The organism is Bacillus sp. 0209A, assembly GCF_036765095.1.
Lineage (GTDB): Bacteria > Bacillota > Bacilli > Bacillales > Bacillaceae > Bacillus > Bacillus subtilis_G.
The window spans coordinates 689,380-1,126,349 of sequence record NZ_JBAIZV010000001.1; the positions used below are offsets into that span (position 1 = coordinate 689,380).

At 44.7% G+C, this 436,970-nt stretch carries 448 protein-coding genes, 18 tRNA genes, 1 rRNA gene, 13 pseudogenes, 5 riboswitches and 1 other annotated feature (1 of these 486 running past the window's edge); of the genes and pseudogenes, 172 read left to right on the plus strand and 308 right to left on the minus strand.

The window, feature by feature from the left end:
* Nucleotides 1–99: the 3' end of an organic hydroperoxide resistance transcriptional regulator OhrR gene (gene ohrR, locus V6D44_RS02825; RefSeq protein WP_087990939.1), read on the plus strand. The gene continues 345 nt to the left of window position 1, outside the view; 99 of the gene's 444 nt are visible here — the last part of the coding sequence; its start codon lies off the left edge, out of view; the stop codon is at nt 97–99.
* Nucleotides 100–131: 32 nt separating this feature from the next.
* On the opposite strand, the gene V6D44_RS02830 is transcribed toward ohrR, so the two are convergent.
* The 11 genes from V6D44_RS02830 to V6D44_RS02880 form a co-directional block, all read right to left on the minus strand.
* Nucleotides 132–557: an organic hydroperoxide resistance protein gene (locus V6D44_RS02830; RefSeq protein WP_087990938.1), complete on the minus strand. Its 426-nt coding sequence runs from the start codon at nt 555–557 to the stop codon at nt 132–134.
* A gap of 131 nt (nt 558–688) precedes the next feature.
* On the minus strand, nt 689–1,936 hold the full coding sequence (proA, locus tag V6D44_RS02835; protein ID WP_202328578.1) for a glutamate-5-semialdehyde dehydrogenase: 1,248 nt from the start codon (nt 1,934–1,936) through the stop codon (nt 689–691).
* A gap of 11 nt (nt 1,937–1,947) precedes the next feature.
* Nucleotides 1,948–3,045: a glutamate 5-kinase gene (gene proB, locus V6D44_RS02840; RefSeq protein WP_087990936.1), complete on the minus strand. Its 1,098-nt coding sequence runs from the start codon at nt 3,043–3,045 to the stop codon at nt 1,948–1,950.
* A gap of 359 nt (nt 3,046–3,404) precedes the next feature.
* Nucleotides 3,405–4,307 (minus strand): formyltetrahydrofolate deformylase, encoded by a 903-nt coding sequence (gene purU / locus V6D44_RS02845; protein WP_202328577.1) that lies wholly within the window; start codon nt 4,305–4,307, stop codon nt 3,405–3,407.
* A 70-nt stretch (nt 4,308–4,377) separates the two neighbouring features.
* On the minus strand, nt 4,378–4,695 hold the full coding sequence (gene ykkD / locus V6D44_RS02850; RefSeq protein ID WP_202328576.1) for a multidrug efflux SMR transporter subunit YkkD: 318 nt from the start codon (nt 4,693–4,695) through the stop codon (nt 4,378–4,380).
* The gene (gene ykkC / locus V6D44_RS02855) at nt 4,695–5,033 is read right to left on the minus strand and encodes a multidrug efflux SMR transporter subunit YkkC (RefSeq protein ID WP_087990933.1); all 339 of its coding nucleotides are present in this window, start codon (nt 5,031–5,033) and stop codon (nt 4,695–4,697) included. Before ykkC ends, ykkD begins: the two co-directional genes overlap by 1 nt.
* A gap of 77 nt (nt 5,034–5,110) precedes the next feature.
* Nucleotides 5,111–5,222, minus strand: a riboswitch (guanidine-I (ykkC/yxkD leader).
* 32 nt (nt 5,223–5,254) lie between these two features.
* A complete protein-coding gene (locus tag V6D44_RS02860) occupies nt 5,255–5,770 on the minus strand; it encodes a GNAT family N-acetyltransferase (protein WP_253269035.1) in 516 nt (171 codons plus the stop codon).
* Nucleotides 5,760–6,287 carry a DinB family protein gene (locus V6D44_RS02865; protein ID WP_202328575.1) on the minus strand — a complete coding sequence of 176 codons (528 nt, stop codon included), beginning with the start codon at nt 6,285–6,287 and terminating at the stop codon, nt 5,760–5,762. The genes V6D44_RS02860 and V6D44_RS02865 overlap by 11 nt, the downstream gene beginning before the upstream one ends.
* 88 nt (nt 6,288–6,375) lie before the next feature.
* Nucleotides 6,376–7,107, minus strand: coding sequence for a DUF421 domain-containing protein (locus tag V6D44_RS02870; protein ID WP_087990930.1), 732 nt, complete (start codon nt 7,105–7,107; stop codon nt 6,376–6,378).
* Nucleotides 7,108–7,319: 212 nt separating this feature from the next.
* Complete coding sequence (gene hmpA / locus V6D44_RS02875) at nt 7,320–8,519, minus strand: NO-inducible flavohemoprotein (protein WP_202328574.1); 1,200 nt, start codon at nt 8,517–8,519, stop codon at nt 7,320–7,322.
* Between the two features lie 245 nt (nt 8,520–8,764).
* Nucleotides 8,765–9,283 (minus strand): acyl-CoA thioesterase, encoded by a 519-nt coding sequence (locus V6D44_RS02880; protein WP_087991041.1) that lies wholly within the window; start codon nt 9,281–9,283, stop codon nt 8,765–8,767.
* Between the two features lie 183 nt (nt 9,284–9,466).
* On the opposite strand from V6D44_RS02880, the gene V6D44_RS02885 reads away from it, so the two are divergent.
* Nucleotides 9,467–10,327, plus strand: coding sequence for a dimethylarginine dimethylaminohydrolase family protein (locus V6D44_RS02885; RefSeq protein ID WP_087990928.1), 861 nt, complete (start codon nt 9,467–9,469; stop codon nt 10,325–10,327).
* An 89-nt stretch (nt 10,328–10,416) separates the two neighbouring features.
* On the plus strand, nt 10,417–11,466 hold the full coding sequence (locus V6D44_RS02890; RefSeq protein WP_087990927.1) for a lactonase family protein: 1,050 nt from the start codon (nt 10,417–10,419) through the stop codon (nt 11,464–11,466).
* Nucleotides 11,467–11,507: 41 nt separating this feature from the next.
* Here the strand turns inward: V6D44_RS02890 and V6D44_RS02895 are convergent, their stop codons facing one another.
* The 10 genes from V6D44_RS02895 to proG form a co-directional block, all read right to left on the minus strand.
* Nucleotides 11,508–12,497, minus strand: coding sequence for an ABC transporter ATP-binding protein (locus V6D44_RS02895; protein WP_087990926.1), 990 nt, complete (start codon nt 12,495–12,497; stop codon nt 11,508–11,510).
* 12 nt (nt 12,498–12,509) lie between these two features.
* A complete protein-coding gene (locus tag V6D44_RS02900; RefSeq protein ID WP_087990925.1) occupies nt 12,510–13,400 on the minus strand; it encodes a C40 family peptidase in 891 nt (296 codons plus the stop codon).
* A 17-nt stretch (nt 13,401–13,417) separates the two neighbouring features.
* Complete coding sequence (gene ykfB / locus V6D44_RS02905) at nt 13,418–14,497, minus strand: L-Ala-D/L-Glu epimerase (protein ID WP_253269034.1); 1,080 nt, start codon at nt 14,495–14,497, stop codon at nt 13,418–13,420.
* Nucleotides 14,494–15,453 (minus strand): S66 peptidase family protein, encoded by a 960-nt coding sequence (locus V6D44_RS02910; protein WP_253269033.1) that lies wholly within the window; start codon nt 15,451–15,453, stop codon nt 14,494–14,496. The genes ykfB and V6D44_RS02910 overlap by 4 nt, the downstream gene beginning before the upstream one ends.
* A gap of 88 nt (nt 15,454–15,541) precedes the next feature.
* Nucleotides 15,542–17,191, minus strand: a complete 1,650-nt coding sequence (gene dppE / locus V6D44_RS02915; protein ID WP_253269032.1) for a dipeptide ABC transporter substrate-binding protein DppE — start codon at nt 17,189–17,191, stop codon at nt 15,542–15,544.
* Between the two features lie 2 nt (nt 17,192–17,193).
* On the minus strand, nt 17,194–18,201 hold the full coding sequence (gene dppD / locus V6D44_RS02920) for a dipeptide ABC transporter ATP-binding subunit DppD (protein ID WP_087990922.1): 1,008 nt from the start codon (nt 18,199–18,201) through the stop codon (nt 17,194–17,196).
* A gap of 4 nt (nt 18,202–18,205) precedes the next feature.
* Nucleotides 18,206–19,168: a dipeptide ABC transporter permease DppC gene (gene dppC, locus V6D44_RS02925; RefSeq protein WP_087990921.1), complete on the minus strand. Its 963-nt coding sequence runs from the start codon at nt 19,166–19,168 to the stop codon at nt 18,206–18,208.
* Between the two features lie 5 nt (nt 19,169–19,173).
* Complete coding sequence (gene dppB / locus V6D44_RS02930) at nt 19,174–20,100, minus strand: dipeptide ABC transporter permease DppB (protein WP_202328568.1); 927 nt, start codon at nt 20,098–20,100, stop codon at nt 19,174–19,176.
* 16 nt (nt 20,101–20,116) lie between these two features.
* Nucleotides 20,117–20,941: a D-aminopeptidase DppA gene (dppA, locus tag V6D44_RS02935; protein ID WP_253269031.1), complete on the minus strand. Its 825-nt coding sequence runs from the start codon at nt 20,939–20,941 to the stop codon at nt 20,117–20,119.
* Between the two features lie 127 nt (nt 20,942–21,068).
* Complete coding sequence (gene proG / locus V6D44_RS02940) at nt 21,069–21,887, minus strand: pyrroline-5-carboxylate reductase ProG (RefSeq protein ID WP_087990918.1); 819 nt, start codon at nt 21,885–21,887, stop codon at nt 21,069–21,071.
* Nucleotides 21,888–22,057: 170 nt separating this feature from the next.
* On the opposite strand from proG, the gene htrA reads away from it, so the two are divergent.
* Nucleotides 22,058–23,416: a serine protease HtrA gene (htrA, locus tag V6D44_RS02945; RefSeq protein WP_087990917.1), complete on the plus strand. Its 1,359-nt coding sequence runs from the start codon at nt 22,058–22,060 to the stop codon at nt 23,414–23,416.
* A 489-nt stretch (nt 23,417–23,905) separates the two neighbouring features.
* On the opposite strand, the gene V6D44_RS02950 is transcribed toward htrA, so the two are convergent.
* The 4 genes from V6D44_RS02950 to V6D44_RS02965 form a co-directional block, all read right to left on the minus strand.
* Entirely contained in the window at nt 23,906–24,877 is a 972-nt protein-coding gene (locus V6D44_RS02950; RefSeq protein ID WP_087990916.1) for a glycosyltransferase family 2 protein, read from the minus strand.
* Nucleotides 24,878–24,889: 12 nt separating this feature from the next.
* Nucleotides 24,890–27,076, minus strand: coding sequence for a glycosyltransferase family 39 protein (locus V6D44_RS02955; RefSeq protein ID WP_333516254.1), 2,187 nt, complete (start codon nt 27,074–27,076; stop codon nt 24,890–24,892).
* Nucleotides 27,077–27,083: 7 nt separating this feature from the next.
* The gene (locus V6D44_RS02960; RefSeq protein WP_202328563.1) at nt 27,084–27,230 is read right to left on the minus strand and encodes a hypothetical protein; all 147 of its coding nucleotides are present in this window, start codon (nt 27,228–27,230) and stop codon (nt 27,084–27,086) included.
* An 86-nt stretch (nt 27,231–27,316) separates the two neighbouring features.
* Entirely contained in the window at nt 27,317–28,267 is a 951-nt protein-coding gene (locus V6D44_RS02965) for a ring-cleaving dioxygenase (RefSeq protein ID WP_253269029.1), read from the minus strand.
* A 387-nt stretch (nt 28,268–28,654) separates the two neighbouring features.
* Between V6D44_RS02965 and steT the strand changes: the two genes are divergently transcribed.
* The 6 genes from steT (at nt 28,655) to spoIISC (ending at nt 33,127) form a co-directional block, all read left to right on the plus strand.
* The gene (steT, locus tag V6D44_RS02970) at nt 28,655–29,971 is read left to right on the plus strand and encodes a serine/threonine exchanger (protein ID WP_253269028.1); all 1,317 of its coding nucleotides are present in this window, start codon (nt 28,655–28,657) and stop codon (nt 29,969–29,971) included.
* 276 nt (nt 29,972–30,247) lie between these two features.
* Nucleotides 30,248–30,865, plus strand: a complete 618-nt coding sequence (locus V6D44_RS02975; RefSeq protein WP_003218470.1) for a DUF47 domain-containing protein — start codon at nt 30,248–30,250, stop codon at nt 30,863–30,865.
* A gap of 12 nt (nt 30,866–30,877) precedes the next feature.
* Entirely contained in the window at nt 30,878–31,879 is a 1,002-nt protein-coding gene (locus V6D44_RS02980; protein ID WP_148963834.1) for an inorganic phosphate transporter, read from the plus strand.
* Between the two features lie 109 nt (nt 31,880–31,988).
* On the plus strand, nt 31,989–32,735 hold the full coding sequence (spoIISA, locus tag V6D44_RS02985; RefSeq protein ID WP_148963835.1) for a toxin-antitoxin-antitoxin system toxin SpoIISA: 747 nt from the start codon (nt 31,989–31,991) through the stop codon (nt 32,733–32,735).
* Nucleotides 32,735–32,905: a three component toxin-antitoxin-antitoxin system antitoxin SpoIISB gene (gene spoIISB, locus V6D44_RS02990; protein ID WP_010330434.1), complete on the plus strand. Its 171-nt coding sequence runs from the start codon at nt 32,735–32,737 to the stop codon at nt 32,903–32,905. Before spoIISA ends, spoIISB begins: the two co-directional genes overlap by 1 nt.
* A gap of 84 nt (nt 32,906–32,989) precedes the next feature.
* On the plus strand, nt 32,990–33,127 hold the full coding sequence (gene spoIISC / locus V6D44_RS02995; protein ID WP_253269027.1) for a three component toxin-antitoxin-antitoxin system antitoxin SpoIISC: 138 nt from the start codon (nt 32,990–32,992) through the stop codon (nt 33,125–33,127).
* A 31-nt stretch (nt 33,128–33,158) separates the two neighbouring features.
* On the opposite strand, the gene V6D44_RS03000 is transcribed toward spoIISC, so the two are convergent.
* From V6D44_RS03000 to V6D44_RS03175, 36 genes are all read right to left on the minus strand, one after another.
* The gene (locus V6D44_RS03000) at nt 33,159–34,052 is read right to left on the minus strand and encodes an N-acetylmuramoyl-L-alanine amidase (RefSeq protein ID WP_253269026.1); all 894 of its coding nucleotides are present in this window, start codon (nt 34,050–34,052) and stop codon (nt 33,159–33,161) included.
* A gap of 11 nt (nt 34,053–34,063) precedes the next feature.
* Nucleotides 34,064–34,327, minus strand: a complete 264-nt coding sequence (locus V6D44_RS03005) for a phage holin (protein ID WP_087990908.1) — start codon at nt 34,325–34,327, stop codon at nt 34,064–34,066.
* Nucleotides 34,328–34,337: 10 nt separating this feature from the next.
* On the minus strand, nt 34,338–34,607 hold the full coding sequence (locus V6D44_RS03010; RefSeq protein WP_087990907.1) for a hemolysin XhlA family protein: 270 nt from the start codon (nt 34,605–34,607) through the stop codon (nt 34,338–34,340).
* 52 nt (nt 34,608–34,659) lie between these two features.
* Nucleotides 34,660–35,499, minus strand: coding sequence for a phage-like element PBSX protein XepA (gene xepA / locus V6D44_RS03015; RefSeq protein WP_087990906.1), 840 nt, complete (start codon nt 35,497–35,499; stop codon nt 34,660–34,662).
* A gap of 44 nt (nt 35,500–35,543) precedes the next feature.
* Nucleotides 35,544–35,708, minus strand: coding sequence for an XkdX family protein (locus V6D44_RS03020; RefSeq protein ID WP_087990905.1), 165 nt, complete (start codon nt 35,706–35,708; stop codon nt 35,544–35,546).
* Nucleotides 35,705–36,034 carry an XkdW family protein gene (locus tag V6D44_RS03025; protein WP_087990904.1) on the minus strand — a complete coding sequence of 110 codons (330 nt, stop codon included), beginning with the start codon at nt 36,032–36,034 and terminating at the stop codon, nt 35,705–35,707. The genes V6D44_RS03020 and V6D44_RS03025 overlap by 4 nt, the downstream gene beginning before the upstream one ends.
* Nucleotides 36,035–36,048: 14 nt before the next feature.
* Nucleotides 36,049–37,776, minus strand: coding sequence for a pyocin knob domain-containing protein (locus V6D44_RS03030; protein WP_087990903.1), 1,728 nt, complete (start codon nt 37,774–37,776; stop codon nt 36,049–36,051).
* Nucleotides 37,777–37,778: 2 nt separating this feature from the next.
* Nucleotides 37,779–38,051 (minus strand): hypothetical protein, encoded by a 273-nt coding sequence (locus V6D44_RS03035; RefSeq protein ID WP_010330427.1) that lies wholly within the window; start codon nt 38,049–38,051, stop codon nt 37,779–37,781.
* Nucleotides 38,048–38,626: a YmfQ family protein gene (locus V6D44_RS03040; protein ID WP_333516255.1), complete on the minus strand. Its 579-nt coding sequence runs from the start codon at nt 38,624–38,626 to the stop codon at nt 38,048–38,050. Before V6D44_RS03040 ends, V6D44_RS03035 begins: the two co-directional genes overlap by 4 nt.
* Complete coding sequence (locus V6D44_RS03045) at nt 38,613–39,656, minus strand: baseplate J/gp47 family protein (protein WP_333516299.1); 1,044 nt, start codon at nt 39,654–39,656, stop codon at nt 38,613–38,615. The genes V6D44_RS03040 and V6D44_RS03045 overlap by 14 nt, the downstream gene beginning before the upstream one ends.
* A complete protein-coding gene (locus tag V6D44_RS03050; protein ID WP_087990900.1) occupies nt 39,649–40,074 on the minus strand; it encodes a DUF2634 domain-containing protein in 426 nt (141 codons plus the stop codon). The genes V6D44_RS03045 and V6D44_RS03050 overlap by 8 nt, the downstream gene beginning before the upstream one ends.
* A 57-nt stretch (nt 40,075–40,131) precedes the next feature.
* Complete coding sequence (locus tag V6D44_RS03055; RefSeq protein ID WP_087990899.1) at nt 40,132–40,398, minus strand: DUF2577 family protein; 267 nt, start codon at nt 40,396–40,398, stop codon at nt 40,132–40,134.
* On the minus strand, nt 40,398–41,375 hold the full coding sequence (locus V6D44_RS03060) for an XkdQ/YqbQ family protein (RefSeq protein WP_333516300.1): 978 nt from the start codon (nt 41,373–41,375) through the stop codon (nt 40,398–40,400). The genes V6D44_RS03055 and V6D44_RS03060 overlap by 1 nt, the downstream gene beginning before the upstream one ends.
* A gap of 15 nt (nt 41,376–41,390) precedes the next feature.
* Nucleotides 41,391–42,050: a LysM peptidoglycan-binding domain-containing protein gene (locus V6D44_RS03065; protein WP_202328560.1), complete on the minus strand. Its 660-nt coding sequence runs from the start codon at nt 42,048–42,050 to the stop codon at nt 41,391–41,393.
* A complete protein-coding gene (locus tag V6D44_RS03070; RefSeq protein WP_333516256.1) occupies nt 42,043–46,812 on the minus strand; it encodes a transglycosylase SLT domain-containing protein in 4,770 nt (1,589 codons plus the stop codon). The genes V6D44_RS03065 and V6D44_RS03070 overlap by 8 nt, the downstream gene beginning before the upstream one ends.
* Complete coding sequence (locus tag V6D44_RS03075) at nt 46,813–46,953, minus strand: hypothetical protein (RefSeq protein WP_202328635.1); 141 nt, start codon at nt 46,951–46,953, stop codon at nt 46,813–46,815.
* Between the two features lie 41 nt (nt 46,954–46,994).
* Nucleotides 46,995–47,441: a phage tail assembly chaperone gene (locus V6D44_RS03080; protein WP_010330418.1), complete on the minus strand. Its 447-nt coding sequence runs from the start codon at nt 47,439–47,441 to the stop codon at nt 46,995–46,997.
* Nucleotides 47,442–47,531: 90 nt separating this feature from the next.
* On the minus strand, nt 47,532–47,975 hold the full coding sequence (locus V6D44_RS03085) for a phage tail tube protein (RefSeq protein WP_087990896.1): 444 nt from the start codon (nt 47,973–47,975) through the stop codon (nt 47,532–47,534).
* 1 nt (nt 47,976) lies between these two features.
* The gene (locus tag V6D44_RS03090; protein WP_202328558.1) at nt 47,977–49,377 is read right to left on the minus strand and encodes a phage tail sheath family protein; all 1,401 of its coding nucleotides are present in this window, start codon (nt 49,375–49,377) and stop codon (nt 47,977–47,979) included.
* Nucleotides 49,374–49,592, minus strand: a complete 219-nt coding sequence (locus V6D44_RS03095; protein ID WP_333516257.1) for a hypothetical protein — start codon at nt 49,590–49,592, stop codon at nt 49,374–49,376. Before V6D44_RS03095 ends, V6D44_RS03090 begins: the two co-directional genes overlap by 4 nt.
* 3 nt (nt 49,593–49,595) lie before the next feature.
* On the minus strand, nt 49,596–50,036 hold the full coding sequence (locus V6D44_RS03100; protein WP_202328556.1) for a phage tail terminator family protein: 441 nt from the start codon (nt 50,034–50,036) through the stop codon (nt 49,596–49,598).
* Between the two features lie 12 nt (nt 50,037–50,048).
* Entirely contained in the window at nt 50,049–50,534 is a 486-nt protein-coding gene (locus V6D44_RS03105) for an HK97 gp10 family phage protein (protein WP_333516258.1), read from the minus strand.
* On the minus strand, nt 50,531–50,887 hold the full coding sequence (locus V6D44_RS03110) for a YqbH/XkdH family protein (RefSeq protein WP_202328554.1): 357 nt from the start codon (nt 50,885–50,887) through the stop codon (nt 50,531–50,533). The genes V6D44_RS03105 and V6D44_RS03110 overlap by 4 nt, the downstream gene beginning before the upstream one ends.
* Nucleotides 50,884–51,267: a protein YqbG gene (gene yqbG, locus V6D44_RS03115; protein ID WP_087990891.1), complete on the minus strand. Its 384-nt coding sequence runs from the start codon at nt 51,265–51,267 to the stop codon at nt 50,884–50,886. Before yqbG ends, V6D44_RS03110 begins: the two co-directional genes overlap by 4 nt.
* Before the next feature lie 21 nt (nt 51,268–51,288).
* Complete coding sequence (locus tag V6D44_RS03120) at nt 51,289–52,224, minus strand: phage major capsid family protein (RefSeq protein WP_087990890.1); 936 nt, start codon at nt 52,222–52,224, stop codon at nt 51,289–51,291.
* Nucleotides 52,225–52,249: 25 nt separating this feature from the next.
* Nucleotides 52,250–53,077, minus strand: coding sequence for an XkdF-like putative serine protease domain-containing protein (locus V6D44_RS03125; RefSeq protein WP_087990889.1), 828 nt, complete (start codon nt 53,075–53,077; stop codon nt 52,250–52,252).
* A gap of 19 nt (nt 53,078–53,096) precedes the next feature.
* Nucleotides 53,097–54,584 (minus strand): phage portal protein, encoded by a 1,488-nt coding sequence (locus V6D44_RS03130; RefSeq protein WP_202328634.1) that lies wholly within the window; start codon nt 54,582–54,584, stop codon nt 53,097–53,099.
* A gap of 3 nt (nt 54,585–54,587) precedes the next feature.
* Nucleotides 54,588–55,889 (minus strand): PBSX family phage terminase large subunit, encoded by a 1,302-nt coding sequence (locus tag V6D44_RS03135; RefSeq protein WP_087990888.1) that lies wholly within the window; start codon nt 55,887–55,889, stop codon nt 54,588–54,590.
* Nucleotides 55,886–56,683 (minus strand): phage terminase small subunit, encoded by a 798-nt coding sequence (gene xtmA, locus V6D44_RS03140; protein ID WP_087990887.1) that lies wholly within the window; start codon nt 56,681–56,683, stop codon nt 55,886–55,888. Before xtmA ends, V6D44_RS03135 begins: the two co-directional genes overlap by 4 nt.
* A 117-nt stretch (nt 56,684–56,800) precedes the next feature.
* Nucleotides 56,801–57,310: a sigma-70 family RNA polymerase sigma factor gene (locus V6D44_RS03145; protein ID WP_148963856.1), complete on the minus strand. Its 510-nt coding sequence runs from the start codon at nt 57,308–57,310 to the stop codon at nt 56,801–56,803.
* Nucleotides 57,311–57,424: 114 nt separating this feature from the next.
* Nucleotides 57,425–57,631 carry an XtrA/YqaO family protein gene (locus V6D44_RS03150; protein ID WP_202328550.1) on the minus strand — a complete coding sequence of 69 codons (207 nt, stop codon included), beginning with the start codon at nt 57,629–57,631 and terminating at the stop codon, nt 57,425–57,427.
* Nucleotides 57,628–57,981: a phage portal protein gene (locus tag V6D44_RS03155; protein WP_202328549.1), complete on the minus strand. Its 354-nt coding sequence runs from the start codon at nt 57,979–57,981 to the stop codon at nt 57,628–57,630. The genes V6D44_RS03150 and V6D44_RS03155 overlap by 4 nt, the downstream gene beginning before the upstream one ends.
* 84 nt (nt 57,982–58,065) lie before the next feature.
* The gene (locus V6D44_RS03160; protein WP_087990884.1) at nt 58,066–58,233 is read right to left on the minus strand and encodes a hypothetical protein; all 168 of its coding nucleotides are present in this window, start codon (nt 58,231–58,233) and stop codon (nt 58,066–58,068) included.
* Entirely contained in the window at nt 58,233–59,033 is an 801-nt protein-coding gene (locus V6D44_RS03165; protein WP_253269019.1) for an ATP-binding protein, read from the minus strand. The genes V6D44_RS03160 and V6D44_RS03165 overlap by 1 nt, the downstream gene beginning before the upstream one ends.
* A complete protein-coding gene (locus V6D44_RS03170) occupies nt 58,933–59,769 on the minus strand; it encodes a phage portal protein (RefSeq protein WP_202328547.1) in 837 nt (278 codons plus the stop codon). Before V6D44_RS03170 ends, V6D44_RS03165 begins: the two co-directional genes overlap by 101 nt.
* A complete protein-coding gene (locus V6D44_RS03175; RefSeq protein WP_087990881.1) occupies nt 59,756–59,935 on the minus strand; it encodes a hypothetical protein in 180 nt (59 codons plus the stop codon). The genes V6D44_RS03170 and V6D44_RS03175 overlap by 14 nt, the downstream gene beginning before the upstream one ends.
* 177 nt (nt 59,936–60,112) lie before the next feature.
* On the opposite strand from V6D44_RS03175, the gene xre reads away from it, so the two are divergent.
* Nucleotides 60,113–60,454 carry an HTH-type transcriptional regulator Xre gene (xre, locus tag V6D44_RS03180; RefSeq protein WP_087990880.1) on the plus strand — a complete coding sequence of 114 codons (342 nt, stop codon included), beginning with the start codon at nt 60,113–60,115 and terminating at the stop codon, nt 60,452–60,454.
* A 161-nt stretch (nt 60,455–60,615) separates the two neighbouring features.
* Nucleotides 60,616–61,212 carry an ImmA/IrrE family metallo-endopeptidase gene (locus V6D44_RS03185; RefSeq protein ID WP_087990879.1) on the plus strand — a complete coding sequence of 199 codons (597 nt, stop codon included), beginning with the start codon at nt 60,616–60,618 and terminating at the stop codon, nt 61,210–61,212.
* A 50-nt stretch (nt 61,213–61,262) separates the two neighbouring features.
* On the opposite strand, the gene V6D44_RS03190 is transcribed toward V6D44_RS03185, so the two are convergent.
* On the minus strand, nt 61,263–62,099 hold the full coding sequence (locus V6D44_RS03190) for a manganese catalase family protein (protein ID WP_087990878.1): 837 nt from the start codon (nt 62,097–62,099) through the stop codon (nt 61,263–61,265).
* A 76-nt stretch (nt 62,100–62,175) separates the two neighbouring features.
* Nucleotides 62,176–62,778, minus strand: a complete 603-nt coding sequence (locus tag V6D44_RS03195) for a poly-gamma-glutamate hydrolase family protein (RefSeq protein WP_087990877.1) — start codon at nt 62,776–62,778, stop codon at nt 62,176–62,178.
* A 105-nt stretch (nt 62,779–62,883) separates the two neighbouring features.
* Between V6D44_RS03195 and V6D44_RS03200 the strand changes: the two genes are divergently transcribed.
* Nucleotides 62,884–63,261, plus strand: coding sequence for a PH domain-containing protein (locus V6D44_RS03200; RefSeq protein WP_087990876.1), 378 nt, complete (start codon nt 62,884–62,886; stop codon nt 63,259–63,261).
* Between the two features lie 34 nt (nt 63,262–63,295).
* On the opposite strand, the gene V6D44_RS03205 is transcribed toward V6D44_RS03200, so the two are convergent.
* Nucleotides 63,296–64,249 carry an N-acetylmuramoyl-L-alanine amidase gene (locus V6D44_RS03205; RefSeq protein ID WP_202328546.1) on the minus strand — a complete coding sequence of 318 codons (954 nt, stop codon included), beginning with the start codon at nt 64,247–64,249 and terminating at the stop codon, nt 63,296–63,298.
* A gap of 125 nt (nt 64,250–64,374) precedes the next feature.
* On the opposite strand from V6D44_RS03205, the gene V6D44_RS03210 reads away from it, so the two are divergent.
* Nucleotides 64,375–64,629: a YciI family protein gene (locus V6D44_RS03210; RefSeq protein WP_087990874.1), complete on the plus strand. Its 255-nt coding sequence runs from the start codon at nt 64,375–64,377 to the stop codon at nt 64,627–64,629.
* A 34-nt stretch (nt 64,630–64,663) separates the two neighbouring features.
* On the opposite strand, the gene phrA is transcribed toward V6D44_RS03210, so the two are convergent.
* From phrA to yjoB, 3 genes are all read right to left on the minus strand, one after another.
* Nucleotides 64,664–64,798 (minus strand): phosphatase RapA inhibitor PhrA, encoded by a 135-nt coding sequence (gene phrA, locus V6D44_RS03215; protein ID WP_087990873.1) that lies wholly within the window; start codon nt 64,796–64,798, stop codon nt 64,664–64,666.
* The gene (rapA, locus tag V6D44_RS03220; protein WP_087990872.1) at nt 64,788–65,924 is read right to left on the minus strand and encodes a response regulator aspartate phosphatase RapA; all 1,137 of its coding nucleotides are present in this window, start codon (nt 65,922–65,924) and stop codon (nt 64,788–64,790) included. Before rapA ends, phrA begins: the two co-directional genes overlap by 11 nt.
* 143 nt (nt 65,925–66,067) lie before the next feature.
* Nucleotides 66,068–67,339, minus strand: coding sequence for an ATPase YjoB (gene yjoB / locus V6D44_RS03225; RefSeq protein ID WP_202328545.1), 1,272 nt, complete (start codon nt 67,337–67,339; stop codon nt 66,068–66,070).
* Nucleotides 67,340–67,486: 147 nt separating this feature from the next.
* On the opposite strand from yjoB, the gene V6D44_RS03230 reads away from it, so the two are divergent.
* A complete protein-coding gene (locus tag V6D44_RS03230) occupies nt 67,487–67,951 on the plus strand; it encodes a DinB family protein (RefSeq protein WP_087990870.1) in 465 nt (154 codons plus the stop codon).
* Nucleotides 67,952–68,174: 223 nt separating this feature from the next.
* A complete protein-coding gene (locus tag V6D44_RS03235) occupies nt 68,175–68,939 on the plus strand; it encodes a sulfite exporter TauE/SafE family protein (protein ID WP_087990869.1) in 765 nt (254 codons plus the stop codon).
* A gap of 37 nt (nt 68,940–68,976) precedes the next feature.
* Here V6D44_RS03235 and V6D44_RS03240 read toward each other — a convergent pair whose 3' ends face one another.
* From V6D44_RS03240 to V6D44_RS03280, 9 genes and pseudogenes are all read right to left on the minus strand, one after another.
* Nucleotides 68,977–70,470, minus strand: a complete 1,494-nt coding sequence (locus V6D44_RS03240) for a UxaA family hydrolase (protein WP_202328543.1) — start codon at nt 70,468–70,470, stop codon at nt 68,977–68,979.
* A complete protein-coding gene (locus V6D44_RS03245; protein WP_087990867.1) occupies nt 70,467–71,909 on the minus strand; it encodes a tagaturonate reductase in 1,443 nt (480 codons plus the stop codon). Before V6D44_RS03245 ends, V6D44_RS03240 begins: the two co-directional genes overlap by 4 nt.
* Before the next feature lie 78 nt (nt 71,910–71,987).
* Nucleotides 71,988–72,989: a LacI family DNA-binding transcriptional regulator gene (locus tag V6D44_RS03250; protein ID WP_087990866.1), complete on the minus strand. Its 1,002-nt coding sequence runs from the start codon at nt 72,987–72,989 to the stop codon at nt 71,988–71,990.
* 87 nt (nt 72,990–73,076) lie between these two features.
* Nucleotides 73,077–73,151 (minus strand): annotated as a pseudogene (locus tag V6D44_RS03255) (hypothetical protein); the annotation flags it as partial.
* Nucleotides 73,152–73,207: 56 nt separating this feature from the next.
* Entirely contained in the window at nt 73,208–74,587 is a 1,380-nt protein-coding gene (locus V6D44_RS03260; protein WP_087990865.1) for an MFS transporter, read from the minus strand.
* 82 nt (nt 74,588–74,669) lie between these two features.
* On the minus strand, nt 74,670–76,091 hold the full coding sequence (gene uxaC / locus V6D44_RS03265; RefSeq protein WP_253269018.1) for a glucuronate isomerase: 1,422 nt from the start codon (nt 76,089–76,091) through the stop codon (nt 74,670–74,672).
* Nucleotides 76,092–76,290: 199 nt separating this feature from the next.
* Entirely contained in the window at nt 76,291–77,469 is a 1,179-nt protein-coding gene (locus tag V6D44_RS03270; RefSeq protein ID WP_087990863.1) for an NAD(P)/FAD-dependent oxidoreductase, read from the minus strand.
* Between the two features lie 39 nt (nt 77,470–77,508).
* Nucleotides 77,509–77,931 (minus strand): DUF1641 domain-containing protein, encoded by a 423-nt coding sequence (locus tag V6D44_RS03275; RefSeq protein WP_087990862.1) that lies wholly within the window; start codon nt 77,929–77,931, stop codon nt 77,509–77,511.
* 391 nt (nt 77,932–78,322) lie between these two features.
* Complete coding sequence (locus V6D44_RS03280) at nt 78,323–78,820, minus strand: cupin domain-containing protein (protein WP_087990861.1); 498 nt, start codon at nt 78,818–78,820, stop codon at nt 78,323–78,325.
* Between the two features lie 130 nt (nt 78,821–78,950).
* On the opposite strand from V6D44_RS03280, the gene V6D44_RS03285 reads away from it, so the two are divergent.
* The 3 genes from V6D44_RS03285 to V6D44_RS03295 all read left to right on the plus strand — a co-directional run bounded on the left by V6D44_RS03285 (nt 78,951) and on the right by V6D44_RS03295 (nt 81,550).
* A complete protein-coding gene (locus V6D44_RS03285) occupies nt 78,951–79,925 on the plus strand; it encodes a DMT family transporter (protein ID WP_087990860.1) in 975 nt (324 codons plus the stop codon).
* Nucleotides 79,926–80,045: 120 nt separating this feature from the next.
* Complete coding sequence (locus tag V6D44_RS03290) at nt 80,046–80,798, plus strand: ABC transporter ATP-binding protein (protein WP_087990859.1); 753 nt, start codon at nt 80,046–80,048, stop codon at nt 80,796–80,798.
* Complete coding sequence (locus tag V6D44_RS03295) at nt 80,798–81,550, plus strand: ABC transporter permease (protein ID WP_087990858.1); 753 nt, start codon at nt 80,798–80,800, stop codon at nt 81,548–81,550. The genes V6D44_RS03290 and V6D44_RS03295 overlap by 1 nt, the downstream gene beginning before the upstream one ends.
* A gap of 41 nt (nt 81,551–81,591) precedes the next feature.
* Here the strand turns inward: V6D44_RS03295 and V6D44_RS03300 are convergent, their stop codons facing one another.
* The 6 genes from V6D44_RS03300 to V6D44_RS03325 are packed head-to-tail and all read right to left on the minus strand — an operon-like array spanning nt 81,592 to nt 87,068.
* Complete coding sequence (locus tag V6D44_RS03300) at nt 81,592–82,464, minus strand: DUF6282 family protein (protein WP_087990857.1); 873 nt, start codon at nt 82,462–82,464, stop codon at nt 81,592–81,594.
* The gene (locus tag V6D44_RS03305; protein WP_087990856.1) at nt 82,461–83,135 is read right to left on the minus strand and encodes an RraA family protein; all 675 of its coding nucleotides are present in this window, start codon (nt 83,133–83,135) and stop codon (nt 82,461–82,463) included. The genes V6D44_RS03300 and V6D44_RS03305 overlap by 4 nt, the downstream gene beginning before the upstream one ends.
* Before the next feature lie 13 nt (nt 83,136–83,148).
* Nucleotides 83,149–84,258, minus strand: a complete 1,110-nt coding sequence (locus tag V6D44_RS03310; protein ID WP_087990855.1) for an isocitrate/isopropylmalate dehydrogenase family protein — start codon at nt 84,256–84,258, stop codon at nt 83,149–83,151.
* A 6-nt stretch (nt 84,259–84,264) separates the two neighbouring features.
* The gene (locus V6D44_RS03315) at nt 84,265–85,074 is read right to left on the minus strand and encodes an alpha/beta fold hydrolase (RefSeq protein WP_087990854.1); all 810 of its coding nucleotides are present in this window, start codon (nt 85,072–85,074) and stop codon (nt 84,265–84,267) included.
* A gap of 2 nt (nt 85,075–85,076) precedes the next feature.
* Nucleotides 85,077–86,078, minus strand: a complete 1,002-nt coding sequence (locus tag V6D44_RS03320; protein ID WP_087990853.1) for a hypothetical protein — start codon at nt 86,076–86,078, stop codon at nt 85,077–85,079.
* Nucleotides 86,079–86,108: 30 nt separating this feature from the next.
* Entirely contained in the window at nt 86,109–87,068 is a 960-nt protein-coding gene (locus V6D44_RS03325) for a DMT family transporter (RefSeq protein ID WP_087990852.1), read from the minus strand.
* 362 nt (nt 87,069–87,430) lie between these two features.
* Here V6D44_RS03325 and V6D44_RS03330 point away from each other — a divergent pair, with 362 nt between their 5' ends.
* Nucleotides 87,431–88,222, plus strand: a complete 792-nt coding sequence (locus V6D44_RS03330; protein WP_087990851.1) for a DUF4931 domain-containing protein — start codon at nt 87,431–87,433, stop codon at nt 88,220–88,222.
* Between the two features lie 131 nt (nt 88,223–88,353).
* Here the strand turns inward: V6D44_RS03330 and V6D44_RS03335 are convergent, their stop codons facing one another.
* Nucleotides 88,354–89,166 carry a uroporphyrinogen-III synthase gene (locus V6D44_RS03335; protein ID WP_202328538.1) on the minus strand — a complete coding sequence of 271 codons (813 nt, stop codon included), beginning with the start codon at nt 89,164–89,166 and terminating at the stop codon, nt 88,354–88,356.
* A 173-nt stretch (nt 89,167–89,339) separates the two neighbouring features.
* Here V6D44_RS03335 and V6D44_RS03340 point away from each other — a divergent pair, with 173 nt between their 5' ends.
* Entirely contained in the window at nt 89,340–89,528 is a 189-nt protein-coding gene (locus V6D44_RS03340; protein WP_087990849.1) for a hypothetical protein, read from the plus strand.
* A gap of 42 nt (nt 89,529–89,570) precedes the next feature.
* Here the strand turns inward: V6D44_RS03340 and V6D44_RS03345 are convergent, their stop codons facing one another.
* Both V6D44_RS03345 and V6D44_RS03350 read right to left on the minus strand, forming a co-directional pair.
* On the minus strand, nt 89,571–90,749 hold the full coding sequence (locus V6D44_RS03345; protein ID WP_087990848.1) for a glycosyltransferase: 1,179 nt from the start codon (nt 90,747–90,749) through the stop codon (nt 89,571–89,573).
* 20 nt (nt 90,750–90,769) lie between these two features.
* Nucleotides 90,770–91,958: pseudogene (locus V6D44_RS03350) on the minus strand (cytochrome P450).
* A 392-nt stretch (nt 91,959–92,350) separates the two neighbouring features.
* Here V6D44_RS03350 and V6D44_RS03355 point away from each other — a divergent pair.
* Entirely contained in the window at nt 92,351–92,629 is a 279-nt protein-coding gene (locus V6D44_RS03355) for a hypothetical protein (protein WP_087990847.1), read from the plus strand.
* Between the two features lie 31 nt (nt 92,630–92,660).
* Here the strand turns inward: V6D44_RS03355 and V6D44_RS03360 are convergent, their stop codons facing one another.
* From V6D44_RS03360 to fdhF, 4 genes are all read right to left on the minus strand, one after another.
* A complete protein-coding gene (locus tag V6D44_RS03360) occupies nt 92,661–93,287 on the minus strand; it encodes an NUDIX hydrolase (protein WP_087990846.1) in 627 nt (208 codons plus the stop codon).
* Nucleotides 93,288–93,364: 77 nt separating this feature from the next.
* Nucleotides 93,365–94,006, minus strand: coding sequence for a DUF4352 domain-containing protein (locus V6D44_RS03365; protein ID WP_333516259.1), 642 nt, complete (start codon nt 94,004–94,006; stop codon nt 93,365–93,367).
* A gap of 198 nt (nt 94,007–94,204) precedes the next feature.
* Nucleotides 94,205–94,765: a DUF1641 domain-containing protein gene (locus tag V6D44_RS03370; RefSeq protein WP_087990844.1), complete on the minus strand. Its 561-nt coding sequence runs from the start codon at nt 94,763–94,765 to the stop codon at nt 94,205–94,207.
* Nucleotides 94,758–97,715: a formate dehydrogenase subunit alpha gene (fdhF, locus tag V6D44_RS03375; protein ID WP_087990843.1), complete on the minus strand. Its 2,958-nt coding sequence runs from the start codon at nt 97,713–97,715 to the stop codon at nt 94,758–94,760. The genes V6D44_RS03370 and fdhF overlap by 8 nt, the downstream gene beginning before the upstream one ends.
* Before the next feature lie 147 nt (nt 97,716–97,862).
* Here fdhF and V6D44_RS03380 point away from each other — a divergent pair, with 147 nt between their 5' ends.
* The 4 genes from V6D44_RS03380 (at nt 97,863) to V6D44_RS03395 (ending at nt 99,901) form a co-directional block, all read left to right on the plus strand.
* Nucleotides 97,863–98,438 carry a YjgB family protein gene (locus tag V6D44_RS03380; protein ID WP_087990842.1) on the plus strand — a complete coding sequence of 192 codons (576 nt, stop codon included), beginning with the start codon at nt 97,863–97,865 and terminating at the stop codon, nt 98,436–98,438.
* Between the two features lie 102 nt (nt 98,439–98,540).
* Complete coding sequence (locus V6D44_RS03385) at nt 98,541–98,939, plus strand: ribosomal maturation YjgA family protein (protein WP_087991037.1); 399 nt, start codon at nt 98,541–98,543, stop codon at nt 98,937–98,939.
* Nucleotides 98,940–99,130: 191 nt separating this feature from the next.
* Nucleotides 99,131–99,298, plus strand: a complete 168-nt coding sequence (locus V6D44_RS03390; RefSeq protein WP_087990841.1) for a YjfB family protein — start codon at nt 99,131–99,133, stop codon at nt 99,296–99,298.
* A gap of 129 nt (nt 99,299–99,427) precedes the next feature.
* Nucleotides 99,428–99,901, plus strand: a complete 474-nt coding sequence (locus tag V6D44_RS03395; RefSeq protein WP_087990840.1) for a YjfA family protein — start codon at nt 99,428–99,430, stop codon at nt 99,899–99,901.
* Between the two features lie 50 nt (nt 99,902–99,951).
* Here V6D44_RS03395 and pdaC read toward each other — a convergent pair whose 3' ends face one another.
* A complete protein-coding gene (gene pdaC, locus V6D44_RS03400) occupies nt 99,952–101,352 on the minus strand; it encodes a peptidoglycan-N-acetylmuramic acid deacetylase PdaC (protein ID WP_087990839.1) in 1,401 nt (466 codons plus the stop codon).
* A 250-nt stretch (nt 101,353–101,602) separates the two neighbouring features.
* Between pdaC and V6D44_RS03405 the strand changes: the two genes are divergently transcribed.
* The 3 genes from V6D44_RS03405 (at nt 101,603) to V6D44_RS03415 (ending at nt 103,696) form a co-directional block, all read left to right on the plus strand.
* A complete protein-coding gene (locus V6D44_RS03405; protein ID WP_148964337.1) occupies nt 101,603–101,866 on the plus strand; it encodes a spore coat protein in 264 nt (87 codons plus the stop codon).
* 123 nt (nt 101,867–101,989) lie between these two features.
* Nucleotides 101,990–102,979: a heme o synthase gene (cyoE, locus tag V6D44_RS03410; protein WP_087990838.1), complete on the plus strand. Its 990-nt coding sequence runs from the start codon at nt 101,990–101,992 to the stop codon at nt 102,977–102,979.
* 522 nt (nt 102,980–103,501) lie between these two features.
* On the plus strand, nt 103,502–103,696 hold the full coding sequence (locus tag V6D44_RS03415) for a DUF4177 domain-containing protein (protein WP_087990836.1): 195 nt from the start codon (nt 103,502–103,504) through the stop codon (nt 103,694–103,696).
* A gap of 57 nt (nt 103,697–103,753) precedes the next feature.
* Here the strand turns inward: V6D44_RS03415 and ybaK are convergent, their stop codons facing one another.
* The gene (ybaK, locus tag V6D44_RS03420; RefSeq protein ID WP_087990835.1) at nt 103,754–104,236 is read right to left on the minus strand and encodes a Cys-tRNA(Pro) deacylase; all 483 of its coding nucleotides are present in this window, start codon (nt 104,234–104,236) and stop codon (nt 103,754–103,756) included.
* A gap of 238 nt (nt 104,237–104,474) precedes the next feature.
* On the opposite strand from ybaK, the gene V6D44_RS03425 reads away from it, so the two are divergent.
* Entirely contained in the window at nt 104,475–104,870 is a 396-nt protein-coding gene (locus tag V6D44_RS03425; RefSeq protein WP_087990834.1) for a hypothetical protein, read from the plus strand.
* A gap of 107 nt (nt 104,871–104,977) precedes the next feature.
* Nucleotides 104,978–105,103: pseudogene (locus V6D44_RS03430) on the plus strand (GNAT family N-acetyltransferase); the annotation flags it as partial.
* A gap of 123 nt (nt 105,104–105,226) precedes the next feature.
* Here V6D44_RS03430 and V6D44_RS03435 read toward each other — a convergent pair.
* The 5 genes from V6D44_RS03435 to V6D44_RS03455 all read right to left on the minus strand — a co-directional run bounded on the left by V6D44_RS03435 (nt 105,227) and on the right by V6D44_RS03455 (nt 111,680).
* Nucleotides 105,227–105,505, minus strand: coding sequence for a hypothetical protein (locus V6D44_RS03435; protein ID WP_087990833.1), 279 nt, complete (start codon nt 105,503–105,505; stop codon nt 105,227–105,229).
* A gap of 357 nt (nt 105,506–105,862) precedes the next feature.
* Nucleotides 105,863–106,810, minus strand: coding sequence for a mannose-6-phosphate isomerase, class I (manA, locus tag V6D44_RS03440; protein ID WP_333516260.1), 948 nt, complete (start codon nt 106,808–106,810; stop codon nt 105,863–105,865).
* Between the two features lie 15 nt (nt 106,811–106,825).
* Entirely contained in the window at nt 106,826–108,778 is a 1,953-nt protein-coding gene (locus V6D44_RS03445) for a fructose-specific PTS transporter subunit EIIC (protein ID WP_253269016.1), read from the minus strand.
* 149 nt (nt 108,779–108,927) lie between these two features.
* Nucleotides 108,928–110,880 carry a BglG family transcription antiterminator gene (locus V6D44_RS03450; RefSeq protein WP_087990831.1) on the minus strand — a complete coding sequence of 651 codons (1,953 nt, stop codon included), beginning with the start codon at nt 110,878–110,880 and terminating at the stop codon, nt 108,928–108,930.
* A 518-nt stretch (nt 110,881–111,398) separates the two neighbouring features.
* Nucleotides 111,399–111,680 (minus strand): putative quinol monooxygenase, encoded by a 282-nt coding sequence (locus tag V6D44_RS03455; RefSeq protein ID WP_087990829.1) that lies wholly within the window; start codon nt 111,678–111,680, stop codon nt 111,399–111,401.
* A 282-nt stretch (nt 111,681–111,962) separates the two neighbouring features.
* Here V6D44_RS03455 and V6D44_RS03460 point away from each other — a divergent pair, with 282 nt between their 5' ends.
* From V6D44_RS03460 to V6D44_RS03480, 4 genes and pseudogenes are all read left to right on the plus strand, one after another.
* Entirely contained in the window at nt 111,963–113,126 is a 1,164-nt protein-coding gene (locus V6D44_RS03460; protein WP_333516261.1) for a response regulator aspartate phosphatase, read from the plus strand.
* A gap of 381 nt (nt 113,127–113,507) precedes the next feature.
* On the plus strand, nt 113,508–113,708 hold the full coding sequence (locus V6D44_RS03465) for a hypothetical protein (RefSeq protein ID WP_015715692.1): 201 nt from the start codon (nt 113,508–113,510) through the stop codon (nt 113,706–113,708).
* A 1,199-nt stretch (nt 113,709–114,907) separates the two neighbouring features.
* Nucleotides 114,908–116,760: pseudogene (locus V6D44_RS21055) on the plus strand (T7SS effector LXG polymorphic toxin).
* 15 nt (nt 116,761–116,775) lie between these two features.
* Nucleotides 116,776–117,216: an SMI1/KNR4 family protein gene (locus V6D44_RS03480; RefSeq protein WP_202328426.1), complete on the plus strand. Its 441-nt coding sequence runs from the start codon at nt 116,776–116,778 to the stop codon at nt 117,214–117,216.
* A gap of 36 nt (nt 117,217–117,252) precedes the next feature.
* On the opposite strand, the pseudogene V6D44_RS21060 reads toward V6D44_RS03480, so the two are convergent.
* Nucleotides 117,253–117,337, minus strand: a pseudogene (locus V6D44_RS21060) (peptidoglycan-binding domain-containing protein); the annotation flags it as partial.
* A gap of 115 nt (nt 117,338–117,452) precedes the next feature.
* On the opposite strand from V6D44_RS21060, the gene V6D44_RS03485 reads away from it, so the two are divergent.
* From V6D44_RS03485 to V6D44_RS03495, 3 genes are read left to right on the plus strand one after another with little or no spacing between them, the layout of a single operon-like run.
* The gene (locus V6D44_RS03485; protein ID WP_333516263.1) at nt 117,453–117,845 is read left to right on the plus strand and encodes a CDI toxin immunity protein; all 393 of its coding nucleotides are present in this window, start codon (nt 117,453–117,455) and stop codon (nt 117,843–117,845) included.
* A gap of 33 nt (nt 117,846–117,878) precedes the next feature.
* Nucleotides 117,879–118,187, plus strand: a complete 309-nt coding sequence (locus tag V6D44_RS03490) for a hypothetical protein (RefSeq protein WP_333516264.1) — start codon at nt 117,879–117,881, stop codon at nt 118,185–118,187.
* A 52-nt stretch (nt 118,188–118,239) separates the two neighbouring features.
* Complete coding sequence (locus tag V6D44_RS03495) at nt 118,240–118,539, plus strand: contact-dependent growth inhibition system immunity protein (RefSeq protein WP_333516265.1); 300 nt, start codon at nt 118,240–118,242, stop codon at nt 118,537–118,539.
* 148 nt (nt 118,540–118,687) lie between these two features.
* On the opposite strand, the gene V6D44_RS03500 is transcribed toward V6D44_RS03495, so the two are convergent.
* Nucleotides 118,688–118,760, minus strand: a tRNA-Val gene (locus tag V6D44_RS03500).
* 173 nt (nt 118,761–118,933) lie between these two features.
* On the opposite strand from V6D44_RS03500, the gene V6D44_RS03505 reads away from it, so the two are divergent.
* On the plus strand, nt 118,934–120,124 hold the full coding sequence (locus V6D44_RS03505) for a DUF819 family protein (RefSeq protein ID WP_333516266.1): 1,191 nt from the start codon (nt 118,934–118,936) through the stop codon (nt 120,122–120,124).
* Nucleotides 120,125–120,193: 69 nt separating this feature from the next.
* A complete protein-coding gene (locus tag V6D44_RS03510; protein WP_333516267.1) occupies nt 120,194–120,739 on the plus strand; it encodes a GNAT family N-acetyltransferase in 546 nt (181 codons plus the stop codon).
* A 29-nt stretch (nt 120,740–120,768) separates the two neighbouring features.
* Here the strand turns inward: V6D44_RS03510 and metC are convergent, their stop codons facing one another.
* Nucleotides 120,769–121,941: a cystathionine beta-lyase gene (metC, locus tag V6D44_RS03515; protein WP_333516268.1), complete on the minus strand. Its 1,173-nt coding sequence runs from the start codon at nt 121,939–121,941 to the stop codon at nt 120,769–120,771.
* The gene (gene metI / locus V6D44_RS03520) at nt 121,934–123,055 is read right to left on the minus strand and encodes a cystathionine gamma-synthase/O-acetylhomoserine thiolyase (protein WP_202328435.1); all 1,122 of its coding nucleotides are present in this window, start codon (nt 123,053–123,055) and stop codon (nt 121,934–121,936) included. The genes metC and metI overlap by 8 nt, the downstream gene beginning before the upstream one ends.
* Nucleotides 123,056–123,121: 66 nt before the next feature.
* A riboswitch (SAM riboswitch) is annotated at nt 123,122–123,242 on the minus strand.
* A gap of 166 nt (nt 123,243–123,408) precedes the next feature.
* Here metI and V6D44_RS03525 point away from each other — a divergent pair.
* From V6D44_RS03525 to V6D44_RS03535, 3 genes are read left to right on the plus strand one after another with little or no spacing between them, the layout of a single operon-like run.
* The gene (locus V6D44_RS03525) at nt 123,409–124,131 is read left to right on the plus strand and encodes an esterase family protein (protein WP_333516269.1); all 723 of its coding nucleotides are present in this window, start codon (nt 123,409–123,411) and stop codon (nt 124,129–124,131) included.
* Nucleotides 124,132–124,167: 36 nt separating this feature from the next.
* Nucleotides 124,168–124,683, plus strand: a complete 516-nt coding sequence (locus tag V6D44_RS03530; RefSeq protein ID WP_087993925.1) for a YjcG family protein — start codon at nt 124,168–124,170, stop codon at nt 124,681–124,683.
* 3 nt (nt 124,684–124,686) lie between these two features.
* Entirely contained in the window at nt 124,687–125,109 is a 423-nt protein-coding gene (locus V6D44_RS03535; RefSeq protein WP_333516270.1) for a GNAT family N-acetyltransferase, read from the plus strand.
* A 74-nt stretch (nt 125,110–125,183) separates the two neighbouring features.
* Here the strand turns inward: V6D44_RS03535 and V6D44_RS03540 are convergent, their stop codons facing one another.
* Nucleotides 125,184–125,438 (minus strand): hypothetical protein, encoded by a 255-nt coding sequence (locus tag V6D44_RS03540; protein ID WP_087993927.1) that lies wholly within the window; start codon nt 125,436–125,438, stop codon nt 125,184–125,186.
* Between the two features lie 119 nt (nt 125,439–125,557).
* On the opposite strand from V6D44_RS03540, the gene V6D44_RS03545 reads away from it, so the two are divergent.
* Entirely contained in the window at nt 125,558–127,837 is a 2,280-nt protein-coding gene (locus tag V6D44_RS03545; protein ID WP_333516271.1) for an ATP-dependent helicase, read from the plus strand.
* A 72-nt stretch (nt 127,838–127,909) separates the two neighbouring features.
* Here V6D44_RS03545 and spoVIF read toward each other — a convergent pair whose 3' ends face one another.
* The 4 genes from spoVIF to yjcA form a co-directional block, all read right to left on the minus strand.
* Nucleotides 127,910–128,164 carry a sporulation-specific transcription regulator SopVIF gene (gene spoVIF, locus V6D44_RS03550; protein ID WP_019714009.1) on the minus strand — a complete coding sequence of 85 codons (255 nt, stop codon included), beginning with the start codon at nt 128,162–128,164 and terminating at the stop codon, nt 127,910–127,912.
* A 137-nt stretch (nt 128,165–128,301) separates the two neighbouring features.
* Nucleotides 128,302–128,460 (minus strand): YjcZ family sporulation protein, encoded by a 159-nt coding sequence (locus tag V6D44_RS03555; protein ID WP_202328439.1) that lies wholly within the window; start codon nt 128,458–128,460, stop codon nt 128,302–128,304.
* A gap of 81 nt (nt 128,461–128,541) precedes the next feature.
* Complete coding sequence (locus V6D44_RS03560) at nt 128,542–128,748, minus strand: hypothetical protein (RefSeq protein WP_087993929.1); 207 nt, start codon at nt 128,746–128,748, stop codon at nt 128,542–128,544.
* 279 nt (nt 128,749–129,027) lie between these two features.
* The gene (gene yjcA / locus V6D44_RS03565; protein ID WP_087993930.1) at nt 129,028–129,384 is read right to left on the minus strand and encodes a sporulation protein YjcA; all 357 of its coding nucleotides are present in this window, start codon (nt 129,382–129,384) and stop codon (nt 129,028–129,030) included.
* 154 nt (nt 129,385–129,538) lie between these two features.
* On the opposite strand from yjcA, the gene V6D44_RS03570 reads away from it, so the two are divergent.
* The 5 genes from V6D44_RS03570 to cotZ all read left to right on the plus strand — a co-directional run bounded on the left by V6D44_RS03570 (nt 129,539) and on the right by cotZ (nt 132,089).
* Nucleotides 129,539–129,925 carry a spore coat protein gene (locus tag V6D44_RS03570; RefSeq protein WP_202328440.1) on the plus strand — a complete coding sequence of 129 codons (387 nt, stop codon included), beginning with the start codon at nt 129,539–129,541 and terminating at the stop codon, nt 129,923–129,925.
* A gap of 40 nt (nt 129,926–129,965) precedes the next feature.
* Nucleotides 129,966–130,286, plus strand: coding sequence for a spore coat protein (locus V6D44_RS03575; protein ID WP_087993932.1), 321 nt, complete (start codon nt 129,966–129,968; stop codon nt 130,284–130,286).
* A gap of 87 nt (nt 130,287–130,373) precedes the next feature.
* Nucleotides 130,374–130,865 (plus strand): spore coat protein, encoded by a 492-nt coding sequence (locus tag V6D44_RS03580; protein WP_087993412.1) that lies wholly within the window; start codon nt 130,374–130,376, stop codon nt 130,863–130,865.
* Nucleotides 130,866–131,017: 152 nt separating this feature from the next.
* Nucleotides 131,018–131,506, plus strand: a complete 489-nt coding sequence (gene cotY / locus V6D44_RS03585) for a spore coat protein CotY (protein WP_010329406.1) — start codon at nt 131,018–131,020, stop codon at nt 131,504–131,506.
* 133 nt (nt 131,507–131,639) lie between these two features.
* Complete coding sequence (gene cotZ / locus V6D44_RS03590) at nt 131,640–132,089, plus strand: spore coat protein CotZ (RefSeq protein WP_087993413.1); 450 nt, start codon at nt 131,640–131,642, stop codon at nt 132,087–132,089.
* A 90-nt stretch (nt 132,090–132,179) separates the two neighbouring features.
* On the opposite strand, the gene cotO is transcribed toward cotZ, so the two are convergent.
* The 10 genes from cotO to V6D44_RS03640 form a co-directional block, all read right to left on the minus strand.
* The gene (gene cotO / locus V6D44_RS03595; RefSeq protein WP_333516272.1) at nt 132,180–132,887 is read right to left on the minus strand and encodes a spore coat protein CotO; all 708 of its coding nucleotides are present in this window, start codon (nt 132,885–132,887) and stop codon (nt 132,180–132,182) included.
* Between the two features lie 100 nt (nt 132,888–132,987).
* Nucleotides 132,988–133,764 (minus strand): enoyl-ACP reductase FabI, encoded by a 777-nt coding sequence (gene fabI / locus V6D44_RS03600; protein ID WP_087993415.1) that lies wholly within the window; start codon nt 133,762–133,764, stop codon nt 132,988–132,990.
* 135 nt (nt 133,765–133,899) lie between these two features.
* Nucleotides 133,900–134,715 carry a bifunctional hydroxymethylpyrimidine kinase/phosphomethylpyrimidine kinase gene (gene thiD / locus V6D44_RS03605; RefSeq protein ID WP_202328442.1) on the minus strand — a complete coding sequence of 272 codons (816 nt, stop codon included), beginning with the start codon at nt 134,713–134,715 and terminating at the stop codon, nt 133,900–133,902.
* A gap of 18 nt (nt 134,716–134,733) precedes the next feature.
* Entirely contained in the window at nt 134,734–135,744 is a 1,011-nt protein-coding gene (gene thiF, locus V6D44_RS03610) for a thiazole biosynthesis adenylyltransferase ThiF (RefSeq protein ID WP_087993417.1), read from the minus strand.
* Nucleotides 135,741–136,511 carry a thiazole synthase gene (gene thiG, locus V6D44_RS03615; RefSeq protein ID WP_087993418.1) on the minus strand — a complete coding sequence of 257 codons (771 nt, stop codon included), beginning with the start codon at nt 136,509–136,511 and terminating at the stop codon, nt 135,741–135,743. The genes thiF and thiG overlap by 4 nt, the downstream gene beginning before the upstream one ends.
* Complete coding sequence (gene thiS, locus V6D44_RS03620) at nt 136,508–136,708, minus strand: sulfur carrier protein ThiS (protein WP_072182824.1); 201 nt, start codon at nt 136,706–136,708, stop codon at nt 136,508–136,510. Before thiS ends, thiG begins: the two co-directional genes overlap by 4 nt.
* Complete coding sequence (gene thiO / locus V6D44_RS03625; protein ID WP_253269004.1) at nt 136,708–137,817, minus strand: glycine oxidase ThiO; 1,110 nt, start codon at nt 137,815–137,817, stop codon at nt 136,708–136,710. The genes thiS and thiO overlap by 1 nt, the downstream gene beginning before the upstream one ends.
* Nucleotides 137,801–138,418: a thiazole tautomerase TenI gene (gene tenI / locus V6D44_RS03630; RefSeq protein ID WP_253269003.1), complete on the minus strand. Its 618-nt coding sequence runs from the start codon at nt 138,416–138,418 to the stop codon at nt 137,801–137,803. Before tenI ends, thiO begins: the two co-directional genes overlap by 17 nt.
* Nucleotides 138,396–139,103: a thiaminase II gene (gene tenA, locus V6D44_RS03635; protein ID WP_087993421.1), complete on the minus strand. Its 708-nt coding sequence runs from the start codon at nt 139,101–139,103 to the stop codon at nt 138,396–138,398. The genes tenI and tenA overlap by 23 nt, the downstream gene beginning before the upstream one ends.
* Before the next feature lie 82 nt (nt 139,104–139,185).
* Nucleotides 139,186–139,294: riboswitch (TPP riboswitch) on the minus strand.
* 62 nt (nt 139,295–139,356) lie between these two features.
* Nucleotides 139,357–141,201 carry a monovalent cation:proton antiporter family protein gene (locus V6D44_RS03640; protein WP_333516273.1) on the minus strand — a complete coding sequence of 615 codons (1,845 nt, stop codon included), beginning with the start codon at nt 141,199–141,201 and terminating at the stop codon, nt 139,357–139,359.
* A 231-nt stretch (nt 141,202–141,432) separates the two neighbouring features.
* On the opposite strand from V6D44_RS03640, the gene prpE reads away from it, so the two are divergent.
* Nucleotides 141,433–142,167: a bis(5'-nucleosyl)-tetraphosphatase PrpE gene (gene prpE / locus V6D44_RS03645; RefSeq protein WP_087993423.1), complete on the plus strand. Its 735-nt coding sequence runs from the start codon at nt 141,433–141,435 to the stop codon at nt 142,165–142,167.
* Between the two features lie 10 nt (nt 142,168–142,177).
* On the opposite strand, the gene V6D44_RS03650 is transcribed toward prpE, so the two are convergent.
* Genes V6D44_RS03650 through V6D44_RS03665 form a run of 4 tightly spaced genes read right to left on the minus strand, consistent with a single transcriptional unit; the run spans nt 142,178 to nt 144,941 of the window.
* Nucleotides 142,178–143,077 (minus strand): RluA family pseudouridine synthase, encoded by a 900-nt coding sequence (locus V6D44_RS03650; protein ID WP_333516274.1) that lies wholly within the window; start codon nt 143,075–143,077, stop codon nt 142,178–142,180.
* Between the two features lie 14 nt (nt 143,078–143,091).
* Entirely contained in the window at nt 143,092–143,892 is an 801-nt protein-coding gene (locus V6D44_RS03655; protein WP_333516275.1) for an NAD kinase, read from the minus strand.
* Between the two features lie 17 nt (nt 143,893–143,909).
* The gene (gene yjbM, locus V6D44_RS03660; RefSeq protein WP_087993424.1) at nt 143,910–144,545 is read right to left on the minus strand and encodes a GTP diphosphokinase; all 636 of its coding nucleotides are present in this window, start codon (nt 144,543–144,545) and stop codon (nt 143,910–143,912) included.
* A 27-nt stretch (nt 144,546–144,572) separates the two neighbouring features.
* Nucleotides 144,573–144,941 carry a hypothetical protein gene (locus tag V6D44_RS03665; protein ID WP_087993425.1) on the minus strand — a complete coding sequence of 123 codons (369 nt, stop codon included), beginning with the start codon at nt 144,939–144,941 and terminating at the stop codon, nt 144,573–144,575.
* A gap of 123 nt (nt 144,942–145,064) precedes the next feature.
* On the opposite strand from V6D44_RS03665, the gene V6D44_RS03670 reads away from it, so the two are divergent.
* The 5 genes from V6D44_RS03670 (at nt 145,065) to V6D44_RS03690 (ending at nt 148,421) form a co-directional block, all read left to right on the plus strand.
* Entirely contained in the window at nt 145,065–145,637 is a 573-nt protein-coding gene (locus tag V6D44_RS03670) for a CYTH domain-containing protein (RefSeq protein WP_333516276.1), read from the plus strand.
* 14 nt (nt 145,638–145,651) lie between these two features.
* On the plus strand, nt 145,652–146,389 hold the full coding sequence (locus tag V6D44_RS03675) for a lytic transglycosylase domain-containing protein (RefSeq protein ID WP_333516277.1): 738 nt from the start codon (nt 145,652–145,654) through the stop codon (nt 146,387–146,389).
* A gap of 255 nt (nt 146,390–146,644) precedes the next feature.
* A complete protein-coding gene (locus V6D44_RS03680) occupies nt 146,645–147,043 on the plus strand; it encodes a globin domain-containing protein (RefSeq protein ID WP_003239269.1) in 399 nt (132 codons plus the stop codon).
* Nucleotides 147,040–147,939 carry a protease adaptor protein SpxH gene (gene spxH, locus V6D44_RS03685; protein WP_087993427.1) on the plus strand — a complete coding sequence of 300 codons (900 nt, stop codon included), beginning with the start codon at nt 147,040–147,042 and terminating at the stop codon, nt 147,937–147,939. Before V6D44_RS03680 ends, spxH begins: the two co-directional genes overlap by 4 nt.
* A gap of 314 nt (nt 147,940–148,253) precedes the next feature.
* On the plus strand, nt 148,254–148,421 hold the full coding sequence (locus V6D44_RS03690) for a hypothetical protein (RefSeq protein ID WP_087993428.1): 168 nt from the start codon (nt 148,254–148,256) through the stop codon (nt 148,419–148,421).
* Between the two features lie 35 nt (nt 148,422–148,456).
* Here the strand turns inward: V6D44_RS03690 and pepF are convergent, their stop codons facing one another.
* The 4 genes from pepF to V6D44_RS03710 form a co-directional block, all read right to left on the minus strand.
* Entirely contained in the window at nt 148,457–150,286 is a 1,830-nt protein-coding gene (gene pepF / locus V6D44_RS03695) for an oligoendopeptidase F (RefSeq protein ID WP_202328445.1), read from the minus strand.
* 230 nt (nt 150,287–150,516) lie between these two features.
* A complete protein-coding gene (locus tag V6D44_RS03700; RefSeq protein ID WP_202328446.1) occupies nt 150,517–151,668 on the minus strand; it encodes a competence protein CoiA family protein in 1,152 nt (383 codons plus the stop codon).
* A 158-nt stretch (nt 151,669–151,826) separates the two neighbouring features.
* Complete coding sequence (mecA, locus tag V6D44_RS03705; protein ID WP_087993430.1) at nt 151,827–152,483, minus strand: adaptor protein MecA; 657 nt, start codon at nt 152,481–152,483, stop codon at nt 151,827–151,829.
* Nucleotides 152,450–152,575: a hypothetical protein gene (locus V6D44_RS03710; protein WP_120698858.1), complete on the minus strand. Its 126-nt coding sequence runs from the start codon at nt 152,573–152,575 to the stop codon at nt 152,450–152,452. Before V6D44_RS03710 ends, mecA begins: the two co-directional genes overlap by 34 nt.
* 184 nt (nt 152,576–152,759) lie before the next feature.
* On the opposite strand from V6D44_RS03710, the gene V6D44_RS03715 reads away from it, so the two are divergent.
* A complete protein-coding gene (locus V6D44_RS03715; protein WP_087993431.1) occupies nt 152,760–153,416 on the plus strand; it encodes a TerC family protein in 657 nt (218 codons plus the stop codon).
* 42 nt (nt 153,417–153,458) lie between these two features.
* Here the strand turns inward: V6D44_RS03715 and spx are convergent, their stop codons facing one another.
* From spx to oppA, 8 genes are all read right to left on the minus strand, one after another.
* Nucleotides 153,459–153,854, minus strand: coding sequence for a transcriptional regulator Spx (spx, locus tag V6D44_RS03720; RefSeq protein WP_087993432.1), 396 nt, complete (start codon nt 153,852–153,854; stop codon nt 153,459–153,461).
* Between the two features lie 180 nt (nt 153,855–154,034).
* Nucleotides 154,035–154,613, minus strand: coding sequence for a GNAT family N-acetyltransferase (locus V6D44_RS03725; RefSeq protein ID WP_087993433.1), 579 nt, complete (start codon nt 154,611–154,613; stop codon nt 154,035–154,037).
* 162 nt (nt 154,614–154,775) lie between these two features.
* Nucleotides 154,776–155,993 (minus strand): MFS transporter, encoded by a 1,218-nt coding sequence (locus V6D44_RS03730; RefSeq protein ID WP_202328535.1) that lies wholly within the window; start codon nt 155,991–155,993, stop codon nt 154,776–154,778.
* A gap of 105 nt (nt 155,994–156,098) precedes the next feature.
* Entirely contained in the window at nt 156,099–157,016 is a 918-nt protein-coding gene (oppF, locus tag V6D44_RS03735; protein ID WP_087993435.1) for an oligopeptide ABC transporter ATP-binding protein OppF, read from the minus strand.
* A 1-nt stretch (nt 157,017) separates the two neighbouring features.
* On the minus strand, nt 157,018–158,094 hold the full coding sequence (oppD, locus tag V6D44_RS03740; RefSeq protein ID WP_087993436.1) for an oligopeptide ABC transporter ATP-binding protein OppD: 1,077 nt from the start codon (nt 158,092–158,094) through the stop codon (nt 157,018–157,020).
* A gap of 4 nt (nt 158,095–158,098) precedes the next feature.
* On the minus strand, nt 158,099–159,016 hold the full coding sequence (gene oppC, locus V6D44_RS03745) for an oligopeptide ABC transporter permease OppC (RefSeq protein ID WP_087993437.1): 918 nt from the start codon (nt 159,014–159,016) through the stop codon (nt 158,099–158,101).
* A 3-nt stretch (nt 159,017–159,019) separates the two neighbouring features.
* Nucleotides 159,020–159,955: an oligopeptide ABC transporter permease OppB gene (gene oppB / locus V6D44_RS03750; protein WP_087993438.1), complete on the minus strand. Its 936-nt coding sequence runs from the start codon at nt 159,953–159,955 to the stop codon at nt 159,020–159,022.
* A 107-nt stretch (nt 159,956–160,062) separates the two neighbouring features.
* Nucleotides 160,063–161,700, minus strand: coding sequence for an oligopeptide ABC transporter substrate-binding protein OppA (gene oppA, locus V6D44_RS03755; RefSeq protein WP_202328447.1), 1,638 nt, complete (start codon nt 161,698–161,700; stop codon nt 160,063–160,065).
* A 472-nt stretch (nt 161,701–162,172) separates the two neighbouring features.
* Nucleotides 162,173–162,386, plus strand: a binding site (T-box leader).
* A gap of 58 nt (nt 162,387–162,444) precedes the next feature.
* Here oppA and trpS point away from each other — a divergent pair.
* Nucleotides 162,445–163,437 (plus strand): tryptophan--tRNA ligase, encoded by a 993-nt coding sequence (gene trpS, locus V6D44_RS03760; protein ID WP_253269002.1) that lies wholly within the window; start codon nt 162,445–162,447, stop codon nt 163,435–163,437.
* 238 nt (nt 163,438–163,675) lie between these two features.
* Here the strand turns inward: trpS and V6D44_RS03765 are convergent, their stop codons facing one another.
* The 9 genes from V6D44_RS03765 to fabH form a co-directional block, all read right to left on the minus strand.
* Nucleotides 163,676–164,428 carry a YjbA family protein gene (locus V6D44_RS03765; RefSeq protein WP_087993441.1) on the minus strand — a complete coding sequence of 251 codons (753 nt, stop codon included), beginning with the start codon at nt 164,426–164,428 and terminating at the stop codon, nt 163,676–163,678.
* 205 nt (nt 164,429–164,633) lie between these two features.
* Nucleotides 164,634–165,545: an oligopeptide ABC transporter permease AppC gene (appC, locus tag V6D44_RS03770; protein WP_087993442.1), complete on the minus strand. Its 912-nt coding sequence runs from the start codon at nt 165,543–165,545 to the stop codon at nt 164,634–164,636.
* Nucleotides 165,546–165,561: 16 nt separating this feature from the next.
* Nucleotides 165,562–166,512 carry an ABC transporter permease gene (locus tag V6D44_RS03775; RefSeq protein WP_087993443.1) on the minus strand — a complete coding sequence of 317 codons (951 nt, stop codon included), beginning with the start codon at nt 166,510–166,512 and terminating at the stop codon, nt 165,562–165,564.
* Nucleotides 166,513–166,586: 74 nt separating this feature from the next.
* A complete protein-coding gene (locus V6D44_RS03780; protein ID WP_202328449.1) occupies nt 166,587–168,218 on the minus strand; it encodes a peptide-binding protein in 1,632 nt (543 codons plus the stop codon).
* A gap of 87 nt (nt 168,219–168,305) precedes the next feature.
* Nucleotides 168,306–169,295: an oligopeptide ABC transporter ATP-binding protein AppF gene (gene appF / locus V6D44_RS03785; RefSeq protein WP_087993444.1), complete on the minus strand. Its 990-nt coding sequence runs from the start codon at nt 169,293–169,295 to the stop codon at nt 168,306–168,308.
* Nucleotides 169,292–170,278: an oligopeptide ABC transporter ATP-binding protein AppD gene (appD, locus tag V6D44_RS03790; RefSeq protein ID WP_202328450.1), complete on the minus strand. Its 987-nt coding sequence runs from the start codon at nt 170,276–170,278 to the stop codon at nt 169,292–169,294. The genes appF and appD overlap by 4 nt, the downstream gene beginning before the upstream one ends.
* A 190-nt stretch (nt 170,279–170,468) precedes the next feature.
* Nucleotides 170,469–171,254 carry a DUF2268 domain-containing protein gene (locus V6D44_RS03795; RefSeq protein ID WP_087993446.1) on the minus strand — a complete coding sequence of 262 codons (786 nt, stop codon included), beginning with the start codon at nt 171,252–171,254 and terminating at the stop codon, nt 170,469–170,471.
* 77 nt (nt 171,255–171,331) lie between these two features.
* Nucleotides 171,332–172,573 (minus strand): beta-ketoacyl-ACP synthase II, encoded by a 1,242-nt coding sequence (gene fabF, locus V6D44_RS03800; protein ID WP_087993447.1) that lies wholly within the window; start codon nt 172,571–172,573, stop codon nt 171,332–171,334.
* A gap of 22 nt (nt 172,574–172,595) precedes the next feature.
* Nucleotides 172,596–173,534: a beta-ketoacyl-ACP synthase III gene (fabH, locus tag V6D44_RS03805; protein ID WP_087993448.1), complete on the minus strand. Its 939-nt coding sequence runs from the start codon at nt 173,532–173,534 to the stop codon at nt 172,596–172,598.
* A gap of 163 nt (nt 173,535–173,697) precedes the next feature.
* Here fabH and V6D44_RS03810 point away from each other — a divergent pair, with 163 nt between their 5' ends.
* The gene (locus V6D44_RS03810; RefSeq protein ID WP_087993449.1) at nt 173,698–173,925 is read left to right on the plus strand and encodes a hypothetical protein; all 228 of its coding nucleotides are present in this window, start codon (nt 173,698–173,700) and stop codon (nt 173,923–173,925) included.
* Between the two features lie 29 nt (nt 173,926–173,954).
* Here the strand turns inward: V6D44_RS03810 and comZ are convergent, their stop codons facing one another.
* The 4 genes from comZ to V6D44_RS03830 form a co-directional block, all read right to left on the minus strand.
* Nucleotides 173,955–174,146, minus strand: a complete 192-nt coding sequence (comZ, locus tag V6D44_RS03815; RefSeq protein WP_003224559.1) for a ComG operon transcriptional repressor ComZ — start codon at nt 174,144–174,146, stop codon at nt 173,955–173,957.
* A 14-nt stretch (nt 174,147–174,160) separates the two neighbouring features.
* Entirely contained in the window at nt 174,161–175,114 is a 954-nt protein-coding gene (gene med, locus V6D44_RS03820; protein WP_087993451.1) for a transcriptional regulator Med, read from the minus strand.
* A gap of 90 nt (nt 175,115–175,204) precedes the next feature.
* The gene (locus V6D44_RS03825; RefSeq protein WP_087993452.1) at nt 175,205–175,765 is read right to left on the minus strand and encodes a hypothetical protein; all 561 of its coding nucleotides are present in this window, start codon (nt 175,763–175,765) and stop codon (nt 175,205–175,207) included.
* Nucleotides 175,766–175,845: 80 nt separating this feature from the next.
* Complete coding sequence (locus V6D44_RS03830) at nt 175,846–176,580, minus strand: hypothetical protein (protein WP_202328451.1); 735 nt, start codon at nt 176,578–176,580, stop codon at nt 175,846–175,848.
* A 247-nt stretch (nt 176,581–176,827) separates the two neighbouring features.
* Between V6D44_RS03830 and V6D44_RS03835 the strand changes: the two genes are divergently transcribed.
* Entirely contained in the window at nt 176,828–177,013 is a 186-nt protein-coding gene (locus V6D44_RS03835) for a YjzD family protein (RefSeq protein ID WP_087993454.1), read from the plus strand.
* A gap of 46 nt (nt 177,014–177,059) precedes the next feature.
* Here the strand turns inward: V6D44_RS03835 and V6D44_RS03840 are convergent, their stop codons facing one another.
* The 13 genes from V6D44_RS03840 to V6D44_RS03900 form a co-directional block, all read right to left on the minus strand.
* Nucleotides 177,060–177,239 (minus strand): YjzC family protein, encoded by a 180-nt coding sequence (locus tag V6D44_RS03840; protein WP_087993455.1) that lies wholly within the window; start codon nt 177,237–177,239, stop codon nt 177,060–177,062.
* Nucleotides 177,240–177,319: 80 nt separating this feature from the next.
* Nucleotides 177,320–178,279 (minus strand): ornithine carbamoyltransferase, encoded by a 960-nt coding sequence (argF, locus tag V6D44_RS03845; RefSeq protein ID WP_202328452.1) that lies wholly within the window; start codon nt 178,277–178,279, stop codon nt 177,320–177,322.
* Complete coding sequence (locus V6D44_RS03850) at nt 178,267–181,359, minus strand: carbamoyl phosphate synthase large subunit (protein ID WP_333516278.1); 3,093 nt, start codon at nt 181,357–181,359, stop codon at nt 178,267–178,269. The genes argF and V6D44_RS03850 overlap by 13 nt, the downstream gene beginning before the upstream one ends.
* Nucleotides 181,352–182,413, minus strand: a complete 1,062-nt coding sequence (locus tag V6D44_RS03855; RefSeq protein ID WP_087993458.1) for a carbamoyl phosphate synthase small subunit — start codon at nt 182,411–182,413, stop codon at nt 181,352–181,354. Before V6D44_RS03855 ends, V6D44_RS03850 begins: the two co-directional genes overlap by 8 nt.
* 71 nt (nt 182,414–182,484) lie before the next feature.
* Nucleotides 182,485–183,642, minus strand: coding sequence for an acetylornithine transaminase (locus tag V6D44_RS03860; protein WP_087993459.1), 1,158 nt, complete (start codon nt 183,640–183,642; stop codon nt 182,485–182,487).
* The gene (gene argB / locus V6D44_RS03865) at nt 183,639–184,415 is read right to left on the minus strand and encodes an acetylglutamate kinase (RefSeq protein ID WP_087993460.1); all 777 of its coding nucleotides are present in this window, start codon (nt 184,413–184,415) and stop codon (nt 183,639–183,641) included. Before argB ends, V6D44_RS03860 begins: the two co-directional genes overlap by 4 nt.
* 14 nt (nt 184,416–184,429) lie before the next feature.
* Nucleotides 184,430–185,650 carry a bifunctional ornithine acetyltransferase/N-acetylglutamate synthase gene (gene argJ, locus V6D44_RS03870; protein WP_202328457.1) on the minus strand — a complete coding sequence of 407 codons (1,221 nt, stop codon included), beginning with the start codon at nt 185,648–185,650 and terminating at the stop codon, nt 184,430–184,432.
* 19 nt (nt 185,651–185,669) lie between these two features.
* A complete protein-coding gene (gene argC / locus V6D44_RS03875) occupies nt 185,670–186,707 on the minus strand; it encodes an N-acetyl-gamma-glutamyl-phosphate reductase (protein WP_087993462.1) in 1,038 nt (345 codons plus the stop codon).
* A 202-nt stretch (nt 186,708–186,909) separates the two neighbouring features.
* Nucleotides 186,910–187,449, minus strand: coding sequence for an MFS transporter (locus tag V6D44_RS03880; RefSeq protein ID WP_207194306.1), 540 nt, complete (start codon nt 187,447–187,449; stop codon nt 186,910–186,912).
* Nucleotides 187,449–188,879: an FAD-binding oxidoreductase gene (locus V6D44_RS03885; protein ID WP_087993474.1), complete on the minus strand. Its 1,431-nt coding sequence runs from the start codon at nt 188,877–188,879 to the stop codon at nt 187,449–187,451. Before V6D44_RS03885 ends, V6D44_RS03880 begins: the two co-directional genes overlap by 1 nt.
* Nucleotides 188,880–188,940: 61 nt before the next feature.
* On the minus strand, nt 188,941–189,111 hold the full coding sequence (locus V6D44_RS03890) for a YqaE/Pmp3 family membrane protein (RefSeq protein ID WP_087993463.1): 171 nt from the start codon (nt 189,109–189,111) through the stop codon (nt 188,941–188,943).
* A gap of 63 nt (nt 189,112–189,174) precedes the next feature.
* Nucleotides 189,175–189,483 carry a metal-sulfur cluster assembly factor gene (locus V6D44_RS03895; RefSeq protein ID WP_148964266.1) on the minus strand — a complete coding sequence of 103 codons (309 nt, stop codon included), beginning with the start codon at nt 189,481–189,483 and terminating at the stop codon, nt 189,175–189,177.
* 64 nt (nt 189,484–189,547) lie between these two features.
* A complete protein-coding gene (locus V6D44_RS03900) occupies nt 189,548–190,315 on the minus strand; it encodes a prolyl oligopeptidase family serine peptidase (RefSeq protein ID WP_148964265.1) in 768 nt (255 codons plus the stop codon).
* Between the two features lie 120 nt (nt 190,316–190,435).
* On the opposite strand from V6D44_RS03900, the gene yitU reads away from it, so the two are divergent.
* The 3 genes from yitU (at nt 190,436) to V6D44_RS03915 (ending at nt 191,704) form a co-directional block, all read left to right on the plus strand.
* A complete protein-coding gene (gene yitU, locus V6D44_RS03905) occupies nt 190,436–191,248 on the plus strand; it encodes a 5-amino-6-(5-phospho-D-ribitylamino)uracil phosphatase YitU (protein ID WP_087993466.1) in 813 nt (270 codons plus the stop codon).
* Nucleotides 191,249–191,353: 105 nt separating this feature from the next.
* Complete coding sequence (locus V6D44_RS03910; RefSeq protein WP_176365310.1) at nt 191,354–191,506, plus strand: hypothetical protein; 153 nt, start codon at nt 191,354–191,356, stop codon at nt 191,504–191,506.
* Entirely contained in the window at nt 191,507–191,704 is a 198-nt protein-coding gene (locus tag V6D44_RS03915; RefSeq protein ID WP_087993467.1) for a DUF3813 domain-containing protein, read from the plus strand.
* A 30-nt stretch (nt 191,705–191,734) separates the two neighbouring features.
* Here V6D44_RS03915 and V6D44_RS03920 read toward each other — a convergent pair whose 3' ends face one another.
* Both V6D44_RS03920 and V6D44_RS03925 read right to left on the minus strand, forming a co-directional pair.
* Nucleotides 191,735–192,190 (minus strand): BsuPI-related putative proteinase inhibitor, encoded by a 456-nt coding sequence (locus V6D44_RS03920; RefSeq protein ID WP_313886384.1) that lies wholly within the window; start codon nt 192,188–192,190, stop codon nt 191,735–191,737.
* An 18-nt stretch (nt 192,191–192,208) separates the two neighbouring features.
* A complete protein-coding gene (locus V6D44_RS03925; protein WP_087993468.1) occupies nt 192,209–193,051 on the minus strand; it encodes a YitT family protein in 843 nt (280 codons plus the stop codon).
* 137 nt (nt 193,052–193,188) lie between these two features.
* Between V6D44_RS03925 and V6D44_RS03930 the strand changes: the two genes are divergently transcribed.
* Complete coding sequence (locus V6D44_RS03930) at nt 193,189–194,040, plus strand: DegV family protein (protein WP_087993469.1); 852 nt, start codon at nt 193,189–193,191, stop codon at nt 194,038–194,040.
* Nucleotides 194,041–194,087: 47 nt separating this feature from the next.
* On the opposite strand, the gene V6D44_RS03935 is transcribed toward V6D44_RS03930, so the two are convergent.
* The 4 genes from V6D44_RS03935 to V6D44_RS03950 all read right to left on the minus strand — a co-directional run bounded on the left by V6D44_RS03935 (nt 194,088) and on the right by V6D44_RS03950 (nt 197,085).
* Nucleotides 194,088–195,704, minus strand: coding sequence for a M4 family metallopeptidase (locus V6D44_RS03935; RefSeq protein ID WP_087993470.1), 1,617 nt, complete (start codon nt 195,702–195,704; stop codon nt 194,088–194,090).
* Between the two features lie 136 nt (nt 195,705–195,840).
* Entirely contained in the window at nt 195,841–196,134 is a 294-nt protein-coding gene (locus V6D44_RS03940; RefSeq protein ID WP_003239356.1) for a DUF3784 domain-containing protein, read from the minus strand.
* 19 nt (nt 196,135–196,153) lie between these two features.
* Nucleotides 196,154–196,741 (minus strand): HAAS signaling domain-containing protein, encoded by a 588-nt coding sequence (locus V6D44_RS03945; RefSeq protein WP_087993603.1) that lies wholly within the window; start codon nt 196,739–196,741, stop codon nt 196,154–196,156.
* Entirely contained in the window at nt 196,738–197,085 is a 348-nt protein-coding gene (locus V6D44_RS03950) for a PadR family transcriptional regulator (RefSeq protein ID WP_087993604.1), read from the minus strand. The genes V6D44_RS03945 and V6D44_RS03950 overlap by 4 nt, the downstream gene beginning before the upstream one ends.
* Before the next feature lie 177 nt (nt 197,086–197,262).
* On the opposite strand from V6D44_RS03950, the gene V6D44_RS03955 reads away from it, so the two are divergent.
* Genes V6D44_RS03955 through V6D44_RS03965 form a run of 3 tightly spaced genes read left to right on the plus strand, consistent with a single transcriptional unit; the run spans nt 197,263 to nt 199,294 of the window.
* Nucleotides 197,263–197,799, plus strand: a complete 537-nt coding sequence (locus tag V6D44_RS03955; RefSeq protein ID WP_087993605.1) for an SdpA family antimicrobial peptide system protein — start codon at nt 197,263–197,265, stop codon at nt 197,797–197,799.
* Nucleotides 197,784–198,713 carry a sporulation-delaying protein SdpB family protein gene (locus V6D44_RS03960; RefSeq protein ID WP_019258031.1) on the plus strand — a complete coding sequence of 310 codons (930 nt, stop codon included), beginning with the start codon at nt 197,784–197,786 and terminating at the stop codon, nt 198,711–198,713. Before V6D44_RS03955 ends, V6D44_RS03960 begins: the two co-directional genes overlap by 16 nt.
* On the plus strand, nt 198,710–199,294 hold the full coding sequence (locus tag V6D44_RS03965; protein ID WP_003239365.1) for a sporulation delaying protein family toxin: 585 nt from the start codon (nt 198,710–198,712) through the stop codon (nt 199,292–199,294). The genes V6D44_RS03960 and V6D44_RS03965 overlap by 4 nt, the downstream gene beginning before the upstream one ends.
* Nucleotides 199,295–199,346: 52 nt before the next feature.
* On the opposite strand, the pseudogene V6D44_RS03970 reads toward V6D44_RS03965, so the two are convergent.
* Nucleotides 199,347–200,244 (minus strand): annotated as a pseudogene (locus tag V6D44_RS03970) (CvfB family protein).
* 98 nt (nt 200,245–200,342) lie between these two features.
* On the opposite strand from V6D44_RS03970, the gene V6D44_RS03975 reads away from it, so the two are divergent.
* From V6D44_RS03975 to V6D44_RS04005, 7 genes are all read left to right on the plus strand, one after another.
* Nucleotides 200,343–200,834, plus strand: coding sequence for a YajQ family cyclic di-GMP-binding protein (locus V6D44_RS03975; protein ID WP_087993607.1), 492 nt, complete (start codon nt 200,343–200,345; stop codon nt 200,832–200,834).
* 106 nt (nt 200,835–200,940) lie between these two features.
* Nucleotides 200,941–201,058, plus strand: a riboswitch (SAM riboswitch).
* 90 nt (nt 201,059–201,148) lie between these two features.
* Nucleotides 201,149–202,987 carry a bifunctional homocysteine S-methyltransferase/methylenetetrahydrofolate reductase gene (locus V6D44_RS03980; RefSeq protein ID WP_087993608.1) on the plus strand — a complete coding sequence of 613 codons (1,839 nt, stop codon included), beginning with the start codon at nt 201,149–201,151 and terminating at the stop codon, nt 202,985–202,987.
* An 84-nt stretch (nt 202,988–203,071) separates the two neighbouring features.
* Nucleotides 203,072–203,521 carry a GNAT family N-acetyltransferase gene (locus V6D44_RS03985; protein WP_087993609.1) on the plus strand — a complete coding sequence of 150 codons (450 nt, stop codon included), beginning with the start codon at nt 203,072–203,074 and terminating at the stop codon, nt 203,519–203,521.
* Nucleotides 203,522–203,526: 5 nt separating this feature from the next.
* Nucleotides 203,527–204,384, plus strand: a complete 858-nt coding sequence (locus V6D44_RS03990; RefSeq protein ID WP_202328460.1) for a GNAT family N-acetyltransferase — start codon at nt 203,527–203,529, stop codon at nt 204,382–204,384.
* A gap of 110 nt (nt 204,385–204,494) precedes the next feature.
* Nucleotides 204,495–205,763: an MFS transporter gene (locus V6D44_RS03995; protein ID WP_087993611.1), complete on the plus strand. Its 1,269-nt coding sequence runs from the start codon at nt 204,495–204,497 to the stop codon at nt 205,761–205,763.
* An 8-nt stretch (nt 205,764–205,771) separates the two neighbouring features.
* Nucleotides 205,772–206,887 carry a mandelate racemase/muconate lactonizing enzyme family protein gene (locus V6D44_RS04000; RefSeq protein WP_087993612.1) on the plus strand — a complete coding sequence of 372 codons (1,116 nt, stop codon included), beginning with the start codon at nt 205,772–205,774 and terminating at the stop codon, nt 206,885–206,887.
* Between the two features lie 95 nt (nt 206,888–206,982).
* The gene (locus tag V6D44_RS04005) at nt 206,983–207,612 is read left to right on the plus strand and encodes a YitT family protein (protein ID WP_087993613.1); all 630 of its coding nucleotides are present in this window, start codon (nt 206,983–206,985) and stop codon (nt 207,610–207,612) included.
* A gap of 43 nt (nt 207,613–207,655) precedes the next feature.
* On the opposite strand, the gene V6D44_RS04010 is transcribed toward V6D44_RS04005, so the two are convergent.
* Nucleotides 207,656–208,414: a phosphosulfolactate synthase gene (locus V6D44_RS04010; RefSeq protein WP_087993614.1), complete on the minus strand. Its 759-nt coding sequence runs from the start codon at nt 208,412–208,414 to the stop codon at nt 207,656–207,658.
* The gene (locus tag V6D44_RS04015; RefSeq protein WP_087993615.1) at nt 208,411–209,097 is read right to left on the minus strand and encodes a 2-phosphosulfolactate phosphatase; all 687 of its coding nucleotides are present in this window, start codon (nt 209,095–209,097) and stop codon (nt 208,411–208,413) included. The genes V6D44_RS04010 and V6D44_RS04015 overlap by 4 nt, the downstream gene beginning before the upstream one ends.
* A 186-nt stretch (nt 209,098–209,283) precedes the next feature.
* Here V6D44_RS04015 and V6D44_RS04020 point away from each other — a divergent pair, with 186 nt between their 5' ends.
* The 3 genes from V6D44_RS04020 (at nt 209,284) to cysC (ending at nt 211,866) form a co-directional block, all read left to right on the plus strand.
* Nucleotides 209,284–209,997 carry a phosphoadenylyl-sulfate reductase gene (locus tag V6D44_RS04020; protein WP_087993616.1) on the plus strand — a complete coding sequence of 238 codons (714 nt, stop codon included), beginning with the start codon at nt 209,284–209,286 and terminating at the stop codon, nt 209,995–209,997.
* Nucleotides 209,998–210,100: 103 nt separating this feature from the next.
* Nucleotides 210,101–211,270 (plus strand): sulfate adenylyltransferase, encoded by a 1,170-nt coding sequence (gene sat / locus V6D44_RS04025; RefSeq protein WP_087993617.1) that lies wholly within the window; start codon nt 210,101–210,103, stop codon nt 211,268–211,270.
* Nucleotides 211,267–211,866: an adenylyl-sulfate kinase gene (gene cysC, locus V6D44_RS04030; RefSeq protein WP_087993618.1), complete on the plus strand. Its 600-nt coding sequence runs from the start codon at nt 211,267–211,269 to the stop codon at nt 211,864–211,866. Before sat ends, cysC begins: the two co-directional genes overlap by 4 nt.
* Nucleotides 211,867–211,893: 27 nt before the next feature.
* Here the strand turns inward: cysC and V6D44_RS04035 are convergent, their stop codons facing one another.
* Nucleotides 211,894–212,700 (minus strand): alpha/beta fold hydrolase, encoded by an 807-nt coding sequence (locus tag V6D44_RS04035; RefSeq protein ID WP_087993619.1) that lies wholly within the window; start codon nt 212,698–212,700, stop codon nt 211,894–211,896.
* Between the two features lie 204 nt (nt 212,701–212,904).
* On the opposite strand from V6D44_RS04035, the gene V6D44_RS04040 reads away from it, so the two are divergent.
* Nucleotides 212,905–213,543: a pentapeptide repeat-containing protein gene (locus V6D44_RS04040; RefSeq protein WP_253268997.1), complete on the plus strand. Its 639-nt coding sequence runs from the start codon at nt 212,905–212,907 to the stop codon at nt 213,541–213,543.
* 6 nt (nt 213,544–213,549) lie between these two features.
* Here the strand turns inward: V6D44_RS04040 and V6D44_RS04045 are convergent, their stop codons facing one another.
* On the minus strand, nt 213,550–215,001 hold the full coding sequence (locus V6D44_RS04045; protein WP_202328465.1) for an aminotransferase-like domain-containing protein: 1,452 nt from the start codon (nt 214,999–215,001) through the stop codon (nt 213,550–213,552).
* 82 nt (nt 215,002–215,083) lie between these two features.
* Here V6D44_RS04045 and V6D44_RS04050 point away from each other — a divergent pair.
* A pseudogene (locus tag V6D44_RS04050) lies at nt 215,084–215,733 on the plus strand (LysE/ArgO family amino acid transporter).
* A 49-nt stretch (nt 215,734–215,782) separates the two neighbouring features.
* On the plus strand, nt 215,783–216,292 hold the full coding sequence (locus V6D44_RS04055) for a DinB family protein (RefSeq protein ID WP_087993623.1): 510 nt from the start codon (nt 215,783–215,785) through the stop codon (nt 216,290–216,292).
* A gap of 47 nt (nt 216,293–216,339) precedes the next feature.
* On the opposite strand, the gene V6D44_RS04060 is transcribed toward V6D44_RS04055, so the two are convergent.
* The 3 genes from V6D44_RS04060 to V6D44_RS04070 form a co-directional block, all read right to left on the minus strand.
* Entirely contained in the window at nt 216,340–217,368 is a 1,029-nt protein-coding gene (locus tag V6D44_RS04060; protein ID WP_202328467.1) for a Gfo/Idh/MocA family oxidoreductase, read from the minus strand.
* 206 nt (nt 217,369–217,574) lie between these two features.
* On the minus strand, nt 217,575–218,588 hold the full coding sequence (locus tag V6D44_RS04065) for a LacI family DNA-binding transcriptional regulator (protein ID WP_202328468.1): 1,014 nt from the start codon (nt 218,586–218,588) through the stop codon (nt 217,575–217,577).
* A gap of 17 nt (nt 218,589–218,605) precedes the next feature.
* Nucleotides 218,606–219,469 (minus strand): AraC family transcriptional regulator, encoded by an 864-nt coding sequence (locus V6D44_RS04070; protein ID WP_202328469.1) that lies wholly within the window; start codon nt 219,467–219,469, stop codon nt 218,606–218,608.
* A gap of 123 nt (nt 219,470–219,592) precedes the next feature.
* Here V6D44_RS04070 and V6D44_RS04075 point away from each other — a divergent pair, with 123 nt between their 5' ends.
* On the plus strand, nt 219,593–220,960 hold the full coding sequence (locus tag V6D44_RS04075) for an MATE family efflux transporter (RefSeq protein WP_087993628.1): 1,368 nt from the start codon (nt 219,593–219,595) through the stop codon (nt 220,958–220,960).
* A gap of 32 nt (nt 220,961–220,992) precedes the next feature.
* Here V6D44_RS04075 and V6D44_RS04080 read toward each other — a convergent pair.
* Nucleotides 220,993–221,804 (minus strand): annotated as a pseudogene (locus tag V6D44_RS04080) (phytoene/squalene synthase family protein).
* Between the two features lie 207 nt (nt 221,805–222,011).
* On the opposite strand from V6D44_RS04080, the gene V6D44_RS04085 reads away from it, so the two are divergent.
* Nucleotides 222,012–222,479: a DinB family protein gene (locus V6D44_RS04085; protein ID WP_333516279.1), complete on the plus strand. Its 468-nt coding sequence runs from the start codon at nt 222,012–222,014 to the stop codon at nt 222,477–222,479.
* 137 nt (nt 222,480–222,616) lie between these two features.
* Here the strand turns inward: V6D44_RS04085 and asnB are convergent, their stop codons facing one another.
* On the minus strand, nt 222,617–224,461 hold the full coding sequence (gene asnB / locus V6D44_RS04090; protein ID WP_087993631.1) for an asparagine synthase (glutamine-hydrolyzing): 1,845 nt from the start codon (nt 224,459–224,461) through the stop codon (nt 222,617–222,619).
* Nucleotides 224,462–224,630: 169 nt separating this feature from the next.
* Between asnB and V6D44_RS04095 the strand changes: the two genes are divergently transcribed.
* Nucleotides 224,631–225,188 carry a DUF2777 domain-containing protein gene (locus V6D44_RS04095; RefSeq protein ID WP_087993632.1) on the plus strand — a complete coding sequence of 186 codons (558 nt, stop codon included), beginning with the start codon at nt 224,631–224,633 and terminating at the stop codon, nt 225,186–225,188.
* Between the two features lie 31 nt (nt 225,189–225,219).
* Here the strand turns inward: V6D44_RS04095 and V6D44_RS04100 are convergent, their stop codons facing one another.
* From V6D44_RS04100 to V6D44_RS04110, 3 genes are all read right to left on the minus strand, one after another.
* A complete protein-coding gene (locus V6D44_RS04100; protein WP_202328472.1) occupies nt 225,220–227,901 on the minus strand; it encodes a S8 family peptidase in 2,682 nt (893 codons plus the stop codon).
* A 169-nt stretch (nt 227,902–228,070) separates the two neighbouring features.
* Entirely contained in the window at nt 228,071–228,427 is a 357-nt protein-coding gene (locus tag V6D44_RS04105) for a YisL family protein (protein ID WP_087993634.1), read from the minus strand.
* A gap of 115 nt (nt 228,428–228,542) precedes the next feature.
* Complete coding sequence (locus V6D44_RS04110; protein WP_087993635.1) at nt 228,543–229,448, minus strand: fumarylacetoacetate hydrolase family protein; 906 nt, start codon at nt 229,446–229,448, stop codon at nt 228,543–228,545.
* A gap of 154 nt (nt 229,449–229,602) precedes the next feature.
* On the opposite strand from V6D44_RS04110, the gene V6D44_RS04115 reads away from it, so the two are divergent.
* The 8 genes from V6D44_RS04115 to V6D44_RS04150 all read left to right on the plus strand — a co-directional run bounded on the left by V6D44_RS04115 (nt 229,603) and on the right by V6D44_RS04150 (nt 233,192).
* On the plus strand, nt 229,603–230,526 hold the full coding sequence (locus V6D44_RS04115) for a CotH kinase family protein (RefSeq protein ID WP_333516280.1): 924 nt from the start codon (nt 229,603–229,605) through the stop codon (nt 230,524–230,526).
* Between the two features lie 143 nt (nt 230,527–230,669).
* Entirely contained in the window at nt 230,670–230,840 is a 171-nt protein-coding gene (locus tag V6D44_RS04120) for an aspartyl-phosphate phosphatase Spo0E family protein (protein WP_087993637.1), read from the plus strand.
* Between the two features lie 418 nt (nt 230,841–231,258).
* The gene (locus tag V6D44_RS04125; protein WP_087993638.1) at nt 231,259–231,480 is read left to right on the plus strand and encodes a spore germination protein; all 222 of its coding nucleotides are present in this window, start codon (nt 231,259–231,261) and stop codon (nt 231,478–231,480) included.
* A 13-nt stretch (nt 231,481–231,493) separates the two neighbouring features.
* A complete protein-coding gene (locus tag V6D44_RS04130) occupies nt 231,494–231,727 on the plus strand; it encodes a spore germination protein GerPB (RefSeq protein WP_141113432.1) in 234 nt (77 codons plus the stop codon).
* 23 nt (nt 231,728–231,750) lie between these two features.
* Nucleotides 231,751–232,368, plus strand: a complete 618-nt coding sequence (locus tag V6D44_RS04135; protein ID WP_087993640.1) for a spore germination protein GerPC — start codon at nt 231,751–231,753, stop codon at nt 232,366–232,368.
* Nucleotides 232,365–232,541 (plus strand): spore gernimation protein GerPD, encoded by a 177-nt coding sequence (locus V6D44_RS04140; RefSeq protein WP_087993641.1) that lies wholly within the window; start codon nt 232,365–232,367, stop codon nt 232,539–232,541. Before V6D44_RS04135 ends, V6D44_RS04140 begins: the two co-directional genes overlap by 4 nt.
* Complete coding sequence (locus tag V6D44_RS04145; protein ID WP_333516281.1) at nt 232,541–232,924, plus strand: spore germination protein GerPE; 384 nt, start codon at nt 232,541–232,543, stop codon at nt 232,922–232,924. The genes V6D44_RS04140 and V6D44_RS04145 overlap by 1 nt, the downstream gene beginning before the upstream one ends.
* Before the next feature lie 49 nt (nt 232,925–232,973).
* Nucleotides 232,974–233,192, plus strand: a complete 219-nt coding sequence (locus V6D44_RS04150) for a spore germination protein (protein WP_010333667.1) — start codon at nt 232,974–232,976, stop codon at nt 233,190–233,192.
* A 32-nt stretch (nt 233,193–233,224) separates the two neighbouring features.
* Here the strand turns inward: V6D44_RS04150 and hlpB are convergent, their stop codons facing one another.
* The 5 genes from hlpB to addB all read right to left on the minus strand — a co-directional run bounded on the left by hlpB (nt 233,225) and on the right by addB (nt 245,373).
* Nucleotides 233,225–233,527 (minus strand): HNH nuclease-like protein HlpB, encoded by a 303-nt coding sequence (hlpB, locus tag V6D44_RS04155; protein WP_289346869.1) that lies wholly within the window; start codon nt 233,525–233,527, stop codon nt 233,225–233,227.
* A 16-nt stretch (nt 233,528–233,543) separates the two neighbouring features.
* Nucleotides 233,544–236,936 (minus strand): exonuclease subunit SbcC, encoded by a 3,393-nt coding sequence (gene sbcC, locus V6D44_RS04160; RefSeq protein WP_333516282.1) that lies wholly within the window; start codon nt 236,934–236,936, stop codon nt 233,544–233,546.
* Nucleotides 236,933–238,108: an exonuclease subunit SbcD gene (gene sbcD, locus V6D44_RS04165; protein ID WP_087993645.1), complete on the minus strand. Its 1,176-nt coding sequence runs from the start codon at nt 238,106–238,108 to the stop codon at nt 236,933–236,935. The genes sbcC and sbcD overlap by 4 nt, the downstream gene beginning before the upstream one ends.
* Before the next feature lie 73 nt (nt 238,109–238,181).
* On the minus strand, nt 238,182–241,886 hold the full coding sequence (gene addA, locus V6D44_RS04170) for a helicase-exonuclease AddAB subunit AddA (RefSeq protein WP_333516283.1): 3,705 nt from the start codon (nt 241,884–241,886) through the stop codon (nt 238,182–238,184).
* Nucleotides 241,873–245,373 carry a helicase-exonuclease AddAB subunit AddB gene (addB, locus tag V6D44_RS04175; RefSeq protein WP_202328476.1) on the minus strand — a complete coding sequence of 1,167 codons (3,501 nt, stop codon included), beginning with the start codon at nt 245,371–245,373 and terminating at the stop codon, nt 241,873–241,875. The genes addA and addB overlap by 14 nt, the downstream gene beginning before the upstream one ends.
* 184 nt (nt 245,374–245,557) lie before the next feature.
* Between addB and V6D44_RS04180 the strand changes: the two genes are divergently transcribed.
* On the plus strand, nt 245,558–246,022 hold the full coding sequence (locus tag V6D44_RS04180; protein ID WP_253268993.1) for a ferritin family protein: 465 nt from the start codon (nt 245,558–245,560) through the stop codon (nt 246,020–246,022).
* 188 nt (nt 246,023–246,210) lie between these two features.
* On the opposite strand, the gene V6D44_RS04185 is transcribed toward V6D44_RS04180, so the two are convergent.
* Nucleotides 246,211–247,938, minus strand: a complete 1,728-nt coding sequence (locus V6D44_RS04185; protein ID WP_253268992.1) for an SgrR family transcriptional regulator — start codon at nt 247,936–247,938, stop codon at nt 246,211–246,213.
* Nucleotides 247,939–248,051: 113 nt separating this feature from the next.
* Between V6D44_RS04185 and V6D44_RS04190 the strand changes: the two genes are divergently transcribed.
* Both V6D44_RS04190 and V6D44_RS04195 read left to right on the plus strand, forming a co-directional pair.
* On the plus strand, nt 248,052–249,254 hold the full coding sequence (locus V6D44_RS04190) for an MDR family MFS transporter (protein ID WP_333516284.1): 1,203 nt from the start codon (nt 248,052–248,054) through the stop codon (nt 249,252–249,254).
* A 107-nt stretch (nt 249,255–249,361) separates the two neighbouring features.
* Nucleotides 249,362–250,516, plus strand: a complete 1,155-nt coding sequence (locus tag V6D44_RS04195; RefSeq protein ID WP_333516285.1) for an AbrB family transcriptional regulator — start codon at nt 249,362–249,364, stop codon at nt 250,514–250,516.
* 532 nt (nt 250,517–251,048) lie between these two features.
* Here V6D44_RS04195 and ntdR read toward each other — a convergent pair.
* Nucleotides 251,049–252,038, minus strand: a complete 990-nt coding sequence (ntdR, locus tag V6D44_RS04200) for an NTD biosynthesis operon transcriptional regulator NtdR (RefSeq protein ID WP_202328479.1) — start codon at nt 252,036–252,038, stop codon at nt 251,049–251,051.
* A 105-nt stretch (nt 252,039–252,143) separates the two neighbouring features.
* On the opposite strand from ntdR, the gene V6D44_RS04205 reads away from it, so the two are divergent.
* The 6 genes from V6D44_RS04205 to V6D44_RS04230 all read left to right on the plus strand — a co-directional run bounded on the left by V6D44_RS04205 (nt 252,144) and on the right by V6D44_RS04230 (nt 257,490).
* Nucleotides 252,144–253,469, plus strand: coding sequence for a DegT/DnrJ/EryC1/StrS family aminotransferase (locus tag V6D44_RS04205; RefSeq protein WP_289346860.1), 1,326 nt, complete (start codon nt 252,144–252,146; stop codon nt 253,467–253,469).
* On the plus strand, nt 253,441–254,289 hold the full coding sequence (locus V6D44_RS04210) for an HAD-IIB family hydrolase (RefSeq protein ID WP_333516286.1): 849 nt from the start codon (nt 253,441–253,443) through the stop codon (nt 254,287–254,289). The genes V6D44_RS04205 and V6D44_RS04210 overlap by 29 nt, the downstream gene beginning before the upstream one ends.
* A 13-nt stretch (nt 254,290–254,302) precedes the next feature.
* Complete coding sequence (gene ntdC, locus V6D44_RS04215; RefSeq protein WP_087991293.1) at nt 254,303–255,346, plus strand: glucose-6-phosphate 3-dehydrogenase NdtC; 1,044 nt, start codon at nt 254,303–254,305, stop codon at nt 255,344–255,346.
* Between the two features lie 82 nt (nt 255,347–255,428).
* Nucleotides 255,429–256,634 (plus strand): glucose/mannose transporter GlcP, encoded by a 1,206-nt coding sequence (gene glcP, locus V6D44_RS04220; RefSeq protein ID WP_087991292.1) that lies wholly within the window; start codon nt 255,429–255,431, stop codon nt 256,632–256,634.
* 445 nt (nt 256,635–257,079) lie between these two features.
* Nucleotides 257,080–257,277 (plus strand): hypothetical protein, encoded by a 198-nt coding sequence (locus V6D44_RS04225; RefSeq protein WP_087991291.1) that lies wholly within the window; start codon nt 257,080–257,082, stop codon nt 257,275–257,277.
* A gap of 15 nt (nt 257,278–257,292) precedes the next feature.
* Nucleotides 257,293–257,490, plus strand: a complete 198-nt coding sequence (locus tag V6D44_RS04230) for a hypothetical protein (protein WP_087991290.1) — start codon at nt 257,293–257,295, stop codon at nt 257,488–257,490.
* 220 nt (nt 257,491–257,710) lie between these two features.
* On the opposite strand, the gene V6D44_RS04235 is transcribed toward V6D44_RS04230, so the two are convergent.
* The 4 genes from V6D44_RS04235 to V6D44_RS04250 all read right to left on the minus strand — a co-directional run bounded on the left by V6D44_RS04235 (nt 257,711) and on the right by V6D44_RS04250 (nt 261,124).
* Nucleotides 257,711–258,238 carry a MarR family transcriptional regulator gene (locus V6D44_RS04235; protein WP_333516287.1) on the minus strand — a complete coding sequence of 176 codons (528 nt, stop codon included), beginning with the start codon at nt 258,236–258,238 and terminating at the stop codon, nt 257,711–257,713.
* A 76-nt stretch (nt 258,239–258,314) separates the two neighbouring features.
* Nucleotides 258,315–259,814 carry a monooxygenase gene (locus V6D44_RS04240; RefSeq protein WP_202328536.1) on the minus strand — a complete coding sequence of 500 codons (1,500 nt, stop codon included), beginning with the start codon at nt 259,812–259,814 and terminating at the stop codon, nt 258,315–258,317.
* A gap of 178 nt (nt 259,815–259,992) precedes the next feature.
* Nucleotides 259,993–260,499 (minus strand): signal peptidase I, encoded by a 507-nt coding sequence (gene lepB, locus V6D44_RS04245; protein WP_087991288.1) that lies wholly within the window; start codon nt 260,497–260,499, stop codon nt 259,993–259,995.
* Nucleotide 260,500: 1 nt separating this feature from the next.
* A complete protein-coding gene (locus V6D44_RS04250; RefSeq protein ID WP_087991287.1) occupies nt 260,501–261,124 on the minus strand; it encodes a TVP38/TMEM64 family protein in 624 nt (207 codons plus the stop codon).
* Between the two features lie 150 nt (nt 261,125–261,274).
* On the opposite strand from V6D44_RS04250, the gene V6D44_RS04255 reads away from it, so the two are divergent.
* The 3 genes from V6D44_RS04255 to V6D44_RS04265 all read left to right on the plus strand — a co-directional run bounded on the left by V6D44_RS04255 (nt 261,275) and on the right by V6D44_RS04265 (nt 263,528).
* Nucleotides 261,275–261,637 (plus strand): hypothetical protein, encoded by a 363-nt coding sequence (locus tag V6D44_RS04255; protein ID WP_087991286.1) that lies wholly within the window; start codon nt 261,275–261,277, stop codon nt 261,635–261,637.
* A 224-nt stretch (nt 261,638–261,861) separates the two neighbouring features.
* The gene (locus tag V6D44_RS04260; protein WP_087991285.1) at nt 261,862–262,062 is read left to right on the plus strand and encodes a DUF3311 domain-containing protein; all 201 of its coding nucleotides are present in this window, start codon (nt 261,862–261,864) and stop codon (nt 262,060–262,062) included.
* Entirely contained in the window at nt 262,059–263,528 is a 1,470-nt protein-coding gene (locus tag V6D44_RS04265) for a sodium:solute symporter family protein (protein ID WP_087991284.1), read from the plus strand. The genes V6D44_RS04260 and V6D44_RS04265 overlap by 4 nt, the downstream gene beginning before the upstream one ends.
* 46 nt (nt 263,529–263,574) lie before the next feature.
* On the opposite strand, the gene V6D44_RS04270 is transcribed toward V6D44_RS04265, so the two are convergent.
* Nucleotides 263,575–263,844 (minus strand): excalibur calcium-binding domain-containing protein, encoded by a 270-nt coding sequence (locus V6D44_RS04270; RefSeq protein WP_087991283.1) that lies wholly within the window; start codon nt 263,842–263,844, stop codon nt 263,575–263,577.
* 207 nt (nt 263,845–264,051) lie between these two features.
* Here V6D44_RS04270 and V6D44_RS04275 point away from each other — a divergent pair, with 207 nt between their 5' ends.
* Entirely contained in the window at nt 264,052–264,951 is a 900-nt protein-coding gene (locus V6D44_RS04275; RefSeq protein WP_333516301.1) for an SDR family oxidoreductase, read from the plus strand.
* 44 nt (nt 264,952–264,995) lie between these two features.
* Here the strand turns inward: V6D44_RS04275 and comK are convergent, their stop codons facing one another.
* Entirely contained in the window at nt 264,996–265,574 is a 579-nt protein-coding gene (gene comK, locus V6D44_RS04280) for a competence transcription factor ComK (protein ID WP_087991281.1), read from the minus strand.
* A gap of 292 nt (nt 265,575–265,866) precedes the next feature.
* Here comK and V6D44_RS04285 point away from each other — a divergent pair, with 292 nt between their 5' ends.
* Complete coding sequence (locus V6D44_RS04285) at nt 265,867–266,100, plus strand: IDEAL domain-containing protein (RefSeq protein WP_003239440.1); 234 nt, start codon at nt 265,867–265,869, stop codon at nt 266,098–266,100.
* Between the two features lie 26 nt (nt 266,101–266,126).
* Here V6D44_RS04285 and V6D44_RS04290 read toward each other — a convergent pair whose 3' ends face one another.
* Nucleotides 266,127–266,984 (minus strand): SDR family oxidoreductase, encoded by an 858-nt coding sequence (locus V6D44_RS04290; protein WP_087991280.1) that lies wholly within the window; start codon nt 266,982–266,984, stop codon nt 266,127–266,129.
* 111 nt (nt 266,985–267,095) lie between these two features.
* On the opposite strand from V6D44_RS04290, the gene V6D44_RS04295 reads away from it, so the two are divergent.
* The 7 genes and pseudogenes from V6D44_RS04295 to phoE all read left to right on the plus strand — a co-directional run bounded on the left by V6D44_RS04295 (nt 267,096) and on the right by phoE (nt 273,947).
* Nucleotides 267,096–268,625, plus strand: a complete 1,530-nt coding sequence (locus V6D44_RS04295; RefSeq protein ID WP_087991279.1) for an FAD-dependent oxidoreductase — start codon at nt 267,096–267,098, stop codon at nt 268,623–268,625.
* A gap of 13 nt (nt 268,626–268,638) precedes the next feature.
* A pseudogene (locus V6D44_RS21065) lies at nt 268,639–269,304 on the plus strand (protoglobin domain-containing protein); the annotation flags it as partial.
* Nucleotides 269,305–269,544: 240 nt separating this feature from the next.
* Nucleotides 269,545–270,060: a methyl-accepting chemotaxis protein gene (locus V6D44_RS21070; protein ID WP_437124959.1), complete on the plus strand. Its 516-nt coding sequence runs from the start codon at nt 269,545–269,547 to the stop codon at nt 270,058–270,060.
* A gap of 134 nt (nt 270,061–270,194) precedes the next feature.
* Nucleotides 270,195–270,755, plus strand: a complete 561-nt coding sequence (locus tag V6D44_RS04305; protein ID WP_087991277.1) for a biotin transporter BioY — start codon at nt 270,195–270,197, stop codon at nt 270,753–270,755.
* A gap of 4 nt (nt 270,756–270,759) precedes the next feature.
* Nucleotides 270,760–272,199, plus strand: a complete 1,440-nt coding sequence (locus V6D44_RS04310; RefSeq protein ID WP_253268987.1) for an acyl-CoA synthetase — start codon at nt 270,760–270,762, stop codon at nt 272,197–272,199.
* A gap of 1 nt (nt 272,200) precedes the next feature.
* Nucleotides 272,201–273,295: an acetyl-CoA C-acyltransferase gene (locus tag V6D44_RS04315; RefSeq protein ID WP_253268986.1), complete on the plus strand. Its 1,095-nt coding sequence runs from the start codon at nt 272,201–272,203 to the stop codon at nt 273,293–273,295.
* A 70-nt stretch (nt 273,296–273,365) separates the two neighbouring features.
* Complete coding sequence (gene phoE / locus V6D44_RS04320; RefSeq protein ID WP_087991274.1) at nt 273,366–273,947, plus strand: phosphatase PhoE; 582 nt, start codon at nt 273,366–273,368, stop codon at nt 273,945–273,947.
* Between the two features lie 31 nt (nt 273,948–273,978).
* Here phoE and V6D44_RS04325 read toward each other — a convergent pair whose 3' ends face one another.
* From V6D44_RS04325 to V6D44_RS04335, 3 genes are all read right to left on the minus strand, one after another.
* Nucleotides 273,979–274,950, minus strand: coding sequence for an ABC transporter substrate-binding protein (locus V6D44_RS04325; protein ID WP_087991273.1), 972 nt, complete (start codon nt 274,948–274,950; stop codon nt 273,979–273,981).
* A gap of 259 nt (nt 274,951–275,209) precedes the next feature.
* Nucleotides 275,210–276,202, minus strand: a complete 993-nt coding sequence (locus V6D44_RS04330; RefSeq protein ID WP_087991272.1) for an NADPH:quinone oxidoreductase family protein — start codon at nt 276,200–276,202, stop codon at nt 275,210–275,212.
* 70 nt (nt 276,203–276,272) lie between these two features.
* Nucleotides 276,273–276,722, minus strand: coding sequence for a GNAT family N-acetyltransferase (locus V6D44_RS04335; protein ID WP_202328483.1), 450 nt, complete (start codon nt 276,720–276,722; stop codon nt 276,273–276,275).
* Nucleotides 276,723–277,164: 442 nt separating this feature from the next.
* Here V6D44_RS04335 and aprE point away from each other — a divergent pair, with 442 nt between their 5' ends.
* Nucleotides 277,165–278,310 (plus strand): subtilisin AprE, encoded by a 1,146-nt coding sequence (gene aprE / locus V6D44_RS04340; RefSeq protein WP_202328484.1) that lies wholly within the window; start codon nt 277,165–277,167, stop codon nt 278,308–278,310.
* A gap of 38 nt (nt 278,311–278,348) precedes the next feature.
* Here the strand turns inward: aprE and V6D44_RS04345 are convergent, their stop codons facing one another.
* Nucleotides 278,349–279,626 carry a M48 family metallopeptidase gene (locus tag V6D44_RS04345; RefSeq protein ID WP_087991269.1) on the minus strand — a complete coding sequence of 426 codons (1,278 nt, stop codon included), beginning with the start codon at nt 279,624–279,626 and terminating at the stop codon, nt 278,349–278,351.
* 148 nt (nt 279,627–279,774) lie between these two features.
* On the opposite strand from V6D44_RS04345, the gene V6D44_RS04350 reads away from it, so the two are divergent.
* Entirely contained in the window at nt 279,775–280,170 is a 396-nt protein-coding gene (locus V6D44_RS04350) for a hypothetical protein (protein ID WP_087991268.1), read from the plus strand.
* A 39-nt stretch (nt 280,171–280,209) separates the two neighbouring features.
* On the opposite strand, the gene lcfB is transcribed toward V6D44_RS04350, so the two are convergent.
* The 4 genes from lcfB to V6D44_RS04370 all read right to left on the minus strand — a co-directional run bounded on the left by lcfB (nt 280,210) and on the right by V6D44_RS04370 (nt 284,320).
* Nucleotides 280,210–281,751 (minus strand): long-chain-fatty-acid--CoA ligase LcfB, encoded by a 1,542-nt coding sequence (gene lcfB / locus V6D44_RS04355; RefSeq protein ID WP_087991267.1) that lies wholly within the window; start codon nt 281,749–281,751, stop codon nt 280,210–280,212.
* Nucleotides 281,752–281,868: 117 nt separating this feature from the next.
* Nucleotides 281,869–282,513 carry an SDR family oxidoreductase gene (locus V6D44_RS04360; protein WP_087991266.1) on the minus strand — a complete coding sequence of 215 codons (645 nt, stop codon included), beginning with the start codon at nt 282,511–282,513 and terminating at the stop codon, nt 281,869–281,871.
* Nucleotides 282,514–282,577: 64 nt separating this feature from the next.
* Entirely contained in the window at nt 282,578–283,573 is a 996-nt protein-coding gene (gene lplJ / locus V6D44_RS04365) for a lipoate--protein ligase LplJ (RefSeq protein WP_202328486.1), read from the minus strand.
* Between the two features lie 12 nt (nt 283,574–283,585).
* The gene (locus V6D44_RS04370; RefSeq protein WP_087991264.1) at nt 283,586–284,320 is read right to left on the minus strand and encodes an MBL fold metallo-hydrolase; all 735 of its coding nucleotides are present in this window, start codon (nt 284,318–284,320) and stop codon (nt 283,586–283,588) included.
* A 157-nt stretch (nt 284,321–284,477) separates the two neighbouring features.
* Between V6D44_RS04370 and yhfH the strand changes: the two genes are divergently transcribed.
* Nucleotides 284,478–284,612: a protein YhfH gene (gene yhfH / locus V6D44_RS04375; RefSeq protein WP_032732181.1), complete on the plus strand. Its 135-nt coding sequence runs from the start codon at nt 284,478–284,480 to the stop codon at nt 284,610–284,612.
* 266 nt (nt 284,613–284,878) lie between these two features.
* Nucleotides 284,879–286,168, plus strand: coding sequence for a glutamate/proton symporter GltT (gene gltT / locus V6D44_RS04380; RefSeq protein WP_087991263.1), 1,290 nt, complete (start codon nt 284,879–284,881; stop codon nt 286,166–286,168).
* 37 nt (nt 286,169–286,205) lie between these two features.
* On the opposite strand, the gene V6D44_RS04385 is transcribed toward gltT, so the two are convergent.
* From V6D44_RS04385 to V6D44_RS04400, 4 genes are all read right to left on the minus strand, one after another.
* A complete protein-coding gene (locus V6D44_RS04385; protein WP_087991262.1) occupies nt 286,206–286,613 on the minus strand; it encodes an ASCH domain-containing protein in 408 nt (135 codons plus the stop codon).
* On the minus strand, nt 286,610–287,665 hold the full coding sequence (locus V6D44_RS04390) for a M42 family metallopeptidase (protein WP_087991261.1): 1,056 nt from the start codon (nt 287,663–287,665) through the stop codon (nt 286,610–286,612). Before V6D44_RS04390 ends, V6D44_RS04385 begins: the two co-directional genes overlap by 4 nt.
* Nucleotides 287,666–287,799: 134 nt before the next feature.
* Nucleotides 287,800–288,036 (minus strand): hypothetical protein, encoded by a 237-nt coding sequence (locus V6D44_RS04395; RefSeq protein WP_176365276.1) that lies wholly within the window; start codon nt 288,034–288,036, stop codon nt 287,800–287,802.
* 36 nt (nt 288,037–288,072) lie between these two features.
* The gene (locus V6D44_RS04400) at nt 288,073–288,849 is read right to left on the minus strand and encodes a YhfC family intramembrane metalloprotease (protein WP_087991259.1); all 777 of its coding nucleotides are present in this window, start codon (nt 288,847–288,849) and stop codon (nt 288,073–288,075) included.
* A 129-nt stretch (nt 288,850–288,978) separates the two neighbouring features.
* Here V6D44_RS04400 and fabHB point away from each other — a divergent pair, with 129 nt between their 5' ends.
* The gene (fabHB, locus tag V6D44_RS04405) at nt 288,979–289,956 is read left to right on the plus strand and encodes a beta-ketoacyl-ACP synthase III FabHB (RefSeq protein WP_087991258.1); all 978 of its coding nucleotides are present in this window, start codon (nt 288,979–288,981) and stop codon (nt 289,954–289,956) included.
* A gap of 41 nt (nt 289,957–289,997) precedes the next feature.
* Here fabHB and V6D44_RS04410 read toward each other — a convergent pair whose 3' ends face one another.
* The 6 genes from V6D44_RS04410 to V6D44_RS04435 all read right to left on the minus strand — a co-directional run bounded on the left by V6D44_RS04410 (nt 289,998) and on the right by V6D44_RS04435 (nt 298,875).
* Entirely contained in the window at nt 289,998–292,325 is a 2,328-nt protein-coding gene (locus V6D44_RS04410; RefSeq protein ID WP_087991257.1) for a YhgE/Pip domain-containing protein, read from the minus strand.
* A gap of 70 nt (nt 292,326–292,395) precedes the next feature.
* Nucleotides 292,396–292,971, minus strand: a complete 576-nt coding sequence (locus V6D44_RS04415; RefSeq protein WP_087991256.1) for a TetR/AcrR family transcriptional regulator — start codon at nt 292,969–292,971, stop codon at nt 292,396–292,398.
* Nucleotides 292,972–293,116: 145 nt separating this feature from the next.
* A complete protein-coding gene (hemY, locus tag V6D44_RS04420) occupies nt 293,117–294,529 on the minus strand; it encodes a protoporphyrinogen oxidase (protein ID WP_202328488.1) in 1,413 nt (470 codons plus the stop codon).
* Nucleotides 294,530–294,543: 14 nt separating this feature from the next.
* Nucleotides 294,544–295,476 carry a ferrochelatase gene (gene hemH, locus V6D44_RS04425; protein WP_333516288.1) on the minus strand — a complete coding sequence of 311 codons (933 nt, stop codon included), beginning with the start codon at nt 295,474–295,476 and terminating at the stop codon, nt 294,544–294,546.
* 72 nt (nt 295,477–295,548) lie between these two features.
* Nucleotides 295,549–296,610, minus strand: coding sequence for a uroporphyrinogen decarboxylase (hemE, locus tag V6D44_RS04430; protein WP_087991253.1), 1,062 nt, complete (start codon nt 296,608–296,610; stop codon nt 295,549–295,551).
* A gap of 120 nt (nt 296,611–296,730) precedes the next feature.
* Nucleotides 296,731–298,875, minus strand: a complete 2,145-nt coding sequence (locus V6D44_RS04435) for a transglycosylase domain-containing protein (RefSeq protein ID WP_087991252.1) — start codon at nt 298,873–298,875, stop codon at nt 296,731–296,733.
* Between the two features lie 121 nt (nt 298,876–298,996).
* Between V6D44_RS04435 and hmoB the strand changes: the two genes are divergently transcribed.
* The 4 genes and pseudogenes from hmoB (at nt 298,997) to sndC (ending at nt 302,584) form a co-directional block, all read left to right on the plus strand.
* Nucleotides 298,997–299,497: a heme-degrading oxygenase HmoB gene (gene hmoB, locus V6D44_RS04440; RefSeq protein ID WP_087991251.1), complete on the plus strand. Its 501-nt coding sequence runs from the start codon at nt 298,997–298,999 to the stop codon at nt 299,495–299,497.
* A 43-nt stretch (nt 299,498–299,540) separates the two neighbouring features.
* Nucleotides 299,541–299,858 (plus strand): annotated as a pseudogene (locus V6D44_RS04445) (hypothetical protein).
* 68 nt (nt 299,859–299,926) lie between these two features.
* Complete coding sequence (locus V6D44_RS04450; RefSeq protein WP_087991250.1) at nt 299,927–301,324, plus strand: hypothetical protein; 1,398 nt, start codon at nt 299,927–299,929, stop codon at nt 301,322–301,324.
* Nucleotides 301,325–301,393: 69 nt separating this feature from the next.
* Nucleotides 301,394–302,584, plus strand: a complete 1,191-nt coding sequence (gene sndC / locus V6D44_RS04455) for an N-acetyl amino acid acetylase SndC (RefSeq protein ID WP_087991249.1) — start codon at nt 301,394–301,396, stop codon at nt 302,582–302,584.
* A gap of 17 nt (nt 302,585–302,601) precedes the next feature.
* Here the strand turns inward: sndC and V6D44_RS04460 are convergent, their stop codons facing one another.
* The 3 genes from V6D44_RS04460 to ecsA are packed head-to-tail and all read right to left on the minus strand — an operon-like array spanning nt 302,602 to nt 305,296.
* Complete coding sequence (locus V6D44_RS04460) at nt 302,602–303,312, minus strand: EcsC family protein (protein WP_202328491.1); 711 nt, start codon at nt 303,310–303,312, stop codon at nt 302,602–302,604.
* 21 nt (nt 303,313–303,333) lie between these two features.
* A complete protein-coding gene (gene ecsB, locus V6D44_RS04465) occupies nt 303,334–304,560 on the minus strand; it encodes an ABC transporter permease EcsB (RefSeq protein WP_087991247.1) in 1,227 nt (408 codons plus the stop codon).
* Nucleotides 304,553–305,296, minus strand: coding sequence for an ABC transporter ATP-binding protein EcsA (gene ecsA / locus V6D44_RS04470; RefSeq protein WP_087991246.1), 744 nt, complete (start codon nt 305,294–305,296; stop codon nt 304,553–304,555). Before ecsA ends, ecsB begins: the two co-directional genes overlap by 8 nt.
* 483 nt (nt 305,297–305,779) lie before the next feature.
* On the opposite strand from ecsA, the gene V6D44_RS04475 reads away from it, so the two are divergent.
* From V6D44_RS04475 to trpP, 3 genes are all read left to right on the plus strand, one after another.
* Nucleotides 305,780–306,217 (plus strand): HIT family protein, encoded by a 438-nt coding sequence (locus V6D44_RS04475; RefSeq protein ID WP_087991245.1) that lies wholly within the window; start codon nt 305,780–305,782, stop codon nt 306,215–306,217.
* 148 nt (nt 306,218–306,365) lie between these two features.
* Complete coding sequence (gene serC, locus V6D44_RS04480) at nt 306,366–307,445, plus strand: 3-phosphoserine/phosphohydroxythreonine transaminase (RefSeq protein ID WP_087991244.1); 1,080 nt, start codon at nt 306,366–306,368, stop codon at nt 307,443–307,445.
* Nucleotides 307,446–307,568: 123 nt separating this feature from the next.
* The gene (gene trpP / locus V6D44_RS04485) at nt 307,569–308,087 is read left to right on the plus strand and encodes a tryptophan transporter TrpP (RefSeq protein ID WP_087991243.1); all 519 of its coding nucleotides are present in this window, start codon (nt 307,569–307,571) and stop codon (nt 308,085–308,087) included.
* Between the two features lie 73 nt (nt 308,088–308,160).
* Here trpP and V6D44_RS04490 read toward each other — a convergent pair whose 3' ends face one another.
* On the minus strand, nt 308,161–308,352 hold the full coding sequence (locus V6D44_RS04490) for a hypothetical protein (protein WP_087991242.1): 192 nt from the start codon (nt 308,350–308,352) through the stop codon (nt 308,161–308,163).
* A gap of 129 nt (nt 308,353–308,481) precedes the next feature.
* Here V6D44_RS04490 and V6D44_RS04495 point away from each other — a divergent pair, with 129 nt between their 5' ends.
* Together V6D44_RS04495 and V6D44_RS04500 are read left to right on the plus strand one after the other, a co-directional pair.
* Nucleotides 308,482–308,838, plus strand: a complete 357-nt coding sequence (locus tag V6D44_RS04495) for a YtxH domain-containing protein (RefSeq protein WP_010329248.1) — start codon at nt 308,482–308,484, stop codon at nt 308,836–308,838.
* Between the two features lie 178 nt (nt 308,839–309,016).
* Nucleotides 309,017–309,628 carry an HTH-type transcriptional regulator Hpr gene (locus V6D44_RS04500; protein ID WP_087991241.1) on the plus strand — a complete coding sequence of 204 codons (612 nt, stop codon included), beginning with the start codon at nt 309,017–309,019 and terminating at the stop codon, nt 309,626–309,628.
* Here the strand turns inward: V6D44_RS04500 and V6D44_RS04505 are convergent.
* Nucleotides 309,625–309,966, minus strand: a complete 342-nt coding sequence (locus V6D44_RS04505; RefSeq protein WP_202328492.1) for a YhaI family protein — start codon at nt 309,964–309,966, stop codon at nt 309,625–309,627. The genes V6D44_RS04500 and V6D44_RS04505 overlap by 4 nt on opposite strands.
* A gap of 207 nt (nt 309,967–310,173) precedes the next feature.
* Between V6D44_RS04505 and V6D44_RS04510 the strand changes: the two genes are divergently transcribed.
* The gene (locus tag V6D44_RS04510; RefSeq protein ID WP_087991301.1) at nt 310,174–310,692 is read left to right on the plus strand and encodes a DUF3267 domain-containing protein; all 519 of its coding nucleotides are present in this window, start codon (nt 310,174–310,176) and stop codon (nt 310,690–310,692) included.
* Between the two features lie 341 nt (nt 310,693–311,033).
* Here V6D44_RS04510 and yhzE2 read toward each other — a convergent pair whose 3' ends face one another.
* Both yhzE2 and yhzE1 read right to left on the minus strand, forming a co-directional pair.
* On the minus strand, nt 311,034–311,120 hold the full coding sequence (yhzE2, locus tag V6D44_RS04515; RefSeq protein ID WP_032681524.1) for a sporulation protein YhzE2: 87 nt from the start codon (nt 311,118–311,120) through the stop codon (nt 311,034–311,036).
* 124 nt (nt 311,121–311,244) lie between these two features.
* A complete protein-coding gene (yhzE1, locus tag V6D44_RS04520) occupies nt 311,245–311,331 on the minus strand; it encodes a sporulation protein YhzE1 (RefSeq protein ID WP_003327753.1) in 87 nt (28 codons plus the stop codon).
* A 159-nt stretch (nt 311,332–311,490) separates the two neighbouring features.
* Here yhzE1 and prsA point away from each other — a divergent pair, with 159 nt between their 5' ends.
* Nucleotides 311,491–312,354 carry a peptidylprolyl isomerase PrsA gene (gene prsA / locus V6D44_RS04525; protein WP_087991239.1) on the plus strand — a complete coding sequence of 288 codons (864 nt, stop codon included), beginning with the start codon at nt 311,491–311,493 and terminating at the stop codon, nt 312,352–312,354.
* 40 nt (nt 312,355–312,394) lie between these two features.
* On the opposite strand, the gene V6D44_RS04530 is transcribed toward prsA, so the two are convergent.
* The 6 genes from V6D44_RS04530 to V6D44_RS04555 form a co-directional block, all read right to left on the minus strand.
* A complete protein-coding gene (locus tag V6D44_RS04530) occupies nt 312,395–312,607 on the minus strand; it encodes a sporulation YhaL family protein (RefSeq protein ID WP_087991238.1) in 213 nt (70 codons plus the stop codon).
* 125 nt (nt 312,608–312,732) lie between these two features.
* Complete coding sequence (gene yhaM, locus V6D44_RS04535) at nt 312,733–313,677, minus strand: 3'-5' exoribonuclease YhaM (RefSeq protein WP_087991237.1); 945 nt, start codon at nt 313,675–313,677, stop codon at nt 312,733–312,735.
* Nucleotides 313,678–313,755: 78 nt separating this feature from the next.
* Nucleotides 313,756–316,653 (minus strand): ATP-binding protein, encoded by a 2,898-nt coding sequence (locus V6D44_RS04540; RefSeq protein WP_333516289.1) that lies wholly within the window; start codon nt 316,651–316,653, stop codon nt 313,756–313,758.
* A 4-nt stretch (nt 316,654–316,657) separates the two neighbouring features.
* A complete protein-coding gene (locus V6D44_RS04545; protein WP_333516290.1) occupies nt 316,658–317,884 on the minus strand; it encodes a metallophosphoesterase family protein in 1,227 nt (408 codons plus the stop codon).
* 106 nt (nt 317,885–317,990) lie between these two features.
* Nucleotides 317,991–319,250 (minus strand): ABC transporter permease, encoded by a 1,260-nt coding sequence (locus tag V6D44_RS04550; protein WP_087991235.1) that lies wholly within the window; start codon nt 319,248–319,250, stop codon nt 317,991–317,993.
* Nucleotides 319,243–320,139: an ABC transporter ATP-binding protein gene (locus V6D44_RS04555; protein ID WP_148964144.1), complete on the minus strand. Its 897-nt coding sequence runs from the start codon at nt 320,137–320,139 to the stop codon at nt 319,243–319,245. Before V6D44_RS04555 ends, V6D44_RS04550 begins: the two co-directional genes overlap by 8 nt.
* Nucleotides 320,140–320,272: 133 nt before the next feature.
* Here V6D44_RS04555 and V6D44_RS04560 point away from each other — a divergent pair, with 133 nt between their 5' ends.
* Complete coding sequence (locus V6D44_RS04560) at nt 320,273–320,458, plus strand: YhzD family protein (RefSeq protein WP_202328498.1); 186 nt, start codon at nt 320,273–320,275, stop codon at nt 320,456–320,458.
* Between the two features lie 20 nt (nt 320,459–320,478).
* Here the strand turns inward: V6D44_RS04560 and V6D44_RS04565 are convergent, their stop codons facing one another.
* Nucleotides 320,479–321,246, minus strand: a complete 768-nt coding sequence (locus V6D44_RS04565; RefSeq protein WP_253268982.1) for an enoyl-CoA hydratase — start codon at nt 321,244–321,246, stop codon at nt 320,479–320,481.
* A 177-nt stretch (nt 321,247–321,423) separates the two neighbouring features.
* Here V6D44_RS04565 and V6D44_RS04570 point away from each other — a divergent pair, with 177 nt between their 5' ends.
* From V6D44_RS04570 to khtU, 3 genes are read left to right on the plus strand one after another with little or no spacing between them, the layout of a single operon-like run.
* Nucleotides 321,424–321,741 carry a hypothetical protein gene (locus tag V6D44_RS04570; protein WP_087991232.1) on the plus strand — a complete coding sequence of 106 codons (318 nt, stop codon included), beginning with the start codon at nt 321,424–321,426 and terminating at the stop codon, nt 321,739–321,741.
* 56 nt (nt 321,742–321,797) lie between these two features.
* Nucleotides 321,798–322,295, plus strand: a complete 498-nt coding sequence (khtT, locus tag V6D44_RS04575; protein ID WP_087991231.1) for a K(+)/H(+) antiporter subunit KhtT — start codon at nt 321,798–321,800, stop codon at nt 322,293–322,295.
* A 7-nt stretch (nt 322,296–322,302) separates the two neighbouring features.
* Nucleotides 322,303–323,520 carry a K(+)/H(+) antiporter subunit KhtU gene (khtU, locus tag V6D44_RS04580; protein WP_087991230.1) on the plus strand — a complete coding sequence of 406 codons (1,218 nt, stop codon included), beginning with the start codon at nt 322,303–322,305 and terminating at the stop codon, nt 323,518–323,520.
* An 18-nt stretch (nt 323,521–323,538) separates the two neighbouring features.
* Here the strand turns inward: khtU and V6D44_RS04585 are convergent, their stop codons facing one another.
* Both V6D44_RS04585 and V6D44_RS04590 read right to left on the minus strand, forming a co-directional pair.
* Nucleotides 323,539–325,044 carry a coproporphyrinogen III oxidase gene (locus V6D44_RS04585; RefSeq protein ID WP_253268981.1) on the minus strand — a complete coding sequence of 502 codons (1,506 nt, stop codon included), beginning with the start codon at nt 325,042–325,044 and terminating at the stop codon, nt 323,539–323,541.
* Nucleotides 325,045–325,156: 112 nt separating this feature from the next.
* Nucleotides 325,157–326,023, minus strand: coding sequence for a Cof-type HAD-IIB family hydrolase (locus V6D44_RS04590; protein ID WP_253268980.1), 867 nt, complete (start codon nt 326,021–326,023; stop codon nt 325,157–325,159).
* A gap of 490 nt (nt 326,024–326,513) precedes the next feature.
* Here V6D44_RS04590 and V6D44_RS04595 point away from each other — a divergent pair, with 490 nt between their 5' ends.
* Entirely contained in the window at nt 326,514–327,587 is a 1,074-nt protein-coding gene (locus V6D44_RS04595; protein WP_253268979.1) for a DNA alkylation repair protein, read from the plus strand.
* A gap of 246 nt (nt 327,588–327,833) precedes the next feature.
* Here V6D44_RS04595 and V6D44_RS04600 read toward each other — a convergent pair whose 3' ends face one another.
* Nucleotides 327,834–328,187, minus strand: a complete 354-nt coding sequence (locus V6D44_RS04600; RefSeq protein ID WP_087991226.1) for a YlbF family regulator — start codon at nt 328,185–328,187, stop codon at nt 327,834–327,836.
* 92 nt (nt 328,188–328,279) lie between these two features.
* Nucleotides 328,280–329,413, minus strand: a complete 1,134-nt coding sequence (locus V6D44_RS04605; RefSeq protein WP_253268978.1) for a DUF445 domain-containing protein — start codon at nt 329,411–329,413, stop codon at nt 328,280–328,282.
* Between the two features lie 266 nt (nt 329,414–329,679).
* Between V6D44_RS04605 and spaC the strand changes: the two genes are divergently transcribed.
* From spaC to V6D44_RS04635, 6 genes are all read left to right on the plus strand, one after another.
* Nucleotides 329,680–330,771 (plus strand): spore coat associated protein SpaC, encoded by a 1,092-nt coding sequence (gene spaC, locus V6D44_RS04610; RefSeq protein ID WP_087991224.1) that lies wholly within the window; start codon nt 329,680–329,682, stop codon nt 330,769–330,771.
* Entirely contained in the window at nt 330,761–332,122 is a 1,362-nt protein-coding gene (gene yheD, locus V6D44_RS04615; RefSeq protein ID WP_253268977.1) for a spore coat associated protein YheD, read from the plus strand. Before spaC ends, yheD begins: the two co-directional genes overlap by 11 nt.
* A 147-nt stretch (nt 332,123–332,269) precedes the next feature.
* Entirely contained in the window at nt 332,270–332,488 is a 219-nt protein-coding gene (locus tag V6D44_RS04620) for a YheE family protein (RefSeq protein ID WP_087991222.1), read from the plus strand.
* Nucleotides 332,489–332,697: 209 nt separating this feature from the next.
* Nucleotides 332,698–332,901 carry a beta type acid-soluble spore protein SspB gene (sspB, locus tag V6D44_RS04625; RefSeq protein ID WP_087991221.1) on the plus strand — a complete coding sequence of 68 codons (204 nt, stop codon included), beginning with the start codon at nt 332,698–332,700 and terminating at the stop codon, nt 332,899–332,901.
* Between the two features lie 105 nt (nt 332,902–333,006).
* Nucleotides 333,007–333,132: a hypothetical protein gene (locus V6D44_RS04630; protein ID WP_087991220.1), complete on the plus strand. Its 126-nt coding sequence runs from the start codon at nt 333,007–333,009 to the stop codon at nt 333,130–333,132.
* Between the two features lie 38 nt (nt 333,133–333,170).
* A complete protein-coding gene (locus V6D44_RS04635; RefSeq protein ID WP_087991219.1) occupies nt 333,171–333,791 on the plus strand; it encodes an NAD(P)-dependent oxidoreductase in 621 nt (206 codons plus the stop codon).
* Nucleotides 333,792–333,835: 44 nt separating this feature from the next.
* Here the strand turns inward: V6D44_RS04635 and V6D44_RS04640 are convergent, their stop codons facing one another.
* The 3 genes and pseudogenes from V6D44_RS04640 to V6D44_RS04650 form a co-directional block, all read right to left on the minus strand.
* Entirely contained in the window at nt 333,836–335,857 is a 2,022-nt protein-coding gene (locus V6D44_RS04640) for an ABC transporter ATP-binding protein (RefSeq protein ID WP_253268976.1), read from the minus strand.
* Entirely contained in the window at nt 335,854–337,611 is a 1,758-nt protein-coding gene (bmrC, locus tag V6D44_RS04645) for a multidrug ABC transporter ATP-binding protein BmrC (protein ID WP_333516291.1), read from the minus strand. The genes V6D44_RS04640 and bmrC overlap by 4 nt, the downstream gene beginning before the upstream one ends.
* Nucleotides 337,612–337,736: 125 nt before the next feature.
* Nucleotides 337,737–337,896 (minus strand): annotated as a pseudogene (locus V6D44_RS04650) (hypothetical protein).
* Between the two features lie 160 nt (nt 337,897–338,056).
* Between V6D44_RS04650 and V6D44_RS04655 the strand changes: the two are divergent.
* Complete coding sequence (locus V6D44_RS04655) at nt 338,057–338,557, plus strand: universal stress protein (protein ID WP_087991218.1); 501 nt, start codon at nt 338,057–338,059, stop codon at nt 338,555–338,557.
* A 124-nt stretch (nt 338,558–338,681) separates the two neighbouring features.
* Nucleotides 338,682–340,043, plus strand: a complete 1,362-nt coding sequence (gene nhaC, locus V6D44_RS04660) for a Na+/H+ antiporter NhaC (RefSeq protein WP_087991217.1) — start codon at nt 338,682–338,684, stop codon at nt 340,041–340,043.
* A gap of 41 nt (nt 340,044–340,084) precedes the next feature.
* Here the strand turns inward: nhaC and dat are convergent, their stop codons facing one another.
* Complete coding sequence (dat, locus tag V6D44_RS04665; RefSeq protein ID WP_253268974.1) at nt 340,085–340,933, minus strand: D-amino-acid transaminase; 849 nt, start codon at nt 340,931–340,933, stop codon at nt 340,085–340,087.
* A gap of 283 nt (nt 340,934–341,216) precedes the next feature.
* On the opposite strand from dat, the gene V6D44_RS04670 reads away from it, so the two are divergent.
* Nucleotides 341,217–342,065 carry a polysaccharide deacetylase family protein gene (locus tag V6D44_RS04670; RefSeq protein WP_087991216.1) on the plus strand — a complete coding sequence of 283 codons (849 nt, stop codon included), beginning with the start codon at nt 341,217–341,219 and terminating at the stop codon, nt 342,063–342,065.
* Nucleotides 342,066–342,090: 25 nt separating this feature from the next.
* Here V6D44_RS04670 and V6D44_RS04675 read toward each other — a convergent pair whose 3' ends face one another.
* The 3 genes from V6D44_RS04675 to V6D44_RS04685 form a co-directional block, all read right to left on the minus strand.
* Nucleotides 342,091–342,834: an NAD-dependent protein deacylase gene (locus tag V6D44_RS04675; protein ID WP_087991215.1), complete on the minus strand. Its 744-nt coding sequence runs from the start codon at nt 342,832–342,834 to the stop codon at nt 342,091–342,093.
* A 73-nt stretch (nt 342,835–342,907) separates the two neighbouring features.
* The gene (locus V6D44_RS04680) at nt 342,908–344,023 is read right to left on the minus strand and encodes a mechanosensitive ion channel family protein (protein ID WP_202328507.1); all 1,116 of its coding nucleotides are present in this window, start codon (nt 344,021–344,023) and stop codon (nt 342,908–342,910) included.
* Between the two features lie 150 nt (nt 344,024–344,173).
* Complete coding sequence (locus tag V6D44_RS04685; RefSeq protein ID WP_003224203.1) at nt 344,174–344,281, minus strand: YhdX family protein; 108 nt, start codon at nt 344,279–344,281, stop codon at nt 344,174–344,176.
* A gap of 233 nt (nt 344,282–344,514) precedes the next feature.
* Between V6D44_RS04685 and V6D44_RS04690 the strand changes: the two genes are divergently transcribed.
* From V6D44_RS04690 to crcB, 3 genes are read left to right on the plus strand one after another with little or no spacing between them, the layout of a single operon-like run.
* A complete protein-coding gene (locus V6D44_RS04690; protein ID WP_087991214.1) occupies nt 344,515–345,246 on the plus strand; it encodes a glycerophosphodiester phosphodiesterase in 732 nt (243 codons plus the stop codon).
* Nucleotides 345,233–345,628 carry a fluoride efflux transporter FluC gene (locus V6D44_RS04695; protein WP_087991213.1) on the plus strand — a complete coding sequence of 132 codons (396 nt, stop codon included), beginning with the start codon at nt 345,233–345,235 and terminating at the stop codon, nt 345,626–345,628. The genes V6D44_RS04690 and V6D44_RS04695 overlap by 14 nt, the downstream gene beginning before the upstream one ends.
* Nucleotides 345,625–345,981, plus strand: coding sequence for a fluoride efflux transporter CrcB (gene crcB, locus V6D44_RS04700; protein ID WP_087991212.1), 357 nt, complete (start codon nt 345,625–345,627; stop codon nt 345,979–345,981). Before V6D44_RS04695 ends, crcB begins: the two co-directional genes overlap by 4 nt.
* A 12-nt stretch (nt 345,982–345,993) precedes the next feature.
* On the opposite strand, the gene V6D44_RS04705 is transcribed toward crcB, so the two are convergent.
* Both V6D44_RS04705 and loaP read right to left on the minus strand, forming a co-directional pair.
* On the minus strand, nt 345,994–347,376 hold the full coding sequence (locus V6D44_RS04705) for a hemolysin family protein (RefSeq protein ID WP_202328508.1): 1,383 nt from the start codon (nt 347,374–347,376) through the stop codon (nt 345,994–345,996).
* 196 nt (nt 347,377–347,572) lie between these two features.
* On the minus strand, nt 347,573–348,115 hold the full coding sequence (gene loaP / locus V6D44_RS04710) for an antiterminator LoaP (RefSeq protein WP_087991210.1): 543 nt from the start codon (nt 348,113–348,115) through the stop codon (nt 347,573–347,575).
* A 972-nt stretch (nt 348,116–349,087) separates the two neighbouring features.
* Between loaP and pdxR (V6D44_RS04715) the strand changes: the two genes are divergently transcribed.
* Nucleotides 349,088–350,506 carry a MocR-like pyridoxine biosynthesis transcription factor PdxR gene (pdxR, locus tag V6D44_RS04715; protein ID WP_087991209.1) on the plus strand — a complete coding sequence of 473 codons (1,419 nt, stop codon included), beginning with the start codon at nt 349,088–349,090 and terminating at the stop codon, nt 350,504–350,506.
* A gap of 142 nt (nt 350,507–350,648) precedes the next feature.
* Here the strand turns inward: pdxR (V6D44_RS04715) and V6D44_RS04720 are convergent, their stop codons facing one another.
* Together V6D44_RS04720 and fabD are read right to left on the minus strand one after the other, a co-directional pair.
* The gene (locus V6D44_RS04720) at nt 350,649–351,830 is read right to left on the minus strand and encodes a pyridoxal phosphate-dependent aminotransferase (RefSeq protein WP_087991208.1); all 1,182 of its coding nucleotides are present in this window, start codon (nt 351,828–351,830) and stop codon (nt 350,649–350,651) included.
* A gap of 36 nt (nt 351,831–351,866) precedes the next feature.
* Nucleotides 351,867–354,101, minus strand: coding sequence for an ACP S-malonyltransferase (fabD, locus tag V6D44_RS04725; protein ID WP_087991207.1), 2,235 nt, complete (start codon nt 354,099–354,101; stop codon nt 351,867–351,869).
* An 856-nt stretch (nt 354,102–354,957) separates the two neighbouring features.
* On the opposite strand from fabD, the gene cueR reads away from it, so the two are divergent.
* From cueR to V6D44_RS04740, 3 genes are all read left to right on the plus strand, one after another.
* Nucleotides 354,958–355,389, plus strand: a complete 432-nt coding sequence (gene cueR / locus V6D44_RS04730; RefSeq protein WP_087991297.1) for a Cu(I)-responsive transcriptional regulator — start codon at nt 354,958–354,960, stop codon at nt 355,387–355,389.
* A gap of 59 nt (nt 355,390–355,448) precedes the next feature.
* Nucleotides 355,449–356,783 (plus strand): hemolysin family protein, encoded by a 1,335-nt coding sequence (locus tag V6D44_RS04735; protein WP_253268972.1) that lies wholly within the window; start codon nt 355,449–355,451, stop codon nt 356,781–356,783.
* A gap of 422 nt (nt 356,784–357,205) precedes the next feature.
* A complete protein-coding gene (locus tag V6D44_RS04740; RefSeq protein ID WP_333516302.1) occupies nt 357,206–358,105 on the plus strand; it encodes an NAD-dependent epimerase/dehydratase family protein in 900 nt (299 codons plus the stop codon).
* A gap of 20 nt (nt 358,106–358,125) precedes the next feature.
* On the opposite strand, the gene V6D44_RS04745 is transcribed toward V6D44_RS04740, so the two are convergent.
* The 3 genes from V6D44_RS04745 to V6D44_RS04755 all read right to left on the minus strand — a co-directional run bounded on the left by V6D44_RS04745 (nt 358,126) and on the right by V6D44_RS04755 (nt 361,082).
* Nucleotides 358,126–359,253: an NAD(P)/FAD-dependent oxidoreductase gene (locus V6D44_RS04745; RefSeq protein WP_333516292.1), complete on the minus strand. Its 1,128-nt coding sequence runs from the start codon at nt 359,251–359,253 to the stop codon at nt 358,126–358,128.
* A 101-nt stretch (nt 359,254–359,354) separates the two neighbouring features.
* The gene (locus V6D44_RS04750) at nt 359,355–359,954 is read right to left on the minus strand and encodes a 1-acylglycerol-3-phosphate O-acyltransferase (protein WP_087991203.1); all 600 of its coding nucleotides are present in this window, start codon (nt 359,952–359,954) and stop codon (nt 359,355–359,357) included.
* A 132-nt stretch (nt 359,955–360,086) separates the two neighbouring features.
* Nucleotides 360,087–361,082, minus strand: a complete 996-nt coding sequence (locus V6D44_RS04755) for an aldo/keto reductase (protein ID WP_202328512.1) — start codon at nt 361,080–361,082, stop codon at nt 360,087–360,089.
* Nucleotides 361,083–361,276: 194 nt separating this feature from the next.
* Here V6D44_RS04755 and sigM point away from each other — a divergent pair, with 194 nt between their 5' ends.
* The 3 genes from sigM to V6D44_RS04770 are packed head-to-tail and all read left to right on the plus strand — an operon-like array spanning nt 361,277 to nt 363,112.
* Nucleotides 361,277–361,768: an RNA polymerase sigma factor SigM gene (gene sigM / locus V6D44_RS04760; RefSeq protein WP_087991201.1), complete on the plus strand. Its 492-nt coding sequence runs from the start codon at nt 361,277–361,279 to the stop codon at nt 361,766–361,768.
* The gene (locus V6D44_RS04765) at nt 361,758–362,834 is read left to right on the plus strand and encodes an anti-sigma factor (protein WP_333516293.1); all 1,077 of its coding nucleotides are present in this window, start codon (nt 361,758–361,760) and stop codon (nt 362,832–362,834) included. Before sigM ends, V6D44_RS04765 begins: the two co-directional genes overlap by 11 nt.
* Complete coding sequence (locus V6D44_RS04770; protein WP_087991199.1) at nt 362,822–363,112, plus strand: anti-sigma factor; 291 nt, start codon at nt 362,822–362,824, stop codon at nt 363,110–363,112. The genes V6D44_RS04765 and V6D44_RS04770 overlap by 13 nt, the downstream gene beginning before the upstream one ends.
* 31 nt (nt 363,113–363,143) lie before the next feature.
* Here V6D44_RS04770 and V6D44_RS04775 read toward each other — a convergent pair whose 3' ends face one another.
* Nucleotides 363,144–363,572 (minus strand): GNAT family N-acetyltransferase, encoded by a 429-nt coding sequence (locus V6D44_RS04775; protein ID WP_333516294.1) that lies wholly within the window; start codon nt 363,570–363,572, stop codon nt 363,144–363,146.
* A 109-nt stretch (nt 363,573–363,681) separates the two neighbouring features.
* On the opposite strand from V6D44_RS04775, the gene pdxR (V6D44_RS04780) reads away from it, so the two are divergent.
* The gene (gene pdxR / locus V6D44_RS04780; RefSeq protein ID WP_087991197.1) at nt 363,682–365,085 is read left to right on the plus strand and encodes a MocR-like pyridoxine biosynthesis transcription factor PdxR; all 1,404 of its coding nucleotides are present in this window, start codon (nt 363,682–363,684) and stop codon (nt 365,083–365,085) included.
* Between the two features lie 35 nt (nt 365,086–365,120).
* Here the strand turns inward: pdxR (V6D44_RS04780) and V6D44_RS04785 are convergent, their stop codons facing one another.
* The 4 genes from V6D44_RS04785 to citA all read right to left on the minus strand — a co-directional run bounded on the left by V6D44_RS04785 (nt 365,121) and on the right by citA (nt 370,297).
* The gene (locus V6D44_RS04785) at nt 365,121–366,476 is read right to left on the minus strand and encodes a sodium-dependent transporter (RefSeq protein WP_289346791.1); all 1,356 of its coding nucleotides are present in this window, start codon (nt 366,474–366,476) and stop codon (nt 365,121–365,123) included.
* A gap of 120 nt (nt 366,477–366,596) precedes the next feature.
* Nucleotides 366,597–367,994 carry a branched-chain amino acid transporter BcaP gene (bcaP, locus tag V6D44_RS04790; RefSeq protein ID WP_087991195.1) on the minus strand — a complete coding sequence of 466 codons (1,398 nt, stop codon included), beginning with the start codon at nt 367,992–367,994 and terminating at the stop codon, nt 366,597–366,599.
* A gap of 254 nt (nt 367,995–368,248) precedes the next feature.
* A complete protein-coding gene (locus V6D44_RS04795; RefSeq protein ID WP_289346789.1) occupies nt 368,249–369,118 on the minus strand; it encodes an SDR family oxidoreductase in 870 nt (289 codons plus the stop codon).
* A 78-nt stretch (nt 369,119–369,196) separates the two neighbouring features.
* The gene (gene citA, locus V6D44_RS04800) at nt 369,197–370,297 is read right to left on the minus strand and encodes a citrate synthase CitA (RefSeq protein ID WP_087991193.1); all 1,101 of its coding nucleotides are present in this window, start codon (nt 370,295–370,297) and stop codon (nt 369,197–369,199) included.
* Nucleotides 370,298–370,405: 108 nt separating this feature from the next.
* On the opposite strand from citA, the gene citR reads away from it, so the two are divergent.
* Nucleotides 370,406–371,281 carry a transcriptional regulator CitR gene (gene citR, locus V6D44_RS04805; protein ID WP_087991192.1) on the plus strand — a complete coding sequence of 292 codons (876 nt, stop codon included), beginning with the start codon at nt 370,406–370,408 and terminating at the stop codon, nt 371,279–371,281.
* A gap of 69 nt (nt 371,282–371,350) precedes the next feature.
* Here citR and V6D44_RS04810 read toward each other — a convergent pair whose 3' ends face one another.
* Nucleotides 371,351–372,364, minus strand: coding sequence for a C40 family peptidase (locus tag V6D44_RS04810; RefSeq protein WP_087991191.1), 1,014 nt, complete (start codon nt 372,362–372,364; stop codon nt 371,351–371,353).
* Nucleotides 372,365–372,895: 531 nt separating this feature from the next.
* On the opposite strand from V6D44_RS04810, the gene phoA reads away from it, so the two are divergent.
* On the plus strand, nt 372,896–374,281 hold the full coding sequence (gene phoA / locus V6D44_RS04815) for an alkaline phosphatase PhoA (protein ID WP_202328515.1): 1,386 nt from the start codon (nt 372,896–372,898) through the stop codon (nt 374,279–374,281).
* 29 nt (nt 374,282–374,310) lie between these two features.
* Here phoA and spoVR read toward each other — a convergent pair whose 3' ends face one another.
* Nucleotides 374,311–375,717 (minus strand): stage V sporulation protein SpoVR, encoded by a 1,407-nt coding sequence (gene spoVR / locus V6D44_RS04820; RefSeq protein WP_087991189.1) that lies wholly within the window; start codon nt 375,715–375,717, stop codon nt 374,311–374,313.
* A gap of 165 nt (nt 375,718–375,882) precedes the next feature.
* Between spoVR and V6D44_RS04825 the strand changes: the two genes are divergently transcribed.
* The 3 genes from V6D44_RS04825 to V6D44_RS04835 all read left to right on the plus strand — a co-directional run bounded on the left by V6D44_RS04825 (nt 375,883) and on the right by V6D44_RS04835 (nt 379,562).
* Entirely contained in the window at nt 375,883–377,409 is a 1,527-nt protein-coding gene (locus V6D44_RS04825) for a mechanosensitive ion channel (RefSeq protein ID WP_202328516.1), read from the plus strand.
* Nucleotides 377,410–377,518: 109 nt separating this feature from the next.
* Nucleotides 377,519–377,959, plus strand: a complete 441-nt coding sequence (gene nsrR / locus V6D44_RS04830) for a nitric oxide-sensing transcriptional repressor NsrR (RefSeq protein WP_202328517.1) — start codon at nt 377,519–377,521, stop codon at nt 377,957–377,959.
* A gap of 151 nt (nt 377,960–378,110) precedes the next feature.
* Nucleotides 378,111–379,562, plus strand: a complete 1,452-nt coding sequence (locus tag V6D44_RS04835) for a C40 family peptidase (RefSeq protein ID WP_253268969.1) — start codon at nt 378,111–378,113, stop codon at nt 379,560–379,562.
* A 41-nt stretch (nt 379,563–379,603) separates the two neighbouring features.
* Here V6D44_RS04835 and V6D44_RS04840 read toward each other — a convergent pair whose 3' ends face one another.
* The gene (locus V6D44_RS04840; protein WP_253268968.1) at nt 379,604–379,927 is read right to left on the minus strand and encodes a YqzG/YhdC family protein; all 324 of its coding nucleotides are present in this window, start codon (nt 379,925–379,927) and stop codon (nt 379,604–379,606) included.
* A 198-nt stretch (nt 379,928–380,125) separates the two neighbouring features.
* Between V6D44_RS04840 and V6D44_RS04845 the strand changes: the two genes are divergently transcribed.
* Nucleotides 380,126–380,368 carry a YhdB family protein gene (locus V6D44_RS04845; RefSeq protein ID WP_003224139.1) on the plus strand — a complete coding sequence of 81 codons (243 nt, stop codon included), beginning with the start codon at nt 380,126–380,128 and terminating at the stop codon, nt 380,366–380,368.
* A 14-nt stretch (nt 380,369–380,382) separates the two neighbouring features.
* On the opposite strand, the gene V6D44_RS04850 is transcribed toward V6D44_RS04845, so the two are convergent.
* The 9 genes from V6D44_RS04850 to V6D44_RS04890 all read right to left on the minus strand — a co-directional run bounded on the left by V6D44_RS04850 (nt 380,383) and on the right by V6D44_RS04890 (nt 390,993).
* Nucleotides 380,383–380,907: an NADPH-dependent FMN reductase gene (locus V6D44_RS04850; protein WP_087991184.1), complete on the minus strand. Its 525-nt coding sequence runs from the start codon at nt 380,905–380,907 to the stop codon at nt 380,383–380,385.
* Nucleotides 380,904–381,551, minus strand: coding sequence for a response regulator (locus tag V6D44_RS04855; protein ID WP_253268967.1), 648 nt, complete (start codon nt 381,549–381,551; stop codon nt 380,904–380,906). Before V6D44_RS04855 ends, V6D44_RS04850 begins: the two co-directional genes overlap by 4 nt.
* Entirely contained in the window at nt 381,548–382,690 is a 1,143-nt protein-coding gene (locus V6D44_RS04860) for a GAF domain-containing sensor histidine kinase (protein ID WP_202328520.1), read from the minus strand. Before V6D44_RS04860 ends, V6D44_RS04855 begins: the two co-directional genes overlap by 4 nt.
* Nucleotides 382,691–382,835: 145 nt before the next feature.
* Complete coding sequence (gene pgcA, locus V6D44_RS04865; RefSeq protein ID WP_087991182.1) at nt 382,836–384,581, minus strand: phosphoglucomutase; 1,746 nt, start codon at nt 384,579–384,581, stop codon at nt 382,836–382,838.
* 133 nt (nt 384,582–384,714) lie between these two features.
* Entirely contained in the window at nt 384,715–386,382 is a 1,668-nt protein-coding gene (gene glpD / locus V6D44_RS04870) for a glycerol-3-phosphate dehydrogenase (protein ID WP_087991181.1), read from the minus strand.
* A gap of 141 nt (nt 386,383–386,523) precedes the next feature.
* A complete protein-coding gene (gene glpK / locus V6D44_RS04875) occupies nt 386,524–388,014 on the minus strand; it encodes a glycerol kinase GlpK (protein WP_333516295.1) in 1,491 nt (496 codons plus the stop codon).
* An 18-nt stretch (nt 388,015–388,032) separates the two neighbouring features.
* Nucleotides 388,033–388,857, minus strand: a complete 825-nt coding sequence (gene glpF / locus V6D44_RS04880; protein ID WP_087991179.1) for a glycerol uptake facilitator protein GlpF — start codon at nt 388,855–388,857, stop codon at nt 388,033–388,035.
* A 177-nt stretch (nt 388,858–389,034) separates the two neighbouring features.
* Nucleotides 389,035–389,613 carry a glycerol uptake operon antiterminator GlpP gene (gene glpP / locus V6D44_RS04885; protein WP_087991178.1) on the minus strand — a complete coding sequence of 193 codons (579 nt, stop codon included), beginning with the start codon at nt 389,611–389,613 and terminating at the stop codon, nt 389,035–389,037.
* A gap of 27 nt (nt 389,614–389,640) precedes the next feature.
* Nucleotides 389,641–390,993 carry an aspartate aminotransferase family protein gene (locus V6D44_RS04890; RefSeq protein WP_289349047.1) on the minus strand — a complete coding sequence of 451 codons (1,353 nt, stop codon included), beginning with the start codon at nt 390,991–390,993 and terminating at the stop codon, nt 389,641–389,643.
* A gap of 171 nt (nt 390,994–391,164) precedes the next feature.
* Here V6D44_RS04890 and V6D44_RS04895 point away from each other — a divergent pair.
* A pseudogene (locus tag V6D44_RS04895) lies at nt 391,165–391,515 on the plus strand (IS1595 family transposase); the annotation flags it as partial.
* A 127-nt stretch (nt 391,516–391,642) separates the two neighbouring features.
* Nucleotides 391,643–392,152 carry a MepB family protein gene (locus V6D44_RS04900; protein WP_202328522.1) on the plus strand — a complete coding sequence of 170 codons (510 nt, stop codon included), beginning with the start codon at nt 391,643–391,645 and terminating at the stop codon, nt 392,150–392,152.
* A gap of 122 nt (nt 392,153–392,274) precedes the next feature.
* On the opposite strand, the gene V6D44_RS04905 is transcribed toward V6D44_RS04900, so the two are convergent.
* From V6D44_RS04905 to V6D44_RS04920, 4 genes are all read right to left on the minus strand, one after another.
* On the minus strand, nt 392,275–393,816 hold the full coding sequence (locus tag V6D44_RS04905; RefSeq protein WP_148964392.1) for a bifunctional GNAT family N-acetyltransferase/carbon-nitrogen hydrolase family protein: 1,542 nt from the start codon (nt 393,814–393,816) through the stop codon (nt 392,275–392,277).
* 15 nt (nt 393,817–393,831) lie between these two features.
* Nucleotides 393,832–394,494 carry an HAD family hydrolase gene (locus V6D44_RS04910; protein ID WP_202328523.1) on the minus strand — a complete coding sequence of 221 codons (663 nt, stop codon included), beginning with the start codon at nt 394,492–394,494 and terminating at the stop codon, nt 393,832–393,834.
* A gap of 125 nt (nt 394,495–394,619) precedes the next feature.
* Entirely contained in the window at nt 394,620–395,042 is a 423-nt protein-coding gene (locus V6D44_RS04915; protein ID WP_087993733.1) for a CBS domain-containing protein, read from the minus strand.
* A 137-nt stretch (nt 395,043–395,179) separates the two neighbouring features.
* The gene (locus V6D44_RS04920) at nt 395,180–395,575 is read right to left on the minus strand and encodes a YhcU family protein (protein WP_087993732.1); all 396 of its coding nucleotides are present in this window, start codon (nt 395,573–395,575) and stop codon (nt 395,180–395,182) included.
* A gap of 109 nt (nt 395,576–395,684) precedes the next feature.
* Between V6D44_RS04920 and V6D44_RS04925 the strand changes: the two genes are divergently transcribed.
* The gene (locus tag V6D44_RS04925) at nt 395,685–396,593 is read left to right on the plus strand and encodes an RluA family pseudouridine synthase (protein ID WP_202328524.1); all 909 of its coding nucleotides are present in this window, start codon (nt 395,685–395,687) and stop codon (nt 396,591–396,593) included.
* 29 nt (nt 396,594–396,622) lie between these two features.
* Here the strand turns inward: V6D44_RS04925 and srtA are convergent, their stop codons facing one another.
* Nucleotides 396,623–397,219, minus strand: coding sequence for a sortase SrtA (gene srtA, locus V6D44_RS04930; RefSeq protein ID WP_087993730.1), 597 nt, complete (start codon nt 397,217–397,219; stop codon nt 396,623–396,625).
* The gene (locus tag V6D44_RS04935) at nt 397,216–400,833 is read right to left on the minus strand and encodes a 5'-nucleotidase C-terminal domain-containing protein (RefSeq protein WP_202328525.1); all 3,618 of its coding nucleotides are present in this window, start codon (nt 400,831–400,833) and stop codon (nt 397,216–397,218) included. The genes srtA and V6D44_RS04935 overlap by 4 nt, the downstream gene beginning before the upstream one ends.
* Before the next feature lie 82 nt (nt 400,834–400,915).
* On the opposite strand from V6D44_RS04935, the gene V6D44_RS04940 reads away from it, so the two are divergent.
* The gene (locus V6D44_RS04940; protein ID WP_087993729.1) at nt 400,916–401,569 is read left to right on the plus strand and encodes a spore coat protein; all 654 of its coding nucleotides are present in this window, start codon (nt 400,916–400,918) and stop codon (nt 401,567–401,569) included.
* On the opposite strand, the gene V6D44_RS04945 is transcribed toward V6D44_RS04940, so the two are convergent.
* Nucleotides 401,501–402,469, minus strand: coding sequence for a hypothetical protein (locus V6D44_RS04945; RefSeq protein ID WP_087993728.1), 969 nt, complete (start codon nt 402,467–402,469; stop codon nt 401,501–401,503). The genes V6D44_RS04940 and V6D44_RS04945 overlap by 69 nt on opposite strands.
* Before the next feature lie 121 nt (nt 402,470–402,590).
* Nucleotides 402,591–403,169 (minus strand): YhcN/YlaJ family sporulation lipoprotein, encoded by a 579-nt coding sequence (locus V6D44_RS04950; RefSeq protein WP_087993727.1) that lies wholly within the window; start codon nt 403,167–403,169, stop codon nt 402,591–402,593.
* 149 nt (nt 403,170–403,318) lie between these two features.
* Here V6D44_RS04950 and V6D44_RS04955 point away from each other — a divergent pair, with 149 nt between their 5' ends.
* The 3 genes from V6D44_RS04955 (at nt 403,319) to V6D44_RS04965 (ending at nt 405,226) form a co-directional block, all read left to right on the plus strand.
* On the plus strand, nt 403,319–403,759 hold the full coding sequence (locus tag V6D44_RS04955; protein ID WP_087993726.1) for a hypothetical protein: 441 nt from the start codon (nt 403,319–403,321) through the stop codon (nt 403,757–403,759).
* Between the two features lie 593 nt (nt 403,760–404,352).
* Entirely contained in the window at nt 404,353–404,682 is a 330-nt protein-coding gene (locus V6D44_RS04960) for a PadR family transcriptional regulator (RefSeq protein WP_010327757.1), read from the plus strand.
* Nucleotides 404,657–405,226, plus strand: coding sequence for a DUF2812 domain-containing protein (locus V6D44_RS04965; RefSeq protein ID WP_087993725.1), 570 nt, complete (start codon nt 404,657–404,659; stop codon nt 405,224–405,226). Before V6D44_RS04960 ends, V6D44_RS04965 begins: the two co-directional genes overlap by 26 nt.
* Before the next feature lie 247 nt (nt 405,227–405,473).
* Here the strand turns inward: V6D44_RS04965 and tcyP are convergent, their stop codons facing one another.
* Nucleotides 405,474–406,865 carry an L-cystine transporter TcyP gene (gene tcyP / locus V6D44_RS04970; RefSeq protein WP_087993724.1) on the minus strand — a complete coding sequence of 464 codons (1,392 nt, stop codon included), beginning with the start codon at nt 406,863–406,865 and terminating at the stop codon, nt 405,474–405,476.
* Between the two features lie 171 nt (nt 406,866–407,036).
* Between tcyP and V6D44_RS04975 the strand changes: the two genes are divergently transcribed.
* The gene (locus tag V6D44_RS04975) at nt 407,037–408,116 is read left to right on the plus strand and encodes a GGDEF domain-containing protein (protein WP_087993723.1); all 1,080 of its coding nucleotides are present in this window, start codon (nt 407,037–407,039) and stop codon (nt 408,114–408,116) included.
* Between the two features lie 2 nt (nt 408,117–408,118).
* On the opposite strand, the gene V6D44_RS04980 is transcribed toward V6D44_RS04975, so the two are convergent.
* Nucleotides 408,119–408,949: a MetQ/NlpA family ABC transporter substrate-binding protein gene (locus V6D44_RS04980; protein ID WP_087993722.1), complete on the minus strand. Its 831-nt coding sequence runs from the start codon at nt 408,947–408,949 to the stop codon at nt 408,119–408,121.
* 434 nt (nt 408,950–409,383) lie between these two features.
* Between V6D44_RS04980 and cspB the strand changes: the two genes are divergently transcribed.
* Nucleotides 409,384–409,587: a cold shock-like protein CspB gene (gene cspB / locus V6D44_RS04985; protein ID WP_087993721.1), complete on the plus strand. Its 204-nt coding sequence runs from the start codon at nt 409,384–409,386 to the stop codon at nt 409,585–409,587.
* A gap of 89 nt (nt 409,588–409,676) precedes the next feature.
* Here the strand turns inward: cspB and V6D44_RS04990 are convergent, their stop codons facing one another.
* From V6D44_RS04990 to queG, 18 genes are all read right to left on the minus strand, one after another.
* Complete coding sequence (locus V6D44_RS04990) at nt 409,677–410,618, minus strand: ABC transporter permease (RefSeq protein WP_253268965.1); 942 nt, start codon at nt 410,616–410,618, stop codon at nt 409,677–409,679.
* Nucleotides 410,611–411,528, minus strand: coding sequence for an ABC transporter ATP-binding protein (locus V6D44_RS04995; RefSeq protein WP_087993719.1), 918 nt, complete (start codon nt 411,526–411,528; stop codon nt 410,611–410,613). The genes V6D44_RS04990 and V6D44_RS04995 overlap by 8 nt, the downstream gene beginning before the upstream one ends.
* A 21-nt stretch (nt 411,529–411,549) precedes the next feature.
* Entirely contained in the window at nt 411,550–412,248 is a 699-nt protein-coding gene (locus tag V6D44_RS05000; RefSeq protein ID WP_087993718.1) for an ABC transporter ATP-binding protein, read from the minus strand.
* Between the two features lies 1 nt (nt 412,249).
* Nucleotides 412,250–412,615: a GntR family transcriptional regulator gene (locus V6D44_RS05005; RefSeq protein ID WP_087993717.1), complete on the minus strand. Its 366-nt coding sequence runs from the start codon at nt 412,613–412,615 to the stop codon at nt 412,250–412,252.
* A 2-nt stretch (nt 412,616–412,617) separates the two neighbouring features.
* Nucleotides 412,618–413,379, minus strand: coding sequence for a hypothetical protein (locus V6D44_RS05010; protein WP_202328527.1), 762 nt, complete (start codon nt 413,377–413,379; stop codon nt 412,618–412,620).
* Between the two features lie 165 nt (nt 413,380–413,544).
* Nucleotides 413,545–413,919, minus strand: coding sequence for a hypothetical protein (locus V6D44_RS05020; RefSeq protein WP_087993715.1), 375 nt, complete (start codon nt 413,917–413,919; stop codon nt 413,545–413,547).
* A gap of 13 nt (nt 413,920–413,932) precedes the next feature.
* Complete coding sequence (locus tag V6D44_RS05025) at nt 413,933–414,463, minus strand: NAD(P)H-dependent oxidoreductase (RefSeq protein WP_087993714.1); 531 nt, start codon at nt 414,461–414,463, stop codon at nt 413,933–413,935.
* Between the two features lie 22 nt (nt 414,464–414,485).
* Nucleotides 414,486–416,084, minus strand: coding sequence for an MFS transporter (locus V6D44_RS05030; RefSeq protein ID WP_087993713.1), 1,599 nt, complete (start codon nt 416,082–416,084; stop codon nt 414,486–414,488).
* 40 nt (nt 416,085–416,124) lie between these two features.
* Entirely contained in the window at nt 416,125–416,790 is a 666-nt protein-coding gene (locus V6D44_RS05035) for an HlyD family secretion protein (RefSeq protein WP_087993712.1), read from the minus strand.
* A gap of 39 nt (nt 416,791–416,829) precedes the next feature.
* Complete coding sequence (locus V6D44_RS05040) at nt 416,830–417,288, minus strand: MarR family transcriptional regulator (RefSeq protein ID WP_087993711.1); 459 nt, start codon at nt 417,286–417,288, stop codon at nt 416,830–416,832.
* Nucleotides 417,289–417,447: 159 nt separating this feature from the next.
* Nucleotides 417,448–418,626 (minus strand): sporulation protein YhbH, encoded by a 1,179-nt coding sequence (gene yhbH, locus V6D44_RS05045; RefSeq protein WP_202328530.1) that lies wholly within the window; start codon nt 418,624–418,626, stop codon nt 417,448–417,450.
* A gap of 178 nt (nt 418,627–418,804) precedes the next feature.
* Nucleotides 418,805–420,700 (minus strand): serine/threonine protein kinase PrkA, encoded by a 1,896-nt coding sequence (gene prkA / locus V6D44_RS05050; RefSeq protein WP_148964361.1) that lies wholly within the window; start codon nt 420,698–420,700, stop codon nt 418,805–418,807.
* Between the two features lie 351 nt (nt 420,701–421,051).
* Complete coding sequence (locus V6D44_RS05055) at nt 421,052–421,759, minus strand: hypothetical protein (protein ID WP_087993708.1); 708 nt, start codon at nt 421,757–421,759, stop codon at nt 421,052–421,054.
* Between the two features lie 11 nt (nt 421,760–421,770).
* Nucleotides 421,771–422,484, minus strand: a complete 714-nt coding sequence (locus V6D44_RS05060; RefSeq protein WP_087993707.1) for a bactofilin family protein — start codon at nt 422,482–422,484, stop codon at nt 421,771–421,773.
* The gene (locus V6D44_RS05065; RefSeq protein WP_176365314.1) at nt 422,475–423,116 is read right to left on the minus strand and encodes a YhbD family protein; all 642 of its coding nucleotides are present in this window, start codon (nt 423,114–423,116) and stop codon (nt 422,475–422,477) included. The genes V6D44_RS05060 and V6D44_RS05065 overlap by 10 nt, the downstream gene beginning before the upstream one ends.
* Before the next feature lie 124 nt (nt 423,117–423,240).
* Nucleotides 423,241–423,723: a tRNA (uridine(34)/cytosine(34)/5-carboxymethylaminomethyluridine(34)-2'-O)-methyltransferase TrmL gene (trmL, locus tag V6D44_RS05070; RefSeq protein WP_087993706.1), complete on the minus strand. Its 483-nt coding sequence runs from the start codon at nt 423,721–423,723 to the stop codon at nt 423,241–423,243.
* 37 nt (nt 423,724–423,760) lie between these two features.
* Nucleotides 423,761–424,690, minus strand: a complete 930-nt coding sequence (locus tag V6D44_RS05075; protein WP_087993705.1) for an amidase domain-containing protein — start codon at nt 424,688–424,690, stop codon at nt 423,761–423,763.
* A gap of 67 nt (nt 424,691–424,757) precedes the next feature.
* A complete protein-coding gene (queG, locus tag V6D44_RS05080) occupies nt 424,758–425,918 on the minus strand; it encodes a tRNA epoxyqueuosine(34) reductase QueG (protein WP_087993704.1) in 1,161 nt (386 codons plus the stop codon).
* 82 nt (nt 425,919–426,000) lie between these two features.
* Here queG and V6D44_RS05085 point away from each other — a divergent pair, with 82 nt between their 5' ends.
* Entirely contained in the window at nt 426,001–426,624 is a 624-nt protein-coding gene (locus tag V6D44_RS05085) for a B3/B4 domain-containing protein (protein WP_253268963.1), read from the plus strand.
* 90 nt (nt 426,625–426,714) lie between these two features.
* Here the strand turns inward: V6D44_RS05085 and V6D44_RS05090 are convergent.
* Nucleotides 426,715–426,788: transfer RNA gene (locus V6D44_RS05090), tRNA-Gly, on the minus strand.
* Between the two features lie 193 nt (nt 426,789–426,981).
* Between V6D44_RS05090 and V6D44_RS05095 the strand changes: the two genes are divergently transcribed.
* Together V6D44_RS05095 and V6D44_RS05100 are read left to right on the plus strand one after the other, a co-directional pair.
* A complete protein-coding gene (locus V6D44_RS05095) occupies nt 426,982–427,182 on the plus strand; it encodes a helix-turn-helix transcriptional regulator (RefSeq protein ID WP_087993737.1) in 201 nt (66 codons plus the stop codon).
* 1 nt (nt 427,183) lies between these two features.
* Nucleotides 427,184–427,657 (plus strand): hypothetical protein, encoded by a 474-nt coding sequence (locus tag V6D44_RS05100; protein ID WP_087993702.1) that lies wholly within the window; start codon nt 427,184–427,186, stop codon nt 427,655–427,657.
* A 17-nt stretch (nt 427,658–427,674) separates the two neighbouring features.
* Here the strand turns inward: V6D44_RS05100 and rpsN are convergent, their stop codons facing one another.
* Together rpsN and V6D44_RS05110 are read right to left on the minus strand one after the other, a co-directional pair.
* Nucleotides 427,675–427,944, minus strand: coding sequence for a 30S ribosomal protein S14 (rpsN, locus tag V6D44_RS05105; protein WP_061188229.1), 270 nt, complete (start codon nt 427,942–427,944; stop codon nt 427,675–427,677).
* Between the two features lie 113 nt (nt 427,945–428,057).
* Nucleotides 428,058–428,594, minus strand: coding sequence for a hypothetical protein (locus V6D44_RS05110; RefSeq protein WP_253269153.1), 537 nt, complete (start codon nt 428,592–428,594; stop codon nt 428,058–428,060).
* A gap of 432 nt (nt 428,595–429,026) precedes the next feature.
* On the opposite strand from V6D44_RS05110, the gene katA reads away from it, so the two are divergent.
* A complete protein-coding gene (katA, locus tag V6D44_RS05115; protein WP_253268962.1) occupies nt 429,027–430,478 on the plus strand; it encodes a catalase KatA in 1,452 nt (483 codons plus the stop codon).
* Between the two features lie 236 nt (nt 430,479–430,714).
* Here the strand turns inward: katA and thiC are convergent, their stop codons facing one another.
* From thiC to V6D44_RS05130, 3 genes and pseudogenes are all read right to left on the minus strand, one after another.
* Nucleotides 430,715–432,487, minus strand: coding sequence for a phosphomethylpyrimidine synthase ThiC (gene thiC, locus V6D44_RS05120; RefSeq protein ID WP_087993700.1), 1,773 nt, complete (start codon nt 432,485–432,487; stop codon nt 430,715–430,717).
* Between the two features lie 131 nt (nt 432,488–432,618).
* A riboswitch (TPP riboswitch) is annotated at nt 432,619–432,726 on the minus strand.
* A gap of 59 nt (nt 432,727–432,785) precedes the next feature.
* Nucleotides 432,786–433,488: pseudogene (locus tag V6D44_RS05125) on the minus strand (Type 1 glutamine amidotransferase-like domain-containing protein).
* A 293-nt stretch (nt 433,489–433,781) separates the two neighbouring features.
* The gene (locus V6D44_RS05130) at nt 433,782–433,979 is read right to left on the minus strand and encodes a hypothetical protein (protein WP_087993699.1); all 198 of its coding nucleotides are present in this window, start codon (nt 433,977–433,979) and stop codon (nt 433,782–433,784) included.
* Between the two features lie 144 nt (nt 433,980–434,123).
* Between V6D44_RS05130 and spo0M the strand changes: the two genes are divergently transcribed.
* Nucleotides 434,124–434,900: a sporulation control protein Spo0M gene (gene spo0M / locus V6D44_RS05135; RefSeq protein ID WP_289346746.1), complete on the plus strand. Its 777-nt coding sequence runs from the start codon at nt 434,124–434,126 to the stop codon at nt 434,898–434,900.
* A gap of 51 nt (nt 434,901–434,951) precedes the next feature.
* Here the strand turns inward: spo0M and V6D44_RS05140 are convergent.
* The 17 genes from V6D44_RS05140 to rrf all read right to left on the minus strand — a co-directional run bounded on the left by V6D44_RS05140 (nt 434,952) and on the right by rrf (nt 436,849).
* A tRNA-Leu gene (locus tag V6D44_RS05140) sits at nt 434,952–435,033 on the minus strand.
* A 277-nt stretch (nt 435,034–435,310) separates the two neighbouring features.
* Nucleotides 435,311–435,399: transfer RNA gene (locus V6D44_RS05145), tRNA-Leu, on the minus strand.
* 7 nt (nt 435,400–435,406) lie between these two features.
* A tRNA-Cys gene (locus V6D44_RS05150) sits at nt 435,407–435,477 on the minus strand.
* A gap of 5 nt (nt 435,478–435,482) precedes the next feature.
* Nucleotides 435,483–435,557 (minus strand) — tRNA-Gly (locus V6D44_RS05155).
* A 49-nt stretch (nt 435,558–435,606) separates the two neighbouring features.
* A tRNA-Gln gene (locus tag V6D44_RS05160) sits at nt 435,607–435,678 on the minus strand.
* 9 nt (nt 435,679–435,687) lie between these two features.
* A tRNA-His gene (locus V6D44_RS05165) sits at nt 435,688–435,763 on the minus strand.
* 24 nt (nt 435,764–435,787) lie between these two features.
* Nucleotides 435,788–435,861: transfer RNA gene (locus tag V6D44_RS05170), tRNA-Trp, on the minus strand.
* Nucleotides 435,862–435,868: 7 nt separating this feature from the next.
* Nucleotides 435,869–435,953 (minus strand) — tRNA-Tyr (locus V6D44_RS05175).
* A gap of 21 nt (nt 435,954–435,974) precedes the next feature.
* A tRNA-Thr gene (locus V6D44_RS05180) sits at nt 435,975–436,047 on the minus strand.
* Between the two features lie 5 nt (nt 436,048–436,052).
* Nucleotides 436,053–436,128: transfer RNA gene (locus V6D44_RS05185), tRNA-Phe, on the minus strand.
* A gap of 12 nt (nt 436,129–436,140) precedes the next feature.
* Nucleotides 436,141–436,217 (minus strand) — tRNA-Asp (locus V6D44_RS05190).
* A 61-nt stretch (nt 436,218–436,278) separates the two neighbouring features.
* Nucleotides 436,279–436,355: transfer RNA gene (locus V6D44_RS05195), tRNA-Met, on the minus strand.
* A gap of 7 nt (nt 436,356–436,362) precedes the next feature.
* Nucleotides 436,363–436,438: transfer RNA gene (locus tag V6D44_RS05200), tRNA-Val, on the minus strand.
* A gap of 9 nt (nt 436,439–436,447) precedes the next feature.
* A tRNA-Glu gene (locus tag V6D44_RS05205) sits at nt 436,448–436,519 on the minus strand.
* 34 nt (nt 436,520–436,553) lie between these two features.
* A tRNA-Ser gene (locus V6D44_RS05210) sits at nt 436,554–436,645 on the minus strand.
* A 5-nt stretch (nt 436,646–436,650) separates the two neighbouring features.
* Nucleotides 436,651–436,725 (minus strand) — tRNA-Asn (locus V6D44_RS05215).
* A gap of 8 nt (nt 436,726–436,733) precedes the next feature.
* Nucleotides 436,734–436,849 (minus strand): 5S ribosomal RNA (gene rrf, locus V6D44_RS05220).
* Nucleotides 436,850–436,970: the final 121 nt, after the last annotated feature.

Below are 436,970 nucleotides of genomic sequence, written 5' to 3' on the forward strand. Positions count from 1 at the left end.
GGAACGATCCTGGGGCTCTCAAAGCAGTCCGGGGAGGAACTGAAACTGTTAAAATCCGCTCTATATACATTGCTGGAAACACTTCATCAAAAAAATTGAGGATGCCTTTTATGAGGCATCCTCTTTTTCGTTTATTCAGCTACTTCAAGCGTAACATCGATATTTCCGGAAGTTGCTTTTGAATACGGGCAGACGCCGTGTGCTTTTTGCACAAGTGCCTGTAATTCTGATGCACTGATTCCTTTCCCTTTCACCTGAAGCGTCACACCCAGCTTGTAGCCTTGATCCGCTTCATCCTTTAACAGGCTGACATGCGCTGTAACCTCTGTTTCCACTTTCACTCGTTCTGTTCTTGCTACCAGCTGCAGCGCGCTGTCAAAGCAAGCTGCGTAACCTGCTGCAAACAGCTGCTCCGGATTTGTCGCTTTTTCTAATTTATTTGCTCTCGGTGTCCCCGGCATTGCGACATCAAGCTCAAGAACGCGGTCTGATGAAATTACCTTTCCTTCTCTTCCTCCTACCGCTGAAACAGTAGCTGTAAATAATGGCTGGCTCATTTTCCATTCCCCCAATATATATTTTATACAATTAAATTGTACACAATATAATTTGTGGTGTCAATTTTTCAGCGCACAAAAAAAAGCTTATCCCGGTGTGAGATAAGCTTTTTCATTGAACTTTGCTCCCGCTATTCGCGGATTTGCCCTGTTCCTTTAATGACGTATTTAGTAGAAGTCAGTGCAGGAAGCCCCATCGGCCCTCTTGCATGTAGCTTTTGCGTACTGATGCCGATTTCAGCTCCGTAGCCAAATTCAAAGCCGTCGGTAAAACGGGTTGACGCATTATGATAGACCGCAGCAGCGTCGACAGCCGTTTGAAAATAAACCGCATTCTTATCATCTTCAGTTAAAATCGCTTCTGAATGATTGGTGCCGTATTGTTGGATATGCTTCACAGCTTCTTGGACATTGTCAATCGTCTTTATGCTGAGGACAGGCGCTAAAAATTCTGTCTCCCAATCTTCTTCCGACGCTTGTTTGCTTGAAGGATGAAGTTCACACACAAATTCATCACCGCGAATGTCAACTCCCGCTTTTTCCAGTTGGGCAAGCAATTCTTTCCCGTGCTTCTCCGCCCACGCCTTGTGAATCAGCAATGATTCAATTGCATTACACACAGAAGGGCGCTGTGTTTTCGCGTTTACGACAACCTTTTCCGCCATTTGCGGTTTGGCAGTCTCGTCAATGAAAATATGGCAGTTTCCTGCTCCGGTTTCTAACACGGGCACAGTTGATTCTCTCACAACGAGATCGATCAGCTTTTTGCCTCCGCGCGGGATTAATACGTCTAAGCCATCATTTAACGTAAAGAGTTCTTTTGCCGTTTCTCTGCTCGTATCCTCAATCAGCTGTACGGCGTCAATTGGAAGCGGAGACTGCTCAAGCGCTCTGTGAATGACACTGACGAGGGCTTTGTTGCTGTGAATGGCTGAGGAGCTCCCCCGCAGGACAACCGCGTTTCCCGTTTTTAAGCAGAGGGTTGCCGCATCGACTGTAACGTTCGGTCTCGCTTCATAGATCATTCCGACCACACCAAGCGGAACACGGATTTTTTCGATAAGCAGGCCGTTCTCCTTTTCAATTGTTTCAAGTGATTCACCGACCGGATCTGCCAAATCAATTAAAAGCTCTACTGCGTCCGCTATATCACCAATGCGTTTCTCATCCAGTGTCAGGCGATCAATGATATCAGATGTTAAGCCATTGTTCTTTCCGTTCTCAATGTCTTTCGCATTTTCGGCTAAGAGAAAATCCTTTTCATGTCGGAGCCCGTTTGCAATGAGGCTGAGCGCCTCATTTTTTTCAGCCGTTGTTTTCATGATCAGTTCCGCTGCTGCTTCGTTTGCCAGCTTCGCTTTTACAGAAACTTCACTCATTTTTCCGCCTCCTAGTCTTTTAAATTGACCCAGTCATTCCTGTGGATCACCTCAAACGTTTTCTCAAAATCAAGTTCATCACTGCGTTTGCCTTTGGCCGCCACAATCTCCTCGGAGGAGTAATGCGTTTGGCCTTTTCCGATCACGCCGCCCGGCCCCCGGACTTCTACGACCGCCCCTTTTGGAAAACTTCCATTTACACCCACTACGCCAGCCGGCAACAGGCTGCTTCCGTTATGGATCATCGCCTCCTCGGCACCCGCATCAATCACGATTTCTCCTGCTATCGGCGAGTGGAACTGAATCCACTGTCTCGTGTTGTTAACCGAGGACAGTTCTTTGTCTCCGATATAAGTGCCATCTCCCCTGCCGTCCAAAATGTCCGCAAGCTTTTGCTCTCCGCTGCCTGTTCCAATGAACACTTTCACGCCAAGAGACAGCGCGGTTTGTGCGGCTAACAGCTTTGATTTCATACCGCCGGTGCCGACCTTTGATCCGGCTGAACCGGCATACCCCAGCAATTCGGGCGTGATCTCAGGCAAATCATCAAATCGTTTCGCCTCAGGATTTTCATTCGGATTGGCATCATACAGACCGTTGATATCAGTGAGAATCATGAGCTGGTCCGCATGAATCAATCCGCTGACTAACGCAGAAAGCATGTCATTATCCCCGAATGTCAATTCTTCAACAGATGTAGAGTCGTTTTCATTGATAATCGGAATGACGCCGCGCTCCAGTAATTCCATCATCGTTGCATACGCGTTTCGATACCGTTCTCTTTTCGAAAAATCATTTCTCGTTAAAAGGATCTGTCCCGGAGTCAGTGAGTATTGGTTGAATTGATTCATATATTGCTGCATTAACAGTGTTTGTCCGACCGCGGCCGCCGCCTGTTTTCCTTTAATGGTAACGGGGCGGGACGGATAACCGAGGCTGGAAAACCCCGCCGCTACGGCTCCCGAGGTAATTAGAATCATTTCATGTCCCGCTTTCTTCAACAAGGAAATAGCCTGAACATGCTCTCTGATTTTCGCCTCATCAATGCTTCCGTTGCTATTCGTGAGCGAACTGCTTCCTATTTTCACTACTATTCTTTGTTTTTTCATTTATTCTCCTCCGAGGCTCTTCGCCAGCCAACTTACAATAAAAAAACCCATTCAATCCTGATTCATAAGGACGAAATGGGTTTCCGTGGTGCCACCTTGATTGAACGCGCTTATGCACGCTCCGCTCTCCTGTAACGCCAGGTTATGCGCCTAGGTTTTCCCCCTAAGACTCCAAGGCAGGTTCGGCAGGTTTCATGCGGCAAAATGTTTCAGCGATTCATTTTGCTCTCTGTCACAGAAAGGTCTGCTTACTAATCCTCTTCAACGCTCAATGATTTTTTTATATTATGCAAAGAAAAAAGTCTCTTGTCAAGTTTTCGTCACCAAAAAATGCCCGCATAGCGCGGGCATTTTGCAGTCTAGTTAAAGACGATTGTTTTATTTTCATGAACGATGACGCGGTCTTCCAAATGCCATTTCACAGCACGCGCAAGCACGCTGCGTTCGATTGTTCTGCCGATGTTTTTCAGCGCTTCCGCATTGTCCCGGTGGTCCACACGCTCAATATCCTGTTCAATGATCGGCCCTTCGTCAAGATCGTTTGTGACATAGTGAGATGTCGCTCCAATCAGTTTCACGCCGCGCTCGTAAGCCCGTTTGTACGGATTCGCACCGATAAAAGCAGGCAGGAACGAATGGTGGATATTGATGATGCGATTCGGATGAGCCGAAACAAAGTCAGGTGTTAAGATCTGCATATAGCGAGCGAGAACAATTACGTCAATCTCGTATTGCTCAAGCAGCTCAAGCTGCTTCTTTTCGACTTCCGCTCTGATGTCTTTGTTCGCTTTCATATAGTGGAATGGAATGTTCAGCCGCTCTACCAGCTCTCTCGCATCCTCATGGTTGCTGATGACAACAGCGATTTCCGCCATCAGGTTGCCGGTTTGCCATTCCCAAATCAGCTCATGCAGGCAGTGAAGTTCCTTTGAAACAAAAATGGCGACACGCTTCAGCTCGCTTGCCAATGTTAAGCTCCATGTCATGTCGAAGTTTTCCGCTGTAGAGGCAAACGCCTCCTGCAGTGTTTCTTTTTTCTCGCGAATGTCCGCGCAGTCGAATTCGATTCTCAGGAAGAAGCGGCCACCTTCAGGGTCTGTCGTATATTGGTTGGATTCTATAATATTGGCGCCGTGTTCAAATAAAAACGCGGAAACCGCCGAGACGATACCCGGCTGATCGGGACAGCTGACCAAAAGACGCCCTTTATCCTCATTTCCGTCACGGTATTCGTTTAACCGCTGGGTCATATATGATTTCATGAATAATCCCTCTTATCTTTGTAAGTCTAAACTATTTATCCATTATACTGAAGATTTGATAAAAATCAATTTATGACATCATTTTTAATCCAACCGCTGAGCATAAAATCAAAGAGATAAAGAAGATCCGTTTGGCGTCTTTCGGCTCCTTGTAAAAGAGGATGCCGATAAGCGCACCGCCGGCTGTGCCAATGCCTGTCCAGACAGCGTAAGCCGTGCCCATCGGAATGGTTTCCATGGCATACGACAGCAAGGAAAATGAAGCGGCAAAACCAACAATGATCAACAGCACCCATTTCACACTTTTTTCTTTCGCATATTGATTCATAAGGGCCACGCCGGCCATCTCCAAACAGCCCGCGCACAATAAACTGATCCAGTGCAGCATTATGCCTCGCCTCCTTTTTCCTCTGTCTCATCCGGTGTCACAAGCTTCAATCCGATCACACCAATTAAGAGCACACCGATTAACAAAAGCTTCGGCCATCCAACCGGCTCATGAAACAGAATGATTTCACTCAGCACTGTTCCTGCCGTCCCGAGCCCGGTAAAGACGGCGTACACGGTTCCGACAGGCAGACTGTTTGTCGCTTTCATTAAAAGATAAAAGCTGACTATGATGCCGACGGCAGTGCCGCTCCATGTTAAAGCTGAGTCAGCATGCTTTAAGCCTACCACCCAAACAACTTCGAAAACGGCGGCAAGCACGACTAATCCCCATTTCATTTCAAGTCATTCCTTTCTTTCCAGTAAGATTCTCCGAAAACAAAAAAACCCCGGACAGTCGTCTCACATGAGATTGACTCTCCCGGGCTTTTTTCCCTCCGTGTGCATACACGCCTCTATTTACGCGTATGTGTTTCCTCTCGGACCAGTCCATGTCCATTAACATGCGGAACCCTAGAAAACTTTACCTGACATCATGATACTAAACTCAGCTCTATCTTTCAATTGTAAGATTTTCTTTCATATACTGCGATTGGTTTATTCCATTTTGTGATCGTTCTATCGTAAATCATGCCAATTTTCTCCGCTACCCGTATGGACGCTTTGTTATCAGGGTCAATCAAAGCCGCAATTGTGCCAAACTGCCGCTCGGTGAAGCCGTAGTCCAGGCAGGCCCGCGCCGCTTCTTGTGCATAGCCGTTCCCCCAGTGGCGGCGGGCAAACATATAGCCGATTTCCATTACGGTTTGATTTTCCACCTGCTGTGGTACGATGCCGCATTGCCCCAAAAAGTCCCCTGTCCGCTTATCTTCGGCGATCCACAGACTGACGCCGTACCCTTTTTCATTTCTTTTGTTCCAATTGATCCACTCGCGGGTTTGCCTTTTATCTTTTAAGCCGGAATAATATTTCATGACGTCAGGATCGTTAAAAAGCTCAAACAAAGAGGCTTGATCCTGATCTTCCATACAGCGCAAACGCATTCGGTCGGTCACAAGCTTCGTTTTAGCGCTCATATTTCACCATATCCTGCTTCCATTCTTTTTTGAGGGCTTCAATATGGGCTTGATGATAGCGGTTATGATCCGCCATATGCCAAATGCCCCACCGTATGGTCGCGGTGTCACTATCGTAAGAAAGCGGCTGATGCAAATCATTTTCAGTTAAGGTGTAACATACCGATTTCAGCTCGTTTACCACATGCCGATGTCTTTTCAGGAGTTCATCTAATCCGAGCTGATTCTCCGGTTCAGGCAGCCGTCCACTTTCATCTGTCATCGGGCCGTATGTCTGTTCAATATGATCCGGTATTCGATTCTCCTTGATACGCCAGACCCATCTGATATCAACATTTGCGATATGGTGCAAAAGCTGAGCCGTGCTGTTTTTTGTTTGGCAGCGCCCCTTATAATATAGTTCACTCTGTGTCATGTGACTTACAATAGAAGCCAGACGGAGACTGTTTTCTTCCACTGCGGAATATAATAGACTGACCGTCGGCGCCATGTCTTTTCTAATAGATAAGTCCTTCATGTTCACTTCCCCTCCTAACAAGGTACATTTGACACCAAACAAAAATTCCCTTTAAAAAAGAAAAAGCTCCCTTAAATAGAGAGCAGAATCAATTGTTATTTCCCGGTTTATATAAGTAGGGATCATGCTGCGGGCCGTTGGAGGAATTCACATCAAGCGAGATATCGCCATGGGCATTCATCGTGCCAAGTGTAATCGAGGATAGCCGTTTGGGGCTGTACCCTTTTTTCTCAAGCTGCTCAAACAGCCAGGATCTGTTTTTTTGAAGGTATTTTAAATTATGGTCAAGGATTTCGCCATCCAGTATGAGCGGAATCGGAATAAAATTCCGTTCAGCTTCCATATTCAAATCCCGTACCTGTACCGCTCTCGCTTCCTCTTTTGGGATGACGCTTACTTCTCCCGTTTCTTCAATGATGGCAAGATCAATGTCAGCCGGATCGGCATAGCCCTTTTCCCTTAGCTTTCCGAGCAGTTCATTAACAGTCAACCTTTCTTTGCGCAGCCCCTGTTCATCAATATCCCCGTTTCGGATTAATACAGTCGGGCTTACGACAAGCATCCATCTCCATTTATTAGAAAGGGAGAGTTTGGTCATTAGAAGATAAAGCACTAAAAAAGAGCCCGCGTAATAAATCGACATTGGCAGCTTGGATGTAAGAATCGGTTCACTGATAATCGTACCAATCGCGAAGGTCAAAAGCAGATCAAAATTGTTCATTTGTGACACGGCTTTTTTACCGGCAAGCCGAAACAGAATATACGCAATCGAAAATACGATAACTGGCTTCAGTAAAAATGCCCATACCATCCATAACACTGATCTTTACCTCCATCCGCTCGTTATATTGTGCCTATTGTTCCCTGAGGCATATCCTCTATGCATCAACCCTTTTATCCGGCCTTAAATAGGCGAATATCTCTGGCGGCGGGGAGTCAGTATCGTTGGAGGATGCAGAAACAGTCGCCTGTCTGCCACTACTTTCACGATAAAAAACTCTTCTCTATAGTGAGAAGAGTTCGCGGGGATGCTCAAACGGATTGCTCCAAACTTAATTGTGGGCCAAACAGCTCGTAATGGATAGAATCCGGAGCTGATCCGAGTTTTGACACAAGCTGATGCATCGCCGTAATAAATGACGGTGAACCGCAAATATAATAATCCGCATCTGTATTGATAATCAGTTCTTTGAGGAACTGATTATCAATCTGTCCTTCATGAAACAGAAGGTCACCTGCACGGTCTTGCTCTGTCGGCTCGCGATACACAAATGCGGTTTTGACAGAAGAATGGTTTGCCGCTTCTTCCACTTCATGGCGCAATGCGTGGTATTCACTGTTTTTCGCGGCATGAATGAAAAGAATCTGCCGTTCAGGCTGCTTGGAAACAGACGTTTTCAGCATGCTGATCATTGGTGTTATGCCAACTCCGGCACTGATCAGAACAAGATCTTTTTGTGATGAAGGATCTAAAACAAAGTCCCCCGCCGGTGCGCTGATCTCTATTAAATCTCCCTCATGTAGTCCATCGTGTAAATACGTAGACACGGCACCGTCTTTCTTCACTGAAATTCGATAATTGTCTTTTCCCGGCATATCAGACAGGCTGTATTGACGGATTTGCGTATATTCAGCATCAGGAATCCGCACTTTGATGCTGATATACTGCCCCGCTTGAAATTCAGGTAACGGCTTGCCGTCTTCCGGCTTCAAATAGAAGGATATAATTTCTTTACTTTCACGCTCTTTTTTTGCGATGACAAATGGCTTATACTCCTTCCAGCCGCCGGCTTGCTCCTCCGCCTGCTCATACATTTCTTTTTCAATTCCGATGAACGCGTCAGCGATTACTCCGTACGCTTTCTCCCATGCCTGCATAATGTCAGGTGTCGCAGCGTCTCCTAGAACATCTTTAATCGCAATCAGCAAGTATTTGCCGACGATCGGATAATGTTCAGCCTTGATTCCGATACTGCGGTGCTTGTGGCCGATTTGTTTGACGACCGGAATGATATTTCCGAGCTGGTCAATATTTGCTGCAGCTGCAATAACGGCATTTGCAAGGGCAGTGCGCTGTGTTTTTTTCTTTTGGTTTGTTTGATTAAAAATGTTCAGAAGCTCTGGATGGCCTTGGAACATCAGATCGTAAAAACGGCCAGTGATGGCTTCTCCATGCTGTTGTAATACGGGTACAGTGCTTTTAATGATTTCGATTGTTTTATTATCTAACATTTCATAAACAATCCTTTCAAAAGATGTATTTAAAATATATCTTTAAGATACAAGATCTCGCGGATAAAAGATATATCCAAAATGAATCTTTAATAAAGTTGTCACAAGATTTTCAATTTCTCGTGACAATTGTTGCTTTTTTATAGAATCCCCTAGCAAAAACGGACTAACCTTTGTAATGATCACCATAAGAAAGGTGCAAAGCACAAAAAACCCCAAAACAACATATGTTTTGGGGTTAACATTTACCAAGGCCTTTCAGTTCCGAGCGCATTTGCAAGGGCCTGGCTGTGCTTTTTGCGGTTTTTTCGTTCATTGGCGCGCTGAACCGCCGTATTATGCAGCATGATTTCTTCTTCTGTTTCCGGTACAACTCTCGGCACAGGCACCGGCTTGCCATTTGAATCCAATGCGACAAATGTCAAAAAGGATGTCGCGGCGAGTTCCCGTTCGCCAGTCATCAGGTGCTCCTTAATGACTTTTACAAACACCTCCATGGACGATGTGCCGACCCATGTCACATATGACTCTAAGCAGACAGACTCCTTTTGGCCGATCGGCTTCAGAAAATCCACTGAGTCCATCGAAGCGGTTACTGTTTCACGTCTGCAATGGCGCGCCGCGGAAATTGAAGCAATGTCGTCAATATAACTCATTAATTTTCCGCCAAACAGCGTGTTATGGTTGTTCGTATCAAGCGGGAACACCCTGCTGGTTTTTACAACCTTTGACTCTTTACAAAATCTTGTTTCCGGTGTTTCCATATCTTTCTCCCCTTTGATGTCTGATCGTTTAGCTACATGCACTTATATTCTCCTATTAAACAATATTCTCTGCCATTTGTCTAAAATTTAAAATGGTTTGCCTGTCTTCTTTCTAACACGTTTAATGATTTTGGCGATGGGGAAATAATACCTGTATTCTTCAATCGGTCAGGAGGAGAACCAATGGAAGCATCCATCCCGAAACAACAGCACAAAACGGTATGCCGAACGGAATACGGCGCACTTGAGAAAGTCATTTTATGCAGACCGGAGCATATGACGATAAAAGATGTCATAAACGAAACACAAAAACATTTTGAAGATGACAATATTCATGTGAAAACCGCTGCAGATCAGCACAGCCGCTTTATTGAAGCACTCAGGTCACACAACATCGAAGTCATCCTTTTGCCCGTCCGCGAAGGACTCCCCGAGCAGGTCTTCACCCGGGACATAGGGTTTGTCATCGGAGAAAAAGCCTTCCTCTCGAGCATGAATGAGCCGATTCGCCAAGGGGAAGAATCGGTCATAAAAGATTTTTTTCACAGTCAAGGCATTCCTTACACCCGTATGCTTGATACAAGCATTGAAGGCGGTGATGTCATTGTCGATGGTAAGATCGTCTACGTCGGAATCAGCCAGCGCACGGATATGTCAGCCATCGGCCAGCTGGAAAAGGCGCTTCCTGACTATACAGTCGTTCCCGTTCACCTGCATGAAAAATATTTGCATTTGGACTGCGTATTTAACATCGTATCTGAAAACGAAGCGTTAATTTATCCTCAAGCCCTTGAGCCAGAGGAAGTTGATATGCTGGCAAAACGTTATGATCTCATTGAAGTGCCAGAGGATGAACAATTTACGCTCGGAACCAACGTCCTTTCCATTGGAAGAAAAACAATTATCAGCCTCCCTTGCAACCGCCATGTCAATCAGCAGTTATCAAATAGAGGCTATCACATCATCGAAATTGACCTTACAGAAATTATTAAATCAGGCGGCTCCTTCCGGTGCTGTACGATGCCGCTGATGCGCGGCGAATGATCAATATTCCCCTTTTTCAAGTTTTGAACAGCTTATTTTATCAAGATACGTTAATATAGAGGTGACATCATTTTTAAGGGGGCATTCGCATGACAAAGTACATAGGGTATGTCGGAACATATACAAAAGGCGGAAGCGAAGGGGTTTATTCATTTGAGCTTGATACTGAGAAAAAAACACTCAGCGAGCCAAAGCTTGCCGCTAAGCTGGGCAACCCCACATATGTGACGCCGAATAAAGACAACACCATTCTTTATTCCATTGAAAAAGCAGATGGCCAAGGCGGAGTTGCTGCTTATAAAATTGATCAAAACAGCGGCGAATTGACATTTCTGAATCATCAGTTAATTGACGGCCCATCGCCGTGCCACGTAAACGCCGATGAACATAATCAATTCGTATTGACAGCCAACTATCACAGCGGGAAAATCCACGCTTTTCCGATTCAGGAAGACGGGAGCTTACAATCACCTGCTTCAGAAGCCGCTCACACAGGAAAAGGGCCGCACGAAAGGCAAGAAAAACCGCATATACATTACGCGGGGTTCACACCTGAACACAATTATGTCGTAGCGGTTGACTTAGGAATCGATAAGCTGTACACCTATAAAATGGAAGACGGAGTATTGACTGAATCCGGAAGCCATGCCTTCGCTCCCGGCACAGGACCTCGCCATATCGCTTTTCATCCGAAAGAAAAATACGCTTACGTGATGACAGAATTAAGCAATGAAGTGATTGCGCTTGAATATAATCCGACAGCCGGCGAATTCAGAGAAACCCAGGTCGTCTCTGCCATTCCTGATGATTTTACGGATAACAGCCAAGGAAGCGCAATTCATGTCACACAGGACGGCCGTTTTGTTTACGTCGCAAACCGCGGCCATGACAGTATCGCTGTATTTGAAGTGAATCAATATTCAGGCGAGCTGGCATTCGTAGAAAGAGTCTCGACAGAAGGAAACTGGCCTCGCGACTTCGTCCTTGATCCAACGGAAGCGTTTCTTGTTGCTTCAAATGAAGAAACAGGCAATCTTGTCCTGTTTGAAAGAGACAAAGAAACCGGCCGATTGACAGTGCTTCCTTCAACTGTTTCCGTCCCTTACCCGGTTTGTGTGAAATTTTTACATCAAGCATAAAAACAAAGACTGGCTCCATAAAAAGGGCCAGTCTTTTTGGTTTATCTCACCTTTTCTTTCGTATCAGCATTTCGATACAAATGGCAAGCGACAAATCGGCCGGCTTCGATTTCTTGAAGCTGGGGACGGGATTCCCCGCATTCTGGCATCGCCTCCGGACAGCGGGTCCGAAACACGCAGCCGCTCGGCGGGTTGACCGGGCTCGGCAGCTCCCCTTTTAAGAGGATGCGCTCGCGCTTGTCCTCCAATTCAGGGTCTGGAATCGGAATCGAGGATAAAAGCGCCTTTGTATAGGGATGCAGCGGTTCACGATACAGGATACCGCTCTCTGTGATTTCCATCATGTGCCCTAAGTACATGACACCAATCCTGTCACTGATATGCTTCACCATCGAAAGATCATGGGCGATAAATAAAAACGTGAGCCCTTTTTCTTTTTGAAGCCGCTTCAGTAGGTTGACGACCTGCGCCTGGACCGAGACATCAAGTGCAGAAATCGGTTCGTCCGCCACGATAAATTCAGGATTCAGCGACAGTGCTCTGGCAATCCCAATTCGCTGTCTTTGTCCGCCGCTGAATTCATGGGGATAACGGCTGCCAAAATCGGGGTGAAGCCCCACTGCCTCAAGCAGCTCGTCCACGATGAGAAGCCGAGCTTCATGCGTATTGTAAAGGTTGTGAATTTCCATAGGCTCCAAAATGATGTCTCGAACAGTCATGCGCGGGTTAAGCGAAGCATAAGGATCCTGAAAAATCATCTGCAGCTTGCGGTTGAAGGCAAACTGCTCTTTGACACTTAGTGCGTGAAGGTTCGTTCCGCGGTATTTCACACTTCCTTCTGTCGGCTGATACAGGCGCATCAGCACTCTTCCCAAGGTTGATTTCCCGCATCCTGACTCTCCGACAAGCCCGAACGTTTCTCCTTCACGAATCTGAAAGGTGATCCCGTCGACAGCTTTGACTGTCCGCTTTTTTCCTGCGTCAAAATGCATTTTCAGCTGGCTGACCTCCAACAAAGGCAGTGGCGTCATTTGTCTCCCTCCTTATTCTGAAAAACAGCGGCGCACCGCACATCGTTCTTTTTCATAAATTGTCTCTTTTAATGTAAGGATTTCAATTGATTTTCCTGTCTTTGGAGAATGAAGCATTTTCCCGCCGCCTACGGACAGACCGACGTGATGAATCGCTCCTTTTCCTTCCTCATAAGCAAAAAACAGCAGATCACCGGCTTTCATATCATCAAGCGGAACATCTTCCCCCGCCTTTGCCTGATCTCCCGCATCACGGGGGATGTTGTATCCATTGGCCTTAAATATACTGTACATAAACCCGGAGCAATCAAACCCAAACCCGCTGATCCCTCCCCACAGGTATGGAAGACCGAGAAAAAAAGCCCCCGTTTGAACGATGTCTTCAGCAGTCCCTTTCTGTTCGCGGACAGGCACTGCATCACTTTGCTTCACAAACCTTTCCCCAAAAACGGTCGAAACCTTAAAATATCCGTTTTCTTCTGCAATGAGGGGGAGAACCGTCAAAAAGCTCAATTCGATCTCCTTTTCTCCATTACTTTTGTACAAAAAGGCAGCTGGTTTACTGATCATGACCTCGTTTTGTATATGGATAGGACTTGTTTTTTTCAGCTGGTTCTTTTTCATCCAGCCCGGATATCCGCGCGGATCTTTTCGGGATGGCTGGCTCGGCACAATGACAGAAACCCATTCGTCCTGTTCCGCCGTCACCAGTACCTTTTCGCCAAAGAGAACCTGAGTTTGGATGATATTGTCTGCACATAATCCAAGCCGCTCATCATACGTCATGCGCTCCAGCCAGTCTCTGATCAATACGGTCGGACGAAGCATCACTTGATCAGATGGACGCGGCGATTCAGGCGCTGTCCAGATGTTGGCCACTGCTGAGATGACAGTGTGCATCATGGTTTTATTTCCCCTTTCTATAGCGCAGCTCCGGTGATTCCGAGACCCGGTCTGTCAGGCATCTCAATCGTGCTGCCGCTGTATGTGATGCCGCCTTTGATGATATCTGTTTTCAGCATCAGCGGCGCGTCAAAATCAAACCTTGTGATGTTTTTTTGGCTTGCGGCGAAATGTGCCGCGGCCGTAATGCCCAGCTTCGTTTCGATCATGCTGCCGACCATGCACTCCACTCCGCACGCCTCAGCCATGGCATTGATTTTCTCTGCTCCGCTGATGCCGCCCGCTTTCATCAATTTAATATTGATTAAGTCTGCGCTCCGCGTTTGAAGAACTTCGAACGCCTGACGCGGCGTAAAAACACTTTCATCGGCCATAATCGGCGTGGCTGTCGCATCTGTTACCTTTTTAAGCCCAACGAGATCATCTTTAAGGACAGGCTGTTCGACAAGCTCAATACCAAGACCTGTATCCTCCATTTTCTGAATCGCTGTTACTGCTTCCTTCGGCGTCCATCCCTGGTTGGCGTCTAAACGAAGTTTCACGGCTGGTCCGACACGTTTTCTGATTTCTTGGATACGGGCGATATCTGTTGCGATATCATCTTTGCCGACCTTTATTTTCAGTGTTTGAAAGCCTTGTTTGAGATAATGCTCGGCATCCTCTGCCATCTCTTCAGGTGAGTTGACACTGACGGTATAATCTGTTTCCAGCGTATCCCGGTATCCGCCGAGCATTTGGTAAAGCGGCAGTCCGCACATCTGCGCCCAGCCGTCGTATACCGCCATTTCCACAGCCGCCTTCGCGCTCTGGTTTCCTGTAAGGAGATGCTGGATGTCATGCAAAATGGCCCCACAGCCAGACAGGCTTTTTCCAAGCAGTGCCGGTTTCAAGACATTGTGAATCGCACTTTCAATACTATCCATGCTGTCTCCTGTAATCACCATCGTTGGAGGTGCTTCCCCCCATCCGATGGCGCCGCTGTCATAAGTGATCCTTACAATGACCGATTCAGCCGTATATACAGTGCGAAGTGCGGTTTTAAACGGTTTTGTCAGCGGTACGGCGATTCGACTTGTGTCTATTTGAATGATTTTCATGTCTTCAGCGCCCCTTCTGAAACGCCTGCCTCAATAACGACTGTTTTTTCTGCTGTATTCATAGCAGCTTGCGCGCCTACCGATACGGCGATACTCGGTGAACAGTGGCCGATTTTAAAACCTCTCAGTGCAGGCTTGCCCGCCGATACAATATAGTCTTCAAGCACTTGCTCAAGTGAGAGGGACTTCTCTCTTTTCACCGGGACACAGTTATGAAAATCACACACAAGAATTCCGGCTGCGTCCGTCAGTTTCCCTGCCATTTTCAGCTGATTCAGCATCCGGTCGATTTGGTAAGGCTCCTCGTCAATATCTTCAATAAACAGCAGCTTCCCTCTCGTATCCATTTCAAACGGCGTGCCCAGCGTAGACGTCAGCAAAGAGAGATTTCCTCCGACAAGCTCCCCTTCCGCTTTTCCGGGAACAAGCACGGTCAGCGGTGAAAGCTCTTCTGTATAGGTGAATTCCGTCTCTCGGAAGAGCTGCTCATACGACGCTTTTGTCAGAGGGTGAACGTCGTCGAGGCCAATATCTGAACTGAGCATCGGGCCGTGGAAGGTGACAAGACCTGTGTTTTGATGGATGGCAGTATGTAAAAACGTAATATCGCTGTATCCCCAAAAGATTTTAGGATGTTTGCGGATTAAGCTGAAATCAATGCCGGCGGCGATACGTCCTGTCCCAAAACCCCCGCATGCGCACAGCACTGCTTTTACCTCCTCGTCTCTGAACATCTCATGGAGATCAGCCAGCCGCTCATCATCCTGTCCCGCTAAATAGCCGTGCTGGTTTTTCAGCGCCTTGCCCAATTTCACCTTTAAACCGAGCTCTTCTAAAAATAAAAGCGCGGTTTCAAGCTTTTTTGGATCCGGCGGGCTTGCGGGCGCGATCACTCCAACTGTATCACCCTTTTTAAGCGCTTTTGGCTTGTGATTCAACTGAACCACTCCTTTCATTTTCTCTGCACCCTACGTATACGTGCAAAAAAGAGAAAAAATACCGCTCCTTCGCTATAAAGAAGCAGTATTTTCCCAATCACCGGCGTTAGTTTTTATCAGCCCATTTTAAATCGATATAACCGACAGGATGCCGGACGATTCCCTTCACATGTTCGTTTTGCAGGTTGACCTGGTTGTAAAAATAAACCGGAATGATCGGCGCTTCATTGACCAGCAGCTTTTCAGCTTGATGCATAAGGGAGAAACGTGTTTTTTCATCGGCTTCATTTTTCGCCTGCTTGATCAGCTGATCGTATTCTTTATTGGCCCAGCCTGTGCGGTTCATCGAATTTCCTGTTTGGAAGGCTTCCAGAAAACTGATAGGGTCCGCGTAGTCAGGCAAAAATGAGCTTTGAGAGAATTGGAATTTGAGCGCTTTTTGATCCTCTAAAAATACGTTCCATTCCATATTGGCCAGCTTCACATCGACTCCAAGAGTATTTTTCAATTTTTGCTGGATCGCCTCGGCAATCTTTTTATGCTCTGGCTTTGTGCTGTAAGTAAGAGTAATCGCAGGAAGATTATCATAGTTTTCTTCCTTCATGCCCTTTTCCAGCAGCTGTTTCGCTTTGCTTTCATTTGGCGTGACCAGGTCTCCGCCCGCTTCACGGAAATCTTTGCCGTCAGGCTGCGTAAATCCGGGCGATACAAAGGCACGCGCCGGTTTTTCATTGTTTTTCGTGACGTACTTGACAATTTCCTTTTGATCCACAGCCATTGCAAAGGCTTTTCTGATGTTTTTATTTTGGAACGGCTCCATGTTCACATTAAACCGGTAGAAATATAGGCCCGCTTGGTCAACAATGCTGACATTATCCTGATCAAGCAGCTGATCACTTAATTCAGCAGGGACATAAGCGGTATCCAGTTCCCCAGACTGAAACATCTGGTAATCTGTATTTCTGTCACTGACCATCGCCCATTTCACCTTATCAAGCTTCACGGTATCTTGATCCCAATACGTGTCGCTTTTCTCCATTGTGATGCTGTCATCATGCTTCCATTCCGCCAGCTTAAACGGACCGTTCCCGACAAATGTATCCGCCTCAGCAAACCACTTTGGATTTTCTTTATCGACCTTTTCGTTTACCGGAAAATACGCCGGATTGGACACGACGCTTAGAAAATATTTTTGCGGTGCTTCAAGCGTTACTTCAAGGGTTCGATCATCCTTTGCCGTCACCTTCACATCGTCTTTTTTCCCTTTTCCGCTGTTATACGCTTCGCCGCCTTCAATAAAATAGCCGAGAAACGCAGATGAAGCGCCTTTTTTCGGATCAAGCATCCGTTTCCACGCGTATTCAAAGTCTCCGGCAGTTACCGGATCTCCGTTTGTCCATTTCGCATTTTCCCGAATCGTAAATGTATAGGTTTTTTTATCTTTTGATACAGACCACTTTTCCGCCATTGCCGGTTCAGGCTCATTCTCTTTGCCAAGACGCGTCAGCCCCTCCATGATGTTATTTAACGGCTGCCACGACACATTATTAAAACCGATCGGCGGATCGAACGAAGTCGGTTCATTTTCGTTATTTAAATACAGCACTTTTTCTCCGCTTGTTTTTGCCTTATCATTTCCGCTTTCTTTTCCAGCCTTTTCGTTTGCTGTACATCCCATCAGCGCAAATGAAAGCCCTAATGCAATACCCATCCCCCATAGCTTTTTCACTCGTTTCATCCTCTTCCCCCTTTTCATGATCAATCCTTCGCATCTCCGGACAGCACCGCATGCTCAGCCCGTTGATCCTGCAGCCAGCAGTTGACGGTGTGCGTGTCAGATCTGATGGTCTTTCCCGGGTATACCCTGTCACACACGATCATCCTGTTCGGACAGCGTGCGGCAAACGGGCAGCCTGGCGGAGGTGAAAATAAATCCGGCGGCGTTCCGTCGATCGGAATCAGCTCCGCGCCCTCCATATCCAGCCGCGGGACAGAGCTCAGCAACCCTTTTGTATAAGGGTGCTGCGGCTGATAAAAAATATCTTTTCTCGTGCCGATCTCCGCCATTTTCCCGGCATACATAACTGCGACTCTATCAGCAACCTGGGCAACGATCCCTAAATCGTGTGTAATCAGAATGACAGACACATTCGTTTTTCTCTGAATCTCTTTAAACAGCTCCAATATTTGTGCCTGAATGGTCACGTCAAGAGCGGTCGTCGGTTCATCTGCGATTAAAATATCAGGCTCGCAAATCAGCGCCATTGCAATGACAATCCGCTGTCTCATGCCGCCGCTGAATTGGTGGGGATACTGCTTCAGACGCTCTTCCGGATCGGGAATGCCGACCAATGACAGCATCGAAAGCACCTCTTTCCTCACCGCCTTTTTGTTCATTTTTTTGTGGCGCAGGAGCGCTTCCCCCAGCTGGTCTCCGACAGTCAGTGTCGGGTTTAACGCCGTCATCGGGTCTTGAAAAATCATAGAAATGTCGGCTCCCCTTATGCTTCTCATTTCTTTGTCAGAGAGATGACAAAGGTCTTTGTTTTTAAATAGAATGCTGCCGTCTGTCACCTTTGCCGAATAGGGCGGAAGCAGACCCATGATGCTTTGGGAGGTAACGCTTTTGCCGCAGCCGGATTCGCCGACGATTGCAAAGGTTTCACCTTGATACAAATCAAAGCTCACCCCTCTGACCGCCTGAACCGTCCCGCCGTAAGTCGTAAAAGAAACGTGCAGATTTTTGACTGACAGAACTTTTTCCATACAGCTACCTCCTCAGCTTAGGGTCGAGCGCATCCTGCAATCCGTCTCCCAGCACATTAAACGCATACATCGTCAATGAAATGAAAAAGGCCGGAAAAAACAGGCGCCACCAATGCCCGGACAAAATCGCAGGCAGACCGTCATTCGCCATCACACCCCAGCTGGCAAACGGGGCCTGTATGCCGAGGCCGAGAAAGCTTAAAAAGGATTCCGCGAATATGGCGGCAGGTACGGTTAATGTCATTTGTACGATAATCGCTCCCATTGTATTCGGCAGCAGATTCTTCCGGATGATACGAAAGGTTTTCGCGCCAAAGGTTTTCGAGGCGAGTACATATTCATAATGTTTAATTTGAAGCACCTGGCCTCTAACAATTCTCGCCATGCCGACCCATCCGGTTACAGTCAGCGCCACAATAATGGTGCCCAGCCCCGGCCCCATCAGCACCATCAGCAAAATGACAACAAGCAGATACGGCAGCCCGTACAGCACTTCGATAACCCGCATCATGATACCGTCAGTTCTGCCGCCTTTATAACCGGCAACGCCTCCGTAAATGACACCGATCACAAAATCAATCAGCGCTGCCATCACGCCGACAAATAGCGAAATCCTCGCTCCATACCATGTTCGGGTAAACACATCCCGGCCGAGCTCATCGGTCCCGAACCAATGGTCGGCTGAAGGCGGACGATTTTGTTCGGTCAGCGATTGGCGCGCGACACTATGAGGTGATAAAAAAGGTCCGATAACAGCCATGACAAAAAGAAATAAAAGAATAAAGAGTCCCGCCATCGCTAATTTATTTTTCTTCAGCCTCCTCCAAGCATCCTGCGTGTATGACAAACTCGGTCGCTTGACCGAATCGGCTTCTCGATTTTTTTCTTGATTCGAGACAAACCACTCATCCGGCACCTGAATATGCTGCTCTGGCTGGCGTTCATCTGTTTGTACAGGGAGATTCACACGCTTCACCCTTTCTTATGCAGTTTAATGCGCGGGTCTAAGAGACCGTAGGCCAAGTCGACCAAAAACAGCATGATGATCAGAATGACACTGTAAAAAACGGTCGTTCCCATAATCACGGGATAGTCCCTCTGATTAATGCTTTCAACAAAATATTTTCCCATTCCGGGAATGGCAAAGATTTTTTCAATAACAAAGCTTCCAGTTAAAATACTGGCGACGAGTGTGCCCAGAACGGTAACGACGGGCATGAGTGCATTTCTGAGTGCGTGTTTTACGATAATTTTGAACGGAGAAAGACCTTTTGCTTTTGCTGTGCGGATATAATCCTGTGTCAGGACTTCGACCATGCTTGACCGTGTCAGCCTGGCAATGATCGCCATTGGCCCTACCGCAAGCGCTGCGGTCGGAAGCACCATATGGATCGGGCTCGTCCATGTGGCAGCGGGAAATAGGTTGAGATTGACGGCAAACTGCTGAATAAGCAATGTTGCCAGAATAAAATTCGGGATGGAGATGCCGAGCACCGCTAGACTCATCGCGGCGTAGTCCAAAAAGCCATTGCGGCGGAGCGCAGCGATTACGCCCAGCACGAGCCCGGAGATCACAGCAATGACAATCGCTGTCAATCCAAGCTCAAAGGAAACGGGAAATCCGCGTTCCAGCATATCATTGACGCTGTCTGACGGTTTTTTAATTGAAGGTCCGAAATCGAATGTAATGATGGATTTTAGGTAGATGATGTATTGGAAAATGAGAGGATCGTCTAAGTGATAGTAGGCTTCGAGATTTTTTTGAACGACTTCATTTGTGCCTCTTTCCTCGTTAAAAGGAGATCCGGGAATGACCTTCATGAGAACAAAAGTCAGGGTGGTAATCACCAAAATCGTAGCTGCCATTGCCCAAAAACGCTTCATCATGTATCGCACCAAAGCCTAAAACACCCCTTTAGCAGAATGATGTCCGCATCGCAAGCTCAGTCATGACAAGCATCGCCTGATAGGCTTCAAGCATGTCCTTCGCCTGAAATTGAACGGTTGTGGTACCCGGCTTCATTTCAGTTCCCGGCATCAGATTTGCCCATTCAGCCTGCCCGTAATTGGCGAATTCAATGCTCAAAACGGGTCTGTCAGGCGGTGTGAGCGGTTTGACTTTATCTTTGTTTTTCAGGGCAAATGCGGTTTTTTCTGTCAGCAGCCGGCCGGCTTTCGCAGGGGACAAGCACTTCACTGCTGATCTTGAAATGGTTTGTTTGACAGCGGCTGTCGTGACATTCGGTATGAGCTCTTCCGCTTCTTTTGCGGCACGGTCATCACCGGCTACCATTAACACCGGGACATCATAATAACCGGCAACATATGCATTTAACCCAAGCTCACCGACAGGCCGATCGTTTATGTAAAAATGCCGGACGCCAAAAATCATGCTGTGTGACATCACACCGGGAGTCGAAGCTCTCGCATGGTAACCGAGAAACAAAGCGCCTGTAAACGTATCATCCAGCCCCTCTACCATCGAAAATGGTTTGACGTCACCGGAAATCAAGTCGGCTTCAGGGTGAAGCTTTTCAACCATCAGATTATTCATCTTCGAATGGCTGTCATTGACCAGCACCTCGGTACACCCGCTGTTAAACGCTTCGGCAATACAGCAGTTTGCTTCTTCGGTCATGATGAGCCGCCCGCGTTCATAATTGCGCTTGCCGGAATCCACAAAGGTATCGTCCGGAAGACCCGAAATACCTTCCATATCTACTGACATGTACAGTTTCATAACACTCCTCCTTTTTACTAAATTATGAATATTCTAACAAATTATATTAAAAAAAGAGGAAAATTGCAATATAACTGGGGAAAATCACAACTTTTCATTGATAAAAAAAGAACCCTCTTTCAAGGATTCATGTCTGTTTCTCTGCCTGTTCTGTAAGCAGCTCATATTTTTTCAAGGTTTTATCAAACATCCGATCAAAAACGTCTGGCAAAGAGGCGCGGATCACCTCAGCTCCCTCTCCAGTAATTCCGCCTTTCGTTGCGACACGCCCCAGCGTTTCCTCGAAAGACATATTCTTTTCGATCAGCAGTTTGCCAGTACCGTATAGAGAATGAATCAGAAAATCAAAGGCTTCTTCTTTGGACAGGCTGCTGTTTCTCACCGCAGACAGCGCCAGTTCTTCGAAGACGGCAGCTATGAACCCGGGTGCCGAGCTCGTCAAATTGCTGGCGGCATCCAAATTTGATTCTTTGATTTCTCGTACACTGCTGAAAACCGATAACAATTCATTCAGACGTTCTTTTTTATCCGCTGTCAATGCCTCACTGTGAACGACAAGCGAGACGCCCGCTTCAGCTTCGGACGTTATGGCAGGAATGAAACGTGATATACCAGCCTCCGTTTCAGCCTCCAAAAGACGCAGCGGCACACCGGCGGCAATGGAAACGATATGCGTATTCCTGTTTACATACGGGTGCAGACGGCGCAGTGTTTCAATGACATGGAGCGGCGGGACACATATCAAAATCAAACCGCACGTTTCAGCCCAGTTCTCAAGCGAATCCGCCGATACATTTGGATAATCTGACATCAGCGCCTGAAGCCGCTCCCCTTTCGTTCTTGTTTCAATAAAGAGCTCATTCTCCTTGATTTGGCCATGCTTCAACATCTGCCTGGCGATCATATCGGCCATGCTGCCATATCCAATCAATCCAATCTGTTCCATCGACTCAGTCCTTTCATATACAATAAAGAGTGTACCGTTTTCAGCCCTTTTTCACAATTTCCCATAATCTTTTCATTTTTATCCCACAGTTTTTGTTTATGATAAACTCAAGTCATAAACCTATCATAATGAAATAGATTTAGTGAAAATAGAGAAACGGAGTGAACATGATGAATAACTATCGTGACGAAAACAGAACGGAAGGAAATGAGAATGAGGTCTTTCTAGCGAAAGAAAACGATCAGAGCCCCTCCTACTCAGCCCGCAATGTGATTCATGACCAGGAGAAGAAAAAACGAGGGTTCGGATGGTTCAGACCGCTGCTCGGCGGCGTGATCGGCGGCAGTCTCGCTCTCGGCATTTACACGTTTACACCGCTAGGCGACCATGATTCTCAGGACACAGCAAAACAATCATCCAGCCAGCAGGAAACGCAATCTGTTACTGCGAAAAGCACGTCCTCTGAATCTAGCAAAAGCTCGTCAGACTCAAGCAGCTCATCTGCATTCAAGAGCGAGGATTCTTCTAAAATCTCAAATATGGTGGAAGACATTTCACCGGCGATTGTCGGTATTACAAATCTTCAGGCCCAGTCCAACAGCTCTTTGTTCGGCTCTGACTCATCCAGTTCCAGCGAAGGTACAGAAAGCGGATCGGGATCGGGTGTCATTTTCAAAAAAGAGAACGGCAAGGCTTATATCATTACGAATAACCACGTCGTAGAAGGGGCGTCTTCACTGAAGGTATCTTTATATGACGGCACTGAGGCGACAGCAAAGCTGGTAGGCAGTGACTCGTTAACAGATTTAGCGGTCCTTCAAATCAGTGATGACCACGTAACAAAAGTGGCGAGCTTTGGAAATTCGTCCGATCTCAGAACAGGCGAGACCGTCATTGCGATTGGAGATCCGCTCGGAAAAGACCTGTCTCGCACAGTAACGCAAGGAATTGTAAGCGGTGTGGACCGAACGGTTTCAATGTCAACATCAGCCGGTCAAACCAGCATTAACGTGATTCAAACTGACGCAGCGATTAACCCAGGTAACAGCGGCGGTCCATTGTTAAGCACTTCCGGCAAAATTGTCGGCATTAACAGTATGAAAATCAGTGAAGATGATGTTGAGGGCATTGGATTTGCAATCCCCAGCAACGACGTAAAACCGATTGCTGAAGAATTGCTGTCTAAGGGGCAAATTGAACGTCCGTATATCGGTGTCAGTATGCTTGATTTAGAACAAGTGCCGCAAAACTACCAAGAAGGCACACTCGGCCTGTTCGGAAGCCAGCTGAATAAGGGCGTATACATCCGTGAGGTCGCTTCAGGTTCTCCTGCTGAAAAGGCCGGATTGAAAGCAGAGGATATTATCATCAGCCTGAAGGGCAAAGAAATCAATACAGGCAGTGAACTGCGCAATATCTTATATAAAGACGCAAACATCGGTGATACCGTTGAAGTGAAAATCCTCAGAAACGGCAAAGAAATGACGAAAAAAATCAAACTCGACCAAAAAGAAGAAACAACTTCTTAAGAAATAGCGCCTCAGGCCGCAAAAGCGGTCTGAGGCTTTTTATTGAACAAAAGACCTATCGCTCTATGAAACACTCTGCCTCAACATCTGACATGATACTAATCAGATGTTGAGGCATCATTTGAGAAAGCGGTATGAACATGAAAACCGTGGGATTGAGCATGATCTGGGCAGGGTCAAACTTTTCTGCGCTAAGCTTTCTCCTTCCTGAATCGACTGTCGTGGGGAATTATACTGGGTGCCAGTAGTCTATTACACATAACCGATACAGCTCTCATCATGCGTTTCTGTAAAGCCCTCCAAGATATCAGCTGACATTCAGCAAAGCCGAGGACGACTGCTTTTAGGCTTTGCCGTTTTTATTTCAGCATAACTGAACCGCAGTGAAAGTTTACAAACTCTTAGTCTCATAAAACGATCAGCGTCTGTTCCTTTGATCATCGCGCAGAACATAAAAAACCCCTGTCCGTAAAGGATAGGGGTTTCAGGTTATGACATATGCTGGTCTCTATAGAGTCTTTTATTTTCAATTCCATATGATTTCTGCACGATGTAAAGCGGCCTGTCTTTGGCTTCATCGTAGATTCTGCCGATATATTCGCCGACCATCCCTAGAATCAGAAGGACGATGCCGCTGAACAGGAGCTGGATCACAATAAGGGATGACCAGCCCGTAATCGTGCTGTCTGTGAATAGCTTCAAGTACAGCACGATAAACATATACAGAAATCCCGCACCTGACATGAACATCCCCGCGTAGCTTGCCAGTTTCAGCGGTTTGTGTGAAAATGTCGTGATGCCATCCATTGAAAGCTTGAGCATTTTCTTCAGCGGGTACTTTGTTTCTCCGGCGAGCCTTTCATCACGTACGTACTCGACCGCTGTCTGTTTGAAGCCCACCCAGCTGACGAGCCCTCTGACAAAAGGATTTTTTTCTTTTAATCTCTTCATTTCATCACAGACTTTTCTGTCCATGAGGCGGAAATCCCCTGTATCAATCGGGATATCAATATCGGTCATGCTGCTGAGAAGACGGTAAAACATAGCCGCGGTTTGTTTTTTGAAAAAGGTTTCCCCTTTTCGTTTTGTCCGCACGGCGTACACAACCTCATAGCCTTCCTTCCACTTTTCAATCATATCTAAAATCAACTCAGGAGGGTCCTGCAAATCGGCGTCAATGACGGCGATTGCATTCCCCTGTGCATAATCCATACCCGCTGTAATGGCGATCTGATGCCCAAAATTCCTTGAAAAATCAATGATTTTCACTCTCGGATCGATCAGGCTGTGCTCTCTTAAAATCTCAATACTGCAATCTTTGCTTCCATCATTGACAAAAAGCAGCTCGTAGTTTTCCTTCGTTTGATCCATGACCTCTTTTAAGCGCTGATAGGTTTCATGAATGACAAGCTCTTCGTTATACACAGGTACAACAACTGAATATTGAATATGTCTGCTCATGTTTTTTTCCTCCTATTTATCAGCATTTAGTTCGTATAATGTAGCTGACTGGTTCATTCCGCCAAGCCCGCCGCCCATTTTGCCGGTTTGGCCTGAAGCGTTGCTGTTGCTTGATGTATCAGCTGAATCAGTATCTTCTGTTTTTTGATCAGAACTTGATTGCCATTTTTCTGATGCTACTTCTTTTCCATTTTTCTCAACCCATTCAACAATGTCATTGTTTCCGCCTCTTCCCATTCCAGAAGCCAAGAAGTATTTCACTTTTCCTTCTTTTACTAGTTTTTTGAATTGAGTCAGTGTGATCGCCGGGTCAGAACCGCTGAATCCGCCAATAGCCATGACAGCTTTTTTCGTTTTAATAATATATGGCGCCGCTGTGTTCGAATCGGTTGTGACGAATAGGTATTCAGCCCCAGAGTTATTCTCCTCTAGATATTTGATCAGTTTTTCATTTACAGTCGCATCAGACATTCCCATGCCTTTTCCGCTCATTGATGCGAGCTGAGGGCCTGTTTCAGGCAGTGAACTGTTGCCACCGTACAATAGCGGTGTGCTTGCCCAATAAATCGGCATCACCAGCAATGCGAGAAGAGCTGCAAGCGAAGTATAATAACTGATCGGTTTTTGGCGCTGTTTGAACAGCAGCAAAGCAATCGCTGACAACACGCCGATAACCCCTACGCCGATACTCCATCCAACACCGATTTGATCGTTGTAGTTTCTGAGAATAAACAATTCAAATCCAGTTGTCGCAATGATTGCTCCCGGCAGAAGCCATGATGTCCAGCCTGTCTGATTGCGGTACAGATGAACAAGGGCAACCCACCCCGCACCGACAAGAGCCGCAATCGGCGGTGCCAGCATGATGAGATAATAATGATGAAAAAATTCTGCGACACTGAAGAATCCGGCAATCGGTACAAGCCACGCAACCCAGAATACCGTTTCCTTCTGCTCTATAGATAATCTTCTTCTTTCTCTCGCACCCGCGATCAGTAAGCCTGCGATTCCAAAAATCGCAAATGGCAGAAGCCAGCTGATTTGATCAGACAATTCTTGTTGGAAAAGCCGCAGCGGACCAGGTGTTCCCGTTCCGAACATTCCTGAACCTGATTGCATTTTCGAGCCGGTTCCTGCACCGCCTTCCCCTCCGTCTCCGCCAGGTCCACCCTGATCACCGTCTCCGCCGCTTGGAGGGCCTCCTTGACCGCCGCTCGGCATTTCTCCGCCGTTTGGCATTTGACCGTTGGATGGAGGTGCCGCCATATTGCCATTTGATGATTTGTCATCACTTGATGAGCTGTTGCTTGATGACTGGTTAGGCGGCGCTTGAGTTTGTGATGAATGGTTATCAGAAGACGGCATGTCTTTTGAGGCGTCTCCGGTTGATCCGCCCTGGCCGCCGCCGGAATTTTGGCCTGTCAGCCGTTGAATCCCGTTATATCCGAAAGCCAATTCCAAAACAGAGTTGGTCTGGCTGCTTCCGATATAAGGCCGCTTGCTTGCAGGGATATTGTCAACAATGAGCGGCCATGATAACGAAACAGCTGCTAATACAGCTAACGCACTTACCAAAGAAATGATTTTTTTCTTGATTGTGGCGTTTGCCGCAATCAGATAGAACAATAAGAAGGCCGGTAAAATCATATAAGCTTGAAGCATTTTTGTATTGAAGCCTATCCCAACGACGAAAAATGCCGCTAATAGCCAGATCAGCTTTCCTTTTCTGATCGCTTTAAAGAGGAGCCATGTGGCAAGCAATAAGAAAAATACCAGTAATGCATCGACATTGTTTGTTCGTGCTACAGCTACAGCAATCGGCGTACATGCCATAACAAATGAGGCAATGCGCGCCGCCGTTTTACCGAATGTCGGCTTAATCAGCAAGTACATCAGAAGGACTGAACCTATACCCGCCAATGCTTGAGGGAGAATGACGCTCCACCCGTGCATACCGAATATTAATGCGCTGATCGTTTGGATTTGGTATGTAACAGGCGGTTTATCAACTGTTATAAAGCCGGCAGCATCGAACGAAGCATAAAAGAAATGATGAAAGCTTTGCATCATACTTGTAACTGCCGCGGTGTAATAAGGATTCACCGTGTCGTCATTCCAAATGTTATAGATATTTAAAAATGCAGATGCGAGCAAAATGAGGATAAGGACGATATCCAGCTCGCGTTTTTTCTTTTCCACTTGTTTTTCACTCCTTTTTGTCTAACTTTGAAATAGTGTAACAAGCAAATATGAATAAACTATTAATAAACAAAGGCAATATTTTTGCCGAAGCCATTTTGTGCCAATCGTCCATATATACAACGGGTTTTAAGCCATTTCTCCCAACCGTCACCTGATATGTCCTGCCCAATGTTTATGCAGCCTTTATGATAATAAAAAAAGCCTCCCGGCAGCGCCGGAAGGCAAATCAATCTCAATTTAATGTATCGGTTTTAGTTTTGCTTCTATTTCAGCTCTTCGATGCTCAAGATACGGAGGAAGAGCGATCGTTTGGCCGAGCTCATCAAGGTTTTCATCAACCATAAATCCCGGTCCATCTGTTGATAACTCGAACAAAATGCCGTTCGGCTCTCTGAAATACAGCGCCTTGAAATAGTAGCGTTCAACGATGCCGGAATTGCTATAGCCCTCCCGGCTGATGATCTGATGCCACCCGGCAAGCTCTTCTTCATCTCTTACCCGAAACGCGACATGGTGAACACTTCCTTTTCCTTGGCGTTCGCGCGGAAGATCGTTTCTTTCTATTAAATGGATTTCTGTTGCAGCACCGCCTTCTCCAGATTCCAAAATGACGGCGGCTCCTTGTCCTTCGACTGTTTCACGGCTGATTTCTGTAAATCCGAGAATATTCGTCAATACGTGTAAAGTTGGTTCAGCGTACGGTACAGTCAGCTCAACCGGCCCTAACCCGCGAAACGAAAATTCTTCCGGAATACCGCTTTGTTTAACAGGCAGACCATATCCTTTTCCTTTCTCATCCGCAGTCAGCACAAGGCGCTGTCCTTCATGATCTCGGAATGCCAATATGTCACGTCCCGCTCTTTGGGTGACTCCGCTATGCGCCACCTGATGCTCTTCCAAACGTTCTTTCCAATAATGCAGGGCTTTTGTGCTTGGAACACGCAAACCAATAGAAGAAATACTGTTTGTGCCCGCATGAAACGGCGCAATGCGGGGAATCTCGAAAAACGTCAGCTCAGTTCCTGGATTTGCCACTTCATCTCCGTAGAACAGATGGTACATTGTTGGTTCATCCTGGTTGACGGATTTTTTGACGAGCTTTAATCCTAATACTTTCTTATAGAAATCTAAGTTTTTTTGTGCGTCGGCCGTTAATGCCGACACGTGGTGAATGCCGTTGACTTTCATATGCTGTCCCTCCAGGTCATTTTATCTCGATTTCGAGATATTATATCATAGTTATATATTTAGTCTTCTAATAACAAGGTATTTTATTCCCATGGGAAAGTCAACATATCAGCTTCATCGGAGGTTCGTTATTTTGCTAGGTTCTTACAGCATCCTCTATGTCAGTTGAAATCCGACCGAAAAACACGAACTTTATAACTTAAAAACCACATTTTTATTCGTTTATTAATTATTAAAGCAGGCGTTTCCATAGGTTTATCAGCCACATAGAAAGCAAATATCGAAAATCAGAAAATTTATTTTATTTCACTTTTCTAAAATAGGGTTTACAATATGTAAAAATAGATTCTTCATCATGAAGCTTCAACATCATAGGAGGTTAAGGACATGCATACTGAAGACAACGGTTTGAAAAAAGAGATAGGCCTCTTGTTTGCCCTTACTCTTGTCATCGGAACCATTATCGGTTCAGGTGTGTTTATGAAGCCTGGCGCTGTGCTCGCTTATTCGGGTGATTCAAAGACAGCGCTATTCGCCTGGCTGTTGGGCGGTATTTTAACACTGGCGGGCGGTTTGACAATCGCGGAAATCGGAACGCAGATTCCGAAAACCGGCGGGCTCTATACGTACCTTGAAGAAGTGTACGGAGAGTTTTGGGGGTTTTTGTGCGGCTGGGTGCAGATTATCATTTACGGTCCGGCGATTATCGGCGCGCTGGGTTTATATTTTGGATCTTTAATGGCGAATCTTTTCGGCTGGGGATCTGGACTATCAAAAGGAATCGGAATTATAGCCGTTCTCTTTTTATGCATCATTAATATTATCGGTACAAAATACGGCGGCTTTGTCCAAACGCTGACAACGATCGGCAAGCTGATTCCGATTGCATGCATCATCATCTTCGGTCTTTGGAAAGGCGATCAGCACATCTTTACAGCAGTAAACGAAAGCATTTCCGATATGAATTTCGGAGCAGCCATCTTGGCTACACTGTTTGCTTACGACGGATGGATTCTTCTGGCCGCTCTCGGCGGAGAAATGAAAAATCCCGAAAAGCTGCTGCCACGCGCAATGACTGGCGGATTATTAATCGTAACAGCCATCTATATTTTCATTAATTTTGCATTGCTTCACATCCTGTCTGCGAACGAAATAGTCACACTTGGTGAAAATGCGACAAGCACTGCTGCGACCATGCTGTTCGGTTCAGTTGGCGGAAAGCTGATCAGTGTCGGGATTATTGTCAGTATCTTCGGCTGCTTAAACGGAAAGATCCTTTCTTTCCCGCGGGTGTCCTACGCGATGGCGGAACGCAAACAGCTTCCATTTGCTGAAAAACTGTCACATGTGCATCCGACGTTCCGCACACCATGGATTGCGATTACCTTCCAGATTGCTGTGTCTTTGATTATGATGCTGATCAGCAACCCTGATAAGCTCTCGGAAATCTCTATTTTCATGATCTACATTTTTTATGTAATGGCCTTTTTTGCGGTGTTTATCCTCCGCAAGCGAACAAAGGGAGAAAAGCGCGCCTACAGTGTTCCGCTTTACCCATTCATGCCGATTTTGGCAATCGCGGGCTCATTCTTTGTGTTAGGAAGCACACTGATTACAGATACAATGAGCTGTGGATTATCAATCCTCATCGGCCTTGCCGGACTGCCTGTTTATTACTGGATGAAAAAACGAAAAGCTAGCTGATAAAACGGTTCCCTTGTTTTGGGAACCGTTTTTGGGTGAAACAGAAGAAAAAAGTTGACAGGAAAAACACAACTTTTGATATACTTTTTACGTTAAGCAGAAGGATTTTGCTAACTTGGGTCGTTTTTTTGTACCGAAGCAGGCCATGATAAGGAGACATGATTTACCGAAAAAGTCAAGCCGCGTTTTTTTCGACTTTTCCTGTTTTTTTTCGACAAAAGGCTATATAATAATTTGATGTGTGCATTGTCTCATTCAAACTATGGAGGGTTTTTAATGATAAGAAGAAAAAAAGATAAGTTCTCACTCCTTTTAACAGAAATCGCAAAGAATATAGACGAAACTGCCGAATATTTTGTGAACTTTAAGGTCACAAACCAAACGACGCTTAAAGAATTCGCAGATACGTTAAAGGAATATGAAACAAAAGGTGACAATCATGTTCATGTCATGATTAAAGAGCTTAACAAAGCGTTCATCACTCCTATTGAACGCGAAGATATCCTTCAGCTGACAAACAGTCTGGATGATGTGCTTGACGGAATCGAGCATTTCTCTGCCATGATGGAGATTTTTTCAATTACTTCATCAGACGAGCATATCGATAAATTCAGCGGATACATCAGAGAATGTGCAAAAGAAATTTTGATTACAATTGAGCTGCTGGCAGAAAACCGCTTAAAGGATATTCAGCCTCACGCGATCAAAATTAAAGAATATGAGCACAGCTGTGACAACCTGCACAGAAAGTCATTAAAGAATCTTTTCGGAAATGAAACAGATCCGATCAAAGTGATTCAATACCGTGAAATTTACGAAACGCTTGAAGAAATTGCCGACTCTTGCCAAAGTGTTGCCAATAATCTTGAAACCATCATTATGAAAAACGCGTAACGAGGGGTAAAAATGGATATTCTATTCATATTAACGATACTAATAGTCATTTGTGCTCTGGTGTTTGATTTCATCAACGGGTTTCATGATACGGCGAACGCAATTGCCACTTCGGTATCCACAAAAGCGCTGAAACCGCGTCACGCCATTATCATGGCGGCTGTGATGAACTTTATCGGGGCAATGACATTTACAGGTGTTGCAAAAACCATTACGAAAGACATCGTGGACCCTTATACACTGGAAAATGGTTCAGTTGTCATTTTGGCTGCGCTACTCGCTGCGATTGCCTGGAACCTGATCACATGGTACTACGGCATTCCAAGCAGCTCATCTCATGCCATCATTGGAGCTATTGCCGGTGCAGCTATTGCCGCAGCCGGATTTGCTGCGTTAAATTATAAGGGCTTCATCAAAATTATTGAAGCACTGATCTTATCACCCATTATTGCCTTTGTTCTTGGTTTTATTCTTTACAGCATCGTTAAGCTGATTTTCAAAGACAGCAATTTGTCGAAAACGAACAAGCAGTTCCGCAGAGTGCAAATTGTAACAGCTGCCCTGCAATCGTATACACACGGAACAAACGATGCGCAAAAAGCAATGGGAATTATCACAATGGCTCTCATCACAGCGAATTTACATACTTCTGCTAATGTCATTCCAACCTGGGTGCAATTCGCCTGCGCGACAGCCATGGGTCTTGGAACTTCAATCGGCGGCTGGAAAATCATCAAAACCGTTGGCGGAAAGATCATGAAAATCCGTCCGGTAAACGGTGTTTCTGCTGACTTAACCGGGGCAGCCATTATTTTCGGCGCCACATTTATACATTTGCCGGTCAGCACAACCCACGTCATTTCTTCATCTATCCTTGGCGTCGGTGCGTCACACCGGGTAAAAGGCGTAAACTGGGGTACAGCTAAACGTATGCTCGTGACATGGGTCATCACGCTTCCGATTTCAGCGACACTCGGTGCCATCGCCTACTTTATTTTAAATATGATCTTTTAATGTCACACCGCTTCTGTCAAAGGAGCGGTTTTTTTGATGGAACAGGAAAATCAGCCGCATCTCTCGAATACAATAAGCAGAACCTATTTCAGATGTGAGGGATTCATGTATGCTTTTATTCTTTCAGATCATGGTCTGGTGCATCATGGCCGGATTAGGCTTATACGTGTACGCCACGTGGCGTTTCGAAGCGAAGGTCAAAGAAAAAATGTCCGCCATCCGGAAAACATGGTACTTGCTGTTTGTTTTGGGTGCTATGATATACTGGACATATGAGCCCTTTTCCCTGTTTACCGACTGGGAACGGTATCTCATTGTCGCTGTCAGTTTCGCTTTAATTGACGCTTTCATCTTCTTAAGTGCATACGTCAAAAAACTGGCCGGCAGCGAACTCGAAACCGACACAAGAGAAATCCTCGAAGAAAACAACGAAATGCTTCACATGTATCTCGATCGGCTGAAAACATACCAATACCTATTGAAAAACGAACCGATCCACGTTTATTATGGAAGTATAGATGCATATGCTGAAGGTATTGATAAGCTGCTGAAAGCCTATGCCGATAAAATGAACTTAACGGCCTCACTTTGTCACTATTCGACACAGGCCGATAAGGACCGATTAACCGAGCATATGGACGATCCGGCAGACGTGCAGACACGGCTCGATCGAAAGGATGTTTATTACGACCAATACGGAAAAGTGGTTCTCATCCCATTTACCATCGAGACACAGAGCTACGTCATCAAGCTGACGTCTGACAGCATTGTCACGGAATTTGATTATTTGCTTTTCACATCATTAACGAGCATATATGATTTAGTTCTGCCAATTGAGGAGGAAGGTGAAGGATAATGGAACGCGCGTTTCAAAACGGATGCGAGCCCCGGGCGGCAAAACCGTCAAAGATCCTGAAAAAACGTTCAACCACCAGTGTCGCAAGCTATCAAGTCAGCCCGCATACAGCAAGAATCTTCAAAGAAAACGAACGGCTGATTGACGAGTATAAACGAAAAAAAGCATGATCACACTAAAAGGACAAGGGAAAACAGCTCTTGTCCTTATTCCTTTTCTTAAAGGGTTACATATACTAAAACAAACAGAGGATATTGTCAGGTGATACAGTGAAAAAATTGGTGAGGCGTGTGAAGTTTGTTGATTACGGAAGGTTTGGCCTTTCCGAGTATTCGCTTCGGGTTCGGGAGCGCAGTGCAGGTATATTAAAAAAGTTGAAGAAGAAAAAATAAATCCCGGAAACTCCGGGATTTTTTGCTGCGATTAGCTTAATTGCGCTGCGATCTTTGCTTTAGTCGCCGGCCCGTAAATACCGTCGGCCGCTAAACCGTTAACAGACTGAAAACGCGCAACCGCATCAGCAGTTTTCGGTCCGTAAATGCCATCAATTCCGTTATTGGCAGCTCCTTTATCAGGGTAAAAATAGAGAGCGGCCAGTGCTCGCTGTACCTGAAAGACATGTTCGCCTGAGGCGTAAGGTGTTGTCAGTTTGATTATTCCGTCCGGGAGCGGATAGATCTCGGGCTCTTCAGCGTATGATGACGCACTTACAATTAGCACTTGACCGACCTGAATGAGATTCGGATCTTCGATATTGTTCCACTCTTGCAGCTGGGCAACAGTCACACCGAACGCTCTCGCTATGGATGTTAGCGTATCACCCTGTTTCACGACATAGGTTTGGCTCGCGCCTCCCCCAATCCCAGCTTTAAACGTATCCCATATATTCAACAGCTGGCGCGGACATTCCTTCCCTGACCAATACTTATGAGGGACGACATTGGCGAGAATGATATTGTGCTCAGCCATTAATATTTTAATAAGCCACTGGGCATTTGCTGTTGCTTGAGCGAAATCTCCATCGGCATTTTCACAAATTTCAATCCCAATAGAAGCCCGGTTGCCGCTGCCGTTTCCGTCTCCCGCATGCCAGCCGTTTTCATTTAATGGCAGATGCTGATAAATGTCTGTATCATCAACAGTAAAATGCCAGCTAGTCGCCGTATCAGGATTTTTCAAATAGCGGGCATGTGCTTCGGCATCCGCTCCGGGTGCAGTGTTCGCTGTATTATGCACTGTAATGTAGAACGGTGTCATGAGGTAGCCTGGACGGTTATTTGCACCGACTGGAATAAAGTCTTGAATGATGTTAACCATATGATCTCTCCTTATTTCATCAGATTATTTTCCTTTAACAAGTCACGCTGTTTTTTCCCTTTTTCTGTTACATAGTTGTTTTTAAACCAAGCGGCAACTGTTGTCCCTATTGTAAAAATGAGAGATCCGGCAGAATAAAGAGCATCAGCAAGCTGATTGACCTGCTCCTCTCGAATGTCCAATGGTGATTTGCCAAACATCAACATGGTTTGGTTAATGAATGCAACCAAAAGAAGCACCGTCCTGATGACCGTGCCTTTGTCGTACGTTTTCATAAAAATCCCCCTAATGCTGCAGCAGGTTGTACATAATGGCGATGGCTCCGCCAATGATCCCTGTGCATACTGCCGTAATGATGGCACCTGTGATGGTGCGTTTAATCCACGTTGTATTTTCATCAATTTTGTTTAACTTCTCGTTCAGCGTCATGATTTGCTGGTCTTGCCGGTCTGACACGCGTTCTAATACGGAAACCCGCTGCTCTAGCGCTTTTTGCTCACCTTTCATGTCTGTTAAATCCTGTTGGAACACATTAACATCTAACTCTTGCTGCATCACTCACTCCTCCTTTACATGCGGATCACCTCCCTTCCGAGGGCCGAAATGGTTATGAAATCGCGGTTCCTTTTACCGAAAGAGATCCGCCGGTGATACTGGCGATCTCCATGATGATCTCCTTAAACCCTTTAATCTCAAAGGCCCACGCCTCAGCTTTCCCTAACGTTCCCGAGGCAGAGGACGCATCATCAGATTTCACGCCTCTGATCGGAAGTTTCTGTCCTGACAACGATTTACCCCAAAATTTCACCTCACTCGTTTCCGCTGTGCCGTATACTTCAACGAGTAAATGCGCGGCACCGTTCACAGGTAAAGCAGCACCTTCGCCGGCGGAATCGGCATTTTCATGAAAGACACAATCAACCGTGTTGCGGGCTTTTACTTTCAGCAATCCATCGTCTGTCTGAATCGTCGAAAAGTCAATCTGCAAAGGGGCTTTTTCACTTACACGCACATCCATTTCTCCCGCCCCGACTGATTGGTAGACTGCAAATTCCGATTGCTGAAGGTTCCCGTTCACATAACGGAAGCGATAATAGCGTTTAGAGAGATACACCCAGTCCGTCTCCGTCAGGACACCGGCTGCGGCATTAACTGCTGCTGTCGTTGTCCAAACATTATTGTTGTCGCTTTCTTCAACAAAGAGCGTGCCTTCGCGATCTGCATACGCCCAGCCCTTTACTTTCGAAATCAGAACCGCGCCCAGCCTGTCTTGCCCGAGCTGACTGTATGCCTCAGTCGCCTTTAAGGCAGCGTTTGTTAAAATCTCCGCGACACCTGACAAGTTCGCAACAGGTGTCACAAAATCATTTTTTCCTCCTCTGTAGGGCTTTACAGCTCCAGCTTTTCCAGTCTTATCGAGAGGAAACTCATATTGATACTTCACCATCTTCATCCTCCTTTTGATCTAAAAACAGGCAAAATAAAAAAGCCTTACATGGCTTTACCGGTAATGCCTTTATACTGATCAGGGGTAATCAGCTTTTTGTTCACACCCTCTGCCAGATCCTCAATTGAACAGTCTTGATATGCGATAGCCTGTTTCACCATCTCCGCTGTCGCCCACTCAAAATGCAAGGCAAGCACCCAATAATTCATTCAGCATGATCTCCTTTCAAGGAAAGTAATGAAAGCTTAATATCTGACAGCTCGCTCCCCAATGTTTTGTTCAGTTCTTCAAGCTGCTTGCGAGCCAGCTTTTCCTGCGACAATTCCTGAGCGAGAAGCTCCACCTGATTAGGCGGCTCGTACGGCGGGTTTTTTTGTGACTCCTCCCACCAAGATTCGAGCTCTTTTTGGGTTGGGATTGGGGCGCGCAGGTTCCATTCAGCTATATAAGACCCTTCCCCGTCATTTTGAACGATAAAATCTTTTGTTGGATCTGTATTGGGATATTTATACATGATTGCTTCTGCGATCATCATTTTTCCTCCTATACTTATACTGTAGGATAGTTAAGCCCTCCAATTTCTTGAATGTTTATAAAATTGTATGCCTCGTTATAATCGGATACACCTCTTCTATCACTACCACCATAGTTGCAATAGCAATAGATCTCTATATAATCACCTTTGTTCATAGGAACGGTTACATAACCATTTAAGCCAAGGTACATTTCATTTTGCTTATCAACAAAATCCCCTCTCTTATGGTCAACCGGTTTATACAATGATCCATTTAGATAGAGTTTCAAATGAAAATTGATGTATGCCGGTGTATTTATCATATACAGCCCAACTCCCACTAAAAACATTCCATCATTAGGAGCAACGAATCTACTATTTTTTGTATCAAAAGCATTGTGACTATCTTTTATTTTGCGATTAAACTGAATTTTTGTATGAGCTGCTTTATCAAGATACTGAATCCCGGTAGTTCCTATATTCGCATGAGCGAATCCAGAAATTTTATGCCAAGCTGTCCAGCCGGAACCACTCCACCAGTGCCGTATCCATGTGCCAGTATTATCAAAATAACTGTTAGATTCATTTCCAGTCCCATAAAAATATTGAGCAAATCTATAATCATGATATTTCTCATTTTTTATGATTCCGTAACCAAGTGGATAACCCGTAGTATTTCCTTGACCAACATCCATTAATGTTAGCCCCCGAGGATATTCATCTCCTCCAGTTCTTGCATCTTGAATTGCATTAGAGCCTGTAAGTATGGTTAATTTTTGATTCGTATAATTTGTGTCAACATAGTTTTTAGCCTCAGCTAAGGATTTATCTGCTTTGTTCTGAGCGCTTGCCTCAGTCTCAATCTTATTCCATCCTTTAAACACGCCATCTGTATGAATCGTTGCCATCCAAAAGGTTCCGTCATAACTTCTAGATGCCAAAATTGTTTTTCGCCCCCCGCCTCCTGTTTCGATAACATCATAGTTATACCAAGATCCATCCCCTAAAACAGGATTGTTTGTTATAACACTCCCCACTGCATAATAAAAGCCAGAGGGTAGCGTTAATAAGTCAGTTCCATCTGGGATTTTAGTTCGGTAGCCCTGAGTATCAGTTAATTTATATAGTTGTGCATGATTCCATTTGTCCTTATCAGATTTTGTTACGTGGATATCTGTTTTATTGGCATGTGCATCTATTTTCTTTTGAGACCCTTCTGTAGTTTCAGATTCAATCCATGCCGTCCATGTTGCAGAATCATTTTTTCTAATTCTAAAAAAAGATTGCTCTCCCTTAAATCCGTCATAAGCTATTTGAACAAGTGTGTTTTTATAGCTCATCACAAGAAGAAAGCACCTGTTTAGGCCCGGACCGTTCAGGCCGTCGTTGTATATCAAATACATACCGGTATCGGTTAAATCATTATAATCTGTGATTTCGGTTACGCTCTTGTAGAAGACTCTTCCATCATCGTCTGATATCTTACTTAACTGCGCATTATTCCACTTTGACCTTTCAGCAGCAGTAATGTGTATCGTGTCATCATTAACATGCTGATCAAAATCCTTCTTCGCCGCCTGCTGCACGTTATCCACATTCCCCAGCCCGACTTGCGCCTTTGTTGTGTTGTGCGGGTTGTTCATGTCGTTTTTGTGGGCGGCGAGGTCTGTGTGGGCGTCTTTTATGCCTTTTTCCCAGCGGTTGACGTCGTCTTCGTTGATCGGGTCGTCGGGGAGCCAGTCTGTTTTTTCTTCGTATGCCATGTTTACACCACCTCAAAAGTAAATCTGAAATCGAGTGTTCTGTTTTCACTGACGTCCAGGTCTGTTTTTCTCTCTGTGATCACATTGCCCAGCTCGTCAAAAATTTGTACCGTTTCGATATGCTTGATGTCTTCCTCACGTTTTGTCAAGACGGTGACTGTCGCTCCGTCAATAGTGAGTTCTACTATTTCTGTTTTTTGTCCGTTCAGCAGCACGTGATCAATTCTGCTTTTTAGATCTGCCGCTGTACGTTCTCTGTATATGGTTGAAATCAAGTTAAGACCACCTCATTGTTGTTAAGGGTGACAGAATAACCGAGCTTCAGCTCACTGGCTGTTCGGTATCTGCGGTGATTCAGGATGACTGTATCTTTGATTTGAAGCGTTTCGTTCAATCCGCCTCTGAGCGTATACGCCAAATGAGCGGGCTTCATGTTTTCTATCGTTTCGATCAGCTCATTCATGTGCTGAAGGTCATCAACATTGATATCCACGTTAAATCGGTATTCGCCGGGCAGCAGGCGGACCTGTGCAGATGGTTTTTTTAAGAAACGATTGACCGCCTGCTCAATGGCCTTGTAGGTGATTGGCGGAATGTTCGATATTTTTGAAATGAGACGCAACCGTCTGATCTCATCCGTATCACCTGATTCCCGCGGGACGTTTAGAATTTTTTCCCAGCGGCTTAGCCCCCATGTCGCTGTCGGCACGAATAGCTGATCGGTCAGATCAAAGATGCTGTGATTCTGTTGATCAAACTCAGGCGCTTCCGCTTTCAGCAGCTCAGCCATTTCTTTCAGGCTGGTGAGAAACGGCGGCAGATACGCTGTCATGTCATCAAGTTTGCTCAATGATCTTCACCTGCCCAAGCTTAGGAATTTCCACGTCGCTCAGTACCAGATTTTCTGAGGTGCCATTGATTTTTATGTTGGAATAATCACTGACTGACGGTGAATTATAGACGATATTGTTAATTTGAGAAAGGCGGATGACGTTGTCTTCGAACGCCATTTTCTTAAAGAGGTTTAGAACGCCCTCTTCAATTTCCGACTTCACTTCATCAATTGAGTGATTGATCTCAGGCAGCACTTCGGCCGAAATCTCAACATCCTTCCAGACCGCACTTTCCACTGTGACATAGGCTCCAATTGGCGCCTGTCCTTCCCCCTGTCCTGGTTCAGGGTCGATATAGTCTTTCACTTTTTGAATCAAGATATCGGAAGCCGGCTCGAGATTCACATTCGTAACGACAATTTTGACCGTGCCGTCTCCCTTCCAAAGCGGAAAGATTTTTGCTTTTCCAATACCGTCCACTTCTTCAGCCCACTCTTTATAGTGCATTTTGTTAGCGCTGACAGCCTCGCGCCGAACCCTTGTAAAATACCGTTCTCTTAAGCTGTCGTCTCCTTCTTCCTCGCGTCCCGGGATCAGGATTTCTTTGATAATGGCTGTTTCTAATCCAGGAATGGTATCAAGTGAAAGTAGATTGCGTCCGGTCAAATTGGCATTACCCGCTTCACCTGGTGTTTCGCAGATGAGCGTCCCATCTGCCGTATATTGAAAATAAAGATGATCCACATAAAAGCGGGAGCCCGCAGGAATGGTAACTCCAGATGTAAACTCTCCCGCTCTGACCGCCTTTGTCGCAGCTGTCCGTTCAATCCCCGCTTCCGCTGCACGCCGGTCTAAAAATTCGCCTTGGGCGGTATCAGAAAAGACCAGCTCAAGCACGGTGTCCAGCCATATATATGACTTCGCAAGCTCGGCTGCCGCCGGAGCTAACGCATTATAAATGACGCTGCCTTCTCTTGTGTCAATATCTGCGGAAATGCTGTTGAGCATGCGTTCCATAATCTCTTCAAAGGTCTGCTCCTCAAACATCTTCACCAATCACCTCCTCAATCTCAAGCGCCCCTTCATCTGTCTCCACCACAAAGGAAACATGAAACGCATCGCCTTGTTTTTCTATCTCAAAATCTGTTACAGCAGATATCCGGTCGTCATAAATCAGTGCTTCTTCTATCAGCCTCGGAATCTCCATTTTTTTATAGGCATCAGTCGTCTCATGATCTGTCAGCACGTCCTGAAGCTCATTTCCGACATTATGGCTGTATACGGAATACGCATATCGTTCTGTTTGTAAGGCGATATACACGAATTGTCTGATCGCTTCAAGCCCGGTAATCAGCTCATTTGTAATTCTTCCGTTTTCAAAATCTATTTTGTATGTTTGCGAGGTTTCAATAACGTCACTTTCATCCTCAAAATCCTCAAACTCCACTTCTGGTGTCAGGGCCATGATGCCCACTCCTTTTTGACAAGCTAAATAAAAAACCCCTTCGTGCTGAAGGTTTGTCTATACTTTATCTAAAATAAAAAACGATTGACCGCCAGTCAGAGCCGCGGTCATGACGCGATCCCCCGGCTCGAGTGCATCGTCTCCTCCGGACTTCATCCGTTTTGGGATGATGAGGGCGTCAGCCGGTATGATCAGTTTGCTGTTTTCTTTTAATTTGATTTCAACAGGAGAAACCGAAACCACCTCAGCCGGGAGCAGCTCCACCGGAGACTCAGCGTCAACTGCGCCGACGGCCAAATGTTTAATAGCCTCACTCAATCTCATCAGGAAACTCCTTCCGGCATGGTGTTCTTTTCGACAACATCAATGGTCATCGTATGTTTCGTTCCTTTAAACTCGTGCCGGTCCGTATCTACCCAATAGGTCTTCTTGATCCCGGCCTCCGGAATGGAAATATAGACAGGCAAGCCGCTCTGCACTACTGGAATGCCGACTGCCTGAATATTTTTCAGTTCTTTTTTGACGCCCTTTTTTTCAGCAAGGCGCACATCTGCCCGCTGCTGAAGCTGAGCTTGGTTGATATCATCTGTGACCGTCTCCGTATACTGAAGCACGCCGTATTTGTTTAAGCCTGAACTGTCCTTGGCAGACGCTTTATATGTCTTCTTGTCTTTCTGCCGGCGGAGCACAACCCGTGTTGCAGTGTCGTTTATGGAAGTGCTGTATTGGTAACCCGTGATATTGACGCCCGTTTCCAACACCCATACCTCTGACGGATCTGGCCAAGCACGCAGACCGAGCTTTCCTTTTTCTGAATACAGCTGATAATGCCGCCCAGTCTGGCTTTTCGTCTGTTTCAGCGCTTTTAAGATGATGTCATATAAGGTTGTATCATTTTTTATGACAAGGCTTTTGATCGTATGGCCTGTGTTCGCAATTGAGGTTGTCGGTATTTGAAAATCATTGGCGATCCGCCTGATCATCTGGTCGGCCCGCTGATTGGAAAACACGTACACATCTTGGTTTTTGACTAGGTATTGGAGCATATCATACGCACTGAAGGCAAGCGTATGCTCGTCCGGTGTTCTTGCAAAAACAATGCCGCGAAAAAGCTCTTTTCCCTTCCACTTAAACAAGACTGTATCTCCCTCAGTAACGCTGTAATACGTCTGGTCGCCCTGTTTGATGACGATGGTCGCTTCTATAGAGCGAGGCGCCTGATAACGGTGGCCTTCCAGCGATACGCTTTCCGCCACTAGCTCAAGCCACTCTGTGTCTTTAATGACAAACAGTTCTATCATCATACATCACCTGTTTCATTGCGGTATCTTTAATTTTTGGCCGGGAAAAATCCAGTGCCCCGGCTGCCTGATATTCCGTTTGCTTCGTTTGATCATTGCGGTTTTATTGGCGTTCCATATTTTGCGCCATTGCGTGCTGTTCCCATAAAACCTGCCGGCAATGTCCCACAGCGTATCTCCCTTTTTCACGGTGTAGGTTTTTGGAGACGCCTTCGACGGGCGCTTTGCCTTTGTTTTTTTCTTCTGTTTGATTTTTCGTGGGGAAGCGGTTTTGTATTCTTTCAGGACGATATCAAAATCCCTATCTCCTATCTCGTTGTCCCCTTCACTGTATTTAAGGCTTTCAATGCTGCATGTCATATTGATTTTTGTTCCCGTAATTAAAAATTGGACAGGCTTTTTAGCCTTCATCCATTTTTCAATTTTCGAAATGGCATTCTCAGGTGACGGGAGATTTTGATATTCAGCTATCGGTATATACTTTTTTGGAAAAAAAGAAGAAAATGAAATTTCTTTCGCTCCAGGTTCTTCAATAAACGTTATTTCTCCCAGCCCTGTTATCTTTACTGAGTCATTCTGCACACTATTCGCTATATCCAACGTTTCAGGAAGAACAGGAAACCGCAGCTTTTCCTTCCCCTGTGATATCCAAAATTCATAAACAGACTTAGTCAAAAGCTACGACCCCCTTTGTTCCGGTGTTCATGTCTTTTTGTAATTCATCAAGTAATGCCTGCTTAATTTTTGCTACCAGGCTGTCAGCGTCCTGTCCATTATGGAAATGCTGATCACCATTAAACTCAATCTTAATTTCTTTCGTTCCGGCCGTTTGTATCGTTTGCCGGGTTCCAGAGGTAACGGCTGAAACTTGTCCTGAGGAAAGCTCAGACTGCTGGGATTGAGACGGATCTGTCACTTCCATCCCGAGAGCTTGCGCCGCTTTCTGAAGGAGGTAGCGGCCGCGGATGCCCCGCTCCTCCGGAATGATCCATTCCCGCTTGTTTCCTTCACCGACACGGGCGATTTGCTCTTTTGTAATCAGTCCGCCGTTGGCATAACCGACATACGGACCGCCACGTTTCAAGCTTTTAATACCAGGTACATTGTCAATTGAGCCGTATCTGCTTTTGATATATCCTATAGCGGCAGCAGCGTTGTGAATCGGATTTTTAATGTTACCCATACCCGGTGCTTTATGAGCATTGAATGTGGTCGGAACTGTCTGCATGAGACCTTGCGATGGATTCCCCGCCTTCGCGTTACTATCCCACAGGTTAATAGAGTTAGGGTTACCTCCTGATTCATACTGAGCAATCGTCATCAAACCTGAAAGCCAGCTCAATGGTGTTTTTGTGGCCATCATTGCAGCCATAAGCCACTGTTTCACATTTCCACCTGCTGCACCCATTCCGGAATATGCAGCAGCCAGTGAACCAGCTTGCTTTTCAGCATATTTTTTCACATCTACAGAATCCAGACCTTTTACAACACCAACAGAGGCAAAACGCCCCAAGCTCATCATGACACGAGAAGGTGAATGGATATCTAACTCTTCACGAAAAGCTTTCTCAACTTTTTTCGCTAGTTCTTTGGCAGCTTCATGAACGTCACTTGCCTTTGAAGTCATACCTGAAACAAAATTCCCGATCATTCCGGTTCCCCAGCCGTTTGATGATTCTTTAGACTTCAAAAACGGCTTATTCACATGAGTATTTACATACTGATCAGTACCAGTCTGGGAACTATTTTGTCCGGAAGTAAACCCTTTGATCGTACCGGTTCCCCATGAAGAGGATTTATTCACAGTGTTCTGGAATGGTGTTTTGACTTTCGTCTGCAGGAAGCCATCTGTTCCGGTCGCTGTACTGTTTTGACCCTTGGAATACCCGCTCACCATTTGTTTTCCGTAATTTGGTGAAGAAGAAATCATTTGCGTAAATGGCGTATTGATGTTTTTCTTTTTCCAGTCTTCAATATTGACCGGCTGATCGCTGATGCCTTTGCCAATGCCTTCTGAAAATTGCTGTCCGAGTGCGGACGCTTGGCCTGTAAGATTTGCAGTGTCCATTGATGGAGAAGCTGATCCTGATAACGGGCTGGCAGCTGCTCCTCCTGAGAGAGATACCGAACTTCCACCAGAAGACGAAGCGGCTCCCATGTCGTCTACGACTTGCATACCGAGTTTAGACGCCGCTTGTGAAAGAAGCATTTTGCCACGGCCTCGGTTGTTATCGACAGGGATAACAAATTCCTTGCCGGCTTCACCGATCCAAGAGATGGTTGGTTTAGTGATGTAGCCGCCTGTGGCATTTTTATCCGGATCTTTACCTTTATCCGGATCTCCGCCGCCGGTTACAAAATTGATCACTTTGCTAGCTACGCCGCCAGCTTTATCCCAAATTTTCTTCACCCAGCCGAACGCTTTAGAAAAAGCATCTGAGATGGCTTCTCCAACCTTTGCAAGAGGTTCTTGGATATTCTTTTTAAACCAGCCGCTCAGACCCTTCCATATCTTCTTGACGGCATCTATTGCTTTTTGGAAAGCGTCAGAAATTCCCTTACCTACATCTGAGACTGTATTTTTGACCGGGTTCCAAACTGTATTCATGAACCATCCCGATACTGTACTGAAAACACTCTTAATCTTATTCCAAGCACCAGTCATTTTATCCCAGATTGTGGTTGCCGCTCCGATAACAGCGGATTTGACTGGCCCCCACACATTGCTCATAAACCAGGAAGCAACTGCACTGAACACATTTTTAATCGTCGTCCATGCACCTACAATTTTAGACCAAATGGCTGTAGCCACACCGACAACCGCAGAGGACACAGGCGTCCAGACATTGTCCATAAACCATGTTGATACGGTACTAAAAATGGTTTGTATCGTTGTCCATGCGTTTACGATGTTTGACCATATATTTGTAGCAACACCCACAACCGCGGATGATACAGGTGTCCAAACATTGTCCATAAACCATGTTGATACAGTGCCCCAAGTACCCTGAATGGCTGACCACGCATTTTGCGCCCCCTCTTTAATGCTGTTCCATGTATCATTTAGAGCGCCATCATCAATTGCCTTACCTAAACTTTCTCCGCCGAAAGATCCTGCAATTCCTCCTATTGCACCGCCAATCACTGTCCCGACTCCCGGAACAACGCTTCCAATTGCCGCTCCGGCTGCTGCTCCTGCCAAACCTCCGCCGGCTGAACCTACTTTTTCACCGGCATTATCCTTATTGATTCCGGCTAAGTCAGTAAGAGACAAGATTTCGCCTAGTCCTGGGATTCCTTTCGCGGCTCCTTTTAAGCCCTTCAGTCCGCCCTTCAAACCTTTTGAACCTCCCAATGATTTCAGAAGACCTGAAAATCCTTTGCCTGATGCGCCTTTAGCTGCTTTTGCGGATTTCGGCGTATTCACAGAATTTGTTTTATTGCCTTTCGTTGATGAACCGTTTCTGTTTTTGACTTTTTTGCTTTTGCCTGTACTGATTCCGGCACAGCAGCATCCGCAAGCCCCGCCCCATTTTCCGCCTGACTTCTTCGCTTTAGAACCTGACGCTTTTTTGTTCATAGAAGGTTTTTTAGTGCGGTTTGAGTTGTTAGAAGTTGCGTTCTTTGTATTGGCTTTTGAGGCTTTTTGTTTCCCTTTGCTTCCGTTGGATTTGCCCCCAAGCAGTCCTCCAAAATCCAGATTTCCCAGTTTTTCAACAATGCCTTTTATAATCTTTTCAAAAAACTCCCCCGCCTTTTCAATAATTTTATCAGGGCTGAATTTCTCAAATTTTTTCGCGATTTTGGAGACAATGTTATCAACAAACTTTTCGGCTTTATTGGCGATTTTATCCGGGTTCAGAAAATTGAACTTTTCTGAAATTTTGTCAACAATATTTGTTACAAAGTCTTCTGCTTTAGTAATAATGGCTTCAGGACTGAATTTACTTACGACATCATCCACTTTTTTCATAAAGGACTCTGCAAACTTATCCAGTTCATTAAAAATCGTTTCCGGACTGAATTTGCTTACGATATCATCTACTTTTTTCATAAAGGACTCTGTAAATTTGTCCAGCTGCTTAAAAATGGCTTCAGGGCTGAATTTACTTACAATATCATCTACCTTTTTCATAAAGGACTCTGTAAATTTGTCCAGTTGCTTAAAAATGGCTTCAGGGCTGAATTTACTTGCGATTTCGTCTACTTTTTTCATAAATGAGCCTGTAAACTTATCCAGCTGTTTAAAAATGGTTTCAGGACTGAATTTACTTGCGATTGCATCTACTTTCTTCATAAAAGAGCCTGTAAACTTATCCAGCTGTTTTAGAATCGTTTCCGGGCTGAACTTTGTTGCAATCGCATCCACCTTACTCATAAATGATGTGGTGAACTTATCCAGTTGTGCCACAATTGTTTCCGGGCTGAACTTCGTTGCGATTGCATCCGCTTTTCCCATAAATGATGTTGTGAACTTATCCAGTTGTGCCACAATTGTCTCCGGGCTGAACTTTGTCGCAATTGCATCCATCTTACTCATGAATGATGTTGTAAACTTGTCGAGCTCAGTCAAAATCGTTTCCGGGCTGAATTTTGTCGCAATCGCATCCACCTTATTCATGAACGATGTTGTAAATTTATCCAGCTCTGTTAAGATTGTTTCTGGGCTGAATTTTGTAGCGATGTCATCCACTTTTTCCATGAATGATGCAGCAAATTTGTCCAGTGCTGTCAAAATCGGTTCTGGATCAAACATGCTTGCAATACCACCGGCATTTCCTCCGGCTGAAGGAGCTGCTTTATCGGCTGAACCTGAGATTCCCATACTGTCAATTCTTTTCTGCAAGGAATCCAGCTTATCTGACACCTTGTCATTAATAGCCAGCTCGAATTTGTTGTCTTTTCCTGTTAAGGCATCAATGCCGGCTGAAATACGGCCGACTGTTTTCATGACGTGATCAATCACACGTATCGTAACAGAGTAACCATTTTGAAGTGCGGTTTCCATATAACGCTTTATTTTTTGCACAGCCGGCGAAACTTGATCTTCTGCACTCAGTGTGATCGTAAAGCCTTTAAAACCTGCAACGAGCTTTCTTAATCGTTCAAACCTTGCTGTTGCTTGATCACTAGCAGAGATTTTAATAGATATGGATGACGGCAATCCCTGCAATTGAGTTTGAATCTGCTGAATGACAGTGCTGGCGTTATCCTCAGCTGAAATGGAAATCATTTGAGAACCCAGCTTTTTCTTTAGAGATTTTTGTATGCGGTCAATCGTTCTTAATATGGTTTTACTATCTTTTCGTATATCGATAGCGCTTTTTCGCTGCGCCATTTTTCTATATTTTTCAAGTGCCCGAAATCCATTTTGAATTCTTCTTAACTTTTTGCTTACACGGTCTTCCATATCAAATCTTGCTGTCAGCTTTGCCAATTACGATACCCCTCCTTTCTTTGCTTGTTTTTCAAGGAGATCCAGCTTATAGCCAATCAGCCCATTCAACAGCGCCTTAAAGTTTCGGGGCGCTTCATACAGTTCTAATAAATCTGATGGAGAATAATGAAGCTCGTGCATCGCATAATAGAGATACACGGCTTCTTTATGCCCATCTTTTATTAGTTTTTTGCTTCTTCTTCCAGATCCTCTAATTCATCTTCAAAACCATTAATCTCAATCGCTTTGTTTAACCAGTTTGCGTATTCGCCTCCGACTGAGAGGACGCGTTTCGCAACTTCTACCGGGTCGGCCGTTTTGTATGCTTCTCGAAGATCTTTTGAACGGAAGTCCGGATAAACGGTTGATTCAACTGCGATTCGGGCATAAAAGCGCTGGCTGTCTAAATCTTTTACACGGCCTCTGCCTTTGACATTTTTATACGTTGTTGTTTCTTTCTCCAATTCATCAATACGCTCTGTCGTGATCGCTTTAAAAACAAATGGCACGATGTTCCCTTTTTTATCAACAAAACGCTTTGAGATCGGCACTTTGATTTCCTCAGCTTCAATTGTTTTTCCCGGCATAAAAAAAGAAAGATCATATACGTTTTCGTTCTTCTCGCTCATGTAAAAAACTCCCTTATCTTTTGATTGATTTCATCGTGTAAAAAACAGACCTTTCTGAGAAAGGTCTGCGTATGGCTGGTTCAGCTTTGATTAAAACGTGTCGGAAAGCTTTTCAGGCACGTCGAAGTCTTCGAATGTAAATGGAACTTCTTCCTCTAATGCTTCTGAATCGACATCAAGGCTTGCGATTTTGGCAGAGTCGAAGTTGACGTCGTACAGGGTGACTCGCTCTGTGCCTCGTCCGGAGGATTGATCATCCAGGACAGCTTGGAGTGTGAAGTAAGGATCGTTGCCTTTTTTGACATAGTCCATCATCAGGAGCACGAATTTTGATGTGACTTTATAGAACGTCGCTGTTCCAGTTCCATTTGCCCCTGTTGTTTTATGGCCTGTCATGCGGCGGCCCATAATGTTTACTTCTGACTTGTTTTTCTCGACGTTTGCTTCAAATGTTTTGATGTGCGCCATTTCTTCGCCATCAAGAAATAAGCGTCCTTCTTTTCCTGAGATAGTATTTTGCGCTTTTAATGCCATATTAGTTTACCTCCACATTAAAGTAGAATTTTTCTGCTGCGTCGACAGGCTGTACAGCCAGATCAATCAAGAAGCCGTCACGGTCTTCATTCATGGAAATTGTGATATCTTCATCAGAATCAAAGCCGGTGATGCCGCCCGCATCCTGAAGAGTTGTCATGTATTGCGTGATCATCGTTTTTACATACTGAAGTCCGTCTTCAGACGCCGGGATATCGCTTCCGCTGCCTTTTCTTGATTTGATTAAGGTCTTCAGCTCGCGTGTTAAATCATTATTCACAGCGTCAAGGACACGAACGATTTTGTTTTTCGCAAACTTTTTGTTTTTCTCGGCTGTGAACGTAACGAGTGAGTTAATGTCTTTTTCTACACTGACGGATTTATCGCGGGCGTCGAATGTGAATAAAAATTCGCCTTTGCCCAAACGTTCAACAATCGCATCGTGGTCAAGGCGTTGTAACACATCAACGGCGCCTTCGTACTCTACAAATGTCAGTGATTGGTTAAAGGTAGCTCCTGCGCTTGCCCCAGCTACCCAAGCCGTTGCTTTGTCAGGCGTAACTTCTGTGCCATCTTCCAGCAGCACACCTTCTGTTACGTTGATGATCCCTTCATAATCACCGGCATAATTAGCTGTGACCCCTTGCACTTTTTGTCCTTGGCCGTCGCGCAGGCGCTTAATGAAAGCAGCAAACGTCGCCTTCAGCTGATCCCCTTCCGCAACAGGCAGCACAATCACATCAAAGCTCTCCGTTTCAGCCGCGGCTAAAAAATCTGTATAGTCGGAGTTGACAGGTGTTTGATCCGTACCGCCGGACAAACGGATTCCCGCAGATGCATTCAGTGTCTCAGCTCCAGTGTCACCTTCTGAACCAGTGAGCGGAATTGTCGAAGAAAGATCGCCTGTTCCGGTAAAGGTGACATAGCCGTTAGCTGTTAATTCTTCAGCCTTTTTGACGGTTTGTTTATCAACCTCTGATTCATCCATATACGTTGTCACATCAAAAGAAGCAGCATCCAGCACATTTGGGTTAATGCGGATGATAATGTCATTTCCTTTTGATCCGCCATATACAGCTGTCGCTTTGACGCCTTCAGCAATATCAGCAGACGCTCGGACACCTTCGGATAGACGGTACATCAATACCGTTTGCGCATTTTTCTTTGCTTCACGCAAAAGCAATAAAGACGGGTCATCAATGCTGAGGCCCACTTTTTTGTTTAGATCCTCAACACTGGAAATGGAGACGAACGTTTTCGCTTCACCCCAGCTTGATGCAACCGGAAGTGCAACTGTCCCCCGCTCACCGAGCGACACCCGCTCCTGTGCTGTCGTTTTAAAGTTAAAATAAATGCCTGCACGTTCTTTTTCTTTGCCTGTTGTAAATGTTCCGCCATTCATGATGACATGACCTCCTTGGTTAGAAATGTTTGAATCAATCGATTGGCTTCTGATTTCGTCATACGTGTTTGATCCACGCCAAATAAAGCCCCCTGAAGGATATCCGGCTTAACGCCGAACAGCTCCTTCGCGTGCTTAATTAAATCCGCTGTATCAAAAAGAGCTTCCCGGCTCTCCGTATGTACAGCCTTCTTCTCTTGTTTGTTCTTTGCCACCGCTTATTTCACCCCGCTGTTCATGTCGATATCCTGTAAGACAGGCTGTTCTGTTTTGTGATAATAATATCGGCTGCTCCACCTGATCACCATGACCGCCTCGCCCCTGTCTCCTACCCTTGTCTCGATTCGGGTAATGCGAACCATATCCCGCGTCTTCTCACCGGATTCATTAAGCAGCGGAACCATGTTTCTCGCTTCTCTGATGGCATCCGCGAGCCTGTCCGCTTCATCAAGCGCCTGAACAGAGTCAAGATGAAACAGCTTCACATTGAGACTGTAGGTTTTTTTAAATGTGGAGACTGTATCTGTTTCCTCAAAAACAGATGGCGTTGGGACGTATAACGACGGCACCTGAAACTGATCAGGCAGCTCGCGTTCATATATGGGAACAGACCACCGGCTGTATAAAAACGCCATGATCGATCCTGTTTCGCTGTTCATCCTGCTCCTCCTTTACAGCTTCTTCAGCCACTGGCGCCATTTGCTTTCCAGCGATGTTTCAAACAGCTGTTCATATAAAAGCAGCGCATGATCCCAGTAGCTCGTGCCCGGGGTCCATTTTCTCTTGAGCGCCATTCCCGTTGAAGCCGCGGGATCGTAAATAAACCGCGAACCTTGGAAATGCCCTGGCACCCATCTGACATTTTCTTTTGACGTCCAATGGCCGTCATTCAGAAATGAAGCGTAATCAAGCTGTGTACCCACCTCAAGCGAAAGCCCTCCGCTTTGCGCAATCCATAGATTGTCCTCCGCGCCTTTTTGGAAGGAGCTGAGCAGTTTTTCTGTATCAATCGTTTGTGTGCTGATCAGTTCAGATTGAACGATCTCCAGAAAATCTTGCCCGCACTCCTCAAGCCAGCGGGACGCCTGACGTGAAAAGCCGCCTGATGCCGCTTTTTTTAATGATGTGTTTAGCTGTTTCAGCCCCGCTATTTTCATAGGCTTTCATCCCTGACCGCGATGACTTCCCAATGATGATGTCTGATCCTTTTCGGCAGCTTTAGTATATATTGATGATTCTCCCAAATGATTTTATCGTTCACGCGGATGTCCGCTGACAACGGAAAATGGACGAGAAAGCTGTGATATACAGTTTGATCCGGCTCTTTCTGGATCAGCTGCTGCGTTTTTTCGGTAAAATAGCAAGGGACATCTTGTTCATCGGGTGAGTCCGGATACAAAATCACTGGCTGAAGCTTATCCGCCGGAATCCCGAATCGGCCTGCAGACGGCGCTTGCACCGCTTCATGATAAATGGCACAGCGGTGAATGAGCATGTGCTGATAGCTCATAAAGACCTCACCTTCAGTCTGGAGGACTCAGGGACGTAGCCCGGCGCGATAAACGCTTCGAGCAAATGATATACCTCCGGCCGCTGAATGCCGCCGTCTCCGGAAAACGTGTAGGAATAATCCCCCATTTTTTCAGACTGATAGCTTGATGAGGCTGATTCATCGCTGTTTACAAGCGCAAAATATTGGGCAAGCTTCAGCAAAGCCAGTTTCGCTTTATCGGGCAGCGGGTCATAAACGCTGTCTTCAAAGCGGTGGCCCGTGATGAGAGCCGCTTCCGCTTCCGCCTCGATAATATCCTGCGCCAGCAGTTCTTCCGGCCTGTTTTTCACTCGATCAAAGACCGAATAGGAGGCTACGTCAGTCGGTTCAATGAGCATGAGCTGACCACCCCGTTTCTATTATTCTTTTACGTTAATTAATTTCGCGCAGGCATCCTCTTCCTCGAACTTGCTGTCCAGCTTGGCCGTTAAGACAATAATGAATTTACGGGAGCGGATGTCTTTGTCGACTTCAATTCGGATATTGCGAGAGAAGCCAAGAATGATATTTTTCGGATGTGTGAGAATGATATCGGAAGCGTCATATTGCGCATCTCCCTCACCGACTGTGTACGGCTGCATATTGGATACCCCTTTAACCGGTACGCCGAATGCAGTTGACAAGCCGCCCTGAACAGCCTGGTCCCCTAAGTTTGTCTGGCGGTCTGCCACGCGGTCCTTCCATTCAACTTCTAAGCCGTGAGATGTATAGAATCTGAATTCCTGAGGGATGCGCAAATATTTCGCCGGAACAGCCTTTAAGCCTTTCTTGAATGTCGCTCTGGACAGTTCTTCACCGTTCATATCAACGATGTGGGACACCGCTTGTTTGCGAATGCCGTCCAGCTGTGCCAAATACGGATCCGCTGATGCTGTATCGCCGTTTACAATCAGCTCTTCAATATCTACTGCCGCGCGCTCTGCTAAAATCTTCATGATCGTCTGCTGCAGGCCGTCTTTTTCAATATTGTTTTCCAGTGTGTCATACGTAATGTTGATTTCCGCAATGACTTCCTTCGTGTTCAGCTGGACAGTGCTAGTCGTTGGAACAGTCAGCTCGTCGTTTGACAGTGCTTTTCCTTCTTGAGCCGCCCGCAAAATACGCTGGCCGAAGCCGATTTTCTCAAACTTTTGCGAGTCATTCTCCATTTGAATCACACGGGATTCACTGAAAATGGTCGGCGTGTTTTGCACCATGCGGATAAAAGCCGATGCTTGCGCGGGGTTCATAAGTCCGCCGCTTTTTAAAGCAGAAAGCGACATTTCCGCTTTCCGAATGATCTCTTGATTTCTCAATTGATTTCCTCCTCTTTGACTGGTTTTACAACAGTCCGCTCCAGATTGATTTTTTAACTTGCTCTGTATTGCCGCCCGCATCGTCCGCTGTCTGCTTAGATGCGCCTCGCGCTTTTTCCAAAGCCTCGATTCGTTCAATCAGCGGGGCGAGCATCTCTTCAACGACTTTTTTCAGGCGCTCGTCATCACCCGTCTGCTCCGGATTTCCCTCCGTGTCTGTGTTTTTTTCAATCCGCTCAAGCCGTTTAAGCAAAGGGTAAAGCGCATGCTCGAATGATTCTTTCATGTCTTCTTTTCTCATTTCTTCAGTCTCCTTTCCTGTTTTGTCAGCCAGCATCTGCTTGAATACACTGAAGAATCCCGCTTTTTCAACCGGCTCTTCCTCATACACATCAGCAGTGCCCGCCATGCTGTAGCCGGTGATGATTCCAGCCTTAATCTGTTCCCACACCTCGTCAGACGCTCTCGTCACGAGCACCCACGAGCCCTTTGTAATCTGCTTTGACCCGATCATAAAATCATCGGGCGCCACATATGACTCGACCACGACGCCGGTTCCGCCCTCAAAGCTGTGATTGATGTCAATCTCCCGTGCCTCCGCGAGAAAGCCATGCGCCGCTTTTTCAATTTCCTCGGCGGTCATATAATCGCCGTGGGCGTCAGGAACATCTGGCTCATACACGATTCCGTACACAAGCTTTTGTTCATCCTGCTCACTTTTTGTAAACAGCTGAACCTTTTTTTCAAATGACGGAGGTCCGGCTGACTTCGTAAAGAAAAATTCTGTCTGGTTAGCCGCCTTGTCCACATAGCTGACAAAGCTGATTTTGGCATTTTTTAATTCCCGCGCCACCTGCTTGATTCACCTCCCTTCAGGACGTTTTGATCTCTTCGATGCTTTCTTTCAGCTCCTGCATGAGCGCAGTCAAGTTTGTCTTTTCCGCATCCTGTCCTGCAGGCCGTTTATACATTTCCTCAGGCCACTCTTCCAGCGTTTTGCCAAGCACCCGTCCGGCAAGGTCGCGTAAATCATTCGGCGAGACGGCTCCCGCTGTAATAAAAGGACCGAGCACTTTCGCAATCTCGAGCGGATCACGAAAGTCCGGTCCTTTTAATGTCAGCCTGACGTCATGAATATTCAGCTCCGGCAAAAGCAGCGTGTTCAGTTTATTCACGAGCGTTTTCCTCTCCGGCTGAAAGACCTGTTCCTCCGTGATTTTTCGAGCTGTATCCGCTGTCGCCCGGTTGTATTCCTGCGCCTCGCCTGTATAAAGCGGCGGGAGGCGGAACGCCGAGCGCAGCTTATTTCTGCTTTTTTCATCGTACTCAAGAAACAAGGCGTCGTTTTGGAGAATTTCCGCCAAGGATTTGATTTCCACGGAAACCGGCGTAATGTCCTCGCCACCGTGCAGGTCCTTCTCTTTCGCGATTCCCTCCGCTTCAATCAGGAGAAATTTATGGGCATTTTCCACACCTTCAAGATCATTCATATACTCTTGCAGCTCACGATAAGAAGCTTCTGACAGCATCCCATTTTCCACTGTGATCGCAGCGGGTACGTGCCGTCCCTGTTTAAAATACATAAAATTGAGCTCTTCCGCTTTTCGCGCACCGTATAAATTGACGATATTGCCGACCCAGCGGGGCACCCCGTATACGCCGCTTCCGATTTTGAGGTGAATCGCTTCATTCGCTTGATGCTTCTCTGCCAATGTGTTTACATATTCACCCGTTCGCATGTCCATTTTTCGCGGATCGCCGTATTCCTTGAAAAATACTTTCTCTCCATTCATCATTTGCACATATTTTCGGAAGCGTTTTTGCCTTTTGATCCTTTTCATTTTCCCGTTTTCTTCATATACAAATGAGACCTCGACTGGCTCACCGGCTCCGCATACCCGCATATATTTCACATCTAAATATTCGATGCCGGCTGGTTTTCCCATTCCGTCGCGTAGCACTTCCATAAACCCGTTGCCTGTTTTTTCTCTGTCTTCAATGGCATAGCCTAAAATCATTTCGGCTGATTCGTCAAAGTGAAGACATTTATAAAAGGCTTCGAGTCTGGCCCATTCTTTTTCCGCTTTTTGCTTTTTCGTCTGATCCACGTCATTCGCATTGACATCAAACGTGTACTCAACATCAAAGCCAAAACCTGTAATATTCACCCTGTACGCATCAATGCATTGCTGAAGAATCGTCGAGTATTCAGCAATGGTTTTAAGCTCGATGATGTTGTAGGGCGGTGCGATAATATCCTCTCCATACAAATCAGAAAAGTCATCTTCATAGATTTGTTTTGTCTGAGGAGCGGCGGCATTGGCTTTGAATACAGTCGCTCTGACGGTTTGATTGTGCATCATTTATGACCTCCTCCTTTCCCGGTTCGGCCGGATTCGTTTGTGTGCTGTCTCTTTCATATCAGCCACCTCATAGTCATCAAGCGCATACCAAATGGCAGACAGCGTATGCGGGTCAATTGTGAATTCATCCTCTATCAGCGCGCCGTTTTTGTCTTTGGCATACGTCAGCGTCTTCAGCTCATAGATGATATTTTCACAGCGGTCCGAACAGAAGATCTTTTTGAATCGTTTCACCTTTTTGGTGTATTGAAGCCTTGAGCCGGGAAACTTTCTGGCTCCGACCATCTGAAAACCCTGCTGGCGGAAATATTGAATGCTTTTCGGCTCAGCGGAGTCGGCTTTGATCAACTCCTGTGTGTCAATAAACTCACGCAGCGCCTCAGCCGTCCGGTCATCTGTCATTTTGTTTTGATAATACTCCCAATAAATGTAGAGATATTTTTTTTCAGGGTCGACGGCGAGCCGGACGACGGCATTGTAGGATTCCTCGAAGCCAAAATCCATCCCTGTCCGAAATATCGGCTTGCTGATGGCTGCGATGCGTTCTTTTACTTGGCCGTGCGGGAGCACCTCGAATTGCGGCAGCACCCTGATCCCGTTAACGCCGAATCGTCCTTTGCGGGCAATCCGGTACAGGTCAGGATCATACGCCTTGAGTCCGTCAAGCTGTTTCACATAGCTCTTCGGGAGAAAGAGGTTGTCGTTTGCTGTGGAATGATGATAATACGTATCTCCCTTCACAATCGTCCGCTTTTCGTAAAGCTCGCTGTCATCCAGCACAAACCGTTTATTGCGTTCATCACGAAAAAAATGCCGGTACGTCCAATTGGAGGTGCCGACGGGATTGGTGGTGCAGATCATATGAAGCTTCAAGTCAGGGTGGCGAAGACGTCCGATTAATTCCTTAAAGCCTTCATACTTCACCTCTGAGCACTCTTCAATCCATATTAATGAAATGTTATGAACTGATTTTAATTTCGCAGGATTGTCCATTCCTTTGAACATGATCCGGCTGCCGTTTTGAAACCGCAGCTGCAGCGGGGAAGAAAGGGGTGCCACAGCCTTTGTGAGGCCGAGCTCTTCGACCACCTCTTGAAACAAGGCGAAGGTCGAATCCCGATGGGTATCGAACACCTCACGGATGACAAGCGCCGTCCGTTTTTCCTTCAGCAGCTTTAACACGATTTTCAATGCGGTATGATAGCTTTTGGATGAGCCGTAGCCGCCGACGAGAAACTGGTACGTCTGCTCCCAATTGAACACGTAATCTTCGAAATGAGGGTTGATTTCTTTTACAATCATGGCTTGCCCTCTTTTCGTTTGATCATAATTTCAATCGGCGCTTGGCTGTCATCTGTTTTCTCCGCTTTTTGTTTGGCAAGTTTTAATTTCTCGTTTTCAATTTTTTGTTTAAATTGATCCGGAAACAAATCAAAATATAAGGACAGCTTTTCGAGCGCCTTCATTTTATCGGCCAGCTTGATGGCGATGCCTTCTTTGCCGAGCTTCGCTTCCGTCACAATGGTGCCGTCAACAAGCCCGGAATCTTTGACATCGACAAAGCTGATTTCCTTCATAATCGGATTATCATCTTCATCAAACAACGGCCCCGATTTCCCGACAGCCTGGACCTCTTTTTTTCCGAAAGTCACATAGTCCGTAATATCCGCAAACGCGATTTTAATGTAAACCTGCAGCACGTCCATCGCTTCAATAAACATTTCATTGACCATTTCTTTTTTAACGCGTCTGATTTCAGCAGCGACCTTTTCATTCTTTAACAGCCGGCTGCCCGTCACATGGGCGCTGTCCGGAGAATAGCCCGCTTTGATTGCTGACTGTGTGGCATTGAAGCTTTTGACGTAATACAGGCAAAACAGCCGCTGCCGTTCATTTAATTCATCATTATCTATCCGGCGCTGTTTTTGTTCGTTTCTGGTTTCAGAAAACAAGGCCTCTTTCCATTTGTCTTGTTTTTTCCAGATACCGATTGTTTTCGCGGAAACACCGATTGTATCCGCAATCGCCCGATTTGTGATCTTTCCTTGATATTGTTGATAGATTGCTAATGCTTGTTCGCGCTGTTGTGTTTTCATGCTACGGCATCACCGCCACCTCCAGCATGGATGTCTATTCATAAAAGCGGCTGATTCTGCCAGCCGCTTATGTGTCATGCTCTATTCACTTATAGGTGGCAAACGTATGACAAGCTTTCAGGCAAGCGATCGATTTATTTCTTCCTGCTGTCTTTGCATCTTTACGATCGCCCGTTTAATGGTCGTTTGCACCGTTGATTTTTTCACGCCGAGAAGATCAGCAATCCGTTCGTAAGAAAAGCATTCTACCTTATGCAGCAAAAACATTTCTTTTTCTCTGTCCGTTAACAGGGATAACGCTTCTCGGATTCTCTCTCTGTCTTCTTCTGATACCTGTCCGTCCGGCTCAAACATCATAGCGCTGGAAAATGATTCGATGATTCTCGGATCTTTGATCATCAGCCGCTGGTACGCATCACGCCGGTCAATCGCCCGTCTGATGCCGGGCTGTCTTCCTTTTTCAAGCCATTCTGTTACATATTCCAGATCAGTAATCATGTTTCTGATGATTTTTTTATCCTTCAGCTCTTCAGCTGAGAGTATGGATTCATCTGCTTCTGCGAGCGGTTTATATTGTGTTCTTGTTTGTTTTAGCGTGCGTTTATATTCAAATAGTAAGTCTTGCATTCTATGATCCTCCTTATTTTTAGCAATAAAAAACGGACACCAATCAACGCACAAATGCTGTGCAGTTGATCAGTGTCCGCAGGCTTTCCGTCTTGGACGTATTCTTTTTTCGCTTTAATTTAATTTGTAGCCGATTTCAAATTCCACGCGGGCAAGGTCTCCCTTTCTCGTTTCGACGAGCGTTTTTCCATGCTCTGGCGCTTCTGTGATCCATGCTTCTTGCTTGATGCCGTCCACAATAATCACACGGATTTTTCCGTCCTCCAGCTGGCTCTCCAGCGTGATGGAATCAATATTTAATAGTTTTTTAGGATCTGTCATGTTTCTTTTCCTCCCTTTTGCGGTTTTTCCGCGCTTGTTTTGGCTTTTTCTAATAGCTGAATGATGCTCTCCTTTGAATGAACAGAATTTCCTTTCAGAAAATCAAGAGCTGCTTTAGACGCTTCCAGCAGTTCAGGTGCTGCCGCCATCAAAGCAGCATTGTTTTTTTGCGAATATGAGCTGAGGTCAAATACAGCGGCAATCAGCCTCCCGTTTGAATATGGGAACCTTTCTTTTTCTTCTTCGCTGTAAGCTGAATAAATATAGATCGGTTTCGTATCCCCGCACGGGACGGCACGCCACGGTGCAGGGCTTTTCTCTGCCTGTTTCGTTTTTACCAACACTTTCACTTCCCGTCATCCTTATACCATTGTTCAATGTTTTTTTCCGTTCGCTTCGCACGAATCAGCAAAGCAATTAAAGCGGTCAGTTTTTTAATCATGGACATTCAGCCTCGCTTTTCCCGCTGTCAGCATTTCCTCCAGCTTTTGAATGACCGGCGTTAAATCAGTGCCGGATCGGCAGTTCGGACATGGATGAAAAACGGCTCCAATTTCGGTATGCTCCACAATGACTTTTTTTGTTTGACAAAGTTTGCACATTATCTGATCCCCTCCAATCTATGGTTCAGCTCGCAGGCAGCTCCTTTGATAATCACTAAATAGTCACTGCACATTTCGTAGATTCTCGTGCCGAGCGCTTCATCGACCCGGACAAGGGTTTCAATCGTCAGCTCGCTCGAAAGCAAAAGCGGTTTATGATTTAAGTAGCGGTAGTTAAGTACCGAATACATTTGCTCTAATTGCCAATCTGTGGCGCGGGGTTTGCCATTAACCGGTTTAAACAAGTCATCGATGAATAGCACATCTGCCTGCTTCATCCGGTTCAGCTTCGCTTCCAATAGATCAAAGTCATTTTTCAGATCGGTAAAGCCCTCCACATACGGAAAATAAATGACCGGCACATGTCGTGTTCTCATCAAATCATTGGCAGCAGCGGTCAAAAGGTGTGTCTTCCCTGATCCAGGCTGTCCTAAAAGGGCGATGCTGTTTTTCCGGTTTTCCTTGATTTGTTCATAATCCGCCACATACTCTTTTGTGCATTCAAACGCGTCTTGTATGGCCTGCGGCTTTCCCTCAATGCAGAACTCTTTGAAGTCCAGCTGTCTGAAGGCAGGGGTAATCTCACTAGCACCGAGCAGCCGCTTCACTTTTCGTTCTGCCATACAGCTGCACATCGTCCATACTTCCAGATCGTTCTGCCGGATGAGATAGCCTCCCTGATCCTTGCATTGCGGGCAATCATAGCGGCTTGCGTCTGATTCGGCCGGTTTGTCCGCCAGTAATGGACGTCTCCCTCTTCTCAGCTCGTCCAAAATCTGCTCGATTGTTCGTTTTGTCATGTCTTTCCATCCTCTCATGTTGAATTGCGCCATTCTTTTTGGCCTGCTGCGCGAAAAATCGGTCTTCAATGAATTTCGAGCAATAGCGAAAGGCCTTGATTGTTTCTGAAGCGGTGGTCCGCCGGTTTTCAAAGGCTTGAAAGCATTCCTCAAGCCATTTGATTGTTTGCGTTACTGGAACGCCGACGGCGACAATACGGGCGATGGCTTGATAATCTCTGGAGGAAGGATACACGGTGCGTCCTTCTTGAGCCGACCGTAATTGTGTAAACCGCTTCGCAATATGATCCACTGCATCATCAGCAGCAGTATTTATGTTTGTTTTATCTTTATCTGAGCGGACGTCTGTGTCCGGTGCCCGCGGCGAAAATGTCCGTTCCGTTATACCCCGGTGTACAGTTTTGTCCGATCTGAAGCTGAATTTTTTGGAATGCTTTACCGAAATCACCAGTCCGTACGGCGCGCGGACAGCCTTTATGTACTCATGCATTTCGAGGAGCTCCAGCCATCTTCTGACGGTTTTTTCACTGATACCGAATACAGCTGCCATCTCTCTCGCTTTTAACGGCTTATGGCCAAGCACAGCTCCCCAGCTTACACCGTCTTTTTCAATTTCTTTTGTTGTTGAGCTGATGAACCAGAGAAACAGCCATAGCGCCGGACCCAATTTGTCATAATGTTCTGAATTCAAAAGCCCTGAATACACAGGAAAAGGATAGCTTTTATCGGTTTGCATTGTACGGAGCTTCTCCTTTTAACAACATGTATGTTTGAAACTGCTCTTGTGTTTCAAAGTGGAATACCGGATGGCCGCACGCCGTAAACGAAATGGTGCCGCCGGATTGTCCGAGATGGCGCTGATCTATGGGGTTTTCACTAAAAACAATTTGGATGGGATACATATGATCACTCTCCTGACATGTTTTCGATACATTTCGTATCAACTGTTACCAAGTATAAACGATACATTATGTATCATCAAGTTATTTTTGATACTTTTTTTATCATAACTTTATTTTGATACAAATTGTATCTATAATCATAAGTAACTTAGGGAGTTAAAAAAGAGAGGTCATAGCATGATAGGCGGCAGATTGAAGAGTCTCAGAGGGAAAAGGACACAGGAAGAAATCGCATCACACATCGGTGTGTCACGGGCACGATATTCCCATTATGAAAACGGGCGGAGCGAACCTGATTACGACACACTGCAAAAGCTGGCTGATTACTTTCAAGTAACGGCTGATTACTTATTAACAGGGAAAGACAAAAAATCCGACGACGATATGTTCTCAGATCCGGACTTGCAGCTCGCATACCGTGATATGCAGGATTTTTCCCCAGAAAGCAAACAGCAGGCCATCGAATTTATCAACTATTTAAAAGAAAAAGAGAAAAACCGAAAACCGAAAAATAAATAAATCTTTCTCTGTTCTCTAAAACATATAAAGAATAGACCGATATAAAGAAAAAACTGTTTATTTTTTTTAGAAAAGGGAAAGATTTCTACACACTTTCCAGTCCTATACGGGCTTTTCTTTCTCGCTAAAAACAGAACACATGTTCGAAAGGGAGTATTCAATTGGGCGATTACTTATCACATCTGGAGGAATACGTAAAAAATATATACAGCCGGCTGGGCGTCACCTCCCCCCATCACATTGACATGCTGAAAATCGCAAAGGACCTTGATATTTGGGTTCATTTTGAGGATATGGGGAGCATGATGGTCAAATACGACGGCATGTACAGTATTGTATTGAACCAGAGAAAATCACCGGAAGAGCAATGGGAGGATTTCGGCCATGAACTGTGCCACGTGTTAAAGCATGCAGGCAATCATTTTCACATGAACAAGCTATTCAGGGAATTGCAGGAATTTCAGGCGAATCAATTTATGTACCACTTCTGTGTGCCAACCTTTATGCTGTTGCAGATGGAACTGCCGCAATGGAGAAGCCAGGCGCTCGCTACAATCGCGGCGGTATTCCGGGTAACAAAGGAATTTGCGGAAAAAAGGCTTGAAATGTTTGAACGGCGTAAAGCAGGTATTCAATTTCAGAAGCGGCTCGCTTACTTATTATCGAACAAGCGGCCAAATGCGTACGAGGAAGACGATCAGCAGCACTTGCAGGTCGCCGAAGAAAAAGCGTTATATCATATCGGCAATAACAGATAAGCAAAAACGAACTGGGAACAGAACTCCTCTATCTCAGCCCGGCAGAGAAACTAACATTTCGACATTGGGGGAATGGTATCATGCACCCACATAGGCGCCGGTTTAAGATGAGGCGCAGGCCCGAACGCAATCGGGGCCGGAATATATCTAAACTCGCCCCGGCCGTCAAAGGCTTCGCCATGAGCCCATCTTCCTTGTGAGCTTTCATCCCCTCTGGAAAAGTTAAACAGGTCATAAGCGACTTCCCGTTTTTCGAGTTCACGCGGGAACGTCGTTGGAACGACAATATCCCGTTCTCTTTCTTCGAGCTCTTTAATGGCCGCATACCACATATTTTGATGATAAGTATCCCTTGCAATTAAAAATGACAGCATATCTCTTACGCCAGGATCATCCGTCATCGCATAGAGCCGGGTTACCTGAAGGCGCCCTTGAGATTCCGCATTTAAGTTTGCGCGAAAATCCGCCAGCAAATTCCCGCTTGAAATAATGTATTTGGCATTCCATGGATATCCTTCACTGTCAGCCGCCATCGCGCCTAAACCTGCGACAATGGCGTGCTGCGGATTCATGCCTGACATCACAGCCGCAACAGCCGGATCACTCTTATAAGCATCCTCCTGCACATCAGCCGGCGCATGATCCAGAAGCCTGGAAATCATTGTCGCCAGCATTTCCACATGGGCAATCTCTTCCGTTCCGATATCACAAAGCAAGTCTTTATATTTCGCATCAGCGCGGCAGTTAAACCCTTGGAACAAATATTGCATCATGACACTGATCTCGCCAAATTGGCCGCCCAGCACCTCTTGGAGCTTTTTCGCATAAACAGGATCGGGATGAGCCGGCTTTGCTTGATATTGAAGCTCTTTAATATGATAAAACATTGATTCATTCCTCCCTACACTTTCGCACAACCTCAGCGTATGAAGGAATAGGCGGATCGTGCAGGTCCCGCTTCAATCAATCATAAAAACCAAGCTTAACAGCTTCCACATATCGACAAAATAAATCGTTTTGTTTGTAACCTTCATCACGGCAGCCAAAATTGCGGAACAACGCGTTTCGCTGTGCCGTGCTTACTTCCAATTGCAGTCCCATTTTCCTTTTGGTCCGATTGACAATATTGTTCGGATGCACACCTGCCAGCCGGTCTTTCTCACTCGTAAGCTCGGCACTGAAGCCCGCTTCATTCAGTCGCTCACAAATGCGCCTGGCTTTTTTACGATCCGCGCCACCGACCAATGTATGCGGAGTTTTTGGATCATGATACCCATGAAATGCTAATGCGCAGTGGTGGGCGTTCACTTTTTCTAAAGCCAGCGGCTCGTCAAACCGAGTGCTTGTCAGGTGTAAGGAACGGTTGTTTCGCTGCTTCACACCTTCAAACAAATAAATGGAACATTGATCGGAAAATGCCCGCACCAGCTCACTGACGCCGGGCTCAATTCTTCCGCCGTGAGGACCGAGAACAATCAGCTCACTCCCGTTTTTCTCTTCGTAAATTATCCGGTACTCTGATTCAGATGCAGAAAGGGCTGCAAAGCTGTCATACCTATCTTTCATTTTGAACGCTCTCCTTTGCCAGTCAGCACCAGTTTACTCTACTCATCTATGAATGAAAACCTTTTTATAGTATGATTTGATAGACTACATATCAGGAGGTATATGATGGGATTTATTGATGGATTACTTGGCAATGCGTCAACACTGTCTACAGCTGAGGCAAAAGAAGAGCTGGCTCGCATTTTACTGGAAGGTGAAAATGTTGATGCCGCGTTTAAGTTGGTTCGAGATGTCATTGTCTTTACTGATAAGCGGCTTATTCTTGTAGATAAGCAGGGAATCACAGGTAAAAAAACGGAATTTCAATCGATTCCGTATAAAAGCATTTCCAGATTCAGCGTGGAAACCGCCGGCCGCTTTGACCTAGATTCAGAATTGAAAATTTGGATTTCCGGCGCGGAACTTCCCGCTGTCTCAAAACAGTTTAAAAAAGATGAAAGCATTTATGATATTCAAAAAGTTCTTGCAGCAGTTTGTATGTAAAATGAAAACGGAAGCTGCCGCTTCCGTTTATTGATTACAGCTTTTCCTTTATTTTCGCTTTCGTTTTCGGACCATAAATTCCATCGGCCGTTAATCCGCTGACAGACTGAAAACGTTTCACGGCATTTGCTGTTTTCGGGCCATAAACGCTGTCAACGCCGTGATTTTTCGCTCCTTTATCAGGATAAAAATAAAGGGCAGCTAAAGCAGTCTGCACCTGTTTTACGTTTGTCCCTTTCGTCAGCGGGCTTGTCACTTTGATCACTCCGGATGGGAGCGGGTATGAAGACGAGGCATGGCTTTTAGAAGCAGACACCGTTTGCGACAGTTTAATCATCTGACCGACTTGGATGTGATTCGGGTCAATAATATGATTTATGCTTTGCAGCGTTTTCACACTGACACCGTGCGATGCGGCAATACCCGACAGTGTGTCGCCTTTTTTCACATGGTATACAGACGCCGAAGAAGAGACTGAAGCCTTTTTCGCTGACACGCCTCCGTTTAATTCCTTTTCAATGGCTGCCTTCACTTGATCCCAGCGCCCGTCCGATAAAATGCGGTGCGGACAGTACTTTCCGCTCCAGTCCTGATGCTTTCTCACCCGATCGATTCCCCAGCCGCGCTCCTTTAAAAGCTGTGCGACAAATGAAATCGCCAAGGCTTCAGCTGCCTCGTACTTTGGACCTCCCGATTTACTGTAGCAAATCTCAACGCCAATCGATTTGCGGTTGCCTGTCCCGTTTGTGCCATCACCCGTGTGCCAGGCGTTTCGGTTAAGCGGCAGACCTTGAATCACCTCTTTATCATCCACCGCAAAATGGAAGCTTGTCGAGCTGGTGTTCCCAATCATATAACTGATTTCATTAGCCGCTGACGCATCGTTTGCCGTGTTGTGAATGGTAATGTATTCAGCGCACATCGCATTGGGGCACTTCAACGCGTATTTCGCCTCAGAAACCAAATTTTTCTTCACTTGAATGCTCACCCATCATCTCTCCTTTTTTTCTTTTTCATCAATAGGTGGCATTCGTAGGACGAAAAGCTCATTTCATCCGTCACCGCTATATGGATAATTGTGTTAAACTGAAATTCATTAGGAGGGGAATGATCATGCATACGTATTTAATGCTGACAACAAGAACAGATCAATTCAATCAGGAGCATGTGGCTGGACACTATGAGTTTTTGGACCGCTTACAGGCAGAAAAACGCATAAAAATGTTCGGGCCATTCAGCGATGCCACAGGCGGAGCCTACGTCATCGAAGCAGGTTCGCCGGAAGAGGCTGCGAAAATCGGACATGAAGATCCGCTGGTGGCAAGCGGATCTTCCGAGCTGACCATAAAAGAATGGAATCTGAAATAAAAAAGACCCCTTGGGGGGTCTTTTTTCGTCATCATCATGTTTGATTACGTGCCGCAACATGAAATGTTTTATCTTCTGTGTCTGCTGTTTCTCCCGGATGTACCATCACCTGAGTAAAGCTGAACCCGACCGCAACGAGCAACAAACCTGACATCCATTTAGATTTCATATAAACAATCTCCTCTCTGGATTTGTTTTTGTGCGTGCACCATTTTCTCATAAAACGAAAGTGCTTTTTCGGGCTGTCCGTTTTCTATATAGAATTGGGCAGCATCATGCGCCAGCTCTTCAATATAAGGATACAGCATATGTTCTTCAAGAAATTGAAAGGTGTGTGAGACTGATTCTGTGTTTACGTTTTTTCCGTATAACGCATGTAAAAATTGAAAAAGCTCCACAAATAATTCATCACTGTATTGACGGGCGATTTCCAATCCTTCATGATACTTTTTTTGCGCTTCGGCTTCATTTTTTTGTTTATACAGAACCTGTGTTAAAGAGTAGATAGAATGCGGAAGATTATCGAACTTTTCCGACTTGCAAATAGAAACAGATTTCTCAAAGTATTCGGCTGCCTTTTGCAGTTCACCCATTTTCTCATAACAGTTTCCGAGATTGTACAGGGCAGAACTAATCAGGCGGGGATTGCCTTCTTTCTTTGCAAGATCTAAAGCCAGTTCTAAGTGGGGCAATGCTCTTTCTGGATACTGCATATCATCATAATTCCCTGCAATAACGAATTCACATTGGATTCTGCGGACGGTGTACGTTTCATACATTTGGTACGTTTCTAACGCCTGAACGGCGTAGCTCATCGAAACATAGGTTTGTTTTAAATTGTAAAAGATCTCGGCCATTTTAAAAGCGAACTCGGCTTTCTCAATATCATCCGAGACAAGGGCCAGATTCTTTTCCGCCCGTTTATAATACATCATGGCACTGACAAACATTTTCTGCTTAAATTCATACATTCCGCGAAAAAAATTAAAGTAATAATCGAGAAGCCCTGTCAGCTTGTACTGATTCCCCTCAATGTCTTCTAATAATTCTGAAAACTCAAGCTGCGACGTGTCCTCTCCAAAAGGCTTAATGTAATCCAGCATGACACGATGCCTGAAATCCATTAAAGAATAATACAGCAGCAAATCTTGGTCTTCTTCCATATCCTCGATTTCTCTTTCTACTTCGAGCTTGACCCGTTCGGCTTCAGCGACGTGAAACTGCCGGATATGGGTATACCATTCATTAATTTTAAGCCCGACATAAGAGGACGGAATCGTCTGCTTCATCCTCAATTGATCCCCCCTTTTAAGTTACCCGAGATATGTCATATTTTATCATATTTAATAGAAAAAGAAGAACGCAAAAAGACCGCAATTGTCAAATTTCGGCTAACCGCAACAAAAAAGCGCAGGTTTTTTAAAACCCGCGCTTTTATTTAGTGAAAACCGACCTTGTTTCTTTCCATCCAACTTCCCTGCCGGCTTTTTCGTTGCTCTCCTGTCATGTCTTTCACCATGGTTTCAATATGATGATTCCCTTCTTGGTGCCATTGAAGGGCTGAAGATACATATAATTCTCCCAGCTGTGCAAAGGAAAAGCCTTCTGTAAGCTTCGCGGCGCTTTTTATGTCTTCTTCACTCAAAAAGATGTCAAAGCCTCGCATTTTCATATAGTCCCGCCGCAGCCCTTCATCCGGAAGCCCGACTTCATAAGCACGGTCAAACCGTCCTGCACGATTCATCAAACCTGGATCAATCTCCTCAGGATAGTTTGTCGTGCCGATGAGAAATAGCCCCTCTTTTGATGTCGCGCCGTCCAGCGTATTGAGAAAAAAGGACCGCACATCTTCCGGCATTGAATCGATATCCTCGATGACCAGAACTGCAGGAGCAAGGCGTCTCGCTGACTGAAAGACTTCTTCTATTGTCTCACTCGACGTAAATTCTGTTATTTGCCAATAAGCAACAGGTGCATCGATACTGCCTGCAATTGACTTCACTAATGTCGTCTTTCCATTCCCGGGAGGTCCATATAACAGAATACCGCGCTTGTAAGGAATGTCGTACGTTTGATAAAACGATTTATCACTATGAAAAAATTGATCAATTGATCGGTATATCTCTTTTTTCAATAACGGATTCATGATCACCTGACTTCGTTGAACCTCTCTGACAATCGCTTCCTGCTCTCTTGAAGTCCCTCCATCTCCATCCGTAAAAACGGTCACTTTCCGCTTGCTTTTTCCCCAGAGGCGCGGCCTGACTCCCTCTAGAAATGCACGCATCTTTTCATCGTTAACCGCAAACAGACAATCGAAACTCATGATGCTCCCATCTTGAAAATATGGAATTCTGGCAAAAGCGACCCCCTTTTCAGGATAAGCATATACGCTGTTTCTGATAGATTTATGGACGGTATAATCCGGTTCTTTTTCATCTTCATCATAAGCAAAGGTTTTCTTTTCAAGCTTTTCAAATATATATGCCACATGCTCAGGCTCCAATGAACCGCTCCGGACATCTTCTTCAAGAAGCTCCCAGTACTCAGTGTTCGGGTCATCACTGGCATAGAGCTCGTAGAAAATGCCGTATTGATCATAAAGCGCCTCTTCAATTCGTGTGATAAGGTAACCGAAAGTGCCGTAGCCTGCCGCAGCTCTTTCATTCTCTTTTTCTTCGTACTGATAAATGAAAGGTATGTTTGTCATGTTTATACTCCATTTCATATTTTGTGAACATTATGTATACGATTGACATAGCATTTTGTTTCATCCCACAGCATATTGCTTGTGAATTGATAATTGTTGGTATAGGATTTCATTGCACCATTCATTTTACATATGGAGGAGATCATATTGAGTCAATCCAATCAAATTGTCAGCCATTTTTTATCCCATCGAAACGTGACAAATGAGCTGGCTGAAAAAATCAGCAAAGACCATTACAGCTACAAACCGGCTGAAACATCAATGTCAGCGGAAGAGCTGTTCAAACACATTCTGACGTCTTTCCACTTGATTGCAAATGTCATTAAAGAAGGCAATGCCTCACCATTTCAAAACAAACAGGAAGAAACAGAAACAGATCTCAATGTACTGGCAAAAACATATACAGAAAAAACGGCCGCTATCCTTGAACAGCTGACTGAAGAGCAACTGGATAGAGAAATTGATCTGACAGCCACTTTCGGCAGAAAACTCACAGGCAGCGCACTGCTTCAGCTTGCAATGGAACATGAAATTCACCATAAAGGCAACCTATTCGTTTATGTGCGGGAAATGGGTCACACAGAACTTCCTTTTTATCAGCAGCGCATGTAAATATACGAGAAAAGATACCTGTTTAAAGGGTATCTTTTTTTGTGCCTCCGGCTTCCTTCTCGATCTTGACCAGACACTCATTCTAGGGCAAATGAATAAAGATATTGGGCAAACCAAAATTTTAAGCAGAAAACGCACAAACATTCTAAACATTCAATTGATTAACACGACCTAATCATATATAATCTGATAAAAATAGTCGGGTTTTCAGGAGGCCTTTATCATGAGTGTAAGCATCATATTGATGGGTTTGTTTGTCGGAGCCTTAGTGGGATTGACGGGAGTGGGCGGAGCGGCCTTATTAACTCCTCTTTTAATTGTGCTTGGAATTAATCCTTCCATCGCGGTCGGTACGGATCTTGTATATAACTCGATCACAAAGCTGTTTGGCGTTGCCTCCCATTGGCGGCAGAAAACGATTAACTTTAAATTGGTAAAATACTTAGCCATCGGCAGTATTCCGAGTGCTTCGCTCGCCATTAGCATATTGCATTTGTTCCCCTCCTTCCATCAGCATCAGGAAGACATTATTAAGCACGCTCTTGGCTATGTGTTAACGCTTGTTGCCATTTCAATCATCGTTCGCTTGTTTTTGGATCAAAAACTTCGCCCGAACCGCTGGCAGCTGATGCCGCTTGAAAATAAGCGAGCGCTGACGATTCTCATTGGTGTTGTGTTCGGATTTATCGTCGGATTAACATCAATCGGTTCCGGCTCATTATTTGCAATCGCCATGATTTACTTATTTAACATGAAAGCGTCACAGATTGTTGGAACCGATATCGCACATGCTTTTCTTCTCGTGACGGCAGCAGGCATTTTGAACGCAAGCTTCGGAAGCGTCGACTATATGCTGGCAGCTAATCTGCTGCTTGGCTCGATCCCCGGCGTGCTGATCGGAAGCCATCTCTCGCCTCGATTCTCTCCGCGTCCGCTGCAATTTATTATGGCGTCCATCATTTTGATCAGCGGATTGAAGCTGATTTAATGAAGAAGGCTATCCCCTCGTAGGATAGCCTTCTTCATTATAACGTCACACCTGATTTAAAAATGGCGAGTTCTCTGAAATCATTTTTTTCATGGTTCACAAGCTCGCCGCTTGCGACCTCAATCATATAGTGGATAAACTCCTGCAGCACATATTCCTCATGAACATCATCCTCCGCTAAAAGACCTGCGTTGAAATCAATCCAATGCGGCTTCGCCTCGTACAGCTGGGTGTTTGTCGCGACCTTCATCGTCGGGACAAAGGTGCCGAACGGCGTGCCTCTTCCCGTTGTAAACAGGACAATTTGGCAGCCGGCCGCCGCCAATGCGGAGGACGCGATCAAGTCATTTCCCGGCGCGCTCAAAAGCGTCAGCCCTTTTGTCTTGAGCACTTCGCCGTATTTCAAGACATCCGCGACAGGAGAAATCCCCGCTTTTTGCGTGCAGCCCAGCGATTTATCCTCAAGCGTAGAGATGCCTCCCGCTTTGTTGCCCGGTGAAGGGTTTTCGTACACCGGCTGATCGTGTTTTATAAAATATTGTTTGAAATCATTGATTAAATGGACAATCTTATGAAATACTTCTTCATTGGCAGCCCTCTGCATCAGGATGGTTTCCGCACCAAACATCTCCGGGACCTCCGTCAGCACCGTGCTCCCTCCCTGTGCGATGATATAATCTGAAAAACGGCCAAGCAGCGGGTTTGCCGTTATGCCGGAAAAACCGTCCGAACCTCCGCATTTCAGCCCGATTTTCAGTTCGGACAGCGGAATGTCTTCTCGCCTATCCCCTTTAGCGGCTTCATGAATTTCCTTCAGCAAAGCAACACCTGCCTCCATTTCGTCGGTCACCGACTGGGATTCAAGAAACTTCACCCGATTCAGATTCACATCCTGCAGCGCTTCCTTCATTCCTGCAAGCTCGTTGTTTTCACAGCCAAGCCCTAACACCAAAACGCCGCCGGCATTTGGATGGCGAATGGCATTCAGCAGGATTTGCTTCGTATTTTCGTGATCATCGCCAAGCTGCGAGCATCCGTATTGGTGTTTTAACACGAGCATGTTATCAAATGGAGCGATATCCCCGGTTTCTCTGACAAAACGCTGGAGCATTTTTTCAGCTATCCCATTGACGCAGCCGACAGTCGGCACAATCCACAATTCATTGCGTACACCGGCATCTCCATTTTCTCTTCTAAATCCTTTAAACGTCCGGTTCTTTTTTGAGTACGGATTTTCATCAAATCTCGGTGTATAGCTGTATGTTTGGATCTCAGACAGATTTGTTTTCGTATTATGGACATGAATATGCTCTCCGATCGATATATCTTGTGATGCATGCCCGATTGGAAACCCGTATTTGATGATGCTGTCGTTTTCTTTGATGGGCTGCAGCGCGATCTTGTGGCCTCTTTTGATATCATCCTTCACTTCAATCGATACGCCTTCCGGATTCAGCCGCTCCCCCTTCTGGATATCCCGCAAAGCAAGAAGGACATTATCTTGTTTATGAATCTTGATAAATGACTTCATCGCACTTCTCCCCTTTGTGTGCAGCAGTGTTCAAGAGCCCGCTGCATGCCCAGCTCATGAATCTGATTCAAGTAATCCGCGACTCTCTCAGTCAGCATCGGTATCTCGTTGAGGTCTGTTCCCCACAGCCGCTGTTCGCCTAACACTTTTGAGGCGATACGAAGCATGTCTCCGTTCTCCTGATCCCAAACCTCTTTGAAAAATTGAAGAACAGCCGGATCATCCTGCAATTTCTCGTTTCCTTGATAAAAATAAAGCAGAGCGCTGAATGAAAACACCAAGCGTTCAGGAAGCTGTCCCTTCTGTTCGGCATATTCCTGAATGGTCGGCAGGTTTCTCGTTTTGAATTTGGAAACGGAGTTCAATGCTATGCTTTCTAGGTAATGCTTCATATACGGGTTTTTAAAACGGTTCAGCACATCGTCAGCATATCGAGAAAGCCCTTCCATTTTTAAAACAGGAAGAATGTCATCACCGATCAGCTCTCTCATAAACCGCCCCACTTCCGGGTGCTCGACAGCATCCCGTACCGTTTTCAAGCCGTATAATAAAGCAACTGGCGTCATTGCCGTATGAGCGCCATTTAAAATTCTCACTTTTTTAATCCTATAAGGGGTTAGGTCACTGACAATCTTTGTATGGAGCCCGGCAGCCGCAAAGGGCAGTTCTTCCCCAATCCAATCCGGCCCCTCGATGACCCATAAATAATACTGTTCTCCCACAACAATCAAATCATCTTGATAGCCCAGATCAGCTGTGATCTCATCAATGCTGTCGACAGGAAAACCCGGGACAATGCGGTCTACTAAACTATTGCAAAACGTGTTGGCCTCATGAATCCACTGTGTAAACCCTTCTTCCAGCTTCCATAGATCCGCATAATGAAGAATCGTTTCCTTCAGTTTTTCTCCGTTATTCTCAATCAGTTCACATGGGATCAAAACACACCCTTTTGTCTGGTCTCCTTTAAAAGCCTGATAGCGAAAGTAGAGAAATGCAGTTAATTTCCCAGGGAATGTTTTTTGTGGTCTATCCTTTAACCGATCTGTTTCATCACATACGATACCGGCTTCAGTTGTGTTGGAGATGATAAACCGCAGCTCTTCGCTTGAAGCCAATTCTTTGTATGCTTCATAATCAGAAAACAAATCAATTCCCCGGCTGATTGAATTGATAATCATATGCTCGTTTACCGCATCTCCGTCTTTCATTCCCTGTAAAAAAAGCGTGTATAAACCATCTTGATCATTTAATCTTTTGATTTTTTCTGACCCTCTCGGCTGGACAACTGCGACACTCCCATTAAAATCAGTGTGTTGATTCAATAAATCAATCTGCCAATCGACAAACCCTCGAAGAAAGTTCCCTTCTCCAAATTGGAGAATTTTTTCCGGGTACTGAGTATAGTGATCGTACACGTCTTTATTCAGTTTCTGCACCTTCATTGCCTCCCTCTCTCATTTATGCACACGTTAACATTTTTCAGTATAAAGAATGCCCGCTGAAAAACGGGGGCATCACGTGGTCCATTGTCTAACAGAATCACGCACCATGAATTCTGTATTTTCAAAGATTTTTTCTGCTTTTATTTCCGGCTCGCTGATCAGTGACAACAGTTTTTGTGCGCCAAGCACACTGATTTTCTCAACCGGACGCTTCACTGTCGAAAGCCTTGGCGTAATGTATTGCGAAAACCCAATATCATCAAATCCGATTACGGAAATATCGTCAGGAACACGCAGGCCCTTTGCGAATATCGCATTCATCGCTCCGATTGCCATATCATCATTCGAACAAAAGACAGCGGTTGGAGGATTCGGCAGCGCCAGCAGCCGTTTCATCGCTTGAAAGCCGCTTTCCATATCGTATTGCCCTTTGACACTGTATTCATGTTTGATCGGAATATGGTGATGAATCAGTGCGGCTAAGTAGCCCTCCTTTCGCTGCTGGGAGGATTTAAAGCCTTCGATCCCCTCGATGATGGCGATGTCTTGATGTCCGTTCTTAATGAAGTATTCTACAGCTTCCTGAGAGCCTTCCTTGTCATTAGACAAAATATTCGTGATGCCTCGATCATCAATATCGCGATTCAGCACGACGAGCGGGATATTTTTTTCCCGAATATGATAAATAAAAGAATTATCAATGTCACTTTGGCTCATTAAAATGATACCGTCATATCTCATCGGCGTAACGGAGTCATAGTTTTTTAGATCATCAATGCCGCGCACATACAGATTGTAATTCTCACTAATGGCTCGATTGACGCCTTTGATTGTATCAGCAAAGAAGCTGTGTGAGGTTCCGTTTGTGATGCTTGTAAAGAAAAGCCCGATTGTATGTGACTTTTGCATCGCCAAGCTCTTCGCGTTTACATTCGGCGTATAGTTGAGCTGTGCTGCGAGCTCCAGTATTTTTTTCTTCGTATGTTCTTTGATGTAAGGGCTGTTGTTGAGTGCTCTTGAAACGGTTGTGTGGGATACGTTTGCGAGTTTTGCGATATCTTTTATGGTTACCATCTAATTCCCTTCCTTATCATACCGGCTGCGATTATTTACTGTATATTGTATCATCAAACATACCGTCTCTCCCACTATATTTCCAGATTAATAAGACACCGGATTCTCAGCTTCTGTTCCTGCCGGTTTTCCGATGATCGGACGGACAAAACGAATGACAGCCCGACAGATAGCATCCTGTCCAATAAACAAAGAACACTGACAAAGCATCCGATTCTTCATCTCTTTAGATGAAGATCCTGAACGATCTGTGCATGCTGCTGGTCTGTGAGTTTATAGAGAAAGCCGATAATGATCATCGCTAATGCCAAAGCAATGGCCGGATACAGAAGCAGCAGCGCTTTGATGCCGATCAGCGCCTGTGCTGACTGGACAGCATTCGGCACATAGCCGATAATCCCCAAACCGATGCCTGAGAGAAAACCCGACAATGACTGAGCAAGCTTTCTGGAGAAATTAAATAGTGAATATGTTGTAGCTTCTTTCCGTTCCCCGGATTTCCATTCGCCATAGTCAATAATATCGGAGACAAGCGCCCACGTGATGCCATTTGGGATACTGATTCCGATAAAGGCGATGCTGGCGAGAATCGTAAACATATAAACGTTTGATGGAAGCATAAAGTTGATCAGATCCGCGGCCACACTGATGCCGAAGCCGATCATTGCCGTTCGTTTCTTACCAAATATCTTGACGAGCTTTGGCAGGAATACGACGCCCAAAAAGGAAGAACCGATAATTATAAAATTCATATAAGCCATCAGTTCAACATTGCCCAGATTATATTGTGCGAAATAGATGAGCATGGCGGATTTAATGTTGTATGCGGAAATTGAAAAAATCGTCATCAGGACCAGAGTTAAGAGCGGTTTGTTTGTGATAAATGTTTTGACGACAGATGAGAGTGTTAATTTTTCTTTTGGCGCCTCCGATATGACAATGCGCTCTTTGCAGTTGCGGTAGCAAATATAAAACCAAAGTACACCGAGTGCGGCGAATAAGCCCATGACCACCGGGTAGCCGACCTTCGGATTATCAAACTTGACGAGCAGCGGCATCACGGCCACACTTGTGATAAACAAGGCTCCAAGCGATCCGATTTGGCGGAAAGTCGAAATGGAGGTCCGATCCTCAGAATTTTGAGTCATCGCTGCTCCTAATGAGCCGTACGGAATGTTCACAAACGAATAGCCGATGCCCCAAATCATATAGGATGCATATGCATAAATCAGTTTTCCAGTCGTTGATACATTGGGAGACAGAAAAATAAGAACAGTAAGCAGCGCAAGCACGATGCTGCCGATTAATAGATAAGGCCTGAATTTCCCCCGTTTGCCGATATGTTTGCGATAATCAATTGATGAGCCGACAATCGGATCGGTTATCGCCGCAAACAGCTTGCTGACTAAAAAAATGCCGCCGGCCATCGCAGCCGGGATTCCCGCTACATCAGTAAAGTACTTCAATAAATAAATCTGGCCGAGATCAAACATAAAACCGTTGCCAAAATCACCAAATCCATAGGAAATTTTTTCTTTCAACGAAAGCCTTTTCTCCGTTTCAATCGACACAACCTTATTTGCCAGTTCAGTTCGCATCTTCCACCTCTGCATCATAAAAATTTTCGGGTAGTGGTCCGCTCAGGACGACGCATGATCACGGTGCTGAGCGGACATTTGGTTACACGTTTGCTTTCTCTTCTTGAAATTGAAAGTAGTGTTTCGCATTGTCATAGCAAATTCCCTGAACAATGCTTCCCAAAAGCTTCATATCATGCGGCACTTCACCGTTTTCCACCCATTCACCGATCAAGTTGCAGACGATCCGCCTGAAATATTCGTGGCGCGTATAGGAAAGAAAGCTTCTGGAATCTGTGAGCATGCCGATAAAACGGCTGAAAAGGCCGACATTTGACAACGCTTTCATTTGATCGAGCATCCCGTCTTTTGTGTCGTTAAACCACCAGGCTGTGCCGAATTGTATTTTCCCGGGGGTGATGCCGTCCTGAAAACTGTTGATCATGCTGGCGATAACATAGTTATCGTTTGGATTAAGTGAATATAAAATCGTTTTAGGCAGCTGGTGCTTCATTTCAACTGAGTTCAGCAGCTTATACAAAGGCTTAGCGATTAATTCATCATTCATAGAATCATAGCCTGTGTCGGGTCCGAGCCTCTTCATCATTTTTGTATTCGTGTTTCTTAAAGCGTTGATATGAAACTGCATTGCCCAATCGAGCTCCGCATACAAACCGCAAAGAAACTGAAGCGTATACGTCTTAAATTTTTTCTCATCTTCATAAGAAACCTCTGTCCCTTGTAATCTGTCAGAAAAAATCCGCCCCGCTTCCTCTTTTGTCGTTTCGGCAAATACCATCGAATCTATCGCGTGATCAGACACTCTGCCGCCGGCTGAGTGGAAGAATCGCACGCGTTTTTCCAATGCCTTTAGAAATTCACCGTAGGTTGTAATCGATATGGTTGCGGCATCTTCAAGCGCCTTCACCCAATCAGGAAAGCCTTCACGATTGATCTCAAGTCCCTTATCTGGCCGAAATCCCGGCAGTACGCTGACAGGAAAATCTTTGTCTTCTTTTAATAATAGATGGTATTCAAGAGAATCGACAGGGTCATCAGTTGTGCAAACGACCTTTACATTTGATTTCACGATCAAATCCCTTGCCCCGAAGCCCTCTCCTTGGAGCAGTTCATTCGTCCGTTTCCATATAGCCGGCGCGGATTGCTCATTAAAAATCTCATAAATCCCAAAAAAGCGCTGCAGTTCTAAGTGAGCCCAATTGTAGAGCGGATTGCCGATCGCCATCGGCACAGTTTTCGCCCAAGCCGTAAATTTCTCCTCATCAGACGCATCGCCGGTAATGTATGTCTCATCAATTCCATTGGCTCTCATGACGCGCCATTTGTAATGGTCTCCATACAGCCAGGCTTCCGTTATGTTTTGAAATGTCTTATTTTCATAGATTTCTTTCGGGCTTAAGTGGCAGTGGTAATCAATAATCGGCATGTCTTTCGCATAATTGTGATAGAGGCTGACAGCGGTTTCATTTTTCAGCAAAAAATTGTCGCCCATAAAGGGTTCCATGTCCTCACCGTCTTTCATTCGATTTCAAAATGTTAACGTGAACATTTTGATTTAGCTTTATTTTACCTTTATATTCCTCTGCGATCAATCTCTTTTTGAAAATGAAATGTTAACGTTAGCAAACAAGTGAAAAAAAAGACATCGCCGGAAAACACTCCGTGAGGAACGCTTCCTGCAATGTCGATTCTTTAAGATAAGATTAGTAAGCCAGACTGAAAAGTCCTTTAATATGTGTTAAGTAGCGTACGTTACTTGCTTCTTTCATCAAGGAAGCAGGAAGACCTTTAAGCGGTGTAGAATTTTCACCAATGATGGCAACCGCGTCTTTGCGTCCAAGGCTTGCAAGTGTACCAGAGTTTACTGGATTGAATGTTTCAAGCGTTTTGCCTTCTAAGTAAGCGAATAGGTTGTAACCGATCAGCTCACCCATTTGCCATGCGATTTGTGCAGTCGGCGGGTATGGGCGGCCGTCTGGAGCGAAGTAAACTGCGCTGTCTCCGGCAACGAATACATCTTCATGAGATGTAGATTGCAGGAAGTCATTTACTGTCGCGCGTCCGCGGTTCACTTCAAGACCTGATTCACCGACTAATGGGTTGCCTTGTACGCCGCCAGTCCAAACAAATGTGTTGGCAACAACTTTAGATCCGTCTTTCAGATCAATCACGTTACCTTCCACATTTGTAACAGGAAGACCTGTTAAGAACTCAACGCCGCGTTTTTCAAGGCTTGCAGTCGCGCGTTCGATCAGATCATCCGGAAGAACAGGAAGGATTTTCGGACCTGCTTCAACCAGTTTCAATTTGATTTCTTTATGGTCTACGCCGTATTTTTTCGTAAGGTTCGGCATGATGTCAGCAAGCTCACCGACAAGCTCAACACCTGTTAAGCCGCCTCCGCCGATAAGGATTGTTGCATCAGCTTCGTTTTTCGTTTGAGCGTACTCGCGCACACGATCTTCAACATGCTGGAAGACTTTGTTCGCATCGGCAGCAGATTTCAATACCATGCTGTTTTCTTCAAGACCCGGGATGCCGAAGTAAGCTGTTACAGAACCAAGACCTACAACAAGCGCATCGTAAGATAATGCAGAACCGTCAGCAAGCGCTACTTCTTTTTTATCAACAGAGAAAGAGCTTACTTCCGCAATTTTAAGGTCAATGTCTTTACCTTTGAAAAGTTTTTCTAATGGCATTGCAATCGCTTTTTCAGACACGTTTCCTGCTGCAAGACGGTGTAATTCCGTAATGATTTGGTGAGTTGGGTATTTGTTTACCACTGTCACTTTTGCTTGTTCTTTTGTGTAATGTTTGCGAACTGTTAGAGCAGAAAGAACTCCGCCATAACCAGCGCCTAGAATGACAATATGTTTTGACATCGTATATCCTCCGTCCTTTATATCAATTTGAATCTGAGATTATTTTTGGTTTTCGCGTTCGTTCATGACTTCAAGGTAGCTGTTAGCAAAACGGAACAGCTTTTGAGCTTGAGGATCTTTCAGCATGCGTAACAGGCCGAATAGACCAATCGTTTCACTGCTTGCATCAGCGCGGTCTTTCGCTTCGATTGCAGTCGCAGCCACTTCTTTCGCTGTTTCTTTTACAGGCTCAAGCATTTCAGTGATCGCACTGACAGTGTCGCTTTTTAACACTTCGTCAGTTGCTACAGACTGAGCGAAATCATAAGACTTCGTTAAAATATTCACTAACTCAGTCAGCTTTGGAAGCTGGTCAACTAAAACAGTCAGTGATTCTTGAACTTCTGGCTTTAACAGCTGATCAATAAGATCTTGCTGGCTTTGGCTGACAGACGCATTTGTTTGATCGATTGTTTCTGGCATATCCAATTCTCCTTTACTATAAGCAGTTTGCAGATTTTTTTGGAAAGGGTAGTGCCTCTCCCTGATCTCATACTTGAAAGCATAAGAATAAGGATTGTGAATTCATGCACAATCATTTACAAAAATAAATGTTTACTACCCAGTTTTTCATCTTGCCATATTCAGTATTATTTTTATCTCAAAAATAAACAATTGAATAAGTCAAAAATCCTTTACTCTCTCTGAAAATAGCAAACACAAAAAACTCCAATTCGATTACCTTCTATATGATAACACTTTTTGAACAAAATTTGAACGTGAATTGCTTCGATTATGAAATTAATTTAGATGGAGCCCGTGTCATAACGTTTCTGCGGCACTAGTTATTGACAATCCGGCAATTTTCTCCCCTTCACTTTACCCATATTTTTAAAAGAGGCGCTTTTTTTCCTGTGATCGGGTCGTTCTCCGGCAATGACACCTGCTTGATCTGTTTCATCGCTTCCTCTCTTTCACTTGGCTCTCCCGTCTTCATATCATACTGAACGCCTCCCGGATAAGCGCCAATGACGGTAAAATCGGAGCTTGCGCTTAGCTTTTTATGGCCGACTCCGGCTGGAATCACGACTGCGTCGCCCGATTTGATAGGAATGGCGGCCCCTTTTTCTCCCCCAAATTGAATCACAGCCTCTCCCCGGACTGCAATCAGGACTTCATGCGTATTGCTGTGATAGTGATGGTATGGAAAAACACTCCCTGACCAGCTGTTTGACCAGCCATGCCGATTGACCATCTGCTCTGCCCGACCGGTGTCCTTGAGTGCGTTTTGATACACAATAAGCGGAAAATCAGGGTGATTCGGAATCCTGCCGTCATCCTGAAAGAAATACGTCTGTGTCTCTGCTTCCATCAATGCCACCTCCATTTTTTGTCTTCCACACATAGCGGTTTGTAAAACATGTTTGTTTTCTCACGAATCCATTGATCTGGGCGATACCGAATAGTATAGTATAAAAAATAATGCCAGAATGAGGGATATCATGAAAGCAATCGTTATCGGAATATTGGCTTCACTCTTTTTCGCCGTTACCTTTATTTTAAACAGAGCGATGGAATTATCCGGAGGCAGCTGGCTTTGGAGCTCTTCGCTGCGCTTTATTTTTATGGTGCCGTTTTTATGTTTGATTGTCATCATAAGAGGGACATTCGCCCCTCTCTTACAAGAAATGCGGAAAAAGCCGTTTTTTTGGATCAAATGGAGCTTTGTCGGCTTCGTGCTTTTTTACGCGCCGATCACATTTGCGGCCGCATACGGTCCCGGGTGGCTTGTAGCCGGAACTTGGCAAATCACCATTGTAGCCGGTGTGCTCCTATCTCCACTTTTTTATGTCAAAAAAGATATGCCGGGAGGCCCGCAGCTCGTTCGGCAAAAGATTCCCCTTGTTTCACTTGGCACGTCCGTGATCATTCTGATCGGAGCGGCGCTCATTCAGCTTCAGCATGCAGAATCGCTTTCTGGGAAGACACTGCTTTTCAGTGTGCTGCCGGTTGTCATTGCGGCTTTTGCCTATCCGTTAGGGAACCGGAGGATGCTCGAGGAATACGGAGGCCGGCTTGATACATTTCAGCGTGTGCTGGGAATGACCTTGGCTAGCCTTCCGTTCTGGCTTATAGCAGCAGCTTACGGCTGGTGGTCAGACGGCCTTCCGACAGCGGGGCAAACCGTTCAATCCTTCATCGTGGCCGTCAGCTCAGGCGTCATTGCCACCGTTTTATTTTTCTGGGCAACTGATATGGTAAGAAACAATCCGCAAAAGCTCGCGGCCGTTGAAGCAACCCAATCCGGTGAAGTGATTTTCGCGCTGCTTGGTGAAATTGTTCTGCTGTCAGGCGTTTTCCCATCCCTATTATCATTTGCCGGTTTATTCATTATTATGGCGGGGATGGTATTGCACACCTTTGCTTCACAACCGGGAAAACTGAAAAAGAAAACACAGTCAAATCTGACCGCGTAGCATCTGCCGGAGAATGGGTGAAAACCTGTTCTCTTTTATTATTGCTATCCCAAAAGATATCTGTTTCACGTTATATTTACATATAGTATCAGCCTACTTTACTGAAAGGTGATTATTGTAATGGAAGCAAACAATCAAACACAAAACAAGCCAGCCATCTCCTTCAGATCAGTTAGAAAAAGCTATGAACAAGATGGACAAACCTCTGATGTGTTGCAAGATGTCACCGGAGACATTCAACAGGGCGTCATCGCAGCCGTTTTAGGCCCTTCCGGTTCAGGCAAAAGCACTCTCCTGTCCATGTGCAATTTAATGAGAACGCCTGATAGCGGCGAAGTAAACATATACGGAAAGGAAGTCAGGCATTGGAATGTCAATGAGCTAAGGCGAACGGCAGCCCTCGCGTTTCAATCAGCCCCCGTCCTCGACGGGACAGTGCGAGATAATCTAAGTCTGGTCCAAAGGCTGCATCAATCCCAGCTGTACTCCCCTGAAGAGCTCGCTTCTCTTACAGGGCTCCCGCCAGAGCTGTTAGACAGAAGCGCCAAGGATTTATCGGGCGGGCAGCGGCAACGGCTGTCACTAGCCAGAACGCTCACTAATCCTTCCTCTATTCTATTGCTGGACGAAATCACATCGGCCTTGGACCCGGTTTCTGCTCTTGAGATTGAAGAACTGATCAAACGTCAGCATCAAGAGAAAAAATGGACAGTCATGTGGGTGACTCATAATATGGAGCAAGCAAAACGAGTTGCCGATACCATTTGGTTTATGGCGGATGGCCGGCTTCTAGAAATCGCAGCAGCCGAAACCTTTTTCTCCGATCCGCAGCATGAAGCAGCCAAAGAATTTTTGAAGGGAGGCACCCGGTAATGGATTACCTTTCCCTCTCTTTAACGATGATCTTTGTTTTGATCGCCTTGTTTTTATCAAAATCCTTTAAAGCCGGCGTTGAAAAAGACATGATCATCGCCACGATCCGGGCCGCGGTACAGCTGCTTGTCATCGGTTATGTACTGTCGCTGATTTTCCGCGGAGACCACCCTGTGTTTATTTTGCTGATGGTGCTGTTAATGCTGGCAGTGGCGGCGCAAAATGTCATCAAACGAAAGAAAAATACAGTTGGTTCGTTTTGGAGAGTGTTCGCAGCGTTAGCGATTGTAGAAATTGTGACGCAGGGAATTTTGCTGTCTCTTCACATCATTCCGCTTACCGCTCGATATGTCATTCCGATCAGCGGGATGGTCATCGGAAATTCGATGGTGCTCGCAAGTCTGTTTTTAAACCGGCTTAGCTCAGAAATCGGCGTTCGCAAAGAAGAGATACAATTGATACTGTCTCTTGGGGGCACACCGAAGCAATCCATACAGCGTATTCTTACTTCAGCGATGAAAATGAGTATGATCCCGACGCTGGAAAGCCAGAAAACGCTGGGGCTTGTTCAGCTTCCAGGCATGATGACCGGGCAGATTTTAGCGGGCGCGGACCCGATTCAGGCGGTACGCTTTCAGCTCTTAATCGTATTTACAACGATGGCGTCAGCCGCACTGACATGTGTGATCTTAAGTGTGCTGACATACCCGTCATTATTCACAGCGCATCAGCAGCTGAAGGAAAATGGATAACCGAAAAAGATGAGCCCTTCCCGAAACGGAAGGGCTCATCTTTATTTCACGCCTAAAAAAGCAGTTGGGTTCAAATAACAAATCTCATCAGCGATTTTTTGATTGAAATCAAATCCGTTTGCTTCAGCAGCTTTTTTTACCTCTGTCACATATTCCGTATATGCCTCAGTCACTGTCCCATTCTTTAACTGACCGAAATCCGTCGATACGCATATGCGATCTGTTCCCCATGTTTTCAGCACTTCAACTAAATCCTCGTGCCGATCGTAACCGATTTTGCTCATTAAAACAGCAAATTCAACATAGACGTTTTTTGAAGAAGACAGCATGTCGATGACCTCAGCCATTGTAAAATTCGTGCACTGGTAAAACGGGTGAGTAATCATCAGCTTACATTTTTGCTTTTCTGTTTCTTCAATTAGCATATACACTTCTTCTTTTGAGGAGTGGCCTGTCGCTAATGGAATGTTAAACGCCGATGCTGTTTGAATGACTTCCTTTGTTTCTTGACGCAATTTTCCGTTTTCGCTGACCCTTTCATATTTCACTGTATGTTCAGCTAAAACCGGGTGAGATGTTGTTTGTTTTGTTTTTGGTTTGTTTGACGGTATGGTCAAAGTGGGAAACCAAATCATCATTGAAGAATGATCCGGGCCGTTTGCAGCAATCGCTGCTTCAACCACCGCACGGTTGATACCGCCGTTATACTGGTTCAATGTAATAGACCCAAAGAGCGGAAGACCCATCTCCCGGGCCGCATGCGCAAGCGGCGTTGTGGCCATCAAATGGCTTTTCATAACGGCTGCACCATTGTTCGCTTTTAATTCTTCACCCAGATTAAAAATCGTATATCTTCTATTGTACGTATCAGGCCATGCGTGGACATGAAGATCTAAAAATCGCTCAAGCTTCATTTGGCTGTCACTTCATTCTCCCAAGGGCGATGATAGTTATACATTTCACGCGCTTCTTTTAAATGTATGCCTCGAGAAACGGCTTCTTTGATTTTTTCTTCCGTTTCTTCAATGGCTCTGGAACGCTTGATGACTTCTTCGGCAACGTCTTGGGGAATGACGATCACTCCATTTTGGTCCGCGCGAACAAAATCGTTCGGCTGAATGACCGTACCGCTGATCGTGACGGGCACCTGATGGGCTGTTTTTTTCGTTCGGCCTTTTCCCGTTTTCATATAGACAGATTTACTGAACATGGCGTACTCCGTTTCTCGAATATAATCAATATCACGGCAAGCACCATCTATTACAGTGCCCGCGATTTTCTTTTGAATAGCCAATTGAGTTAAAATGTTGCCCCATACGGTACAATCCGCACGGCCGTTATTAGCAAGAATAACGACTGAATCCTCTTCAGCCGCATCAATGAAATCGGCTGCTTTGGCAACTTGCTGTTCCTCTTCGTTCGGGTCTCTGTATTCCACTGTAAACGCTGTTCCGCAAATATTTGCAGACGTGTTTCGCGGTACGATACCGCATAATCCGCCATCTATATGTAAACTGTCCAATGCGTCAGAAATCGTCGGCGTATCAAACGATTTCAATTCTTTTATGATTTGTTGATTATCCACTTATTTGGTCCTCCTAGCAGTTTTGAATGATGGCATTTGCCGTTTCTTTTGTGCTTGCGATACCGCCTAAATCGTACGTTAGCGTTTTTCCTTCTTTTAACACTTTATTGACAGCGGTTTTGATCCGCATGCTTTCTTCCATATATCCGCAATGCTCAAGCAAAAGAGAAATGGTTAAAAATTGAGCCATCGGATTCACTTTCATTTTACCGGCATGTTTTGGGGCTGAGCCGTGTACCGGTTCAAAATAAGCATTCTCGTACCCGAAGTTTGAACTCGGTGCAAGGCCTAAGCCGCCCATGATTCCCGCCCCGAGATCGGAGAGGATGTCGCCGAATTGATTTTCACTGACAATGACGCCGAAATGTCCCGGATCTTTCACCATCCACATCGCTGTCGCATCAACGTTTTGGACCTCCCAATCCACTTCTGGGTAGTCCTTCGCCACTTCTTCTAAAATGGTTAACGCAAACTGACCGGACTGTCTCATCACATTTGGCTTATCTGACCACGTCACTCGTTGGTAGTTGTATTTTTTCGCCCATTCAAAGGCAAACTTCAACAACCGCCTTAAGCCGTTTTTCGTAATCAGCCGAATTGCGGCGCCGCCATCATCTTCCCCGTCAAGCTGCCAATTATTTAGTCCGTTCTTGTTTGCCTGAATAAAATCAAACAGGTCTTTGGGAATAGGTGAAAAGTCGAGTCCCGCATAAAGTCCCTCTGTATTTTCGCGAATAACGGTCATTCTAAACTTCTTAGATTGCTGATGGTCTAAACTATAAGCCGGACGCACATTCGCGAACAAATTTAATTTTTGTCGCAGCTGAATGACAGGCGAGACATACTTCAGGTTTTGATCTTGTAATGACGGATCTAATTCTTTTAAGCCCTGGGCGTGAGGTTTGCTGGTGATTGCGCCTAATAATGTCACATCACTTTTTTCAATTAAATCCCACGTTCTTTGCGGAACTGGGTCACCTTCTTTTTTCCAAAACTCCCATCCGATATCACCGAACTTTAAATCAATATCGACACCTAATCGATCAAATACCGGTAAACTGCATTCGATAACCTCAGGACCGATTCCATCTCCTGGTAAAACCGCTGCTGTAATTTTTGCCATATGTTTTTACACCTCTGCTCCAAAATGTGAATCAATAAATTTTTCGATTACTTGTTTGACTTCGTCTGGTTTTTCACCAAACATGCGCATACCGCTGTTTTGGATAAAATGAATGTTCGCCTGCGGCATATATTTTTCGAAGTATTCGGACTCTTCTTTCCCTAATAATATCGATTCTTCTCCGAAAATGATTTGAATCGGCGACTTCATCTGATCATGATATGTTTTGCCGTTATGGTTTATAATGGCTTGCACACCGGCTTTCATTTTGGCAACGGCAATCGCCTCATCTTCTATGTCTGTTGTCTCCAATCGGAATATCGGCAGCTCGCTTTCTTTTACGACCCATGGCACCAGACCCGCTTGAAGCCCTTTGACGCCAAATTTGTCGCAAAGCATATACCATGTGGAAAAGACCGCCTTTAATTTTTTATTTGGATAAAGCATGGTGGACACCAATAAAATAGGAGTGTCTGCATATTCATTGAACGTGCTTAAATACTGAGCCATCATCCCGCCGAGAGAAAAGCCCCAAATCATATAAGGTGTGATGTTGTTCTTTTTGACATAATCATGTGCCCACCGAGCCAATTCAGGAACAGTAAATGAATCTTTTTCCTTATTTTCTTGAATCAGTTTTTCCGGAACATCTAGAATGATAAATGTATAGTCGTTCATGTACGGCGCAAGTGACACCATCCATTCTTCCCGGCTTAATGCGTCTGCGTCCATTCTTGGCAAAACCAAAATCACTCTGTCTCCGGTTCCTAGCTCTAGTTTCCAGCTGCGTTTTACATTTTCTTTGTTCATCATCATACTCACCCTACTTGACTCAGCTCGGTGCTTCGCAGCGCAAATTCCGCACGATTAACCAACGTCTGCTTTTCTAAAATGACTAATAGATCCAATAATTTAAGGCCGCTTGATTGTGCCATTCTATCGAGCGTGTCCAGTACATCTAAATTCAAATTATGCAGTCCCGACAAAATCCCTTCCTCTTTGTCATAGAAGGAATTCTCTGATGTATCATTGATGAACAGGGAGTAGGCTTGTCTTGATAACTGGATTAATTCACAAATGTCATATTTTTTGCTGAGGTCTAAGCGATTGAGTATCGCTGCAAATGTCTCGATGCACAGGTTCCCCGGTCCTTTCCCAAAACCGTATAAACTTCCGTCAATCAACTGAACACCGCATTGAATCGCATCAATCGCATTTGCCGAAGCAAGGCCTAAATTGTCATGAGGATGAAAACCGAGTTCTACAGATGAGTGTTCTTTCAGCTTGGTAAATAAAGATGAAACAGCGGGCGGCATCATGGCTCCGTTAGAATCAGCCAAGTAAATGTAATCGGCTCCCGCCTCTATAACTTTTTCTGTAAATACGATGATATCTTGGATATTCGCGTGACTTGCCCTGATTAAGTTTGCGCTGACATGAATCCCGTGTGCTTTCAATTCTTTGATAACCGGCAGGCTGGCATCCGTTTTCGCAAGAGGAATGCATAAACGGACCATACCGACTGAAGGATGCTTCATCCGTTCGAGAAATTCTTCTTGATATTGTGCCGGATGCAGCATGAGCACCAATTGTGAGCTTGACCCCGCACCTATCGCGCAAGCCATTTCTTCTATGTATTCAATCGGACAGCAGCTTTGCAGATTCATCCCTTCGTTCGAAGACACATATCCGATTTCGATAAAATCAACATTCGCTTTTGAAAGTCCGCTGACGACTTGACGGGCAGCATCTAAATTGATCTTCGCCCCTTCAACATGAACTGATTCTCTTAACGTGACATCCATTAATTTTATACTCATCTTAAAACCCCTTTTTGTTTGGATTTGATGTTATACCGCTTCTTTTTTGCTTGTCCTCACCGCAGGCATCACAGAACGCCGTCTCTGATAAATATTATTTAACACAATCGCACCGATCGTTAAGAAGGCTCCACCCGCTTCAACAGGCGACATTTTATAGCCTGTGATAATGGAAATCATAAACGACACAATCGGAACCAAGTTCATAAACAAAGAACCGTTAATCGGTGTCAGTATCTTATTGCCGATATTCCATGCAAACACACCGATAACACCTGCAAAAATACTCATGTACATCATTTCCCATTTGATCTCCATGACTTGATTGACAGCAGGTACTTCTACTTTTCCTAAGATTACGAATATTGAAATTACAACAATGGATGTGACATTTCCGTAAATACAGCTCAAAGCGGTGTAACGCAAGGATGACCATTCTGGAAAGCTGCTGCCTCCAATTGTATAAAGAACCCAAGCTAACACGCTGATTGACATTAAAATAATAGGAACTGCCTGCTTATTGCTGTTTGCAAAGAAAGCAATATCTCCTTTTGTCACAACCAGCAATACGCCGATGAAAGACACCGCAACCAAAAGCAATGTAACATTCGCCGGTCTGTTCTTTTTGTAAACCCATAAAACAAGCAGTGACACCATCGGGATCAATGCCATTAATATAGAGCCTAAAATAGCCCCGTTATCACCTGCCATCTTTTGCCCTAAAAACACAAGAAAATTATAAGCGCAGAATGCCATACTCCCATAAAACCAAATCGGAACCAGTTTCCCTTCCGTCTTAAAACTTTTAGCTCCCTCTGTAAAAAACAGAATGATAGATAGTACGACTGCCACAATCAGATAACGTATCAGTGTAAAAAAGAATGGATCAATATGTTTCAGGGCTCTTCCAGCTACAGGCCATTGCGCTCCAAAACAAATACCTGCAATCAGGCAAAAAAGCACGCCTTTCTTAAAATGGGATGTTGTCATGTTCGCCTCTCTCCTTTTATTGAAATACTCCCAATTTTCTCCTTTCCGTAAGATATTTCCTAATATACACAGGAGGGTAATATTTGTAAACTGTTATTTTCAAAAAATTTTTATTTTTATTAATTTTGAATTAACAACTTTAGACTTACGAAAAAACACATTAAAACCCTAATAAATCAAGGTTTTACGCATCATGGAAACGTGTACATCTCTCCTTATTATTTTTCAAAAAAAATGAATTCTTTTATTTTTTGGAGATTTTAAACAAAAAACAAAGAAAATATTGCAAGCAGAATGTAACCCATATAGAATGTTAAAGTGACATAAGGTATTTAGAAAATTTCGAAAGGTCGTTTTATCAAATGCAGAAATTATATTTTTCCAGCTATATCAGTGCACAAAAACCGGAAACCATTGTCAATAAGCAAAACGCCTGTCCTTTTTGTGACCGCGATAACCTTACCGGCATTTTAGAAACTGACGGGGATATGATTTGGCTCGAAAATAAATACCCCACCATCCAAGATACGTACCAAACGCTGATTGTGGAGACAGGCCAGTGCGACGAAGATATAACGACTTACAGCAATAAAAAAATGAGAAGACTGATACGGTTTAGTTTAGAAAAATTGATACATATGGAAAAAGATCCTCAATACAAAAGCGTTATATTGTATAAAAACCATGGCCCGCTTTCAGGCGGCAGTATAAAACACGCCCATATGCAGATTGTCGGATTGAAACATGCGGATTATATGGAATCGCTCTCATATGAGAATTTTCTAGGGATCAAGGTTGCAGAGAATCCGAATCAAGTTGAATTCAATCTGTCGGGCGATCCGATTATGGGTTTTACTGAAATGAACGTCATCATAAGTGACTCGCTGGAGCATACAGACCTAATGGCTGATTACATTCAAACAGCTGTTACATACTTAACCCAAGATTTCAGCTATAAATGTACAAGCTATAATTTATTTTTCTATCATACAAATCATCATATCATCTGCAAAATCGTACCGAGATTCGTCGTTTCCCCTTTCTTCGTTGGCTATAAAATCCCGCAAGTCTCGGTAGATGAGCGATTACATGAAATAAAAGAAGAATTGCAGAAAAAACTGAATACCTCGATGAAAGAAAACAATGTGCTATAGAAAACGAATGCTTCGAAGTTTGACAGTATAAAAAAGCAACTGAGCGTTTTTCATATCCTGTTGCATGCTTCAGTCTTTGCCGATATACAAAAAAAGCCGCTTCCCTTTTGGAAAGCGGCTTTTTGCACTGGTTATTCCTTTTCTTCATAATACTTAGACAGCTCGATAATCATCGCGCCCATCCGCTCAATCTCCGGAGCAAGCAGTCTCGTGATGCCTTCTTCCCGCAGTGCTTCAGCAGTCACTTTTCCGACAGCCGCAGCGATGGCGCTCTCTTCGAATACGGCCTTCAATTCATTGATATAGCCGCGCTCCTTGGCAAAGTCAAACAGGGAACGAACCTGAATTGCGGTTGTAAAACAAACGGCGTCGATCTCACCGTTCATCAGCTCCCGGCATAACTGCTCCACTGTTTCCTTCTCAGGCGGGATGTGCTGATAAGGCAGAATCGGCAGGACAGACGCGCCCTTTTCTTCAAGAAATGCCATGAGGGCCGGCGCGTTTTCTCCATGAAGCTGCACCATAACTGTTTTTCCTGAAAAGTCGTAAGGCGCCAAGGACCGGATTAAGCCTCTTGTTGTCCCGTCTTCGTCAGAAGCTTCCGGTGTGATCCCAAGCTTTTTCAGCACAGACAGCGTTTTGTATCCCCGGCATGCCGCTTTGGCTTGGCGAATCGCCTGCAGAAACTCCTCTTTCATACCAATTTTCTCTGCCATATCGACAAGAGTCTCTGTGCCAATACCTGTCGTGAAAATGACCCAGTCAGCTTTTTCCTCCGCAAACGCCCGCAAATCCGGCTCCACCTGCTTCTCAGCTAAATAAACCGTTCCTTGGAGAGGCCGGATGACAGAAGTTCCGCCCTGTTTTTCAATGATTGTGCTGATTTCTTCCATTTTTCGGGAACCCCCGATCGCCACGCGTTTTCCATGTAACCCTTTTCCCATACCCGTTTCCTCTCCTCTTTGCATCATTTTTTTATGTATACGAGCTTAATAAAGCTATTGTGGCGCAAACCAAGGGAGAAATCAAGATAAACCCAGACCTCTAAAATCCATTGAATACACCGGAAGCTTGCTGTAATATAAACAGCAGACACGTTTGCTAACGGAGGATCGACATGGAAACAAAAAATGAAGAATATGAAACAAAAGGCTACGATACATCGATCGTTTACGAATTCAATGAATACCCGGACGTCCGCAGCGGGCGCTGTGACAATTGTGATTACACACTGTTCAAAAGCTCTGTAAAAGGCGGAAAATTTCTAAGAGAATGCCGGAGATGCGGGTTGAAAAAAAATATCTAAACAAAAAACCGAAATCGAATTTTTGATTTCGGTTTTTGTGATTTACTGCGGAACAGCCGTTTTTTTCATAAACACTTCAATCTCTGCCGCCGCACGCTCCGCTCCGCCTGCTTCTTTTACATCCTTTTGCATGTTTTTAACGCGGCTTAACACCTCTTGATCACCGGATACGGCCTGAACTGCTTCCCGCAGCCTGGAAACAGTGACTTCCTCTTTCGGCAAATAAACGCCAAGGCCTAATTCGTCGGCACGCTTTGCGGTGAGCTCCTGCTCATACATTTGCGGAATGACGACAATCGGCACACCGGCATTCATCGCTTCCATCGTACTGTTCATCCCGCCATGAGAAATAAACAAATCGGCTTTCGCCAACACCTCAAGCTGCGGAACGCTTTGGCGAATGGTAAAGTGAGCAGGGATGTCACCAAGGCTTTCAGGATCAATCGATTTCCCGACCGACATGATCACTTGCCACGAAGAATCCCGAAATGCCTCGATGCACATCTTGTAAAATTCCGGCCATGCGTTAAACGCCGTTCCCAATGAAATCAGCATAAGCGGGCGATCACCCTTTTCAATCAACAGGCTTTCTTGTTCCGTCCGTTTTCCAAGGGAAGGGCCGACAAAACAGAAACGGTCATCGAACGTCTCATGCTGGATTTGAAAAGACTTCGGCATAAAGACAATATTTAATGCTTCCGGCACAGCTAATTGTTCAAATGAAACAACCGGCAATTGCTCTTGCTCCAAGTAGGCTTTAAATTCAGCCTCGGCCTCTTTTATCATTTTCAGCATGTCTTCGCTTCCGAGCTGAAAGGATTCATTTTGGGCATATGATGAACAAAGCTTGACAGCGGGCACATTGAGCTTGTCAGCAAACAATTTTCCAGCCAGCGCGACAAAATCATAGATGATCAAATCAGGCTGATCATCTCGATATAACTCCTCAAGCTGCGGCAGAATGCTCAGTGATTCTTTTAAGAGACTGAGCGGCGCGTCATTCTTTTCCATCATCTCCCTGATTTGCTTAGGGTCAATGTTCAACGAGGTATGATAAATCAGTGCTTCTCCGCCGGCTTTCTGAACAGCAGGCGCGAACTCCTCCGTCGTGGCATACGTGACACGATGCCCTCTCTCACAAAGCTTCTCTACTAATGCCAGCGTAGGATTGACATGCCCGTACGCCGGAATATTGATCATCGAAATATGGTGCTTTTTCATGAAACCAGTCCCCTTATTGATTAAATTTTGACACGAAAGCTCTTTAATCCGTATATCACGCTGTTTTCAATCGGCGTGATACTGACACATTCCATATGAGGAAAAGCAGAAATCAAAAACGTTAACGCGATATTCGCTTCAAGACGGGCAAGCGGTGCCCCAAGACAAAAATGGATGCCGTGTCCAAACGCGATATGCGGATTGGGATGGCGGTGAATATCAAACAGGTGCGCCCTGTCAAACTTCGTTTCATCACGATTTGCGGACGCCACAAAAGCCAGAACCATATCACCTTCTTTAATGTGGTGTCCCCCAATCTCCGTATCCCGCTTGGCAATGCGCCTCAAAACCGGTGCAGGCGCCCTGAAACGCAGGGCTTCCTCCACTGCCTGAGGCATTAGTTCAGGATGGCACCGCAGTTCCTCGTAAGCATCCGGCGTTTCCAATATGCTGTACATCGCATTTGAAATCAGGTTTGTTGTGGTTTCATTCCCGGCCACCAATAACAGCGTGCAAAACGGAATCAGCTCTTCTCCGAACAGCTTCTCGCCTGTTTCTTCCGCTTTCACTAAAATTGAAATGATATCCTGTGCCGGTTTGTTTCGCTTTTCTATGATGTTGGCAAAGAACGCAGCCAGTTCTTCCTCGCACTTGTTTCGTTCTTCCAAAAAGGCTTTTTCAGCTTCTTCACTTTTATCCTTCGGCGTGCTGACCAGAAGATCGGACCATGTTTTAAAACGCTCCATATGCTCAGAAGGAACCCCGAGCAGCTCAGATATCACGATGACCGGAAGCGGATATGAAAAATCGCGCACAAGATCAAACTCGCTTCGCCCCTGACATGTTTCAATCAGTTCATCTGTGATTTCCTGAATTCTCGGTTCCCATTGTTCATCACACCGGTGTGAAGGCTTTATTCACTACAGAACGGATTTGCGTATGCCTTGGCGGGTCCATATTAATGATGGAATTCCCAATAGCGCTTGATTGCTGCGGCATATAGCTGGAAAACACCTCTTTATCTCCAATGACTTTTTTGACATCATTATAAAGAAAAACGCTCCACACCTGGTTGTTTTCTTCATCATAGGAAACAGGCGCATCCCTTCTCATCGATTCGTACCACGGAAACGGATGATAAGCATCCTGTTTGTTTTTTCCATTAAGCAGTGCTCGCTGCAAGGCTTGCCGGCGGTTTAACACATTCATGTATTGTCACTCTCCTTGAAAGAATTCAGCAATTGGCGCTCCTCTTCACCTCCCGCTTTCGAGAAAGAGAGGGACAATCAAGTATAGACAGATTGATAACAGCAGGCAGGCGATCATGAAGTCCGATGCAGGCATCATATATTCCCTCTCGAATTCCGTTCATCTTACCATAATCTCTCAATTTTTTTCTATTCTGCACTACCATTTGGGCTCACAACGTGACGTTAGGCATAGGCATGCAAATTCAATATGCATTCAATTGCACACGATCCGATGCGAAAACACCCCTATTTCCAACCAATAGCACTAACTTAAAAAGATGACTTTTCCATTATATAAAGCAAGCTGACTTTATGATTAAATAGAAGGTAAAAGGTGAAGGAGAGAACAACATGGCAGCACAGACTGATTTCCAAAAACAATTTGTCGGCATCCTGCTTTCACTTGTATTTGTATTGTTTGTGTTCTCTTTTTCTGAGAGACATGAAAAACCGCTTGTTGAGGAAAAAAATCAAGAAAACTGGCATGCTGTCGTCGACAAAGCTTCTGTCGAGATTTACGGCAATCGATTAGTTGAAGAAAACAAATTAAAGCAAAAACTCGGCCATAAACAAGCCGATTCTATTTTGACCCTTCTGAAACTCGCCAACGAAAAACATATTGCGCTATAAAAAAGAAAGAGCCTTCCGGGCTCTTTCTTTTTTAGTCAAATAGCGTGTTTTTTTCTGGATGGCGCATAAAGTCAAACAGCATGCAAAGCTGTGAGGGTGTGTTTCGTTTTGGAGAAAGCGGCGGGAGCCTGTCCTCCGGAAAAAAAGCGGCATGGTTCGTCTCAATTCCCGTTTCCCCCTGCCCGCCCGTTATGCTGCATGCAATGAAAATTTTATAGTAATGATACGGCTGAGGCGGATGGGGATGCTTTTGGCTGTCCAACACGGCCAGCAATCGGGACGGTTCTGTATCGTACCCCGACTCTTCTTTGATTTCCTTGACCACGTTTTCAGCCGGTGATAAGCCAATCTCGCAAAACCCGCCCGGCAGTGACCACAGCTCATCATGCTTCTCCCGAACAAGCAAAATCTGATGATCTCGGAATACTGCGCCACGAACATCCGCTTTCGGTGTCGGATAGCCTTTCTCGCCCTTCCATAAATCAGTGATCACCTCAATTTCCGTTTGCGTGTAATCCGCCATCATCTCTGCGCTTAGCTTCATCAGCTCTTCGTACCTTTCCCTGTCATACACATCCTTTGAAAAAGCGAGTCCCGCCTGCGCGATCGCCCGAATCCGCAGCGCCCGTTCCAGCCATTTGGTTTGCACTTTTATCACTCATCCTTTCACGTTATTTATCACTATAAAAAAAGCACGTTTCCCACTGATGAGAACGTGCAACTGTAAATCAATTTCTAATCTAACTTCACCAAATAATCAATATTGTCCTTCACTCTCTCTTCAATATTATTGGTTGTGATATCAGCTAAATACGGATTATATACCAGTGTGTAATGTTTTTGTTCCCCTTTAGGAATGACATAACTAAGTACACCTGTAACCTTTTTCCCTGATATTAGTGTTCCTCCCATAAGTATTCTGCCCTGCTCTTCTATAGAAAAAACTGGCCGGACTGATTGATCATTCTTGTCTTTTAAGTCTAACCCAGTGAAATTGTAGCTTATCGAGTCTTTCCCTATATTTTCTATCGTAACTTCTATAATGAGCCGTTCCTCATGATCTTTTATTGTTTTTGTCTTCGCATTTTCAGCCCCGCCAATATTCGTATATTCACCTTTTTGCACTCTATCAACTTTATTCACTGTAAAATTCGTATGTCCTGCTTTAAACGTTTCTCCTATTTTATGTATTTGATCATCTTGTTTAATCTTCGGCTCACCGTGTTTTTTCAATTCCTTATCAATTTCCTTTTTAAGCTCTTCTTCCGATTTTTTCTCTTTCGGTTTTTCTTTTACTGACGCATCGCTCGATTGGCTGCACGCGGAAAGCGCAAGCCCGATCGTCAGGGCAAATAATAGTATTAAGACTTTTTTCACGACTGTTCCCCCATCTAAAGTAATCGATTTCTATTATAATCAGATTTTACCTTTTCCTTACAGGTAATAAAGTAACAATTTTATTTATTTTATCTATTACCAACTGACTCTTTTCTAGTGTTTGAACATTTTTCACTAGTTCATTAGTCCTTTTCATCAAAAAAACCCGAGCTGGCAGCAGCCGGCTCGGGCAGGTAGTCAATCTCGCTTATTCATATCCCTTTTCTCTCTCGGTTCCTGTTGTTGTTTTTGGTGCTCCGGAGGCTGCGTCGTGCGTTCCATCTCCTTTGTATCTTGTCCCATTCCCTTTAAAAACGAGAAAAGCAGTGTAATTGATTTGTTGATTTCCGGGTCTTTGAGCGAACGAATGATATCGAAATAACCTGTTTTCTCTTCGCTGTCCTTCTGTTCCACCGCGTTTGCCACCCCCGCATTCACTTTCAAAATGAGGGGCTCCAGCTGTTTCACATCCAGCATGCCGAGCGTTCCAAACAGAAGAAGCAGATTTTTCAGCGTATTGGCCGTTTCCTCTGTATCTGCTTTTTTGACTAGGATATCAAGGACTTTATCCCCTTGGCCAAAAAGGCCGCGGAGCAATGGCAGGACGCCGCGCTCGTTCATGTGGCCGAGCATTTGCAGCGTTTCTAGAATGACTGCCTTATTTTCAACTAATGCATCTTCAATTTCTTTCATATCACGCTTACGCTGATCCTCTTCGGTTACTTGGATTTTCTGGATTTGTTTAATTGCTTTAGCCATTACGCCCAATCCCCCTTTTCACTGCGTCACCAGGGAAAATATAATCCTTCCGCGCCCATTTCTTTTGCACTTGCACACCGATTTGCGGCTGCGGGTTGCCGTTGCGGTGATTGATTTTAGGGAGCGGGTTGGTTCCGTCCCGTTTCAAAATTTCCATTTTGGCTGACGTTTCTTTGTATGCCGGCGTATCGGTATCCTTATCGGCATGGCTGCCTGTTAACAGGTTGATCGCTGCTTCCCCTGAATCGTTCATTGGCAAATATACTTCCTTCCCTTTGACACGATCAGTGATCAGGCATTTCACTTTGACATTTCCGAAAGGCGAGGTGAGTCTGACAAGTGTTCCGTCCTGAATTCCCCGTTCTGCCGCTAGCTCAGGAGAAATTTCTAAGAATACTTCCGGTGTTTTCTCCGAAATCCCTTTTGATTTGTAGGTTAAGTTTCCTTCGTGGAAATGTTCTAAGAGCCGCCCATTGTTGACGTGGATATCATATTCCTCACCGAACTCATCAGGCTCCGTCCACTGAACAGGATAAAGAATGGCTTTGCCGTCCGGAAAAGGAAAGCGCTCTGTAAAGAGTAAAGGCGAATCCTTTCCATCGGCGCTTACAGGCCATTGAAGAGAATTGTAGCCTCGAAGACGTTCATAGGTAACACCGGCATAAATCGGCGACAGCATGGCTGCTTCCTCCATAATGTCACTAGGGTGTTCATAGCGCCAGCCAGCGCCAAGCTTATTGGCTACTTCCATAATAATTTGCCAATCAGGCTTTGATTCGCCCAACGGTTCAAACACCTGATACAATCGCTGAATACGACGTTCTGTGTTTGTGAAAGTACCCTCTTTTTCAAGGCTTGGGCTCGCAGGAAGAACAACATCGGCATACTCTGCTGTTCGTGAAAAGAAAATGTCCTGCACCACAAAGAAATCAAGCTTTTCATATGCGGCGTGCACATGATTGATGTTGGAATCAACCAGCCCCATTTCTTCCCCTTTTACATACATCGCTTTCAGCTGGCCGGAATGGATTTTTTCAATCATTTCGTGATTGGTCATGCCCGGCTCCTTCGGCATCGGCATCCCCCATGCCCGCTCGTATTTTTGGCGGACTTGTTCATCCGTTACATTTTCATAGCCAGGCAGTTTGTTAGGCATGCTTCCGAAGTCACTTGCCCCCTGCACGTTGTTATGACCGCGCAACGGATAAGAGCCTGTCCCCGGTTTTCCGTAGTTTCCTGTCACAAGCAGCAGATTCGAGATCGCCGTGCTCGTGTCGCTTCCGCCAATATGCTGTGTCACGCCCATCGCCCACAATGCGCACACACTGTCAGCCTGACCGATCATCTCCGCCATTTCGATGAGAGTTTCTCGATCTATTCCGGTTTTCTCCTCGGCATATTCGAGTGTGTATGGAGCCAGGCTTTTTACGTATTCATCCCGTCCGTTCACTTTTTCTTGTAAAAAGCGTTCATCAGCCTTGCCGTTTTCAATCAAATATTTGGCGATGGCATTCAGCCAGACGATATCTGAACCCGCACGCGGCTGGACAAATAAATCAGAGCGCTCTGCCATTTCGTGTTTTCTGATATCCGCTACGATCACTTTCTGTCCTCTCAGCTTATGAGCCCGTTTAATGCGAGTGGACAAGACTGGATGGGACTCAGACGTATTCGAACCGATAATCAACACAAGGTCTGCTTGCGCGATATCTGTAATTGACCCTGAATCACCGCCATAGCCGACTGTTCGGAACAGGCCGGCAGTCGCAGGAGATTGACAATAGCGCGAGCAGTTGTCCACGTTATTTGTGCCGATGATCCCTCTTGCCAGTTTTTGCATGAGGTAGGATTCCTCGTTTGTACATTTAGAAGATGTAATAAAGGCAAGTGAATCAGAGCCAAACTCGTCTTTCAAATCGGTGAACTTGTTGGCGATCAGCGTTAACGCTTCCTCCCATTCCGCTTCCCGGAAATGGTCGCCTTCGCGGATCAGCGGCTTTGTCAGGCGCTCCTCGCTGTTTACGAAATCCCAGCCGAACTTTCCTTTTACACAAGTAGAAATGCCGTTGGCTGGCGCTTCCTCCTGCGGCTCCACTTTCAGAATGTCTCTTCCCTTTGTCCAGACATCAAAGCTGCAGCCCACGCCGCAGTATGTGCAGACGGTTTTCGTTTTCTTGATCCGTTCATCACGCATGGCGGATTCCATATCAGAAATGGCGAGAATCGAGCCGTACCCTGTTTCTACGCCTTTTGTGATCTCGATCATCGGACGGAGCGTTTCGTGATCAATGCCTGTTAAATATCCGGCTTCCCCTTCCATTCCTTTTTCCATCATCGCGTTACACGGACAGACCGTTGAACAGTGGCCGCATGACACACAAGACGACTCATTGATCGGCACATCGTTATCCCAAATGACGCGCGGGCGTTTCCGCTCCCAGTCAATGGTCAGGGTTTCAGTCACCTGAACGTCTTGGCAAGCTTCAACACAACGGCCGCACAAAATACATTGGTCTGGATCGTACCGGTAAAACGGATGAGATTCATCCTTATGATAAGGCTTATGGTCAAACGGGATGCTTTGGTGATTGACTTTCATTTCTTTCACCGTATTATGTATTTCACACCCCCCGTTGTTGTAATCGCAAACTGTACAATAAAGCTCATGATTATATAAAATCTTGTCCATCCCGATGACCTGCGCTTTTTTGACATCAGGCGAAAGCGTATCAATGACATCCCCATCCTTTACTTCAGCGGAGCACGATCTCTTTAGCTCACCATTGATGCTGACGATGCACGTATCACATGTTTCAATCGGCCCTAAGCTGGGATGATAGCAAACTTGCGGCACTTCAATCGAACTGTTGTTCAAAAGCTGCAGCAGCGTTTGATCTTCGGAGGCTTCCATTTCAACGCCGTTTATTGTGATTTTTTTCTGTTGAGCCATCTCCATTCCCCTTTCTTGCCAGTGTATATACCGAATTACCCATTTCTCTTCCCTTACAAGAGATCAATAAAACATACAAAACGCACTCAAATGTTTTAGCACATTCACACCGGGAAACGAGGTGGTAGATGAAAAAGGAGGGATATCATGAACAAAACAATGTCTGTTCTAACCGCGACAGCCGCACTGACAGCCTCTCTTTCCAGCTTTGGCGCAGCACCTTTTCCAACCCCTGTAAAGGCCGAAACTCAAGCAACAACGCTCTCCGAAGATACGAATCAATCCGCCGCCGAGCTTGTCAAAAACCTCTACAACACCGCCTACACAGGGGAAATGCCTCAGCAGGCGCAAGGCCTTACCATTAACAAAAGCACGAAAGGCGATGTCCATGCTAAATTAGGGGAACCGGAACGGCCGTCCGGAGGAGACAATCGGTTTGATTTATATCACTGGAATATGGGGAACCCGGGCTACGGATTTTCCTATCATCAAGACATGACCATTTCAGAAATCCGCTACTTTGGAACCGGCGTGGAACGGCAGCTGAATTTAGGAGGGGTTACCCCGGAAGTGCTGCGAAATGAATTAGGCGCCGCTAATCGAGTGTTAACCGTCCCGTTTACCGATGAAATAGATTATGTATATAATACAGGCCGATATGAACTCCATTTTGTAATTGGCAAGGACCAGACCGCCGACCATGTAAACCTTAAAGCGAAATAATCACATCATGCGGCTGTTCAGCCGCTTTTTTTATTGGACAAATAGAGGGTATATTCCTTACAATACATGGGAGTTGAAACAGAGACGGGGTATCAATTCTCAATGAAGCGAAATCGATGGATATATGCAGCTGTCACCATGATGATCATAGCGATGGGGCTGGGATCCAGAGCATTCTCAAGTGTTCTGCCGGATGCCGTCAATCCTTATCTGGGGGACTCGCTGTGGGCGGCCATGATCTATATGGGATGCGGGTTTCTATTTCGGAAAATGAAGACAATGATGACGGGCATGATCAGTCTTTCTTTCTGTTTTTTCATTGAAATCAGCCAGCTGTATCACTCAGATTGGATCGACCGGATCAGAGACACTTCTCTTGGCGGCCTTGTACTGGGGTACGGTTTTTTATGGAGCGATATCGAAGCGTATACGATCGGAATTGCACTCTGTGCAGCCATAGAACTGCTCGTCCTAGGAATCAAAGAGCGCCACAAAATGTGACGCTTTTTTCATATAGAAAACAACTTTTCATATTGCTCAAAGGTTTTTTCCATTACAAGATTCATCCTGATTTCCCCCTTGTTAAAAACATACGGTATGCCGCAGCGTAAGGGTCAACATGGAAAATTAAGCCCTTTTGCACTGTAAAATCATCCAAACCCGCCGATAGGTAAGGCATAGGAGGTGGAACGATGGATATTCCCGCTTTATCAGTTGCTATGCATCAAGCATCACTTGCCCAAAATGTTGATATCGCTTTAACGAAAAAAGTGTTGGACACGGCCCAGCAAAATGCCGATCAAACCTTAAAGATGATTCAGCATCCGACACTCGGACAAACCATTGATATAAAAGCTTAATCACACACCAAAGGCGGCCAAGGACTCCATCCTCCCGGCCGCCTTTATTGTTCACAAAAGAGCATGCATGTTTTGACTGTTCCTCCGTATGATGTATTGTTTGCCATATGAAGGAGGTTATTAAAAGACATGAAAAGATTGTTTACGAAAGCTTCATTGATATTATTCGCAGTTGTATTTATTTTCGCCGTCAAAGGGACGCCCGCCAACGCCGAAACCCATGCCTACGATGGAAAAAGCCCTTATTACAATGATTGTGCATCCAGCGGCTCTACAAAAAAATCCTCAAACTTAGTGAATGCCAACAATCAAGTCATCGGGGTGGTCGAGCTCAAATTCAGCAGTGCATGTAAAACGGCTTGGGCAAAAATCACGATGAATCATACATTGACGTCAGGCTATGAAGCAAATGCGGAGATTACCCGGAACACGGACGGAAAGAGATATAACTGTGATTCTGCAGGCGGCAATGGAAAAGCGGTGGCCGGCCAAAAATCTTGTTATACACCGATGGTATATGATTTGGATCCACGGACTTCTTACGCTTTCGGTAAGTATTCAGGACCGAATCTGAATGTTTGGGCCACTACAGGCTCTTACTAAAAAGAAAAAAGGCTGTCCAAACGGGCAATATCCGCGGCAGCCTTTTCGTATTAATTCGCTTCTCTTTGTTTTTTAACCTCTTCAAGCTGAGAGACCGTCACCAATTGATAGCCTTGATCGGTGAGCTTTTTGATAATTTCATCGGCCGCGTCAGCAGAGGTGCGGTAAATGTCGTGAATCAAGATGGTTCTTCCATCTCCCGCCTGACTCATGACCCGGTCAACGATTGTTTTTTTGTTGCGTTCTTTCCAATCTTCCGGGTCAATATCCCATAATGCGACATCCATTTTCAATTGACTCCGCAGCTCATCATTAATGCCGCCGTATGGAGGTCTTACAAGCGTCGGACGGTATCCGCTTATTTTTTCAATAATATCCTGCGTGTCGTTGATCTGCTTTAACGCTTCTTTTACTGAAAGCCTTGTGAGAAGCGGGTGGCTCCATGAATGGTTCCCCACCTCATGTCCTTCTTTCAGCATCCTTTTAAGCGTTTCCGGATAATATTGCACCCTGCTCCCGAGAACAAAAAACGTGGCATGCCCCTTATGTTGCTTCAAGGAGTCCAAAATTTGATTTGTTGTCGCAGGATTCGGGCCGTCATCGAAAGTAAGCGCAATGACTTTTTGATTTGGATCAACCGTTTCCTCTTTAGGCAATGAAATCACTTCATGCTTCGGCTTTTGCTCTTTGATTTTATTTTTGTTTTTTGCTTTATCAATATATTGTTCTTTCACAATGTCTTTCAAGAGGCTTTTCTTAATCGCAATCGATTGCTCCCCAAGATAGCCTGCTGCGACCTGATATGTATCGAAATAAAATTCGATATAATCTTGCTTGATGGCAAAGCGGCTGAAATTTTCTTTTTTCGGTGCCGTTCCTTCCTTTAACAGCGCTTCGTCAGCAGCAATGTCCTTATCTTTTTTCAGTTCATGATAAGCGATTAACGAAAGCTTATGTAAATAGTCAGCGTCCTCTTTGAAAATATCATCAATCGAAAGAAAAGCTTGTTTACTAAAATCATAGTTAAACGTTTTTTTCACGGTTTGCCCGTGTGCACCGCCGATATATTTATATTCATTAAATACAATCGCTACTGTCTGTTTGGCGTAATGGGCAATTTTATAATCAACATTTAATTCGTTGCGTTTTGTCGTATGCTCCTGATCAACGTCTTTTGTTTCCTTTTGAAATTGGCGAACCTCTTTCTCTGCGAAACTCTTTAATGCCGCATCCATTTTTTTATTTTTAAAAACTGGATAATTGACTGCGTAATTGAACGTTTTCCCGTCGTTCACAAGCGTTGCGATCTCCACGTTCCCATACTGAGAATCAGTTTTCACTTTAGTCATAACCGTTTCTTTTTGTAATGAATTATGGAAAAAGCCAATAAGGCCCGCCACACATACAACTGCTAATAAGATATGAAACCATTTGATTCTTTTTGCCAACAACCCAAATTCCTTCTTTCATAACCATTTCGATTTATCCTTATCAGTTAGAACTGTATCTTTTTAGAAATATTCTTGTAATATTACAGTAACATTTATTTCACATTTGTAATACTATGAGATTTAGTAGTTCTTGTCAATCCTTTTTCAGGGATTTCATCATAAAAAAATCGATTTCACGAATGTACATACACCCAACTCACACATCAAGAATATGGTAAAAGGAATAAAAAAAACATGGGAGGTTTTCCTCTTGGATTATCCTTTGAATGAACAGACATTTGAACAAATGACACCTTATGATGAAAGACAGCCTTATTATTATCCGCGCCCGAGACCGCCATTTTACCCGCCTTATTATTACCCTAGACCGTTCTATCCGTTTTATCCGCGTCCGCCTTACTATTACCCGCGCCCGAGACCGCGCCCACGACCGCCTTACTACCCTTGGTCCGGTTATGGCGGCGGTTTCGGCGGCGGATACGGAGGAGGTTACGGCGGAGGTTACGGATACTAGGCGTCGTTTACCAAAATGGGGGCAGTCCAGCTCCCTATTTTTTTGTTTTAAAAATGACAATATCATGACAAATATAGGAAATGATTGTAATTCTCATAGCCGTCTTGTTACGATAACAATAGCATGCAGTTTTGGGGGAGGCGTCTATTTTTGGAGAATACAAGTGATTCTGCAGCTATATCTGAAACGAAATACATAAAACCTTCAAATCGGGTAACAATTTACGATTTTATCAAACTTGCAAAACCCGGCATTATCATATCAAACTCGATAGCAGCCTTCGGCGGATTTTGGATCGCATTTGCAAGCGCAGAAAAACCATTAACCGGAATGGCTTTTTTGATGACAATGGTGACAGCAATGTTTGGAACCGCGTTTGTTATGGCTTCCGGAACTGTCTATAACAACTATTTTGATCGGCATATGGACGCAAAAATGGCACGCACCCGCAGCAGAGCCTCGGTCACAGGGAAAATGCCGCCAGCTATGCTCTTAACGTATGGCTCTGTTTTAGGAATCACCGGTCTTGCGATGCTCTATTCCCTCAATCCATTAACTGCCCTTCTCGGACTGGCCGCTTTTATTTTTTATGCGATTATCTATACGATATGGGTGAAACGAACTTCTGTGTGGAGTACATTTGTCGGGAGCTTCCCCGGAGCTGCGCCGCCATTGATGGGGTATTGCGCGGTAACCGGAGACATCAGTATGACTGCAGTGCTGTTGTACGCGATCATGTTTCTGTGGCAGCCCCCGCATTTTTGGGCGATTGGGATCAGACGCAAAGAGGAGTATCGGGCAGCGGGCGTTCCGCTCTTGCCTGTTGTAAGAGGAAATCATGTAACAAAAATAAAAATGATTCAATATCTTGCAGTTTTGGTGCCGGTCACGTTATTATTTCCTTTTACTCTCGCCAGCGGCCATATCAGTCCATTTTATTTCTTAGCTGCCCTGGTTCTCGGAGGCATATGGATCAAAAAAAGCATCCAGGGATTCAAAACAGATGATGACGTGAAGTGGGCAAAGGATATGTTTGTCTACTCGCTCATTTATTTTTGCTTGCTGTTTTTGATTATGATGGTTGATTCATTTGTGATGTTTTTGATCAGATAATAGTTATGCAAAAAGAGTCACACATTAATGCGACTCTTTTTTGTTTGGAAACACAGCATCTAATAGAAATGTCATGATCAAAAACACAGCCATGCAAATCAAAAATCGTACGATCTCACTCAAAATCCAGCTATCAGCAATACGCATACCATCGGTTTCTCGTAGGCTTGCATATATTGAAAAAATCATGAGTATGTTTTTTAGGGTTTCTTTGTTCATGTCATACCATCGCTTTCTTGAAATGATTACTGTAATGCAAAAATAAAAGATGAGGCAAAATCCATCCGCTTAAAAACATATCCGCATCACTGCATGTTTTGATTGTATGAAATCCTTGTTGTTTCAGCCAGCCATTTGCAAAGTTCAGGCAAACAGATAAAAAACAATAGACACTTGTAAGACTTCTCCCTTTCTTAAAGGCTTTATTTCAGTTTAGATACAAATTTTACTTTCAGGCCTTATCCAAGGTTTACGAAACTTCTTGCTCGAACTACCGTATAGCTTATCAGGAGGGATCAAACGATGAAAGAGTATGAATTCGTAAGAGTTGAACTGAGTACGATGAGAAGAAGGCCTAAAGAAGACTACCAGCAAATCATCCATGACTATGCGAAAAGAGGCTGGACATTGATTCAGATTTTCGCTCCCAGTATCGATGGGTATGGAGCGGCTGCTTATTTTGAAATCATATTTGAAAGAGATGCGGAAAAAGCTTAGTCTATGTGTCTAAGCTTTTTTATTTACCCTTTGTATCCCAATCTCGTTGCGGGCCATCTATACAATTTCTGCAAATGCAGCATCACATGCTTTTGCTAAATCTCGCGGCGCTAGCTTTAGCTGCATACCGATTTTCCCTGCACTGACAATGATAAAATCAAATGTTTCAGCGGCCGCATCAATATAGGTCGGGAACCATTTTTTCATGCCAATTGGTGAGCAGCCGCCGCGAAGATAGCCAGTTACCCTTAATAGCTCCTTCATTGCAATCATGTCTATTTTCTTTTCACCTATTACCTTTGCCGCCTTTTTTACATCTAATTCCTTTGCAACAGGTACAACAAAGACGTAGTAATGATGGGCTCCCGCTGTTGCCACCAATGTTTTATATACATACTCCAAAGGATATCCGATTTTTTCCGAAACAGAGACGCCATCTACCGGCTGGCCCCCTTCTGTTTTGTAGCCTAATAACTCATAGGAGATGTTCTGCTGTTCGATCAGACGAACCGCATTCGTTTTTGCCATTTTTTTCGCCATCCTTTTCCCCCACTATCAAAAAAATTCCTGAATTCCTGTATGTCTACTTTATTACAGTCAATATAAATACTAACACTAGAGATATCCATATTCCACCAAGCTGCATGTCCAACTCCCAAAACACAGTCATTGTCCTCACACCTTTCGTTCTATTCTTAGTTAACATGAAATAAATCAGGAATGAACGAAATAAACCCACATACAATTTGTATGAATGTAAAATGAAGGAGTGGTTGCTTTGTATCCTTACTTTCATAGTCCTCCGTCAATTCCTTACTTTACACCTACTCATAACTCTCAGAGAAATCCAGACTTTACAGAAAGACAGCGAAGAAGACAAATCACATTGAATGTAGATGGCGTTGTACCACCCTCTTCCTATGAGGATCTCGGAGACGGGTTTTATTCTTACGCATGGACGAACCAACAGGTCATAAATCCGGGTGAATACCTTGTTTGCCACCTTGAAGGAAGGGATATAAAAGTGATGAATGGCGGTTTTGCATCACGTGATACTGCTCCATTATATGCGATCGCAAGCTTTCCAAGGAGAAGAAACCAATGGGTTATTACGCTTCATAATCCTGTTCAAACCCAAAGAGCCATATCGCTTTATCTGATTGCGAAAAGGTGATACGAAATGCCCTCAGAAAGCATTCAGGTGGCTTAATGGTCCTTCTTGAAACGAACAGTTACGAGAAGGATGAACCTTCTTGATACCGCATCTAAACGAGATCGGTGAATAACTTTTTTGAAACAACACCTTATTTCCGTGAGAATTTAGTTAAAAACAAGGGGACAAAAGAATTTGACTCATGGATAATTTTAAAGAAGGATAATCAGGAAATTGTTAGAGGAACCATTTTTAGGTGACCATTTAAAACAATAAAAAAAGCAGGCATTCCGTCTGCTTTTTTGAAGGGCATGTAAAGAGTTAAAACCCTTCCTCTAAACTGAGAGCGGGTTTAAACAATGATTTATGAAGTTTCCTTACTCATCTTTTTTATCTTTGTCGGTATCTTCAGGATCCTCAACTGGATCTTCGGGATCAGGGTCATTATCGTTTTCATCATCTTTATTGATGGTATCATCCTCGTCGACACCTGGAACGTTGTTATTGTCAGTATCTTGGTTGTTGCCGTTTTGATCTTGATCGTTCTCCTCGACGTCTGGAGCATTGTTATCATTATTATCTTGATCATTATTACAGCCCGCTAATACAAAACTGGTCAGAAACAACGCACTTATGATTTGCAGCCATTTTTTCATATTCACCCTCCTTTCTTCTTTTTAATCCCTATCAGTTTGTCCAGCATGTTTACTTTCATTCGTTTGCATTCTTATATTTCTTTCTTTAAAACTAAGTAACGCAACAAATATTATGAAAGGACATGGCTCGAAGATGAATCATTTCCGGTAGATAACTGTCCTTATCTGGCAATTAGGAGCCAGCATAGCTAACAGTATGAGGGAGGGGGCTAAAATAAAGGGATCAGATCACTCCCTTTTAATTCAATCAAAAAACCCTTCAATCGAAGAAGGGTTTTTCCATTCATCAACACCTTAGTCTGCTACAGTCAACAGTCAAGACCAGCATGAATTGGCGCACTTGTTATCTTGATCGTGTCATAGATAAGAGACGATACACTCTGCCTGCCCCTCCAGTTTAAATTCTCCAAACCCGTAAGGCAGCAACATATGATCTCCTTTTTTGAAGCGATTGACACTCCCATCGGAGATGATACGGCCTTCTCCTTCAATCACACTGACAAGAAGGAATGGTTTTTGCTGCTTTAATCTTGCTGATTCTGATAAACTCCACTTTCCCACTGAAAAGTAAGCACATTCAATAAACGTGGTTGTAAGCAAATCATCTGTTTGCTCATAATGAACAGATTGCCGATCTGGAATGGATGGAACCTCTATGACTTCTATGCTTTTTTCCAAATGCAGCTCTCGCAGCTTGCCTTCTGCATCTTTTCGTTCATAATCATATAATCTGTAGGTTGTATCTGAATTCTGCTGCGTTTCCAAAACGAGAATGCCTTTTCCAATCGCATGAACGGTACCGCTTGGCACATAGAAGAAATCCCCCGGCTTTACCTTTACGCGGCGCAAGAGCTCGTCCCATTCTCCAAGCTCTATCATCGAGCTCAGTTCTTCTTTTGTTTTTGCGTTGTGGCCGTAAATGATCTCCGCGTCTTTTTCGCAATCAATGATGTACCAGCATTCGGTTTTTCCAAGTTCCCCGTTTTCATGTATTTTGGCGAACTCATCATTCGGATGCACCTGAACGGATAAATCTTGATCTGCATCTAAGATTTTTGTAAGAAGTGGGAAACGATCCCCTTCCAGATGTCCGAATAAATGTCTGTGATGATCCCATAATTCGCAGAGCGTGAACCCTTTATACATTCCGCTTTGAACAATGCTTTGTCCATTTTTATGAGCGGCAAAAGCCCAGCACTCCCCTGTTCGTTCTGACGGAATGTGATAACCGAAATCAGCTAAAGCGGTGCCGCCCCAAATCCTCTCTTTGAAAACAGGCTTGAAAAATAACGGTTCAGTCATCATGAAAATCCCCCCGCATTAAATGATTTCATCCAGCAGTTTGTATGCTTCTTCTTTGGTTTGCACGGAGAGCAGCCGCTTTCTATAACTGTCATCCATTAGTTTTCGGGATAACATCTGCAATATTTTCAGATGCTGGTTTCCTCCACTTTTTTTTGGCACAGCAATCATAAAGATTAATTTTGCATCTGATCCATCCAGGCTGTTCCAGCCAACACCTGATCGTTTGATCCCAAAGGCAACACTCGGCTTCCTGACCGCCTCAGACTTTCCGTGCGGAATCGCGATATTCATGCCAATCGCCGTTGTTCCCTGTTTCTCACGATCCAAAATGGCTTGTTTAAACCCGCTCTCTGAAAGCAGCATACCTCCGCGGGACAATGTTTGAATCATTTCATCAATGATGTCATCTCTCGTTTCTCCGGATAAATGTGGTTCTATCAACTCTGGGCTGATGATGTCTGTCAGTTTTTTGATGTCCTTCATTTCAGCTTTTTGGCTTTCAGCTTGAATTGGCTTCTGTATGTCTTTTACTGCAGCAGCTTCACTTGGCGGTGCAGTTTCGCTGAGCACAGGAGACGCCGCCGTAATATCCTTTTTTAGTACATTGACGAACAGAGCAGTGACAAGAGATCCTGCAATCACAGCAATAAAAAACATCAAGACATGATCAACTGCACCAAGCACTGCAACGATAGGTCCGCCGTGCGCCACTCTGTCTCCCACATTGCCAATCATCGCTATGACAGAACCAGTCATAGAACCTGCCATAATACTGGGAATGACTCGAAGAGGATCCTGCGCCGCGAATGGAATAGCTCCTTCAGTGATGCCGAAGAGTCCCATCGTAAATGCCGCTTTCCCCATTTCTCTTTGCGGCGCCTCGAATTTTCTTTTTCCAAAAAACGTCGCGATGCCGAGGCCAATCGGCGGTATACAAATAGCAACTGCAATTGGGCCCATGATTTCGTAGTTTCCCTCACCAATCATGGCCGACCCGAACAGAAATGCCACTTTGTTTACGGGGCCGCCCATATCAAATGAGATCATCGCGCCTAAAATCAATGCCAGAAGGATCGAGCTCGAACCTTGCATCCCCGCCAGCCAAACCGTTAAAGATGTGAAAATTTGAGCTACAGGTGCGCCGATCAAAAACACAAACGCTAACCCTACAATCAGGGATGCAAACACCGGAATAATAATAATCGGCATAATCGGCTGGATTGCTTTTGGAACTTTTAATTTTTTGATCCCAAGTGCCGCGTATCCAGCCAAAAATCCGGCAATGATTCCGCCGAGGAAACCGGCGCCGCTTGCGCTGTCATAAAAACTTCCAGCCGCTGCAATATATCCGCCAATCATTCCTGGCACAAGTCCCGGCTTATCAGCGATGCTATATGCGATATATCCGGCTAATATCGGGATCATGAATGAAAATGAAGCACTGCCGATCTGTTCAATCGTTTTCCAGAAGGAATCATCTGGAATAACTAATCCTTTAGGTGTTTTTTCGCCCCCAAGCGTTAATGCAACCGCTATCAATAATCCGCCGACGACAATGAAAGGAACCATAAAAGAAACGCCGTTCATTAAATGACGGTAAATCGGATTTTGCTTCTTCTCCTGTTGACTGCCGGATTCCGATTTTGAAGCGGAATGATAGACCGGTATATCCCCGCTAAGTGCTTTTCGAATCAATTCTTCCGGTTTGCGGATGCCGTCCTGAACCCCGACAGACAGCAGTTTTTTCCCTATAAACCGATCTTTGTTTACGGAGCGGTCTGCCGCAATAATGATCGCGTCTGCCTCCTGAATTTCCTCAGCGGTTAGCTCATTTTCTACCCCGATTCCGCCCTGGGTCTCAACTTTAATGCGAACGCCTAATCTATCAGCAGCTTTTTGCAGATTTTCCGCTGCCATATACGTATGGGCAATTCCATTCGGACAAGAGGTTATCGCTAACAGTTTCATATAAATCCTCCTTTAAACTATGAATCGTAAGATCTTGACTCAACTGTATACTGAAATCAGGCCGTAAAAATCGTTTTATTTTACCGTTAATTCCGGAAATAAAGGCATTTTTCGCTATAAACAAAAAAAGCAAGGTTTCAACCCTGCTTTTAATATTCCAAATGAGATAAAAATGTCATGACGTCTGTTTCTTTCGTCAGCTTCTGGACGATGGCCGGCTGCTCACTCAGGTATGAAAGCTCACTAAACAGCTGCTTTGTCATATTTTGATCCTCATGTTTGACAGCCAGCATAAAAACAAGCGATACTTTCTCATTTCCCCAATCAAGCGGCTCTTTTAATGTAGCAATTGCAATGGCTGATTGTTTAATGTATTTAGCGTTTGCATGAGGAATGGCTATGCCTGCCCCAATGTTTGTCGCCGCCATTTTTTCCCGCATAACCGCATGAACCGCATATTCCTTTTCAACATAGCCTTTCTCATACAAAGCTGTCGCCAGCTGTTCAATCAACTTGTAGCGGTGCTCTGCCTCTTGCTGCAAAAAAACCAAAAAAGGAGTCGTATTGTTCAGCATATGAAAGGTTTTTCGTTTTTGGCGGTGCGATTCGTCGAGCTGACGTATAAATGCACTCAATTTCTTCTCGTCACCAGGCTCCAAAAGCGGTGATACAACAATATGGGGAATCGTTACACGTTCCAGCGCAATGGTAGAAATGACAAGATCGATATCTTCATGCTTTTTTATATAGCCCTTTAAATCGGCCTTTGCAATACAGGCCACTACAGCGATTTGATGATATTTCCGTTCAATTCTCGTCCGCAGCAATTGAGACATTCCAATACCCATGTGGCAGACGATGATCGCCTTTTTATGTGTCTCGCTGCTGTGGTGCAGCCGTTCGATCGCTGCCTGAAAATGCAGCGTCAAATATGCTGCCTCTTCCTCAGGTATATAAAGATCAAACGATTGATTGATGTCTTCCAGAACGTCAATGATCAGATGAAACAAATAAGGGTACATCTTTTTGATGTCATTGAGCATAGGGTTTGATACAGAAAGATCGTAGCTCAGCCGTTGTAGCACAGTATTGAGATGAATGTTCAATCCGTTGACCAAATCCTGATCTTTATGAAAATCCAGCATTTTCAGCTCTGAAACACGATTGATTAAATGCCCTACAACCTTTGGAAGCACTGCATTTTCAAGGTTATTTGTCTCTTCTTTCTGTAATGGATAACGAACTTTCCCGCCCAATATATGTAATGTTAAATACACAGCTTCTTCTTCAGGAAAGCGGATGGCAAAAACCGGCTCAAGCCGTTGTAAACAAGCAAAAGTCCATTGATATTCTTTCTTCTTTTTTACGACCGCCTGTTCTCTTGGAGATATCGAGATCGGCTGTTTCATTTTGATTCGGCGGATCATTAACAATGTATGCAGCAGCAAACTCTCAAACGTCTCATCTGTGAAATAGAGAGAATGCTTTTTTTGTAATGATTTGATTTCTTTCATCACAAAATCGACTTCATGACGTAAGAACTTACTTTTAATAAATTGGCTAGTAAACTCCGTGTTATCAATCAAATCAGATATTCTTGCCAATGCTTTTCTTTTATTTTTTTCGTTCCCTTCAACCTTCAAACCAATCCGCTGCTTCGAAACCAACGTGATCTCATACCGCTTCAGCCACTCTTCTAGCGCACATAATTCCTTTTTAATGGAAGAGCGATTCACAAAATGCTGAGCGGCTATTTCTTTTGCGGAAACAGGCTTTGCATTCATTAATAAATCATAAGCAATATGCAGCATTCTCTCTTCATCGGTCCGCTGCCTAGAATGAAAATGTTCAGTATATAATTGTTGGCTTAACCAGGTCCTTTCCTGTTCTTCTATATTTAGATAGACACCAAACCCTGGCTTCCGAATGAGCTGCGCATGAGAATGTTCATTGAGATAATCCTCAATCGCTTTCAAATCATTCCTGATCGTTTTTTCAGAACACTGTACCCTGTCTGCGAAATCTTGCACAACTAAATAGTCATCAGGTTCAGATAACAACAGATACAAAATCTCTTTTTGTCTTGTATTCATGTATTTCATCTGTTTTTCTATCCTTCCTGTCAGTATCCACTTGAACAAATTAATAGTATAAGTATACTATAAATGAAACCGTTTACATCATAACGTAAAATGATAGAGTCAAAAGTTTCGTTTTTTACCGAAGCTTCCGGAAAAAAGGTTTTTTTATGTTGTTAGAGGTTCTATGCTCCAGTACGTTACCCACTCCCCATTCCAATTTAATAGAACAAGAAACGAGACACGGTAATGGTCCACCTCTATCCTGCGCCTTAAAAATCTAATCATCGACTAAGTCAACGCAATAAAAAACGGCTAGAAACGTTGATATAACGTCTCTAACCGCCGTGTATGATTCCAACTGGCTCGAACCAGCGACTTCAACCCTGTCTGCCTTTTGAACAAGTATATTCGATTCTGACCAGCCCTATTAACTTCAAGGCCTATTGAATTGTACTTCTGATGACTTCTGAATGAAAATGATGAAAGTTGATAGCTTTAGACAACAACTGCCAACTTTATCTCTCTTTTTAAGAAGCCTTTTAATCATTCACATTGCTTTTCATTAACCATTCAACTTCCGTTAATTCCTGTTTTTGAACATCTTTTGTGTGTTTTTTCGTGAAATGGGCTTTAACAGCTTCTTCGTTTTCCCAAATCTCCCAAAGCATTATTTTGCGTTCCGATGGTTCAAGCGGATAAGCATGGAATGTGATACACCCTTCTTCTTTGTTCGTTTCTTCCTCAAGTTTTTTGAATTCCTTCATTATCTCACTAAGGTCTTTATCACTGATAATTTTTAAGCATGCCGTTATGTAATGCATCGAAATTCCCCCTCTTCACATTATTTTATGGCTTTTCATTATAACATTTTCTTGAAAATTATAATCTATAAATCATTAAACGACATTGGGAGCCTTTTAGACCAACTTTCTATAAATTCTAAAGCAGCTAAAGGGTACGTATCAGACGATTTGGTCCTTATTTATGCTTATTCTGACCTTTGTTTTGGCCCAAATAGAAAGATTTTTCAAAAAAATGATTCTATTAGAGGGTGCCCTTGGTGGTATAATATTAAATATATGTAAATAAAAGGAGGTATTCGATTGTCTGTTTCGGATTTAATCCCATATCATTACGTAACTACAGACATTAATCATTGGTATGTTGTAATAAAGCAGGGTCGAGTTGAGAAAGCAAAAGAAATGAAACAACAAGTTGAAAAAGAATTTGATATGATGGAGAAAAATGAAAAGGTAGCAGTCTATCTTCAGTTATTAAAGCTACGGCACGAAATAATGCTGTCTTATATCGAGCCTGACTCTGTTAAAAATATAGATGGTGTTTATTCTGATCTCAAAAAGACACGGGAAAGTATGGCTCCTGAATCTCTTACGAATACAATTGAGTTCTATTATCACTTTTTCACCGGTATGTATCATTTCAGAACAAGAGATTTAGTTATTGCTTTAACATATTATCGAGAAGCTGAAAAATATCTTGATTTATTAGACGATAACGCAAATACAGATAAAGCAGAGTTCTATTTCAAAGTGTCAGAGGTCTATTACTATATGAAAGAGACTCATTTCTCCATGAATTATGCTCAGCGTGCATACTCTATATTTAAAGAGCAAAAAGACGCTCAGGGTCATCTTACATATGGCAAAGAAATGGTCCAATGTCAGTTTGTTATTTTTGGAAACTGGCTAGATAAAATGTGTTATGATGATGCTTTAAAAACAGCTAAAAAGGCTTTAAATGATGCTTTAAAAATAGGGGAACAACATTTAATTGGTTCAGCTCATTTTAATGTGGGTTTATGTTATAATAACCTTGAAGAACTTGACAATGCTGAGAAACATTTTCAAATCGCCTATGAAATCCATAGGGATCGCAAACACATTTATGAGTCTAAAGCGATTTTTAATCTAGCATATGTCAAAGCAAAGAAGAATGATTTAAAGGCTGCTTTAGAATTATACCAGGAAGGTCAGAAGGTTGCTGCCAGACACAACAACCAGGAAGTAACGGAGAAATTAAAACTGGTTAAAGGTCTTTATTTATCATTCGACTTACAAACACTTAGAGAAGTGTTCAAGTTCTTCAAAGATAAAAACCTTTATGGTGATATGGAAGAATACGCTGTTGCTGTTGCTGATTTTTTGACCAACAAAGAAGATAGACATGATGCGGTCGATTTTTATCAAATGGCAATTGAAGCACGCAAACAAATTCAAAGGGGGAAACATTTAAATGAAAAAATGTAAAATTGCAATTTGTTTAGCGCTCTTGCTTGGCATTGTTGGAGTATCTAGCGCTTCATACGCTCTTTCTGAGCAGTCCACTTATAAGGTCGCAGATAGAGCAGCAACTTAATATGATATTAAGAAAAAACCCCATTTTGGCCTTTGAAGTGCACCCCAAATTTTAGACACAGTCTAAAATTTGGAGGTGCTTTTTCTTTTATTAACACATCTGTTTCTTTAGTGAAGGAACATAACATATTCTGCCACTATACACTTTTGGTTCTGCTGGATAAGGAAAACATCATTGCTTATACCATTAGACATATTACAGATTGCTTAATTTTTATATAACTGTTGGAAAGGTTTTTTTCGTCTGCGATAATTAAATAAGAGGTGAAATCAATGAATGGTATAGAATTTTTAGAGTCCGTGTCGCAACTGGGACAAATAATTTTATTGTTCTCCGGCTACGCCCTTTATTGGAGATTAGGCAAAACAAAAAAAGAACGAAAACTTACAAAATATGAAACTTTTCTTAGGTTCTTTGTAATGTTCGGCATATTTGCATGGGCGCTTTCGTTTCTTGCTTTGCATTTGTGGTAACAATCTTCTAAAGGAATTAGATGATTCGATTTAGACCAAATTTCTAAGTTAATGTTAATACTACAATACGGTTGCCTAAGAGCAACCGCAATTCTACTATTAGCTTAAACGTAAAAAGCACCTGTTTTCAGGTGCCCCAAACAACTATGATATTCTCCTCAATCTATTCGCGCCGAATCCACTGCTTTGGTATGTTTTGACGAGATCGCCCAATCGTACCGAAAAGCCCAAGATGCCGCTTCCCCTGTTCGTTCCACGTGGTACATCATACCATTTTCCGCTTAATTCCACCGCCCCACTCCAATCGTAACTCACTTCCCCTTCAAACACATTGGTCCAATTATGACCACTGCCGTTGTCGCTTAATCCTACCCACCAGATCTTATTGTTATCCAGGTGCCGGATGTAGTAAATGCCTCCATCGTCGCCTCGCCAGGTTCCTGTCAAATCGTACGCAGGTTGCCTCCAATGAGTTAGTATAGGTACCTGATTGTAGTACATAAGCAGCACTCCTCTATTGGAATTTTTATTCGTTACAGCATAAGTCCACAACAAACAGCTGGCTTTACCATCGAAGTCGTTGCCATGTAGTCGCGGCAATTCCACCGGTTACCTTGGTCAACCGGTCTCCACTACGGGCGACGACCAAGGTACCGCTTCCCCTGTTCGTTCCACGTGGTACATCCGCCCAATTTCCAGAGATCACCTCTGATCCAGTCTCATCAAACATCCGCATTCCATGAAACACGTGTGTCCAGTGTTGCCCCCTGCCATTGTCGCTAAAGCCTGCCCACCAGACATGGGGGTCATCATGCCGGATGTAGTACACTCCTCCATCGTTGCCTCGCCAGATTCCTGTCATATCCGTTTCCTGCCGAGTCGCTTGTGCATCAACAAAAGACTCCCGATCATGCATATGCCTCCAATGAGTTAGCATAGGAACCTGATTGTAGTACATAAATAGCACTCCTCTATTGGAATTTTTTGGTTTTATACGTAACATATGCTGAAACAAAACAATTGAACCTAGGCAAATGCTGATTTAAGATTAGAAATCTCAATATGATCTGATTCGAATAGCAGGTAAAATGACATACATCGTATTGATCATTTCGCCCTTTAAAATCACATTATATTCTGCTTCTTCTTTTTCCCATGGTAAAATCTCGTTGGAACTATTCAAACGATAGGATATAAACATGAAAGTATTTGAAGCCAAGACGTTGCTTTCTGAAGCAGATAAACGTGCAAAAGAATACAAAGAATTAAGAAGTCAGATGGTCAATCTAAAAAAAGCCTTCAAAGCTGTAGCTGATTTAGATGACAGTGAGTTTTCCGGCAAAGGCGCCGATAATATCAAAGCATTTTATCAAGATCATGCCGGAGTTGCTGACAATTGGATTGATCTAATTGATATGAAAATTGCTTTTTTGACAAGCATTTCAGGCGCTTTAGAGGACGCCAGCTTAGCCGATGCATACATAGAAGAATCCTTTTTAGAACATGAGCTGGCTAACGCCTACACAAAATCAAAATCTATTATGTCTGAACAGAAGAAAGCGATGAAAGATATCTTACATGATATAGATGATATCCTTCCGCTTGATTTGTTTTCGACTGAAGACTTTAAAGACGAACTCGCCGATGCGGAAGACAAACGCAAAAAAACGGTTGATAAACTAGGCAACGTAGACGAAGCACTTATATCTGAATATGCTCAGTCAGAGCCAAACGAGCAATTCATCAAGCAGGACTTCCAAAAGCTTGAGGAATCAACAGGCAAAGGCAAGAATGCTACACCCATCCATTACAATGCCAAAGCTTATCGAGAAAGTGATATACATAAGAAAAAAGGCGATATCGAGAAACAGACTGAAGCTTATTTGAAGATCAAGAAAGATGAAGCGAAAGAACGAGAAATCAAAGATTTAAAGAAGAAGCTAGCTGACAGAGTGACGGATCCGGATGAATACTTAGAAATTGCCAAGAAAGTCGGATATGAGAATCTAACCCCTGAACAGCTCCAATACGCAGTGCAGCTTGAACAAGCAAAACAGCTGAAGTCCGTCGGTGAAAGTATAATCAATGCCGGCAAGACAGTAATTGATTTCGTTGAGGGAGTTGATGATGGTATTGACGATGTGATTGACGATACCATATATGGCATTAAAGACTTGGCTGTGGGCGCATGGGAATATTCACAGCTCCCTATCGAACTGAAACTGACAAAAACAGTTACAACCATTTTGAGCGTACCTTCTTATTCTAAAATCATCTGGACAAACCTTGCCGACTCATGGAACGATAAAATGAAAATGGCAATGCATACGAAAAAGGGCATTATATCAGTTATGTGGTAGGAAATATCGTTGGTACAAAAGGTGCGGGTTCCGCAGTGCAAACCACGACCAAGCTTTCTAAAGTAGGTAAAGTGGTTGAAGCTGGAACAGCCGCTGCTCATGTCAATAAAGGGCTTTTAAAAGGAAAAGACTTTATTAATCCTTTATTAAAAAATAAATATGAACCTGCACTTGTAGGGATAGCTCAAGATATAGAGAATACCTACAATGTGAAAAATACATCTATATTAAAAAAAGAGATTCAATCAAAACAAGATCAATTCGTCCAAGCTGCACCATATACACATAAAGATGCATTCGGTAACACCGTCACAACCAACTTAAAAAATGGACATTTAAAAAATGATGTTCATCCTGTAACCGGAGTACCTTATGATAAAGATGGCTTCCCGATTTTCGAACCAGTTACCGAAGTAAAGATTGATAGATCATTATATCTACAGAAAGATACTGCACAATTTAAAAAAGCCACTGAACTATTACAGCAAGAAATTAATAAAAATCCAGAGTTAAAAAAACATTTTACAGAAATGCAGTTAAAGCAGATTTCAAAAGGCAAAAAACCAAAAGGTTTTACATGGCACCACCATCAAAATGAAGGTATAATGCAGCTAGTAGATGCAGATATTCATGGCAAGACAGGACATACTGGAGGAAGAAACATATGGTGCGGAGGTTCCAAATACAGATAAAAGGAGTTTATTAAAATGGTTGAATGGGATTTCGGAGAGCATCCTGTTAGTAACGAGGAAATTACTGAAGTAGAAAACATGTTACAAGTCAAGTTTCCAAAAGATTATTTAAAATATGTCAAAATCTATTCCGGTGCTACCCCCTCTCCCGAAACTTTTGATCTTGAAGATAGGGAAGGAATTGCATTCGGATACTTACATAGCTTCCATAAAGAAAGCGAGTCATACATAGTTAACGTTTCTAATCGTTATCGAGATGGTAGAATGCCCGCCAAAGTAATACCGATTGCGGATGATGTGTTTGGCAATGAAATCTGCTACGATTTTCGAAAAGTAATCAGTAGTCCTTCTATTGTTTTTTGGGATCATGAAATTGCATATGAAAATCCTGATGGAGCATTGAGTCATATATGTGATTCATTTACCGAGTTGGTTAATAAACTATACGAGGAATAACGGATAACTCCCTTCTCATTACGAGAAGGGATTCTCTTATTTTAATAGAGATTCAAGCTTCGCTTTCGTTTTCGGTCCAAATGCCGTCAGGATTTAGTCCATTCATCAACTTGAACCGTCTGCTGTGTCGGCGATTGAAAAGGAGATAAGGCAAAGAAATATTATATACCTTTTAACGGAAACGAACATACTTATAAATCCCTTTTAAAACATTTAAATAAATAGGAAGTGTTGATATGACTTTATACGAAGAATGTCTAGAAGCTCTTGGAGATAACAAAGAAGTCCTCACTATTTCTGAGACACGCAAATATCATGAACAACTTGGCGAAAGTTTCCCCTTCACATCATGGGGAAGAATTAAATGGGATGAAGTAACTACTCACAGATCTATTGATTATGCAGAAGATATTGAGGAATGGTTAATTGAGAATAAAATAGATGATAAAACTGTTATTCTCCTTTGGGCTTACGGTGATTATCCAGCTGTAAAAACCAGCTTAGACAACGCCTTAAACGTAATTGATGATGTAACTGCTGTAGGTTCAGATACTTTCATGTTCAGCGAATCTGGTTATGTGATTGAATTTTTCCATGATGGAGATGTAACAATAGGAAAGGCAATATGAAAATATTAGCCCTTCTTAGTTAAGAGGATCAATATGAATTTAGAGAAAAAAATGGAAGCTATATTAATTAAAAGAAAAGAACTTAATCTTAATGATGACTATGGAATTCAAAAGAGTTGGGATGAAATAATTAAAGTGCTCTCAGAAAATGAGGAAAATACAATTAGCTATCTAGAAAATTGTAATAAAGAAGATTTATATTGGATCAGTGAAGTATTTGAAGATTTAGCTGAAAGTTTGCAAAGTAAAGAACTTATTAATGGTTTAAGAAAATTAGATGAAAAGTACCCTGACTTAGAAATGACAAACGATATTGATATAGCAGAAAGTTATATAGAATAGATACGTACCATTTCTCAGATTTGAAGTTAACATTTCTTGGTGGTGATAAGTAATGATTGAAATCAAAGTTTCTGATCCTGTGTTTAGATTCCTTGGTGGGTATTTCCATCAGGATATTGATTCTCCAGAATCAGCACTGGACGAATACTTAGAAGAGATTCCAAAAGAAGAGCAAGAAACTAATATAGTAGCATTAAAAGATTTTATTAACAGTGATTATACGGATGAAGAAAAGAATGATTTTATCGATGAAGCTGCTGACGGAGTAGACATTCGAAGTTACAGAGTATCTCCATTAGTATGGCTCGAACAAGTTATTCAAAAAATCGAAAAGAATATTGAAACCTTATAATCCATTAAACCTAGCACAGAAACAGAGCTGATTTTGAATTCACTTCAAAATCAACTCAAAAAATAATTTCGTCCCCAACTCGATGAATGATGACAAAATCAATAAATAAGCAAAGTAAAAAACCCTTGCTGCGCAAGGGTTTAAGCTATGATTCCGACTGGGCTCGAACCAGCGACCTCTACCCTGTCAAGGTAGCGCTCTCCCAGCTGAGCTACGGAATCATGATATGTATGTGTTGCTGGGTATGTTGTTGTCTTTCTGACAAGTTCTATTATATAACCTCCTCCTCTATTCGTCAACTGCTTTTTCAGAAAAACTTTTTTTCGGACTTGCTGTTCTGTTCCTCGACTATTATAATATGTTTTAATTTTCTAACAATAGAGGTGATGGGGTTTTGCATTCTTTGATTTCTTCTGATGATGTTTGGGTATTGTGGGGGTTTATTGCGGTGTGGGCGGCAGTGAGCATCGGGCTGGAGCAGCGTTTTAAGTGGGCGTCCGCTGTGTCTGGCGCTATCATTGCGCTTGTAGGTGCTATGGTGTTTACAAATATAGGAGTGCTTCCTGTTGAGTCGCCTGTATATGATACTGTGTGGTCTTATGTGGTGCCGCTGGCGATTCCCCTTTTGCTGTTTCAGATCAATGTGCGGCAGATTTTTAAGGAAAGCAGGCGTTTGCTCTTTATTTTTCTGATTAGCTCTGCTGGCACTGTGCTTGGGAGCGTCCTCGCTTTTTTTCTTTTCAAACAGCATATTCCTTATCTCGATAAAATCGGCGGGATGATCAGCGCCTCATATATCGGCGGCGGGATCAACTTCGCGGCGATGGCAGCAAAATTTGAGACACCGGGGGAATATGTGTCAGCTGCCGTTGTGGCTGATAATGTTATGATGGCGCTTTTGTTTTTTATCTTAATCAGCATTCCTGCGGTTAAATGGTTTCAGCGGCATTATGCTATGTCGTTTGAAGAAAAAGTAAAAGCCGATGGAAAGAGCGGAAACAGTGCAGAAAGCTATTGGAAACGGAAGGACATTTCCTTAAAGGATATCGCTTTTAATGCCGGTGCTGCTTTTGCGCTTGTTGCAGTTAGCGTGAAGATTTCCAGCTTTTTCAAAAGCCTTTTTTCTCATCCTCTTTTGACCGGAACGCTTGGCGATCAGTATCTGATGCTCACGTCTTTAACTGTTCTTATCATTTTTCTATTCCCGCGTTTTTTTGAAAGGCTTAATGGATCTCAAGAGCTTGGAACCTTTTTGATATATTTGTTTTTTGTGGTGATCGGCATTCCTGCAGATCTGCGCTTAATCGTCACCAAGGCGCCTCTTATTCTCTTATTTGTCTTAGTTATTGCAATCATCAATGTAGCGGTTTCCTTAGCCGTCGGAAAATTGTTCCGCGTGCGGCTTGAAGAAATTTTGCTGGCTGTCAACGCTGCTGTCGGAGGGCCGACGACAGCGGCTGCGATGGCAATTGCCAAGGGGTGGCGGGAGCTTGTCGCCCCGATTATGCTTGTCGGTACACTCGGCTACTTAATTGGGAACTATGTCGGCACCTTTATGGGAAATTGGTTTTCTTCCTTTTTATAAAAAGGATATTTGCAGTTTCTTCAGAATAATGTAAGAGATATGCTGACATGAGAACGGAGAGATCACTGTATGTTAAAAGGAAAAAACATCTATGTAAGACCTTTAGAATTAAAGGATGCGGAAGAAAATCTGCGGCTGCAAAGCGAAAATCGGGACTTTTTTGAACAGTTCTCCATGATTCGCGCGGACGATTACTATACGGTTGAGGGGCAAAGACAACGAATAAGCGAGTATCAGCAAAGACTGGAGAAAGATGAAGAGTATCATTTTGGCATTTTTACTGCGTCAGACGATACATTAATTGGGACGGTTTCGCTCTTTCAAATCATTCGCGGAGCGCTGCAAACGGCGTTCATCGGGTATTTTTTAGACAAAGCCCATAATGGAAAGGGCCTTATGACAGAGGCGGTCAGATTGATTGTTGATTTTGCGTTTCACGAATTGAAACTGCACCGTATTGAAGCCGGTGTGATGCCCCGCAATCTCGGGTCCATGCGTGTATTGGAAAAAGCGGGATTTCATAAAGAGGGCATCGCCCGTAAAAATGTGAAAATCAACGGCGTTTGGGAGGATCATCAAGTCCTCGCGATTCTGAATCCTGATGATGAACAATAAAAGAAGCCGGGCCATCCCCGGCTTCTTTTTTAACGAACCGGCACTGCCGCGATTTCTTTCAGCGCTTGTTCGAAATCACGTTCTAAATCGTCTGCGTTTTCGACACCGACACTAAGACGGAGCAGGCCGTCTGTGATGCCGCGTTTTTCCCGCTCTTCCTTAGGCATTGCCGCGTGAGACATCGTTGCCGGATAGGACAAAATCGATTCCACGGCGCCAAGGCTCACAGCAAAGACCGGAAGTGATACATTCTCTACTAACTTCTTAACGGCCTCTTTGCTTTCAAGCTCAAAAGATAGCACAGCCCCCGCTCCCGTTGACTGGCTTTTATGGGTTTCAGCGCCCGGGTGATCAGCCAGCCCCGGATAATAGATGCGTTTCACAGATGGATATTTCTGAAAAAACTCCGCAAGCCGCTGCGCTGTTTGGCTTGCTTTCTCCAAACGGATCTGCAATGTTTTTAATCCGCGCAGCACAAGCCAGCAATCTTGCACGCCAAGGACGGCGCCGAACGCGTTTTGCAGCTTATACAGCTGTTTCCCAAGCTCTTCATCCTTGACAGCAGCCAGGCCTGAGAGCACATCGCTGTGCCCGCTCAGGAATTTTGTTGCGCTGTGAAGCACAATATCCACGTCGAGATCAAGCGGACGCTGCAGAGCAGGAGTCATGAAAGTATTGTCCAGAAAGGTCAAACAGCCGTTTTCTTTCGCAAGCTGAACAACCGCTTTAATATCAGTAATGCCAAGTGTCGGATTTGACGGTGTCTCCATATAAATGACCTTTGTATTCGGCTTGATATTCCGCGCCACTTCGTTAATATCAGTCATGTCGACAAACGTATGCTCAATGCCAAACCGGGTCAGCACCTCTGTTACCATGCGGAAGGTTCCGCCGTATACATCTTCTGTCACAAGAACATGGTCGCCCTGTGAGAGAAGTAAAAATGCTGTAGAGATCGCAGCCATGCCTGAACTGAAAGCAAATCCTCTCGTCCCTCCTTCAAGTGCGGCAATGGTTTCTTCGAGAGCTGTTCTTGTCGGCGTGCCTGAGCGGCTGTAGTCATATGCGCCGAACTCTTCAAATGAAGTTTGATGAAATGTCGATGCGTGCTGAATCGGCACACTGACCGCCCCGGTTGCGCCGTCTGTTTTAAATGGATTGTGCACGAGCTGGGTTTCCAGCGTCCAATTGTGATTACTCAAATGAAACAGCTCCCTCTTTAACGTGACATAACGCTTGTTTTACGTCTTCTTTTAAATCTTCCACATGTTCAATTCCGACCGAAAAGCGCAGCAGACGATTGCAGACCCCGTTTGCGATGCGGATCTCTTCAGGAATATCCATGTGCGTCTGTGTGGCAGGGTATGTAATAAAACTCTCCACCCCGCCGAGGCTTTCCGCAAAACAAATGGTCTTCAGCGCTTTTAAAAACGGGTTCACCCACTCTTCTTTTTGAAGACGGAAGGACAGCATGCCGCCTTTTCCCGGATACAGCACATCCGCAATTTCTTCCTGCTTTTCTAAAAACGCCGCTAACTCCTGCGCGTTTGTCTGGTGCTGGCGCATTCTGAGGCTGAGCGTCTTCATTCCTCTCATCAGAAGCCATGAATCAAACGGAGGCAGGACCGCGCCAATGGCATTTTGGTGTTGAAACATTTCCTCTCCAAGCTTTTCATCTTTCACAACGACAAGCCCCGCAAGCAGGTCGTTATGCCCGCCTAAATACTTGGTTGCGCTGTGAATCACAATGTCAGCCCCCAGCTCAAGCGGTCGCTGCAAGACCGGTGTATAAAATGTATTATCTACGATCAGCAGAAGACCGTGCTCTTTTGTCATCCGGGCGATTTTTTCAATGTCCGCCTCCTGCATGAGCGGATTTGTCGGTGTTTCCACAAACACCGCTTTTGTATTCGGCGTAATCTTAGAGCGTAAACAGTCTTCGTCGCTGAAATCATCATAATGAAAGGTCAAGCCGTATTTTTTCCATTCATTTTCAAACAATCGGTACGTGCCGCCATATAGGTCCGATGAAACGATCAGTTCATCTCCGCTTTTAAACAGCGCCATAATCGTTTGGATGGCTGCCATTCCCGAACTGAAGGCAAGCCCTCTCGCTCCGTTTTCTAAGCTGGCGATCGCGTCCTCCACAAGCTGGCGTGTCGGGTTTTTTGTGCGGACATAATCAAATCCGGTTGATTCTCCGATCCCTCTGTGGCGGTATGCTGTTGATAAATAAATAGGAGGACTCACCGTTCCCGTTGCTTCGTCGCTTCGGTTCCCGATTTGGGCTAATTTCGTTTCAACATGCTGTGACATAAGCAGACACCTTCCCTTTTCAAAATAAAAAACCCCTTCTTCATAAGAAGAAGGGGTTTAAACTTCTTCTTATCTTCCAAGCATAAAACGCTTGCTGGATTTAGCACCTTGGCGCTTTGCACATACGCAAAACAAGCCGGTTGCTGAGGTTTCTAAGGGCCAGTCCCTCCACCTCTCACGATAAGAAATATCGATTTCAATTTTCTGATTGTTTTATATTAACGCAATTCGCAGTTAATTTCAACACTTTTTTCTTCGGGTTCCGAACAGTTTAAAGAGAGAAATTTCTAATAATTCATGGTACAATAATGGAAAACGCAAGAAAGTCTAGTGATGTCCTGGAGGAATGCATTATGGCACCGAAAAACGGCACAGTGCAAGAAAAGAAAGTCTTTTCGAAAGAGCTTAACGAGGAAATGACCTTGCTCGTTTATCTGCCGTCCAACTACTCCCCTCTTTATAAATACCATGTCATTATCGCGCAGGACGGCCACGATTATTTCAGGCTGGGGAGAATTGGCAGACAGGTCGAGGAATTGCTGTCCAAACGGGAAATTGACCGGAGCATTATTATCGGTGTTCCTTATAAGGATGTTCATGAGCGCAGAAAAACCTACCATCCGGAAGGCTCTAAATTTTCGGCGTATAAACGGTTCATCGCCCATGAGGTCGTACCATTTGCGGATAACGAGTATCCTACCTATCAGGTCGGCTACGGACGAACGCTGATCGGGGACTCGCTGGGAGCGACCATATCTCTTATGACAGCGCTTGATTATCCGAATATGTTCGGAAACATCATCATGCAGTCTCCCTATGTTGACAAACATGTATTGGATGCCGTGAAGCAATCGGACAATATCGAACACCTCTCTATTTATCACCAAATCGGCACAAAAGAAACTGACGTCCACACGACAGACGGGAACATTCTGGACTTTACAGAACCGAACCGGGCGCTGAAACAGCTGCTGGAGAAGAAGCTTTCCGATTATGATTATGAGCCATTTGACGGAGACCACAAATGGACATACTGGCAGCCGCTTATCACGCCGGCGCTGAAAAAAATGCTTTAATACTATATCATACTTTATTTCCAGGAGGGACATAATATGAAATACGGAATCGTTTTATTTCCATCAAAAAAACTTCAAGACCTTGCGAACTCTTACAGAAAGCGCTATGATCCAAGCTATTCCCTGATCCCGCCCCATTTGACGCTGAGATCATCGCTTGAATTGACGGAGGAGAAAGCGGATCAGCTTGTATCACATCTGAGAAACATCGCGAAGGAGTCCCATCCGGTCGTTCTCAAATTGACAAAATACAGCTCATTTGCGCCTGTCAATAATGTCATTTACATCAAAGCAGAGCCGACGGAAGAATTAAAAACACTCAATGAAAAGCTATACACCGGTGTGCTGGCCGGTGAACAGGAATACGCTTTTGTCCCGCATGTGACGGTCGGCCAAAATCTTTCCGACGATGAGCATTCGGATGTACTGGGACAATTAAAAATGCAGGAAGTGTCGCATGAAGAAATCATTGATCGTTTCCATTTGCTTTATCAGCTTGAAAACGGATCATGGACAGTATATGAAACCTTTTTGCTAGGCAAAGGAGAATAATGTTTGGAAGCAGTTATCGCAAAAAATGAAGAACAAATGAAAGACGCATTTTATGTAAGAGAAGAAGTTTTTATCAAAGAACAAAACGTACCTGCTGAAGAAGAAATTGACGAGCTTGAAAATGAATCGGAGCATATCGTCGTATATGACGGCGAAAAGCCTGTCGGCGCCGGAAGATGGCGTATGAAAGACGGCTACGGCAAGTTAGAGCGAATTTGCGTAATGAAAAGCCACCGCTCCTCCGGTGTCGGCGGCATCATTATGAAAGCGCTCGAAAAAGCGGCGGCAGACGGCGGCGCTTCGGGCTTCATTTTAAACGCGCAAACGCAGGCTGTGCCGTTTTACAAGAAACACGGGTATCGCGTGCTTTCTGAAAAAGAATTTCTCGATGCAGGCATTCCGCACTTACAAATGATGAAAGACTAAACAGCATCCGGGTCTATTTAGATCCGGATCTTTTTTTGCATATAAAAAACCGTTCTCTGGATGTGAACGGTTTTTTATACATATCGATTAATATATGTGCCCATCCCTTTTTCTCGCAACCTCTTATAAAGAGAGCGCTTACGTTTCACCTCGTTTACTTTTCTTTCAGCGGCCGTTTGATTCTCCTGCTGCTTTTCCAGTTCCTTGTATACCCGCTGAAACGGGACATAGCTGATTTTTTCGGTTCCGGCGTAATCCTGCTTATATCCCATCGTTCTATTTGCATATTGAGCGTATTGCTGGTTTTGAATTTGACCTGCATATATCATACGATACCCACCCTTCTGCTATCTCTTTTCCCTTAAACTTACTTTTTGAAACACGTTTCTTTTGATATGATAGTCTTTGTCTGTAATGAACACCTTTTTTTGATTGGGAGGACCCCTTTTTGAAATGCGCCCGACTGAATGATCGAACGATACATTTACATACATATTCAAGAGAACATTATCAATTCCTCTTTGAAGAAGGAATAAAAGGACATTTATTTTGTTCTCATTGCGGAAAACCCGTTTTGTTAAGGCTCAACATCGCTGATCCGCCGGAGTTTATCCACCGCCAGCCAGGCCACTTTCCAGCATGTGAGGAGGCCTGCGAAACGAAGCCCGCTAAAGAGGAGAAAAAAGAAGAGTATCAGGAATCCGGTGTCTTTCGTTTGCCCAAGGGAAAAGCAATTGCTGCTGACTCGTCTCTTGCTGTCACGGAATGGCAGCGGCCGAGAAGCATTAAACCCAAAACACCATTTGTGCAAAAAACAATAGAACCTGATACGAGCCTTTTCCCGTCTGTCGGCTTGAACACGGATCAGCTGAAAGCTGTCACGGAAACGGAAGGCCCGCTGCTTGTGCTTGCAGGTGCGGGAAGCGGAAAAACACGCGTGCTGACGGCTCGTGCCGCCCACATGATCGAACACTTAGGCATACCGCCGGAAAACATGCTGCTTGTCACCTTTACGACAAAAGCTGTCGCCGAAATGAAAGAGCGGATGGCAAAGCAGTACGGATTACAGCCGGCAAAAGTCAGAAGACTTGTCACCGGAACATTCCACAGCTTATTTTATAAAATCTTATATCACGATGATCCTGCTAAATGGAACGGCGAGCATTTGCTGAAAATGGAGTGGCAGCGGGAACAATATATCAAAAAAGCACTCTATGAAGAAGGGATAGATGAAAAAGAGTTCCCCGTAGATCAGGCCTTGCAGCAAATCGGTTTTTGGAAAAACACATATGTGCCGAACGAACGCATCCCTTTGCAAGATGAGTGGGAAAAACAAGTCTATCGATTATATGAACATTATGAACGCCAGAAAAAAGAACACAACCAATTTGATTTTGATGACATGGCTTCTGCCTGCTACGAATTGTTTATCGATCGGCCGGGCCTTCTGGAACAGTATCAATCCCGGTTTACTTATATATTGATTGATGAGTTTCAGGACATTAACCCCGTTCAATATAAAATCATGCAAATGCTGGCAAGCCCGGAACAAAACCTGTGCTGTGTCGGGGACGACGATCAGTCCATCTACGCGTTTCGCGGAAGCAATCCATCTTTTATTCTTGATTTTCAGAAGGATTATCCCGGAGCGAAGACGATTTATTTAACCGCAAACTACAGGTCCACGCACCCGATCGTCTCCAGTGCTGATATCGTGGTGAAAAAGAACAAAAACAGGTATGCCAAAATGCTTGAAGCGGCGCGTGATGACGTCCAGGTCCCTATGCTGTTTTATCCTTATGACGAAGAGGAAGAGGCCACAATGGTCGTTTCCGATATCAAAGAAAAAATTCAAAACGGGGCAAATCCTGAAGACTTTGCGGTTCTCTACCGCACAAACAGCGGAGGCCGCGCCATTTACGAAAGGCTTCATCATTCATCAATTCCGTATACAGCTGACCGCGGCGTCCAATCGTTTTACAGCAGACGGATTGTCCGCCAGATTCTCGCATACTTGTACGCCAGCCAAAATGAGGATGATACTGAGGCGATTAAGCACTTGCTGCCCGCCTTGTTCTTAAAGCAGTCTGCTTTGAACACGCTGAAGGCGCTCTCGATTACCGAGGACTGTTCCATGATTAAAGCGCTGGCCAAACTGCCTGATCTGAAGCCGTTCCAGCTCAATAAAATCAAGAAGATCGTGCCATTTTTTGCAAGCATCCGCACGATGAAGCCGGTGGAAGCGATCACCTTCGCCGAAGGAAAAATGGGCTTCTCCGAGTATTTAAAAAAACGGGGAAATGAAGGCAACAAACTGGAAAAAGGCTCCGATGACCTGCGTGACATCAAGGTCGTCGCCAAAAAATTCAAATCAATTCCTGACTTTCTCGCCCACGTAGACCATATGAGGGCCGCTGAGAAAAACAAAACGGATGAAAACGGTGTTCAGCTGATGACTATTCACCGGTCAAAAGGCCTTGAATTCAAAACCGTTTACGTGTTAGGCACGGTAGACGGTTCGATTCCGCACGATTTCTCATTAGAAACAGCGAGAAAAGGCGATGAAGCTCCCCTCGAGGAAGAAAGACGCCTTTTGTATGTAGCCATGACCCGGGCCAAACAGCACTTATATTTGTCTTGTCCCGCCAACAGGCGCGGCAAAACGGCCCACCGTTCAAGATTTTTGTATCCCTTATTACAGCAAGCAAGACAGCCCTTGCATAGCTAACAGCCCGGCAGATCACTGCCGGGTCTTTTCTGTAAAAAAGGCCCGCTGTCAAAAGTCAGCCAGGCCATCCGATTATTTATTATCCAGCATTTTAGAAATCGTCCCAAAATCAAGCTTTTCTTTACCGCTTGTAATGGACTGGACAATTTTATCCTCTAATTCTTTCGGCACGCGTCTGTTTGCCAGCTGTGCTACGCGGCTAATAACACTGCGTACTGTGTTTTCGTCTTTAAAATTGGCGTTTTGAAGAGAGCCGGCAAGATTCATAACATCCTGCATATTGACGCCTGTTTTCTTTTCGATGTTCTTAAAAAATTGATTATCCATAATGCGCCTCCTTTTGGCGGAGTAATACGGTATTATATGAACACTAATGAGTGATGTGCCTATCTTATTACATTTGTTTCCTCGAATGGTTTTCAGACTGCAAGGAAGCGCGGATTTCCCGCACTTCCTCTAAAGTTTTAGCAGAAATAAGATGCACCTACAATGATTAGGAGAATGAACAATACGACTAAAAGAACAAATGTTGAACCATAGCCGCCGCCGTAACCACCGGCATAACCGCCGCTATAGCCGCCACAGCCGCCGTAGCCGCCTCCGAATCCGTATCCAAAGCCCATAGATAAGCACCTCCTTTACTCTCTATACACTATGTGAGCCATTTGATTCGGCTTGGATATTCGCATAGGGCGTTTGCGGATTTACGATGGATCATACTGAGCCTGATTTTTTTGAAGTAACGATTCCGTTTTTTCAGCAAGCTCTTCAATCTCCTCTTCAAACGCCACACCGGCTTCATCAAATGCTTCCAAGTCTTTTCCGATGCTGCTCATGATATCTTCATGTTCTTTTTTCTTTTGTTCGTGAGGTTCATATCTTCTGTCTATCCATTTTTCGAACTCATCCATTGGTATCCCCCCACTCATGATATATGCTGAGCGAGACCGCTCCGTTAAAAAAACAAAAACCGGAGATCTCCGGTTTCGTTGTCAGGCTATTGAGGCTTTTTCTTTTTATTTCCGCACCCGCAGCCTTTCTTTTTGATCTTTTTTGATTGATATGATGAATCTGTATATGGAGTTTTTTGGGAAGGTTTATTGAATTGATTCATTTAGTTCCCTTCCTTTCCTTATGTCATATATGCTACTTTATGCGTATTCTGGCAGAAAGTTGCTGGTGATAGCGCCTCATTCTTGCAGCCATTTTGATACGAGTGTTTCTATAATGCCGGCAAGACCGGCGATCGCCAATAGTAAAATCAGCCACTGCGCCGCTTGAGGGAGCAAGGCCTGGCATAAAATCAAAAAGCCGGCGCACCACACGCCTGTACACCAATAGCAGCTCAGCAATTCACCAATAAACGCCCTTACCCCCGTTCCCTTAATCACGATATACGTTTCAATGTTCCCGTCCGCATCCTTTTCTTCCTTCTCTTCATGAAACAGGCTGCGAAGCGGCGCCATAATCGTATCAAACACCAGCAGCCGAGCGAGCCGGAAAACCGCAAGCGAAAGAAGAACAATTGTCAGCCCATTGATAACCACTTGTTCACTCCTTTCAACATCCCCTTTACATATATGCAAAAACCCTATACTTCATGAGTTGCATCTTGTCCCCATGAAATTTGGTTATTTTTCTTATTCCGCTCTGTACCCTTTTTGCATTATATAAAGTATGGATAAGAAAGGAGTGAAGGTTATGTCGATTGATGAAAAAGTTGCCTCCCTACAACCTGCAATATATGAGCAATTGACAAATGAATTTATTCAGCAGATTGAAATCATTGATTGCGAAAATATAATCATTGATACGACGCATCTTACATCCGCCCTTTCTATACAAGCGACACTATCGGCAATGCTCTTTTTGGCTATACAACTTGTCGTCACCGATGAAGACTTGGCTGATACAATCGCAAGCGAATTACTCATTCTTGACAAAAGTCAAATCAAAAAAAGAACAACAATAAAAATCATAAACAGCCGAAATATCAGAGTCACTCTTCTTTCAGATCAAACAATAACCTTTATTCAAATGTTAACTCAGGTAATCGACACTTTTCTCATTGCATCCGGCATCCTTTAACTCTTTCTTTTTCACAAACTACAAAACGAGGTGAAAACAAATGTCAGATAATGAAAAACTGAAAGAAGAACTTTCAAAACTTCCAGCGATGGATCCAATGACTAAAATGCTTGTAGACAATGTTCTGAAAAAGCATGGTGTTACAAAAGATAAAATGAAGAAATTATCGGATGAAGAAAAAGAAATGTTCTTGAAAATGCTCAACGATGTTAAAGAAAAAGCACAGGCTTTAGCAGATAATCAAAATAAAAATAAAACAGTTACAGAAAAAACGAACCAAAGAACCGAAAAACAAAATACCCGCAGAGAACAATTAATTCAGCAACTAAAGCAGAAACGCCAAAATAAAAAAGAACAATAAAAATAGTGATATGAACCAAGATGAATGCCCCAATCAAAATGAATCTATCTTTCATTTAATAAAAGTAAAAGAAAAGGAGGAATAAAAATGGAAAGCAGACCATATTCATGGGTAGCATTAGATCCAGACTGTGATCACCCAAGAGAAATAAAAGAAGAGAAAAAATGCGATGGTTGCTGTAACTTAAAAGGCTTCGGTTTTAATGACGCCTTTGTAGATCAAGATGTTATTCAAGCTCACCTCAACAGACAAATCTCTGAAGAAATGATTGTGATTAGAGACTCTTGCGATGTTAATGTTCAATCAGTTGATCAACAAGCATTAACTTCAGTATTTGTTTCTATCAATGCCTTAGTTGTCATCGTTACATTGGCAGTTATTACAGATGAGACGCTTGCTGAACTGGTTGCTCAAGATTTATTACAGCTTACAGAAAGTAAACAATTGAACCGTCAAAAGATTCTTATCGACAACTCACGCTGCGTAAACGTTACTACACTCGATCAAGATGCTGCGACCCTCGTTACAGTCTTAATCAATGCCCTTGTAGCAATTTTCGGAGTTTTGATTCTCATCTGATCTCTAAAAGCAGAGCTAAAAAACGCTCTGCTTTTTCTTATTTTCCAAGCATATGATGAATATATAGACGTTCACCCACACCAAGTGGGGCACCAGTACATATGTTGTTAAGGACTAAAGTCAAATACCCTATAAAGAAGGAGCTGAAATCAATGAGCTGCGGAAAAACCCATGGCCGGCATGAGAACTGTGTATGCGATGCAGTGGAAAAGATTTTAGCAGAGCAGGAGGCAGTTGAGGAACAGTGTCCTACTGGCTGCTATACAAACCTTTTGAATCCGACGATTGCAGGTAAAGACACAATTCCGTTTCTCTTGTTTGATAAAAAAGGCGGATTGTTCTCCACATTCGGAAACGTGGGGGGATTTGTGGATGATATGCAATGCTTTGAGTCCATTTTCTTCCGCGTTGAAAAATTATGCGATTGCTGCGCAACACTGTCTATTTTACGCCCGGTGGATGTCAAAGGCGATACCTTAAGCGTTTGCCACCCTTGCGACCCGGATTTCTTCGGGCTTGAAAAAACAGATTTTTGCATTGAAGTGGATCTCGGATGCTTCTGCGCCATTCAGTGCCTGTCGCCAGAGCTGGTTGACAGAACATCCCCTAACAGAGATAAAAAGCATCATCACAATGGATAAACACTTGTAAAGAGGAATCCCCTTCCAAACTCTATTACAGGTGCAAATTATTCAGCTGCTTCCGGCGTGAGGCAGCTGACTCTCCATCATTTCGCCAGTCTCAAGAAATTTATAAGGCAGGAGGGATAATAATATGAGCCAGAAAACATCAAGCTGCGTGCGTGAAGCTGTAGAAAATATTGAAGATCTGCAAAACGCTGTTGAAGAGGACTGCCCGACTAGCTGCCATTCAAAGCTTTTGTCACCAACTCATTCGCTAGGCGATACAGTGCCTTTCGTGCTGTTTACATCAAAATCAAATCCTCTGGTCGCTTTCGGCAATGTTGGCGAACTGGAAAACGGACCTTGCTTTAATACTGTATTTTTCAGAGTGGAAAAAGTTCATGGCAGCTGTGCGACACTGTCATTATTAATCGCATTTGACGAACACAAGCACATTTTGGACTTCACCGATAAAGATACGGTTTGTGAAGCGTTTCGACTGGAAAAAACAAACTACTGTATTGAAGTGGACTTAGACTGCTTCTGCGCAATCAACTGCTTAAATCCTCGGTTAATCAATCGCACGCATCATCATCATTAATGATAAGGCGGAAAAGCTTGCAGGCCTGCAGGCTTTTCTCTATGAAAATAAGCTGCCGGGAACATCTGCCGGGCAGCTTTTTCATTTCCATTAAAAACCGAGCGGGTGCAAGGAGGTGATTTCATCAATCGCCAGTTCAGTCGGTGCGCCGTTTCCGGTCGTGCGGAGCAGGACGGAATCGTTTCTTCTGCCGACAATCACGCCTCTGTATGTTCTTCCATTGGCTTCAATCAAACAAAGCGCTCTCGGCATGTTATGAGGCAGCTTTGTTAAAAAATCAATTTTTTCGTGGATCGTCATCTTGCTCATCGGTTTTTTCACTTTTCTTGCCGGCGGTGCTTTTTCCTCCGCTTTAGCGGCATTATGGACAGCTTCCGGTTCTTTTTCAGGTTTATGCGCCTTAAGTGCAGGCTCTTCCTTTTTTTCCGCTTTCGGAGGCTCGTGTTCGATGGTTTCTTCGACGGTTTCTTCGACGGTTTCTTCAACGGCTTGCAGCTCTGCTTCCTGTTCCTGCTGCTTCTTTGTATTCTCTGGCTCTCTCACCTCTTGTATTTGCTGGCTCACTGGCTCAGCGGCAGGCTTATCGTCTGCTTGCTGGACATCTATTGCCACGGCTTCCTCCTGCTGTTTCTCATGGTAGTCCGGCTGTTCTTCTGCTTTAGGCGGAGCGGGTTTGTTGGTCTTTTTTTTAATAACAATCTCCTGCATGGATGACCTTGTTGTTTCTGCATAATCCGGCTGAACAATATACATGAGCGGTTTTTTATCCGCGTTTCTTTTCTTATTAGACATCTTCATCCCTCCGATTGTGTCATGTTCTATCTATATGACAGAAAGCTGAAAATCAGAAGAAATAAAAAAGCAATCCCTGTTCGGGATTGCTTGACATAGGTCCTGCTTAGCGGGCAGTGATATGGAAACCTGAATCAACGTGAAGATTTTCACCTGTAATGCCTCGGGACATATCGCTGAATAAGAACGCAGCTGTATCGCCCACTTCTTCAGGTGTTGTCGTGCGGCGAAGCGGCGCACGCTCTTCGATGTCTTTTAAGATAGAATTGAAATCGCTGATGCCTTTAGCAGATAATGTTCTGATCGGGCCTGCAGAAATGCTGTTCACGCGGATATTTTCTTTTCCTAAGTCGGAAGCTAAGTATTTCACACTTGCATCAAGAGAAGCTTTCGCTACACCCATGACATTGTAGTTTGGCATCACAAGCTCTCCGCCAAGGTAAGTCAAAGTGACAATGCTTCCGCCTTCAGTCATGATCGGACGTGCCGCTTTGACAACAGCTGTCAGAGAGTATGAGCTGATGTTATGAGCCAAAAGGAAACCGTCACGATTTGTGTTTAAGTATTCGCCGACAAGCTCTTCTTTGTTGGCAAACGCGATACAATGCGCGATACCGTGGACCACACCGACCTGCTCCTTAATGCTTGCAAAGCAAGTTTCGATTTCCGCGTCGTTTGTGACGTCGCAAGGAAGAATAATGGAGTCATTGCGTTCTAATGTTCCGGCAAGCTCTTGAACTGATTTCTCCAGGCGTTCTCCTGCGTATGTGAAAATCAAGCGTGCTCCCGCTTCATGCAGAGAGCGCGCAATTCCCCATGCGATACTGCGTTTGTTGGCAACCCCCATCACGACAATGTTGCGGCCTTCAAGTGAAAAATTCATATGTATAAAGCCTCCTATATTTAATAAAGACATAGTATTAGTACCTGATCTTAATTGATATCATATCATAACCTTGTCCAGATGAAAAGCGCAGACACCGACAAACGTGAAAGAGACCACCATCAGCTGGTGATCTCATCGGCTTGTTTTTAAGCTGTTTCGTTTAAAAGCGAAATGGTTTGTCGGCCCGTGGCCCGATCCGATGCCAAGCGTATTTTCCACCGCTTCGCGGACAAAGTTGGCCGCTATCTCGAATGCCTGATGGATACTGTCACCTTTAGCGGTTTGAGCTGTTAATGCCGCTGCAAAGGTGCATCCTGTGCCATGCGTATGTTTCGTATCGATATAGGGATGGCTGATTTGCATAAACATGCTCCCATCGAAAAGAAGGTCAGTAATGTGATTGTCCTTAGGCTGGTGCCCGCCTTTGATAATCACGTTCTGCGCCCCCATCTCGACGAGCTGTTCCGCTGCTTTTTTCCGGTCATCCAGCGAGCGGATTGTCATTCCAGTCAGCGTTTCTGCTTCCGGCACATTCGGCGTAATCGTGTAGCTTCTCGGAATAAGCAGCTCTTTTAAGGCGGCAACTGATTCATCACGCAGTAAGGATGCACCTCCCTTTGCGATCATAACCGGATCAACAATCACACGGTTAAACCCGTACTCGTCAATTTTTCTCGCCACTTCTTCAATCATTTCAGAATTCCAGAGCATTCCCGTTTTTATGGCGTCCGGTCTCAAATCCTCGGCAACAGCGTCAATTTGCTGTCTCAGCGCCTCTACAGACAGCGGATACACCCCATGGACGCCCAGCGTATTTTGAGCGGTTACCGCCGTAAGCGCAGACATTCCGAACACATCGAGCTCTTGAAAGGTTTTAATATCTGCCTGTATCCCTGCGCCGCCGCCTGAATCAGAGCCGGCGATTGTCAATGCTTTATATATACTCATTACACTACACTCCTTTGATTACCCGATCCATTTATGATAAATGGATTTTGCCCGGGCAATATCATTCGTTCCATGGATCAATGCTCTGCCGTCCCGGAACAGCACCATTTTCATATCAGCCGAACGGCAGGAAATCAAATACGGGTTCGCGGCTACATCAAGCCCGGCTTGCTTCAGTTGACCCGCCAGCACTTCAAGATCCGTTTCTTTTGTAAAGGATGATCTGATTTGCACGGTGTTCCTGCCGCACAATACAGCCGCTTTTGTTTGATTTTCATAAGACAAAAACGGAAAATCCTTTGTGCCGCAGCTTGGGCATGCGTTCTGTTTGAGACCCGCCGCTTTCACCTCTGACCGCTCATTTTTCCATAGGTCAAAGGAGCGCAGCACTGGCTCGCAATTCTCTCCCGTCAGCAGCTTCAGCGCGTCTGTCACCTGAAAGACCGCTACCTGCAATACAGCCGGACTGATGATGCCGGCTGTGTCACATGTCGCTCCGGCAATCGGAAGTGTATCGAGCAAGCAATGCAGGCAGGGAGTCGATCCCGGCACTACAGTAAAAGTGAGGCCGTAGCTCCCTACACAGGCACCGTAAAGAAAAGGAATCCCTTCTTTGACCGCAGCATCATTTACGATCAGGCGGGTTTCAAAATTATCAGCCGCATCCACAATGATCGAAGCGCCCTTAATCAGCTCGAAGATATTTTCCACTGTCACATCCAACACAAGGCCAGTCACATCAACATCGCTGTTAATTGAACGGAGACGATGCTCAGCAGCGGCCGCTTTCGGCATTTCTTTTTTGACATCATCTTCTGTATACAGCTGCTGGCGCTGCAGGTTGCTCCATTCAACGTAATCTCTGTCGGCAATCTTCACAGAGCCGACACCCGCTCTGACCAGCATTTCTGCACTGGCTGTTCCGAGCGCACCGGCACCGATAATCACGGCGCGCGCTTCTTTCAATTTCTTCTGGCCGGCTGGGCCGATTGGAGCAAACAGCTCCTGTCTGGAGTACCTGTCCGTCATACAGGAAGACCTTCTCCCGGACTGCTTGCCGTTCCGTACTGCTTCCGCGGAATACGTCCCGCCTCATAAGAAAGGCGTCCTGCTTCCACCGCGAGCTTCATGGCATGAGCCATTTTCACAGGGTCATTCGCACCTGATACAGCCGTATTGAGGAGTACGCCGTCAGCTCCAAGCTCCATTGCGTATGCCGCGTCTTTTGGCGATCCGATGCCGGCGTCCACGATAACCGGCACTTTCGCTTGTTCAATAATAAATGACAGATTCAAAGGATTTAAGATTCCTTGCCCAGATCCGATCGGAGATGCCCCCGGCATGATGGCATGAACGCCAAGCTCCTCCAGTTTTCTTGCCAGCACAACATCATCCGACGTGTAAGGGAGCACGATAAATCCTTCTTCAAGAAGCTGTTCGGACGCCTTTAATGTTTCAACAGGATCAGGCAGCAAGGAACGGCTGCATCCGATGACTTCGACTTTAATCATGTCACAAAGCCCTGACGCTTTCGCCAGCCTTGCAATCCGAACCGCCTCTTCAGCGGTCCCGGCGCCCGCTGTATTCGGCAGAAGCGTGTATTTAGATAAATCAAGCTGTTCCAGAAAATTAGGCTGAGACGCTTCAAAAATGTTCATTCTCCGCACAGCAAATGTTAAAATATCAGACTCGGAAACGGCCACCGCTTCCTTTTGGATGTCAAACGATGGGTATTTCCCCGTACCCAGCAGCAATCTTGATTGAAATGATTTCCCGCCAATAGTTAACATGCTCATCCGCCTCCTACAAAATGGACAATTTCAATGACATCGCGATCACAAAGCTCAACCTCGTGATAGTGTTCTTTGCCGATAATTTCTTTATTTCTTTCAACGATAACGATTTTATTTTCAAGCTGATAGGACGCCAGCAGATCTTGAATTGTACCTGTGTCTTTTTCCCACTTCACGTCTTTACCGTTCAGCTGTAGCATCATATCTGAACCGCCTCCTTGCGATCAATTCGGAATGCGTGCAGCCAGTCCTGATTGACCCCTTTATTCATGATGAGGTCACTGATCAAAGCCCCCGTTGCCGGAGCAAGCAGAATCCCATTTCTAAAATGGCCCGCCGCAAATAAAATACGGCTGTCCTCAGGGTGTCTGCCGATGTACGGTTTCCCATCCTTTGTTCCCGGCCGCAGTCCTGCCCAAAAACGATCCACCTTCATATTCTGAATGGCCGGCAGCATCGTTTTTGCTTTTTTCATAACAGATTCCAGTCCGCCAAGATCCGGTGTTTCACTCCAATCACCCGGCTTCATTGTGGCGCCGACAACCAGTCTGCCGCTTTTTCTCGGCACGATATAGCAATGATCATGGTAAAGTGTTTTTGTCAGCGGGATTTCATCATTCCAAACAGACAGGCATTCCCCTTTTACAGGGAAAAATGAGTTGTTCAGCCCGAGCTGTTTAAAAAACATTCCGCTCCACACCCCGCTGGCAACCGCGACATAATCCGCCGATACGTTACCATTCGGTGTCTCGATGGACAGCACTTCACCGTCACGGTCGACATGCATGACGGGAGTATGCTCAAAAATCTCCGCGCCAAGCGCTTTCGCTGCTTTCGCATATGCCTTGCAAACGAAATAAGGCTCAACATGCACATCATCCTGAATAAAGGATGCCCCGGAAATGTCACCGGACGTATACGGCTCTATTTCTAAAACTTCTTCTTTTGTATGCCAGCTGACTGATTCCAAATCATCCATCTTCCTCAGCCGCAGCACGTCTTCTTCAGAAAACGCCAGCTTAAACATACCGCCGTTATGTCGCCTGATATCAATACCGGATAATGGGTAAAGCTCTTCTCCAAGACCTTTGTACAGACGCTGGCTGTGCATGGCGAAGTCAAAAAACGCGTCACGTTCCTCGCACTCGGCATGAGCGCCCAGCATTCCGGCAGCGGCACTTGTTGTTCTGCCGCCCATTGTCCCGCTTTCAAACAATGCGATTGTTTTGTTTTCCTTTGCTAAATGATAAGCAATCGCGGAACCAATAATCCCGCCTCCAATGACTACTGCATCATAATGCCTTTTCATAGCGCATCTCCTTTAGCTTACGGGAATATCGTCTGGCAGCTTCCAAAGGGTCAGCGGAAGAGAAAATTCCTGACATGACAGCGATGCCGTCTGCTCCCGCTTGTTTTACGTCTCTTAATCTGTCCGGTGTCATGCCGCCGATGGCCATAATCGGGATGGACATCCGCTGTTTGATTTCTGACAGCAAGGACACACCTCTGCCTTCAAGACCCTTTTTGCAATCCGTTTCAAACACATGGCCGAACAATACGTAGTCCGCATCTTCCTTTTCTGCTTGAACGGCTTCCTCCAGTGAATGCACCGACCGCCCGATATGAAGGTGAGGAAATCTGGCTCTGACCTGCTTCGGTGAAAAGCTGTTGCTCGGCAGCTGCACGCGATGAATAGATGAAAAAAGTGCAATATCCACTCGCCCATTCATGACCAATTTTCGTTTATCTCCCCCGCCTTCAGAAACAAGCTCAAGCAGTTTCAAAATGTCAGCCGCCGATTTAGACCGTTCTCGAATGTGAATGTAATCAACTTCATTCTGAATCGCTATGATGACTCTCGCTAACGTTTCAACCGGCTTGCAGTCATCAGTTATGGCGTGAAGCTCCAAATTCCTCCACCTCTTTTATGCCGCGGTCGGACCAGCCTTCTTTTCGATTGGCCATTCCCCAAAATTGATACTCATAGAAGCTTGAAATAACAAAATTCTCTTTCATCTTGGCACGCACTTCCTCCGTGCTGTTTTCCGCCAACTCATCAAAGCGGTTGATTTGCTCTTCGACCTGCTGTCTGAACCAGTCACCGCCGTATGTGCTGATCCACTTCTGATAAATCGGATGCCCCGGATCACATGTCAGCAATTTCTCGCCAACCTCGTAATACAGCCAGTAGCATGGCAGCAGGGCCGCTAAGATCTCAGCAAAATTCCCACTCAAAACCGAACGGTACATATGGGATGTATAAGAGTACGCTGTAGGAGACGGCTTAAACGCCTTACGCTCTGCCTCACTAATCTCCAACAGCTCCGCAAACTCGCGGTGAAGCGCCATTTCCGCCTCATATGTACCTTGGGCGTGGCTTGCCATGCGGCCCGTTGTATAAAGGTCCTTCGCATAAGCGGCACCGAACGATTGTACCTTTGCAAAATGCGTTAAATAATAAGAATCCTGAAGCACATAGTATTTAAAACGGTCAATCGGAAGCGTTCCGTCACCGATTCCCTGAACGAAAGGATGGACAAAGCTCCCTTCCCACCATTCTGCGGCTGCGTTACGGCATTCTTCTGAAAAATTCACACGTCATTCCCCCTGTCTGATAATTAAAAAAAACCACTTTCCCGCAAGGAAAAGTGGTTTGGAATTGGCATAGTAAACTAACACAAATACCGCTCCACTTCCCTACGCAGGTCTGAACCTGTTCAAGTTATGAGGGTCTAAAAGTCACACTTTTATCTCAGCCCTTATGAAGGACACCCCTAGTGGTTATACGAATACATATTGAATTGTTGTTGCACCTCTATATTAACACGAATCCCTATTTGGTCAAGGTTTATCCTTCTAATGTTTTCTTAAGTTCCATTACATACACCCTAGACCCGGTGACAATTAAGCGGTCTCCCAGTTTCAGCCTTGTATCCCCATGAGGAACGATGCTGTCCACACCTCTAAAAATCCTGACAAAGATGACGTCTCCTGTAAAAGGGAATTCCCGTAAAATCACACCGTCGTACGTGCTGTTTTCCATATTAATTTGATACAGAGAAGACTCTTCGTTCGTGAGCAGCTTCATGACACCAGGCGCTTCTATTAGCGCGCGAAGCAGTGTTTTTGTCGACAGCAGCATAGAAAAGATGTTAATTCCCTGCGCCTTCAAAGTTGCTTCATTCTCGGGTGATCCAACGCTGGCAATGACTCTTTCTGTTCCTTTTTCTTTTGCAAGTAACGCAATGTCCGCATTCATGTCTTCATTCCCAGTCGCGACAACCAGGATATCTGCATCAAAAATGCCGAGTGATTCAAGCGTCTGGTGTTCATAGTCAGAGATGGCTTCAACGGTAAATACTGATTCTGACAGTTTTTCCTCCGCATTCTCTTGATAGACATGCACAACACGCACGTCATACTCCTCTTCCGGCAGTTCAAGAGTAACAGGCAATGTCATTTGGTTTGCGCCGATAAACGTAATTGTCTTTTTCTCCTCCGGTTGCTCTTCCCGTGTGTATAATTTTTTAAATAAGACCGGCGAAAAAATACTGGCAATGACGGCTACTAACGTCAGCGCTCCTGACATATTTGCGCTGATCACGTGAAGCTGCTGTCCGATTGTCGCAGCGGCAATCACGAGCGAGAGCGTTGATGTCAGCAGGAAACCAGACGCCAAAATGGTTCGTTTATCATACCACTTCTTCAAGTACAGGACAGGAATGATTTTGCTGACTAACAGCGCCAAAAGCAGAAGCGGGATCATGATTAAAATTTTCGGATCTTGGAAAAGGGTCCAAATATCGAGCTTCACACCGACCATTACAAAGAAAATCGGAATTAAGAACCCGTAGCCGAATGAATCCAGCTGCTGAACAAGTTCTTTGTTTGGCGAAAGAAGGGAAACGAGAACCCCCGCTAAGAAAGCGCCGAGAATATTTTCCGCCCCAAGTGATTCAGACAGGGCAACGAGTACGATAATTAACGTAAAAATGGCACGCGTCCCGATCTGAATCGTCCCTTTTGACATCGACTCAACAAATGAGCGATGTTTAAAGACCCGGCCGAAAAAGTAAAGCACCACTCCGGCTGCAAACAGGATCATCAAGAGCCACATGTTCCCGCTGTCTTCTCCGTACAGAGAAGAAAACACAGCAAGAAGAATCATCGTGACCAAATCAGCAATCACGGCAACAAGCAAAATAATCTGCCCGATATTTGAATTCATAATCCGTTCTTCTTTTAACGTTGGAACGACAACACCTAACGAAATCGTTGAAATAATTAGCGTCATTAAAAGTGCATTTTCGATAAATCCTGCCAAGACGAACCCATAGGACAGCAGCAATGATAAAATAAATATACCGGCAAAAATAATGGACGCCGTAGCAAACGTATTAGGCGCCGCTTTGCCGTTCGGCAGGAGCTGCTTTTTCTTTCCTTTCTCAAACGATGAAAAATCAATTTCAAGCCCGCTTAAAAACATTAAAAAGATAAATCCGAGCAAAGAAAGCGTCTCAAGCCATGTATCACCCTCGACAACTAAATTAAGACCGCTTTTTCCGATAATCAGCCCCATAATGATTTCCGCAACAACAACCGGGATCGTCAGTTTAAAGCGGTGCAAAAGGATGGGTGTTAAAAATGCAACGATAAGTACAACAACTAAAGATGCGACAGATGAATGCGCCATAATCAGAACCTCCTTTTTAGGTCAGGGTTATTTCAGTTCTCAATTAAAGAACAAAACCTCATTTTTAAAAAACATAACGCGATTTTAACAAGGATGATGATAAAAAATAAAGTAAAAAGGTCTTATTCCTGTTTAGAAAATAATTCTTCTATAATTTGCACATAAAAGCCTGTGATGACTCACAGCACTTTGCTCCATAATAAATAAAACAATCGGCAAGGAGGATCACGCATGGCTTACGATATAATCAGCGATATGCATGGCTGCTATGATGAAATGATGGCATTAATCCAAAAGCTTGGCTATACAATGAAAAATGGAGTGCCTGTCCACGAAGAAGGCAGGGTGCTTGTTTTTGCCGGAGATTTAACTGATAGAGGACCGAAATCAATAGAGGTCATCCGCTTTGTAGCCGGCGCTTACGAAAAAGGCGCTGTACGTTATGTTCCGGGAAATCATTGCAATAAGCTGTACCGCTACTTAAAAGGAAACCCCGTCAAAGTGATGCATGGCCTCGAAACAACAGCGGCAGAGCTTGAAGAACTTTCCACAGAAGAAAGAAAAACAGTCAGCGAACAGTTTATGAAGCTGTACGAAACGGCGCCGCTTTACGACATCTTACATAACGGAGAATTAGTTGTCGCCCATGCTGGCATAAAGGCTGACGATATCGGAAAATTTACCCGCAGGGTGAAAGACTTTGTGCTTTACGGCGATGTGACGGGTGAAACGTATCCGGACGGCAGACCTGTCAGACGTGACTGGGCTGCATCCTATAGTGGAAGCGCTTGGGTGGTATACGGCCATACACCTGTGAAAGAGCCCCGGAAAGTCAATCGCACCATCAACATTGATACAGGCTGCGTATTCGGAAATAAACTGACAGGCTTTCGCTTTCCAGAACTAGAGACCGTCTCTGTTCCAAGCTCCCTGCCTTATGACGAATCAAGATTTCGCCCAATATAAAAGGAGAGAATTACGGATTCTCTCCTTTTATCAGTTCTTTCATATCTTGAGGCAGTGCAGCATGAAACACCATGTTCTCCTGTGTCAGCGGATGGATAAACGAAAGCTGCTCGCTGTGCAGAGCCTGCCGGCCAATTTCCCGTCTCGTTCCGCCATACAGTGTATCACCGCACAGCGGGTGCCCAAGGTAGCTCATATGTACACGAATTTGATGGGTCCGGCCTGTCTCAAGCTGCAATGTCACCGATGTGATCTCGTCAGTTGCGTGTGTGACATGAAAATGGGTAACAGCCTTCTGGCCTTCCGGTGTCACCATCCGTTCAATAATACTGTCAGGATGTCTGCCAATCGGAGCATCGACTGTTCCTTCCATCTGTGTCATCCGCCCGTGGACCACTGCCGCGTACCGGCGTTTCACAAGCCCGCTTTTTTGCGCTGACGATAAAATCGAGTGGGCAAAGCGATGCTTGGCAACAAGCATAAGACCTGATGTATCCCGGTCCAGCCGGGTGACAAGATGAACTGTCGCCCGCACTCCGTTTTTTTGATAATGATGGATCATTCCATTCGCAATGCTGCCGGATGGGTGCTCTCTCGAGGGGATTGATGATACATAAGGCTGCTTGTTGATCACAAGCACATGCTCATCCTCATACAAGATATCGAGCGGAACAGGCTCTGGCAATAACGTCTCACTCACCTGTTCCTCGGGAAACTTCACGACAAGAAGATCTCCCTCTCGCAAAACGTATTTGACCGTTACATGTTCACCGTTGATCAGCAGGTCACCCCCGGCAAACTTGATGTCGGTTAACAGACGTTTCGAAATCCCCAGTTTACCCGCGTATTCTTTTACAGTCATTCCGTCTTCAGCGGAAGTGATGTTCTTTCTGATAAAAAATGGTTCCACGATACGTCCTCTTTCTATTCACCTTTTCCGATAAACGAATCCTGAACTCTTTTCCAAAATGGAAACGGACGAAATCTCGCAAACCTCACATTTTCGGCTGCAACCTGGCAGCGGATCGACTTCACGTCCTTATGAAGAAGGGTTAAATGGTCAATCGTCACTTGAAAGTCAACTTCGTTTCTCGGTTTAATCATGCAATCATGATGGGAAGGCAGAAGCAGCGGCGATCCGACCGTCCTGAAGACACGGTTATTAATAGAAGCCATTTCCGCGAGCTGGATCGCTCTGATAGACGGATGGATAATCGCTCCGCCCAGCGCCTTATTGTAGGCTGTGCTGCCGGATGGCGTTGACAGGCAAAGGCCGTCGCCCCGAAAGGTTTCAAAGAGCTGCCCCTTGATTTCCACATCAGCCACAAGGCTTCCTTCTATGCTTTTAATTGTACATTCATTCAATGCTAAATATCTTTCTTCCCGCTCATTTTCGTGATAGGTCACAATCACTTCGAGAAGCGGATATTCGACTGTATGATACGGCGTTTTCGCAATCGCAAGAACAAGCTTTTCAATTTCATGAGGAACCCAGTCGGCATAAAACCCCAGATGACCCGTGTGAACGCCGACGAATGCTGTTTTGTCCAAGCGGTCGCTGTATCTGTGAAAAGCATACAAAAGCGTTCCGTCGCCTCCGACTGAAATGACGATTTCCGGTTCATTTTCATCCAGTTCCATATCAAAATCCAATAAATACGCCTGTATTTTGCTTTTCAGCGTATCAGAAACTTGATCTCCTTTTGATGATACGGCAAATTTCATGCTTTTCTTCCCCTTTACTATTGTTGCTCGCTTCCTTTTTTCTTTCTTGAAAAGGCAGCTTGAGCTTCCTGTATTTCACCCCTGATCTCCGACATCTCTTCATCAAGCCGGGAAGCTGCTTCAGAAGCACGCTGAAGCCTTAGTTTTACTTTTTCAGGAATGTTTCCGCTGTATTTATAGTTCAATGAATGCTCAATGGTCGCCCAAAAATTCATCGCCAGCGTACGGATCTGTATTTCCACGAGAACATGCTTTTCTCCGGATACCGTCTGTAAGGGATAAAGCACGACAAGATGGTATGACCGGTATCCGCTCTCTTTATGTTCCGCAATATAATCCCTCTGATCCACAACGGTGAAATCTTTTCTGGCGAAAAGCATCTCTTTTACGATTTGGATGTCATCGACAAATTGGCACATGATTCTAAGGCCTGCGATATCCTGCATGGTTTCAATTTCATGCAGCGGTATGCTTTTCTTTCTCGCTTTTTCAAGTATGCTTGCCACAGGCTTGACGCGTCCAGTCACAAATTCGATCGGCGAATGGACATCCTCGTATTCATATAGTGTGCGAACCCCCTTGAGCTTCACTTTCAACTCTTCGACAGCCTGGCGGTACGGCACTAAAAAACGCTCCCATTGTTTGTCATCCATCATACATCCCCCAATTCGAACCAGTTTCTATAAAAATACGCGTTTCACTTTATCTTCCATTTCTTCTCCGTAGTTCACATTATCTTTAATATTTTCTAAAAGATATTCCAGTTCCTCATGCAGGCCAGCCAGTTCTATTGATTCGTCTCCCGCCTCTAAAACAACCGGAATTCTTTGTGCATGGGCCCGCTTCAGTTCCGGCCATACATGTTCCTTTATAATGACATATTCAAAAGAATCTGCTAATTCAAGTATGTATACAAAAGCAAAGTGGTCAGAATCAACAAGCATTTGACCTGACGGCTTGCGTTCCGCTTCATTTCCTTCTGCCTCACAGGCAAGGCGAAGCTGATCATCCGATAATATTGCGTTTAAGATTTCGATTCTGTTTTGCATAATGCTCTCCTTTTTCAAAAAAGTACAGATTCATTTTATCATATCAAGCTCAATATTGATAAACGTAACATCTAAAGAGATAATAGTAAAAATAAGATTTACAGGGCGGAAAGGAAGAACAATATGAGCCAAGAAATTGAAATAGAATTTAAAAACATGCTGACCAAACATGAATTTGAGAAAATAACTTCAGCACTCAAGCTGACAGAAAAAGATTTTACAGACCAAAACAATCACTATTTTGACACAGACAGCTTTTCGCTGAAACAAAAACACGCTGCGCTTCGAATCCGCAGAAAAAACGGTGAATATGTCCTGACATTAAAAGAACCTGCAGATGTGGGGCTTCTGGAAACGCACCAGCGGCTTTCAGAGATATCAGATCTTGCTGGCTTTTCAGTTCCCGAAGGCCCTGTGAAGGACCAGCTGCACAAGCTTGAGATTAACACAGACGCCATTCAATACTTTGGATCTTTAGCAACAAACCGTGCTGAAAAAGAAACAGAAAAAGGCTTAATAGTTTTAGACCACAGCCGATATTTAAATAAAGAGGACTTTGAAATCGAATTTGAGGCGGCAGACTGGCATGAGGGCCAACAAGCCTTTGAGAAACTGCTTCAGCAATACAGCATTCCTCAGCGCGAAACCAAAAATAAAATTTTGCGTTTTTATGAAGAAAAACGAAAGTCTATATAAGGTGGAATGACATCGTGAACGTAACGAATTGGGCATCTTTACTTCAGCTTCAGGCATTACAGTCCATATCTAATGCGCGCAGCACAGGCACTCAAAATGATGCGGAAAGCCCGCTCTCAAGCTTCAGCTCTTTGCTCAGCCAATATACAAACGGACTAACGAATCAGCAATCACCAGCATCTTCTGCATCGTCAAACCCGCTCAGCCTGCTGAACAGCGCTTCTTCAACAGCGCCGTCACTGCTTTCAGCTTATGGGCTTCACTCATATACAAACAGCCATTCGGGTTATATCACAAAAGCGTCAGAGGGCACAGAAACAGCTGCTGCAGAATTTTCTTCAAACAAACAAGAAACAAAACAGATCAGTTCGGGAGACTTCTCCATTGACAGCGCGATTAAAAAAGCCGCTGATAAATATGGTGTCGATGAAAAACTAATCCGTGCCGTCATCAAGCAGGAATCAGGCTTTAATACAAAAGCTGTCAGCGGAGCAGGGGCGCTTGGCTTAATGCAGCTGATGCCGTCAACGGCAAGCTCACTTGGCGTTTCCAATCCACTGGATCCGCAGCAAAATGTAGAGGGCGGAACGAAATATTTAAAACAAATGCTGAATAAATACGACGGCAATGTGTCTATGGCATTAGCGGCTTACAACGCCGGACCGGGAAATGTTGACCGATACGGAGGCATTCCTCCCTTCAAAGAAACGCAAAACTATGTAAAAAAAATAACTTCAGCTTATTACGCATAACCAGAGCGGCTCTTGCCCTCTGGTTTTTTTGCGAAGTGAAATCCTACGCATTCCTGATTTTTATGTGATATGATATGAAATACAAACCTCGGCTGTAAGCCGAAACTTGTTAACAAACGCATAAAAGGCAGTTTGTTTGTAGAAATGATGCCTTGTTGCTAAAATAAATCATAGATGAAATGATGTACTATATAAAATTACTTTTTGCAATAGGATTTATGATTCCTATTAGCCATATTTAAAGGAGTAGTCAACATGGGACAATCGTTTAACGCACCTTATGAAGCGATTGGAGAGGAACTTCTATCGCAACTTGTTGATACTTTTTATGAGCGTGTCGCGTCTCATCCTTTGCTGAAGCCGATTTTTCCGAGCGATTTAACAGAAACCGCCAGGAAACAGAAGCAATTTTTGACTCAGTATCTAGGCGGTCCTCCGCTTTATACTGAGGAACACGGCCACCCCATGCTCAGAGCAAGGCATCTTCCCTTTCCAATTACAAACGAGAGAGCTGATGCGTGGCTCAGCTGTATGAATGACGCAATGGACCATGTAGGGCTCGAGGGCGATATTCGTGAGTTTTTGTTTGGCCGGCTGGAATTGACCGCAAGGCATATGGTGAATCAAACGGAAGCGGAGGATCGATCATCTTGACAAACTTTCAGCATGAGCAATACTTCGCCCATTGTCACGGCCATCCAAAAAAACCGCTTGAAATTTATATGTTTGTAGACCCTTTATGTCCAGAATGCTGGTCCTTAGAGCCCGTCATGAAAAAGCTAAAAATCAGATACGGACGTTTTTTCACCTTACGCATTATCGCTTCAGCAAGCCTTACCGCGTTAAATAAGAAACGGAAAAAGCATCTTCTTGCAGAGGCTTGGGAAAAGATCGCGAGCCGCTCCGGCATGTCGTGTGACGGCAATGTCTGGCTCGAGCAAGACCACCCTCTTTCATCGCCTTATATGGCTGCTCTCGCTTTTAAAGCAGCCGAACTGCAAGGAAGAAAAGCCGGCATGCAATTTCTGAGAAATATGCAGGAGAGTCTGTTTGTTTCAAAGAAAAATATTACGAATGAAAACGTGCTTTTGGAAATTGCGGAAAAAACGAGTCTCGATCTTGAAGAATTCAAAAACGATCTACATTCTCAAAGCGCGGTCAAGGCGCTTCAATGCGACATGAAAATCGCCGCTGAGATGGATGTTTCCGTTAATCCGACACTGACGTTTTTCAATACGCAGCATGAGGACGAAGGACTTAAAGTACCCGGCAGCTATTCGTATAATGTATATGAAGAAATCTTATTTGAGATGCTTGGCGACGAGCCGAAGCCATCGGAAACACCGCCTCTGGAATGTTTTATTGAATATTTCCGCTTCGTTGCCTCAAAGGAGATTGCTCTGGTATATGACCTGAGCCTTGAAGAGGTGGAAAAAGAAATGAAAAAATTGGCGTTTGCTAAAAAGGTTGCCAAAGTGGAGGCCAAACACGGAATGTTTTGGAAGTCTCTCAGCACTTATTCTGATGAATATCAATCATGTGAAAAATAGCCGCAGGCGTATATATGCTTGAGGCTGTTTTTTTGCGCCCTTAACCAAACGTACGTTCTATTCATAACACTAAAGAAACCGCGCCGGGATAAGCGCGGTTTCATATGTCTTAACGACAACAAAGGGGATGGGAGAAATTTTTCACGGTCAAACAAAGGGGTAATGTTTGTTTGTGATCAATTTCACATCCTTATGATAACAAAAGATGTCGAACTTTGGCAACCTCTATGCTTAATGTTCATATTTTTGTCACAAAACATAACGGAGTACATTCACTCATATCCTAATAAGGAAAAAGGACGAGGAGGAACGCTATCATGTATACTGTTATCTCAATTGTGTGCATAGCCATTTTTTTCTGTTTGAATATACTAGGTATGATGCAGATGCTGCCGCTTTATATTACCTCTCCTCTGCTGTTTCTGTCTATTTTGTTTACCCTCTACCGCCTGAACCACCGTAAAACCTTTAAAGGGTTTTAAAAAAGCCTGTGCATATTTCTGCACAGGCTTCTTTTTTAAGACTGCTTGACTTTCATCAGCAGCTCTTCCATTTCATCAAGTTTTTCTTCAAACATTTTGCACGCAGCTTCGATTGGCTCTGGAGATGTCATATCAACGCCCGCTTTTTTCAGAACATCAATCGGGTATTGTGAGCTTCCCGCTTTCAGGAAGTCAATATAACGGTCAACCGCCGGCTTTCCTTCCTTCAAAATCTGGCTGCTTAACGCTTGGGCAGCGCTGTATCCCGTCGCGTACTGATACACATAGTAATTGTAATAGAAGTGCGGAATCCGCGACCATTCAAGGCCGATTTCCTTATCAATCACCATGCCGTCTCCGAAATACTTTTTATTCAGGTCGTAATAAACATTCGTCAGAAGCTCAGGGGTAAGCGGCTCCCCTTCTTGCGCCTTTGTATGGATCAGATGTTCAAATTCAGCAAACATCGTTTGTCTGAAGACCGTTCCTCTGAAGCCTTCAAGCATATGGTTGAGAATATATAAGCGCTGTTTTTCATCGTCTAAATTGTTCAGCAGATATTCGCCAAGAAGCGCTTCGTTTGTCGTAGATGCAACTTCCGCGACAAAGATGCTGTAATTGCCGTATGGATATGGCTGATGCTTTCTCGTATAGTAGCTGTGTACGGAATGGCCGAACTCGTGCACGAGCGTAAAGAGATTATTGACGTTATCATGCCAGTTCATCAAAATATACGGATTCGTTCCGTAAGATCCAGATGAATAAGCGCCATTGCGTTTGCCTTTATTTTCATAAATGTCGACCCAGCGGTTTTCCAGCCCTTCTTTTAAAATGGAGGCGTATTCTTCTCCTAAAGGCGCCAGACCTTTCAGCATGTAATCTTTTGCTTCCTCGTACGTGACCTTCATCCCCGCATCCTTCACAAGCGGTGTATACAGATCATAGATATGCACTTCATCAAGCTCAAGCACTTTCTTTCTCAGCGCGATATAACGGTGCAGGAGCGGCAAATGCTTATCAATCGTTTTGATGAGGTTGTCGTATACTTCCTCAGGAATACTGTTGTTAGAAAGCGCAGCTTCACGCGCTGACTTGTACTTCTTCACTCTCGCGTAGAAGTTGTCCTTTTTCACAGTGCCGCTTAGCGTCGTGGCCATTGTGTTTTTATATTGTCCGTATGTTTTATATACTGCGTCAAATGCATTTTTGCGGACTTCACGGTTTTCACTTTCTAAGAAATTAATAAAATTGCCGTGAGTAATCTGCTTTTCATTTCCCTCTTCATCTTTAATGGACGGAAATGTAATCTCGGCATTATTTAACACGCTGAACGTATTGGAAGATGAACCTAGTACATCAGAAGCTTCAGCAAGCAGCGCTTCTTCCTTCTCGCTCAGCACGTGCGGGCGTTCCTTTGTAATCTCCTCAATCGCATGGGAGTACAATTTCAGTTCTTCTTTTTCAAGAATAAACTGCTGCAGTTTGTCTTCTTCTATGGATAAAATTTCCGGAACCAAATAAGCTGTTGCGCTTGCGGCCTGTGTATACAGGTTTCCCGCCTTGTCATTCAGCCCCTGATAAAAGGAATTCCCGGTATCTTGGTCAGAGCGCATATGCGCATATGTGTACAGCCTGCCCAGCCGCTCCATCACTTTATCTTGAAACGTAAGAGCCTCGTATAAATGATCGGCTGAATCTGCCAGCTTCCCTTTATACTTAGATAAATTCGGAATTAATTCTTTTACAGCTTGAAATTCTTTATTCCAGGCCTCATCATTAGGAAAAATATCCTCTAGTCTCCATGTGTCTTCTGCCTTTACCTCACTTCTGTCAGGCAGTTGGTTTGCTTTTTTTTCCTCAGCCATGGTGATCCCCCTTGTTTTCTTTGATTCAAGCCAATTGAAAAAACCGCTGTTTCTCAATAAACTTGCGTTGTGAATATCTTCCGGTTTTTCACTGCCTTTTGTCAAATCATATGCAGTAATGAAGAGAACGAATGCCAAAAAAGCAATAAAAACTCGAAAAACCTTTCCTTTTGTGCCTCTCAAAGCCAGCCCACCACCTTTTGTCTTAGGGTGAGCCAAATGAGACAAACTCATTCTATAAAACAGCTGCGGTCTCTTTCTAAGAGTTCCTGTAATGAGCGTCCGCCCTCTGCAGGCTGATTCAGCATATATACTTCTTTCTGAGTCTCCCTTAAAAATCCCTTCTTGCACAAAAAATCAATGTACTGTTTAACGGCTTCAGAAAGACAATCTTCGCTGCATTCGTATCTGAGCGCAATGTTCTGTTTATGAATGTGCAGTTTGCACTGCTGTAAAACGGCTGAAAAGCGAATTGGCGCGCGTTTATGCCCTAGATCTGTTATAAACAGATAAAGAAACCCCTGCCACACAAAAACAGGACTTCTAAAAACGGCCCCTTTTGTAACAGGGACAAACACTTCAGTCGGAAGAAAAGAAAGGGGCGTCTGCCGTTTCTCATAAAACAGCAGCCTGAGGCGATTTGTTTCTTTTGAGATGAAGCGATGGGGTTTATGGCGAAAACGATGAATAGCCTTCATCCAGTTGTCATAACGCAATGAGGATTTAGATTCAGCAAAAAAGAGATCTCCTGCAGATGCCTGGTGGATAGGAATAGTTTGTACGGAGCAAAAAGAATGGTTGGTGTAAAACGGTATACTAGAGCTGAGCTGGTGAAAAAAGCGTGTTTCGGGGCAATAAAATAAAAGCTCGCGGTGAGGATGGTCATGAATAAACTGCCAATGGAAAGCGGTTAGCTGATAAAAGGATGGCGATGTTCTTTTTAAGCGGCTGCCTCCAACAATCCACTGCGGAATGATCCCTGCTTGTTTGAAGCCCTCTGTCCGCTTTTGAAAGACATCTTGAGCAAGAGTGGCACATTGATACTCAACAGCAAGCATGCGCCTCTTGATCTTTGCCATGATGTCGGGTCGTTGATTGATGTTCTTAAGATACGGTTCTAATACTGGAGATGCCTGTTGCGTTTTCAGCCATACATATAGCTGTCTTTTTCCTTCTAAGTGGTAGGCGCTTTCCGGTTCTGCTTCTATCGAACAGGACTTGTTCTGTTTATGAGCGAAATGCGGCGCTTTTTGAAGTCCAAGCTTTACATCAAGCTCTCCCCCGCATACCGGGCAGAAGAATCGTCCCCGCTTTAATTTCTGGCTTCGCTGAGCGCCTAGAAGGTGAAACATTTGGCCATCTTCAGTCACAGCACTAAACAATTGTCATCTCTCCTTTCCAGATGAGGTATACTTTCTGGAAATATTGACCTACTCCTGCTCGCTGTCTGTTTCACACGTATGCCAGTTTTTCGATTTCACATCTCAAAAATGGCATATCAGCGCATAAAAAAACCGATTTCTGAAAAGAAATCGGTTTTTTATGATGCAAAGTGTTTTTTTATCGTTTCTAGAGCATGCTCTGAAATAATCAGCTTGCCGTATTCTTCAAGACGGTGTATGCTGATTGAGGATTCAGTTGCGTACTCCAACAGGATGCTTAGCTGATTTTCAACCTCTTCATCAGTCATATTGCCAAAATCCACATATAAATAATATCGGTTCTCAAACGAATATAAAGTCGTTTTGCTTCCGTTAACGTTTAATTTAGATAGAGAAATAACATCCTCAAAATCGCCAAACCGCAAGACAAATTGAAGCTTTTGCTCCTTCTCTTCCTGATTGACGTCTTGCTCTTCTTTCTGGAAATCATCCAGCAAGGCGTCCAGATCTTCAGATGCTGGTTCTTGCTTTTTATCCTCAGGAATCGGCAGTTCGAGCTTTTGTCCGTCTTTGGAAAGCTGGGCTTTTGTGACGATAATTTCCAATCCTTTGTCCAGTGCCTGCACTTGAATCCAAAGAGGGCCTTCCACAGCGAATTCCTCTTCCTCATGAACTTCATCCATGACTTCCCAGAAAAGTTCTTCACTGCGCTCACGGTTATACCAAATTTCTTCTCTGTCAAAACCGCGATCTTCAATATCTCCGTAAGACATATAAAATTTTACTGTATGCTCGTTAATTCTTTCAATTTCCATTTGCCAACCTTCCCTTCTATATAAGATGTTGAAGGGACATCTAAGCTCCCGATTAATAGTACTTTACTACACTTTACCCATTCCGTCCACATCTTAACCTTGAAGCAAGGCCAGTGTGAATTCCTTTGTCTTTCTATTTTATGATAAAACCGCCGCAAAAGAAATAAAAATGCACCTTTGCCCAAAAAACGGCATATCTGCGGCTGATATCATAAAATACAACCCGTCTCATATAGTAGTAGTACAAGCGATGGAACGAAAGCGAGGTGCCGATTCATGGAGCATGACTATCTGATTTCTCTGCTTGTCATTGTGGGGATCGACCTGATCCTGGGCGGAGATAATGCGGTCGTCATTGCTATGGCCAGCAGAAATTTGCCGGACAAGCAAAGACAGCAAGCCATTCTTCTCGGAACATTTATCGCCGTTGCCATGAGAATCGGATTAACAAGCGCAGCGGTATATCTTTTGAACATTCCTTTCTTGCAGTGCGCCGGCGGCATTTTCCTGCTGTATTTAGGATATCAGCTGCTGATTGAAAAAAAAGACACGCAGCACATCAAAAGCAGCACCTCCCTGTGGAGAGCGATACGAACGATTGTGCTTGCAGATCTCTTTATGTCGCTGGACAACGTCATAGCAGTTGCAGGAGCGTCACACGGTGAATTTTCTCTCGTGATCATAGGTTTGTGTGTATCGGTGCCGGTTATTATTTGGGGCAGCAAACTCATCCACATTGCACTTGAGAAAATACCGCTCCTGATTTACGCGGGAAGCGGGCTGCTTGCTTATACAGGCGGAGAAATGATTGTCAGGGACAAAAAGCTGTCATTTTTTATGGCGCAGCACGGGGCAATCGAAACGCTCCTCCCCATTTTAACGGTCGCGTTTGTCATTCTTGCGAGTATTTATTATCAGCAGGTTGAAAAATAAAAGAAGGCTGATGACTCAGCCTTCTTTTGATGATATGATCTATTAGTTTGCCAAACGCTGCGCTTCTCTTAATTGGAAAGAGCGGACTTTTCTTGGCAGAAAACGTCTGATTTCATCTTCATTGTATCCGACTTGCAAACGTTTTTCGTCAATGATGATCGGACGGCGAAGCAAACCTGGGTGCTCGTTGATCAAGCTGTACAAATCTTGCAGCGGCATAGATTCAACGTTCACATTCAGTTTTTGGAATACTTTTGAACGGGTGGAGATGATTTCATCTGTTCCGTCCTCAGTCATTCGCAGAATTTGTTTTATTTCATCAATTGATAAAGGTTCAGAGAAAATGTTTCTTTCTTCAAATGGAATATCGTGCTCCTCCAGCCACGCTCTCGCCTTTCTGCATGAAGTACAGCTTGGTGATGTATATAGTGTAACCATTCATCTTCACTCCTCTAATTAGTAGGATGAACATCTATTTTATTCTTAAATTGAAATTACTCTAAAAAAGGAATCTTTATAGGTATTATACTATAAAAAAGTAAGTGTGAACAGTATCCTAAGAAAAAAATGTGTCAATCCAGCAAATTTTTAATTTCAATGATATGTTCTGATTCTCAATTAGTCTAACTGATCGAAAATATTTTTTTGTTTTTCTTCATCAATGAGTTCCAGGACCTCATCCGTTTTTTCGTATGATTCCCCGTACCATTTCTCATCTTTATAAGTATGAATGTTTTCATATGTCTGTTTCATGGCTTCAAGAATTTCTTCTTCTGATTCTGTTTTCGGTGACCAGTACAGAATCTCCATCTTGTTTACTTCATTCGTAGCCAACGACCGGCGCCGGTACCCAATTGACTGAGCATGGTTGAAATGCTCTCTTTGATAAAATCTCAGGCGTTTTTCTGTATCAGCATCATCTTCATCCACAGGCTCCACCTCAAGCAATATCGGCTTATTTTTCTTTTTCAGCTTCGCGATCAATTTGCCGCCAAGCCCCTGCCCTCTTGCATCCTTAGACACATACAGATAATCAACGAAGATAAAAGAATCGAATTCCGCAAACATTAAGATATGATGTTTGCCTTCATCTTTATGATAAACATCGCTCCGCTCTTTCAAAAGAGCTTCCATATGCGCTTTTGATTTCATTTCTTCAATTGGAAAGTACTCGCTAAGCTTTTCATACCAGTTCATTGATTTGCTCCTTATGAGTTCATTGTCTTCATACTTTTAGATATACCCCATTTCTTCTTGTTTAAACAGCTTTACATCTATAAAGACGTACGAACTTCCGCCTTGGTTTCATTTTTTTTCAGCCAGGTGCTCGGTTCATGGTGAAGGGTATGCAAAAAGGTCTCATGGAGTGCGGGTTTCTCTCTTATAATGAAGCAGCCGGGGCTGCGCCAATGCGATAAAAAAGGTCATGCCATATAGTGCGGCAGCTGTGATAAAAACCGTTTTCGCACCAGCCGCATCAGCCATGAGCCCCATAATGGAGTAGGTGACGCCTGACCAAGGAGTCAAAATCGCATTTTTGGCAGCCATGATCCCGATACGCTTCTGTTCCGGGATGACCTCCTGCAGCACGGTTTCCTGGCCAATATCACGCACCTGATAAAAAGGCCCCATTGCAGCACAAGCGAGAGCGCATAAAAACGGGATGGGAGAAAATGAGAACAAAAGGGTCAGCACCGACATGACTAGCGAGCTGAACATAATGGCAAACCCCATTTTCCGCTCAAAAAAAGCAGAAAAGCGAATGGCAATCACGCTGCCCACAATGGCACCTATAAAATAAGAAGCGTTAAACATCCCCCACCACACCTCTGTTTCATGCAAAACAGCCGCAGTAAATGCGAGGAGAATAGCAGATGACCAAACAGAACCCGCCAAAGCTTCTATTATGTCCATTAGAGTAATGTCTCTTACAATAGGAATGACCATTACATCCTTCCATATACTTCTGGCAGATGCTGATTCAGCTGTGCCATTAGCCGCTTCTTCATTTACTTGTAGCAAACAAATCGAAGCCCCCGAAAGAACAAACAGGCAAATAGCTGCACCGACAACGAGTTCAAAAGGTACGGCATACGTCAGAAGGCCTCCCAGCCCCCAGCCTGCTGTTAGAAACAACTGGTTTGAGAGGGAGATCACGCCATTCGCTTTCACATATTGCTCTTTTGGCACGATCATCGGCAGCAGCGCAAATCTTGCCGGCTGAAAAAAGGCGCCCGCGAAAGAAAAAAAGAACACAAACAGCAGCGTTATCCAAAAGAAAACCTGCCCGTGATGACTGACGCTAAAAGCCATCAGTATCGCAAAGACCGCTCTCAGCAGATTTGCGCCCGCAAGCACCTTTTTAAAACCGAGATTGCGAAGCACCGCAGAGATGCAAAAGCTTGCTGCTATACTCGCAAACGACATGAACGATAAAACAAGGCCCGCCAAAAAGACGGAATCGGTCATTTGATAGACCCGGACCATTAAAACGATTGTGACAAGGACTCCTGCTAAAGATTGAAGAGATTGAGACAGCAGCAGCGCAAAAACATTTTTGTTATGCAGAAATTGAATCGTATTTCGCCTCCGCTTTTTCCTCTAATTGTAAATGTTATGATTCTCACTTTCTATGATTGCGCAAAAAATCCTTCAAGAGATTTCTCTTGAAGGATTGATGAATCATGAATACGTTTTAAATTCCGCTTCCGTGCACATCACAAAATGTCCCGGTTTAACTTCACGGAATTCCATCGTTTCCCCATCTTTTAATTGATGGACAGACGGATCGTATTTCTGGCGGGCGCGATTTCTCTCGTAATCCGGATCGGGAAGCGGAATCGCCGAAAGCAATGACTTTGTATATGGGTGAAGCGGATTTTCATAAAGCTCATCTGCCGGCGCAAGCTCAACAAGTTTGCCGAAATACATCACTCCGATGCGGTCGCTGATGTATTTGACCATCGATAAATCGTGGGCAATAAACAGATATGTGAGCCCTTTTTCTTTTTGCAGTTCTTTCATTAAATTCACGACCTGCGCCTGAATGGATACATCCAAAGCAGAAATCGGCTCATCCGCGATAATAAATTCCGGATCAACGGCAAGAGCTCTGGCAATCCCGATTCTTTGGCGCTGGCCGCCGGAAAATTCATGAGGGTAGCGGTTTGCGTGCTCCTTGTTTAATCCGACTGTTTCCAAGAGCTCGTGAACCCGCTCCATCCGCTCTTTTTTCGTTTTCGCCAGCTTATGAATATCGAGGCCTTCAGCAATAATATCAGCAACTGTCATTCTCGGATTCAGGGATGCATATGGGTCTTGGAAAATCATCTGCATTTTGCGGTTGAATTCCAGCAGCTTTTTCCGTGATTTTTTCCCGTGCACATTTTCGCCATTAAACAGCACCTCGCCATCGGTTGCCTCGTACAGCCGGATAATACTTCGGCCTGTTGTCGATTTACCGCAGCCAGATTCACCAACCAGCCCTAACGTTTCACCTTTATAGATATCAAATGACAAATCGTCTACAGCCTTAACCGTTCCTTTTGGCGTGACAAAGTGCTGTTTTAAATGATTGATTTCTAATAGTTTCTCAGTCAATTTATTCACCTTCTCTCACTAAGACAGGTTTTTCATACGTATTTGCCAGCTTACGCATTTTCGCTTTTACCGCTTCAGGCGGCTCTACCTTTGGCGCGTCGGGATGAAGCAGCCAAGATTTGACATAATGAGTATCGGACACCTTAAACATTGGCGGCTCCTGTTCAAAATCGATTTTCATCGCGTAAGAGCTCCGCAGCGCAAAAGCATCTCCTTTTGGAGGGTTTGTTAAATCAGGCGGCGTGCCCGGGATTGCAGTCAGCTGTTCTTCTCCTGAACTATCCAGTGTTGGCATAGATGCAAGAAGCCCCCACGTATACGGATGTCTCGGATCGTAGAAAATCTCGTCGACCGTACCGGTTTCTACAATCTGTCCCGCATACATGACAGCGACCCGGTCAGCAACGTTGGCCACAACACCAAGATCGTGTGTGATAAAGATGATGGATGTGTCAATTTTCTCTTGCAAATCCTTCATCAATTCGAGAATTTGCGCTTGTATCGTTACATCAAGAGCGGTTGTCGGCTCATCGGCGATCAGAAGCTTCGGATTCGCCGCAAGGGCCATGGCAATGACAACCCGCTGTCTCATTCCGCCTGAAAATTCGTGCGGAAATTGATTGACCCGTTTTTCCGGCATCGGGATACCGACTAACTCCAGCAGTTCGATTGCGCGTTTTTTCGCCGCTTCCTTGGAAATCTTATCGTGTTTAAACAGCACTTCGGTAATTTGTTTGCCAACTTTCATCGTCGGATTTAAAGAGGTCATCGGATCCTGGAATATCATCCCGATATCTTTTCCACGGACATTCTGCATCTCTTTTTCGGAAAGCGGCACCAGATCCTTTCCGTCAAACAAGATCTCACCGCGCTTAAAATAACCCGGAGGCATTGGAATCAGCTTCATGATCGCTTGAGAGGTCACACTTTTTCCGGAACCTGATTCTCCGACGATAGCCAGTGTCTCTCCCTTATTCAGATGGAAATTCACCCCGCGGATCGCCTGAACCTCTCCGCCATATGTTTTAAATGAAATCGCTAAATCTTTTACTTCTAATAGGCGTGTCACCCGTATCACTCCCTTATTTACGTAACTTAGGATCCAATGCGTCTCTTAATCCGTCGCCGACCACGTTAAAGCCAAACATCGTAATGCAGATGAAACCGGCAGGGAAGAATAAACGCCACGGATAATAGGTCAATGCAGGCAATCCGTCAGAAGCCATCGTTCCCCAGCTTGCCAGCGGAGCCGGAACACCAAGTCCCAAATAGCTTAAAAAGGCTTCTGTAAAAATCGCAGTCGGAACTGTCAATGTCATCGTAACCAAAATGGAACCCATCGCGTTTGGCACGATATGTTTAAACAGCAGACGGGATGTTTTTGCGCCGAGTGTCTGTGAAGCAAGCACATACTCCTGATTTTTCAGCTGGAGCACTTGACCGCGTACGATTCTGGCCATATTAATCCAGCCCGTAATGGTCATGGCAATAATAATGGTTAACAGCCCTTTCGGCAGAACAACCATCAGTAAGATGACCATTAATAATGAAGGAACTGCCCAAAGGATATCGGCGATACGCATCATAATTTCATCCGTTCTGCCTCCGCGGAAGCCTGAAATGCTTCCCCAAATCACGCCGATCAGCAAATCAAGAACAGCGGCCGCTACACCGATAAAGATCGAGATTCGCGCACCTACCCATGTACGGACGAAAATGTCCCGTCCAAGGTCATCTGTTCCGAACCAATGGTCTTTTGAAGGCGGCTTATCCGCATTTAAGAGATTAGTAGTCGAATAATCATACTTTGAGAACAGCGGCGCAAAAATCGCCATAAGGATAATGAGAACAATAATGATAAGCCCGACCATTGCAAGCTTATTGCTGCGGAAGCGAAGCATCGCATCTTTCCAGAGGGAAAGGCTCTTTTTACTGATTTTTTCTGCATCGCCGGCATTCGCTGCGGCTGGTTCAAACAGGTTTTTCGGAATGTTTTGCATGGCCTAGGCTCCTTTCTTTGCTTTGGAAAGCTTGATTCTTGGATCAATAATGCCGTATAGCACATCCACAATTAATACACACAATAGCAAGATGACACTGAAGAATACCGTTACACCCATAATGACTGTATAATCGCGGTTTGTAATACTGTTTACGAAGTGTGACCCCAGCCCTGGGATCCCAAAAATCGTTTCAATAATAAAGCTCCCCGTTAAGACCTGCGCGGCCATCGGGCCCATGTATGTAACGACTGGCAAAAGCGCGTTTCGGATGGCGTGCCGCACTGTAACTGCTGGACGGGACAGCCCTTTTGCTTTCGCTGTGCGAATATAATCACTGTTTAACACTTCAATCATGCTTGAACGGGAAAGTCTGGCAATAAACGCCATCGGCATGGAAGCAAGTGCGATTGAAGGCAAAAAGGTGTATGCCCAGGACTCCCAGCCCGCAACAGGAAACAGATCAAGCTTCATGGAGAACACATATTGCAGAACAGCCGCCATGATAAAGCTCGGAACTGAGATACCGAATATCGTTAAAATCGCGACGGTATAATCCTGCCACTTATTATGGTAAAGAGCTGCTATGACCCCAAACAATACACCAAACGCTAAAGCGAGGAGAATAGCCTCTGCTCCGAGAGTGAATGAAACGGGGAAACCTGAACTGATCAGGTCGTTAACACTCTGACCTTTATATTTAAATGACGGTCCGAAATCCCACATTGCAACTGATTTCAAATAACTGGCGTATTGTACAAACAGCGGCTTGTCCAAACCGTAATGCGCATTTAAGTTTGCTTCAATTTCAGGCGGAAGCTTTTTCTCACCTGAAAATGGCCCGCCCGGTGCTGCCTGCATTAAGAAGAATGTCACAGTTACAATCACAAATAATGTGATAATCATATAGACTAAGCGTCTTCCGATATATTTTAGCAAGGGGGAACACCTCCATGGTTTTTACATTTTTATACTCTTTCAGTAAGAAAGGTATATGGGAAATAGGTCCCCATATACCTTGAGGTTATTGTTTTCACAAATAAGACTTATTGAAAGTACGCGTTTCTGAAATAAATTTCTCCGGTTCCAGTAAGGATGGTTCCTTTCAGATTTTCGTCTTGCACCCAAGGAATCGTATAAAAATAAACTGGCGCAACCGGCATTTCATCAATGAAAATACCTTCTGCTTTTTTCAGCAGCTCTGCACGTTTTGTTGGATCTGTTTCAGTTTGTGACTGATTCAGAAGCTTTTTGAATTCTGGATTTTCCCAGCCAGTATCGTTATTGCCTCCGTCTTTGTCACGGAACAATTCAAGGAAGTTAATAGGATCATTGAAGTCGCCGAGCCAGCCCATACGGCCGATTTGATAATCTTGGGTATGAAGCTTATCAATATATACATTCCATTCTGAGTTATCAAGCTCAACATTCACGCCTAAATCTTTCTTCCACATTTCTTGTACGGCTTGAGCGATTTTCGCATGCGCGTCATCAGTGTTATAAGACAATTTGATTTTCGGCAGGTCAGATGCCTTGCTTAAGCCCATTTCTTTCAGGCCTTTTTCAAGGTATTCTTTTGCCGTTTTGACATCGTTGTCTTTGAAGTAGCCTTCTTTGTTATCTTCAAACCCCTTCATTGTCGGCGGCACCGCAGCCATTGCCGGGATTTGTTCACCTTGTGTAATGTTTTTAACAATTGATTGGCGGTTAATCGCATAAGATAATGCTTTACGGATATTGACGTTGTCTAACGGCTTCGCTTCAGTATTGAATTTGTACCAATACACACCTGCCATCGGCTCAACATGTAAAGAACCATCTTTTTTCAAAGTAGGGAGCGATTCAGTCGGAAGCTGTCCGAGCGGCAAACCAGCCCAATCAAGTTCACCAGCTTGGAATTTTTTCAGTTCTGTATTGTTATTGTTGATCATAACCATTTTAATTTTCTTCAGTTTGACTTTGTCTTGTTCCCAATACTGGTCATTTTTCTCAAGAGTAATAGATCCGCTGTGTTTCCATGCCGTCATTTTGAACGGCCCGTTTGAAACATAATTTTCTCCGGCATTTGTGTTCCACTTATCATTTTTCTCTGCAATTTTCTTGTTGATCGGCATATACGTATAGAACGCCGTTAATTCAGTGAAATATGGAGTTGGGTTATTTAATTCAACCTTCAGCGTTTTGTCATTTACAGCTTTTACTGCCACATCATCAAGACTGCCTTTGCCGGTATTCGCCGCTTCAGCACCTTTTATGTAGTAAAGCTGGTAAGCATATTGTGATTCGTTATTAGGATTAAGCGCCCATTTCCAAGCATATTCAAAATCTTGTGCTGTTACAGGGTCACCATTAGACCATTTCACGCCATCACGAATAGTGAACGTATATGTCTTTCCATCTTTGCTCGTTTCAATTTTAGAAGCCATGCCTTCTTCAGGCTCTCCTTCTGCATTGATGCGTGTCAATCCTTCAAAAGTCTGACGGATGACACCGCCTGATACTGAATCATTTGCCAATCCCGGATGTAAGGAGAACGGCTCAGTTTTAATATTAATGTTAAGTGTCGTCTTTCCTTTACTGTCCTTTTTTCCTTCACCGTTTGATCCGCTGCCGCCAAAGCCGCAAGCGCTCAGCACGAGAGTGAAAATGAGCATCAACGTGACAATCGACCAACGTTTTTTCATATTCGCAAACCCCCTAATATAATTTTTTCAGCTCATTACGGCTAAATCCTCAGAAATATCAGACAAATGAACCTGTGTTTCCATAACTTTTATTCTGTTCCGTCTTTTCTGATTATTTTTGTAAAAAAGCTGTAACAATAGAGTGAACAAGTTCATTATAATGAAACAAATAATTTATTGCAATATTATTTTATCAATTTAAAATATTTGAACTTCGTTAGTTTTTCTTCCACGAACATAATATCCTTCTACCATTTAAAGCATAAATTGATTAAAAACTATTTAATCATTTTTCTTCCCATATTGCTTTTTACATATAATATCTAGCTGTTTTCACGCTGATAGCAGTTATCATTTAGGGATTTGCCTGCGCGTCCGTGATTTTTATATCATTACCATGTTACTGGGAAAAGAATGTTTTTTCATGATGACAATTGGTTATAATTGATTTATAATGAAGCAATCAAAAGAAAAGCGTGCTATGAAAAAGAGTAGTACACATTTCACCTGTTTGAAGAGAGTCTGCGGTGCTGGGAGCAGATAACGGGCAATGTGGAATGGACTTTGGAGCAGCTGACCGAATCCTAAAAAGTAGGCTCAGCCGGAGCAGTCTCCGTTAAAAACGTCAGAGTGATTCCATTTTAATGGAATAATCAGGGTGGCACCACGGTTCATTCGTCCCTTTTTTTACAGGGGAAGAATGAGCCTTTTTATTATGTTTTAAGAAATGAGGTAGATGTTTTCATGAAACAAACGATTTTTTCAGGTATTCAGCCAAGCGGATCTGTTACGCTCGGCAACTATATCGGTGCAATGAAGCAATTTGTCGAACTGCAAAATGATTATAACAGCTATTTTTGCATCGTGGATCAGCATGCGATCACCGTGCCTCAAGACCGGATTCAGCTCAGAAAGAATATCCGCAGTCTGGCGGCGCTATACTTAGCTGTCGGGCTTAATCCAGAAAAAGCAACATTGTTTATTCAATCAGAGGTTCCCGCGCATGCGCAGGCCGGATGGATGATGCAGTGTGTCGCGTATATCGGCGAGCTTGAACGGATGACTCAATTTAAAGACAAGTCCAAAGGCAATGAAGCTGTCGTCTCCGGCCTGCTAACGTACCCGCCGCTGATGGCCGCCGATATTCTGCTGTATGGAACGGATCTTGTGCCTGTCGGCGAGGATCAAAAGCAGCATCTTGAGCTGACGCGGAATCTCGCAGAACGCTTCAACAAAAAATATAACGACATCTTTACGGTTCCGGAAGTGAAAATTCCAAAAGTCGGCGCACGCATCATGTCTCTGAATGATCCGCTGAAGAAAATGAGCAAATCCGATCCGAACCAGAAATCTTATATTACCTTGCTGGATGAACCAAAGCTTCTTGAAAAGAAAATCAAAAGCGCTGTGACAGATTCTGAGGGCATTGTGACATTTGATAAGGAAAATAAACCGGGCGTTTCCAACCTTCTTACAATTTATTCAATCCTCGGCAATACGACGATTCAAGAGCTTGAAGCTAAGTACGAAGGGAAAGGCTACGGCGAGTTTAAAGGGGATTTGGCAGAAGTCGTGGTTAACGCATTAAAACCGATTCAGGATCGCTATCATGAACTGATTGAATCTGATGAATTAGACCGTATTCTTGATGAAGGCGCGGAACGTGCGAACCGGACAGCGAACAAAATGCTGAAAAAAATGGAGAACGCCATGGGTCTTGGCCGAAAAAGACGCTAATTCAAAAAACCGCTCTTGGCAAAGAGCGGTTTTTCAGATTGTAGACAAAGTCCTAAAACGGTTTTCGTTTTAGGACTTTGTCGTCTTTTCAGCGTGATTGAAAACCCTTGAAGTCTAGGAAGGGCGAGCATCGGAGCACAGCGAATGTAGGAATTCGTGAGCACCGACGCGCAGGCCTGACAACGAATGCGAGGGTTTGTCGACACGCTGAACCACTCTTGGCAATGAGCAGTTTTTTTCAGTTTACCTTTGATTCGTTTTCCATTTCCCATAGCTTTTCGAAAAAAGGCTGTCCTTTTATCAGGTTTTCGCAAAAAGCTAAATGCTTGTCCGACCAGCCTTCAATTGTTTCGTTATACAGCATGTCCCAAATCTCTTCAAAGCTCATCCGTTTGATTTGTTCATACATATGCGGGTTCCATTCTGTGTACCAGTAGCCGATTTCAGCGCGGTTTTCCAGCCCTTTTAATTGGTCCAGCGCCATAAACATCAACTGCTTGATTTGCCGTTCTTTTCTTGTCAGCCCTCTGACGTGCTCTGGTGCTAATGATAAAATATGATATTCTTTGGAGGATTCGAGCTTCTTTGGCTCAAATTCATATGTTTCAGGCTCTACATCTTTTACCATTTCATAAACGAGCTGCTCCTGCCTTGGGATCAGACGGCTTTTTCTGACAGGGATCGTGTAGCCGATTGTGTCAACAGCCAAAATGCCGATTCCGTCTGTTACGACAAAACAATACTCAAGCTTTGTCCGCTCATGATTTTTCCGAATGTACGATTTCTGATGTATATCTTCAAGTAAATCTTTAGGAAGCTCAGATAAATCGTTTTCTATGTAATGAAACAGTACCGACGGCACCCTTAACAGCGGCACCTGATCCAAAAGCTCAACCGTATCTTCCTTGCGCCATTCGTGAAAGTGGCAAACATTGTAGCCATTTTCTTCCCCTTCAAACCAATTGACCCACACATCATGAAGAAATAACATCTCTAACCCCTCACTTTTATAAAAACTGTTGTCCACAGTATAGGCAAGGGACAGAGAAATTATTCCAAAGAAGTTGAGGAAATCTGGAATCGCTGGGTTAATATCAGAATCACAAAAAGCAGATCTCTTTGTAGATTTTCTGACAAAAAGAGACCTGCTTTTCTTCTATTTTCGTTACATTTTGTAACAAATATTGTTTTCATTTTTATTTAATATTTTTTGGATCCAATGCATCTCGCAGGCCATCACCGACAAAGTTGAAGCATAAAACGGTCATTAAAATAAATAGCCCGGGAAATAATGGGTACCACCATGCCTGAATCATCACTGTGAAATTTTGTGCGTCTTGAAGCATATTTCCCCAGCTTGCGATTGGCGGCTGAATCCCGAAGCCTAAGTAGCTCAGCGCTGACTCAGCGAGAATAACTGAACCTACCTTTAATGTTGCTGACACAATAATCGGTCCTAACGCATTGGGGAGAATATGTGAAAAGATAATTTTGTGAGTCTTCGTTCCGATTGTTTTAGCAGCCAGAACGTATTCCCTTGAACGAAGCGATAGAAACTCTCCTCTTACCAATCGTGCCGTTGTTGTCCAGCCGGTGAGACAGAAAATTAAAATCAGTTTGTCCACACCGGGCTTGAAGATGGTAACTAGCGTGATCAGCAAGAAGATATCAGGAATGGATAATACAATGTCGACCAGACGCATAATGACAGCATCGACTATTCCTCTGAAATATCCCGCTAACGCCCCTAAAACCGTTCCGATCAAAATCGAACCGACTACTGACGCAAAACCAACCAATAAAGAGACACGCGCCCCATACAAGATTCGGCTGAAAATATCTCGGCCGAATTTATCTGTTCCCATCAGATGTTCAAGGCCCGGCGCCTTATATTTATCAAGCAGGCTTTGCTGCTCTTGGGGATAAGGCGCAATTAAAGGAGCGAAAACAGCCGACATAATAATGATAAACAGAATGACGGCACCTAGAATGGCCAGTTTGTTTTTCGAGAATTTTTCCCAGAAAATCTTGGTCATCGTCTCTGGTTTTTTCGAAATATTTTCTTTCAGCCTGATCTCCGGCGAGGGAGTTGTTTGCAGCTCTGACATCTCTGTTTCCCTCCTTTTAATATTCGATCCGCGGATCAACAATCGCGTAAAGGATGTCTGCAATGAGGTTTCCGACAACGACAAGAACCGCCGAGATCACAGTCATTGCCATGATAACCGGATAATCGCGCTGGAATGCCGAATCGACAAACAGCTTTCCTAGCCCCGGCCAAGTGAAAATCTGCTCTACGACAACCGCTCCGCCGATAAAGGAGGGAATCATTAAACCGAAGATCGTAATAACAGGCAATAGCGCATTCCGCAAGCCATGCTTAAACAATACTCGATTCTCTTTGAAACCTTTTGATCTGGCAGTCCGGATATAGTCTTGGTTTAAAACATCGATCATATTGGATCTTGTATACCTCGTTAAGCCTGCCATATCAGCTGTCGCCAGCACAAAAGCGGGTAAAAGCAAATGATGAATCCGGTCTACATAACTAAAATCCGCATTAAGCGTTGCAACTCCCCCGGTCGGGAACCAGCCGAGATTCACGGCAAACACCATAATTAAAATCAGTCCGAACCAAAAATTCGGGATCGCCAAACCGATAAATGAAGTAAACGTAATACCGTAGTCCAGCTTCGAATAAGGTTTTTTTGCAGAAATGACTCCGAATGGGATGGAAATGATCAGCGCCAATATCGTTGACACCAGCATCAAGAGGAGTGTGTTGGGCAGCCGTGCTAAAATCAGTTCTGAAACAGGCGTCCCTTTTCTGATGATGGACGTGCCGAAATCCCCTTGAACCATATTGCCGAGCCATTTTAAATATTGAACGTACTCAGGATCGTTGAGGCCGTATTTTTCAATAAACTGCGCCCTGTCTGCCTGGCTGATCGTCGGGTCCATCATAAGCGTCATCGGGTCTCCTGGAGCGGCTTTCATAATAACGAAAGACAAAATTGTAATTCCCAATAAAATAGGAATCGAAGATAGCGTTCTTCGAATGATATATGTAACCATATTCTTGTCCCCTTCGTTGTTCTTTTTCAAAATTAAAGGGGAAGGAAACGCGCTCCCTCCCCTGCAAGGGAAATTTATTGGGCAAGCCACCATTTTTCAATTTGGTACAGCTCGCGTTTCGGATGATACACATAACCCTCTAAATTAGCCGGCATCGCCATATGGTTGTTCGGATAATAAAGGAAGGTGTACGGCTGGTCTTCAGCAAGCTTTTGATAAATTTTTTCATAGGCTTTAGAATATTCCTTACGGTCACTGATTGATTTTGCATCTTTGAGAAGCTTATCAACTTCAGGGTTTTTGTACCACATATTATTCAAGCCGTTTTTAGACTGGCTTGAATGGAAGATATCGTAATGATCCGGGAACGTGGACAAACTCCACCCTAAAACCATTGCGTCATAGTCCCAGTTAGGGGCACTTGTCTGTTCGACTAACGCGCTCCATTCCACGATTTGCGGCGTTACTTTAATACCGACTTTCTTCAGCTGTTCTTGGACAACAACTGCAATGTCTTCACGGACTTTGTTCCCTTGGTTCGTTTTCAGTGTAAACTCGAATTTTTTACCGTCTTTATCTAAGAAACCGTCACCGTCAGTATCTTCCCAGCCGGCTTCTTTCAGCAACTTCTTCGCTTTTTTCACATTGTATTCAAATTTAGGAACCTCTACATCTTTCGGGTAATTCCATGAAGCAGGGCTTTCAGGAATGTAAGCGACCTCACCGTCCCCATCCAATACGGTTTGCACCATTGTTTCACGGTCTAAAGCTGTCGTAAGCGCCTGGCGAACTTTTTTGTCTTTAAACAGCTCGTTTTTCTCATTCCAGCCGATATACGCGTAGCTCAGCGCCAAATCTGTAACGACTTTGACATTATTAAACGATTCCGCTGTCTTATAGTCCGTTGAAGGCACGTTAAAGAAATCGATATCTCCCGCTTGAAGCTGGGCAACCGCAGCATTGGCGTCAGGAATGATTTTATACGTGACACTGTCTAAATACGGACGGCCGTCATAGTAGTCATCATTAGCAACAAGCTTGACGTATTGCCCGTCTTTCCATTCCTTAAATTTGAAAGGACCCGAGCCGATTGGATTTTTTCTATTAAAATCATTATCCTCAAGCTCTGCAACCGGTACATCTTTTAAAATGTGCTCCGGCAGAATTCCGTAACTGTCTAACGTGTTGTTATAGAAGTTAGGGTCTTTGTACTTCAGTGTAAATAAAACCTCGTAATCTCCCTTTTTCTCTACCGATTTCAGCATTTCAAAGTTCGAGCCGCGCTCTCCTTTGTAATCCTTGTTCAATGGAATGTTGTACGTAAAGACCACATCATCGGCAGTAAGCTCTTCTCCGTCATGGAACTTAACACCTTTTTTGATTTTCACATCATATTTCAGTCCGCCATCCAGCTCTTTCACACTTTCGGCCAGTGACATTTTGACATTTAAGTTTTCATCTGTTTTTGTTAAAAAGCTGTAAATCATTTGTTCAATATCTGTGCTCGATTCATCAGTTGAATATAGTGAGTTGAAAAGTGTTGGCGCTCCGATTGAACCAACAACCAAATCCCCGCCTTGCTGCGGTTTTCCGTTTGATTTTTTCTCACTGCTGTTGCTCGATTTTGATCCCGAGCAGGCCGATAAAAAGATGGCCAGAACCATCAATACACTTAGCATCATCAGTGCGGTTTTCCGTCTTTTCATTCAATATTCCCCCTCTTGAAATGTTCGTTCTTCTCAGCTGTTGTTTATGTAGTGTGCATACCCCCTCTCAAAGCTGTGCGGGCAACATTAGCTATAAAGGTGACAAGCCACAAAGTGGCTGGGAGCAGCTTCTTTGAATGCTGGTATTTGTTCCTTGCATATCGGCTTTGCAACAGGGCATCTCGTATGGAAAACGCAGCCTTTTGGCGGATTAGCCGGACTTGGCAGTTCTCCCTTCAGGACGATGCGTTCACGTTTGACAGAGCCTATTCTTCTTGTAACCGGAACGGATGATAGAAGAGCTTGGGTGTAAGGGTGTAGCGGATGGTCGTAAAGCTCATGCTTGCCGGTCAGTTCCATCATTTTGCCAAGATACATCACTCCGACTCTGTCGCTGATATGGCGGACGACACTTAGATCATGAGAGATAAATAGATACGTCAGATTAAATTCTTCCTGTAATTCTTCCATTAAGTTAATCACTTGGGCCTGAATGGATACATCAAGTGCGGAAACCGGCTCATCTGCGATGATCAGTTCCGGATTCAAAGTGAGCGCTCTGGCGATCCCGATCCGCTGACGCTGGCCGCCGGAAAATTCATGTGGATAACGGCTGGCAAACGACGGGTGGAGACCTACTCTCGCAAGCAGTTCTTCGACTTTTTCGTTTCGTTCACGCATCGTATACATGTGGTGCGTATGTAACGGCTCCTTAATGATAGAACGCAGCGTTTTTCTTGGATTCAAAGAAGCAAACGGATCTTGGAAAACCATTTGAATATTTTTGCGGACACTTTTCCGCAGCTTCTCCTCTGACAAATTGGAGATATCCTGCCCTTTAAAAAGGATTTGGCCTTCTGTCGGTTTGTACAGCCTGATCATCGTCCTGCCGGCAGTCGATTTTCCGCAGCCCGACTCTCCAACGATCCCGAGTGTTTCTCCTTTTTTTAACGAAAATGAAACACCGTCCACCGCTTTCACATCGCCGACTTTTCTTTGAAAAAAGCCTGAGCGGATTGGGAAGTATTTTTTTACGTCACGTAGCTCTAAGATTGTTTCTTGATTAGCTGCAGTCATGATTGTTCGGCACCCTCTTCCTCATATAAAAAGCATCTCACCGTTCTTCCGCTTTTGTGCGTCAAAAGCGAAGGCTGATTTGTCCAGCATTTATCCATGACTTTCGGGCACCTTGGGGCAAAACGGCACCCCGGCGGCAGGTTATCCGGTGTCGGCACGCTGCCTTTAATCGCATTTAATTTATCAATCTCCCCATCTATGACGGGAATCGACGTCAGCAGGCCTTCTGTGTAAGGATGAAGCGGCTCTAAAAATAAGTCGTCGACGGTGGCGTTTTCCACGACTTGTCCGCAGTACATGACAATTACTCTGTCAGCTGCTTCCGACACGACACCTAAGTCGTGTGTGATGAGAAGAATTGACGTGTTGAACTTCTGACAAAGATCTTTCATGAGTTCCAAAACTTGGGATTGGATTGTCACATCCAGCGCTGTCGTCGGTTCATCGGCAATGAGCAGTTTAGGATTGCAGCTGAGTGCGATGGCAATCATTACCCTCTGCCTCATTCCGCCGGACAGCCGGTGCGGATACTCCTTCATCATTTGCTCTGCCCGGGAGAAACCGACCATCTGCAAAAGTTCAACAGCTTTTTGGCGGGCTTCTTTTTTCTTCATGTTTTTATGGTAAATCAGCACTTCGGTAATTTGGTCTCCGATTGTTAACACCGGATTAAGGGAGGTCATTGGTTCCTGAAAGATCATAGATACTTCGTTTCCGCGGATTTTGCAATAGTCATTTTCAGTGAATGAGGTGAGGTCTCTGTCTTCGAGTTTAATAGAGCCGTCCATGATTTTTCCGCCTGAGCTTTGGACGAGGCCCATAATGGATAAAGAAGTAATGCTTTTTCCGGAGCCCGATTCACCTACAAGCGCTACGGTTTCGCCTTTGCTGATGTGAAAATCGACTCCGTCAACCGCAGGGATCGGCTCCTTTTTCCTAAAAAAATAAGTCTTTAAATTATTCACTTCTAAAAGTGTGCCCATGCTAGCTCCCCTTTCCCCCTCTTGTTGTCAAACATTTTCAAGAGAAAGCAATCCCTTTATTCAGAAATAATAAATAATAATGAATTATCTAAAAATTTTATAGTTGTATATTATTACAATCATTTTGCAAAATCAAGAATTTTTTAGGATAAATGTAATATTATTAACGAAATTCCATTATTTTATTCTTTTAAAGCGTTGCATTCAAAAAGGTTTCAGCAGGAATGGACAGTCCGTCTGCCGTGTTTGCTTTGTTGGCTGTTAAATATTTTTTTACTATATTGAATCCGACTGCGTATCCAAGCATTTTGGGCTGATATCCTTTGCCGAATAACAGCTGTGAGAATAATCGATTGTCCCGTTTGATATCCTGGTTGGGTGCAATTTTTTTCTCGTATAAAGCCTGCAGCTGCTCCGGGGTATACCAAGATGCCCATTCAGCCGTTTGACTTCGGCCGAACCTCTCATAAACAGCATATTCTGCAAGCCCTTCCATGATGATTGTATCAAGTAATGTGACATCTTTTTCATCTTTTGTCAGACGATCTAACCTGCAAACGTGATGATATTCATGTGTCATCAGGGCAGAAACTGACGCAAAATCCAACTCTGACGAGAGAAAGAGGAACATTTTGTCTTGAAAAGCGAGTCCTGATTTTGATCCGAATTCTAAACGGATTCTCCTGTTTCGTTCGTCAACCGGCAGTGTGACAATCGGCACATCGGGACCTTGCCATTTGTTTTTAAGGTACTGTTCTTCTTTTTGAATATGCTCAAAAAAACCTTTTTCTTTCAGCTCGGAAGCAGTATGGATGCCCTCTTTTATGTTTTTAAACATTCCATGATGCTGAAGGTGCCCCAGAATGCCTTTCCAGTTCTTTTTCTCCACACCTGAAAAAAGCGGGACAATGTAATGCGCCAAATCATCTATTGACGCGGCCTTCCCGAGCCAACTGTATGTTTGTTCCACACTCATATGTGATCGCCTCCTCTTTTTATCCTATGCGCACACAAAAAAACCGGCTACCCTTTAGGGCAGCCGGTGTGGCGTGATCATGATTGGTATTTCTTAAAGATTAATGTTGCATTGTGTCCGCCGAATCCCAATGAGTTGCTTAGAACATAATTGAGATCCTGTCTGCGGGCTTCATCAGGCACATAATCTAAATCGCATTCTTCGTCTGGTGTTTGAATATTGATTGTCGGCGGGATCACACCTTCTTTAATGGCAAGCACAGAGAAAATCGCTTCAATTCCGCCAGCTGCTCCTAAGAGGTGGCCTGTCATCGATTTTGTAGAGCTTACCGCAAGTTTATGGGCATGCTCGCCGAAAACGGTTTTAATCGCCATTGTTTCGTATTTGTCATTGTAATACGTGCTTGTCCCGTGAGCATTGATATAATCAATGTCTTCAGGAGAAACGGCCGCATCTCTAATGGCTTCTTGCATTGCTCTCGCTCCGCCTTCACCGTCTTGGGCCGGCGCTGTGATATGATAAGCGTCTCCCGTTGAGCCGTAGCCTACAATTTCTCCGTAAATCTTAGCGCCGCGGGCCAGAGCATGTTCAAGTTCTTCAAGAACAACAATCCCTGCACCTTCACCCATGACAAAGCCATCTCGGTTTTTATCGAACGGGCGGCTTGCTGTTTTCGGATCTGGATTAGTAGACAGCGCTTTGTTGGCGCTGAAGCCCGCGAATGACATTCTTGTCAGCGGCGCTTCTGTTCCGCCTGTGACCATAACATCTGCATCACCGCGCTGAATGACTTTAAACGCGTCACCGATGGAGTTCGTTCCTGTAGCGCATGCTGTAACCGTACAAGAGTTAACCCCTTTTGCTCCTAATGCGATGGAAATCTGCCCTGTCGCCATATCCGGAATCATCATTGGCACGAAAAACGGGCTTACTCGTCTCGGGCCTTTCGTTAAGAAGATTTCAAATTGAGACTCTAGTGTTTCAAGTCCTCCAATACCGGAGCCTACCCAAACGCCGACTCTCGGCGCGATCTCATCGGTAATGTTAAGATCCGCGTCTTCAACCGCCATTTTCGCAGCTACGACCGCATATTGTGTGAAGCGGTCCATTTTTCTGGCTTCTTTTTTATCCATATAATCTTCAACATTGAAGTCTTTTAATTCAGCAGCTACTTTTGCCGGATATTCTTCAGCATCAACACGAGTGATCGGACCGATTCCGGACACACCGTTGATTGCGTTATTCCAACTTGTATCAACGTCGTTGCCAAGCGGAGATAATGCTCCAAGTCCTGTAACAACTACTCTTTTTTTACTCATCTAGTGTGCACCTCACCTTTTTTTAGCGGCCCCAGCGAATTGCAATGGCGCCCCATGTTAATCCTCCGCCGAACCCTACCATGACGACCACATCGCCGTCTTTGATTTTACCGGCTTCCAATTCTTCTACAAGAGAGATCGGAATGGATGCGGCAGAAGTATTTCCATATTTATGAACGGTTTTAGACATCTTTTCGACAGGAAGCTCTAAACGCTCGCGAGCGGCTTCCATAATGCGGATGTTCGCCTGATGCGGAATCAAAAAGTCGACGTCCTCTTTTGAGAGTCCGGCTTTTTCAATGACATTTACGCATGATTCTCCCATTTGGCGGACTGCAAATTTGAAAACTTCTCGTCCATGCATGATTGTATGTCCTTTTTCATTCAGATACAAGTGCTGACCGCCTGTGCCGTCTGCTCCTAGTTCAAATGAAAGAATTCCTCTGTCATCACTGACTGGTCCGACTACCGCAGCGCCTGCTCCGTCTCCAAACAGAACTGCTGTATTTCGGTCTTCCCAGTCTGTAATGCTTGAGAGCTTTTCTACACCGACAACAAGAACATGCTTATAGGTTCCGGATTCAATAAATTGTTTACCGGTTATAACCCCGTACATGAAGCCCGCACAAGCCGCGCTGATATCCATAGCGCACGCTTTCTTCGCGCCTAGCTCTTCTTGAATCATACAAGAGACCGTAGGGAATGACTGATCAGGTGTAACAGTTGCCACCAGGATCATATCCAGATCCTCTGCCGCGACTTCAGCTTGTTCCAGCGCCTTTTTCGCTGCTGCAACAGCCATATGTGATGAATACACATCATCTGCGGCAATTCTTCTTTCTTCTATTCCTGTTCTGGTACGAATCCACTCATCAGAAGTTTCAACCATTTTTTCAAGATCATGATTTGTTAAAACCTTCTCAGGAATGTAACGACCAACACCAAGTATTCCAGCTTTCATAAGGGAAGACTCCTTTATATTGTAAATTTAGAAGATCAATCAGTTGTGATCAATTATTAGTATCAGGTACTAATTCTATCCTATTTTTTTTCACATGGCAATATATTCGTCTAAACTATCAGTTCATCTTAATCATAGAGTATTGTATATAGAAAGGAGGCGTATGCAGTTGGATGTGTTTTCAAAGATGATGTTCGGCGATTCCGCAAAACAAACAGCAGAGAAGGAAGAACAGCAAGAGGAGGTTTCCCAGGCAAACGAAGAAGAGACGAATCATTACATGCATATTATGGACCAAATCGGTTCAATTATGAACTCTGTTGATCAAATCAAGCCCGCTTTAAAGGAGCTTGCGCCTATGATTTCCGCTATTAAAAAGAAAATCATGTGAAAAGCCACTTTCACAAAAGTGGCTTCTTCTTATTCGGTTTCAGATTTTGCGTCAGACTTGCCAAGCTCATAAGCTTCAGCCATTACCGTGGTAAAAAGATTCATAAACGGCTGTATGGCCTCCATTGACAGCTCAATGCCTGATTTTTCAAGCTGTTCTTTCGCTTCAGGAAGATATTTCATGGCAATTTGCAAGAACTCCAGTGATTTTTCATGCTGCATATGACGTCACTCCATTACTCGTTTTTTGGCAGTTCGCCTGTTTTGTTGTACGTTTTGATCAGCTTGGCGATTCTATGCTGAAAGTCTTTATCGACTAGCGGGCTGAATGTTCCCATTTCAACAACTCCGGTTTTCAGGTCGTAGTAATGATCGCCGCCTTCAAGGGAGCCTTTGTTGAATTGCTCAGCGATGATTTCATAGGCCTTGTCCACATTTTGCACAGTGCTGGTTAATACGGTATTCTCACCCAGTTCTGATTGATCTGTGACGTAGCCGATGGCATAGAGGCCGTCTTTTTTGATTTGCTGAATGACAGGAACATTATACCCGTCTCCAGCGGGATACACAACATCCGCGCCTTCGTTCTTCATTTTTTGATAAAGCTTTACTGCCGTCGTATCATCATCCCAATGAGCCGTATATTTCGTGTTTACTTCTATATCCGGATTTTCATATTTGGCCCCTTTGATAAAACCGTCAACCTCTGGCTGCCACGTAAAGGAAGCAATGACGCCGACCTGATTTGTTTTCGACATATGGGCAGCTGTCATTCCTCCAAAAAAGCCCATTGCTTCGCCGCTGAAATGGACACTCGTCACATTATCGCCTTTCGCTTTCGCATTGGAAATGACGAATTCCATATCCGGATAATCTTCGCTGACCAAGTTAAACACTTCTGCATATTCACTCCCGTGGCCATAGAGAAGATTGACGCCCCGCTTATGAAAATCCTCAATCGCATTTATGATATCTTCATCTGTTTTTACGCCTTCTTTATAGTAGACGTCCACATTGTATTTTGATTGTATATTCAGTAATCCTTTATACCCTTTTGTGCCCCATACGAGATCGTTAATCGTATCAGGAAAGAGCATGCCGACCTTCTCAATTTTTCCTTTAAACGGAGTTTGTCCACATCCGCTTAATAAAAGGAGGACAGAAAAGATCATGACAAGCCTTGTGATCAAGTCATGTTCAACTCCTTTTGACAAGCTATAACATGTATCATTTTTATACGTTTATTGTATCTAGAAAACTCGAAACATGGAAGGTTTTTCTTAATATTTGTCGAAAATTGATGAAAATTGTCTTTTCCACTCGATTATTTTTGTTTTTGCTTCTTCTTTTGTGGTTTTTTCTGTGACTTGCAAATCGAAAATCTGATCTTTGCTTTTTTCGAGGCTTGGTTCAAGCAGGAACCTCAGCAGCTCCTCAGCGACATCGTCTGTGTAACAGCCGTCTTCTTCGGTTTCTTCTTTCCACGGTCCATACATTTTCGGCAGGATCACCGCTTTTTCTGAGCCTGCCTTTTCACGTTTTTCCCATTCTTTTCGGTCTTGTTCATATACTAATATATAGGGGGAATCAAATTGGTCTAAAGGCAAAAAGCCGCCGAACTGGATACAAATTGTATCATATTTTTGATCTCCAATGCGTTCAAGCTGGCGAAAGAGTCCATTTCTCCCAAGCCACAAGAGTCTTTCTTCTAAGTACATTTGTCTATTTTCATCTTCTGTTTCCGCCAGAATAACGTCAACATGTATGCCTTCATCCATCATTCGCTCGCATAATGAAAGGCCGAAAAATTCGTCCGCACCTACAATCAGCGTTGATTCCATTGCATCTGCCGCCTTTCCGGTTTTTCATTTCCAAAGCAAAACAGCCTCCGCAAAAGAGAAGGCTGTTGTTATTGTATTCTCTATAACTCTTTTTCATGACTGTGAAAGAATTTGCAGATTGATGCATAAATTCTGCTTGGATGCTCAAATAAGTGAAATGTCATGTCGACTGGTGAACCTCGCTTTTGCTGTTGTTCCTTGAATGCTTCCGCATGTACGCTGTATGGATAGGGCGCTCCGGTCATTCGCTGCCATATATGAACCGGCACGCCGCTCGGATAGCTTTCAATTGTTTTGTAACGGAACGCTTCCGCTTCTTTTTCAGTTATTCCGCAGCTTTCCGATACCTCTTTCAAAAATTGCTTATAGAAAAATTTATTTTCTTTCTCTGATTCATAATGAGCCTGAAGATCGAGACAAGGATTCAACATTGCGGCTGAACGGATATGATCCGGGGAAAAACGAAGTAGTTCATCGGCCACGAGAGCACCCATTCCTTCTGCTAAAATATGAATCTTCGGATTGAGTATTTCCTGCTTCAGAACGGAATGTATCAGCTGTTTGGCATAGGCGACCGCTTTTTTCGCGCCCCAATGCCTTCCGTAGAGATTGCTGTTAAAAAGAGTGTATCCTTCATTCCTTAGCATGTTCAGAAGCTGATTTCTGCCGTAATGCTGCAGCCAAAAGCTTGAATCATTTCCGACAAAGTGGGTTCTGTCCCCCAAGATAAAGATGCCAAAGCCGTTTGGGCGATAGGGCAGATGAATCACATTCTGCTCCGTTCCCAATTGAAAGTACCTTTCCGTTATTCCCATCGCTTGCCCGCCTCCTTTCACACTTCATCTCACGCTATCTTATGTAAAAAGAAAAGAAACGAATAAGGTAAAGTCCTAGCCTTTATGAGTTTTGGCTATTATACCATTCGATGTTTTTTGTTTTATTTAAAGTGTATCGAATCAGACTCTTTTGTCACCTCATTTTTCTTCTAAAATTGGATTCCCCCTTCGCTTTTTGTATGGTATGATAGCTTTTAGAATAGAATGAGAAGGACGAGGTGGAAACGTGCGATATATTATTGCCTTTATTTGGACGTTCCTTTTATCACATATGGCATGCTACTTGGTTGCCAGCATGAACAGCGTTGCGTATCAATTCAAAACATCATCTGTCATTGCTGTAGTACTGTATGTCTTGATCATGGTTTTAGCAGAAATCATGCCTATGAACAAAAATGCAAGCCAGCATTAAAACGCCAAAAACCCAAAACATTTCATTGTTTTGGGTTTTTTCTTGATCACGGCTTTCTTTTATATGTCCACAGCCGGTTGTGATTTGATGTCTCAGGAAACATATCCCCTGCTGACAAATGGATCTTTTGCGGGTTTTTAACCATACTACCTGTCTCGCCGATTTCAACGTAGACGCCATTGTTGGGCGCCTTCTGTCCCGGACGGAATTGATGCTGCTGACCCACTGTTTTTCCTCCTTTTCCTTTTTGCTGTAGTATGCGCCTATTCGCCTGTCAATATGTTTCCATCAAAAAAACTGCTGAGCTCAGCAGTTTTTCGATGATTCCCCTCTGTATAAAACGGCCTTCAGCAGTGCTTTTTGCACGTGAAGACGGTTTTCCGCCTGCTGAAATACCGCCGAATTCGGCCCGTCAATAATCTCAGCTGTCACTTCCTCCTCACGGTGCGCAGGGAGGCAATGTAAAAAAGTATAATCAGGCTTGGCATGGCTGACCAGCGCCGCATTCACCTGATAAGGGGCAAATACAGTGAGACGCTCTTGTTCTTCCGCTTCCTGCCCCATGCTTGTAAACACATCAGAATAAATCACGTCCGCGTCTTTTACAGCTTCAACCGGATCAGCTGTAAGCGTGATAGAAGCGCCCGATTGACGTGCAGATGTTTTTGCCGCTTCAACTGCTTCATCTAACACTTCGTATCCCTTTGGCGAAGCGATCGAGACATCACAGCCCATTTTCGCGCAGCCGATCATTAATGAATGCGCCACGTTATTTCCGTCCCCGATGTACGCGACTTTCACGCCTTTAATATTCCCTTTTATTTCCTTTATCGTCAACAGATCCGCCAGCGCTTGGCATGGATGGTATTTATCCGTAAGTCCGTTGATGACCGGAATGTCGGCTTCTTTGGCAAGCTCCTCCACTTTCTCATGCTCAAAGGTCCGGATCATAATGGCATCGACATAGCCTGACAGCACTTTTGCCGTATCAGCGACGGTTTCACCGCGCCCCAGCTGCAGATCTTTCTGGCTTAAGAAGAGAGCGCTCCCGCCCAGCTGCGCCATGCCTGCTTCAAATGAAACACGGGTCCGCGTTGATGATTTTTCAAAAATCATTGCCAAGGTTTTGCCTTGGAAAATAGGCTGAATTTTGTTTTGTTTCAGTTCACCGGCTTCTGCGAGCAAGGCGTTTATATCCTGTTCACTAAGATCCTGTAACGTTAATAAATCTTTTCCGTATAAACTGGTTTCCGTCACTGTGTGCATGATGCCACTTCCTTTTTATAGAGATCTTTGAGAGATACAGGCTGCGGATGGCCTGAACCGCTTTGTAAAAACGCCCGCACGGTTTCTTCTTCTGTAAAGACGGTGATGCCGTGCGTCATGGCTTCTAAACGTTCTTTGCGCGCTTCTTCAGAGCCGCTCAAATTGATGTGGATCGCTTTTCCTTCCAGCTCCATCCATGAGGCAAATGTCCCTTCATGTACCGTAAAACCGGCGTTTTCCGCTAATTCCTTGATATCGTCCGGCCCATTTTGGAAATAAATGCTTCCTTTTTGATTCCAGACACGTGTATAGATTTTTTTCAAGGCGCTGTCGGCATCGTATGCAACACACATGCCTTCTCCCGTTGATTTCATTTCCGGCCCAAGCTTGACATCTACATCTTGAATCGCATGTGATGAAAAGACCGGGAACTTTACAGCAACGCCGTGGTGATTTTGAACTGCGGGGTTTACATCTTTTAAAGACGCCCCCGCCAGCAGCCGTGTGGCGAGCGGAATCATCGGAACGCCCATTACTTTGCTGACGACAGGAACCGTGCGGCTCGCTCTCGGATTCACTTCAAGGACGAGAATGTTTCCACTGTCGATCACAAATTGAATGTTCATGATGCCTTTAAATGAAAGCTTTCGGGCAATTTTTTGCGCGGCATCTTTTATGTCTTGCTGCAGCCCGCTTGTGATGGACGGTCCGGGAAGGATGGCAAAGCTGTCTCCCGAATGGACCCCTGCCCGTTCAATATGCTCGGTATATGTCGGGATAAAGACATCCTCACCGTCGGATATCAAATCAATTTCGACTTCCTTACCTGACACATACTGATCAATTAAAATCGGGTACGGCATGCTGTCCTCTCCGTTCAGCAGCTGAGAAAGCTGAGTTTGCGAGTCAACAATGATCATGCCCATTCCGCCGATGACATAAGACGGACGGATTAACACCGGATAGCCGATCTCATCAGCTTTTTCAGCCGCCTCTTCTTTTGTATAAGCGATTTCTCCCTTTGCGTGCTTCAAGCCAAGCTCATCAAGAAGCTGATAAAATTGATCCCGATCCTCTAACACGTCGAGCGTTTCAAACGAGGTTCCGAGAAGGGTAATGCCGGCTTTTTCGAGCGCTTCAGCAGCATTGATCGCGGTTTGGCCGCCGAATTGCACGATTGCAAAATCGATGTTTTCCTGCTCCGCCACGTTTAAAATGTGCTCCGTAGTCATCGGTTCAAAATACAGGCGGTCCGCAATTTCATAATCTGTGCTGACCGTTTCTGGGTTGTTGTTCATCATGATGGTTTCGAACCCAAGCTCTTGCAGTGTCAGCACGCCATGAACGGCACTGTAATCGAATTCAACTCCTTGGCCGATGCGAATCGGTCCCGATCCGATAATCAGCGCGCGTTTTTTCTCTTTTCGGCTGATGTCACCATCTGTCTCTCCGAAATATGTCGAGTAAAAGTAGTTTGTTTTCGCATCAAATTCAGCCGCGCATGTATCGACAATTTTGAAGGAAGGTGTAATGCCCATCTCCTTGCGAAGCGCGCGCACCTCTTCTTCTGTTTTGCCGATCAGCGAGGCAATCGTTGCGTCTGAAAATCCCTTCTCCTTTGCTTTTTTCAATAAGTCAAAAGAGAGATCGCTTCCCGCCTCCATCAAGCGGTTTTCCAGTTTGATGATGTTGTCAAAGGTATGGAGGAAAAACGGATCAATTTTTGTTTTCGCATGAATGTCTTCAATCGTCACGCTGCGGCTCAACAGCTCCATGACAACGAAAAATCTGCGGTCGTCAGGAGTGACTGCCAATTCCCATAGCGCTTCAATCGACAAGCCGCTGAGCTCTGGAAGATGCGTACCGATGTTTTTCAGTTCAAGGGACGCTGCCGCCTTTTGTATCGCCGCTTCTAAATTCCGTTCAATCGCCATCACTTCACCGGTGGCTTTCATTTTTGTGCCAAGCTTGCGGTCTGCGTTTTTGAATTTATCAAACGGCCAGCGCGGAAATTTGACGATCACATAGTCAAGCGCCGGTTCAAAGCTTGCGTAAGTTGACCCTGTGAGCGGGTTTTTCAGCTCATCAAGGGTATATCCGACCGCCAGTTTCGCAGCCATCTTGGCAATCGGATAACCGGTTGCTTTAGACGCGAGAGCCGATGACCGGCTTACCCGCGGATTGACTTCAATGACGTAATATTGCTTGCTGAATGGATCAAGCGCGAATTGAATGTTGCAGCCGCCTACGACATCAAGCGCTGAGATGATCGTCAGACTTGCCGTCCGCAGCATTTGATAGTCTTCATCCGTCAATGTTTGTGACGGCGCCACAACGATGGAGTCCCCTGTATGCACACCGACCGGATCGATGTTTTCCATATTACACACGGTAATGCATGTGTTATTGCGGTCACGCATGACTTCATATTCGATTTCTTTAAATCCGGCTATGCTTTTTTCCACAAGGCATTGATTGATCGGGCTTGCTAACAGCGCCTGTTTAATCATGGCTGTAAAGGCTTCTTTATTAGGGGCGATGCCTCCGCCCTTTCCGCCTAATGTGTAAGCAGGTCTGATAATGACAGGAAAACCGATGGATTCCGCAAAACGGAGGGCGTCCGCCTCGTTATCTACAATTTCACTATCCGGCACGGGCTGGTTCAATTCATTCATTAACGAACGGAATTTTTCCCGGTCTTCACCTTTTTGTATGGTTTCAACGGATGTGCCGAGCAGTTTGACGCCGTGCTCTTTTAAAACACCCGTTTCTTCAAGCTCCACCGCTAAATTCAACGCGGTCTGCCCGCCTAAATTGGCAAGAAGCCCATCAGGCTGTTCTTTCTTAATGATATTTGTCAGGCTTTCTGCTGTCAGCGGCTCAAAATAAATGTCATCAGCGAAGGCATCATCGGTCATAATGGTCGCCGGATTATTGTTGACGAGGATCACCCGATAGCCTTCCTCCTTCAGCGCGATGCACCCTTGAGTGCCTGAATAATCAAATTCCGCTGCCTGCCCAATGATGATCGGGCCAGAGCCGATTACTAATATGCTTGAAATACTGGTGTTTTTAGGCATGCGCGATTTCTCTCCTTGCTGGTATCACATTCTTTAGATAATCATCAAAAATCCATTCGCTTTCCGCCGGTCCGGGATGGGCTTCCGGGTGGAATTGCACACTCATGACAGGCCATTTTTTATGGGAGAGCCCTTCAACTGACGTATCATTAACGTGATGAAACCTGATCGTGAGCTCTGCTTCATTAATAGACTGTTCATCAACCACATAGCTGTGGTTTTGGCTAGTCATGAAGACACGTTTCGTTTCACGGTCGATGACCGGATGATTTGCGCCCCTGTGTCCGAACGGCAGCTTAAATGTATTCCCTCCGAACGCGAGCGCGATCAGCTGATGTCCGAGACAGATGCCGAGCGTCGGATAACGGCTGACGATGCTTTTGATTTTTCCTAAATAAGGCTGAATGGCTTTCGGGTCTCCGGGTCCGTTCGATAACACAATGCCGTCCGGCTTTATATCGTATACAGCTTCCATTTGCTGATACGGCACAACGGTGACCTTGCAGCCCCGTTTCACGAGTGATGACGCGATGGACTTTTTATAGCCGAAATCAATGAGGGCGATATGTTTATGGCCGTCGCCGAATGTGCTGATTTCCTGCGCGGATGCCTGCTCTGCCACGTTTTCTGGCTGAAGGGCGATCTCAGCGGCTTCTATAGAGCCTGTAACAGTCGCACCCATCGTTCCGTTTGCGCGGATTTTTTTCACGACAGCCCTTGTATCAACATGGGTCAACAGCGGAATGTTCCATTTTTGTAGATACTCCTTGAGGCTGTATACGGCTTCATGATGAGAAAAATGATCACATGCCTCGTAGACAACCGCGGCTTTCACTTGCGGTTTCTTGCTTTCAAAATCCTTTTCATTAATGCCGTAGTTGCCAATCAGCGGGTAGGTAAATACGATAATCTGTCCTTTATATGATGGATCTGTAAGCACTTCCTGGTAGCCTGTCATTCCTGTAAAAAAAACAGCTTCTCCCGTGCAGCTTCCATGACCGTCCAGCTCGCCGCTGAACGCTGTTCCATCTTCTAACACTAAATAACCTTCCATCTAACAGCCCACCTCTTGATGAATAATTAATTATAAAAATGAATTTTTATACCTTGATGTCGAAAAAAAAATTACTGGTTTACAGCGGAATAATGAGCGATCGCCTGTTTCAGCTTGCTGACGGCTTCTGCTATTTCATCCTTTGTCACGGTGAGCGGCGGCAGCAGCCGAATGACGTTCGGGCCGGCCGGCAATACAAGCAAGCCTAATGTCTGCAATTCAGTAATGATGTCGGCAACCGGTCCATCACATTCAATTCCAAGCATTAATCCTTTACCGCGGATTTGTTTGACAAAAGGATTCTTTAGCTCAGCCTCGAGCTGTTTTTTTAAAAATGCCCCTTTGTCAGCAGCCTTTTGCAGAAAGTCAGCCTGGAATATAGTTTGCAGTGTGGCATTCACAGCAGCCATCGCCAGCATATTTCCTCCGAAAGTCGTTCCGTGAGAACCTGGGGTAAACGCTTCTCCCAGCTGTTTTTTGCCGATGACAGCACCGACTGGAAAGCCGTTTCCCAATCCTTTTGCGACTGTGATGATATCAGGTGAGAGCCCAAAGTGCTCGTAGGCGAAGCCCTTTCCTGTGCGGCCGATGCCGGTCTGGATTTCATCAACGATTAAAAGAGCTTCCTTTTCCTTGCAAAACGACTGTACGGCTGTTAAAAATTCAGCGCTTGCCGGATTGACTCCGCCTTCTCCCTGCACTGTCTCAAGCATCACAGCGGCAATGCCGTCTTCCTCGCCAAGAGCCTCAAAAGCGGACGGATCGTTGTACGGAAGGTAGTAAAAGCCTTCCAGCATCGGGCCGAAGCCTGTTTTGATTTTATCCTGTCCGGTCGCGGCCATCCCTGCGTACGTGCGGCCATGGAACGACTGAAGAAAAGTGATGATTTTTGTTTTTCCAGTTGCTTTTCGGGCGAGCTTTATCGCGCCTTCATTCGCTTCCGCGCCGCTGTTGCAGAAAAAAACGAGATCTCCCGCACTGTGCGCCGCCAACTTTTGTGCAGCTTGCTCCTGGAGACTGTTTTGAAACAGGTTGGATACGTGCCATACGCTGTCGAGCTGTTTTTTGACTGCTGCCGTGACCGCTTCATGGCAGTGGCCTAGATTAGACACCGCAATCCCCTGAATGAAATCGAGGTAGGTTTTGCCGTTTTGATCCTCAACGTACGTTCCCTTTGCTTTTTTGATGTCAATATCCCAGCGTCCGTAGGTTTGAAACAAGCTGCTCATGAAACAGCCTCCTTTGCTTTGACAATTTTTGTTCCTTGAAAGGTTTGTTCTGTGAAGAATGATCTTTTTCCGTTTACGATCATGACTTCAGACACCTGATCTGATAAAGCCGACAAGGCTGAATTGACCTTCGGAATCATCCCCCCTGTGATCACTTCCTGTTTGATCAGCATTTGAATCTCCTCAGGGGTCAGGACGTCGAGACGCTGCTTTTCTTTCAAGATTCCATCGACATCTGTGACGAACATCAGCTTATCGGCTTCAAGCGCTCCGGCGACTGCTGAAGCAGCCAGATCGGCATTCACATTCAGCGTCTTGCAGTCACTCGTCATAGACAGCGGCGCGATAACAGGAATGATGCCCTTTTCCATCAGCGCGTTCACCATGGATGTATCGACCTTTTTGATTTCTCCGACTTCCCCGTATGTTTCCGGATCGAGATAATCCGCCTCCAGAAGACCGCCGTCCTTACCGGAGATGCCTGCGGCACGCAGTCCGTGTTTGGCAAGCTCGGCAACGAAAAATTTATTCACCGAGCCGGATAAAACCATCTCAGCCACTTCCAGCACCGGCTTCGTTGTTTTGCGCTGTCCTCCTGAAAACTCTGTTTTGATATTTAACCGTTTCAGCATATTTGTGATTTCCGGGCCGCCGCCATGAACGATCGCCGGTTTCCATCCTGACGCCATCAGTTCTTTCAGGTTATGAAAAAATTCCTCCGACAGCTCACGGATGACACTTCCCCCGCATTTAAAAACGATTGTTTTCTTCATCATGCTCCCCTTTATTATGTGCGATAGCTCGCGTTAATTTTGATATAGTCATAGGTCAGGTCACAGCCCCACGCTCTTCCGTTCCCGTCACCTTCATCCATCTTGATGATAATGGTGATTTCATCTCCTTCAAGATATTCCTTGGCGAGAGATTCAGAGAATGCCTGAGGTTCATTATGCTTAAACAGGCATTGGCCCCCGAGATAAACCTCTACTTCTTCCGCCGTCACCTGAGCTGTGCTGTGCCCGATGGCACCGATGATGCGCCCCCAGTTGGCATCTGTTCCGTAGACTGCCGTTTTCACGAGATTTGAACCGACTATTTTTTTCGCAATCACGTTCGCGTCAAGATTATTTTTCGCTCCCTGCACTTGAGCTTCGATTAGTTTTGTCGCGCCTTCTCCGTCTCTCGCAATCTCTTTAGCCAAATCCTCGCAAGTTAGCAAGAGCGCTTTTTTAAAGACCGGCCAGTCTGGGTGATCTTCCGTCAGGCACTCATTTTCGGCGCAGCCGTTTGCCATGACCAATACCATGTCGTTCGTGGATGTTTCACCATCAACTGTGATTTGGTTAAATGAAACATCAGTGATGTCGCGAAGCGCCTTTTGCAGCGCTTTTTCTTCAATTGCCGCGTCTGTCGTCACAAATCCCAGCATCGTGGCCATGTTCGGATGAATCATTCCCGAGCCTTTAGCCGCTCCGCCGATCGTGACTGTTTTGCCGCCGATTGTCAGCTCATAGCACGTCTGCTTGATCACCGTATCGGTTGTTAAGATCGCTTCCTCAAAATCTCCCGATCCCGCGGGTGTTTGTGTCAGCAGTTTGATGCCTGCCTGAATTTTTTCCATGTCTAAATACTCGCCGATGACGCCCGTTGATGAAACGGCGACAAACTCCGGCTCCATACCCAGCTGTGCGGCAAGACTCTCCCGCATTGTGTATGCGTCCTCTATGCCCTGTTCTCCCGTGCAGGCATTGGCAATGGCGCTGTTAACGATGACAGCTTTCAATGCTGATCCATGCTTTAAGCTGTCTTGTGTGACTTTGATCGGAGCGGCCTGAAAGTGGCTTTGGGTATAAACCGCCGCACTTACGGCCGGTGTCTCGCTGATAATGGCGCCAAGGTCTTTTTTCGAGTAGCGCAGCCCGCAATGCACGCCCTTTGCCTGAAATCCTTTTGGCGAGGATACATCACCTGTTACTTTTATAATTTGCTCTTCACTTAACTGAATCATGGTTCGATTCTCTCCCGTTCTATGGATAAATTGGCGTCATGGTGAGCCCGGTTTCTTCATTCCAGCCATTCATCAAATTAAAGTTTTGCACAGCCTGACCGGCGGCACCCTTCATTAAATTATCGATTACCGAGACGATCGTGACTCTGTTCGTTCTCTCGTCCAGGGTAACGGCGATATCACAGAAATTACTGCCGCACACTTCCTTCGTTTGCGGATACTGCCCTTTTGGCCTTATTCTCACAAAATATGAATCTTGGTAAAATTCCGAATATAAATGATGCAGGTCATCTGCTGATAGGCCAGAGGTTAATTGCGTATACATCGTTGCCATGATGCCCCTTGTCATCGGAACCAAGTGAGACGAAAATGTAATAGGCCCCAGCCCTGGCTGCCATTCTTGCAGCGCCTGTTCAATTTCCGGCGTGTGCTGATGTTCATTGACTTTATAAATTTTAAAATTGTCGTTCAGCTCAGAAAAATGAGTTCCCATGGATGCTTTTCTTCCCGCTCCGGAAACACCGGTCTTCGCGTCAACGATAACGAAGGATTCATTGAGCAGTTTCTGTTGAGCCAATGGCGCGAGGCCAAGCAAAACAGCAGTTGGAAAACAGCCCGGATTGGCAATGAGTTTCGCCTGTTGGATTTGCTTTTGATTCAGTTCTGCCAGGCCGTAAACCGCCTCATGAATCACTTCCATCGGTGCCGATTTCCGTTTATACCATCTTTCATATTCAGCGGGCTCTTGTATCCTCAGATCACCTGACAGATCAATCACCGGAATTCCCGCATCTGCCAGCTGCGGAGTCAATTCACTCGATACCCCGGGCGGTGCAGCAAGAAACATGATATCTATTTCGTGTTTGATCGTATTCATTTCAATCGGCTTCAGCTTCTGTTCGGCTAAGCCGGTAAGATGAGGATAAACCTCGCTATAGACATTCCCTTCACCGCTGGATGAATAAAGTATACATTCCTCTGCATGAGGATGATGCGAGAGAATCCGGACAAGTTCGGTGCCTCCATAGCCTGTAGCGCCTACAATTCCTATTTTCAAAACAAGTTCACCTTCTTGGTCTTTGTGAAATTATTTAACATTATAACATGAATAAAAATTAATTCAATCGTATATTTAATATTTTTATTCATTTGTACATTTTCTGTTCAATGAAAAATCCGCTCAAAAAAAGTAACGTTGTTGCACCAGAAAACGTTGATCTGCCGCTTTTTTAACTGAATAAAAAAACAGGCTGACGCGCTCAGCCTGTTTTCATCATCATCAATCCGCTTAAAAAATACAGAATAGAGCTTGCATAAAAAATCATTTGCACCGTAAAAAAATCGGCGAGAAAGCCGCCGAGCATAATGGCTGCTGCTGAAAAGACAGCTGTCCAAAAATGGTAATTCCCAATCTTTTTTCCCCGCTCTCCGCTGTCTGTAAAATCGGCGATCAGCACTTTTTCTCCGTGCTTTTGCATCGCACCAAAGAGCCCTAACAGCACTTGGACGATATACATTTGAACAACGCTTCCGATATGCGGGACATACAAAAGCAGCACGGCCATACCCCAAGAGTTTGCAAGCAGAAAATAACGGTTGTCAAGCCTCTCAGACAGCCGTCCGAGGAGCGGATAAATGAGCGCTCCGCTCAGCCCGAATAATCCGTAGGAAAAACCGAACTGCGTGTAGCTTGAGCCGATATTTTTCACAAACAAAATATAAAACGGAAAGATTAAGCTGCTTGCGAAAAACACGCTGCTTTGTGATAATGTCAGCCATTTTAATTTGTTTTTCCCCATTATTTATACCTCTGATAAAAATAATTCATAAAGCGCTCATCCGGGTCATACGTTCGTTTTTTCTGAAAAAACGCTTCGCATTTCGGATACGCCTGCCTCATTTGCGCTTTTGTCTGGTACGTCATATACGGCAAATAATAGCTGCCGCCGTGCTTGATGGCAACATCTGTCATGCGCCTGATGATCCGGGCAGTGTCTGCCTGGGCTTCTTTTGAAAATCCCTCGTTTATTAAAAGCACGAGCGAAAACATATCATCCTTCGCATAGGAAAGGTCGGCTTTTTCATTTTTCTGCACGTAGCGGATGGTAATGTTCACAAGGTTCAAATCTTCGTCCGACAGCGTTTGTCTCAGGTCGTCAATATAGGACGCATACTCCTTCACCGGCACAAAGTATTCTTGCAGAACATCTGTGTTGTCATTGTTTTCATATTCGAGAAATGTTGATTCGGACCGCATGACGTTATTGCGTGAGATCTTTGTGCCGTTTTGGCTCTGGAAATAGGATTCCTGCGTGTTCCACAGCCAATTTCTGCCCCATTCATACCGTCTCGACAAACCGAGTGCAAACTTTGTGATCCCGGTATACTCATCTTCTTTAAGATCGCTGTATGATGACAGCCGATCTTGATCATTTGCCAATTCATAATTCGTGACATACATGTCGTCCAGAAAACCTTTTTTCGCTGTTGAAATTCGCGCCAGATGCATTCGGACATCCGGATTTCCTTTTACGTGCTTTGTAAAATAGTCTGCGTATCCGCTGTAATTCATTTTTTCAGTCTGCATGACATATAGCTCATCATCCGTCAGCTCAAGCGTTACATCAAGAATCACGCCAAAAAGACCGTACCCTCCGATGACTGCTGTAAACAAGTCATCTTTTGGAGTAACGGTGACGATCGTTCCGTCCGCTTTTAAAAGCCGAAATGATTTGACAGTATCAATCAGCGAGCCGTAGCGGATATCACGTCCGTGGGCATTGGCGCTGAGAGATCCTCCAATGGTGAAAATATTTTGTGACTGCATGACTTTTACCGCGAGTCCGTATGGATTCACGTATTTCTGGATGTCATTCCACGTCGCGCCGCTTTGGACTCTGATGATTTTTTTCTCTTGATCGAACGACAAGATTTTATTGTAGCCTGTCATGTCGAGAACGATGCCGTCCTCATAATATGTATGGCCGCCCATGGAATGCTGGGCTCCGGCGATTGAGATCTTTATGTTTTTTCGATTTGCTTCTTTGATCGTGTCAATGAGCGTTTCCTCTTCCTGCCCTTTTACTGTCTGCTTAATTTTCACCGGCATCAGTCGGCTGACATCCGTCATCTCGCTTGTGTCTGTTTTTTGATCTGAGTGCACAGAGTACGCAAACAGGGCCGCATACGCGCCTGTACAAAGCGCGAATGCAAGCAATTTCTTTTTCATGGCGCTCTCCCTGCTGTTTTTTATGACCATTATACCAGGTCTGCGCCCTCATTTTTCCAGGCTATCTCCTTGCCCGTTTTTCGGCGCGGCGGTCGGCAACGATAAAACAGGCGTGAATCGCGCCCGGCAGCCAAAAGATACAGGTCAATATGAGATTCAGCAATGCCTGAACCGGTTTTCCCGAAAACAAAACTGCGAGCGGCGGGCATAGGACAGCCAGCAGATACATCATTTCCTTCACTCCTTCCAGCTGTAAAAAAGGACAGCCTCATATGTCAGGCTGCCCTCTTTTGTTTTATTGAATGCCAAGCGCGATTTTCGCGTATCTGGACATTTTATCTCTTGTCCAAGGCGGATTCCACACAATGTGAACCTCCGTCTCTTTCACTTCGGGAATGTCCGCTAACGCTTTTTTCACTTCATCCACGATAACCGGCGCTAAAGGGCACCCCATTGATGTCAATGTCATTGTAACGTGTGTTAAACCGTCGTCATCCATATCAACATCATATACCAAACCAAGGTTCACGATATCAACGCCAAGCTCAGGATCGACAACCTGCTCCAGGGCGCCCATGATGTTTTCTTTTAATGCTTCTTCCACGTTCCCTCACTCCTTTTTTTCTACAGTATAACGTAAATCCTGCCCTTGTTAACACCTTTGTGCTTTATAAGTGTGTCTCAAACCATTCAATCGTTTTTAACACAGCTGTTCGCGGGACTTTATGATCGGCGTGTTCATCTCCGATAAATTGAAGGCGTTCCGGCTGCTCGCTGTAATCGGACTTGATCGTGTCATAAAATTTCCGGGTCGGCGCGTAAGGCACGACTTTATCTTTTGCGCCGTGCCAAAATAATAGCGGGCGCTGGCGCAGTTTCTCTGGCTGAAGGCTGAGATCCCGCAACTCGAGACGCTTCATCAGCTCCTCTACCTTTTCTTCCGGCACGTCGATATCGATGCCCTGAGATTGAATATGGTCAATCTGCTGCTGAAACAACTCCACGTAATTCGGGCTTCCCATCAGGCTGACGCCGGCTTTTATCCAATCATAAGCAGTCAGTGCGCCAAGCGTTGTGATGCCGCCCATTGACGTGCCTGCGAGGCCGATGCGGCCGCCGTCTATCAGGCCCTCTTTTTCAAAATGGGTTTTGAGTGCGCCGATCTCTTCAATCTCGTTGAGGACGATGTCCCAAAAATGGACGGCCAGTTCTTCAACAGCCATTTGCTCTCCCCGTTGGCCATGGTGCAGAGCCTCCGGCAGAACGGCTCTGAAGCCCTTCTCCGCAAGCAGATAAGCAATATGAAGGTTATGTTCCTTCGCGCTCGTAAAACCATGTATAAAGATCACGAGAGGAACAGCGCGGTGCCTGTTCTCTTCCTTTACAATATGTAAAAACGGAATACCGGAAACGGTTTGATTTTCAATTTGAATCACAGTGTGCCCCTCCTTAGGATAACCATAATCATAAGTGTAACATGTAGACAATAAAGATGGTAAAAAGCTACACTGTAATTAAGGCAAAACAAGCAAACTCTAAGGTTAAAGGAGCTTTTCATGGAGACAAAACCCTATTTAATCGCATTAGATTTAGATGGAACGTTATTAAAGGATGATAAAACCATATCAGAAAACACCCTTCGGACGATACAGCACCTAAAAGATGACAGGCATTATGTCTGCATCTCAACAGGACGTCCGTACCGTTCAAGTTCCATGTACTACCAGCAGATGGAGCTGACTACGCCAATTGTCAATTTTAACGGAGCGTTTGTCCATCATCCGCAGGACGACAGCTGGGGACGGTACCATACCTCGTTGCCGCTTGATGTTGTGAAACAGCTGGTGGATATCAGCGAGAGCTACAACGTACATAATGTGCTCGCTGAAGTCATTGACGACGTGTACTTTCATTACCATGATGAGCACTTGATTGATGCTTTTAACATGAATACAACAAACGTGACGGTCGGAGACTTGCGGGAAAATCTTGGCGAGGATGTCACATCCGTTCTCATTCACGCAAAAGAAGAAGATGTGCCGGCCATACGCTCCTATTTATCGAATGTGCACGCCGAGGTGATCGACCATAGAAGATGGGCCGCGCCGTGGCATGTCATAGAAATTATTAAAAGCGGCATGAATAAAGCGGTCGGCCTGAAGAAAATCAGCGATTATTACGGCGTGCCGCAGGAGCGGATCATTGCTTTCGGGGATGAGGATAACGATTTGGAAATGCTTGAATTCGCCGGCTGCGGCGTTGCGATGGGAAATGGAATTGACGCGGTCAAGCAGGTTGCCAACCGAACAACCGTTACAAATGAAGAAGACGGCGTGGCAAGATTTTTGAAAGAATATTTTTCACTTTAAAGGCCGGCCCGTATTAATATTTTCCCATTCATAAACATGACTTCGCCCCACCATACTATTGAAGACGACTCATCTCGTCAAAGTATGGAAGGGGGCAGTCTCAAAATGGGTAAACGAAGCAAATCCAGAAGGTTTATTCACCAGGGTAAAGACTCCGTCGGGCTACACGCCGCAAAATTTCCATATCGGTCTACTTTAGAAGAAGCTCACCAGCATGCCGCGGCACGAGACTCGGCGGAAAGGCAGTATGAATATTAAATGAGAAATGAACTGTTTCAGCAGGCAAAATCATTCGTTCAACAGGCTGTCATGGTGACAAACGGCTTTGAGGAAGGCGATCAGGATCAAGCGATTCTGAGAGCCAAAAATGCTGTGTCTTCTGCGTACGCCAACTCGACAGATGCAGAACGTCGCCAGCTCCATCAATTTCAGGATCAGCTGGAGAAACTTCAGTAAAAAAAGGCTATGGCGATTTGCCATAGCCTCTTATTTCACTTCAAACTGCTGAACAGCCTGAACCTGTTTGAGATTTTCCGCTCTGCCTTTAAATGTCACCTTCACCTCGTAGGTTCCCGGCTCAGGGACTTCCTTCCACACATCAGAAAAATCATAGGTTTCTCCAGATTCAAGTGTCAGATTTTGAAAAGCTTGCGTAAACATTTTGTCTTTCGAATAACGGTATCTTTCTTTGTGCTCAGAATCATACACGACAAGTTCAAATTTTTGTCCTGTGCTGAATTGAAACTCGATAGCACGTTCACTTTGGTTCTTCAGCGACATGTTAAACTTGATTTGTTCAGGCTCCTGAATTGCGTCAACAGATAAAACAACCTCTTGATTCTCCATTCCGCCTGATACCTCCTTATCGGGTTCAGTCTGCTCATCTTTCCCGCAGCCTATTAAAAGCAGCACGGGCAAGAGCAGCACAAGCAGCCGTTTCACGACTTCCACCTGCTTTCGTCAGTCTTTTCTAAAGAAACCAAAAATCCCAGTCGTTTGAACAATGTTTGTAAATGCTTTCGGATCGACTTCTTTGACAATCTTCTCTAAATCGTACAGTTCATACCTTGTGATGACAATAATCATCATCTCTTTCTGTTCGTTCGTAAAGGCTCCTTTAGCCGGAACAGTGGTGATGCCGCGCACCATTTTTCCATAAATGGCTTCTTTGATTTCGTCCGCTTTTTTCGTCACGATCATCGCCGTGAGCTTCATGTGGCGGGTGTGAATGGCGTCGATCACCCTCGTTGTCACATACAGTGTAACCAGGGTATATAATGCTTTCTCCCAACCTTGCAATAATCCTGCCGTCAAGATGATAATCCCATTGAGAATGAAGAAATACGTGCCGATGGGTTTATCCTTCCACTTTGCAAGCACCATGGCAACGATATCGAGCCCGCCTGTGGAAGCACCGTATTTTAACGTTAAGCCGATACCGACCGCGGAAATGACGCCGCCGAACACCGCGTTCAGCAAAATGTCATGTGACAGGCTTGTTTCCGGCAGGATTCCCATAAACAATGTAGTCAGCCCGACACTTAAAATACTGTACACCGTAAACGATTTGCCGACCTTCATCCATCCTAAAATACCGACCGGAATGTTTAAGAGGAACAAGAGCGTTCCCGTCGATATATAAAAGGGGGCATATTCAACAATGACGCTTGATAAAAGCTGGGCGACTCCCGTAAATCCGCTGGCATATACGTCTGCCGGGATCAAAAATAAGTTCAGCCCGGCCGCATTGAGTAAAGCGCCGATGATGACGACGAGTAATTTTTTTGTTTGATCTAGTACCATGGCTTGTTCCTCCGCTCTTTCTTCTTTATTATGTTTTCCCTTAAAACAAATATTTGAACACGATTTTGGCAAATTAATATGATATAGTTGGCTTAACTCTTATGATAACGAGCGATAACAGAAAGAAGGGAAGCAATATGACAGTTCATCTCATCGCTGACAGCGCCGCCGATCTGCCCCGTTCTTACTTTGAAGAAAACGGCATTGGCTTTATTCCGCTAAGGGTTTCTCTCGGCGATAAAGAATTCGAAGATGCAGTCACGATTGATGCGGATCAAATATTTGAAGCGATGCAAAAAGGAGAAACGCCTAAGACGTCCCAAGCCTCACCGCAAACGATTAAAAATGTATTTTTGCAATATGCCAAAACAGGTGATCCCGCTCTTTACATTGCCTTTTCCTCAGGCCTTTCCGGCACGTATCAGACAGCTGTGATGATGGCCAATGAAGTGAAAGAGGAATTTCCCGATTTCGATTTGCGGGTCATTGATTCTAAATGCGCTTCATTAGGATACGGTCTGGCCGTCCGGCATGCCGCCGATCTCTGTATCAACGGGAATACAATACAAGAAATTGAAACGTCTGTAAAGAACTTTTGCGAACAGATTGATCACATATTTACCGTGGATGATCTCACCTATCTTGCACGAGGCGGCCGCATCTCCAAAACATCCGCTTTTGTCGGAGGTCTGCTGAATATTAAACCGCTGCTTCAAATGGAGGACGGCAAGCTGGTGCCTCTGGAAAAAATCCGCGGACAGAAGAAACTTTTTAAACGGATCATCGAACTCATGAAAGAGCGCGGTGATGATTGGAGCAATCAAACCGTCGGGATCAGCTATGCCGCGGATGAAGAAAAAGCCATTGGCATGAAACACTTGATAGAGGATGAGTTCAAGCCGAAAGAGATCATCATGCATTCGATCGGTTCTGCGGTTGGCTCACACGCCGGCCCCGGCACATTGGCGATATTCTTTTTAAGAAAATAAGCAAATAAAAACAGTCAGGCTCAAATGTCCTGACTGTTTTTGTTTGCTCATTGAATTCCGACAGCTTTATACGCTTTTTCGACTGAGGCTGATTGCTTCGAGCCTTCACCGTATAAATCATTGGCCGCTTCGATTGCCGCTTGCTTCATCATACTGAAATCTGTAGACGGTGTTACATAATATGTTAAAGCCCGATAGTAAATTTGTTCACATGCTTCACGCCCAATCCCTTCAACCTGTACATCGTGGTGCACGCCTCCTTCTGCCAGAAGGTAAGCTGCTTTATTGTGGATGGACGAATTGATATGGACTCCGCCATAATCCTCTGTTCCTGTGTAACGGTTCGAGTAATGATCGGGATTTCCCTGCTTGGATGGGTCCTCTAGTGATCGTAATGAATCTCCCGCCATATCCGGGGTATAAACATCCTCGCCGATTTCCCAATCATCACGGTCTGCCATCGCCCCCATAATGTCGGAAATGGACTCGTTTAATGCACCGGGTTCTCCTTGATATAAAAGACCGGCGGAATACTGCGTGACTGCGTGTGTGATTTCATGTGCGACAATGTCGAGTGATCCGGACAGCGGCTTAAATGTTGAGCCGTCTCCATCACCGTATACCATCTGCACACCGTTCCACGCCGCATTGTTCCATTTTTTGCCGACATGCACGGTAGACGTAATCCTTGCTCCGTTTTGATCAAAAGAATCTCGGCCAAATGTCTGGCTGTAATAGTCGTAAACGGCTTGCGCATTTGCATGCGCGTCCACAGCCGCCGGTTCTTTAAATACCGGCGTGCCGCTGACTATTTCTTTGCCCGTATACCCGATCAATTGAGACAAAAGCGTAAACAAGGTTTCATTCAGGTTCTCCGCATCAAACGTATTGATCCCTTTTCCCCTTGTTTCGTCCGCCAAATAATAGCGCCCATTCTGTTCTGTGACTTCAAAGCTTTTTTCATCACCTGAGACGCCGATTCCTGTACCTGCCGCTTCATGAATGGCGTTAAAAGACTCAATGACCTTTCCGCTTTTGGCATCGATGAAATAGTGCCAATAGCCAGGCTCAGGTTCAGATGTCGAGATTCTCACAAGGTAGGCAAGATCATATGCCCCGTCGTGCGGATAGATATATAATTCGCCTTTCGGTTCCCCATCAATATATTCGATTTTCCCTATGGAAGCCTCGAGCTCACGCCGCGCTGTACGTATTGCTTTTTCTTCAGAAATAGACGGTGTGACGGATACGTCTTTTATTTGCGGATGCACCTTTCCAAAGAAACTTTTCACCTGTTTGTTTTCCTTCATTGCGACCGCTTGTTCAAAGCCGTAAATCGGAATTCCTTTGTAAACTTCCGTTAATTTAAATAACGTTTGTTTTGTCTTTGGATCCTTTATTGTTTTCGAAATGCGAAAATGGCTGTTCGCATCCCCTTTGAGCTTAAAATGCGTTTGATGCTTGTTAAGATAGGAAAATAGTGATTCTTTTTGGGTTGTGTTTTGTGCTTGCTTCGGTGATGATTTTTCGATGATGTATGAAGGGGTTTGATACGTATTGTCATATTTGATGCTTTGATCAGCTGAGGCCTGTGTTACAAAAACCATTTGGGCCGCCGTGCATAAGCCGGCTAGCAATAGAGACTTCTTGGCTAGGTTGCGCAAAACACCACATCCTTCCTGTTTTGGAATCTATCATTTTTCTTCATCCTATCAAAAAAACAAAAACTTGTATGTGGTGCATCGTTCTTATTTTCCAAAAAAAAGAAGGGCAGAGATATTTCGCTCTGCCCTTCTTTTGCTACTCTACTAATTTTTTATTGACATAAATAATAACCCCTGCTCCATATGCCAAAATAAGCGGCGGAATGAGCTGCTCCTGGCCTTGAAACGAGATAAAGCTATTCAGCAAAATGAACAAACCGGAATTCAAGAAAAAGTAGCCTGCTATTCTGGCCAGCCGATCTTTATCCCGGATACGGGCCTCATTAAATCCGGCCAGCATCCACGTTTGTTTTTTGATCCCGACAAAATAGGCAACTACAAAAAATAAAAGCGCGATGACAATTAACAGATAATTGATGCCGATTTCCATATTTGAGCCTCCTACAACATTACTTGACGTTTAGAAAAAGAAAAAAAGCGGCGCAGCTTACTGCAATCAGCAGCAGGACGACGGATGCATTGAGGAACGGCTGCAAAAGAAGCAGCACAGCCAAAAACAGCAAATAAGCCGCACCCACTCGCGAAATCGTGACAATCTCCTTTTGAGAGCGTAATTTGTTTTTTCTGACGCCAGCAAACATCATCAGTTTTTTCCGCTTCCACACATATCCGGCGAGCACCGTTAAATAAACAACCAGCGGCAGATATCTGTAATCGGGCGGCAGCAGCGGCAGGGCGATAATCACGGCAAGGAGAAGGACCGAAAGCCAGCTTTTGCCCAATAAAGACCCCCTCCTTTTCGCCTCTCCCCCATCACACCTCATCGCTTCGGCAAGCTCCTTCGGATGAGAAAATTCGGTTTCAACAGCTTCCAGCAGTTCCTCTTCACTAAGGCCGGCTTTGATTCTGTCTTGTACGAAAGCGGTTATATGCCCCTTTAATTCGCAGATGGCGTTTTCTCTCTCTACATCAGGCATATTCGCCAGCTCTGCATTTAGTTCCTCCATGTACCTGTCAATGATGTGCTGTGCATTCATAGCAAATCCTCCGATAAAGACAGTAAGGCTTGATGGGTTTCCAGGTATTTCTCCAGCCGTTCTTTTAACATTTCTTCTCCTTTTTGCGTCATTTTATAATACTTTCTTTTCGGGCCGTCCAGCGAATCCTCCCAAAAAAATTCGATCCATCCCTTCTCGGTCATTCGTTTCAGAATCGGATAAATCGCTCCCTCTGAAATAGCCAGTGCCGAGGTCGTTTTTAAGGATGACGTCAGCTCATAACCGTACATCGGTTTAGAGCGCAGCAGGGAAAGGAGGGCCAGCTCGAAAATCCCTTTTCGAAATTGAACAATCCAGCGGTCATTAATTTGATTCGTTTTCATGGTTTAAATATATCGAAAAAACCACTATATATCAATCACATATAGCAGTGAAAAAGGTCCTGTTTTTTCTTTTAACAAAAATGGAATTTCTCATACTTTTTAACCTTTTTATTACATAAATGTTTTTATATTATGAAAAGTGAAAAAACGATTCTTGAGGTTAAAAGGAGCAGTCGAATGCAGAAATCGATATCATTTTTTGTCATTTTTTCAGTCCTTTGGGGTTCGTTATTTCTGTTTTCTATTATTGGCAGCTTAGGGACAACCCCGATTCCGCTGACAAAGGACGCCAAATTTCTCATGTCCAGCGTCATTCCTCAGGGCTGGGGCTTTTTTAGCAAAAATCCCCGTGATACTGCGATCGGATTATATGAGGATGGCGAAGAAAGCGCCAAGGTCAGCTGGCCCAATATGAGGGCTGATAATCTATTCGGCCTGTATCGGTATGGGAGATCTCAAGGCGTTGAAATGGGCGTCATCTACAGCCAAGTCGGCAAGGAACAGTGGACAGCATGTAAAGAAAATGACCTCGGCGCCTGCAAAAGCAAAGCCAAAACCGTGCAATTAAAAACACCCGCTCCCCGCCCGCTGCTTTGCGGCAGCTACTTTTTGACGAAAGAGGATATTGTTCCTTGGAGCTATTCTAAATACACCCCTTCGTCTTATCAGGTAAAAAGCATAGTCAAGGTTGTGATCTCATGCTCGAAAACATAAAACAGACCATCACCGGATGGGACGAAAGAAACCCGTGGACAAATGTATACGGCCTCGCGCGAAGCATTATTGCGCTATCCAGCCTGCTGACGCTGCTCGTCAATCATCCGAGTCTCATCATGAAGCCAGCGAGCGGAATCAGCAGTTATCCTGCCTGTAAAATGAATCTCAGTCTCTTTTGCCTCGGCGAAAATAACTATATGATGTTAAATCTTCTCAGATGGGTCTGCATTGTCATTCTGGTGCTTGTCGTGATTGGCTGGCGCCCTAGAATCACGGGGGTTCTCCATTGGTATGTGAGTTACAGCTTGCAGTCATCGTTAATCGTCATCGACGGAGGCGAGCAGGCAGCAGCTGTCATGACCTTTTTATTGCTCCCCATCACGCTGACCGATCCGAGAAAATGGCATTGGAGCACGAGTCCTCTAGAAGGCAAAAGAACACTTGGAAAAATTACAGCTTTTATTTCTTATTTTGTGATCAGAATCCAAGTGGCGGTGCTTTATTTTCACTCTACCGTCGCTAAGCTGTCTCAGCAGGAATGGGTGGACGGAACAGCCGTCTATTATTTCGCCCAGGAAAAAACCATCGGCTTTAACGGCTTTTTTCAGGCGTTAACGAAGCCGTTTGTGACAAGTCCATTCGTGGTGATTCCGACATGGGGGACGCTGTTGGTTCAGATTGTCATCTTTGCGGCGCTGTTCGCGCCGAAGAAGCATTGGAGATTGATTTTGATTATCGCTGTTTTTATGCATGAGATTTTTGCAGTCATGCTGGGCCTCATCAGTTTCTCGCTTATCATGGCCGGCATTTTGATATTGTATCTCACTCCTATCGATTCCACGATTCAATTTACATATATTCGCAGACTGTTGTGGAATAAAAAACAAAAGAAGGGAGAGGTTTCAGTTTGAAGAAGGCGTTTCTAGTGTTTTTGTCGGTTGTATTGGTGACGACTGTGTTTTTGGTGAAGCAGCAAGAAAGTGTGGCACAGGCAAAGCAGCTCGAGTATTCAGGTGAGGAAATTTTTAAAGGGTTTGTATTTGCTCAGGGGGAAGTAGGCAAACAGCTTCCAGAGGTCTTCAATAAAGCCATGACTGACAAACTCAACACAAAAGAGGCAAAGGCATTTGCCAATCAGGTTGTTGCTGATATTAAAAAAGAGGATGCTGACTTCTTTGATAACCTGAAGAAAGCTGTTTACAGCAAAGATGCATTGAAAGTGGATGAACTGCTGAAAAAAGCGGGTCAAATCGTTGAAGAAAAAGTGGAAGCCGCAAAGGAAATCGCCGCTTCCAAGGATGATACGTCCAGAGTTCAGGCCGAGCTCGTCAACACGGTCGATACCGCTAACTATTTCTATTATGTTTCTTATGTTGCTGCAGCCGGCGCCCTGATTCTGATCATTCTTGCCATTGATATTACGCCGATTGCGATTTCAGACAATGTCGATCGCGAAATGGCAATCAGAACGCTGGTTGATGAATTAAACTAGAAATAAAAAAAGGCTCGCTTTGCACTCCTGCTGCAGGCGAGCCTTTTTCATGCTATTTTTTCTCGTATGTCCATCCGTCTTCCTGATACACTTTTCCATTTTTCATTAAATGGCCGAGCGCGCGTTTAAAAGCGGCCTTGCTCATGTTAAAACGTTCTCTGATATCGTCAGGCTGGCTTTTGTCGCCGTAAGGCATAGCGCCGTTTCTTGTTCTTATATACGTCAGAATGTACTCGGCATCTACAGACAATGCATCCTGTTTTCTCGGAAGCAGCGACATATTGACTGAACCGTCTTCTTTTACTTGAATCACCCGTCCCGTGATTCTTGAACCGAGTCTTGGCTCCTCTTTTCTTTCTGACGGATGGATAAAACCGCGGATACCGTCGTCCGTGATAATGAATGAACCTGTTGCGATCAGTCTATACACCGTACCTGTCAGCTCTTTATTCATCAGATCCTCTGAGGCATCGGTAAACAGTTCGCTGATGATGTCTTCCGGCGCTGGTTTGGCAAACATGCGCCCCCGGTTCGTCACTTTCAGCATACAGTAGAGCTTGTCGCCTTTTTGCGGCCACACATCTTCGTATGGCGGCAAATGCTCAGTTGCAACAAGCGCGTCCTTAGATAAACCGACATCAACGAATACACCCATATCTTCCACTTTATCCACCACTTCGACCCAGCCGTACTCATCCGCGCTGATGACCGGAATTCTCATCGTGGCCGCAAGCCTTTCCTGCTGATCGACGTATATAAAAACCTCTACTTCGTCTCTGTCCTCGATATCCTCAGTTATTTCACTGTTATGTAAGAGAATCGTGTCTTCTCCGTCGGTTAAAAAGTAACCGAAGTCCGTTTGGTGATCTATACTCAAGGTTAATTGCTGCCCTGGTCTCATGCTATCGTCCTTCCTGTTCCGCTTATTTTTCTGCGGATGCTGTTAACATTTTTTCCAATCATCACAAATTGATTCTTTGTTCTGTTGGAAGTTTCTCTTTATTCTACTATAATCAACACATAAGTTAAATGTTATGGAGGTTTTCATATGGCAAAAGAAAGTTCATTTGATATTGTATCCAAGGTGGAATTGCCTGAGGTGCAAAACGCGATCCAAATCGCATTGAAGGAAATCAGCACACGCTATGACTTTAAAGGAAGCAAAAGCGACATTTCTTTAGATAAAGAGGAGCTTGTCCTTGTTTCCGATGACGAATTCAAATTAAGCCAGCTGAAAGATGTGCTGGTCAGTAAATTGATTAAACGAAACGTGCCGACAAAAAACATTGATTACGGCAAGATTGAAAACGCGTTCGGCGGAACGGTGCGCCAGCGCGCAAAGCTTGTTCAAGGCATTGACAAAGATAATGCCAAAAAAGTCAATATGATCATCAAAAACTCCGGACTGAAAGTAAAGTCTCAAGTGCAGGATGATCAAGTGCGCGTCACCGGAAAAAACAAGGATGACCTGCAGCAGATTATCTCAGCTGTGCGGGACGCAGATCTGCCGATTGACGTTCAATTTATAAATTTCAGATAAATTTTCTGAATCCTATTGATTATTGTCTTTATTTTCGGTAAATTTGGAGAAAGGGAAAAAGCCCGGAATCTTTTGGCATTTCCTGAACACGAAAACTTCATATCCGTTCTTATCAAGAGAAGCAGAGGGACTGGCCCGACGAAGCTTCAGCAACCGGTGTAATGGCGATCAGCCATGACCAAGGTGCTAAATCCAGCAAGCTCGAACAGCTTGGAAGATAAGAAGAGACAAAATCACTGACAAAGTCTTCTTCTTAAGAGGACTTTTTTTATTTCTCTTTTTTCCTTGCTGAATGTGAATAAAGGAGGCAGACAATGGGACTTTTAGAAGATTTGCAAAAACAGGTGTTAATCGGTGACGGCGCCATGGGAACGCTCCTCTACTCCTATGGCATTGACAGATGTTTCGAGGAGCTCAACATTTCGAAGCCGGAGGAAATTCAGCGCATACATAAAGCGTACGTTGAGGCGGGAGCCGACATCATTCAAACGAATACGTACGGGGCCAATTATATTAAATTATCGAGACACGGGCTTGAGGATGACATTAAAAAGATGAATCAAGAGGCAGTAAGAATCGCGCGGGCTTCAGCAGGAGATGCGTACGTCCTCGGGACGATGGGCGGCATCCGCACATTTAATAAAAACGCGTACAGCCTTGACGAAATCAAACGCAGTTTTCGCGAGCAGCTGTACCTGCTGCTGCATGAAGAGCCGGATGGCTTGCTGTTAGAAACGTATTATGATTTGGAAGAAGCCCGTGAAGTGCTGAAAATCGCGCGCAAAGAGACTGGGCTTCCGATTATGCTCAATGTCTCTATGCATGAGCAAGGCGTACTGCAGGACGGAACTCCTCTTTCTGAAGCATTGCGATCGATTGCGGATCTCGGGGCTGATATCGTCGGCATTAACTGCCGGCTCGGCCCTTATCATATGATTGAAGCGCTCAGCGAAGTGCCGATTTTTGATGACGTGTTCTTATCAGTTTATCCGAACAGCAGTCTTCCTTCGCTTGAAGAGGGACGGCTCGTCTATGAAACTGACGACACGTATTTTCAAAACAGCGCGTCAGAATTCCGCAAGCAAGGCGCGCGGATTATCGGCGGCTGCTGCGGCACCACGCCGAATCATATCCGCGCGATGGCGGAAGCGGTTGGCGGGCTTGCTCCGATTACGGAAAAAGAAGTCAAAACCCGGGCGAAAGAATTTATCTCTGTTCAGCATGAGCGGACAGAGCCCGGCCTGAATGAGATCGCGGCGGAAAAACGCTCCATCATCGTAGAGCTGGATCCGCCGAAAAAATTGAGTTTTGACAAGTTTTTGTCCGCCGCTGCTGAATTAAAAGAAGCGGGAATCGACGCCCTGACGCTCGCTGATAATTCCTTGGCGACTCCGCGGATCAGCAATGTTGCCTGCGGCGCCCTTGTGAAGCAGCAGCTCGATATGCGCTCCCTTGTCCATATTACGTGCCGTGACCGAAACATTATTGGCTTGCAGTCACATTTAATGGGCCTTGATACGTTAGGGCTGAATGACGTGCTGGCCATTACAGGCGACCCTTCTAAAATCGGGGATTTCCCGGGGGCGACGTCTGTTTATGATTTAACATCCTTTGATTTAATCAGGCTGATCAAACAGTTCAATGAAGGGCTGTCCCTGTCTGGAAAACCACTTGGCAAGAAAACGAATTTCTCAGTCGCCGCCGCATTTAATCCTAATGTCCGCCATCTGGATAAAGCGGTAAAACGGCTGGAGAAAAAAATAGATTGCGGCGCCGATTATTTTGTTTCACAGCCTGTCTATTCCGAGCAGCAGCTTGTCGATATCCATAACGAAACAAAGCATCTGAAGACGCCCATCTATATCGGCATTATGCCGCTCACAAGCAGCCGGAATGCTGAATTCATCCACAATGAAATTCCCGGGATTAAGCTGTCAGACTCCATTCGCGAAAAAATGGCTCTTGCAGGTGAGGATAAAGAGAAGCAAAAAGCGGAAGGTCTCGCAATTGCACGCTCCCTGCTGGATGCGGCATGCGAGCTGTTTAACGGCATCTACTTGATTACGCCTTTTCTCAGATCTGACTTAACCGCTGAGCTCACCTCGTATATACAGCAAAAAGACGAACAACGCCAAAATATTTATTTGCGTTAAATATGGCTGCCTGAGTCAATCAGGCAGTCTTTTCTAATCGGATTCATGTTACGATATAGAAAACTTTTTAAGAGGAGGAACATCATGCTTGAAGTTAAAACCATTTCCGCGGAAGATACATACGACATCCGGCAGCGCATCCTGCGTCCCCATCAATCCATCGAACAATGCAAATATGAACAGGACCGTGCGGAAGGCGCTTTTCATCTCGGTGTATTTTTTGAAGGAACGCTCATCAGCATCGCTTCTTTTTCCCCTCAACATCAGCCATTATTAACAGCCACCTCCGCATACCAGCTGAGAGGCATGGCGACGCTTGAAGGATATCGCGAACAAAAAGCCGGCAGCGCGCTGATCAAACACGCGGAGGAGAAACTGGCCGAGAGAGGCGTACAGGCGGTCTGGTGCAATGCAAGATACCATGTCAAAGGCTACTACGCAAAGCTTGGCTGGAAGGAACTTGGCGAACCATTTGAAGTTCCCGGCATTGGCACACATATCGTCATGTACAAAAAACTCGGAACAAGCAGGTGAACTGTGTGAAGGTAATGGAAGAGCTGATTGAGCTTCATGAAGAACATATTCCCGGCCTATTGCGGCTTTGCAGGCAAGCCGGGTGGCCGGATTATGGCGAACAAGAGCTGAAAATGCTTTTCCAACAAGGACGCTTTTTCGGTTATCAAAATGTCCGCGGAGACATCATCTCCTGTATCGGCTTGTTTTTGTTTGGCCGTCTTGCTTCTATCGGACTCGTCATCGTGGATAAGGAATACAAACGGCTCGGTCTCGGGCGCCGGATGGTAAACGCGTGTATCAGCCAAACGGATGAAAGCACCACCATCAGGCTTTGCGCCACAAAAGAAGGTTTGCCGCTTTATGAAAAGGCAGGTTTTCATACGGCGGGTTCAGTCCGAAAGTACAGCTGTCACAGTTTTCAACCGATTGAAAAGCAAGATCACCTTGATGCAGAACTGGCATCCTTTAGAGAACAAGATTTTCAAGAATTAGCCGCTGCCGACCTGGCAGCCTTTGGCGGAGATCGATCAAACCTTATGCAGCAGCTTATTTCCATTTCAAAGGAATGTATTATCGCCAGAAACAACAAGGGTCAGCTGATTGGCTACGGCCTTTCTGTACAGACACCTGCCAATCTGAAATTCGGCCCCCTCATCGCCCCATCGTCAGACGTTGCTGCAAGATTAATCAACAGGCTGGCCGACGGCAAACAAGGGCCAATGCGCATCGATATACCGGCTGAACACACGACTCTGCATGACAGACTGGAAGCGATGGGCTTTCACTTAGACGATGAGCCCCCGCTCATGCTTTACCCAAATAAGACACTGCCCGCTAGAAACGGACAATTATTCGCCTTGATCTCACAAGGGTTCGGCTAACCCTCTTTTTCCCGAACAGGTATTTTCTGTTCGGTTTTTTGCTGTCTGAACGTTGAATAAATGAAGCTATCAGGGACATTCTAAGCAGAAGAAAAGGAGTGTGCTCTGAGATGGAATCATCAAAACAAAATAACGGAATGACGATTGTTGCAATCGGTTCAATCCCTTTAATATTAACACTTGGAAACTCAATGCTTATTCCGATTTTGCCAAAAATGCAATCTGAACTTCATTTATCTCAATTTCAGGTCAGTCTCGTAATCACAGTATTTTCCTTGATTGCGGCGTTTGCCATTCCGATTGTCGGTTATCTCGCCGACCGATTCTCAAGGAAAATCATTATTATCCCTTGCTTATTTCTGTATGGTGCCGGCGGCCTGTTAGCCGGTTTTGCCGCAGGTTTTTTTGACAATGCATACCCTTGGGTCATGGCAGGACGGGCGCTGCAGGGAATCGGAGCAGCCGGAACGGGCCCGATTGCCATGGCGCTGACGGGTGATCTGTTTAAAGGCGCCCAAGAAAGCAAGGTGCTCGGCCTCGTTGAAGCCTCAAACGGCATGGGAAAAGTGCTTTCGCCAATCATTGGATCGCTTATCGCTTTGCTTGTTTGGTATGGCGCGTTTTTTGCCTTCCCGGTGTTTTGTATCATTTCGATCGTGCTGACTTGGATTTTTATTAAAGAAAAGAAAAAGGAAAAAGAACCGCCCCCGATCGGAAAATATGCGAAAGGCCTGTTAAGTGTTTTTAAACATGAAGGCAGATGGCTGTTTACCGCTTATTTAGCGGGTGCGACTTGTTTGTTTACCTTATTCGGGATTCTCTTCTACCTATCTGATGTCCTCGAAAAAACATACGATACCGATGGCGTCAAAAAAGGCTTGATTTTGGCGATTCCGCTTTTGGTCATGTGTGTGACGTCCTATACAACCGGAAGCAAGATCGGGAAAAAGCAATCGTTAATGAAAAAGCTGATCGTTCTCGGATTGGCCTTTATGACTGTTTCTTATGCGTCATTGTCTTTCATTGAGAATCTTGTGTTTTTTATCAGCGTCCTTGTGCTGAGCAGTATAGGCTCAGGCCTTGTCCTTCCTTGCGTGAACAGCTTTATTACCGGGGCTGTCGGTAAAGAAAGAAGGGGATTTGTGACCTCGCTGTACGGATCGGTTCGTTTCTTAGGGGTTGCCATCGGGCCTCCGATTTTCGGCCGCCTGATGCAATGGTCCAGACCCGGCATGTTTTTAAGCATTGCCGGATTGACGCTTGTTGTCGGCATTCTCGTGATTTTGCTCATCCATGTGAATCAAGACAAAGAAGAAACAAAAGAAAAAGAAGATCCTAAAATGTCTGGCAATCGGCTTCAGCCAGCTGAGGAAAGGTAGTATCCAGTTTGAAAATCGAACGGATTGAGACCTTTCCGCTTTTGCATCGATTAGAAGAGCCATACGGAGACGCAAACGGATTGAAGCGCTATCGAACTTGCTATCTCATCAGAATTGTCACCGAAAGCGGGATTGACGGCTGGGGAGAGTGTGTTGATTGGCTCCCGGCTCTCCATATCGGTTTTACCAAACGGATCATTCCCTATCTTTTAGGGAAACAGGCCGGCAGCCGCCTGCCATTAGTGCGCACGATTCAAAAATGGCATCAGCGGGCGGCCTCCGCCGTAAGCATGGCGCTGACAGAAATTGCGGCCAAAGCTGCGGATTGTTCGGTTTGCGAACTATGGGGCGGGCGGTACAGAGAAGAGATCCCTGTATATGCCTCTTTTCAATCGTATTCAGAACACTCGCAATGGATCAGCCGATCCGTTGCCCGAGTAGAAATCCAGTTAAAAAAGGGCTTTAAGCAAATCAAAGTCAAAATTGGCGGGACTGCGTTCGAGGAAGATGTACGGCACATTAACGCACTGCAGCATACGGCCGGCAGCTCCATTACGATGATCCTGGACGCAAACCAAAGCTACGACGCCGCGACCGCTTTCAAATGGGAACGCTATTTTCATGAGTGGATGAACATCGGCTGGTTCGAGGAGCCTTTGCCCTTTGATCACCCGCAGGATTACGCGTTGCTGCGCAGCCGTTTATCTGTTCCTGTTGCCGGAGGAGAAAATATGAAAGGCGCGGCCCAATTTGCGCCCCTTCTTTCCCAGCGGTGCTTGGATATCATTCAGCCCGATGTCATGCATGTTAACGGAATTGATGAATTCCGGGACTCCCTCCAGCTCGCGCGTTATTTCGGCGTCAGAGCATCCGCACATGCATATGATGGATCGCTCTCACGCCTATATGCTTTATTTGCACAAGCGTGTCTGGCTCCATGGTCTAAAATGGAAAACGATCAAATTGAACCGATTGAGTGGGACGTCATGGAGAATCCTTTTACAGATCTCATCGGCCTTCAGCCTTCAAAAGGACTGGTCCACATCCCGAAAGGCAAAGGCATTGGCTCAGAAATCAATATGGACATCGTCAATCGCTACAAGTGGGACGGCTCAGTCTATTAAGCTGGGCCATTTCTTTATTTGCAGACATAAATCATGGACAGCCTCATAAAATGGAAACAGCGGACAAGTCTTTTCATAAAGGAGCAAACGACTTAATGGCTGAACTGCTGATGAAAGCAAAACTCACGTTTATGATTGTCGCAGGCGGCGTATTACAGGGACTCGGCATGTCCTTGTTTTTATTTCCGCATGATATTCCGACAGGCGGGGCAGCAGGTATCGCGGTGCTATTGCATTATCTGTTTCAAATTCCTCATGGCTTTTCAGTATGGGCCGTGAATGTGTCGATGCTTTTTACCGCTTTAAAATGGCTGGAGATGAGAACATTCACCGGCACCCTCGCCTCGATTACCGTCACCTCTGTCTCGGTATTGATCTTTGATGTGGTTTTACCGGATATCACATCAAACCTGTGGCTTGATCTGGCAAGCGGCGCTGTGTTATTGGGACTCGGCATCGGACTTTTATACAAATATAAAATTTCAAACGGAGGATTCGGAGCCCTTGCCCTGATGATTTCCATCTACCGCGGCGGGAATCCCGGAACGATCCTGCTCTTCATGAATTGCATCATTTTTATGGTTACTGCGTCTATTATTGACTGGGGCATCGTCATTCAAGCTTTGATATGCCAAGTCATATCGACAAGAGTCATCGACTTCATCTATAACATCCGTCTGACTTCACTCCCCTATCTCACGCCTATGTACCGCCATAAAAAATAATAGGCAGAGGCTCTCTCACGACGAGAGCCCCGCAGCCGCCGTTTTACAAATAAAAGGTATCGGATCTTAACCCTAAACGCAGCGTCTCCAACGCGATTGCATCTTGAAATGGGATATTGGCCAGATTCACATTCGACCCGATCCTATGGATAAACCCATGCTGGAGCGTTTTGTTCGGCGCTTCAAAAATCAGCCGGGTCATATCAATATCTGAGGAAATGATGTCATCGACAATTTGAAACCTAACATCGCCGCTTCTCGAGCAGATTCCTCCTGTCCCGCTTTCCCTGGCCTCCGTCATCACTTTTTCCGCGCCCGCTTCCATATCCTCAACGATATACTCAAGCCATTCCTCAGAGCTTTGCCGGCTTGATAATTCCGCATCCTTACTGCCCACTTCGCTGAACACATGAAATTCATCGGAAAAATCGGCAATATAAGCCGCTTTCTCTTTATTTGTCATGGGGAGCGTACCGTTTGAAATCTCAATATATTCACAGCCGAAATAGGTGCAGTACCGATGAAATTCATTCACTTTTTTCTGGCTTACATACTTCTCAAACAGTGTGCCGCCAAAGAAAAATTTAATGTCATGCTCTTTCAGCGTGCTGATTTTCCCTTCAAGATCTTTCGTAAGTAATGATGTGCCCCAGCCGAATTTCACAAAATCAATATAGTCGGACGCCGCGGCTATTACATCTTTGAAAAAATGCAAAGGATAGCCGTTATCGATTAAAATGGTCTGCCCGGTTTCTCTCGGCTTGCTTGTTCTCACTGGCAATTCTAGTGAAAAATCATTCATATTATGACCCTCTCTATCGTTGGAACTTCGCTTTCTTGTTTCACTTTCATGACGAAATCGCCTGTCAATTCTTTTGTACAGTATACGATGTCTTCCGAATCAAACAATGGCTGGCGGCAGTCAAAAAATTTCTCCGCAACAGATGAGCGTTTTATTCTTTCAATCGCCTCCGCAGCCGTTGCCTCATTTGTCTCTTCAATGATGCCCTTTATATACTGCGCACACGCCATGTCGTCATCACCTGACGGATGGGAAGCGACAATGTTCATGACACAATCCTTTGCCGCGAGCGTTTTCACATGCTCTGCAGTTGTTCTGGCGTTTGAAAATCCGGTCACGAACAGATGCTTGGCGTTCAGCGCCCCTAACGCCGCTGTGACGCCGTTTGTTGTCTTCTGGATCAGGCGCTTATCCGCCATATCCTGCTCCGCCATGCGTTTTGGTGAATTATCCAAATCAAACCCGCTGATACCGACCCCCTTTTCTTCTCCCGTCAATACGTAATCCGGATAGGTGTCTTTCAGCGCAAAGGCTTCGTCAGCTGTCCGGACCAATAAAATTTCTTTCGCCCCGCCGATAAACGCATAATGGGCGACTGTAAAGGCTCTGATGACATCAATGACGATATTAATATCCGCCGGGGCAAGCGAATGATGATGCCCCTGATAAATGGTAATCGGCATAACACCTCTCCTTGGGCATAAAACCATTTTGCTTAAAAGCATATTCAGCTGGTCTCTTAATGGTTCCGCCCCTCATTTTAGGCGGACGCCGCACCTAAAAACCTGAACCTTTATGCAAAAAATGAATAGTCTGCCTATAACTCGATCAATAGATTAAAACAGACAGATGCAAACGGGGGGAAAACGTTGAACGAACAAATCATCACATATGATACATGGAACGACACGCAGGCCAAACAGATAACGGGTCAATTGATCGATGAGCTCGATGTGCTGAAATGGGCTTACCGAACATACGGGGATAAGATTGTGTACGCGTGCAGCTTTGGTGCAGAAGGGATGGTGCTTCTCGATTTATTATCAAAAATCAACAAAAACGCGCACATCATCTTTTTGGATACAGGGCTGCATTTTCAAGAAACATATGAGCTGATCGAGAACGTCAAAGAGCGATATCCGAGCTTGAGAATCCAGCTACTCCAACCCGAGCTGAGCTTAAAAGAACAGGAGACGCAATACGGCGAAGAACTGTGGAAGCATAACCCTAACCTATGCTGCCAATTGAGAAAAATCGAGCCGCTGAAAAAGCACCTGTCCGGCATGACAGCTTGGATTTCAGGGCTGCGCCGGGAGCAGTCGCCTTCAAGAAAGCATATTCAATACGTGAATCTGGATCAGAAGTTTGAGCTCATTAAAATTTGCCCGCTCATCCACTGGACATGGGGTGACGTTTGGACGTACATCCGCCTGCACAATTTACCTTATAACAAACTGCACGATCAACATTACCCGAGCATAGGCTGTGAAATGTGTACATTGCCTTCCTCGGACCCGAACGATGAGAGGGCCGGAAGATGGGCCGGACGGGAGAAAACAGAATGCGGCCTGCATCAAGAATAATGGCCGGCATGTCCTTGTTGAAAGAATGTTGAACGCTGCTTTAAAGCTTTGAGCAAGCGCAGAAAAGAGAACAAAGGAAACGTAAAAATGGAGGTTGAACACGTTGAATGGAAACGAGCCCCATGGAGGGGTGTTAATCAACCGCTGCGATCCCGCATGCCATTTTGAAGGGTGCACGTGCGAAGCGGAGCTGGATCAGCTTGCACTGAGCGACCTGGAGCTTATCGCGATCGGCGGCTACAGCCCGTTAACTGGTTTTTTGGGAGAAAAAGATTATCATTCTGTTGTGAAAGAGATGAGGCTGGCAAACGGCTTACCGTGGAGCCTGCCGATTACGCTCCCTGTCGGAGAAGAAACAGCAAAACAGTTGTCTGCCGGAGATCGCGTCAAGCTTGTGAAAGACGGCGTTGCCTACGGCATGATCACAGTCATTGATATATACCAGCCTGATAAAACACAAGAAGCACTGTCTGTTTTTAAAACAAGCGATCCTGCCCACCCAGGCGTAAAAAAACTGCTGGAGCGTCCGGATTACTATATCGGAGGGCCTATCACGGTGAGCCGCCTACCCGACAAAACCTTCGAACAGTTTTACGCAGCGCCTGCAGAAACAAGAGCGGCCTTTAAAAAACTCGGCTGGCACACAATAGTCGGTTTTCAAACCAGAAATCCTGTTCACAGAGCGCATGAATACATTCAAAAAACAGCGTTAGAAACGGTCGACGGTCTGCTGCTTCATCCGCTCGTCGGAGAAACGAAGTCAGACGATATCCCAAGCGATATCAGAATGGAAAGTTATCAGGTTTTGCTTGATCACTATTATCCAAAGGATCGCGTCATGTTATCGGTCTTCCCTGCCGCCATGCGGTATGCAGGTCCGCGGGAAGCGGTTTTCCACGCGCTCGTCCGCAAAAATTACGGCTGCACCCATTTTATTGTAGGCCGTGATCACGCGGGTGTCGGCAGCTATTACGGAACGTACGACGCACAAACTATTTTTCAATCATTCACAGAGGAGGAACTGGGCATCAAGCCCCTGTTTTTCGAGCACAGCTTTTACTGCCGGAAATGCGGAAACATGGCCACCTCGAAAACATGTCCGCATAGCCAAAGAGACCACATCCACTTATCAGGCACAAAAGTAAGAGAGCTTCTCCGCCAAGGAAAAAAACCGCCTAAAGAATTCAGCCGGCCTGAGGTCGCAAACGTGCTGATCAAGGGTCTACACCAACAGCCCGTTGCCATCCAGCAAAACAGCGGGGGATTGCAATGACGCATAATCCGAACATCATTTGGCACCCCGCTGCAATCTCAAAGTTTGACAGACAGTCCTTAAACGGACACAAAAGCTGCGCCCTCTGGTTTACCGGGCTGTCCGGCTCAGGAAAATCAGTGCTGGCCAATGCCGTTGATGAAAAGCTGTACCGTATGGGCATTCAGAGCTATGTGCTTGACGGCGATAATATCCGCCACGGCTTAAACAAAGATCTTGGTTTTCAGACTGAAGACAGGATTGAAAACATCCGCCGGATCGGAGAAGTGGCGAAGCTGTTTGTCGACAGCGGGCAAATGATTTTAACGGCTTTTATTTCTCCATTCAGAGAGGACCGGGACATGGTCAGAGCGCTATTCCCTGAAGGAGAGTTCTTCGAAATTTATGTGAAGTGCCCGCTGCATGTTTGTGAACAGCGCGATCCGAAGGGACTTTATCAAAAAGCGCGAAACGGAGAGATCAAACATTTTACCGGAATCGATTCTCCGTATGAAGAGCCGCTTTCACCGGATTTGATCATTGAGTCAGACCAGACATCTATTTCCGATGGAGCTGATCTGATCATTACAGAACTGCAAAATAAAGGCATCATATGAAAAACCCGATCAATATCGGGTTTTTTCTCATGATTTGGCAAACTGCGCAATCAAACTGTTGATCTTCTCTTTTTCCTCATAAAAAGCTCCGTGCCCGCTTTTTGCAAATGGAACCCATTCAGACTGCTTGATGCCGCGCTTCAATTCTTTTGCAAAATCAAACGGCGCAATTTGATCCTTTCTCCCGTGCAGGATCAGCGCAGGCACCTTGATTGACGCAAGATCCTTTCTGAGATCCTCGTCTCTTAATGCAATGCCTGAGTGGATCGTCCCATAGGAGGAAGCCTCCAGCATCAAATTGAGAAACCACTGTCTGAGCTCTGGCGACACTTTTTTCTCAAAAAACCGTGTCCCTAAATCAGCAAGTGTTTTGGGCCGATCCATTTTGAATTGTTCGATCATATCGTCAATATCCTGCTTCCTCATTCCGTACGGATAACCCGGGCGTTTTGTAAATGCGGGGGCCGCTGCCGACAATAAAATCAGCTTACCAATATCGGCTCCGTCATGCCTTGCCATATAACGGATTGCAATTGCGCCGCCCATCGAAAAACCGGCAAGAATCGCGTTCTCAAGCTGCAGTGTATAAATGACAGCTTTGACATCATCGGCCATCGTGTCATAATCGTAGCCTTCCCATGGGCGGTCAGATTGCCCATATCCCCGTAAATCAACGCCGATAAAACGGAATCCTCTTTTCGGAAGCTCATTCATTTGATATTCAAACATCTTATGATTCAACGGCCACCCGTGCAAAAAGATGATCGGCCTTCCATGCCCGATATCCTCTACAAACAGTGTCACATGCTCCTCGGTTTTGATGTAATGCCCCATTCCGCACTCCTCCTGTTCCCTTTTCTTTCCCGGTCTGTAAACGCCTTGACGTACAGGAAGCTTTCCATTTATGCTTACAAAACAAGCGGGCTGCCATACCAAGAAAAGGCTCTTCATGATTCACTATATGTAGCAATTCCCGTAACGATCTATTAAATTGATCCCGGAGGCTTCTGGTTTTCGGGCAGCAAAGGATGTCATCGCATGAATAAAATAGTGATTCAAAAACCTCACATACCGGAAAACCTGCAAACCGCAGATTTCCATAAAACCGCGGTGCAGGATGATGTAATCAGCATGCGCTTGTTTGAAGATTGTACAATCTGCGGCGAAGATATTGAAAAACTTTGTGTGGAAAAAACGGTATTCAGAAATGTCGTATTTATTGATGTGTCTTTCCGGCAGATTGAACTGACCGATGTGATCTTTGAAAAATGTGATTTGTCAAACACCGATTTCAGCGGAGCTGTCATTCACAGAACTTCCATTAAGCAATCAAAAATGGTTGGAATGAATGTGGCGGACTCAACGCTGCGGAATGTTTCATTCGAGGAATGCCACGGACATTTCAGTTCATTTTCTTACTCAAATATGAAACAAGTTCGATTTGATCACTGTGCCCTTATGCAAAGTGAGTGCAGCAATATGACGCTCCAGCAGACACACTTTGACGGGTGCGAACTGGAAGGCGCCAGCTTTACCGGCACGTCCCTTCAAAATATGGACATCAGCACCTGCCGTTTTGAACAGCTTCATGTCTCCCTCGACAAATTGAAAGGCTGCAAAATCGCGCCGGAGCACGCGATGGCTTTCGCCAGGGCGCTGGGAGCTGTCATTGTATAACAAATGTTAGATCATCAGGCGGCGGGCTGTATCGGCTGCCGCTTTAATGCCTGTTTCCAAATCCGCAAGAGATGCATAGGAATATGACAGCCTGATGCTGTTGCGATCTTCGCCGTTATAAATAGAACCGGGATTCACCAGCACCTGCTGTTTCAGCAGTTCATGAAAGAAACGGCTGACAGGCAAGGGTTTGTGAAATGTCACCCACATATAAAAGCCGCCGGCGGGAATCCGCCACGTCGCGATGTCCCCGGCATACCGCTCGAGAAACTGAACTGCCGCATCTCTCCTTTGTTTTAAAACCCCGCGTATCCATGTCAGATGCTCTTCATAATACCCCTGTGACAGCCATTCGGCTGCCGCCCACTGGGACAGGCCGCTCGATCCGTAGTCTGTCTGCATTTTAATGTCCGCCAGCCGTTCAATGACCGGCTCCGGTCCGGCCAGCCAGCCGATTCGCAGGCCGGGGCTCACTGTTTTTGAAAACGTGCCCACATATAAAATATTGCCTTCATGATCCATTGCTTTTAACGGTTGAGGCGGTTTTTCTTCAAACCATAATTCACCGTACGCATCATCCTCAATGATTGGCAGCTGCTCTTTTTTTGACAGGCCAATGATCTCTTCCCTTCGCTGCTCTGACATAACAGTGCCCGTCGGATTATGAAACGACGGAATGGTGTAAAGCAGCTGCCCTCCGTACTGTTTTCGATAAGAAGAAATAAGCCCCGCCTTGATTCCCGCTTCATCCATCGGCATGCCGCGAAGCCGCATCCCCGCTGATTGAAACACATGCAAAGATTGAAGGTAGGACGGCTTTTCCGTCAAAATGACTGAACCTCGTTTTAAAAGCCCGATCGAGATAAGCTGAAGCGCCTGAAGCGCGCCGGACACAATTAAAATCGCTGACGGTGATACATGGATCTGCTTGCCTTTCAAATGATCCGCCACCGCCTCCCGCAGCTTACGATTTCCTTTCGGCTGCTCGTATCCTAAAGACAGGGCGTGCGGATTGATCTGCTGAAACATCCGGCGCATTGTGCCAGCAGGCAGCAGGTCCGGTGAAAGCTCCCCTGTGCCTAATCTGATGATATCCGCTCTTGGTTCGTTTTGATTAATCTCCTGGATGATGGAAGAATTAGGGTGATGAATACCTGAACGGACGTAATTGCTCCAATCGAGAGGAGGCTCAGCCGCCAGCACGCTCCACGTACTGTTTACAACCTTCGTGCCGCCACCTCTTCTCCCCTCAAACAGGCCTTGAGACGTGAGTTCGTCAATGGCTGCTGTCACTGTGCTGCGGTTCACTTGAAACATGTCGGCCAGCGTTCTCTGTGAAGGGATTTTCGTCCCTACAGCCCACTCTCCGTGAAGAATTTTGTCTTTCATGTACTGTTCGATCTGCCGATGCAGCGGAACATCCGAATATCGGCTTGGCCGCCATTGCGACAAGTTCATCCCCCCTCTTTTCTTCACATTATACATTTGGCTGGTCTTAAACCCAACCAAATGGCCGGAGACTTGGGAAAAAATCTCCCTTATGATTGAAAAAACAGATGTGAAGGGAGTTTTTTCAGCATGAATGCAATCATTCACGGAGTTGTGCTTGCCTTTGGCTTAATTTTGCCGCTGGGAGCGCAAAATGTATTTATTTTTCAGCAAGGGACATGGCAAAGGCATATTTGGCGGGCACTTCCCGCCGTCATCAGCGCTGCTGTCTGCGATACCCTATTAATCGCATTAGCCGTTGCGGGTGTATCTGTCATTGTTCAGCAGCTGCCTGTGTTTGAAACAGTGATGATGGCCGGGGGATTTTTGTTTCTCCTCTATATGGGTTGGGTGACTTGGAACAGCCATCCGAAAGCAAACCAAAATGAGAAAAATACGTTCACAGCTAAAAAACAAGCTGCGTTTGCGGCCGCCGTTTCTCTTTTAAATCCACACGCCATTCTGGACACGATCGGCGTCATTGGCACAAGCTCGCTCCAATACTCGGGGCTTGAAAAATGGCTCTTTATGGCCGCCTGCATCGCTGTGTCTTGGTTTTGGTTTATCAGTCTTGCGATAGCGGGCCGGCTGTTTCAGACAATGGATACGAGCGGCAGGCTTATGCTGATCGTAAACAAATGCTCGGCAGTGGTGATGTGGGCAGCAGCAGGGTATTTCGGAGTATCACTGTTAAGAAATTGAAGGGAAAACAAAAGACACAGCGAATGTCATAGAAAAGGAGGCAATGCTGATGACTGATGCTAAACAGTTTTATGACTACCATTCCTGGGCGAATAAGCGAATCTTGAATCATATCGAAAGCCTGCCGGAGGAAACAGCTTATCAAGAAGTACAGAGCGTATTCCCTTCTATCAGCGACGTGCTGCTTCATATGTGCAGGGCTGACTACATTTGGCTGAAAACTCTTTCAGGAGCAACCTACCAAGAGGTGATAGACAGCGTCGGAAAATTCGAGGCCGCGCATCGTGATATGGCAGTGATTAATGGGCATTTTTCTGAACTGGAGGCACAGTATCACGATTTCTTCAGCCGCCAGACGGACTTTGAACAGCAGGTCTTATTTCAGCATCCGACACACGGAACACTCGTAACAACTTATACAGGCGTCATCCTGCATGTCATCAATCATGGCACGTATCACAGAGGGAACGTGACCGCCATGCTGAGGCAGCTTGGCCATCCAGGCGTACCTACTGATTATGTATACTATTTATATGAGAAGAAAGAAAGCAAGGGCTAAACTGTCCTTGCTTTTTTGATCGGAAAGATGTGCGGGTGTGCCGACGCCTATAACCGAATGTGAGCACTTTTCACATCCAGCTGTACAGGCCTGCCGCTTCGATACGATTGGGTCGCGGCAATGCCGACTTCTAAATTGATCGTTGCATCGACATCTGTCACGATCGGTGTTTTTCCATCCCGGACACACTCGGCAAAATGCTGCAGCTCTAAGCAGTAGGCTTCATGAAAACGAGTTTGAAAGTCTGGTATAATATCATAGCTGCTCCCTTTCGCCGACAGGATGGTCACGTGTTGATTTCTCAATGTCCCTATGAAAATACTGCCCTCAGTCCCGATAACTTCCGCCCGGATGTCATGTCCGTATGGAGAAGTTCTGCTTGCCTCGACGTCCCCCGCTGCGCCGGAGTCAAATTCTATATATGTCAATGCCTGATCGACATCGCCATACTCCTCCATAAACGGATTGTTCAAGATCCTGCCGTGTCCGGAAACAGAAGTGATCTCTGCTCCGAGCAAATAACGGGCAATATCATAGTCATGGATGGAGCAGTCTATAAAGATCCCGCCGCTGTGTTTGATAAACGCTGCCGGAGGCGTTCCTTTATCGCGCGTAAAGCCTTTATAATAGATGGGTTTGCCGATTTCTCCAGCGTCGATCCGCCGTTTGGCGTCTGCGTATGCGGGATCGAATCGCCTCATAAAGCCGACTTGGCAAATGACACCTGTCTCTTTCACTTTTTCAGAAACCGCTTTTGATTCCTCAAGGCTTAATGTCAGCGGTTTTTCAACGAATATCTGCTTGCCGTTCTCCGCTGCTTTGATGATCATATCGCTATGTGTGCTTGTCGGCGTTACGATAATGACAGCATCAATGCCGGGATCTTCCAATATCTCATACGGGTCCTCTGACCACTTTTCAATACCAAATTCTTTGGCAACTTGCTCCGATCTCCCTTTCAACGGATCACCGACACTGACCAGCTTTGCCCCCGGAACACTTGTGACGAGATTTTTCGCATGGTTATAACCGAGCCTTCCTAACCCTAATACCGCGCATCTTACTTGATGTTCCACGTCCCATCCTCTCCTTTATCGCATTTTGGAACCGCCTTAAGAAAGCGCTTTCTATCAACAGCTAAAAAACAGCGCTCCAATCCGCTTTAACACGTTGCGCAAGCGCTTTCTCAAAAGATGGTTTCATTTTACAATGTCTTTTCCCTGCACGCAATATGTTTTTTGGCTTCAACTGTCAACATGAAAAAACCCGCTCATTAGCGGGCTCAAGTTTTGAGCGGTGATGTGGAATGTCTGACCACAAGCTCAGGCGGCAGCACGATTTTTTGTTTCGTCTTTCGTTTTCCTTCGATGGCTTCGGCCAGCAGTTCGGTGACGCTCCGCCCCATATCTTTAATCGGCTGGGCCACGGTCGTCAGGGGCGGGGCCGCCATTTCTGCAAGTATCGTGTTATCAAAACCGATAATCGAAAGGTCGTCCGGCACTTTTATGCCTCTTATCCTCGCAGCTTGTATGGCGGCACAGGCCAGTACGTCGTTGAAGGCAAAAATAGCCGTCGGGGCGTTCCTGTCCAGCAATTTTCCCGCTTCTTCCTTGCCGCTTTCCAAAGAAAATCGCGTCGGGACGATAAGCGATTCATCGACAGGCGCGTTCGCCTCCTCCATCGCCTGGCGAAAGCCTTTGATTCTGTTTTTTTCACCCGTCGTTGACCCGTCTCCAACAATGCAGGCGATGTTCGTATGGCCGAGTGACAGAAGATGCTTGGCAGCCTCGTACCCGCCGCGAATGTCATCCACCACGACAATATCCATCGGGAGCAGCGGCTTATCCTGAGAAATCATGGCAAGCGGGATTTGTTCGCTGGCGATTTCCTCCAAAGCAGACATGCTGTCATGATTCTCAATCCCTGTCGCAAAAATAATGCCGTCCACCTTTTTCTGCTTCAGGACAGAAAAATATTTTGTTTCTTTTTTCGAATCGTAATCGGTGCTGCAAATCATCATTTGAAAACCGAGCTCACCCGCCCTTTCCTCAATGCTTTTGGCAAGTTCGCCGTAAAAAGGATTTGAAATATCAGGCGTCACAAGAGCGATCATATTCGTTCGTTTTCCCGTTAACGCCGAGGCGTGGACATTGGGCGTGTACGCCATTTCTTTCATGATAGTTATCACCTTCTGCCGCGTTTTGTCACTGATTCTGCCGGTATTGTTAATCACACGCGACACAGTTGTGATCGAGACACCCGCCGCCCTTGCCACATCGTAGATTGTTGTTTTCATATTCATCCCTCGTCTGGTTATTGAACTTTCCTGCTGACAATTTTCCGGTATTCAATTGGTGAAATGCCTTCTATCTGCTTAAAGAGTTTTGAAAAGTATGTCGGGTCTTCCATTCCGATCGTTTCCGCAATAACGCCCATTTTATCGTTTGTAGAGGATAAAAGTCGCTTCGCTTCCGTCATTCTCACCCGGTTCGTGTATTGTGCAGGCGTAACGCCAAGCACCTGCTGCATGCAGCGGCTCACATAATCCTGATGATAGTGAAGGGCGAGCGATAGATCCTTGATTGTTGTCTTTTCTTTATAATGCTCCTGTAAGTACCGGGCCGCCTCCCAGGCAACCCGCTCTTTCGCAGACGGAATTTGAAACGCCTCTTTTTGAAGATGCAGCATCAGCTCTTCAAATAAGATTTGTTTTCTAAGCGGCAAATCGGAGTTTTCCGCGGAGTAATCGATCAGCCTTTCAAACTGCTGCGCCATAAACTGCGGGCGCTGCACCTTGCCTTTTCTCGGCAAAGCCAGTCCGTAGCGGGCCGGCTCCTCGAAGCTCCCTTTTTCCTGCTGAAGCTCAGACCAATTGCTGCCTCCCTTTGCCGTAAATTTATACCGATGTTCATCAAAGTGAAGCCAATAATAGGAGGCTGCTTCATCACTGCCCTTCGTCCCATAGTGTTCAAGACCGGGAGAAAGCAAGATGTACTCGCCCCCTTCAACTGAGAACGATTTTTCATTTTCCGTAATATATAACGTTCCCTGCTTGACGTATATCAGGTCAAACACAGAGAATACTCGTTTCACATGGGTTTCTCCCTTTTTAAAAACCCCTTCTCCGGCTGCGATAAATACCGGAAATGGCGGGACTGTAAACTGGATGCGGGGCATTTTGATCATCCTCCTTTTTAAGTCGGATTTTTGCAAGAAGTATCGTTTCTCTCCCTTTTTATTATAGGAAAATGGAGGTACACTTTAAAACGTTGATTTTATTTACGAAAGGGGTTAGACACAATGAAACAAGCTGTCTTCAAATCAACTGCTTTGAAAAAACCCGCTGACAAATCGTTCTCATTATTTTCGCTTACTTGGCCGATCTTTATCGAGGTCTCATTATATATGTTTATGGGTAATGCCGATACACTGATGCTCAGCCAATACTCAGATAACAGCGTGGCAGCAGTCGGCGTCAGCAACCAGATTTTGAATTTAATTATCGTGATGTTCAGCTTTATCGCAACAGGAACGACCGTTATCATTTCACAATTTTTAGGGTCACGGCAAAAGAAAGAAGCCATGGAAGTCGCTTATGTGTCAATCGGCGCCAACTTCTTCATCAGCCTTGCCATCAGCGCCCTCGTCTTTTTCGCGGCGGTCCCTCTCCTTCATATGATGGGATTATCAAACGAACTGATGCCTGATGCGAAAGTTTTTTTACAAGTTGTCGGAGGTCTGTCCTTTATTCAGGCTTTAATTATGACGTTCAGCGCGATCTTAAAAAGCTACGGCTACACAAAAGATACAATGTTTGTCACAATCGGCATGAACCTTTTAAACATTGCTGGAAACTTTATTGTGATTTTCGGCCTGTTCGGCTTTCCTGTTCTCGGCGTTGCCGGTGTGGCGATATCTACATCTATCGCCCGCGTCATCGGATTAATCGCGATGATTGTCATTGTCAACAAACGCATTCAGCTGAAATTGTCGTTGAAAAAAGTCTTTCATATGCATAAAGAGCATCTGCGCAAGCTGCTGAAAATCGGCATCCCTTCTGCGGGAGAACAGCTTTCATATAACCTGTCGCAAATGATTGTCACTTATTTTATCGCCATCATGGGCGCGCAGGCTTTGACAACTAAAGTGTACACGCAAAATATTACGATGTTTATTTTGCTGTTCGGCACCGCGATCAGCCAAGGCACACAAATTTTAATCGGCCGCTATATCGGCGGCAAACAGTTTGACGCCGCTTATGAACGCTGTATGAAGAGCCTATACTGGGCCCTCGGAATTGCGGCGGCAACGTCTGTTTTAATGACGATCTTTTCCAAGGATCTCATCGGCATCTTTACACAAAGCCCTGATATTATCGCGACTGCAAGCTTATTGATTGCGATGACGATTATTCTTGAACCGGGCCGTTCATTTAACGTCGTCATTATCAACTCCCTGCGGGCGGCTGGCGATGCGAAGTTCCCTGTCTACATGGCAATGATTTCGATGTGGGGCATCGGGCTCCCGCTTGCCTATCTATTCGGCATCCACCTCGGTTTCGGTCTTGCCGGCATTTGGATTTCCTTTATCGCGGACGAATGGGTCCGGGGAATCTTAATGTACAGAAGATGGCGCTCACGTATCTGGATTCAAAAAGGCATGGCGTAACACCCGGTTCAAGGCCGGGTGTTTTTTAGATATCAGAACGCTTCGTTCTCTGTGACAGTGTATTGATGTTGAAAGACATCGTATTGCTCCGACCGGATTTTTTCTAAAACAGCACGGTACAAATGAAGAGCGGCTTTCACCGTTTTTTGCGAATACATTGGGAATAGCGACAAGGCATCCTGGCACTCTTCAAGGTAGGCTTCCGCTTCAAAAGCGATATACTCCCATGTCATGGTGAACGGCTTATTGACGACGCCCTTCTGAAGATCGTCCTCTGTATATCCAAATTGCTGCATCACCTGCCGAGGGATGCGGCTTTTTTGCTGTTGATCCGTGCCGATATCTCTTAAGATTTGAATCAGCTGTATAGCCAAGCCGAGAGAGACGGCTGCTTGTTTGAGCTGATCTTGGTTTCGGCGTGTCAGTATCGGCAGCAGCATCAATCCGGCCGCACCACCCGTCTGATATGCGTGCATGAGCAGTTCATCAAGGCTTTCGAACGGTTTATCTTCCGCTTTCTGTCCGGCAATGAACTCACGGAACAGCCCGCTGTCCAATGTAAAGGTCTGATACGTATGGCCGAAAGCCTTCCATAAATAATCATTTCCGTTATATGTCCCGGAAAAAACCTGTTCCGCCTCAGCTTCCATGGCAAATAACGCCTTCTCATCCGCACTGGCCGCCGTATGGCAAAACGCCATGACCGCCCAAGCGGCCTGTCTTTGCTTCAGCGGCAGAAACGAGAATGCTTTGTAGCAGGCTGGTTCGCGGGCGCTGACGATCTGCCCGCACTGCTGATAGGCTTCTTTTATCTCTTTCATTTCTTTTCACTCCTATGTATCACTGCTTCTTCAAGTCTATTATGTTTTCTCCCAATTGTATATGAAGAAAAAGCCGATTCCCACTTTGTAAAAGATAAGTGAGTGTATGTTTTTATGATGACAGCTAAACTTGCCTTTCATGTCACAGGCAGGTTACTTCAATAAAAGGAGGAATGTAAGGGAAAAAGGATAATTGTTATTTGATGTATCCTATTATTGGAGTGATTTAAGTGATAAAATTTTTTGAGTATAACTGGCAGGTAAGAGATGAATGGTTTACTTGGTGTCATCAACTATCCACTGAAGAGTTACTGAAAAACCATCTTGGTGGGGTAGGAAGTATTTTATATATCCTTTTTCATATTATTGACGTGGAATATAGTTGGGTTCGTGCTATCCAAGGGAAAGAAGATATCGTTGTTCAGTTCGCTGATTATCATACACTAGAGAAGGTTCAATCCCTTTCAATTAGTTTCCGAACTGACATTATTGACTTTTTAGAAACAAATTCAGATGAAATAAAAGATGAACTTGTAAGCGTTCCTTGGGATAAAGAGGTTTTATATACGAGAGATGATATATTACACCATATCATTGCTCACGAAATTCACCATATTGGCCAACTTTCTGTATGGGCTAGGGAATTAAAATTAAGCCCTATATCAGCTAATTTCATTGGGAGAAAATTGAACTATTGAAGTAACGGGGGCTTTCGTGCAACAACAAGTCGAAATTGGTTCTGCAGTACAAAAAAAGGATAAGTAGAGCATATTTTCTGCTCACCTATCCTTTTTTGTTTATATATATACCTTCTAGATCATAATGTTAAATATCTTTATCCCTCATCAATATCAATGCGATACGCTTCAAACCACGTATGAATTTGGGCAAGGTGGGCGATCAGCTGAGGCCCCTTCATGAGCTGTCCGAACCACGGAACCTTGAAGGAGGAGCCTTCCGTTTCTAAGAGCTGATCCAATTGTTTTCTGTCCAGCAGGGTATGGAGCACGGAGTCCTTTTGGCTTCTGATCGTTTTCAGCCATTCGCTGACGCCTTTTGTATATTCAGGGTGGTGTGTTTTCGGATACGGGCTTTTTTTGCGATACAGAATGTCATCAGGCAAAATGCCCTCTAGCGCTTTGCGCAAAATGCCTTTTTCCCGGTTGTCATGCATTTTCGTTTCCCATGGGATATTCCAAACATATTCCACGAGCCGGTGATCGGCGAACGGCACCCGCACTTCAAGGCTCGCTCCCATGCTCATGCGGTCCTTCCGATCCAAAAGGTTCGTCATAAACCAAAGCATATTTAAATAGAATAACTGTCTTCTTGCTTTGTCCACACCCGTTTCTCCGTCTAATAATGGTGTTTCCGCCAAGGTTTCTTCGTATTTGGCATTTACGTATTCTTTTAGATTCAATTTTTTCTGCCATGATTCAGATAGCAGCTTGATCCGCTCCTCTGTCGATCTCATCCACGGAAATCCCGACTCAACGTCTGCTGTATGGAACCACGGATACCCTCCGAAAATCTCATCCGCGCACTCTCCCGACAGGCTGACGACAAAGTCCTTTTTGATTTCCCGGCAAAACCACAACAGGGATGAGTCGACATCAGCCATTCCCGGCAAGTCTTTAACCAATACGGCTTCCTCTAAATGATCGACGAGATCCTTTTGGCTGATGACGCATTTGTGGTGCGTTGTGCTGAAGGCATCTGTCATTTTTTCAATCCAAGGCCCATCGTCATTAGGCTGAAAAGCGCTTGCTTGAAAAAATTTATCATTCTCTTCGTAATCAATCGAATAAGTATGAAGCGGGGCTTTTCCTTCCTTTTCAAAATGGCCTGCCGCAACCGCTGTAATGGCGCTTGAATCCAGTCCGCCTGATAGGAACGTACAAACCGGCACATCCGATACAAGCTGCCGCGTCACCGCATCCTGAAACAACGACCTGACATTGGCAACCGTGTCATCAAAACTGTCCGTATGTTTTTCGCTTTCAACATTCCAATAACGCCAAATGTTCAGCCCGTCTTTGGAAAACGTCAGCGCGTGAGCCGGCCGGACTTCTTTCACGCCTTTAAATACGCCAGTACCCGGGGTTCTGGACGGTCCAAGTCCGAAAATTTCAGAAAGTCCTGTTCTGTCCACTCGGGCTTTTATATGAGGGTGTGCGAGAATCGCTTTGATTTCTGACCCGAAGAGAAAAGAAGACCCCTGCTCCGTATAAAAAAACGGCTTCACGCCGAGACGGTCTCTCGCGGCAAACAGCAGTTCACGCTTTTCATCCCACACAGCAAAAGCGAATATGCCATTGAGATGGTCTACACAGTCTTCCTGCCATTCAATGTAGCTGTGCAGCAGCACCTCGGTATCTGACGTTCGCTCGAACTGATGGCCCCGCGCCCGCAATTCTTTGCGCAGATCTTCCGTGTTATACAGCTCGCCATTGTAAATAATGGTGTACGTATCTCCTTTATAGGTGCATGCCATCGGCTGGCGCCCGCCTTCGATATCAACGACCGCAAGCCTTTTATGTCCGAATAAAACATGGTGCTCCCCCCAAACGTTAGAATCATCAGGCCCCCGTTTGGAAAGAGTGTCTGTCATTCTGTTGATCGTTTGTTTTTCCTGGACGAGCTGCTTTTTAAAATCGACCCAACCCGTAATTCCACACATGTGATATCAGCTCCAATCCCGTTTCTTTCGTCACAATTTCGTTTCTTTCAGCACCTTAGTAAGTTTATGCATCTATAGGCAGATAGTTGATTTGTCCACAAAAGAGTTGTATGGGACAGGCTTGAATTGGAAAGAAAGGAGAGGAAAGAAGAAAAAGGAGACAGCATGCATGAAACGGAAGCAATTATTATATAAAGAGGAACGAAAATGGGAATACGGCACCATCCTCATCGAAGATGGAATCTGTTTAATCGAAAACGGAGAAGGCGATATACTGCTGGCAGACAGTCTGCATCACAGCCCAATCTGGCTCCATCATAAAGGAAAGTGGGAACCGGCCGGCTTTCAGGATAAATCAATTCTGGCATGCGGTGAAGAAAACATCTCCCTTTCAGGCGGAGAACGCATCCGCTATGAGAAATCAGTCAAGCGCCCGCTCATGACGCTTTTGGATTCGCTTGATGACGAAACCTTTCTCGCATTTTTACAGCATTTGCACAGCTTTGGCTTATCGGTATTCGATTGCGTGTTTTCTTATAATAAAGGAGTCTTTACGAATACATCGGAGGAGCAGGGTGTTTCTTTTTATCACTTTTCAAACGACACCGCCCAATGCGCGATGCAGCATCACTATAGCAGCGAAGGGACAGGAGACCGGTTCGAATGGACGGCATCAAACGGAAAGCGATCCATTATGTATTCAGCGGTCCAGCGGGGGCGCAAATAAAAAAAGCGGTGCAGCGAGCACCGCTTTTTGGTTATTTTTCAACGACGACTTTTACATTCTTGCTTTCTTTTTTGTCTGTATCAGCAGCCGTGACGTACAGCACCGTTCCGGCTTTTTGTTTTTTGATTTTCACCGTGAACGTTCCTTTCGCGTCAGCTTTGGCAGAAGCGATGACTTTCTTTGATTTGTTTTTCACTCTGATCATTGCTTTGCTGTTCGCCTTTCCTTTCACTGCCGTATCTTTCGTTTTCACTGCGTTTACTTTCGGTGTGCCTGAAGGTTTTCCTTTGACAACGACAATTTTATACGACGTTTTCGCATCGCCTTTTGCTGCTTTTACATACAGTATTTGATCTTGTTTTTGAGTTGGGATAGTGACCTTAAATGCACCATTTTTTCCGGCTTTGGCGCTGCCGAGTTTTTTCTTGCCGCTCATCACTTCGATAAGCGTGCCTTCCTTCGCGCTTCCTCTGACGGCTGTTTGTGTGCTTTCAAGCTTGTTGACTTTGAGCTGTACATCAACTGCGCTGACAGCCTTCATGACATTCAGCCGCCCGTAGCCTGAGTGCCAGTCAACTCCGGGGATCTTCGGAATGTCAATCGGATCACCATAATCGTCATACAATTCTTCTTCTTCGCCATCGACACTTTCAAACGAAATATCATCCGCCGTCTTTTTCAAAATATCCTCTGCTTCTGTTCTTTTCAGCTTAGGGTTTTGTGCAAACAGCAAGCCTGCAGCAGCGGCAGCATACGGTGTCGCCATAGACGTTCCGCTCATGTACGTGACATTTCCGTTCGGCACTAAGCTCGGGATATCAGACCCTGGCGCGGAGATATCAAGACCTTTTCCATAGTTAGAGAAATCTGCGGTCACATCCATGCGGTTCGTTGCTCCGACTGACATCACATATTTAGAAGAAGCGGGATAAGATAAGGAATTGGCTCCGTCATTTCCGCTGGCTGCGGCAATCAGGACATTTTTGTCAGCCGCGTATTTCAAAGCAAATTCAAGTACGCGGCTGTAGCCTCCGCCTAAACTTAAATTAATCACCTTTGCCCCTTTGTCAGCAGCATATTTGATGCCAAGGGCAATTTGTTCAGTATCTCCGGCTCCTGTGGAATCAAGCACTTTTACCGGGATGATTTTCGCTTTGGCGTTTAAACCAGTCATTGAATAGCCATTATCGCTTTGAGCGGCGATAATGCCGGCGACGTGCGTCCCATGCCCCTGATCGTCCATTGCGTTGTTATTCCGTCCGACAAAATTGCGTCCGAGATCTGTTCTTACTTTTCCTTTTAAATCGGCAAGTGTGCTGTCCACACCTGTGTCTACGACCGCAATGAATGTATCGTTCAGCTTGCGTTTGGACAGCAGGGAGCTGGCAGGCTCGTATTTCACATCCGCGTTTTTAACACCGCCGTTTTCACCGTTGTTTTTAAGCGGCCATTGGTAAGGATATTGAATATCGTTTGACAGGCTTTTGTATTCCTGCACAGGTTCCGCAAACTCTACGTTAGACATCTTGGATAATGTCGCAGCAGCGCTTTTGACCCGTTTTGCGCTTGCCGTATATGTGCCGTTCTGTTTTTCGTCTTTCGGAAGCTCAAATGAATAAAGATTGTCAAACAGTTTCTTTGCCTTTTTCACATTGGAAATGTCTTTTTTCGATTGCGCGCTTGCAGAAAAGCCCTTCATTTCATTATGTACGGATGAGAGGCTTTTATTGTTCTTCACCTTGAAAATGACCTTTGTTTTCTGAACTTCACTTTTTGCCGCAAGTTTATTTTCAGTTAAAATCGCTCCAGCTGTTTTGCCTTGCAGCTGCTCGATATTGAATCGTTCCGCCTGTTTCTTTATCTCCTTTTTAAGGAAAGACGGGACGGATTGTAAAGCATTCTCGTATAGCCGATTGATCGCTTTTTGATCCTTTTCAGTTATCTGATATGAAGATGATGCACCGTTTTCTGACACATCATCAAACAACGGCTTTAATGTCACAAGATCCTGATAGATTTCATTTCTCGCTGTTTTATTGAATGCGAGCTTTGCCACAATAAACGGTGCCGCTTTGTAATAAAGGCTTGTCAGTTCTTTGCCTTCTGCTGTTTGGTTTAACTGGTCATCGCGAATCGCTCTCAGCTTGTCCAGGATGCTTTTTCCCGATTTTTTCTGATCGACACTCATTTCTACCGGACAAGCTTCTTCCTGTTCTAAATCTGACGGTTGCTTTTTCGTGCCTTTATACCCAATCGTATACTTGGCTTCCGCGGCTGCTTCCGCCGTTCCGCCGTCCTCTGGTTCTTCTTCCCCGAGGTATTCAACTTTTACATAGTAGGGGCCGCTCCACGCGTACGGAAAAATCACTTCGCTTTTTCCATCCTCCGCCGTGTAAGAACGATACATTTCAAACGTTTCATCTTTAAGCGCTTTTTCCATACTTGGATATACAGATACATTCAATACTGAATCACTCTTTACGGTCAGTGCCATATGTGAGTTTTTCTGAATATCCGCTTTTCCCGGAGTCACTTTGTACCATTTCACCTGTTCCGGTTCCTTCATGGTGCCTGTCTGTTCTTTGCCGTTTTCCAGAGCAGCCGCCTGATCGATCGCGCTGGCCGCCGCTTTGGTTCCCGGAGAAAAAAGGCTGAAGATCAGTGCAAAAATGAGCACTGCCGCCACCAACGAGCTGAATTTTCTGCGTTTCATGATATCCCTCCTGTAAAATAATGAATCTTCTTGAAGGTATCATAATTTCATAGGACGAGATACCGCTTATAGGGAATTTTAAGGTTATTTTAAATGATTTGGAATATAAGGGATAAATCACACAAAAAAACCCGACTCCATCCATAGAGCCGGGTTCGCACTGTTTCTATTAAAATAAGTGAAAGCCGATTGGCAAATGCAGACCGAGCAGCACTGTCAGCACAAGGACAATGACGAAGCCGATCCATAGGCCTCCGGTTGATTTTTCTTTTTTCTTGCGGATGAGGAGCATTTCCATCAGGCCGATAGTGATAATGCCAAGAATCATTTTGCCGGCGTATTCTCCGTTCCAGTTGGCGAAATCGACAAACAGCCAAGCTCCGGTCAAAATAATTAAGATATAGAATAACCGCAGAATCATATGAGTGATTTTTGCGCCCTTCGCACTTCTTGACGCATACAGCGAGTAGCTGACGAAAAGCAGAATCAGCGCTACCACCCATGTCGTAATATGTAAGTGTGTCATACAGGTTCCCCCCTATCAGATAAATTACCCCACTTATAGTACCATGAACTTGTCCTCTGCCACAAAGATGAATCTCAGAAAAAAAGGCGGGTCCGCGTCCGCCCTTCTGTTTGGTTCAGCCGATTGGGTTTGACAGCGTTCCGATCGGATCAATCGTAATGTCGATTTTGTCACCTGACCGCAAGAATTTCGGCGGCGCAAATCCCTTTCCGACGCCAGACGGCGTACCGGTGGCAATGATGTCTCCCGCTTCAAGCGTCATCCCCTTCGAGAGGGTTTCAATTAACTCCGGAATGGAAAAGATCATATCGCTTGCCGAACCGGATTGGCGCAGCTCACCGTTGACTCTCGTTTCAACCTTGAGGCGCTCAGGCTCCTGAATTGATGATTTATGTACAAGCACAGGCCCCATTGGACATGTTGTATCCAGACTTTTTCCGATAAAAAACTGCTTATGCCTTTTTTGCAGATCACGCGCCGTGATATCATTCACAATCGTATATCCGAAAATATGGTCATATGCGTCTTCTTTTGATATACGGTTGCCGCTTTTTCCGATGACGACAGCAAGCTCTCCTTCATAATCAAGCTGAGAGGTGACCCCTTCATGGCTGTTTACGATATCACCATGCCCTATAACTGTAACCGGCGATTTTGTAAATACCATCGGATGTTCCGGAATGTCGGCCTCGCTTCCCATTTCAATCGCGTGATCCCTATAGTTTTTGCCGATGCAGATGATATTTTTTGATGGCCTAGGAATCGGTGCATGGAGCTTCACCTCAGATAATGAATACATAAATGATCCCAGCTCATCATTCGGTTTCTTTGCCCACTCGGCCAGCTGCCTCGCATGCGTAACGAATTTATCCCCTTCTGCGATACATTCAATCAGCGATCCCGGAATCGTCTCAAGTTCAAACAGTTTCTTCTCAGCCTTTTGCAAATCCATGATTTTCTCATCATCAATGATCAGGCCGACAAACTTTCGGTTGTAAAGTTCCCCTGTCGCAAATTTCATGTTATTCCTCCATCATCTTTTAAATCAGACTGCTTCTTCATGTATTCTCTGTCGAATGCTGAAATCCCTTTTTATCACGACCGTTTTCATTTCGTTTCAGGACGGGCTTGCAGTACATATCATACAAATGTCGTTTTGAGGAGGAGGAAAAAAGATGGAGAGCGTACATTTATTTTTTCATCGGCATCAGCTTAAGAAAAAAGGAACTGCCAAGGGGCTTCTGGTGACAGACTTATCAGTTTCTCCCATTCTTCTCACACAGCGTGACAGAGCGGAAAAGACATCCTATGAAATCAGCTGGGAAAAGGCTCCGCTAGGTGAAAGCACACTTTTTTTGAATGCGGAACAGGGTGATCCGTCCCTGATGCGGCGCAGGCTCGCTTATTGTCTTTTTGGCGAGATCGGTGTTCCTGCTCCCGCTGCCTCATACAGCTTTCTGACCATCAATGGCCAGCCCGAAGGCATTTATTTGAACATCAAGAACCATCAGCTAGCCGATAAGAAAGCTTATCGAGTAAAGACTGCCGATCCGCGGGTTCCGCTGTCCGTTTTTAAAGATGAACCTTCCGCGTTTTCACACGAATTTTTCACGCTGATTCGTACAGCGGAAGATGCCGAATTAGCTGAACGCATTAAAATGTATCTGGATATCAAATTGTTTTTTTTGTGGCTGATCGGCAGCGCCTGCACCCGTCAATGTTTTTATTACACATTTTGTTTAAACGAATCCGGCCGGCTTCACGTTTCCCCGACAGAGACACGATCGCTTGCCGCACACGGAATAGCTGACGAAGATCCTCTGCTGACTAAAGGACGGACGCTTGCGTCAAGGCTGCTTTCCATTCCCGCTTTCCGGTCGCAATATCACACATTAATGAAAAACGTGCTGGACCGGTCGTTTACCATTGAACGATTGTCTCCTTTCATCAGCGAATGGCAACTTGACATTTGTCAAAAAGCTGATGATGATCCGTTTATAAAAAAAAGCCCCTTTCAATTCGAAAAGGAGCAGACAAACATACTTAGAGAAATTGAGGAACGGCAGGACCTTTTGCAAGCATACTTAGCAAGACTATAGTCCTTCCTTGCATGAAAAAAGGCCGCAAAAAAATTGTCGCTTTTTTAGTCAAATTGACGAAAGGCAACCTTTTCAGCAAAAATGGGTTATACTAACGATATCCTGTTTTGATCAAAATAAATTCTAGAATTGGAGATAGGGTAATGAATAGTAAAATTGAAGAAATGAGAATCACACTAATTGAAACAGCACAAAAATACGGCATGAACTCAAAGGAAACGATTCAATGCAGCCAAGAGCTGGACAGTCTTTTGAACACCCGAATTAAAAAAGAAATGGTTTTTGGGGGATATCCTGAAAACTCCCGTATGTGAATCATTTTCTATAACATTGAATTCACCATATGTAACTCCGCTTTTTGCTCAGCACTTCTGAGAGATACCTCAGGGCGAGAATGTGTCCGCCCAAAAAATCGGTTACCGCAGCACGACATACTCCAAAAAGCATTTCCTACACGCAAAAACACCAAAGAAACTGAAAAATCACGCAGGCGGATAGCGGCATCCATCGCCGCAATTCCGCTCGGTTTATACATTACCCGGCTTATCAAACAATTAAACATATCGGCTGAAAAAATTTAATCGTTTGCATGAAAAGCTGATATGTCCCCTTTAAATTTCCCTCACACATATGCGCGTTTGTCATAAGCTATCGTGAATAGCCCAATTGAAATCAAATTGTATTTTTACTTTACCCGCCTTTTTTCAATTTTTCAACAAAGGATGTGCTCGTATGCCGGCCATTGTCGGAGCGTTTAAAATTAATGCGATTGGTACGAGCGGAGTCGTTCACATCGGGGACTGTATTACGATTTCTCCTCAGGCACAGGTCAGAACGTTTGCCGGTGCGGGCAGTTTTAATACCGGTGACAGCCTCAAAGTGACGAATTACAAAAACGCGACGAATGTGTATGACAACGATGCAGTTGATCAGCCGATCGCAGGGAATGCGTAAAGGAGTGAGGCCCATGAATTTCTATGTGAATCAAACCATTCAAATTAACTATCTTCGGCTGGAATCCATCAGCAACTCCTCTATTCTGCAAATCGGAAGCGCCGGATCAATCAAATCTTTGTCAAACTTGTATAACACGGGAAGCTACGCAGAACCCGCGCCAGAGGTAACCGCCTTGGGGCAGCCAGTCGAGTCGCAGGGACCCGATACAGGTGCATTGGTCCCGCTCCAGCCTCCTGGCCGTTAATCATATGAAAGAGGTGAAAGACCATGTATGATCAATCTGTTTCCTCTTATTTGCAAAACTTGAACTCCTTCGTTCAGCAGCAGGCGCTTCATATTCAGCAGCTCGAACGTCAGCTGAAAGAGATTCAAACTGAAATGAATTCGATGAAACAGCGGCCGGCCACAACCATTGAGCGTGTGGAGTATAAATTTGACCAGCTGAAAATTGAACGGCTCGACGGGACACTGAATATCGGCTTAAATCCGACAGACCCGAACAGTGTCCAAAATTTCGAAGTCAGCCAAACAACACCTGAAATCGGGATGATGCAGCAGGAAGAGAGCGCCCAGCTCATGCAGCAGATCCGACAAAATGTCGACATGTTCTTAACCGAAGAAATTCCAGATGTTTTGGAGCAGCTTGAAAACCAATATGACAGCAGGCTTGACGATACAAACAGGCATCATGTCATTGAAGACATCAGAAAACAAATGGACAGCCGGATTCACTATTATATGTCCCATATCAAAAAAGAAGAACAGACACCGCCTAAACAATATGCGGAACATATCGCTGAGCATGTGAAGCGGGACGTGATCCGTGCTGTAGAACATTTTCTGGAACATATTCCATCCGAAATGAAAGGAGATGAGCAAGCATGATTTTCACAGTTGTCAACCGTAATCTGGAGGTCGGGGATATCCGAATGAACGGTGTGTCCAGCTCCTCTATTTTTCACATCGGAGACACTGAAGCGATCTATCTCTCTTCAATTTTCGACACTCCGCCTGAATCTCTTATTATCGGACCGTTTGCTCCGCTGTCGCCGGCATAATGCTTAAGCGTATATCCCGCATCAGAACGATTAAATTTAACTCTCTCGCAATAGCAAGTGTGTTTCAAGTTGGCGACACAAACGAAATCGATATGAGCATAAAAGTACTTGCTGTACAACGCTCGCTGTCTACGTTTTACAATAATGAAGGCTCATTTCACAGCAAGGATTACCCGATCTTTCAGCAGCAGGCCGTGACACCGATTCCGGAAACAGGGGTGCAAAGCGCATTTTGCCACGAGGTTCCGGTCATTCATGTTCGCAACGTCAAAATTCAAGGGGTCTCATCCTCTTCTGTCTTTCATGCAGGGGCGGCTTCGGTTGTCCGCGGCGATGCGAGAATCAAACATATCAGGCAGATTCAGTCTCCGCGCTCACAATAGTCCGCCAAGAGCATATACTAAACAGAGACTTCGATAAAGGGTGTCGTTTATGCCAGCAATTGTCGGGCCTATAGCTATCAATTCGATATCGGGCGGAGTCGTAAACTTTGGTGATTCCTTTTACCTTTCTCCGAAAAGCTCTTCAAAATCTGCGCTCGGTTCGGGAGCAGGAAACACGGGAGACTTCCTTCTATTAAACAATGCAGTCAACGCGACAAATTATATAGACCCCGATGTCAGCGATCAAGATATGGTTGGAAATGGATAAAAGCAGCCGCTCTGCAAAGAGAGGGCTGCTTTTTAGTCATTTTTTTTTCGTTCATTCGATTTCTTTGTTTTGATCAGCTTCTCAGATGGCTGTTTTCTGATCCATTTGACAAACCGGGCAAGCTGCGGATCACTTCTAAGTTCATCTATTCCGTTTAAGCGAACCGCAAGCTCTTGATTGGTATATAAGGCATGAATCTGTTTATGGCAAGGAATACAGAGCATGGCTGTCGGCAGGAATGTTCCACCTTCCTCTTTCGGTGTGAGATGGTGCTCTGTCAGCTGGACATCACTCCGGCCGCACAGCTCACATATTCCGGCAGTCTGCTTTGCCATATCCGTTTCCCCCTTCTTACATCAACTCAAGTGATATCCGTGTACCGCGGCCGCTCGGTTCAGCCGGATGGACAATCAGCTTTTTCGGAAGCCGTGCCCGCAGTTCCTGCACATGGCTGATGACACCGACAGACAGATTGTCTGACTGCAGTTTTTCCAAGGCTGTCACAACCGTATCCAGCAGATCTTGATCAAGGGTGCCGAACCCTTCATCTAAGAAAAAGAACTGCAGCGGGTATTCCCCGCGAAGCTGGATCTGCGCGGACAGCGCAAGAGCGAGAGAAAGCGAAGTGAGGAAGGTCTCTCCTCCAGATAAGCTGGATACCGGGCGTTTGACGCCCCCATTCGCGTCATCCCGCATCACGAATCCGCCTTCTGAATCCACTTCTATGGCATAGCGCTGTCTCGTCAGCATGCCAAGTCTTGCTGAGGCGTCCCGCGCAACGCTTTCAAGCTGCTCCTCAGCTAAAAATTCAACGAAGGTATTGCCTTTAAACACAGCTTGCAGCTTGTCCAGCCTGTCAATATGCGTCTGCCATTTTTTCAGTTCAGCTTCAATTTCATTAAACCGTTTATGATGGTCGTGAATGACGGCCAGCGCTTTCGATGCTGCGCCTTTTTCCTCTATAGCAGCGCCTAATGCGTCCTCAGCTTCTTGTAATGCCGTAACGGTTGCGCTCCATTCGCTCTCTGATAAGGCTCGGCCGGCAAGTATCTCTGCTACCCGTTTTAAGTTTGCAGCATTCTGCTTCAGCTTATCCATAAACTGGTCGATGCCGGCTTTCATCTTGTCAAGCTCTTCGGCTGGGATAAGACTTCGCTCCACCTCCTCAGCCCGGGTAAAGCGGGTGCTTTTCGCATGCTCGAGCCAAGCGGCTTCCGCTTTTTCCAATCTGTCTTTCGCCTCTTGAAGCGTCAGCTCGCTTGCTGAAGCGCGGCTTTTCGCCTGATTGAGCTTCATCTGGGCGCTTTGCAATTCTTCATATAGAGATTGCTCTTTTTCCTTTAACTGCTTTAGATCCTGTTGGACAGAGCGAAGTTTGATCTCGATCGAGTCTCGTTTTGCGTAATCTCCGAGTTCGTGCTCATAATCCGCGATCACACTCTTGATGCGTTCAGCCGCATAATGAAGCTCCAGCTTTTCACGTTCAAGCTGATGCCCCGACTCCCGCAGCTTTTCCTTTTGTGCTTCATGCTCAGCAAGAAACGCGATGCTCTTCTCAATGCGTTTTTCGCATTCTTCTGCAGCCCGGTCCTTTTCTTCAATGGCTTGCTGCCATTTTTCCGCTTCATTCACAGACTGATCCTGAAACGCTTCATTAAACATTTTCAGGCGGCTGTCCATCGAGGACTGAAGCTCGGTAATGATGCTTTCGATACGGTCAGCCTCTCTTTTTTCAAAACCGATTTTTTCATTAAGCTGATCGGCCTTTTTTAAAGACTCCTGATAAGCGCTAATCATTTGCGCCATTCGTGTTTTAACAGAAAGAATATCCTGTTTGACTCGTTTCCATTCAATTTTGGCAGTATCGAATGCCTCATGCACCGGCTGATTCTCGTAAGAAGCTGCCGCTTCAAGGTTCGGCGCTTGAATCGTTTGCAAAAACGGACACTGTTCGATAAACCGTGCGGACTGTTCTTCAAGTGTGATTTTGGCTGAAAGAATCTCCTGGCTGAGAGCTGCCGCTTCCGTCAATAACACATCTGTCTGTTTGATGTTCTCTTCAAGACTGCTGTCGAGCTCATATGTTTCATGTACTGAGGCAGACGGATCATGATTCGTTGAACCGCAGACCGGGCAAGGCTTTCCGGCGGTCAGTTTTTCGGCTAATTCTTTTGTGAGCAACGCCATTCTTGCTTTTTCACGCTGTGCGTGAAGCGTTTGTTGTCTCTTTTTAGCCTGCTCAGTCATACCCGCTAATGACCGTTCCGTCTCACACACCAAATGGTACACGGTTTGTACAGCCTCATATGCCTGTACGATATTGTTTTCTTCCGCCCCTGTCTTTTGATCGAGTGTACTCTTCTCTTCATTCATCTTCTGCAGCACGAGGTTCAATGCATCACTTCGTTTTTTCTCTGTCGTGATTTGCTCCTCAGTCTGTCTGATGCGCAATGCCATCTCTGCGGCCTGCTGGCAGCTTTTTCGCTCATCTAATGTCACCTGCAGAGATTTGAGCTGCTGCTTCAGTTCCGTCTGTCTGTTTTGCCCTCGTAAAAGACGGTCTGTTACAGTCTCCAATTCATTCATGACAGATTGAAGAGCCTCTTCTTTCTGCTGGAGTTCAGTCTTTTTGCGTTCTTCCTCTTGCTTGGCCTCACTTCGTTTGATTTCAATCTCCTGCAAGCGGGAAAGCTGCTCCTGCTCGGTTAAAAGCTTAGGTTCTTTCTCGCTTTTATACCGGCGCCACGCTTCATACTCTTCATGTTTTTGATGATAGTATGCTGTCCGGTCTGCTAAATCCTTTTGGGCAAGCATTTGTTCCTTTGCAGCCTTCTCCTCTTGCTGGATCGCTTCTGCATACCTGTCCGCATAGGGCTTCAGAGCAGAGGCTGTTTCTGCTTCCAGCAGGCGTTTTTGCATGCTATCTACGTGCGGCTGTTCCTCTTCGAGACGTTTTTTCTCTTCTTCATAAGCCGATTGTTCCTTTTGAACATTCCAAATCTCCTGGTGCTCCGTAAACCGCTCTTTTGCCTGATCACGATTCTTCCTCATTGCTTCCAGATGAGCTTCGGCTTGTTCGAGAGCCTTTTCCGCCTGCTCAACCGCTTCTGAGCTCGCCTCACCTAGACCGGACTGTTCAGCAAGCATTTCATTTTTTCTCGCATTGGCTTCCTGCGCTTGCCGTCTCAGCTTTTTCACGAGCCGGTCTCCATACTGCTCCAAATGAAATAAACGCTGAAGCATATGTCTGCGCTCCGCCCCTTTTAAAGACAGAAATTCGGCAAATTTCCCTTGCGGCAGCACCACCGCTCTTGTAAAGTCGTCGATCGTCAGCCCCAAGAGCTCCTCGACTCTTTTATTCACTTCGCTGGCTTTATCAGCCAGCACCGTGTGCTCGTCTTTGATTTCGATGAAGCGGCAAAGTGCCGTTTTCACCTTCATTTCATCCGTTCTCTTAAACACACGCTCGACTTTGTAAGAGATTTGATGATTCGTCTGAAGCGCAAAGGTAAAGGAAACAGACAGCGTATCTTCCGCATGGTTTAAAATTCCGTGCGTATTGTTTGCGGCCCGCTCCACCTTTCCGTATAAAGCAAGCGTCATTGCATCGAGGATAGAGGATTTACCGCTTCCTGTCGGGCCGAAAATGCCGAAAACACCGGCGCCTGAAAGGCCTTCAAAATCTATCGTCTGCTCTTCTCTAAAGCTGTGGAGCCCCTTTATAGTTAAGACGATCGGCTTCATTTCGCATCCTCCTCTTCAACGCCTGATGCAAGCTCTAAAAACAGCTTCACCATTTCTTCATCCGGCACCGCGCCGCCAGTTTGTTTTTCATAAAATTTCTTAAAACGGTCTTCGATCGACACATGCTTAACCTCGATCTGTTCCCGGTCTTTGTTCTGTTCTTCAAAAACCGGCCTGATATGGATAAAGCCCGGGTGCGCCTTCCGCAGTCTGTGGATTTCTTCAAGTGATAACTGGTCCGCCACACGGATTTCAAGGTCAATCCAGGCATTCTGATCCCTGCCTTCATCCAGCCAGCTGTACACCTCGCTTAAGCCATTTGCCGCTTTCCACTTCACAAGGGGCTTGCCGCTTGATAATAAAACCTCATGCCAAGAGGCCTCTTCCCCCGGCTTCGCGTCCACGATTGTCACTGATTTGGCGTAGCCCGCTTCAGAAAAGCTGTAGGCGAGCGGAGATCCTGAATAACGCGCAAGCGTACGCGCCCGTTTGATCGTTTGCGGCCGATGCAAATGGCCGAGCGCAACGTAAGCGGCATCAGCCGGCAGGCTTTCAGCGGCCACCGTATAAGCCCCGCCGACTTCAATCGGCCGCTCTGAATCCGTTTGGTTTCCGCCTGCGACATAAATATGGCTGGCGGCAATCTTCACTGCGTCTTTGCGGAACCGGCTTGTCATATGCTCAAACGCCTGCCTGATTTTCACATCATAATGATCACGGAGCAGCTTTTCATCAAATGTATCAGAAAGCACTTCATTTAACCGCGCTTCAGATGGGTACGCTAGTGCTCCGACAGCCAAAAGCTCCCCGGCTGAAGGCACTTCAATATGAAGCGGTTCTGTTGTCGGATAACCGATTAAATAAATGCCGTTTTCATGTGTCAGCGGTGAAGCGGCGGACAAACGGTCAGGATTATCGTGGTTTCCGGCAATGACAGCGATCGGGCGCTTTCCCCTGTCGCTGAGCGCAGACAGGCTTTCATAAAACAGCCGCTCGGCTAAAGCCGGCGGGTTTACGGTGTCAAACGCGTCCCCCGCCATGACAATGGCATCGACCTGCTCTTCTTTTACAATCGTATTCAATTCATCAAGCACATCGGCCTGTTCACTCAGCCTGCTTCTTCCTTCAAGCGTTTTTCCAAGATGCCAGTCCGCCGTATGTAAAATCCGCAAATGCTTTCACCTCTCTTTTTTGTATAGAAAACGAGATCCGCTCCGTCTGAAATCGCGGAGCTTACGGATCTCGCTATAATGTCAGTATGTGCCCTCCGTCAAAGAAATAAAGCGCACATCCTTTTACCTTTGTTTTCGCAATTTGCTCAACCGCCTTCGTGTACAGCTGAATTTGCGTTTCATATCGTTTCTTCAAGATCGGGGCCGCTCCTTCAAAGCCGTGCTGGAATTTGCCCTCAATCCGGTCTGATTTATAGTCCAAGAGATATAAGCCGTTTTCAGTTTCATAGAGACAGTCGATGATTCCCTGCACCAAAAGCGGCTCATCCGCCTCCTGTGCATCAGGATAGATTTCCTTTGCCGGAAGCGCTAAACTAAATGGCACTTCCCGGTCCTTCCATTTAGCGCCGATCAGCTGTCCGCCGATTTCCGTATGGAAAAATCGCACGATTTCTTCTATATCAATAGCGGCTTTTTGTTCTTCAGTGAGCAGCTCCTTTTCATAAAGCCTGTGAACCGTCTGCTCCGCTTCTTCTATCGTCAGCACATGTGTCAGCGGGATATGCTGCATCACCGTATGCATGGCTGTCCCTTTCTCCGCCGCTGTCAGGCCCTGTTTCATCATAAAAGCGGGGCGCCTGTACAGAATGCTTCCGTCAGCCGGTTTAACGGGAGCCCTGCCGCTGTATTCATCCTCGTACTCTCTTTTTCTCTTGATCTCAGAAACCGACTGCTTTGTTCGAATTTGTGTGACCTCTTGATGCGGGTATGTCCAACTCAGCTGCTCGCGGGCTTTTTTATCAAATGCAAACGAGCCGGGAACTGGTTCACCTTTGCGGATCGCTTCTAGGCGCTCGCTTTTTTCTTCCATTCTTTCTTCCAAATCATCATCAAGCAAATCATAGGAATGAATCATTCGAACGGCAAAACGAGCCGGGTGTCCTGATATATCAGCATGCGCTGCCGCACCGTTTTCAGCTGAATTCTCCAAATCTCTGTGTCTGGCAAGAGCCGGCCCGATGAAATCTAAATACGTTTTCGCCTGGTAGCGGTCAAATTCGGGCAGAAGCCAGTCAGGTTGGGACGCGGATGCCTGCCATTTTGCGAGCTGTTTCTGATGATCCTTGCACGAGCCAATCAGAAACAGTTTTTCTTTCGCCCTCGTTAATGCGACATAGAGAACACGCAATTCCTCTGACAGCAGCTCTCTGCGCATTTTTTTCTTCATCGCGATGAGCGGAAGCGTCGGGTAGCTGATGCGCATTTGCGGATGGATAAACTTCGTGCCAAATCCAAGCTCCTTGTCCAGCAGGTACGATTTGTTCAAGTCCATCATGTTGAAGTTCCGGCCGAGACCCGCCGCGAACACGACTGGAAATTCGAGCCCTTTGCTGCTGTGGATCGTCATTAAACGGACAACATCCTCCTGCTCGCTGAGCGCTCGCGCCGTTCCAAGATCATCGCCCCGCTCCTGCATGCGTTCGATAAACCGCAGGAAACGGAACAGGCCGCGAAATGCCGTCGATTCATATTGGCGCGCCCGGTCATAGAGAACACGCAAATTGGCCTGGCGCTGTTTTCCGCCCGGCATCCCGCCGACATAATCCATGTATTTCGTGTCGCGGTACACTTCCCAAATCAGCTCAGATACTGAGTGGTTTTTCGAAAACGAACGCCATTTTTGCAGATGTCCGTAGAAAGTTTGCAGCTTTTGATAAAGCTCGTCGTTACGGTCACCCGCCGCCAAATAGTCTTTCATCGCTTCATAGTACGGCGCTTTTGTATTTTCAAGCCGGATCAAAGACAGCTCGTTTTCATCCGCCCCGACAATCGGGGAACGCAGCACAGAGGCAAGCGGTATATCCTGATACGGGTTATCGATCACCTTCAGCACAGAAAGCGCGACGGCGACTTCGACCGCTTCAAAATAACCTGACGTTAAATTGGCGTAAACCGGTATGCCCTGTGCTCTCAGCTCCTCCATGATTTGCGGCGCCCACGGCATGGAACGGAGCAAAATCACGATATCGCGGTATTGAATATTGCGGTGTGTTTTCGTTTTTCCGTCATACACCTTAAATGGCGATGAAATCAGCTTGCGAATTTCCTTGGCGATCGCTTTCGCTTCGAACTGCACGGTTTCCAGCTCTTCTGCTTCCTCACCTGCATCCGTCTCTTCTGTGTTGTCGATCAGCAGCAGCTCCGTTTTCGTCTCATCATTGTCCGGATACGCCGCACCAAGCTTCAGCTCAGCCTGCTCGTCATAATCAACCTCACCGATTTTGCCGCCCATTAGCTGTTTAAATAAAAAGTTCGTGCTGTCTAAAATATCAGTCCGGCTTCGGAAATTTTTATTCAAGTCAATTTTCCGTCCCGTACCTTCTCCGCTCTCTGTAAATCGTTTATATTTGGAGAGGAAAAGAAGCGGCTCAGCAAGCCTGAATCGATAAATTGACTGTTTGACATCTCCTACCATAAACAGGTTGCCTGTCTCTTCCGGCCCGCTTGTGACGAGCTGCAGGATCGATTCCTGCACGAGGTTGGTATCCTGGTATTCATCAACGAGCACCTCGCGAAACTGCTCCTGATAAAATCTTGCTGCCTCGCTCGGCTCGCGTTTACCTGTTTCATTCTCTGCTGTCAAAATGGATAAACAGTAATGCTCCAAATCAGAGAAATCAATGATTGATTTTTCCTGCTTCGCGGCTTCGAATCGTTTTCCGTAGCTGATGACAAGCTGTACAAGCGTTTCAATGACAGGCTTCATGTCGGCCAAGCTTTTCAAATGCTGTTCAGGACTTCTCGTGAAGTAATCGGTTTTAAGCTTTTCAAGCAGTTTTTTTGCGCTATTTCTCAAATCCGTCGCTTCTTCAAGGAGCGCAGGATCAAACTCGTCCCCTTTTACTGCTTTCGCGCGCTTAAAAGAGACTGCGGGCACCCGTTTATAAAGTTCAGTGAAATCACCCTGATGCTGAATCAGTTCATCAATCTGCGCAAGATCATCAAGAAAATTGTCAGCGCGCGGCGCGGGGCCGCCCGGCGCTTTTGTCAGCTCAAGCGCGCGCAAGAGCTTTTCCTTCGCTCCGTGAAGCACCATCGCAATATCCTCTTTGACATATTGATAAAACGGAAGCTCTTCGATGGCGCTCTTTTCCGATACATCATACAAATGAACAAAGCTCTCCAGCCATGCCTCCGGGTTCGGGTGGGAACGGGAATACTCGTACACCTGTTTGACGAGAAATTGCAGATCCAGATCATGCCGGTCTGTCGTGTAGCGGTCAACAAGCTCAAAAAACGCCTTCTCGCCCTTTGCGTATTCGTCTTCAAACAGCTCGTCCAGCACCTCATCCCCAAGCAGCTCGCCTTCTGCCTGATCAGCCATCCGAAAGCCCGGATCAAGATCGATTAAGTAGTAATATTTCTTCAGCACTTGCAGGCAAAAGGAATGAAGCGTCGAAATGCTGGCCCGGTTTAAAAGAGACAGCTGGCGCCTGATATGCAGTGATCCGGGGCGTTTTACAAGCTCTTTTTCCAAGGCATCCGCGATCCGGTGTTTCATCTCTGCCGCTGAGGCGTTTGTAAATGTCACAACGAGAAGCCGGTCTACATCAATCGGGTTTTCTTCCGCGGTGATTTTCCGGATCATTCGTTCAACGAGCACAGCGGTTTTTCCGGAGCCCGCCGCCGCTGCCACGAGAATATCCTGGCCGGTTGAAACAATGGCATTCCATTGGTCATCTGTCCATGTGCTGTCTGCCGGTTTAGGAATGTTCATTGCCATCCGCCTCCTTTTTTATCCACTCAAGTATCGTCTTGTCCTTTTCAGCCTTTAATGGTCGATACTCGTTTTCTTCTAATGATTCATCAAATTGGCATACTGATTTGAACGAACAGTATGTGCACGGCGTCTTGTTCTTCATTTTATACGGCTCAATCGATACACGTCCGTCGGTGATTTGTTCGCCTGCTTCTTGGAAGGTGCGGCGCACATGCTTCGTCAACAGCTCAAATTCCTTTTCGCCGACTGCCGCTGAATCCGACCTGAGAGAGCCGTCTTTCTTCAAGCCGGCGTTAATGATATTTGACCGTCCCTCTTGAAGGGTCGTATCCATGAGGCGAACCGCTTCCTGATCGCCGAGGAGCAGGCCCTTCATTTTAAATTTCTTAAAGATCTCCTGTTCAATCTCGTCAAGCCCAAGCGGGAGATTAGATTGAATCATCGGGTCATGAATATGGAAATACAGCACTCCGGCCGGCGTCGCTCTCATTCCGAGCCAGTCGGCTGAATGTGTAATTGATAAGTCAAGGTACGTCAGCATTTGCAGCGCCAGTCCGTAATATACTTCCGCTAAGTCAAGGCCTTTGTCGCTTGATTTATAATCGACAATCCTGAGGAGCAGGCCTTTTGAGCTTTCCGCTTTATCGACACGGTCTATTCGCCCGACGAGCTCCATCGTGCAGCCGTTTTTCAGTGTAAAGGTCAGCGGCGGAAGGGGCCCTTTTCCCCCAAAGCCCAGTTCAAGCCCGATCGGCACGAATCCGCTCGCTTTCGCATGCTCGCTTAAAATGCCTGACACACGGGTCACAATTTTTTGCAGCTTTTCCTTTACATAATAATGCCGGTTTGAGCTGAGCAAAATTTCCTTTTGCAGTTTCGGTGCCAGCCGTTCTACCGCATCAAAGGAAAACAGCTCGCACTGCTCCTTCGTTAAATCGCGCCAATCAAGCTTTTGCTCACGCAGCCGGTCTGAAATCAGCTTTAAGCTGGAATGAAACAGCTGGCCGATATCCGGTGCTTCGAGTTTGAAAAATTGCCGTTCCTTCAGATGAAGCCCGTGTGACGCAAAATGGGAGAATGGGCACGCGTTAAAGCTTTCCATTCTCGATACACTGCCCTGAATGCGTTCGCCATAGAGCTGTCTCGACACGCCGCGATCAAGCTGCTTCACTTCATTCCGGAAAAACAGGCTTGAGAACAGCTTTTTCGATTGCAGCCTGTCCGGCTCACTCATTAGCACATTGTACGTGCTCCACCAAACGTCGCTGATGTCGTATTCCCGAGTCCATAATCTGAGCTGGCTTGCGGTAAAGGACTGTGCCACGCTTTTATTGACGACATACTTAAGCTGTTCCTCATCGCTGACCTGCTCAGGTTCATTTGTCAATAGGCGCTCCTTATGCTGCGGAAACAGCTCTTCCAGCCGCTTAATGACAATCGACGGCAAAAGCGTTTTTCCTTCCGCATCAGCAATCGGATACGACACATAAAGCCGGTCAGACGGACTGGAAAACGCCATATAGATGAGGAAATGCTCATCAAGCAGACGCTCCCGCCCGCCTGAGGAAAGTTCAATTCCTATGGTTTTCAGCCATTCCCGGTCATCGTCCGACAGCACCCCGTTTTCATCAGGGCGCGCCGGCAGAACGCCGTCGTTTGCCCCCAGCACAAAGGTGCAAGCGGTGCCATACATTCTGGATAAATCCATATTGCCGACAAACACCTGGTCAAGCGCAGGCGGAATAAGAGAAAATGTGAGCGACTCCGCGCCGGCTTCCATCATTTGCTGAAACAAATCTAGAGAAATCTCATCATCCCCCATCATTTCAACAAACTCCTCAAGCAGCTGGATGACTGCATCCCACGCCTGCTGATGCTGCTGCGCTTCAATGATTCTGCCGTCTTCCTCAGCGCGCTGTCTCTCCTGATCCAGCTTCAGCGGCACATCTGTCTCCTCTAAATAACGGTAGAGCGCCTCCGCCCTCTCCTGAACTGTCTTAGCTTTTTTCATTCGTTTCTGGAGCTGAAAAAGCGGCGGAACAATCCAGTCGCGTGTGTCATTCAGCATGTTTTCCATTTCGATTTCCTGATCGGTCTGCGCAAAATCATCATCCAATGATACAAAACGTCTGTAGTGGAAACGGTCGCCCTTTGTCCAGCGGTCGCCTTTAATACCGTAGGCGATACAGTAATTTTCAAGCTGATCGACCTGTTCTCTCACCTTCGCCTTCGGTTCGTTAAGCGGGAATAGCAGTTCGGTTTTCACGCAGCGAAACACCGCTTCATAACGCCAATTCCCTTTCAGAACATCAATGCTCGACCGGATAAATTCGATTAACGGATGGTTCAGCATAGATGCTTTTCCGTCAATGAAATAAGGAATCTCGTAATCAGCGAAAACTTCCTTCACCATATCCTTATAGTCTTCCGTCTGGCGCGCAAGAATCGCTACATCTTTATAGCGATAGCCCTTCTCTCTGACAAGCGCGTGAATTTCCCGGACGATGCCTTCCAGCTCAGCTCGTCTATTTGCGGCCTGCATCACAGTTAAGGCCTCTTGTTTTTCTCCGTACGGGACAGACGGACGCGCTTCATACTGCGCCTCTAGATGCGCCAGTTCCGGCGCCTGCGTATGCCGCTCAGTTCCGTTTAGCTCTTTATAGGTGATGTCCAGATTCAGTTCCTTCGCCTTCTGATGAAGGCGGTAATAGGCTTTTCCCGTCATTCTGAACAATTCCAGTTCATGCGGCTCCCGCTCATATGACGGCTTGTCCGCTGTCAGCGAAAACGTGATATGCTCTGCATGAACCATAAGCTGCTCCAACACCCTGAATTCCTGCGGTGTAAACTGATAAAAGCCGTCCACATAGATATGCGCGCCTTTTATATCTTCCGCAAGCGGGATATGCTCTGACAGCAATGTCAAATAATCCTCAGAGTGAAGATATTGGTCTGAAAGGCTTTTTTCCATCTGCTGATACAGAATCGATAAGTCATGAAGCTTTTCAGATAAAACACGTTCCCCGCGATACTCGGAAGCCGTTCCGCTTTCCGCCATCCGGCGGATATCTTCCGGTTCCAGACAGTAACGCTTAAACTCTGTCAGCATGCGCTCTACCTGTGCGGTAAACCCGCTTTTGTCACTCGCTTTTTGATAGACTTTAAACTCCTGTTTATGCTCCTCAATGAGCTTCCGCAGGAGCATCTGTACGCCTGTGCTCGTAAGAAACGGCCTGCTCATTCCTCCCGTATGCTGGAGAACGCGCCAGGCCAATCGTGAAAAACTGAACACTTGAGCACGTATCATTCCGCCCATATCAGGCGTTTTAGCAAGCTCGTATTCCATTAAAAACGTCATTTGATCCGGGACTAGAAAAATGATCGGTTTCCCGAATGGAGCCCGGCGCAGTTCATCCTGAATGCTGTCGATGATCAGCTTCGTTTTTCCACTCCCGGACCTGCCTACTAAAAACTCTGCTCCCAAAATAGAAGACCCCTCTCTTTTTATCTCTATATATTTTATCGAATGTTGACGAAAATGACCAATCTGATTTATTGGTAAAAACGGCCTTTTCGCATATAAAAAGCTGAATTTCTCCGCACATGTCTCCCCGCCCTGCATATATTTTTTACAGAAGCCCAATTCCTAAGAATGGAGTTGAACCCCCTTGCACTACAGCTACTATCCCTATCCGGCGCCGTGCCGGGAAGACCCTGTTTTGATTCGGAATCTGGAAAAGGCCATTAACGGCGAATTCAGCGCAGTTCAATGCTGCCGCAAGCTTGCCGAACTTGCCCGCCGCGACGAAATCAGAAAGCAGATAGAAGACATCAGGCGTGCCGAAATGCGCCACCTCCGTGAATTTTCCACATTGTACGAAGCCATTACCGGCCAACACATTATGCCGAAACAAACGGGGGAATGCCCGGACAATTTCACGAGAGGGCTGAACGCTGCTTTTAAAGATGAACAAGAAACAGTCCGCTTTTACTTGCGTGCGGCCGAGGAAACCTCAAACGTAAAAGCGAAAAGCCTCTTTACGCGCGCCGCACGGGATGAACAACATCACGCTGTCTGGTTTCTATACTATTTGACGGAACGTTACATATACCCCGCCTGTTTTTTCAAATAAAGCCAGAAAACATAAAACGATACGCAGAGGGGATCGGCCACGGAGAAAAATTCTGAAGCTTGTACCCGAGGCTCTTCAAGCATGATGCGCGCGGCACAGAATATGAAAAGCATGGTCACGATCATCGCCAAGACCTCAGCATGGCAGCGTCATAATAGACAGCGAGGGTTCAAGAAAGAACCCTCTTTTCATTTAGACAGCCACACGGAGTACAAATCAATCCATCCCTCTTCATCAAGCATCAGGCCTTTCACATTCTCGCTTGATGTCACCCGCAGCACATTTTGATACAGCGGAATCACATTGAATTCCTGTATAAGCTGGCGGTCAATGTCCTGCAGCATATTGATTCTCAAACAGCGGTCAGGCATCGAAAAAAAGCGTTCTGTCATTTCTGAGCATATCTGTTTCATCTTTTCAGATAGATGCTGGCACAAAAAACTGTTCTCAGACAGCAGCAAATGCAGAAAACCAAACTCACTGTCTTGATAAAACGTCGCACTGTCATGGATGATATCCGCCATCTGCACGATTTCGGGCCGGCGCAGATCAGCAGAATCACAGAATTGAAGTGTAAGCCTGATGCCATGTTGGGCGCAAACATTTTGAATCCACTCGGCGTCCTCGCGATGATCCGTTTCCGAAAAGGTATACAGCACCAGCGTTTCTCCTTTGTAGCCGCTCTGCTTCAGCAATTCAGAAGGTGAAACGCCTCCCCAATCAAAAGGACTCGAATGTAAAAAAGACGTAACCGGGGTTTTGCGGTGCCCTCCCGCTTCACGAACGAGCCGTTCAGAGGAAATCAGCAGGCGGAGCGCTTTTCTAAAGCTTCGATGCCAAAGAGGCCCCTTCTTTTTCAGATTGAGCGACAAATACTGAACATGCCGCTCGTCAAAAACCGTTTGCTTCTCAGAACATGTTTGTTTTTCTTGAATGGTAAAACCATTCATCTCTCCGGCTTGTTCAGAAAACACAAACTCAACGCGATCCAAAAAAGGCCGTCCCTTAAAGTAGCGCTCATTGGCTTCAAGCACAAGCATCCGGCCGTGATGCTGCATCACCCGAAAAGGCCCTGTTCCATTGATTCCGCCGCCCTGTTCTGCCGGCAGAATGGACAGCCGTTCATCACAAAGAACATACGGCAAAAGCTCATTCGGCTTATCAAGTATAAGCTCCACGCAATAAGAGCCGTTTTCTAAGACTTGTTTCACTCCGTATAACAGCCATTTATATGGGTTGTCAGCCTGTGCCAAAAAGCGCCGAAGCGTAAACGCAACATCCCGCGCCGTCAGCGGCTGTCCGTTATGAAAAGACACACCCTTTCGAAGAAAAAATCTCCACCGTTTTTTCCCGTCCTCTTCCCATCCATGAACCAAATGAGGCTTCGGCTCCTGCACATCCGGATCAAACGTGAGCAGTGTATCAAATATTTGTTTGACGAAATGCCCCTCAGACCGCAAAAAGATGCGGCACGGGTCCAGACTGCTGACAGCTTCAGGGGTGATGAACAGCCGAAGCACATCCTTCGCTCCATCCCCGCCAGTCTCTGTCACAAAGCCGAACACCTCAGAAAACCACATATCATATTCGTTTTGAAGCCCCGGAAACGCGGACTGATACTGTTGAATCAGTTCCTTTGCCTTCTTTAGCTTTCCAGCCATTGTATATTCCTTGGCGGTTTGAAAAAGCAGTTCCTCAGGCTGGCGAAGAAACGCGATTTTGGATTTGCGGCCGCGTCCCGCCCCGCTTTCCCGGACAATCCAATTCTTATTCTCCAGCTTGTGTAAAATGAGCTTTGCATTTCTTTCTGTACAAAATAAACAGTCAGCAATCTCAGTGAGCGTCATTTCATTCATTTGTCCATACGCAGCGTGTCCTGTTTTTACAAGTGCCACATAGTGCTCAATCAGCTTCAATCCCCGCACCTCCCGATAAAAGGGGAATCTTTTTCTCTTCTTTTCTTCACTTTTTGGGCCGCCGTCCCTTCTATACACTACTACTATATCAAAACGCGAAAGGCGGCGATCACATGTTATCCAGCTTTCAATCTATCAAATCGAGATACACCGCTCCCGTTTGGCTCCGCTTTTTCGGCGAGATGCTGACAAGCCTGACAGGTGCAATGATGGGCCCTTTTATGGTGCTGTATTTGCATGAACAATTAAACGGGAGTGTCATGATTCCCATGTTGATCATCAGCCTTCAGCCATTTGCCGATATTTGCCTGACGCTCGTTGCAGGACGGGTGACGGACCGGCTTGGGCGTCGCACCGCGATTCTGATCGCATTGCTTCTGCAATCAGCCGCCATGACGGGTTTTGTGTTTGCTGAGCATGCGTATGTTTTCGCCATTCTCTATGTCATGAATGGTATGGGGAGATCATTGTACATTCCCGCCTCCCGCGCCCAAATTGCCGAAAGCACGCCGGAAAGCAGACGTTCAGAAGTGTTTGCGGTCATCAATGTGATCTATTCAGCTGGCCTGACGGCAGGGCCTGTGCTGGGAGTGCTGCTGTACAAGCATGACCCCGTGTGGATATTCGCTTTAGATGCCGCGGCATTGTTCCTTTACTTTCTGATCGCCGCACTGAAACTGCCGGAAACAAAGCCGATGATAACAACTGGTGCATCGGCGTTTTCCCCGAGCTTTACGATATATAGGCCTGTACTGCTTCTTTTGCTGCTTTCTCTCCCCATCAGCATGTTATATGCGCAAACAGAAACAACTTACAGGCTGTTTAGCAAAAACATGTTTTCCGACTATCTATCCATGCTGACCATTTATTCGGCGGCCAAAGCTTTATTCAGCTTTGTTCTCCAGATTCCCCTTGTCAAAGGAACCGAAAAGCTTTCAATGAAAACGATCCTTTTGATTACTTATATTTGTTATTCCCTTGCAGCTGTCGGCTTCGCATGCTCAACCTCTGTGACAATGCTTTTGGTAACGGCAGCGGTGATGACGGTTGGCGAAAGCATCGGATTAACCCACATCCAGACCTTTATTTCGAAATTGGCACCGCCTTATTTACTCGGCCGGTTTTATGCGGTATACGGCCTGCATTGGGATATCTCCCGCTCAATCGGCCCCCTTGCAGGAGGGCTGATCCTGACATCGTTTGGCGGAGAAGTGATTTTTTACACTCTGGCCGTGTGTTTGCTGGCAACGGGTCTATGCCTGACTTACACAATAGAGAGGCTCGAGCAGAAGGTCATAAGAAAAGTGAATGGATAATAGAAAATAATTCATCATTTCTTTATCAACGAAAATATACTATAGTAATCATACATTCACTACGTGAACAATTGGAATGTTACGTGAAAAGGAAGAAGGGTTTTACATTGAAGAAAGACGAACATCTCCTCAAAGATCTATGGTTTATCGCAATCAGTGCAGCCGGGGGATTTATTCTTTCATTAACCGGAATATCAATTGGATGGATGATCGGAACGCTGATTATCGCCTGCTGCCTCGCCATGATACGGCCGGCATGGCTGATGATGGCGCCGGACCAAAAAGGAATTAACCGCCGATGGCTCGCCCTCGGTCAGGTGATTCTCGGCATCGAATTGGGCCAAAAGCTGAATTTATCCGTTCTCTCTGTCCTCAAAGACCATTGGTTTTCAGTCGGCGTTATGCTGGTATTGTCTATACTTATGGCCATGCTGTCAGGATATGTGCTTTGGCGTTTCAGCAAAACGGATATGATGACCAGCTTTGTCGGTACGGCTCCCGGCGGGCTGTCCGCCATGCCTAGCATCGCACAGGAGGTCGGCGCCAATACCGCCATTGTCAGCCTCGTACAAATGATGCGTGTGCTGCTCGTTGTGCTGTCCATCCCGTTTTTGGTCATCCTCATCTATACAAAACAAGATGGTTCCGCAAGTGCCACAGCAGAAACGCTTTCCTCGGCAACGACGGATTTTAGGCTCGCTCCCGTTTTGTGGACCGCCGTTCTGATTCTCGCTGCCTGGGGCGCCTGCAAAGCCGCGAAATGTTTAAAATTTCCGGCACCATGGCTGCTCGGCAGCATGCTCGGTGCAGCTCTTATACATGTTGGCGGTGCTGCGGTGACAGGGCAAGACATGACGGCATGGTGGCCGTCACAAGCTAACCATGTGTCGCAAGTATTTCTCGGGGCAACGATCGGCTCTAAGATGTACAAAAGCATGTTTACCGGCGTCACCCGCATTATCATCGTCGGATTTGTCTCATCCGTCGGTTTAATCGCGGCTATGTTTTTAAGCGCCGTTATCGTTTCCAAGCTGACAGGAATCTCACTCATCACTTCTGTTCTGGCATTTGCGCCTGGCGGCATTGCAGAAATGGCGACGACGTCTGTTACCTTGCATGCCGATTCCACCTTTGTCGTTGCGGTTCAGGTCATACGCGTCATCCTTGTCATTGCCCTATTGCCGCCGTTTTATCGCCTGCTTTACCATCTTCATGGTGAGAAAAAAGGCACAGAGCGTTCGATAAGCGGCAGCAATCCCTAGTTGAAAAAATCCACAAGTGGTATATTTATATGGAAAAGGGAATTGTTCACTCTATTTTGTAGAGTATGGAAGACTTCAAAATGGGGCAGGTAAGTGTAAAAAGCTTCGTATGTGAATGCGTTGATTGAAATTGCTGACACAAATGAATTACAAGTAAAAGCGGATACATCATAGAGAGCCATGAGTAATGAAAAATCATCAAGACTCCTGATGGATTGGTTGAAATGGAGTTTATGAAGGAAGTCACTCTAGATTACCACTCTTGCTTAATAGCATAGGGTGGTTTTTTTATTGTGTATGTCCGCTCATCCGCATTGCTGAACAAAAATTTGTTTGATCAGAATATGCATCAGATTTGAAGGAATGCTACCAGAGGGCGAAATGAAAGGCGAAGAAATCATTGACGACTTTGGTATAGAAGCATTTATGAGAATTTCAAAAAACAGGCTTCCTGATTGAAAAAGAGGTTAAATATGAATAACCTCTTTTTCTATATAAAGATATAAAATGATACGGAAGTGAAAACCTAGAGTTAAGTTGATTCTCTTATAATAAGATTTGTTGGCAGTTTAATAATTTTTCTGTTTAAAGAAGTGTTACCCGAAATATACTCGATTATTTTCAACACAGCCTGTTGACCTAATTCTATTATGGGAATATCAATTGTTGTTATCGTCGGAGTAACGACTTGGCAAATCAATTGGTTGTCAAACCCAATTACAGCTAAATCTTCTGGAACATGAAAGCCATTTTTTATCGCCTGTTTAATAATCCCTGCAGCGACTTGATCATTTCCTGTAAATATTGCTGAGGGTCTGTCCTTTAAATCCTTTATCTTATTAAAAACACGAAAGCCATCCTCGATATTAAACAATTCCCCGAATATCCATTCGTTTCTATGATGTAAATTGTAATCTTGTAAAGCTTTCAAGTAACCCTCTTTCCTCTGACATTGAGCTTCGCTATTTGGAGTATCAAAACAAAATCCAATTTTTTTATGTCCTCTTTCAATTAAATGTTCAACCCCCATGTATGCGGCTTCAAATTCATCATACCCAATGATCGTGATGTCCGCTGAGTGATGATATTCATTACATAATAAGATAGGACCATACTTTAAGAAAGGGGATATCTTATCCCATTCATTTTCTAAAGTTCCAAGAATAATACCATCAACTTCTTTGTGTTTCAATAACTCTAATAGTTCTATCTCTGTCTGTTGGTCATAAAAGGTTTGAAATACAATGACCTTGTAATTCTTAAACAGCGCTTCATGAGAGACCCCTTTTATTAATTGAGCAAAAAATGGATGGTCGATACTCGGAACCGATAAAGCTATCGTTTGTGTCTTATTTCTCCTAAAATTCCGAGCTAAATAATTGGGCGTGTAGTCAAGTTCGTTAATAGCGTTTAAGATCATATCTCTTTTTTCTTTCGACACATAAGGGTGATTATTCAATACTCTTGATACTGTGGTTTTAGACACGTTGCATAATTTTGCTATCTCATCAATTGTAGGCATATTTTCCCTTCCTTAAAAAAGTTATTGACATGTTATCGGTTTCAGAAATTAGGATAAATTTGTAACAAATTTTTAAGATTAAAAAAATCATTGGAGGTACTGTTCATGCAAAAACAGGTTAAAGTTTTAGGTAAAAGTAAAGAAAACATGTTACTACTAAAACACTTAAAAGGTGACGTACAAAGAAAAGAACTTGTTATTGAAGACAGTATTGTAAACGAGCGGTGGAGACAAGTATTAAAAGAAAATACAGATATTGAAAATGACCTTTTCAACTACCAAAAAAATCGCGAAATAAGTAAAGTCCCTTTTATGCCTGTCGATAGATTAATAACCAATGATGAAGTGGATGATATCTTAAATGCTTTAACTAAAGTTTTGCCAACTGGAAAATTTACGAGCGGTTCCTATTTAGATCAATTCGAAAATGTTTTATCTACATATTTACATAAAAGGTATGTAATTGCAACCAGCAGTGGAACGGATGCTATTATGATAGGATTACTGGCTTTAGGGTTAAACCGAGGGGATGAAGTAATCATGCCGGCTAATAGCTTTTCAGCTACTGAAAATGCTGTGTTAGCTGTGGGTGGCGTTCCTACCTATGTCGATATTAACCCACAAACATTCTGCATCGACCCTGACAAAATTGAGGAAGCAATAACTCCTTATACAAAGTTTATTCTACCTGTGCATTTATACGGAAAACATTCAGAAATGAAGCATATCCGTCAAATAGCAAATCGTTATCAATTAAAAGTCATTGAGGATGCTTGCCAAGGAATTGGACTGACAGACTTAGGAAAGTATGCAGACATCACTACATTAAGCTTTAATCCATATAAGAATTTTGGTGTATGTGGTAAGGCTGGGGCAATAGCAACCGATGATGAAGAACTCGCTAAAAAATGCATTCAATTTAGTTATCATGGTTTTGAAGTAAATGTGAAAAATAAGAAAGTCATCAATTTTGGATTTAATTCAAAAATGGACAATATACAGGCAGCAATTGGATTAGAGAGAATGAAGTATCTTTCATTAAACAACTTCAAAAGATTATTCTTGGCGGATAGATATATTACTCAACTAGCAGAATTACAGAATAAAGGCCTTATTGAATTACCAGAATTAAGTGAAGATCATGTGTGGCATCTGTTTCCTATTAAGGTAAGAACAGAAGATAGAACAGATATCATGACTAAGTTAAATGAAGAGTTTGGTGTTCAAACAGATGTATATTATCCAGTACTGTCTCATATGCAAAAAACTCCTTTAGTACAGGAAAAGTATGCAAAACTCCAATTGGTTCATACGGAAAAGGCTCATAGTCAGGTGCTGCATTTGCCTTTATATCCGTCATTTACGTTAGAAGAGCAAGACAGAGTAATGGAGGGACTGTTTCATGTTATTAAGCAAGATGTCGGAGTATAAAACGTTATCCAAGGTTGAACATCCTAAGTATATTGTTTTTTGTGATTTTGATGAAACGTATTTTCCGCATACAATCGATGAACAGAAACAACAAGACATATATGAACTCGAAGACTATCTAGAACAAAAAAGTAAAGATGGTGAACTACTAATCGGATGGGTTACTGGGAGTAGTATAGAATCTATTCTCGATAAAATGGAACGAGGAAAATTTAGATATTTCCCGCATTTTATAGCTAGTGATCTTGGAACTGAAATTACGTACTTTTCAGAGCATAACTTCGGACAGCAAGACAAGGAGTGGAACAGTCGTATAAATGAAGAGTTTAGTAAAGAAAAGATTGAAATACTTGTAAAACAGTTACATGAAAATGAAAACATTCTTTTGAATCCTCAAACTCAATTAGGAAAGTCACGGTATAAGCATAATTTTTATTATCAGGAACAAGATGAAATAAACGACAAGAAAAACCTGTTAGCAATTGAAAAAATCTGCGAGGAATACGGAGTTTCAGTTAATATAAATCGCTGTAATCCCTTAGCAGGTGATCCAGAAGACAGCTATGATGTAGATTTTATACCCATGGGTACAGGGAAGAATGAAATTGTGAAGTTTATGTTAGAGAAATACAACCTAAATACCGAAAAAGGGGTCGCATTTGGAGATAGCGGAAATGATGTTCGTATGTTACAGGCAGTCGGGAATGGATATCTGTTAAAAAATGCAACACAAGAAGCCAAAAACCTGCACCAACTTATATCTGATCGTGAGTACTCAAAAGGAATTACGACTACCTTAAAAAAAATCATTGGATCATGAGGAGGAATTAGATATGAAGAAGATTGGTATCATAGGTGCAGGTGGTATTGCAAGAGCTCATGCAACTGCTTTATCTACAATAAAAAATGCAGAGTTAGTAGGGGTTTATGACATCAATCAACAAAATGCGGAAAGCTTTGTAAAAACTTTCGGCGGGAAAGCATATGAAAATGCAGATGAACTCATTGATGTCTCAGAAGGTTTAATTGTAGCATCTCCAAACTTTTGCCATAAAGAACATGCTTTGCAAGCATTAGCAAAACATAAGCATGTATTGTGTGAAAAGCCTATGGCCATTTCTCTTGAGGAAGCAAGCATAATGAAAGATACCGCTGAAAGGTTAGACGTAAGAGCTAGTATGGGATTTAATTATAGATATCTGTCTTATGTAAATATCTTAAAAAGCTTAATTATCAATCATGAACTAGGTAACATACTGTCCATAAAAGTACACTTCAAGAAAAACAGTGCAATTAGACGTAAGAAGTTTACTTGGAGAGATGACGCTAATAGTAAGAAGACTAGTGGATCATTGGGGGATCTGGGTATTCACCTTATCGACATGGTATGGTATTTGTTTGAGAGTGACTTCATCCCAGAATCAGTAAGGGCAAAGATGAACACAAATGTAAAAACAAAAGAGGATAAACAGGTACTTGTAGATGACTATGCAGAAATTTATGGTCAGCTGAAGAACAAGGTATTTGTAAATATCATCACATCAAAATGTTCTGTACCTGAAGACTGTGGTTTTAGCATTGAGGTAGTTGGACACAAAAAAGAGTTTAAATACCACACAGGTAATCCTCACGTTTACAAGCTCATAGATGGCTTGAACGTGGCAGACTGCCCGGTACCCCAAAGTCTATTAAATGATCCGCCAAACGAATTTTATGGTTGGGCTGATTCTTTTAGAAACGAGTTAATCAATTGGATTGCATCAACTCAGAAAGATTGGATTGAGATCCCTTCTTTTAACGATGGTTTTAGATCGCAGGAAGTATTAGAAATGTTCTTTGAGAAAGATAGCAACCCTCAAACAATGTCTGTTCTTTAGCAGTCAATTCGTATTTCGAAGAGGTAAGTTACTAAAGAAGCAGGAATTTATTTTCCTGCTTTTTAATATAGGGGTGTAATGAATGTTAAGAGGGACATATTTATTTGGATATGCTTTCTTTTTTACAGTAGGTATTATCCATATATCAACAGGGAGTTTGACACCATTTCTATTAGAATCTTTTAACAAGACAACAGATGATATTTCGGTTATCATTTTCTTTCAGTTTACCGGATTCCTAAGCGGCGTATTAATCGCACCGTTAATGATTAAGAAATACAGTCACTTTAGGACACTTACGTTAGCTTTGACAATAATGCTTGGAGCGTTAAGTATCTTTTTTCTAACGAAGGATTGGTATTATATTGTTGTAATGGCTTTTCTCTTAGGATATGGAGCAGGTACATTAGAAACGACAGTTGGTTCCTTTGTTATTGCTAATTTCGAAAGTAATGCAGAAAAAATGAGTAAGTTGGAAGTTCTCTTTGGATTAGGCGCTTTATCTTTTCCATTATTAATTAATGCCTTCATCGATATTAATAACTGGTATTTACCGTATTACTGTATATTCACCTTTTTGTTCGTCCTATTAGCAGGGTGGTTCATTTTCTTATCCAAGAACCGAAAGTACGCTAAGAGTGCTAATCAGCAAGTGGCCTTGCCAAATGTAGGAGCATTTCAATACTTTATAGGAGATAGAAAAAAATCAAAGCAATTAGGCTTTTTTGTATTTTTCGCTTTCCTATATGCTGGAATTGAAACAAATTTCGCCAACTTTTTACCTTCAATCATGATAAACCAAGACAATAAACAAATTAGTCTCATAAGTGTCTCCTTTTTCTGGGTAGGGATCATCATAGGAAGAATACTGATCGGTTTAGTAAGTAGGAGGCTTGATTTTTCTAAGTACCTCCTCTTTAGTTGTAGTTGTTTAATTGTTCTGTTGATTGCCTTCTCTTATATAAGTAACCCAATACTTCAATTGGGTGGTACATTTTTGATTGGTTTAAGTATAGCGGGCATATTTCCCATTGCTTTAACACTAGCATCAATCATTATTCAGAAGTACGTTGACGAAGTTACAAGTTTATTTATTGCTTCGGCAAGTTTCGGAGGAGCGATAATCTCTTTCTTAATTGGATGGAGTTTAAATCAGGATACGATCTTATTAACCATGGGAATATTTACAACTATGGCAGTGATTCTAGTAGGGATTTCTGTAAAGATTAGGAGAACTAAAACAGAAGACCCTATTTCACTTGAAAGTAAAGCTTCAAAAACACAGTAAAAACGTGTGAATGAAAGATACTCATAGACATATTGTAAGTAAGAAGAGGACTTCATGTCCTCTAGTTCCTTCCTTGTTTATATGGAGAAAACAGTGTTTTAGCACGGGAGATAGAAGTGATTGTAATTGTGATTCTTGACCTGTCCGAGATACGCACAGGTGTCGTAGCAAAGGTATTTACAGAATTGTTTTATGATGCATCCATGAATTAACCTGTTGCTGCCATCAACAATAGCTGCTGAATTGGAAACGCTCATTAGCGCATGGTTAAAGAAAATTAAAAATTTAACTATCAAATGTGGAGATTTCAAGAAAAGTGTCAAACTAGACATTCAGTATAAGGACAAACCTATACTTTAGGATATGCTGAAAATGTCAACGAAGATGTATGCAAAGCAAAGTTGAATATTATATATTTTTGTATCACAATAGGAATTTAGAAGCAATGGATGCAAAAATGCCCATTCTTAAAGAAAAGAAATTGTGGTCAGACGTGGCAGAGTTATCAGAAAACGCAACTGTGTACTTTAAAAAGAAAAATAATTCTAACATTTCCTCGACATATTTTAAGGATGCATCAAAAGCCAAAGATCAAATTTTGAGATTAACCGAAGATGCATGTAAACTAAAGGAGAAACCTTAAAGTTAATGGGGCGTTATGATGAAAAAGATTTTTAAAGGGGTTTTGCTGCGCGACAATCCCGAGAAGGCCATGCACTTATATTACGGATTATGTTTAGGTATCTGGCTGATTTACAATTTAGTGACATCCGGTTCCCCCGGACTGCCGCTTATCATTTTAGCCGGAGGAAATTTGATTTACGTTACAATCTTGAAAAAGAAAGAGGAAACGTAAAAAAAACACCCCCGGTGCGTGTTGATTGTTGACAACATCCTAAAACGATGAATCGTTTTAGGATGTTGCCATCTTTTCAACGTGATTGAAAACCCTTGCCGCTTAAGAAAGTGAGTATGGAAGCAAAGAAAATGTTCTCATTCGTATGCACCAACGCGCAGACCAGACAACAAACCAAAGTTTGCCGTCACGCTGAACCACGCATCCTGTGCATGGTTTTTTATTCAAAAACGCTGTGGATCCCTTCTTCAATCTCTTCTGAGGATGGATACCACTTTGTCACCAAATCCCGTAACAGCCGTTCCGCAAAAAGAATTTCTTCCTCAGTGTACCGGTCAAAAAATGACAGAAAACGCTGTTCGACCTTCTGATGATAATATTTATGCAACCCATGCAGTTTTTTTCCAGCCGGCGTCAAACGGAAGTAGACCTCCTTCTTATTATCGCTAAGCTGTGTTCTGTGAAGGAAGCCGGCGCCAAGCAATTTTGTGCTGATGCGTGACACCGTCGCTTTTGTTGTATTCATTTTTTCTGCAATAGACGTGACATTAATCGGCTCATTGTCTCCGACACAGGATAGAACATGAATTTCTGTCATCGTCAATTGTGATTTACTCCCGTGCTCATCATCCAGCTTCTTCAACTCGTCAGCCAAAAAGGCTTTCATGAGTCCCTCCCATTTCTCCTGTTGATGAATGAGCTCCGCATATAATTCAAAAAGATTGTGTTTCGTATGATCTGTGTTCATCGGGTTTTCCATCCTTTTTCATTCGATTGTTTCTTCTATCATACCTTTTTGTTACAGATGAAACAATCGAATTGCGTTACACCGGACTGGTGACGGAAAACCACCGGCTGATTCCTGTTTGAATCACCCCGGTACAATCGGGTGCTGATGCATCCACCGCCCAGGCAACATGTCCATCAGGGCGAATCAATACCGTATGCACGTCCCGCCACTTTTCATTCGGTTCTGCAAGCGAGGCGTTTACCGTACGCAGGCCTTTCACTCGGCTATGATCATCAGCTTCTTGGATCAATGACAGTAAAACGAATGTTCCGTTTTGAAGACAGCTGTACAGCCGTTCCGAACTGCCATCGGGAACATTCAGCTTCATATCCGGGAGTCTTAACCCGTTCAAACGATGCGGCGGCATATCCGGATCAGCTTCATACCTGACATCAAGCGCGGAAATTTGCCCCGCTACATATCGATTCACTTCAGGGAAGGCGAGCAGCTCCGATATCATACTGCGCAAATGGAGGCCTGCTTGAGTGAAATCAATCAGTTTTGTCTGTGCCTCTGTGTTCCTCAGGAGCCCTTCAGCAGCCGGGTGCCGCTCCCTATGGTAGCTGTCCAAAAGCCACGAAGGCGCAGCGCCCTTGACGGCCGCCGCCAGCTTCCACCCAAGGTTCATCGCATCCTGAAGGCCGACATTCAGCCCTTGGCCGCCCGCTGGAAAATGAATATGCGCCGCATCCCCCGCAAGAAAGATTCTGCCGTCCCGATACCGCTTCGCTTGACGTGCGGCATTCCCGAACCTTGACATCCACGAAGGCTCGCTTAAACCGAAGTCAGTTCCGCAAATTCGTATAAGATCAGTTTTTAGCTCCTCCTCAGTGACCGGCACATCTTTCGGTGTCTGAGTTCGGTATGGGCTGATTACGACGACACGGTATCGACGCGGAGAAAGCGGAACAATCATCACACCGCCCTCTTTTGTGCAAAGGGACAGCACTCCTGACGGCGGCGGAGAAAGGAGCGCCACATCTCCAAGCGCCGCTGTAACGGTGCTGTCGGTACCCGAAAACTCAATTCCAGCCTGTTTCCGGACAGTGCTACCTGCACCATCGGCACCAATGACAAATTTGCTTATGATCGTCCGCACACTCCCCTCCCGATCCTTGAAAATCGTTTGCGCCCCTTCCCTGTTTTGCGTAACCGCCAGCGCCTCTGCTCCTCTAAACACCTCTGCTCCCAGGCTTCGCGCATGTTCCTCAAGCAGCTGCTCCGTTTTAACCTGCGGAAGCAAAAGCGTGTAAGGACAGCTCGTATCCAAGCCTGAAAAATCAAGACGGGTATCCAGCATCGAAAAGTGCCCGGAAGGTATCTTGCTCCCCTTGGATACAAACCGCTCCAAAAGCCCTCTCATCTCAAGTAGCTCCAGCGTGCGGGGATGCAGCGTCAGCGCCTTGGAATAAGGAACAGGCTTTTCAAGCCGCTCAACCACACATGTTTTCACCCCGGCCATCGCAAGCTCGGAAGCCAGCATCAACCCGACCGGCCCTCCCCCTATAATCACGGCTTCAACATTCATCTTAATCACTCCTTTTGTTTCATATAAAACGAATAAAAACCAATAAAAACAACCCAAAATTAAAAACGAATTCTATTTTTGTTACACATGAAACAATTTTGATTATAACTCCTTACAAATTTTTCTTCAACACATTTTTCCAAACCAGCACAAAAAAGACGCCGTTTCAATTGGCGTCTTGGTTTTATTCAGAATCGGAGATCACACCGACAATCTTTTTTTCACTAATCGGACCAAAGTGCCGGCTGTCGAAGCTGTATATGCGATTATCTCCAACAACAAAATATTGTCCTTTCGGCACTCTGCTTGTTCCTGTCACATCTTTCAAGGTAAAATCACCCGTTACATGGCTTCCGGCAGAAACAGATTTCAAATGCTTCAAAAATGGCTCAGCAACCTGCTTTCCGTCCACATACAGCTGATCATCTTTATATTTGATCGATTCACCAGGCAGGCCGATCACCCGCTTAATCAGCACTTTTTGATCTGGGCCTTTGAAAAGGACAATATCAAAGCGATGAATGGTTTTAAATCGATGCGAAAATTTACTAACTAACAATTCGTTCCCTTCCTGAAAGGTCGGGTTCATACTGACGCCTTCCACCTTGTAATCAATAAAGACGGCATTTTTAACCTGAATGGCGAGAACGACGGACACTATACCGGCAAGAAACCAAAACCGTTTTTTCATGTTACTGCCTCCCCCCATCATGCTCACGCTGACTGGCTCTCACATGCAAATACCGCTCCACCTTTTTGCCCACATACCATAAAACAGCGATCACCAATACAGCAATGATCGTTCGTATCGGCTGTGTGATGAGCGCGTGCAGATCATATCCGATAAAGCTGATCATAAAAATCATGACAAGCTTCCCCGAGGCTGCCGCCAAAATAAACGGCCGCGTTCCGATCCTCGACAAACCGGCAACAACATTCACCGCGGCTGACGGTGTAAACGGAAAACAAAGCAGAAGAAACATAGGGCCAAAGCCGTGTCTTTCCACCCATAACATCAGCTTTCTGACCGACGGGTGACTGCGGATAACTCCAAGCAATCTTCTCTGCCCGTATTGACGGACAATGAAAAAGACAAGTATAGATCCAGCAGTTGATCCCGCCCAGGACAGGATGAATCCTTCCCAAAGGCCAAACGAGTTCGTATTCGCCACCACAAACACGATCAGCGGCAAAAACGGGAGAAATGCTTCTACTAAAGGCAGCAGCACAGCAATGAGCGGACCTAAAGCCCTGTAGCTTTGGAATAATTCAGTTAAGTTTTCTTGTGTAAAATAGGATAAAAAATGATCCAACATTTATACTCCTTACCGGGTTTGTCTATCCTTATTCTACACATTATCAGCAAAAAACTAAAAAGTTTTGGTGATTTTTTCTGTATTGAAACATTTCACCAGCCGATATAGAATATACAGAACGAACGTTCCCGCAAGAAAGAAGGAGTCAGCATGCCGAATTTACAGGAGGAAATATACGATTTAATTGAACGGGCTCTTTTTTTGCCCATGGCCATTACGATTTTAAATCGTGATCTCGCCGGAATTGAGCAAAGCGCTTTAAAATTGAAGCATCCTTATAAACAGCTTATCAGCGAATCATTAAAAATAGCACAAAAGGATTTGATTGAGGTCAGAAAAGAGCTGAGGAAAAGAAAAATTGTGATCCACGAGGCGGAACGCGATGAGGCCTTTACGCTTTATGTATTTGTGATCGAAGGTTATGAAGAAAAGCACCGTTATTTTAATCCGCGAATCCGTGAACAGGTTAGCGAATTATTAACGTTTTATCTATTTGCCCCGGACAGGCCATAAGTCTTTTGAATCATTTTGCGCCCTTCCGAAACTGCCCGCTCCCTCTTCGGGCAATTCTAATAATAAATTTCAGACAATTCACACTATACAAACAAAATGAATTTATTTATAATTCGAACCACAGCCTTTTACCCCAAAAAATGACATGTGCCGCCATATTTCCCGACATCATTTTCAGTACGCTCCGGCTTGCACACCCCACCTTAAAATAAAAGGAGGATTCTATGAAACTGATTCACGTTCTCGCCGCTTTGCCCTTTATTGGCATCTTACTCGGCATCCCTTTTGCAAATAAAATGACTCCCTATGTATTGGGCATGCCGTTTATTCTTGCCTATATCGTGATGTGGGCTCTTTTGACCTCTGCGTTGATGGCGATTGTATATGTCCTCGACAACGAAAATAAAAAGGAGGAAGCAGAATGAACGCAGCTCTCATCATCATTTTCGGCGTCCTGCTCTTGAGCATTTTTCTCGGTATACGCGCCCAAAAAGGAAAAGACATGAACCTTGAGCAGTGGACGGTTGGAGGCCGCGGCTTCGGAACCTTGTTCGTCTTCTTATTGATGGCAGGCGAAATTTATACCACATTTACGTTTCTCGGCGGAAGCGGCTGGGCCTATGGAAAAGGCGGACCGGCCTTTTACATCATTGCCTACGGCTGCCTGGCCTACATCCTTTCTTATTGGCTCCTGCCGGCTGTTTGGACGTACGCGAAACAGCATAAGCTGATGTCGCAGTCTGATTTTTTCACCCAAAAATATAACAGTCCGCTGCTTGGCGTACTCGTTTCACTGGTCGGCATCGCCGCGCTCATTCCGTATCTTGTGCTGCAGCTGAAAGGCCTCGGTCTGATTGTATCGGAGACATCGTACGGCAAAATCTCCCCGGCCGCCGCCATCTGGATCGGCGCCATTTCCATCACGGTTTACGTTATGGTTTCCGGCATTCACGGGTCTGCCTGGATATCGGTTGTGAAAGACATTATGATTTTGGTCGTCGTTCTGTTTTTAGGTGTGTATTTGCCCATTCATTACTACGGCGGATTTCAAGACATGTTTCAGCAGATCGAAACGGCAAAGCCGGGCTTTCTTACGCTTCCTGAAACGGGGCAAAGTACGGCGTGGTTCAGTTCAACCGTGCTCTTAACAGCCCTCGGGTTTTATATGTGGCCTCATACATTTTCCGCTTCGTATTCAGCCGAAAACCCAAGAGTCTTTCGCAAAAACGCCATCATCATGCCTTTATACCAGCTGGTCCTGCTCTTCGTCCTGTTCGTCGGCTTTGCCGCTATCCTGCAAGTACCTGGTTTGAAAGGTGCGGACGGTGATTTATCGCTTTTGAGACTGTCTCTGCAAACCTTTGACCCTTGGTTTGTCGGGATCATCGGCGCTGCCGGACTGCTGACGGCGCTTGTGCCGGGGTCTATGATCTTAATGTCAGCTTCCACCCTGTTTGCAAAAAATGTGTACAAAGTGTTCGCCCCCCGCACGACAGAACAGCACGTATCGACACTTGCTAAATATGCAGTGCCAGTGATCGCGCTGATTTCGGTTTATTTTACGTTCAAAGGCGGGAATACCATCGTTACACTGCTATTAATGGGCTACAGCCTTGTCACACAATTATTTCCGGCACTGCTGTTCAGCTTGTTCAGGCATAATATAGTGACGAAACAGGGAGCCTTCGCTGGCATCCTTACAGGTGTCGGAGCGGTGTCTTATATTACATTGACGGAAACAACGATCAGCACTTTATTTCCAGCGCTGCCGCAAGCCGCAAAAGACGTAAATGTCGGCATCGTCGCCCTGCTTTTGAACATCACGGTCATGGCAGCAGTAAGCTTTGTGACAAGAAAAGCGAAAAGCGCTGCGGCCGGTCAAGCGGCGTAACCAATAAATAGTAAAAGCAATCTGGCCATCAGATTGCTTTTCTTGTTTAGCGTTCGCAGGCGATATAATCTTTATCGCGGTCTTTCTTTTTATTGGCATCATAAAGCGCCTTAGAGACGTAAGGCTTGTACTTCGTTTTTCCGCCTTTATTTTTCACCTTCGACGTGCGGGCCACCCCGCCTTTGTATACTTTGTTTAACTCCTTGCAGTTCTTATAGACTTTCACCTTTGTTTTGGCTTCCGCCACATGGCCGGCTCCGTATGAAAAACCGAAAACGAGACCGAGTGACAACAAAACCGCCGCCGCTTTTTTCATGACGATTTACTCCTCCTCATACCCAATATTTAGTTGTTTATAGCTGGATTTCATCTTAATTCATACAGTCAAGTTTGACAAGATAAATATGGAAAAAGGGTTGGATTTTTCTTGTCTTTCAGCATTCAAACTGTCAAAACATGTTTTTCTGAAAATACTCAGGGGTACACATACGAATGTACACCAAACAGAAAAGGAGCGTTGATGATGTCTGATTCAAATCTTAGCAATCCTTTAACAGCATTTTTTCATGATGAATTTCCCGAACAATATCAACAACCGCCCGGCCTGCAGCAGAACATGAAGCCAGTGCCGGATTGCGGAGAAAAAAGCTACAAAGGATCGGGTAAACTAACCGGCCGAAAAGCGCTTGTCACCGGCGGCGATTCCGGTATCGGCCGAGCGGCAGCGATTGCTTACGCCCGGGAAGGCGCCGATGTGGCCATTAACTACCTGCCTTCGGAACAGCCTGATGCTGAAGAAGTGAAAGAACTGATAGAAGCAGAAGGGCGAAAAGCAGCACTGATCTCCGGAGACTTGAGTGACGAATCCTTCTGCCAGGATTTCGTCAAACAGGCGTATCAGGAACTTGGCGGTCTGGATGTGTTGGCGCTGGTCGCCGGCAAACAGCAAGCGGTCGAAAACATCGAAGATCTGCCCACTGAACAAATCTATAAAACATTTGAAGTAAACGTCTTTTCCCTTTACTGGGTTGTAAAAGCGGCGCTTCCGTATTTGCCTGAGGGCGCATCAATTATTACCACCACCTCAGTTGAAGGCTACAATCCAAGCCCGATGCTGTTAGATTACGCAGCAACGAAAAACGCCATTATCGGCTTTACCGTCGGATTGGGAAAACAGCTGGCTTCGAAAGGCATAAGAGTGAATTCAGTAGCGCCCGGGCCAATTTGGACACCGCTGCAAATTTCCGGCGGACAGCCGACGGAAAACATCCCTAAATTCGGCCAAGGCACGCCGCCGTCACCGTTAAAACGTGCAGGCCAGCCAGTAGAATTGGCAGATGTTTATGTATTTTTAGCTTCAGAGAATTCAAGCTATGTGACATCCCAGGTATATGGCATCACCGGAGGAATCCCGACTGCCTAAGCAGGAGAAGGAGCTGTCCTGTTTGGTCAGCTCCTTTCTATTTTCTAATACCGCTCCCCGAGCTCTCGCAAAATAAAATCATAAATCATCTTCGTCCGCTCTTCCTTCGGATACAGCATAAATTCCTGCCGTTTTGGCACGCGGTGTTCGATTCTGTCCTGGAATTTGGTTCTGAGCCACGCTGTCCGGTAAACCTGGTTTTCGAACGAATTGCAGGAGATCGGCAGCTCCATTGTTTTGCCGTTCGAAAATGTCACTTCCGTATCGTCGAATGCAGTCGGTTTGAATTCTTTTACGTACACATGGGAAATCCAGCCGCATTGGGGTCTTGTCGAAGAAAGTGTAGGGAATAAAAAGATTTGGTTCGAAGGGTCCACCATGATCGGCGGTTTGTGTGAAATTTTTGTCACTTCATAAGTTCCCGCTTTTCTTCCCGCATAGCTTGATCCGAAAAAACGGCAGCTTCTGTCGACGATTTGCAGCGGCTTCATGCTGACATAAAATACGCAGTCTTTTTCAATAATTTTGGAACAGATTTTGCCATCAATTTCTTCTGGCAGCACGGCAATTGTTGCGCCGTTTACTTCATACGATTCTAAAGGTGCGTCAGTTTTCTGACTCATATTATAGCCTCCATCCTTTTTCTGCAAAATTTATACTAATAATCTATCATCTGTTTTTATAAAACGACAGGTTTTTTTAACAAATAAGCTAAAATCATCTTTTAATGATATTTTCTAGCGCTAAATTACTAGTAATAACCCGATTTTACATTCATATGATCTTCCAGTTTACGGCATTTTGCAGGATATGTCGATAGATTGCCAAGTATTAGTTGTCTAAAAATTATAAAAATTGATTGATTTTTTCGACCTTTATCCATATACTATAAAAAAGGCATTGGGGGGATTCTTTATGAAAGAGAAAAAATCGTACACTGAGCTCATGAAGTCCCGCAACACGCAAAAAACAAAAGAATTTGATGTCACAATGACGGATGTCTACATTCAAATGGTGCTCGATGAATCCTTGTATAAGCGTCGGCTTGCCATGCTGACGGACCAAATCAATAAAGCCTTGGACGAAAAAGATAAAGATGCGTTTCTTACGCTCTCTAAAGAATATGCAGCGCTCAAGCAGAGCGAATAAGCCAATCCTTAAGGATTGGCTTTTTATCACCCATTCACAATTGTTCCGCCATTGACGTGAATCGTCTGTCCTGTGACATAGGTGGAATCGTTGCTGGCAAGGTATAGATAGCTTGGCGCCACTTCCACCGGCTGTCCCGGGCGTTCCATCGGCACATCTGAACCAAACACTTCCACATCCTTTGCGGAAAAACTGGCCGGGATAAGCGGTGTCCAAATAGGACCCGGCGCTACTGCATTGACCCGTATGCCCTGCTGAACAAGCGACTGTGAAAGTGACCTTGTAAACGTAACGATCGCTCCTTTTGTCGCTGAATAATCGATCAGCGTTTTATTCCCTTTATAGGCGGTAATTGAGGCTGTATTAATGATGGAGCTCCCCTTTTTTAAATGAGGCAGCACCGCCTTTGTTAAGTAAAACATGGAGAAAATGTTTGTTTGAAAGGTTCTGACCAGCTGGTGGCTTGTGATTTTTTCAATGCCGGGCTGGACATGCTGCTCAGCTGCATTGTTGACCAATATATCAATGGACGAAAACGATTGGCTTGTCTGCATAACCACATCATTGCAAAACGCTTCATCCCCGACATCTCCAGCAATCAGCAGGCATTTTCCCCCTTCCTTTTCTACATACTGCTTTGTTTCCTCGGCGTCCTGATGCTCATTTAAATACACGACGACCACATTAGCCCCTTCTTTTGCGAATAACACCGATACAGCGCGTCCGATTCCGCTGTCTCCTCCGGTAATAATAGCGGTTTTGCCCTCTAATTTTTTCGCTTTCTTCGGCTTATCAAAAACCGGACGCGGGTCCATGAGATATTCTAAGCCCGGCTGCTGGTTCTGGTGCTGAGGCGGCAATGTTTTCTTTTTTTGATTCGCCAATGCAATCACTCCTTTTCAACCCTATTATGTTATGAACAATGCCTGCTCCCTATGTATGAAAAGATAGAATATGGAAAAATTAAGAATAAATCTGATTGGAGGTATAATGGCTTGGCTAATCAATATTTTGCAAAGGAAGCACCTGAAACATACTGGAAAACATCAACTGACCTGCCTTCTTTTCCGGCGCTTCAAGAGGATACTGAGTGTGATGTCACCATAATCGGCGGCGGGATTACGGGAATTACAACGGCATATGAACTCGCGAAGAGAGGCTTCCGTGTCGTTTTGATTGAAGCAAATCAGGTGCTCAATGGCACCACTGCCCATACAACTGCTAAAATTACCGCCCAGCATGACATGATTTACGATGAATTTATCCGCAATTTCGGATTGAACCACGCAAGGCTTTATTATGAAGCCAATCAAAACGCAATAGATTACATAAAAGGAATTGTGGATGAACATCAAATTGATTGCGAATGGAGCGAACAAGATGCATATCTTTACACAGCAAATGAAGACGCTGTAAAAAAAATCCGAACTGAGCACGAGGCATACACAAAGCTTGGCATTGAAAGAGACCTTATAAAGGAGCTTTCGATTCCCTTAGGTTCTAAGCTGGCGCTTGTCATGAAAAATCAAGCCCAATTTCATCCGCTTCAATACTTAAAAGCGCTTCTGGAGCAGATTGTTCAAAAAGGCGGACGGATTTATGAAGAGACCGTTGCGCTTGATGTCAAAAAAGGCGAAAGGCCTGAAGTGGTAACAAAAAGCCGGCACGCCATTAAGAGCCGCTTTATCATATGCTGTTCCCACTTCCCTTTTTATGACGGAGGCGGATTATATTCTGCGAGAATGTACGCTGACAGATCCTATGTCCTCGCCATCAAGCCAAAGATCGACTATCCCGAGGGCATGTATTTGAGTATCGATCAGCCGTCAGTGGCCCTCCGCTATACAAACGTAAACGGAGAAAAACTGATTCTCTTTAGCGGAGAAAGCCATAAAACCGGCCAAGGAAAAGACATGTCGACACATTACGAAACACTGAGACAAATGGCAGAAAGCACCATCGGCATCGAAAGCATCCCATATTATTGGTCCACCCAGGATCTTGTGACAATTGACAAAATTCCCTTCATCGGACCGATGTCGGAACAGGAGGACAATATTCTTGTAGCGACCGGATTCAAAAAATGGGGCATGACGTCATCAGCTGTCGCGGCCACTCTATTGTCAGACCTTGTGGAGAAAAAAGCCAATCCATACGAAAGCATTTTCACGCCGTCCCGTTTCCATCTGAACCCCGGACTGCAGAAAGTGATTTCTTACAATGCCGATGTCGCCAAGCATTTCATTAAAGGAAAGCTTGAAAAGCCTGACGTCCAGTTTGAAGAGATCGCGCCGGGTGAAGGAAAAGCCGTCACCATCAACGGCAGACGTGCGGGGGCATTCAGAGATGAAAAAGGCTGCCTTCATCTCGTCGATACGACTTGCACCCATTTAGGCTGCGAGGTCGACTGGAACGACGGCGAGCATACATGGGATTGTCCGTGCCACGGATCCCGCTTTAAGCCAACCGGCGAAATTGTTGAAGGTCCTGCCATCAAGCCATTAAAACAAATTGACTTTGATTAAACCGTTCATTTTAGTGAACGGTTTTTATAAATATTTTTCATCTGTATCTTCATTCACGTTCCCCTTGACCGATAAAAAAGAAAAAGGCTTAAAAAGCCAAAAGGTAAACATTATATTTTTCCCAAGGGGGATCACAGTATTGTTATTTAAAAAAGATAGAAAACAAGAAACCTATTTTTCTGATTCAAACGGACAGCAAAAAAACCGCATTCAGCTCACAAACAAACATGCGGATGTTAAAAAACAGCTCAAAATGGTCAGATTAGGAGATGCCGAGCTTTCCGCTTTAGAGCAGCTTCAGCCACTAATCCAAGAAAACATCGTTTTCATCGTCGATGCGTTTTATAAAAACCTTGACCATGAAAGCTCATTGATGGATATCATTCATGACCACAGCTCAGTTGACCGCTTAAAACAAACGTTAAAACGGCATATTCAGGAAATGTTTGCAGGCGTTATCAATGATGAATTTATCGAAAAGCGAAACCGAATCGCCTCCATTCATTTAAGAATCGGCCTTCAGCCAAAATGGTATATGGGCGCCTTTCAAGAATTACTCCTGTCAATGATTAACATTTACGAAGCGTCTATTACAGACCATAAGGAACTGCTGAAAGCAATTAAAGCGACAACTAAAATCTTGAACTTGGAACAGCAGCTTGTTCTCGAAGCGTTTCAAAGCGAGTACAATCAAACCCGTGATGAACAAGAGGAAAAGAAAAACCTTCTTCACCAGAAAATTCAAGAAACCTCTGGGTCGATTGCAAATCTGTTTTCAGAAACGAGCAGATCTGTTCAAGAGCTTGTGGACAAATCTGAAGGCATTTCTGAAGCATCGAAAGCCGGCACAGTGACATCCGGCACCGTTGAAGAAAAGTCGATCGGCGGAAAAAAAGAGCTTGAAATCCAGCAAAAACAGATGAATAAAATTGACACGAGCCTTGTCAAAATTGAAAAAGAAATGGTCAAGCTAGATGAAATCGCACAGCAAATTGAAAAAATCTTCGGCATTGTCACTGGCATTGCTGAACAAACAAACCTCCTCTCGCTCAATGCTTCTATTGAATCTGCCCGCGCCGGTGAACACGGTAAAGGCTTCGCGGTAGTGGCTAATGAAGTGCGGAAGCTTTCTGAGGACACGAAAAAAACGGTCTCTACCGTGTCTGAGCTTGTGAACAATACGAATACACAAATCGAAATCGTCTCAAAGCATATCAAAGACGTGAATGGGCTAGTCGGCGATAGTAAAGAAAAAATGACGCAAATTAACCGCCTATTCGATGAAATCGTCCACAGCATGAAAGTCAGCAAAGAGCAATCAGGCAAAATCGACGTCGATTTGCAGGCCTTTCTCGGAGGGCTTCAGGAAGTCAGCCGCGCCGTTTCTCACGTGGCCGCATCTGTTGATTCGCTTGTTATTCTTACAGAAGAATAAACATCAAAAACCGGTCTGCCAAGCAGCCGGTTTTTTCACGCTTATATTGTTAACTAAAATTAAAAATTAGTTGACATAATAATGACCTGCATTTATTGTATAACCATATTTTATTACTGTTTGGAGGATTTCACATGCTGAGATTAATAGACATGATGCATATTGCCATTTTTACCGCACTGATGGCAGTGCTTGGCTTTATGCCTCCTCTCTTCTTATCATTTACACCCGTTCCGATTACATTACAAACGCTTGGTGTGATGCTGGCAGGCAGCATCCTCAAGCCTAAGTCTGCTTTCTTAAGCCAGCTTGTCTTTTTGCTGCTCGTTGCCTTCGGAGCGCCTCTTTTGCCCGGCGGCCGAGGCGGGTTTGGCGTTTTTTTCGGGCCGAGCGCAGGCTTTTTGATCGCTTATCCCTTCGCTTCGTGGCTGATCAGTTTAGCCGTTTCCAGACTGCGAAAAGTGACTGTATTGCGTCTCTTTTTCACACATATTGTATTCGGAATCATCTTTATTTATCTGCTCGGTATACCAGTACAAGCTTTTATCATGCATATTGATTTGTCACAGGCCGCCTTCATGAGCCTTGCGTATGTGCCTGGTGATTTGATAAAAGCAGCTGTATCTGCGTTTCTGGCGATAAAAATCACCCAAGCCTTGTCTCTTTCTGATACGATGTTTACGAAAGGAGGCTGATTCCATGACAATTACTCATACCTATTCATCTATTGCCGAAAGATCGCCCGGCCATGTGGCGATCCATACTGAATCGGAGCAAATCACATACAGGGACTGGGCTCAACTAGTCTCTCAAACCGCAAATTGGCTGCGGTCGCAGCCGAACATGCCAAAGCGTGTGGCGATCCTGCTCCCGAACAGCATGGCGTTTTTACAGCTGTTTGCCGGAGCTGCAGCGGCGGGGTGCACGGCAGTTCCCATCGACACACGCTGGAGCGCGGCTGAATGCAAGGAGCGGCTGTCCATAAGTGATGTGGATCTTGTGGTGACTTCAACCTTTTTCAAAAACAAACTGATAGATAACAAGACACCTGTTGTTTTGCTGGATAACTGTATGGCAGATATTTCGGAGGCATCCGCTGATCCCGTGCCTATCATTGATCCAGAGCACCCTTTTTATATGGGATTTACGTCTGGCTCGACAGGAAAACCGAAGGCCTTCACACGATCTCACCGCTCATGGATGGAGAGCTTTACGTGTACGGAAACTGATTTTTCGATTTCATCAGATGATAAGGTTCTGATTCCCGGGACGTTAATGTCCTCTCACTTCCTATATGGGGCTGTCAGCACCTTGTTTCTCGGGGGAACCGTTTGCTTGCTGAAAAAATTCTCCCCTACTCAAGCGAAGGAATGGCTGAACGGTAAATCTGTCAGCGTTCTCTATGCCGTACCGACGATGACAGACGCCCTTTCCCGAATTGAGGCGTTTCCCAACAGTCCTGTCAAAATCATTTCATCAGGTGCAGACTGGCCGGCAGAATCTAAGAAAAAGCTGGCCGCAAAATGGCCTCATCTCAAGCTATACGATTTTTACGGCACATCAGAGCTTAGCTTTGTGACATATTCCTCACCGGAAGACAGCAAACGGAAGCCGCATTCAGCTGGCCGCCCTTTTCACAACGTCCAGATTGAAATCCGCAGCGCTGCGGGAGAACGCTGTCAGCCCCGAGAAATCGGAAAAATATTTGTCAAAAGCCCGATGCGGTTTTCCGGCTATGTCAACGGCAGCGCACTAGATGAATCCGGCTGGATGACAGTGGATGATATGGGCTGTGTCGATGAGGATGGCTTTCTATACATATCAGGAAGAGAAAACGGGATGATTGTGTACGGAGGGTTAAATATTTTCCCAGAAGAAGTTGAACGTGTGCTTCTCTCCTGTCCAGAGGTTGAAAACGCGGCTGTCGTTGGAATCCCGGACGAGTATTGGGGAGAAATCGCTGTAGCTGTCATTCACGGAAACACTGATGCCAGAAAGCTGAAAGCCTTGTGCAAACAGAAACTGGCATCCTACAAAATTCCGAAAAAATGGGTGTTTACAAACTGCTTGCCGGAAACGAGCAGCGGAAAAATCGCCCGTTCCAGCGTGACGAAATGGCTAGAAGAGGGTGCAGTGTAACTTGAATGCGGTTATTGTTGATGCAAAACGAACGATCTTTGGAAAACAAAACGGGCTGCTGAATCACTTTCTCCCGGAGGATTTGGCGGGTCCTATCATCAGCTGTCTCAGCCGAAAGCTAGAGGATCAAATCAACGAGGTGATTCTCGGAAACGCAACAGGCAGAGGCGGCAACCTCGCCAGGCTGTCAGCTCTGCAAGCCGGACTGCCTTTATCGGTTCCCGGGATGACGATTGACAGACAGTGCGGCTCCGGCCTTGAAGCTGTACGCTATGCCTGCAGTCTCATTCAAGCGGGAGCCGGCACGATGTATATCGCGGGCGGCTCAGAAAGCAGCAGCCAATCGCCCTTTTCAGAACGGGCCCGGTTTTCTCCAGATGCAATCGGTGATCCCGACATGGGTATCGCAGCGGAATATACGGCAGCACGCTATTCCATCAGCAGAAAAAAGCAGGATGAATATGCGCTTCTCAGCCATCAACGCAGCAGAAACGCACATGATGGAGGATTTTACCGTCAAGAAATTGTTCCTCTCGGAGAATTAGAGATGGACGAAGCATTTCTGAAAAAGCGGCCGATAGAAGCGATTATTTCCCGTGCAAAACCGGTTTTCGACACCAGTTCCGGAACGGTTACAGCAGCCAACAGCAGCGGCATATCAGACGGAGCGGCCGCTCTCCTTGTAATGAAAGAAGAAAAAGCGGCAGCCCTAGGGCTTAAGCCTGTGCTCCGGTTTATCGGCAGCGCCGTCAGCGGGTTTCACCCAAACTATCCGCCCGCTGCACCGGTTGATGCGATCCGTAATCTCTTAATCACACACAATTTAACACCTGATGATATCGATTTATATGAAATCAATGAAGCCTTTGCCGTCAAAATTTGTGTCTGCTCTCAAGAACTCGGCATCCCCTTTTCAAAAATCAATGTTCGCGGCGGCGCGTTAGCTCTCGGCCATCCGTACGGCGCATCAGGTGCAGCTCTGGTAACCAGATTGTTTTATGAAGCGCAAAGACGGACAGACTGTCAATATGCCGTTGCGGCCATCGGAAGCGGCGGCGGAATCGGTCTTGCTTTATTATTTGAAATTATGGCATAGGCTTTTTCATAGGATGCGTGCTTTTGATTTAGTATAATAGCGATATGACCAAAGTCAGGAAGGGGATTTTATGACAGCCGTTTGCTTAGTAAGACATGGAGAAACCGATTGGAACCTGCAGCAAAAATGCCAAGGCAAAACCGATATTCCGCTGAACGCGACAGGTGAACGCCAAGCAAGAGAAACCGGAGAATATGTAAAGGATTTTTCTTGGGATGTCATTGTGACGAGCCCGCTGAAAAGAGCGAAAAGAACCGCGGAAATCATTAATGAATATCTGCATCTTCCGATTGTGGAAATGGATGACTTTAAAGAACGCGATTACGGCGATGCGGAGGGCATGCTGCTGGAAGAACGGACAAAGCGCTATCCGGATAAAATCTATCCGAATATGGAAACGTTAGAAGTACTCACTGACAGGCTGATGGGCGGTTTGGTCAAAGTAAATCACGCGTATCCAAACCAGAAGGTGCTGATCGTCGCTCACGGTGCAGCGATTCACGCACTGCTGACGGAAATTTCCGGCGGTGACCCAGAGCTGCAAAGCACGCGCCTCGTCAACGCCTGCCTCAGCAACATTGAATTTGCAGAAGAGAAATGGCGGATTAAAGACTATAACATCAACAGCCACTTATCCGGCTTTATCAAATAAGAAAAGACAGGCGTTTGCCTGTCTTTTCCTTTTATTTCTTCACAGTCGGCATCTCTCGCTGAAGCTCATCCAAAATGGCATCCGCTCCGTCCACACTGCGGCGCAGAGACCATACCGCACGGTCCACGTGGTACACATGGCCGTTTTTCACTGCCTTCAGCTTCTTCCAAAGCACATTCTTTTCGATCGGGCGTTTGCCGTCCGCGTCAATGTCATCTGTTTTTCCTGTCATCAGGATGATGACATCCGGATCTGTTTTCAGCAGCTGCTCAAGTGTCATTTTCATGTTCACTGAGTCGCCGCCATTGCCTGATTCACTGTTATCTGACGTGCTGATCGCATATTGATAGCCGACCTGTGTTAAAAGTCTGGATGTAAAGAAATTTTCATCTCTGGCCATAATTGTATCATTTGTATTTCCAATTAACAGCACGGATTCGCTGTTAGCACTGATTTTTCGTTTTGTCTCATTTAGCTTTTCCTCATGCGCCGTCAGCTTTTTCTCCATTTCCTTCTCCTTGCCGACCGCTTTTGCAATCGTAAGTGAAGCGTCAATTGTATCCTGATAATCCGCGTTTAAATTATCAAGCGCAATCGTCGGTGCGATTTTTTTGAGCTGATCGTATACCTTTTTATGCCGGGTCGTATCGGCAATAATTAAATCCGGTTTTAATGAAGCTATTTTTTCCACGCTTGGCTGTGAGCGGGTGCCGACAGATGTGTAGCCGTCAATTTTCTTCAGCACATCCTTGTTAATCAGCTGCTTCGCTTTATTGTCATCGGCCACCCCTACAGGTGTAATGCCGAGATCAAGCAGCGTGTCGATAAAACCAAGTTCAAGCACAACAACCCGCTTCGGATGCTCAGGCACATTTGTCTTCCCTAAATCGTGTGTTACCGCTACTTTATTTTCTTTGCTGTTTTGATTGCCGCTTGAAGACGAGCAGGCCGCTGTTAAAACAGAAAGAAGCAAAACTGTAAGAATCATCAGTGCTTTTTTCATATGTCCAAGTCTCTCCTGTATGTAGTTTCTAAGGGTAAGATATCCAAGAGATAGTATAACACGGAATGAGAATCATTATCACTAACTTTTTTTGAAATGAGAAGAGAAAGTTCAGCTTACAGGAAAAACTTGTTTTTCATTGTAATGAAGCAGGACGATAATGGCAAATGAAAAATTATTTTCAGGGCGCAGCAGTACAAACCCATGTACATAAAAAAGCTTGCAGAAAAACATAGCTTTTCTCTGCAAGCTGATCCTGTTAAAGCTTCACAATGACTCTTCCTTGAATGCGATTTTGCAAAATATCTTTTAGCGCAGCCGGCGCTTCCGCCAACGATACTTCCCTATCCACGATGGCCAGCAGCTGATCTGGTTTAAGATCAGAAGACATGCGCTCCCACACAGTGGCTCTGACATCCATCGGACAGTACACTGAATCGATTCCGAGCAGGCTGACCCCGCGAAGAATGAACGGATACACCGTTGCAGGCACTTCTCCCCCGCCGGTTAAACCGCTTACCGCGACAGATCCGCCATATTGGATTTTGCTTAGAACCGAGGCAAGCTGTTTTCCGCCGACAGGATCAACCGCTCCCTGCCATTGCTGCTTGGACAGCGCCTTAAGCGTTCCGTCATAGACATCTTCCCTGCTGATCACTTCGCTTGCACCAAGCTGCTTCAAATAATCAGCGGCCTCCGGGTTTCCGGTGCTTGCCGCCACATCATAGCCCCGCTTGTTCAGCATCGATACTGCAATTCCGCCGACACCGCCGGTTGCTCCAGTGACAAGCACGCTCCCTTTTTCCGGAGACAGGCCGTTCTGTTCAAGCCGGTGCACCGATAACGCCGCGGTAAATCCCGCCGTTCCGTACACCATCGCTTCTTTTAACGAAAGATTCTGCGGCAAAGGCACCAGCCAGTCACCAGGCACTGAAGCATATTCACTTAATCCGCCATCGCGGGAGACACCGAGCTCATAGCTTGTCGCAATGACCTCATCCCCCTCGGCAAAACGCGGGTCATTGGAAGAGACGACCGTACCCGCGGCGTCAATGCCCAAAATAAGCGGATACTCTCTGACGATATTGCCGCCCGTTTTTCCAGCCAGACCATCTTTATAATTGATGCCGGAATAAGCCATTTTAATCAGGACACCATCTTTCGGCAAATCCTCTGTTGACATGGTTTTCACATGGACTGAAACATCATCGGCATTTTCCTCTGCCAGCAATGCTTGAAATAACGTTGACATTCGGTACACTCCTTTTCGTTTTTATTGTAACCGAAGAATGTTCCAAAAACCAAATCATCAAGCTTCAATTTCACTTCGCCGGCACATTGAGACGATAATGGACAAATGCAGTATCCTCTTCATAGCCGTTTTGCTCATATAAGCTTCTTGCCGTCAGGTTGTGGTGTTCAGTCTGAAGCGATAAACGACTTGCCCCGTTTTCCGCAGCATAATCCTTTGCGGCAGACAGCAGCTGCCCGCCAGCTCCCTTTGTTCGCGCATGAGGAGCGACGAATAAGTCATTTAATATGTAGATTCTTTTCATTGACACAGAAGAAAACGTTGGATAGAGCTGGGTAAAACCTATGAATTCTCCATTTTCTTCAGCTATCAAAATAATAGACTCGTGATTTTCCAGACGCGCTTTCAAAAAAGCCTCTGCCCCTTTCAGATCGGACGCCTGCTTATAAAATTCCCGATACTGGTTAAATAACGGCGTGATGGCTGCTGCATCTGATGTCTTTGCTTGGCGAATGTTCATCTCATTTCTTCCTCCCTCTCTATAATCGCTTTATTTTAACTTTAATAGAATTTTCTGCAAAGTTCATTTTTCAGAATACTTTTATCATCATACATAGAAAAAATATCACGATAATATCCATTGACCTCACGGAAACACATGCAGGTCATTTGAAGGATTTTTTTCGACAGGAATTTGCTAGGGCTCAGGAGCATTTAACCTGAAAAAGCTTGGCATTTCAACATAATGAACATTTGCTCATGTCTAATTTCATTCTTTTCTGTATGAAATTAGTTGCTTCGAGACTCTACAGAAATTGCGAGAGATGATATACCTAAATAGAGATAAAATCATCGCAAAAAAATAGGTCTACTAAAATATGATTCCATCTATTACAATAAATTAACAGAATAGTCTTTTAAGTAAGTCTAGTCTGAATTTTAAAAAAGGGAGAGTGTAAAGAGTGAGAAACAAAAATTTGTGGATCAGCTTGTTGTTTGCGTTAACGTTAATCTTTACGATGGCGTTCAGCAACATGTCTGCGCAGGCCGCCGGAAAAAGCAGTACAGAAAAGAAGTACATTGTAGGATTTAAACAGACAATGAGTGCCATGAGCTCCGCCAAGAAAAAGGATGTTATTTCTGAGAAAGGCGGAAAAGTTCAAAAGCAGTTTAAGTATGTTAACGCAGCCGCAGCAACATTGGATGCAAAAACAGTAAAAGAATTGAAACAAGATCCGAGCGTTGCATATGTGGAAGAAGATCATATTGCACATGAATATGCGCAATCTGTCCCTTACGGCATTTCTCAAATTAAAGCGCCGGCTCTTCACTCTCAAGGCTACACAGGGTCTAACGTAAAAGTAGCTGTTATCGACAGCGGAATTGACTCTTCTCATCCTGACTTAAACGTGAGAGGCGGAGCAAGCTTCGTACCTTCTGAAACAAACCCATACCAAGACGGCAGTTCTCACGGCACGCATGTAGCCGGTACGATTGCCGCTCTTAATAACTCCATCGGTGTTCTGGGCGTAGCGCCGAACGCATCGTTATATGCAGTAAAAGTTCTTGATTCAACAGGAAGCGGCCAATACAGCTGGATAATTAACGGCATTGAGTGGGCCATTTCCAACAATATGGACGTGATCAACATGAGTCTTGGCGGACCTTCTGGTTCTACAGCGCTGAAAACAGTAGTTGATAAAGCCGTTTCCAGCGGTATTGTCGTTGCTGCTGCAGCCGGAAATGAAGGCACGTCCGGAAGCTCAAGCACGGTCGGCTATCCTGCGAAATATCCTTCTACCATCGCGGTAGGTGCGGTAAACAGCAGCAACCAAAGAGCTTCATTCTCAAGCGTAGGTTCTGAGCTTGATGTGATGGCTCCTGGCGTATCTATCCAAAGCACACTTCCTGGAGGCACTTACGGCGCTTACAACGGAACGTCAATGGCGACTCCTCACGTTGCCGGAGCAGCCGCTTTAATTCTTTCTAAGCACCCGACTTGGACAAACACACAAGTCCGTAATCGTTTAGAGAGCACTACAACATACCTTGGAAGCTCTTTCTATTATGGAAAAGGGTTAATCAATGTACAAGCAGCTGCACAATAATATCAAAAAGAAGCAGGTTCCTCCATACCTGCTTCTTTTTATTTGTCATAATCCTGTTCTGGTTTATTCTCTTCTTTTTCCGCGTGTTGAATCCGCTCCATAATCGAAGGGTGGCTGCCTCTAAAAATTTTTACAAGCACCGGAGGATCAACCTGGCTCAGTCCCGTCACGGCCAAATCCTGAAACGTTTTAACAGCTGCTTCTCTGTTCTCCGTCAGCTCGATCCCATACTGGTCAGCCTGATTCTCCTGATAACGCGAGACAGCATGAGAAAAAGGCGTGACCGCAAAGCTCAAAACAGACACCAAAAGCAGCAACAGCGGCAAGGCTGCAAGGTCATGCCGTCCCTCCAAATGAAACATACTGCGGGTAAAGCGGACCGTCCGCTTATAAAGCTTATCAATGACATAAAATCCAGCGAGCGACACGAGCAAATAGCCAGCCAATCCGATATAGACGTGCTTCATGACATAATGGCCCATTTCGTGGCCCATAATAAAGAGAATTTCTGAATCGTCAAGTTTGTTCAGCGTCGTATCCCACAATACAATCCGTTTGTTGGCTCCGATGCCTGTGACATAGGCATTAAGCGCATTTGTTTTTTCAGACATATTCACTTCATATACATGATCAGCCGGAATCTCGGCTTCTTCTGCCAGCTCTAAAATCTTGCTTTCAAGCTCTTTGTTTTTCAGCGGATAAAAATCATTGTATAAAGGATCGATAATGACAGGCTGAATAAAAAACAGAAACAGCGAAAACGGCACTGTTAACAGCCAAGCGTATAACCACCATTTTTTTTCATGCCGTTTGATCAGCCAATAAAACACAACAACGCAAAGCGTAAAGATCGGAAAGCTGATCCAAAAGTCTATAACCTGATCCTTAGCCCAGCTGGCCGCTGTCTGTGTGGAAATGTTGTAATCAAGCGATACTTGATAGCCTATCCAATCTAAAGGCAGCGTCACCAACGTTGTGATCAGCGAAAGCACAAACACAAAACCAATGATCTGCAAAAACCGAAAAGGCACGGCCGCTTCCATCCATTTCTTTATTTTCTTTGAAACGCCGCTGACCAGCAATACAAAGAACAGAAACCAATCAAGAGGAATCCCGATAAAAAATAAAAAATTCTTTACATTTGAATACTGCTCCGCCACTGCCAATTCAGACGGCTTCATAAAAGAAGCCGGGTCAGCCTGCGTCCCTTTCACAGCCTCCGGTACTGCGGAATCACCGGACAGAAAAAAATACCAATAAAAAAACAGCCCGTACAGCACGTAAGCAAGCCCTGCCGCCGCAATCCACTTGCGCATAACGCCTCACTCCTCACATCAACCCGTTACTTCTATTGTAATCATAAATTCAAATTTTTAGAACCAAGCTATGCGCCGTACTTTTCCGCCCTTTTAAGCATGGAAAGCCCGATCACTGGGAAAACTAACAATGTTTGGAGTGATGCAAATGAAAAAATTAGTGGCAGCCATCGTGGTTATCGGTCTTGTGTTTCTTGCATTTTTCTATCTTTACAGCCGGTCAGGTGATGTGTATCAATCGGTAGATGCGGATTTGATCACGCTGTCTTCAAGCGGCGGGGAAGATATCGAGATCGAAAGAAGGCAGAATGTCAAAGATATGCTGGACATTATGAATCAGGGAAAACAGCTGAAGACAGACAAAACATCAACCCCTGATTACGAAGGGACAATCAAGTTTCATAAAGACCGGTACGACTCATTCAGACTATGGATTGACGGCAGCCAGCAAGCCGTTTATTTGAAGGACGGCACGTACTACAAATTAAATAAAAGCGACACAAAGGCGCTGCTGAACATTGTGAAAAAAGAAGCAAAGGATTGAAAATGAAAAAGCGAAGCTTCGCCGCTTCGCTTTTTCATATTATTGAGGCAAAATATCTCTCAGCGCCCGCCTGAGCATTTTCCCCGTCGCGTTTTTCGGAATGTCGTCAAGAAACGTTATGGCGGCAGGCCGTTTGTATTTTGCCAGATGTTTTTCACAGTGCTGCATGATGTCTGCTTCTGTTACGCCAGAGTGTTTCGGTACAACATACCCTTTTACCGCTTCCCCGCTTTGGGCGTCCGGCACGCCGATGATAACCGCCTCCTTGACATCCGGGTGGCGGTACAGCACTTCCTCCACCTCACGAGGATACACGTTGTATCCTCCTACAATGATCATGTCTTTTTTACGGTCAACAATGTAAAAATAGCCGTCCTCATCCCGTCTCGCTAAGTCCCCCGTATAAAGCCACCCGTCTTTTAACGCATGCTTTGTTTCCATCGGCATTTTATAATAGCCCTTCATCACATTGGGGCCTTTTACGATCAATTCGCCGACCTGATGATCGGGCAGCTCGCGTCCGAGGGGATCTACGATCTTGTTTTCGACATGTAAAATACTTGTCCCGATGGAGCCCGGTTTTCTGCCTCTGTCAAACGGGTTAAAGCATGTAACAGGTGAGGCTTCCGAGAGCCCGTAGCCTTCCAAAATGGTAACGCCGAATTTTTCTTCAAACGCCGTCAGCAGCGCGACTGGCATGGCTGCGCCTCCCGAAATGCACAGCCGGACGGAAGAAAAATCATCTTTCTTGCTGTTCTCATGCTGAAACAAGTAATTATACATCGTAGGAACACCTGCAAAAATGGTCGCCTGCTGCTGCTTAACGAGCTTAAAAACAGATGCCGGACTGAATTGAGGTTCAATTAAGACAGTTGCGCCGCTCATCAGCGGAGCATTCATGCAGACCGTTAAACAAAACACGTGAAACATAGGAAGAGCGCAGACGACATTGTCCTTCTCATCCATTCCCAAATAGCCGGCGACATCGTTGGCATTGCTGTACAGATTTTGATGGGTCAGCATCGCGCCTTTCGGTTTTCCGGTCGTTCCTGACGTATATAAAATAACCGCGTTATCATCAGGAACAAGCTTTGGGCTTTGTTTAGCGGCAGATGTCGGGCGCGCTATTTTTGCAAACGTTGTCATTTTCATTCTGACCTCTGGGTCTGAAGCTTCGGGCTCGGCATCTCCCGTCTTACATAAAATGACGAGCTCAACCTTCGGCAGTGATTCATGCATGCTTTCATAAAGCGGCAAAAGCTGATCAACACCCACGATCGCTTTTACATCGCCATTTGTCAGCATATAACCGATTTCTGTCGGCGTATACATCGGATTGATAGGCACGGCCACGACCCCAGCCTTTAACGCACCAAAAAATGCGATGATAAAATCCGGCGAATTGCCAAGCAGCAAAGCAAGATGGTCCCCTTTCTCCATACCGGCTTCCTGAAGGCCGTCCGCAAACCGCTGAATTCTTTCATTCAGCTCCTGATACGTCATCATGTGATCCTTAAACCTGCATGCGATGCTGTCGGGCTTCTCAGATGCTGTCTCTTCCAATTTCGAAACGAGATTCATTCTCCCACCCCTTATAGTGAATGAACAGTCATTCATTATTGAAGATAAGCTTTCTCTTTCATTATAGAGAAACACAAAAAAACACTCAAGAGCAAAAAGCCCCGAGTGTCATTCCTGTTATAGCTTCTTTAATGCTTCGGCAATCGGTGTATCTCCTTCTGTCAGATCAAAAGCCCGATTTTCCGTATTGGTTTCATCTAAAGAAGCAATGACCGTTTTCGCCACGTCATCACGGGAAATGAATCCCCGTTCCAGATCAGCGGCTGCTGAAACACTTCCCATTCCAGGCTCATTGCGAAGGCCTGCCGGACGGATAATTGTATAGGTTAAACCGCTGGATTCGAGAATTTTATCAGCGTAATGCTTGGCCACATAATAAGGTTTAAGTGATTCATTCCAGTTTTCACGGTTGTGGGCTTGCAGGGTGCTGACCATAATGAACCGTTTGATGCCCGCGATATCCGCAGCTTCAATGGCTTTTGCCGCTCCGTCCAGATCAACCAGCAGCGTTTTATCATAGCCAGTGCTGCCGCCGGAACCCGCTGTGAAAATGATCGCGTCGCAGCCTTTTGCCGCGGCGGCGATTTCATCCGGGCTGCCTTCCAGATTCGCAAGCACAGCTTCTGCACCGGCAGCTTCGAGAGACGCTTTCTGTTCTTCTTTTCTGACCATCGCTCTGACGGAATGGCTAGGGTTATCTTGGAATAGGGAAACGAGTCTTTGTCCGATTTGTCCGTTCGCTCCGATTAACAACACTTTCATGTGAATCCCTCCTGCCTCCATTATTTCAAAAACACAATCGCTCTTTCAAACAATGTGTTTCGCCTTAATAAATCAGATCAAGGAAATCCTCTTTCGTAATGTTCCCAAAGTAATGCTTGAGATTCACACCTTCCAGCACATCAGCAATGGCGCTGCGTTCATATTGTTTTCCGACCAGCAGGTTCTCAATTTCAGATACATCACCGACACCGAAGAAATCTCCGAAGATTTTGCAGTCCTCAATTTTGCCTTTCTTGACTTCCAAGCGTAAATCAATTGACCCGATCGGATAACGTTTTGAATGATTAAGGTTAAATTTCGGTGAGCGGCCGTAGTTCCAATCCCAATTCTGATAGCGCTCTTTCGAAATTTGATGAATAACCTCCCAATCTTTTTCTGTCAGCTTATACTCCGGCACGTTTTGAATGTCATTTGTGTTGAAAATATGCCGAAGCAAATGGCTGCGGAATTCCTCCGTGGTCATTTTATCATCAAGAAACTCACTGATGTTTGCCACGCGGCTTCTGATTGATTTGATGCCTTTTGATTCAATTTTATCCTTTTTCACCTTTAATGCTGACACAACATGATCAATGGCAGAATCAAACATGAGGGTGCCATGGCTGAAAATGCGTCCTTTAGTCGAAAACTGGGCGTTTCCGGATATTTTCCGGCCACCCGCTACAATGTCGTTCCGGCCGCTCAATTCCGCTTCAACCCCGAGCTGATGTAACGCCTGAATCACCGGCTCAGTGAACTTTTTGAAGTTATGAAAGCTGTCCCCGTCGTCCTTTGTAATAAAGCTGAAGTTCAAATTCCCCAGGTCATGATACACAGCGCCTCCGCCTGATAAACGGCGGACGACGATAATCCCGTTTTCTTCTACATATTTTGTATTGATTTCTTCTATTGTATTTTGGTTTTTGCCAATGATAATAGACGGCTGATTCACATAAAAAAGCAAATACGGCTGTTCAGGATCTAAATGTTTTACACAGTACTCCTCGATAGCAAGGTTGATCCGCGGATCATTGATATTTTGATTGTCGATAAATAACATGGTGCTCCTCCTTTATCCTTCCCACACAAAACCTGATGTTGCAATATTCACTTCGCCGTTAAAAACGGTTTTCGCTTCTTCGCGAAGATTGTTATGAACGCCTAAATGAGGCAAATGCGTCAGCAGCAGCTTTCCCGCTCCCGCTTCTTTTGCAATTCGCCCGGCTTCCAGGCTGTTCATATGGCCTGCGCTTGTCCCGTCTTGATCGGCATAAAAATTGCATTCTGAGATCAATAAATCGGCATTTTCCGAAAACGGAATAAATGAATCCTGATAGCTGGAATCTGCCGTATAAACGACAGTATGGCTGCCATCAGTAATCCGCATGGCATAGCACGTCACCGGGTGAATCGTTTTTAAAAAGGTGATTGTAAACGGACCGGCAGTCAACGGCTGATCCGGCTGATAGGCAATTCCTTTCGTATGTGTTTTATATGTAAGCTTTTGAAACTGTTCTATATCAGCATCATGTCCGTAAATCGGGAGCGTATGCTCTCCTTTGCCGAGAAACGAACCGACCTGCTTGGCAAATTGCAGCGGCCCGATATCTGCGATATGGTCATGGTGATAATGAGACAGAATCACCGCATTCAGCTTTTCCGCCGGTACATATCCAAACAGCTTCGATAATACTGCACTGCCGCAATCGACAAGCAACGAGTAATCACCTGACTGAAACAAATAGCCCGACGTCGCTTCATTTGCGGCCGGAAAACCGCCATAGCATCCGATAACTGTAACTTTCATAATGTCCTCCTATCTTCTCAAGAAAATTGATCCTCCTTCAATATACCCATTTTTCTTAAAAAAAGCATGTTTTAAACATTGTATCAAAACAGTTATTGATTTTTTAAAACTGTTATATTACAATGAAGACACTACAAAGGGGAAAGAGGGATTGGTTATGCTAGAAAAAATGACTGATTTTTTTAGAAACCTGCCTCCGAAAAAGTGTGCAGAATGCGGAAAAAAGATAGATGAACAGCATGAATGTTATATAAATATTTGCAGCGACTGTATAAAAATAAATGATATGTAAAGGGGCGAAAATCTCACACATAAAGTGTGAGATTTTTTTATTCGTTTAACTTCTATATATTTAAATAATAGTCAGGTTAGGTCAAAGCTCACCCGTTTTTAGATAATTCTGGTGATTTATATTGTGTTTTACAATATTATTTATTTTCTAAATATAATTTACTATAGACGAATTCATTTCTTATCTATTATAATTTGATCTAATAGTGAGATTAAATATATGTCAATTCATGATATATGTTGATACTTTGTTTTGGGAGGTAATCTATGAAAAGAATAAAGTTTGGATTAGCCACACAAATATTCGTTGGACTTATTCTAGGTGTTATTGTTGGCGTTATTTGGTACGGCAACCCAGCATTGCCTGCTTACCTGCAGCCAATCGGGGATCTCTTTTTACGCTTAATCAAAATGATAGTGATTCCTATTGTTGTCTCCAGCTTAATCATCGGTGTAGCCGGCGCAGGAAATGGAAAGCAAGTCGGTAAATTAGGCTTCAGAACGATTCTGTACTTCGAGATCATTACGACTTTTGCCATCATTCTCGGACTAGCACTTGCAAACATCTTCCATCCGGGTACAGGAGTTAATATACACGAAGCTCAAAAATCAGACATCAGTCAATATGTCGAAACTGAAAAAGAGCAAAGTAATAAAACAGTAGCTGATACGTTCCTACATATTGTGCCGACAAACTTCTTCCAATCCTTAGTCGAAGGAGATCTTCTTGCCATCATCTGCTTTACGGTGCTATTTGCATTGGGTATTTCTGCGATCGGTGAAAGAGGCAAGCCTGTATTAGCCTTTTTTGAAGGTGTGTCCCATGCCATGTTCCACGTTGTAAACCTCGTGATGAAAGTGGCTCCATTCGGTGTTTTCGCGCTTATCGGAGTGACTGTGTCTAAATTTGGACTCGGTTCTCTTCTTTCTCTCGGAAAGCTCGTCGGATTGGTGTATGTCGCACTTGCTTTCTTCTTGATTGTCGTGTTTGGAATTGTCGCAAAAATTGCCGGCATCAACATCTTCAAATTCCTTGCTTACATGAAGGACGAAATCTTACTGGCGTTCAGTACGTCCAGCTCTGAAACAGTTCTTCCTCGCATCATGGAAAAAATGGAGAAAATCGGTTGCCCGAAAGGCATTGTTTCATTTGTCATTCCAATCGGATATACGTTTAACTTAGACGGTTCCGTTCTCTATCAATCTATTGCCGCGCTGTTTTTGGCACAGGTATACGGTATTGATTTGACGATTTGGCACCAAATTACGCTTGTGCTCGTCCTAATGGTCACATCTAAAGGGATGGCTGCCGTGCCTGGTACTTCTTTTGTCGTCTTGCTTGCGACACTTGGCACTATCGGCGTTCCGGCTGAAGGACTTGCCTTTATTGCCGGCGTAGACCGCATCATGGACATGGCACGTACAGTTGTCAACCTGACTGGTAACGCGCTTGCTGCCGTTGTGATGTCTAAATGGGAAGGCATGTTTAATCCTGCGAAAGCAGAAACTGTCATGTCCCAAGCCAAAGCAGACCAAAACGCAACCATTTCCGGTTAATGAAAAGCCTGCGGGGTTCTTGCCCCGCAGGCTTTTTTTAGTCATGAACAAGCTCAAACAGCTCTGTCATCAAAACTGTATCCTCATTCAGCTCTAATTCACCGTTTTTGATCAGTTCCGCCCATGCCATCCGATGGTCTTCCTGAAATTTCTCAATTCGATCTCCATTGCCCTCTCCTTTGACTAACCTCATATCAGGTGCTCCAAAGGTCGTTTCAAACACATCTGTCACTTTTATATTGCATCTCGGATTGTCATGCTTATCATAAACGGTAACAAGCTGTCCCGCCGTTTGATACACTTCACTCAATTCATCTTTTGAATATAAAGATTTCGGGGCGCACGTGGCTGTTTTTTCTCCGGCGAGGATTTGCTGAATCAGCTGTTCCCCTAAGCCGTCATCTCCCTCCCAGCCGAATGTGCTTTTCATCTCATAAATGTTCATTCGCCTTTCTCCTCTGCCATCGGTGACTGTACATAATAATACAGAAGCTTGGCTGTATGGCGAAGAGATGATTGATGAGTGCGTTCAAATGCATGCGAAGCGTCAATTCCCGGCCCGATGAGTCCATGAACAATATCATGCCCGGATTTGATCGCTGCTGACGCATCCGACCCGTAGTATGGATAAATATCAAGCTTATAGTCGATATGATGCTTCTCGGCTAAATGGACTAAATGCTTTCTCAGCTGATAATGATACGGCCCGCTTGCATCCTTCACACAGATGGATACTGTATATTCATCTGTCGCCTGCCCGTCACCGATTGCCCCCATGTCGACCGCCAAATATTCAACTGTTTCAGGAGGAACATTCGAGTTCCCGCCGTATCCGATTTCTTCATTATTCGAAATAAGAAAATGAGTTGTATATGGAAGTTCAATTTCTTCTGTTTGAATTTGATGTATTAAGCGCAGCAATAAGGCGACGCTTGCTTTGTCATCCAAGTGGCGTGATTTAATAAATCCGCTTGATGTGATCTCGACACGGGGATCAAACGACACAAAATCTCCGACGCCAATGCCAAGCTCTTCCGTATCTTTCCGGCAGTGAACAGGTTCATCAAGGCGAATCTCCATATTCTCTTGATTCCGCTCAGCTTTTCCCGCGTCTTTGTATACGTGCACGGACGTTTGATGCATTAAAATGGTTCCTGTATACGTTTTTCCCGATGCGGTTTCAATTTGGCAATATTCCCCTTCAATCGAATTGTAACGGAAGCCGCCGATCAAATCGATTTTCAGCCGGCCGTCAGCTTTAATTTCTTTCACCATAGCGCCGAGCGTATCAACGTGCGCCGTCAGCATGCGATGCCGGGATGTGTCGCGTCCGGGAAGGGTGCCAATTAAGCCGCCCTTATGGTTCCGAACCGTTTGTACCTTCCATTCTTTTAAAAGGCTTTCAATATAATTGATCACCTCATATGTATTTCCTGTCGGGCTTGGGATTGATACAAGTTCTTTAATGAGCTCCATCGTTTTACGTACGGACGACATAGGACATTCCTCCTTTTATTTTTCTATTTAAAATATACTCTTTTCCCGAGGGACCCGTCCAATCTTTTCCTATCAGTCTCTCATATGCTGTAGAGAGCATGGGAATAGGAGGGATATCTATGTGCTGTCGTCATTCACATGAACGGAAACATCATTGTCGTGATTGGTTCGATGATTTTTGGTTCTTTGACGAGTGGTTCGATAAAGATTTCCATTGCAAGAAAAAGAAAGAATGCCATGACCCTTGCGAGAAGAAGAAAAAGAAACACCATTGTTTCTCTTGTAAAAAACACAGACACTGTTGCTGTCATTTCTAAAGACTGAATCAGAAATATTCTGATGACCCATGCTTCATGAATATTTCCATTCACATTTTTCCAAGCGGGCTGTACTGCTGCTTGGACTTTTTATTGAAACAGCCTATTTGCTTTTACAATCCAATAGACTGATACAGCCGCTATGAGAGCAACAACGATTTCAACAACAGCAGCATGTTCTATTATTCTTTTTTGGTATAAAACCGCCGGTACATTAAAGAGCGCATGTAAAAGGATAGAGTACAGCAGAAACTGCGGCCGGCGGCTTTTAATCGCATACAGGACAAGCAGGGACAGCCCGATTTGGACAGCAATGGCACTGATTCTTTCTATTCCGCCCAGCAGCCATTCATACGGAGGCGTATGCAGCAGCTGTTCCTGAATCGGCAGAAGCGCCTGTTTGATGTCGTCATTAATCAAAAGCTGTTCAAATGTTCCGCTATTGATCGCAAATGCGTATACAATAAGTGAGATAGAGGACAAGCCTGTAATCAGTACAGCCTCAAGCCCGCCATGGCCTGCCCCAAAAGCCAGTCCATCCGCCCAAGCATGATGGCGCTTCATAAAAAACCGCATCATGATATACCTTCCGCATTCCTCAAAAATCCCGGCCATCAAGCAGCCGTAAATGCCATACCACAATGGATTCTGCATGGCTTCTTTCGTCATTTCATTTACTTGCAGCACATAAACATGAACGCCGCCCTCCAACAGCTGGGCAAAGACAAAAAACGTGAGAGCGCCAATAAAGAACACCTTAAGCGAGGCGCCATACTTACGCTTAAACCATACAATCAGCCCGATTGGCAATAAAAACGCAATAGCCCCTGATAGCGCCATAAAGACTACCGCTCCTTGACTGACCATTTTTCAGCCTCCTTTTTCTTTTTCATAGATTCTCTATTTCACATTTTCTCTTTTTTTGCGAAAAATCCTCTTTTTTAGTACCAGATACTAATATCTAGTGTTATAATCTGATCACAAGGAGTGATTCATATGTCAAAAGCGAAAATTACAGCTATCGGCACCTATGCGCCGAGCAGACGCTTAACCAATGCTGATTTAGAAAAGATCGTTGATACGTCTGATGAATGGATTGTTCAGCGCACAGGAATGAGAGAACGCCGGATAGCGGATGAACAGCAGTTCACCTCTGATTTATGCATCGAAGCGATAAAGGATCTCAAGAGCCGTTATGGAGGGACACTTGATGATGTCGATATGATTCTTGTTGCCACTACAACATCCGATTATGCCTTTCCGAGTACGGCATGCCGCGTGCAGGAATATTTCGGCTGGGAAAACACAGGCGCTCTGGATATTAATGCGACGTGTGCCGGGCTGACATACGGCCTTCATTTGGCTAATGGATTGATCACATCCGGCCTCCATCAAAAAATTCTCGTCATCGCCGGAGAGACATTGTCAAAAGTAACGGATTATACCGATCGAACAACATGCGTGCTGTTCGGTGACGCTGCGGGGGCGCTGTTAGTTGAACGAGATGAAGAGACGCCTGGATTTCTTGCGTCTGTCCAAGGAACAAACGGGAACAGCGGAGATATATTGTACCGTGCCGGGCTGCGAAATGAACTAAATGGGGTTCCCCTTGCTGATTCCGGTAAAATGGTTCAAAATGGCCGTGAAGTGTATAAATGGGCAGTGAGAACCGTCCCCCGCGAATTTGAACGCCTTTTGCAACAGGCAGGGCTGACAAGCGGCGAGCTCGATTGGTTTGTCCCTCACAGCGCCAACTTGCGCATGATCGAATCGATATGTGAAAAAACACCGTTCCCGATTGAAAAAACGCTCACCAGTGTCGAATATTACGGAAACACGTCTTCTGTTTCGATTGTTTTGGCACTTGATCTCGCAGTCAAAGCCGGGAAGCTGAGAAAAGATCAAACCGTGATGCTGTTTGGGTTTGGCGGCGGATTAACCTATACAGGATTACTTGTTAAATGGGGTATGTAACAAAAAAAGAACTTGTTTCGAAGGAAACAAGTTCTTTTTCATTATGAAGCCGGCTGTTCTTCCGATGTTTCTTCCTTCCGGCTTAGCATCATAAAGTAAGTAATGCTCAGCAATATCATAAAGAGGGCGATGCCAATTAAGACGCCGGCCATCTGCCACATGTAGCCAAAATCGCCGTTTGAAATGACCGCTCTGAATCCGTTAATGCTGTAGGTCATCGGCAATGCGCCGTGGATGACTTGATAGAAATTCGGAAGCAATTCCAGCGGGAATGTTCCTCCGCTCGCTCCCAGCTGCAGCACTAAAATAATCACTGCGATAAACCGTCCCGGATTGCCCATCGTTGTGGCCAAAAATTGAATCATCGCCAGGAAAGCAAGACTCGTAATGATCGTGAACACGTAAAATCTCCACGTGCTCTCAACCTCGAGGCCGATTCCCAGCAGAAGAACCGTTGCCACTATCAGTGATTGAATGATTCCAACGAGCATCATAACGTTGAATTTGCTGAAGAACCACTCAAAACCGTTTCTCGGACGTCCTGACGCTTCCTTCAGCGGGAAGACAACCGTCAGCATGATGCCGCCGACATACAAGCCCATTGACAGGATATAAGGTGTGAGCCCTGTTCCATAGTTAGGAACGGAATGAATGGCGTCATCATTCGTTTTAACAGGATCGGCAAACATGCCGTATGTTTGATCGTCAGCATCGATATCTCCTGTTTGATCTGCCGCGTCCTTCAGCTTACTAGACAGCTCTCCTGTGCCGTCCAATAGCTTGCCTAAACCTGTATCAAGTGATTCAGATCCATCTGCAAGTTTTGATGATCCGCTTTGGACTTGTTTAGACCCGTCTAACAGTTTCAGCAAACCGCCGGATACTTGGCTGCTTCCTGTCACCAATTGCTCTGAGCCTGCTTTTGCTTTTGCGAACTGCTTATTATATTCACCGATACCGGCTGTCAATTTATTTTGGCCATCTGTCAGCTGCTGTGAAGCATTGTATATCTTCTCAGATCCAGCAGTTAATTTGTCAATCGCATCTTGAGTGGCTTTTGCGCCGTTATAAAGCTTAGAGGTAGCTTCCGGTAATGCCTTCACCTGTGCAACCTCTGCTTTCACATCTTCCAATGAGCTTTTTATCGTTGCAATGTCAGGCAGCTGATCAGCAGCAGGAAGCTGGCTTAACATTTGATCAAAATCAGGCGCATCAACTTGCGGAAGCTTCTTTTCAACAGAATTGATCAGCTGGCTTTTTTGCTCCGCAGTTAAGAAGTCACTCGAATTGATGAGATTTTTAAATGCCTGATCACGGTTTTTCAAGCTGTTTTCAAAGTCAGTCAACTGTTTTTTTAATTCCTTCATCGCTGTTTCTGACTTTTCCAGGTTGTTGACAGCTGTTTCAAGCTTCGTTAAATCGAGCGCATTGATGAGCTTTTCCGCTTTTGCTGCTTTCTCAGAACCTTCTTGGGCTTTACTGTTGAGCTGATCCAGTCCGTTTGTGAGATTAGGCAAGCCCTGCTGCACCTTTTGAAGGCCGGCATTCAGTTCATTCAGTTTGCCCGTTATCTTGCCTGATCCTGCGGCAAGCTTCCCTGAGTTTTCATAAATCGTATTGCTGCTGTCCTGGAATTTTCCGAGCGAGCTGTCAAGCGATTGGATGCCGCTTGTTACCTTTGCCGCTCCATCTGCAAGCTGCGCCGTTTTGTCACTGATGGTGGCGGTGCTTTCCTTCAGCTTCTCCAAATTTTCTTTCAGCTGGGCGCTTCCGTTTTTCGCATCCTTTGTGCCGTCATCAATTTTTTTCGCGCCGCTGCTCGCGTCGCTCAAACCCTTGGCGATATCTTTAAAGTTATCAAAAATGACTTTCGTATATTGCTCGGTCACTTCTTTAGAAACAGAGGCTTTCAGTTTATCGATCGCTTTTTCACCGATCGTTGCCCCTACATAGTTGGATCCGGCATTTGTATGGTATTTCAGATCCAGCTTTTTCGGATTTTTGTCCAATACCGTGCTGGCATTCTTAGAAAAATCCTCAGGAATCTCGACAACCAAATAGTATTTTTGATTTAATAAGTCCTTTAACGATTGGTCAAGATCACTGGAAAAATGCCAATCAAAGTTGTTATTATCCTTTAATTCTTTGACCAGATCATCACCGATTTGGAGTTTTTCTCCTTCATAGGTTTCTCCTTTGTCTTGGTTGACGACAACGACAGGGAGCTGGTCAACTGTGCCGTATGGGTCCCAATAAGCCTTTAAGAACACGCCGCTGTAAATAAGCGGGACAAACAAAATGGCAATGATGGGAATTAATAATGTTTTACTCGTTACGATGTCTTTCCACTGACTTCGTATTGTGTTCATCCTGATGCCTCCATTCTAAAACTGACTCATCATGAAAAATGGTCATTTTCTTGCAAAAAGAAAGGATTATCTAGTTGGCTGACAATCCTTTGACAACATACAATTCAAGCAGTTCCGCAATTGTCTGTTTATCAAGCGGGGGATGCTGTTTTTCCCAATCAAAAATGAGTGCGATATAAAGCTTCAGCATCACAAAAGCTGTCAGCTCAGGGTCGCACGGCTTGATTGCACCGCTTTTGATCCCGTTTTCTATCTTATCTTTCATATAAGATAGAAGACCACGCTCCATTTTTTGGATGACGTCCTGAACGGCCATTGTACCAATTTCAGCGTTTTCTTGGAAAATCTTGATCGTCAGCTGATGTGTTTTCCTGAACTCGAGAATGGCAAACAGCGCTCTGTGCACATTTTCATGGAATGGAAGATCCGGCTCCATCGCTTCGTCCGCTTTCTGCTTCATTTCCTTCAATAAAGTTGTGAAAATCTCGTCAAACAGCTCTTCTTTGTTTTTGAAAAAGGTATAAATGGTTCCCTTCCCCACATTCGCAAGCTTTGCCACTAGGTCCATTGTCGTCGCTTTATAACCGAACTGCGTGAAAGACTTTGTAGCAGCCTCTAAAATGAGCTTTTTTCGATCTATTGACATTGTCTATCACCTCGAAACTGACCGTTTGAACATTTTAGTCATTAAGTACATATGCAAATGTATCATAACCCGATGATCAATTCAATCATTTTTTACACAATATTGACATTCCCCACCAAAAAAACCTCCGCCGCAGCGGAGGGTTTTAGCTGAATAAATAGGTGAGCGCGTCAGACACGGCTGCTTTTCCTTGATCGATGCAGTCGGGAATTCCGACACCTTCAAAAGAAGCGCCTGTCATGTAGACACCCGGATACGCGGAGGCCAGTGCTTCGCGCAGCTCTTTGATGCGCTGCTTATGGCCGACATGGTACTGCGGCATGCTTTCATGCCAGCGGGTGACACATGCCATTTCCGGCTCCCCTTTTATGTTCATGACTTTCTTTAAGTCTTCTAACACAAAATTGATAATGTCGTTATCTGAGAGATCGACAATGGATTCGTCTCCGGCTTTCCCGACATATGCACGAAGCAGCGTTTTGCCTTCCGGCGCTGCGTGCGGCCATTTTTTGTTCGTCCACGTACAGGCTGTGATCGCGAAATCACTGTTTCTTGAGATCACAAAGCCCGTGCCCTCATGCTCCATTTGAACGGCGCCTTCAGGGAAGCCCAAGGCGACATTTGCCACGGATGTGGAGTGCATATTTTTCAAATGAGAAATGGCAGGAAGCTCTGAAAGCATTCCCGCAGCCGCTTTATGCGGAGCAGTCACAATCACTGAATCAGCATCAAGTGTGACTCCGTTATCCAACTCGAGTGAGTAGCCAGCGCCACCGTTGCTGATCTTGGTCACTTTTGTGCCTTTGTATATCTTCGTCAGCTTTAATTGCTTTTCGATCTCTTCGACAAGAGTCTGCAAACCGGTTGACAGGGTCTGGAACTGCCCTTGCTTTTTAGCCGTCAGCTGCTGGCCGGCGCCTTGAGGCCTTGTTTTTTTCATGCCTAGAATTAAACTTCTGTGCTTTTGTTCCGTCTGGTAAAATTGCGGAAAAGTCGACATTAGGCTGAGCTTGTCAATGTCGCCAGCGTAGATGCCTGATAGAAGCGGCTCGATTAAATTCTCAACCACTTCATCTCCGACACGTCTGCGGAAAAATTCTCCCAATGACTGGTCGTCTTTTGATTTGCTTGCAGGCAGGATGAAATCCATAGCGGCTCTTGCCTTCCCAGACAGAGAAAACAGACCGGTTGAAACGAACGGCGCGATTTTTGTCGGTATCCCCATTACGGCGCCTTTCGGCATTGGATGCAGAGTGCGGTTTACAAGCACATAGGATTGTCCTGTCGCATTGTTGACAAGTAAATGTTCAAGGCCTAAGTCTTTGACAAGCTCCGGAGCGCTTTTCTTCCGTTCCAGAAATGAGTCAGGCCCTCGTTCGATGATATAGCCGTCTTTTTTGACAGTCTGGATTTTCCCGCCGACTCTCGGACTTGCCTCAACGAGCGTCAGCTCAAGCGGCAGATCTTTTTCTTTGATTTCTTTTTCCATATAGAAGGCGGCGGCTAAACCGGTAATGCCGCCGCCGATGATGACTACATGTTTTTTGCCGTCACTCATGTTCATCGCCTTCTTTAACGTCCTAATTTTTTTAATACAACTGTTGCTAATGCATCAATAAATTCCGGCTTTGCATTCGGCATTTCCGGGCGGTAGTAGCTTGCGCCTATATCGTCAGTGACCACTTTGCATTCATAATCATTATCGTAAAGCACTTCTAAATGATCCGCTACAAATCCGACAGGGACATATACAAATGCCTGATAGCCTTTTTGTTCGAATAAATCACGTGTTAAATCCTGTACATCGGGTCCGAGCCAAGGATCAGGCGTGTTCCCTTCGCTTTGCCAGCCGACAGCATATTCGGAAACGCCTGCGCCTTCAGCAATCAATTTCGCCGATTCATGAAGCTGGTTCGGGTACGGGTCTCCAAATTCTTTGATTTTTTCCGGCAGACTGTGGGCGGATACGATGAGCATCGCCTTTACTCTTTCATCCTCAGGCATTGACGCATATGTTTCCTTCACTCGGTCAACCCAGTATTTCACGAACTTCGGTTCATCGTACCAGCTTTCAACAGACGTAATCGTTAAGCCGCCAAGTTTTTCAGCCTCTTCTTTGGCACGTTTGTTGTAGGACTGCACGCTGAATGTGGAGAAATGCGGTGCCAGCACGATGCTGACTGCTTCTGTGATGCCGTCCTTATGCATCTCTGCCACAGCGTCTTCAATAAACGGCTCGATGTGCTTCAGACCGATATACGCTTTAAATGTAATCTCGTCCTGAATGTCATTTAAGTGCTGTTCAAGCTTGTGCGCCTGCTCTTCTGTGATTTTGGCAAGCGGTGAAATGCCGCCAATTGCTTCGTATCTGTCTTTTAAATCTTGAAGCATTTCAGGTTCAGGCTTTCTGCCTCTTCTGATATGTGTATAATAACGTTCGATATCTTCTTCTTTATAAGGCGTGCCGTACGCCATAACGAGAAGCCCCATTTTCTTTCTACCCACTGTTTACACCCTCTTTAATGATCTGATACAAATATTTTGACAGGTATATCATCATGATAGCAAAAGATACGCTTAGGAATATTGACCCGTTTTTTTGTTTTGTGAATATTTATGGACAAATGCTGTCAGTTTTTTCAAAACCTCAGGACTGACGTCAGGAAATACCCCATGTCCAAGGTTAAAAATGAAACCGTCCGATTTCAGGCCCTGATCCAGTATATCCGCCGTTTTTTTCTCAATGACTTCCCAAGGCGCCAGCAAAATGGACGGGTCCAGATTGCCCTGCACTGTTTTGGCGATGCCTTTTGATCTGGCCTCCTCAATGCCGAGTCTCCAATCGAGCCCGACAACATCGAGGGGAAGGTCATGCCAATCACCTGCCAGATGGCTTGCGCCGACACCAAACATGATCAGCGGCACATCCTCCTGTGCAAGCTCTGTAAAAATCCGGTTCATCACGGGTTTGATGTATGTTCTGTAGTCCGCCTGATTCAGCGCGCCGACCCACGAATCAAAGATTTGAATCGCTTTTGCGCCTGCTTTAATTTGCGCTTTTACGTATACGATAATCATGTCGGCAAGCTTATGCATCAAAAGGTCCCATGCATCCGGCATGCTGTACATGAAGGCTTTTGTTTTATTGTAGTTTTTCGAAGGACCGCCTTCGATCATGTAGCTGGCAAGCGTAAAAGGCGCACCCGAGAAACCGATGAGCGGGACGTTGAGCTGCTCATTGACAAGCAGTTTAATCGTCTCTAGCACGTACGGCACATCCTGTTCCGGATCAATCTGTCCGAGTTTTTCAATGTCCGCCAGAGACCGGATCGGCTGATCAATCACAGGCCCGATCCCGTTTTTGATTTCAACATCCACTCCGATTGAAGGCAGCGGAGTCATGATATCTTTATAAAGGATTGCAGCATCAACCCCGTATTGCTCAACCGGAAGTCTTGTGACATACGCACATAGTTCGGGCTGATGGGTAATCTCGAACAATCCGTACTTTTCCTTCAGCTTACGGTATTCCGGCTGTGAGCGCCCAGCTTGTCTCATGTACCATACAGGCGTGTGATCCGCTTTTTCTCCCCGTGCAGCTTTTAAAAACGTCTCGTTAAACGTTTCTTGTTTACTCATCTGATTTCCACCTTTCATACTGCAACCATACGTTCGTGTTTCTTGACCATTACACTATACCTCGTTTTGGGCAAATGGTATAGAAATGAGGCTCAATGTTCAAAAAATCGCCGAATTCCATTAAGAGGAAAACAATTTCGGCTGAACGTAATCGGTTCCTTCCCCTTCTCTTTTTGTCTGTGTATTATAAGGCACAACTTTATAAGAAGCGCCTGAGAACAAGTTGGCATAAGGGATTTCATAGCTGCCCTTTCCTTCGACTGAATCAAGAAGCGTCTCCTTGCCATCCTTATTTACATAAATTCTGTATACGGTCCGATCATCCTCTTGAGCATCCCATTTTAATTCAATGGTAAACAGCCCCGCTGCTTTAAATGTGTAATCTGCTGTTAGCGTTTTGACCGGCTCCAGCTTAATCGGGCTTTCCAGTTCTTTGACGTTTTTAGGCTTCGTAAACACATCACCGGTTTCTCCAGCCTGCGTCAAAATATCTTTAAACAGTCTCGTCGAATACGCGCTGCCGCCTTTTAAATAATGGTTTTGGTCTGTTTTATCATAGCCCATCCAGACAGCCCCGGTTATTTTCGGCGTATAGCCGGCAAACCAAGCATCCTTTGTCGCGCCGGAGACGCCTGTATAAGAAGTAGAACCGGTTTTTCCCGCCAGATCGCCGTGATAAGTTCCTGACACGGCCGTTCCCTTTTTGACCACCTGCTGCAGCATTCTCGTCATATTCCAAGACGTCTGCTTGCTGAATACCCGCTTTCCTTCTTCTTTATGGTCGGCTATTGTTTCTCCGTCTTCATCCTCTATGCTGGAAATAAAGAACGGTTCAGTATACATTCCATCCGCGGCAAACGTATGAAACGCGCCGGCAAGCCGGAGCGGGGAAACGCCTTTTTCCAAACCGCCGAGAGCGAGGGCAAGGCCTTCATCAGGGATATCGATGCCGTTTGCTTTCAAATAAGATTTTCCTGTTTCGACGCCGATCTCATTCAGCGTCCAGACAGCCGGTGCGTTTTTGCTGTACGTAATGGCGTCAGACATGGTCACTTCGCCCTCATACTGGCTGTCATAGTTTTTCGGTGTATAATCTCCGTAGGATTGCAGCTCATCCTTTAATAGAGAATATGGTTTAAATTCCTTTTCCTGCATCGCCGGCCCGTATACCGCAAGCGGCTTCAATGTGGAACCCGGCTGGCGGGCAGCTGTGACGCGGTTGTATCCTTTGGATGTGTATTCTCTTCCGCCGATCGCCGCTTCCACACCGCCTGTCTTGTTATTGATAAAGACGGCGCTTCCTTCAGCATTCTGGTCTGTTCCGGGATAGTAGCTTCCCTGCTTCATCACCTGATAAGCCGTCTTCTGAAGCTTCGAATCAAGCGGAACCTTGATCGTGTATCCGCCTTGAAGAAGCTGCTCTCCGGAAATCGAGTACTTGTCTTCCGCCTCTTCAATCACAAGATCAATATAGCTGTCAAACCAAGGTGTTTCCGACTGTTTCTTCACGTTCAGACCGAGCGTCCTCCCCTGCGCGCTGACAGCCTCTTTCGCACTGATGTAGCCTTGGTCATTCATCATGCCGAGAATCGTATCACGCCGCTCCTTACTTTTATCAGGATGCAAAACAGGAGAATACGTAGAAGGCGCCTTCGGAATAGCGGCCAAAACCGCGCCTTCGGATATAGTTAAATCTTTTACTTCCTTATTAAAATAATAGTGGGACGCCGCTTGTATGCCGTAGACCCCATGCCCGAAGTAAAGCTGGTTCAAATACATTTCCAGCAGCTTGTCCTTGCTGTAATCCCGTTCAAGATTGATCGCAATGATCACTTCTTTTGTTTTTCTTAAAAACGTTTTGTCGTGTGTCAGAAAAATATTTTTGGCAAGCTGCTGAGTGATCGTGCTTCCGCCTTCCACCTTTCCGCCTGCTAATATATCGCGGTATACCGCCCTTCCGACAGATTTCGCATCAATGCCGTGATGTTCATAGAACCTTTTATCCTCAACAGCGATAAACGCTTCTCTGACCCGCTCCGGAATCTCATTAATCGAGACCGGCTCACGATTTTCTGTATACAGGCTGGCAACCTCCACTCCGTCTTGATCGACAATTTTTGAAGAGGCATGAAGAATCAGCTTCTTTTCATCTATGACATAATGCCCGAGAAAAATAATTGAAATATATCCTATTAAAGCGAGAAAAGCAGTTAACACTAAAATAATGATGGGTATAAATAGTTTCTTTTTCTTCACCTTAAACATGAACTCACCTCGCCTTTCTAAAGGTAGTATGGGAAAAATTGTTTAGAATTATGTTTGAAGCACTCGCCAATAGAAACTTATACCATTGTTTTGATATACTAGCAAGCAGGAGGTGGCTGATATGAATGTTTATATTACATATGGGACAGCCGATTTTTTAAAAACGCTCGTAAAGAAGCATCCGTCGGAAAATATCCTTTTGATGCAGGGCCAGGAAAACGCGATTTTGATCCACGAAACAAGCGGAGATACCGTTTTTCAGGCACCCCATGCCTATGAAGTGATTGACCAAGCCGGCGAGATGAAGAATCCCGGTTTTGCCGTCTTGAACAATATCGCCGTCACTCAGGAAGGACGTCCGCTGTTTGAAAACAGATTCAAAAACAGAGCGGGAAAAGTAGAAAATGAGCCCGGTTTTGAAGCAATTCGTGTGCTCCGCCCGCTTGACAGTGATACGTACGTCATTCTGACCTTGTGGGAAACGGAAAGAGCCTTTCAAGACTGGCAGCAGTCAGGTTCATACAAAGAAGCCCACAAAAAACGCGGCACGTCTGCCGGAATTGACACCACGTCGATCTTCTCCCGGCCTTCGTATGTCACCACATATTCAGCTGTCGAATAGCTGCCGGCATCTCCGGCAGCTTATTTATCGGGAGGAAAGCAAAATGAAGAACACTTGCCCAGTCTGCGGGTTTAAGGGACTGACTGAACCGGCATATGATAAGCAAGGGAATCATTCTTATGAAATTTGTCCGTGCTGCGGTTTTCAGTTTGGATTTGATGATTACGACATGCAGCGCGAGGATGGTTCATTTTTAAAACCATCGGAAAGCATCATCGCCTACAGAAAAAACTGGCTGGCTGATGGCGCCGTTATTTTTTCTCCTGAATGCTTCCCTGAGCATCAGCAGAAAGCGAATAGAGTGTTAAAGCAGCATTTGCTTGAGCAGCTCAAACAGATCAATGTTCATCTTCTATCATAACCCTGCCTTCTGTCCCCGCACCTTCCGCCTGCCTATGAATAATCTGTAGGAAGCGGAAGGAGTGATTAATGATGGAAGTCGGGATTTTGTCTGTCCACATACTGTATGTGTTTTTTATCGGGGCGATTATCCTATTTATGCTGCTGCGGAAAGATACGACCTTTATTTCCTTATTCGGCATTTTCATGATATCGCTTTGGACCAGCCATTCACTTTCAGCTTCTGTCAGCAGTTTATTCCACAGCTTTATTTACGCGGCCGGCGAACTGCTGCCCACGATTTTCATCATTTGTTTCATCGTTTCGATGAGTGATTTGTTAACAAAAACAGGGATAAATGAAGCAATGATTTCTCCCTTTACAAACCTTGTGAAAGGCCCTGTCACTGCCTATTGGCTGATTGGCGGCCTGATGTTCGCCATTTCTCTCTTCTTCTGGCCTTCTCCGGGTGTCGCTTTGATCGGCGCGGTCCTGCTCCCGGCGGCGGCCCGCGCCGGGTTGCCGCCTATTGTAGCAGCCATGGCCATGAACTTGTTCGGTCACGGTTTTGCTTTGTCAGGGGACTTTGTCATTCAGGCGGCGCCGAAACTGACAGCTGATGCGGCAGGCATTCCTGTCGGTGATGTCGTCTCGGCAAGCATTCCCCTTGTGCTGATTATGGGCTTGACCACTACAACCGCAGCTTTTATCATAATTCAGCGCGAACGCAAAAAACAGCTGGGTCCAGCTTCAGCTTCTTTTTCCCCTAAGCTTTCTGACGAACAAGACACCTCGCTGTATCTGCCAAAACGCCTGCGGTCCATATTGGCTTTTTTGATTCCGCTTGTCTTTCTTGGGGATATCGCCTGCATGCTCTTGTTTAATCTACAGGGAAATGATGCAACCGCGTTAATCGGCGGGTCTGCCATCTGCATCCTCCTGACTGTCCATTTTCTCGTGTATAAGCAAAAAGGGCTTGAAAAAATCACCGGTTATTTTATTGATGGGTTCCAGTTCGGCTTTAAGGTTTTCGGCCCCGTCATCCCGATTGCCGCTTTCTTTTACCTTGGCGGCTCAGGTTTTGAAAGCATACTGGGCACTGCACTCCCTAAAGGTTCCCAAGGCATTGTCAATGATCTCGGCATTGCTTTATCCGGCATGATGCCTATGTCAAAGGAGCTTGCCGCCGTTGCTCTAACTGCCGCTGGAGCGATAACCGGCCTCGACGGATCAGGGTTTTCAGGCATTTCTCTCGCAGGCTCTGTCGCACACCTCTTTTCGTCCGCTCTTCATACTGATCCCGCCGTTCTGACCGCACTCGGCCAAATATCTGCCATCTGGGTGGGGGGCGGAACACTGGTCCCATGGGCGCTGATTCCCGCTGCGGCCATTTGCAAAGTTGATCCTTTTGAGCTTGCCAGAAAAAACTTCATTCCCGTCGCGATTGGCCTTTCTGTGACAGCCATCGCAGCCATGGTGTTGCTTTGAAGTCAAGTTGAAATATTCAGACTTTTTCTATACAATCATGGAAAAGCATAGAAAAAGGGGGAAGCGGCTTTGTCCATATTTACACTGCAGAAAGAGATAAACAAACAGCTCGACAGCTGTTTTGAAGAAATGGTCGAGATCAGGCGCCATTTTCACATGTATCCTGAGCTCTCGTTTCAAGAAGAAAAAACCGCCGCATTTATTGCTTCCTATTATGAATCATTAGGCGTCCCGATCCGCACGAATGTTGGCGGCAGAGGGGTTTTAGCATATATAGAAGGCAGCGAATCCGGCCCAACAGTCGCGTTGCGGGCCGACTTTGACGCCCTCCCCATTCAAGATGAAAAAGATGTTTCTTACGCCTCCAAAGTGCCGGGTGTCATGCACGCATGCGGCCATGACGGCCATACGGCAGCTCTTCTCGCAGTGGCAAAGGTCCTTCACCAAAATAGACATGAACTGAAGGGAACATTTGTGATAATCCATCAGCATGCGGAAGAATATTATCCGGGAGGCGCAAAGCCAATGATTGATGACGGCTGTCTTGAAAATGCAGATGTGATATTCGGCACGCATCTTTGGGCGACTGAGCCGCTCGGAACCATTCTCTGCCGCCCCGGCGCCGTGATGGCGGCGGCGGACCGATTCACGATAAAAATCCGCGGTAAGGGCGGCCACGGCGCTCACCCGCACGATACAAAAGACGCCGTCCTGATCGGCTCGCAAATCGTTTCCTCTTTGCAGCACATTGTCAGCCGCAAAGTTAATCCGATTCATTCCGCCGTCATTTCGACAGGCTCTTTTATCGCCGACAACCCGTTTAATGTCATTGCAGACCAAGCCACACTCATCGGCACAGCGCGTTCATTTGACGATAGTGTCCGCAACGTTCTGGAGAAAGAAATTGAAGCAGTTGTAAAAGGAGTGTGCAGCATGCACGGCGCGTCCTATGAGTACAACTATGAACGGGGCTATCCGGCTGTTGTGAACCATCCTGCAGAAACGAGCCACTTGGTCAGCAGCGCAAAGAACACGGAGGGCGTTCACCAGGTCATTGACTGTGAACCGCAAATGGGCGGCGAGGATTTTGCCTACTACTTACAAAACGTCAAAGGCACTTTTTTCTTTACTGGTGCCGCTCCTGAACAGCCAGAGCGCGTCTATTCCCACCACCATCCGAAATTCGATATCAATGAAAAAGCAATGCTGACAGCAGCAAAGGTGCTTGCGGGTGCCGCGATCACCTATCATACACTATAAAAAAACAGCCGGAGTGTTTATTCTCCGGCTGTTTCCTTTGTAATTCTCATATGAAAAACGTGTCTTGCCGTCTCGCCAAGCTGAGAAAGCAGCTTATAATTGGCAATGCCGCCGACTGCCGCACCTACTCCGGGCAAAAGCTGCAAAAGCTTTACGACGTCGATATAATCGCGATATTCCTGCTGGAACACTCTCCAGTCGATACTCTTTTTCTCCGTCTCCCAATTGTCGATGACACAAAAAAGCGATTTGCGGCAGTCATCACTCGAAAACGCGAGCTGAAACACCAGCAGCAAAAACATTCTTTCTTGTGCATCCTTCACATCAAAGCCATAAATTGAGGATAAGGTAAATAAACACTTCATCTTAATCGAAAGCAGCAGCGGGAAATCGGCAATCCCTAAAAAAATGCCGCCCGCTCCGGTTCCGACTCCCTCAGCAGCCGCCACTTTCTGATAAGAAGCAATCGTTTTTTTCGCCAGTTCGTTTTTTTCACTGAGCGAAAGTGCGCTTGTATCCTTCTTATAGGCGATGATATTGGAGCCGGCCATCGTCGCTTCGACCATTTTTTTCACACTTTCGGTGACGGCCGCATGAATTTTTTCCGGAATCCGCTCATTCACCTTCGTTTGCATACGCTTTGAAAAGCGTTCAAACATGGAATCTTTTCGCAAAAAATGCATTTTCCATTGAAGGGCTTCATGCATCAGCAGCTGGTTATCTGTCATTTGACCTACCCCTTTTTAAGCTCACAGCTTTCCATGTTTTTTCAGTCTGGTTGTCATATAAGAAGGCATAATAACAAAAATCAGGACGGCAGAACCGATCAGCGCGTACAGAAACCCTGTCAAGCCGGCAGCATAGGCAGAAGCAGCAGACATCAGCAGCGCTTGTACGGAAAGTGCCGTTTTTAATAAAGAGAAATAACTTTTCAGCTTCGTTTCTTTTTTCACAGGGTACAGCTCTTGAAGCGCCAAATGGTCAAAGTGGCCGAACAGCGGAAGAAGCTGAACGCCCGTAATAAAAATGGTGAATACAGTCAAAACCCCTGCAATGAGCGGGCTTGCTGACATATACATAATGATCAGGGCGAAAATGACCGTCAATCTGACGAGGATGCCCAAATAATCACTTGAACGTAAAAAGGCCCGGGTGAACATGTAGGCAAACGTTTTGCGCTGTTCAAACGGCACGAGACGCAGCAAAAAGTCAAGATACGCCCTGCGTTTCGCTTGCTTTCGTAAATGCGGCACATCAGTGAACAGGTTGGCAATTCGGTAGAAACGCTGCTTGCGTCTCAATTCGGACTCAATATGGCTCTCCCATTTAAACGTTTTCCGTTTTGCTGAGGAAGACATATAGAGATAAAGACCTGCCATAATGACATAAACCACAAGCGCATACATATAGACAGATTGGAAAACAAAATAAAGAACGAGCGTATTCGCCGCAAAGCGAATGATCACATCCATCGGTTTCAAGCTTCGGTCATTCTGGAAGGTCGTGCGCCATTCCATCACCTGATTCCACGCTTTCAGCAACAAAAGCTGGGCAAAAACTGCCGCATACGATGCGAGCGAAGCCCCCGGTGCGACAGCGAAATAAAGCGGCATTGCAACAATGCTCAGTGCAATCAGCGGAAACAGCTGAGACACATAACTGTAGACAAACGCCTGCTTCAAGTAAGGCTCCATTTTTGCTTCAAGCGGCAATAAGAAGACAAGGTCAGCCTCTTTCAACAGCGTCCGCACATAAGAGCTTGTCAACACGAGCGAAAACAGTACGGCCATCACCCAGAAGGACGGAAAGTGAGCGGGAATGTCACGTATCCATTTGCTGTACCAGCTTGCAGCGCCCGCGAGAAAAAAGATCAAAACAATGACAAGGTGATCGTTGAGCATATATTTCATATACGTCCTTGTTTCTTTGATATGCTCCTGCAGCCGCGACTGCCAAATATCAAGCATATTATTCATGGCCCGCGTCTTCCTTTGTGAGTTCAAGATACAAATCGTCCAGCGCCGCGTCCTTCATTCCAAACTGCTCTCTGAGTTCGGACAGCGTGCCGCGCGCCCGCACCTCGCCGTTATGTAAAATAATAAACGAATCACAATAGCGCTCTGCCGTTGCCAAAATGTGCGTTGACATCAGCACGCTCGCCCCGCTTTTTTTCGCTTCATTCATCCGCTCAAGCAGCGCGTTAATCGCAAGCGGATCAAGTCCTAGAAAAGGCTCATCAATGATGTAGAGCGCGGGCTCTGCCAAAAATGCGCACATAATCATAACCTTCTGCTTCATTCCTTTAGAAAAATGAGCCGGGAACCACTTCAGCCTCTTCTCCATTCGGAATTCCTTTAAAAGCGGCGGCAGCCTTTTCTCCATCGTTTCTTTTGAGATACCGTATGCCATCGCTGTTAACTCCAGATGCTCCATCAGCGTCAGCTCTTCATATAAAACAGGTGTTTCAGGTATATAGGTGAATTGTGAGCGGTAGCCTTCCGGATCCTCAGCAAAGGTTTTCCCATTTAATTCGATTGATCCTTTATGCGGGTCCATCAGCCCGATGATATGTCTGATTGTTGTACTTTTACCCGCACCGTTCAGCCCGATTAAACCGACAATTTGATTCGGTTCAAGGGTGAATGATACGTTTTTCAAAACCGGATTTCTTGTATATCCGCCGGTCAAGTTCTTTACCGATAGCAGAGACATAGTTTCTCCCCTTATATTGTTTTCTTCATAGTACCAAAAACAAAGCATGATTTGAAACAATTCCCTTTTAACAAATGATGAATTTGCTGTCATAAAGAAACAGGTTTCGGGACATCATAATGGTTGTAGAGGAAAAGCATATCAACTGAAAAATGAGGTGTTTGTCAAAGACGTCTTAGATACAGTTGGATAGAAAATAAACATGTCCAATGCTCAAACCTTTTCTCTTCACTGAACTTGATGAATTCTTCTATGAAGCAAATTGTCAAATGAGGTGTTTATCGCAGGAATCGTTAGGCATTAAACAAGTCTTCATTTTATCGACAAATGAGGTGCTTACCAAAGGCATATCACATTTTCTTCATAAAGCTCTTCCTCTGCATTCAGGGTGAACGCTCGCCGTTCATCCTGTTTTCTATTTCCAGCATTTCTGTGGTACGATGAGTGTATACATACGAAACAATTTCATAAGGAGGAACTTTCATGCATAATGCAGAGAATTGTATCTTTTGTAAAATTATTGCCGGTGACATTCCATCCGCAAAGGTGTATGAAGATGAACACGTGCTTGCCTTCCTTGATATCAGCCAAGTGACAAAGGGACACACGCTTGTCATTCCGAAAACGCATATCGAAAACGTGTATGAATTTACGGATGAATTAGCAAAACAATATTTTCACGCTGTTCCGAAAATCGCCCGCGCCATCCGGGATGAATTTGAACCGATCGGCTTAAATACGCTGAACAATAACGGCGAAAAAGCAGGACAATCTGTTTTCCATTATCATATGCATATTATCCCGCGCTACGGAAAAGGAGACGGATTCGGAGCCGTTTGGAAAACACATGCTGATGATTACAAACCGGAGGATCTGCAGACCATCTCTTCCTCTATCGCGAAACGCCTGGCCTCATCATAAGATGGGGTTATTTTATTTGTGAGCATTTATAGCAAACATCCGTCAATTTCTTTTGATTATTCTAATTTTTTATACAAAAACTACATTTTTGTGATAGGATAATTGTATTATTTTATACATTAACGTGGAGAACAGGGAGAGGATCATAATGGAACGCACAACAAATTTTAACGCAGGTCCTGCAGCGCTGCCATTGGAAGTTCTGCAAAAAGCACAGAAAGAATTTATTGATTTTAACGAATCCGGCATGTCCGTTATGGAGCTTTCCCACCGCAGCAAAGAATACGAAGCGGTGCACCAAAAAGCGAAAAACCTTTTAATCGAACTGATGGGCATCCCGGAAGATTACGATATTTTGTTTCTTCAAGGCGGGGCAAGCCTTCAATTCTCAATGCTTCCGATGAACTTTTTAACACCTGATAAAACCGCACATTTTGTAATGACTGGGGCTTGGTCCGAAAAAGCCCTCGCTGAAGCAAAGCTCTTCGGGAACACCTCTGTGACAGCGACAAGCGAGGCAGACAATTACAGCTTTATTCCTGAAGTTGACCTTACAGATGTAAAAGACGGCGCGTATTTACATATCACGTCCAACAATACGATTTTCGGCACACAGTGGCAAGAATTCCCGGATTCCCCTATTCCGCTTGTCGCTGACATGTCCAGCGATATTTTAAGCAGAAAAATCGATGTGCCCAAATTTGACGTGATTTACGGAGGCGCCCAAAAGAACCTCGGCCCTTCCGGTGTGACAGTTGTCATCATGAAAAAAACGTGGCTGCAAAATGAAAATGCGAACGTTCCAAAAATCCTGACATATTCAACGCATGTCAAAGCGGATTCACTTTACAACACTCCGCCGACATTTGCGATTTATATGCTGAGCCTTGTTCTGGAATGGCTGAAAGAAAACGGCGGTGTTGAAGCTGCTGAACAACGTAATGAACAAAAAGCGCAGGTGCTCTACAGCTGCATTGATGAAAGCGGCGGATTCTATAAAGGACATGCCAGAAAGGACAGCCGCTCACGCATGAATGTTACCTTCACGCTTCGTAATGACGAATTAACGAAAACATTCGTTCAGGAAGCAAAAGAAGCAAAGATGATCGGCCTTGGCGGACACCGTTCAGTAGGAGGCTGCCGTGCTTCTATTTATAACGCGGTGTCTCTCGAAGACTGTGAAAAATTAGCTGCGTTCATGAAGAAATTCCAGCAGGAAAATGAGTAAAAAGTCTGGCTATGCAAACCGTTCGTTTGGTATACTGTTTGCATATCACATTCTTTAAGCCTTCGCAATAAATGACGAGCATATTATTGGAGGGCAAAAAGCTTAGCAGAGGAGAGCATAGATATGAAAACAAAAGAGTTAGTCATTATGGCTCTGTTTGCCGCAATCGGCGCAGCGCTTCATTCCATTATTCCGCCCTTTTTAGGCGGCATGAAACCAGATATGATGTTGATCATGATGTTCATGGGCATCCTTCTGTTCCCGCGGGTGCAAAATGTACTCGTCATTGGGATTGTGACCGGAATCATTTCCGCACTTACAACCGCATTTCCAGCCGGACAGATTCCTAACATCATCGATAAACCCGTGTCAGCGTTTCTGTTCTTCATCCTGTTCCTTTTGTTCAGAAAGAGCCAGAAAACAGGTGCAGCCGCAGTTCTGACAGCGATCGGGACCATTTTATCGGGCATTGTATTTTTATCGTCAGCTTTATTGATCGTCGGTTTGCCTGGCGGTTTCGCCGCATTGTTCGCGGCTGTTGTTCTGCCGGCCGCTGTACTGAACACAATCGCAATGATTATTATTTATCCGATTGTGCAAACCATTTTAAAACGTTCAAGCTTTATGGAAGCTGCTGAATAATTGTCACCCAAAACCTCTTCCGCTTCCGGGAGAGGTTTTTTTCGACAGAGAGTCCGCAGCCTGTCAGCATGTTTTAAGCAAAGAGTTTTGTGAAAAAGATCAGACATAGTGTAAAGGCGGTTCCGGTTGAACAAACAAGCGCTTTCTGCCGGATGACCTTCTTGGGCGGATAAGAAGCAGCCTGGCTAAGGAGTCTGATATAGTAAACAGCGCCTGAAGCGAAGGCAAGGGTGATGCAGGATAACACAATTATAAAGACAGACAACCTTCTCCCTCCTTTTCACTTAAAAAATATGCTAAAATAAAGCAAGCTATGTATAGAAGTTCAGGCTTTCAACAAAAACGAAAAATACTGAATGAATCCTATTTTCAAGAAAAAGACGGGGTGATTGTAATGGCGGACGGACGTTCTCTGCTAACAGGACTATTCGTAGGCGGCATTATCGGAGGGGCTGCAGTTCTTCTTACTGCACCTTCCTCAGGAGCGCAGCTGCGTGAAAAAATGAAAACCAATTATGATTCTTTCGAAGAAACGATCAAACGCTTAAAATCAGACGGGCTTGCGTTAAAAGACCAGCTGATCAAAGCGGCCAAAGAAAGTACAGATGTCATTAAAGATGTGAGCGGCGAGCTCCAAACGTCAATTAAAAAATGGCAGGAAGAGATCAAACCTCACCAACAGGATCTGCAAAAAGAAATCGCTGATATTGAAGAGAAGATCAAACAGCTGGAGAAAACCTTACAAAACTAATATCCTATTCAAAAGAAAAAAATGCGGGCCAAAACTGGACCCGCATTTTTTTTTGACCGAAAAAGCCTCTCACCGCAACGGATTGTGAATTTATTAAAAAATTCTTAAATTTTCATCTTTATTAATCTTTATTTTATTGGCATAATAGAGAAAAAGAAAAAGAGAAGCAGGTGACGTAATGAATCGAGTGGAACCGCCTTATGATGTGAAAGAGGCTCTGGTCTTCACCCAGAAAATGGCTCAGCTTAGCAAAGCTCTTTGGAAATCGATTGAGAAGGATTGGCAGCAATGGCTTAAACCGTATGACCTGAATATTAATGAGCATCATATTTTATGGATTGCGTATCAATTGAATGGAGCTTCCATTTCTGAAATCGCGAAATTCGGGGTCATGCACGTATCAACCGCATTCAACTTTTCAAAAAAGCTGGAAGAGCGAGGATATTTAAGATTCTCCAAACGGCTGAATGATAAACGGAACACATACGTCCAATTGACTGAGGAAGGGAATGAAGTATTCTGGAGCTTGCTCGAGGAATTCGATCCGACTCGCAACGCGGTTTTTAAAGGATCACAGCCACTTTATCATTTATTCGGAAAATTCCCTGAAGTGGCAGAACTGATGTGTATGATACGCCATATTTACGGCGATGATTTTATGGAAATTTTCGAAACGTCACTCACCAATATTGACAATGACTTTGAAAGCGTAAACGGAAAACTGAAGAAAAAAGCAAAGGACAGTGCTGCGGATGAACCGGCAGAAGAGCTCGAACCTGTAAACAGTTAATCAAAGTGCTTCATGATGCCGATAAAGACTTCCATCAGCTCTTGATAAAGCCCCTGCCCATATAGGGAAAAAATAGTTTCATGAACATCTAATTTTTCATTCAGCTGTCCGGCAAATAGCGCAAGGAGCTTATCGAAGGTTACAAATCCTTGCGCTTTTTGTGCTGCCAGCTCATCCGACAATTCATCGCATATCCTCATAACCTCTTCCCCTTCTTCCCTGCTCAGCCCTTTGTCAATGAGAAGCGCATAGAAAGGGTACCTGTCCATATCTACTGTTTTCACTAATAATTGTATGTAATATTCTAATCGCTCAATGCGATGATCCATCGAATCCATCCACACCACTTCTTTCTATCTTTAATCTTATTTTAGCTGATAATTCACTGAGAAGAAAGTTCTAACCCCATATTTCGCAGTTTGTTTGCTTGTTTCAAAAAAATAACTGCCGGATGATATTTTTTCTTAAAAAAGCATTGATTTTTTCTCTTAGGAGGAGTAAATTATTTTGAGATTCTAATCAAGATGTATGGAAGGATGACTTTAATGAATTGCTGGAAGACCATAAATCTCATGAAGGATTATGGCGCCGTTCGCATCATATTAATTGCTGTATGTTTTATGATTTTAGTTTTTATATCTACCTTTTTAGCATTTGAGCTGCTGCGGCCCGGCACAAGCTTAAGCGATGAATATGTACCTGTATTCGGCGGATTGCTCGTCTTTATTTTATTTGCACATAAAGTCATCCATGTCCTGCCGATCATCTGCAAAAAAAGAAAATCAGAAAAAAAGTTTTTCATATTGCGCATGCGCGCATGGAAACGGATACCAAAAACGACTATGCTGATTTCACTGGTAAGCCCGTTTTTGCTGATAACGCCTGTATTGTTTTACGCTGCGCTGGCTTTTCCAAATCATGCCCATTATTTCTGCATGATTTCGGGCATTCATGCCGGCTACTGTCTGCCCGACTTCTTGCTGGCCCTCAAGCTGATACAAGCGCCGAAAGCCGCTTTTATTGACCAGGAAGCAGACGGCTTGGATATTCTTGTTGAAAAGTAGCCAAACCTTGTCGCTAGTAGCGATTTTTCAATTTGCATTCTATCTTTTTTAATAAATATTTGGTAATGTAATATGGGACAGTTCAGAGAGAGGGGGAATCTCCCATCATTTTATTCTATTTTATCGTGGCTGCCATGTTTATTTTATATTTCATAAACAGGCTCACCAATACACTATGCCTTGTCAGAGAGATTCCTGAAGAGCGGCAGGATAAGGTATTCCGATTTATCAATGTATCTATATTAATTTTACTGATCTCTTCATTTGTGGAGATCTCCTTTACTGTGTAAATATGAAAGAAAGCCTGGCTGCTGATTCAGCAGCCAGGCTTTTTATTTTGATTAGCACAGCCAAGAAGCGCCGATGATAATCAATAAAATAAATAACACAACCAATAAAGCGAAACCGCCTGCAAATACTTCACCCATCTTAAAAAGCACCTCCTGTAAAAAGCTTTATTTTCCAATTACATCTTATGCAATTCATGATTGAAACGATTAGGCGCTAGTGAAAATAAAGGATCGCTTATCTTGCAAGCGATCCCCGGGTTGCTTAGTAGATGTAAGCTGCACCTACGATGATAAGCAAAATGAACAGTACTACAAGCAATGCGAAACCGTTAGAGTATCCTCCGCTCATGTTACATACCTCCTTTTCTTGATCAATATATAAGTATGCCATCAGCAAAAGTTTGACTAGACGAATGCCCTTTATTTAAAATCTTTTTACAGAAAGCCACAATGTGTTATGATACGCTTAGGTAATTTAATTTGGAATGATTAGGAGTGTTTGAAAACAATGAAAAAAATTGCAATAGCAGCTATTACCGCGACAAGCATCCTCGCTCTCAGTGCTTGCAGCGGCGGCGACAAAGAAGTCATCGCAAAAACAGACGCAGGCGATGTAACGAAAGGCGAGCTTTACACAAACATGAAGAAAACAGCTGGTGCAAGCGTCCTGACACAGCTAGTGCAAGAAAAAGTATTGGACGAGAAATATAAAGTGACAGATAAAGAAATTGACAATAAGCTGAAAGAATACAAAACACAGCTTGGCGATCAATATACTGCCCTCGAAAAGCAATATGGAAAAGATTACCTTAAAGAGCAAGTAAAATATGAATTGCTTACACAAAAAGCGGCTAAAGATCAAATTAAAGTAACAGATGCTGATACCAAAGAATACTGGGAAGGCTTAAAAAACAAAATCCGCGCAAGCCACATCCTTGTCGCTGATAAAAAGACAGCTGAAGAAGTAGAGAAAAAGCTGAAAAAAGGCGAGAAATTTGAAGACCTTGCAAAAGAATACTCTACAGACAGCACTGCATCAAACGGAGGCGACCTTGGCTGGTTTGCAAAAGACGGTATGGTGGAAGAATTCAGCAAAGCTGCATTTAAATTAAAAACAGATGAAGTCAGTGATCCTGTCAAATCACAATACGGCTACCACATCATCAAAAAGACGGAAGAACGCGGCAAATACGATGACATGAAAAAAGAACTGAAATCCGAAGTTCTTGAACAAAAACTAAGTGACAACGCAGCCGTTCAGGAAGCTGTTCAAAAAGTTATGAAGAAAGCTGATATCGAAGTAAAAGATAAAGATCTGAAAGACACATTTAATACATCTTCAACAAGCGAGAGCACATCTAGTTCTAAATAATAAAAAAAGCTGTGCAGGCTCATCGAGCTGCACAGCTTTTTTATGCGATGGAATGGTTTTGATTTTCGTCTTCAGGCCGCTGAGAACTGCGGCGCTCTCTCTCCTTTTCCATCCTCTCCATATATATCTGCCCTTCTTTTTCAATAAAGGACTGGTCCGCTTTTTCTTCCTCTTTTGCTGCCGCCACAATTTTATATGCACTGAAAATGATGCCTACAATACAAAGATACACCCACCATGGAAAAAATAACACGGGCTTCTCCCCCTTTTACATAGATTCTTTATTCTTAAATCTATGCGGGAATGAGACGAGTTATGAGCGCCAAAAGCGCATAAAAAAGGACTGACCTGAATGGTTCAGAATCAGTCCTTTTTTGATTATTTGTGAAAAGCCGGTTTGTAAAAGGAACGGTTTTCCAGTGCAAATACACGTTCAGTGTACTCGCCCGGCTTCACGCGCTCAAGCGCTCTATCCATCATATTCATTTTGGCATCCAGGTTGTCTATATAGTGCAGAATTTCCGCTTCTTTCACCATCGGCGGCTTCGGGCTTCCCCACTCCGCTTTGCCGTGGTGACTCAAAATCAAGTGCTGAAGAATTAACACCTCTTCAGAATCGATTTGAAGCTCTTCAGCCGCTTTTGACAGCTCTGTGACCATAATCGAAATATGGCCGAGCAAATTGCCTTCGACCGTATACGAAGTGGAAACAGGGCCGGACAGCTCTTTCACTTTTCCGAGATCATGCAGGATAACACCCGCATAAAGCAGATCGCGGTCAAGAGACGGATATAAATCCGCAATGGATTTCGCCAGATTCAGCATAGAGACGACATGATACGCTAAACCGGAGACAAACTCATGGTGATTTTTCGTAGCCGCCGGATAATCCATAAATTCTGCTTCGTGTTTTTTGACTAAAAACCTTGTAATCCGCTGGATATTCGGATTTTTCATTTCAAATATATATTGAGTGATGGTGTCCATCATTTCATTTTTCGGAATGGGCGCGGTTTCTAAAAAATCATCAATATTGACGTCTTCATGCTCGCTCACTGGTCTGATATTTCTCAGCTTCAGCTGGGTGCGCCCCCGGTAATGGTGGACATCCCCCACAACCTTCACAATCGTCTGCGGCGCATAGGTCACTTCATCACTTTGCTTGGCATCCCACAGCTTCGCTTCAATATCGCCTGACTGGTCTTGCAGCATCAGCGTTAAAAATGGTTTCCCGTTGCTCGCAATCCCTTTCGTCAAGGATTTAATCAATAGATATTGGTCCACCTGTTCGCCAACCTCATGTAGCATAATCCCTTTAGCCATTCTATTAAAGCTCCCTCCGTATCTTATCTTACATAATACCAGTATATCACATACCGATTTACAGCTATAGAACCTCTTTTATGACACCAAATGAATGATTTCGCTGCTTTTAAACGCATCCTTTACATGATCATGACATGTAAAATACAAAATCTGCCTTCCGCCTTCACATAAATCATAAAGAACGTCTAATACACGTTTGAGCCTTTCCTGATCAAAATGAACAAAGCTGTCATCCAGCTGGAATGGAAGCCTTGACCCATCCTGACGCGTAACGGCCAGAGCAAATCGGATCGCTGTATACAGCTGCTCACACGTCCCCTGTGACAGCTCTTCCGCTTGATAGACCGTTCCATCACAATGCATGACCATAATGGAATCATCCGTTTCGGAAAAATAAATCGTTTGGTAGCTTCCATCAGTCAGCGGGCGGAAAAATTCTCCGGCCGTCTCCAGAAGGCGCGGGAGCTCGACTTTTTTATGCCGCTCCAATTTGTTTCTGATCACTTGTTTGATCATTTGGATCGAGGCCCATTTTTTAGCGGTGTCTTTCACACGTTCCTTTTGCATTTCGGTTTGCAGCTTGAGGTCTGAGACCAACCCCGAAGCCTCTAACTGTTCCTGTTTGACAAAGAGCAATGCGATTTGGCTGCGAAGCTGTTGGATCTCCTCAGTCAGCCGCTCTTTTCTTTCCTTCTCAATTAATTGCTTGTTTTTCAATTCAGAAAGCGTATTGGAATCCGCCAGTTCAAGCTCAACCGGGTGTACGCTTTGAAGCTGCGCGTTTACATGATGGAGCTTGTTCTCCGTATCCTTCAGTTGCCTGCTGATCTCAGCTATTGCGCAAAACTCATTTCTGTCTTTTGCAGCCGCCGCGGCAAATAACTGTTCGATCCGGGCTTCAAAATACTGGATTTCTTGTTCCAGCTCCAGCAGCTGTTCCTTTGTATAATGAATATCTGTTTCAATTCCTTTTCTTTGTTTCTCGATTTCTTTTTCACGTTCAACGTTTTTCCGCAGTGTGTGAAGGGCGTCCGAGATGGACATATTCTGACTCTGATCCGCAGGATAAAGCATGCTGACGCGTTCTTCGAATGTTCGCCGGCGCTTTTTCAGCCTGCCTGCTTCAATTGTCAGCTCATGCTTTTTCTTCACGTCTTTTTTGACATCCTTCATTAAGCTGTATGCATCAAGCAAAAAAGACGGATCTTCCATGAATCGGAGCTCCTTCATAAAACGCTCGACCTGAGTAAAGGACGGGGCCATATCGGTTTCCCACTGTTCAAACTGCTGGATGACCCTTTCATAAGCAGCCTCTTTTTGCTGGAGCACTGCCCGCTGTGTGATGAGATGCTGTTTATTGCGGTCATCCTCCCATAACGCTTCTCTCAGCGCTTCGGCTTCTGCCGGCGACATGTCCGTCACTGGCTGTCTCGTCTCCCGGCTGTTTCGGGAAGACGGTGTTTTTTTACCTAATGCAAGCCAATACACAACCAGTGCAGCGCCGATGCTTATGGCAGGAATCCATTGCTGCAGCAGCAGAAAGAGAACGATGAACAACATACCAGCTGCAATGACAGTCTTTTTCTGTTTAACCTGCTGCCTTTCAAAAAACTTCAGCTGTTCTCGCAGCTTCGCTTGCTCTTGATGCTGCCCCTGTGCTTCATCATATGCTTTAAGGGCCGATTCTTTATCTTTTCTATTGCTGTTTTCAAGGGTGGCGGACGAAGCGGCATGAACGGCCTTTTCTGCGTCTTCCAGCTCTTGCCGGGCAAGTTCAAACGTCTCATCAAGCTGCCGTTTTCTGTCTCTTGCCCGCACATATTGCTGCACCGCCTGCTGTAGCTGCCATTCATAGTCATATGACGTGTTCATATTCAGGAGTTCATTTTCATCAGTTTTATTGAGCTGTTCCAGCCCTGCCGCTGCCTGTGCGGACGACTGGCGCAGCTGTGCCTGAATGGCGGCGAGCTGTTCTCCGCAGGATTGGTACATATGAAACGCTGCGGAAAGCTCTTGTATCAGCGTTTCTTTCGCCAACATTTCTTGATCCGGATTAAGCTTTTGCACCTGTTTGTTCAGCTCCGCCATCTTCACTCGAAGCGCCTCCGCCTGTGCGGATTTCGGGTGAAGGTGAAATTCATATTTTTCCAGCTGGTGCAGCCCGTCAGCCGGAAATTGTCCCGCCTGTTCCGGATATTGTGCCATCGCCTGTTCGAGCGCCGCTTTTTCATTTAACAGCGGCTTCAGCTCAATCGCTCCCTCAAACGATCGGATATGTCCTGCCGCCTCTTGCAATTCGGTATCTGCGGCTGCAAGACGGGATTCGAGCGTTCTTTTTTCTTCAAGAAGCTGATGATAACCCGCTTCCTCTGCTTCAGCCTGTTTTAGCTTCGCTGCCAGCTGCTTAAGCGTTTCCAGCTCTTGATTCAATTGAGGATTTCGCCCGTTTGGTTTATAGAGGCTTTCGCTTTCCTTTGTCAACCGTGAATCAAGCTTAGATACGGCTTCAGCGCCAAACAAGCTGGAAAACAGCAGAAATTCCCCAATCTTGTCCCGATTAAAGGCGTGAATTTCCTGCAGCCCGAATACATCAAATGAATAAATGGCTTTGTACAGCGCCCTGTCCGTGCCTTGAAACAGCTGCTTTAAAACATCTCCCTGCTTCACTTCGCCGTTTTCTGTGTACACTCTTAGCTTTTCTGCAGTCCCTTTCGTCCGTTCAATCCTCAACACCCCATATTCGGGATGTTCAGCTTCAAGAACACCTCCGTAGACACCGCCTGTTTTCGGTTCATATTTTTTCGTTTTCGGAAAACCAAACAGCATGCTTTCAATAAATGACATCATCGTCGTTTTTCCTGCCTCATTTAATCCGTAGATTAATTGGACAGGCGAGGCGGAAAAGTGAAAGGTCCGATTGGAAAATTTCCCGTATTGGTAGATATGTAAAGATTTAATTCGCAAAGCTTTCACCGCCTCATGTTTCAAGCACCTTAAGCTGTCTTTTCAATAAAATCTGTGCCTGCTCTTTTATTTCCTTTAGCTCCTCTTGGCTAAACCGGTCCGCGTGCCTTCTATACACAGGATTCCGCTCAAGCCCCTCCAGCACATCTGACAGATCGCCGCGATCAATGTCAGTAAATAAACCGCCAAAAAAAGGATCAAGGCTTGTAAGGGTTGTTTCATGTTCTGTCTCGTCTTCCAATGAGAGCGGCCAAATGAAGTGTTCTTCCTCCGCCTCTTGCTCCTGAAACGCTTCAAGAAGCTCATCCAAAGTGCCTCTCGGCGCCTCCAGCAGCCATTGTGGTGCGGCCCCTTGCAACACGAGTCTGACACAAACAGGGCTCCCCTTTATCCGCAGCTTCGAAAACGCGTCCTCAATCATTTGGAAAAGGGCGGTCACATTCTTTGCCTCCGTCACATCAACTGCGGCTTTTTCCCACAGGACATCATGCGCTTTCTGGAAGTCATACGAAATGTCTCCGCTGGCCACACGAACGAGATAATAGCCTTTGTCTCCCGTCTCCTTCATATGGCGCGCTTGCATGTTTCCCGGATAGATGACCGCCGGGTGCTCGGCAGAAAGAATCTGGCGTTTATGAATATGGCCAAGCGCCCAATAATCCATCCCGCTTTTCACGAGATCATCATGTGTAAACGGGCAATACGGATCGTGTCCTTCAGCTCCTGACAGCGTGCCGTGAAGCATACCGATATGAAACGGCGCGTCAGTCGACCTCCGATAGCGGACGGCTTGGTTTTCCGTCACGGCTCTCTCCTGATAACTGAAGCCGTAAATGCTTGCCATGCGCCTGCCTTCCTTATAAAACGATTTTTCTTCAGGTACAGCGGACGAAAAAACATGGACATTCTCAGGCCATTCAATCGGCATCCACTCCCCGCCAAGATGATCGTGGTTCCCAAAGATCACATAAACTGAAATCCCGCACTCTCTGAGTCTTTCAAACTGTTTTCTTAAAAAGAGCTGGGCCTTTAAACTTCGATTGGCTTCGTCGAACAGGTCCCCCGCCAGCAAAATGAAATCAACGTTTTCTCTCACTGCGGCATCTATCATATGTCTCACGCTTGCAAACGTGCTTTCTTTGATCCGGGCAAAAATCGGTTCCGGCAGATGCGATATCCCGTAAAACGGGCTGTCGAGATGTAGATCTGCCGCATGAATAAAGGTTAGATCAGTCAACATTCTGCTCCTTTCCAGGATGAAGTACCCTTATTTTAGCACCGATTTCTGGCGAATGCACGTTCTGTCAATAAAGAAACAGCCCGAGGATCCTCAGGCTGTTTTTCAATCAGTTTTTCGCTAAACGAAGCGCTTGTTTGATCGCTTTGAACGCGCTTGAATTGCCGTAAATCAACACACCGCCTTTGTAAATTCTGGCGCCGATGACAGCCAGTATGACAATGGTGAGCAGTGTGATTCCGATACCGGCAGCAGCCTGCCAGAACGGAATATCAAGCATGCCGACGCGCAAAAACATAATCATTGGCGTAAAAAACGGAATAAACGAGGTTACCGTAATGAATCCTGCGTCAGGTGCATTCAAGCCGAACATCGCAATCATAAAACCGGCGACAACCAAAAGTGTCATTGGCGTGATCGTTTGCTGCACGTCCTCTATTCTGCTGACGACACTGCCGAGAAACGCGGCGAGTGTCGCGTATAAAAAGTATCCGAGCAAAAAGAAAATCACAGCATAGATGACAGTGGCTGCTGAAACGTCGGTCAGATTAAGGAATCCTCCGACAGATGAAGCTGTTTCGCTCGTTTTGTTCAGCTTTAGCGACAATGAGCCAGCGGCTATGATGACAGCAAGCTGCGTCATTCCGACGAGCCCGATGCCAAGCAGCTTTGCAAACATCTGCTGGATCGGCGGCATGCTCGAGATCAGGATTTCCATGACACGCGAGGATTTTTCGGTTGCGACCTCCATCGCAATCATACTGGCATACATAATGACTGAGAAATAAATGACAAACAGCATAATGTAAACAAGCCCCGCTGTCTGGCCAAGCTCTTCCTCAGACTTCGCCCCCTCTTTCAGCGTCTCCTGCCCGACAGTAACGGGCGCATAAAGACTGCTGATCGTTTCCTGCGAGACACCGAGATCCGCTGTTCCGACAGCCGTTTTGGTTTGCGTCAGCGCCTGCTGCAGCGTATGGTACGTGCTATCATCAGAAATCGTTAACGCTTTATAAGTTCCTGAAATGGCCCCTTTTTCATCTCGTTTGATGATGAGCATGCCATCGAGCGCTTCATCTTTGACTTGCTTTGTGACCTCATCCTCCGATTGCTTCGACTGCTTCACATCTAGACCGCCGTCTGTATCCACCGCTTTCAGCTGGTTCGAGAAAATCGGATATAATTCGTTTGTTTCATCAACAACGGCGATTTTTTCTTTCGTATCATCACCTTGAAACATAGAAATGATCGACTCCATATTCGTTACAACTAAAACAAGCAGTACCGTGATGACAGTCGAGATAATAAAGGATTTTGCCATTATTTTATTTTTATATGTATGAGAAAGCATGAGCCAAAATTTATTCATAGACGGCACCCACCTTTTCTATAAAAATATCGTGCAGTGACGGCTCTTCAAGCTCAAACTTTCTAATAAACCCTTTTCCTTGGAGCATGGCAAAGATCTCTTGAGAAATATCTTCATTAGCGATCTGCAGCTTGACGCCGCCAGCCGTTTCCTTCCATTTGAGAATGCCTTCATGAGACTGCAAAAAACGCAGATCGTCATCGGAGTGGATCGTGACATTTTTCTTGCCGAAGGAACGCTTGATCTCCTTCAGCCTGCCTTGCACAACCGGCTTTCCTTTCTGTAATATACACAGGTGCTCACAAAGCTCCTCCACATGCTCCATCCGGTGGCTGGAAAATAAAATAGAAACACCGCTGTTTTTAAGAGAAATCACAGACTCTTTTAACAGCTCAACATTGACAGGGTCCAGACCGCTGAACGGTTCATCAAGGATCAGCAGCTCCGGCTTATGCAAAACAGCCGAAATGAATTGGATTTTCTGCTGGTTTCCCTTCGAAAGCTCTTCCACCTTCTTATTCTCGTAATCTGTTATATTGAAGCGTTCAAGCCATGTGCCGAGCTCTTTTACAGCCTCCTGCTTCTCCATCCCTTTTAATCTGGCAAGATAGACAAGCTGATCTTTCACCTTCATTTTCGGATAAAGGCCCCGCTCTTCCGGCAAATAACCGATTTTGTTGCTGATATTGTAATTCACAGGACGGCCTTTCCAGCTGATTGAGCCCTCCGTAATGCTTAATAAACCAAGGATCATGCGAAACGTCGTCGTTTTTCCCGCTCCGTTTGCGCCTAAAAGACCGAACATTTGCTGCTCCGGAATGTCTAAGTCCAATCCGTCAACAGCTTTATAATCTCCAAATGTCTTCGTTACGTGATCAATCTTAAGCACCAAATCTCCTCCTTCCCTGACCCATTATATACTAATTTTGGATCAAACTTAATAAAGGATTTTGAATTCTTTTTTAGAATATAAATATAAATGAAGAAAGACTGATAAACCTTGAAAATGGAGGGGAAACCTGATGGCTGATTATTTCCTTACAGCTTTTGAACCTTCGGGGGAAACACTGGTTAACGAGCGATTTGAGGCAGAGAATGAAGAAGCGGCTAAAATGCGTGGTGAAGCCCTATTAAAAGAAAAAGGGCTGCACAGTCACACCCATCGTGTAGTCAATGCAGCCGGAAAGCTGATTTTGTTTCATAGATGATCAGCTTTCCGGCTGATCTGTTACGCTTGAAACTTAGGCTCTCGTTTTTCCAAAAAGGCACGGATTCCTTCCTGGTGATCCTTGGTCCTTCTCATTTTCTCTTGGGCACTGCGTTCAAGGGCAAGCACCTTTTGCAGTTCTTCAAGCTGGAGGCTTTGAAAGATAGCTTTCGTTTCGATCATCGCCAAAAGAGGCGAGGCCAAAAGGGTTTCAATAAAGGGTCTTGCGCCTTCCTCAGGGTCTCCGGCAAACATCCCGTCAAGGAGGCCCATATCGGCGCCTTCCGCGGCGGAAATTTTTTTCCCGCTCCAAATGAGCTTTTTTGCCTTCGCTTCCCCAATTCTTTTCTTCAGCAAATAATGCCCTCCGCCGTCCGGAACAAGCCCAATGCCGATAAAATTCATCGCGAGAACGGCATTTTTTTCCGCGAGCACAATGTCAGCGCAAAGCGCCAAACTCAGACCCAGTCCCGCAGCAGCGCCGTGAATAGCTGCAATTGTCACTTTCTTCATCTGATATAATGACAGAGTGACAGCCTCAATCGTATCCATCAGCCGCTTAAATTGATCAGGGTCATGCTCTGATGTCATCATCCGAATATCTCCGCCAGCTGAAAAGCCTCTCCCGGTTCCTCTCAGGAGAACGATGAGCGCCTCGCTTGCAGCCGCCTTTTCAACCGCCTCCTTCAGTTCAGACAGCATCTGTTCATTCAGGGCGTGATGGGCTTCAGGGCGATTCAAGATAATCTCCGCAACGGTTCCATTCGATTCATATTGAATAAACTCCATGTGAAGCACCTCCATGTATGCGTTTTCTTTTTTCTTTCTCCTATACATTCCCCGCCATCCTCTAATAAACCTTTTTATTTTTCAAGATCAATAGATACTGAAAAATGCATATTGTTTGAGTGGAAACATAAAGTTTTATATAGTGAAAGAGGGCTATTCGAAAGGAGGAGAGGAAGCATGGATAAATTGCTTGTCAGTTTACTGTTAAGTTTATTTGTGGTGTACTTTCCCCCTTCGGACGTCGTTCTGCCTTCCCAGCTTGAAGAAACCACTGACAGCTATGTGCCTATGTCCTCATATCCGCAGGAAACACAGTCGGCCAAAACGCCGTCGCCGGGCAGCCTGTACATCGCAGAGCTAATCAAAGAATACAGTCCCCTGGCGCTGTCTGTCGGGCAGCTGTCTGTCAAACCCCTTGACGAACCGCTGATAAACAGGCTGGAAAAGGTTTGCGCCGTCCCTGTCAAATACCAGTCTAATTACCTCCGAATATAAATGTTCTTGTTTGTAACTCACCCCATTAGCCAACACTACATTCGGAGGGATTTTCATTGAATATTAAAGAAAACGATCTGCCGGGCATCGGCAAAAAATTTGAAATCGAAACGAGAAGTCATGAAAAGATGACCATTATCATTCATGATGACGGAAGAAGAGAAATTTACCGGTTTCATGACCGGGACCCGGATGAGCTTCTTTCCAATATCTCATTGGATGATTCCGAAGCAAGGCAAATTGCGGCTATTCTCGGTGGCATGGTCTATAAACCACAAGCACTGGAGTCCATCGAAATGGCCTTCAGCGATCTCATTATTGAATGGTTTAAGGTTGAAAAAGGCGCCAAATCGATCGGGCGAACACTCGGGGAGCTTGATGTTCGCCAGAACTGCGATGTCACTGTGATCGCCATCATCAAGCACAGCCGGGAAAAACTTTTAAACCCCGGGGCAGACTCGGTTATTGAAGAAAATGACACACTTGTCCTCTCAGGTGAAAGAAAGCATCTGAAGAAACTGATTCACGATTTTCTTTCTGGAGAGGGCGTGTAATCGGCCGATGGATCATCTTGTATTTGAAGTCGGGACTGCGCTTGTGCTTGTGGCGCTTGCCAGTGTGATCGCCAATAAAATTAAATTTTCGATTATTCCGTTTCTGATTGTGCTGGGAATGCTGCTTGGCCCCCACGCCCCGAAAGCGGGGATTATTGACCTTACATTTATAGAAAGCAGTGAAATCATCGCGTTTTTCGGGCGGATGGGCGTGCTGTTCCTCCTCTTCTATCTCGGACTCGAATTCTCTGTTGGAAAATTAATCAAATCTGGAAAGTCAATCGCGGCCGGCGGAACGATTTATATCTTGATTAATTTCAGCCTCGGGCTGCTTTACGGGTTTATCACTGGGTTTTCTTTTCTGGAAGTCCTCGTCCTTGCAGGCGTCATCACGATCTCATCAAGTGCGATTGTCGCAAAAGTGCTCGTTGATTTAAAAAGAACGGCCAATCCGGAAACCGAGCTGATCCTCGGTATTATCATGTTTGAGGATATTTTCCTTGCCGTATATTTGTCCGTTGTTTCCGGTCTTGTACTAGGTGATGCGACATCAGTCGGGAGTGCGTTTTTGTCCATTTTGATCGCCTTCAGTTATATGCTGCTGTTTTTTATCGCAGCCAGAAAGCTCCCGCCTCTGTTGAATAAGCTGTTGGACATTCGCTCAAATGAAGTGTTTATTATCGTCATTTTCGCCGCGCTCTTTTTTATTGCCGGATTCTCAGAGACGATTCATGTAGCGGAAGCGATCGGCGCGCTGCTGCTCGGTTTGGTTTTTTCCGAAACAGAGCATTCCGACCGGATTGAACACCTTGTCGTTCCGTTTCGCGACTTCTTCGGTGCGATGTTCTTTTTCAGCTTCGGCCTCAGTATTGATCCGTTTTCGCTAGGTGAAGCGGTTTGGCTTGCTTTAGGAGCAGTCATTCTGACCATTCTCGGAAACTTTATCGCCGGAATGGCGGCCGGACGGCGCGCAGGGCTTTCTCATAAGGCGTCATCGAATATCGGACTGACAATCGTATCACGGGGAGAGTTTTCGATTATTGTTGCGAATCTCGGGATAGCGGGCGGCCTGTCAGCCACATTAAAGCCGTTTGCCGCATTATATGTTCTCATTCTGGCGATTTTAGGACCGCTTTTAACAAAGGAATCAAAACGAATCTACCGCCTGCTGAACAAGGTATTTAAATGGAAGCCAGAGGTTCAGCCTGCAAGAAAACAGGGTTAAAAAAAAGCAGCACTGTGATCAGTGCTGCTTTGTCGTTTTCTCAAAAGTCTGCTCTAAATAGTTGATTTTTTCGTCCGTGTAGTGCTCAAATCGCTCATTGTACGATTTCGGATCTTTCGGATTGGCAAAGTGTGTGATTTTCCCTGTATCCCGGTCAATAAATTTACTTGCCGCGCCGCAGCCGATGCCGATAATCGTCTGCACCTCTTCCATAATCATAATGTTGTAGATGCTTTCTTGTCCCGGCAAAGAGTATCCGACATTCTCCAGGTTCCCGAGGATGTTTTTCTGGCGGTACAAATAATAAGGCACGTACCCATGCTCTTTCGTCCAGACTACCGCGTCATCCATCATTTGAGAAACCTCTTCCCTGCCGGCGACTTTGTACTTATGCTTGTTTCTTGTCATTTCTGACGCCCGTTTAAAGGAAAGAGTATGAACAGTAAGGGATTCCGGCATCAGATTTTCCGTTTCTGAAAGGCTGTGTCTAAACTCCTTCACGCCTTCCCCAGGCAAACCGATAATCAGGTCCATATTGATATTATTCATGCCGTGCCGGCGTGACAGATGATATTTCTCAATGGTCTCTTCAACCGTATGATGCCGTCCGATCGCCTTTAGCGTTTCATTTTCATAGGATTGCGGGTTGATGCTGATTCGGTCAATGTCATATTTGTTTAAAACGGCAAGTTTTTCTTCTGTAATCGTGTCAGGGCGGCCGGCCTCCACCGTAATCTCACGAATGTTTTTCACATCCGGGAAGGAGCGGACCATCTCTTCATACAGCAGATCCATTTCCTCCGCTGTAATGCTTGTCGGCGTCCCGCCGCCAAAGTAAATGGTTGTTACCTTAACATCATGTTCCTTCAGCCATTCACCGATTTTCTGCATTTCGTAATGCAGCCCCCATAAAAATGAACCGACTCTGCCCGCTTGCCCTTGGATGGCATACGCAGGGAATGTGCAATACGCGCATTTTGTCGGACAAAACGGAATGCCAATATAAATACTGACTTCATCCTTTACTTGATACAAATCCGGCACTGCCGCCAGCTGCCGGTCAACAATGTCCTGCATTAATTCGATTTTCTCATCGTGAATTAAATAGTCTTTTCTCAATTCAGCATGCGCTTGCTCCTTCGGCATTCCGCTTTGCAGCTTTTTATGAAGCAGCTTTGTCGGCCGGATTCCTGTGAGGATTCCCCACTTTTGCTTGATGCCCGTGTACGCTTGAAGAAGATTGAGGTACACATAAGAAATCGTATTTTTCACTTGCTTAAAAGCTTCTTTTTCATTCATGCCTGAAGAAAAGGATTTTGTATGCTGTTCCGTTATGCCAGTTCCCTTCACCTCTCCCGAAACCGTTACATGCTCATCCGTTTGTAAGCATTCTAAAGAAATAACAACATCTGCGAGCTCCTCTCCGCCGTACACCAGCTCGCACTCTTCATAAAACAAATTTGCAATATTTTGCAGAGGCCGATGCAGGCGGTCATCATGTATGCCTTCTATTTTAATTTGCAACTTCATCACCTAATTTATCAGATTCAAAACTTTCTTTAGTGTACAGAAATAAACTGCTAAAATCAATCCGGCAAAAAAGCCGCCGCACCTGTCAGGGCGCGAGCGGCTTTATTTACACACGTTTCATGTGGAACTTATCAAGAAATCCTTTTCGCTGCTGCATTCGGAAATATTCCTTCATCATGTAAGCGACACCCTGCTCGTCATTGCACCTTGTGACCCAATCAGCCTTTCTCTTGATCTCCGGAGCGGCGTTTCCCATCGCTACCCCAAGACCGGCAAGTTCAATCATCGGGAGATCGTCATACTGATGCCCGATGGCCACTACATCTTCCATAGTCAAACCCAGCTCTGAAGCGACGAGGGCCAGACCCGCTTCCTTCGAGACACCTTTCGGGACGATATTCAGCTTCTCATCGTTTACGCGAATAACGTCAACTGCAGAGAAGGCTTTCGTAATCGTTTCTGTAATGTCAAGCTGAATGTCGTGCTCCGTGTACACCTCGATGACAGGCGCACTCACCGGCTCATCCATGAGAAGATCGCTTAATGATTCTACAAACTGGACTGGATAAAAGATCGGATCAGACGGATGAATGAGTGCTTTCCCCAATAAATTTGAATTCACCTTTTTCTTGTTTCCGATCGAATACTTCTCGTGAAGAAGCCGAATATTGCATTGATAGCTCTCCAGCACTTGAACAATATTAAAGGTGTGATCGTCAGAAATTCTTTTTTCAAACAACGGAGCGTCTATTTTCTCAGCGATGTATGCCCCGCTATGAGTGATCAGCTTGGCATCAAGCTTCAGCGATTTTGCTATTTTCTGTGCTGAACGAAAATGACGGTTGGTTACGAGTGTGACATAAATCCCTTTTTTCTTAACATATTCGATCGCGTCTTTCGTTGCCTGATGAATCTTTCCGTTCGACCGAAGAAGCGCTCCATCTATATTTAAGGCAAGCAATTGTTTTGACACAGAGATGTCCCCCTCCTTGATGACTGTACTTGTGTATAGGATATGACCCTGTCTCTGTGTTTAGAACAACCTTTTCTGCCAAGCAAAAAAAGCCTGACTCAGCAGACTTTATGTATGGCATGATGATAGGATACGATCGAAGCTGCCATTCTCCCTAATATCGTTATTTCGATTTACGAAAAATCATGTATCAGGAACCCCTTGTTTGACCAATGACGCGCTCCGAACACTTACTCTCTCTGTTGCTTATCCCCTCTATATAACGGCATGATATGCGACCGTATCCAATTGAAACCAGGTAAGTGTAGGCGCTTTCAATGCTATTATCTCAGTTTTTCTTGCTGATGACAAGGGTTTTTTTAACTAAAAAAATCAACCAAATGTTGTATTCCTGAGGTAGGATTTATTGTTATTTTTTTGGAATCGAACACTTGATTCGGAACATACATTCCCATATAATATATATAATAAACAAAAAAGCGGTGATCAGATGGCTGATTTAAAAGAAGTATATAATGAAGAACTGATATTTCAATTGATACATCGTATAATGGAATCCTATCCTGATTTTAACAAAGACAAATTCGAAGAACAATTGCTTCAGGAAGACTGGCCTGAACTCGCTTTAAAAGAGCGGATGCGCCGCATTACAGCTTCCTTATACGAAACGCTGCCAAAACATTACGGTGAAGCGCTCGCGATTTTACGGAATGCAGCCCCTCATTTCAAAGGACTCAGCGGAATTCTATTCCCTGATTATGTGGAACAGTACGGGTTAGCGCATTGGGAAGAATCAATAAAGGCGTTGGAATACTTTACACACTATTCTACCTCAGAATTTGCTGTGAGGCCTTTTTTGCTTTTAGATCAAGAAAAAATGATCCAGCAATTGCTTGCATGGTCTGAACATGAAAATGAACACGTGAGAAGACTTGCGAGCGAAGGAAGCAGGCCCCGCCTGCCATGGGGAAAATCGATACCCGCTTTAAAATCGGACCCTGCCCCCGTTCTGCCGATCCTTGAAAAACTGATGCAGGACGAGTCCTTGTATGTAAGGAAAAGCGTGGCCAACAGCCTTAATGATATATCAAAAACGCATCCTCATTTGCTGAAAAAAATCGCAGATCAATGGCACGGAACACACCCCTACACCGATTGGATCATCAAACACGCCTATCGAACCTTATTAAAAAAGGGCGATAAACAGGCCTTACAGCTTTTTGGTTATGAAAATGCTGATTCGATCCAATTACATGATTTAACATGCCAATCCAGCCGTATAGCTATTGGCGAAAACCTCGAATTCTCTTTCTATATTCATTCAGAAAGGGATCAAAAAGTAAGAATTGAGTACGCAATTGATTTTATAAAAGCAAGGGGTCAGCGTCATCAAAAAGTATTTAAAATTTCAGAAACAAATATACGAAAAAATGAAACTAAGTCATACACAAGAATTCAATCCTTTAAGGATCTGACGACCAGAAAGCATTACAAAGGAATCCATACATTATCAGTGATCATCAATGGAGAAGTAAAAGATTCATTGAATTTCCAAGTTTGCTGAATCAATAAAAAATCCCTTCTTTTCCAAGAAGGGATTTCAGATGTTGACAAAATCCTAAAACGGTTTTCGTTTTAGGATTTTGTCATCTTTTCAGCGTGATTGAAAACCATTGAAGTCTAGGAAAGGCGAGCATCGGAGCACAGCGAATGTTGAAATTCGTGAGCACCGAAGCGCATCCTTGACAACGAATGCGAGGGTTTGTCGACACGCTAAAATCCCTTCTTTTCCAAGAAGGGATTTTGCCGATTAGCCTTCGACACTACCGTATAGCTCTTCTAAAGGCTTCATAATGATTTTGTTTAATTCACCGATCAGCACGCTCATGCGCTGCTCCGCTTCCATCAGCTGAGAAATTTTTTCGTGCTGCTGTACAAGCGCAACTGTTTTTTGAGCCTGCGTCACTTCTTCTTCTGTAATTTCTTCTCCTGCCATTTGCTTTTGCTGGAGTCTAAGCTGCACATCACGGAAGTTTTCGAACATGCTTTTTGCAGATTCATCTGCGTTTACTTCATCATAAAGGTTTTTTAAACGGGTGAACTCTTCGCTCCCGCGTAATGATTTTTCCAGTTCATACGCTACATCATAAAAATTACTAGCCATTGTGAATAGCTCCTTTCATCGTTGCCGTTTGACATACCACTCCACTATAACAGACTATGGAGCACCTTTCATTAATCAACAATCATTTCTTCTTAAAAAAGGGTGACAAACAATGCCTGAACCGCACCTATGATTCCACCTAGAAGGCCTCCCAAATAGGTAATCATTTTAAATTCTTTTTTTGAAATGGACAGCACCATTTCTTCAAGACGCTGCACCGGGAATTGATCCACCTGCTCCTTGACGATTTCCTCAAGGCGCATCCGTTTTAAGACACTTTCAAGATTGGCCGAAACCCCTTCAAGTAATGTATCTAACAATGCCGGAAGCATTTGCTGGGTCAGCTCAGATTCATAACGGAGGGTAAGGGTGCCAATCGTATTGTCGAAGAAAGGAGCCGTCGAAAATATTTGCAGCACTCTTCGTTTCAGGCTGAAAATGAGCGCTTTGGCATTCCACTTTTCGTCTGCTTCATAAAACGTATACTCCCTCAGCTTGCCCCATTCGTTTTTCAAGAGATCAGAAAGCAGTTTTTTTGTCTCCTCATTCCGCAAAAACTTGAGAAGCTCCGGAAGCACGCGATCTGCAAGGCTTGTATTGCCTAGAAACATTTGCACCATGCTTCCAAGCATGCCGCGCTCTTTTAAAAAGTCATCAATCATATTGCCGAGACGGATTTTCCCTTCATCACTTTCAAAATAATGAACACCGCGTGACAATATATATCCTGAAATCATCGGAATCTTTTCCTCAAGCTTTTCCTGCACTTCCAAAGGCACCAGCTCTTTTAATGATTGGTGCTCGTATTGGCGGAAAAGCTCATTCAGCTTATCATCCGTCCAGCTGCTGATCCATGCGTCTGCCGCTTCATCAGGACGCTTAACTCCGGCTTTTTCAAGCGCTTCTTTTACTGTCATTTCAGAAAGTGACAGCTTTTGAATCAGCTGTTCCCCAACTTGAAGAGCCTGTTTTTTGGCTGTATCGGAGACGAGCCGCTTTTTAATACCCGCAGGGGTTAAGAGATGATTGACGACCATCAGTCCCATTTGTTTTGCAAGTTCATCCCGTCTTCTCGGAATCAGTCCGGGGGTAAAAGGGACTCGTTTCCCAAACAAATAGTACGCTTTATATGGCCTAAATAGCATTTGAATCGCTAAATGATTGGTCACTGCGCCAATGACAGCGCCGATCACAATCATAAAAATAAAGGTTCCTGCAATACCCATTCCTATTCATCTTCCTCCATCTGTGCTTCATCTTTTTTCTAATAGATCATGTACCTATTCGTATTATAGAGGCTGATGCAATCACTTAGCAAACGAGGAGACTAATTCGTGTTGTCAGAAAATCAGCTTGTACATCTGGAATAGGGCAAGGTGAAGAATCGTAATCTGTAAAGTAGAATACCGTCAGCTGCGTTCGTCCTGAATGTTTTTACCGTAAAGCTGCTGACACCCGCCGGCAGCTTTTGAATAAAAGGGGGAGTCTCATCATGATAACACTCGGTTTTATGTCCTTATCCCGCCAGCATGAAGCGGATTATTCCGCAGAACTGGCCGAAAGAGCACCCGAATTCGGCATACGATTCATCCGCTTTACACCGTTTGATATTTCACCTGACACCTTGCGTGTCAAAGCATCGGTCTATCATTCGGCCAGCGGCACTTGGAACGAAACTGAATTGGCGATTCCAGATTATATTTATGACCGCTGTTTTTATGGCAAGGATTCACAATCCCAAAAAGCGAAGCCGATTGTTGAGTGGCTCAAAAAATATCCGAAAACGGAATTCATCGGGCGGGGTCTTCCTGATAAATGGACCGTCCTTCATGATTTGCAGCAGCACGCTGTGATCAATCCTTATATTCCGGAGACGATGAAAGTAAGCCGCTATGAACAAATCCATTCCTTTTTATCCAAGGAAAAAGCCTGCATCTTAAAACCGGCGTTCGGCGCAGGAGGCAGAGGCGTTATTTTATTGGATCTCGGTAAGAAAAACATAACCGCCACGTATCACATCGGAAAGGATAAGCAGACAAAAACCTTTTCCAACCATGCTTCTTTTAAAACATGGTGCAAAAAAGTGCTTCAGCATCACTATTTGCTTCAGCCTTATTTAAATATTCAAGATAAAGAACAATACCCGTGTGATATTCGCCTGTTCATGGAAAAAAACGAAGCAGGTGAATGGAATACAGTCGGAAAAGCCGTGAGACGCGGATACAAACACGGGCTGTTGGCCAATTTGTCAGGCGGGTCTGATGCGCTGACATTCGATTCTTGGTTTGAAGATATACCGAAAAAACAGCAAGTAGTCTTACTTGATGACGTGTTCTCGATTACCCAGTCGGTTCCGTATTATCTTGACGAGCGCTATGGGCCGCTGTTTGAACTTGGTCTCGATATATGCCTTGCGAAGGACGGGAGAATTTGGATCTTAGATATTAATTCCAAACCAGGCAGAAAGTCAATTCTGCGTGTCTCTCCCGAGCAAAAAGATCAGCTGTACACTTGTCCCCTAAAGCGCTGCCAATATCTGTTTTCTGAGCAACGCCAGAAAGGAGTTCTTCCGCGTGAATCATAAACAGTTTTTGATCGGCATAGACAAAACGAGTGAAAATACCCTGATTTTGCCCTCTTCGCTGAAGCGAGACGGTCTCTTGCATGCCGCGTTCGGGACGAAGGTTGTCAGATGCCACGTTTCTTACAGGCGGCATTTAGAACAAACCGTACTTCTCTCTGAAAATCTGTTTCACGAGCTTTTTCTTCCCCATCGAAGCAGGGCTGACATTCTGATTCATGATCATACGGTACATATCGGGCCGTTAATCGGCATTTTTACGGCGGGGTTTACCGTATCTCTTGAACGCCCTTTTAAAGATCGTTCCCTCTTTTTTTCTAAGCTTGTCACATTACACGAGCAAGCTGGAGGCTACTGCTTCGTTTTTGGCGCTCACCAAATCAATTGGGAGGAAGGCACGATTGAGGGGCTCCTATACAGGGAAAACGGCTGGGAGAAAAAAATCGTCCCGCTGCCGAACGTCGTTTATGACCGTTTGCCAAACCGAAAAATTGAAGATTCGCTTCTCTTGCAGCATACAAAAAAGAGACTGATCGATGAATATCAAATTCCATGGTTTAATAAAACATTTTTTAATAAATGGAGCGTTCATCAATTGCTCGAAAAAGATCCGAGAACAGCCCCATTTTTGCCGAAATCCGAGCTTACGCCATCTGAGGAGCGGATTGATGAGCTCTGTGATGCATACAAAAAAGTCTATATCAAACCAGCGAACGGAGCACTCGGCACCGGAATTTATCAGCTGACAAAAACAGACGATGGCCTGATGGTGAAACATACGAATGACGCCAAAACATTTTCTTCTATCAATTATTCCGACGCCGCCTCATTTCTGGCAGAATTTCAAAAACAGCACGACCTGTCTGACTTTCTCATTCAGCAAGGTGTGGATCTGATTGAATTTCAAGGCAAACCAGCGGATTTCCGTGTCCATACCAATAAAAACAGAAAAGGGAAATGGACAGTGACTGCAATAGCAGTAAAAATTTCCGGAGAAAACAGCATTACAACACATCTATCTAATGGCGGAATCGTAAAAACACTTGCAGAAGTATACGATGTTCCCGCTGAAAGAATTGAGGTCATTAAAAAGCTTTCCGCGGCCGCACTGACGGCAAGCCATGTGCTTCACGATCATATCGAGGGGTTTATCGGGGAGATCGGTTTCGATTTTGGCATTGATCAAAGCGGTAAAGTATGGATGTTTGAAGCGAATTCGCGTCCGGGCCGCAGTATTTTTTCTCATCCGAATTTGCATCATGTTGATTCTCTGACAAAACGAAGAAGCTTTGAGTACGCGTCATATTTATCCGAGAAGGCGATCACCACCCCTGAAGCGCTATGGCCTTCGTAATCTGTCCGCTTTTTTGATAAAGCGGGCTTATCTTTATCCATCGCTGGGACAAACTGCATCACAAAGACCTTAATGATGTTCTAAAACAGTGATACAATGAAAATAATTCGTTCGTCATCAGGTCAATTGATATCAATGTTAAGGAGCGTGGCCGTCATGATTTCGCATTTCAGCTGGAAACCTTTGTTCCAAAAAGAAAAGCTTCCGGGATGGAGAATTTCGTTTTATTATAAAGGAACCCATTATGAGGGCATCTATCATAAAAGCGGAGAAATTGAATGGGGAGATATGTTTCCCGCCCGCGCTGACAAGCCTGCTCTTACGAACGAAATACATGAACTGATGCTTTTTCATATTTATGACTAGCTTAGCCTGAACGGCTAAGCTTTTTTATGCTTTCTCAACATTTACCACTCAATTTTCCGTATGCGTATCCGTCCACTTTAACATAATACTAGTAACAAGCCGGCAAAGCATTGGGTTACGCCGAGGCGGCAGTGACACCCGAGACGGGTCCACAGACTGGTGCAACTCCAGTTAACCCAACCATACTAAACAAAAAGGAGATTTTACACATGGCTAACCAAAATTCTTCAAACCAATTAGTAGTTCCTGGCGCAGCTCAGGCTATCGATCAAATGAAACTTGAAATCGCTTCTGAATTCGGCGTTAACCTTGGAGCGGATACAACTTCCCGCGCTAACGGTTCTGTCGGTGGAGAAATCACTAAACGTTTAGTCTCTTTCGCTCAGCAGCAAATGGGCGGCAACGTTCAATAACAACTCAATATATGGCTATAGAGGGCGCGGTTTTCGCGCTCTCTTTCTATTTGTCACCCTTTTTTCCCACTTCACATATCCTAGAAAAAAAGGGAGGAAATAAAGGTGGCCTTCATTGCCATTGTGAATTGGGAGCTGGTTCAGTTCGTCAGTATATCCATGCTTCATGAATATGTTTCCCATCGTTCTGCCTATTTGTACAGGTATTCTTTCCCGCGCTGTTCAAACTGAGAGCATCCTTTTATAATGAGGGGCAAGGAGGTTTTTTGATGAAAATCGCTTTATTTGGAGCCAGCGGCCGCGTCGGACAAGCTTTTTTAAAACAAGCTGCCGCAGATGAACAATTTGATATATACGCTCTGGTCAGATCTCATCATGCTGAGCTCCCCCTTTCAAAAGACCGGATCGTCATAGGGAATGCGCGCCGCCGGGAAGATGTAAAAAAAGTGATGAAGGATGCTGAGATCGTGATCAGCTGTCTCGGCACAGATGGTGATGATACCTTGTCTGTAGCGATGGCAAATATAATCGCCATTATGAAAGAACAGCATATCAAACGGGTGATTACGATCGGCACCGCAGGCATTCTTAATTCCCGATATGAACCGGGAAAGTACCGGTTTGAAACAAGTGAATCGAAACGAAAGCTAACCCGAGCAGCCAAGGAGCATGCAAAAGTATACGAAATGCTAAAAGAATCCTCTTTAGACTGGACAATCATCTGCCCCACTTACCTCCCGGACCGAGCAGCAACCGGCGATTACCGTGTGGAGCGTAACGTTTTGCCGGAGGGCGGTACAAGCATTACGGTCGGCGATACAGCTGATTTTTTATATCATGAGCTCATTACAGGCGAGTATGCCGGATATCGTGCCGGACTGGCTTATTAATTACATAACAACCCCAAAACACGATTGTTTTGGGGTTGTAAGCATTATGCTATGGAATGTTTCTTGCCTTTTTGCAGCTTATACATTTGATAATATTGTCCTTTGACGGCCATTAATTCCTCATGGTTCCCTCTCTCAACAATTTCTCCTTTATCAAGGACCAAAATCTGATCCGCGTTTCTGATTGTTGAAAGCCGATGGGCGATGACGAAGGTGGTGCGTCCTTGTTTCACGACATCGAGCGCCTTCTGGATCACGGCCTCTGTCTCTGTATCAATATGCGCCGTTGCTTCATCTAAGATCAAAATGGCGGGATCAAAGGCCAGAGCTCTTGCGAAAGATATTAATTGCCGCTCTCCAGAAGATAGCGTGCTCCCTTTTTCAATCACGGGTTCATTGATGCCTTGGGGCAGCTTTTCCAAAAGGCTCTCAGCCCCGACTTGCCGCAGTGCTTTTTTGATCTTTTCATCGGTCATTTTTTCATCATCAAGGCTTACGTTAGAACCGATCGTGCCCGAGAATAGGTAAGGGTCCTGAAGCACAATGCCCATATGGGATCTGAGTTCCTGTCTTGACATGTTGTAAATGCTTTTTCCATCAATCAGAACATCCCCTTTTTGCGCATCATAAAAACGAAACAGAAGATTCAAAATCGAGCTTTTTCCTGATCCGGTATGGCCAACGAGCGCTACGGTTTCGCCTTTTTGCGCGGTAAAAGAAATATGTTTTAACACCTCTTCACCGTCATGATATGCAAATGACACATTACGAAATTCAACCCGCCCCAGCGCGCGCTCCTTCGCCGGTTCACCCGCTTCTTCCGTATTCTTTTCTTCAAGCAGTTCGAAAACACGCTCGGCGGAAACCCGTGCCAGCTCCAGCTTTGAAAACTGATTGACGATGCCTGTGATCGGCTGAAATAACCGGTTTAAATAATCAACAAACGCGTACAGCACTCCGACAGAAACAATTCCGGCCGCATTCAGGCTCGCACCGCCAAAGTGCCAGATCAGACTGACAAACGCAAGGTTTCGGATCACATTGACAAGGTTATGGGACATTAAAGAGTTTAAATTCAGCATCCTGTTTTGAAAATAAAAATGAGCTTCATTTAATTTCTCAAATTCTCTCATCGTTTCCTTCTGGTGACGGAAAGCCTGAATAATTGTCATGCCTTGAATGGACTCATTCATCTTTGCGTTAATGTCACTGTTGATCGAGCGGATTTTTCGATTGTAATAAGACGCGTATTTCCGATAGATAATTGACCACAGACAGATGATCGGCACAATTGCCAGACACACTAACGCGAGCTTAACATCAAGCAGAAACAAAGCTGCGAATATGCCGACCATATAGATTCCGCTTGTCACAAATGTTGACAGCACTGTGACATATAAATCCCTGACGGCTTCTGTATCATTGGTAATCCGCGCAACCACTTTGCCTGCGGGAAGGTTATCAAAATAGCGTATCGGCATTTTCTGTATGTGCGAAAACACGTCCTGCCTCATCTTCTGGATAATCCGATTGGCGCTCATCTGCAGCAAATAATGCTGTCCGTATTGAAAAAATACAGAAAAGACGAGCAAGCCTCCATACAGACAGATCAGAAACATCATTCCCTTTATTTCCGGCTGATAGAACTGGAAAATTTCCTCTTTTGTCAGCTTTTCGGCAGCATATGTCCGGCTCTTGTCTCCGTTTGTGATTGTCAGCTTTCCGTCAGAAACCGTTCTGTTCCCGTCAAAGCTGACAGCCTGATCAACAAAATAAAACGCCATTCCCACTTGATAAATATGCGCTTCTTTTTCTCGAGAAACAGGTTCCTGCATCCGGTCCTCTCTCACATAAGAGGTGCCGTGGAACTGAACGGCGTTTTTATCTTTTTCCGCAGCTTCGTACCAAGTTTTCTCAATACCGAGGATATGATCGTCAATCATTTTTTTGCCGATAAACGGCCCGGTCAGTTCTGCTCCGACGGCGACAGCTAGCAAAACGACGGCTATGAGCAGCAATTTTCGATAAAGGAGTGCGTATCTCCATAACGTTTTTCCTGTTTTCATGCCCCTGCTCCCCCTTCTTCCGCAGTGAACAGCTGCTGTCTTTCATATTGTTCCCGGTACCACCCATTATTGGCCATCAGCTCTTGATGGGTGCCTCTCTCAGCAATCACGCCGCCGTCCATCACAAGAATCAGGTCAGCATGCTCCACCGCGGATAAACGGTGCGTCAAAATAAATGTCGTTTTCCCTTTGCGGTTTTTTCTGATATTGCTGATAATCGCTGCTTCGGTTTTGGCATCAACAGCAGAAAGCGAATCATCCAGGATCAAAATCTCCGGATTCGCCATAAGTGCTCTCGCAATCGAAATTCTTTGTTTCTGCCCACCGGACAGCGCAACGCCTTTTTCACCGACCATTGTCTCCAAGCCGAATGGAAGCATGTGTACATCCTTTTCAAAATGTGCTTCGGCAATGGCTTGCCGAACCTCTTCATCACTCGCATCCTGTTTTCCGTATAGAATATTTTCTTTTACCGTCCGCGAGAACAGCAAATGATCCTGCGGCACATATCCGATCCACCCGCGGAGCCGGTCAAGGGGGATTTGTTGGATCGGTACACCTGAAAATATGATGCTCCCTTTGCCTGAGGGATACTGGCGCAAAAGCTGCTTAATAATCGTCGTTTTTCCGCTCCCGGTTTTCCCGGCAATCCCGACAGTCTGCCCTTTTTGCACCGCAAACGAAACATCTTGAATATTGCTGCTTGTTGAGCTTGGATATGTAAAGCTGACATGGCTGAAAACGATATCTCCAGGCTTTTTCAGTTCAGCGGGCCGCTTGGGATCTGTCACGTCCGGCTCATAAGAAAGGGTTTCATTTACCCTGTCTAATGACGCATTTCCGCGTTGCATCACATTAATGAGTTCACCGATTGCAAACATCGGCCAAATCATCATGCCGAGATAAACGTTAAAGGAAACTAGCTCGCCAAGCGTCAGTTCATTCCGAAACACAAGAAACGCTCCGTAGCCGAGCCCGATCAGATAGCTGGCGCCAACAAGCAGCTTCACCGTCGGCTCAAACAGTGAATCTATAAATGCCACTTTCATATTTTTCTGATAAACATCAGCGGTCATTTCATGAAACCGGCGGACATCGTTTGTTTCCTGTACATACGCGCGAATCACCCGCACGCCTGAAACGGATTCAAGCACCTTGTCATTCAGCGCCCCGAACGCATTTTGGGCCTCCGTAAACCGCTCATGAATTTTACTTCCGTATAGACTGATGGCAATCGCCATAATAGGAAGCGGGAGAATGGCGGCAAAGGTCAGCTTCCAGCTGATCAAAAATCCCATCGTCAAAAAGATCGTCATCATAAACATCGTAGAATCGACTAATGTCAGGATGCCAAACCCCGTCGTTAAACTGACAGCCTGAAGGTCATTCGTCCCCCGCGCCATCAAATCGCCTGTCCGGTTCTTTTCATAAAACGGCGGCGACATGGCCAGCAAATGCCCCATCAGCTTCGTACGAAGAATTCTCTCCATCACATTCGCTCCGCCAAACAGCTGGTGCATCCAAAAATAAGACATGATATACACGACCGCCGTCAGCACAATAAAGATACCGATATAAAACAGCAGCCCATCTGCAGTAAACACCCCAGATTTCATATCATCTATGGCGTTTCCCAAGAGCTTCGGCGGAAACATTTCAATGACATTGACTCCTAATAAAAGCACAATCGCAATCGTATAGCGCAGCCAGTATGCTTTAAAAAACCAGCCAAGCTTTCTCAATACTGAGAACATCAATCCTCATCTCCTTTATCTCATCAGCCGCCTTCTATTTTTTCCTTGCTTCCTTTTTCGTTCAGTTTGGTACAAGTTGGTCTTGTCTCTGTATTTGTCTTCACATCCCATACACCTGTCTTTCCTTAAATTTTGTATATAAAAAAGGCATGAAGCGTCAGCTCCATGCCTTTTTTGACCAATATGATATGCACAGCGCTTTTCAGCGCGCGGCTAGATTTAAAAAACCGTCAATCAAACAGAACTTGGGTTTGCCGCGCCAATATGAAACTGTTTTGTAAACACGCAAATTCCTTGGCATAGCAAACCCTCCTTCCACTTTTTATCTTTTTTTCATCATATAAACAAAACCTTTTTTTGTCAATCATTTCTTCATAAGGAAAAGGTTAATTGTACTTGAATCCGGGTATTGTCTTGTAAGACGTTTTTTGAAGGGGTGAAAATGATGTTTCATGCTGACCGTATTATCGTTGCGTTTGACGGAAGTGAAAATAGTAAGAGAGCGCTTCAGACAGCCATTGATCTTGCTAAAACCGTAGATGCCGCCATTACCGTCGCCCATTCACATGATATGAAAGACACTCAGACCATCATCAACCCGCCGAGGCCCGAAGCAGGAGCAAGTTATATGGGCGGAGGCATGACGAGTGTTCCTGATCCGCTGATATCAGATGTCGCACCAACTGAGCCAATCATCTACGAGGACCGTACGGAAGAAGTCATCGCCGAAGCCAGAATGATGCTCAATGACCAGCAGGCCAATGGGGATATAGATATAGTAGAAGGCGATCCTGCTGAATCCATTATCGAGTATGCGAACCGCATTTCTGCTGATATGATCGTAACCGGAAGCAGAGATCAAAACAAGCTGAAAAAGTTATTATTCGGAAGTGTAAGTGAAAAACTTTCAGCGAAATCGGATATACCCGTCCTGATTGTAAAGTGAGCACGCCCAGTGCTCGCTTTTTTAAAGTCATAATTGTGAAAAAACATAGATTTTCGTTTTTTTCTGTTATAATGCTTTCGTGCCCAAAAGCACAAAAGCATTAAAGATCATATGGGGTGTTATTTTGGATTCTCAAAAAAAGCTGACATTTCCGTTAGCCCTCGGTTTATTTATATTTATGTTAGGCATCATTATTTCTTGCTTATTCTTGCTTCATACAGAACCGCATATCCCTCTGTTTCTATGTGTTGTCATGCTTTCAGCAGCCGGTTTATGGTTCGGTTTCTCCTGGAAGACCCTAGAAAAAGGGATTACAGATGGGATCAAGAACGGCGTACAGCCGATTATCGTACTGGCGCTGATCGGCATCTTAATCGGCGCTTGGATGTACAGCGGCGCAATACCGTCCGTAACAGTTTACGTCCTGTCCTTTATTGAACCCAGCCACCTTCTTTTGACGGCTTTGTTTTCCTGCATGATCATCAGCACGCTTGTCGGCTCAAGCCTGACAACTGTAAGCACGATTGGAGTCGCACTAATTGGCGTGGCGAGCGCGGCCGGCGTTCCGCTTGAATGGACGGCAGGCGCGGTCATATGCGGCGCATGCTTTGGTGATAAAATGTCGCCGATGTCGGACACAACCAATTTTGCCGCCGGCATAGGCGAAATACCGATCTTTGAACACATTCGGCATATGATGGGCACTACTATTCCGGCTTTGCTCATCACCATCGTGCTGTTTTACTTTCTCGGTTTATCAGTATCAGCGGACACGGCTTCAACCGATGATATTCAACATGTCATAACCGGCATCAAGGATGCCGCAAATGTGACGCCATGGGCGCTTCTTTCACCGCTCTTGGTCGTTTTGCTGGCGGTTAAGCGTGTGCCCGTGATTCCCGTTCTAACTGCAGGAATTATTTCCTCGGGAATTTTGACTGCTATCTTTGTACCTGACAGCAGCATGCAAGCATTTATGACAGCTTTGCAACATGGCACGGCGTTCGAAACTGACAATGAGGCTGCCGCTAAAATTATCAACAGAGGCGGACTGCAATCCATGATGGGCTCAGTCTCGCTTATTATGATTGCTTTTGCACTCGGCGGATTGATGGAGAAAATCGGGTTAATTTCCGCGCTATTGGAGGGTGTCATGAAAAGCATCCGCTCGAAAGGCCAGCTGATTGCGGCGACTGTCTGTTCAAGCATCGGCGTCAATTTGGCAACCGGTGAACAGTATTTATCAATATTAATACCGGGACAATCATTTAAAACCTTATACGACAAACAAAACATCCAGCGAAAATTTCTTTCCAGATCCTTAGAGGACGGCGGGACATTAATGAATCCGTTGATCCCTTGGGGAGTATGCGGAGCCTTTATGGCGAGCGCGCTTGGCGTTCCCGTCATAAACTATATCCCGTTTGCATTCTTCCTTTATATATCGCCGATGATCTCAATTCTGGTTGGATTTATTAAAAAATAAAAAGAGCTCCGCTTGCAAAGCGGGCTCTTTTTTATGCGTCATTACGAAATGCTTGCTGCCTGCTGAATGCTTTCTTGAAAAGCAGCCTGAAGCTGTTTTGTCACCGGTCCGGGGTCGCCGTTTCCGATTGAGTCCCCATCGAGCGTCACGACCGGAATAATCTCTGCCGTCGTTGACGAGATAAAGATTTCCTCTGCCTGTCTCAGCTCTTCCTCACTGACAGGCGTCTCATCAAACTTGAGCCCGTTCTTTTCAATCAGCCCTAAAATATTCATCCGTGTAATGCCATTAAGAATGAGCCGGTTAGCCGGATGCGTTCGCACCGTCCCGTTGATAACGGCGTAAACGTTAGAGGATGTACCTTCCGTAACAACACCGTCTCTAATTAAAATGGCCTCAAAAGCTCCAGCTTCATAGGCCTTTTGCTTCGCCATGACATTATACAGTAAATTCAGACTTTTAATGTCACACCTCAGCCAGCGAAGATCCTCATCTGTAATGGCTGCCACTCCATACGCCTGTTCTTGCTGCGGTTTTTTCACAGAAAATGTGTAAGCAGTCGTCTGCGGCTCAAGTCCAGCTTCGTACTGGTGCTTTCGCGGCGCCGCACCTCTTGTCGTCTGAATGTATACAGCTCCCTCACTGACCGCATTCTCCTGAACAAGCTTTTCCAGATCCCACTCGAGATCTTCTATACTGAACGGGAGTGAGATTCCGATTTCAGCCGCACTTCTGAAAAAACGCTCCGCATGCTCGCGCAAGCCGAACAATACCCCTTTGTACACCCTGATAACCTCATAAATACCGTCGCCAAACTGATAACCGCGATCTTCCAAATCGATTGATGCTTCGCTGCGTTTGATCAGCTGGCCGTTGACTAAAACCTTCATAATAGCCCTCCCTTTTCGAGATTTCCCTGAAGTTTTTCTAGCTGTCATTGTCACTTATTCTACCATATTGGATGAGCTGAAAAACAGAAAGAACAAGAGATCTATAGCGGGAAGGAGTTTATTTTTTCCTTAAAATCTGACATTTCGACATTTTTTCTATGTTCTTCCCATTTTTATTCCTGTATACTTGACTCGTAATACATAATTTGTAAACTTATGCATCTTGATAAGCTGCCTGCTGTATAGCGGTATGTAGAGATTTTATGCCAATGGAGAGATTGTTATGCGACAAACGAGAGGAGACGCTTCTCCTTCTGCAGTTTCGCTTGCCTTTAAATTTGCAAGTTTAGCAGTTTTATGTGTGCTGCTTTTGATTATGGTGATGTTGGTTTATTCCAACAGCTCAACGAAAGCAAAGGAAGTCACTGTCACAACAAACGGCGAGCTTCGCAATGAGAAGGAAAGCCTGAAGCTGAAAAACGACTCCCCCGATCTGCTGATAAAACATCTGCAGACGAAACAGAACATGGGAGATAAGACGGTTTACCTAACCTTCGATGACGGCCCGTCAGCCTATACAAACCGCTTGCTCGACGTATTGAAGCGCGCTGATGTAAAAGCGACATTTTTTATGCTGTCACCGCGGATGAATGAATTCAAACAAGCTGTGAAAAGATCAGAAAAGGAAGGCCATGCACTCGGTTTACACGGCGTCACCCATAATAATAAACTATTCTACCAAACACCGACATCCCCGTTAAAAGAAATGCGAGAGGCGCGTGACACGCTGCAAGACATTACAGAATATAAAACCGATCTTGTCAGAACGCCATACGGCAGCAAGCCGTCATTGACCTCCTCACAAATCCGCAATCTTGAGAAAAACGGTTTTGTGTACTGGGATTGGACCATCGACAGCATGGACTGGAAATACCGGAATTCAGCATATGTGACGGCCGTCTTACAGCAGCTGGAGAATATGGAACACAGCCATTCAAGCCGGCCATATGTGATTCTCATGCATGATCTTCCGGCTACAGTGAACGCGCTGCCGGTATTAATCAATAAACTAAAAGAAAAAGGCTATTCCTTTGGGGTATTAGAGGACACAATGGTTCCTGTTCACGAATAAAAAAGTGAGGCGCATGAGTGCGGCCTCACTTTTTTATTCCCAAACTTCGGGCAAACTCTCCAATTTTTTGATGGATGACCATGTCAAACAAGCTGTCGCAATACGTCGGTTCTAGGTTAATGATGACTTTCTTCATGCCGGGAATCCGGCTTGCGTCCTCAGGCACAAATCTTGCCGGAGCGACTTCGAGAGATGTGCCGATGACCAATAAAAGATCTGCTTGATCCAGCTTTTCATAAAGGGTCTCAAAGTGCAAGACGGCATCGCCAAAGAGAACCACATCGGTTTTTAATACCGTTTTGCAAATGGCACCATCTTTTCCGGACGCCGTACACTCCGGCACCTCCCGCTCCAGCAAATGAGGGAGATCATATGGCGCTCCGCATGCCGGGCAGGCTGCTGTCTGGATAGACCCGTGCAATTCGTACACATGTCTGCTCCCGGCTTTTTTATGAAGGCCGTCAATGTTTTGCGTAAAGATATCGACCTGCTTCCCTTGCTTCTCCAGCTCAGCTAAAAGCAAGTGCCCTTCATTCGGTTCAAAGCTGCCGCTCATTTTCATCTGGAACAATTCTTTGAATTTAGGCCAAAACTGACGCGGGTGGCTTAAAAAATAATCAACGCTCATCGCTTCCATTCTTGCGGCATCCTCCGTCCAGATGCCTCCTGCCGAACGAAAGTCGGGAATTCCTGATTCGGTGCTCATTCCCGCTCCGGTCAGCACGACAATTCGCTGCGCTTCATTTAAAATGTTTCTGAATGCTTCCAACTTAACACCGCCTTTTTTCTCTTATTTTACCACGAAAAAGACTCCGCCTCTGTCAGACGAAGTCTTTCCCTTTTTAAGCCCGTTCCTTTTCCTCTTTACTTACATTCACTTGGAACGGATCGTTTTGGTGCTTTTGCTTCACAAAAACCATTTGGCCGGGATATGCAAACTCGACACCCTCTGCGGCAAGGATTTCAATGATTTTATAGTTGATATCCTCTCTAATATCGAGGTTTTCAGCCCAAACCGCTGTTTTTGTATAGAAGTTGAAAAACAAATTGTAATAGCTGTCGGCAAACGTATCAAAGTTGACCATGATCGTTTCATTATCAACGCCCTCGTGCTCTAAGAGCATTGTTCTGAGAGTACGAATAGAGCGGTCAAGGTTCTCAACCGGCGTAGCGTAGGACACATGGATGGAAAACGTGATCTGGCGTTTGGTCATTCTTGTCCAGTTCGTGATCGCTTCCATCGACAGCGTAGAGTTCGGCACTGTTACAAGCGCCCCCTGTGCGGTTCTGAACCTCGTACTTCGGAAGGTAATATCCTCTACTGAGCCCGTTACCGTCGACGTCTCCACCCAGTCACCGATGGTAAACGGTTTTTCTGTAATAATAATGATTCCGCCGAAGAAGTTGCTGATGGTATCCTTCGCTGCAAGCGCAAAAGCAAGTCCGCCAAGACCTAAGCCCGCCACGAATCCATTGACATCATAATTGAATTCCTGAGCGATCACACTGACACTGAGCGCAATGATGACAAAACGAAGCAATTTGGATAAAAACGGTGCCAGAATGTCATCCATCTCCAGCTCAAAGCGCTGATTCACCTTATGGAAGATAAACGACGACGCTGCGGTCAAGTTACAAAGCCCCCAGCACAAAAGCGCCACAATCAGCGAGCGGTATATGTTGCTGATGACAGGCATTTGTTCGTCTAAAAACGGTGAATACCGGATCGCTAAAAACAGCCCTAAAGCCACAAAAAACCATCTGGCCGGCTTTTCAAACGCCACAACCACCTGTTTGAAAATTTCTGTTTTCCGCCGATTCGTGAGATTAAAAAGCAACTGAAAGAAATATCTTGTAAACAGTTTTCTGAGTATAAGAAACACCAGCAAAATCGCCAAGCTGATGCCGATTTGTATCATTTTATCAAGTGTGAAGTATTGTTGCAGATAATCTAGCATGACAGTCTCCCTTCTATTTAAATCAAATGTTTATTATACTAAAAGATTCGTAAAGATGCTCATCTAAATGTCTTTTTTCAGCACAAGACCCCGGCGGAACGCCGGGGCCATTTCTCAATTCATCTATTCAGCCAGATTCAACAGGGACAGTCACTTACTTTTTTTCGTTTGTGTCTGATCAAGGAGAGTTGCTTTTTGCATTTCAGCATCCGTTTCGGCTTTAATTCTTTCTTCCACTCTGATTCTCCCTTTTCCCATGATCTCGCCTCCTTTTTTGCTATTATAAAGTAACAGAATGTTTTGTGAATATGTCGAAAGGCCTAATTTCCTGACGAAATATGTTCTGATACGCTGAGTGTCTTTATTTAGATATACGCGGTTCTCAGCCAGGACCATTCCGATATGGCAGAAAAAATTCACCAGTTTGTATCGCCGTGCATATATGGATTTGATACAATAACAGAAATGCCCATATGAGGAGCTGACTTAGCTTGTACACCATTGCCCATCGCGGAGCATCAGGTTACGCTCCGGAAAATACGTTTGCCGCATTTGACCTTGCGGCGGAAATGAATGCAGATATGATCGAACTGGATGTCCAGCTTACAAAAGACAGGCAGATTGTTGTGATACACGATGACAGAGTTGACCGAACAACAAACGGATCGGGTTTTGTTAAAGATTTTACATTGGAGGAATTGCAGAAACTCGATGCAGGAAGCTGGTACGGCCCTGCTTTTCAGGGAGAGCGTATTCCTACCTTGGAAAAGGTGCTCAAGCGCTACCACAAAAAAATCGGCCTATTAATTGAATTAAAAGGCCATCCATCTCAAATCGGAATTGAAGAAGAAGTGGGACAGCTGTTAGGGCAATTTTCTTTTTCTATCAACAATATTGTCCAATCCTTTCAGTTCCGCTCCGTCCAGAGGTTTCATGAGCTTTATCCATCGTTTCCGACAGCGGTCATTATGAGGCCCAATTTTGGGATGCTGTCCAGAAATCAGCTGAAGGCCTGCCAATCTCTCGCAAACTATGTCAATATAAAATACACACGACTCAACCGGCTGATGATCGCTTCAGGCCATAAAAACGGCTTAAAAGTGTTTGCATGGACTGTCAATAATCAAAAGACAGCCGCAAAATTACAAGCCATGGGCGTGGACGGCATCGTAACAGACTACCCGGATTTCATCAAAAAGGATGGCAAACATGAAAAGATATAGCGCGGTGTTTGTCGGAGGAGCGCTTGGCGCCTGCCTCCGATACGGATTAAACATGTGGATACAAACCGATCAGTTCCCCGCTGCAACCTTGCTGGAAAACGCGGCTGGAAGCCTTCTATTAGGTATTCTGACCGGTTTTTTTATGATCAAGGCAAAACGGCCTCTGCTGCCGGTTTTTTTAGGTACCGGCTTTTGCGGCGGCTTTACAACAATGTCCACGTTTTCTAAAGAAACGGTGATGCTTTTGCAAGCACAACCCTCATTAGCTGTTTTATATATGGCACTCTCATTGATATCAGGAATCGTTCTTGCGCTGGTTGGCGTACTGGCGGGCCGCGGCATAGCAGGCATTCAGCAAAGAAAGGAGCTGCAGGAAAGATGACACTGGCGGGTATCTTTATAGCGGGCGGCCTTGGCGCGATGCTGCGCTTTTGGCTTGGCAATGTCATCACCGCCAAAACCAAAGGTCCCAGCCTGCCCATTGGCATATTAACAGTCAATATACTTGGGGCTCTCGGGCTTGGATTGTTTACAGGGCTCCACGTCACAAATGCTTCGGCCTCCCTCATCATCGGCACGGGATTTTTCGGCGCCTTTACGACCTTTTCCACTTTCAGCGTTGAAAGTGTTCAGCTTCTGCTGGCCAAACGCGTTATGGAAAGCATTCTGTACATCACCCTAACGCTTTGCGGGTCGCTTTTGGCGTTTTGGTGCGGCTGGACAATTGCAACGTAAAAAACCTTGAGCTTATTTCTCGCTCAAGGTCGCATTGTTCAGCATCACAGGCTCGGGCATCGGCAGCGTGTGGTGCGCGGTAACCCCGGTTGTGCTTGCTGCTTCTTTTATCTCGATTTGCTTGATTAATCGGCCGTCCATCTTCAGCACCTTTATCGTGTATGAACCGATGCGGATGGATTCACCAGCCTCAATATCGATGTTTTCTTTTAATATCAGCCCGCCGATCGTATCGACGTCTTCTTGAATCGCTGCACCAAGAAGGCTGTTCACCTGATCGATCCGAACCTTTCCATCCATGACATAATGGCGATCGCCAAGATGTTGGATCAGCGGCTGTTCATCCTCATCAAATTCATCTCTGATCTCGCCGACAATTTCCTCAAGAATATCCTCTGTCGTCACAAGTCCCGATGTTCCACCGTATTCATCAGACAATATGGCCATATGAATGCGTTCGCGCTGCATTTTAATCAGCAAGTCATGAACCGGGATGGTTTCAATCACTTCGATTACCGGCCGCACATACGGATGGATCGTCATCTTCATTCGTTCCTCTTCTGTCATAAACAACAAATCAGAAAACAAATGCTTCGTATTGACCAAACCGATGACACTGTCTTTGTCCCCGTCTGTCACAGGCCAGCGTGTGTATTTATCCTTCAGCATGACTTCAAGCATCTCGGCCATCGTCATCTCTGTTGACACAGCCGCCATTTCCTTTCGCGGTATCATAATTTCTTTGCCGATCCGATTATCAAATTCAAAAATCTTATTTACATATTTATATTCAGACGGATTAATCTCTCCGTTTTTTAAACTCTCAGACAACAGCATTCTGAGTTCTTCCTCAGAATGGGAACCATCATGTTCTGACGCAGGCTTTAAACCGAACAAGCCGCATAAAATCCGCGCAGATCCATTGAGGATCCAAATAAACGGAAACAGGAGCAAATAAAATAAACGCAATGGACCCGCTATCAGCAAGGTCAGCTGTTCTGCCTTTTGGATCGCGACCGTTTTCGGGGCCAGTTCACCTACTACAACGTGCAGAAACGTGATCAGGCCGTACGCGACCGCAAAAGAGATCGCATGAGAAACCGATTCCGGCAGGCCGAGCGGTTCAAACAATGGATGCAGAAGCCGTTCAAATGCCGGCTCCCCCAGCACGCCAAGTCCGATCGATGTCAATGTAATGCCCAGCTGGGATGCGGATAAATATTCATCCAAATCTGTTATGACACGCTTTGCGAGTATCGCCCGTTTGTTTCCTTCTGTTATAAGCTGATCAATTCTGGATCTCCTTACTCTAACAATCGCAAACTCGCTTGCAACGAAAAACGCGGTTAAAGCAATGAGCACACCAATTAAAATCAGACTGTCAATATCGTCCATTTAACCTTATCCCCTCATGAAAGGATAAGGAGTCACCTCCTGATATAATCATTTTTCCTTAACATTGAGGTACGCGGTGTATTGTTGCCTAAGCAGAGGGCCCCATCATACCACCTCCAAGTCAAAGTTTGATTATAAATTGTATATTTTATTGTAACACAACTCATTCCAAAAATGATTTTTAATTTTTAGACTTTTAGGAGCGGACGGAATCATTAACGCTCAGTTCAATCCCGAGTTCTACCGTTTGTTCTTTACCGAGCAAATTTAGCTGGACTTTTGCTCTTTTTTTGCGTTTATCAATTTTTTTAATGGTGCCTTCCAGCCCGTGAAGAGGTCCTGAGACCACATAAACTTTGGATTCCTCTATTTTAATCTTCGAATAGCTGATAATGTCGCCTTTTTCTATCAATTTAAATAAAACGCTCATTTCCTCTTCTCTTATCTGACAATAATATTCCCCGGCTTCTTTAGTGTAACAGCTGCCATTATTTACGAATCGATAGAAGTCAGGAATTGAACGCATTTTATGTAACATGTTGCCATTCATCCTTGTTTTGATAAGTACGTAGCCCGGAAATAATGTTTTCATGACATGGTAAATTTTACCTTTTCTTCGTTCGGGCACAACCCTTCTCGGGACCATTGAATAAAGTATATCCGCATCAAAATACATGCTCAAATACTTTTGGACAATTTCTTCTTTTCCGCTTTCAACAAAGATTGCATACCAGTTCATTTGATATTATCCTCCAAGTAAAATAGAAATATCTCATTTTAATGTCGGCGCCATCTCTTTGATCGGCAAAACAGCAGCTGCTCGATTACTGTGCACAGTATCTGGATTTAATCTGTCCCAATCTAGATGCGCAGCCTTGTTTTTTAACAAATTTTCACTGAGGTACCAGACATGGATTCGTTTTCAAGCAGATTTTAATTCAATTGTTCCGCCTTTATACCATCGGGGAGGGAGAATGCATAAAACAAAATTCGTCTGCGATGGTATAACACAAAGCCAATGTTTTTTTATTTTTCCGTTAAGCGGCGGCGTGTGCTTCTGATCCCTCGATCTAAGCTTTAAGATCCTCCTGATCACACAGTGCTGCCAGCGCCAGCTTTTGCCTGAGCCAGTTTACGTATATTATCATTACCCTCATCAATTTCTGGATAAGTTCTTTATCAGCAAAACAGCGGCCAGAACGGGCACCACAAAGTGAAAAAGTATTGGAACTGTTCACACCACTATCACATTGTCATAGCTTAAATCAAAGGTATCTCTGATGTATTTGAAACTGCAAAATCCTTATAAACTTCATCTATGAAGACGAGTCCGGAGAACATACGGGCCAGTCTTTCTGCTTCTGAGGATGGCTGCAGGAGCACTGTCGGAGCATTCGATGTCGGATATAATCGCATGTTCTCTTCTCAGTACTTCCCTGACTAAAACTGGATGTGGATATGAATTTTTACTCAGATTCAGCTTGATGGCGCTACCTTTTATGGGCTGGCTTGCAGATACATACGGGGTCATCAGTTTGATATGAGGCAAAGTGACAGACATGTCTTACAACCCTTAACTATTAAAATCTAGCAATTATATACATAAGTTTGAAAAAATGTTATGATTACCGTATCAAAATTTCAGAAAATGTTAAATGGTCAGTTTTTGCTTACTTTTGGATGTCAGTTTATTAATAAAGGAGTACTATCAGTGATTGAACTCATGCCGCTACTGAATGAAAAATCGAATATCCCTTTGTACATACAACTGTACCAATACATACGCGAGGAAATCATATCGGGGAGAATCAAACAGGATACTAGGCTTCCATCAATCAGAAATCTATCAGTATATTTAAAAATCAGCAGAACGCCTATCGCTGATGCCTATGAACTATTGCTAGAAGAGGGATACATCAGAAGCAAGCCTAGAAGCGGTTTTTACGCTGTTTCACCGGAAAACATATCGGATTTGCAAACTGAAGCTTCCAGAGAACCCAAAGAAGAGAACCCCAAAAATCAAATTGCGAGTTTCGACTTTCATTATGACCATGTCGATCTCTATCATTTCCCTTTTAAAAAATGGAAAAAATGGAGTAGTTTATGTTTAACGTCTGAAAATCTTCATCTGCTCCAAAAAAACGCAGACTTGCAGGGTGAATATGGCTTACGAAAGGAAGTTGCTTCATACTTGCATCAAGTACGGGGGGTGTGCTGTTCACCAGATCAAATTATAATCAGTGCAGGAACCTATCATTCACTTCAGCTTTTGTTTCATCTACTGAAGGATGATGTCAAAATAGTAGGTACTGAAGAAGCTGTGAACATTGGAGTAAAAGCAATATTCGAACAATACTCATCCTTCAGCTACCGCTCAATAACTCTGGAGTCTGATGGCATTAGTATGGAAGATTTATACAATAGTCAGGCTCAAGCCGTTTATGTAACCCCCTCTCATCAATTTCCTTTTGGTATGACGTTTTCGATTAAAAAGCGAATGGAGTTGCTGCAGTGGGCTTATGAAAAAAACGCTTACATAATCGAAAATGACTATGACAGCGAATTCCGTTTTAAAGGACGTCCGCTCCCGGCGCTCCAAAGTCTAGATAAGCATGATAGGGTGATTTATACCGGTACTTTCTCAAGGATTTTGTCACCTTCTTTCAGAATCAGTTATCTCATCCTACCCCGCTCTTTGTTTCACCGCTTTCAGCAGCAGACACACAGCTATAATCAGATTGTGTCCCCTATATTGCAAAAGACACTCCAATTGTTTATGGAATCAAATGATTTTGCAAGGCACATGCGGAAAATGCGACATTTATACCAAAAGAAACATGATATTTTAGTTGATGCGGTAAATTATTTCTTTCAGGATCAAGCAGACATTTCCGGGCAGGGGTCAGGCTTACATATTTTGTTGAAAGTAAAGAATGGTATGACTGAAAATGAACTGATTCTTGCCGCGAAAAAAGAGGGCATCAACGTGTACCCATCATCCATTTATCATCTGGAACCGTCAACGGCATCACCCGCTGCCGTTCTGCTAGGATTTGGTGCATTATCTGAAGAAACGATAAAGCACGGTATAAAAAAGCTGGCAAAGGCTTGGAGAATCAAACAAATATAAAAAGCTAACAGCACACACTGTTAGCTTTCTAGCTAGCTTATTCATGTGTTGGATATCTTCTTCAAATCTCATCAGCCAGTTATATCGAGGAAACAAAGATATGACAGGCGCGCTCCCTTTAAGGCTCCACTTGCTTCACTCTTTACACAAAATCTTTATATAAGGCAATAAAGATATCCCGTGAGTTTTTAATCTGTTCTATCGGCACACTGAAGGATAAACGGAAGTGCCCTTTCATTCCAAAGCCGCTGCTCGGCACGATTAATAATTTGTATTTTTGGGCGGCATGCACGCAAAATGCGACTTCATCTTCAATTGGCGATTTCGGAAATATGAAAAAACCGCCCTTCGGCATTTCAAATTCAAAACCTGCTTCTTTTAAAATGCCGACCATTAAATCCCTGCGCTCTTTATAAGCGCTTGCGTCTACTCTTAAATCATCCATTCTTGCCACAGCCCGCTGCACCATGACAGGCGCATTCACAAATCCAAGCGTTCGATTACAGAACACAAAAGCGTTGATCAAAAGGGCGGCATCCGGCATCTTGCTGTCTAATCCGATATACCCGAGCCGCTCTCCGGCTATGCCGAGATCCTTACTGAATGAGCTCGCCAAAATCACACGATGATACGATTGAAACGGATTTGCCAGCTCTTCATCATAGATTAATTGACTGTACGGTTCATCAAAAAGCACATAAATCGTCTGTCCGCTCTTCTCTTCTATTTCTTTTAATAAAGCGCCTAAATCATCTATATTTTTCTGGCTGAGAACAGTGCCTGTCGGGTTATGAGGTGTATTGAGGATCAGCCCTTTCGTCTTTGAGGTAATCGATTGTCTCACCGCCTCAATATCAATCTCAAACCGGGACGTCAACGGGCAGCTTACAGCTTTTCCCCCGTAGTTCTCAATATACAATTTATACTCGGCAAAATAAGGTGCGAGAATAATAACCTCTTCACCCGGGTTTACGATACTTTTTAACGCGACATTCAATGCACCGCCTGCGCCTACCGTCATGACGACGCGTTCCGCCGAGAACTCGGCTTCAAAACGGGCCCCCAAAAATTGCGCTACTTTTTCTCTTGCTGCCGGAAGCCCTTGATTTTGTATGTATCCGTGATTGCCTTTGGCAGCTTCCTCTATTAATGCTCTCTTAAAAGCTTCAGGCGGTTCAACAACCGGATTTCCGATTGAAAAATCAAATACCTGGTCATCCCCGAACTCTTTCTTCAGCCTTGCGCCTTCATCAAACAGCTTGCGGATCCATGATCCTTTATTTAAGTTTTCTTCAATTTCCCGGGATAACCCAGCCAATTTCATCTGTCCCTTCCGCACTTAAAAACTAAAATTCTATCTTTAATTGACCATCGCGAGATAACGCTGATTCAATAAATCGGCAGTTTCCGTTATTAATTTTTTTCCAATTTTATGGACGTGGCGGTTTCTCCAATTTTCCAGTTCTGATCCTTTGACCCATTGGTTAAAAGCGCCGAGAGCAGGACCACAGTGAATCTGATAGTTTACTTTTTGCTCTTCATCCCCAATTAGTGCAAGCCGCGTTGCGTTTCCGAAATACCATTTAAAGATAAGTGCCATTTTGTATTTTGGCTGACGTTCCGCTCTTTCTATCTCATGCGGAGACCTATATTTTTTTATGTCTGCATAAACTTCTTTAAATGTCCGGTGAAAATATTTATCTTCTACCATTTTTCTCGTTTTTTCATCTATTTCATCTATTGATTTATAATTCCGATACAAGTCATAAAGCTTATTAGCTCTGACAGGAAAAAATAATCCTTTTTTGAGTACTTGGACTTTGGCCCCGATTTCAAACATATCTCCAGCTGGAGCATAATCGGTATCTTGTACATTCGCGAGCTGAAGCAAATCCTTTACGGCATCGCTTGTCCCGGCTTCCACAGTACACTGGTTAATGGAGCCTGTCACAATATAATCAGCGCCGAGCATAAATGCAGCAGCAGCCGCTTCTGGCGTTCCAACCCCCCCCGCTGAGCCGATTCGTACTTTTTTGGGATAGCGGTATTCAGCATGAATCTTATCCCGCAACTTAATCATAGCTGGCATGAGAGCGTACGCAGAACCATTGTCCGTATGTCCGCCTGAATCAGCCTCAACAGTTATATTATCAGCCATCGGAATTTCTCTCATTAATTCGGCCTGTTCCTGAGAGATTTTCCCCTCTCTAGTTAATTGCTCTAATAAATGATTCGGGGCAGGTCGCAGGAAAACTTCTGCCACCTCAGGCCGAGAGACCTTCGCAAAAATCCGGTTTTTCGCTTCAACCTTTCCATTCTGATTTCGTTTGGCACCCCGAGCCCTATACATCACGAGCGGAGCGGTTAAGCTGATATAGGCGGCTGCTTCAATAATGTTTATCCCATACTGCAAATACAATTTTATCCTTTCTTCCTCTATATAAGGCTTATCCGGACTGCACAGTAAGTTCATGCCGAAAGATTCAGCATTTGTCAGTTCGCGTTGGATACATTGAATGGCTCGTTCAATTGATTCAATTTTCATGCCTCCCGTTCCATAAAACCCAAGCATCCCCGCTTTTCCGACTTGTACCACCATTTGTTCCGACGCAATCCCTTTATACATAGAACCTGTCACATATGCATATTGTAAGCCGTATTCTTCTTTAAATGCATTGCTGCCAAGAGCCTTCGGTGTAATCTTTGTGACGGGCTCAGACTGTTCTTTCCTATGATTCAGCTGAAGAGGCTCTGCTTCTTTTTGAATTTTTTGCGTCAGCTTCGTGAGCACATTACCTGGACCCACTTCCTCAATGGACTGCACCCCAATTGCTGACAAGTACCTTATGCTGTCTGTCCATTTGACTTGATGGGTAATTTGCATGGTAATATTCTTTTTGATGTCATCTCGGACATAAGGCATTCCTTCAACATTTGAAATAACAGGAATTTTTGGAGTCTTTAGTTGTATGCCTTCTAGAAAGTCGGAAAACTCTCTTTTCGCATCCGCCATATAACGGGAATGAAATGCTCCGCTTACCTTTAACGGGATAAAAGCAGCTGCGCCTGCTTTTTCAAAAATAGGCTGCGCCTGCAGGATATCCGATTCCAAACCAGAAATCACAATTTGTGTCGGTGAATTGTCATTAGCAATATCAACCGGCAGGCTATTTTCTTTTAATAGGTGCTTAATCTTTTGGACAGAAAAACCGATGACCGCAGCCATACCTCCGTTAACGGCATTGCCCATCAGTTCTCCTCTTTTTTTGACAAGCCGCAATCCAGTTTCAAAATCAAATACACCTGCGGCAAACAAAGCGTTATACTCGCCAAGGCTATGTCCAGCCACAAAATCAGGCATTTTTCCTGTTTTATTGACCTTGTTTAAATAGCATAATGCATTCACAACAAAAAGGGCCGGCTGAGTATATTCAGTTTGTTTTAGTTTTTGGTTTTCGTCATGTAAACATAAATTCTTAATTGAATATCCCAAAATATTATCTGATAGTTTTGTCAGGTTTGAAAACTCATCAAATAGGTTGCTGCCCATTCCCTTATATTGAGAGCCTTGACCCGGAAAAACATATGCTTTCAATCTCTTGTCTTCCTTTCTGTTTTGTAATAAGTCTGATTATTCTACAGCAGAGCAAGACCAATATTTCTTTTGGCGAAATTATCCGAAGACCATAAAAGATTAATTTCGACATATATATATGTAAACCATTAATTACTCTCAATCGACAGTCAATGATTTCATCTGCGAAGCGGACATGAGGCTGGTCACAGACAGCTTGATAAAAGGCGAACTTAATTACTGTAATATATTTCCAAGAGAATTACTAAAGAAGCATTTGCAAAGGGCTGCCAAACCGCCAAAACCGCAAATTCCAAGCCGCACCATCGCTGAACTCTCTTCTCTCCTTATCGTCCAGCTCAGTAAACAGAATTGCAAATCTATATCCATCTGATAGTACGAGAGCCTTGATTAGAAACCTAAATAAATACAGTGCGGTCATTCAGCATTTATTCCTTTATGTGCAAAGGATTAAAATCGGAATATTCAGAAAAATAAAAACAACATAATCAAATATACAGCTATAAAAAATTGTATATCATAAAGTTCGCAAGATCAATGCTAAGCACGCCAGGATATTAATCTGGTGAAATCTTGTGAGATTGTTTCCATTTCCCTTGATCTCTGCTTATGTTCCCTATGTTCCACCATCGTGCCGCAACATCGAATGGCTTCCCTTATTTCTTTTTCAGTTTCGTTCTGTATCACACTTGATTATGCAAAATATGTATCATTTAGTCAATGCTTTTATATGATATTTTCAAAAAACACACTAAATTTATATTCTTGCCTAAATTAGCTTCGCGAACTCATCAAAAACAATAAACTTGTGCAAGACACCCTTCATATATTAAACTATTCTCATAACTATAACGTGATGGTTGGGAGGGATATAGATGGGGCTGAGACTTATCGCATCAGTGAACTAGCAAAACTTGCCGGAGTAACGAAACGAACAGTTGATTATTATACGAATATCGGTCTGCTTACGCCGGCCAGATCCTGTTCAAATTACCGTTACTACGATGAAAATGCACTTAAACGACTCATATTTATTGTAGATTGCAAGAAGCAGCGATTGGCCCTGTCCGATATTAAAGATCGACTGGAGAACCAGTTTCCCTCTTCAGCTAAACTTGATGATGAAATTGGTAAACTGGCATTAGAAATTGATCATATGAATCAAAATATCTCCGGAATCTTGCATCGGTTTGAACGGCTGAAGCCCGAGGATCGTGACAAGCTGAAAAACAAGCTCCCACCCGATAAGCTCGCCGTGTTCCAATCATTTATGCTGCTGTTAAGTTAAAACCATTTTATCTAACAGGAGGTGTTACCTTCATTCTCATTCTAGAGTGAAGGTTCTAATTGGACATAGTGAATTTGATTTTAGTTGCTGTTTTAATCGCCCTGACGGCATTTTTCGTGGCCTCTGAGTTTGCCATTATCAGAATCAGAGGCTCACGAATCGATCAGCTGATCGCGGAAGGAAATAAAGCAGCAATAGCCGCAAAAAAAGTGACTACGCATCTTGATGAATATTTATCTGCGTGTCAGCTCGGAATTACATTGACTTCCATTGGATTAGGGGTTTTAGGCGAGTCCACAATTGAAAGGCTGCTTCACCCGCTTTTCATACAATTGAATGTGCCAGGTTCCCTTTCACATGTCATATCGTTTATTTTTGCGTATGCCATTATCACGTTTCTGCACGTTGTTGTCGGAGAACTTGCGCCTAAGACAGTCGCCATCCAAAAGGCGGAAGCAGTGTCTATGCTGTTTGCGAAACCGCTGATTTGGTTTTACCGCATCATGTTCCCGTTCATTTGGCTTTTGAACAATTCCGCACGGTTATTGACAAAAGCATTTGGCCTGGAGACCGTTTCAGAAAACGAACTGGCTCACTCTGAAGAAGAGTTGCGAATCATTCTGTCTGAAAGCTATAAAAGCGGTGAAATTAACCAGTCAGAGTTTAAATATGTGAATAAAATCTTTGAATTTGACGACAGGCTGGCGAAAGAAATTATGATTCCGCGGACTGAAATTGTCAGCCTTCCGCATGATATCAAGATTTCTGAAATGATGGACATCATTCAGATCGAAAAATATACTCGCTACCCTGTAGAAGAGGGCGATAAAGATAACATTATCGGGGTTATTAATATTAAAGAAGTGCTGACCGCCTGCATCAGCGGCGAGGTATCTGTTGATTCCACCATTTCTCAATTCGTCAACCCGATCATTCATGTCATTGAATCCGCGCCGATCCAAGATCTGCTTGTCAAAATGCAAAAAGACAGAGTCCACATGGCCATCCTGTCTGATGAATACGGCGGTACGGCCGGGCTTGTGACGGTTGAAGACATCATCGAAGAAATTGTCGGCGAAATCCGCGATGAATTTGATATTGATGAAATTAACGAAATCCGCAAAATCGGCGATGGCCATTATATTCTTGACGGAAAAGTGTTAATCGACCAAGTAAACGACCTGTTCGGCATTCATTTAGAGAACGAAGAAGTCGATACGATCGGCGGCTGGTTCCTTACCCAAAAATACGATGTTGAAAAAGATGATTCTATCATCGAAGAAGGCTGCGAATTTATCATTAACGAAATCGACGGCCACCACGTCGCTTATATTGAAGTCAAAAAACTCGCGGCAGAAGAGCTGGTTGAAGCTGGAGAACCGAAAGAAGCATAATATAAAAAGACACCTTTTATTGAGGTGTCTTTTAGATTGTAGACAAAGTCCTAAAACGGTTTTTGTTTTAGGATTTTGTCATCTTGTCAGCGTGATTGAAAACCCTTGAAGTCTAGGAAGGACGAGCATTGGAGCGGACTTCCGCAGGATGCGGTGACAAGGGCGTTTGAGCAGGACGCTCTAGCTTTTAGCCGCTGATCTTTTTTCACGTGAGCATCAACGCGCAGGACTGACAACGAATGCGAGGGTTTGTCGACACGCTGAGACACCTTTTATTGAGGTGTGTTTTTTATTATGTTTTGTTTCTAACCTTCCCCCATTCTTCTATAAATATAAATACTGCTGTTAATAAAACGGAAATCCTCGGGAATTCTAATCAGGGGACTGGATCTCATTTAAAAACAAGAAAAAGGAGTGAAATGATGAAAGTAGTGGTAACTGGAGCAGCAGGTAAAATAGGACGGTGGGCCGTAAGAACAATATTGGAGGCCGGCCACGATGTAACAGCATCAGATAGAATATTAACAGAGGAATCAGCATCAAAAACATTTATCCAAGCCGATTTGCGGGATTACGGCCAAGTATGCCAGCTTATTATGGGCTGTGACGCTGTGGTCCATCTTGGGAATATTCCGACCGATGTCAGAAATCCCTCCCAGGCGATATTTGAAAATAATATGCTTGTCAACTTCAATATTTTGGAGGCTTGTAAAGATTTTAAAGTGCGTAAGCTTGTATGGGCTTCGAGCGAGACGGTGCTGGGATATCCGTTTGTACCGAAAGAGCTCAGCTACCTTCCTGTAGACGAAGAGCATCCGACAATCGTAAAATCGTCTTACGCAATGGCAAAGCGTCTGACCGAGATCCTTTCAGATATGTTTTCAAAGCTGATGAATACACAAATTGTCACCCTCCGCTTTGCAAATATATATGAACCTGATGAGTATGAAAAAATTCCAGGCATGCATTGGAACGAAAAGCAAAAGGATATCCAAAAGAAAAATGCATGGGCGTATTGCGATGTGAGAGACGCTGCGCACGCTTGCCTGCTTGCAATCGAAAAAAACAATATCGGCAATGAGGTCTTCCACATTACGGCGCCGGATACCATCATGAAAGAACCGAGTGAAGACTTGGTAAAGAGGTTTTTCCCAGAAGTCTCTTTAAAGCGGGATATAAAAGGATATGAAACACTGATGGCGATTGATAAAGCGAAAAAGATCCTCGGTTATGAACCCCGTTATACATGGCGTTCTGTATTAAACAATGACGGCTCACTCAAAGCACTGCCAGAGGACCAGCTTTCATTATCCAAAATATAAAACAAAAAAGCAGCGGATGTTCATTGAACTTCTGCTGCATTTTTTATATCATATTCTTCTAAATCGATGTCTACGTCCATTTTAAGAGCCAGCTTCGCCAGCTGTTGCCCCATATAAGGTCCCATTGTCAAACCGGACGATCCAAGGCCATTTGCCGCTATGATCCCGTCCCAGCCGGGAAGAAGTCCGATCACCGGCACATCACCCGGTGTAATCGGTCGTAAACCGACTCTTGCTTCTTGAAAGGTGCTGTTTGCTATACCAGGAGCCATTTCCAATCCTTTGTTCAACAATTCCTGCAGCCCGCCTGCCGTGATCCGTTCATCACGGCCTTCTATATCATCTTCACGAGTCGCTCCGATGGCCATTCTCTTGTCAGCATAAGCTAACAGATATTCCTTAGAAGGCGGCATGACAGCAGGCCAGCTGTCCATATTGTTTGCGTCAGGAACCTGTACATATATGATCTGCGCTTTTTGCACGCTTACTTTAAAGCGAATGCCTAAAGGCGCCAGCAATTGGTCTGCCCATACACCGGCACAAACAATCACCTTGTCAGCAGAATAACATTCATCACCGACGGTTACTCCTGTCACTCGTTTCGAATGATATTGGAGCTTGGCATCGCCTGTTAAATAAACGGCGCCCATTCTATGAGCAGCACGCAATAATGCATCTCTCAGCATCTCGCCATCCACTCGGGCGGCTCCGCTTATATGAATTGAATGGTACCGTTTAGCCAGCAATGGAAACATGCCGGCGGTTTTGAATTCAGATAGAAAAGAAATGTCTCCGATTTCCGGGGCGTCTTGTTTGCGTTCTTGCACCCGTTTTTCAATCTTTTCAATCTTTTCTTTCTCGTGATGAATACTAAGAGCACCAACCGGAGCATAACCCGTTTCTATCTCGCCTGCTTTTCTAAGCTCCTCTATGAAACAGGGGTAAAAGTGCGCTCCTGCCTTTGCCAGCTTGTACCACGCCTGATTTCGCCTCGGTGACAGCCATGGACAAATAATGCCTTTCGCTGCATGGGTGGCCTGTCCCTTATCTTTCCGATCTATGACAAGAACCTCAGCCCCCATTTTGGCTAACTGATACGCTGTTGACGCTCCTAGAATTCCAGCCCCTACTACGATAATTTTCATCATTTTCCGTAACCTTTCCCAATAATTAATTCCTTATATAGTATAGCTAATTGCCAAGGAACTTATAAACAATCGGGAAATCGGGGAATGCGGGCACTGGTGGATTATAGCTGTTCCAGCTTGTTTTCAAGCTCTTTAATACTGTTATTTAAAGCCTCTGTCATGGCTGCAAGTCTTTCTTTTGACGGCAGGTGGGCAAAATCAGCCTGCTGAAGCGGCTCACCGATAATGAGCTTCATTTTTCCTTTTTTGAATAATCCCTTTCCGCTTGAAGGTCCTTTATATGCAGCGGGAACGAGCGGCGCTTTCCCCATTTGCGCAATTGTCACCGCGCCTCTTTTTAAAGGCACGTCCTCAGAGGTCCTTGTTCCGCTCGGGAAGATACCGACGATCTCTCCTTCTTTCAGCAGCTTAATCGGGGTTTTAATACTGCTTGGTCCGGGATTTTCACGATCTACCGGAAAGGCATTGATTTTCTTCAAGAACGAACCGATCCATTTATTTTGAAAAAGCTCTTTTTTCGCCATGTAGTGTATTTGATAAGGAAGAATCCCGACTCCGAGTGTGATCACATCAACCCAGCCGGAGTGTGTACACGCGATGACAAAACCTGAATCGGCCGGAAGGTTTTCTTTGTTATACACCTTCACTCCTCCGCGAAGAGAAAGAATAACTTTTAAAGCATTTGCACAAAACTTATACATATCGCACTTCCTTTGTCGTAATCAATGATTCTTTCTGCTTCTATTATAACAACATTTTTTATTACCTGGTACTAATTTTTAAGATTTCTCTGGTTAAAACGCCAAAAAGCTGAGGATCGCCCTCAGCTTTTGTTAGATTTCCTCCCTGGTCGGGGGTGCCATAAACTCGGGCCCGACCGGGTCTGAAATCGTATTTTTCAATATGGTATTGATGTCTTTATGATCTTCACTGCTCAGCGTCCAGTCTGTAATCTTCGATACCGCATCAACCTGCTCAGGCTTTCTCGCCCCCCAAAGAGCGATATCCGCTCCCGGCTGATCTAAGATCCATCTGACGGCCAAGTGAATCACTGATTTTCCATAACGTGTCTGCGCCAGCTCATCCAACTGATGAACAGCAGAAAGATACTCTTTAAAACGGGGCTGCTGGAATTTTGGATCATGATTTCGCAGATCGTCGCCCTCAAACGTGTACTCTTCGGTCATTTTACCTGTTAGCAGCCCTCTGCATAAACTGCCGTATAATATCGTTGTAATCTGTTTGTCTTTCGCATATGGAAGAACATTCTCTTCAATTTCTCTTTCAAACAAATTATATGGAGGCTGAATCGTTTGAAGCGGTGCAATGGCGCGAAATGTATCCAATTGTTCAACTGAAAAGTTACTGACGCCAATCGCCCGGATTTTGCCGGCATCATATAATTCCTTCATGACTTCCGCCGTTTCTTCAATTGGCACAAGCGGATCGGGCCAATGCACCTGATAAAGATCAATATAATCCGTTTGCAGCCGTTTCAAAGAAGCCTCGACTTCCTCTATGATTCTCGCTCTATTCGCATGGCGGAAGAGCTGGTTGTTCTTCCAGTCCACAGCCGTTTTCGTTGCGAGAATCACCTGATCTCTTTTGCCGTGCTCCTTGATCGCCTTCCCGACGGTTTCCTCGGACTGCCCGAAGCCGTAGGCCGGAGCGGTGTCAATCAGTGTGATCCCCTCATCAAGAGCGGCGCGGATGGTTTTGATTGATTGTTTCTCGTCAGTGCCTCCCCACATGGTTCCGCCAATCGCCCATGTGCCCAGGCCGATTCTGGAGGCTTTTATTTCGGTGTCTGCTATACTGGTATATTCCATTGTGCCACTCCTTCTTTTTTCACTCTCTTTTCCCCACTGGAAAAAATGTTAAACATTTCTCGGTACTATCTTTCGCGGCCATTTTTAGGTACTATATAGGAATGGTGTTTGATGAGGTATAAAAAGCCGTTTGCATGTAATGTGCAACTTTAAACCTTTCTTATGCGTGTATAACATAGAGGGGAGAAAAGGCAGTGACGATCGATGAAATTTATCAAATGTACATGAATGATGTTTACAGGTTCCTGCTCTCCATGACAAAAGACAAGCATCTTGCCGAGGACTTGCTGCAGGAAACCTTTATGCGGGCATACATACACATTCACTCCTATGATCACAGCAAAGTAAAGCCCTGGCTTTTTCAAGTGGCGCGAAACGCCTTCATTGATTACGTCAGAAAGCATAAGAAAGAAGTAACCATTTCTGATGACTTAATCGGAAGCCTCTTTCAAAGTGCTGTTCAGAGCCCTGCTCATCAGGTAGAGATAAAGGAAGTGCTGACTGGTTATATGTCCGAGCTCCCCGACAATTATCGGGAGGCCTTAACGCTATATTATTTAAAAGAGCTAAATTACAAAGAAGCATCGCATATTATGAATATTTCAGAGGCGAATTTTAAAAGTGTTTTATTTCGCGCCAGACAGCGGCTGAAAGCACTTTATAATAGAGGTGTTAATGATGAATGAAGAATTTAAAAAGCGTTTTGATCAATATAAAAATGGGGAAATGAGCGACCGGGAAATGACCGCATTTGAGGAAGAACTAGAGAAGCTCGAAGTGTATCAGGAACTGATTGATAGCGAGCTAGAGGACGATAACGATTGGGATGTCAGCATCAGTCCAGAAAAACAAAAAGCGATTTTAGCCTATGGGAAACGCAAGTCTTATTTACGAATTTCTGTCCTTGCCGTTATTTCGACCTTGATGATTTTGCCGCTTTGCACGCTGGGAAGCTACCTTTATTACGGAATGGGAGGAAAACAAAGCACCGGCAATGAGTTTATGGAAACCGCCGCAGTCACTGTAGCCCTGACCATGCCAAATGTTCTTGTCGATACATCCGGACTGAAAAGCCAAGTGAAGTTATTTGGCATGAATACCGAATTCCCGCTGCAAAAGCAGATCGGTACGAAGACAGTCGCAGTGGGGAATGAACGAGTTGAAATGTTTTATAATAAAGTGAAAGCGCCTGTCGTTAACTACTATGATTTAGAAGTGCATAAAACCGGCCATTACTTTACACACCCATCAAATGCGTCCGAACAATCCACTGCAAAAGCTGACCAAACGTTAAAGACATTGCCCGAAGGAACGGTTTCCGAGGTCTACCTTTCATATGACCGTGCATACCCGACAAAAGAAATATATAACAAGTTCAAAGGGTATGATGTGAGCTTTTTGTGGAATGCAATTGAAACAGAGAACAACAACAATGAGAAAGTATACGCAGAGCCGCTTGGCTATCCTGGAAAGGATTCAAAGTTCTTGGCTGCGCTTAATTCAAAAGGCAAATCAAATGGCGATCAGTTTATCAACGCCCTGACATTCATGTCCAAGCATGAAAAATGGGCACAGGTCATTTCAAAACGAAAAGACCTGAAAGTGGATAACCGATTGGATTATGTAGAGAAAAACGGTGTCAATGTATACGGCTCGGTCGTTACAGGACCAACCAAGGAAATCCAACGCATGCTGAAAAACAAATCTGTAAAATCAGCGAATGTCGGCGAGGTGGAATTATGGAACTGGTAAGAATTTTTAAAGAACACAATGTATTCGGCTGGATTTCAGTCGGGACAGCAATTCTGTCCCTGCTCTTGCTGAATTTGGCGATTATCAGCAATGTCACAATTTATTCCTATCAAATGCTTCCGTTCGCCATGGCCGCCGTTCCGTTTGGCATTATTGAACTCTTCATCAAGAGAGGGCGCACCGGGCCAGGCCTGCTCGGTGTCATCCTGAATCTATTTGTGATTATTTGTGTGTATACCATTGTATCTGTAGATACTAATTTACAGTTTGGCTTTTAAAAGAAGACGCCTGAGGGGGCGTCTTTTTTGATTACAGCGGCTTTCTAAACAAGTAGCTTTCTATCGTAAAATCCATTTTGTCTATATAAAATCGGTGTGCGTCTTTACGCTGAAGGCCAGATGAAAGACTGACAAAGCCAAGTCCGGCTTTTCTTGCCCAGTCTGCGGCATAATCCAAAATTAATTTGCCGTATCCCTTTGATCGGCAAGGCGCGGTTGTCACAAGATCCGCAATCCACAAATGCTCTCCCTTGTGAATGGAAACCCTCGGCAGCGCGCCGCACAGCGCCCTGATTGCCGTATCCTCATATAAGGCAAACAGCATATACGATTCTTGCTGCACACAGGCGTCAAGCCTTTGTAAATACGTTTCTTCATCCAGTTCTGTTCTCAATTCACTCATAACCGGATACGATTCAGCCCATTCTTCTTTCGTAGTTAACTGTTTCATATGAATCATCTTCTCAATCCCCTTTCCTTTCGTTACAATGATCATAGCTAATAAATGGCATTTACCAAATAGCCAATATCAAAAAACATGACCATGCCAGATATAAAGGAGACTCGAGATGGATATCACGCCGTTTCTTGATAAAAAAAGCAAAACACCGCTGTATGAGCAGCTTTATATCTTTTTCAAACAAGAAATTTCACACGCGAGAATTACGAAAGGAACAAAACTTCCGTCAAAACGCAGGCTCTCTGTCTTGCTCGGTGTCAGTACAGCAACAATTGAACATGCTTACGAGCAATTAACTGCTGAGGGCTATGTCAAAAGCAAACCAAAAATCGGCTGGTTCGCGGCGGGAGTAGAAGCAGATTTCCCAGCGGCTCCTGACTATTTTCAGCAGTCTGTGCAACAGGTCTTGCCTGAAGAGAACGCACCTGTTATTGACTTTCATCAAGGCAATGTCGATCCGGCCCGCTTCCCCTTTAACGCATGGAGAAAAAGCATCGTAAAAAGTCTGGACCGCTATTCCGGCCACACCTCTGGAGACCCTCAAGGAGAGCCTGAACTCAGGCGCATGATTACCCGTTTCGTCAGGCTGTCAAGGGGTGTCATTTGCGAGCCCGGCCAGATCATGATTGGTGCAGGAACGACCGTGCTTCTGCAAATTCTTTGTCTTACGCTTAAGCACGGCACAAAAATCGGGTTTGAAGAACCGGGTTTTCATCGTTCAAGAAGATTATTTGAAGCAAATCGCATGCATGTCATTCCGATTTATTCTGATGAAGAAGGCGTCCTGCCGGGTGAGCTTAAAGCGCAGAATCCATCTCTCGTGTATACGACTCCTTCGCATCAGTTTCCGCTCGGGAGCATTATGACGATAACCCGAAGACAAGAGCTTCTGGCATGGGCAAAGGAAGCAAACTCGTTCATTATAGAAGATGATTACGATGGGGAATTTCGCTACAGCGGCCAGCCCATTCCGTCTTTGCAGGGTCTTGATCCAAATGGCAGAGTCATATATCTCGGCACTTTTTCAAAGTCACTGCTGCCTTCCTTGCGGCTCAGCTACATGATCTTGCCCCCTGCACTCATGGAATCGGTCAGAAAAAACGCTCACTTAATGAAACAAACGGTCTCTTCCCACTCTCAAATGGCACTGGCAGACTTCATCGAAAGCGGAGAGTGGCAAAAGCATGTAAACAGAATGAGAGCCTTATACCGAAAAAAACACGCTGTCCTGTTAGAAGCCATACGGTCTGAACTAGGGAACAGCGTTGAGGTTCTCGGAAAAAACTCCGGTCTTCATATCCTCCTGCGGCTTTTGTTTCCGGCAAGTGAAGAAGAAGCGATTAGTGCTGCTGCCGACAATGGCGTAACCATCTATCCCGTATCTCCCTCTTATAAAGGACAGCCGCCATTTGTTTCTGTTTTAATCGGTTATGGCGGTTTGTCAGAAGAGGACATCAGGCACGGGATCCAAAAACTGAAAACGGCATGGGCACCGTTGATATCGTCTTATTAAATAAGAAAACAGGCCCCGGAAACGGAGCCTGTTGTTTAAAATGATAAAATCCCGATTAAATTTAAGAATACGATAATAATGGCCAGCGGTACGATAAAACGAAGCAAATAAAACCATGTATAAAAGAATGCTTTACCTGCATTTGATCCGTTTCTCATTTCTGCTAAAAGCTCGCGCTTCGAAATTTTGAGCGGTATAAAAAGAGAAATTAACAAAGCGCCTAATGGCATCAAAACATTGCTGACAGTAAAATCGGCAATATCAAAAAACGTTTTACCGAATATGTTCACATCGCTCAATACGCCATAAGACAAGCAACAAGGGATTCCGACCAAAAAGATCAACAGCCCGCTTGTCCATGACAATTTTTTTCTCTTCTTTTCGTCCCCTTTTCCGATTGTGGCGACAATAATTTCAACCATCGAAAACGCTGAGGTTAAGGCTGCAAATAAAAACGCAACGAGAAAGCCGATAAAAAACAACGTGCCGAACGGAAGCTGTTCAAAAACGGCCGGAAGCACTGTAAACAGCAATGTCGGACCTTCATTTGGCTGAAAACCGAATGAAAAAACCGCCGGAAAAATGGCCAGGCCCGCCAAGAGTGTCACAATGATATTCATCACGACAATGGAGGCTGCCGAACGAGGGACATTTTGCGTTTTCGGCAAATAAGAGCTGTAAGTCACCATCACCGAAACCCCCAGTGTTAACGTAAAGAAGGCCTGTCCCAGCGCGAATAATATAGATTCCGGAGTCAAATTACCGAAATGAGGCACAAGCAAAAATTTTACGCCTTCCATCGCACCATCAAGCGTGAGTGACCGAAGAACGAGCAGAATAAACAATAAAAACAAAATCGGCATGATCACCGCGCTGACCCGTTCAATCCCTTTTTGAACCCCTCTGGCGACGACCAAGACAGTCAGCACCATAAAAACAAACTGAGCCGCGAGCGTCTGCATCGGATTTTGAATAATAGAAGCAAACAGGGTTCCAAACTGTTCTTGAGAAAGCCCGGAAAGTGAACCAGATGCTGTTTTCACGATATACAGCAAAATCCACCCTCCGATTACACTGTAAAACGACAGCACTAAGAAACATGCGGCTACACCGACCCATCCCGTGAGAAACCAAGCAGTTCGCGGCGCTTCTTTTTTATATGCATCAATGGCATTCGTCTGGTTCCGTCTTCCAAAAATAAACTCTCCCACTAAAAGCGGATAGCCTAAGAGAATGGTAAATAACACGAAGATAAGAAAAAAGGCGCCTCCCCCATTGGTCCCTGCTACATAAGGGAACTTCCAAATCGCGCCCAAGCCGATAGCCGAGCCGGCGGCTGCCATGACGAAACCGATTTTCGAAGCCCATTGGACTGGTTTTTGCTCAGACAATAAACGTCACTTCCTTTCCACCCTATATTATCTCTTATTTTTGTCTTCATTTCTATAGATTCATTTACCAAGAACACAAAAGAGAGAGCGTCCTGAATGACCGCTCTCTTAACCACAAGATTATTGATTTAATTTTGAATGCTTTCTTGAATACAAGAAATAGATTGCCAATCCGATTAACAGCCACACAAGGAAGCGGACAATCGTCACCCATCCAAGATTTAAAATTAAGAACAGACAGAACAGAATCGCCAGACCCGGGATCACTGGAACCCCCGGACATGTAAAGGCTCTCGGTAGATCAGGCTGTTTCTTTCTCAAAACGATCACTGCCACAGAGATAAGCACAAACGCTGACAGTGTTCCGATGTTTACCAGTTTTGCAAGTTCATCCAGTGGAACAAGTGAGCCGAGGAGCGCCGACATTGTGCCGAAAAACCAAGTGGCCACATAAGGTGTTTTGTGCTTTGGATGGACCTTAGAAAGTGAGCCCGGCACCAGTCCGTCACGCGACATAGCAAACATGACGCGTGTCTGCCCATAAAGCATCACGAGCATAACTGTTGTCATCCCCAAAACAGCGCCAATATCAATGATGCCTGCCACCCAATTTTGCCCGGCGCTTTGGAGAACAAGAGAAACCGGATGATCCACTCCCGCAAACTGTGCAAACGGGATAACCCCTGTCATGATGGCTGATACAGTGACATATAAAATCGTGCAAACCAATAAAGAGAATATTATGCCTTTAGGCAGATCCTTCGCAGGATTTTTTGTCTCTTCCGCAGCAGAGGATACAGCGTCAAATCCGATAAAAGCAAAAAATACGAGCGCCGCTGCGCTGAATACGCCGCCAAAGCCCATCGGCATAAACGGCTGCCAGTTATGCGGCTTCACATAAACGGCTGCCACCGCGATAAACAGCAAAACAACCAGCACTTTCAAGATCACCATGATGTTGTTGACTCTTTTTGATTCTTTGATGCCTAAATAAAGCAAAAACGTTATCGCCATCACAATCACAAAGGCAGGCAGATTAAAGATGGTAAATGTGCCCTCCACCGCCCCCGGTGCTGCTGTTAAAGCAACCGGAAGATGAATGCCGAGCCCTGATAAAAACGATTGGAAATAACCAGACCAGCCGACTGACACCGCACTTACCGCCAGCATGTACTCTAAAATTAAATCCCACCCGATAATAAAGGCCAAAAGCTCTCCCAATGTCGCATACGTGAATGTATACACCGAACCTGAAACAGGCACACTTGAAGCAAATTCTGCGTAAGACAGGGCGGCGAATAAACAAGCCAGCGCCGCCACAACAAATGAAATGGTCAGCCCGGGACCTGCCGTGACTGCACCTGTTCCCGTCAGCACAAAAATCCCTGTGCCAATAATGGCTCCGATTCCGAGCAATGTTAAATCGAATGCCCCTAATTCTCTTTTTAAAGATTTTTCACCGCTCGTCGCAGCGATTAAATCCTGAATGCTTTTCTTCCTAAATACGCTCCCTTTCATTCCCCTTCAACTCCTAGACTAATTATCTATTTATATATATTTTATTTGAATTTTCTGAATTCCATGAGCGATAATGGTCAATTTTCTTTTTTTTTACTCTATTTGTACCGGTGAGCGAATCATTCCTTTCTCCTAACAATATTATATATAAAATCACAAAAATGAAAACCTAATTGTCAGAAAAGTCGACAAATTCTTATCTTGAAATATCTCCTCACATAAAAAAACCAGCGATCACGCTGGTTTTTCGTTGATTATGTTGAAATAAAACGGCCGCCATTTACATGAATGGTCTGCCCTGTCATATAGGACGATTCGTCAGACGCCAGCAGGACATATGCACCTGCATGCTCAACCGGCTGCCCCGGTCTTCCCATTGGCGTGTCCAAGCCGTGCTGTTTCACTTTTTCTTCCGGGAATGTCGCCGGAATAAGCGGCGTCCAAATCGGACCAGGCGCCACCGCATTCACTCTGATGCCTTTATCCGCAAGCGACATCGCCATGGATCGCGTAAAGGAAACAATCGCACCCTTTGTGCTGGAGTAATCAATTAACGCCGTATCCCCTTCATAAGCGGTAATCGATGTCGTATTAATGATGGCACTTCCCTCTTTCAAGTGAGGCAAAGCTTTCTTCGTCATATGAAACATGGAAAAAATGTTTGTGCGAAATGTCTTTTCCAGCTGTTCTGTTGAAATATTGAGAATACTGTCCTGCGGATGCTGTTCAGCAGCGTTGTTCACCAAGATATCAAGTTGGCCAAAGTGATCCGCTGTTTGCTGCACAGCTTGTTCACAATGATTCTCGTCCCCAACATCTCCCGGGATAAGCAGGCAGCGGACATTTTCCTTTTCGATTCGTTTACGCGTTTCCTCTGCGTCAGAATGCTCATCTAAGTAAAGAATGGATACATCAGCCCCTTCTTTAGCAAACGCAATAGCTGCGGCTCTCCCTATGCCGCTGTCGCCCCCGGTAATGATGGCAACTTTCCCTTTCAGCTTTCCGCTTCCTTGATAATCCTCGTCCTCTGACAGAGGCAGCGGATTCATTTCTGACTCAATGCCCGGCTGTCTGTCCTGATGCTGCGGCTCTTGCCCTTCTGTTTGTCTGTCCATTGGGTTCATATTCATCACTCCTAGACATGTGGTTGATACTGAACGTTACCACGCCATAGAAGCGAATAAACGGCAAAATATGTTTTGTTATGAAAGAACTTCTTCAGGAATGGTGCCTGTATATTTCGCTGACGGACGGAAAATCATATTGTTTTCTGCTTGTTCCAGCACATGGGCGCACCACCCTACCATTCGGCTTGCTGAAAAGGTTGGTGTAAACAATTCATCGTCAAAGTCGATGGCCTTCATCACAGCAGCCGCATAAAACTCAACATTTGTATACAGCTTGCGTCCTGGTTTATAGATTTCAAGCAAACGAATTGCCTCTGCTTCTACATGCAGCGCAAGATCAAGATCGCGGTCATTGCCGGCCACTTCTTCTGCTTTCTGTCTCAAAGCTTCTGCCCGCGGGTCCCTCGTCTTGTACACCCTGTGCCCGAATCCCATCAGGCGCTCTCCTTGTTCCAGTTTTTCTTTCAGGTATGCTTCAGCATGTTCTTTTTCTCCAATGTCTTCAAGCATTTTTGTCACCGCTGAGGGAGCCCCTCCGTGCAGCGGGCCTTTCATCGTGCCGAGAGCGGTAGTGACGGCTGACACTAAATCACTCTCTGTAGATAATGTGACCCGTGCAGAAAAAGTGGATGCGTTCATGCCGTGCTCCATGGCCAGAATCATATATGTTTCAAGCGCTTTCTTTTTTGCCTCTGAAGGCTGTTCACCTGTGAGCATATAATAGTAGTTTTCGACATGTCCGTACTGGGAAGATGGTGTAATTGCTTGTTCACCGCGCGCCCATCGTTTTCTATACGCAATGATGGAAGGCGTGATGGCAATCAGCCGAATTGCTTCTTCTGTTTTCGGATAGAACGTGTACGCATTTTCCCCCAATGCTGAAACAACCGTTCTCAGCACCGACATGTCGTCCATGTTGTTTGGCAGTGACTGAATCAATCGTTCGATGTGTTCCGGCAGATGCCGCTCAGCAGTCAGCTTATCTTCAAATGTCTGTAATTCCTCCGATGAAGGCAGCTTTCCAAATAAGATCAAATAAGCGGCTTCTTCAAAGCTGTGATTCAGTGCGATGTCTTTTGCATGGTGGCCTCTGTAAATCAGGCGGCCTTTTTCACCGTCAATATGGCTGATGGATGTTTCCACACATGTAATTCCCTTTAATCCGTAATGTACCATTTGTATTCCCCCTATCCTTTTCTGTTATTATAGTAAATATAATATTTAAAAAATATTGAATATTTTAAAGGATATTAATTAAAAATATTAATCAGAGGGAGAATAGAAATGGATTTCAAATGGCTTCACACCTTCGTGACTGCTGCGAAATATGAAAACTTCCGGAAAACAGCGGAAACGCTTTTTTTATCTCAGCCCACTGTAACCGTACATATCAAGCAATTAGAAAAAGAAATCAGCTGCAAACTGTTCGAACGAAAGGGCAGGCAGATCCAGCTGACTGATGAAGGCAGGGCTTATTTGCCGTATGCGCTCAGGCTGCTTGATGATTACGAAAACAGCATGGCAGAGCTTCACAGAGTGAGACAAGGCTACTCTCAAACCTTACAGCTCGCGGTTTCTCCGCTTATCGCAGATACAGTGCTTCCTTCTGTCATGAAGCGGTACACAGCAATGAATACAGAAACAGAAATGGCAGTGACGATTTTTGAATCGGCGGAAATCGCGTCGCTGATTAAAGCCGGGGAAGCAGATATCGGGCTGAGCTGTTTAAAGGTACAGTCTTCCTCTTTAACCTGCCACTGCTTATATAAAGACCCGGTAGTCCTTGTTGCCCCGCCCGATCAGCGTTTCATGGCAGACAAAGAAATTGATGCCAAAGAGGTGCTGGAGCAATACCTGCTTTTGACCCACAATCATCCTGATTACTGGGACGACTTGCTCCGTCAAGTCAGAGTGACATTTCCATTTGTGAGAACAATGAAAGTCACTCAAACACATATAACGAAACGGTTTATCAAGGAAGGGCTCGGGGTTTCATTTCTGCCCTTATCGACAGTAAAGCGTGAGTTGGCAGAGAAACAGATGATCAGAATCCCTTATCAATCTGTACAGCTTCCCTATGCCGGCGCTTATGCAATCGCCCTTTATGAAAATAAGAAAGAAAAAAAATTCTTGGACTTTTTATCACATTTTCATTTTTAGGAGCAACCAAATCGGAGATTCTCCGCCTAATGAAAAAACCCGTTCCAATGAACGGGTTTCCTTTTAAAATTAGAATCTTTTCGCACCGAGGTAACGAGGCTTCCAGTAGCTGTTGTCCAGGCTGCTGATCTGAACACCGTTAGATCCTGCATGAACGAAATTGTTGTTGCCGACATAAATCCCCATGTGAGAAGGGCCGGATTTATATGTTGTGAAGAAGACAAAATCACCGACAGACGGGCTGGAAATGCTCTCCATAGAACTCCAGTATCCCGCAGTGCTTGTTCTGCCCACACTTGTTTGTTTATTCAGCACGTACCAGATAAATCCGCTGCAGTCAAAGCCGGAAGTCGTTGTTCCGCCCCATTTGTATGGCGTTCCGCTTAACGCCTTCGCATCAGAAACCAGCTTGCTAACATTAAGTGATGTAGTAGATGGTGCTTTGCTGCTTGAAGATGATGAAGAGCCGGAAGAAACAGTTTTTGAGCTTGTGCTTGTTCCTTTCACTTTCAACACTTGGTTGACATAAATCAAATCTGATTTTAAGCCGTTTAAGCTTTTTAACTTGCTAACCGTCGTGCCGTATTGCTTTGCGATTTTAGACAGACTGTCCCCGCGCTTCACTTTATAAGTGGAAGTTGAAGACGTTGATACCTTCGATGAACTAGAGCTGCTAGAACTTGTTGAACCTTTCAGTTTCAGGACTTGTCCGATACGAAGCAAGTCTGACTTTAAGCCATTCACTTTTTTCAGTTCACTGACTGTCATGCCATATGTTTTTGAAATTTTCCAAAGGCTGTCCCCGCTCTTTACTTTGTATGTAGAAGATGAAGAACTGGAAGAGCTGCTGCTTTTTGAACTTGAAGTTTTGCCGTTAATTGATAAAGTCTGCCCTGCGTAAATCATGTCTGAATGAAGGCTGTTCTCTGATTTAATTTTACCGATCGTTGTGTCGTATTTTCTTGAAAGTCCCCATAACGTGTCGCCTTTTTTCACCTGGATGCTTTGTGCAGATGCCGCTCCTGCAAATAGTGTCGATCCTAAAACCACTGCTGACGTAGCTGTAATGATTTGCTTTTTCATATTTTCCTCCCCAATGTTTATCTCTCTCTATATATGTATCTCTTTTTTTAAATTAATCTTATTGGTTTCTATTATAAGGATAGATTCCCAACAGAAATAGTCTTGACTTCATGTGACTAATTTCTTACTTATTCGTTCTTAAAAAAAGTTTTTAAGGGTATAAAATATTTCATTTTCGTTTCAAAGGTGACAAAAAACGCGTCCTTTTGTCATGTTTATTGGGCTATTTTCCATTATAAAGGGGATAAATGACAAACTTTCGGGGGTCAGCTCACATAGTGGAAAAGTGAGACATAAAGCAATTCGAGGAAAGCTGCGGTTATCCGCAGTTTTTTTATTTAAATAAACATATCACGCAAGGGCAGAGGGGTAAAGATTTTTCTGAAAAAATGAATGCTTTGATTGAAAAAAGGCAAGATAACGAAACAGATGTTTTCATTTCCTTACAATGCTTTACTTAATGTTTACACGATCAAAAGCCGCGTTTAACAAAATTTCCCTAACATGATAAACAAATACATTAAAGGAGGCATGCAAAAAATGAATTTGTTTCAAAATCTGAAATCTAAACTGCTGCCAATCGCAGCTGTTTCCGTGCTTACAGCCGGCATATTTGCCGGTGCAGAACTGCAGCAGACTGAAAAGGCCAGCGCAAAAAAACAAGACAAAGCCGAGATCAGAAATGTCATTGTGATGATCGGTGACGGCATGGGGACGCCTTACATAAACGCCTACCGTTCCATGAAGAATAACGGGGAAACACCGAATAACCCAAAGTTGACCCAATTTGACCCTAACCTGACAGGCATGATGATGACGCATCCTGATGACCCGGACTTTAATATTACAGATTCAGCCGCCGCCGGAACAGCATTAGCGACAGGCGTTAAGACATATAACAATGCAATTGGCGTCGATAAAAACGGAAAAAAAGTGAAATCTGTGCTCGAAGAAGCCAAACAGCAAGGAAAATCGACCGGGCTCGTCGCAACGTCTGAAATTAACCACGCCACCCCTGCCGCATACGGCTCCCACAATGAATCACGGAAAAACATGGACCAAATCGCCAACAGCTATATGGATGACAAAATAAAAGGAAAACAAAAAATAGACGTTTTGCTTGGCGGCGGAAAATCATATTTTAACCGCGAGGACAGAAATTTGACGAAGGAATTCAAACAAGCCGGCTATAGCTACGTGACAACAAAACAAGAGCTGAAGAAAAATAAAGATCAGCAGGTGCTTGGCCTTTTCGCAGACAGAGGGCTTGCTAAAGCGCTCGACCGTGACAGCAAAACACCATCTCTCAAGGACATGACGGTTTCAGCAATTGACCGCCTGAACCAAAATAAAAAAGGATTTTTCTTGATGGTCGAAGGCAGCCAAATTGACTGGGCGGCCCATGACAACGATACAGTAGGAGCCATGAGTGAGGTTAAAGACTTTGAACAGGCCTATAAAGCCGCGATTGATTTTGCAAGAAAAGATAAACACACGCTTGTCATTGCAACTGCTGATCATACAACCGGCGGCTTTACCATCGGCGCAAATGGTCAAAAGAATTGGCACGCGGAGCCGATTCTCGCCGCAAAAAAAACACCTGAATTTATGGCCAAAAAAATCAGTGAAGGCAAACCGGTCAAAGATGTGCTCACCCGCTATACAAATCTGAAATTCACCTCTGATGAAATCAAAAGTGTTGAAGCCGCTGCACAGGCTGACAAAAGCAAAGGCGCCTACAAAGCCATCATCAAGATTTTTAACACACGATCTAACAGCGGCTGGACGAGTGCCGATCATACCGGCGAAGAAGTGCCAGTATACGCGTACGGCCCCGGAAAAGAAAAATTCCGAGGACTGATTAACAATACCGATCAGGCAAACATCATATTTAAGATTTTGAAAGCGGGAAAATAAAGAGGATGCAGAACGCTGCATCCTCTTTTTTATAGATATCTGCGGTGAACACCTTTTCCATCGTACGAAAACATGACTTCCTTATCCTCAAGCACAGACTCGATGTGCACGCTTCTTCCCCATAGCTGGAATAAGTAAGGGAGCACTTTCTCTAAATATTTCAAATCCAGCTCTATGCCCTCATACCAATGCTTAATATAGAGCTCGTTATTTTTCATATAATCGCCGTCGTTTACTGTCAAATACGGAAACCCGCCGTTTACCCGCATGCTTACGAGCTGGTCGCGCACCGACTTCCACGCTTTATCGACGATTTTATAATCTCTGCCCTGTTTTTGAAACAAATAAAGATCCTCGCGCATCACTAAGTCTTTTGTTAAATAGTTGCGGATGAAAGAGATATCGGATTCAATTTCCCTGACCTCAAACATTTTCTCCCGGCCCGAGTCAGCCTGTACGCCCACTTTCTTCATTTCATCCGTCGGATTATTGTACCGCTCCTCAATGTTTTCAAATATTTTCAGCCCTAAATAATAAGGATTGATGCCTGTTTTGGACGGCTGGACGACACCAGCATTCAGCTTGGCGAACTCGACCGCTTCATCAGAGGTTAAATCAAGCTCGCGTATAATTCGCTGGTGCCAATAGGAAGCCCAGCCCTCATTCATAATCTTTGTTTCCAGCTGAGGCCAGAAATAAAGCATTTCCTCTCTCATCATCGTTAAAATATCACGCTGCCACGGCTCCAGCTCACGTGAATGCTCCTCGATAAATAGCAGAATATCTTTTTCCGGCCGCGGCGGGAAAGGTTTTTTCGATTTTTTCACGTGTTTTTTCGGTTTCTTTTCATCCAAAGACCATAAATCATCGTACGGCGTCGCTGCCTCTTCCATTTCATCTTCCTCATCATCCACACTCCATAGGAGCTTCGGACGGACCAAAGAAGGATCGATATGCTCCTGAATCGATAGGATCGCGTCTAAAAAAGCCTCTACTTCCTTTATCCCGTGAACCTGTTCATAGTACTTAATCCGCTCGGCTGTTGCCGCCATGCTTTCCACCATATCGCGCTTCGTGTTTTGGAAACGGCAGTTATTTTTGAAGAAATCACAATGGGCGAGAACGTGAGCGACAATCAATTTATTTTGGATCAGTGAGTTGCTGTCCAGCAAAAAAGCGTAGCATGGATCCGAGTTAATGACCAGCTCATAAATCTTGCTTAAACCAAGATCGTAATGCAGCTTCATTTTGTGAAACTGCTTGCCGAAGCTCCAGTGGCTGAATCTTGTCGGCATCCCGTACGCGCCGAATGTATAAATAATTTCAGCCGGGCAGATTTCATATCTCATCGGGTAGAAATCAAGGCCGAATCCTTTTGCAATTTCGGTAATCTCCTCAATTGCCCGCTGTAATCCCTTCTTCTCCTCCGCGTTCAACCGAATCCCCCCTACTTGGACTTATCTATAATGTATGAGCCCGCCTGACAAAAGATGATAGCCGCACTTGGGCAAGAAAAAAATTCACCCGGCACATTCATCTGTTTGCCGATTGTGCCAGTGGGTAAAAACACACCATATTATGAAAAAAAGGAGCGATACCAATTGAATGCAGCAGACATGCTTTCTTCTTATCTCAGTAAGCTGCCAAACTTAATCATTGCTTTACTCGTCTTATTAATCGGATGGGCTATCGCTAAAATCATTGAAAAAGCGGTATACAAAGGGCTCAGAAAAACAAAAATTGACGATAAGCTGTTTGCTGGGAAAAAGCCATCACGCTATTCCTCGGAAAAAGTCATAAGCAAGGTCGTTTATTTTATCGCATTGATTATCGTCTTTATTTTATTCTTTAACATTTTGCACCTGACAACAGTGGCATCACCGTTTGTCAGCATGCTTTCCGCCATTACCGCGGCTATCCCGAGCGTGCTGAAGGCCGGGCTCATTCTGCTGTTAGGATGGGCTGCAGCCTCTGTTTTGAGCTTCCTTGTCAAAAAAATCGGGATGAAGCTGAACACAAGTGACAAGCTGCGCAAGTGGAATGTTGTGTCTGAAGGAAAAGATATTCATCAGGCAGTTAATGCCGCTTCACAAGTTGTCTTTTATCTCGTGCTGCTTGTTTTCCTGCCGGGGGTCTTATCTTCTTTGAACATCAGCGGCATTTCGGGTCCGTTTACAAATATGATGGAAAGCGTGCTCGCTTTTCTGCCGAAATTATTTGCTGCCGCACTTATCGTTTTAATCGGCTGGCTTGTTGCCCGTCTTGTACGTGATATCATAACAAATTTCCTTGCAAGCATCGGCACGGAAAGATTCGCCGCACGTATGGGTTTATCAGTTTACTTAAAAGATACAAGCCTTTCTGCAGTCATCGGAACAATCGCTTATGTGCTGATTTTAATACCGGTTGTCATTTCAGCACTTGATCAGCTGGATGTCACCGGCATTTCGAAACCGGCTGTCTCTATGCTGAATACTATTTTAAATATGCTTCCGAACATCATCATTGCCATCGTGCTTGTTATAGCCGGTATATGGACAGGAAAATGGGTGAACAACATGGTGTCCCGACTGCTCCATCGCGCAGGCTTTGATTCTGTGTTAGGAAAAATGGGGATGGAAACAGGAACACCTGCAAAGCTGTCCCTATCTCAAGTTGTCGGCATGATCGCGCAAGTCATTGTCATTCTGCTGTTCACAGCCGAGGCGCTGCAAATTGTTCAGATGCACTTCCTCGTAGAGATTGCGACTGGCATTATCGCGTATCTGCCGAATGCCCTTGTCGCCGTATTCATTCTCGGAATCGGTCTTTACGCTGGAGAATTGGTTCGAAAAGTGCTTTCTAGCATCATTAAAGGCCAAGAATTCAAGTCTTTGGCGGCGATTGCCAAATATACGATTATCGCACTTGCTCTCTTTATGGCCCTGGATCAGCTTGGTGTTGCTGAAACGATCGTCAATTCCGCGTTCATCATCGTGCTTAGCGGCTTCGCACTCGCTTTCGGTTTATCCTTCGGCCTTGGCGGAAAGGATTTTGCATCACGTTATCTGTCTGCATTTGAACGCAAAATGCAAAACACCGAAATCGATAAAAACCGTAAAAACCAAAATCCGCCGAATAACATGTAAACAAAAAACGTGCACCCTACTGGGCGCACGTTTTTTAAAAATTCCTTTTTTTTCATTTTTCAATCGATTATGATAAGATATAGAAAATCTCTTTTTCCGAGGTCTTATTATGAAATTAACAAATTATACTGATTATTCATTAAGAGTGCTGATTTTTCTGGCTGCAGAACGTCCTGGAGAACTTTCAAACATAAAACAGATTGCCGAAACGTATTCTATTTCAAAAAACCATCTCATGAAAGTCATATACAGGCTCGGCCAGCTCGGATACGTAGAAACGATACGCGGACGAGGCGGCGGCATACGCTTAGGCATGGAACCTGAAGACATCAACATCGGTGAGGTTGTCAGAAAAACGGAAGACGATTTTAATATTGTTGAGTGTTTTGATGTGAATAAAAATCTTTGCATCATTTCCCCGGTGTGCGGCTTGAAGCATGTGCTTAATGAAGCGCTAATGGCCTATCTTGCGGTTTTAGACAAATACACACTGCGCGACCTTGTCAAAAACAAAGAAGATATCATGAAGCTTTTAAAAATGAAGGAATAGATAAAGATTCCTTCTTTTTTTATGCCCTTTTTCCCCCTTTTTGTTAAGAAAATTGGGCTGTTTTTAAAAAAAGGCAAAACGATGAGACGAAGCTGCCGATATAAAAAAGAAACAGTAAATTCAAATCATTGGGGGAAAAAGGAGAGCTCAGATGAAAAAGAAATTAGCAGCAGGGCTGACAGCTTCTGCGATTGTCAGTACAACTCTAGCAGTCACACCAGCTGAAGCAGCTACGATTAAGGTCAAAAGCGGAGATTCTTTATGGAAACTGGCCCAAAACTACAATACAAGCGTGGCGGCCATCACATCCACCAACCATCTTTCGACTACCGTTCTGTCGATCGGCCAGACGCTTACCATTCCAGGCAGCAAGTCCGGAACTTCATCTACTTCAAGCTCAACAACCAAAAAGAGCGGAAGTTCTGTTTACACAGTGAAAAGCGGCGATTCACTTTGGCTGATCGCAACTGAGTATAAAATGACGGTGCAGGAACTGAAAAAGTTAAACGGACTCAGCAGCGATATGATTCGTGCAGGGCAGAAATTAAAGGTGTCCGGCACGGTTTCTTCAAGCTCAAGTTCCAGTTCCAGCTCTAGTTCTAATACAAAAAGCAGTTCCAAAAAGAGCTCTAGCTCTTCATCTTCTGCCGGAACATACAAGGTGCAGCTTGGCGATTCGCTTTGGAAAATCGCAAACAAAGTCAACATGTCCGTCGCCGAATTAAAGGTCTTGAACCACTTAAAATCAGATACCATTTATGTGAATCAAGTGTTGAAAACAAAATCAAGCGGTTCTAATACGTCTTCCAAAGACACTTCATCTCATTCAAACCAAACGTCGGCAACATCGAAATACACTGTAAAAAGCGGAGATTCACTTTGGAAAATCGCAAACAGCTATAACGTGACCGTACAGCAAATCCGAAACAGCAATAGCCTGAAATCAGATGTGATATACGTCGGACAAGTGCTGAAGCTGACAGGTAAAGCATCTTCAGGCACTTCCTCACCGTCATCGTCTTCTAAGTCAAATGCAAGCTCTGGCACATCGACGACTACATACACGGTGAAAAGCGGCGATTCCTTGTGGGTGATTGCTCAGAAGTTCAATGTAACAGCTCAGCAGATTCGGGAGAAAAACAATTTGAGAACGGATGTCTTGCAGGTTGGCCAAAAATTGGTCATTACCGGAAAAGCTTCCCACTCTTCCTCATCCGGTTCTTCAAGCACGTCCAGCTCAACAAGCGCGAAGATTAATACGATGATTGCCGCCGCTAAAGAACAGCTTGGCGTTCCGTATCGCTGGGGAGGCACGACACCGGCCGGATTTGACTGCAGCGGTTTCATGTACTATGCGCTAAACAAAGTCACATCCGTATCAAGATTAACGGCAGCCGGATATTGGAACACAATGAAACCTGTCAGCCAGCCTGCTGTCGGAGACTTCGTGTTCTTTTCAACATATAAAGCCGGCCCTTCTCATATCGGGATTTATCTCGGAAACGGGGAATTCATTAATGCCAATGATTCCGGAGTTGTCATATCCAGTATGAACAACTCTTACTGGAAACAGCGCTATCTCGGTGCAAAACGATATTTCTAAAACAGAAACTGTATGGCCTTGGCGGCTGTACAGTTTTTTGATTAGAGCCGAAAAACGTTAATGCTGATCATATGTTTTGTCACCGGATGAAAATAGACTTCGGCCCGAACAGAAAAGGTGTCGTCATTCTGTCTGACCGTCACACGAAAGACATCTTTTGTCTGCTGATCATTCACCTCGGTCCGCCCCATATAAGCGTAATCAGAAAATGAAGCGCCCTTATATTCATCCTGAATTCTGCTCCAGGCGAGCTGTTCCCACTTTTGAACAGACTCGTTTGTGTCCGCTGAATGCCCTTTTGCAGCCATTGACACAATGATCAATCCGCAAAAAAGAAGCGCAATTGAATACGGCAGAGATTTCATATTTTCAGTCTCCTGTACCCAGATTTGTTCTCTCATAGGTTTTCCAAAAGCGATGGCTTCATTCAGTCATTTTGATTTTATGTCTCCCTCATATTGCTACCCTGTACTGCCGCAGACGCCAAGTTTTGCAACGTCAATTACATAGGATGCGGCATAAACTAATCATGAACTTCTCACACAAGAAAGGAGAAGCGATTCATGGATTATGCCGATTACGATAAAGCGCTGTATTACACCCACCGTTCCCAATGGGATAATTTATTAATTTTAATGGTGCGTACAGAGGATGATTTGTTATCAAAACGAATCGAGCATTTTCTGCACGCGTATCATTTTGAACAGGATTACGCTGTTCTTGAAAAGATGCTGTATTCCCTTCTCCGTTATATTGATCATGCCACAGAGCTGACTTACGAAGATCAATTAGCCCTGCTCACATAAACAAATCCCGGCGTTCAGACGCCGGGATTTCCTGCTTTTGCAAACATAGTGAGTTCTTCGACAAGCTCTTTTATGCTGATCTTTATAGGTTCCGTAACTGCAGCCTTTTCAATATCAATGTGCACTGGATCAAGTACAAGCTGTTTCGGAATCACATTGGCGTAGACACCCCGCATCACAGTTCTCATATTGTTCAGCGCGTTGATGCCGCCTTTTCCGCCTCCCGCCACTGCCAATAATGCAACGGGCTTATATTTAAATTGTTCGCTGCTTAGAAAATCCAGAGCATTTTTTAAAGCGCCGCTCATCCCGCTGTGATATTCAGGCGATAATAAGACAATCGCATCCGCTTTAGTGACGCGCTGCTTAAGCTCCTGTACCTGCAAAAGTTCTGATTGCTCTGCTTCACCGTTAAAAATCGGCAAGATAAACTCGCTTAGATCAATCAAATCCGTGTGATACAGCGCTGAAATGCAGGATGCGGCAATTCTTGTTCTGCCATGTTTTCTGGGCGTGCCATTTATAACTAACATGTTCATGTCGCGATCTCTCCATTCAGGTTATATTTTACTGCGAAAAGCGCTGCTTGCGTGCGGTCGGCCACTTCAAGTTTTGCTAAAAGATTCGACACATGGGTTTTCACTGTTTTTTCTGAAATAAACAAGGCCGCCGCGATTTCTTTATTGCTTTTTCCGTTCGCAATTTCGTTCAGAACGTCCTTTTCTCTTCGTGTTAATTGATAAAATTTTTCTTTTTCCGGATCGCGCTGATTTCTCATATGTGTTAGCACATGGGGCATAATAGCTGAAGAAAGCTTGTATTCTCCACCATGCACTTGTCTAAGTGTTTTCACCAATTCCTCGGGCTCCGTATCCTTTAATTGATACGCCTTCGCTCCTTCCTGAAGCGCGGGGATGACGTGATCTTGATCGGAATAGCTCGTCAGCACAATGATTTTGACCCCTGGAAATTGCTGAACTGCTTTTTTTATGGCTTGTATTCCGTCCATCTCGGGCATAGACAGATCCATCAGCACAAGGTCGGGCTTTGTTTCTCCGATGATACGAAGAGCTTCTGTTCCGGTTGCGGCCTCTCCGGCAACTTCAATATCATCTTGGGTGGCAAAGAAAAAACGAAGCCCCTTTCTGACAACATGGTGATCATCCGCTATTACAATTTTCATTGCATTGTCCTTCCTTTCTGATTGGCTAGCGGAAGCTTGACGGACACCTTTGTCCCCGCTCCAAGCTCTGACTCAATCAAAAACTCCGCGCCGGCTTTTTCCGCCCGTTCTTTCATACCCTTGATGCCAAGTGAAGGCAGACCGGCATGCGCTTCATAGCGAAACCCTGCCCCATGATCGATTATATCCAGCTCCGCATGGCATGAAGAAGCAGTCAGACTGACATACGCCGTACCAGTTCCGGCATGCTTTTTGCAGTTATTTAAAGCTTCCTGTACGACACGCCACAGCATATGCTCCTGCTCATCAGTAAGAACCTGACAGCCTTTTTGTGTGAAAATGACATTCAATCCGATGAGCGCGCCATAGCTTTTAATGGCTTCAGACAGCCCTTTTTCCAACCCTCCGGGGCGAAGCTGCCAAATTAACGCTTTCATTTCTGCGAGCGCGTCCTGTGATAAGTTTTGAATGAAATCAATCATCTGCTGCAAATTCTCATCTTTTGTGAGTGTCTTTGCCGCTCTGGCTGTTAAACTAACGGAAAACAGCATTTGATTGACAGAATCATGGAGCTCCTGAGCGAGGCGGTTGCGCTCCATTAATAGCGCATTTTTTTGTTTATATTCAGAAAGATTCATGCGCTGGATCGCGGTTCCGATCTGAAAGGCGACAGACTCGAGTAAATGCAGCTCCCCCTCATCAAACATGGTTTTTCCGGCCGCGGCTACATTTAACAATCCGAATCTCCTGTCTCCGTCTTCTAAAGGCACAGTTGCATGATGCGTAATCCCTTCTGTGTCAAAACAGTGCAGCTCTTCGGCCGACTCTATGCGTTTGCAGTTCATGATATTAGCCGCCCTTCTAAGCCCTCCGTTATTGAATTTCGTCAGGCAGTAGCACTCTCCTTCGCACATCAGCACTTTTTCCTTGCGGCTTAAAGCGGGGGGCAGATAGGCGTCGGCCGCTAACGTATAGGAGCCGTCTTCTTCGATTAGAAAAATCCATCCCGATTGAAGGTTCGTTACACTCAGCAATTCTTTTAACACCTCATCCAGTGTTGCTTTGACATCGTGTCCTTGATTTAAGGTTTCCGCAATCGTTTTCAGCGTTTTTAATTTTTCCATCCTCGTTTTGCTCACGTCACTCACTCCGGCATTCATCTCCTGTTATCTAAGATTATACCAGTTTTATGTCATTCATTACTTCGCTTGAGGGATGATTTTCTTTCAGACTTTTGGATGAGAAAAAAAGCCGGATCACATAAATGACCCAGCTTTTCTTGAACTATTTAGCTGTAGCCTCTACAATTTCGTCTACCGTCTTCATTACATCGTCAGAAAGCGCGGCAAGAAGCTTTTCACTGTCTTCTAAAGATGTTCCTTTTACGGCGAAATAGAATTTGACCTTCGGCTCGGTTCCGGAAGGACGAAGGCAGAACCAAGACCCGTCTTCCAAGAAGTATTTCAGTACATTTGATGTTGGCAAGCCGATCGCTTCTTCTTTGTTTTCCGTCAGAAGCATCCGTTTGCTTACTGCGTAATCTTCGGCTGTCACAACCTGTTTGCCAGCCATTTTTTGCGGCGGATTTTGTCTGAAGGAAGCCAAAATCGCTTCAATCTGTTCTGCTCCCTGTTTTCCTTTCAGCGTCAGGGATTTCAGCCCTTCACGATAAAAACCGTATTCGTTAAAGAGATTAATGAGCGCTTCATACAATGATATTCCTTGTTTTTTATAGAACGCGCAAACCTCAACTGCCAAGAGCGCCGCCTGAATGGCATCCTTGTCGCGGGCAAAATCCCCGATTAAGTAACCGTAGCTCTCTTCATAACCGAATTGGAAGGTGTACTGGCCTGTCGCCTCGTATTCCTTAATCTTTTCACCGATAAACTTGAAGCCTGTGAGCGTATCAATCGTATCAAGACCGAACGAAGAAGCGACAGCACGCCCGATTTCACTTGTGACAATTGTTTTGAGAACAACACCGTTTTCAGGCAGGATGCCTTGTTTTTTCTTTTCAGAAAGCAGGTAATGAAGCAGCAACGCACCGGTTTGGTTTCCTGTAAGCACTGTATATTTACCTTGTTCGTTTTTCACCGCTATGCCAAGACGGTCAGCGTCAGGGTCTGTTGCGATGAGAATATCTGCGTTCCGCTCTTCCCCGAGTTTAATGGCATATTCGAAAGCCGCATGCTCTTCCGGGTTTGGAGAGGGAACAGTAGAGAAGTCTGCATCGGGCAGCTCCTGTTCTTTGACAACCGCTACATTATTGTAGCCGAGTGCTTCAAGACCGCGTCTGACCGGCTTATTGGCCGTTCCATGCAGCGGTGTAAAAACAACATTTACATCAACTTCTTCGGGTAATTCAGGATGGACGGAAATGGACGTCAGTTTTTCTGTATAGGCTTTATCAATATCTTCACCGATGATCTTAATTAAGCCTTTTTCTTTTAATGTATCTTCAGTGTCGACTGTGATCGTCAGTTCATTTTCAATCGCGTTTACCTGCTCAATGACGATGTCCGCTTCCTTTGGAGGCAGCTGGCCGCCGTCATCTCCGTATACTTTGTAGCCGTTATATTCAGGCGGGTTATGGCTTGCCGTCACCACAATTCCCCCGTAGGCGTTCAGCTGTCTGACAGCGAATGACAGCTCCGGTGTCGGGCGAAGCTCATCAAATACGTATGATTGGATGCCTTGTGTCGCAAGTGTTTTTGCCGCTTCCATCGCGAACTCCGGCGATTTATGGCGGGAATCATAAGCAATGACAACGCCCCGTTTTTTCGCTTCCTCACCTTGCTCTGAGATGTATGCCGCAAACCCGGCTGATGCTTTGCGCACCGTGTAAATATTCATCCGATTCGTCCCAGCGCCGATTTCTCCGCGCATACCGCCAGTGCCGAATTCAAGGTTTTTATAGAAACAGTCTTCAAGAGCCTGTTCATTCCCCTCTAATTCAGTAAGGCGTTCTTTTAGTTCCGGATCTAAATGTTCTGTCTGTTTCCAGCGTTCATAACTTTTTCTCCAAGTCATATTCGTCCTCCTATGTATTAGCTTATGCCGTTATTTTAATATGAAGCGAGTGCTTCTGTCACTTGAAATCCTTGGATCCGGCGCTTTCGGCCCGTAAAAAGAAATAACGGGCTGAGAGACAGCCCGTTATGATTTATCGTTCGAGCGGCACAACCGCATCGTGTAAAAGCTTGTTGAGATTTTCAGTATGTTTGTTTTTCGTCTGCTCATTCCATTGGAATCGCTCGCTCATAAAATCAATAACGGCATCTTTATATGTTTTTACCCAATTGATATCAAAAAATAAACGTCCAGTTCTGCGGACAAAGAAGTCAGCAGGTGTTGCGGCCAACTCTTCTTCTATACTGTATTCTGCCTCAGCAAGAATATGAACCGGAATGTGGCGTTTCGCAGCCTCATCTTTCAGCGCTTCCACTCGGTTAAAAACTCGCTCTACGTTGGAGCCGTATCTGATCGCCAGCTGTTTTGCGTCTTTTTCTGATAAGCCGGCTGCGATTCCTTCTTTCGTTTTCGCGGTGACAAAGGATATGAGATTTTTCGAACCGCCGACGTGTCCCCCTGAGATTGGCATGTTTTTCGTTTTACATGGCCCGAAATCCTTTTCGCCTTCTTCTTTTAAGCGATCATTCACAAGATCGACGATATGCTCCGCCATTTTTCTGTATCCGGTCAGTTTTCCGCCGGCGATGGTGATCAAGCCTGAGTCAGATGTCCAAATCTCGTCTTTCCGTGAAATTTCAGAAGGGTCTTTGCCTTCTTCATGAATCAGCGGTCGCAGCCCCGCCCAGCTGGATTCGATGTCATTCACTGTGATTTTCAGCTCTGGGAACATGTAATTGATTGAACTGATGACGTAATCGCGATCCTCCGTTGTCATTCGTGGATGCTCCAGCGCCTCTTTGTAAACGGTGTCTGTTGTCCCCACGTATGTTTTTCCTTCACGAGGAATCGCAAATACCATACGGCCGTCAGGCGTATCGAAATATACCGCCTGTTTCAGCGGAAAAACAGACTGGTCAAATACAAGGTGAATGCCTTTCGTATGCTGCAAATGCTTTCCGTTATTCGAATGATCTTTTTCTCTGAGCTGATCGACCCAAGGGCCTGTCGCATTGACAATTTTTTTCGCGTACACTTTATATTCTTTCTTTGTCAGCATATCCTCAATTAATACGCCGACTGCTTTGCCTTTTTCGTAAAGAAGCTCCTTCACTTTCGAATAATTCACAGGCTCTGCTCCGAATTTCACCGCTTCCTTCATGACTTCGATTGTCAGTCTCGCGTCGTCAGTGCGGTATTCCACGTAGTACCCGCCGCCTTTTAAGCCGTCTTTTTTCACCAATGGCTCTTTTTGCAGCGTTTCCTTTGCTGAAAGCATGCTTCTTCGTTCTGATTTTTTCACGCCTGCTAAGAAGTCATAAACTCTTAAACCGATGGATGTTGTAAACGAACCGAATGTGCCGCCTTTATGAAACGGAAGCAGCATCCATTCCGGTGTAGTGACGTGCGGGCCGTTTTCATAAACAATCGCCCGTTCTTTCCCTACCTCGGCAACCATTTTCACTTCAAATTGTTTTAAATAGCGCAAGCCTCCATGAACAAGCTTCGTTGATCGGCTTGATGTTCCCGCCGCAAAATCCTGCATTTCACTGAGCGCGACCTTCATTCCCCTTGATGCCGCGTCAAGAGCTGTTCCCGCTCCTGTAATTCCTCCGCCGATAATAAATAGATCGTATGTTTTTTTCGTCATGTCTGTCAGCATGCGATCTCTTTCCAGACTTGAAAATTGATGTTTCATTATTGCTCCTCCTTGTTGTCACGGTGTGTAAATAGAAAAAGAGACCACAACATCCAAAGTGCATACTTACACTTTGGTGCTGTGGTCTCTCCTCATCTCAGGACCGTTCTTATTAACTTGTAACCATTATATCATACTCTTATTCTATTTAAAAGCCATAGCTGCTTTTACGGCTTTTTGCCAGCCTGTATACAGCTCATTTCGTTTTTCTTCTTCAAAATCAGGTTCAAACCGTTTATCCAGATTCCACTGGTTCGCGATTTCAGAACGGTCCTTCCAGAATCCCACAGCAATACCTGCCAAATAGGCCGCGCCAAGCGCAGTTGTTTCATTAATTTCCGGACGCTCCACAGGCACATTCAGAAGATCTCCTTGGAACTGCATCAGGAAATTATTTTTCACGGCGCCTCCGTCTACACGAAGCGTCTTTAATGAAATGTTTGAATCAGCTTCCATTGCATCAAGCACATCTTTTGTCTGATAAGCCAATGCCTCCAGTGTCGCGCGGATAAAATGCTCTTTTGTTGTGCCTCTTGTCAGGCCGAAAACCGAACCGCGCACGTCGCTGTCCCAGTAAGGCGTTCCCAAGCCGACAAATGCGGGAACAACATATACGCCGTCAGTTGAATCCACTTTCTCCGCGTAAGATTCGCTTAGCGAGGAATCTTTGAACATTCTCAATCCGTCTCTGAGCCATTGGATGGCAGAGCCTGCGACAAAAATACTTCCTTCTAAAGCATATTCAACTTTTCCGTCGATGCCCCATGCGATTGTCGTCAAAAGCCCGTGTTCGGACTTAATTGCTTTTTCCCCTGTATTCATCAGCATGAAACATCCTGTGCCGTACGTGTTTTTCCCCATGCCTTCTTCAAAGCACGCCTGGCCGAACAGTGCGGACTGCTGGTCGCCTGCCGCTCCCGCAATCGGGATATTTTTTCCGAAGAAGTGATAATCAACAGTTTCCCCATACACATGGGAGGACGGCTTCACCTCAGGAAGCATGGATTTCGGTACGTCCAGAATGTCTAACAGTTCATCATCCCATTTCAAATCGTAAATATTAAACATCAGCGTTCTGGACGCATTGGAGTAATCGGTCACATGCGCTTTCCCGCCGGACATTTTCCAAATGAGCCATGTATCAATCGTTCCAAACAGCAGCTCGCCTTTTTCCGCTTTTTCTCTCGCGCCTTCCACATTGTCTAAAATCCATTTTACCTTCGTGCCGGAGAAATACGGATCGATTAAAAGCCCCGTTTTTTCTCTAAATACATCATTATGTCCTTTTTCACGAAGCTCCTCACAAATGCCGGACGTCTGTCTGGACTGCCAAACGATCGCATGATAGACAGGCTTTCCTGTATCCTTATCCCACACAACCGCCGTCTCGCGCTGGTTCGTAATACCGATGCCGACAATTTGAGAGGCGCTGATCCCTGATTCAGAAATCACTGATGCGATAACGGCGAGGACAGAACCCCAAATTTCATTCGCATTATGCTCAACCCATCCTGGATGCGGGAAGTATTGTGTAAACTCCTTTTGAGCAGAGTGAACGATTTTGCCTTCTTTATTAAAGAGAATCGCTCTTGAACTTGTCGTCCCTTGATCTAAGGATAAAATGTATGTTTCCATAAGATGTCTCCCCTTTGATTAAATATATTTTGAATTTGATAATGTTTTAGCTGAATGTGTTTTCGTATAGCCATAGAGTCCTAACAATAACACAACCAATATAACGCTTACAATCCAGAAACTGCTTGTGATATGCCCTTTAAATGCAGCGTTGTAAAATACGCCGCCGAACGATCCGCCTAAAATGGGACCGACTACCGGTATCCATGCGTACTTCCAGTTTGATGGGCCCTTCCCCGGAATCGGAAGAAAAGCGTGGGCAATCCGCGGACCTAAGTCGCGGGCCGGATTAATCGCATAGCCGGTGGTGCCTCCAAGAGAGATACCGATCGCCACAATGAGAAAACCGACGATTAAAGGATTAAGCCCTTCTGTAAATTGATTTGCCCCAATGGATAAGATGCCAAGCACAAGGACAAATGTCCCGATCACTTCACTTAACACGTTTGAAAATGTATGCGGAATGCTGGGTCCTGTTGAGAAAACACCCAGCTTGGCAGCGGGATCTTCCGTTGACTTCCAATGCGGAAGGTAATGCAGATAGATTATCACCGCACCGATGATCGCTCCAATCATTTGCGCCGCAATATAAACCGGAACCTCTTTCCATGGAAAATCTCCAACAAATGCAAGCGCTATCGTTAGCGCCGGATTCAAATGGGCTCCGCTGATGCCGCCAACCGCATATGCAGCCATGGCAACACCCAATCCCCACCCGAATACAATAACAATCCAGCCAGACTGGAATGAAAGCGATTTCTTTAAATTGACACCCGCACAAACACCTGCCCCAAAAATGATCAGCAGCATCGTACCGATGACTTCTCCCCAAAATGCTGTCATAGCACATTCCTCCTAAAGTCACGATTAACAGTATGATAGAGAAGAAGAGAATAAAAAAACCACAACAAACCGCTTTACTGGTGCATAGACATGTACCGTAAAGAGCTGCTGTGGTCTCCGAGTTCTCCATCACAATGTATTAACCTAGTGCAATTGTATCAGTTGATGTAAGCGGTGTCAATCACTTTCTGTCAAAAAGTTTTCATATTTCTTCCATAATTTGGTGTTTGATGTTGTGACGGCCACAGCCCCCGCTTTCAAGGCCCGTTCCACATCCTCTTCCGTACGGATGAAACCGCCGGCAAAGATAGGAATCCCCGTTTTCTCTTTTATTTCTTGAATGAGTGACGGAACGATGCCTGGCAGCACTTCAATGAAGTCAGGTTTATGCTTGCCGACAAACTCCATGCTTTTCTCCATCGCGCTTGTATCAAGCAGAAAGAGGCGCTGAATCGCATAAATTTTCTTCTGCTTCGCTTTGGCAATCACGCTTGACCTTGTTGAAATAATCCCGGCAGGCTTGATGTCCTGGCAAATAAACTCTGCTCCGTATTCGTCATGCTTGATCCCTTGAATGAGATCGACGTGCACCATCATGTTCTTTCCGTGCTTTTGCGCTTCTCTGATCACGCCTTTCAGCTGGCCGAGATGAATATCAAGAATAACACCGTAGGAAAATGAACTGTTCAAAAACTCATCAAATTGTTTCATATTTCGTATAGCCGGTAAAATCGGCTGATTGTGAAAACTCATCATGTGCTCCTTTAATAAATCACTTTTATATTACATCGTTTGAAAGCTTTCTTTCACCGTTTTCACGATAAAGGAAAGGTCCTCTTCTGTCAGGCAAAATGGCGGCGCGAGCTGGATGACGTTGTTGTAGCCGGCGACTGTATCCCCGTTTTTGCCGATGATCAGCCCTTTTTCTTTGCACGCTGCAACCACTTGGTTTACTTTGTCGGCATCTGCCGGCTCTTTTGTCAATTGGTCTTTGACGAGCTCGATTCCGATCAGCAGCCCTTTTCCTCTTACATCTCCGACTGCCGGGTGTTCTCGCAAAACCTGAAGCTCACCCAAAAGCTTTGCCCCAAGGTCGCGGGATCGCTGAGTCAGCTGTTCGTCCTCCATAATTTGCAGGTTTTTCAACGCCACTGCACAGGCAGCCGGGCTTCCGCCGAACGTGTTCACGTGACGGAAACGGTCGTAAGGCGCTTCCCCCTGATACGCTTCGAAAATATCCCGTTTAACAGCAGTCGCTGACAATGGCAGATACGCGCTTGTGATTCCCTTTGCCATCGTAATGATATCAGGCTTCACGCCGTAGTGCATAAATCCGAAAGGCTCGCCTGTCCGTCCAAACCCGCAAATGACTTCATCGCAAATCAAAAGAGCGCCATGGCGGCGGCAAATATCCTCCACCTTCTTCATATATCCGTCCGGCGGCATTAGGATGCCCCCGCCTGTTATGATAGGCTCCATGATGACCCCGGCAATCGTTTCGCTTAATTCCCATGTCATGATGCGGTCAATTTCATTTGCGCTTTCAAGCGTGTCGGCATCCTCCGGGTTCCGGTATACATCTGGCGGGGCTGCATGCAGGAACCCCTGGCTTAAAGGCTCGTATTTATATTTCCGCTGCGCCTGCCCGGTAGCCGAAAGCGCTCCCAATGTATTGCCGTGGTATGCCCTGTATCTCGAGATGAATTTATAACGGCTGTGGCCGCCGTTTTGCAGATGGTACTGGCGGGCGATTTTAAAAGCAGTTTCGTTTGCTTCCGATCCGCTGTTGGAAAAAAAGATGACATAATCGCCGCCGAGCCATTCATTCAGCTTTTCCGCCAGTTGAATTGCCGGTGCGTGACTTTGCGTTAACGGGTAATATGGAAGCTCCTTTAATTGCTCATAGGCAGCCTCAGCAAGCTCCGTTCTGCCGTAACCTATATTGACGCACCACAATCCTGACATCGCGTCCAAATAACGGCGTCCGTCTATATCGGTCACCCAAGCCCCCTCGGCCTTTTGGGCAATCAGGCTGTCCGCTTGATGCGCTCCCTTCATGGCATGCCACACAAATTGCTCATCTTTTTGCTTTAATCCCTGATGTTGCTGAATGTTTTCCATCCCCATCATCTCCATTTCATTAGCGTTCACTAAAGTGCCAATTCAATTGAAACAGACCTTCTCTTATGTGATGTCTTGGTGATGATTTCCCTGCCTTCAATATAAAGCCAGACGGGGTTCGAGTCAATAAACCGCGGAATGAATAAAACACCCTCTATCTCAAGAAGAAAGAGGATGCAGCATCCAAAGCAAAACAGGCAAGGTGTTCTTGTTACAGATGCTTGGAGAGCCTATAAAACTATGCAAAGGAAAAAGTGATAGAACATTACCGTATTAAATTTAATGATGGTAAGACGTTATTAAAGGTTTGTACTTATTCAAATGTTAATGGACTGCACTCACGTCTAAAACATTGGATCAACCGTTTTAAAGGTGTGGCACTAAATACCTTGATAATGGTATCTGTAGATAGGCAGTAATAAAAGTACAAAACATAACATCAAAGAGCTTCTTTTGACTTCATTTGTTTTTGTGTTGAAAGAAACATATTACAATTTACGTTTATCAAAATTCGCTATTAAGTTCTTATTTAACTAACGGAGCAGAATAACTAGAATAAGAAACGTGATAAAACAAGAACGTTTTTGACGATATTTTATGACTAGACTATTCTATTCTAGAAAACATTGTATTACGTAGTATCAAAAATAAGGAGTACAAAACAGTGAATGAATTTTACAAGGCATTAACATATGTAAATAAATTGTTTTATGAACCAAATCACTTAACTATAACTGCTATTCGAGAAGAAGCTCAAAATTCAGATTATGGGGCTGGTGTGTTTCAACTACATTCAAAATCAGTTAGATTTAGAGTCGCAAAAATAACATCTAACAAGATAGGTCAATTTGTTACTTTTTGGGAAAAAGATAAAGATAATAAAAACCAAGCTTTTTCATATGAAAAGGCTACTGATTTATTGGTTATCAATACGTTTACTAGTAATAATAATTTTGGACAATTCGTTTTTCCAAAAGAAGTTCTTGTAAAACAAAATATCCTTAAAACAGCCACTACAAAAGGAAAAATGGCAATTAGAGTTTACCCTAGATGGGAAACCCCCACTAGTAAACAAGCTATCGAAACACAAAAATGGCAGTTAACATATTTTGTTGAGGTGAACAATACAAATCGTTTTTCAGTGCAAGAACTATTAAAGCTATATTCTAACTAAAATGGGATAACCCTGAGTCGGTCGGGTAGAAACCTCAAAATGTAACAGATTTTAAAGCAAGCGCGTAACCGTTTCAATTCCGCTTATGATAAAAAACCCGCCAATTCAGGCGGGTTTTGGGATTATTTTTTATATTGAATATGATAAATATCACGCCGTCTGTCTTTTAGCTGGCGCACCGTACCGTTTTGGCGCTGTCTTCTGAGAATTTCAAGATCAACATCACCGATGACGACCATTTCGATATTCGGATTTGTTTCACCGACAATGCCGTCTCTGGCGAATTCAAAATCGGATGGTGCGAAGATGCCTGACTGAGCGTATTGGATATCCATATTTTCCGTTTGCGGAAGGTTTCCAACCGTCCCGGAGATGACCGTATAAATTTGATTTTCAACCGCTCTTGCCTGCGAACAGTATCTGACACGCAAGTATCCTTGGCGGTCTTCTGTACAAAATGGCGTAAAAATGATTTTTGCGCCTTTATCCGCCGCAATCCGGGCGAGCTCAGGAAATTCTATGTCATAACAGATCTGAATCGCGATTTTTCCGCAGTCCGTATCAAACACGCGAACCTGGTCTCCTGCGCTGATTCCCCACCATTTGCGTTCATTCGGCGTAATATGAAGTTTGTATTGCTTCTCGATCGTTCCGTCCCGTCTGAACAAGTAAGCGATATTGTAAATCTTGTCTTCCTCTTCGACAAAATGCGACCCGCCGATGATGTTGACATTATACTTCACAGCCAAATCAGTAAATAAGCTGATGTAATCTTCTGTATACTCGGTAATTCTCTGAACCGCCAAGCTCGGTGACCGTTCCTCAAGGAAAGACATCAGCTGGGTTGTAAAAATTTCCGGAAACACAGCAAAATCAGATCGCGCATCTGAAGCGACATCGACATAGTATTCTACTTGATTGGCAAATTCCTCAAAGGAATAAATTTTCTTCATTTCGTATTGGATAACACAAATTCTCACAGGAAACGCCGATTTATAATAGCGTTTTGTCTGCTGAGGAAGATAATCGACATTATTCCATTCCATCAACGTCGCATACTTGATCGAAGCTGTATCGTCCGGGAGATAATTCGGGTTAATCCGCATAAGGGTAAAACCATTCATCAGCTGAAAAGATAGGACCGGATCGTAAATTTGGTGGCGTGTCACCTGCTCAACATACTCTCTCGCCGTCATTTCATCTGCATATTTGTGAAAGTTCGGAATCCGTCCGCCTATGATAATGCTTTTCAGATTTAAACGTCTGGCCAAGTCCTTTCTCGCCTCATACAAACGATGGCCGATCTTCATTCTTCTGTATTCCGGATGAACCATGACCTCAATGCCGTACATATTCAAGCCATCAGGATTATGATTGGTGATATAACCGTCATCTGTAATGTCCTGCCACGTATGGCGGTCATCATATTCATCAAAATTAATCAGGAGGCTTGAGCACGAACCGATTATTTCACCTTCGAATTCTGCACAAAACTGCCCTTCGGGAAAATGCTCCAAGTGGCTGATTAAATGCTCCCGCTTCCAAGGGTCCATCCCCGGAAAACAGTCCTTTTGAAGATCAATAATCTTGTCGATATCTTTCTCTTCGATATTGCGAATGGCCATTTTCTTTTCAAAACGGCTCAAATCTAATTTCTCAGACAATCTACTCGCTCCTTTTTAGTGTTGTGCGTTCAGTTGATCAAGCAATAGGGCGAGCTCCATCTCCGCCATTGATTCAAGCCTGTGATCATAGTCTTCAAACATCAAGGTACCAGTCACTTTATTCGGGACAATGACACACTTCATCCCCGCCCTTTTCGCAGCAATCGAACCATTGACAGAATCCTCGAACGCCAGACATTCAGATGGCGATACCCCAAGGTTCTTTGCCGCCAATACATACAGCTCGGGATTCGGCTTCACCTCTTCCACATCATCCGCCGTTTGAATGACCTCAAAATCATCAAACAGGCCGATTTGCTTCAAATGGCCGGACACCCATTTATAGTCAGAGCTGGAGGCAAGGCCTACTTTTAAGCCTAAATCCTTTGCCGCATTCAAATACGCTTCGACACCCGGTCTCGCTTTTTCTGTTTCCATGCGTTTCGTAAACCGCTCTCTTCTCAGTTTTGTCAGCTCTTCATGGTTCAGCTTTTGGCCGATCTGCTCTTCTAAATATTTAAAAGGCTGAAATCCCGCGGCTGTTCCGATGACCTTTCCCCAGACGGATAGCGGAAGGACCGAGCCATGTTCCTCAAATATTTCCTGAAGGACTTCATATTCGTGTGTTTCTGTATCGAGAATAAGCCCGTCAAAATCAAAAATTAACGCTTTAATCACTGCTTACAACTCCTTTAGCCCAAATTGAGACATATGTATACACTCACTATACCCCGAAACATGCCTGCTTTCAAAAAGTAAGGTTTATGTGAAGAAAGAGCCTGCACACCGCAAGCTCTTTCTTATTAATGAATGTTTTGATGAGAAATGTTTGTCAGCGCTACTCCCGCAGACTCGTTCGACATCTGATTGACTGCCAGGTCTCCAAGCGCAACGATCCCGACTAGATTGTTTTGATCTACAATAGGAAGGCGGCGGATTTGGTGCTGGGCCATCAGCTGCGACGCGTCTTCCAGGCTCATATTAGGATGACCTGATATGAGGTCTGTTGACATCACTTCTGAAACGGGTGTCTGGCCATCTCGGCCGTGAGCTGTAGTTCTTAATGCAATGTCGCGGTCAGTCAGCATTCCTTTTAAAACACCTTGATCTACAACAGGAATCGCCCCGACGTTATACTGGTTCATGAGAGAAGCCGCTTCCTGAATCGTTTGATTCGGAGAAACGGTTGCCACCTGCGTTGTCATTGTATTTTTAACTGAACTCATTGTCAGCACCCCTTTCACCCATTAGTATGTTCAGACACGCGCTGATTAAAAAGGGAGTTAGAGGAAAGGTTTTATGATATGATTTCTTTGATGCAAAAAAGAGCTTTTCTGAAAACGGAAAAGCTCCTGCCGCCGGATTATATCAGCCTTCTGTGACCGGAAAAGTCTTTATTTGTCTTCGTTTGAAAGTCAGAAAAAGCAAACGGAAAATATATCCCAAAATCATTCAGCATCTTGCTGTTTTTCTCAAAAATCGCCTGATTACTTATATCAGCATGCGGTGAAGGCTTTGTCAGAATAATATGTATCATTTGCAGACAAGCCATAATTTGAAATGCTTCTTTTAATGTTCCTTGGTAATCATGGTTATTTAAAGACAGAACGCCTTTCTTTTTAAAGCGCTGAATGTCCAGTTCGGAGAAATAAAGAGGAAATACATCATGGAAAAGCTCCATTGACAGCTCCTTGATAAAGCTCTCCTGTTCTTCAGTTGCTGCGTTCACAATTCTCACGTCAATCACCTTTCTTGCCATCGAATATCCTAACTCTTAATCAAGAATAGCACAGAAAAAAACCCGAATGCTAAGGTAAGTGTTTCCTATGAGAAACGCGGCCTTCCGCTTCGAAAAGGAGCCATTTGACATGAAACAAAAAGGCAGAGGGCTTGAGCTCCTCATCAATGAAAAACAGGATGGCCAATGGCTGTTTTCTGTACTGAAAACAGCGCTCAAAGCCTCTAAACCCGTGCTTCAAGACTGGGTGTCCCATCATCGGATAAAGGTCAATCACGAATCCGTCTTACACAATATAACCGTAAAAAAGGGAGACCGCCTGTTCATTGATCTTCAGGAAAATGAAGAATCTTCCGTCATTCCAGAATATGGAGAACTTGATATTTTATTTGAGGACAATCACATGCTCATCGTGAATAAACCTGCGGGCATAGCGACACATCCGAATGAGGATGGCCAAACCGGCACTTTGGCTAACTTGATCGCATACCATTATCAGGTGAATGGCGAAACATGCAAGGTGCGGCATGTCCACCGCCTTGACCAGGATACATCTGGTGCCATCGTTTTTGCCAAACATCGTTTGGCACACGCCATTTTGGATCAGCAGTTAGAGAAAAAGACGCTGAAACGCACGTATACCGCCATCGCTGAAGGAAAGCTAAAGACAAAAAAAGGGACAATTGATTCACCGATCGGCAGAGACAGATCACACCCGACAAGACGCCGGGTTTCACCAGGCGGGCAAGCAGCCGTCACTCATTTCAAGGTGATTGCCGCCAATGCGAAGGAGCGGCTGTCACTCGTTGAGTTAGAGCTGGAAACAGGCAGGACACACCAAATTCGTGTTCATATGGCGAGCACCGGCCATCCACTGGCAGGAGATGCGCTTTACGGAGGCGGAAGCACGCTGCTAAACAGACAGGCGCTGCATGCCAGAAAGGTACAAGCGGTTCATCCGATAACAGGCGAGCTGATTGTTGCCGAGGCGCCTTTCCCAGCTGATATAGAAAACCTTTGCCACTCTTATTTTTCCTGAAGAAAAGCCGCAGGCATCGCCCGCGGCTTTTAAGTAATCCGTTTTCCATATATGATATAGCGTTTCGGGGCATTGCCGATATATGAAAACGGATAGCAGGTCGTCAGAATGAGTTCCTCTTTTTCATGCTGGAGTGTAATAATGGATGTGTCATCTTTATCGACTATTTTTGTTTTTACTATTTCATACGTGAAATCGCCATATGACAGGAAAATACGAAGCCTGTCCCCCTTTTCCAGCTCTCCCGTCCGGCGAAACACGGTATCACGATGTCCCGACAGTACAATTTGCCCGTTTTCATCAGGATAATAGCTATCCTTGTAATGCCCGACACCTTTTTCTAAATCATCTGCATCGGTGCCCTCCACGATCGGAAGCTCCGCCTTAATTTTGGGTATTTCCAAAATGCCGCTCGCTTGTCCGGTCTCAGGCTTAAATGATGCTTTGTTCTCTGCTTGAACAGCGCTTTTTTTCTCGCGCGAAGCTACCCGCGGCTTTTCAGACGCCAGTTTCGCTTCTTTTAATGTCTGTTCGGTCTTCATATGGGTATCGATCAATTTAAGGCCACCATAGCCTGCGATCACTAGGCCGGCCGCAATGATGACGAGTGGAATAACCTTTTTCACGTTCTGGAGGCGCTCCTTTTTCTTCTGACATATAGATAAGTTCCGGACAGTGCCGCCGCCGCACCGATCACGATAAAGTTATAGTAGCCCGCTGATGTATCCGGAAGCTGATGATCAGACCCGCTTTCGGCAATCCCGTTTGGCACTGGCAATGTGCTGATACCGCCCGCAGTATCAGCGGTTTTTTTCGGTATTTCGTCGATTCTCAAACTGGCTGAAGGCGGAAGCTGATGAAACGGTACAGTACCCGGAGTCTCTTTTATATCAGTATGATCCTCACCAGGCTCTGGGACGTCTTTAACCGGCTGATTCGTCCCCGGTCCATTTCCCGGGTCTTCTGTTACAGGATCTTCAATGTCACTGGCTTCAGCAAGCTTAATTCTTCCCTCTTTTGTATACGCAATCGGTTTATCAAAGCTCTTCACGTACTCAACTGTCGCGTCCAAATCCTCGGGCCCTGTCACCGGATTTTTCCCAAGCGATCCGATTGGCTGATATTTGGTCCCTGTCGCCGTCGCCATAAAATTATTAACGGTCAGTGTGTATGTCGCATCAGGCTGAATCTCGGCGCCATCTGCCATTTTCATCTCGACAGCTTTTCCGGTTTCTTTATCCCACGTATACGTAAACCCGCTGATGCTGTAGTCAGGCCCAAAAACCGGCGAGATTTGCGCATTGATAATTTTTCTTAAATCTTTTCCCTTAATCTCAAGCTTCGTTAACACATTACCGAAAGGCTGAATATTGTAAAGATCTCCCCACGTAATGGGGCCCTTCTTCAGCGCTTCCCGTATTCCGCCGCCATTCATAAGGGCAAAATCCGTTTTCATGGCCGCTCTCATGCCATCCGCAATCAAATTTCCAAGAGGCGTGTCCCCGTCATTCGAATAACCGCCTTCCATGTCAATAGCCGCTTCACCGACAACCTCACTGATAATCGGTTCGGCTAGTGTTTGATATTTATTTAAAATAGCTGAGGCGCTTGGATCCGGTTCTATTTTACTCTGATCGACATATTCGATTTCCGCCGACTTTTTCACAATGTCTTTTGTCGTTTTATCGATCTCTACATCAACAACACCTATCGCTTTTCCATATTCAAAAGCCTGAACGATCAGTTTTCCGTTCACTTCGCCGTTAACAATCTTGTGATTATGCGCTGCAAAAATCACATCTATTTCAGCATCTGTTTTGTTTGCTAAATCTGCTGATTCACCTGTAATTGCAGTGCCATTTTGTTCAGCTGACATATGTGCGAGAACCGCGATGGCCTTCACGCCTTTTTTCTTCAGCTCTTCGGCCGCCTCATTCACCGCTGTCACTTCATCGGTAAATTCGATGTTTTTTATTCCCTCAGGCATGACCATACCCGCTGCCGACTGTGTGACAACCCCGATAAAAGCAACCGGTATGCTCTCCACATTTATGATGTCATATGCCGGCAAAAAGGGCTCTCCAGTCGATTTCATCTTACAATTTGCGCACACAAGGGGAAAGTTCTGTCCATCATATCCGCTTGTGCCTTTCGGGTGATCTCCGCCGTTTAAAATCCTCAGCAGTTCATCCGCACCTTCATCGAACTCATGATTGCCGACCGTTCCGACATCAAATCCGATATCCTCCATCAATTCTACAGTTGGCTCATCTTGTAGAAGAGATGAAACTGGAGAGCTGCCTCCGATCATATCTCCAGCGTGAACAATCAGCGTGTTTTTCTTTTCAGCCTTTTTTTCTTTCAAATATGCGGCGGCATAGTCCATGCGCCCAAAGACGCCGTCTGCAGTTCCGTTTCCATCAAGATCTAGCTCATACTGCTGATCAATCTTGCCATGCAAATCGTTCATACTGAGAATGCTAAGCGGCACATGTTGTTCCGGTGCCGTTTGCCTTTTTTTATATCCTGCGTTTTCCGCTTCACTTGCAGAGGCGAAGAAAATTCTATTTTCCACAGCTACCTGTTTCCATTCAGCTGGCTCCACATACGTTTTATTTGACGAATCTCCCACATATCTTGTCAGGCCTTTCCCTTGCTCTCTGGCTCTAAATTCAAAAGGCATTTCCATGAGGGGATCGTTTTCATTCCATATTCCTTTTTGTGCTTTTTTCGCAGCGGCTGCGGCAGCCTGAAACTGCTGATAATCCTCTTCATTGTCTACCGGCCAAATAAAATACGTCGGAGCATAGCCATTTTTCACAAGCTCTAGGTTTACATTGGAACCCGATTCCGTTATGACCTGCCCAAGAAGTCTGCCATAACTGTCCTTCGCTTCACTCCCGACCTTGACAGTAATCCTCTCTCCTGAAGACAAAATTGTTTTTAGATAGTCAGATGCTTTTTTGCCAAAACTTAATTGATTTTCGTCCGCTTCATTTTTTGGTGTGTGATACGTTTCAGGTGTATCTACATTCACAAACCGGACTTTTGTCGTTCCAAGTATGGGAGATTTGAGATGAATGGTATCACCGTCAACAACCCGATCCACAATACCTTCATATTCACCCTCCGCAGACGGAGGAGCTGGCTGTTCTTCGAGCAGCTTCAGGTCAGACGATTTTCGCGGAAGCAGCTGAAGGGATTGGTACCTGCTTAACACACCGGTAAATTCATACCATTTTCCCTCATCAAGTTCGCCTATGGCCCCTGTTTCATTCATAACCCGAAGCATCATAGCATGGTGATCTCCATCAATCATCGTTACATTATAGCCACCGCCGGCTGGAGAATTTGGAATTGAGGAAACAAACGCTTTTAGTGTCACAAGCCGGCCTTCAAACTGATCACCCAGACTGCTATTAACCAGTTCATTGATGGTTGAATGTATAGGAGCGGGGAGAGATTGGTTTGACTGGTTGATTTTGATGCCTGATGAGTTTGGAACGATTTCTGTCAGCCCTTGGTATGTCGTGATTTTTCCTTTTACCGTGATATCCATGCCTTCTTTTAACTCGGGAAATAGTTCAGGGGAAGACGAATAAATGTTAATGCCTCCGGTTTCATCCTGCACAAAGGTCGACAGCTTCCCGCCTCCGACCGCGCTTTGATCAGCAGTGACGATCCCTTTTATTGTTACTTCTTTATTCAGCCGACCCCGCGCTTCATTTATCGTCACCAGCTGTTCAGCCGGCGGTGTTTTCATGTCATCAGTTAAGTTCATCGACTGAACGTTCTTAAGTCCTGTCGTGTTAAAGTATTCTTCAAGCTGTCCTTGAACAGTTATCTTTTTTCCAAGAAGCAGCGGATTAGTTTGCAGCCCAAATCGGCTCCTAAAGTCGGAGGGGATTTGCACAGGAAGGATGTGTTCCGGCGATGCCTCGTTTTTACTGTCCGCCAGCGCAACATGATAATCATTTGAAAAAGGGCTTGTCAGTTTATACCGCTGCGGAGAAACAGCCTGGCCGACAGCATATCCTTCAACAAGCGCCTGTCCTTCTTTTTGCTGTACCGCCATATCAACCGATATCGGATGTTGCGGCTCAGCCGCCTTTACAGCTTCGCACGTGTACATCACATTTAAGAACATCAATGCCGCGACTAACACTATATGCAGAATACGCCTCATCATTTTTCCTCCCTTAATAAACACATTACAGCTTATCATTTCGACAGGCACCATATAATTCCTTTCAGGCTTCTGCATAAAACGCGGCAGACTGATACAAAATACAGCTGATCTGAAAAAAAAGGAGGAATTCGGTTTGGATCAGTTAAATCAGCAGCAGCAATCCCAAATGAACAAAGGCATCCCTGGCAAACCGCATAAAAACCACGGCGGACATGAACTGTTTGATATGCACGAGGTGCTTTCCGGAACACTTAATGTCCTTGACCAGTTTACGATGCTGAAACAATTTTGTAAGGATCAGGAATTAGTAAACATCCTTGATCGACAACATCAATTCATTGCGTCTCAATATAACTTAACTGCTGAATGCTTTAAAACAGGAAACGAACCTTCACAAAAAACAGCAACTTATATGATGAAGGAAGATAATCAGACTGTTTACGGCATGCAGCCATCACAGCCTAAAAAACCTGTTCAATCCATGAATGATATTGATGACAGCATTATCAGCCGACAAATGCTTTGCACTGTTAAAGCACAAGCCTCTATGCTAACGATGGCTTCTCTAGAAATGACGAATCCAGCCGTAAGACGCGTGTTGTCGGCGCAGATTCAACAGTATGTTGAAATGGCTTTCGAAATTTTCCTATACCAAAACAAACACGGCTATTACCAAGTTCCTCAGCTAGATGCGCAGGACATGGAACAAATGAAAAATTCATTTGCTCCGGCACAAGGACAAATGCCTCCAACTCAAGGCGGTATGGGCCAACAAGGACTTCATTAATAACAAAGGCATTGGATAGGATCTATCCAATGCCTCACTGTTTTCATCAAATGTTTTCTTAAAATCTTTTTCAAATTGATCAAGACTTTCCTTTGTTGCCGATTTAAACCCTTCTGTAAAGTCTCCTTTCTTTGCCGTTTCCTTTATCATTTTTGAGATAACGCCTTCCCCGTATTTGCCCGTCAGCTCATTGATCATATAAAAGCTTTGCAAATAGACATCAGTGTCATATTCGACTCGTGCTTCCTGCCAGTCTTGATCTGTCTGCAAACGGTCAAAGGGCACGACAGAAAACGTGACCGGATCTATGAGCAATTCATAGTTCGCGATCCACTCGCTTAACCCTTCATGAAACCATAACGGAAACTCAGCAGGATCTGCCTCAAGCTCCTTCAATTTCTGATGAAACGCATGGTGCGTATATTCATGAATCAACAATCTCTGATACAAATAAACCGCTACCTCGTCACCTTCTAAAAGCTTCTTTTTTTCTTCAGGCAACAAACCGATCAGCTGCTCCCGTTCAGAATAAAAACCGACGACATCCAATAAACCGGAGTAATCCTCCATCAGTTTTTCATTAGAAAAAAAAATAATATCAATAGGCTTTTGATTCGAATATCCAATCATAATCTGATTAATATTGACCGCATATTCAAGTGTTTCTTTCGTCAACGGCAGTAAGGACTTTTCCTTTGAAGTGTAATAAATATCGGCCTGTTTGAATGACTCTTTCTTCATGTGCTTCGTCACTTGTTCTTTCGTTATACCAGATGCCTGCCCTGGCAAAGACAGTATATACAACGTGCTGGATACGATGGCCGAGCTTACAGCCAGCATCACAAGGACTCCGCACAGGAATAGAGCGGATGCCGCACGCTTTCCTATGCCATCCCGCAAACGTCTCCCTCCCTGAGCCGGTCCGTCTTGTACCTTTTTTTTCACTCTATGCAGCAAGAGTTTGCGGTGTGCCATTCACGCCAAAAAAGCCGCACAAATTGTGCGGCTGCTTTGTTCGTCCTTATTCAGGTTGCGGGAATATACGCTGTACAGTTTCACTGAATTCATCGAAAAACCCTGCAACCGGATCGCCATTTTGAATCCGATCGCCATATCCCTGCATTCGGTCTACAAAGTCTGGGTTAGCTGAAACATAAACATTATCCATGTTTTTATCAGTATCTTTTACTTTTTCGGAAATTTTCTTTTTCAGATCCTGTCCAACATCTTCTTTTCCATTTTTCAATACAACTGCAACATACGCTTGATTTCCTGCAACGATCACATTTGCTTGCTCTACTTCTTTCATATCAGAAATTTTATCAGCAGCATCGTCAGCAACTTCTAATTGTTGATTCTCATTACCATTGTTATTGCCGTTATCGTTAACATTGTCTGTTACATTATTATCGACATTGTCACGATTGTTATTGACGTCGTTAATATTTCCTCTGCCGTTATCGTTCACCGGATTACGGTAGTTAACGTTTTCTGGATCTGCATTATCACGTCTGCCCTCACCCTGATTGGCCATACCGCAGCCAGTCATAAGCAAAGGGATAAGAAGCATGGACGCAAGGACTTGTTTTTTTCCAAGCATGTGAATTCCTCCTTTATCACTTTATCTATAGGTTTTTCTAAATCGCTTTAAATATGCATGTAAATCTGAAGGAAATGCTTTCCCGGGAAATAAAACGGTTAATTTGTCTAATGAGGGGGAAAATATGAATACACCAAGAAGGAGGGATTATGTTGTTCAATCAGCGAAGAGGAATCAGTCCCGCAGCATTGGTGATAGGCTCAACGATGCTTATTGCTGCGTTATCGCCTCAGATCCGCAAAAGATTCAGCGGGTTTATCACAGGACAAATGAACAGACGGAATTCTGATAATAAGATGTTTGATGCTTCTAATGTAGGAAACATGGTCAAACAAGTATTGGGCGGCGGCGATAAACAGGAACGTTCACAACATCAAAGCCAGCAGCAAAATGGCCGGCAGCATCAGCATGACGAACAGCAAAAAACACAGCACCAGCACACACATTCTCAAACGAGTCAAACCGAGTCAGCTGCGAAAAAAAGACAGTCTCATTATGCTGAACCCGTTCATTTTGACCAAAGCGCAATGAACGTTATGGATGATAACACCATGATGGGAATCCTGGAGGATTTAGAACCTGGCCGTTAAAAAAACGTGTCATCCAAGATGGATTGCATAATGGTTCAAATGGTTAATTTTGCTTTTCATTTTTCTTGTTTTTTATTTTTCTGCCTGTTTTGGAGTACAATTGCTAGCATTAAAAAATCCTTCTTGCGTGAAATGAACGTTTGAAGGATTTTTTATTTATGCTGCCACTGAAGCCAAAGCAATCTTTATTGATTGATGTTACTAAAAGGTGAAGCAAGAACACTAGTTAACACTGTTACTGCCAATATAACCCCTCTGAGTTTCATTAATAATCTCTCCCTTTTTATGTTGTTTCTTGCTTCAACACTCAACATATCATATTCACTTGACGTTGGAAGTCCTGTTTTCTGATGAAAAACTGCGTCACTTCAATCGCATTCTAAATTTTCATTCATTTTCTTTGAATCAAAATATACATATGCCCGCTAAATAATTCATACAAAAAGTCGCTTTCCCTTACGTAAGGAAAGCGACTTTTAGATTGAATCCCCCTTATTATCAAGCTTTTTGAAAGTGTGTTGACTATTCAGTTGAACTGTATTATGTTGTTATTAAGTTGAACTATATAGTTGAACTGAAGAGAGGGTGAGGGTATGAAACATAAATTATTACCGTTGTCTGAAACGATGCATTATATTTTATTAGCTCTGCGTGAACCACTCCATGGCTATGCCGTAATGCAGAAAATAGAAAAGATAAGTAATGGGACTGTTATGTTAGCAGCCGGTACACTATACGGTGCGATTGAAAACTTGAATAAGCATGGTTGGATTGAACCTGTTGGAGAGTCAGGCCGGAGAAAAGTTTATATGATCACTGCTGAAGGAAGCACCATTTTGAAAATGGAACAAAACAGGTTATTGCATATTTTATCCCTGTACGAAGGAAGTGAATCGAATGAAGAAAATGAAGATGTTTTTTGATATTGAAAAAGAGGAGCAATGGCTGAACGAGCAATTACAAAAGGGTTATCGTTGTACCAATATTAGTGGATTAGGCATATACACTTTCGAAAAAACTGACAAGAGATATGTGATGCGACTGGATTATCAAGATATTTTATTAAAGAAAAAGTTCAAAGATTACAAAGGGATCTATGAAGACTTCGGTTGGATGTATATAAATGGCTCCTTGCTTAGTGGAATACGATATTGGCAAAAAGAGGATGATGGTCAAAATGAAATCTTCTCGGATCGCCAATCAAAGTGTCACTATTATAAAAGATTGATAAATTATTCTTCTGGTTTCGGTTTACTGTGTTTGTTTTTTTCTTATATGATTTACAAGGATTCAGGTTTATATTTAACTGAAGGTCTTTGGAGTATGAAAGGTGCATGGTTTTGGAAAGCATTTTTATTTGAAACTCCATTTGCTCTTTTGAGGTCGCTTCCCGCCCTTATGTTTGCTTTCTTTGCCATCAGTTTCTATAAAGCGTATCGAAAGTATTCAATGTTAAAAGAAAAATAATGAGGCCATGTATTTACCACAGTCAGGCGCTTTTCTTTCATTCGTGGCCAAAATTTAGAAATCACAACATATCGCCGAAAGCCTCTTCAAGAATGTATTGATCATGGTCAAGAGGAAATCCTTCTGAACCCAGTTACATTTGCACAGTGGAATAAAAGCATAAAAAAGAACCCATGAAACCTTTACATTACAGGGTTCATGGGTCTTTTATTGAAATGAACATCAAAACGAAGCGGGTTACACGCTGTTACGCTTCTTCAGCTTCAATCACTCTGGATTGATCATTGAATACATTTGAATCAATTTCCTTTGTGATCTTACTCGTAATAAGACCTGATGTCATACTGCCGCTGACATTCAAAGCAGTACGCCCCATGTCGATTAACGGTTCGATTGAGATTAATAAACCGGCGAGCGCGACAGGCATATTTAATGATGATAAAACAAGAAGCGCCGCGAATGTCGCTCCGCCGCCAACTCCGGCAACACCGAAGGAGCTGATGGCAACGACTGCGATAACTGTGATGAGAAACACCGGATCAAACGGATTCTGGCCGATCGTCGGGGCAATCATCATCGCCAGCATCGCAGGATAAATGCCGGCGCATCCATTTTGGCCAATCGAAAGACCGAACGAACCTGCAAAGTTAGCGATTCCTTCCGACACACCCAAGCTTCTCTGTGTTTTAATATTCAGTGGCAAAGCACCCGCGCTGGATCGTGATGTAAATGCAAATATAAGTACAGGGAGCGCTTTTTTCAAATAAACGATCGGGTTCAAGCCGCTGAGCGTCAGCATCAGCAAATGAATGATAAACATTGCGATTAACGCGGCATACGAAGCAATTACAAACATACCTAGTTTTAAAATGCTGTCAATATCACTCGTCGCGATCGTTTTGGTCATAATCGCCAACACTCCATAAGGCGTCAGGCGCAAAATGAGGGTGACGACACGCATGACAATGGCATAAACGGCATCAACCAGCTTTTTAAATGTTTCTGCCTGTTCCGGCTGTTTACGTTTTACGCCGAGGAATGCCATTCCAAGGAAAGCAGCAAAAATCACGACAGCGATCGTTGAAGTCGGTCTAGCTCCTGTAAAATCTAAAAACGGGTTTCCCGGCAGCAGTTCAACAATCTGCTGCGGCAATGTTTTCGCTGCCATATCCTCTGATTTCTGCTCAAGCTCCTGCCCCCGTGAAAGTTCAGTATCTCCTTGGTCGACTTGGATCGCCTGCAAATCAAAAGAGAGCGCGGACGCAATACCGACAGCTGCAGCTACAGCTGTTGTTGCAACTAAAATCCCGATAATTAAACCGCTGATTTTCCCAAGATTTTTTGTCAGCTTCAGCTTTGTAAATGCACCGAGAATTGAAATAAAGACGAGCGGCATAACAACCATTTGAAGCAATTTGACATATCCGCCCCCGGCAATATTAAACCAGTCGGCTGTTTGAATGACTATATTTGAAGTCGGGCCGTAAATCAGCTGAAGCGCAAATCCGAATACAATCCCCAGCCCCAGCGCAGTAAATACACGTTTGGAGAAGGAAACGTGTTTTTTCTGCATAGCAAAAAGCCCTAAGATAAGTAACAATAAAATAAATACGTGTAATACGACTAGTAAAGTCTCCAAAGCAGGTAAACTCTCCCTTCAAATTTTCTTTTTTACTATATTACACTAATTCCGATAGGTCAAGTGCGAATTATTCCAGCTTATGATTCCAGTAAAAAAACCTTATATAATCCCTTTTTTGTTCTTTTCTTTCTCTTCCATCTTTAGTACCTTATATAAAGGTGATAACATTTGCTGAAAGAACTGTTTGTAAACTTGACCATTTTAATCACATTTAATTATCTCTTCACCCACCTGTTTAAAGAAAGGTTAGTGCATAAAAAAGACAGCATGCCCTTCCAAGCTGTTAAAGGACTGGCCTGCGGTTTGCTCGGGGTTATTCTGATGTTTTTCGGATTGAACTATCAGCATTCAATCATTGATCTTCGAAATATCCCTATTATGATGGCCGCTCTTTATGGAGGATGGGTTTCAACGGCAACGGCTTTGATTATGATTACCGCAGGCCGCATGCTGATTACGATGAACACATCTGCAATATACTCGGTTATTATCATTTGTATCGCTGCCATCCCGTCACTCATTGTTTCCAGAAGAAAAAAGGTTCAATTAAAACATGCTTTCTATCTTTTAATGATCACAAACAGTATGATTTCCTTTTCCTTTTATTTTCTTATAGATTTACATTCCTTTGAACTTCACTTGTATTTTTGGGCCACCTCATTAGCGGGCGGCATGCTCAGTTTATATATCATTGATCATGAAACAAATGCACATCTTCTTTTTAAACAATATAAGTTTCAGGCGCACTTTGACTTTTTAACAGGCATTTATAACCGAAGAAAATTTGAAGAAATCTCACAAGCCCTGTATCAACAGGCGGCCAATACCCCGCATTTCCAATTCGCACTGATTTATATAGATATCGACCATTTCAAAACCATCAATGACCAGTACGGACATCATGAAGGTGATCAGGTGCTGAAAGAGCTGGGTTCACGGCTGAAGCAGAGCATCCGAAATTCTGATCCTGCCGCACGGATTGGCGGTGAAGAATTTGCCGTGCTCCTGCCAAACTGTACGCTTGATAAAGCAGCCCAAATCGCGGAACGGATCAGGCGCGCTGTCAGTGATACACCGATTGCATTAACAAACGGCGATGAGCTGTCAGTTACGATATCACTGGGGGCTGCTCATTATCCCAATAATACAGAGCATCCAGAATCTTTGCCGATTCTTGCCGATCAAATGTTGTACAAAGCGAAAGAAGCGGGACGGAACAAAGTGTGTTTTTCAGAAAAAAAAGAATGAATTCAATGTTCGAATTCATTCTTCCAATCTGAAAGACGTTTCAAAGGCAGAAAAGCCGGGACAAGGTCTCCCCGATACTTTTTTTCTATAAATGCCGCTGTATCATCAGCTTGATAGAGCTCGATAATGGTTTGCAGTGCTTCCCGATCTTGATCCTCCGCTCTGACAACAATCAAATTCATCTCTTCCTTGGACATGAGCCCGCCGCTCTTTAAAGCATGTTTTTCCAGGCTCAACCCCGCTTTTTTTGCTTCAGAAGGTTTCATGACAAACACGTCGGCACCTCTCACAGCATCCTGTTGCCGGACTGCTTTCAATTTCAGGTGTCTCGGATTGTCTTTGATCATATCGACTGAACCTGTTCCGTTAAATCCGTTTTTCAGCGTTAGCAACCCCGCCTCCTGAAGCATCGTAAGCGCCCTTCCAAAATCAAACACTTTATCCGGAACGGAAACAACAGCTCCTCGTGGTATATCTTGAATTCGGCCATATCGTTTTGAATAAATGCCCATAGGCGTTATGTATGTCGTACCGAGCGGCGCCAGCTTATGTTTGTATTTTTCAGTGAACGACTGAAAATATGAAATGGTTTGCAAGGCGTTGGCATCAATTTCTTTATTTGCAAGCGCGATATCAGACTCCGCATAATCAGAAAAAAGAATCAGTTGAATATCCAACCCCGTCTCTTCTGCCTTTTCAGCAATATAGTTCCATATTGCCTCGTCAGACTCAGCAATTCCGATTTTTATCGATTCATGTTCTGCCGACGGTGAGCATGCAGTGAATGAAACGAGTAGAATAAAAACAAAACTGCATATAAGCCACTTTTTCATTGTGACCATACTCCTATCTATGTATTAGAGCATGCAAGCAATATCATACATAAAAATCAAACGCTCTCTTTAGTTGATAAACATTGTCATTTGCAATATTGATACGTTTTACCTTACTCATATCCAGTAGGGTTGTCAATTCCTATTATATTCTCTTCCCTAAAAGAAGATATCTCAGGCAAACGTATGATCACGTATCGAGAAAGCAGATGAATTTCAGTGAATAAATATCAAATTGAAAAATAAATATGGTATTTCACGAAAAAGTTTCGTTTAGCAGTTGTTTTTTCTGAAGATTACTGGTAGAGTAAAGGTAATTATTTTTGTTCGAACTATCTTTAAGAAGAAAGTTTTGTAAGAGTTTTCGTCTTGAAAGTTTGTTAAGAGCAAGAATAGTGAATTTAAGCGTTATGATCGCTTTAGGAGGAAATTTCATGTTAGAAGGTAAAGTAAAATGGTTCAACTCTGAAAAAGGTTTCGGATTCATCGAAGTAGAAGGTCAAGACGATGTATTCGTTCATTTCTCTGCTATTCAAGGCGAAGGCTTCAAAACTTTAGAAGAAGGCCAAACAGTTTCTTTCGAAATCGTTGAAGGCAACCGTGGACCACAAGCTGCTAACGTTACTAAAGAAGCGTAAGCATAAATTGATATGAAAAACTGCAGGCGCAAACCTGCAGTTTTTTTCGATAAAAAAGCTGTTTTGCTTAAGCAAAACAGCTTTTTACATTAGTTCGCAATATCCCGTTTCATAAAGATTCCGAAAGCCAGCAACAGGAAGACAACAAAGTAAACTGCCAGCATAACAACCGAGAAAGTCATCGTCATCCCTTCTACCAACGGTGATCCCTCTACATATTGCATTAAGCTGACATTGGCAAATAAAATATACTTTGCCCAGTCAAACTTCATCGCAATAAATGCAGTGGCTGTCGTACCCGTTACCAATAAAAAGATGGAAAAACCTACTGCCAGCGAGCTGTTTCTAAAGACAGCCGACAGCATAAATGCCATCGTTGCGATCATTAAAGCTGCAACAGATTCCGAGAGATATGTTTTTGCCAAATATCCCATCATATTTTGTTCAAAGATATGGCCGTCCTTGTAAATTAAATGAACATTCGCAGCAGTGTCGCCGCCTGTCCCGAAGAAGATCAACCCTAATAAAGCAGACCCCATAAATAAAATAAACAGCAATAAGAACCCAAACAGGAGAACTGTAATATATTTTGAGAGCAAAATCTGAAAACGGCTGAGCGGGCGGATCATTAACAGCTTAATCGTTCCCCAATTAAATTCGTTCGCGACAATTCCAGCTGCAATAATAATGGTGAATAGACCGGTCAGGATCGTAAAATTCGCTGAATCTGTTACATAAGACCATACAGTATACCCAGTGTCATCGGGGATGTTATGTTCAATACGATAGTTGTTGACTGTAATCGTTTCTTCATAGCCATCTTTCAGTGAAGGATCTTCTTTGATTTCTTTCTTCAATGCGGCATTTTCCGCTTGAAGCGTTTGTTTCCATTTCGGATTTGCTTCATCGGACGTAAAATGGTTTGTTAAGAATGCCCAGCCAATCATGGTCAAAGCCAGAATCCCGATCATCACCCATGTTCCGGCACGGCTGAAAATTTTGACCCATTCATTATAAATCAAATTAAGCATGTTGAACCTCCTCTTTTGCTTCACCTGTTACTTCTAAGAAACGGTCCTCTAATGATTTCGCCATTACTTTTACTTCATAAATCCGGATTTGCTGCATCACCAGCAATTCAATGGCCGCAGGGACTTCGTCTTTAGACAATTTGACTTCTACACCGTTTGTCTTGCCCACCACATCATACTCCTTTAGAACAGAAGCGGCTTCGTTCGGCTGCTCAACGTTGAAGAAATATGTATCTTTTTCATCAGTGATTTCATCTTTTACATTTTGAATATCGATAAGCTTCCCTTTTTGTAAAATCGCAATTCGATCACACATCAGTTCCATTTCTGAGAGCAGGTGGCTTGAAACAATGACAGCCATTCCTCTTTCTCGCGTCAGCTTTTTTAAATGATCTCTGATTTCCCTGATTCCCGCCGGATCAAGGCCGTTGGTCGGTTCATCCAAAATCAGCACTTTCGGATCGTGCAGAAGGCATTGTGCCAAGCCGAGACGTTGTCTCATCCCAAGAGAATATGTTTTCACCTTGTCATGGATTCTGTCTGTTAAACCGACTAGTTCAATGACTTCATCAATTTTTTCCTTCGTGACGCCCTTGACCATCCTTGCATATTGCTGGAGATTTTTATATCCACTTAAGAATTTATACAGCTCTGGGTTTTCTACGATCGCCCCAATATGCTTAATCGCCTTGGCATACTCTTTCGTGATCGATTGGCCGCAAATGAGCACATCACCTTTTGACAGTTTCATTAATCCTACCATCATTCTGATAGTTGTCGTTTTCCCCGCTCCGTTCGGCCCTAAAAAACCGAATACTTCGCCTTCTCGAATTGTAAAACTAAGATGATCAATGATCGTTCGCCCTCTGATGTTCTTTGTCACATTTTTCAATTCCAACACAGTCTTCATCATATTCCTCCTCTTTCTTTTCTAGTAAACTTCCATTTTAGATTTAAACCATTGCAAAACAGACATGCCTTCCTGCTCACGAATGTCCTCCACATCACGCTGCGCAACCTTCTCTCCATTCGCAAGCACGATGACTTCGTCAAGCAAGGTTTCTATTTCATCAATCTCGTGCGTAGCGATCACGACAATCTGCTGCTCAAAATCAATGTACGAAACCAAGCTGTTTACGATGGAATCCCTCACCATCGGATCAAGCCCGGAAAAGGGTTCATCCAGCAAGATGACGGATGCCCTTCTTGCTAAAGCAAGAACGATTTTCAGCCTGCCCCGATTTCCTTTTGACAGCTTTTTGATCTTTTTTTCCGGATCGAGCTGCATCTCATTCAACAGCTTATAAGCTTGGTCTGCTTGAAAATCAGAAAATTGAGACTGATAGAACTTCACCATGTCTTTTACAGTAAAATGCGGATAAAACATATCAAGCTCTGTCAGATAAGCCGTGTGGCGCACCATATCTCTCGTAACCTGCTTTTCATCCGCTTTTACCAACCCTGATGTAGGAAACAGAAGGCCGGCCATCATTTTTAAGGTCGTTGATTTACCGCTGCCGTTCGGACCGATCAGACCATAAATCCGTCCGGATGATAAGGAGATCGATACATCTTGAACGGCGGTGTGGCTGCCGTATTTTTTTGATACACGTTCTAAAGTGATTTCCATTTCAGCCTCCCTCAGTGAATGTTTTAATCCCTTCAACCATTTCTTCTTTCGTTAACCCCAGCTCTGTCATTTGCTTCACAAAGCCTTCCAGCACTTCTCGTGTCAGCCTGTCTTTCAGCTCATCTACGATGTCTGCTTTCTCCGCAATAAACGTCCCTTGACCTCTTCTTGTCTCCACAATACCCAGCCTTTCCATCTCACTGTATGTTCTTTGAATTGTATTGGGATTTACCTTGGTTTGAATCGCCATTTCTCTTACAGAAGGAAGCTTGTCTCCCGGAAGCAGTTCCTTCCTGACCAGCCGATAGAAGATCTGGTCAGCAATCTGCAGATAAATCGGTTTCGAGGATTGGAAATGATTGTCCATCTTCACACCTCTACTTTACGATCAAGCAGTTTTGAAGCCGCGATAAGCAGCAAGATTGTGATGACAATAGCGATAGGAAACCCAAGCACAGGTAGATGTATCGGTTTTAATTCCAATCTCCAAACGTCACGGAAGTGAAAATCAAAATTACAATAAACTGTTACAGGCCAGAAGTGCTTTTGAGATTCTAATAATGGGCTTATGAGGTATTTATCGAGAAAGAACCACACTGTGGCCAGCAGCCCCATCGCAGCCCATCGCATTGCGCGCCAATTCTTAAGTGAATGAAAAACAGTCCAAAAGACAACTATCGTTACTGACATATATAACGAGGAAATAAGCCCGTACACATTCAGCAAAACGACTGTGCTTGTCATATCAACATGATGCTCCAGCAGGTTTTTCACGGAGAACATATGATAAATCCATATGCCATAAGCGGTTAATGCCAATTGAATCAGAAATTGATAGAGCAAAGTTGCTGCCAATTTGGAAGAAAGCAGCCTAAAACCGCCATTTGGATTATACAGCCAAAGCTGTGATTTCCCTTCTTTGCGAAGGTGATAAAACACAAAAACAGGAGATAGGAAAAGCAGAAAAAAAGCAACTGCAACAAAGAAACCAAAAATGAAAAGAGGTTCTTTTGTGCGAGAAGCTATGATATGACCTGGCACCAATAAGAAAATGATTCCGCATACCCAAACTAGCAGCCACATTCTTGAAAGCTTTATATCTTTCTTTAACAGACCTAAAAAAGAATCCATGTCTTTCCCTCCCGGAAGCCTCTTCGGTGTATGAGTAACATAGTACACTAGTTCAAACCTGAATACAACATATTCCATGGATTTATTTGATAAAAAAATATAATTCATACATGCACACAGAAAAAAAGGCAAATCCGCTATGAGTAAACGGATTTGCCTTTTTTATTACTTATTCTTACTTTTCATGGAGAGCAGCGCATCACGATAGCTGCTGTCCTGCATTTTGTCACTTTCTTCAGTGACCTTTTCTTCTGACTGATCTTCATCAGAATGCTTAAACTTTTGCAGCGCCTGCCTGTAAATATCATCACCCATTGCGTCACGTTTCTCTTTTGGGGAATCGTTTTTCACAACGGCTGGCATATGCTCGGCAGCCCTTGTTTCAGCAGGGTATTGCGCTTCGTTTTTTTCCTCTTCTGGAGGGGAGATTCTTTCGGTTGTTTCTTGCTTCTCAGGTCCAAGAGAGGCGTTGCGGACGTTAAATGTTATAAGACCCGCAATGACAATGACAGCAGCAATAATTGCGATAATAATGGCCATTTCAACCTCTCCTTTACTGACCTGCTGTTAGGTTTCCTGTGACTTGGCTGACGCGTCTTCCTAAGGCGCGCCCAAGCTGAATACCTTCCTCAGACATTAACTCGTCACTGTCAACCGGACAGGTGACGCCTGCACCGTAATAAGAGCCGTACAGTGCGTTTTCAGGCACGTTGCCAGGCAGGCCGACAACGATCATGCCTTGGTGGAACATCGGCGTGATGAGATTGTGCATTGTCATTTCCAAGCCGCCGTGTGTTGTTGCCGTTGTGCAGAAAACAGCGCCGACTTTGTTGATCAGCTCGCCTTCAGCCCACAAATAGCCAAGTCTGTCGATCCAAGCTTTGAGACCGGAGCTGATTGTTCCGAAATGCCCAGGGCACCCCCAAATAATCGCATCCATCTCTTTTAGTTTACGGATATCAGCCTGATCGACATGATCGATCAGCACCTCAGCCGCCTCGTTTTCCCTCGCGCCTTCAGCAATCGCTTCTGCAAGAGCCTTTGTATGTTCACCTTCACTGTCATACACTACATAAATTTTCATTCAGGAAACCTCCTTGTACAGATTAAGATTCCTTCACTTCTTTAGGAGCCGGAAGCAATGAAAGCTCCTCTTTTCTCTTTTTCCGCAATTTATCTTTTCTGACGTCACGCAGGAACAGACTTAGAATTAAACCTGCCACACAGAACAATGTTGCCCACATAAAAGCGTCATTAATCCCCATGACGTTTGAATCGAGTGTTGCATGTTTATAAATATGAGAGTAAACATACGTTTTCGCTGTTTCGTAGGATACATTCATATTCACCATTATATTGGAAACCGCATTTTGGAACGCATGGAGGAAGTTCGGGTCCGCCGTGCTTGTTTTATCTGCAATTTGTGAATAATGGAATGTCGTACGGTTTGTATAAATCGTCGTAATTAAGCTTGTACCGATTGATCCGCTGATTTGGCGAAGCGTGTTGCTCATCGCCGTACCGTGGCTGTTCAGACGGGCAGGAAGCTGGTTCATCCCCGCTGTCATAACCGGCATCATTAAGAGTGACATACCGAAGGCACGGATTGAGTAGATCAGCATGATGTGTACATATGATGTATCAATCGTTAATTGTGTATATTGATAGGTTGTGACCACTGTCACGAGAAGCCCGATAATCGCGAGCGGTCTCGGACCGAATTTATCAAACAAAATACCAGAGATCGGTGACATGATCAGCATGACGATCGCACCCGGAAGCAGAAGCAGCCCGGATTGAAGTGCCGTAAAGCCGACCAGGTTTTGCAGGTAAATCGGCAGCAGGAACATACCAGTGTACAGCGCTACTGTAATAATAATATTAATGACACTTGATAGTGAGAAAATGTCGTATTTAAACACTCTGAAATCAAGCATCGGATCGTCATGACGCAATTGCTGAACAACAAAAGCAACAATTGCTATGACACCGATAATAACTGTAGACAGGACAATCGGATCTGTCCAGCCGTCAGAACCTGCTTCACTGACTCCGTATAGTAAGGAGGCGAATCCGACAATGGAAAGAATCGCTCCAAGCGTATCGAGTTTGATTTTTTGCGGCTCCACCATATTTTTAAAGATGAAGAAAGCCACGATAATAACAATTGCGCCGATCGGCACAAGTCCGTAAAACATGATGCGCCATGTGTAATGCTCAATAATCCACCCGGAAAGAGTCGGGCCGACCGCCGGAGCAAACATCATCGCAAGTCCGAAGATCCCCATTCCTTTCCCCCTGCTTTCAGGCGGGAAGATGAATAGAATAGTTGTCATAACGAGCGGCTGCAAGATTCCTCCGCCCACGGCCTGAATCAAACGGCCGATCAGCATTGTGGAGAAGTTAGGTGCGATACCGCAGACTAACGTACCAAGTGTAAAACAGAACATGGCGACGAGAAAGAGACTCCGTTGGCCAAATCGTGTAATAAGGAAGGCTGATAACGGAATCAAAACGCCGTTAACAAGCATGTAACCTGTTGTGAGCCACTGAATCGTCGTTGCGCTTACACCAAATTCAGTCATTAAGTGCGGCATTGCGACGTTAAGCAGCGTTTGGTTCAGTATTGCCAGAAATAAACCCGCCATTAGCACAATCAGCAATGACATTGGGCTTTTCGCTTTATTTTCTTTACCTGTAGCCATCTAAGACAACCTCCTTTCATGGTTTGATGACTGATCTGTTTTACTCAGAAATTTTAACAGATGCATTCATACCAGGAAGCACCTTATCAGATGGGTTTTTGATTGAAATTTTCACTGGAACTTTTTGCGTTATTTTTGTATAGTTGCCGCTTGAATTTGCAGATGGAAGCATATCAAAAGTTGAATTTGTCGCATAACCGATTTCTTCTACAGTACCGTCAAATGTTGTGTTAGGTTCTCCATCAACGACAACGTCTACACTATTGCCTACTTCAACATCCGCAATATCTGTTTCTTTAATATTCGCAGTGATGTACAGGTGATCCATGTCAATGGTTTGGGCAATTGTTGTGCCAGCTTGTACAGTTTGTCCGTTTTTCACTTCGTTTTTCACAATTGTTCCATCCATGATGGATTTTACGTCAACAGATTGTTCACCTTTGATTTTTGCAACTGTGTCGCCTTTTTTGACTGTTTTTCCTTCTTCAAGATCCCAGTCAGATACTTTGCCTGCTGCTGGAGCTGTAATAGCAGCCATATCGCCGGCTACTTTCGCTTCGTCTGTTTTGATAAAGTTAGTGCTTTGATAATAGTAATAAGCACCTCCGCCTATAATTGCAAGAACAACAATCAAACCGATAATGTTGGTCAGAATTAAACGTCCTCTGTTCATTTTGTTTTCTCCTTTCGTTTCATCCTCTATCATTTTGCGGAATGGTGGTGAAAATATGTGAGAAGTTTTTCATTACCGCTTTTCTGAACAGCCTTCAGCAATCTTCGTTAAGCTTCCGGCAAGCTTACGCAAATATTGAAGCTGGGATGTATCAAGCTTTTGGTACAAACCCGCCCCCATTTTCGCATAATGTACAGCGGCTTTTTCTAGCAGTTCTTCCCCCTCTTCGGTTAACTGAATCATAACGATACGGCGGTCATCAGGACTGTCATATCGATTCATCAATTGGCGCTTATACAGAATATCCGTCATCCGCGTCACAGAAGCAGGCTTAAGATCAAGCGACATTGCCAGCTTGCTTAACGGGGTGCTCCCGCTTTGATGAATTTTAAACATCAGCAAGTATTGAAGGACTGTAATATCAAAAGGCTCAAGCACAATCTCCAATATCTTCTTCTGTTTTTTATAAATTGCCCGAGACGTATCGAAGAGCTGTTCAAAAGTGAGCAAAGCACGTTCTGATTCAGTCAACTCCTTTTCACCTCAATCCTCAATAATAGTTCACAAGATAAAATATTAATAAATGAAAGGAGATTTGTCAAAGGAAAAATATCTTTTTTTCTCGTATTTTTTCCGCAACCGTTTTCTTACTTTTATTAAATTAAAAAAAGCCCTTAAATGGGCTTTTCTTTACGAAAATTGGTGGCTCACGCCAGATTCTTCATTTTTGAAAAAGTTCTTCAAAGCCTGAAAAACGTCAGACTTCTGTTTTAAAATATAGTACTTAAATTTATCGTCTTTCACATTTTTGTATGCAGACATTAACGTTGAATGCCTGTTGTACTGATTGACTTCGCCGTAGCAGAAAAGATTCGCTTTCTTCATAATATCATTGACCAATTTCACACAGCGCGCGTTATCAGATGTCAGGTTGTCACCGTCAGAAAAATGAAACGGGTAAATATTATAGCGGGCGGGATTGTACTTTTCATCAATCAGCTCAAGCGACTTTCGGTATACGGAAGAACAGATTGTTCCGCCGCTTTCTCCCTTTGAGAAAAAGTCCTCTTCCGAAACGACTCTCGCTTCTGTATGATGGGCAATAAATTCAATTTCTACAGTCTCATATTTCGTCCGCAAAAAACGGGTCATCCAGAAAAAGAAGCTTCTGGCCATGTATTTTTCCCAAACACCCATACTGCCGCTTGTATCCATCATCGCTAAGACGACAGCCTTTGACTGGGGCTTTGTTATGTCATTCCATGTCTTATACTTCAAGTCCTCCGGGTAAATCGGATAGAACGACGGCTTTCCTGACATCGCGTTTCGTTTAAAAGCTGACATCATTGTTCTTTTCTTATCTATATTACCGGTTAACCCTGTCTTACGGATATCATTAAACTCAATATCTGTATGAATGATATTGTCCCGCTCTTTTTGCTGGAGATTCGGGAGTTCTAATTCCTTAAAAAGCGCTTCTTCTAAATCCATTAATGAAACTTCTGCTTCATAATAATCTTCGCCTGCCTGGTCACCGGCGCCCTGCCCTTTTCCGGGTCCCTGTTTTTTGTCTGATCCATCCCGGGCCACGACATCTCCAATCTGGCTGTCGCCTTCTCCTTGGCCTACGTGTTTATTTTTATCATAGTTATAACGAATTTTATACTCATCCAGTGAACGGATCGGGATCTTCACGACATCTTTTCCGTTGGACATAATAATGCTTTCCTCAGTCACGAGGTCCGGAAGATTGTTTTTAATCGCTTCCTGCACTTTTTTCTGGTGACGCTGCTGGTCATCAAAGCCTTTGCGATGGAGGGACCAGTTTTCCTCAGAAATCAAAAAATGGCCGCTGTCATTTTGGGACATGAATTCCCCTCCTTAACCATTTGTGGTCGTGATACATACGTATTCCTGCTTGTGCGGGATTATGAAACAAGTCTTCGAAAAGATTTATATTCATCATATGCACAAAAGCACGGTTAATTGACAAACTATTTAGAAAATGAGACAGAATAACCCGCCCTATTCGGACGGGTCACGTTGCTTATCTGTTCAGCAGGCTGCCGACATATTTCAGCAGCTCATTGGCGCTCGTCGAGTTGTAGCCGTGCTCATCAATTAAACGGGCCACGACTTCATTTACCTTTTTCAGCTGCTGCTCATCTGGCGTTTTGGTTGAAGTCGTAATTTTAACGACATCCTTCAGATCAGCAAACAACTTTTTCTGAATCGCTTCACGCAGTCTTTCATGAGAATTGTAATCAAACCGCTTTCCTTTTCTCGCATAGGCCGAGATGCGAATTAAGATTTCTTCACGGAACGCTTTTTTGGCGTTTTCCGAAATGCCGATCTGCTCTTCGATTGATCTCATCAGCTTTTCGTCAGGGTTCATTTCTTCTCCCGTCAAAGGATCACGCAGCTTGTTTTTATTGCAATAAGCCTCTACGTTATCAAGGTAATTGTCCATAAGTGTTTTTGCTGATTCTTCATATGAATACACAAACGCTTTTTGAACTTCCTTTTTCGCAATGTCGTCATATTCCTTGCGGGCGGCAGAAATAAAATTCAAAAACCTCTCCCTGTCCTCGCTTGAAATCGAAGGATGCTGATCAAGACCTTCTTTTAAGGAACGTAGAACATCAAGTGAATTAATCGATTCCATATTTTTTCTGATAATCGTTGAAGAAATCCGATTGATCACGTACCGCGGATCAATGCCGCTCATGCCTTCATCATGATATTCTTTTTTCATGTCCTCAACGTCGACAGAATTATATCCTTCCACGCTTTCTCCATCATACAGTCTCATTTTTTTAACCAGATCAATATCCGACCTTTTAGGCTCTTTTAATCGGGTGAGAATCGAGAACATTGCAGCGACCTTCAACGTATGCGGGGCAATATGAACATCCGACACATCGCTCTCCGCGATCATTTTTTCATAAATTCTCTCTTCCTCAGACACTTTCAAATTATAAGGGACCGGCATCACAATGATTCTTGAGTGCAGGGCTTCATTCTTCTTATTAGAAATAAATGAGCGATACTCCGTTTCATTCGTGTGAGCCACGATCAGCTCATCAGCAGAAATTAACGCAAATCGCCCGGCTTTAAAATTCCCTTCCTGTGTCAATGAAAGCAAATGCCAGAGAAATTTCTCATCACATTTCAGCATCTCCTGAAACTCCATCATCCCGCGGTTCGCTTTATTCAGCTCCCCGTCAAACCGATAAGCGCGCGGATCCGATTCTGAACCGTATTCGGCAATGGTTGAGAAATCAATACTCCCCGTCAAATCGGCAATATCTTGAGATTTCGGATCTGACGGACTGAATGTTCCAATTCCTGTACGCTTATCTTCCGAAAAGAAGATGCGTTCCACCTTCACATCCTCAATTCTTCCTCCGTACTCTTCCTCCAGCCTCATGACATTTAAAGGAGAAAGACTTCCTTCTATTCTTATGCCGTATTCTCTGTAAAAGTCATCTCGCAAATGATGGGGGATTAAATGTAGAGGGTCCTCGTGCATCGGGCAGCCTTTAATCGCATATACGGCACCATTATCCGTCAGCGTGTACGCTTCGAGACCTTTTTTAAGCATCGTGACCAGCGTTGATTTACCGCCGCTCACAGGCCCCATCAGCAATAGAATCCGCTTTCTGACATCAAGCCGTTTCGCGGCCGGATGAAAATACTCTTCCACAAGACGCTCCAGTGATTCCTCAAGCCCGAACAGCTCACGGTCAAAAAAGCTGTACTTCTTCCGCCCGTCGACCTCCTCTATCCCGCTGTCTTTTATCATATTAAAAACACGAGAATGAGCAGATTGCGCGACCATTGGATTTTCTTTAATTATCTCCAAATAATCGGCGAATGTTCCTTCCCATTTCAGCCGCTGCTCTTCCTCTCTGTACTGTTCAATTTTCTTTAATATATCCATAAGGACCTCCTCCATCATGTTTGATGCGCTATACAAATAAGGTACTTTGATACAATCTATGCCGCCATCTCGTGATACATGCTTTGGTTTCTTAAAATAAAGATGCTTACACGGGCGTTGACAAGGCAGACCGCGACCGTTCATAATAAAGAAAATAACAGAATCATCCAGACTCAGGCAGCACGGAAAAATTGAAGAGGGGGAGAGACGGTGAATACAATCATCATGATGGGTGTCATTGTCACTTTTTTAGTATCAATTTTTACCGCAGGGTACGAAAGCAAGCCGGGGAAAGAATAAAAAAAGGGTGCTCCTCATAAGAGCACCCTTTTTGTATAACAGAACAGTGTTTTACAGTTTTATTTTTTCTTTAACCTTTGAATGATGATCGCATTCGTATTTGTTTTTGTACTCAATTGTTCCGATGCTGCAGCCCGGCCCGATGATCACTTCTTTTCCCCTGACAACTGCCGCCTCGGTATTCTCCAAATAAACCTGATCTCCTTCTATGACATTGGCAATCAGTTTTGTATTCTTCCGTTTAAAAAAGCTCGCGCGTCTTTTCACTATTATTGTTGTTCCGCCGATTTCCCGCACATAGCTTACATCATGGCTCAATCCAAGCTTAATGTCACCCGCATTCAATAATCCTGACACATCAACGCAGCCTGTGACATGGAACATTTCTGTTTCACAATCGCCTTTGACGCTAAGCTTCCCTTTCACATCGCACGATTCTCCAGTCATATTCCCGCCAATTTCAGTCAAACCTTTCAGATTGAATCGATCAAATTGAAGTGAACCGCTTACTTTCATTGTGCCGTATACATTGATTCTGCCGGCTGTCAGATCGCCTTTAAACTCACTTTCTCCATACACACGCAGCCGATCAGTCTCTGCTTTCCCGAGAAAACATCCTGTTCCGAATATGCGGCAGCCCGCGGCAGACAGCCCTTCACCGACCACACCTTCTCCTTTGATGCTGACATGGTGATATGCGCCTCCTGCAGCGTGACCGGCGCCATATAATTTTAAATTTCCCAATTTTGTTGTCTCCATTACGATCCTCCTCACATCTTCGTGCATGTTTCTACCGATGCGCTCGGATCACAAGTATAGTCCCCGCTGTATTCCACGGTTTCAATCTGGCAATTCGGTCCGATTTTCACTTTATTTCCTCGCACGGTTTTCGCCTTTGTATTTGTCAGCTCAATCACGTCCCCTTCAATCAGTTCAGCCGTTAAAACAGGCTGCGGCAACAGTCTGAGCAAGGTCAGCATCCCTTTTCTGCCAGTCACTTGAAGATGGCGGCAGCCAATTTCACGCACATTACTTTCCCCGGCAGAAAGCTTTATAATCACTTGGTCAGCATTTAAGAGCCCGCTGATGTTGCATTTCCCTTCCGATTGAAAGGTTTCCGTTTCACAATCCGCTTCCATGACTGCTTTTCCGCTAATGACAATGTCATCAGCCTTGACTGTACCGCCAAATGTCGATGATCCAGCGATATTCAATTGTTTTGCAGATACCTCTCCCTCAATTAAACCTGTTCCGTTAATCCGAATAGATTCTGCTTCAACGTCTCCATGTATCTTACCTGAACCGCTGATGGTTACCGCTTTCGCTTTGACGCTGCCGTCAGCTTTTCCAGTTCCGTTAAAAGAAAAAGTCTCACACTCTACGTCCCCTGCCACTGTTCCGCTGCCGTTAATCTCAACTGATTGAAACGTTCCTCCCTTTGAACTTCCTGATCCGTTTATCACCAGCTTTTCCATTACATCCATTGATGGCCCTCCTGCATATATGTTGTTTTTAATTCCTCTGACGCCTTAGCTAAATCTACCCGTTCCACAACCTTGACGGATGACTCAAATAGAATGCTGTCCGCCGCGGCCGCTATAAAACAAGTTGTGACACCGAGCTTCCGCAGCATAATCAGCTCCGTCTGTTTCTTGATCTCTTCAGTATCATGCTGCTTTAACACCCCTGCAGCCATTTTCGCTTCTGCCAAGCTCACATTTCCGGACTGCAGCAGCCCTTCAAGCACATACAGCGAAAGCAGATCACGTGAAGAAAAAACCGAATTCTCGCCGCCTTCTGAAAAGACATCAAGAGCAGTCCTTGAAATCAAACCTTTATGAATCAAATCATCAGCGGTCATGCTGACATCCTTCATTTTCGGCGACAGCATTTCCCTCATTTCATCCAGTGACAAATTTTCCTTCATCTTTTGAATCATTGAAATGCGTTTTAAAATATCCTCTCTCGGAAAAAACGTCTCTTGCCCTGTAAATGTGGACTTGCGAATAAACCATTCCTCAGGAATTAAGTTTTTCCGCTTCCACCGATACAGTTGACCGTAAGAAATCGATGTTTTTTCAAGTAATTCTTTTTTAGAGATTAATTGTTCTTCCATAGGTCCAGCTCCTTCGATGGATTCATTGTAACATAACACTGTTACGTTGTTAAGCCCAAATACAAAACAAAGCATCCCTAATAACATAAAAAACCCGCCCATCATTGATGAGCGGGTTTTTTCACTATTTTAAATCACGGTAATTTTGCTGGCGCAATGCTTCATAAATAAGAATCGCCGCGGTATTGGACAGGTTTAATGATCTGACGTGCTCTGTCATCGGAAGACGCAGGCAGCGGTCCATATTATTTTGAATTAAATCCTTTGGCAAACCGCTTGTTTCTCTTCCGAACACGAAGAAATAATCTTCGTCAAGCTCAGTGTAATCAAATGATGTATGAGGCTGCTGACCGAATTTCGTAATAAAGAAAAACTGGCCTTTTTGATATGCCTCAAACAATTCTTCCAACGAATCATGATAGACAACGTTAACAAACTCCCAATAATCGAGCCCGGCACGCTTCAGCATTTTATCATCTGTTGAAAAGCCGAGCGGACGAATCAGGTGGAGCGTTGTATTGGTTGCTGCACAAGTACGTGCAATATTCCCTGTGTTAGCGGGAATTTCTGGTTGATATAAAACGACATGTAATGCCACAATGTTCACCTCTGTTTTTCTTATCCGCCCATCATTATATCATTAATTATGCTTTTGTCGTATCATCAACGATATGAAAAAAGGCATATCGTATTGACGGCGTATATGCCGTAGAATCCTCATACGACCAAAATCTCATCCGGCTGTCATACGACTGGGCGTTAACAAGCGGCATATTGCCTTTGTCCTTCGCCACGACAATCGTTGTATGATTAAACCGGCCGTCTCCTTCAAAGTCATAGCAAATCACATCACCCGGCACCAGTTCTTCCGCTGATTTCACCCGCACCGCACGCAGGCCGGCCTTTGAATTCGACAAAAACATTTTCATAGAATGAGCCACCGTCCAGCTGTAGCTCCATGAACTTTGTTTCATCCACCAGCCTGACCCTCTGTTTGGATGGCCGCGCATCGGTGCGTCTCCCGCATGAAGACACTGAGAAATAAAATTCGTGCAGTTATCGCTGAAATTTTTATAAGCCGGGTTGCGCTTGTTCCAAAATTTCTCGGCATATTGCACAGCACCGAGACGATCGTATTGAAATGCCCTGCCAAACGCTTCTCTTTCCTCTTGAGAATAGTCAATAATGCTGGTCCCTTCATGAAATCCAGCCGGCTTTTTCTCAATTTCCTGATCACTAATTAAAATGTGATCATAAAGGAAAGCCACCCGCTCCTCTATGTGCTCTTCCATATACAAGCTGTCGTCCTGCTCCTTACACACGTATTCATAATGGATGGTATACATCATGCAGGTCGTTCCGTCATCCTCAATCCGCGCATGACCGATGACGGCCTTCGCTTTCGCTTTTACGATATCAACTTTACGCTTTTCCAGAAGCTTCTTCTTTCGCTCCATGACTTCTAGGTCTCCGACTTCAGACTCCTGTCTCATAGCATGCCCGTTCACCAAATAGCTCAGCCGCTCCTCCGCTAATTGTTCTAATATGTGCTTCAAGCTCACCCCACCCGCCATACTTTGTTATAGAGAAAAAACACTTGGATGCATCTCAAGTGTTTTTGCCTTCTGTTCTATACGTATGTCAGGACAGGCCTTGTTTAGTCATGCCAGAAGCTTTTAGCAACTCAATTCCTTTTTCAATTTCCTGATTTGCCTCTTCATCCTTCTCTTTTTCCAACGCTTTTTCAAGCTCTTCCGCGTATGCATGGTCTCCGATTTTACCGATCGCCCATGCAGCTGTTCCTCTGATAACAGGACGCGGGTCCTTATGCATCAGTTCCGTCAATTCAGGCAGTGCGGAAGCATCTTTAAAATGGGCAAGGGCGAGAATGGCGTTTCTCTGAATCGGTTTCTTCCCGCGCCAAGAACCTGAAACATGTCCGAATTTCTCCTTAAATTCCCGGTTGCTGATGGTTAAGAGCGGCTTCAATAACGGCTTAGCAATCTCAGGATCAGGCTCCATTTCCGGATGAAGATGAAAGTCCTTCCCTTTATTAAGAGGACACACCGTTTGGCACGTATCGCACCCATACAGACGGTTTCCGATCTTTGTACGGAATTCATCAGGCAAAAATCCTTTCGTCTGGGTCAGAAAAGAGATGCAGCGCTGCGCATTCAGCTGTCCCGGATTGACCAGTGCTCCCGTCGGGCAGGCGTCCAGACATTTCGTGCAGGAGCCGCACATGTCTTCAATCGGCACATCGGGTTCAAAAGGTATATTTGTGATCATTTCCGCTAAATACACATAAGAACCATACTCAGGCGTTGTGATCATACAGTTTTTCGCGCTGAATCCGATACCCGCACGCTCCGCAACCGCCCGATCAGATAATTCACCTGTATCGACCATTGACTTGGTTCTGATATCCTCATGCTTGCTTCTCAGAAATTCCTCCAGCAGATCGAGCTTTTCCCTTAGCACATCGTGATAGTCTTTGCCCCAGGAGGCTCTGCAAAAAATGCCCCTGCGCTCAGTTCTCGTGCTTCTCGGCGCATCCTTCATTCTAGAAGGATATGCGAGAGCAATCGCCACAATTGATTTCGCTTTCGGCAAAAGCAGCTTCGGCGTCACCCTTTTCTCGATATCCGGCTCTTCAAAGCCGGAGAGGTAGCCGAGTGATTCTTGAAGAATCAAACGGTCTTTTAAACTGTCAAAAGTATCAGCGGTCGTAAAACCAATCTTGTCCACGCCAATGCTTTTCGCGTATTCAATTAATTCTTCTTTGAGCTGATAAATGTTCATGCTTTGCACAGCCTCCTTTCTTTGTGATAAAACGATACAGCGTTTATAATAGGTTGATATCCCGTATCTGGAGTGAATGCTTGTGAATATCAAACTTGATTCTGTTATTACTGAACGTGCGCCCGGCTTACACGCGGCGGCTGTGATTTATGAGAATATCGAAGTTGGTTCCTCTCCGCAAATGCTGAAAGGCAGGCTTCGCCTATTTCAAGAATCCTTGTTTTTTGATTATGCGGACGGCGGAATATCCGATGAACCCTTCGTCAAGGAATGGCGAGAACTTTTTAAACAGCTTACCCCTTCATTTGAGGGAGAAACAACTCCAATGGAGGACATGCTGATCCCGATATCCAAAGAACAATTCCTGGAAAGCAAGGATTCAGCCCATGACACCATCGATTTTTTCGCATTAAAATATTCTCTGCCCATTATGATTTATGACGCCGGAAAGCTTCATGAGCCAGTCCGAATCTCGTTGGGAGAAAAAGAAAACATCCTGCTTTTCTCTGATGAAAACGGCATATTTGGCGATTTCAAAAACAGCGTCAATCGCTTTCCCGTTACTAACGAGACCAAGAACATGCTGCAAATCATCTTTTTCCCGCCATCCATAAAAAAAAGCAGCGCTGTTAAACTCTTATCATCATTAACGAAAATGTTTGAACAAATTCACGGCGGCGCCCATACAGTACATTGGCTTACGTAAAAGAACACAGATAATGTGTTCTTTTTTACATAAAAAAACGCAATACTTCGTTTATCTAAGAAACGAAACACTGCGTTAATAACGTATGTATGGAGCGGGTGATGAGAATCGAACTCACGACATCAGCTTGGAAGGCTGAGGTTTTACCACTAAACTACACCCGCATTTGTGATAGTCAGTAACAGTATTGCTCTGACTTTTTTTATATTACACGTTTATTGATTTTTCGTCAAGGGAGTATAAAAATTTTGTCGAAAAAATGTTTTCTTTTTGTAAAGTTGTTAAGTTGCATTTACATAATGTTAAATATACTATACAATATAATCAAATGAGATTGTGAAGGGGACAGACGTCATGATGAAAAATAAAGTGAAAGAGCTGAGGGCGCGTTTGGGCTATTCTCAGGAAAAACTCGGAGAAACAGTCGGCGTCACAAGACAAACGGTGGCAGCTATCGAAAAAGGCGACTATGTTCCCTCACTGTTGTTAGCACTAAAAATCTGCAAAGCTTTCTCCATGAAAATGGAGGATGTCTTTTGGTTAGAGGAGGAATACTAAGATGAGCATGAAAACAAAAGCAGCTTTTCAACTAGTTTTGTTTGGCCTTGCATGCTGGACGCTGATTGCATACTTTAAAGCCTCTGAAGGCATAGCGGCCTTTTCCCGTACAAAGAGCGGCGAGATGGTGTTTGAATTAAACCTCACTCCCTTTATTCTGTTTATTGCGGCGGCTGCGGTTTATATGTACTTGCATAAGAAAAGCCGTCCTGCCCGAAAGCAGCTTCTCCTGCCTGATGAATTTGAAGAGCAGGATGAAAGAGAGCAGATGATGACGGCAAAAGCATGCCGCGCGTCTTATATCGCCGTCTATTTCTCGCTTCCTGCCGCAGCGGTTCTTCTCATTTTTTATCCGCTTTTTCAATCGCATATTCCGTTTTTCCCAATTATTATTGTGTTTATCATCATGATCATCCAGCACCTATCCTACGTCATCGCTTTCAAGAAAAACGAAAAAAACTCCGGCGCGCTGTAATCGGCCGGAGTTTTTTCTTACCAGCTCGCTTTTTTCACACCGGGAATCTGGCCTTTATGAGCCAGCTCCCTGAAAGCGATTCTGGACATTTTAAACTTCCTCATATATCCTCTCGGGCGCCCTGTTACCATGCAGCGATTGTGGAGCCTTCCCGGTGCCGAATCTCTCGGCAGCTTGCTGAGTGCCTCGTAATCTCCTTTTTCTTTCAGCTCGCGTCTAATATCAGCGTATTGTTCAACAAGCTGCTGGCGTTTTAACTCTTTTGCCACTTTTGATTTTTTAGCCAAGTCACATAGCCTCCTTTTTAAATCGAAATTATTACGATTTAAAATGTATCACGCACGATTCAAAAAAGCAAGTATACCGCTTTGTAAAACAGACGGCCTGAAGCCGCCCGTTTCTAATGATGCAATTCCACATAATACAGTAGCGCATCTTGATGCTTAATGAGCTCTTTTTTGTGTTCAGAGGTGTGCATTGGTTCGTCAGTCCCTTTAATACTGCTGCCGATCAATACAGGTTTTTCGAAAGAAATCGGTTCAGCCGACGAAATCTTCTGAGTCACTCCCTGTGCCGCGCTATCATCACGCCGAAACGACGAATCAGCCGCAATATTTCCTTGTTTATCCACAATTCCAAAATGAACGGTGCTCAGTTTATTCTTACCTTCTCCCTCCTCATTCTCAAAGCAAACAAATTGTAATGAATCGGGTTTTTCCTCCGAGTAATCTGCACTTACCGGTCCAATGGTTTCAAGAAGTTTTCCATTTTGATAATGCTCTATATACATTTCAGCTCCAGAAATGCTATCGCTGATATTTGCGACCTCGGCAGTGAAGGTTTGTGAGGCTGCAACATCCATTCTATTTTTTTCGAGATCTGACATATCCGCCTCTTTGATTTCCATTTGTTTTGTATCTTCGCATGCTGACAGCATAGCAATCAGGCAAATGATTGTTGTGCTTATCAATGTTTTCAGAAAATCAGCTCCCTTCTTTACATATCATACCATGTGTTCAAGTGCTGTGTTTTACTTAAACCGGCGCCTTATTGGCAGAAGCAAAAGCCAAGTAAGTCTGCAAAATAAACACTTTTCTAAGTGAGGATACCAGTCATAAACCAACTCTAATTAAGCGAGATTTTGTCTGCCTGTTTATCACTTACTCTGCTTGTTTCGCAAATAGAAAAGAAAAAATCATTACCACACAAATTTTCATTGTTTTAAAGACTGTTATGACAGGGGTTTATCATCATTTTCAATACTAGATATCGCTTAATAGAGATAACTATTTTATAATGATTATAAAATAATATTGACTTTTTACTTAGAGATGATATTATGTTCTTATAAATTCCAAGAGGTGATCACATGAGTTCAAATAAACTGACAACTAGCTGGGGCGCCCCGGTTGGAGATAACCAAAATTCAATGACTGCCGGTTCTCGCGGACCAACTTTAATCCAAGATGTACACTTACTCGAAAAATTGGCCCATTTCAATAGAGAACGTGTTCCTGAGCGTGTTGTTCACGCCAAAGGAGCAGGCGCTCACGGATATTTTGAAGTAACAAACGATGTAACAAAATACACGAAAGCCGCTTTCCTTTCTGAAGTCGGCAAACGCACACCGTTGTTCATCCGTTTCTCAACAGTTGCCGGTGAACTTGGCTCGGCTGACACAGTTCGCGACCCGCGCGGATTTGCCGTTAAATTTTATACTGAAGAAGGAAACTATGACATCGTCGGTAACAATACACCGGTATTCTTTATCCGCGATGCGATTAAGTTCCCTGATTTCATCCATACACAAAAAAGAGATCCAAAAACACACTTGAAAAACCCTACAGCTGTATGGGATTTCTGGTCACTTTCACCCGAATCGCTTCACCAAGTGTCGATTCTGATGTCTGATCGCGGGATTCCTGCGACACTTCGCCACATGCACGGCTTTGGAAGCCATACATTCAAATGGACCAATGCCGAAGGCGAAGGCGTATGGATTAAATATCACTTTAAAACAGAACAAGGCGTGAAAAACCTTGATGTTAATACCGCTGCAAAAATTGCCGGTGAAAACCCAGATTATCATACAGAAGATCTTTTCAACGCGATAGAAAACGGTGATTTCCCCGCATGGAAACTATATGTGCAAATCATGCCTTTAGAAGATGCAAATACGTATCGCTTCGATCCGTTTGATGTCACAAAAGTTTGGTCTCAAAAAGACTATCCGTTAATCGAAGTCGGGCGTATGGTGCTTGACAGAAATCCAGAAAACTACTTTGCAGAAGTAGAACAAGCTACATTCTCACCTGGAACACTTGTGCCCGGTATTGATGTTTCTCCTGATAAAATGCTTCAAGGCCGGCTGTTTGCTTATCATGATGCACACCGCTACCGTGTTGGCGCAAACCATCAAGCGCTGCCAATCAACCGCGCACGCAACGAAGTGAACAATTATCAGCGTGACGGACAAATGCGCTTTGATAACAACGGCGGCGGATCTGTATATTACGAGCCTAACAGCTTCGGCGGCCCGAAAGAGTCACCTGAGGATAAACAAGCAGCATATCCGGTAAAAGGAATCGCTGACAGCGTAAGCTATGATCACAACGATCACTACACACAAGCCGGTGACCTCTATCGTTTAATGAGCGAGGATGAGCGTGCCCGCCTTGTTGAAAACATCGTAAACGCCATGAAACCGGTAGAAAAAGAAGAAATCAAACTTCGCCAAATCGAGCATTTCTGCAAAGCCGATCCTGAATTCGGAAAACGCGTGGCTGAAGGCCTAGGATTGCCGATTAAAAAAGATGCTTAAGAGATGCAAAAACCCGCTGTGCAATTAGCGGGTTTTTTATTTAGTTACGCACTTCGTATGCTTCATATCAATTTCCTCCATGGGCATCGCACTTCATAACCTCTCGTTTGTTTTCAAAATCAGAGCTTAAACGGCAAAATCTTATTCCCATTAATACAAAAAAAGGCCCTTATCTAAAAGATAAGAGCCTTCGGTGCCCCGATCAAAAATGCTGAAATTAGTTCACTGGCAATCTTTTATTTGTAAAGCTGGCTGCCTTGATTTACAAATTCTTCGGCTTTTTCTTTCATCCCCTCTTCGATGGCATCCCATTCACTAAGCTCTTTGCCCTTCGCATAGTCGCGAATATCCTGAGAAATTCTCATGCTGCAAAACTTCGGACCGCACATTGAACAGAAATGAGCGGTTTTCGCTCCTTCTGCCGGCAAGGTTTCATCATGGTATTCAAGCGCTCTTTCCGGATCAAGAGATAGATGAAACTGGTCTCGCCAGCGGAATTCAAAGCGGGCTTTCGATAAAGCGTCATCCCTTATTTGCGCTCCGGGATGCCCTTTGGCAAGGTCAGCGGCATGCGCAGCAATTTTATATGTAATGACTCCTTCACGTACATCATCACGATTAGGCAGCCCCAAATGCTCCTTCGGCGTTACATAACAAAGCATGGCTGTCCCATACCAGCCGATCATCGCCGCTCCGATCGCTGAAGTAATATGGTCATAGCCCGGCGCAATATCTGTCGTCAGGGGTCCCAAGGTGTAAAAAGGCGCTTCTTTACAAATGTCCATTTGTTTATCGACGTTCTCTTTAATTTTATGCATCGGCACATGCCCTGGTCCCTCAATCATCACCTGAACATCATGCTTCCAGGCAATTTGCGTCAATTCTCCGAGAGTCTCCAATTCAGCAAACTGCGCTTCGTCATTGGCATCAGCGATTGATCCGGGGCGAAGCCCGTCCCCAAGAGAGAAAGCAATATCATACGCTTTCATGATTTCACAGATTTCTTCAAAATGAGTATACAAAAAGCTTTCCTGATGATGAGCCAGACACCACTGTGCCATAATCGCTCCCCCGCGTGACACGATTCCCGTTGTCCGTTTGGCGGTTAACGGCACATACCGCAGCAAAACACCCGCGTGAATCGTAAAATAATCCACCCCCTGCTCTGCCTGCTCGATCAGCGTATCACGGTAAATCTCCCACGTTAAATCCTCCGCTACGCCGTTTACCTTTTCAAGCGCCTGATAAATCGGAACAGTTCCCACAGGCACGGGGCAATTGCGGATAATCCATTCACGCGTCGTATGAATGTCTTTCCCGGTAGAAAGATCCATCATCGTATCCGCTCCCCAGCGAATGGCCCACGTCATTTTTTCCACTTCTTCTTCTATAGATGAGGTAACCGCTGAATTCCCGATATTCGCATTAATCTTCACATGAAAATTCCGGCCGATAATCATCGGTTCGCTTTCAGGATGATTAATATTTGAAGGAATGATCGCCCGGCCGCTTGCTACCTCATCTCTGACAAATTCGGGAGACACATGCTCGCGGATTGCGATAAACTCCATCTCAGGTGTAATGATCCCCTTTTTGGCATAATGCATTTGTGTGACATTTTGACCTGCTTTCGCCCGCAGCGGGTTCCGCTTTAGTCCTGGGTAGCTTACGTTTGGATTTACTTTTTTATAACCGTTATCTTCTGGTTTTATAGCTCGTCCTTCATATTGTTCAACATCGCTGCGCTCCGTGATCCATTTTTGGCGGAGCGGCTTTAGCCCTTCTTGAATATGAATGGTCACATCGGGGTCGGTATACGGTCCGCTTGTATCATAAACACGCACAGGCGCGTTTTCCTCTTCGCCGAACGCCCCTGTCGTCGGACTCAATGCGATTTCCCTCATCGGCACTTGGATGTCCGAAGAAGAACCCTCCACATACACTTTCTTGCTCCCCGAAAAACTCGACATAATGGAAATGTTGGCTTGCTGCACTGAATTGTTTTGCATCACTAATCTTCCCCTCTCTTCGTTTGAAAGGACAAAATCAAGCCCATAACCAGCACAAAAAACCGGATTCAAATGAATGAACCCGGTTAAAGTCAGAAAGAAACTTATTATTGCCCAGCACGACAATAATAAAAACAATTTCTCTACTTCCCCACGCTGGTACGAACCAGATCAGGTCCAAAGGGTTAAGAAGCTTACCTTCTCTCTCAGCCCGAAAACGGGCACCCCCAGTAACTATTGATTTCGGACTCATCTTAACATAAAACCAACCTAAAAAAAAGAGGAATATATAAAATATTCAGCTAATTCGCCCCAAATATTTAACCGGCAGCGGGGTTTCAAATATTTCATGTTCACCCCTCGTTACCCGATATGCCTTTGCACCCGGTCTTGAACTCACTGTCTGAAATAGCCGATTATTTATGAAATGAAGAGCCGCTCCATCGTCCGCCGCATAGCCCTCGCACAAGAATTCGTTACATATCAGCTGATGGTATATCGGTCTCCGATCCTTCTCACCGTCATAATGAGGACAAAAGCTTCCTTGCAAAAAACCTAAACTTTTCATACTTGTCAGCGGTCCGGCTGAATCCGTCACCCCTTCTGCAAACCAGCAGATCGCACCGGCACTTAATCCAGCTAGAACCACACCGTTCTTCCACGCCTCTCTGAGAATAAGATCCAGCTCCCACTCCTTCCATAGCACAAGCATATTCCGCGTATTCCCCCCCGCCAACATAAATCACGTCCTTTTCCATAACAAAAGAAGTTAAATCTGTTGACGGCGGCTTAAATAAGGATAAATGAGACGGCACACAATCCAGTGTTTGAAATGTATGATAAAACCGCTGAACATAGTTTTGGGAATCACCGCTTGCCGTCGGCAAAAAACAAATACGAGGCGTCTTCCGTGCCGATTGATTCATGATATATCGATCGAGGGACAAATTTTCCGGCTCCATCGAAAAACCGCCCCCTCCCATCGCAATAATCTGTTTCATCATCCCACTCCCCGACAAAATTTGTTATTCATTATAGCATGACACAAGGCTAAATATTTTTTTATCAGAAAGAGCTAGAACATAAAATTCCTAACGATGATTTATAGCCCGAATCAAACCTAACAGCAACCAAAACCAGCATAAAATAAAAATTGCGCAGTAACAGAACTCGCAAACCCAGAACTCAGAAAGTGTTGCATGAACAATTAGTTACAGTTGTTCATTTCATAGAGAACTGTAACAAAGTCATAAAAAAAGACGGTGTCTCATTTATGGGACACCGTCTCTTCCTTTTATTGCTCCACTCTTTGTAAAGCCTCGTTTACCGTTTCTTTTATAAATGCGTCTTCACCGCTTAATGAGTCTAAACTGAGATCACCATTTCTAAGCCTTTCGGAAATATTGTTTATATCCTCTTCTACCGTGATTTGCAGTTCACCAGCCAAAAACATTCTATGTAATTCATCAGCAACCAGACTTTCTTTATTCATTTCAACTCCGCTCCTTTGCTTTAAATTATTCTTAGTCTGTCCCTAGTACGGACGAATAATAGGAAAAAAGTACGAATCAAATGAATCTTTTTCCCTTCTTCTTACGTATATCTGTTGAGAAAAAGAAAAAGGGGAAGATCTAACATGTCATTTTTTAAGAAGCTTGCAGCAAGTGCCGGAATCGGTGCTGCAAAAGTAGATACAATTTTAGAGAGAGACGCCTATTATCCAGGAGAAGAAGTACGGGGATCTGTCCATGTCAAAGGCGGAAAAATCGCTCAGGACATCCGCTACATTGACTTACAGCTTAATACACGGTACGTCATTGTAAAAGACGATGAAGAGCACCGTAAATACGCTACAATCCATTCTTTTCGGGTCACTGGTTCATTTGCCATTCAGCCTGGAGAAGGGCATCAATTTCCGTTCACATTCACTCTGCCTCTAGATACGCCGATCACTGTAGGGAAAGTAGAGGTTGCCGTGGTGACAGACCTTGACATTCAAGGCGGTATCGATAAATCCGATCATGACCGCATTTTCGTTGAAGCGCACCCTTGGATTGAAAATGTCCTGGAAGCTATCGAAAACCTGGGCTTCCGCCTGAACGAAGCAGACTGCGAACAAGCGCCCTACTTCCAGCGCCGTCTTCCATTCGTTCAAGAATTTGAGTTCGTTCCGACTTCCGGATATTATCGTCAGATGCTTGATGAATTAGAGCTCATTTTCCTTTTAGACGAAGACGGTTTGGAAATCATTTTCGAAGTCGACCGCAGGGCAAGAGGACTGCGAGGATGGCTGGAAGAGATGTATAATGACGGAGAACAGCTCGTACGTGTCCGCTTCAGCCAATCAGAGCTTGAAGATGCAGAAGGTCTTGAAGAGGTGTTAGAAGAGATCATAGACCAATACGCTGAATAAATTATTAAAAAACAAAAACCCGTTTCTACATAAGAAACGGGTTTTTCAGTATACCGGTGGCCGGGGTCGAACCGGCACTCCAGAAGGAACACGATTTTGAGTCGTGCGCGTCTGCCAATTCCGCCACACCGGCAAGTTTTACGTCGTATCTAACCGACGAATATAAATATATCATGGATCTTATTAAGTGTCAACGTATTTCAAAAAAGTTTTTTTGAAAGATAATAATAAAAAAGTGTTAAGAGACTTGGCTAAACATAATGGTAAAGCAACTTTATGATCATGTATCAGAACTTCTGTTTATGATAAATCAAAGCAATAAAAAAATGATCTACACAAGTAGATCATTAATATGATTAGTTATAATGATAAAACAAAAACACCAATTCGACTTATCATGTAAGTAAAATTGGTGCCGAGGGCCGGACTTGAACCGGCACGGTAGTCACCTACCGCAGGATTTTAAGTCCTGTGTGTCTGCCAATTCCACCACCCCGGCAAAAGAAAGGCGACACCCGGATTTGAACCGGGGATAAAGGTTTTGCAGACCTCTGCCTTACCACTTGGCTATGCCGCCGTAATTGGAGCGGAAGACGGGATTCGAACCCGCGACCCCCACCTTGGCAAGGTGGTGTTCTACCACTGAACTACTTCCGCATCTTAAGGGACTTAATACATGATATGCAATTGATATAAAAAAGTGAGACTGGGCTAGCTGGATTCGAACCAACGCATGACGGAGTCAAAGTCCGTTGCCTTACCGCTTGGCTATAGCCCAATGATAATATGGGGCGATTGATGGGAATCGAACCCACGAGTGCCAGAGCCACAATCTGGTGCGTTAACCACTTCGCCACAACCGCCATAATCTCAAGATGTCATAAATTTGGCAGGGGCAGTAGGAATCGAACCCACACCGGAGGTTTTGGAGACCTCTGTTCTACCGTTAAACTATGCCCCTATAAAAATGGTGGAGGGGGGCAGATTCGAACTGCCGAACCCTGAGGGAGCGGATTTACAGTCCGCCGCGTTTAGCCACTTCGCTACCCCTCCACATTAAGTTTTGAAAAACAGTGCCGGCAAGAGGACTTGAACCCCCAACCTACTGATTACAAGTCAGTTGCTCTACCAATTGAGCTACACCGGCATAAGTGGTGGCTCGGGACGGAATCGAACCGCCGACACACGGATTTTCAGTCCGTTGCTCTACCAACTGAGCTACCGAGCCTTATTATTTAAATGGCGGTCCGGACGGGACTCGAACCCGCGACCTCCTGCGTGACAGGCAGGCATTCTAACCAACTGAACTACCGGACCATATTGAAATGAATTATTTTGGTTGCACCCTTCGGGCACTCCTTATTTCATTCGTATAATTTGGTTGCGGGGGCAGGATTTGAACCTGCGACCTTCGGGTTATGAGCCCGACGAGCTACCGAACTGCTCCACCCCGCGATGATAATGGTGGAGGATGACGGGCTCGAACCGCCGACCCTCTGCTTGTAAGGCAGATGCTCTCCCAGCTGAGCTAATCCTCCATCATATAATGACCCGTACGGGATTCGAACCCGTGTTACCGCCGTGAAAGGGCGGTGTCTTAACCGCTTGACCAACGGGCCCAGACTTTCAATTATAATTATGTATAAGTATCAGTGGCGGAGAGCAAGGGATTCGAACCCTTGAGACGGAGTTGACCGCCTACACGATTTCCAATCGTGCTCCTTCGACCACTCGGACAGCTCTCCAATGATGGCTCCGCAGGTAGGATTCGAACCTACGACCGATCGGTTAACAGCCGATAGCTCTACCACTGAGCTACTGCGGAATAAATCTGCCTGGCGATGGCCTACTCTCACAGGGGGAAACCCCCGACTACCATCGGCGCTGAAGAGCTTAACTTCCGTGTTCGGTATGGGAACGGGTGTGACCTCTTCGCCATCATCACCAGACAATTTCAGTGACATTTAATATTATACTATGTATTCTTGAGAAAATCAAGTGTTTTTTTAAAAAACTTATTCTCTCAAAACTAGGTAACAGATATGACATCATTCAAAATGTGGTTAAGTC

Excerpts from the sequence above, each read along its gene's own strand:
- V6D44_RS02830 (WP_087990938.1), bottom strand. The coding sequence starts at position 557 with ATGAGCCAGCCATTATTTACAGCTACTGTTTCAGCGGTAGGAGGAAGA.
- proA (WP_202328578.1), bottom strand. The coding sequence starts at position 1,936 with ATGAGTGAAGTTTCTGTAAAAGCGAAGCTGGCAAACGAAGCAGCAGCG.
- proB (WP_087990936.1), bottom strand. The coding sequence starts at position 3,045 with ATGAAAAAACAAAGAATAGTAGTGAAAATAGGAAGCAGTTCGCTCACG.
- purU (WP_202328577.1), bottom strand. The coding sequence starts at position 4,307 with ATGAAATCATATATGACCCAGCGGTTAAACGAATACCGTGACGGAAAT.
- ykkD (WP_202328576.1), bottom strand. The coding sequence starts at position 4,695 with ATGCTGCACTGGATCAGTTTATTGTGCGCGGGCTGTTTGGAGATGGCC.
- ykkC (WP_087990933.1), bottom strand. The coding sequence starts at position 5,033 with ATGAAATGGGGATTAGTCGTGCTTGCCGCCGTTTTCGAAGTTGTTTGG.
- V6D44_RS02860 (WP_253269035.1), bottom strand. The coding sequence starts at position 5,770 with ATGAGCGCTAAAACGAAGCTTGTGACCGACCGAATGCGTTTGCGCTGT.
- V6D44_RS02865 (WP_202328575.1), bottom strand. The coding sequence starts at position 6,287 with ATGAAGGACTTATCTATTAGAAAAGACATGGCGCCGACGGTCAGTCTA.
- hmpA (WP_202328574.1), bottom strand. The coding sequence starts at position 8,519 with ATGTTAGATAATAAAACAATCGAAATCATTAAAAGCACTGTACCCGTA.
- V6D44_RS02880 (WP_087991041.1), bottom strand. The coding sequence starts at position 9,283 with ATGGAAACACCGGAAACAAGATTTTGTAAAGAGTCAAAGGTTGTAAAA.
- V6D44_RS02885 (WP_087990928.1), top strand. The coding sequence starts at position 9,467 with ATGGAAGCATCCATCCCGAAACAACAGCACAAAACGGTATGCCGAACG.
- V6D44_RS02890 (WP_087990927.1), top strand. The coding sequence starts at position 10,417 with ATGACAAAGTACATAGGGTATGTCGGAACATATACAAAAGGCGGAAGC.
- V6D44_RS02895 (WP_087990926.1), bottom strand. The coding sequence starts at position 12,497 with ATGACGCCACTGCCTTTGTTGGAGGTCAGCCAGCTGAAAATGCATTTT.
- V6D44_RS02900 (WP_087990925.1), bottom strand. The coding sequence starts at position 13,400 with ATGATGCACACTGTCATCTCAGCAGTGGCCAACATCTGGACAGCGCCT.
- ykfB (WP_253269034.1), bottom strand. The coding sequence starts at position 14,497 with ATGAAAATCATTCAAATAGACACAAGTCGAATCGCCGTACCGCTGACA.
- V6D44_RS02910 (WP_253269033.1), bottom strand. The coding sequence starts at position 15,453 with ATGAAAGGAGTGGTTCAGTTGAATCACAAGCCAAAAGCGCTTAAAAAG.
- dppE (WP_253269032.1), bottom strand. The coding sequence starts at position 17,191 with ATGAAAAGGGGGAAGAGGATGAAACGAGTGAAAAAGCTATGGGGGATG.
- dppD (WP_087990922.1), bottom strand. The coding sequence starts at position 18,201 with ATGGAAAAAGTTCTGTCAGTCAAAAATCTGCACGTTTCTTTTACGACT.
- dppA (WP_253269031.1), bottom strand. The coding sequence starts at position 20,941 with ATGAAACTGTACATGTCAGTAGATATGGAAGGTATTTCGGGTCTTCCG.
- proG (WP_087990918.1), bottom strand. The coding sequence starts at position 21,887 with ATGGAACAGATTGGATTGATTGGATATGGCAGCATGGCCGATATGATC.
- htrA (WP_087990917.1), top strand. The coding sequence starts at position 22,058 with ATGAATAACTATCGTGACGAAAACAGAACGGAAGGAAATGAGAATGAG.
- V6D44_RS02950 (WP_087990916.1), bottom strand. The coding sequence starts at position 24,877 with ATGAGCAGACATATTCAATATTCAGTTGTTGTACCTGTGTATAACGAA.
- V6D44_RS02965 (WP_253269029.1), bottom strand. The coding sequence starts at position 28,267 with ATGAAAGTCAACGGCATTCACCACGTGTCGGCATTAACGGCCGACGCA.
- steT (WP_253269028.1), top strand. The coding sequence starts at position 28,655 with ATGCATACTGAAGACAACGGTTTGAAAAAAGAGATAGGCCTCTTGTTT.
- V6D44_RS02975 (WP_003218470.1), top strand. The coding sequence starts at position 30,248 with ATGATAAGAAGAAAAAAAGATAAGTTCTCACTCCTTTTAACAGAAATC.
- V6D44_RS02980 (WP_148963834.1), top strand. The coding sequence starts at position 30,878 with ATGGATATTCTATTCATATTAACGATACTAATAGTCATTTGTGCTCTG.
- spoIISA (WP_148963835.1), top strand. The coding sequence starts at position 31,989 with ATGCTTTTATTCTTTCAGATCATGGTCTGGTGCATCATGGCCGGATTA.
- spoIISB (WP_010330434.1), top strand. The coding sequence starts at position 32,735 with ATGGAACGCGCGTTTCAAAACGGATGCGAGCCCCGGGCGGCAAAACCG.
- V6D44_RS03000 (WP_253269026.1), bottom strand. The coding sequence starts at position 34,052 with ATGGTTAACATCATTCAAGACTTTATTCCAGTCGGTGCAAATAACCGT.
- V6D44_RS03005 (WP_087990908.1), bottom strand. The coding sequence starts at position 34,327 with ATGAAAACGTACGACAAAGGCACGGTCATCAGGACGGTGCTTCTTTTG.
- V6D44_RS03010 (WP_087990907.1), bottom strand. The coding sequence starts at position 34,607 with ATGCAGCAAGAGTTAGATGTTAATGTGTTCCAACAGGATTTAACAGAC.
- xepA (WP_087990906.1), bottom strand. The coding sequence starts at position 35,499 with ATGGTGAAGTATCAATATGAGTTTCCTCTCGATAAGACTGGAAAAGCT.
- V6D44_RS03020 (WP_087990905.1), bottom strand. The coding sequence starts at position 35,708 with ATGAATTATTGGGTGCTTGCCTTGCATTTTGAGTGGGCGACAGCGGAG.
- V6D44_RS03025 (WP_087990904.1), bottom strand. The coding sequence starts at position 36,034 with ATGATGATCGCAGAAGCAATCATGTATAAATATCCCAATACAGATCCA.
- V6D44_RS03030 (WP_087990903.1), bottom strand. The coding sequence starts at position 37,776 with ATGGCATACGAAGAAAAAACAGACTGGCTCCCCGACGACCCGATCAAC.
- V6D44_RS03045 (WP_333516299.1), bottom strand. The coding sequence starts at position 39,656 with ATGTTTGAGGAGCAGACCTTTGAAGAGATTATGGAACGCATGCTCAAC.
- V6D44_RS03050 (WP_087990900.1), bottom strand. The coding sequence starts at position 40,074 with ATGGCCCTGACACCAGAAGTGGAGTTTGAGGATTTTGAGGATGAAAGT.
- V6D44_RS03055 (WP_087990899.1), bottom strand. The coding sequence starts at position 40,398 with ATGAGATTGAGTGAGGCTATTAAACATTTGGCCGTCGGCGCAGTTGAC.
- V6D44_RS03060 (WP_333516300.1), bottom strand. The coding sequence starts at position 41,375 with ATGATAGAACTGTTTGTCATTAAAGACACAGAGTGGCTTGAGCTAGTG.
- V6D44_RS03075 (WP_202328635.1), bottom strand. The coding sequence starts at position 46,953 with ATGCACGAGCTTCATTATTCTCCATCAGATTTATTAGAACTGTATGAA.
- V6D44_RS03080 (WP_010330418.1), bottom strand. The coding sequence starts at position 47,441 with ATGAGCGAGAAGAACGAAAACGTATATGATCTTTCTTTTTTTATGCCG.
- V6D44_RS03085 (WP_087990896.1), bottom strand. The coding sequence starts at position 47,975 with ATGGCATTAAAAGCGCAAAATACTATCTCAGGAAAAGAAGGACGCTTA.
- V6D44_RS03090 (WP_202328558.1), bottom strand. The coding sequence starts at position 49,377 with ATGAATGGCGGAACATTTACAACAGGCAAAGAAAAAGAACGTGCAGGC.
- V6D44_RS03100 (WP_202328556.1), bottom strand. The coding sequence starts at position 50,036 with ATGAACAGCGAAACAGGATCGATCATGGCGTTTTTATACAGCCGGTGG.
- V6D44_RS03105 (WP_333516258.1), bottom strand. The coding sequence starts at position 50,534 with ATGAAAATAGCGGGGCTGAAACAGCTAAACACATCATTAAAAAAAGCG.
- V6D44_RS03110 (WP_202328554.1), bottom strand. The coding sequence starts at position 50,887 with ATGAGCTATCAGCACATGCTCATTCACCGCTGTGCCATTTATCATGAA.
- yqbG (WP_087990891.1), bottom strand. The coding sequence starts at position 51,267 with ATGCTCATTGAACCGACTGACGTAGCCTCCTATTCGGTCTTTGATCGA.
- V6D44_RS03130 (WP_202328634.1), bottom strand. The coding sequence starts at position 54,584 with ATGCACAATCAAACCGTCAGAGCGACTGTATTCAAAGCCAATGCCGCC.
- V6D44_RS03135 (WP_087990888.1), bottom strand. The coding sequence starts at position 55,889 with ATGATTGTAAAAGAAATCAACCCTCATTTCGAAGATTACGTGTTCAAT.
- xtmA (WP_087990887.1), bottom strand. The coding sequence starts at position 56,683 with ATGAAAACACAACAGCGCGAACAAGCATTAGCAATCTATCAACAATAT.
- V6D44_RS03145 (WP_148963856.1), bottom strand. The coding sequence starts at position 57,310 with ATGCAAGACTTACTATTTGAATATAAACGCACGCTAAAACAAACAAGA.
- V6D44_RS03150 (WP_202328550.1), bottom strand. The coding sequence starts at position 57,631 with ATGACAGATCCTAAAAAACTATTAAATATTGATTCCATCACGCTGGAG.
- V6D44_RS03160 (WP_087990884.1), bottom strand. The coding sequence starts at position 58,233 with ATGTGCAAACTTTGTCAAACAAAAAAAGTCATTGTGGAGCATACCGAA.
- V6D44_RS03165 (WP_253269019.1), bottom strand. The coding sequence starts at position 59,033 with ATGACAAAACGAACAATCGAGCAGATTTTGGACGAGCTGAGAAGAGGG.
- V6D44_RS03170 (WP_202328547.1), bottom strand. The coding sequence starts at position 59,769 with ATGCAAACCGATAAAAGCTATCCTTTTCCTGTGTATTCAGGGCTTTTG.
- V6D44_RS03175 (WP_087990881.1), bottom strand. The coding sequence starts at position 59,935 with ATGTATCCCATCCAAATTGTTTTTAGTGAAAACCCCATAGATCAGCGC.
- xre (WP_087990880.1), top strand. The coding sequence starts at position 60,113 with ATGATAGGCGGCAGATTGAAGAGTCTCAGAGGGAAAAGGACACAGGAA.
- V6D44_RS03190 (WP_087990878.1), bottom strand. The coding sequence starts at position 62,099 with ATGTTTTATCATATTAAAGAGCTTCAATATCAAGCAAAGCCGGCTCAT.
- V6D44_RS03195 (WP_087990877.1), bottom strand. The coding sequence starts at position 62,778 with ATGAAAGATAGGTATGACAGCTTTGCAGCCCTTTCTGCATCTGAATCA.
- V6D44_RS03200 (WP_087990876.1), top strand. The coding sequence starts at position 62,884 with ATGGGATTTATTGATGGATTACTTGGCAATGCGTCAACACTGTCTACA.
- V6D44_RS03210 (WP_087990874.1), top strand. The coding sequence starts at position 64,375 with ATGCATACGTATTTAATGCTGACAACAAGAACAGATCAATTCAATCAG.
- phrA (WP_087990873.1), bottom strand. The coding sequence starts at position 64,798 with ATGAAATCTAAATGGATGTCAGGTTTGTTGCTCGTTGCGGTCGGGTTC.
- yjoB (WP_202328545.1), bottom strand. The coding sequence starts at position 67,339 with ATGACAAACATACCTTTCATTTATCAGTACGAAGAAAAAGAGAATGAA.
- V6D44_RS03235 (WP_087990869.1), top strand. The coding sequence starts at position 68,175 with ATGAGTGTAAGCATCATATTGATGGGTTTGTTTGTCGGAGCCTTAGTG.
- V6D44_RS03240 (WP_202328543.1), bottom strand. The coding sequence starts at position 70,470 with ATGAAGTCATTTATCAAGATTCATAAACAAGATAATGTCCTTCTTGCT.
- V6D44_RS03250 (WP_087990866.1), bottom strand. The coding sequence starts at position 72,989 with ATGGTAACCATAAAAGATATCGCAAAACTCGCAAACGTATCCCACACA.
- V6D44_RS03260 (WP_087990865.1), bottom strand. The coding sequence starts at position 74,587 with ATGCGAACTGAACTGGCAAATAAGGTTGTGTCGATTGAAACGGAGAAA.
- uxaC (WP_253269018.1), bottom strand. The coding sequence starts at position 76,091 with ATGGAACCCTTTATGGGCGACAATTTTTTGCTGAAAAATGAAACCGCT.
- V6D44_RS03270 (WP_087990863.1), bottom strand. The coding sequence starts at position 77,469 with ATGTCAAAACATATTGTCATTCTAGGCGCTGGTTATGGCGGAGTTCTT.
- V6D44_RS03275 (WP_087990862.1), bottom strand. The coding sequence starts at position 77,931 with ATGCCAGAAACAATCGATCAAACAAATGCGTCTGTCAGCCAAAGCCAG.
- V6D44_RS03280 (WP_087990861.1), bottom strand. The coding sequence starts at position 78,820 with ATGGAAGCAGAGACACAGACGTATTTCTTTCAGGATGACGGCAGGATT.
- V6D44_RS03285 (WP_087990860.1), top strand. The coding sequence starts at position 78,951 with ATGAAAGCAATCGTTATCGGAATATTGGCTTCACTCTTTTTCGCCGTT.
- V6D44_RS03290 (WP_087990859.1), top strand. The coding sequence starts at position 80,046 with ATGGAAGCAAACAATCAAACACAAAACAAGCCAGCCATCTCCTTCAGA.
- V6D44_RS03295 (WP_087990858.1), top strand. The coding sequence starts at position 80,798 with ATGGATTACCTTTCCCTCTCTTTAACGATGATCTTTGTTTTGATCGCC.
- V6D44_RS03300 (WP_087990857.1), bottom strand. The coding sequence starts at position 82,464 with ATGAAGCTTGAGCGATTTTTAGATCTTCATGTCCACGCATGGCCTGAT.
- V6D44_RS03310 (WP_087990855.1), bottom strand. The coding sequence starts at position 84,258 with ATGGCAAAAATTACAGCAGCGGTTTTACCAGGAGATGGAATCGGTCCT.
- V6D44_RS03315 (WP_087990854.1), bottom strand. The coding sequence starts at position 85,074 with ATGATGATGAACAAAGAAAATGTAAAACGCAGCTGGAAACTAGAGCTA.
- V6D44_RS03320 (WP_087990853.1), bottom strand. The coding sequence starts at position 86,078 with ATGAGTATAAAATTAATGGATGTCACGTTAAGAGAATCAGTTCATGTT.
- V6D44_RS03325 (WP_087990852.1), bottom strand. The coding sequence starts at position 87,068 with ATGACAACATCCCATTTTAAGAAAGGCGTGCTTTTTTGCCTGATTGCA.
- V6D44_RS03330 (WP_087990851.1), top strand. The coding sequence starts at position 87,431 with ATGCAGAAATTATATTTTTCCAGCTATATCAGTGCACAAAAACCGGAA.
- V6D44_RS03335 (WP_202328538.1), bottom strand. The coding sequence starts at position 89,166 with ATGGGAAAAGGGTTACATGGAAAACGCGTGGCGATCGGGGGTTCCCGA.
- V6D44_RS03340 (WP_087990849.1), top strand. The coding sequence starts at position 89,340 with ATGGAAACAAAAAATGAAGAATATGAAACAAAAGGCTACGATACATCG.
- V6D44_RS03345 (WP_087990848.1), bottom strand. The coding sequence starts at position 90,749 with ATGAAAAAGCACCATATTTCGATGATCAATATTCCGGCGTACGGGCAT.
- V6D44_RS03355 (WP_087990847.1), top strand. The coding sequence starts at position 92,351 with ATGGCAGCACAGACTGATTTCCAAAAACAATTTGTCGGCATCCTGCTT.
- V6D44_RS03370 (WP_087990844.1), bottom strand. The coding sequence starts at position 94,765 with ATGGCTAAAGCAATTAAACAAATCCAGAAAATCCAAGTAACCGAAGAG.
- fdhF (WP_087990843.1), bottom strand. The coding sequence starts at position 97,715 with ATGGCTCAACAGAAAAAAATCACAATAAACGGCGTTGAAATGGAAGCC.
- V6D44_RS03380 (WP_087990842.1), top strand. The coding sequence starts at position 97,863 with ATGAACAAAACAATGTCTGTTCTAACCGCGACAGCCGCACTGACAGCC.
- V6D44_RS03385 (WP_087991037.1), top strand. The coding sequence starts at position 98,541 with ATGAAGCGAAATCGATGGATATATGCAGCTGTCACCATGATGATCATA.
- V6D44_RS03390 (WP_087990841.1), top strand. The coding sequence starts at position 99,131 with ATGGATATTCCCGCTTTATCAGTTGCTATGCATCAAGCATCACTTGCC.
- V6D44_RS03395 (WP_087990840.1), top strand. The coding sequence starts at position 99,428 with ATGAAAAGATTGTTTACGAAAGCTTCATTGATATTATTCGCAGTTGTA.
- cyoE (WP_087990838.1), top strand. The coding sequence starts at position 101,990 with ATGCAGTTTTGGGGGAGGCGTCTATTTTTGGAGAATACAAGTGATTCT.
- V6D44_RS03415 (WP_087990836.1), top strand. The coding sequence starts at position 103,502 with ATGAAAGAGTATGAATTCGTAAGAGTTGAACTGAGTACGATGAGAAGA.
- ybaK (WP_087990835.1), bottom strand. The coding sequence starts at position 104,236 with ATGGCGAAAAAAATGGCAAAAACGAATGCGGTTCGTCTGATCGAACAG.
- V6D44_RS03435 (WP_087990833.1), bottom strand. The coding sequence starts at position 105,505 with ATGAAAAAATGGCTGCAAATCATAAGTGCGTTGTTTCTGACCAGTTTT.
- manA (WP_333516260.1), bottom strand. The coding sequence starts at position 106,810 with ATGATGACTGAACCGTTATTTTTCAAGCCTGTTTTCAAAGAGAGGATT.
- V6D44_RS03445 (WP_253269016.1), bottom strand. The coding sequence starts at position 108,778 with ATGAAACTGTTAGCGATAACCTCTTGTCCGAATGGAATTGCCCATACG.
- V6D44_RS03450 (WP_087990831.1), bottom strand. The coding sequence starts at position 110,880 with ATGAAATACATGAATACAAGACAAAAAGAGATTTTGTATCTGTTGTTA.
- V6D44_RS03455 (WP_087990829.1), bottom strand. The coding sequence starts at position 111,680 with ATGCATTACATAACGGCATGCTTAAAAATTATCAGTGATAAAGACCTT.
- V6D44_RS03465 (WP_015715692.1), top strand. The coding sequence starts at position 113,508 with ATGAATGGTATAGAATTTTTAGAGTCCGTGTCGCAACTGGGACAAATA.
- V6D44_RS03480 (WP_202328426.1), top strand. The coding sequence starts at position 116,776 with ATGGTTGAATGGGATTTCGGAGAGCATCCTGTTAGTAACGAGGAAATT.
- V6D44_RS03485 (WP_333516263.1), top strand. The coding sequence starts at position 117,453 with ATGACTTTATACGAAGAATGTCTAGAAGCTCTTGGAGATAACAAAGAA.
- V6D44_RS03490 (WP_333516264.1), top strand. The coding sequence starts at position 117,879 with ATGAATTTAGAGAAAAAAATGGAAGCTATATTAATTAAAAGAAAAGAA.
- V6D44_RS03495 (WP_333516265.1), top strand. The coding sequence starts at position 118,240 with ATGATTGAAATCAAAGTTTCTGATCCTGTGTTTAGATTCCTTGGTGGG.
- V6D44_RS03510 (WP_333516267.1), top strand. The coding sequence starts at position 120,194 with ATGTTAAAAGGAAAAAACATCTATGTAAGACCTTTAGAATTAAAGGAT.
- metI (WP_202328435.1), bottom strand. The coding sequence starts at position 123,055 with ATGTCACAGCATGTTGAAACGAAATTAGCCCAAATCGGGAACCGAAGC.
- V6D44_RS03525 (WP_333516269.1), top strand. The coding sequence starts at position 123,409 with ATGGCACCGAAAAACGGCACAGTGCAAGAAAAGAAAGTCTTTTCGAAA.
- V6D44_RS03530 (WP_087993925.1), top strand. The coding sequence starts at position 124,168 with ATGAAATACGGAATCGTTTTATTTCCATCAAAAAAACTTCAAGACCTT.
- V6D44_RS03540 (WP_087993927.1), bottom strand. The coding sequence starts at position 125,438 with ATGATATATGCAGGTCAAATTCAAAACCAGCAATACGCTCAATATGCA.
- spoVIF (WP_019714009.1), bottom strand. The coding sequence starts at position 128,164 with ATGGATAATCAATTTTTTAAGAACATCGAAAAGAAAACAGGCGTCAAT.
- V6D44_RS03555 (WP_202328439.1), bottom strand. The coding sequence starts at position 128,460 with ATGGGCTTTGGATACGGATTCGGAGGCGGCTACGGCGGCTGTGGCGGC.
- V6D44_RS03560 (WP_087993929.1), bottom strand. The coding sequence starts at position 128,748 with ATGGATGAGTTCGAAAAATGGATAGACAGAAGATATGAACCTCACGAA.
- V6D44_RS03570 (WP_202328440.1), top strand. The coding sequence starts at position 129,539 with ATGTCGATTGATGAAAAAGTTGCCTCCCTACAACCTGCAATATATGAG.
- V6D44_RS03575 (WP_087993932.1), top strand. The coding sequence starts at position 129,966 with ATGTCAGATAATGAAAAACTGAAAGAAGAACTTTCAAAACTTCCAGCG.
- V6D44_RS03580 (WP_087993412.1), top strand. The coding sequence starts at position 130,374 with ATGGAAAGCAGACCATATTCATGGGTAGCATTAGATCCAGACTGTGAT.
- cotY (WP_010329406.1), top strand. The coding sequence starts at position 131,018 with ATGAGCTGCGGAAAAACCCATGGCCGGCATGAGAACTGTGTATGCGAT.
- cotZ (WP_087993413.1), top strand. The coding sequence starts at position 131,640 with ATGAGCCAGAAAACATCAAGCTGCGTGCGTGAAGCTGTAGAAAATATT.
- cotO (WP_333516272.1), bottom strand. The coding sequence starts at position 132,887 with ATGAAGATGTCTAATAAGAAAAGAAACGCGGATAAAAAACCGCTCATG.
- fabI (WP_087993415.1), bottom strand. The coding sequence starts at position 133,764 with ATGAATTTTTCACTTGAAGGCCGCAACATTGTCGTGATGGGGGTTGCC.
- thiD (WP_202328442.1), bottom strand. The coding sequence starts at position 134,715 with ATGAGTATATATAAAGCATTGACAATCGCCGGCTCTGATTCAGGCGGC.
- thiF (WP_087993417.1), bottom strand. The coding sequence starts at position 135,744 with ATGACGGACAGGTACTCCAGACAGGAGCTGTTTGCTCCAATCGGCCCA.
- thiG (WP_087993418.1), bottom strand. The coding sequence starts at position 136,511 with ATGAGCATGTTAACTATTGGCGGGAAATCATTTCAATCAAGATTGCTG.
- thiS (WP_072182824.1), bottom strand. The coding sequence starts at position 136,708 with ATGCTACAGCTGAACGGTAAAGACGTGAAGTGGGAAAAAGACACAGGT.
- thiO (WP_253269004.1), bottom strand. The coding sequence starts at position 137,817 with ATGAAAAGGCATTATGATGCAGTAGTCATTGGAGGCGGGATTATTGGT.
- V6D44_RS03640 (WP_333516273.1), bottom strand. The coding sequence starts at position 141,201 with ATGGCGCATTCATCTGTCGCATCTTTAGTTGTTGTACTTATCGTTGCA.
- prpE (WP_087993423.1), top strand. The coding sequence starts at position 141,433 with ATGGCTTACGATATAATCAGCGATATGCATGGCTGCTATGATGAAATG.
- V6D44_RS03655 (WP_333516275.1), bottom strand. The coding sequence starts at position 143,892 with ATGAAATTTGCCGTATCATCAAAAGGAGATCAAGTTTCTGATACGCTG.
- yjbM (WP_087993424.1), bottom strand. The coding sequence starts at position 144,545 with ATGGATGACAAACAATGGGAGCGTTTTTTAGTGCCGTACCGCCAGGCT.
- V6D44_RS03665 (WP_087993425.1), bottom strand. The coding sequence starts at position 144,941 with ATGCAAAACAGAATCGAAATCTTAAACGCAATATTATCGGATGATCAG.
- V6D44_RS03670 (WP_333516276.1), top strand. The coding sequence starts at position 145,065 with ATGAGCCAAGAAATTGAAATAGAATTTAAAAACATGCTGACCAAACAT.
- V6D44_RS03680 (WP_003239269.1), top strand. The coding sequence starts at position 146,645 with ATGGGACAATCGTTTAACGCACCTTATGAAGCGATTGGAGAGGAACTT.
- pepF (WP_202328445.1), bottom strand. The coding sequence starts at position 150,286 with ATGGCTGAGGAAAAAAAAGCAAACCAACTGCCTGACAGAAGTGAGGTA.
- mecA (WP_087993430.1), bottom strand. The coding sequence starts at position 152,483 with ATGGAAATTGAAAGAATTAACGAGCATACAGTAAAATTTTATATGTCT.
- V6D44_RS03710 (WP_120698858.1), bottom strand. The coding sequence starts at position 152,575 with ATGTGGACGGAATGGGTAAAGTGTAGTAAAGTACTATTAATCGGGAGC.
- V6D44_RS03715 (WP_087993431.1), top strand. The coding sequence starts at position 152,760 with ATGGAGCATGACTATCTGATTTCTCTGCTTGTCATTGTGGGGATCGAC.
- spx (WP_087993432.1), bottom strand. The coding sequence starts at position 153,854 with ATGGTTACACTATATACATCACCAAGCTGTACTTCATGCAGAAAGGCG.
- V6D44_RS03725 (WP_087993433.1), bottom strand. The coding sequence starts at position 154,613 with ATGAACTGGTATGAAAAGCTTAGCGAGTACTTTCCAATTGAAGAAATG.
- oppC (WP_087993437.1), bottom strand. The coding sequence starts at position 159,016 with ATGCAAAACATTCCGAAAAACCTGTTTGAACCAGCCGCAGCGAATGCC.
- oppA (WP_202328447.1), bottom strand. The coding sequence starts at position 161,700 with ATGAAAAAACGTTGGTCGATTGTCACGTTGATGCTCATTTTCACTCTC.
- trpS (WP_253269002.1), top strand. The coding sequence starts at position 162,445 with ATGAAACAAACGATTTTTTCAGGTATTCAGCCAAGCGGATCTGTTACG.
- V6D44_RS03765 (WP_087993441.1), bottom strand. The coding sequence starts at position 164,428 with ATGTTATTTCTTCATGATGTGTGGGTCAATTGGTTTGAAGGGGAAGAA.
- appC (WP_087993442.1), bottom strand. The coding sequence starts at position 165,545 with ATGTCAGAGCTGCAAACAACTCCCTCGCCGGAGATCAGGCTGAAAGAA.
- V6D44_RS03775 (WP_087993443.1), bottom strand. The coding sequence starts at position 166,512 with ATGGTTACATATATCATTCGAAGAACGCTATCTTCGATTCCTATTTTA.
- V6D44_RS03780 (WP_202328449.1), bottom strand. The coding sequence starts at position 168,218 with ATGAAAAGACGGAAAACCGCACTGATGATGCTAAGTGTATTGATGGTT.
- appF (WP_087993444.1), bottom strand. The coding sequence starts at position 169,295 with ATGACTGCAGCTAATCAAGAAACAATCTTAGAGCTACGTGACGTAAAA.
- appD (WP_202328450.1), bottom strand. The coding sequence starts at position 170,278 with ATGGGCACACTTTTAGAAGTGAATAATTTAAAGACTTATTTTTTTAGG.
- V6D44_RS03795 (WP_087993446.1), bottom strand. The coding sequence starts at position 171,254 with ATGAGTGTGGAACAAACATACAGTTGGCTCGGGAAGGCCGCGTCAATA.
- fabF (WP_087993447.1), bottom strand. The coding sequence starts at position 172,573 with ATGAGTAAAAAAAGAGTAGTTGTTACAGGACTTGGAGCATTATCTCCG.
- fabH (WP_087993448.1), bottom strand. The coding sequence starts at position 173,534 with ATGAAAGCTGGAATACTTGGTGTTGGTCGTTACATTCCTGAGAAGGTT.
- V6D44_RS03810 (WP_087993449.1), top strand. The coding sequence starts at position 173,698 with ATGCAGTTGGATGTGTTTTCAAAGATGATGTTCGGCGATTCCGCAAAA.
- comZ (WP_003224559.1), bottom strand. The coding sequence starts at position 174,146 with ATGCAGCATGAAAAATCACTGGAGTTCTTGCAAATTGCCATGAAATAT.
- V6D44_RS03825 (WP_087993452.1), bottom strand. The coding sequence starts at position 175,765 with ATGGAATCAACGCTGATTGTAGGTGCGGACGAATTTTTCGGCCTTTCA.
- V6D44_RS03830 (WP_202328451.1), bottom strand. The coding sequence starts at position 176,580 with ATGGGAATAACGGAAAGGTACTTTCAATTGGGAACGGAGCAGAATGTG.
- argF (WP_202328452.1), bottom strand. The coding sequence starts at position 178,279 with ATGCACACAGTGACGGAAACCAGTTTATACGGAAAAGATTTATTAACG.
- V6D44_RS03850 (WP_333516278.1), bottom strand. The coding sequence starts at position 181,359 with ATGCCTAAAAACACCAGTATTTCAAGCATATTAGTAATCGGCTCTGGC.
- V6D44_RS03855 (WP_087993458.1), bottom strand. The coding sequence starts at position 182,413 with ATGGAAGGTTATTTAGTGTTAGAAGATGGAACAGCGTTCAGCGGCGAG.
- V6D44_RS03860 (WP_087993459.1), bottom strand. The coding sequence starts at position 183,642 with ATGAGCAGCTTGTTTCAAACCTACGGACGCTGGGATATTGACATCAAA.
- argB (WP_087993460.1), bottom strand. The coding sequence starts at position 184,415 with ATGAAGAAAACAATCGTTTTTAAATGCGGGGGAAGTGTCATCCGTGAG.
- argJ (WP_202328457.1), bottom strand. The coding sequence starts at position 185,650 with ATGATTCAGTTAAGTGAAGAGCAAATTATAAAAGTAACAGGTGATGTA.
- V6D44_RS03880 (WP_207194306.1), bottom strand. The coding sequence starts at position 187,449 with ATGGGGAAAAACAAATTAAAATGGCTGACATTATCACAAAGCAGCGTG.
- V6D44_RS03885 (WP_087993474.1), bottom strand. The coding sequence starts at position 188,879 with ATGAAAAAGAAATTGCTTGCATTCGCGCTTTGTACAGGCGCGTATGCG.
- V6D44_RS03890 (WP_087993463.1), bottom strand. The coding sequence starts at position 189,111 with ATGATGTATCTGCTGGCTGTCCTATGCCCGCCGCTCGCAGTTTTGTTT.
- yitU (WP_087993466.1), top strand. The coding sequence starts at position 190,436 with ATGGAGACAAAACCCTATTTAATCGCATTAGATTTAGATGGAACGTTA.
- V6D44_RS03910 (WP_176365310.1), top strand. The coding sequence starts at position 191,354 with ATGGGTAAACGAAGCAAATCCAGAAGGTTTATTCACCAGGGTAAAGAC.
- V6D44_RS03915 (WP_087993467.1), top strand. The coding sequence starts at position 191,507 with ATGAGAAATGAACTGTTTCAGCAGGCAAAATCATTCGTTCAACAGGCT.
- V6D44_RS03925 (WP_087993468.1), bottom strand. The coding sequence starts at position 193,051 with ATGGTACTAGATCAAACAAAAAAATTACTCGTCGTCATCATCGGCGCT.
- V6D44_RS03930 (WP_087993469.1), top strand. The coding sequence starts at position 193,189 with ATGACAGTTCATCTCATCGCTGACAGCGCCGCCGATCTGCCCCGTTCT.
- V6D44_RS03940 (WP_003239356.1), bottom strand. The coding sequence starts at position 196,134 with ATGGAAATCGGCATCAATTATCTGTTAATTGTCATCGCGCTTTTATTT.
- V6D44_RS03945 (WP_087993603.1), bottom strand. The coding sequence starts at position 196,741 with ATGAATGCACAGCACATCATTGACAGGTACATGGAGGAACTAAATGCA.
- V6D44_RS03950 (WP_087993604.1), bottom strand. The coding sequence starts at position 197,085 with ATGAAAACGAATCAAATTAATGACCGCTGGATTGTTCAATTTCGAAAA.
- V6D44_RS03955 (WP_087993605.1), top strand. The coding sequence starts at position 197,263 with ATGCAGAAATCGATATCATTTTTTGTCATTTTTTCAGTCCTTTGGGGT.
- V6D44_RS03960 (WP_019258031.1), top strand. The coding sequence starts at position 197,784 with ATGCTCGAAAACATAAAACAGACCATCACCGGATGGGACGAAAGAAAC.
- V6D44_RS03975 (WP_087993607.1), top strand. The coding sequence starts at position 200,343 with ATGGCAAAAGAAAGTTCATTTGATATTGTATCCAAGGTGGAATTGCCT.
- V6D44_RS03980 (WP_087993608.1), top strand. The coding sequence starts at position 201,149 with ATGGGACTTTTAGAAGATTTGCAAAAACAGGTGTTAATCGGTGACGGC.
- V6D44_RS03985 (WP_087993609.1), top strand. The coding sequence starts at position 203,072 with ATGCTTGAAGTTAAAACCATTTCCGCGGAAGATACATACGACATCCGG.
- V6D44_RS03995 (WP_087993611.1), top strand. The coding sequence starts at position 204,495 with ATGGAATCATCAAAACAAAATAACGGAATGACGATTGTTGCAATCGGT.
- V6D44_RS04005 (WP_087993613.1), top strand. The coding sequence starts at position 206,983 with ATGGCTGAACTGCTGATGAAAGCAAAACTCACGTTTATGATTGTCGCA.
- V6D44_RS04010 (WP_087993614.1), bottom strand. The coding sequence starts at position 208,414 with ATGAATGATTTTTCACTAGAATTGCCAGTGAGAACAAGCAAGCCGAGA.
- V6D44_RS04015 (WP_087993615.1), bottom strand. The coding sequence starts at position 209,097 with ATGCCGATTACCATTTATCAGGGGCATCATCATTCGCTTGCCCCGGCG.
- cysC (WP_087993618.1), top strand. The coding sequence starts at position 211,267 with ATGACGCATAATCCGAACATCATTTGGCACCCCGCTGCAATCTCAAAG.
- V6D44_RS04035 (WP_087993619.1), bottom strand. The coding sequence starts at position 212,700 with ATGGGGCATTACATCAAAACCGAGGAGCATGTGACACTGTTTGTAGAG.
- V6D44_RS04040 (WP_253268997.1), top strand. The coding sequence starts at position 212,905 with ATGAATAAAATAGTGATTCAAAAACCTCACATACCGGAAAACCTGCAA.
- V6D44_RS04045 (WP_202328465.1), bottom strand. The coding sequence starts at position 215,001 with ATGAACTTGTCGCAATGGCGGCCAAGCCGATATTCGGATGTTCCGCTG.
- V6D44_RS04055 (WP_087993623.1), top strand. The coding sequence starts at position 215,783 with ATGACTGATGCTAAACAGTTTTATGACTACCATTCCTGGGCGAATAAG.
- V6D44_RS04065 (WP_202328468.1), bottom strand. The coding sequence starts at position 218,588 with ATGAAAACAACAATCTACGATGTGGCAAGGGCGGCGGGTGTCTCGATC.
- V6D44_RS04070 (WP_202328469.1), bottom strand. The coding sequence starts at position 219,469 with ATGCCCCGCATCCAGTTTACAGTCCCGCCATTTCCGGTATTTATCGCA.
- V6D44_RS04075 (WP_087993628.1), top strand. The coding sequence starts at position 219,593 with ATGAAACAAGCTGTCTTCAAATCAACTGCTTTGAAAAAACCCGCTGAC.
- asnB (WP_087993631.1), bottom strand. The coding sequence starts at position 224,461 with ATGTGTGGAATTACGGGTTGGGTCGATTTTAAAAAGCAGCTCGTCCAG.
- V6D44_RS04095 (WP_087993632.1), top strand. The coding sequence starts at position 224,631 with ATGAAACGGAAGCAATTATTATATAAAGAGGAACGAAAATGGGAATAC.
- V6D44_RS04100 (WP_202328472.1), bottom strand. The coding sequence starts at position 227,901 with ATGAAACGCAGAAAATTCAGCTCGTTGGTGGCGGCAGTGCTCATTTTT.
- V6D44_RS04105 (WP_087993634.1), bottom strand. The coding sequence starts at position 228,427 with ATGACACACTTACATATTACGACATGGGTGGTAGCGCTGATTCTGCTT.
- V6D44_RS04110 (WP_087993635.1), bottom strand. The coding sequence starts at position 229,448 with ATGAAATTTGCGACAGGGGAACTTTACAACCGAAAGTTTGTCGGCCTG.
- V6D44_RS04115 (WP_333516280.1), top strand. The coding sequence starts at position 229,603 with ATGGAGAGCGTACATTTATTTTTTCATCGGCATCAGCTTAAGAAAAAA.
- V6D44_RS04120 (WP_087993637.1), top strand. The coding sequence starts at position 230,670 with ATGAATAGTAAAATTGAAGAAATGAGAATCACACTAATTGAAACAGCA.
- V6D44_RS04125 (WP_087993638.1), top strand. The coding sequence starts at position 231,259 with ATGCCGGCCATTGTCGGAGCGTTTAAAATTAATGCGATTGGTACGAGC.
- V6D44_RS04130 (WP_141113432.1), top strand. The coding sequence starts at position 231,494 with ATGAATTTCTATGTGAATCAAACCATTCAAATTAACTATCTTCGGCTG.
- V6D44_RS04135 (WP_087993640.1), top strand. The coding sequence starts at position 231,751 with ATGTATGATCAATCTGTTTCCTCTTATTTGCAAAACTTGAACTCCTTC.
- V6D44_RS04140 (WP_087993641.1), top strand. The coding sequence starts at position 232,365 with ATGATTTTCACAGTTGTCAACCGTAATCTGGAGGTCGGGGATATCCGA.
- V6D44_RS04145 (WP_333516281.1), top strand. The coding sequence starts at position 232,541 with ATGCTTAAGCGTATATCCCGCATCAGAACGATTAAATTTAACTCTCTC.
- V6D44_RS04150 (WP_010333667.1), top strand. The coding sequence starts at position 232,974 with ATGCCAGCAATTGTCGGGCCTATAGCTATCAATTCGATATCGGGCGGA.
- hlpB (WP_289346869.1), bottom strand. The coding sequence starts at position 233,527 with ATGGCAAAGCAGACTGCCGGAATATGTGAGCTGTGCGGCCGGAGTGAT.
- sbcC (WP_333516282.1), bottom strand. The coding sequence starts at position 236,936 with ATGAAGCCGATCGTCTTAACTATAAAGGGGCTCCACAGCTTTAGAGAA.
- addA (WP_333516283.1), bottom strand. The coding sequence starts at position 241,886 with ATGAACATTCCTAAACCGGCAGACAGCACATGGACAGATGACCAATGG.
- V6D44_RS04190 (WP_333516284.1), top strand. The coding sequence starts at position 248,052 with ATGTTATCCAGCTTTCAATCTATCAAATCGAGATACACCGCTCCCGTT.
- ntdR (WP_202328479.1), bottom strand. The coding sequence starts at position 252,038 with ATGCCTACAATTGATGAGATAGCAAAATTATGCAACGTGTCTAAAACC.
- V6D44_RS04205 (WP_289346860.1), top strand. The coding sequence starts at position 252,144 with ATGCAAAAACAGGTTAAAGTTTTAGGTAAAAGTAAAGAAAACATGTTA.
- V6D44_RS04210 (WP_333516286.1), top strand. The coding sequence starts at position 253,441 with ATGTTATTAAGCAAGATGTCGGAGTATAAAACGTTATCCAAGGTTGAA.
- ntdC (WP_087991293.1), top strand. The coding sequence starts at position 254,303 with ATGAAGAAGATTGGTATCATAGGTGCAGGTGGTATTGCAAGAGCTCAT.
- glcP (WP_087991292.1), top strand. The coding sequence starts at position 255,429 with ATGTTAAGAGGGACATATTTATTTGGATATGCTTTCTTTTTTACAGTA.
- V6D44_RS04225 (WP_087991291.1), top strand. The coding sequence starts at position 257,080 with ATGGATGCAAAAATGCCCATTCTTAAAGAAAAGAAATTGTGGTCAGAC.
- V6D44_RS04230 (WP_087991290.1), top strand. The coding sequence starts at position 257,293 with ATGATGAAAAAGATTTTTAAAGGGGTTTTGCTGCGCGACAATCCCGAG.
- V6D44_RS04235 (WP_333516287.1), bottom strand. The coding sequence starts at position 258,238 with ATGAACACAGATCATACGAAACACAATCTTTTTGAATTATATGCGGAG.
- lepB (WP_087991288.1), bottom strand. The coding sequence starts at position 260,499 with ATGAAAAAACGGTTTTGGTTTCTTGCCGGTATAGTGTCCGTCGTTCTC.
- V6D44_RS04250 (WP_087991287.1), bottom strand. The coding sequence starts at position 261,124 with ATGTTGGATCATTTTTTATCCTATTTTACACAAGAAAACTTAACTGAA.
- V6D44_RS04255 (WP_087991286.1), top strand. The coding sequence starts at position 261,275 with ATGCCGAATTTACAGGAGGAAATATACGATTTAATTGAACGGGCTCTT.
- V6D44_RS04260 (WP_087991285.1), top strand. The coding sequence starts at position 261,862 with ATGAAACTGATTCACGTTCTCGCCGCTTTGCCCTTTATTGGCATCTTA.
- V6D44_RS04265 (WP_087991284.1), top strand. The coding sequence starts at position 262,059 with ATGAACGCAGCTCTCATCATCATTTTCGGCGTCCTGCTCTTGAGCATT.
- V6D44_RS04270 (WP_087991283.1), bottom strand. The coding sequence starts at position 263,844 with ATGAAAAAAGCGGCGGCGGTTTTGTTGTCACTCGGTCTCGTTTTCGGT.
- V6D44_RS04275 (WP_333516301.1), top strand. The coding sequence starts at position 264,052 with ATGTCTGATTCAAATCTTAGCAATCCTTTAACAGCATTTTTTCATGAT.
- comK (WP_087991281.1), bottom strand. The coding sequence starts at position 265,574 with ATGAGTCAGAAAACTGACGCACCTTTAGAATCGTATGAAGTAAACGGC.
- V6D44_RS04285 (WP_003239440.1), top strand. The coding sequence starts at position 265,867 with ATGAAAGAGAAAAAATCGTACACTGAGCTCATGAAGTCCCGCAACACG.
- V6D44_RS21070 (WP_437124959.1), top strand. The coding sequence starts at position 269,545 with ATGAATAAAATTGACACGAGCCTTGTCAAAATTGAAAAAGAAATGGTC.
- V6D44_RS04305 (WP_087991277.1), top strand. The coding sequence starts at position 270,195 with ATGCTGAGATTAATAGACATGATGCATATTGCCATTTTTACCGCACTG.
- V6D44_RS04310 (WP_253268987.1), top strand. The coding sequence starts at position 270,760 with ATGACAATTACTCATACCTATTCATCTATTGCCGAAAGATCGCCCGGC.
- phoE (WP_087991274.1), top strand. The coding sequence starts at position 273,366 with ATGACAGCCGTTTGCTTAGTAAGACATGGAGAAACCGATTGGAACCTG.
- V6D44_RS04325 (WP_087991273.1), bottom strand. The coding sequence starts at position 274,950 with ATGAAAAAAGCACTGATGATTCTTACAGTTTTGCTTCTTTCTGTTTTA.
- V6D44_RS04330 (WP_087991272.1), bottom strand. The coding sequence starts at position 276,202 with ATGTCAACGTTATTTCAAGCATTGCTGGCAGAGGAAAATGCCGATGAT.
- V6D44_RS04335 (WP_202328483.1), bottom strand. The coding sequence starts at position 276,722 with ATGAACATTCGCCAAGCAAAGACATCAGATGCAGCAGCCATCACGCCG.
- V6D44_RS04345 (WP_087991269.1), bottom strand. The coding sequence starts at position 279,626 with ATGCGCAAGTGGATTGCGGCGGCAGGGCTTGCTTACGTGCTGTACGGG.
- V6D44_RS04350 (WP_087991268.1), top strand. The coding sequence starts at position 279,775 with ATGAAAAAATTAGTGGCAGCCATCGTGGTTATCGGTCTTGTGTTTCTT.
- lcfB (WP_087991267.1), bottom strand. The coding sequence starts at position 281,751 with ATGAATCTCGTTTCGAAATTGGAAGAGACAGCATCTGAGAAGCCCGAC.
- V6D44_RS04360 (WP_087991266.1), bottom strand. The coding sequence starts at position 282,513 with ATGAAAGTGTTGTTAATCGGAGCGAACGGACAAATCGGACAAAGACTC.
- lplJ (WP_202328486.1), bottom strand. The coding sequence starts at position 283,573 with ATGTTATTTATCGACAATCAAAATATCAATGATCCGCGGATCAACCTT.
- V6D44_RS04370 (WP_087991264.1), bottom strand. The coding sequence starts at position 284,320 with ATGAAAGTTACAGTTATCGGATGCTATGGCGGTTTTCCGGCCGCAAAT.
- yhfH (WP_032732181.1), top strand. The coding sequence starts at position 284,478 with ATGCTAGAAAAAATGACTGATTTTTTTAGAAACCTGCCTCCGAAAAAG.
- gltT (WP_087991263.1), top strand. The coding sequence starts at position 284,879 with ATGAAAAGAATAAAGTTTGGATTAGCCACACAAATATTCGTTGGACTT.
- V6D44_RS04385 (WP_087991262.1), bottom strand. The coding sequence starts at position 286,613 with ATGAACATTTATGAGATGAAAAGCACATTCGGCTGGGAGGGAGATGAC.
- V6D44_RS04390 (WP_087991261.1), bottom strand. The coding sequence starts at position 287,665 with ATGTCGTCCGTACGTAAAACGATGGAGCTCATTAAAGAACTTGTATCA.
- V6D44_RS04400 (WP_087991259.1), bottom strand. The coding sequence starts at position 288,849 with ATGGTCAGTCAAGGAGCGGTAGTCTTTATGGCGCTATCAGGGGCTATT.
- fabHB (WP_087991258.1), top strand. The coding sequence starts at position 288,979 with ATGTCAAAAGCGAAAATTACAGCTATCGGCACCTATGCGCCGAGCAGA.
- V6D44_RS04410 (WP_087991257.1), bottom strand. The coding sequence starts at position 292,325 with ATGAACACAATACGAAGTCAGTGGAAAGACATCGTAACGAGTAAAACA.
- V6D44_RS04415 (WP_087991256.1), bottom strand. The coding sequence starts at position 292,971 with ATGTCAATAGATCGAAAAAAGCTCATTTTAGAGGCTGCTACAAAGTCT.
- hemY (WP_202328488.1), bottom strand. The coding sequence starts at position 294,529 with ATGAGTGACGGCAAAAAACATGTAGTCATCATCGGCGGCGGCATTACC.
- hemE (WP_087991253.1), bottom strand. The coding sequence starts at position 296,610 with ATGAGTAAACAAGAAACGTTTAACGAGACGTTTTTAAAAGCTGCACGG.
- V6D44_RS04435 (WP_087991252.1), bottom strand. The coding sequence starts at position 298,875 with ATGTTTAAGGTGAAGAAAAAGAAACTATTTATACCCATCATTATTTTA.
- hmoB (WP_087991251.1), top strand. The coding sequence starts at position 298,997 with ATGAATGTTTATATTACATATGGGACAGCCGATTTTTTAAAAACGCTC.
- V6D44_RS04450 (WP_087991250.1), top strand. The coding sequence starts at position 299,927 with ATGATGGAAGTCGGGATTTTGTCTGTCCACATACTGTATGTGTTTTTT.
- V6D44_RS04460 (WP_202328491.1), bottom strand. The coding sequence starts at position 303,312 with ATGACAGATAACCAGCTGCTGATGCATGAAGCCCTTCAATGGAAAATG.
- ecsB (WP_087991247.1), bottom strand. The coding sequence starts at position 304,560 with ATGAATAATATGCTTGATATTTGGCAGTCGCGGCTGCAGGAGCATATC.
- ecsA (WP_087991246.1), bottom strand. The coding sequence starts at position 305,296 with ATGTCTCTGCTATCGGTAAAGAACTTGACCGGCGGATATACAAGAAAT.
- V6D44_RS04475 (WP_087991245.1), top strand. The coding sequence starts at position 305,780 with ATGCATAATGCAGAGAATTGTATCTTTTGTAAAATTATTGCCGGTGAC.
- serC (WP_087991244.1), top strand. The coding sequence starts at position 306,366 with ATGGAACGCACAACAAATTTTAACGCAGGTCCTGCAGCGCTGCCATTG.
- trpP (WP_087991243.1), top strand. The coding sequence starts at position 307,569 with ATGAAAACAAAAGAGTTAGTCATTATGGCTCTGTTTGCCGCAATCGGC.
- V6D44_RS04495 (WP_010329248.1), top strand. The coding sequence starts at position 308,482 with ATGGCGGACGGACGTTCTCTGCTAACAGGACTATTCGTAGGCGGCATT.
- V6D44_RS04500 (WP_087991241.1), top strand. The coding sequence starts at position 309,017 with ATGAATCGAGTGGAACCGCCTTATGATGTGAAAGAGGCTCTGGTCTTC.
- V6D44_RS04505 (WP_202328492.1), bottom strand. The coding sequence starts at position 309,966 with ATGGATTCGATGGATCATCGCATTGAGCGATTAGAATATTACATACAA.
- V6D44_RS04510 (WP_087991301.1), top strand. The coding sequence starts at position 310,174 with ATGAATTGCTGGAAGACCATAAATCTCATGAAGGATTATGGCGCCGTT.
- yhzE2 (WP_032681524.1), bottom strand. The coding sequence starts at position 311,120 with ATGGGTGAAGTATTTGCAGGCGGTTTCGCTTTATTGGTTGTGTTATTT.
- yhzE1 (WP_003327753.1), bottom strand. The coding sequence starts at position 311,331 with ATGAGCGGAGGATACTCTAACGGTTTCGCATTGCTTGTAGTACTGTTC.
- prsA (WP_087991239.1), top strand. The coding sequence starts at position 311,491 with ATGAAAAAAATTGCAATAGCAGCTATTACCGCGACAAGCATCCTCGCT.
- yhaM (WP_087991237.1), bottom strand. The coding sequence starts at position 313,677 with ATGGCTAAAGGGATTATGCTACATGAGGTTGGCGAACAGGTGGACCAA.
- V6D44_RS04545 (WP_333516290.1), bottom strand. The coding sequence starts at position 317,884 with ATGTTGACTGATCTAACCTTTATTCATGCGGCAGATCTACATCTCGAC.
- V6D44_RS04550 (WP_087991235.1), bottom strand. The coding sequence starts at position 319,250 with ATGAATAAATTTTGGCTCATGCTTTCTCATACATATAAAAATAAAATA.
- V6D44_RS04560 (WP_202328498.1), top strand. The coding sequence starts at position 320,273 with ATGGCTGATTATTTCCTTACAGCTTTTGAACCTTCGGGGGAAACACTG.
- V6D44_RS04565 (WP_253268982.1), bottom strand. The coding sequence starts at position 321,246 with ATGGAGTTTATTCAATATGAATCGAATGGAACCGTTGCGGAGATTATC.
- V6D44_RS04570 (WP_087991232.1), top strand. The coding sequence starts at position 321,424 with ATGGATAAATTGCTTGTCAGTTTACTGTTAAGTTTATTTGTGGTGTAC.
- khtU (WP_087991230.1), top strand. The coding sequence starts at position 322,303 with ATGGATCATCTTGTATTTGAAGTCGGGACTGCGCTTGTGCTTGTGGCG.
- V6D44_RS04595 (WP_253268979.1), top strand. The coding sequence starts at position 326,514 with ATGGCTGATTTAAAAGAAGTATATAATGAAGAACTGATATTTCAATTG.
- V6D44_RS04600 (WP_087991226.1), bottom strand. The coding sequence starts at position 328,187 with ATGGCTAGTAATTTTTATGATGTAGCGTATGAACTGGAAAAATCATTA.
- V6D44_RS04605 (WP_253268978.1), bottom strand. The coding sequence starts at position 329,413 with ATGGGTATTGCAGGAACCTTTATTTTTATGATTGTGATCGGCGCTGTC.
- spaC (WP_087991224.1), top strand. The coding sequence starts at position 329,680 with ATGATAACACTCGGTTTTATGTCCTTATCCCGCCAGCATGAAGCGGAT.
- sspB (WP_087991221.1), top strand. The coding sequence starts at position 332,698 with ATGGCTAACCAAAATTCTTCAAACCAATTAGTAGTTCCTGGCGCAGCT.
- V6D44_RS04635 (WP_087991219.1), top strand. The coding sequence starts at position 333,171 with ATGAAAATCGCTTTATTTGGAGCCAGCGGCCGCGTCGGACAAGCTTTT.
- V6D44_RS04640 (WP_253268976.1), bottom strand. The coding sequence starts at position 335,857 with ATGAAAACAGGAAAAACGTTATGGAGATACGCACTCCTTTATCGAAAA.
- bmrC (WP_333516291.1), bottom strand. The coding sequence starts at position 337,611 with ATGTTCTCAGTATTGAGAAAGCTTGGCTGGTTTTTTAAAGCATACTGG.
- V6D44_RS04655 (WP_087991218.1), top strand. The coding sequence starts at position 338,057 with ATGTTTCATGCTGACCGTATTATCGTTGCGTTTGACGGAAGTGAAAAT.
- dat (WP_253268974.1), bottom strand. The coding sequence starts at position 340,933 with ATGAAGGTTTTAGTCAACGGCCAGCTGATCAAACGCAGCGAAGCATCA.
- V6D44_RS04670 (WP_087991216.1), top strand. The coding sequence starts at position 341,217 with ATGCGACAAACGAGAGGAGACGCTTCTCCTTCTGCAGTTTCGCTTGCC.
- V6D44_RS04680 (WP_202328507.1), bottom strand. The coding sequence starts at position 344,023 with ATGCTAGATTATCTGCAACAATACTTCACACTTGATAAAATGATACAA.
- V6D44_RS04685 (WP_003224203.1), bottom strand. The coding sequence starts at position 344,281 with ATGGGAAAAGGGAGAATCAGAGTGGAAGAAAGAATTAAAGCCGAAACG.
- V6D44_RS04695 (WP_087991213.1), top strand. The coding sequence starts at position 345,233 with ATGAAAAGATATAGCGCGGTGTTTGTCGGAGGAGCGCTTGGCGCCTGC.
- crcB (WP_087991212.1), top strand. The coding sequence starts at position 345,625 with ATGACACTGGCGGGTATCTTTATAGCGGGCGGCCTTGGCGCGATGCTG.
- V6D44_RS04705 (WP_202328508.1), bottom strand. The coding sequence starts at position 347,376 with ATGGACGATATTGACAGTCTGATTTTAATTGGTGTGCTCATTGCTTTA.
- loaP (WP_087991210.1), bottom strand. The coding sequence starts at position 348,115 with ATGAACTGGTATGCAATCTTTGTTGAAAGCGGAAAAGAAGAAATTGTC.
- V6D44_RS04720 (WP_087991208.1), bottom strand. The coding sequence starts at position 351,830 with ATGAAATTGGCTGGGTTATCCCGGGAAATTGAAGAAAACTTAAATAAA.
- cueR (WP_087991297.1), top strand. The coding sequence starts at position 354,958 with ATGGTTGGGAGGGATATAGATGGGGCTGAGACTTATCGCATCAGTGAA.
- V6D44_RS04740 (WP_333516302.1), top strand. The coding sequence starts at position 357,206 with ATGAAAGTAGTGGTAACTGGAGCAGCAGGTAAAATAGGACGGTGGGCC.
- V6D44_RS04745 (WP_333516292.1), bottom strand. The coding sequence starts at position 359,253 with ATGATGAAAATTATCGTAGTAGGGGCTGGAATTCTAGGAGCGTCAACA.
- V6D44_RS04750 (WP_087991203.1), bottom strand. The coding sequence starts at position 359,954 with ATGTATAAGTTTTGTGCAAATGCTTTAAAAGTTATTCTTTCTCTTCGC.
- V6D44_RS04755 (WP_202328512.1), bottom strand. The coding sequence starts at position 361,082 with ATGGAATATACCAGTATAGCAGACACCGAAATAAAAGCCTCCAGAATC.
- V6D44_RS04765 (WP_333516293.1), top strand. The coding sequence starts at position 361,758 with ATGATGAATGAAGAATTTAAAAAGCGTTTTGATCAATATAAAAATGGG.
- V6D44_RS04770 (WP_087991199.1), top strand. The coding sequence starts at position 362,822 with ATGGAACTGGTAAGAATTTTTAAAGAACACAATGTATTCGGCTGGATT.
- V6D44_RS04775 (WP_333516294.1), bottom strand. The coding sequence starts at position 363,572 with ATGATTCATATGAAACAGTTAACTACGAAAGAAGAATGGGCTGAATCG.
- pdxR (WP_087991197.1), top strand. The coding sequence starts at position 363,682 with ATGGATATCACGCCGTTTCTTGATAAAAAAAGCAAAACACCGCTGTAT.
- bcaP (WP_087991195.1), bottom strand. The coding sequence starts at position 367,994 with ATGAAAGGGAGCGTATTTAGGAAGAAAAGCATTCAGGATTTAATCGCT.
- V6D44_RS04795 (WP_289346789.1), bottom strand. The coding sequence starts at position 369,118 with ATGAACCCAATGGACAGACAAACAGAAGGGCAAGAGCCGCAGCATCAG.
- citA (WP_087991193.1), bottom strand. The coding sequence starts at position 370,297 with ATGGTACATTACGGATTAAAGGGAATTACATGTGTGGAAACATCCATC.
- citR (WP_087991192.1), top strand. The coding sequence starts at position 370,406 with ATGGATTTCAAATGGCTTCACACCTTCGTGACTGCTGCGAAATATGAA.
- V6D44_RS04810 (WP_087991191.1), bottom strand. The coding sequence starts at position 372,364 with ATGAAAAAGCAAATCATTACAGCTACGTCAGCAGTGGTTTTAGGATCG.
- phoA (WP_202328515.1), top strand. The coding sequence starts at position 372,896 with ATGCAAAAAATGAATTTGTTTCAAAATCTGAAATCTAAACTGCTGCCA.
- nsrR (WP_202328517.1), top strand. The coding sequence starts at position 377,519 with ATGAAATTAACAAATTATACTGATTATTCATTAAGAGTGCTGATTTTT.
- V6D44_RS04835 (WP_253268969.1), top strand. The coding sequence starts at position 378,111 with ATGAAAAAGAAATTAGCAGCAGGGCTGACAGCTTCTGCGATTGTCAGT.
- V6D44_RS04840 (WP_253268968.1), bottom strand. The coding sequence starts at position 379,927 with ATGAAATCTCTGCCGTATTCAATTGCGCTTCTTTTTTGCGGATTGATC.
- V6D44_RS04845 (WP_003224139.1), top strand. The coding sequence starts at position 380,126 with ATGGATTATGCCGATTACGATAAAGCGCTGTATTACACCCACCGTTCC.
- V6D44_RS04850 (WP_087991184.1), bottom strand. The coding sequence starts at position 380,907 with ATGAACATGTTAGTTATAAATGGCACGCCCAGAAAACATGGCAGAACA.
- V6D44_RS04855 (WP_253268967.1), bottom strand. The coding sequence starts at position 381,551 with ATGAAAATTGTAATAGCGGATGATCACCATGTTGTCAGAAAGGGGCTT.
- pgcA (WP_087991182.1), bottom strand. The coding sequence starts at position 384,581 with ATGACTTGGAGAAAAAGTTATGAACGCTGGAAACAGACAGAACATTTA.
- glpK (WP_333516295.1), bottom strand. The coding sequence starts at position 388,014 with ATGGAAACATACATTTTATCCTTAGATCAAGGGACGACAAGTTCAAGA.
- glpF (WP_087991179.1), bottom strand. The coding sequence starts at position 388,857 with ATGACAGCATTTTGGGGAGAAGTCATCGGTACGATGCTGCTGATCATT.
- glpP (WP_087991178.1), bottom strand. The coding sequence starts at position 389,613 with ATGATGAGTTTTCACAATCAGCCGATTTTACCGGCTATACGAAATATG.
- V6D44_RS04890 (WP_289349047.1), bottom strand. The coding sequence starts at position 390,993 with ATGGAGATGATGGGGATGGAAAACATTCAGCAACATCAGGGATTAAAG.
- V6D44_RS04915 (WP_087993733.1), bottom strand. The coding sequence starts at position 395,042 with ATGAGTTCAGTTAAAAATACAATGACAACGCAGGTGGCAACCGTTTCT.
- V6D44_RS04920 (WP_087993732.1), bottom strand. The coding sequence starts at position 395,575 with ATGGCAAGAAAGGTGATTGACGTGAGAATTGTGAACGCAGCAACTGAA.
- V6D44_RS04925 (WP_202328524.1), top strand. The coding sequence starts at position 395,685 with ATGAAACAAAAAGGCAGAGGGCTTGAGCTCCTCATCAATGAAAAACAG.
- V6D44_RS04935 (WP_202328525.1), bottom strand. The coding sequence starts at position 400,833 with ATGGTGCCTGTCGAAATGATAAGCTGTAATGTGTTTATTAAGGGAGGA.
- V6D44_RS04950 (WP_087993727.1), bottom strand. The coding sequence starts at position 403,169 with ATGCTTGGAAAAAAACAAGTCCTTGCGTCCATGCTTCTTATCCCTTTG.
- V6D44_RS04955 (WP_087993726.1), top strand. The coding sequence starts at position 403,319 with ATGTTGTTCAATCAGCGAAGAGGAATCAGTCCCGCAGCATTGGTGATA.
- V6D44_RS04960 (WP_010327757.1), top strand. The coding sequence starts at position 404,353 with ATGAAACATAAATTATTACCGTTGTCTGAAACGATGCATTATATTTTA.
- V6D44_RS04965 (WP_087993725.1), top strand. The coding sequence starts at position 404,657 with ATGAAGAAAATGAAGATGTTTTTTGATATTGAAAAAGAGGAGCAATGG.
- V6D44_RS04980 (WP_087993722.1), bottom strand. The coding sequence starts at position 408,949 with ATGAAAAAGTGGCTTATATGCAGTTTTGTTTTTATTCTACTCGTTTCA.
- cspB (WP_087993721.1), top strand. The coding sequence starts at position 409,384 with ATGTTAGAAGGTAAAGTAAAATGGTTCAACTCTGAAAAAGGTTTCGGA.
- V6D44_RS04990 (WP_253268965.1), bottom strand. The coding sequence starts at position 410,618 with ATGCTTAATTTGATTTATAATGAATGGGTCAAAATTTTCAGCCGTGCC.
- V6D44_RS04995 (WP_087993719.1), bottom strand. The coding sequence starts at position 411,528 with ATGAAGACTGTGTTGGAATTGAAAAATGTGACAAAGAACATCAGAGGG.
- V6D44_RS05000 (WP_087993718.1), bottom strand. The coding sequence starts at position 412,248 with ATGGAAATCACTTTAGAACGTGTATCAAAAAAATACGGCAGCCACACC.
- V6D44_RS05005 (WP_087993717.1), bottom strand. The coding sequence starts at position 412,615 with ATGGACAATCATTTCCAATCCTCGAAACCGATTTATCTGCAGATTGCT.
- V6D44_RS05010 (WP_202328527.1), bottom strand. The coding sequence starts at position 413,379 with ATGGATTCTTTTTTAGGTCTGTTAAAGAAAGATATAAAGCTTTCAAGA.
- V6D44_RS05020 (WP_087993715.1), bottom strand. The coding sequence starts at position 413,919 with ATGGCCATTATTATCGCAATTATTGCTGCTGTCATTGTCATTGCGGGT.
- V6D44_RS05025 (WP_087993714.1), bottom strand. The coding sequence starts at position 414,463 with ATGAAAATTTATGTAGTGTATGACAGTGAAGGTGAACATACAAAGGCT.
- V6D44_RS05030 (WP_087993713.1), bottom strand. The coding sequence starts at position 416,084 with ATGGCTACAGGTAAAGAAAATAAAGCGAAAAGCCCAATGTCATTGCTG.
- V6D44_RS05035 (WP_087993712.1), bottom strand. The coding sequence starts at position 416,790 with ATGATAGAGGATGAAACGAAAGGAGAAAACAAAATGAACAGAGGACGT.
- yhbH (WP_202328530.1), bottom strand. The coding sequence starts at position 418,626 with ATGTCCCAAAATGACAGCGGCCATTTTTTGATTTCTGAGGAAAACTGG.
- prkA (WP_148964361.1), bottom strand. The coding sequence starts at position 420,700 with ATGGATATATTAAAGAAAATTGAACAGTACAGAGAGGAAGAGCAGCGG.
- V6D44_RS05055 (WP_087993708.1), bottom strand. The coding sequence starts at position 421,759 with ATGGAGACAACAAAATTGGGAAATTTAAAATTATATGGCGCCGGTCAC.
- V6D44_RS05060 (WP_087993707.1), bottom strand. The coding sequence starts at position 422,484 with ATGGATGTAATGGAAAAGCTGGTGATAAACGGATCAGGAAGTTCAAAG.
- V6D44_RS05065 (WP_176365314.1), bottom strand. The coding sequence starts at position 423,116 with ATGGAAGAACAATTAATCTCTAAAAAAGAATTACTTGAAAAAACATCG.
- V6D44_RS05075 (WP_087993705.1), bottom strand. The coding sequence starts at position 424,690 with ATGGCGGGTGGGGTGAGCTTGAAGCACATATTAGAACAATTAGCGGAG.
- queG (WP_087993704.1), bottom strand. The coding sequence starts at position 425,918 with ATGAACATTTATCAGCTCAAAGAAGAATTAATTGAATACGCGAAAAGC.
- V6D44_RS05095 (WP_087993737.1), top strand. The coding sequence starts at position 426,982 with ATGAAAAATAAAGTGAAAGAGCTGAGGGCGCGTTTGGGCTATTCTCAG.
- V6D44_RS05100 (WP_087993702.1), top strand. The coding sequence starts at position 427,184 with ATGAGCATGAAAACAAAAGCAGCTTTTCAACTAGTTTTGTTTGGCCTT.
- V6D44_RS05110 (WP_253269153.1), bottom strand. The coding sequence starts at position 428,594 with ATGCTGTCAGCATGCGAAGATACAAAACAAATGGAAATCAAAGAGGCG.
- katA (WP_253268962.1), top strand. The coding sequence starts at position 429,027 with ATGAGTTCAAATAAACTGACAACTAGCTGGGGCGCCCCGGTTGGAGAT.
- thiC (WP_087993700.1), bottom strand. The coding sequence starts at position 432,487 with ATGCAAAACAATTCAGTGCAGCAAGCCAACATTTCCATTATGTCGAGT.
- V6D44_RS05130 (WP_087993699.1), bottom strand. The coding sequence starts at position 433,979 with ATGAATAAAGAAAGTCTGGTTGCTGATGAATTACATAGAATGTTTTTG.
- spo0M (WP_289346746.1), top strand. The coding sequence starts at position 434,124 with ATGTCATTTTTTAAGAAGCTTGCAGCAAGTGCCGGAATCGGTGCTGCA.